General features: G+C 69.8%; 342 protein-coding genes and 1 riboswitch (1 of these 343 cut by a window edge). Of the genes, 159 read left to right on the top strand and 183 right to left on the bottom strand.

Translation table 11 applies throughout. The features are described from left to right. The 5 genes from DC434_RS04110 to DC434_RS04090 form a co-directional block, all read left to right on the top strand. On the top strand, positions 1-516 hold a 516-nt coding region (locus DC434_RS04110; protein WP_133192773.1), incomplete at its 5' end, for a carbohydrate ABC transporter permease. Then, positions 513-1,424 (top strand): gfo/Idh/MocA family oxidoreductase, encoded by a 912-nt coding sequence (locus DC434_RS04105; RefSeq protein WP_116633962.1) that lies wholly within the window; start codon positions 513-515, stop codon positions 1,422-1,424. The genes DC434_RS04110 and DC434_RS04105, both read left to right, overlap by 4 nt. A gap of 37 nt (positions 1,425-1,461) precedes the next feature. Continuing rightward, positions 1,462-2,457 carry a formylglycine-generating enzyme family protein gene (locus tag DC434_RS04100; protein WP_116633961.1) on the top strand — a complete coding sequence of 332 codons (996 nt, stop codon included), beginning with the start codon at positions 1,462-1,464 and terminating at the stop codon, positions 2,455-2,457. Next, positions 2,454-2,813: a DUF202 domain-containing protein gene (locus DC434_RS04095; RefSeq protein ID WP_116633960.1), complete on the top strand. Its 360-nt coding sequence runs from the start codon at positions 2,454-2,456 to the stop codon at positions 2,811-2,813. The genes DC434_RS04100 and DC434_RS04095 overlap by 4 nt, the downstream gene beginning before the upstream one ends. After that, the gene (locus DC434_RS04090; RefSeq protein WP_116633959.1) at positions 2,810-3,160 is read left to right on the top strand and encodes a DUF202 domain-containing protein; all 351 of its coding nucleotides are present in this window, start codon (positions 2,810-2,812) and stop codon (positions 3,158-3,160) included. Before DC434_RS04095 ends, DC434_RS04090 begins: the two co-directional genes overlap by 4 nt. 29 nt (positions 3,161-3,189) lie before the next feature. On the opposite strand, the gene DC434_RS04085 is transcribed toward DC434_RS04090, so the two are convergent. Then, the gene (locus tag DC434_RS04085) at positions 3,190-4,164 is read right to left on the bottom strand and encodes a LacI family DNA-binding transcriptional regulator (RefSeq protein WP_116634041.1); all 975 of its coding nucleotides are present in this window, start codon (positions 4,162-4,164) and stop codon (positions 3,190-3,192) included. 137 nt (positions 4,165-4,301) lie between these two features. Between DC434_RS04085 and galT the strand changes: the two genes are divergently transcribed. From galT to galE, 3 genes are read left to right on the top strand one after another with little or no spacing between them, the layout of a single operon-like run. Then, positions 4,302-5,519, top strand: a complete 1,218-nt coding sequence (gene galT / locus DC434_RS04080) for a galactose-1-phosphate uridylyltransferase (RefSeq protein ID WP_116633958.1) — start codon at positions 4,302-4,304, stop codon at positions 5,517-5,519. Beyond that, positions 5,516-6,760: a galactokinase gene (galK, locus tag DC434_RS04075; protein WP_116633957.1), complete on the top strand. Its 1,245-nt coding sequence runs from the start codon at positions 5,516-5,518 to the stop codon at positions 6,758-6,760. The genes galT and galK overlap by 4 nt, the downstream gene beginning before the upstream one ends. Positions 6,761-6,809: 49 nt before the next feature. Then, complete coding sequence (gene galE, locus DC434_RS04070; protein ID WP_116633956.1) at positions 6,810-7,790, top strand: UDP-glucose 4-epimerase GalE; 981 nt, start codon at positions 6,810-6,812, stop codon at positions 7,788-7,790. Positions 7,791-7,843: 53 nt separating this feature from the next. On the opposite strand, the gene DC434_RS04065 is transcribed toward galE, so the two are convergent. From DC434_RS04065 to DC434_RS04055, 3 genes are read right to left on the bottom strand one after another with little or no spacing between them, the layout of a single operon-like run. After that, positions 7,844-9,181 carry an MFS transporter gene (locus tag DC434_RS04065; RefSeq protein ID WP_116633955.1) on the bottom strand — a complete coding sequence of 446 codons (1,338 nt, stop codon included), beginning with the start codon at positions 9,179-9,181 and terminating at the stop codon, positions 7,844-7,846. After that, on the bottom strand, positions 9,178-10,107 hold the full coding sequence (locus tag DC434_RS04060; protein ID WP_116633954.1) for a ChbG/HpnK family deacetylase: 930 nt from the start codon (positions 10,105-10,107) through the stop codon (positions 9,178-9,180). The genes DC434_RS04065 and DC434_RS04060 overlap by 4 nt, the downstream gene beginning before the upstream one ends. A gap of 21 nt (positions 10,108-10,128) precedes the next feature. Further along, entirely contained in the window at positions 10,129-11,265 is a 1,137-nt protein-coding gene (locus DC434_RS04055) for an ROK family protein (protein ID WP_116633953.1), read from the bottom strand. A 92-nt stretch (positions 11,266-11,357) separates the two neighbouring features. On the opposite strand from DC434_RS04055, the gene DC434_RS04050 reads away from it, so the two are divergent. Further along, positions 11,358-11,678 (top strand): hypothetical protein, encoded by a 321-nt coding sequence (locus DC434_RS04050; protein ID WP_116633952.1) that lies wholly within the window; start codon positions 11,358-11,360, stop codon positions 11,676-11,678. Between the two features lie 11 nt (positions 11,679-11,689). Here the strand turns inward: DC434_RS04050 and DC434_RS04045 are convergent, their stop codons facing one another. After that, complete coding sequence (locus tag DC434_RS04045; protein WP_116633951.1) at positions 11,690-13,171, bottom strand: HNH endonuclease signature motif containing protein; 1,482 nt, start codon at positions 13,169-13,171, stop codon at positions 11,690-11,692. Between the two features lie 153 nt (positions 13,172-13,324). Between DC434_RS04045 and DC434_RS04040 the strand changes: the two genes are divergently transcribed. Together DC434_RS04040 and DC434_RS04035 are read left to right on the top strand one after the other, a co-directional pair. Further along, entirely contained in the window at positions 13,325-13,852 is a 528-nt protein-coding gene (locus DC434_RS04040; RefSeq protein ID WP_116633950.1) for a GNAT family N-acetyltransferase, read from the top strand. Between the two features lie 299 nt (positions 13,853-14,151). Then, positions 14,152-14,985, top strand: coding sequence for a M23 family metallopeptidase (locus DC434_RS04035; RefSeq protein WP_116633949.1), 834 nt, complete (start codon positions 14,152-14,154; stop codon positions 14,983-14,985). 49 nt (positions 14,986-15,034) lie between these two features. Here the strand turns inward: DC434_RS04035 and DC434_RS04030 are convergent, their stop codons facing one another. Further along, positions 15,035-16,486 carry a gamma-aminobutyraldehyde dehydrogenase gene (locus DC434_RS04030; RefSeq protein ID WP_116633948.1) on the bottom strand — a complete coding sequence of 484 codons (1,452 nt, stop codon included), beginning with the start codon at positions 16,484-16,486 and terminating at the stop codon, positions 15,035-15,037. A 100-nt stretch (positions 16,487-16,586) separates the two neighbouring features. Between DC434_RS04030 and DC434_RS04025 the strand changes: the two genes are divergently transcribed. From DC434_RS04025 to DC434_RS04015, 3 genes are read left to right on the top strand one after another with little or no spacing between them, the layout of a single operon-like run. Further along, positions 16,587-17,054 carry an Lrp/AsnC family transcriptional regulator gene (locus DC434_RS04025; protein WP_116633947.1) on the top strand — a complete coding sequence of 156 codons (468 nt, stop codon included), beginning with the start codon at positions 16,587-16,589 and terminating at the stop codon, positions 17,052-17,054. Between the two features lie 49 nt (positions 17,055-17,103). Further along, positions 17,104-18,507, top strand: coding sequence for an FAD-dependent oxidoreductase (locus DC434_RS04020; protein ID WP_116633946.1), 1,404 nt, complete (start codon positions 17,104-17,106; stop codon positions 18,505-18,507). Next, a complete protein-coding gene (locus DC434_RS04015) occupies positions 18,504-18,863 on the top strand; it encodes a cupin domain-containing protein (protein WP_116633945.1) in 360 nt (119 codons plus the stop codon). Before DC434_RS04020 ends, DC434_RS04015 begins: the two co-directional genes overlap by 4 nt. A 138-nt stretch (positions 18,864-19,001) precedes the next feature. Here the strand turns inward: DC434_RS04015 and DC434_RS04010 are convergent, their stop codons facing one another. Next, positions 19,002-19,571, bottom strand: coding sequence for a TetR/AcrR family transcriptional regulator (locus tag DC434_RS04010; RefSeq protein WP_116633944.1), 570 nt, complete (start codon positions 19,569-19,571; stop codon positions 19,002-19,004). Between the two features lie 145 nt (positions 19,572-19,716). Here DC434_RS04010 and DC434_RS04005 point away from each other — a divergent pair, with 145 nt between their 5' ends. The 10 genes from DC434_RS04005 to DC434_RS03960 all read left to right on the top strand — a co-directional run bounded on the left by DC434_RS04005 (position 19,717) and on the right by DC434_RS03960 (position 31,045). Continuing rightward, complete coding sequence (locus DC434_RS04005; RefSeq protein ID WP_116633943.1) at positions 19,717-21,381, top strand: CocE/NonD family hydrolase; 1,665 nt, start codon at positions 19,717-19,719, stop codon at positions 21,379-21,381. Beyond that, positions 21,378-21,812: a DUF3237 domain-containing protein gene (locus tag DC434_RS04000; RefSeq protein ID WP_116633942.1), complete on the top strand. Its 435-nt coding sequence runs from the start codon at positions 21,378-21,380 to the stop codon at positions 21,810-21,812. The genes DC434_RS04005 and DC434_RS04000 overlap by 4 nt, the downstream gene beginning before the upstream one ends. A gap of 99 nt (positions 21,813-21,911) precedes the next feature. Continuing rightward, complete coding sequence (locus DC434_RS03995) at positions 21,912-23,558, top strand: ABC transporter substrate-binding protein (protein ID WP_116633941.1); 1,647 nt, start codon at positions 21,912-21,914, stop codon at positions 23,556-23,558. Between the two features lie 31 nt (positions 23,559-23,589). Then, positions 23,590-24,537, top strand: a complete 948-nt coding sequence (locus tag DC434_RS03990; protein WP_116633940.1) for an ABC transporter permease — start codon at positions 23,590-23,592, stop codon at positions 24,535-24,537. Next, complete coding sequence (locus DC434_RS03985) at positions 24,534-25,397, top strand: ABC transporter permease (RefSeq protein WP_116633939.1); 864 nt, start codon at positions 24,534-24,536, stop codon at positions 25,395-25,397. The genes DC434_RS03990 and DC434_RS03985 overlap by 4 nt, the downstream gene beginning before the upstream one ends. Further along, the gene (locus tag DC434_RS03980) at positions 25,394-27,094 is read left to right on the top strand and encodes an ABC transporter ATP-binding protein (RefSeq protein ID WP_116633938.1); all 1,701 of its coding nucleotides are present in this window, start codon (positions 25,394-25,396) and stop codon (positions 27,092-27,094) included. The genes DC434_RS03985 and DC434_RS03980 overlap by 4 nt, the downstream gene beginning before the upstream one ends. After that, positions 27,091-27,558 carry a DUF3237 domain-containing protein gene (locus DC434_RS03975; RefSeq protein WP_116634040.1) on the top strand — a complete coding sequence of 156 codons (468 nt, stop codon included), beginning with the start codon at positions 27,091-27,093 and terminating at the stop codon, positions 27,556-27,558. The genes DC434_RS03980 and DC434_RS03975 overlap by 4 nt, the downstream gene beginning before the upstream one ends. A 58-nt stretch (positions 27,559-27,616) precedes the next feature. Then, positions 27,617-29,239 (top strand): amidohydrolase, encoded by a 1,623-nt coding sequence (locus DC434_RS03970; protein ID WP_116633937.1) that lies wholly within the window; start codon positions 27,617-27,619, stop codon positions 29,237-29,239. 64 nt (positions 29,240-29,303) lie between these two features. Next, positions 29,304-30,548 (top strand): flavin-dependent oxidoreductase, encoded by a 1,245-nt coding sequence (locus DC434_RS03965; RefSeq protein ID WP_116633936.1) that lies wholly within the window; start codon positions 29,304-29,306, stop codon positions 30,546-30,548. Further along, the gene (locus DC434_RS03960; RefSeq protein ID WP_116633935.1) at positions 30,545-31,045 is read left to right on the top strand and encodes a DUF3237 domain-containing protein; all 501 of its coding nucleotides are present in this window, start codon (positions 30,545-30,547) and stop codon (positions 31,043-31,045) included. Before DC434_RS03965 ends, DC434_RS03960 begins: the two co-directional genes overlap by 4 nt. On the opposite strand, the gene DC434_RS03955 is transcribed toward DC434_RS03960, so the two are convergent. The 3 genes from DC434_RS03955 to DC434_RS03945 are packed head-to-tail and all read right to left on the bottom strand — an operon-like array spanning position 31,030 to position 34,684. Then, complete coding sequence (locus DC434_RS03955; protein ID WP_133192772.1) at positions 31,030-31,788, bottom strand: phosphatase PAP2 family protein; 759 nt, start codon at positions 31,786-31,788, stop codon at positions 31,030-31,032. The genes DC434_RS03960 and DC434_RS03955 overlap by 16 nt on opposite strands. Then, positions 31,785-33,347 carry a carboxylesterase family protein gene (locus DC434_RS03950; protein ID WP_116634039.1) on the bottom strand — a complete coding sequence of 521 codons (1,563 nt, stop codon included), beginning with the start codon at positions 33,345-33,347 and terminating at the stop codon, positions 31,785-31,787. Before DC434_RS03950 ends, DC434_RS03955 begins: the two co-directional genes overlap by 4 nt. 29 nt (positions 33,348-33,376) lie before the next feature. Beyond that, positions 33,377-34,684 carry an MFS transporter gene (locus tag DC434_RS03945; protein ID WP_116633933.1) on the bottom strand — a complete coding sequence of 436 codons (1,308 nt, stop codon included), beginning with the start codon at positions 34,682-34,684 and terminating at the stop codon, positions 33,377-33,379. A gap of 149 nt (positions 34,685-34,833) precedes the next feature. Between DC434_RS03945 and DC434_RS03940 the strand changes: the two genes are divergently transcribed. Further along, entirely contained in the window at positions 34,834-35,403 is a 570-nt protein-coding gene (locus tag DC434_RS03940; protein ID WP_116633932.1) for a TetR/AcrR family transcriptional regulator, read from the top strand. A gap of 130 nt (positions 35,404-35,533) precedes the next feature. Here the strand turns inward: DC434_RS03940 and DC434_RS03935 are convergent, their stop codons facing one another. The 5 genes from DC434_RS03935 to DC434_RS03915 form a co-directional block, all read right to left on the bottom strand. Next, entirely contained in the window at positions 35,534-36,526 is a 993-nt protein-coding gene (locus tag DC434_RS03935) for a site-specific DNA-methyltransferase (RefSeq protein ID WP_116633931.1), read from the bottom strand. Continuing rightward, entirely contained in the window at positions 36,505-37,554 is a 1,050-nt protein-coding gene (locus tag DC434_RS03930) for a biotin/lipoate A/B protein ligase family protein (protein ID WP_116633930.1), read from the bottom strand. The genes DC434_RS03935 and DC434_RS03930 overlap by 22 nt, the downstream gene beginning before the upstream one ends. Positions 37,555-37,591: 37 nt before the next feature. Continuing rightward, positions 37,592-38,329, bottom strand: a complete 738-nt coding sequence (locus tag DC434_RS03925; RefSeq protein ID WP_116633929.1) for a DUF1684 domain-containing protein — start codon at positions 38,327-38,329, stop codon at positions 37,592-37,594. A gap of 151 nt (positions 38,330-38,480) precedes the next feature. Further along, complete coding sequence (locus tag DC434_RS03920; RefSeq protein WP_116633928.1) at positions 38,481-39,359, bottom strand: alpha/beta fold hydrolase; 879 nt, start codon at positions 39,357-39,359, stop codon at positions 38,481-38,483. A 34-nt stretch (positions 39,360-39,393) separates the two neighbouring features. Further along, positions 39,394-40,131 (bottom strand): copper homeostasis protein CutC, encoded by a 738-nt coding sequence (locus DC434_RS03915; protein WP_116633927.1) that lies wholly within the window; start codon positions 40,129-40,131, stop codon positions 39,394-39,396. Positions 40,132-40,192: 61 nt separating this feature from the next. Here DC434_RS03915 and DC434_RS03910 point away from each other — a divergent pair, with 61 nt between their 5' ends. The 3 genes from DC434_RS03910 (at position 40,193) to DC434_RS03900 (ending at position 42,423) form a co-directional block, all read left to right on the top strand. Next, entirely contained in the window at positions 40,193-40,633 is a 441-nt protein-coding gene (locus DC434_RS03910) for a MarR family transcriptional regulator (RefSeq protein ID WP_116633926.1), read from the top strand. Between the two features lie 5 nt (positions 40,634-40,638). Next, on the top strand, positions 40,639-41,967 hold the full coding sequence (locus tag DC434_RS03905) for an MFS transporter (RefSeq protein WP_116633925.1): 1,329 nt from the start codon (positions 40,639-40,641) through the stop codon (positions 41,965-41,967). A 69-nt stretch (positions 41,968-42,036) separates the two neighbouring features. Further along, on the top strand, positions 42,037-42,423 hold the full coding sequence (locus tag DC434_RS03900; protein WP_116633924.1) for a hypothetical protein: 387 nt from the start codon (positions 42,037-42,039) through the stop codon (positions 42,421-42,423). 30 nt (positions 42,424-42,453) lie between these two features. Here the strand turns inward: DC434_RS03900 and rocD are convergent, their stop codons facing one another. The 7 genes from rocD to DC434_RS03865 all read right to left on the bottom strand — a co-directional run bounded on the left by rocD (position 42,454) and on the right by DC434_RS03865 (position 47,251). Continuing rightward, complete coding sequence (gene rocD / locus DC434_RS03895; RefSeq protein ID WP_116633923.1) at positions 42,454-43,659, bottom strand: ornithine--oxo-acid transaminase; 1,206 nt, start codon at positions 43,657-43,659, stop codon at positions 42,454-42,456. A gap of 50 nt (positions 43,660-43,709) precedes the next feature. Further along, positions 43,710-44,588 (bottom strand): dimethylargininase, encoded by an 879-nt coding sequence (gene ddaH, locus DC434_RS03890; protein ID WP_116634038.1) that lies wholly within the window; start codon positions 44,586-44,588, stop codon positions 43,710-43,712. A gap of 185 nt (positions 44,589-44,773) precedes the next feature. After that, positions 44,774-45,784 carry an NAD(P)-dependent alcohol dehydrogenase gene (locus DC434_RS03885; protein WP_116633922.1) on the bottom strand — a complete coding sequence of 337 codons (1,011 nt, stop codon included), beginning with the start codon at positions 45,782-45,784 and terminating at the stop codon, positions 44,774-44,776. A gap of 1 nt (position 45,785) precedes the next feature. Beyond that, positions 45,786-46,001, bottom strand: a complete 216-nt coding sequence (locus DC434_RS03880) for a helix-turn-helix transcriptional regulator (RefSeq protein ID WP_116633921.1) — start codon at positions 45,999-46,001, stop codon at positions 45,786-45,788. Beyond that, the gene (locus tag DC434_RS03875; protein ID WP_243408795.1) at positions 46,001-46,447 is read right to left on the bottom strand and encodes a hypothetical protein; all 447 of its coding nucleotides are present in this window, start codon (positions 46,445-46,447) and stop codon (positions 46,001-46,003) included. The genes DC434_RS03880 and DC434_RS03875 overlap by 1 nt, the downstream gene beginning before the upstream one ends. An 82-nt stretch (positions 46,448-46,529) precedes the next feature. Further along, the gene (locus DC434_RS03870) at positions 46,530-46,838 is read right to left on the bottom strand and encodes a putative quinol monooxygenase (protein WP_116633920.1); all 309 of its coding nucleotides are present in this window, start codon (positions 46,836-46,838) and stop codon (positions 46,530-46,532) included. Then, a complete protein-coding gene (locus DC434_RS03865) occupies positions 46,835-47,251 on the bottom strand; it encodes a heme-binding protein (RefSeq protein ID WP_116633919.1) in 417 nt (138 codons plus the stop codon). The genes DC434_RS03870 and DC434_RS03865 overlap by 4 nt, the downstream gene beginning before the upstream one ends. A gap of 117 nt (positions 47,252-47,368) precedes the next feature. On the opposite strand from DC434_RS03865, the gene DC434_RS03860 reads away from it, so the two are divergent. Further along, on the top strand, positions 47,369-48,235 hold the full coding sequence (locus DC434_RS03860) for a LysR family transcriptional regulator (protein ID WP_116633918.1): 867 nt from the start codon (positions 47,369-47,371) through the stop codon (positions 48,233-48,235). Between the two features lie 15 nt (positions 48,236-48,250). On the opposite strand, the gene DC434_RS03855 is transcribed toward DC434_RS03860, so the two are convergent. Genes DC434_RS03855 through DC434_RS03845 form a run of 3 tightly spaced genes read right to left on the bottom strand, consistent with a single transcriptional unit; the run spans position 48,251 to position 55,009 of the window. Beyond that, the gene (locus DC434_RS03855; protein WP_116633917.1) at positions 48,251-52,018 is read right to left on the bottom strand and encodes a proline dehydrogenase family protein; all 3,768 of its coding nucleotides are present in this window, start codon (positions 52,016-52,018) and stop codon (positions 48,251-48,253) included. 58 nt (positions 52,019-52,076) lie between these two features. Further along, positions 52,077-53,474 carry a Re/Si-specific NAD(P)(+) transhydrogenase subunit beta gene (pntB, locus tag DC434_RS03850; protein WP_116633916.1) on the bottom strand — a complete coding sequence of 466 codons (1,398 nt, stop codon included), beginning with the start codon at positions 53,472-53,474 and terminating at the stop codon, positions 52,077-52,079. Next, positions 53,471-55,009: a Re/Si-specific NAD(P)(+) transhydrogenase subunit alpha gene (locus DC434_RS03845; protein WP_116633915.1), complete on the bottom strand. Its 1,539-nt coding sequence runs from the start codon at positions 55,007-55,009 to the stop codon at positions 53,471-53,473. The genes pntB and DC434_RS03845 overlap by 4 nt, the downstream gene beginning before the upstream one ends. A gap of 208 nt (positions 55,010-55,217) precedes the next feature. Between DC434_RS03845 and DC434_RS03840 the strand changes: the two genes are divergently transcribed. From DC434_RS03840 to DC434_RS03830, 3 genes are read left to right on the top strand one after another with little or no spacing between them, the layout of a single operon-like run. Then, positions 55,218-55,913, top strand: a complete 696-nt coding sequence (locus DC434_RS03840; RefSeq protein WP_116633914.1) for a hypothetical protein — start codon at positions 55,218-55,220, stop codon at positions 55,911-55,913. After that, entirely contained in the window at positions 55,910-56,470 is a 561-nt protein-coding gene (locus DC434_RS03835) for a hypothetical protein (protein ID WP_116633913.1), read from the top strand. Before DC434_RS03840 ends, DC434_RS03835 begins: the two co-directional genes overlap by 4 nt. Continuing rightward, a complete protein-coding gene (locus tag DC434_RS03830) occupies positions 56,467-57,048 on the top strand; it encodes a hypothetical protein (protein WP_133192771.1) in 582 nt (193 codons plus the stop codon). Before DC434_RS03835 ends, DC434_RS03830 begins: the two co-directional genes overlap by 4 nt. Here the strand turns inward: DC434_RS03830 and DC434_RS03825 are convergent. Then, complete coding sequence (locus DC434_RS03825) at positions 57,003-58,403, bottom strand: hypothetical protein (RefSeq protein WP_116633911.1); 1,401 nt, start codon at positions 58,401-58,403, stop codon at positions 57,003-57,005. The two genes, DC434_RS03830 and DC434_RS03825, sit on opposite strands and share 46 nt — an antisense overlap. A gap of 42 nt (positions 58,404-58,445) precedes the next feature. Further along, positions 58,446-59,006, bottom strand: a complete 561-nt coding sequence (locus DC434_RS03820) for an acyl-CoA thioesterase (RefSeq protein ID WP_116633910.1) — start codon at positions 59,004-59,006, stop codon at positions 58,446-58,448. 130 nt (positions 59,007-59,136) lie between these two features. Between DC434_RS03820 and DC434_RS03815 the strand changes: the two genes are divergently transcribed. Further along, a complete protein-coding gene (locus DC434_RS03815; RefSeq protein ID WP_116633909.1) occupies positions 59,137-59,646 on the top strand; it encodes a GNAT family N-acetyltransferase in 510 nt (169 codons plus the stop codon). Between the two features lie 30 nt (positions 59,647-59,676). Here the strand turns inward: DC434_RS03815 and DC434_RS03810 are convergent, their stop codons facing one another. The 5 genes from DC434_RS03810 to DC434_RS03790 form a co-directional block, all read right to left on the bottom strand. Next, positions 59,677-60,828: an acetyl-CoA C-acetyltransferase gene (locus DC434_RS03810; RefSeq protein ID WP_116633908.1), complete on the bottom strand. Its 1,152-nt coding sequence runs from the start codon at positions 60,826-60,828 to the stop codon at positions 59,677-59,679. A 44-nt stretch (positions 60,829-60,872) separates the two neighbouring features. After that, positions 60,873-61,343 carry an ASCH domain-containing protein gene (locus DC434_RS20320; RefSeq protein WP_243408794.1) on the bottom strand — a complete coding sequence of 157 codons (471 nt, stop codon included), beginning with the start codon at positions 61,341-61,343 and terminating at the stop codon, positions 60,873-60,875. Further along, positions 61,340-62,602: a cytochrome b/b6 domain-containing protein gene (locus DC434_RS20315; RefSeq protein WP_243408792.1), complete on the bottom strand. Its 1,263-nt coding sequence runs from the start codon at positions 62,600-62,602 to the stop codon at positions 61,340-61,342. The genes DC434_RS20320 and DC434_RS20315 overlap by 4 nt, the downstream gene beginning before the upstream one ends. 437 nt (positions 62,603-63,039) lie before the next feature. Further along, positions 63,040-64,005 (bottom strand): electron transfer flavoprotein subunit alpha/FixB family protein, encoded by a 966-nt coding sequence (locus DC434_RS03795; RefSeq protein ID WP_116633906.1) that lies wholly within the window; start codon positions 64,003-64,005, stop codon positions 63,040-63,042. A gap of 8 nt (positions 64,006-64,013) precedes the next feature. Further along, positions 64,014-64,790 (bottom strand): electron transfer flavoprotein subunit beta/FixA family protein, encoded by a 777-nt coding sequence (locus tag DC434_RS03790; protein WP_116633905.1) that lies wholly within the window; start codon positions 64,788-64,790, stop codon positions 64,014-64,016. A gap of 140 nt (positions 64,791-64,930) precedes the next feature. Here DC434_RS03790 and DC434_RS03785 point away from each other — a divergent pair, with 140 nt between their 5' ends. The 3 genes from DC434_RS03785 to DC434_RS03775 are packed head-to-tail and all read left to right on the top strand — an operon-like array spanning position 64,931 to position 66,379. Then, positions 64,931-65,467 (top strand): MarR family transcriptional regulator, encoded by a 537-nt coding sequence (locus DC434_RS03785; RefSeq protein ID WP_116633904.1) that lies wholly within the window; start codon positions 64,931-64,933, stop codon positions 65,465-65,467. Between the two features lies 1 nt (position 65,468). Continuing rightward, positions 65,469-65,939 (top strand): SRPBCC family protein, encoded by a 471-nt coding sequence (locus DC434_RS03780; RefSeq protein ID WP_116633903.1) that lies wholly within the window; start codon positions 65,469-65,471, stop codon positions 65,937-65,939. After that, positions 65,936-66,379 carry a YdeI/OmpD-associated family protein gene (locus DC434_RS03775; protein ID WP_116633902.1) on the top strand — a complete coding sequence of 148 codons (444 nt, stop codon included), beginning with the start codon at positions 65,936-65,938 and terminating at the stop codon, positions 66,377-66,379. The genes DC434_RS03780 and DC434_RS03775 overlap by 4 nt, the downstream gene beginning before the upstream one ends. Positions 66,380-66,480: 101 nt before the next feature. Here DC434_RS03775 and DC434_RS03770 read toward each other — a convergent pair whose 3' ends face one another. The 4 genes from DC434_RS03770 to DC434_RS03755 all read right to left on the bottom strand — a co-directional run bounded on the left by DC434_RS03770 (position 66,481) and on the right by DC434_RS03755 (position 71,026). Continuing rightward, positions 66,481-67,257 carry an enoyl-CoA hydratase-related protein gene (locus DC434_RS03770; RefSeq protein ID WP_116633901.1) on the bottom strand — a complete coding sequence of 259 codons (777 nt, stop codon included), beginning with the start codon at positions 67,255-67,257 and terminating at the stop codon, positions 66,481-66,483. A 170-nt stretch (positions 67,258-67,427) separates the two neighbouring features. After that, positions 67,428-68,315 (bottom strand): 3-hydroxyisobutyrate dehydrogenase, encoded by an 888-nt coding sequence (gene mmsB / locus DC434_RS03765; RefSeq protein ID WP_116633900.1) that lies wholly within the window; start codon positions 68,313-68,315, stop codon positions 67,428-67,430. Next, positions 68,312-69,493, bottom strand: a complete 1,182-nt coding sequence (locus DC434_RS03760; RefSeq protein ID WP_116633899.1) for an acyl-CoA dehydrogenase family protein — start codon at positions 69,491-69,493, stop codon at positions 68,312-68,314. Before DC434_RS03760 ends, mmsB begins: the two co-directional genes overlap by 4 nt. Before the next feature lie 33 nt (positions 69,494-69,526). After that, positions 69,527-71,026, bottom strand: a complete 1,500-nt coding sequence (locus tag DC434_RS03755) for a CoA-acylating methylmalonate-semialdehyde dehydrogenase (RefSeq protein ID WP_116633898.1) — start codon at positions 71,024-71,026, stop codon at positions 69,527-69,529. A 420-nt stretch (positions 71,027-71,446) separates the two neighbouring features. Here DC434_RS03755 and DC434_RS03750 point away from each other — a divergent pair, with 420 nt between their 5' ends. Then, on the top strand, positions 71,447-72,031 hold the full coding sequence (locus tag DC434_RS03750; protein WP_116633897.1) for an antibiotic biosynthesis monooxygenase: 585 nt from the start codon (positions 71,447-71,449) through the stop codon (positions 72,029-72,031). A 1-nt stretch (position 72,032) separates the two neighbouring features. Here the strand turns inward: DC434_RS03750 and DC434_RS03745 are convergent, their stop codons facing one another. Next, positions 72,033-72,932, bottom strand: coding sequence for a LysR family transcriptional regulator (locus tag DC434_RS03745; RefSeq protein ID WP_116633896.1), 900 nt, complete (start codon positions 72,930-72,932; stop codon positions 72,033-72,035). Between the two features lie 92 nt (positions 72,933-73,024). Here DC434_RS03745 and DC434_RS03740 point away from each other — a divergent pair, with 92 nt between their 5' ends. After that, positions 73,025-73,690, top strand: coding sequence for a type 1 glutamine amidotransferase domain-containing protein (locus tag DC434_RS03740; RefSeq protein WP_116633895.1), 666 nt, complete (start codon positions 73,025-73,027; stop codon positions 73,688-73,690). 21 nt (positions 73,691-73,711) lie between these two features. On the opposite strand, the gene DC434_RS03735 is transcribed toward DC434_RS03740, so the two are convergent. Next, entirely contained in the window at positions 73,712-74,878 is a 1,167-nt protein-coding gene (locus DC434_RS03735; protein WP_116633894.1) for an ROK family transcriptional regulator, read from the bottom strand. Between the two features lie 136 nt (positions 74,879-75,014). On the opposite strand from DC434_RS03735, the gene xylA reads away from it, so the two are divergent. Continuing rightward, on the top strand, positions 75,015-76,205 hold the full coding sequence (xylA, locus tag DC434_RS03730) for a xylose isomerase (protein ID WP_116633893.1): 1,191 nt from the start codon (positions 75,015-75,017) through the stop codon (positions 76,203-76,205). 7 nt (positions 76,206-76,212) lie between these two features. Further along, positions 76,213-77,523: an FGGY family carbohydrate kinase gene (locus DC434_RS03725; RefSeq protein ID WP_116633892.1), complete on the top strand. Its 1,311-nt coding sequence runs from the start codon at positions 76,213-76,215 to the stop codon at positions 77,521-77,523. A gap of 106 nt (positions 77,524-77,629) precedes the next feature. Here the strand turns inward: DC434_RS03725 and DC434_RS03720 are convergent, their stop codons facing one another. From DC434_RS03720 to DC434_RS03700, 5 genes are all read right to left on the bottom strand, one after another. Then, positions 77,630-78,586 (bottom strand): aldose 1-epimerase family protein, encoded by a 957-nt coding sequence (locus tag DC434_RS03720; RefSeq protein WP_116633891.1) that lies wholly within the window; start codon positions 78,584-78,586, stop codon positions 77,630-77,632. Further along, positions 78,586-80,100, bottom strand: coding sequence for an L-arabinose isomerase (gene araA, locus DC434_RS03715; RefSeq protein WP_116633890.1), 1,515 nt, complete (start codon positions 80,098-80,100; stop codon positions 78,586-78,588). The genes DC434_RS03720 and araA overlap by 1 nt, the downstream gene beginning before the upstream one ends. 43 nt (positions 80,101-80,143) lie before the next feature. Continuing rightward, positions 80,144-81,745 (bottom strand): FGGY-family carbohydrate kinase, encoded by a 1,602-nt coding sequence (locus DC434_RS03710; RefSeq protein ID WP_116633889.1) that lies wholly within the window; start codon positions 81,743-81,745, stop codon positions 80,144-80,146. Then, the gene (locus tag DC434_RS03705; protein ID WP_116633888.1) at positions 81,742-82,461 is read right to left on the bottom strand and encodes an L-ribulose-5-phosphate 4-epimerase; all 720 of its coding nucleotides are present in this window, start codon (positions 82,459-82,461) and stop codon (positions 81,742-81,744) included. The genes DC434_RS03710 and DC434_RS03705 overlap by 4 nt, the downstream gene beginning before the upstream one ends. Before the next feature lie 244 nt (positions 82,462-82,705). Next, complete coding sequence (locus tag DC434_RS03700) at positions 82,706-83,716, bottom strand: LacI family DNA-binding transcriptional regulator (RefSeq protein WP_116634035.1); 1,011 nt, start codon at positions 83,714-83,716, stop codon at positions 82,706-82,708. 57 nt (positions 83,717-83,773) lie between these two features. On the opposite strand from DC434_RS03700, the gene DC434_RS03695 reads away from it, so the two are divergent. Then, positions 83,774-84,619: an NAD(P)-dependent oxidoreductase gene (locus DC434_RS03695; RefSeq protein WP_116633887.1), complete on the top strand. Its 846-nt coding sequence runs from the start codon at positions 83,774-83,776 to the stop codon at positions 84,617-84,619. 79 nt (positions 84,620-84,698) lie between these two features. Here the strand turns inward: DC434_RS03695 and DC434_RS03690 are convergent, their stop codons facing one another. Further along, a complete protein-coding gene (locus DC434_RS03690) occupies positions 84,699-85,724 on the bottom strand; it encodes a LacI family DNA-binding transcriptional regulator (RefSeq protein ID WP_116633886.1) in 1,026 nt (341 codons plus the stop codon). Positions 85,725-85,915: 191 nt separating this feature from the next. Here DC434_RS03690 and DC434_RS03685 point away from each other — a divergent pair, with 191 nt between their 5' ends. The 4 genes from DC434_RS03685 to DC434_RS03670 all read left to right on the top strand — a co-directional run bounded on the left by DC434_RS03685 (position 85,916) and on the right by DC434_RS03670 (position 90,944). Continuing rightward, positions 85,916-87,211, top strand: a complete 1,296-nt coding sequence (locus DC434_RS03685) for a sugar ABC transporter substrate-binding protein (protein ID WP_116633885.1) — start codon at positions 85,916-85,918, stop codon at positions 87,209-87,211. 67 nt (positions 87,212-87,278) lie between these two features. After that, positions 87,279-88,184 carry a sugar ABC transporter permease gene (locus DC434_RS03680; RefSeq protein ID WP_116633884.1) on the top strand — a complete coding sequence of 302 codons (906 nt, stop codon included), beginning with the start codon at positions 87,279-87,281 and terminating at the stop codon, positions 88,182-88,184. A gap of 4 nt (positions 88,185-88,188) precedes the next feature. Continuing rightward, complete coding sequence (locus DC434_RS03675; RefSeq protein WP_116633883.1) at positions 88,189-89,079, top strand: carbohydrate ABC transporter permease; 891 nt, start codon at positions 88,189-88,191, stop codon at positions 89,077-89,079. Next, positions 89,076-90,944, top strand: coding sequence for a beta-L-arabinofuranosidase domain-containing protein (locus DC434_RS03670; protein ID WP_116633882.1), 1,869 nt, complete (start codon positions 89,076-89,078; stop codon positions 90,942-90,944). Before DC434_RS03675 ends, DC434_RS03670 begins: the two co-directional genes overlap by 4 nt. A gap of 17 nt (positions 90,945-90,961) precedes the next feature. On the opposite strand, the gene DC434_RS03665 is transcribed toward DC434_RS03670, so the two are convergent. From DC434_RS03665 to DC434_RS03635, 7 genes are all read right to left on the bottom strand, one after another. Beyond that, positions 90,962-91,999, bottom strand: a complete 1,038-nt coding sequence (locus DC434_RS03665; protein ID WP_116633881.1) for a sugar ABC transporter permease — start codon at positions 91,997-91,999, stop codon at positions 90,962-90,964. Beyond that, on the bottom strand, positions 91,996-93,069 hold the full coding sequence (locus DC434_RS03660; RefSeq protein ID WP_116633880.1) for an ABC transporter permease: 1,074 nt from the start codon (positions 93,067-93,069) through the stop codon (positions 91,996-91,998). The genes DC434_RS03665 and DC434_RS03660 overlap by 4 nt, the downstream gene beginning before the upstream one ends. Next, positions 93,066-94,673, bottom strand: a complete 1,608-nt coding sequence (locus tag DC434_RS03655; protein WP_116633879.1) for a sugar ABC transporter ATP-binding protein — start codon at positions 94,671-94,673, stop codon at positions 93,066-93,068. The genes DC434_RS03660 and DC434_RS03655 overlap by 4 nt, the downstream gene beginning before the upstream one ends. Before the next feature lie 82 nt (positions 94,674-94,755). Then, positions 94,756-95,760, bottom strand: coding sequence for a substrate-binding domain-containing protein (locus tag DC434_RS03650; RefSeq protein WP_116633878.1), 1,005 nt, complete (start codon positions 95,758-95,760; stop codon positions 94,756-94,758). A 177-nt stretch (positions 95,761-95,937) separates the two neighbouring features. Continuing rightward, positions 95,938-97,485, bottom strand: a complete 1,548-nt coding sequence (locus DC434_RS03645; RefSeq protein ID WP_116633877.1) for a sugar ABC transporter ATP-binding protein — start codon at positions 97,483-97,485, stop codon at positions 95,938-95,940. Beyond that, positions 97,482-98,501, bottom strand: a complete 1,020-nt coding sequence (locus DC434_RS03640) for a LacI family DNA-binding transcriptional regulator (protein WP_116633876.1) — start codon at positions 98,499-98,501, stop codon at positions 97,482-97,484. Before DC434_RS03640 ends, DC434_RS03645 begins: the two co-directional genes overlap by 4 nt. 122 nt (positions 98,502-98,623) lie before the next feature. Beyond that, positions 98,624-99,883, bottom strand: a complete 1,260-nt coding sequence (locus DC434_RS03635; RefSeq protein ID WP_116633875.1) for an FAD-binding protein — start codon at positions 99,881-99,883, stop codon at positions 98,624-98,626. A gap of 78 nt (positions 99,884-99,961) precedes the next feature. On the opposite strand from DC434_RS03635, the gene DC434_RS03630 reads away from it, so the two are divergent. From DC434_RS03630 to DC434_RS03610, 5 genes are all read left to right on the top strand, one after another. Next, complete coding sequence (locus DC434_RS03630; protein ID WP_116633874.1) at positions 99,962-101,008, top strand: LacI family DNA-binding transcriptional regulator; 1,047 nt, start codon at positions 99,962-99,964, stop codon at positions 101,006-101,008. Between the two features lie 93 nt (positions 101,009-101,101). Next, on the top strand, positions 101,102-102,439 hold the full coding sequence (locus DC434_RS03625; protein WP_116633873.1) for a substrate-binding domain-containing protein: 1,338 nt from the start codon (positions 101,102-101,104) through the stop codon (positions 102,437-102,439). Further along, entirely contained in the window at positions 102,436-103,383 is a 948-nt protein-coding gene (locus tag DC434_RS03620; protein WP_207769887.1) for a sugar ABC transporter permease, read from the top strand. Before DC434_RS03625 ends, DC434_RS03620 begins: the two co-directional genes overlap by 4 nt. After that, positions 103,383-104,306: a carbohydrate ABC transporter permease gene (locus DC434_RS03615; RefSeq protein WP_116633872.1), complete on the top strand. Its 924-nt coding sequence runs from the start codon at positions 103,383-103,385 to the stop codon at positions 104,304-104,306. Before DC434_RS03620 ends, DC434_RS03615 begins: the two co-directional genes overlap by 1 nt. 38 nt (positions 104,307-104,344) lie before the next feature. Continuing rightward, positions 104,345-105,880 (top strand): alpha-N-arabinofuranosidase, encoded by a 1,536-nt coding sequence (locus tag DC434_RS03610; RefSeq protein ID WP_116633871.1) that lies wholly within the window; start codon positions 104,345-104,347, stop codon positions 105,878-105,880. A gap of 102 nt (positions 105,881-105,982) precedes the next feature. On the opposite strand, the gene DC434_RS03605 is transcribed toward DC434_RS03610, so the two are convergent. Further along, on the bottom strand, positions 105,983-108,184 hold the full coding sequence (locus tag DC434_RS03605) for an Ig-like domain-containing protein (protein ID WP_116633870.1): 2,202 nt from the start codon (positions 108,182-108,184) through the stop codon (positions 105,983-105,985). Positions 108,185-108,474: 290 nt separating this feature from the next. Between DC434_RS03605 and DC434_RS03600 the strand changes: the two genes are divergently transcribed. Beyond that, a complete protein-coding gene (locus tag DC434_RS03600; protein WP_165807981.1) occupies positions 108,475-108,900 on the top strand; it encodes an META domain-containing protein in 426 nt (141 codons plus the stop codon). A 19-nt stretch (positions 108,901-108,919) separates the two neighbouring features. On the opposite strand, the gene DC434_RS03595 is transcribed toward DC434_RS03600, so the two are convergent. The 5 genes from DC434_RS03595 to DC434_RS03575 form a co-directional block, all read right to left on the bottom strand. After that, positions 108,920-110,110, bottom strand: coding sequence for a bifunctional 2-methylcitrate synthase/citrate synthase (locus DC434_RS03595; protein WP_116633868.1), 1,191 nt, complete (start codon positions 110,108-110,110; stop codon positions 108,920-108,922). Between the two features lie 76 nt (positions 110,111-110,186). Continuing rightward, positions 110,187-111,095, bottom strand: a complete 909-nt coding sequence (gene prpB / locus DC434_RS03590) for a methylisocitrate lyase (RefSeq protein WP_116633867.1) — start codon at positions 111,093-111,095, stop codon at positions 110,187-110,189. Between the two features lie 124 nt (positions 111,096-111,219). Continuing rightward, entirely contained in the window at positions 111,220-112,746 is a 1,527-nt protein-coding gene (locus tag DC434_RS03585; protein WP_116633866.1) for an MmgE/PrpD family protein, read from the bottom strand. Further along, a complete protein-coding gene (locus DC434_RS03580; RefSeq protein ID WP_243408790.1) occupies positions 112,743-113,471 on the bottom strand; it encodes a GntR family transcriptional regulator in 729 nt (242 codons plus the stop codon). Before DC434_RS03580 ends, DC434_RS03585 begins: the two co-directional genes overlap by 4 nt. Positions 113,472-113,601: 130 nt before the next feature. Then, positions 113,602-114,576 (bottom strand): DMT family transporter, encoded by a 975-nt coding sequence (locus tag DC434_RS03575; RefSeq protein WP_243408788.1) that lies wholly within the window; start codon positions 114,574-114,576, stop codon positions 113,602-113,604. A 48-nt stretch (positions 114,577-114,624) separates the two neighbouring features. Between DC434_RS03575 and DC434_RS03570 the strand changes: the two genes are divergently transcribed. From DC434_RS03570 to DC434_RS03545, 6 genes are all read left to right on the top strand, one after another. After that, positions 114,625-115,161: a CGNR zinc finger domain-containing protein gene (locus DC434_RS03570; protein WP_116633864.1), complete on the top strand. Its 537-nt coding sequence runs from the start codon at positions 114,625-114,627 to the stop codon at positions 115,159-115,161. Between the two features lie 176 nt (positions 115,162-115,337). Continuing rightward, on the top strand, positions 115,338-115,913 hold the full coding sequence (locus tag DC434_RS03565) for a glucose-6-phosphate isomerase family protein (protein WP_116633863.1): 576 nt from the start codon (positions 115,338-115,340) through the stop codon (positions 115,911-115,913). Between the two features lie 9 nt (positions 115,914-115,922). Further along, the gene (gene xylB, locus DC434_RS03560) at positions 115,923-117,413 is read left to right on the top strand and encodes a xylulokinase (protein ID WP_116633862.1); all 1,491 of its coding nucleotides are present in this window, start codon (positions 115,923-115,925) and stop codon (positions 117,411-117,413) included. Beyond that, positions 117,413-118,366 carry an NAD(P)-dependent oxidoreductase gene (locus tag DC434_RS03555; RefSeq protein WP_243408787.1) on the top strand — a complete coding sequence of 318 codons (954 nt, stop codon included), beginning with the start codon at positions 117,413-117,415 and terminating at the stop codon, positions 118,364-118,366. The genes xylB and DC434_RS03555 overlap by 1 nt, the downstream gene beginning before the upstream one ends. Positions 118,367-118,375: 9 nt before the next feature. Continuing rightward, positions 118,376-119,335 (top strand): shikimate dehydrogenase, encoded by a 960-nt coding sequence (locus DC434_RS03550; protein ID WP_116633861.1) that lies wholly within the window; start codon positions 118,376-118,378, stop codon positions 119,333-119,335. Beyond that, the gene (locus DC434_RS03545) at positions 119,335-120,303 is read left to right on the top strand and encodes an aryldialkylphosphatase (RefSeq protein WP_116633860.1); all 969 of its coding nucleotides are present in this window, start codon (positions 119,335-119,337) and stop codon (positions 120,301-120,303) included. Before DC434_RS03550 ends, DC434_RS03545 begins: the two co-directional genes overlap by 1 nt. A 111-nt stretch (positions 120,304-120,414) precedes the next feature. Here DC434_RS03545 and DC434_RS03540 read toward each other — a convergent pair whose 3' ends face one another. From DC434_RS03540 to DC434_RS03520, 5 genes are all read right to left on the bottom strand, one after another. Then, positions 120,415-120,963 carry a VOC family protein gene (locus DC434_RS03540; RefSeq protein WP_116633859.1) on the bottom strand — a complete coding sequence of 183 codons (549 nt, stop codon included), beginning with the start codon at positions 120,961-120,963 and terminating at the stop codon, positions 120,415-120,417. Positions 120,964-121,083: 120 nt separating this feature from the next. Beyond that, on the bottom strand, positions 121,084-122,085 hold the full coding sequence (locus DC434_RS03535; RefSeq protein WP_116633858.1) for an ABC transporter substrate-binding protein: 1,002 nt from the start codon (positions 122,083-122,085) through the stop codon (positions 121,084-121,086). Between the two features lie 86 nt (positions 122,086-122,171). Continuing rightward, entirely contained in the window at positions 122,172-123,206 is a 1,035-nt protein-coding gene (locus DC434_RS03530; protein WP_207769886.1) for an ABC transporter permease, read from the bottom strand. Then, complete coding sequence (locus DC434_RS03525) at positions 123,206-124,708, bottom strand: sugar ABC transporter ATP-binding protein (protein ID WP_116633857.1); 1,503 nt, start codon at positions 124,706-124,708, stop codon at positions 123,206-123,208. The genes DC434_RS03530 and DC434_RS03525 overlap by 1 nt, the downstream gene beginning before the upstream one ends. Before the next feature lie 187 nt (positions 124,709-124,895). After that, positions 124,896-125,765, bottom strand: coding sequence for a sugar phosphate isomerase/epimerase family protein (locus DC434_RS03520; protein WP_116633856.1), 870 nt, complete (start codon positions 125,763-125,765; stop codon positions 124,896-124,898). Positions 125,766-125,959: 194 nt separating this feature from the next. Here DC434_RS03520 and DC434_RS03515 point away from each other — a divergent pair, with 194 nt between their 5' ends. After that, entirely contained in the window at positions 125,960-126,961 is a 1,002-nt protein-coding gene (locus DC434_RS03515; RefSeq protein ID WP_116633855.1) for a LacI family DNA-binding transcriptional regulator, read from the top strand. A 133-nt stretch (positions 126,962-127,094) separates the two neighbouring features. On the opposite strand, the gene DC434_RS03510 is transcribed toward DC434_RS03515, so the two are convergent. After that, entirely contained in the window at positions 127,095-128,105 is a 1,011-nt protein-coding gene (locus DC434_RS03510; protein WP_116634031.1) for an aldo/keto reductase, read from the bottom strand. Beyond that, complete coding sequence (locus DC434_RS03505) at positions 128,092-129,387, bottom strand: L-fuconate dehydratase (protein WP_116633854.1); 1,296 nt, start codon at positions 129,385-129,387, stop codon at positions 128,092-128,094. Before DC434_RS03505 ends, DC434_RS03510 begins: the two co-directional genes overlap by 14 nt. A 125-nt stretch (positions 129,388-129,512) precedes the next feature. On the opposite strand from DC434_RS03505, the gene DC434_RS03500 reads away from it, so the two are divergent. Next, positions 129,513-130,373, top strand: a complete 861-nt coding sequence (locus DC434_RS03500) for a fumarylacetoacetate hydrolase family protein (protein ID WP_116633853.1) — start codon at positions 129,513-129,515, stop codon at positions 130,371-130,373. Next, entirely contained in the window at positions 130,370-131,143 is a 774-nt protein-coding gene (locus DC434_RS03495) for an SDR family oxidoreductase (protein WP_243408786.1), read from the top strand. The genes DC434_RS03500 and DC434_RS03495 overlap by 4 nt, the downstream gene beginning before the upstream one ends. Before the next feature lie 75 nt (positions 131,144-131,218). On the opposite strand, the gene DC434_RS03490 is transcribed toward DC434_RS03495, so the two are convergent. Further along, positions 131,219-132,187, bottom strand: a complete 969-nt coding sequence (locus tag DC434_RS03490) for an amidohydrolase family protein (protein ID WP_116633851.1) — start codon at positions 132,185-132,187, stop codon at positions 131,219-131,221. 46 nt (positions 132,188-132,233) lie between these two features. On the opposite strand from DC434_RS03490, the gene DC434_RS03485 reads away from it, so the two are divergent. After that, the gene (locus tag DC434_RS03485; RefSeq protein WP_116633850.1) at positions 132,234-132,911 is read left to right on the top strand and encodes a FadR/GntR family transcriptional regulator; all 678 of its coding nucleotides are present in this window, start codon (positions 132,234-132,236) and stop codon (positions 132,909-132,911) included. A 47-nt stretch (positions 132,912-132,958) separates the two neighbouring features. Here DC434_RS03485 and DC434_RS03480 read toward each other — a convergent pair whose 3' ends face one another. After that, complete coding sequence (locus DC434_RS03480; protein WP_116633849.1) at positions 132,959-133,642, bottom strand: transaldolase family protein; 684 nt, start codon at positions 133,640-133,642, stop codon at positions 132,959-132,961. Positions 133,643-133,766: 124 nt separating this feature from the next. Here DC434_RS03480 and DC434_RS03475 point away from each other — a divergent pair, with 124 nt between their 5' ends. The 6 genes from DC434_RS03475 (at position 133,767) to DC434_RS03450 (ending at position 138,725) form a co-directional block, all read left to right on the top strand. Then, positions 133,767-134,729, top strand: coding sequence for a ribokinase (locus tag DC434_RS03475; RefSeq protein WP_116633848.1), 963 nt, complete (start codon positions 133,767-133,769; stop codon positions 134,727-134,729). Positions 134,730-134,740: 11 nt separating this feature from the next. Next, on the top strand, positions 134,741-135,145 hold the full coding sequence (gene rbsD, locus DC434_RS03470; protein ID WP_116633847.1) for a D-ribose pyranase: 405 nt from the start codon (positions 134,741-134,743) through the stop codon (positions 135,143-135,145). Between the two features lies 1 nt (position 135,146). Further along, complete coding sequence (locus DC434_RS03465) at positions 135,147-135,962, top strand: GntR family transcriptional regulator (protein WP_116633846.1); 816 nt, start codon at positions 135,147-135,149, stop codon at positions 135,960-135,962. A gap of 366 nt (positions 135,963-136,328) precedes the next feature. After that, on the top strand, positions 136,329-136,988 hold the full coding sequence (locus DC434_RS03460; protein WP_133192770.1) for a hypothetical protein: 660 nt from the start codon (positions 136,329-136,331) through the stop codon (positions 136,986-136,988). A 22-nt stretch (positions 136,989-137,010) separates the two neighbouring features. Next, complete coding sequence (locus DC434_RS03455; protein WP_116633844.1) at positions 137,011-138,069, top strand: PLP-dependent cysteine synthase family protein; 1,059 nt, start codon at positions 137,011-137,013, stop codon at positions 138,067-138,069. Positions 138,070-138,209: 140 nt separating this feature from the next. After that, entirely contained in the window at positions 138,210-138,725 is a 516-nt protein-coding gene (locus DC434_RS03450) for an ACT domain-containing protein (protein WP_116633843.1), read from the top strand. Positions 138,726-138,828: 103 nt separating this feature from the next. Here the strand turns inward: DC434_RS03450 and DC434_RS03445 are convergent, their stop codons facing one another. Then, positions 138,829-139,521 (bottom strand): FCD domain-containing protein, encoded by a 693-nt coding sequence (locus DC434_RS03445; protein WP_116633842.1) that lies wholly within the window; start codon positions 139,519-139,521, stop codon positions 138,829-138,831. 163 nt (positions 139,522-139,684) lie between these two features. Between DC434_RS03445 and DC434_RS03440 the strand changes: the two genes are divergently transcribed. From DC434_RS03440 to DC434_RS03425, 4 genes are read left to right on the top strand one after another with little or no spacing between them, the layout of a single operon-like run. Beyond that, entirely contained in the window at positions 139,685-140,920 is a 1,236-nt protein-coding gene (locus DC434_RS03440; RefSeq protein ID WP_116633841.1) for an aminotransferase class V-fold PLP-dependent enzyme, read from the top strand. Between the two features lie 33 nt (positions 140,921-140,953). Then, positions 140,954-142,264 carry a sugar ABC transporter substrate-binding protein gene (locus DC434_RS03435; RefSeq protein ID WP_116633840.1) on the top strand — a complete coding sequence of 437 codons (1,311 nt, stop codon included), beginning with the start codon at positions 140,954-140,956 and terminating at the stop codon, positions 142,262-142,264. A 3-nt stretch (positions 142,265-142,267) separates the two neighbouring features. Continuing rightward, the gene (locus DC434_RS03430; RefSeq protein ID WP_116633839.1) at positions 142,268-143,230 is read left to right on the top strand and encodes a sugar ABC transporter permease; all 963 of its coding nucleotides are present in this window, start codon (positions 142,268-142,270) and stop codon (positions 143,228-143,230) included. After that, positions 143,227-144,132 carry a carbohydrate ABC transporter permease gene (locus DC434_RS03425; protein WP_207769885.1) on the top strand — a complete coding sequence of 302 codons (906 nt, stop codon included), beginning with the start codon at positions 143,227-143,229 and terminating at the stop codon, positions 144,130-144,132. The genes DC434_RS03430 and DC434_RS03425 overlap by 4 nt, the downstream gene beginning before the upstream one ends. Before the next feature lie 76 nt (positions 144,133-144,208). Here the strand turns inward: DC434_RS03425 and DC434_RS03420 are convergent, their stop codons facing one another. Continuing rightward, complete coding sequence (locus tag DC434_RS03420) at positions 144,209-145,222, bottom strand: aldo/keto reductase family protein (protein WP_116633838.1); 1,014 nt, start codon at positions 145,220-145,222, stop codon at positions 144,209-144,211. A gap of 73 nt (positions 145,223-145,295) precedes the next feature. Further along, entirely contained in the window at positions 145,296-146,729 is a 1,434-nt protein-coding gene (locus DC434_RS03415; RefSeq protein WP_243408785.1) for a PLP-dependent aminotransferase family protein, read from the bottom strand. 85 nt (positions 146,730-146,814) lie between these two features. On the opposite strand from DC434_RS03415, the gene DC434_RS03410 reads away from it, so the two are divergent. Beyond that, positions 146,815-147,135 carry a hypothetical protein gene (locus DC434_RS03410; RefSeq protein WP_116633836.1) on the top strand — a complete coding sequence of 107 codons (321 nt, stop codon included), beginning with the start codon at positions 146,815-146,817 and terminating at the stop codon, positions 147,133-147,135. A gap of 57 nt (positions 147,136-147,192) precedes the next feature. Here DC434_RS03410 and DC434_RS03405 read toward each other — a convergent pair whose 3' ends face one another. Both DC434_RS03405 and DC434_RS03400 read right to left on the bottom strand, forming a co-directional pair. After that, positions 147,193-148,803: a DUF4407 domain-containing protein gene (locus DC434_RS03405; protein WP_116633835.1), complete on the bottom strand. Its 1,611-nt coding sequence runs from the start codon at positions 148,801-148,803 to the stop codon at positions 147,193-147,195. Between the two features lie 56 nt (positions 148,804-148,859). Beyond that, positions 148,860-149,438, bottom strand: coding sequence for a TetR/AcrR family transcriptional regulator (locus DC434_RS03400; protein WP_116633834.1), 579 nt, complete (start codon positions 149,436-149,438; stop codon positions 148,860-148,862). Between the two features lie 66 nt (positions 149,439-149,504). Here DC434_RS03400 and DC434_RS03395 point away from each other — a divergent pair, with 66 nt between their 5' ends. Then, positions 149,505-150,140 (top strand): NAD(P)H-dependent oxidoreductase, encoded by a 636-nt coding sequence (locus tag DC434_RS03395; RefSeq protein ID WP_116633833.1) that lies wholly within the window; start codon positions 149,505-149,507, stop codon positions 150,138-150,140. Here the strand turns inward: DC434_RS03395 and rlmN are convergent. Then, positions 150,089-151,390 (bottom strand): 23S rRNA (adenine(2503)-C(2))-methyltransferase RlmN, encoded by a 1,302-nt coding sequence (rlmN, locus tag DC434_RS03390; protein ID WP_207769884.1) that lies wholly within the window; start codon positions 151,388-151,390, stop codon positions 150,089-150,091. The two genes, DC434_RS03395 and rlmN, sit on opposite strands and share 52 nt — an antisense overlap. Positions 151,391-151,461: 71 nt before the next feature. Here rlmN and DC434_RS20070 point away from each other — a divergent pair, with 71 nt between their 5' ends. Continuing rightward, positions 151,462-152,022 (top strand): ribosomal protein L7/L12, encoded by a 561-nt coding sequence (locus DC434_RS20070; RefSeq protein WP_165807980.1) that lies wholly within the window; start codon positions 151,462-151,464, stop codon positions 152,020-152,022. Positions 152,023-152,085: 63 nt separating this feature from the next. Further along, entirely contained in the window at positions 152,086-152,724 is a 639-nt protein-coding gene (locus DC434_RS03380; RefSeq protein ID WP_116633832.1) for a bifunctional 4-hydroxy-2-oxoglutarate aldolase/2-dehydro-3-deoxy-phosphogluconate aldolase, read from the top strand. Positions 152,725-152,739: 15 nt separating this feature from the next. Here DC434_RS03380 and DC434_RS20310 read toward each other — a convergent pair whose 3' ends face one another. Then, on the bottom strand, positions 152,740-152,916 hold the full coding sequence (locus tag DC434_RS20310) for a hypothetical protein (RefSeq protein ID WP_243408784.1): 177 nt from the start codon (positions 152,914-152,916) through the stop codon (positions 152,740-152,742). Here DC434_RS20310 and DC434_RS03375 point away from each other — a divergent pair. Beyond that, positions 152,903-153,490, top strand: a complete 588-nt coding sequence (locus DC434_RS03375) for an ankyrin repeat domain-containing protein (RefSeq protein ID WP_243408783.1) — start codon at positions 152,903-152,905, stop codon at positions 153,488-153,490. The genes DC434_RS20310 and DC434_RS03375 overlap by 14 nt on opposite strands. Beyond that, positions 153,487-154,236 carry a sulfite exporter TauE/SafE family protein gene (locus DC434_RS03370; protein ID WP_116633830.1) on the top strand — a complete coding sequence of 250 codons (750 nt, stop codon included), beginning with the start codon at positions 153,487-153,489 and terminating at the stop codon, positions 154,234-154,236. Before DC434_RS03375 ends, DC434_RS03370 begins: the two co-directional genes overlap by 4 nt. Before the next feature lie 6 nt (positions 154,237-154,242). On the opposite strand, the gene DC434_RS03365 is transcribed toward DC434_RS03370, so the two are convergent. Further along, positions 154,243-155,073, bottom strand: coding sequence for an NAD(P)-dependent oxidoreductase (locus DC434_RS03365; RefSeq protein ID WP_116633829.1), 831 nt, complete (start codon positions 155,071-155,073; stop codon positions 154,243-154,245). A 27-nt stretch (positions 155,074-155,100) separates the two neighbouring features. After that, on the bottom strand, positions 155,101-155,862 hold the full coding sequence (locus tag DC434_RS03360) for an SDR family NAD(P)-dependent oxidoreductase (protein ID WP_116633828.1): 762 nt from the start codon (positions 155,860-155,862) through the stop codon (positions 155,101-155,103). A gap of 117 nt (positions 155,863-155,979) precedes the next feature. Between DC434_RS03360 and DC434_RS03355 the strand changes: the two genes are divergently transcribed. After that, a complete protein-coding gene (locus DC434_RS03355) occupies positions 155,980-156,714 on the top strand; it encodes an aminoglycoside 3'-phosphotransferase (protein WP_116633827.1) in 735 nt (244 codons plus the stop codon). A gap of 28 nt (positions 156,715-156,742) precedes the next feature. Here DC434_RS03355 and DC434_RS03350 read toward each other — a convergent pair whose 3' ends face one another. The 3 genes from DC434_RS03350 to DC434_RS03340 all read right to left on the bottom strand — a co-directional run bounded on the left by DC434_RS03350 (position 156,743) and on the right by DC434_RS03340 (position 159,620). Then, positions 156,743-157,522, bottom strand: coding sequence for an energy-coupling factor transporter transmembrane component T (locus DC434_RS03350; protein ID WP_116633826.1), 780 nt, complete (start codon positions 157,520-157,522; stop codon positions 156,743-156,745). Further along, on the bottom strand, positions 157,519-158,976 hold the full coding sequence (locus tag DC434_RS03345) for an ATP-binding cassette domain-containing protein (protein ID WP_116634027.1): 1,458 nt from the start codon (positions 158,974-158,976) through the stop codon (positions 157,519-157,521). Before DC434_RS03345 ends, DC434_RS03350 begins: the two co-directional genes overlap by 4 nt. Continuing rightward, a complete protein-coding gene (locus DC434_RS03340) occupies positions 158,973-159,620 on the bottom strand; it encodes an ECF transporter S component (RefSeq protein ID WP_207769883.1) in 648 nt (215 codons plus the stop codon). Before DC434_RS03340 ends, DC434_RS03345 begins: the two co-directional genes overlap by 4 nt. Then, a riboswitch (TPP riboswitch) is annotated at positions 159,611-159,722 on the bottom strand. It overlaps the preceding gene by 10 nt. A gap of 81 nt (positions 159,723-159,803) precedes the next feature. On the opposite strand from DC434_RS03340, the gene DC434_RS03335 reads away from it, so the two are divergent. Further along, a complete protein-coding gene (locus tag DC434_RS03335; RefSeq protein ID WP_243408781.1) occupies positions 159,804-161,744 on the top strand; it encodes a D-alanyl-D-alanine carboxypeptidase in 1,941 nt (646 codons plus the stop codon). A gap of 67 nt (positions 161,745-161,811) precedes the next feature. On the opposite strand, the gene DC434_RS03330 is transcribed toward DC434_RS03335, so the two are convergent. The 3 genes from DC434_RS03330 to DC434_RS03320 all read right to left on the bottom strand — a co-directional run bounded on the left by DC434_RS03330 (position 161,812) and on the right by DC434_RS03320 (position 167,061). Further along, positions 161,812-164,043, bottom strand: a complete 2,232-nt coding sequence (locus DC434_RS03330; protein ID WP_116633825.1) for an ABC transporter ATP-binding protein — start codon at positions 164,041-164,043, stop codon at positions 161,812-161,814. Beyond that, the gene (locus DC434_RS03325; protein ID WP_116633824.1) at positions 164,040-165,767 is read right to left on the bottom strand and encodes an ABC transporter ATP-binding protein; all 1,728 of its coding nucleotides are present in this window, start codon (positions 165,765-165,767) and stop codon (positions 164,040-164,042) included. The genes DC434_RS03330 and DC434_RS03325 overlap by 4 nt, the downstream gene beginning before the upstream one ends. Positions 165,768-165,999: 232 nt before the next feature. Continuing rightward, positions 166,000-167,061 carry an enoyl-CoA hydratase/isomerase family protein gene (locus DC434_RS03320; RefSeq protein ID WP_116633823.1) on the bottom strand — a complete coding sequence of 354 codons (1,062 nt, stop codon included), beginning with the start codon at positions 167,059-167,061 and terminating at the stop codon, positions 166,000-166,002. Between the two features lie 110 nt (positions 167,062-167,171). Between DC434_RS03320 and DC434_RS20225 the strand changes: the two genes are divergently transcribed. After that, a complete protein-coding gene (locus DC434_RS20225) occupies positions 167,172-169,373 on the top strand; it encodes an ATP-binding cassette domain-containing protein (RefSeq protein WP_207769882.1) in 2,202 nt (733 codons plus the stop codon). Between the two features lie 70 nt (positions 169,374-169,443). Here the strand turns inward: DC434_RS20225 and DC434_RS03310 are convergent, their stop codons facing one another. Continuing rightward, positions 169,444-169,893: a hypothetical protein gene (locus DC434_RS03310; RefSeq protein WP_116633822.1), complete on the bottom strand. Its 450-nt coding sequence runs from the start codon at positions 169,891-169,893 to the stop codon at positions 169,444-169,446. A 134-nt stretch (positions 169,894-170,027) separates the two neighbouring features. On the opposite strand from DC434_RS03310, the gene DC434_RS03305 reads away from it, so the two are divergent. After that, on the top strand, positions 170,028-171,473 hold the full coding sequence (locus DC434_RS03305; RefSeq protein WP_116633821.1) for an HNH endonuclease signature motif containing protein: 1,446 nt from the start codon (positions 170,028-170,030) through the stop codon (positions 171,471-171,473). Positions 171,474-171,556: 83 nt separating this feature from the next. Here DC434_RS03305 and DC434_RS03300 read toward each other — a convergent pair whose 3' ends face one another. The 10 genes from DC434_RS03300 to DC434_RS03255 all read right to left on the bottom strand — a co-directional run bounded on the left by DC434_RS03300 (position 171,557) and on the right by DC434_RS03255 (position 179,444). Further along, positions 171,557-172,879 (bottom strand): glutamate-1-semialdehyde 2,1-aminomutase, encoded by a 1,323-nt coding sequence (locus DC434_RS03300; RefSeq protein WP_116633820.1) that lies wholly within the window; start codon positions 172,877-172,879, stop codon positions 171,557-171,559. A 30-nt stretch (positions 172,880-172,909) separates the two neighbouring features. Continuing rightward, entirely contained in the window at positions 172,910-173,887 is a 978-nt protein-coding gene (hemB, locus tag DC434_RS03295; protein ID WP_116633819.1) for a porphobilinogen synthase, read from the bottom strand. Continuing rightward, positions 173,884-174,678: a uroporphyrinogen-III synthase gene (locus tag DC434_RS03290; RefSeq protein ID WP_116633818.1), complete on the bottom strand. Its 795-nt coding sequence runs from the start codon at positions 174,676-174,678 to the stop codon at positions 173,884-173,886. Before DC434_RS03290 ends, hemB begins: the two co-directional genes overlap by 4 nt. Beyond that, positions 174,675-175,670, bottom strand: coding sequence for a hydroxymethylbilane synthase (gene hemC, locus DC434_RS03285; protein ID WP_116633817.1), 996 nt, complete (start codon positions 175,668-175,670; stop codon positions 174,675-174,677). Before hemC ends, DC434_RS03290 begins: the two co-directional genes overlap by 4 nt. A gap of 8 nt (positions 175,671-175,678) precedes the next feature. Further along, entirely contained in the window at positions 175,679-176,356 is a 678-nt protein-coding gene (gene hemQ, locus DC434_RS03280) for a hydrogen peroxide-dependent heme synthase (protein WP_116633816.1), read from the bottom strand. 45 nt (positions 176,357-176,401) lie between these two features. Continuing rightward, the gene (locus DC434_RS03275) at positions 176,402-176,677 is read right to left on the bottom strand and encodes a hypothetical protein (RefSeq protein WP_116633815.1); all 276 of its coding nucleotides are present in this window, start codon (positions 176,675-176,677) and stop codon (positions 176,402-176,404) included. Further along, the gene (locus DC434_RS03270; RefSeq protein WP_116633814.1) at positions 176,664-177,071 is read right to left on the bottom strand and encodes a phage holin family protein; all 408 of its coding nucleotides are present in this window, start codon (positions 177,069-177,071) and stop codon (positions 176,664-176,666) included. The genes DC434_RS03275 and DC434_RS03270 overlap by 14 nt, the downstream gene beginning before the upstream one ends. Position 177,072: 1 nt before the next feature. Beyond that, entirely contained in the window at positions 177,073-177,474 is a 402-nt protein-coding gene (locus DC434_RS03265; protein ID WP_116633813.1) for a hypothetical protein, read from the bottom strand. Between the two features lie 105 nt (positions 177,475-177,579). After that, positions 177,580-179,085, bottom strand: coding sequence for an FAD-dependent oxidoreductase (locus DC434_RS03260; protein ID WP_116633812.1), 1,506 nt, complete (start codon positions 179,083-179,085; stop codon positions 177,580-177,582). Between the two features lie 26 nt (positions 179,086-179,111). Further along, a complete protein-coding gene (locus tag DC434_RS03255) occupies positions 179,112-179,444 on the bottom strand; it encodes a metalloregulator ArsR/SmtB family transcription factor (protein WP_116633811.1) in 333 nt (110 codons plus the stop codon). Between the two features lie 67 nt (positions 179,445-179,511). Between DC434_RS03255 and DC434_RS03250 the strand changes: the two genes are divergently transcribed. Further along, positions 179,512-180,435, top strand: coding sequence for an NAD(P)H-binding protein (locus tag DC434_RS03250; RefSeq protein ID WP_116633810.1), 924 nt, complete (start codon positions 179,512-179,514; stop codon positions 180,433-180,435). On the opposite strand, the gene hemE is transcribed toward DC434_RS03250, so the two are convergent. Then, positions 180,393-181,418 (bottom strand): uroporphyrinogen decarboxylase, encoded by a 1,026-nt coding sequence (gene hemE / locus DC434_RS03245; protein ID WP_116633809.1) that lies wholly within the window; start codon positions 181,416-181,418, stop codon positions 180,393-180,395. The two genes, DC434_RS03250 and hemE, sit on opposite strands and share 43 nt — an antisense overlap. Before the next feature lie 72 nt (positions 181,419-181,490). On the opposite strand from hemE, the gene DC434_RS03240 reads away from it, so the two are divergent. Genes DC434_RS03240 through DC434_RS03225 form a run of 4 tightly spaced genes read left to right on the top strand, consistent with a single transcriptional unit; the run spans position 181,491 to position 184,373 of the window. Beyond that, positions 181,491-182,813: a glutamyl-tRNA reductase gene (locus DC434_RS03240; protein WP_116633808.1), complete on the top strand. Its 1,323-nt coding sequence runs from the start codon at positions 181,491-181,493 to the stop codon at positions 182,811-182,813. A gap of 27 nt (positions 182,814-182,840) precedes the next feature. Next, positions 182,841-183,434, top strand: a complete 594-nt coding sequence (locus DC434_RS03235) for an HhH-GPD-type base excision DNA repair protein (RefSeq protein WP_116633807.1) — start codon at positions 182,841-182,843, stop codon at positions 183,432-183,434. Position 183,435: 1 nt separating this feature from the next. Next, on the top strand, positions 183,436-183,861 hold the full coding sequence (locus DC434_RS03230) for a DUF1801 domain-containing protein (protein WP_116633806.1): 426 nt from the start codon (positions 183,436-183,438) through the stop codon (positions 183,859-183,861). Positions 183,862-183,872: 11 nt separating this feature from the next. Next, positions 183,873-184,373: a GNAT family N-acetyltransferase gene (locus DC434_RS03225; RefSeq protein ID WP_243408780.1), complete on the top strand. Its 501-nt coding sequence runs from the start codon at positions 183,873-183,875 to the stop codon at positions 184,371-184,373. Positions 184,374-184,406: 33 nt separating this feature from the next. On the opposite strand, the gene DC434_RS03220 is transcribed toward DC434_RS03225, so the two are convergent. Further along, positions 184,407-185,558 (bottom strand): epoxide hydrolase family protein, encoded by a 1,152-nt coding sequence (locus DC434_RS03220; RefSeq protein WP_116633805.1) that lies wholly within the window; start codon positions 185,556-185,558, stop codon positions 184,407-184,409. A 69-nt stretch (positions 185,559-185,627) separates the two neighbouring features. On the opposite strand from DC434_RS03220, the gene DC434_RS03215 reads away from it, so the two are divergent. Continuing rightward, positions 185,628-186,593, top strand: coding sequence for a WYL domain-containing protein (locus DC434_RS03215; RefSeq protein ID WP_116633804.1), 966 nt, complete (start codon positions 185,628-185,630; stop codon positions 186,591-186,593). 12 nt (positions 186,594-186,605) lie between these two features. Here the strand turns inward: DC434_RS03215 and DC434_RS03210 are convergent, their stop codons facing one another. After that, positions 186,606-187,088 (bottom strand): hypothetical protein, encoded by a 483-nt coding sequence (locus DC434_RS03210; protein ID WP_116633803.1) that lies wholly within the window; start codon positions 187,086-187,088, stop codon positions 186,606-186,608. A gap of 32 nt (positions 187,089-187,120) precedes the next feature. Beyond that, positions 187,121-188,506 (bottom strand): glycine--tRNA ligase, encoded by a 1,386-nt coding sequence (locus DC434_RS03205; protein ID WP_116633802.1) that lies wholly within the window; start codon positions 188,504-188,506, stop codon positions 187,121-187,123. Positions 188,507-188,612: 106 nt separating this feature from the next. Here DC434_RS03205 and DC434_RS03200 point away from each other — a divergent pair, with 106 nt between their 5' ends. Further along, positions 188,613-190,082 carry a peptide MFS transporter gene (locus DC434_RS03200; protein WP_116633801.1) on the top strand — a complete coding sequence of 490 codons (1,470 nt, stop codon included), beginning with the start codon at positions 188,613-188,615 and terminating at the stop codon, positions 190,080-190,082. Between the two features lie 9 nt (positions 190,083-190,091). Here DC434_RS03200 and DC434_RS03195 read toward each other — a convergent pair whose 3' ends face one another. After that, positions 190,092-190,781 carry a GNAT family N-acetyltransferase gene (locus tag DC434_RS03195; protein ID WP_116633800.1) on the bottom strand — a complete coding sequence of 230 codons (690 nt, stop codon included), beginning with the start codon at positions 190,779-190,781 and terminating at the stop codon, positions 190,092-190,094. Between the two features lie 48 nt (positions 190,782-190,829). Beyond that, entirely contained in the window at positions 190,830-192,155 is a 1,326-nt protein-coding gene (locus DC434_RS03190) for an alpha-hydroxy-acid oxidizing protein (protein ID WP_116633799.1), read from the bottom strand. A gap of 62 nt (positions 192,156-192,217) precedes the next feature. Between DC434_RS03190 and DC434_RS03185 the strand changes: the two genes are divergently transcribed. Then, a complete protein-coding gene (locus tag DC434_RS03185; RefSeq protein ID WP_116633798.1) occupies positions 192,218-193,657 on the top strand; it encodes an MFS transporter in 1,440 nt (479 codons plus the stop codon). 24 nt (positions 193,658-193,681) lie between these two features. Here the strand turns inward: DC434_RS03185 and DC434_RS03180 are convergent, their stop codons facing one another. The 3 genes from DC434_RS03180 to DC434_RS03170 all read right to left on the bottom strand — a co-directional run bounded on the left by DC434_RS03180 (position 193,682) and on the right by DC434_RS03170 (position 197,275). Then, a complete protein-coding gene (locus tag DC434_RS03180; RefSeq protein ID WP_116633797.1) occupies positions 193,682-194,623 on the bottom strand; it encodes a serine hydrolase in 942 nt (313 codons plus the stop codon). Between the two features lie 113 nt (positions 194,624-194,736). Then, on the bottom strand, positions 194,737-196,701 hold the full coding sequence (locus tag DC434_RS03175) for a M13-type metalloendopeptidase (protein ID WP_116633796.1): 1,965 nt from the start codon (positions 196,699-196,701) through the stop codon (positions 194,737-194,739). Between the two features lie 25 nt (positions 196,702-196,726). Continuing rightward, positions 196,727-197,275: a DUF1992 domain-containing protein gene (locus DC434_RS03170; RefSeq protein ID WP_243408779.1), complete on the bottom strand. Its 549-nt coding sequence runs from the start codon at positions 197,273-197,275 to the stop codon at positions 196,727-196,729. 49 nt (positions 197,276-197,324) lie between these two features. Between DC434_RS03170 and DC434_RS03165 the strand changes: the two genes are divergently transcribed. Both DC434_RS03165 and DC434_RS03160 read left to right on the top strand, forming a co-directional pair. Beyond that, positions 197,325-198,650 carry an MATE family efflux transporter gene (locus tag DC434_RS03165; RefSeq protein ID WP_116633794.1) on the top strand — a complete coding sequence of 442 codons (1,326 nt, stop codon included), beginning with the start codon at positions 197,325-197,327 and terminating at the stop codon, positions 198,648-198,650. 116 nt (positions 198,651-198,766) lie between these two features. After that, a complete protein-coding gene (locus DC434_RS03160; RefSeq protein ID WP_116634023.1) occupies positions 198,767-199,045 on the top strand; it encodes a hypothetical protein in 279 nt (92 codons plus the stop codon). Between the two features lie 30 nt (positions 199,046-199,075). Here DC434_RS03160 and DC434_RS03155 read toward each other — a convergent pair whose 3' ends face one another. Together DC434_RS03155 and DC434_RS03150 are read right to left on the bottom strand one after the other, a co-directional pair. Beyond that, the gene (locus DC434_RS03155) at positions 199,076-199,543 is read right to left on the bottom strand and encodes a VOC family protein (protein WP_116634022.1); all 468 of its coding nucleotides are present in this window, start codon (positions 199,541-199,543) and stop codon (positions 199,076-199,078) included. Between the two features lie 70 nt (positions 199,544-199,613). After that, the gene (locus tag DC434_RS03150) at positions 199,614-200,264 is read right to left on the bottom strand and encodes a TrmH family RNA methyltransferase (RefSeq protein ID WP_116633793.1); all 651 of its coding nucleotides are present in this window, start codon (positions 200,262-200,264) and stop codon (positions 199,614-199,616) included. A gap of 125 nt (positions 200,265-200,389) precedes the next feature. Here DC434_RS03150 and DC434_RS03145 point away from each other — a divergent pair, with 125 nt between their 5' ends. The 6 genes from DC434_RS03145 to DC434_RS20065 are packed head-to-tail and all read left to right on the top strand — an operon-like array spanning position 200,390 to position 204,284. Beyond that, a complete protein-coding gene (locus DC434_RS03145; protein ID WP_116634021.1) occupies positions 200,390-201,664 on the top strand; it encodes an Nramp family divalent metal transporter in 1,275 nt (424 codons plus the stop codon). Positions 201,665-201,716: 52 nt separating this feature from the next. Next, on the top strand, positions 201,717-202,016 hold the full coding sequence (locus tag DC434_RS03140) for a hypothetical protein (protein WP_116633792.1): 300 nt from the start codon (positions 201,717-201,719) through the stop codon (positions 202,014-202,016). A 22-nt stretch (positions 202,017-202,038) separates the two neighbouring features. Then, on the top strand, positions 202,039-202,671 hold the full coding sequence (locus tag DC434_RS03135) for a metal-dependent transcriptional regulator (RefSeq protein WP_116633791.1): 633 nt from the start codon (positions 202,039-202,041) through the stop codon (positions 202,669-202,671). 51 nt (positions 202,672-202,722) lie between these two features. Beyond that, complete coding sequence (locus DC434_RS03130) at positions 202,723-203,535, top strand: HAD-IIA family hydrolase (protein ID WP_116633790.1); 813 nt, start codon at positions 202,723-202,725, stop codon at positions 203,533-203,535. 3 nt (positions 203,536-203,538) lie between these two features. Then, positions 203,539-204,120 carry a YdeI/OmpD-associated family protein gene (locus DC434_RS03125; protein ID WP_116633789.1) on the top strand — a complete coding sequence of 194 codons (582 nt, stop codon included), beginning with the start codon at positions 203,539-203,541 and terminating at the stop codon, positions 204,118-204,120. Continuing rightward, positions 204,117-204,284 (top strand): hypothetical protein, encoded by a 168-nt coding sequence (locus DC434_RS20065; protein ID WP_165807979.1) that lies wholly within the window; start codon positions 204,117-204,119, stop codon positions 204,282-204,284. Before DC434_RS03125 ends, DC434_RS20065 begins: the two co-directional genes overlap by 4 nt. Positions 204,285-204,293: 9 nt before the next feature. Here the strand turns inward: DC434_RS20065 and DC434_RS03120 are convergent, their stop codons facing one another. The 9 genes from DC434_RS03120 to DC434_RS03080 all read right to left on the bottom strand — a co-directional run bounded on the left by DC434_RS03120 (position 204,294) and on the right by DC434_RS03080 (position 214,220). Then, on the bottom strand, positions 204,294-205,925 hold the full coding sequence (locus DC434_RS03120; RefSeq protein ID WP_116633788.1) for an ABC transporter ATP-binding protein: 1,632 nt from the start codon (positions 205,923-205,925) through the stop codon (positions 204,294-204,296). Then, positions 205,922-207,031 carry a serine hydrolase domain-containing protein gene (locus DC434_RS03115; protein ID WP_133192769.1) on the bottom strand — a complete coding sequence of 370 codons (1,110 nt, stop codon included), beginning with the start codon at positions 207,029-207,031 and terminating at the stop codon, positions 205,922-205,924. Before DC434_RS03115 ends, DC434_RS03120 begins: the two co-directional genes overlap by 4 nt. Further along, positions 207,028-208,167: an enolase C-terminal domain-like protein gene (locus tag DC434_RS03110; RefSeq protein ID WP_207769881.1), complete on the bottom strand. Its 1,140-nt coding sequence runs from the start codon at positions 208,165-208,167 to the stop codon at positions 207,028-207,030. Before DC434_RS03110 ends, DC434_RS03115 begins: the two co-directional genes overlap by 4 nt. Then, on the bottom strand, positions 208,164-208,652 hold the full coding sequence (locus DC434_RS03105) for a GNAT family N-acetyltransferase (RefSeq protein WP_116633786.1): 489 nt from the start codon (positions 208,650-208,652) through the stop codon (positions 208,164-208,166). Before DC434_RS03105 ends, DC434_RS03110 begins: the two co-directional genes overlap by 4 nt. After that, positions 208,649-209,842 (bottom strand): anhydro-N-acetylmuramic acid kinase, encoded by a 1,194-nt coding sequence (locus DC434_RS03100; RefSeq protein WP_116633785.1) that lies wholly within the window; start codon positions 209,840-209,842, stop codon positions 208,649-208,651. Before DC434_RS03100 ends, DC434_RS03105 begins: the two co-directional genes overlap by 4 nt. After that, positions 209,842-210,747: an N-acetylmuramic acid 6-phosphate etherase gene (gene murQ / locus DC434_RS03095; RefSeq protein ID WP_116633784.1), complete on the bottom strand. Its 906-nt coding sequence runs from the start codon at positions 210,745-210,747 to the stop codon at positions 209,842-209,844. The genes DC434_RS03100 and murQ overlap by 1 nt, the downstream gene beginning before the upstream one ends. Next, entirely contained in the window at positions 210,744-211,631 is an 888-nt protein-coding gene (locus DC434_RS03090; protein ID WP_116633783.1) for an ABC transporter permease, read from the bottom strand. Before DC434_RS03090 ends, murQ begins: the two co-directional genes overlap by 4 nt. After that, entirely contained in the window at positions 211,628-212,599 is a 972-nt protein-coding gene (locus DC434_RS03085; protein ID WP_116633782.1) for an ABC transporter permease, read from the bottom strand. Before DC434_RS03085 ends, DC434_RS03090 begins: the two co-directional genes overlap by 4 nt. Before the next feature lie 73 nt (positions 212,600-212,672). Next, positions 212,673-214,220 (bottom strand): ABC transporter substrate-binding protein, encoded by a 1,548-nt coding sequence (locus DC434_RS03080; protein ID WP_116633781.1) that lies wholly within the window; start codon positions 214,218-214,220, stop codon positions 212,673-212,675. A gap of 168 nt (positions 214,221-214,388) precedes the next feature. Between DC434_RS03080 and DC434_RS03075 the strand changes: the two genes are divergently transcribed. The 3 genes from DC434_RS03075 to DC434_RS03065 all read left to right on the top strand — a co-directional run bounded on the left by DC434_RS03075 (position 214,389) and on the right by DC434_RS03065 (position 216,906). After that, positions 214,389-215,291 (top strand): MurR/RpiR family transcriptional regulator, encoded by a 903-nt coding sequence (locus tag DC434_RS03075; protein WP_116633780.1) that lies wholly within the window; start codon positions 214,389-214,391, stop codon positions 215,289-215,291. After that, the gene (locus DC434_RS03070) at positions 215,288-216,433 is read left to right on the top strand and encodes a hypothetical protein (protein WP_116633779.1); all 1,146 of its coding nucleotides are present in this window, start codon (positions 215,288-215,290) and stop codon (positions 216,431-216,433) included. The genes DC434_RS03075 and DC434_RS03070 overlap by 4 nt, the downstream gene beginning before the upstream one ends. Positions 216,434-216,576: 143 nt before the next feature. Then, a complete protein-coding gene (locus DC434_RS03065; RefSeq protein WP_243408778.1) occupies positions 216,577-216,906 on the top strand; it encodes an apolipoprotein A1/A4/E family protein in 330 nt (109 codons plus the stop codon). Here DC434_RS03065 and DC434_RS03060 read toward each other — a convergent pair. Further along, entirely contained in the window at positions 216,903-217,805 is a 903-nt protein-coding gene (locus DC434_RS03060) for an ROK family protein (RefSeq protein WP_116633778.1), read from the bottom strand. The genes DC434_RS03065 and DC434_RS03060 overlap by 4 nt on opposite strands. Beyond that, complete coding sequence (gene pyrE, locus DC434_RS03055) at positions 217,802-218,410, bottom strand: orotate phosphoribosyltransferase (protein ID WP_207769880.1); 609 nt, start codon at positions 218,408-218,410, stop codon at positions 217,802-217,804. Before pyrE ends, DC434_RS03060 begins: the two co-directional genes overlap by 4 nt. 66 nt (positions 218,411-218,476) lie before the next feature. Here pyrE and DC434_RS03050 point away from each other — a divergent pair, with 66 nt between their 5' ends. Genes DC434_RS03050 through DC434_RS03035 form a run of 4 tightly spaced genes read left to right on the top strand, consistent with a single transcriptional unit; the run spans position 218,477 to position 222,818 of the window. Then, positions 218,477-218,908 carry a heme-binding protein gene (locus DC434_RS03050; RefSeq protein ID WP_116633776.1) on the top strand — a complete coding sequence of 144 codons (432 nt, stop codon included), beginning with the start codon at positions 218,477-218,479 and terminating at the stop codon, positions 218,906-218,908. Further along, entirely contained in the window at positions 218,905-221,097 is a 2,193-nt protein-coding gene (locus DC434_RS03045) for a malate synthase G (RefSeq protein ID WP_116633775.1), read from the top strand. The genes DC434_RS03050 and DC434_RS03045 overlap by 4 nt, the downstream gene beginning before the upstream one ends. Positions 221,098-221,106: 9 nt before the next feature. After that, on the top strand, positions 221,107-221,952 hold the full coding sequence (locus tag DC434_RS03040; protein ID WP_116633774.1) for an exodeoxyribonuclease III: 846 nt from the start codon (positions 221,107-221,109) through the stop codon (positions 221,950-221,952). A gap of 53 nt (positions 221,953-222,005) precedes the next feature. Then, positions 222,006-222,818 carry an HAD family hydrolase gene (locus DC434_RS03035; RefSeq protein ID WP_116633773.1) on the top strand — a complete coding sequence of 271 codons (813 nt, stop codon included), beginning with the start codon at positions 222,006-222,008 and terminating at the stop codon, positions 222,816-222,818. Here DC434_RS03035 and DC434_RS03030 read toward each other — a convergent pair. The 5 genes from DC434_RS03030 to DC434_RS03010 all read right to left on the bottom strand — a co-directional run bounded on the left by DC434_RS03030 (position 222,815) and on the right by DC434_RS03010 (position 227,473). After that, positions 222,815-223,021, bottom strand: a complete 207-nt coding sequence (locus tag DC434_RS03030) for a hypothetical protein (protein WP_116633772.1) — start codon at positions 223,019-223,021, stop codon at positions 222,815-222,817. The two genes, DC434_RS03035 and DC434_RS03030, sit on opposite strands and share 4 nt — an antisense overlap. After that, positions 223,018-223,551 (bottom strand): hypothetical protein, encoded by a 534-nt coding sequence (locus tag DC434_RS03025; RefSeq protein WP_133192768.1) that lies wholly within the window; start codon positions 223,549-223,551, stop codon positions 223,018-223,020. The genes DC434_RS03030 and DC434_RS03025 overlap by 4 nt, the downstream gene beginning before the upstream one ends. A gap of 113 nt (positions 223,552-223,664) precedes the next feature. Then, positions 223,665-225,377 carry a carboxypeptidase-like regulatory domain-containing protein gene (locus DC434_RS03020; RefSeq protein WP_116633770.1) on the bottom strand — a complete coding sequence of 571 codons (1,713 nt, stop codon included), beginning with the start codon at positions 225,375-225,377 and terminating at the stop codon, positions 223,665-223,667. Between the two features lie 936 nt (positions 225,378-226,313). Beyond that, complete coding sequence (locus DC434_RS03015; protein ID WP_116633769.1) at positions 226,314-226,793, bottom strand: hypothetical protein; 480 nt, start codon at positions 226,791-226,793, stop codon at positions 226,314-226,316. Positions 226,794-226,822: 29 nt separating this feature from the next. Next, a complete protein-coding gene (locus tag DC434_RS03010) occupies positions 226,823-227,473 on the bottom strand; it encodes a dihydrofolate reductase family protein (protein ID WP_116633768.1) in 651 nt (216 codons plus the stop codon). 138 nt (positions 227,474-227,611) lie between these two features. Between DC434_RS03010 and DC434_RS03005 the strand changes: the two genes are divergently transcribed. From DC434_RS03005 to DC434_RS02990, 4 genes are read left to right on the top strand one after another with little or no spacing between them, the layout of a single operon-like run. Next, complete coding sequence (locus tag DC434_RS03005; RefSeq protein ID WP_116633767.1) at positions 227,612-228,877, top strand: sensor histidine kinase; 1,266 nt, start codon at positions 227,612-227,614, stop codon at positions 228,875-228,877. Then, positions 228,874-229,551 carry a response regulator transcription factor gene (locus DC434_RS03000; RefSeq protein WP_116633766.1) on the top strand — a complete coding sequence of 226 codons (678 nt, stop codon included), beginning with the start codon at positions 228,874-228,876 and terminating at the stop codon, positions 229,549-229,551. Before DC434_RS03005 ends, DC434_RS03000 begins: the two co-directional genes overlap by 4 nt. A gap of 7 nt (positions 229,552-229,558) precedes the next feature. Then, a complete protein-coding gene (locus DC434_RS02995; protein ID WP_243408777.1) occupies positions 229,559-230,194 on the top strand; it encodes a class I SAM-dependent methyltransferase in 636 nt (211 codons plus the stop codon). 10 nt (positions 230,195-230,204) lie between these two features. Next, on the top strand, positions 230,205-231,398 hold the full coding sequence (locus tag DC434_RS02990) for a benzoate/H(+) symporter BenE family transporter (RefSeq protein WP_116633765.1): 1,194 nt from the start codon (positions 230,205-230,207) through the stop codon (positions 231,396-231,398). 3 nt (positions 231,399-231,401) lie between these two features. On the opposite strand, the gene DC434_RS02985 is transcribed toward DC434_RS02990, so the two are convergent. Continuing rightward, a complete protein-coding gene (locus DC434_RS02985; protein WP_207769879.1) occupies positions 231,402-232,253 on the bottom strand; it encodes an alpha/beta hydrolase in 852 nt (283 codons plus the stop codon). 178 nt (positions 232,254-232,431) lie between these two features. Here DC434_RS02985 and DC434_RS02980 point away from each other — a divergent pair, with 178 nt between their 5' ends. Next, on the top strand, positions 232,432-233,328 hold the full coding sequence (locus DC434_RS02980) for an ATP-binding cassette domain-containing protein (RefSeq protein ID WP_116633763.1): 897 nt from the start codon (positions 232,432-232,434) through the stop codon (positions 233,326-233,328). Continuing rightward, positions 233,325-234,416: an ABC transporter permease gene (locus tag DC434_RS02975; protein WP_116633762.1), complete on the top strand. Its 1,092-nt coding sequence runs from the start codon at positions 233,325-233,327 to the stop codon at positions 234,414-234,416. The genes DC434_RS02980 and DC434_RS02975 overlap by 4 nt, the downstream gene beginning before the upstream one ends. 65 nt (positions 234,417-234,481) lie before the next feature. Here DC434_RS02975 and DC434_RS02970 read toward each other — a convergent pair whose 3' ends face one another. Further along, positions 234,482-237,949, bottom strand: a complete 3,468-nt coding sequence (locus DC434_RS02970; protein ID WP_116633761.1) for a bifunctional proline dehydrogenase/L-glutamate gamma-semialdehyde dehydrogenase — start codon at positions 237,947-237,949, stop codon at positions 234,482-234,484. Positions 237,950-238,082: 133 nt separating this feature from the next. Between DC434_RS02970 and DC434_RS02965 the strand changes: the two genes are divergently transcribed. The 4 genes from DC434_RS02965 to DC434_RS02950 all read left to right on the top strand — a co-directional run bounded on the left by DC434_RS02965 (position 238,083) and on the right by DC434_RS02950 (position 243,593). Next, entirely contained in the window at positions 238,083-238,991 is a 909-nt protein-coding gene (locus DC434_RS02965) for a LysR family transcriptional regulator (RefSeq protein WP_116633760.1), read from the top strand. A gap of 82 nt (positions 238,992-239,073) precedes the next feature. Next, entirely contained in the window at positions 239,074-240,564 is a 1,491-nt protein-coding gene (locus DC434_RS02960) for a glycosyltransferase (RefSeq protein WP_133192767.1), read from the top strand. Positions 240,565-240,648: 84 nt separating this feature from the next. Continuing rightward, positions 240,649-241,236 (top strand): nitroreductase family protein, encoded by a 588-nt coding sequence (locus DC434_RS02955; RefSeq protein WP_116633758.1) that lies wholly within the window; start codon positions 240,649-240,651, stop codon positions 241,234-241,236. 59 nt (positions 241,237-241,295) lie between these two features. Further along, positions 241,296-243,593, top strand: a complete 2,298-nt coding sequence (locus tag DC434_RS02950; protein ID WP_207769877.1) for an excinuclease ABC subunit UvrA — start codon at positions 241,296-241,298, stop codon at positions 243,591-243,593. Here the strand turns inward: DC434_RS02950 and DC434_RS02945 are convergent. Further along, on the bottom strand, positions 243,583-244,302 hold the full coding sequence (locus DC434_RS02945) for an FCD domain-containing protein (RefSeq protein ID WP_116633757.1): 720 nt from the start codon (positions 244,300-244,302) through the stop codon (positions 243,583-243,585). The genes DC434_RS02950 and DC434_RS02945 overlap by 11 nt on opposite strands. Positions 244,303-244,380: 78 nt before the next feature. Between DC434_RS02945 and DC434_RS02940 the strand changes: the two genes are divergently transcribed. From DC434_RS02940 to DC434_RS02925, 4 genes are read left to right on the top strand one after another with little or no spacing between them, the layout of a single operon-like run. Next, positions 244,381-245,274 carry a proline iminopeptidase-family hydrolase gene (locus DC434_RS02940; RefSeq protein ID WP_116634016.1) on the top strand — a complete coding sequence of 298 codons (894 nt, stop codon included), beginning with the start codon at positions 244,381-244,383 and terminating at the stop codon, positions 245,272-245,274. Positions 245,275-245,293: 19 nt separating this feature from the next. After that, positions 245,294-246,703 carry an APC family permease gene (locus tag DC434_RS02935; RefSeq protein ID WP_116633756.1) on the top strand — a complete coding sequence of 470 codons (1,410 nt, stop codon included), beginning with the start codon at positions 245,294-245,296 and terminating at the stop codon, positions 246,701-246,703. Beyond that, positions 246,700-247,629, top strand: a complete 930-nt coding sequence (locus tag DC434_RS02930) for an acetamidase/formamidase family protein (protein ID WP_116633755.1) — start codon at positions 246,700-246,702, stop codon at positions 247,627-247,629. Before DC434_RS02935 ends, DC434_RS02930 begins: the two co-directional genes overlap by 4 nt. A 30-nt stretch (positions 247,630-247,659) precedes the next feature. Beyond that, positions 247,660-249,171: an amino acid permease gene (locus DC434_RS02925; RefSeq protein WP_116633754.1), complete on the top strand. Its 1,512-nt coding sequence runs from the start codon at positions 247,660-247,662 to the stop codon at positions 249,169-249,171. Between the two features lie 5 nt (positions 249,172-249,176). Here DC434_RS02925 and DC434_RS02920 read toward each other — a convergent pair whose 3' ends face one another. From DC434_RS02920 to DC434_RS02870, 11 genes are all read right to left on the bottom strand, one after another. After that, positions 249,177-250,640 carry a nucleobase:cation symporter-2 family protein gene (locus DC434_RS02920; protein WP_116633753.1) on the bottom strand — a complete coding sequence of 488 codons (1,464 nt, stop codon included), beginning with the start codon at positions 250,638-250,640 and terminating at the stop codon, positions 249,177-249,179. Positions 250,641-250,694: 54 nt separating this feature from the next. After that, positions 250,695-252,062 carry an 8-oxoguanine deaminase gene (locus DC434_RS02915; RefSeq protein ID WP_116633752.1) on the bottom strand — a complete coding sequence of 456 codons (1,368 nt, stop codon included), beginning with the start codon at positions 252,060-252,062 and terminating at the stop codon, positions 250,695-250,697. Positions 252,063-252,242: 180 nt separating this feature from the next. Then, complete coding sequence (locus DC434_RS02910) at positions 252,243-254,426, bottom strand: AAA family ATPase (protein WP_116633751.1); 2,184 nt, start codon at positions 254,424-254,426, stop codon at positions 252,243-252,245. 63 nt (positions 254,427-254,489) lie between these two features. Then, on the bottom strand, positions 254,490-255,863 hold the full coding sequence (gene allB / locus DC434_RS02905) for an allantoinase AllB (protein ID WP_207769876.1): 1,374 nt from the start codon (positions 255,861-255,863) through the stop codon (positions 254,490-254,492). Positions 255,864-255,928: 65 nt separating this feature from the next. After that, positions 255,929-257,080 (bottom strand): glycerate kinase, encoded by a 1,152-nt coding sequence (locus DC434_RS02900; RefSeq protein ID WP_116633749.1) that lies wholly within the window; start codon positions 257,078-257,080, stop codon positions 255,929-255,931. Positions 257,081-257,088: 8 nt separating this feature from the next. After that, positions 257,089-258,876 (bottom strand): glyoxylate carboligase, encoded by a 1,788-nt coding sequence (gene gcl, locus DC434_RS02895; protein WP_116633748.1) that lies wholly within the window; start codon positions 258,874-258,876, stop codon positions 257,089-257,091. 50 nt (positions 258,877-258,926) lie between these two features. Continuing rightward, positions 258,927-259,805, bottom strand: a complete 879-nt coding sequence (locus tag DC434_RS02890; RefSeq protein WP_116633747.1) for a 2-hydroxy-3-oxopropionate reductase — start codon at positions 259,803-259,805, stop codon at positions 258,927-258,929. Then, the gene (locus tag DC434_RS02885) at positions 259,802-260,602 is read right to left on the bottom strand and encodes a TIM barrel protein (protein WP_116633746.1); all 801 of its coding nucleotides are present in this window, start codon (positions 260,600-260,602) and stop codon (positions 259,802-259,804) included. The genes DC434_RS02890 and DC434_RS02885 overlap by 4 nt, the downstream gene beginning before the upstream one ends. Positions 260,603-260,788: 186 nt before the next feature. After that, positions 260,789-261,616 (bottom strand): bifunctional allantoicase/(S)-ureidoglycine aminohydrolase, encoded by an 828-nt coding sequence (locus tag DC434_RS02880; RefSeq protein ID WP_116633745.1) that lies wholly within the window; start codon positions 261,614-261,616, stop codon positions 260,789-260,791. Continuing rightward, entirely contained in the window at positions 261,613-262,908 is a 1,296-nt protein-coding gene (locus tag DC434_RS02875) for an aldolase/citrate lyase family protein (RefSeq protein ID WP_243408776.1), read from the bottom strand. Before DC434_RS02875 ends, DC434_RS02880 begins: the two co-directional genes overlap by 4 nt. A 5-nt stretch (positions 262,909-262,913) precedes the next feature. Next, entirely contained in the window at positions 262,914-264,311 is a 1,398-nt protein-coding gene (locus DC434_RS02870) for an NAD-dependent malic enzyme (RefSeq protein ID WP_116633744.1), read from the bottom strand. Positions 264,312-264,455: 144 nt separating this feature from the next. Here DC434_RS02870 and DC434_RS02865 point away from each other — a divergent pair, with 144 nt between their 5' ends. Next, entirely contained in the window at positions 264,456-265,223 is a 768-nt protein-coding gene (locus DC434_RS02865; protein ID WP_116634014.1) for an IclR family transcriptional regulator, read from the top strand. Positions 265,224-265,229: 6 nt separating this feature from the next. Here the strand turns inward: DC434_RS02865 and aceE are convergent, their stop codons facing one another. Continuing rightward, positions 265,230-267,962 carry a pyruvate dehydrogenase (acetyl-transferring), homodimeric type gene (gene aceE / locus DC434_RS02860; protein ID WP_116633743.1) on the bottom strand — a complete coding sequence of 911 codons (2,733 nt, stop codon included), beginning with the start codon at positions 267,960-267,962 and terminating at the stop codon, positions 265,230-265,232. A gap of 83 nt (positions 267,963-268,045) precedes the next feature. Between aceE and DC434_RS02855 the strand changes: the two genes are divergently transcribed. Continuing rightward, positions 268,046-268,792, top strand: coding sequence for an SDR family oxidoreductase (locus DC434_RS02855; RefSeq protein ID WP_116633742.1), 747 nt, complete (start codon positions 268,046-268,048; stop codon positions 268,790-268,792). Between the two features lie 8 nt (positions 268,793-268,800). Here DC434_RS02855 and DC434_RS02850 read toward each other — a convergent pair whose 3' ends face one another. From DC434_RS02850 to coaBC, 6 genes are all read right to left on the bottom strand, one after another. Beyond that, positions 268,801-270,228, bottom strand: coding sequence for a nucleobase:cation symporter-2 family protein (locus DC434_RS02850; protein WP_116633741.1), 1,428 nt, complete (start codon positions 270,226-270,228; stop codon positions 268,801-268,803). Positions 270,229-270,356: 128 nt separating this feature from the next. Further along, complete coding sequence (gene pucL / locus DC434_RS02845) at positions 270,357-271,250, bottom strand: factor-independent urate hydroxylase (protein ID WP_116633740.1); 894 nt, start codon at positions 271,248-271,250, stop codon at positions 270,357-270,359. 7 nt (positions 271,251-271,257) lie between these two features. Then, complete coding sequence (gene uraH / locus DC434_RS02840) at positions 271,258-271,599, bottom strand: hydroxyisourate hydrolase (RefSeq protein WP_116633739.1); 342 nt, start codon at positions 271,597-271,599, stop codon at positions 271,258-271,260. Further along, positions 271,596-272,099, bottom strand: coding sequence for a 2-oxo-4-hydroxy-4-carboxy-5-ureidoimidazoline decarboxylase (gene uraD / locus DC434_RS02835; protein WP_116633738.1), 504 nt, complete (start codon positions 272,097-272,099; stop codon positions 271,596-271,598). The genes uraH and uraD overlap by 4 nt, the downstream gene beginning before the upstream one ends. 148 nt (positions 272,100-272,247) lie before the next feature. After that, complete coding sequence (bcp, locus tag DC434_RS02830) at positions 272,248-272,715, bottom strand: thioredoxin-dependent thiol peroxidase (RefSeq protein WP_116633737.1); 468 nt, start codon at positions 272,713-272,715, stop codon at positions 272,248-272,250. 47 nt (positions 272,716-272,762) lie between these two features. After that, on the bottom strand, positions 272,763-273,977 hold the full coding sequence (coaBC, locus tag DC434_RS02825; protein ID WP_116633736.1) for a bifunctional phosphopantothenoylcysteine decarboxylase/phosphopantothenate--cysteine ligase CoaBC: 1,215 nt from the start codon (positions 273,975-273,977) through the stop codon (positions 272,763-272,765). 56 nt (positions 273,978-274,033) lie between these two features. Between coaBC and DC434_RS02820 the strand changes: the two genes are divergently transcribed. From DC434_RS02820 to DC434_RS02800, 6 genes are all read left to right on the top strand, one after another. Continuing rightward, positions 274,034-274,732 carry an NRDE family protein gene (locus DC434_RS02820; RefSeq protein ID WP_207769875.1) on the top strand — a complete coding sequence of 233 codons (699 nt, stop codon included), beginning with the start codon at positions 274,034-274,036 and terminating at the stop codon, positions 274,730-274,732. A 116-nt stretch (positions 274,733-274,848) separates the two neighbouring features. Further along, complete coding sequence (locus tag DC434_RS20060; RefSeq protein WP_165807978.1) at positions 274,849-275,010, top strand: hypothetical protein; 162 nt, start codon at positions 274,849-274,851, stop codon at positions 275,008-275,010. Between the two features lie 280 nt (positions 275,011-275,290). Continuing rightward, entirely contained in the window at positions 275,291-275,689 is a 399-nt protein-coding gene (locus DC434_RS02815; RefSeq protein ID WP_116633734.1) for a hypothetical protein, read from the top strand. Between the two features lie 453 nt (positions 275,690-276,142). Next, on the top strand, positions 276,143-276,325 hold the full coding sequence (locus tag DC434_RS02810) for a hypothetical protein (protein ID WP_116633733.1): 183 nt from the start codon (positions 276,143-276,145) through the stop codon (positions 276,323-276,325). Between the two features lie 88 nt (positions 276,326-276,413). Continuing rightward, positions 276,414-276,905 (top strand): hypothetical protein, encoded by a 492-nt coding sequence (locus tag DC434_RS02805; RefSeq protein WP_116633732.1) that lies wholly within the window; start codon positions 276,414-276,416, stop codon positions 276,903-276,905. Between the two features lie 170 nt (positions 276,906-277,075). After that, complete coding sequence (locus DC434_RS02800; RefSeq protein WP_133192766.1) at positions 277,076-277,426, top strand: PASTA domain-containing protein; 351 nt, start codon at positions 277,076-277,078, stop codon at positions 277,424-277,426. A 179-nt stretch (positions 277,427-277,605) separates the two neighbouring features. Here DC434_RS02800 and DC434_RS02795 read toward each other — a convergent pair whose 3' ends face one another. From DC434_RS02795 to DC434_RS02765, 7 genes are all read right to left on the bottom strand, one after another. Next, complete coding sequence (locus tag DC434_RS02795; RefSeq protein WP_116633730.1) at positions 277,606-278,976, bottom strand: reverse transcriptase family protein; 1,371 nt, start codon at positions 278,974-278,976, stop codon at positions 277,606-277,608. Between the two features lie 246 nt (positions 278,977-279,222). Further along, the gene (gene xdhC / locus DC434_RS02790) at positions 279,223-280,062 is read right to left on the bottom strand and encodes a xanthine dehydrogenase accessory protein XdhC (RefSeq protein ID WP_116633729.1); all 840 of its coding nucleotides are present in this window, start codon (positions 280,060-280,062) and stop codon (positions 279,223-279,225) included. 12 nt (positions 280,063-280,074) lie between these two features. After that, positions 280,075-282,447, bottom strand: a complete 2,373-nt coding sequence (gene xdhB / locus DC434_RS02785) for a xanthine dehydrogenase molybdopterin binding subunit (protein WP_116633728.1) — start codon at positions 282,445-282,447, stop codon at positions 280,075-280,077. Then, positions 282,444-283,961 carry an FAD binding domain-containing protein gene (locus tag DC434_RS02780; RefSeq protein WP_116633727.1) on the bottom strand — a complete coding sequence of 506 codons (1,518 nt, stop codon included), beginning with the start codon at positions 283,959-283,961 and terminating at the stop codon, positions 282,444-282,446. Before DC434_RS02780 ends, xdhB begins: the two co-directional genes overlap by 4 nt. A gap of 35 nt (positions 283,962-283,996) precedes the next feature. Beyond that, the gene (locus DC434_RS02775) at positions 283,997-285,511 is read right to left on the bottom strand and encodes an NCS2 family permease (RefSeq protein ID WP_116633726.1); all 1,515 of its coding nucleotides are present in this window, start codon (positions 285,509-285,511) and stop codon (positions 283,997-283,999) included. Positions 285,512-285,535: 24 nt separating this feature from the next. After that, positions 285,536-286,048: a nucleoside deaminase gene (locus DC434_RS02770; protein WP_243408775.1), complete on the bottom strand. Its 513-nt coding sequence runs from the start codon at positions 286,046-286,048 to the stop codon at positions 285,536-285,538. Between the two features lie 220 nt (positions 286,049-286,268). Next, positions 286,269-287,243 (bottom strand): helix-turn-helix domain-containing protein, encoded by a 975-nt coding sequence (locus tag DC434_RS02765; protein WP_116633724.1) that lies wholly within the window; start codon positions 287,241-287,243, stop codon positions 286,269-286,271. An 86-nt stretch (positions 287,244-287,329) separates the two neighbouring features. Here DC434_RS02765 and DC434_RS20055 point away from each other — a divergent pair, with 86 nt between their 5' ends. Genes DC434_RS20055 through DC434_RS02755 form a run of 3 tightly spaced genes read left to right on the top strand, consistent with a single transcriptional unit; the run spans position 287,330 to position 288,754 of the window. Beyond that, positions 287,330-287,491: a hypothetical protein gene (locus DC434_RS20055; RefSeq protein WP_165807977.1), complete on the top strand. Its 162-nt coding sequence runs from the start codon at positions 287,330-287,332 to the stop codon at positions 287,489-287,491. A 33-nt stretch (positions 287,492-287,524) separates the two neighbouring features. After that, complete coding sequence (locus DC434_RS02760) at positions 287,525-288,157, top strand: LysE family translocator (RefSeq protein ID WP_116633723.1); 633 nt, start codon at positions 287,525-287,527, stop codon at positions 288,155-288,157. Positions 288,158-288,217: 60 nt separating this feature from the next. Next, complete coding sequence (locus DC434_RS02755; RefSeq protein ID WP_133192765.1) at positions 288,218-288,754, top strand: hypothetical protein; 537 nt, start codon at positions 288,218-288,220, stop codon at positions 288,752-288,754. A gap of 16 nt (positions 288,755-288,770) precedes the next feature. Here the strand turns inward: DC434_RS02755 and DC434_RS02750 are convergent, their stop codons facing one another. Next, on the bottom strand, positions 288,771-290,075 hold the full coding sequence (locus tag DC434_RS02750; protein ID WP_116633721.1) for a glycosyltransferase: 1,305 nt from the start codon (positions 290,073-290,075) through the stop codon (positions 288,771-288,773). Between the two features lie 13 nt (positions 290,076-290,088). Beyond that, the gene (locus tag DC434_RS02745) at positions 290,089-291,303 is read right to left on the bottom strand and encodes a glycosyltransferase (RefSeq protein ID WP_116633720.1); all 1,215 of its coding nucleotides are present in this window, start codon (positions 291,301-291,303) and stop codon (positions 290,089-290,091) included. 121 nt (positions 291,304-291,424) lie between these two features. On the opposite strand from DC434_RS02745, the gene DC434_RS02740 reads away from it, so the two are divergent. Continuing rightward, positions 291,425-292,012 (top strand): hypothetical protein, encoded by a 588-nt coding sequence (locus tag DC434_RS02740; RefSeq protein WP_116633719.1) that lies wholly within the window; start codon positions 291,425-291,427, stop codon positions 292,010-292,012. 103 nt (positions 292,013-292,115) lie between these two features. Here the strand turns inward: DC434_RS02740 and DC434_RS02735 are convergent, their stop codons facing one another. Further along, a complete protein-coding gene (locus DC434_RS02735; protein WP_116633718.1) occupies positions 292,116-293,090 on the bottom strand; it encodes a WYL domain-containing protein in 975 nt (324 codons plus the stop codon). A gap of 111 nt (positions 293,091-293,201) precedes the next feature. On the opposite strand from DC434_RS02735, the gene DC434_RS02730 reads away from it, so the two are divergent. The 3 genes from DC434_RS02730 to DC434_RS02720 all read left to right on the top strand — a co-directional run bounded on the left by DC434_RS02730 (position 293,202) and on the right by DC434_RS02720 (position 294,845). Next, entirely contained in the window at positions 293,202-293,597 is a 396-nt protein-coding gene (locus DC434_RS02730) for a RidA family protein (protein WP_207769899.1), read from the top strand. A 115-nt stretch (positions 293,598-293,712) separates the two neighbouring features. Continuing rightward, positions 293,713-294,174: a MarR family transcriptional regulator gene (locus DC434_RS02725; protein ID WP_116633716.1), complete on the top strand. Its 462-nt coding sequence runs from the start codon at positions 293,713-293,715 to the stop codon at positions 294,172-294,174. Then, on the top strand, positions 294,171-294,845 hold the full coding sequence (locus DC434_RS02720; protein ID WP_116633715.1) for a hypothetical protein: 675 nt from the start codon (positions 294,171-294,173) through the stop codon (positions 294,843-294,845). The genes DC434_RS02725 and DC434_RS02720 overlap by 4 nt, the downstream gene beginning before the upstream one ends. Before the next feature lie 11 nt (positions 294,846-294,856). Here DC434_RS02720 and DC434_RS02715 read toward each other — a convergent pair whose 3' ends face one another. From DC434_RS02715 to DC434_RS02705, 3 genes are read right to left on the bottom strand one after another with little or no spacing between them, the layout of a single operon-like run. Then, the gene (locus DC434_RS02715; RefSeq protein ID WP_116633714.1) at positions 294,857-295,534 is read right to left on the bottom strand and encodes an NAD(P)-binding domain-containing protein; all 678 of its coding nucleotides are present in this window, start codon (positions 295,532-295,534) and stop codon (positions 294,857-294,859) included. After that, positions 295,531-296,586: an LLM class flavin-dependent oxidoreductase gene (locus DC434_RS02710; RefSeq protein WP_116633713.1), complete on the bottom strand. Its 1,056-nt coding sequence runs from the start codon at positions 296,584-296,586 to the stop codon at positions 295,531-295,533. Before DC434_RS02710 ends, DC434_RS02715 begins: the two co-directional genes overlap by 4 nt. Positions 296,587-296,615: 29 nt before the next feature. Continuing rightward, positions 296,616-297,662 (bottom strand): LLM class flavin-dependent oxidoreductase, encoded by a 1,047-nt coding sequence (locus DC434_RS02705; protein ID WP_116633712.1) that lies wholly within the window; start codon positions 297,660-297,662, stop codon positions 296,616-296,618. A 95-nt stretch (positions 297,663-297,757) separates the two neighbouring features. Between DC434_RS02705 and DC434_RS02700 the strand changes: the two genes are divergently transcribed. Then, positions 297,758-298,207 carry a MarR family transcriptional regulator gene (locus DC434_RS02700; protein WP_116633711.1) on the top strand — a complete coding sequence of 150 codons (450 nt, stop codon included), beginning with the start codon at positions 297,758-297,760 and terminating at the stop codon, positions 298,205-298,207. Between the two features lie 7 nt (positions 298,208-298,214). Here the strand turns inward: DC434_RS02700 and DC434_RS02695 are convergent, their stop codons facing one another. From DC434_RS02695 to DC434_RS02680, 4 genes are read right to left on the bottom strand one after another with little or no spacing between them, the layout of a single operon-like run. After that, a complete protein-coding gene (locus DC434_RS02695; protein ID WP_116633710.1) occupies positions 298,215-298,625 on the bottom strand; it encodes a hypothetical protein in 411 nt (136 codons plus the stop codon). Between the two features lie 12 nt (positions 298,626-298,637). Beyond that, positions 298,638-300,272, bottom strand: coding sequence for a fucose isomerase (locus DC434_RS02690; RefSeq protein WP_116633709.1), 1,635 nt, complete (start codon positions 300,270-300,272; stop codon positions 298,638-298,640). Beyond that, complete coding sequence (locus DC434_RS02685; RefSeq protein WP_116633708.1) at positions 300,269-302,854, bottom strand: GH116 family glycosyl-hydrolase; 2,586 nt, start codon at positions 302,852-302,854, stop codon at positions 300,269-300,271. Before DC434_RS02685 ends, DC434_RS02690 begins: the two co-directional genes overlap by 4 nt. Then, the gene (locus DC434_RS02680) at positions 302,851-304,344 is read right to left on the bottom strand and encodes an FGGY family carbohydrate kinase (RefSeq protein WP_116633707.1); all 1,494 of its coding nucleotides are present in this window, start codon (positions 304,342-304,344) and stop codon (positions 302,851-302,853) included. Before DC434_RS02680 ends, DC434_RS02685 begins: the two co-directional genes overlap by 4 nt. A gap of 199 nt (positions 304,345-304,543) precedes the next feature. On the opposite strand from DC434_RS02680, the gene DC434_RS02675 reads away from it, so the two are divergent. Then, on the top strand, positions 304,544-305,008 hold the full coding sequence (locus tag DC434_RS02675) for a hypothetical protein (RefSeq protein WP_116633706.1): 465 nt from the start codon (positions 304,544-304,546) through the stop codon (positions 305,006-305,008). Between the two features lie 11 nt (positions 305,009-305,019). On the opposite strand, the gene DC434_RS02670 is transcribed toward DC434_RS02675, so the two are convergent. Next, positions 305,020-306,003 carry a LacI family DNA-binding transcriptional regulator gene (locus DC434_RS02670; protein WP_116633705.1) on the bottom strand — a complete coding sequence of 328 codons (984 nt, stop codon included), beginning with the start codon at positions 306,001-306,003 and terminating at the stop codon, positions 305,020-305,022. Positions 306,004-306,105: 102 nt separating this feature from the next. Between DC434_RS02670 and DC434_RS02665 the strand changes: the two genes are divergently transcribed. Continuing rightward, positions 306,106-307,239 (top strand): glycoside hydrolase family 172 protein, encoded by a 1,134-nt coding sequence (locus DC434_RS02665; RefSeq protein WP_116633704.1) that lies wholly within the window; start codon positions 306,106-306,108, stop codon positions 307,237-307,239. 28 nt (positions 307,240-307,267) lie between these two features. On the opposite strand, the gene DC434_RS02660 is transcribed toward DC434_RS02665, so the two are convergent. After that, positions 307,268-307,708, bottom strand: a complete 441-nt coding sequence (locus DC434_RS02660; protein ID WP_116633703.1) for a DoxX family protein — start codon at positions 307,706-307,708, stop codon at positions 307,268-307,270. Positions 307,709-307,848: 140 nt separating this feature from the next. Between DC434_RS02660 and DC434_RS02655 the strand changes: the two genes are divergently transcribed. Continuing rightward, positions 307,849-308,691, top strand: a complete 843-nt coding sequence (locus tag DC434_RS02655) for a PhzF family phenazine biosynthesis protein (protein WP_116633702.1) — start codon at positions 307,849-307,851, stop codon at positions 308,689-308,691. A 9-nt stretch (positions 308,692-308,700) separates the two neighbouring features. Here DC434_RS02655 and DC434_RS02650 read toward each other — a convergent pair whose 3' ends face one another. From DC434_RS02650 to DC434_RS02630, 5 genes are all read right to left on the bottom strand, one after another. Further along, positions 308,701-309,801 carry a DUF4185 domain-containing protein gene (locus DC434_RS02650; RefSeq protein WP_116633701.1) on the bottom strand — a complete coding sequence of 367 codons (1,101 nt, stop codon included), beginning with the start codon at positions 309,799-309,801 and terminating at the stop codon, positions 308,701-308,703. 11 nt (positions 309,802-309,812) lie between these two features. Continuing rightward, positions 309,813-310,700 carry a carbohydrate ABC transporter permease gene (locus tag DC434_RS02645; protein WP_243408774.1) on the bottom strand — a complete coding sequence of 296 codons (888 nt, stop codon included), beginning with the start codon at positions 310,698-310,700 and terminating at the stop codon, positions 309,813-309,815. Positions 310,701-310,710: 10 nt separating this feature from the next. Then, positions 310,711-311,637 (bottom strand): sugar ABC transporter permease, encoded by a 927-nt coding sequence (locus tag DC434_RS02640; protein WP_116633699.1) that lies wholly within the window; start codon positions 311,635-311,637, stop codon positions 310,711-310,713. Positions 311,638-311,711: 74 nt separating this feature from the next. Then, positions 311,712-313,079 (bottom strand): extracellular solute-binding protein, encoded by a 1,368-nt coding sequence (locus DC434_RS02635; RefSeq protein ID WP_116633698.1) that lies wholly within the window; start codon positions 313,077-313,079, stop codon positions 311,712-311,714. Between the two features lie 131 nt (positions 313,080-313,210). Beyond that, positions 313,211-314,371, bottom strand: coding sequence for a DUF4185 domain-containing protein (locus DC434_RS02630; RefSeq protein ID WP_116633697.1), 1,161 nt, complete (start codon positions 314,369-314,371; stop codon positions 313,211-313,213). Positions 314,372-314,417: 46 nt separating this feature from the next. Between DC434_RS02630 and DC434_RS02625 the strand changes: the two genes are divergently transcribed. The 5 genes from DC434_RS02625 to DC434_RS02605 are packed head-to-tail and all read left to right on the top strand — an operon-like array spanning position 314,418 to position 319,242. Continuing rightward, positions 314,418-315,350, top strand: a complete 933-nt coding sequence (locus DC434_RS02625) for a hypothetical protein (protein WP_243408773.1) — start codon at positions 314,418-314,420, stop codon at positions 315,348-315,350. Positions 315,351-315,392: 42 nt separating this feature from the next. Beyond that, positions 315,393-316,553 carry a GAF domain-containing SpoIIE family protein phosphatase gene (locus DC434_RS02620; RefSeq protein WP_116633696.1) on the top strand — a complete coding sequence of 387 codons (1,161 nt, stop codon included), beginning with the start codon at positions 315,393-315,395 and terminating at the stop codon, positions 316,551-316,553. Then, on the top strand, positions 316,550-318,514 hold the full coding sequence (locus DC434_RS02615) for a glycosyltransferase family 2 protein (RefSeq protein ID WP_116633695.1): 1,965 nt from the start codon (positions 316,550-316,552) through the stop codon (positions 318,512-318,514). The genes DC434_RS02620 and DC434_RS02615 overlap by 4 nt, the downstream gene beginning before the upstream one ends. Then, entirely contained in the window at positions 318,498-318,830 is a 333-nt protein-coding gene (locus tag DC434_RS02610) for an STAS domain-containing protein (protein ID WP_116633694.1), read from the top strand. The genes DC434_RS02615 and DC434_RS02610 overlap by 17 nt, the downstream gene beginning before the upstream one ends. Next, positions 318,820-319,242: an ATP-binding protein gene (locus DC434_RS02605; RefSeq protein ID WP_116633693.1), complete on the top strand. Its 423-nt coding sequence runs from the start codon at positions 318,820-318,822 to the stop codon at positions 319,240-319,242. Before DC434_RS02610 ends, DC434_RS02605 begins: the two co-directional genes overlap by 11 nt. 32 nt (positions 319,243-319,274) lie before the next feature. Here DC434_RS02605 and DC434_RS02600 read toward each other — a convergent pair whose 3' ends face one another. From DC434_RS02600 to dnaK, 10 genes are all read right to left on the bottom strand, one after another. Further along, a complete protein-coding gene (locus DC434_RS02600; RefSeq protein ID WP_116633692.1) occupies positions 319,275-320,102 on the bottom strand; it encodes an ABC transporter ATP-binding protein in 828 nt (275 codons plus the stop codon). Continuing rightward, a complete protein-coding gene (locus DC434_RS02595) occupies positions 320,099-321,154 on the bottom strand; it encodes an iron chelate uptake ABC transporter family permease subunit (protein WP_207769873.1) in 1,056 nt (351 codons plus the stop codon). Before DC434_RS02595 ends, DC434_RS02600 begins: the two co-directional genes overlap by 4 nt. Then, entirely contained in the window at positions 321,151-322,248 is a 1,098-nt protein-coding gene (locus tag DC434_RS20220) for an iron chelate uptake ABC transporter family permease subunit (protein ID WP_243408772.1), read from the bottom strand. The genes DC434_RS02595 and DC434_RS20220 overlap by 4 nt, the downstream gene beginning before the upstream one ends. Continuing rightward, a complete protein-coding gene (locus tag DC434_RS02590) occupies positions 322,229-323,128 on the bottom strand; it encodes a siderophore-interacting protein (protein WP_243408771.1) in 900 nt (299 codons plus the stop codon). Before DC434_RS02590 ends, DC434_RS20220 begins: the two co-directional genes overlap by 20 nt. After that, positions 323,125-324,090 carry an ABC transporter substrate-binding protein gene (locus DC434_RS02585; RefSeq protein ID WP_116633690.1) on the bottom strand — a complete coding sequence of 322 codons (966 nt, stop codon included), beginning with the start codon at positions 324,088-324,090 and terminating at the stop codon, positions 323,125-323,127. The genes DC434_RS02590 and DC434_RS02585 overlap by 4 nt, the downstream gene beginning before the upstream one ends. 113 nt (positions 324,091-324,203) lie before the next feature. Then, on the bottom strand, positions 324,204-324,980 hold the full coding sequence (locus tag DC434_RS02580; RefSeq protein WP_116633689.1) for an AraC family transcriptional regulator: 777 nt from the start codon (positions 324,978-324,980) through the stop codon (positions 324,204-324,206). Further along, a complete protein-coding gene (locus tag DC434_RS02575; RefSeq protein ID WP_116633688.1) occupies positions 324,959-325,384 on the bottom strand; it encodes a MerR family transcriptional regulator in 426 nt (141 codons plus the stop codon). Before DC434_RS02575 ends, DC434_RS02580 begins: the two co-directional genes overlap by 22 nt. A gap of 30 nt (positions 325,385-325,414) precedes the next feature. Further along, entirely contained in the window at positions 325,415-326,398 is a 984-nt protein-coding gene (locus DC434_RS02570; protein ID WP_116633687.1) for a DnaJ C-terminal domain-containing protein, read from the bottom strand. Positions 326,399-326,405: 7 nt separating this feature from the next. Next, positions 326,406-327,023 (bottom strand): nucleotide exchange factor GrpE, encoded by a 618-nt coding sequence (locus tag DC434_RS02565; RefSeq protein ID WP_116633686.1) that lies wholly within the window; start codon positions 327,021-327,023, stop codon positions 326,406-326,408. Positions 327,024-327,025: 2 nt separating this feature from the next. After that, positions 327,026-328,888 (bottom strand): molecular chaperone DnaK, encoded by a 1,863-nt coding sequence (gene dnaK / locus DC434_RS02560; RefSeq protein WP_116633685.1) that lies wholly within the window; start codon positions 328,886-328,888, stop codon positions 327,026-327,028. A 199-nt stretch (positions 328,889-329,087) separates the two neighbouring features. Between dnaK and DC434_RS02555 the strand changes: the two genes are divergently transcribed. Then, positions 329,088-329,747, top strand: coding sequence for a hypothetical protein (locus DC434_RS02555; RefSeq protein ID WP_133192764.1), 660 nt, complete (start codon positions 329,088-329,090; stop codon positions 329,745-329,747). 14 nt (positions 329,748-329,761) lie between these two features. On the opposite strand, the gene DC434_RS02550 is transcribed toward DC434_RS02555, so the two are convergent. The 5 genes from DC434_RS02550 to DC434_RS02530 all read right to left on the bottom strand — a co-directional run bounded on the left by DC434_RS02550 (position 329,762) and on the right by DC434_RS02530 (position 334,841). Beyond that, positions 329,762-331,189, bottom strand: coding sequence for an HNH endonuclease signature motif containing protein (locus DC434_RS02550; RefSeq protein WP_116633683.1), 1,428 nt, complete (start codon positions 331,187-331,189; stop codon positions 329,762-329,764). Positions 331,190-331,322: 133 nt separating this feature from the next. Continuing rightward, positions 331,323-332,072, bottom strand: a complete 750-nt coding sequence (locus DC434_RS02545; protein WP_116633682.1) for a phosphotransferase — start codon at positions 332,070-332,072, stop codon at positions 331,323-331,325. 9 nt (positions 332,073-332,081) lie between these two features. Next, a complete protein-coding gene (locus DC434_RS02540; protein ID WP_116633681.1) occupies positions 332,082-332,495 on the bottom strand; it encodes a hypothetical protein in 414 nt (137 codons plus the stop codon). Between the two features lie 9 nt (positions 332,496-332,504). Continuing rightward, the gene (locus DC434_RS02535) at positions 332,505-333,872 is read right to left on the bottom strand and encodes an NtaA/DmoA family FMN-dependent monooxygenase (protein WP_116633680.1); all 1,368 of its coding nucleotides are present in this window, start codon (positions 333,870-333,872) and stop codon (positions 332,505-332,507) included. Positions 333,873-333,947: 75 nt separating this feature from the next. Then, positions 333,948-334,841, bottom strand: a complete 894-nt coding sequence (locus tag DC434_RS02530) for a heparin lyase I family protein (RefSeq protein ID WP_116633679.1) — start codon at positions 334,839-334,841, stop codon at positions 333,948-333,950. A gap of 100 nt (positions 334,842-334,941) precedes the next feature. Here DC434_RS02530 and DC434_RS02525 point away from each other — a divergent pair, with 100 nt between their 5' ends. From DC434_RS02525 to DC434_RS02465, 13 genes are all read left to right on the top strand, one after another. Further along, positions 334,942-335,616 carry a CbiX/SirB N-terminal domain-containing protein gene (locus DC434_RS02525; protein WP_116633678.1) on the top strand — a complete coding sequence of 225 codons (675 nt, stop codon included), beginning with the start codon at positions 334,942-334,944 and terminating at the stop codon, positions 335,614-335,616. A 139-nt stretch (positions 335,617-335,755) separates the two neighbouring features. Further along, complete coding sequence (locus tag DC434_RS02520; RefSeq protein WP_116633677.1) at positions 335,756-337,474, top strand: nitrite/sulfite reductase; 1,719 nt, start codon at positions 335,756-335,758, stop codon at positions 337,472-337,474. After that, positions 337,471-338,247: a phosphoadenylyl-sulfate reductase gene (locus DC434_RS02515; protein WP_116633676.1), complete on the top strand. Its 777-nt coding sequence runs from the start codon at positions 337,471-337,473 to the stop codon at positions 338,245-338,247. The genes DC434_RS02520 and DC434_RS02515 overlap by 4 nt, the downstream gene beginning before the upstream one ends. Continuing rightward, positions 338,244-339,209, top strand: coding sequence for a sulfate adenylyltransferase subunit CysD (gene cysD, locus DC434_RS02510; RefSeq protein ID WP_116633675.1), 966 nt, complete (start codon positions 338,244-338,246; stop codon positions 339,207-339,209). The genes DC434_RS02515 and cysD overlap by 4 nt, the downstream gene beginning before the upstream one ends. Continuing rightward, positions 339,209-340,525, top strand: coding sequence for a GTP-binding protein (locus DC434_RS02505; RefSeq protein ID WP_116633674.1), 1,317 nt, complete (start codon positions 339,209-339,211; stop codon positions 340,523-340,525). Before cysD ends, DC434_RS02505 begins: the two co-directional genes overlap by 1 nt. A 76-nt stretch (positions 340,526-340,601) precedes the next feature. Then, on the top strand, positions 340,602-341,675 hold the full coding sequence (locus tag DC434_RS02500) for an ABC transporter substrate-binding protein (protein ID WP_243408770.1): 1,074 nt from the start codon (positions 340,602-340,604) through the stop codon (positions 341,673-341,675). Positions 341,676-341,743: 68 nt separating this feature from the next. Further along, positions 341,744-342,562, top strand: a complete 819-nt coding sequence (locus DC434_RS02495) for an ABC transporter ATP-binding protein (protein WP_243408769.1) — start codon at positions 341,744-341,746, stop codon at positions 342,560-342,562. Further along, positions 342,552-343,469, top strand: coding sequence for an ABC transporter permease (locus DC434_RS02490; protein WP_116633672.1), 918 nt, complete (start codon positions 342,552-342,554; stop codon positions 343,467-343,469). The genes DC434_RS02495 and DC434_RS02490 overlap by 11 nt, the downstream gene beginning before the upstream one ends. Continuing rightward, entirely contained in the window at positions 343,466-344,377 is a 912-nt protein-coding gene (cobA, locus tag DC434_RS02485) for a uroporphyrinogen-III C-methyltransferase (RefSeq protein WP_116633671.1), read from the top strand. The genes DC434_RS02490 and cobA overlap by 4 nt, the downstream gene beginning before the upstream one ends. Before the next feature lie 23 nt (positions 344,378-344,400). Continuing rightward, on the top strand, positions 344,401-345,834 hold the full coding sequence (locus DC434_RS02480) for an FAD-dependent oxidoreductase (RefSeq protein ID WP_116633670.1): 1,434 nt from the start codon (positions 344,401-344,403) through the stop codon (positions 345,832-345,834). Next, positions 345,831-346,160 carry a ferredoxin gene (fdxA, locus tag DC434_RS02475; RefSeq protein WP_116633669.1) on the top strand — a complete coding sequence of 110 codons (330 nt, stop codon included), beginning with the start codon at positions 345,831-345,833 and terminating at the stop codon, positions 346,158-346,160. Before DC434_RS02480 ends, fdxA begins: the two co-directional genes overlap by 4 nt. Beyond that, positions 346,153-347,097, top strand: coding sequence for an NAD(P)/FAD-dependent oxidoreductase (locus tag DC434_RS02470; protein ID WP_116633668.1), 945 nt, complete (start codon positions 346,153-346,155; stop codon positions 347,095-347,097). The genes fdxA and DC434_RS02470 overlap by 8 nt, the downstream gene beginning before the upstream one ends. Before the next feature lie 49 nt (positions 347,098-347,146). Beyond that, positions 347,147-347,824, top strand: coding sequence for a hypothetical protein (locus DC434_RS02465; RefSeq protein ID WP_116633667.1), 678 nt, complete (start codon positions 347,147-347,149; stop codon positions 347,822-347,824). A gap of 24 nt (positions 347,825-347,848) precedes the next feature. On the opposite strand, the gene DC434_RS02460 is transcribed toward DC434_RS02465, so the two are convergent. Beyond that, complete coding sequence (locus tag DC434_RS02460) at positions 347,849-348,310, bottom strand: DUF3817 domain-containing protein (protein ID WP_116633666.1); 462 nt, start codon at positions 348,308-348,310, stop codon at positions 347,849-347,851. Positions 348,311-348,388: 78 nt separating this feature from the next. Between DC434_RS02460 and DC434_RS02455 the strand changes: the two genes are divergently transcribed. Then, complete coding sequence (locus DC434_RS02455) at positions 348,389-349,306, top strand: AraC family transcriptional regulator (RefSeq protein ID WP_116633665.1); 918 nt, start codon at positions 348,389-348,391, stop codon at positions 349,304-349,306. Positions 349,307-349,531: 225 nt separating this feature from the next. On the opposite strand, the gene DC434_RS02450 is transcribed toward DC434_RS02455, so the two are convergent. Continuing rightward, entirely contained in the window at positions 349,532-350,725 is a 1,194-nt protein-coding gene (locus tag DC434_RS02450; RefSeq protein ID WP_116633664.1) for an MFS transporter, read from the bottom strand. Positions 350,726-350,918: 193 nt separating this feature from the next. Between DC434_RS02450 and DC434_RS02445 the strand changes: the two genes are divergently transcribed. After that, positions 350,919-352,394: an alpha/beta fold hydrolase gene (locus DC434_RS02445; protein ID WP_116633663.1), complete on the top strand. Its 1,476-nt coding sequence runs from the start codon at positions 350,919-350,921 to the stop codon at positions 352,392-352,394. Between the two features lie 251 nt (positions 352,395-352,645). After that, the gene (locus tag DC434_RS02440; protein ID WP_243408768.1) at positions 352,646-353,473 is read left to right on the top strand and encodes an RIO1 family regulatory kinase/ATPase; all 828 of its coding nucleotides are present in this window, start codon (positions 352,646-352,648) and stop codon (positions 353,471-353,473) included. Between the two features lie 61 nt (positions 353,474-353,534). Here the strand turns inward: DC434_RS02440 and speB are convergent, their stop codons facing one another. Both speB and DC434_RS02430 read right to left on the bottom strand, forming a co-directional pair. Next, entirely contained in the window at positions 353,535-354,485 is a 951-nt protein-coding gene (gene speB, locus DC434_RS02435; RefSeq protein ID WP_116633661.1) for an agmatinase, read from the bottom strand. A gap of 2 nt (positions 354,486-354,487) precedes the next feature. Next, positions 354,488-354,819 carry the 3' end of a thiamine pyrophosphate-dependent enzyme gene (locus DC434_RS02430; RefSeq protein ID WP_243408767.1) on the bottom strand. It continues 1,279 nt past the right edge of the window, so 332 of the gene's 1,611 nt are visible here — the last part of the coding sequence; its start codon lies off the right edge, out of view — the gene reads right to left on this strand; its stop codon occupies positions 354,488-354,490.

Raw genomic sequence — 354,819 nt, 5'->3', positions numbered from 1 at the left:
CGCAACGCCCTGCTGTGGTCGATCATCGCGACCCTCATGGTCCCGATGCAGGCGACGCTGATCCCGACGTTCATCCTCGTCGCCGGAGCGGGAGGCGTGAACACCCTGTGGGGCCTGATCCTGCCGACGCTCGCGAACGCGCAGGCCGTGTTCCTGATCCGGCAGTTCGTGATGGACATGCCGGACGAGCTCTTCGACGCGGCCCGCATCGACGGAGCCGGCGAGTGGCGCACCTTCGTCTCGATCGTCCTGCCGCTGATCAAGCCGGTGCTCGCGACCCTCGCGATCTTCGTGTTCCTCTGGCACTGGAACGACCTGCTCTGGCCGCTCGTCGTCGGCCAGTCCGACGAGGCGCGGACGCTCACGGTGGGGCTCGCGACGCTCAACACCGAGACGGTCTCGACCTCGAACATCATGGCGGCGGCGCTGATCAGCTTCGTGCCCTGCTTCCTGATCTTCATCTTCCTGCAGCGCCACATCGTCGAGAGCATCACGGCGAGCGGGATCAAGGGATGACGAGTCCGCAGCCGATCCGCTTCGGCCTGATCGGCGTCGACTCCTCGCACGCGCGGCAGTTCACCCGCCTGTTCGGCGACGGCCGCTCCGGACGCGTGCTCGGCGGGGTCGTGACGGCGGCCTGGAAGGCGCCGACCTCGGCAGACTTCCCGCCCAGTCGGGACCGCAACGACGAGAACGCGAGTGCTCTCTCCGACGCCGGCGTGCCGCTGCTGGACTCACCGGAGGCGGTGGCCGAGGCATCCGACGCCCTGCTGCTGGTGTCCTCCGACGTGCGCACGCGGCGGGAGCAGTTCGCCCGCATCGCCCCCTCCGGCAAGCCCGTGTACGTCGACACCCGGTTCGCGGCCGACGCGCAGGATGCCAGCGAGATGCTGCAGCTCGCCGCAGACTCCGGATGCCTGGTGCTCAGCGGCTCCCCGAAGCGGTTCACCCCCGAGTTCCTCGCGCTTCCGGCGGCGGAGATCGAGTCGATCGAGCTCCGCGGGCCCCTGGTCGTGCAACCCGGCCATCCGGGTCTCTCCTGGTACGGCGTGCACCTCGTCGACCTGGCCGTGGCGCTCTTCGGGCCGGGGCGCGCGCTCGTCGAGCCGCGCGGCACCGGCGTGCGCCTGGTCTGGCCGGATGGCCGGAGCGCGACGCTCAGCGGTCCGGCGGAGTGGGATCCGTGGACTCGCGGGCGAGCTCGGACGGCGTCCGGTGAGGTCGGTTTCACGATCGAGTCGGACGAGGACATGCTGACCGGCCTCCTCGATTCCGTCGTGCGATCGTGCCGCAGCGGCGAGCCGAACATCGACCCCGCCGAGATCGTCGCGATCTCTCGGATCGTGGCCGCCGGCTCCGAGACTCTCGCGACCCGCCTGCCCCTCGCTCTGCCGAAGCGGGCGCCGGACGCCGACGAACGCTGACAGCGCGATGAGGACAGAGGACGGAGGACGGAGCGAGATGACATCGGCGGATGACGCCGGCTGCGGACCGTCCTGCACCTGCGGAACTCCGTCCCGGAGCACTCTGCTCACGATCGGCGCCGCGGCCCCCGCCTCTCGTCTCGGTGCTCCGCCCCTCGCCGGCGGCACCGGACGGCACGCCGTGCCGCAGGCGATCATCCCGGCCGGACGATTCCTCATGGGCGACGCGAACGGAGACGCCAACCGCGGCGACGGCGAGGAGCCACGGCATCCCGTGACCCTCGACGGGTTCTCGATCGACACCACCGCCGTGACGAACGACGACTTCGCGCGCTTCGCGACAGACACCGGATACCGCACGGAGGCCGAGACCTTCGGGTACTCCGCGGTCTTCCACCTGGCGGTCGCCGCGCGCGAGAGCGACATCATGGGCCCGGCGGCGACGGCGCCGTGGTGGATCGGCGTCCGCGGTGCCGACTGGCGTCATCCGGGCGGGCGACTCTCGGATGCCGTGGGCGACGGCCTCGGCCGCCACCCGGTCGTGCACGTGAGCTGGAACGACGCGGCGGCCTACGCCGAGTGGAGCGGACGCCGCCTGCCGAGCGAAGCCGAGTGGGAGTACGCCGCCCGCGGCGGGATCGACGGCGCTCGGTACCCCTGGGGCGACGAGGCCGTCGACGCCGGCGGCTGGCGGGCGAACATCTGGCAGGGGCGGTTCCCCACCGAGAACACGATCGAGGACGGACACCTGACCACCGCTCCCGCCGACGCGTTCGCGCCCAACGGCTACGGATTGCACCAGACGGTCGGGAACGTCTGGGAGTGGTGCCGGGACTGGTACTCGGCGAGCGCCTACGCGGATGCCGCGACGTCGTCGCCGACCGGCCCCGCGCACGGCACCGAGCGCGTCCTGCGCGGAGGGAGCTACCTGTGCCACGATTCGTACTGCAACCGGTACCGGAACTCCGCACGCTCGCACAACACGCCGGACTCCTCGATGGGGAACGCGGGCTTCCGCACGGTGAGCGGATGAGGAACAGGTTCCCGGCATCCGTCTATCGACGCGGTCACGAGGCGGACGCGAGGTTCACCCTCGCGAACGAGCGCACCTTCCTCGCCTGGGTGCGCACCGGCCTCGCGCTGATCGCCGGCGGGGTGGCGCTCGAGCTGCTCGGCCTCGACCTCCACCCGGGTCTGCGGCTCGCCGCGTCGCTCGTGCTCGTCGTCGCCGGCACGGTCATCCCCGCTCTGGCCTGGATCGGATGGTGCCGCACCGAACGGGCGCTGCGTGAGGACACGGCACTGCCCGGCTCGGCGCTGAGCGCACTGCTCGCGGCCGTGGTCGCGGTTGCCGGAGCACTGGTGCTCCTGTCGATGGTTCTGCGATGACAGCGCCGCCGTTCGATCGCGGCCTGCAGCCCGAGCGTTCGGAACTCGCATGGCGGCGCACCTGCCTGACGTTCGGAATCACGTCGATCGTCGCCCTGCGCCTGCTTCCCGCGGTGTTCGACGATGCCCGCTGGGTCGTCGTCGGCGTGGTCGGCGTGCTGCTCTCGACCGTCCTCTGGACGCTCTCGCGACGACGCGGCCGGCGCACGTCCGAGGCGCTCCGGGCGCAGGGCCTTCGCGCACGGCTGACCGGAGGAGGCCTGATCCTCGCCGTCTCGCTGGGGCTGAGCGTGGTCGGGGCCGCCGGGATCGCTGTCGTGATCGCCGCCGCGAGCTCCCGCGGGTGAGCCCGCAGGCGTGGGCAGGTCTAGCCGGCTCAGCGCGGAGCGGTGCTGGCGCGTTCGACGAGCCGTGTCGGGATGACGGATGCCGCCTCGCCGACGGCATCCTCGCGCTCGGCGCCCTCCCCCTCGATCTCCGCGACCAGGGCGCCGACGGTGCGCTGGGCGAGAGCGGTGAAGTCCTGCCGGATCGTGGTCAGCGGCGGTCGGTAGTTCGCGGCGTCCGGCACGTCGTCGAAGCCGATCACACTGACGTCCTCGGGCACTCGACGGCCGGCTTCGGCGAGAGCCCGCAGCAGACCGAGGGCCATCTGGTCGTTGGCGCAGAACACGGCGGATGCCCCGGCCAGGGCGGCGCCGGCGGAGAACCCGGTGTCTGCGCTCCAGTCGCCGCGCACGACGGCAGGCGCAGAGATGCCCGCACTCGTGAGCGTCTCGCGCCACCCGCGCTCGCGCTCGGCGGCGGCGTAGGAGTCGGCGGGACCCGCGAGGTGATGCACGGTCTCGTGCCCGAGCGCGAGCAGCCGCGCCGTCGCGGCCGCCGCTCCGCCGTGGTGGTCGCTGTGCACGGTCACGAATCCCGCCTCGGTCGGGGCGTCGACCACGACGAGGCGCAGTCCCGCGGGGCGCTCGTCCGCCGAGACCTGCGCGGAGGCCTCGTTCAGCACGATCGCGCCGTCGACCTCCTGCTCGGCCAGGCGCTCGAAGGCCGAGCCGACCCCGTCGGCCGCGGTCACGACCGTGAGGGCGTAGCCGCGTTCCGCCGCCGCCTCGGACGTCGCCTGCAGCATGCGCGAGTTGCCGACCGTCGCGAGGGTCGTGACCACGAGCCCGATGGTCTGCGACCTTCCGGTGCGCAGGGCTCGCGCGGCGCGATGGGGGCGATAGCCGAGCTCGGCCATGGCCTTCTCGACACGTGCCCTGGTGTCCGGGTCGACACGAGGACTGTCGTTGACCACGCGCGACACGGTCTGCCCGGAGACGCCGGCGCGGGCGGCGACCATGGCCATCGAGACGCGTCCGGACGACGGGCGGCGCGAGCGAGGCTTCGACGCGAAGGAGTCGACATCGCTGTGGGTCACCGGCATCCTCCGTTCACAACTCAGGCGTGTTGACGTTATCACGGCGATGTGCGTACCATGTTTACGTGAACACGGAAAATCTTGCTGAGTTGCGCACGGAAGACCTCGGCGCCGGCGTCGTCAAGCGCGCCACCACGCTGGCCGACGGTCGCGACCTCATCTACTACGACGACCCCGGCACGACGCTCGGGGCCGAGCGCGCCGTCGACGCGCGCACGCTGGACCCCCGGCCCGAGACCGCGACGATGCGCCTCGACGTGCTCACCGGCGACTGGATCACCGTGGCCGCGAACCGGCAGAACCGTGTCATGATGCCGAGCGCCTCGGCCGACCCGCTCGCGCCCCAGACGCCCGACAACCCGTCCGAGGTGCCGTCCCGCTACGACGTCGCGGTGTTCGAGAACCGCTCCCCTGCCTTCGGCCCCGCGCTGGCCGAAGCCCTCGGCACGGCACCCGCCGCCACCAACCCTGCGCGCGGCCTCGACGACCTCGGAGCCCTCGGCCTCGGTCGCACCCGCACCTCGGTCGGCCGCTGCGAGGTCGTCTGCTTCAGCCCCGAGCACTCCGGGTCGTTCGGCACGCAGACCGTGACGCGCGCGCGCACCGTGATCGAGGCCTGGGCCGACCGCACGGCCGCCCTCTCGAAGCTCCCCGGCATCGAGCAGATCTTCCCGTTCGAGAACCGCGGCGAGGCGATCGGCGTCACGCTCCCGCATCCGCACGGCCAGATCTACGCCTACCCCTACGTGACGCCGCGCACCACGCGCCTGCTCGACTCGATCGACCGGACGGCCCCCGATCTGTTCCAGCACATCCTCGAGTTCGAGCAGGCATCCGAGCGCATGGTCTTCCGCGGGGAGCACTGGACGGCGTTCGTGCCGTTCGCCGCCCGCTGGCCGCTGGAGGTCCACCTGATGCCGCATCGTCACGTTCCGGACTTCGCCGAGACGACGGATGCCGAGCGCGACGAGCTCGCCCCCCTCTACCTGCGCCTGCTGCGCGGTGTCGATGCCCTCTATGACTCCCCGACGCCGTACATCGCCGCGTGGCATCAGGCTCCCGTGAACGTCGGGCGCGAAAGCGTGCGCCTGCACCTGCAGCTCACGAGTCCCCGCCGCGCCGCCGACAAGCTGAAGTTCCTCGCCGGGTCCGAGGCCGCGATGTGGGCCTGGGCCGCCGAGGTCACCCCCGAGCAGGGTGCCGCGCGCATCCGCGAGGCGATCGAACGCGCAGCGGCCGACGAGTCGTCGAGCCGGTCGACGGATGGCGAGGTGTCGGCATGACCTTCTCCGAGACCCACGAGACCGAGACGCAGGATGCTGCGCGCACGCTGTTCGTCGAGCTGACCGGCCGCGAGCCCGACGGGCTCTGGTCGGCGCCGGGACGGGTGAGCCTCATCGGCGAGCACACCGACTACAACGACGGCTTCGTCCTCCCGTTCGCGATCCCGCACCGCACGGTCGCGGCCGTGGGGCTCCGTGACGACGATCGCGGCCGCGTGCGGGTCGCGTCGACGTTCGCGGCAGAGCCGGTCGAGGTCGCGCTCGACGAGCTCGACGAGATCTTCCCGACCCTTCGACCGGCTCAGGGACCCGGCTCAGATCGCCGACCCGCCGTGCCGGAGTGGGCGGCGTACCCGCTCGGCGTCGCGTGGGCTCTGCGCCAGGCGCTCACGACCGACGGCGCCGAACGCTCGTTCCGCGGGATGGACATCGCGATCGCCTCCGACGTGCCGGTCGGTGCCGGGCTCTCATCCTCGGCGGCGATCGAGGGGGCCGCGGCATCCGCCCTGAACGACCTCTGGGACGCCGGGCTCGACCGCACCGCGCTCGCTCGCGTCGGCCGTCGCGCCGAGAACGAGGCGGTCGGCGCCCCGACCGGGATCATGGACCAGATGGCGTCGATGCTCGGTGAGCCGGACGCCGCGATCTTCCTCGACTGCCGCTCGCTCGAGGCGCAGCTCGTGCCGCTCGGTGTCGCCGAGGCCGGGCTCGCGATCCTCGTGATCGACACGCGCGTCAAGCACGCGCACTCCACCGGTGGATACGGCGAGCGCCGTGCGTCGTGTGAACTCGGCGCCGAGATCATGGGCGTCCCCGCTCTGCGCGACGTGTCCGTCGACGATCTCCCGCGGGCCGCGGAGCTGATGGACGACGTGACCTTCCGCCGCGTGCGCCACATCGTGACCGAGAACCAGCGCGTGCTCGACACCGTACGCGTGCTGCGCGAAGACGGGGCGCGCGCGATCGGCGACCTGCTCGTCGCCTCGCACGTCTCGATGCGCGACGACTTCGAGATCTCCGTCCCCGAGCTGGACACCGCGGTCGACGCGGCGCTGGCCGCGGGTGCGCTCGGCGCGCGGATGACCGGCGGAGGCTTCGGCGGAGCAGCGATCGCGCTGATCGAACGGGATGCCGTGGAGTCCGTGTCGGATGCCGTGACCGCGGCGTTCGCGGCATCCGGTTTCACCGCCCCGGTGCTGTTCACGGTCACGCCGTCCGCCGGCGCGCACCGCGACGCCTGACAGAATGAGTGATCGAGCCGCGACGAGCCTGCGGCAGGAGAGGAACGCAATGTCCTGGATCGTCACCGGCGGCGCCGGCTACATCGGAGCCCACGTCGTCCGCGCCCTCGCGGATGCCGGACTGACCCCCGTCGTGCTCGACGACCTGTCCAGCGGAGTCCCGTCGTTCGTGCCGGAGGGCGTGCCGTTCGTGCAGGGCAGCATCCTCGATCGCGAGCTCGTCGAGAAGGCACTCCGCGATCACGACGCGGACGGCGTGATCCACGTCGCCGGCTTCAAGTACGCCGGCGTCTCGGTGCAGCGCCCGCTGCACACGTACGCGCAGAACGTCGAAGGCACGCGCGTGATCCTCGAGGCCATGGAGGCCGCGGGCGTCGCGAACATCGTGTTCTCCTCGTCGGCGGCCGTGTTCGGCACGCCCGATGTCGCCCTCGTCGAAGAGGACACCGCGAAGAAGCCGGCCAGCCCCTACGGCGAGTCCAAGCTCATCGGCGAATGGCTGCTGCGCGACCAGGCCGTCGCGACGGCCGACTCCGCGCACCCGCTGCGTCACACCTCGCTGCGCTACTTCAACGTGGTCGGCTCCGCCGACCCGACGGTCTACGACGTCAGCCCGCACAACCTCTTCCCGATCGTCTTCGAAGCGCTGATCGCCGGGAAGACGCCGAAGATCTTCGGCGACGACTACGCCACCGAAGACGGCACCAATGTGCGCGACTACGTGCACGTCGGCGACATCGCCGCCGCGCACGTCGAGGCGGCGAAGCGCCTCTCGGGCGGACAGCCGATCGAGGCCGCCTACAACCTCGGCTCCGGCGACGGCCTCAGCGTGAAGCAGATCATGGATGCCGTCGCCCGCGTCACGGGCATCGACTTCACCCCCGAGATCGGCCCGCGTCGCCCCGGCGACCCCGACCGCATCGTCGCCACCGGAGAGCTCGCGGCGCGCGACCTCGACTGGAAGATGCGGTACTCGGTGGACGAGATGGTGCGGACGGGCTGGGAAGCTCGACGCCTTTCCGGTTCTTAGGCCGGTAGTCGAGCGAGCGCGACGAGTCGAAGTGACGAGACACCCCGGCAGTCTCAGACGTCGCGGGTGCGGATGGGGTAGAGCCAGAAGCAGAGCCACGCGAGGGCGGTGAACCCGAGCGGGACCACCGCGAGCATCAGGCGGATGCCGCCGTCGACGGACTCCGGCTGGCCATCCTCGAGGGCGGCGTCGAAACCCGATGCCGTCAGCACCCACGCCGCGACCACCGCCTGCAGCACCACGGAGCCGCGCACCACGAAGCCGTTCACCCCGAAGTAGGCGCCCTCGCGCCGGTGACCGGTGCGCACGGCATCCGCGTCGATGATCTGCGCGAGCATCACCTCGAGCAGCTGCAGCAGCCCGCCCACGCCGATGCCGACGGCCACGCCGACGAGCGCCGCGCCGAGCACGTTCGACGGAGCGAGGTAGCCGAGCACCGCGACACCGAAGACCGCCACGCTCCACAGCAGAGCCGTCCGGGGACTCGTGCGGCGCACGACCGCACTCCACAGCAGGATCGAGGGGATCGCGGTCACGAAGATCGCGCCGAGCAGGATGCTCCCTTCCCCCTCGTCCGCACCGAGCGAGTAGCGCACGTAGAACGGGATCGCGGCGAGGATCACGGCGACCGCGGTCTGCACGAAGAGGGAGCCGAGCACATAGGGGACGAACGCGCGATTGCGGAACGTGTAGCTCAGCTGTTCGCGCCAGCGCATCTCCGCGGCGGCCGTCGCGCCGCCCGGCTCGGGTGCGCGACGCTCGATCATGCCGCCGAGGAACGACCAGACGAGCAGCATGAGGCAGACGCCGCCCAGCACCATGGCCATGCCCGGCCAGCCGATCGCACCGTAGAGGGCGGGTGCGCCGGCGGTTCCCAGCACCATGCCGAGGATCGCGAAGATCTGCCGCGGGACATTGCCCCTGGCCCGTTCCTCCGTGGTGCGGAAGATCTCGGGGAACAGGGCCGAGATGTTGAGGACGACCACCACGAACGCGATGTCGTAGACCGCGACGACGACGAGGAACCAGACGATGAGGCCCGCGACGGGCAGGTCGGGCGGCATCCACACCAGGGCGAACGCGACGACGAGCGGCACGATGCCGAGGCCGATCCAGGGGACGCGACGACCCCACGGGGTGCGCAGCCGGTCGGAGAGCGCGCCGACGACCGGATTCAGCACCGCGTTGAGGACACCGTGGGCGATCATCGACACCGCCACCCACCCGGCGGGCACGGCGAGCTGCGAGACATAGAAGTAGACGACGAAGGCCGAGAAGGTCTGCGCCATGAGCTGGGTGGGGAACCCGGAGGCCCCGAACGCGATCGACTGCGCCCGCGTCGGCGCGGCATCCAACCGCCGTTCACGCAGTCGTCCGCCCAGCGACGTCATCGGATGCGGCTCCGCTGCAGGTCTCGCAGGTCGCGCCAGCCCACCCGGACGAGCGCTTCGTCCTCGATCGCCTGCAGGACCACCGGGTCGCTGAGGAGCCTGTGCTCGTAGCCGCGTTTCGCGGCCCCGTAGTCGACCGCGGCACGCAGCTCGTCGTCGTCGATCATCGGGTGCAGGTAGATCTCGGTGAGTCCCGCCGGCACCGCGCGCAGCAGGGCGACGAAGCCGTCGCGCACCTGCTCGTAGGTCTCCTCCTCGCTCGTGCCCTCACCGAGGAGTCCGAACGGATGGCTCCACAGCCGATCGATGATCTCGACTCCTGCCGCATCGGCCGCGGCTGCCGCCTCGTCGAGCTTCTTCTGCAGCGCGGCATCCGCTCCGACGCCGTCCATGCTGCGCGGCAGGCGGAAGGGAAGGCCGTGCCGGGCCGCGAGCGCGAAGACCGGTCGGAGGAAGTCTCGTCCGGTGAGGAGCCCGTAGACCGAGCCCATGTGGTTGTCGAGGTGGGTCACGTCGACGCCCGCGTCGAGGGCGGCCTGAAGCTGTGCCGCGAGCTCGGCGGCGACCTCCTCGTCGGCGGCCTCCTGCTCCACGGCGGCGACGTCGGCGGGGAAGAAGCCGTCGGCGTCGACGAGGGTCGTCGCAGCGCCGGTGAGCGGGCGCCAGCGGTAGCGGCTCCATTCGCTGGTCAGCACGAGGTGCACGCCGATGTCGAGGTCGGTGCGAGATGCCGCGAAGGCCAGCGCCTCCGGCGACCACGCGCACGGCACCATCAGCGTCGTCGAGTCGATCCTTGCGGTGGTGAGCAGGTCGACGATCGCGGTGTTGGCGGCATGGCACATACCGAAGTCGTCGGCGTTGAGGATGATCGCGCGCGCGCCCGGGGCGAGTCCGAGTCGATCGGCGAGGTCGGACGGAGCGGTCATCGGCGGATCCTGTCGGGACGGTCAGCGGCTGATCTTGGCGGACGGTGTGAGGATGCGGGTGAACAGCGCGACCCGAAGAGCGGATGCCGCCTCGCCGACGGCGCCGACCAGCGGCGCCTCCGGGCCGAACGAGGAGACGAGGAAGCGCAGCGGCAGCTGGGCCGCATACTCGGCGGCGGTGCGTGCGACGGCGTCGACGAGCATCGGATGCACCGCATCGCCGCCGAGGATGAAGGCCTCGGGGTCGAGGACGAGTCCGACGGTGCCGGCGACGAGCACGATACGCCGGCCGATCTCGGCGACGAGCTTCTGCGCGACCTCGTCCCCACCGGCTGCGGCTTCGAGGTGCTGGAGGAGCGTGGCGTCGACGTCGAGCCCGAGGCCCAGCGCGAGATCTCCGACGACGGCGTCGTTCACGATCGGTGCGCCGATGGGCAGCGGGGTCTGCGGGAGGTACGCGACCTCTCCGGCGACCCCGGAGAATCCGCGGTGCAGAACTCCGTCGAGCACCATGCCTGCGCCGAGGCCGTCGTCGAGGTGGAGCAGCGCGAAGCTGGCGAGTTCGCCGCCCGACCCGGCGGTGAGCTCTGCGAGAGCCGCGAGGTTCACGTCGTTCTCGACGCGGACCGGGCAGCCGAGCGTCTCGGAGAGGGCGCTGCGGAAGGCTCCGCCGTCGGGTCCGAGGTCGTCGCGGATCCCTCCTTCGGGGGTGACGATACCCGGGACCCCGACGACCGCGAGATGCACGGGCCCCTTGAGGGCGCTGCGGCATCGCTCGATGAGCTCGACGATGCGCCCGACGCGGTCGCCGCTGAGGAAGGCGGCATGCTGCTCGGCTCGCACGGCTCCGGTCGCGTCGACGAGGACGACGTGGGCGGCATGATGGTCGACGTGCACGGCGGCGGCGAAACCGAGGCGCGGGTGCAGTCCGACGCGGCCGGCCGCGGGTCCGCGGGTGTCACGGTCGACGCCGGCAGCGGCGACGGCGCCGGCTCCGTCGAGCATGCGGAGCACCTGGGTCACGGCCGTGCGGGAGAGTCCGGTGGTGGCCATCAGCTCGGCGCGGGTCTGCGGGCCGCTGCGCGCCAGTGCCTCGAGGATCGCGCGGCCGTTGAGTGTGCGAAGCAGGCTCTGCGGTCCCGCGAGTGGTCTCGACATGTCATCCCTGGGTCGGCGTCCCGCCCACTATGCCACATCGGGTTGCACCCGTCGATGGGAGAGATTCGAGGCTCGGGATCTACGGTGGAATCGTGGATCATGACGAGCTGGTGCGTCTCCGTGGCTCTCTCACTCCACTGACCGAGGTCGATGCCGCGATCCCCGACACCTGCAGCAATCTGTGGCTGCGAAACAGCGGAGCGGATCCCTGGGAGTACGACGTGATTCTCATGGACACCTCCGAAGGATTCTGGACGTACAAGCGCGATGCGCGGGTGAATCTGCCATCGGACGAGATCCTCTGGGAGCGCGACGGGATTCGCTACCTCCGTCCAGACGCGATTCACTGGCTGCGATCGGCGTTGACCACCGCGCATCCCGGACATCCGTGGATCACCCTGCTCGACAGGTGACGCACAGTCGGTCAGCCGGCGCGCCTGTGGATGCTCTGGAACAGGTGACGGGGCGTACGCCAGCGCCGTTCGGGGTCCCACCACGCCGGGCCCCGCACCTGCGGGATGCCGTTCTGCACGCGGATCTCCCACCCACTCGTGTCGAGGGTGCGGTGGTGGTGCCAGCAGAGGGTGACGCCGTTGTCGGTGTGTGTGGGTCCGCCCCTGGCGTGTTCGGTGACGTGATGGATCTCGCACCAGGATGCCGGAACGTGGCATCCCGGTATGAGGCATTCCTTGTCGCGGAGGGTGATCGCGCGGCGTTGATGGACGGTGAAGATCCGTTCCGTGGTTCCGATGCCGATGATGCGCCCTTCGGGATCGAACAGCACCCGTTGGATGTTCCCTCCACACGCCGCGTGCCGGGCGGCTGCCATGCTCGTGGGGGTGTCTGCCCCGTCGATGTGCGCCCATCCGCGGCCGGTCGCATAGTCCCGGGCGGTGACCGACACGACGACGGTCGGGGCGGCACCTCCGAGGCGGGGCATCTCTTCGTGGCGGGCAGCGATCCCGAGCGCGGCGGCGAGAGCATCGTGCTGCTTCTGCGCCCGGGTGCGGGTGTCGACCATCCCGGTGGAGTCGCCACCGGGCAGAGTGTCACCCTCGGCGTGCGGGTCCTCTGGCGTCTCGATCGTGTCGGCGTCGAGCACGTCGATCGGTCGGAAGCTCACACCCGGCAGGGGCGGCCCGTCGACCTTGGGGCTGAGGTAGGCGTCCCAGATGCGTTGCAGCTGCCCGGCCACTTCGGGGAGGAGGTCGCCACGGAGCGGGATGAGGCCGTTCTTCGCCCGGCCGAGGAGCACACCGCGCCCGCGCTGGGCGATGTCCTCCGCGGGTTCGGCGCCGTCGGGGTCGAGGTAGGTCACGATCACCTTCGCGAGAAGCCGCAGATCCTCCGGCGTCGCCGGCGGCGCCGCATCCGCATCGTCCGCATCCGCATCGGCATCCGCATCCGTATCCGTATCCGCAGCGAACCCGCGTGCGAACGCCGCGAGTTCGGCATCCGCCCGCAACCGGTCTTCGGGACCGATGCGCCGGCCCGCCTGCTCCACCGGCACCGTGGCCGCCAACAGCCCCGCGACCCCGACGACCCCGTCGAGCAGTGCTTGCCGCATCTGCGGCCACAGCGCCGGAAGCGGCGCCCCCGACGTGAACTCGGTCTCGCGGTGCACGGCCTTCGCCGCCCGCACCACCCGCCCGGCCCCCGCCGCGTCCGTGCGCAGGGCCCGCTGCAGAAGCTCATTCATCGACGCGCACCCGAACGACCGGGCGAAATCGACATCGGTCGATGCGACGGTCTCCACGACCAGCGCATCGACAACCCGCTGCACGTCACCCGCCACGCGAAGCAGCTCCATCTTCTCGGCATCCGACAGCACCCGAACGGCATCCGCACGCAGCACTCCGCGGACGTCGGGGACGACCCGATCGAAGATCTCCGCGGTGCTGTTCATACCCCCATTCAACCGAGGGCCACCGACATTCAAGACTCCAAATATCCCAGTTCAGGGCGATATTCCAATACTCTCGCGACAGCCAGTCCTCCTCCACAGAGCACCCACCAAGACGGCTCGCCCACACTCCCGCGGCCTCACTAGGCTGGCCCGATGACACCACCCCTCGAAGTCCGCGACGGCCGTGCCGACGACGCCGACGAGGTCGCCCGGATCCACGTGCGATCCTGGCAGGCCGCCTACCGCGGACTCATGGATCAGGAGGTCCTGGACTCCCTCTCGATCCCGGATCGCGCCGCCAATTGGCGGAGGTTCATCGCCGAACCGCTGCCCACGGGCCTCGGCATCCTGGTCGCCGTCCGCGACGACCGGATCCTCGGCTGGGCGTCGTTCGGCTCGGGGCGCGACGAAGACGGAGCGGCCGACGGCGAGATCTACGGCATCTACGCAGACCCCGATGCGTGGTCGACCGGAGTCGGCCACGCGCTCCTCACGAGCGCAGCGAAGCGGATCACGGATGCCGGCCACACCCGCGCCTACCTGTGGGTGCTCGACGGCAACGACCGCGCCGACGCCTTCTATGAGCGCCACGGATGGGAGCTCGACGGTGCCACGAAGGTGGACGAGCGGCCGAATCTCACGCTGAAGGAGCACCGGCGGGTCAAGGTGCTCGTCGGCTGACGCCCGCTCACCGCACGGCGCCCCGGCTCGCGCTCGATTTGACCCAGCGCGACACAGCGCATAAATTACGAATCGGTAACGGTGGCATCCGGGGGATCGACCGCCGAGTACATCCGCCTCCGGAAGGACCCGTCACGAACTCCCTGCCAACCGAGCCCGCTCAGGGTGCCTCGGAACCAGCCACCGACATCTCCGACACGCAGCGCCCGCTGTTGCGCCGTGATCTTCGGCGCTCCGCATCCGCGAGTGCGCAGAGCCCCCGCCGAGCGAACGCGCCTGCGTCTGCACCCGATGCACCGATGTCGGTGCCGCTGTCACCCCAGCTGCCCCCGACGATCGCACCCCGTCCGACCTCGAAGACGACGCGGCCGGTCGCACCGATCTCCCGGGTGCAGTCCCGCCGGACGAAGCGCCACTGGGCGAAGGTCAAGGCGCTCGGCGCCACGCTCGCCATCGGCGTGATGATGACCGGAGCAGCATTTCCCGGGCTCAACCCGCTGAGCGATCACACCGCCGCAGCCAGCGCCGCAGCCGCCGTCTCCACCACCGCAGACTCCGACTCCCAGTCCTACACGGCGACGGACGAGATCCGCGCGGAGATCGCTCCGCGCGGGGCCTTCGCCGCGACGACGCCCGAGGAGATCAAGGAGACGCGCTCCCGTGCCGTCACTGCCGCGGTCGCCGCCGGCATGCCGCTCAGCAGTGCGATGGAGATCCCGCTCGCCGACCGCGTCGTGATGCCGATGGCCGATGGGACGTACTCGTTCACCGATGGCTTCGGCGCCTCACGACCCGGGCGATCCCATCTCGGCCAGGACTTCGCCGCCCCGCTCGGCACGCCGATCAATGCGGCCATGAAGGGCTGCGTCTCCCGGTCGACCGAGAGCTTCGAGGGCTACGGCGTGACGATCCAGATCGAGAGCATCGTCGACGGGAAGGCCGTGAGCACCGTCTACTCCCACATGACGTACGGGAGTCGCGCGGTCGAGGTCGGCGACTGCGTCGAGGCAGGGCAGTACATCGGCGACGTCGGATCGACCGGATACGTGTTCGGCTCGTGCCTGCACTTCGAGGTGCACCTCAACGCCACCCCCGTCGACCCCCTGCCCTGGCTCACGGAGAACGTGACCTGACCCGAACACCCGCGCGGGGACCAGCGTTCAGCCGGCCCCGCGTAGGGCATCAGTCCAGCGCCGTCATCACGTGCTTGATGCGCGTGTAGTCGTCGAAACCGTACTGCGAGAGATCCTTGCCGTACCCGGAGTGCTTGAATCCGCCGTGCGGCATGTCCGACACGAACGGGATGTGGGTGTTGATCCACACGCAGCCGAAGTCGAGGTCGCGCGAGAACCGCATCGCCCGCGCGTGATCGGTCGTCCACACCGAGGAGGCCAGCGCGTAAGGCACGTCGTTCGCCATCTCCAGCGCCTCCTCCTCCGATTCGAAGGCCTGCACCGTGAGCACGGGACCGAAGATCTCGCCCTGCACGGCCTCGTCGTCCTGCCGCAGCCCCGACACGATCGTCGCCTCGAAGAAGTACCCGTGATCGCCCTGACGACGGCCTCCGGTCTCGATCGTCGCGTGCGCGGGAAGCCGCTCGACGAACCCCGACACCTGCGCGAGCTGCGCGGCGCTGCTCAACGGTCCGTACAGCACGCCCTCTTCGCGCGGCCCGCCCGTCCGCGCATCCGTCCGGGTCCGCTCGACGAGCGCCGCCACGAGCTCGTCATGGATCGACGAGTGCACGAGCACCCTGGTGGCCGCCGTGCAGTCCTGACCGGCGTTGAAGAAGGCGGCGTTGACGATCCCGGCCGCGGCCTTCTCGATCGACGCGTCCGGGAACACGATCGCGGGAGCCTTGCCGCCGAGCTCGAGGTGGACGCGCTTGACGTCGTTCGCGGCCGATCGTGCCACCGCCATGCCCGCGCGCACCGACCCCGTGATCGCGACCATCTGCGGAGTCGGATGCTCCACCAGTGCCACGCCCGTGTCGCGGTCGCCCAGCACGACGTTGAGGACGCCGGCGGGTGTGTGCAGCGCGACGATCTCTGCCAGCAGCAGCGTCGTGAGCGGGGTCGACTCGGCGGGCTTGAGCACGACCGTGTTGCCGGCGGCGAGCGCGGGCGCGATCTTCCACACCGCCATGTTCAGCGGGTAGTTCCACGGCGTCACCTGACCGATCACGCCGACCGGCTCCCTGCGCACGAACGAGGTGTGCCCGGCGAGGTACTCCCCCGCTGCGCGCCCCTCGAGACTGCGTGCGGCGCCGGCGAAGAAGCGGAGCTGGTCGATCGACTGCAGGATCTCGTCGGCGACGAGGCTCGCGCGGGGCTTGCCCGTGTCCTGCGACTCCAGGTCGGCGAATTCCTCGGCCCGCTCCTGCATCTCGTCGGCGATGCGGAACAGGGCGAGCTGCCGGTCGGCGGGGGTCGTGTCGCGCCACAGCGGGAAGGCAGCGGATGCCGCGGCGTAGGCCGCATCCACGTCACCGGCATCCGACACCGGGATCTCGCCGTAGGTCGCCTCGGTCGCCGGGTCGAGCAGCGGCATCCGTCCGGCACCGTTCGCGGGCACGTAGCGGCCGCCGATGAAGTTCTGCAGCGGGGCGGAGTTCTTCAGGAGATCACGGAGCATGGCGCCAGCGTAGTGGCTCTGCCACGAAATCAAAAGGTCTGATCACCTTGAAACAACTGAATCGGTTGCTATCCACATTCGAGCCTGACAATATCGACCCATGAGCACGAAGACCAAGCAGCTGGCACTCGACGACATCTCGAAGCGGATCGTCGAGCTCCTCCAGGAGGACGGCCGGCGGCCCTATGCCGAGATCGGGCGCGAGGTGGGACTCAGCGAGGCAGCCGCCCGCCAGCGCGTGCAGCGCATGACCGAGGCCGGCATCATCCAGATCGTCGCCGTCACCGACCCCATGCAGCTGGGCTTCCACCGCATGTCGATGATCGGCATCCGCGTCTCCGGCGATCCTCGAGAGATCGCGCAGGAGCTGACGAAGATCCGCGAGCTGGCCTACGTCGTGGTCACCCTCGGCACCTTCGACATCCTCGTCGAGGCCGTGTGCGAGGACGACGAGCACCTCATCGACCTCATCGCGACCCGCATCCGCACGATCCCGGGCGTCGCGCACACCGAGAGCCTGCTCTACGCCGGCCTCTACAAGGACCTCTACAACTGGGGCACGCGCTGACGCGCACCCCACCGCATCCGCGCCCGAATCCGCACGACCAGGAGTGATCATGGGAACCACCGTCTTCGAACGCCGCCTGCCCGCCCCCGTCGCAGTCACCGGGTCGCTGCGCGACACCGCGTTCGGGGTGTTCTGGCTCGACGACGTGACGCGCACCGCGCACCCGACCCTCACCGGGCACGTCACGGCCGACCTCGCGATCGTGGGCGGCGGCTACGCCGGGCTGTGGACGGCCGTGCGCGCCAAGGAGCGCGACCCCGAGCGACGCGTCGTGCTGCTCGAGGCGTCGCGCATCGCGTGGGCGGCATCCGGTCGCAACGGCGGATTCTGCGAGGCGAGCCTCACCCACGGTCATGAGAACGGCCTGACCCGCTGGCCCGAGGAGATCGACCGCCTCGAGGAGATGGGACTCGAGAACCTCGACGGCATCGAGCAGACGGTAGCCCGCTACGACATGGACGTCGACTTCGAGCGCACGGGGCAGCTGGCCGTCGCCGTCGAGCCGCACCAGGTCGAGTGGTACCGCGACGAGCCCGGATTCCTCGACCAGGAGGCCGTGCAGGCCGAGGTGCACTCCCCCACGTTCCTCGGCGGCGCCTGGGAGCGCGAGGCCTGCGCGATGGTGCACCCGGCGAAGCTCGGCATGGAGCTGGCGCGCGTCGCGGCCGACCTCGGCGTCGAGATCTACGAGCACAGCCTGGTGAAGCGCGTCGAGGGCGACGGCTCCGGGCCGATCACGCTCGTGACGGCGAACGGACGGGTGACGGCGGATGCCGTGGCTCTCGGTACGAACGTCTTCCCCTCGCTCCTCAAGCGCAACCGACTGATGACCGTGCCGGTGTACGACTACGTGCTGATGACCGAGCCGCTCTCGACGGAGCAGATGGCGTCGATCGGCTGGTCGAACCGCCAGGGCCTGGCCGACAGCGCCAACCAGTTCCACTACTACCGGCTCACCGCCGACAACCGCATCCTCTTCGGCGGGTACGACGCGATCTACCACTACGGCGGCAAGGTGCGCCCCGAGTACGAGGACCGCATGGAGAGCCACCGCAAGCTCGCCTCGCACTTCTTCACGACGTTCCCGCAGCTCGAGGGCCTGAGGTTCACCCACCGCTGGGCCGGAGCCATCGACTCGTCGAGCCGGTTCTGCGCGTTCTTCGGCACGGCACGCAAGGGCCGCGTGGCCTATGCGACCGGGTTCACCGGACTCGGCGTCGGGGCGGCGCGCTTCGCCGCCGACGTCATGCTCGACAAGCTGTCGGGCGAGGTGACGGAGCGCACGGATCTGCGGATGGTGCGCGAGAAGCCGATCCCGTTCCCGCCCGAGCCCGCCGCCTCGATCGGCGTGAACCTCGTGCGCGCCGCGATGAACCAGGCCGACCACAACGAGGGCAAGCGCAACCTGTTCCTCAAGACGCTGGATGCCGTCGGCATGGGGTTCGACTCGTGACCGCTCCCGACGGCGCCCTCGCGCCCGGTACCGGAGCGGATGCCGGGGCACTGTGCCTCTCTCATACCCCGCTCCCCTCCGAGGTGGTGCGCGACGGCGCGCCGACGACGGCGAGCGCGGTCCTCGCGACGCTCGGCGACACCGAGATCGGCGTCTGGGAGATGACGCCGGGCACGGCATCCGATGTGGAGGCAGACGAGGTCTTCGTCGTGCTCAGCGGCCGCGCCACGATCGCCTTCGACGACCCGGTGCTGCCCGACCTGGAGGTCGGCCCGGGGTCCGTGGTGCGCCTGGCCGACGGCCAGCGCACGGTCTGGACCGTCAGCGAGACGCTGCGCAAGATCTACATCGCCTGACGCGCATTCGTTCGAGACGCTTTGCAGGCTCGTTTCACACCTGCAGGTCGAAATCTCCGATCTCGACCTGCAAACGTGCGATCAGCCTGCGGAGTGCGGGCACACAGTCCGGGAGGCGCGTCACCTCGACCCCCGGGGTCAGATCGCCGCGAGGAGCTTCTCCACGGCGCGGCGGACGCGTGCCGTGCGCACCTCGTCCTGATCGAAGTCGCCCATGAACACGTTGCCGAGCGCGGCCGACAGCGTCCCGTCGGCCACGAGCTCGCAGGTCTCGGCGTCGGCCCGGGGGTATGCGGTGACGGCGAACGCCGCGAGGGTCCTGCGCGTGCTCGCGTACGCCTCGGCGAGGATCTCGGCGATGGCCGGCGTCGTACGGGAGAGCTCGACGAATCCGAGGACGACGGCGTTCTCCGCGTCGGAGCGGGTGAAGTCCTCGCCGAAGAGGAAGTCGAGCGCCTCGGCGAACGTGGTCACTTCGTCGGGCAGGATGGTCAGCCGTCCGGCATCGTCCGAGAACACGCGCCGTGCGGTCTCGGCGAGCAGCTGGTCGCGGTTGCCGACGAAATGTCGCACATGACCGCGCGACATGCCGACGGCCTCGGCGATGCGGTCGAGCGACGTGCCGGCGATGCCGTGCTGCGCGACCGTCTGCAATGTGGCGTCGATGATCTGCTCGCGACGCTCGGTGGCGACCGTTGGACGTGCCATCACTCTCCCTCTCCCGCCTCTGCAGGATATCCCGAACTTTTTCCGGTTTCTAGTCTAGTCGGACTTGACTATTAACCCGAACCGACCTAGCTTGTGATTCACCAGCTCCGCAGACACCGCGGCGCGGAGGCTTCGAAGGAGAGCAATGGCCAGCTACACCCGCATCTCGGCGGCGCCGGAGAGCGACCGCGCCCGTCCGGCTCGCGTGCGGATGCGCGACGGCGTTCTCCTTGCCGCCGATGTCTATCTCCCCGATTCCGAGGCGGATGCGGGCGACACGATCCTCATCCGGCTCCCCTATGACAAGAGCGGCGCCTACACGTACATCCCGCTCATCGCGGAGTACTTCCTGGAGCGCGGCTACCGGGTGGTGGCACAGGATGTCCGCGGCAAGTTCCGCTCCGAGGGCGAGGCGCTGCTCTTCGTGAACGAGGTCAGCGACGGCGAGGACACGCTCGACTGGATCGTCCAGCAGTCCTGGTCGAACGGCCGCGTCGTGATGTGGGGCGACAGCTATTACGGCTACACGCAGTGGGCGGCGGCCGCGAGCGGCCACCCTGCCCTCAAGGCGATCGCCCCGCGGGTCACGGGCACGGGCCTGGGCGAGCCGGTGCGCCGGAGCCCTGGCCAGCGCGTCTCGAACGTCGAGTGGGCGATCACCTACCTCTACCCCGTCAGCCACTTCCACGGCAACGACACCTTCCTGTGGGAACCGGACTGGTCGCGCCGCGACTTCGCCGCCCAGGTCGAGGAGTTCCTCACCGCGGTCGGCGAGCGCTCGATCTCCTACGACCAGTGGTATCCGCGCCCGGTGCACCTGCCCCGCTTCCCGCTCGGAACGCCCTACGCCGCCCGCTCGATCCCCGTGCTGCACACGATCGGATGGTGGGACAACTGCGCACCGCTGTCCTGGGCGGACGTCGCCGAGATCGAGAGGCATCCCGCCTGGGCGGCGCACCATCACCTGCGCATCGAGTCCATCGACCACGAGGGCTACGAGCTGCTCGGTGCGCCCGAGGACCGCGTCGCCGAGCGCACCGAGGAGCAGGTGCGCGCCCTGCTGCCGCGCACGCTCGATCCCGCTCTCGCGTTCTTCGAGGTGTACCTGCGCGGGAACGGATCCCCTTCCGACATCCCCCCGGTGCACTGGAACCTCGCCGGCACGCACGAGGACCGCGTCGCGACGACCTGGCCGCCCGCGGGCGCCCGGACCGTCGAGCTGCGCGCCACCGCCGAGGGCGGACTGACGACGGATGCCGATGCGGATGCGGTCGAGGCGACCGAGGTCGGCTGGACGCACGATCCCGCCGACCTCGTGCCGTCGAGCGCGGAGGACGCGTTCTCCTTCCTCCTGGAGCTTCCGGACGAGGCGCCGATCGGCGACCGCGACGACGTGCTCGCGTTCAGCACCGCGCCTCTCTCCGACGACGTCGAACTCGCCGGGCCGGTGCGTGCCGTCGTCAGCGTCCGCTCCGACGGCCCCGTGATGGACGTCTTCCTGCGCCTGCTCGACGTCGCTCCCGACGGCACGGCTCTGCGGATCGCTCGCGGCCAGCGTCAGGTCACCGGCGCCGCCGAACCCGCCGACCTCGACATCGATCTGGGGCAGATCGGCTACCGCGTCCACGCCGGCCATCGCCTGCGCCTGCACGTGTCGAGCAGCGACTACCCCGAGTTCCTCCCGCAGACCGGCACCGGCGCCGATCCGTGGGCCGGGGGCGCCACCGCCGTCAACCGGCAGCACCTCACCCTCGGCGGGCCCTCCGGCCTCGCCCTCCGCCTCCCCGTCCTCGAAGGAGACCTGTCATGACCGACCCCGCCGCCCTTCCCGCACCGGTCCTCGAGTATGCCTTCGAGATCCGCGTCGACGTCGACACCGACATCCACCTCGGTCGCGGGCCGCACGAGATCCTCGCGTTCACGCCCATCACCGGAGGCACGGTCGACGGCCCCCTGCTGTGCGGCACCGTCCTGCCGGGTGGCGGCGACTGGTCGGTCGAGCGCGACGGCACCCACCAGCTCGAGGCGCGCTACCTGCTGCGCGCCGACGACGGCGCGGCGATCGACATCCTCAACCGCGGCTACTACCGCGAGGAGGAGGACGGAACGCCGTACTTCCGCACGGCTCCCGTGTTCCAGACGGATGCGCCGGCGCACAGCTGGCTCAGCCGCAACCAGTTCATCGGCCTGGCCCGCGACGAGGACGAGCAGATCTGCATCCGCGTCTACGTCGTCCGCTGACCGCGTCACCACCGCAAGAACCCGCACCACCGCACCACCACCGCATCACCTCCGCACTGCCCGCACCACCTCCGTTGCACGCACCCGAGAGGACCCGACATGACCCCCACCACCCGACGCCGGCTCGCCGCCGTCACCGCACTGGCGACCGTGACCGCACTCGCCGCCACCGCCTGCGCTCCGCGCACCAGCACCACCGAGAACGCCGAGCAGGTCGATCCGACCTCCCTCGTCACCGCGCTCCCGGCGGCGACCACCCCCGTCGACGAGGTCACCTGGGCCGTCGTCGAAGGCGAGCCTCAGACGCTCGACCCTGCATCCTCGGCGAACGTGATCATCCCGAACCTCTGCGACAGTCTGCTCACCGTCGAGCCGGACTTCACGATCGAGGCCGGCATCGCCGAGACCGCCGAGTGGATCGACCCCGTGACCTTCGAGATCACGATCCGCGACGACGTCTCCTTCTGGGACGGCACGCCTGTCACGGCATCCGACGTCGTCTACAGCCTGGAGCGCAACCGCACCCCCGCGTCGCAGTGGTTCGCCGCCTTCGCGCTGATCTCGAACATCGAGGCGACGGACGACGACACGGTGCTGGTGCATTTCACGGCACCGGACTCGACCTTCCGCGACGCCCTCGGGGGCGGCGGCGGGGCCGTGATGAGCCAGGCTTTCGGCGAAGCCGCCGGCCAGGAGCTCGGCACGTCCGGCGGCGGCCTGATGTGCGCGGGGCCCTACCGGCTCGAGGACTGGAAGCCGGGCACCGAGATCTCCGTCGTCGCCAACCCGGACTACTGGGGCGGCGCACCCCTGACCGAGCGCATCCGCTTCGTCTTCGTCACCGACGGCGCCACGCTCACCTCGGCGCTGACCGCGGGCGAGATCGACGGGGCGTTCAACGTGCCGCCCGGATCCCGTCAGAGCTTCGAGGGCGACGGGGGCGCAGGACGGCTCATCGTCGGACCGTCCACCGCCTCGTACAGCTTCGGCCCCACGTCGGCCGACAGCGCCGCCGCCGACCCGCTGGTCCGCCAGGCGCTGAGTCTCGCGATCGACCGACAGGTGTACATCGACACCGTCCTCCAGGGGCTCGGGGAGGTCCAGAAGACGATCGTGCCGCCGTTCGTGTTCGGCGGGATGGAGGCGAAGGACATCTACCAGGACGCCTATGACGCCCTGCCGGAACCCGAGGTCGACCTCGACAGGGCGAAGGAACTGATCGCCGAGTCCGGCATCGACACGTCCGTTCCGCTGGTGCTCGCGATCCCCGCGGGGGCGAAGGAGTTCTCCCAGACGGCCGCGATCGTGCAGAGCGCCGCGAACGACATCGGCCTCACCATCACCATCGACGAGCGGCAGCCGGCTGACTTCGGCGCTCTGTTCTTCTCGCCGGAGCTCCGCGCGGGCATCGACTTCGTCTCGACGGTCGGCTACCTCGAGGTGCCGGGCGTGCTGGGGTACCCGCAGCTGTTCATGCTGCCCGCCGATCTGGGCGGCATCTTCAACTGGTCGGGGTACTCGAACGACGTGGTGACCGCCGATCTGCAGGCCGCTCGCACCGCGACCGATCCGACGGCCGCCGCCGACGCCTTCGTGAAGGCGCAGGAGGTGTTCGCACCCGACCAGCTGCAGGTGACGCTCGCCGGAGCCCACCACCTCACCTACCTGTCCGACGATCTCACCGGCATCACCACCTCCGTCGCCATCTACAGCTCCCCGTGGGCGCTGCACCTCGGCGCCGAGTGAGTCGACCGGGCGGACGAGACGGAATCGCATCATGATCAGGACAGTGCTCGGCAAGGTGGGCGGACTCGTGCTCACCCTGTTCCTCGCCAGCGTCATCATCTTCTCGGCGCTGCTGCTGACGCCGGGAGACCCGGTGGCGGCGCTGGCGGGGGGCGCTCGTCCGACCCCCGAGCTCGTCGCGGCCATCCGCGCCGAGTACCGACTGGACGACCCGATCTGGCTGCAGTACGTGCACTGGCTCGGCGGCGTGCTCACCGGAGACTTCGGGCAGTCGTTCGTCTACAAGACGGATGTCGCGGAGCTGGTCGGAGCACGGTTCGAGGTGACGTTCCAGCTCGTGCTGCTGACGGCCGCTCTGATCGCGGTGTTCGGACTCGGATCCGGCATCCTCGCCGCCGTCAGCGGTCGTCGGACCGATATGGCGGTGTCCGTCACGACGTCGCTCGGCATGGCGCTGCCGACGTTCATCGTCGCCATCCTGCTGATCTGGATCTTCGCGACGTCGCTGGGCTGGTTCCCGACCTTCGGCGCCGGCCAGCAAGGCGTCGACCGGCTCTGGCACCTCGTGCTGCCTGCCGTCTCGCTCGCGCTGATGTTCATCGCCTACGTCAGCCGGGTGACCCGCAGTGCGCTCGTCGCGCAGCTGCACTCCGAGCATGTCGAGACCGCGCGCGTGCGCGGCATCCCGTGGAACCGGGTATTCCGGCGACATGTGTTCCACAACGCCGCCCCGCAGATCCTCGCGATCTCCGGCACCACCATCGCCGGGCTCTTCGCGGCATCGGCCATCGCGGAGCAGGCGTTCGGGCTCGGCGGCGTCGGATCTCTGCTGACCGAGGCCGCGGCCAGGAAGGATCTCCCCGTGGTGCAGATCGTCTCGTTGCTGCTGGTCGCCCTCTTCGTGGTGCTCAACGCGGTCGCCGATCTGCTCGCCGCCGTGATCGATCCCGATTCGGCACGATCGAGGAGGAGCGCATGAGCGTCGGACAGCTCGCCGCGGGTCGTCTCCCCGTCACCGCCCGCCGGCTCGGGCAGCGCGACCCACTGGTCGTCGCCGCTGTGATCGTGCTCGCCCTCGTGGCCGTGATCGTCGTCGCCGGGCGCTGGATCGCGCCGTATCCTCCCGACCAGCTCTACGTCGGCACTCCGAACGGCCCGGCATCCCTCGATCACCTCTTCGGCACCGACGATCTGGGGCGCGACATCCTCTCCCGGGTGCTCACCGGCGCCGCCTCCAGCATCATCGCGCCGGTGATCGTCGTGATCCTCTCCACGACCCTCGGCATGTCCCTGGCGATCACCGCCGCCTGGTTCGGCGGCATCGCGAGGGGGACGATCGCCCGCGTGATCGATGTGATCTTCGCGATCCCGGGGCTCGTGCTCGCGGTGCTCGCGGTCGCCATGTTCGGCAAGGGGCTGGTCGCCCCCGTGGTGGCGCTGTCGATCGCCTACATCCCCGTCGTGGCACGTCTCACCCAGACGGCCGCGTCGCGCGAGCTCGGGCGTCCGTATGTCGCCGCGCTCCGCGTGCAGGGCGTGTCGAGCGCTGCCATCTGCTTCCGCCATCTGGTCCCCGCCCTGATCCCCGTCGTGGCCGCCCAGGCGACGGTCGGATTCGGCTACGCGATGCTCGATCTCGCCGCGATCTCCTTCCTCGGTCTCGGTGCGCAGCCTCCCGCCGCGGACTGGGGATCCATGATCGCCGGCGGGCAGGCCGCGATCCTCGCGGGTGCGCCCGAGCAGTCTCTCTTCCCGGCGCTGCTGATCGTCGCCACCGTGCTCTCCGTGGGTGTCGTCGGCGCCCGCGCCACCACCTGGGCAGAGGAGAAGGAACGATGATCGCACCGGTGCTGGAGCTGCGCGGCCTCGAGATCGGGATGCCGACGGCCGACGGCCCGCGCACGCTCGTCCACGACTGCTCGCTCGAGGTCGCCCTCGGCGAATCCGTCGGGCTCGTCGGCGAATCCGGGTCGGGCAAGACCCTCAGCGTCCGGGCGATCGCGGGACTCCTGCCCGCCCACTTCACGACGTCCGGCACCATCGCGGTGGAGGGCCAGGACCTCGCCGCCCTCGACGAGCGGTCGCGGCGCGAGCTGCGCGCGCACCGCATCGGGATGGCGTTCCAGACGCCGCGCGCGCACCTCAATCCGCTGCGCACGATCGGCGACTTCCTCACGGAGGCGCTGATCACCGTGGGCGGCGTCGGCCCCGATGCCGCCGAGCGCCGCGCCGTCGAACTCCTCGACGAGGTGGGCGTGCCGTCTCCGGCGCGTCGGCTGCGTCAGCACCCGGCCGAGCTCTCGGGCGGGCTGCTCCAGCGCGTGATGATCGCCTCCACTCTCGCGATGGACCCCCGCCTGCTGCTCGCCGACGAGATCACCACGGCCCTCGACGTGACGACACAGGAGGAGGTCATGGCGGTCATCGGCGACCTCCGGCGCCACCGGGACCTGTCGCTGCTGTTCATCACGCACGATCTCGCCCTCGCCGGCGCCGTGTGCGACCGCGTGGTGGTCATGAAGCAGGGACGCACGATCGAGACTCTGCAGGCGACCCGCATGCGGGAGGACGCGCAGGAGGACTACACGCGTCTCCTCATGTCGGCCTCCCTCGACGGTGCAGCTCCGCTCGTCGACGCCCCTGCAGCCGCGACCGAGGTCGAACCGCTCCTCCGTGTCGAGGGACTGCAGAAGTCGTTCCGGGTGCGAGCGGCCCATGGCGGTCGCCACGAGCTGCTCACCGCTGTCGATGATGTCTCCTTCGCGCTCGCACCGGGCGGCTCGCTCGGCATCGTCGGCGAGTCCGGGTCGGGGAAGTCCACCACCGCGCGGATCATCTGCGGCCTGGAAAGAGCGGATGCCGGTACGGTCCGTGTCGCGGACGCCGACTGGAGCACCCCCGCGCGGTCCGGCGGCGAGCGGCGCGCGAGGGCGAAGATCGTGCAGATGGTGTTCCAGGACCCGTACCAGTCGCTGGACCGCCGGCAGACCGTGCGGCAGTGCCTGGCGGAAGCGGTGCGGGTGCACCGCCGCACCGACGATCGCGCCACCGTCACGGCACGGGTGACCTCGCTCATGCACGCGGTGCACCTCGATGTCGCGCTTCTCGACGCCCGCCCGAGGTCGCTCTCCGGCGGGCAGCGCCAACGGGTCGCCATCGCGCGCGCGCTGGCGGCCGAACCGCGCATCCTGGTCCTCGATGAGGCGGTCTCCGCACTCGACGTCACGACGCAGGTCGAGATCCTCACGCTCCTGGAGCGGATCCGCCGGGAGACCGGGGTCGCCCTGCTCATGATCACTCACGACCTGACCGTGATCCGACGCCTCTGCGACGACGTCGTGGTGATGCGCGACGGAAGGATCGAGGAGCATGGCGACACGGATGCCGTGCTCGACGACCCCCAGGCGGAGTACACCCGCCTGCTGCTGGATTCGATCCCCCGGGCAGACTGGGTGCCGCAACGCCGCATCCCGGTGCGCACCACCCCGATCCCTACGATCGGAATCGACCGGAACACGAAGAGGAGATGGCGATGACCAGCACGGAACCGATGACCCCCTCGCTCGAGTACTGCTTCGAGCTTCAGGTCGACGTCGCGCCTCCGCAGCGGATCGGCAGGGGCGAGGGCGGCGGTCTGCACTTCACCCCGATCACGGGCGGACGCATCGTCGGCCCTCGCGCGGAGGGTCGCGTACTGCCCGGCGGCGGTGACTGGTGGGTCGACCACGGAGTGACCACGCAGCTCGACGCCCGCTACCTGATCGAGATCGACGGGCACGTGGTCGACGTCGTCAATCGCGGGTACTGGCGCGCCAACGCCGACGCGATCGAACGCTTCGAAGCGGGCGGGATCCCGCGCGAGGAGGACCTCTACTACCGCACCGCCTTCGTCTTCCAGACGGATGCCGTCGACCTGCGCTGGCTCGCCGAGTCGCAGTTCATCGGCTACGCACGTCCGGGCGAGGACCAGGTCGTCATCCGCGTCTTCCGCGTGGTGTGACGATCGTGACCATCCAGCAGCACCCACGCGGCATCGCCGCACGACGAGGAGAACGGCCATGACCACCCCCCTTCACGCCGACGTGTGCATCGTCGACGGCCGCGTGTTCGACGGCAGAGTCGGGACAGCGGACACCGCCGTCGCCATCCGCGACGGCCGCATCCTGGCGATCGGATCGGATGCCGAGATCCGCGCGCTCGTCGGCCCCGAGACCCGAGTCGTCGACGCCGCGGGCGGCGGCATCCTCCCCGGCTTCGTCGATGCGCACATCCACGCGGCGTTCGCCGGCGTCGAGCGGCTCAGCTGCGATCTGACCGGCGCCGCGAGCGTCGACGACACTCTCGCGATGATCGCCCGCGCGGCCGAGACGACGGACACCGACTGGATCACCGGCGGCGGCTGGAGTCATGAGCTGTTCCCGCATCCGACCCGTCAGATGCTCGACGCCATCGTGCCCGACCGCCCCGTGGCGCTGAGCGACGCGGGACACCACACTCTCTGGGTGAACTCGCTCGCCCTGCAGCTCGCCGGCGTCGACCGCGACACCCCGGCCCCGCCGAACGGACACATCCATCACGACGACCAGGGCGATCCGACCGGCTACCTCAACGAGACGGCGGCCGAGCTCGTCGGTCGCGCCATCCCCGCCGCCACGGATGCCGAGATCACCGCGGGACTCCTGAACGCGCAGGAGTTCCTCTGGACGCTCGGCATCACCGGCTGGCACGAGGCGATCCTCGGCGACTACAACGGCAAGGCCGACTGCACCGAGGCCTATCGGTCGACGATCGCCGACGGCTCGCTGCGCAGCCGCACCTCCGGGGCTCTGTGGGTGCGGCCCGGAACCACGGCGTCCGAGGTCCCGGAACTCGTCGAGCGGTTCGTCGCCCTGCGGACCGAGAACGCCGCGGCCGGGTTCGACACGTCGACGGCGAAGGCCATGGTCGACGGTGTGCCGCACGGCGAGACCGCCGCCCTTCTGGAGCCTTACTGCAGCCATGCCGGCAGCGGCGAGCTGCACATCGACGCCGAGGCGCTCGAGGCTCTCGTCGTGTCGCTCGACGCGGTCGGCTTCGCCATGCACCTGCACATCATGGGCGACCGCGGGGTGCGCGTCGCGCTCGCGGCGGTCGAGGCCGCGCGGCGTGCGAACGGCACGGGTCAGCGCCATCACTTCGCCCACCTGTCCATGGTGCATCCCGACGACGCGCGACGGTTCGGTCCCCTCGGCATCACCGCGAACATCCAGGGCCTGTGGGCATCGAACGATCCGGCGGTCGTGCCGATGATCGGCGAGGCGCGCATGCGTGCGGGCTACCCGTTCCGTTCGATCGCCGACAGCGGTGCCGCCCTCGCCATGGGCTCGGACTGGCCGGTCTCGCCGGCCGATCCATGGCTGGCGATCCACGTCGCGGTCAATCGCAGCCTGCCGGGCCCCGACGGACAGCCGAGCGAACCGCTGGACGCGGCACAGCGCCTGACGCTCACCGAGGCTCTCACGGCCTACACGAGCGGATCGGCCGAGTTGGTGCTGGGCGGGGGCGGTCTGCTGCGGGTCGGAGCGCGCGCCGACATCACGGTGTCGAGCGTCGATCCGTTCGCGATCCCCGCCGAAGCCCTCATCGGCGTCAGCACGGCCGTGACGATCGTGGCGGGACACGTGGTCCACGAGTCGGCGTGAGCCCCTCGCGCGACAGGACAGTATTCACCGGATGCTCCGTCGGAGCAGAGATCAGGAGAGATCGATGAAGATCATCATCGTCGGCGCGGGAATCGGCGGACTCGCCGCCGCACTCAGTCTGCATGAAGCGGGGCTGCGCGACATCACCGTGTACGAGCGCAGCGCCGCGATCCGTGGACTCGGCGTCGGCATCAACCTGCTGCCCCACGCGCTGCGGGAGCTCACCGAGCTCGGTGTCGCGGAGACCATCGCCGCGCTGGGCGTCGAGCCGCGGACTCTCGCCTACTTCAACCGGTTCGGGCAGGAGGTGTGGAGTGAGCCTCGCGGCATCGCCGCCGGATACCGATGGCCTCAGCTGTCGGTGCACCGCGGACGACTGCAGCTCGCTCTGCGCGATCTGGCCGACGCACGACTGGCTGAGCCGATCCGTCTCGGGCACCGCCTGACCGACGTCGTCGCGAACGAGGACGGCTCCGAGACCGCACGCTTCGCCACCGACGCCGGCCCGGTCGACGACACCGCGGATGTCATCATCGGCGCCGACGGCATCCACTCCGCGCTGCGCGCGCTGCGCTACCCGGCCGAGGGGGCGCCTCCCTGGAGCGGTCTGACGCTCTGGCGCGGTGTGACCCGCATCCCCGCCTTCCTCGACGGGCGCACCATGATCATGGCGGGTGACGCCGAGCAGAAGTTCGTCGCGTATCCCCTGTCATCGTCTGCGGACGACGGACGGATGCTGGTGAACTTCATCGCGGAACGGCGCGTCGGCGGCTCCGGCGATGCGGACTGGAACCGCGCGGTGGATCCTGCGCCGATCGCCGATCTCTTCCGCGACTGGCGATTCGACTGGCTCGATGTCCCGGGGGCCATCGCCGCGGCCGAGGAGATCCTCGAGTACCCGATGGTCGACCGCGATGCGCTCCCCCGTTGGACCTTCGGTCGGACGACGCTTCTCGGTGATGCGGCGCACGCGATGTACCCGAACGGCTCGAACGGCGGTTCTCAGGCGATCCTGGATGCGCGCACCCTGGCGTTCCACCTGTCGACGGCAGACACCATCGACGAAGGGCTCGCGAGCTACGAGGACGCTCGCCGTCCTGCCATGACGTCGCTGCTCGCCGGAACGCGCGCGACCGGGCCCGAACGCGTCATGCAGCTCGCCTATGAACGCGCCCCCCAGGGGTTCTCCGACATCGACCAGGTCATCCCCGAGGTCGAGCGCGCGAAGATCGCCGCGGACTACAAGGCCGCCGCCGGCTTCCTTCCCTCGATCCTCAACGAGCGTCCGTCGCTCACGCCGAGCCGATGACCGCCGAGCCGAGCGGAGCGGACCGCCATCGCCACGATTCCCTGCCCGCCCCCACCCTGGACATCGCGTTCGACGTGACCGTCGACCTCGGCCCCTTGGAGGACCATCGGGGAACCAGCGCCGGTCACCGCCGCGTCGTGCCGATCCTGGGCGGACGCATCACCGGCGTCGTCGAGGCGGAGATCCTTCCCGGCGGGGCGGACTGGCAGCTGGTCCGCCCCGACGGCACGATCGAGATCGACGGCCGGTACTCCGCGCGGACGACCGACGGCGATCTCCTCCTGCTGCACGCGAAGGGACTGCGAACCGGGCCCGCCGAGGTCCTGGAGCGCCTGGGCCGAGGCGAGGATGTCGATCCGCGCAGCTACTCCTTCCGCACGACGGTCGCCGTGGAGACAGCTGCGCCGTCGCTCGAGCATCTCCAGCGGAGCCTGTTCCTCGCGGTCGCCCGGCGCCGGGCGAGCACCGTGCTGTACCGCGCCTACCGCGTCGGCTGAGCGGCCTCGACCTTCCGCAGGAACCACGCCCGGCGGTCGTGATCGCGACGCAGCCACGGCAGGAACGCCCACCACAGCAGCACGGCCACGGCCGCTCCGCCGATCAGGCCGGCGCACGTGTCGGTGAACCAGTGGGCGTTGATGAGCGTGCGCTGCCACACCATCCCGGCGGCCAGAAGCACGCCGAGAACGATCCAGATGCGCCGTGTCCACACCGCGGATGCCGGGATCAGGGCGAGCACGGTGATGATGATCGCCGCCATGCTCACCGAATGCCCGGAGGGGAAGGAGCCGTGGTCGACCTGCACGAGGGGACCGAACAACCCGGCCACCGTGTCCTCGGCGGGGCGCGGCCTGTCGACGAGGTTCTTGGTGAGCTGCGACAGCAGCCCGGGTCCCGCCAGCTGCACGGCGATCACGAAGAGCGCCGAACGCCACCGTCCCACGAGCACGAGGACCAGCGGCAGAAGGATCATCATCAGCACCGCGCCGGGGAGCTGGCCGAGATGCTGGAACAGCTGGGCGAGCGCGAACGCCGGCACCCAGGAGTCGGGCCCGACGCCGACGGCCCCGCGCCACAGGTCGTCGAGGGCTTGAGTCCACGGGGCATCCGGCGCGGCGAGCACGCCGAGCGCGAGCGCGACGAACGCGACCAGCAGTCCGAGCGCCGTCCACGGCATCCACCGCGGGCGCGCGACCGTCACCGGCCGGGTCGAGGACCCGGCCGTCTCCACGGCGGTCACGACGCGGCACCCAGCAGCGGACGCACCGATGCGTAGGCGTCGGCGATGTCACGCGTGGGCGTGTCGTACACCCGTGCGATCCCGCCTGTCCCGTCGTGTCTCGGCCATCCCGGGTCGCCGCTCGTGATGAACGCGACCGCGGCGCCGTGCAGCTCGTCCGCGAGCTCCTGCGGCGGCTTCGGTCCCGCCAACGGCTCCATCGCCGGGCCGTCGAGGCAGTCGAAGAAGAACGGCACGTCGAGGCAGTGCTCCGCGAATCCGAAGTGGCCGGACGGCCAGGAGAACCGATACAGCCAGGTCGGGGCCGACCCCCGATCCTCGACAACGCGCAGCAGCGCCGCGCGGAACATCCGATCGGTGAGCAGCCGACCGGCGAGACGCGCCTTGCCTCGTCGCGCGACATCGGCGTTCGCGTCGAGATAAGCCTGCCGCGCGCTCTTCGGAAGGCCGAGCCTGGCGAGCAGGAAGCTCTGCGGCACCCAGCGCAGCGCCCGTTCCGCAGCACCCGTGAATGCCATGGTGAACTCGTCGTCGGTCGCGCCGAGCACGAGCGGCTTGTCAGCCCCGACTCCCGCGCGCAGCGACTCCCTCGTCGACCGCGGCAGCAGGTCGCCGTCGATCGACGGCCCCAGCGGCAGCCCCTCGTCGACGATGGCTCCGAGCGACGACGGGCCGAGCTGCGTGGCCTTCTTCTGCAACGCCAGCACGCGTTCCTCGGCGAGCGACGAGAATCCCGCGACCGTCGGCTCGACGCCTGCGGTCGCCGCGAGACCCCGGCCGAACGCCTCGGCACGCTCCGCCGACACATCCGCGAGGGCGCCCGAGACCGCGTAGACACCGTGGAACAGATGCTGCGCCTTCTCCATCCCGAGCAACGTCAGCACCGCGCCACCGCCGGCGGACTGTCCCGCGATGGTCACGCGCGACGGGTCGCCGCCGAACACCGCGATGTTCTGCTGCACCCATTCGAGTGCGAGCAGCCAGTCGCGCACGCCACGGTTCGAGGGCGCATCCTCGATCCAGCCGAAGCCGTCGAAGCCGAGACGGTACGAGATCGACACGGTCACGACGCCGTCGCGGTTGAAGTTGCGGCCGTCGTACCAGGGGCTGGCCGGGGAGCCGGCGAAGTAGCCGCCGCCGTGGATCCAGACGAGCACCGGCAGCCCGGCATCCGGTCCCTCACCGCTGGGCCACTGAGCCTCACCACTGGGCCACTGAGCCTCACCACTGGGTCCCTGAGCTCGTCGAAGGGCAGGCGTGAAGACGTTGACGTTCAGCGTCGACTCCCCGTCGACGCTCGGCTCCGGGATGAGCGTCACGCCGGGGTCGCCCCGCTGCGCGGTCGGCCCGAACTCGAGAGCGTCCCTCACCCCGGCCCACGGGGCCTTCGGCACCGGCGCCTGGAACCGCAACGCGCCCACCGGCGGTTCCGCGAACGGGATGCCGAGGAATGCCGCGGACCGCGGATTCCCCCGCCCACCCGCGGTCGGACGCCAGCGACCTCGCACGCGCCCTGCGGCGGTGGCCACCTCGACGAACTCGGTGTCGGTGTCGGTCATCACAGCATTCTCCTGTTCGTTGCTGAGCATCAGCGCACTCCCTTGATCGGAGCGGTGGCGATCGCGGCGAGGATGACGAACACGATCGCGAACACGAAGAGCGTCGCGTAGCCCCCCAGCGCCGTGATGATCACTCCGCCGATCGCGGGGCTCAGCGCCTGCGGCACGTTGGTCGCGACGTTGAGGATGCCGAGGTCCTTGCCCGCCGAGACCCCCTCGTTCGGCAGCACCTCGGTCATCAGCGCGGCATCCACCGACATGTACAGCCCGAAGCCGATGCCGTTGATGATGCTCATCAGGATCATGCCGGTCATGTTCGGCTGCAGCAGCGGCATCGCGAGCCCCGCCACCATGACGACGGATGCCGCATAGATGAACACCTTGCGGCGGCCGACCTTGTCGCTCCACCAGCCCGAGAGAGCGATCGCGATGAGGGTCGGCACGAAGGCCACGAGCGTGAGCGTGACCACGGCTCCCTGGGCCTCGGCGAGCGGAAGGCCGATGTAGTCGGTGAGCATGTAGAGCTGGTAAGCGCTCACGACGAAGTACCCGAGGATGAGCAGGAAGCGCGCGGCGAAGGCCCAGGCGAAGTCCGGGTGGCGGCGCGGGTCGATCCAGAAGCCCCGGAAGAAGGCGCCCCAGCGGAACGCCTCGACCGCGGCGTCCTTCGACGACCAGTCCCGGTTCACGAGGGCGAACAGCAGGGCGGCGACGATCACCGCACCGCCGAAGACGGAGTACCCGATGCCGATCTGCGCGGCGAAGGCGCCGGCCAGCATGATCCCCACCGTCATGCCGAGCTGGGTCCCGAGACCGATCATGGCACTCGCCCCGCCGCGCTTGGCGCGCGGGAAGCGATCGGCGGTGATGGCGGTCAGCGGCGCCTGGAAGAAGTTGAGGGCGACCTGGATGACGACCCAGAACACCGTGATCCAGAGGATGTCGCTGAGCGAGCCGAGACCGAAGAGGAAGATGCCGCCGACGATCGCGCCGATCACCATCCACGGCACCCGACGACCGAAGCGCGAGCGGGTGCGGTCGCTCAGCGCGCCGACGATCGGCTGCGCGAACAGCGTGAAGACGAACGAGATGGTGGTGACCAGGCCGAGGTTGGCGACCTTGTTCGCCTCGTCGATGAGCAGCACCTGACTCGGCAGCAGGATCGCGATGAGCCCGCCGTACGTGGCGAAGAGGGTGAGCGAGGCGATCAGCAGACTGGGCAGCAGCCTGCGGTTCGCGGGCGGACTGGCGGCGGGTTCGCCCGCCGACGGCGGCGCCGACCGGATGGTCCCGGTCGGTGCGAGTTCGGCGGCGGGGTCGAGCGGGGACACGGACATGTCGGCTCCTCGTTGAGCGGATGCGGAATGAATCCCAAACGTTGTTTGGTATTCATCGGACATCGTGACAGACGCGTCCTCGCGAGCGCAAGTGATTCACGAACGTTGTTTGGTTTTCGTGATCGAGTCGTGACGGATACCCTGGAGCCATGGCGACTCGAGGGGCATACGCGAAGGGCGTCGCCAAGCGCGAGGAGATCCTCGAAGCGGCCCTCGCCGTCGTCGCCGAGCACGGGTATCGCAAGGCCTCGGTGCGGGAGATCGCGGATGCCGCGGGCCTCAGCCCCGCCGGCCTCCTGCACTACTTCGGCACCAAGGAGGAGCTCTTCGTCGCGATCCTCCAGGCGCGCGACGACCGCGACGAGCAGGAGTACGCCGGCGAGGACGTGATCGCGGCCTTCCTCGCGGTGACCCGGCACAACGCCTCTGTCCCCGGACTCGTTCAGCTCTACGCGCAGCTCGCCGCCGAGGCCGGCGACCCCGAGCATCCGGCGCACGACTACTTCCGCGACCGAACCGCACGCGTCGAGAGCTTCACGCTGGCGCAGGTCGCGGCTGATCAGCAGGCGGGCCTGCTGCGCGACGACCTCGATCCGGCGTGGATCGTGCGGACGATGCACGCCCTCGCCGACGGCCTGCAGTCCGCCTGGATGCTGGACCCCACACTCGACATGGCCGCCGAGATCGAGCAGTTCCTCGTGCTGCTGCGCCCGGTCTGACCCGCCTGGCCTCCATCTGCAGGCTCATCTCACGCCCGCAGGTCGAAACCGTCGATCTCGACCTGCACGTGTGCGATCAACCGACGGATGACGGTGGGGGCGGCGCGGCGTTTCGTCTCGCTGCGCTCGCTCAACGACCGGAGGACGAGATGACCTCGGCGTGCGGCATCCGCTCGGTCATCACCCGGACCGCCTCGGGATTGTCGTCGACCAGCACCGCATCGCGGCCGAGCACCGACGCGACCGCCCCGGTCGTACCGCTGCCGGCGAAGAGGTCGAGGACGCGGTCGCCGGGACGACTCGACGCCGTGACGATGCGGCGCAGGATGCCCTCGGGCTTCTGCGTCGGATACCCGGTCTTCTCGCGCCCGGTCGTCGGCACGATCGTGTGCCACCAGACATCGGTGGGGAGCTTGCCCCGGGCCGCCTTCTCCGCCGTCACGAGCCCCGGCGCCATGTACGGCTCACGGTCGACATCCTCGGAGTTGAAGACGTACTCGCGCGGGTTCTTCACGTAGACGAGGATCGTGTCGTGCTTGGTCGGCCAGCGGCGCCGGGACTTCGCCCCGTAGTCGTAGGCCCAGATCAGCTCGTTGAGGAAGCAGTCCCGCCCGAACACCGCATCGAGCATGACCTTCGCGTAGTGCGCCTCGCGGTAGTCGAGGTGCAGGTAGAGGGTGCCGTCGTCGGCGAGGAGCCGCCACGCCTCCTCGAGCCGCGGCATGAGGAACGCCCCGTAGTCGTCGAAGCTGTCGTCGTACGCGCGCAGCATCCCGCGCACCCGCTCGTAGGCGTGCCCGTGGAACCCGTGCCGCACCTCGGTCGCGGCATCCGCGTGTTCGGTATTCAGCAAGACCGGCGCAGAATCGGCCGGCGAGACCCCGTCAGCGGCCGGTTCCCCGGATTCTGACTGAGTTGTGAACGCGCGTCGCGCGGTGACCACCTGCCGCTCCTGCGCGCGACCCGTGTTGAACGGCGGGTCGAGATAGACGAGGGTGAAGGATGCCGCGGGCAGAGACGCCGCGGCGACGAGGTTGTCGCCCTCGATGATCGTGACGGAGCCCTTCGACGCCGGGGCCCCCGAGCCCGTCGAAGGGTCGGTCACGGCACCCGATGCAGCCACGCCTCGGTGGCGAACTTCGACTCCACGAGGGCTTCGGCTGCGGCGTACTCGTCGGGGGCGATCGTGCCCGTCTCGGCATCCGTCAGCGAGCGGAAGGTGTCCTTGAAGCGCTCGATGATCTCGGCGCGGGTCAGCCCGGTCTGGCTGCGCAGCGGGTCGACGCGCTTCGCCGCAGAGGTCGTGCCCTTGTCGCTCAGCTTCTCGCGGCCGATGCGCAGCACCTCGGTCATGGTCTGACCGTCGATGTCATACGAGAGCGTGGCGTGGTGCAGCACCCCGCCGTTCGCGAGGCGCTTCTGCGCGGCGCCGCCGATCTTGCCGGTCGGGCTCGCGATGTCGTTGAGCGGCTGGTACACCGCATCGATCCCGAGCGACCGCAGCGCCTGCAGCACCCAGTCGTCGAGGAACGCATAGGAGTCGGCGAACGTCATGCCCGCGACGAGGGACGCCGGAACGTACAGCGAGTACGTGATGATCTGTCCCGCGGCCATGAGCATGGCCCCGCCGCCGGAGATGCGACGCACGACGTCGAACCCGTGCCGGGCCGCACCCTCGGGGTCGACCTCGTTGCGGTACGACTGGAACGACCCGATGACGACGGCGGACTCGTCCCATTCCCAGATGCGCAGCGTCGGCCGGCGGCGGCCTTCGCCGACCCGCGAGGTGAGCACCTCGTCGAGGGCGAGGTTCATGCGCGGCGAGACGGCCTTGTCGTGCACGATCTCCCAGTCGAAGTCGCGCCAGCCCGGTGCGGTCACCAGTGCGCGGCGCACGGCCGTGCCGACGGCTTCGGGCGTGAAGCCGAGCAGTTGGGCCCCGTCGGGCAGAGCCTCGCGCACCGCGGCGGCGATGACCGTCGCATCCGACTCCACCGCCAGGCCGTTCACGGCGGCGTTGATGTCGTCGAGCGCCGTGTCGGGCTCGAGGAAGAAGTCGCCGGCGAGTCGGAAACGCGCGATCCTGTCGTCTTCGACGTCGAGGTCGACGACGACCAGCTTTCCTCCTGGAACCTTGTATTCACCGTGCACGGTTCCAGCTTAAGGCGCGCCGGGGGCCCGCGGCGGGTCAGCCGCCGAGCACGACGACGCGTTCGCCCGCCCGGATCGGCGTCGAATAGCGGTTGCCCGGCAGCGGAAGCGGGCAGACGAACTGATCCGAGAACGCGCACGGCGGGAGGTAGGCGCGGTTGAAGTCGATGATCGCGGAGCCGTCATCGGCGGGCTCCTCGATCGGGAGGAAGCGGAACCGGTAGGTCTCGAGCCCGTTGGTGCCGTCGGCGAAGACGGCGCTCAGGGTGCCCTGCGAGCTCCGCGTCACGGTCAGCGTATGCGGCGCACCCGCGAGCTCGAAGTGCAGACGTCCCGCGACAGGAGACTCCCGCTCCTCGCCGTCGACCGCGGTGATCACGACCCGCTCGTCGGGCGTCTGCTCGAACCGCGCCGGCAGGCGCCAGCGCTCGTCGGGCGCATAGGCGTCGATCGCCGTGAACCATTCGCGCTGCGGGCGGGACGGGTTCAGCACCCGCAGAGCCAGCGTTCCGTGACGGTCGAAGACGCGCAGCTCCCGCCGCCCGAGCCGGAAGCTCTCGGCACCCCGCAGCGTCACGCTCGCACCGGACTGCCCGAGCTCGCTGCCGCGGATGCCGCCGTCGCCGGTCAGCGCCCAGAGGCCCGGGATGCCGTCCACGGCCGCCGGCATCTCGATGAGCCAGTTCGTCGACTCCAGGGCCGAGGGACCGTACTCCGATCCCGCGAGCCGCTCACGCGCCGCGTGCCAATCGCGCCATTCGCTGACGAAGCTCATCCGACCGCCCTCTCGCGTTCCCGCGGAATGATGGTCCGAATGTAGAACGGCGGCGGCTGCGGCCGCCCGGATGACGTCACGCACCTTCACTGTGCGTAATGTCGCGACTCCGAAGGGAATGCGCGAGCGCTGTGCCGGGTTGCCGCGCGGGTCAGCCGTCCGCGCGCGACGGGAAGCGGCTGTCCAGCCAGGCGAGCACGTCGGCGCGCACCTCGTCCTGCTGCAGCTCGTTGAAGATCTCGTGACGCGCATCGGGGTAGACCAGCGTCGTGACGTCGGCGAGACCGGAACGCGAGCGGTACTCGTCGGCGAGCTTGTGCACGCTGCGGGGTCCGCCCACCGGATCGTCGCGACCGACGAGCAGCAGCATCGGGATGTCGTGGCCCGCCTTCGAGACGAGGTCCTTCGCCGGGCGGCCGTAGAGCTTGGCGGCCTCGATCGGGCCGAAGAGCTTGAGCAGCGGGACGTCGGTGGTGAGCGGGTCCTCATCGAACGCCTCCCACACGGCGGGATCGCGGCTGAGCCACTCGAGGCCGGTCGCACCCTCGTCCTTCGCCCAGCGCGCGTTGAGCGGCGCGGCGTTGAGCGACCCCGGAGTCAGCAGGGCCGATCCGGAGAGGATGACGGCGTCCCAGGCCTCGGGGTGGTGATTGACGAGCTTCTGGGCCAGGAACGATCCCCACGAGTGCCCGAGGAGCACGAGCGGCAGATCGGGGTTCTCGTCGCGGATGATGCCGGTGAGCTGCCAGATCGCGTCTTCGGCCGCGCGGAGTCCGCCCGTGCCGAGACGCCCCAGCCGCGCGGGTCCGCCGTGCTGACGGATGCCGGTGCGGCCGTGGCCGCGATGATCGTCGGCGTACACGACGAATCCGGCATCGGTGAGGGCCTTCGCCAGCACGCCGTATCGGCCGGCGTGCTCGCCGACGCCGTGCAGGAGCTGGACCACTCCTCGGGCCGTCGCGGTGGCCGGATGGACGTCGTAGACGATGGCGATGCCATGGGCGTCGGTGAACTCGCGGGTATCCGTCACGGGGGAGAGCCTACCGACCGCGGGTCGCCGCCGGTTACCGGCCGAGTGCGGCGCAGACCGCGAGCGCCGTGTCGAGGTCGGTGACCTCGTAGCCGCCGACGCCGTCCGCGGCGGAGCCCATGCGCACTCCCCCAACCTCGCGCACCGCCCGCTTCGCGGAGAAGTGGATGGCGTCGACGCCGCTCGCGGCGAGCGCCGGAGCGCTGGCAGCGTCGACCCCGCTGCCGGCCATGACCTCGATCCCGCCCTCGGCGGCGGCGACGAGCATCCGCAGCGTGTCGATGCCGTCGATCGCGACGGATGCTCCGCCGGAGGTGAGCACGCGACGGAGTCCGAGGTCCCTGGCCGTGCGCAGGGTCGCGACCGGATCGGGCGTCACGTCGATCGCGCGGTGGAGGGTGACGGATGCTCCGCCGGCGGCGTCGCGCAGACGCGCCATGGCGTCGACGTCGAGAGAGCCGTCGGCGTCGAGGGCGCCGATCACGACGCCGGCCGCACCGGCGCCGATGGCGCGGCGGACGTCGCGCTCCGAGACCAGGAGCTCGTCCTCGGTGTAGTGGAATCCGCCGGCGCGCGGCCGGATCAGGACGTGCACCTCGGGCCCTCCGGCGCCCGCCGTCTCGACGGCGAGCTCGAGCGTCGCGGGAGACGGCGTGAGTCCACCGAGGGCGAGGGCACTCGCGAGCTCGACGCGCGTCGCGCCGACCTCCGCGGCGATGCGCACTCCGGCGGGGTCCTGCACGGCGATCTCGAGGGCGAGGGTTCGGGTCATCCGACCATTCTGCCGGGTCGCCCTTCCCCTCCTCCAGAAGGTTAGATAGGCTAACTAAGTAATGTCTGCGTCTGATGAATCCCTCCACCTCACCGCCACAGACCTTCGCATGGCCACGTTCCGGCTCGCCCGCCGCCTGCGCTGCGCCCGCGCCGCCGACTCGATGAGCGATGCGCAGCTCGCGGTGCTCGCCGATCTGCGCGTGAACGGACGCCGCACGATCTCGACGCTCGCCGAGCGCGAACGGGTGACCGCGCCCTCGATGACCAGCATCGTGAACGGCCTCGAGGAGCAGGGCTTCGTCGCCAGGACCCCGGATGAAGACGATCGCCGCCGCGTGCAGGTCGACATCACCGACGCGGGGATCGAGATCGTCGTCGAGACCATCCGCCGCCGCGACGAGCTGCTGGCCGACATGCTCCGCGAGGTCGACTACACCGAGGCGGAGCTGGCCACGCTCCGAGAAGCCAGCGCGCTGATGCGACGGGCGGTCGAGCGATGAGCGCCATGTTCCGCTCGTTCGCGAACATCAACTACCGCATCTGGTTCGCCGGGGCCCTCGTCTCGAACATCGGCGGCTGGATGCAGGCCACGGCGCAGGACTGGGTGGTCCTCACCGAGCTGACCGACAACGACGCGACGGCGATGGGCGTCACGATGGCGCTGCAGTTCGGTCCACCCCTCCTGCTGGTCAGCCAGACCGGCTGGGTCGCCGATCGCTTCGATCGGCGCCACATCCTGCTGGTCACGCAGACCGCGCTGCTCGGCCTGGCCATCGCCGTCGGCATCCTCCTTCTCAGCGGCGTCATGACGCTGCCGATGATGTTCTGCTTCGCTCTCGGATTCGGCGTCGTGAACGCCTTCGATGCGCCGGCGCGGCAGGCGTTCGTGTCCGACATGGTCACCGCCGGCGACACGTCGAACGCGGTCGCCCTGAACTCAGCCTCCTTCAACCTCGCCCGCATGATCGGGCCGGCGGTCGGGGGTCTCCTGATCGTGGCGATCGGCTCCGGCTGGGTGTTCATCGTGAACGCCGCCACGTTCCTCGCGATGATCCTCGCCCTGCTGATGCTGCGGAAGAGCCTGCTCGCCGCGCGCCCGAAGACGCGCAGCAGGGGCGGCCTCCTCGCCGGATTCCGGTACGTGTGGGGGCGCAGCGATCTGCGGGTCGTGTTCGTGACCGTGTTCCTCATCGGCGCCTTCGGCATGAACTTCCCGATCTTCGCCTCGACCATGGCGATCGAGTTCGGATCGGGAGCAGACGGCTACGGCGTGCTCAGCTCCATCCTCGCGATCGGCTCCCTCGCGGGTGCCCTGCTCGCAGCGCGGCGCGACCGGGCGCGCGTGCGCGTCGTCATTCTGGCGGCGGGCGGATTCGGCGTCGCCGCCTTCGTCTCCTCGGCCATGCCGACGTACGCGTCGTACGCGGTGACGCTGATGTTCACGGGCTTCATGATCGTGACGCTGCTGACCACGGCGAACGGCTACGTGCAGATGACGACCGACCCCTCGCTGCGCGGACGGGTGCTCGCGCTCTACATGGCGGTGATCATGGGCTCGACGCCGGTCGGCGCGCCCATCGCCGGCTGGGTCGCCGACGCCTTCGGTCCGCGCACGGCGATCATGCTCGGCGGGACGGCCGGATTCGTCGCCTGCGCGATCGGCGCGATCTGGGTGTTCACGTCCGGACGTCTGCACCGCGACGAGAACCGTCGTTTCCTGCTCACTCTCGACGAGACGCGTCCGCTCAGCGTCATCGAGCGGGCCGACCCGATCGAGTTCAGCGACGAGGCCGCCGCGACCACGCCGATTCGCACGGCGACGAAGAACGACTGAACCGTCCTCGCGCAAGGGCCCGTTGTCAACACCCTTCGCGCCTGTCTTCGCCGAACGTAGGGTCGGCGCATGGACCACAACAGCGAAAGCACCCCGCACCCGCAGGACCCGGCCGAAGGCGCCACCGGCGTGGACGGCACGACCGAGAACGAAGGCCACGAGGGCGGCGACGACGGCGCCATCCAGGGCGATGCCGCGCGCGGCGAATCCACCGGCGGCGCGATCCAGGGCAGCGCAGGGCCCGATCATGACGGCTCCGACAGCGGCGACGGCGGCGCGATCCAGGGCGACAGCTCCCGCGGCGAGTCCACGGGCGGCGCGATCCAGGGCAGCGCAGGACCCGGGAACGGGGCACCGCTCGGCGGCGACGAGACGACCGAGGATCAGCTCCAGGCCGACAACGCCGCCGAAGAGGACACCCTGAAGACTCTCGACCCGGATTCCCCGCCGGCCTGAGCCTCCTCTGCCGAGGTGGAGTGACGCGAGTCAGGCCCCGAGAACGAGCTTGAGCTGCTCCACCGCCCAGTCGAGTTCGGTCGCGCGGATCACGAGCGGCGGGGCGATGCGGATCGTCTGGCCGTGCGTGTCCTTCACGAGCACACCGCGGGCGAGCAGCTTCTCGGCGATCTCGCGCCCGGTGCCCTTGGCGGGGTCGATGTCGACGCCCGCCCACAGGCCTGCGATACGGACGGCTGTCACGCCGTGTCCGATCAGGGGCTGCAGCGCCTGATCGAGGTGGGCGCCGAGCGCACGAGCACGCTCCTGGAACTCCCCCGACTCGAGCATCTCGACCACACGGAGGCCGACGGCCGCAGCCAGCGGGTTGCCGCCGAACGTCGAGCCGTGCTCCCCCGGCTGGATGACGCCGAGCACATCGGCGTTGCCGACCACGGCGGAGACGGGCAGGATGCCGCCGCCGAGGGCCTTGCCGAGCAGGTACAGGTCCGGGACGACGCCCTCGCGGTCGCACGCGAACGTCTCTCCGACGCGACCGAGTCCGGACTGGATCTCGTCGGCGATGAAGAGCACGTTCTTCTCGTCGCAGATCTCGCGGATGCGACGCAGGTAGCCCTCGGGCGGGATCACGACCCCGGCCTCACCCTGGATCGGCTCCACGAGCACGGCCGCCGTGTCATCCGTGATGGCGGCCGCGATGGCATCCGCATCCCCGTACGGCACCACGTCGAATCCGGGCGTGTACGGGCCGAACCCGTCGCGCGCCGACTCGTCGTCGCTGAAGCTGACGATGGTGGTGGTGCGGCCGTGGAAGTTGCCGGCGGCGACGATGATGCGCGCACGGCCCTCCGCGATGCCCTTCACCCGGTAGCCCCAGGCGCGGGCGACCTTGATCCCGGTCTCGACGGCCTCGGCGCCGGTGTTCATCGGCAGGACCATGTCCTTGCCGGCGAGCTCGGCGAGCGCCGCCGCGAACGGCTCCAGCCGATCGCTCTGGAACGCGCGGCTGATCAGCGTCACGCGACCCAGCTGCTCGGTGAGAGCTGCGACCAGAGCCGGATGCCGGTGGCCGAAGTTCACGGCGGAATACGCGGCGAGCAGGTCGAGGTACCGCTTGCCCTCGACATCCGTCAGCCAGGCCCCCTCACCGCGGGCGATGTTCACCGGGAGCGGGTGGTAGTTGTGCGCGACGTGCGGCTCGGTCGCCGCCTCCACCTGGGTCCCGGAGCCTGCCACCTGGGTCCCTGAGCCTGCCACCTGGGTCCCTGAGCCTGTCGAAGGGCCCGTCACTTGGCACCGCGCAGCTCGAGCGTGCAGCACTTGATGCCGCCGCCGCCGAGCAGGAGCTCGGACAGGTCGATCATGATCGGGTTGTAGCCGCGCTCGCGCAGCTGCTGCTCGAAGCCCTTGGCCCGCCGCGAGATGACCACGTTGTAGCCGTCGCTCGCGGAGTTCAGGCCGAAGACCGAGCCGTCCTCGTCCGACACGAGGATCGCGTCGGGGAAGCGCTCCTCGAGGATCGCGCGGCTGGCGTCGTCGAAGGCGCCGGGGAGGTAGGCGATGTTGGCGCGCTCGGGCCCGCCGTTCTCGGTGCCCTGCACCGGGTCGAGCACGGCGATCGCGGTGTCGAGGTGGTAGAAGCGCGGATCCACGAGGTTCAGCGACACGACCTCACGACCGAACACCTCGCCGACCTCCCGGTGGCTGTCGCCGGTCGAACGGAAGCCGGTGCCCGCCAGGATCACGTCGCCGACGAGCAGGAAGTCGCCCTCGCCCTCGTTGACCTCTTCCGGGATGACGGTGTCGTAGCCGGCCGCGCGGAACCAGTCGGCGAAGGCCGGGGACTCGCCCTGACGCTCCACGAACCGGAACTTCGGCACATAGGCGCGGCCGTCGATGAGGAAGCCGCCGTTGGCCGTGTAGACCATGTCGGGGAATCCGGCGAGCGGCTCGATGTGCTCGACCTCGTGGCCCAGCTCGAGGTAGAGGTCGTGCAGCTGCTGCCACTGCTCGACGGCCTTCGCCGTGTCTGTCGGGTTGGCCGGCTCCATCCACGGGTTGATCTTGTAGCTGACGGTGAAGTGCGACGGCTTGCACATCAGGTAGTGACGGTGGTGCGCGGTGCGGGTGGGCACAGCGGTCGCGGTGGTCTCAGGCGTCGACAGCGTGTTTTCGAAAGACAAGATGCTCCTCGGAACGATACGCGGCGGACTCTGTCCAGGGGCCCGGCGGTCCTTCGACCCGCTTCTCGTCAGAGGGGTTGCGGGGAAGATGCGACTCGAGCACGCCAGCTCCCATTCTGTCATCCACCCCCTGTGCGTCGCCAGAGCGCGCCGGGATGCCGAGCGCGTCAGCCGGCGCGCACGAGGAGCTTGCCGACCGTGTGCCCGGCTTCGATGCGGGCGAGCGCGGCGGATGCCTCGGCGAAGGGGTACTCGCGCTCGATCACCGGGGAGATGCGCCCCTCGGCGACGAGCTCCAGCAGCTTGGCCAGCACCTCGGGGCGCGGCGAGGCCGCGAGAGGACGGATGCGGCGGGATCCGATCGAGAGGAAGGCCGCCTTGATCATGCGCGGCACCGGACCCATGATGTGCCCGCCGTCGCCGGTCACCAGCACCACCGTGCCGCCGGGCGCGACGAGGCGCTGCAGTTCGCGCAGCGGCATCCCTCCGGCGATGTCGATCACCGCATCGAAGTGCTCGGCCGGCAGCTCGCTCAGCGGCGAGGTGCGGTGGTCGAGGGTGCGGGTGGCGCCGAGGTACTCGACGAGCGGCGCGTTGCGGGTGCGGCAGGTGGCCCAAACCTCGGCGCCGCGCAGGGCGGCGAGCTGCACCGCGAAGGTGCCCACCCCGCCGGATGCCCCGATGATGAGCACGCGTGGCGCGCTGCCGGCGCGCAGCCCGACCTCCGCGAGATCGAGCGCCTGCCAGGCGGTCCCGCCGGCGACGGGAAGGCACGCGGCGATCGCGGGGTCGACGTCGGGCGGGACCGGGACGAGCCGGGCTGCGGGAACGCGCACGTAGGTCGCGAGCCCGCCTCCCCCGACGAGCTCTCCCACCACGTGCTCGTCGAGCTCGGCGCCCACGACGTCGGGGCCGACCGCGACCACGGTTCCGGCGACCTCGATGCCGCGCACCGGGTACTTCGGCTTCGTCATGCCGAAGATCGGCCGCACGAGCAGAGGATCTCCGAGCATGAGGCGGACGTCGCCGGCGTTGAGGGCCGTGGCGCTCACGCGGAGGACCACCTCGCCGCGACCGGGGACCGGCACGGGGATCTCCTGCAGTGTCGTCCCGGAGGCGGGGCCGTAGGTGTCGCGGCGCCAGGCGGTCATGGTCGGGGTCTCAGACGTGTTGTCCATGTCACTGCTCCGGGTACTGGAAGAGGGCGTCGATCCCCACGCCGAAGGCGCGGGCGATCTGGAAGGCGAGCTCGAGCGTGGGCGAGTACTTCTCCTGCTCGATCGCGATGAGCGTCTGCCGGGTCACGCCGATCGTGCGGGCGAGGTCGGCCTGGGTCATCCCCGCCGACTCCCGGTGGGCGCGGATGCTGTTGGAGACGCGGGTCGGCTTGACCATCAGATCAGCCCCCGGCGGTACGCGATGACGCGGGCGACGCTGCCGATGGCGGCGGCGACCCAGAAGCCGGCGAACATCGTGTTCGCGATCCAGAAGACGTCGGCCCCGACCGCGCAGAGGGCGATCACGCCGAGTCCCGCGATCACGACGAAGGCCTGCTCGACGCGTCCGCCCAGGCGGCTGATGTCGCGATCGCGGATGTCGGCCTGGCCGATGCCGCCGGCATCCTTCACTCCGGCGATCATGCCCCAGACGATGCTGAGGATGATCACGGCGAGGATGCTGCCGCCGATCACCCACAGCATGAGCGGGAACCAGTCGACGTCGGTGAGCGGACCGCCCGCGGCCTGCTGCACGATGAGGATGACGTAGACGATCATCGTGATCGGGCTCACGATCAACCCCGCCCAGGCGTTGCGCTCCTCGTAGACCATGATGCCTCCCATGTAAAAGATTCTTGACACGAGAGTACGCCTCAGCGCTCCCTCGTGTCAAGAATCTTTTACATCGGCTCCGGTCGCCGAGATCTCAGTCCGAGATCTGAGTGAGGAACGTCAGCGCGAGCGGCTCGGCGAGCAGGTCGTCGGCCTGTGCCGCGAAAGCCACGTAGTGGGCGGTCTGCTGGTGCTCGCCGAGAGCGCCCATCGACGCGAACGCCTCGCGCATGACGAACGTGCCCGGCGCCTCGGTCTTCTCGAACAGGACGTAGTCGAGGTTTCCCGGCTCTGCCCTGGTCGGCTCGATGAGCGGCAGCAGCGCGCGCCGCAGGTCGTCACGCCGCCCCTCGCGCGCGACCAGCGTCGCCAGCGAGACGACGACCTCGCCCGCCGAGCTCACGCCGACGCTCCGATGGCCGCTGCCGCCGTGACAGCGATCGCGTGGTCCTGCTCGGCCGTGCCGCCGCCGACGCCGACGGCGCCGATGATCTCTCCCTGTGCGTCTCGGACGGGTACTGCTCCTCCGAGGAAGGCGAGCGGCGCGGAGACGGCGTGCTCGAACCCGAACAGCGGTCCCCCGGGAGCGGTCGCGCCGGCGAGGTCGGCCGTCGCGGTGCCGCCGAAGTACAGCGTCGTGCGGGCCTTGCTCAGGCTCGCGTCGATCGCCGCGATCGGCGCCCCGTCCTGCCGGACGACCAGCACGGGCTGCACCCCGGCATCGACGATGGTGATGACGACGGCGACGCCGTGCTGCCGAGCCGCGTCCTGGGCGGCGGCGGCGCGGGAGGCGGTTTCGATGGTGAGAGCGGTCATGGTTCTTCCTGTCTGTCCGGACGCCCGGTGCGGCGTCTGAGGGATGGAACACGCCACCCTCGATCCCCATACCCCACATGCGATGCAAGAAAGCGCTGAGATCCATACACTCAAGACATGGATGTGACCGAGCGGCAGCTCCGCGCCTTCATCGCCGTGTGCGACGAGGGCTCGATCACGCGCGCCGCTGCGCGTCTCTTCGTCAGTCAGCCGACGCTGTCCCGCCAGCTCGTCGCGCTCGAACAGGCCCTCGGCGTCGCCCTGGTCGAGCGCCTCCCTCGGTCCACGCGTCCGACCACCGCCGGGCGCACCCTGCTCGACACGGCGCGGGCGGTGGTCGCCGCCCACGATGACCTCGTCCGGACGGCGCGCACCGTGACCAGCGGCGCGGTCGGAGAGCTGCGGGTCGGCACCCTGTACTCCCTCAGCCTGGGCATCCTCCCGGCGATCCTCGCGGACTGGCGATCGCAGCATCCGCGCGTGCAGGCCGAGCTCCACGAGTTCCGCCATCAGGAGGAGCTGGTGGCCGGCCTCCTCGCCGGGGCGTTCGATCTCGCGATCGGCCCGGTCCCCGAGGGCTGGACGGGCGGTCGGAGCCGACTGGTCGAGGAGGAGTTCGTCGTGGTGCTCTCCGGCGCCGATCGACGGACTCCCGACGGCCCGCTCGACCTCGCCGATCTGCGGGACGACGACTGGGTGCACTTCACCCCGGGCAACGGATTGGGGGAACTGCTCGACGCGGCCTGCGCGCGTGCCGGGTTCATCCCGCGTGCCGCCCTGCGCACCGAGCAGGCCCGGGCCGCGGTCGAGTACGCCCTGCACGGGCTCGGCCATACCCTGGTGCCACGAAACATCGTGCCTCCGCAGGTCGCGGCGCACGCGCTGCGGGAACCCGTGCGCCGCGACATCTCGGTCTACTGGCGCGGTGCCACGGACCCGCTGATCCGCTCGCTTCTCGCCAGCGTGACCACGAGCGGACGCTGAGACGCGCCGATCCGCTCAGATGACCTCGCTGAAGCGGCGATCGACGTTCCCGTAGCGATGCGCGGTGATGCTGATGGACTGCTCGTGCACGAAGGGCAGCAGCTCGATGCGCGCGGCCGCCGTCACCTCGCCGTCGTACACCGCGAGGTCGGGATCACCGCTCGACTCCACGGCCAGCGACGCATGGGCAGCGGCGACCGTGTCACGTCCGCCGACCAGACGCACGCGGTTCCGGCTCGGCGCAGGACGACGATCGCCCTCTGCGGGCTCGTCGTGGCGCAGCATCCGCTCGATCCACTCCGCCTCGGTCTCGAGGAAGACGACGGCGTCCAGATCCCCCAGCGCCCGGCGCACCTCGGCCGGCAGGCCGGTCGGGCTGGAGAGCACGAAACGGGCACCGGCGCGCACACCGGCGATCACGACGCGCAGCAGATCCTGCAAGGCCGCGTCGTCCGTCGCGCGGATCTCGACGGGCACCGGCCGGTAGCGGAAGAGGTTGCGCTCGACACCGAGTCGGGACACGTCGCGCACCTGCCCGAACTCGCGATCCCAGGCGAGCGCGTCCGACAGGGCGGAGCGTCGCAGCCACTCGAACGGCTCGTAGGCGAGCGACGGCTGCGCCGCTTCGATGAGGGCGGTGATCCGGGAGTCGAGACCGCGAAGGTGCAGGGTGCTGGATGCCGGCCCGCCGGGGTGCGAGCGCCACGACCCGAGTCCGATCAGGTAGTTCGGCCCGCCGGCCTTGGCGCCGGGGCCGACCGATGAGCGCTTCCAGCCGCCGAACGGCTGCCGCTGCACGATGGCACCGGTGATGCCCCGGTTGACGTAGAGGTTCCCCGCCTGCACGCGGTCGAGCCACTGCGCGAGATCGTCGGGGTCCTGGGTGTGCAGGCCGGCCGTGAGGCCGTAGGCGACCGCGTTCTGCAGCTCGATCGCCCGCTCGAGCGTGGGAGCGTGCATCACGCCGAGCACGGGACCGAAGAACTCCTCGGTGTGGAAGCGCGATCCGGCCTGCACGCCGACCCGGATGCCGGGGCGCCAGAGCCGTCCGCTGCCGTCGTCGTCCGCCGCGAGCTCCGGCCGGATGAGCCACTGCTCGTCGCCCTCCAGCTCGGTCAGCGCCCAGGCGAGCTTGCCCTGCGGCTTCTCGATCACCGGACCGACCTCGGCGAGCGGATCCGTGGGCCACCCGATGTGCAGGGAGCGGACGGCATCCGCCAGCTGCCGGGCGAAGCGCGGAGAGCGTCCGACCGGTCCGACCAGGATCGCCAGCGAGGCCGCCGAGCACTTCTGACCGGCATGGCCGAAGGCGCTCTTGACGAGGTCGGCGACGGCGAGATCGAGGTCGGCGGACGGCATGACGATCATCGCGTTCTTGCCGCTCGTCTCGGCGAGCAGAGGCAGATCGGGTCGCCAGGAGCGGAACAGCGCCGCCGTGTCCCAGGCGCCGGTGAGGATCACGCGATCGACTGCGTCGTGACCGATGAGCGCGCGACCGAGGTCGCCCTCCTCGATGTCGACGAGAGCGAGCACGTCGCGCGGGACACCGGCCTGCCAGAGGGACTCCGCGACCACGGCCGCCGAGCGGCGCGCCTGCGGGGCGGGCTTGAACACCACGCCCGAACCTGCGGCGAGCGCCGCGAGCACGCCGCCCGCCGGGATCGCGACGGGGAAGTTCCAGGGCGGCGTCACAACGGTCACCTTCGCGGGGAGGAAGGTCGCTCCCGCGATCGCATCGAGCTCGCGGGCCTTGGCCGCGTAGTAGCGGGCGAAGTCGACCGCCTCGCTGACCTCGACGTCGGCCTCGGCGAAGACCTTGCCCGTCTCGGACGCCGCGACCTCGATCAGCTCGCCGCGACGCGACTCGAGGGCGGCGGCGGCGCGGAGCAGCACTTCGGCACGCTCGGCGGCCGGGCGGGAACCCCAGGCGGGAGCCGCGTCGCGCACCCGCTGCACGGTCTCGTCGAGGGCAGCGGGATCGTCGATCAGCGCGGCCTCGAGCGTGGTGCGGCCGGCCGTCGAACCGCGGATGCCGTCGCGCACGGAGCGCGCCCAGTCGCGGTTGGCCGGAAGCGAGGGATCGCTGTCCGCGGTGTTCGAGAATCCGGGAGCGCCGCCGGCGTCCTCCGGCGCTTCCCGCGCCGAGTAGACGGCGGTCTCGAGGAAGGCCTCGCCGTCGCCGTCATCCGATCCGCGCGAGATGCCGAGCACGGCCTTCGTGAGGTCGACCTCGGGGGTCGGGGCCGCGAGCGCCGGGCGCACCGACTCGTGCACGGGGGCGAGCCGGTCCTGCGTGCGACGGGGACCGATGCGCAGCGTCGGGTCGGTGGAGCGGTCGAGGGCGTCGAGGAAGCGATCCTGCTCGCGCACGAACAGGGCCTCGTCCTCGTCGAGCCGGAAGGCCGCCGAGAGGAAATTGTCGGCCGACGCGTTCTCCTCGAGGCGGCGCACCAGATAGCTGATGGCGACGTCGAATTCCGCGGGCTCCACAACGGGCACGTAGAGGAGGACCGGCCCGACCTCGCGGGAGACGGCCTGCACCTGCCCCTGAGCCATACCCAGCAGCATCTCGAACTCGATCGGCGGTTGCCCCGCACCCGGAACCTGGGTCCCTGAGCTCGTCGAAGGGCGGACTCCGCGTTCCCCGGCCAGCAGCCAGGCGTACGCGATGCCGAAGAGATTGTGCCCGGCGATGCCCAGCTTCACCGCGGCGGTGCGCTCGGGGGTCAGCGCCCAGTCGAGGCAGCGGAGGTAGTTCGCGTCGGTGTCGAGCTTCGTGTCGTAGGTCGCCGGGGTCCAGCCGTGCAGCCGCGCCTCGACGTTCTCCATCGCGAGGTTGGCCCCCTTCACGAGACGTACCTTGATCGGCGCCCCGCCGTGCGCGACCCGGTCCTGCGCCCACGCGGTCAGCTCCTGCAGGGCGGGGAGGGCATCGGGCAGATAGGCCTGCAGCACGATGCCCGCTTCGAGGTGCTGCAGTCGCGGGTCCTCGAGGATGCGCGTGTAGACCGCGATCGTGAGATCGAGGTCGCGATACTCCTCCATGTCGAGGTTGATGAAGGTCTGGGTCCCTGAGCGAGTCCCCTCGTGGGTCCCTGAGCCTGTCGAAGGGCCCGCCGCCGTCAGATAGAGCGGCATCAGCCGCTCGACCACCTGGTCGACGACCTCGTCGAACGCCCACATCGAGATGTGGCTGATGATCGCCGACACCTTCACCGAGACGTAGTCGACGTCGGGGCGGCGGATCAGCTCGTGGATTCCGTCGAGCCGACGCTTCGCCTCGGCTTCGCCCAGCACGGCCTCGCCGAGGAGGTTGAGGTTGACGCGCGCGGTGGTTCCGGTGGTCGTCGAGGGCGTGCGGATCTTCTCCAGCGCCGGTCCGAGCTTCGCGGGGCGGGCGTCGACGACGAGGTGCCCCACCATGTCGCGGAGCACCCGCCGGGCGATCGGCACGACCGGGGAAGGCAGCACCTGCGCCATGCCCCCGCCGAGGCGCACGGCGGAGCGCAGGTACCACGGCAGGAACTCGGGCACGATCGGAGCGATCCGGTGCAGCTGGGATGCTGCCGCGGCCAGGCTCTCCGGACGCATCACGCCGTCGACGAAACCGAGGGTGAAGGGGAGCCCGTTCGCATCCTGCAGCACGCCGGCGAGCCGCTCCGCCGCGGGGTCGACCTCGGCCGCCGCGGCCTCGGTCACCCAGCGGCGCGCGAGCTCGACGGCACGATCCGCGAGAGGAGCGGATGCCACGGCATCCGCGGAGGATGACGACGACTCTGCCATGGTCTCCACATTAGGTCTGGATGCCGCTCGAGCAGCGGACGCCACCCGGTTCTCCCCGTCACAGTGCCGCGATGATGTCCTCCACCTTCTGCTTCGCGTCGCCGAACAGCATCGAGGCGTTGTCGCGGAAGAACAGCGGGTTCTGCACGCCCGCGTATCCGGCGGCCATCGACCGCTTGAACACGATGACGTTCTCGGCCTCCCACACCTTGAGCACCGGCATCCCGGCGATCGGGCTCGACGGGTCCTCAGCCGCGGCCGGGTTGACCGTGTCGTTGGCGCCGATCACGAGCACGACCGAGGTCGATGCCAGGTCGTCGTTGATCTCGTCCATGCTGAGCACGATGTCGTACGGCACCTTCGCCTCGGCCAGCAGCACGTTCATGTGCCCCGGCAGACGGCCGGCGACCGGATGGATGCCGAACCGCACGTCCACGCCCCGCTCGCGCAGTCGGCGCACGAGGTCGGCGACCGGGTACTGCGCCTGCGCGACGGCCATGCCATAGCCGGGGGTGATCACGACCGACTTCGCCTCGGTGAGCATCTCGGCCGCGCTCTCGGCGGTGATCTCGCGGTGCTCGCCGTACTCCTCGTCGGTGGCCGTCGGCGCGGCGATGCCGAATCCGCCGGCGATCACCGAAAGGAACGAGCGGTTCATCGCCTTGCACATCACATAGGAGAGGTACGCACCCGACGAGCCGACGAGCGCACCCGTCACGATCAGCAGGTCGTTGTTCAGCAGGAAGCCCGCCGCCGCCGCGGCCCATCCGGAGTAGCTGTTGAGCATCGAGACGACGACGGGCATGTCGCCGCCGCCGATCGAGGCGACCAGGTGCCATCCGAGCGCGAACGCCAGCACCGTGACGCCGATCAGGAGGGCGAGCTGCTGGTCGTTCACGAACCAGACGGTGAGCGCGACGAAGGCGACGAGCGCTCCGACGTTCAGCACGTTCTTGCCCGGCAGCATGAGCGGCTTCGACGACATCTTCGCCGAGAGCTTCAGGTAGGCCACGATCGATCCGGTGAACGTCACGCCGCCGATGAAGATGCCGATGAAGACCTCGGCGTTGTGGATGCCCTCGAGCTGCGGAGCGATCTCCGGGTGGGCGAGATAGCCGTTCCAGCCGACGAGCACGGCGGCGAGGCCGACGAAGCTGTGCAGCAGCGCGATGAGCTCGGGCATGCCGGTCATCTCGACCGAGCGCGCCCGCCACAGGCCGATGGCCGCGCCGACGGCGACCGCGGCGACGAGCAGGCCGAGCCCGAGGAAGGCACCCGTGGTCCAGGCATCCGCCACGGTGAGGGCGACGGTCGCGAGCAGCGCCATCGTCATGCCGGAGATGCCGTAGACCACGCCGGAACGGGCGGACTCGTGGCGGCTGAGTCCCGCGAGACTCAGGATGAACAGCAGCGCGGCGACGATGTAGGCCGCTCCCGCGAGGGCGTCGACGGTCACTTGTGGCCGCCCTTCGTGAACATCGCGAGCATTCGGCGGGTGACCGCGAATCCTCCGAAGATGTTGATGGATGCGAGCAGCACGGCGATCGCGGCGAGCACCTGCACGACCGGGATCGGGGAGGTGACCTGCAGCATCGCGCCGACCACGATGACGCCGGAGATGGCGTTCGTCACCGACATGAGCGGCGTGTGCAGGGCATGGTGCACCTTGCCGATCACGTAGAAGCCGATCACGACCGAGAGCACGAGCACGGTGAAGTGCTGCGGCAGCGGAGCGGGCGCGAACGCGTTCACGGCGAACAGCGCGGCGATGCCGAGCACGATGAGGGCGACCTTGCGGCCGGTCGACATCGTCGCCGGCGTCGCGATCTCGGCCGGTGCCTCTACCGCTTTCGCGGCGGGGGCGGCCGCGACCTGCACGGCAGGCGGCGGCCAGGTCACGGCTCCGTCGCGGACGACGGTGACCGAGCGCTGCACGACGTCGTCGAAGTCGATCACCAGCTGCCCGTCCTTCGCGGGCGTCAGGAGCGCCACGAGGTTGGCGAGGTTCGTGCCGTACAGCTGCGAGGCCTGCGCGGCGAGGCGCGAGGCGAGGTCGGTGTACCCCAGGATGATGACGCCGTTGTCGGTCACGGTGCGCTCTCCGGCGACCGAGCCCTCGACGTTTCCGCCCTGGCCCGCGGCCATGTCGACGATCACGCTGCCCGGCTTCATCAGGGCGACGTCGGATGCCGTGATCAGACGCGGCGCCGCGCGGCCGGGGATCAGCGCGGTGGTGATGATGATGTCGACGTCGGCGGCCTGCTCGGTGTAGATCTCGGCCGCACGCCGGTTGTAGTCCTCGCTGGTCGCCTTCGCGTAGCCGTCGGAGGATGCCGCGACCGCGACGTCGACCGGCAGGTACGAGCCGCCGATCGACGTGACCTGGTCGGCCACCTCCGGACGCGGATCGGTGGCGCGGACGATCGCGCCCAGGCTCGACGCGGCACCGATCGCCGCGAGACCGGCGACACCGGCTCCGGCGACCAGGACCTTGGCGGGCGGCACCTTGCCGGCAGCGGTGACCTGCCCGGTGAAGAAGCGTCCGAACTCGTGCGCGGCCTCGACGACAGCGCGGTAGCCGGCGATGTTCGCCATCGAGCTGAGCACGTCCATCGACTGCGCGCGCGAGATGCGCGGCACCGCGTCGAGGGCGAGCGCGGTGATCCCCCGCTGGGCGAGCGACTCGACGAGGTCAGGACGGAGTGCCGGCGACAGCAGGGCGATGAGCGTCGCCCCATCGGCGAGGAGTGCGATCGCCGCGGCATCCGGTGCCGTGATCGCGAGGACGATCTCGCTCCCCCATGCCCCTGCACGGTCGACGAGCGTCGCACCGGCCGCCTCGTACTCCGAATCCGGGTAGGACGCTGCTGCGCCCGCTCCCCGCTCCACGCTGACCGTGTGGCCCAGCTTCCGCAGCGACGCGATCGTCGCCGGGGTGGCCGAGACCCGTGCTTCGCCCGCAGGCTCCCGCACGATGCCGATGACTGCCACTTGCTCCTCCTCCGCCCGTCTGCTCCGACGGGGTCTTGCGGGCTACCGTGCCCGTATGTTCCGCTCACAGTACTGAGAGGAGGCGGCAGCGCCCTGCCCTTCTGGTCACATTACGAGAAAAGAATTCCATTTCTTGCGGAATACGTATGCCGCGTACCGGGCACCGCTCCCCACCGCGCAAGCGCGCCCGCGGCTCTATGCTGTTTCCGTGAACGCGACACCGCCGGGCGAGCCGGGAGCGCAGCCCGATGCCCGCGGCGTCGCATCCGCGAACGCGGGAGCGCGTGCCAAGGTGCTCGGCTGGGCACGGCGGAGCATCGATCTCATCCCGACCTCGTGGCTGATCACCGGTGCCGGCGCTGTGCTGCTCGGTGCCACCGCGATCTTCGGCGGCCTGGAGGCCGCGGCGGTCGACCCGACGCCCACCGTCGCAGTCGGCGAGACGTTCGCGGGATCCGACCTCGAGATGACGGTCGTCGGCGTCGAGCTCAGCGACGACCCCGACAACGTGATGGTCTTCCCCGACGAGGAGAAGAGCGAGCGCGTGCTCGTCGTCACCGTCGACGTGGTCAACACCTTCGACAAGCCGCGGAAATCCGCTGCTCTGACGGAGAAGTCCCCGGTCGTCGACGGCATCCGCATCGACGGGATCGACGACCGACCCGAGGCCTCCCGCGCGGACGACGGGTTGGGTTATCCGACGCTGCAGCCCGACGTGCCGACCCGAATCCTGCTCGCCTGGATCGTGGGGCCCGATGACTTCCACGACGGCGACGAGATCCGGCTGACGCTCCCCGATTCGACCCACTATGTCGGCCAGAGCATCATGCGCGGCGACTACTGGACCGACGTCATCGTCGGCGCGACGCTGACGACCACGATCGAGGAGGTGGCGACGCCGTGAAGCAGAAGATCCTGGTGTGGGCTCTCACGCTCGTGCTGCTCGCCGGGGCGTGGGGCGTGTCCAAGGCGACGCTGCCCGACGACGCCTCGACCGCGGCGTTCCCGACCGTCGCCGCGCTCGACGAGCCGGTCTCTGTGCGCAACCTCGAGGTCACGGTCACCGATGTGCACGCCGCCAGCCGCGTGACGGATGCCGACGGCTGGTCTGCCGAGGGCACCTGGGTCGTCGTCGATCTGGAGGCCGCCTCGGTCGTCACCCAGGAGGCCGCCATCCTCGGTCTCGCCGAGCTGGTCGTCGGCGATCGCACCTTCAGCGCCACCGACCGCGGAACGACTTTCGCCAAGCAGCGGCTCGTCACCGGCGTCGCGCGCGCCGGAAGCCTCGCGTTCGAGCTCCCCGCCGACGCCCTGGTCGGCACTGCCACTCTCCGGCTGGGCGTGCCGAACGGATCGCCGAACGAGGTGCTGCTCGACGGTCTCATCGAGCTTCCGATCGTGCTCGACGATCTCCCGGTCGAGGTCGAGGTGCTCCTGGACGAGAACGGATGGGCGCGATGACGATCCCCCCTCCCCCGATCCGCGAGCAGCCGCAGCCGGAGCCCACGCGGTCGCCGCCGTGGTGGCGGCGCAATCGCCTCGCCCTGATCGCCCTGGTCGTGCTCATCCCGGGGACGGCCATCGGCATCGGGTGGCACGAGTGGCACCAGTACTACGGGTTCGAGGCCCGTCCGTTCCAGCCGATCGTCGTCGAGGAAGACGCGTCGGCCGAGCTCGTCGGAGCGACCTGGGGCCCCGTGCGCGGAGGCGAGATCGATGACCTCAGCGGATTCGATGTCCCCGACGGCGCGAAGGTGATCGCGGTCGGCGTTCCCGTCGACGCCGGGACGGACGGCGTCACGTGCACGGCGCCGGTCCTCGTGCATCAGGCGAGCGGTCGCGAATGGCAGACGGCGCGGTCCGAGATGGGTCTGCTCTCCGATTCGGAGGAGCCGGAGACCTGCGTGAGCGACGAGAAGGGTGACTACGAGCTGATCGTCCCCTTCGTCGTCCCGGACGATGTCGAGGGCCCGTTCTGGGTCGACGTCTGGCCTCAGGAGGCGGGCGGATCGTTCCTCAGGTTCACGCTCGAGGACTGACCGCCGACCGCATCCCGCGGCGGTGCCGACACGACCGCGGCGGCGACGGCATCCGCTGAGGCAGGCAGCAGACCGGCGGCGTCGGCGACGGCGCGCATCTCGGTCTCCTCCGACGACACGGTCGCGGAGTCCGCGCGCTCCTGCGGGCGGCGGCGCAGACGCCCCAGTGTCGCGTCGTAGGCACCGCTGATGACGGCGATGCGCAGGGGCTCGGTGAGGAGCAGCGGCACGATCGAGACCACCGGCAGGATGATCGCCCAGGTCAGGAACTCGTGCGGGCCGATCAGCCTCGTGATCCCGAGCGAGAGGTACGACTCGAGCGCCTTCACGGCGACGTAGAACAGCGCATATGAGGCGACCAGCAGCGGCCCGGCCCGCCACATCAGCAGGATCGCACGCCCGATGGGCCGGAAGCGCGCGCCGAGCTCGTCACCGAGATCCTTCAGCCTCCGCACCACAGGGTTCGGTATCACGGTCGCATGCTGGCGGAATCGGGAGATCAGCTGGTTCTCCACGCGCAGCTTCTCCGCGACGATCGCCTGACCGAACACGACACCGGCGATCGTGAGCCAGGCGAGCGGAGCGAGGAGCACGGGGCCCGCCTCGGTGAGCACCCATCCGATCGCCTCCCACAGCCAGCGCAGCGGCGCGACGGCATCCAGGATCCGCTCCCGCACATCCTCCAGGAACGCCATCGCCGCACGGCTGTCCACCCACGCCTTGATGGCGTCGAAGAGATCGCCCAGCAGGATGACCGAGAAGAAGACCCACACGACCTCGAAGTAGACAGCCACGGGCGCGAGCCAGGTCGAGAGCTTGGCCGACCACTTCGACCACGCCCACCGCCCGGCGAACGCGATCACGATGATCGCGACCGTCCAGACGTTGAAGGGCAGGTTCAGGACCGTGTCCTGATCGCTCACCGGGCCGTCACCGTTGACGCTGGCGGTGAAGATGATGCCGGAGCGCACCTCCAGGGCACGCGTGGAATAGGCGTTCACATCCTCGCGGAGCAGTCCCTGCGCCCAGTACACGGCGAAGAAGGGCAGGATGCCGGCGAGCAACGCCGAGAGGAAGGTGCGCCGACGCTCGACCGGATCCGCGGGAAGAGGGGCGACCTCCTGCAGGTTGCGCAGGCCATCGCGCAACACGAGGAACATCGCGACGATGCTGATCAGTCGCGCGAGGATGCCGATCGGCAGCACGAGGAAGCCGAGCGTCGCCGAGGAGGCTCCGATGAATCCTGCGACCTGGCCGATCACGTACTGCACGAGCACTCCGGCGAGGTACCACGCCATGAGTGCCGGCCAGTGCCTCATCAGCACGCGTCCGGTCGTGGTCAGGATCCCCAGCACGGCCCTAAACTACCGCGTCGAGCGCCATCCGGAATACCGGCGCTACGACCAGACGCTCGGCGCCTTCGTGCGCACGGGAGGAAGAGCGGATGCCGCGGCCCAGTCGTGCACCCACGGATCGATCTCCGGCACGCCGTCGGGCTTGCCGACCGCGGCGAAGAGCTCCTCATTGCTGACGGTGCCGCCGGTGCGACGCAGCATCCGCGCCCGCACGATCGCGCGCGCGTAGACCTCGCCGTCGACCACAGCCCGGTGCTCCATGAAGAGAGCCTTCTCGTCATGGCCGATGAACCGCGACTGCACCTCGAAGCGCTGCCACAGCTGCAGCGACTTGCGGAACGTGATGGTCTCGCTCGATACGACCGCGTACCAGCCGCGCTCCTTCATGGCGTCGAAGAGCCCCGTGCGGATGAGCTGGTCCCAGCGCCCGAGGTCGAACAGCGACAGGTACCGGCCGTTGTTCATGTGCCGCAGGATGTCGAGATCGGTGGGGAGCGTCGTGACGCGGACGGTGCCGACGGCTGTCGGGTCGAGCGTCTTTCCCCGACGCACACGGCGACGAGCACGGAGGATCACGAGGAGCGTGCGCCAGATCACATTCACGAAGATCGATCGTAGCCATCGACGAACGATCCGCGAACATCGTTGTACGAATCCTCCATCGGTTTCGATCACTCCGCGCACGGCATCCGTTCGATTTCCTGATCTGGAATGCCGCGCGTAGAGTCGCGGCATGAGCGCCGAAGCCCAGCCTGAAGTCATCGTCCGTCCGGTCCGTGATGTGGACGCGGAGGCTCTCGGTCGCGTGCACGCCCAGTGCTGGCACGAGACCTACGACCACCTGATCAGCAAGGCTGCGCTCGAGCGGGTCTCGCCCCGCCGCATGGCGGAGCTGTGGACGCACTGGGCGGCCCAGGGCCCCGAGTTCACCATGAGGGCCGCGCTGGTCGACGGCGAGATCGTCGGGTTCGTCGGCTCGGGCCCCGCCCGTGACAAGGATGCCCCGGCGTTCCGCGAGCTCTACTTCATCTACCTGCTCGACGCACTGCACGGCACCGGCATCGGCCAGAAACTCTTCGACGCCGCCGTGGAGAAGGACGAGCCGCTGTACCTCTGGGTCGCCGAGGACAACCCCCGCGCGCACCGGTTCTACACGCGCAACGGCTTCACGCTCGACGGCGCCACGCACACCGAGCCCTTCCTCGGCGAGACGCTGACCGAGGTCCGCTTCGTCCGCTCCTGAGTCGGGCGCCGTGGGTCTCGCAGACGCGCGTCAGAGTCGCTCGATGATCGTGACGTTGGCGACGCCACCGCCCTCGCACATCGTCTGCAGTCCGTAGCGGCCCCCGGTGCGCTCGAGTTCGGCGAGCAGCGTGGTCATCAGGCGTGTCCCCGTGGCGCCGATCGGGTGGCCGAGGGCGATCGCTCCGCCGTTGACGTTGACCTTCTCGTGAGGGACGTCGAGCTCGCGCATCCAGGCGAGCACGACCGAGGCGAACGCCTCGTTGATCTCGAACAGGTCGATGTCGTCGATCGTGAGGCGGGTGCGTTCGAGAGCACGCCGAGTCGCGGGGATAGGCGCCGTGAGCATGAACACGGGGTCGTCGCCACGCACGGAGATATGGTGCACACGAGCGCGGGGCACGAGGCCGTGCTCTTTCACCGCCCGCTCGCTCGCGACGAGCACGGCACTGGACGCATCGCTGATCTGCGACGACACCGCGGCCGTGATGCGGCCGCCGGGACGCAGCGGCGCGAGGCCCGCCATCCGCTCGAGCGTCGTGTCGCGACGCACGCCCTCGTCGTGGTCGAGGCCGCCCAGCGGGGCGATCTGACGCGCGAAACGGCCCTCGTCCTGGGCGAGCGCCGCCCGGCGGTGGCTCTCGAGCGCGAACTGCTCCATCTGCTCCCGGGTGATGTCCCACTTCTCGGCGATCAGCTCGGCGCCGACGAACTGCGAGATCTCCTGGTCGCCGTACCGCTCCTGCCATCCGGGCGACTCCGCGTACGGCGTCGTGAATCCGAACGCCTCCCCCACGAGGGCCGACGACGTGAGCGGCACCTGCGACATGTTCTGCAGCCCACCCGCGATCACGAGGTCGGCCGTGCCGCTCATCACGGCCTGCGCCGCGAAATGCACGGCCTGCTGACTCGACCCGCATTGGCGGTCGATCGTGACGCCCGGAACGTGCTCCGGGAAGCCTGCGACCAGCAGGGCGGTGCGGGCGACGTTGCCGGCCTGCCCGCCGATCGCATCGATCGTGCCGAGGATGACGTCGTCGATCAGCCCCGGGTCGATGCCGACCCGGTCGACCAGCGCGCGCAGGCTGTGCGCACCGAGATCGGCAGGATGGATGCCGGAGAGCGAGCCGCCGCGCCTGCCGACCGGTGAGCGCACCGCGTCGACGATGTATGCCTCTGCCATGTTCTTCTTCCTCTCCCTCGTCGCGCGCGTGCGCGTTCGCGGGTTCACGCGGCGTGGATCAACCGGAACCGCTCGCACACGACCGGCATGTCCGGCGCATAGCCGCGGGCGTTCTCGGAGTGCTCACGCCAATACTGCTCGTGAACTTCGCGCCAGTGCGCGAGGGTACGGTCACCCTCACCCTCGGCGCTGGCGTGCACCTCGTCGACCTCGTCGAAGGGGACGATCTCGACCGCCGTGGTCTCGATCACCGCTCGGGGTGCACCCGACCCGTCGAGGATGATGCTCATCTCTCCGACCGCCGGCAGCGGGTCCCCGTTCGCCTCGTAGTCCCACAGGGACGACGCGGTTCCGTCCTTCAGCCCGGCGAGCACCAGCGCGAGGAGCTCATCGGCCTGCCAGGGGGTCGCGCCGAAACCCCACGCCTCGGGCGGAGTCTCCGGCAGCTCCGGCAGCGCCGTTCGCGCATCGCGCCAGTAGTCGGCGATGCGCGCGTCGTCGCTCTCCGGGCTCACCGGCCCGACACCTGGCCGAAGAGCTTCGCGATCGGTGCGAGCACGAGCGGTCGCGCCGCGAACCAGGCGACCGCCAGCACGACGAGCGAGGCGATGAACACCCAGAAGCCGGTCCAGGTCACGGCATCCTGCGATGCGTACATGTGGTTCAGGTTGCGCAGGAACCCGGTCAGCATCACGAGCGCGACATGGGCGACGATGAACGCCACGAAGTACAGCATGATCGGGAAGTGCAGCGCCCTGGCCCACTCGACGGGGTAGGCCTTCGACAGCTTCTCGGCCTTCTTCGGCCATAGCCCCGACATCCGGAAGCCGGTCGCGACGGCCAGCGGCGCGGCGATGAACACGGTCGCGAAGTAGGCGAGCTGCTGCAGGCTGTTGTAGTTGTTCCAGCCGTTCTCGTGCGGCCAGTCGAACGACACGTACTGCAGCGCTGCGGAGAGCGCGTTCGGGAAGACCTCCCAGCTCGTCGGCACGATGCGCACCCAGTGCCCGGTGACGAACAGCAGCACCACGAAGATCACGCCGTTGATGATCCACAGCAGGTCGAGCGCCTGGTGGAACCACAGGGTCAGGCTGATCTTGCCCTTCTGGTTGCCGCGCGGCGTCCAGAAGACCGTCGGCCGCTTCTCGCTGCGCACGCGCAGCCCCGACCGGATGATCAGCACGATCAGGAACATGTTGAAGAAGTGCGCCCAGTTGACCCACGGCGCGAAGCCCGGCTCGACCGCGATCGCGGGCTCGTACTCGCCGGGGAAGGCGGCGAGGAAGTCCTGCATGAACGGGAAGCTGAGGAGCGTGCGCACGAACGCGATCGCCGCACCGGCGACGAGGCCCAGAGCGGCGGCGCCGAGGAGCCCGGCGATCGCCTGCGGCCACGTCGGAAGACGACGAGCGGATGCCGGTGCGACGGCCACGTGGCGGGGTGCCCGGCCGTTCCAGACGGTGCGGGTCCACGGCAGCGGGGTGTCGAGGTCGGCGGAGAGGAGGGCGGCGGGCGCGGATGCTTCGGGCTGGACGACGACGACGGCGCCGACGTCGGACTCCCGGTCGTCGAGGGAGGACGGCGAAGCCGACCGAGACGAAACGTCTCCCGACGCGGGAGCCGTTCCGGCCGGCGGCCAGGGCTCGCCTCCGGCGACGCGTGGAAGACCTCGACGGACCGAGGACTCGCCGGGTGCCGGCGTCACGGCGGCTGCCGCAGCCACGGGCGTCGCCACCGCCTCGGGCGCAGCCGACGCCGCGTCGGGGGTCGACACGCCAGATGTCGGACCGGTTGGGGTCGAATGTCCGACATCTGGCATGTCGGCCCCCACGGTGGGCGCGGCGCCACGGTCAGTCGCGGAACCGACCGCAGCCGTGCCGGCGGGTGGCCAGGGCTCGCCGCCGACGACGCGAGGCAGACCGCGACGCATGCGCGCGACCGGACCTTCCGCGACCTGGGTCCCTGAGCTTGTCGAAGGGCCCCCGGCGGAAGACGCTTCGACAGGCTCAGCGACCCAACTGGGAGTCACCTCTGCACTGCCCGCAACCTGGGTCCCTGAGCTCGCAGAAGGGCCCGCAGCCGCAGACGCTTCGACAGGCTCAGCGACCCATTCGGCCGTGGCACCCGCCGGGGGCCACGGCTCGCCGCCCGGCACGCGCGGGAGTCCGCGCCGCATGCTCGCCGGTCCCGGAGCCTGACGAAGGGCCATGTCTACTTCTTCCGCGCCTCGAGCGCGGCGATGACCTGCGGCACGACGGTGAAGAGGTCGCCGACGATGCCGAAGTCGGCCACGTCGAAGATCGGGGCCTCGCCGTCCTTGTTGATCGCGACGATCGTCTTCGAGGTCTGCATGCCGGCGCGGTGCTGGATCGCCCCGGATATGCCGAGAGCGACATACAGCTGCGGAGACACCGAGACGCCGGTCTGTCCGACCTGGTGCGACTGCGGGATGTACCCGGCATCCACTGCCGCGCGCGAGGCGCCGACGGCGGCGCCGAGCGCATCGGCGAGCTCCTCGACGAGCACGAACTTCTCCTTCGATGCGAGGCCGCGTCCGCCGGAGACGACGCGCGTCGCCCCCCGGAGCTCAGGCCGGGAGGAGGCGACCTCGACCGCCTCGACCGCACCGGCTTTCGCGGCGACCGCACCGGATGCCGCGACCTGCAGCGCCTCGACGGTCGGAGATGCCACGGCCTCGGCGCGCGCATCGACCGCGCCCTGTCGCACAGTGATGACGGGGGCGCCGAAGGTGGCAGCCGCATCGACGAGATACGAGCCGCCGTAGACGGAGTGGTGCGCGACGATGCCCTCGTCGTCGCGCGAGACGCCGACCGCATCCACGGCGAGAGCGAGTCGAGCGCGCACGGCGAACCGCCCGGCGACGTCGCGGCCCGTGATCGAGTTCGAGATGAGCACGGCATCCGGCTCCACCCGGTCGAAAGCGGCCTGCAGCGCGTCGACGATCGGCACGGTGAGCGCCGTGGCGTCGCCGTCGGCGGTCAGCACGACCGCAGCGCCGGCGACTGCCGCGGCATCCACCGCCGCCTGACTGCCGCCGACCACCAGCGCGATCGGGGCGCCGATCGTCGACGCCGCGCCGATCAGTGCGGCTGTGCTGCTCGCGGCATCGCCCGACGGGTCGACGTCGATGAGGACGAGGATGGGGTTTCTCGGGATAGGTCATCTCACACCAGCCTGTTCTGCACGAGGTACTCGACGAGCTTCTCGGCGGCATCGCCCTCGTCGGTGATCTTCACGCCCGCCGCCCGCGGCGGCTTCTCGGCCACCGCGGTCATGATGGTGCGCGGCGCGGCGGCGGGGTCGGCCGAGACCTCGAGGTCGGCGAGCGAGAGCACGTCGAGCGGCTTCTTCTTCGCGGCCATGATCCCCTTGAAGTTCGGGAACCGGGCGTCAGGGAGCGCCTCCGTGATCGAGATCACGGCAGGAAGCGGAGCGGAGATCTGCTGGCCGCCGGCATCCGCGGCGCGCGTGCCGGCGACGGCATCCGCGGTGATCTCGACGGAGCTGAGGGCGGTGGCCTGCGCGAAGCCGAGGTGCTCGGCGAGCATCGCCGGGATCACGCCGCCGGATCCGTCGGTCGACAGGTTCCCGGTGATCACCAGGTCGGGAGCACCGCGGCGGATGGCCGCGGCCAGCACCTCGGCCGTGAGTCCGAGATCCGCACCCGCCAATTGCTCGTCGGCGATGTGCACGGCTGACCCTGCGCCGATCGCGAGAGCGCGTCGGACGGATGCCGTCGACCCCGCGGGTGCCATCGAGAGGGCGACCACCTCGGTGCCCTCGTTCTTGTCGGCGAAGGCCAACGCGACCTCGAGGGCACGCTCCGTGATCTCGTCGAGGACCACATCGCCTGCCGCCCGATCCGCGAGGCCGGTCTCGAGATTCAGCTTGCGATCGCCATAGGTGTCCGGCACCTCTTTGACCAGGACGAAGATCTTCATCGATTGCTCCTCACGACTGCTGCAATTCTAGACCGCGATACTGAGTCCCAGCACCTCTGCGACTGAGACCCACGGACTCCGACGATGGGCGCGTCGCGCGCCGTCCCGACGCACCGGCCTCCCGCCGCTACCGTAGGGATGTGGCCCAATCCCGACCGCTCCCCGTTGATCCGCTCGCCGAGGCGAAGCGGCAATGGCTCGCGCACGGATGGACGGATGCCGCCGACGGCATGACCGTCGTCACCTCGGTCATGCGCGCGCAACAGCTGCTGCTCGCCCGCGTCGACGCCACCCTGAAGCCGTTCGCGCTGAGCTTCGCTCGCTACGAGGTGCTGCGCCTGCTGGCGTTCAGCCGCGCGGGGAGCCTGCCGCTGTCGAGCGTGGTCGCCCGGCTCCAGGTGCATGCGACCACGGTGACGAGCACAGCCGAGCGGCTCGTGCGGGACGGCCTGATCGTGCGTGCGCCGCACCCCTACGACGGCCGCGCCGCACTCCTCGCCCTGACGGATGCCGGCCGCGAGCTCGTCGAGCGGGCGACCGAGGCCCTCAACGCCGACGTCTTCGCCGATCCGGGTCTCAGCCGCGACGATGCCGCCGAGCTCGTCGCGATCGTGGCGAGGATGCGCAAGGACGCCGGCGACTTCGCCGACCCGCGCCCCCAGCCCGAAGCGCTCTGACGTGGCGCGGTTCGTCCTCGAGACGATCATCGCCGCCCCACCGGCCGAAGTCTTCGGCGCCTCGCTCGATCCGGGCCTGCACGTGCGCTCCATGGCACGGTACGGCGAGACGATGGTCGAGCCTCCGGCGGGCGGGGTGTTCACCGAGGGCTCGACCGTGACCTGGCAGGCGCGCCATCTCGGCATCCGCTTCCGCCTGCGCTCGGTGGTCTTCGACATCGATCCGCCGCGCGGATTCTCCGATCGGCAGATCGCCGGCCCCTTCGGGGCCTTCCTGCACGAGCACCGGTTCGACGAGCATCCGACCGGCACCCTCATGCGCGACACCGTGACCTTCCACTCGCCGTTCGGTCCGCTCGGCCGGCTCGTCGATGCCGTCTTCATGCGCGCGTACATGCGCCGGCTGATCGAGGAACGCAACGCGATCCTCTCCGCAGAAGTCGCGGGACACGGGCGTAATCTGTCGGCATGAGCGAACTGCGCCTGCACACCGTCCTCACCGGCCGTGGTCCCGCCGCGGCGATCCTGCTCAGCGACGAGCAGGTCGCGTCCTTCGGGGCAGGCAAGGCCTTCCCGGTGGCCGTCACGATCGGCGGACGCACGGCGCGACTGCGTGTCGCGCGCATGGGCAGCGAGAACATGATCGGCTTCAGCAAGGCCGTGCGCAGCGATCTCGGCCTCGAGATCGATCAGGAGATCGACGCCGTCATCCGGGTCGACTCCGCCGAGCGGACGGTCGACGTGCCCGACGAACTCGCCAGTGCGCTGGATGCCGACCCGGCCGTGCGTGCGGCGTTCGACGCGCTGAGCTATTCGGCCCGCAAGGAGCACGCCCGCACGGTCGCCGACGCGAAGCAGGAGGCGACCCGGGAGCGCAGGATCGCGAAGATCGTCGACGGTCTCCGCAGCTGACCGTTCATGATTCAGCAGGATCATGGCTTCACCGGCTCTGGCGAGTCCTTTCCGGGCACATCCGCCGGATTCTTGCTGAATTGTGAACACCCCGACACCCGTCACCGGTTCTCGAACTGCGGTGCACGCTTCTCCCGGAAGGCCGACATGCCCTCCTTCTGATCGGCGGTGTCGAAGAGCGCGGCGAAAGCCTGCTTCTCATGCGCCAGCCCCTCGGCGAGCGTCGTCTCCATCGCCGCGTCCAGAGCCGCCTTGGCCGCATAGACCGAGGGCAACGACTTCGAGGCGATCGTCTCGGCGAGCTTCCCCGTCTCGGCGAGGAGATCGGATGCCGGGACGACGCGCGACACGAGACCTGAGCGCTCCGCCTCCTCGGCGCCCATGAAGCGTCCGGAGAGCACCAGCTCAGCGGCCTTGTAGTATCCGACGGCGCGGATCAGACGCTGCGTGCCGCCCATGCCCGGAATGACGCCGAGATTGATCTCCGGCTGTCCGAACTTCGCGGTGTCGGCTGCGAGGATGATGTCGCACATCATCGCCAGCTCGCATCCGCCGCCCAGCGCGAAGCCGGAGACGGCAGCGATCACCGGCGTGCGCACCGCCGCGAACTCATGCCAGGCGCCGAAGTGGTCGGTCTCGAGCATCTCCGCGGCCGACATGCTCTCCATCTCCTTGATGTCGGCACCCGCCGCGAACGCCTTCTCCGACCCGGTCACGACGATCGCGCCGACACCCTCGTCCTCGTCGAAGGCGACCGCTGCGGCCGTGACCTCTTCCGCGAGCCGGCTGTTGAGGGCGTTCAGCGCCTCCGGCCGGTGCAGGGTGATCCACCCGACGCGTCCGCGCTGCTCGACCAGGATCGTCTCGTACTCGGTCATGTGGCCCTCTCCGTCGTGGTCATCCCAGTATCGCCCTGCGTGCGGTCTCGTCGCTCGACCCGGACCCGCAGTTCCCGGCGCAGTTTGCAGGTCGAAAAGACAGATGCAGGTCTCGATGCGCGGATGCGACCTGCAGATGTATCGCCGACCTGCAAACTGGCGGGCATCGGTCAGTCGGTCGCGTCGCGGATGTCGGTGATGATGCCGGAGAAGTCCCGGCCCGCACCGTCGCCCGCAGCGAACGCGGCGTAGATCTGCTGCGCGAGCCGTCCCATCTGAGCATCCGTCGACGTCTGCTCGATCGCCTGCAGCGCGAGGCCCAGGTCCTTGGCCATCAGCGCGCCGGCGAACCCCGGCTGGTAGTCCCGGTTGGCGGGGCTCGTCGGCACCGGTCCCGGCACCGGGCAGTTGGTCGTGATCGACCAGCACTGACCGGACGCCTGCGAGACCACGTCGAACAGCGCCTGATGCTCGAGGCCCAGACGCTCCCCCAGCACGAACGCTTCGGCGACCGCGATCTGCGACACCGCGAGGACCATGTTGTTGCACACCTTCGCTGCCTGGCCGAGGCCCGGTCCGCCGCAGTGCACGATCCGCTTGCCCATGACCTCGAGCAGCGGAAGGGCAGCGGCGTAGTCCTCGTCGGACCCGCCGACCATGAAGGCCAGGGTGCCGTTCTCGGCCCCGACGACGCCGCCCGACACGGGAGCGTCGACGTTGCGGTGACCGGCGGCGATCGCCAGCGCATGCGCCGCACGGGCTTCGTCGACCGCGATCGTCGATGACTCGATGAACAGGGTGCCGGGGCGCGCGGCGGCGAGCAGCTCGGAGCGGTACGCCTCGATCACGTGCTTCCCCGCGGGGAACATCGTGATGACGACATCCGCGTCGGCCACGGCATCCGCCCCGCTCGACGCCACGGCGATCCCCGCCGCCTGCGCCGCCTCGATCGCGGCGGGCACCAGATCGAACCCGTGCACCTCGTGGCCCGCGGCGACGAGGTTCTTCGCCATCGGCAGACCCATGTGCCCGAGGCCGAGGAACGCGACGCTCGTCATGATGCACTCCGCATCGACGACGACCCCGCGGGTCGCAGCATCTCGCGACCGACGATCAGGCGCATGATCTCGTTCGTCCCCTCGAGGATCTGGTGCACGCGCAGGTCGCGCACGACCTTCTCGATCCCGTAGTCCTGCAGGTAGCCGTATCCGCCGTGCAGCTGCAGCGCCCGGTTCGCGACGTCGAAGCCGGCGTCGGTGGCGAAGCGCTTGGCCATCGCGCACCGCATGGTCGCATCCGGGGCGTGCTGGTCGACGGCCTCGGCGCCGTCGCGCACCATCAGGCGAGCCGCCTGCAGGTCGGTGCGCATGTCGGCGATCGCGAACATGATCGACTGCTTCTCGGCCAGGGGCTCTCCGAAGGCGACCCGCTCGTGCACGTACTGCACCGCCCTGTCGAGCGCCCACTGCGCCCCGCCGAGCGAGCATGCGGCGATGTTGAGCCGACCGCCGTTGAGCGCCGACATCGCGATCGCGAAGCCGCGACCCTCCTCACCGAGAAGAGCGGATGCCGGAACGCGCACGCCGTCGAGGATCACCTGCCGCGTGGGCTGGGCGTGCCACCCCATCTTCTTCTCCGGCGCTCCGAAGCTGAGTCCCTCCGCGTCGCCGGCGACCAGGAACGCGCTGATGCCGCGGGCGCCCGGCTCTCCGGTGCGCGCCATGACGACGTAGACCGCTGCCTCACCCGCACCGGAGATGAACTGCTTCACGCCGGTGAGCACGTACTCGTCGCCGTCGCGGACCGCACTCGCGGCGATGTTCGCGGCATCCGAGCCGGCACCGGGCTCGGTGAGGCAGTAGCCGCCGAACTCCTGCATCGCGGTGAGCTGCGGCAGCCAGGCACTCCGCTGCGGGTCGTCGCCGTACGTGTCGATCATCCACACGACCATGTTGTGGATCGAGATGTACGCGGCGACCGCGGGGTCGCCCTTCGCGAGTTCCTCGAAGATCGCCACGGTGTCGGTGCGGCTCAGGCCCGTGCCGCCGAATTCCTCGCGGACGTAGATGCCGCCGAGCCCGAGCTCTCCGGCCTTGTTCAGCGACTCCCGCGGGAAGATGTGCTTCTCGTCGCGCTCGGCGGCGTACGGCGCGAGCTCGGTCTCCGCGAAGTCGCGGACGGCGTCGAGGATGGCCTCGCGCTCTTCGGCGGTGGTGGTGACGGTGGTCATTGTCATTTCTCTGGATCCCTGAGCTTGTCGAAGGGCGGGTCAGTGCATGGTCGGGATGACGAAGCTGGCACCGTCCTTGATGCCCGATGGCCAGCGGCTCGTCACGGTCTTGGTCTTCGTGTAGAAGCGGAACGCGTCGGCGCCGTGCTGATTCAGGTCGCCGAAGCCGCTGCGCTTCCAGCCGCCGAACGTGTAGTAGGCGATCGGCACCGGGATCGGCACGTTCACGCCGACCATCCCGACCTGCACCCGGGCGGCGAAGTCGCGGGCGGCATCTCCGTCGCGGGTGAAGATCGCGACGCCGTTTCCGTACTCGTGCTCCGACGCCATCCGCAGGGCCTCCTCGTAGTCGGCCGCCCGTGCGATCACGAGCACCGGTCCGAAGATCTCCTCGCGGTAGATCGCCATGTCGGTCGTGACGTGATCGAACAGCGTCGGGCCGAGGTAGAAGCCCTCCTCGTAGCCGTCCACGGTGAAGCCGCGGCCGTCGGCGAGAAGCGTGGCGCCCTCGTCGATGCCCTGCTGGATATAGCCCTCGACCCGCTCGACCGCGGCGCGGGTCACGAGCGGTCCGTAGTCGACGTCCTTCGCGAGCGACGGGCCGATGCGCAGCTGCCCCACCCGCTCGAGGAGCTTCGCGGCCAGCGCGTCGGCGGTCTCCTGCCCGACCGGGACGGCCACGGAGATCGCCATGCAGCGCTCCCCCGCCGAGCCGTAGCCGGAGCCGATGAGCGCGTCGACGGTCTGGTCGAGGTCGGCATCCGGCATCACGATCATGTGGTTCTTCGCGCCGCCGAAGCACTGCGCGCGCTTGCCGTGCGCCGCGGCGGTCGAATAGATGTACTCGGCGATCGGGGTGGACCCCACGAAGCCGACGGCGCGGATGCGCTCGTCGGTGAGCAGCGTGTCGACGGCCTCCTTGTCGCCGTGCACGACGTTCAGCACGCCGGCGGGAAGACCCGCTTCGAGGAAGAGCTCGGCGATGCGCACGGGCACGGAGGGGTCGCGCTCGCTGGGCTTGAGCACCACGGCGTTGCCCGCGGCGAGCGCCGGACCCGCCTTCCACAGCGGGATCATCGCCGGGAAGTTGAACGGAGTGATCGCGGCGACCACACCGAGCGGCTGCCGCATCGAGTAGACGTCGATCCCGGCCCCGGCCCCCGTCGAGTACTCGCCCTTGAGGAGGTGCGGGGCACCCGCCGAGAACTCGATGACCTCGAGGCCGCGCTGGATGTCGCCCTTGGCGTCGTCGACGGTCTTGCCGTGCTCGCTGGCGAGGAGCTCGGCGAGCGACTGCATCTCGCGCTGCACGAGATCGAGGAAGCGCAGCAGCACGCGGGCGCGCTTCTGCGGGTTCGTCGCGGCCCAGGCGATCTGCGCCGCCTCGGCGTTCGCGATCACCTCGCGCACCTCGTCGGCCGACGCCAGTGGCACACGAGCCTGCACGGCGCCCGAGCTCGGATCGAACACGTCGGCGAAGCGACCGGTGTCCGGGGTGAGAAGCGATCCGCCCACGAAGTGCGGGATAGTACGAGTCATTGTGTGACATCCCTCCGAGCCATCATTGGCATATTGGGAGTTTACTCCGGCATCCGATCATTTACTAGGACATCCTTGTAAATGAGGAACAGCGTCCGCGCGCGGATGTTCGCGCCGCGTTCACCGTCCCGTCACCTCGGTCGATTACAACTGCAGATGCGCGGGCAAGGAGACTCAGACCGGATCGGGTAGTCACATCATCCGCGCACTCGGTGAGCACTCTCGCTCCCGTCGCGGCGCCCACGCCGCGAGACCCCCGCCGAATCGGGTCGGCGGGGGTCCTCTCTTTCCCGGGAGCCTCATGAGATCGCCTGATTCCGCGTGCCCGCCGAGCCGAAATAGAATCGACGTGCGCCCGCACCCCGGCGCAGCCGCTTCGGCAGCCCGTGATCCGGGCTCCCCGTCTTCGAGGACTGCATCGTGTCCGAACCCATCACCGTGTCCATCCGCCGCGAGGTCGACCCCGACCGCATCACCGAGGCGACCGTCTGGGTGCAGACGGGCGTGAACCTCGCGACGAAGTATCCAGGATTCCTCGGCTCCGGCTGGGTCCGCGCCGGCGAGGACTCCCAGATCTGGCACATGCTCTACCGCTTCGCGAACGAGGAATCCCTCGTCGCATGGGAGAAGTCCGGCGAGCGCGAATGGTGGCTCTCGATGGGCGAGGGCTTCATCCGCAGCGAGCGCTCCAAGCGCCGCACGGGCATCGAGGGCTGGTTCGACGAGCCGACCACCGGCAGCATCACCCTGCCGACGCCCGAGGGCGGGACCACCACCGTCACCGTCGCGCCCGCCCCTCCCCGCTGGAAGCAGGCGGTCTCGATCTGGCTGGGCTTCTTCCCCGTGAACCTCGCGTTCACCTACGCCATGAGTCCCATCCCCGGCTGGGATGCTCTGCCGATCTGGCTGCGCGTGCTCGCCACGACCCTGGTGCTCACGCCGATCATGACCTACTGGGTGCTGCCCTTCGTGACCCGTTCGCTGCGGAGCTGGTTCGCGCGCTGAATCAGAGGTCCGCGACGGCGTCGCACAGCGCGCGCTCGACCACCGCGACCCCTTCGGCGAGCGGCCCGGGGCGCCGCACGAGGTAGAGGGTGTTGATCGGCGGGTCGTCGGTCTCGCGCAGGACCACCAGCCGCCCGTCGGCCAGTTCGCCGGCGATCAGATAGGTGGGCAGCACCGTGGCTCCCGCACCCGCCACCGCCGCGGCGACGAGGGCGCGCAGATCGGGAGCGACGAGAGCGGGTGCGCGCTCGAGTCGGATCCCGAACACGTGCCGCCAGTAGCGGCGGAGGATCGGCACATCCTGTGCGAACGCGAGAAGCGGCGTCGACGCCAGCGCATCGGGCCGCAGGTCGACCGACGGCTCGATCCCGAGCGAGGGGGATGCGACGAGGACGAACTCCTCGTCGAAGAGGGCGACGGTCGGGAGCGCGCGACCGCGCGGTCGCACCGCCGAGACCACGAGGTCGAGGCTCCCCGTCGCGATCCGGTCCAGCAGGTCGGCCGCGAGTCCCGGCGTCATGGTGACCCGGAGGCCTCCCGCCACGGCCGAGGCGAGCGCGGGAGCCGCCAGCACCGCGAGGAGATCGCCCGCGCCGCCGAGTCGGACCGGCGGCGCATCGGCGGGCGGAGGCGATCCGAGCGCCGTCGCGAGCGCGTCGAGCGGACCCGCCAGCCGGTTCGCGAGATCGTCGGCCCGAGGGGTGGGACGGATGCCGCGCGCGTGGCGGTCGAACAGCGGCTCGCCGATCCGCGCCTCCAGTGCCTGCAGCTGCGCGGTCACGCTCGACTGCGCGAGTCCCAGCATCCGCGCCGCCGCCGACACCGAACGCGATCGATATGCCGCGAGAAACGTCCGCCACAGCGCGACGTCTCTCAGTCCATCGGAATTCCGATCGCTCATATCGTGAATCTATCGGAAGGACGCGCAAAGCCCGACGGTTGTGCTCGATACCGGCATCCGCTCGGCATCCGTCACCCCCTGAAGGAGCATCCATGTCCACCGTCCTCTTCGTCGTCACCGCCGCCCGCACCTGGACCCTCACCGACGGCACCGCGCACCCCACCGGGTTCTGGGCCGAGGAACTGCTCGCCCCCTACCGACTGCTGACCGAAGCCGGTCACGACATCGTGTTCGCCACTCCGGGAGGGGTGCCCCCGATCGCCGACGCCGCGAGCGTGGCGGACGGCGACGCGGCATCCATCGCGGCGATCTCCGCGCTCGCGACGCCCCTGGTTCTGGCCGACGTCGATCCCGCGGCCTACGACGCCGTGTACTACCCCGGTGGTCACGGTCCGATGCAGGACCTCGCCGAGGATGCCGACTCGGCGGCGCTCATCACGGCGACCCTCGCCGCCGGACGCCCGCTCGCCGCGGTCTGCCACGGCCTCGCGGCCCTCCTTCCCGCACGCACGGCCTCGGGCGAGCCGGTCGTCGCCGGACGCCGGATCACGGGCTTCTCCGACGAGGAGGAGCGTCAGGCCGGTCTCGCCGACCGCGCACCGTTCCTGCTCGAGAGCGCTCTTCGCGCGCTGGGCGCCGACGTCGAGGTCTCCGAGGCCTGGAGCGACCACACGATCGTGGACGGACTGCTCATCACGGGGCAGAACCCTCAGTCCTCGGAGTCGGCGGCGCGGGCGCTGGTGGCAGCCCTCGCCTGATCGGCCGGCGGGCGGGGCTCGTCAGATCACGCCGACGGACGTGAAGGCGAGCTCTGCCGCACCGAGCAGCAGCCGGTCGGCGGCGAGGGATGCCGGGAGGATGCGGAGCCCCTCCGCGTTCTCCGCCATCGCGCGGTCGGCCACGTCGGCGGCGAAGCCTTCAGGGTCGAGCTCCTCCAGCTGGGCGAGGAAGCCACCCAGCACGACCACCGAGGGATCGAGGATGTTCACGGCATCCGCGATCGCCTGCGCCAGCAGCCCGCGCTGACGCGCGCACTCCTCGCGGACGGGGTCGGCATCGGATGCCGCAGCGAGAGACTCCGCGAGCGTCGCATCGTCAGCCGACGCGAGGTCCAGCACCGCCAGGAGGCGAGCACGGCTCACGTCATCCTCGAGCACGGCCGAGCGAGTGGGGTCGACCCGGTTCTGACCGAACTCGCCGGCGTACCCGCCCACTCCGCCGACCGGGGAGCCGTGCACGATGATGCCGCCGCCGATGCCGGACGGGCCGCCGTTGAGGTACACGACGTCGTCGGCGCCCTGTGCCGCGCCGAAGAGATGCTCGGCGAGCGCGCCGAGGCTCGCATCGTTCCCCACGGCGGTCGGGAGTCCCGTCGTCTCGGCGATCAGCGCCCGCACCGGGGCATCCGTCCAGCCGAGGTGCGGGGCGTTGCGAACGAGCCCGTCGGCCGCGCGCACGAGGCCGGGCACGGCGACCCCGACCGCGACCAGCCGCGCATCCGCGAGCGGGCCGTCGCGCCAGCGATCGACGACGGCCGCGACGAGATCGGCGACCTCGACGGCGGTGAGCAGCGTCGCGGACTCGATGCGCTCGCGGACCGCGATCGTGCGGGAGAGGTCGATGGCCGCGATCTCGACCGCGTCGATCTCAGGGTTCACCGCGATCACGACCGCCCTCGGCGATGCCGCGACGACAGGTGAGGGCCGCCCCACCCGTCCGACCGGATCGGGATCGCGCTCGACGACCCAGCCCTCGTTCACGAGCTCGGCGACCAGGTCGGCGATCGTCGAGCGGTTCAGACCGGTCGCGGTCGTCAGCTGCGCCCGCGACTGCGCTCCGCCCAGGTGCACCAGCCGCAGGACCCGCGCGAGATTGCGCGCACGCACGCCGTCGCCCGAGTCCTTGAGCGCCGCGGTTGCGCTGCGCCCCGTCGAAGCGTCCGTCACATCGTCCTCGCATTCGGTTCGGCGTCTCAGTCTAGGAGGCTGGACATCCTGCACTCCAGGCTATATGTTGTTGCTCACAACATTTGAGCACGGCGACTTCTGCATGTCGGCGCGCCGCACCATGCGAAGGAGCATCATGAGCCTCACCCCGACCCGCGACGACAAGTTCTCGTTCGGCCTCTGGACCATCGGCTACAACGGCACCGATCCGTTCGGCGGACCCACGCGTCCGGCCCTCGACGTGGTGCACGCGGTCGAGAAGCTCGCCGAGCTCGGTGCCTACGGGCTCACCTTCCACGACGACGACCTGTTCGCGTTCGGATCGACGGATGCCGAGCGGCAGAACCAGATCGACCGGCTCAAGGGCGCGCTCGCCGACACCGGGCTGATCGTGCCGATGGTCACCACCAACCTCTTCAGCGCCCCGGTCTTCAAGGACGGCGGCTTCACCTCCAACGACCGCGACGTGCGCCGCTACGCGCTGCGCAAGGTCTTCCGTCAGCTCGACCTCGGCGCCGAGCTGGGCGCCAAGACGTTCGTCATGTGGGGCGGCCGCGAGGGCGCCGAGTACGACTCCGCCAAGGACATCCGCGCGGCGCTCGAGCGCTACCGCGAAGCGGTGAACCTGCTCGGCGACTACGTGACCGACAAGGGCTACGACATCCGCTTCGCGATCGAGCCGAAGCCCAACGAGCCTCGCGGCGACATCCTGCTGCCGACGCTCGGACATGCGATCGCGTTCATCGACTCCCTCGAGCGCCCCGAACTCGTCGGTGTGAACCCCGAGGTCGGGCACGAGCAGATGGCGGGTCTGAACTTCACGGCCGGCATCGCTCAGGCGCTGTACCACGGCAAGCTGTTCCACATCGACCTCAACGGCCAGCGCGGCATCAAGTACGACCAGGATCTCGTGTTCGGTCACGGCGACCTGCACAACGCCTTCTCGCTGGTCGACCTGCTCGAGAACGGCGGACCGAACGGCGTCCCGGCGTACGAGGGCCCCCGGCACTTCGACTACAAGCCGAGCCGCACCGAGGACGAGAGCGGGGTCTGGGACTCCGCCGCCGCGAACATGCGCACGTACCTCCTCCTCAAGGAGCGCGCCGCGGCCTTCCGCGCCGACCCCGAGGTGCAGGAGGCGCTGGCTGCCGCCAAGGTCGCCGAGCTGTCCACGCCGACGCTCAACCCCGGCGAGAGCTACGACGACTTCCTCGCCGACCGCAGCGCCTACGAGGACTTCGACGCCGACGCCTACCTCGGCGGTCACGGCTTCGGCTTCGTGCGCCTTCAGCAGTTGGCGACCGAGCACCTGCTCGGCGCGCGCTGAGTCCGCGATGACCCTCGTCCTCGGCGTCGACTCCTCGACGCAGTCGTGCAAGGTCGTCGTCGTCGACAGCTCGACCGGTGCCGTCGTGCGCACCGGTCGGGCATCGCATCCCGACGGGACCTCGGTCGACCCCGACGCCTGGTGGGTCGCGCTGCAGGCGGCGCTCGCGGCGGCAGGCGGACTCGACGACATCGCGGCGTGGGCCATCGGCGGGCAGCAGCACGGCATGGTCGCGCTCGACGCCGAGGGCCGGGTCATCCGCGACGCGCTGCTCTGGAACGACACCCGGTCGGCCGATGCCGCGACCGCGCTCGTCGACGAGTTCGGGGCGCAGGAGCTGGCCGACCGCACGGGACTCGTGCCCGTGGCATCCTTCACGATCTCGAAGGTGCGCTGGCTCCGCGATCACGAACCCGACAACGCGGCGCGCGTGGCGGCGATCGCCCTGCCGCACGATTGGCTGACCTGGCGGCTGCGCGGGTACGGCCCGGCGGGGGCGGATGCCGCACCGCTCGGGCCCGACCTCGCCGAGCTCGTCACCGACCGCTCCGACGCCTCGGGCACGGGGTACTGGAGTGCGGCGACCGGCGGATACGACCGCGAGCTGCTGATCGCCGCCCTGGGACATGACGCGATGCTCCCGCGAGTGCTGGGCGCCGACGAGTGGGTGACCGATGCCGCGGGCCGACGCGTCGCGGCCGGCGCCGGCGACAACGCCGCGGCAGCCCTCGGACTGGGCGCCGGTCCCGGAGATGTCGTCGTCTCGATCGGCACCAGTGGCACGGTCTTCGCCGTGAGCGAGGCGCCGTCGGCCGATGCGACCGGGATCATCGCGGGCTTCGCCTCCGCCGACGGACACTTCCTGCCACTGGTGTGCACGCTCAACGCGGCCCGAGTGCTCGACGTCACGGCGACACTGCTGGGTGTCGACCACGACGAGCTCAGCCGCCTGGCCCTCTCGGCGCCGTCGGGTGCCGACGGGCTCTCGCTGGTGCCGTACTTCGAGGGAGAGCGCACCCCGAACCTGCCGGATGCGACGGCCACGCTCAGCGGCATGACGCTGGCCTCGACGACCCGCGAGAACCTGGCGCGAGCCGCGGTCGAGGGGATGCTGTCCGGTCTCGGTGCGGGCCTCGACGCGCTCCGCGAGGAGGGCGTGCCCCTGCATCGGGCCCTGCTGATCGGCGGCGGCGCGCAGTCCGAGGCCGTGCGGGCGATCGCCCCTGAGGTGCTCGGCATCCCAGTCGAGGTGCCGCCGGCCGGCGAGTACGTCGCCCTCGGCGCCGTCCGTCAGGCGGCCGCGGTGCTCGGCGGCTGAGCCTCAGGTCGCAGTTCCCGTCGTCGCTACGCGTTCCGGTCGCCGTTGCTGCCGGCTCCCGGCGCGTGAGACGGCACGAACGGCGACCGAAACCGAAGAACCTCGGTTACACCGCCCGGATGCGCCAGCTCGCGGCGTGCTCCGCGCCGGGGGCGAGCGTCACGAGATCCGTGCCGGAGTTGAAGGCATCGGGTGGACAGGTCATCGGCTCGACCGCGAGGCCGATCCGATGGATGCCGTCGAGTCCTGGATTGTCGGCCGTGTGCACCTGCACCCACGGGCAGCGCTCGTCCCAGGTCATCGCGACGCCCGTCCCGGCGTCGGTCGTCAGCCGAACCTCGGCCACGCCGTCGGTGCGGGCGAGACCCGTGAACGCGTGGTCGATGAAGACATCGCCGATCCGACGGGCTGCGCGGAAATCCCACTCCGGATGCTCCGCCACCGGCTCGACCGCGACCGGGCTCAGGCGATCGGGAGTGACCGTCAGGACCTCGGATGCCGGAAGGAGGAGCGTCCAGGCATCGACCGGAGGTGCCGAGTCGCCTCCCTGGGTCCCTGAGCCTGTCGAAGGGCCCGCCACGAGATACGGATGCGGTCCGGTGCCCCAGGGCGCGGCATCCGCTCCGATGTTGTGGGCGGTGACGGTCTGGCGCAGGCCGTCGGCGTCGAGGCGGTACTCGACCTCGACCTCGACGCGGAACGGGTAGCCGGACTGCGGTTCGATCACGGCGGCGAGCACGACGCGATCGTCGAGGATGAGCCGGTCGGAGAACTCCACCCAGGCGAGAAGTCCGTGCAGGGCCTGGCCGCGCCCGGGCTCGGTCAGCGACAGCTGGTGCACGGCGCCGCCGAAGCGGTAGCGGCCGTCGACGATCCGGTTGGGCCACGGAGCGAGGGTCGCACCGCGGTACCCGGGCCGCACCTCGTCGGCGTCGAACGGCACGACGAGGTCGCGCCCCTCGGACGTCAGCATCCGCAGCGAGGCGCCGACGCTCGCGATGATCGCCTCGTAGCCGTGGCCGGCGAGGCGCAGCTGCCGCCCGGATCGCAGCCCCGCCGTCATCACAGTCCCTGCGCGAGACGGTAGTAGGCCTGGTTCCAGCGCACCTGCTTCTGGAACTCCGGCAGCGTCGTGCTGTCGTCGATCACGAGCAGCTCGACCTCGGCCATGTCAGCGAAGTCACGGAACGCCTCGAGACCCACCGCGGTCGACATGACCGTGTGGTGCGCGGCACCCGCGGTGAGCCAGGCGGCCGCACTGGTGGTGAAGTCGGGCGCCGGCTTCCACACCGCGCGGCCGACCGGGAGCTTGGGGAGGGAGGCGCGCGGCGGCACGTTCTCGACGACGTTCGCGGTGAGCCGGAAGCGGTCGCGCATGTCGCTCAGCGCCACCACGATCGCCGGACCGGGGTCGGCGGTGAAGACCAGGCGCACCGGGTCGTCCTTGCCGCCGATGCCGAGCGGATGGATCTCCAGCGTCGGCTTCGCGGTCGTCAGCGACGGCGAGACCTCGAGCATGTGCGCGCCGAGGATCAGCTCGTCGCCCGGGGTCATGTCGTACGTGTAGTCCTCCATGAGGCTGGCACCACCCGGGAGGCCTGCCCCCATGACGTTCGCGATGCGCACGAGGATCGCCGTCTTCCAGTCGCCCTCGGCGCCGAAGCCGTAGCCCTCGGCCATCAGCCGCTGCACGGCGAGGCCCGGCAGCTGCTTCAGCGCGCCGAGGTCCTCGAACGAGGTCGTGAAGGCGCCGAAGCCACCCTCCTCGAGGAACGAGCGCAGCCCGATCTCGATCGCGGCGCCGTCGCGCAGGGACTGGTGCCGCTCGCCGCCCTTCCGCAGCTCGGGGACGACTTCGTACAGCTCCTCGTACTCGGCCGCCAGCGCGTCGATCTGGGAGTCGGATGCCGCGGCGACGGCATCCGCCAGCTCGTTCACGCCCCAGGTGTTCACCTGCACGCCGAAGCGCAGCTCGGCCTCGGTCTTGTCACCCTCGGTCACGGCGACGAAGCGCATGTTGTCGCCGAAGCGGGCGAGCTTCAGGTCGCGCGACGCGGCGAGCCCCGCGGCGGCGCGCTGCCAGGTGCCGAGCTCGCGGCGCACGCGCGGGTCGGAGGCGTGCCCGACGATGGTCTTGCGCGGCACGCCGAGGCGCGTCTGGATGTACCCGAACTCGCGGTCGCCGTGCGCGGCCTGGTTGAGGTTCATGAAGTCGAAGTCGATGTCGGCCCAGGGCAGCTCGACATTCGCCTGCGTGTGCAGGTGCGCGAGCGGCTTGCGCAGCGCGTCCAGGCCCGCGATCCACATCTTCGCGGGGCTGAACGTGTGCATCCAGGCGACGAGTCCGATCACCCGGTCGTCGGCGTTCGCCTCGAGGGCGGTGCGCTTGATGGCGGCGGCATCCGTCAGCACCGGCTTCCAGACGATCTTCACGGGCACGTCGTCTGCGGAGTCGAGCAGGCGCGCGATCTCCTGCGACTGGTCGGCGACCTGGGCGAGCGTCTCGGGGCCGTACAGGTGCTGGCTGCCGGTGAGGAACCAGACCTCGTAGCCGTCGAGCGAGGTGGAGAGCGTCATGGGATGTTGCCTTTCAGAAGTGGTCGCTGAGCCTGTCGAAGCGTCAGAGGGATGCGACGGCGGCGGCCTCGACGGCCAGCCCCGCCCGATAGCGGTCGAGGTAGGCGGCGAAGCCCGCGACATCCGCGGGGTCGGGTTCGGTCGTGGAGAGGGATGCCGCGGCGAACACCTGCTGCTCGAGGTACTCCCCCAGGGACAATGCGTCGGCATGCGCGAGGTACGAGGCCAGCACCGCGATGCCCCACGCACCACCCTCGGATGCCAGCTCTCCGACGGCGACCGGCGCACCGAGGGCGCCGGCGAGGAACCGCTGCGCGACCCCGGCCGTGCGGAACATGCCACCGTGGGCGAACATCCGGTCCAACTCGACGCCCTCGTCGGCCAGTACCTGCATGCCGAGCGCGAGAGTGCCGAACACACCGTAGAGCTGCGAGCGCATGAAGTTCGCGAGTGTGAACGCGCTGTCGGGCGTGCGCACGAACAGCGGCCGGCCGACATCGAGCCCGGCGATGGGCTCGCCCGCGAGATGGTTGTAGGCGATCAGACCGCCGGCATCCGCCTCGCCGTCGAGCGACTCGCGGAACAGCGCGTCGAACACGGCGTCATCGTCGAGCGGCTGCCCCGCGGCGGCCGAGAAGCGGGTGAACAGACCCGCCCAGGCCGCGAGCTCGCTCGCGCCGTTGTTGCAGTGCACCATCGCGACGGCGTCGCCCGCGGGGGTGGTCACGAGGTCGAGTTCGTGATGCACCTCCGTCAGCGGACGCTCGAGCACGACCATCGCGAAGATGCTGGTGCCCGCAGAGACGTTGCCGGTGCGCGGCGCGACCGAGTTCGTCGCGACCATGCCGGTGCCCGCGTCGCCCTCGGGCGGGCACAGCCGGATGCCGGGCTGCAGAGCACCGCTCGGGTCGAGCAGCGCAGCTCCCTCGGCCGTGAGGGCACCGGCATCCGCACCGGCGGAGAGCGCGGCCGGCAGGATCTCGGCGAGCGGGCGAGGCAGACGGCCGGCGGCGTGGGCGTCGTAGGCGCGCAGCATCCGCTCGTCGTAGTCGCGGGTGGAGGAGTCGATCGGGAACATGCCCGAGGCGTCGCCGACGCCGAGCACGCGCCGACCGGTGAGCTTGTGGTGCACATAGCCGGCGAGCGTGTTCACGCCGGCGATCCGGGACACATGCGCCTCGCCGTCGATGACGGCCTGGTGCAGGTGGGCGATCGACCAGCGCAGCGGGATGTTGACTCCCAGCAGCTCGGTCAGCTCGGCGGATGCCGCGCCGGTGTTGGTGTTGCGCCAGGTGCGGAACGGCACGAGCAGCTCGCCGGCCTCGTCGAACGCGAGGTAGCCGTGCATCATGGCCGAGACGCCGATCGCTCCGAACGATGAGGGACGGATGCCGTGCTGCCGCTCCGCGTCGGCGACGAGCGCGGCATAGGCGGCCTGCAGCCCCGTCCAGACCTCGTCGATCGCGTAGGTCCAGAGCCCGTCCTCGAGCCGGTTCTCCCACGTGAAGGAGCCGGTGGCGAGCACCTCGGTGGGGTCGGAGCCGATCAGGCAGGCCTTGATGCGCGTGGAACCCAGCTCGATGCCGAGGCTCGTCCGGCCGGCGCGGATGTCATCGGCGCCGGACGCCGCGGTCGGAGAGGTCATCGGCGGGCGTCCTGACTCTGGCCGTACACGTTCTGGTAGCGGTCGAAGAGGCTGTCGATCGCCGCCTGCGGGATCGGGACCAGCGGACCGGCCTCGCGGGCGAGGTGCACGGTGCGCGCCACGTCCTCGACCATGACCGCCGCCTTCACAGCATCCTTCGCGTCGACGCCGATCGTGAACGGGCCGTGGTTCTGCATGAGCACCGCCCGCGAGCGGTGTCCGCTGAGGGTCTCGACGATGCCGCGTCCGATCGAGTCGTCGCCGATGATCGCGAAGGGGCCGATCGGGATCGGTCCGCCGAACTCGTCGGCCATGGCGGTGATCACGCAGGGGATCTCCTCGCCGCGGGCGGCCCAGGCGACGGCGTAGGTCGAGTGCGTGTGCACGACGCCGCCGACCGCCGGCATGTTGCGGTACACGTAGGCGTGCGCGGCGGTGTCGCTCGACGGGGAGCGATCGCTGCCGGGTGTGCCGGGGATGACGTTCCCGTCGAGGTCGCACAGGATCATGTTGTCGGGTGCGAGGTGGTCGTAGGAGACGCCGGACGGCTTGATCACGAACAGATCGGCGCCGGGAACCCGGCCGGAGACGTTGCCGCCGGTCCAGACGACGAGTCCGTAGCGGACCAGCTCGCCGTGGAGTCGGGCGACGTCGGCGCGGACGGTGGCGATGGCTGCTTCGACCTCGTCGGAGAAGGCAGGGGCTTCGTTGCTCACGGGACCTCGAGTGCTCGAACCGGCCACTGTGACCGGTCACAGAAGTGTGTCACGGGTCGCGCGGGTCGTCAAGAGGACGGGGCTCGGCGGTCGGCCGTTCACAATTCAGCAAGAACTCCCTGCGCCCTGAGCACGGCCCCCGGAATTCCGAGGCAAGGAGCCCCGCGCGTCCGAACTCTTGCTGAATTGCGAACGCCACTCCGGCCGGAACGACGGGGCTCGACGGGGCTCGACGGGCCGAGGGTCAGCGCGGCGGGGCGACCGAGTCGCGCGGGATCAGCACCGGGGCGACCGGGGCCAGATGCGCCGCCTCGGCCTCGGCGCCGCCGACCGCCGCAGCGACCGCGCGGCGCGCGAGCTCGTCGAAGTCCTGCCGCACGGTCGTGAGCTTCGGCCAGTAGTACGCGGCGTCCGGGATGTCGTCGAAGCCGACCACGCTGATGTCGGCGGGGACCGCGAGCCCGGCCTCGTGCAGTCCGCCGAGCAGCCCGAGCGCCATCTGGTCGTTCGCGGCGAAGACGGCGGTCGCACCCGCGGCACGGACCGCGGCGACGGCGGCATACCCCGATCCCGCCGACCAGTCCCCTGCGATCACGGGTCCGGCCGGGAGACCCCGTGCGGCCAGCTCCGCGGCGAAGCCCTCCGCGCGCGACTCCGCTTCGAGCCAGTCGGCGGGACCCGCGAGATGGACGATGCGGGTGTGCCCGGCATCCGCGAGGGCGGCGACGGCCATGCGCGCGCCGGCCGCCTGATCGACGGAGAGTCCGTGAGCGCCGCGCCCCGCGGAATGCAGGGTGACGACGGGAACGCCGATCGAGAGGGCGTCGAGCGCCTCGAGCGTGCGGGCGTGTGGAGCGACGACCACGATGCCCTCGACGCCCTGGGTGATGAGGTGATCGACGGCCGCGACGACCGCTGCGGCGTCTCCCGCATCGGCGAAGGCCGCACTGACCCAGTAGCCCGCCGCCCGAGCGGACGCCTCGAGCGCGGCGATGCTGCGCGAGGGACCGTACTGCAGGGCGTCGGAGGCCAGCACGCCCAGCGTGCGGGACCGGCGGGTGCCCAGCGCGCGGGCGGCGTTGTTCATCCGGTACCCGAGCTCGGCCATGGCCGCCTGCACGCGCAGCTGGGTCTCGGGGGCGACATCGGGGTGATCGTTGAGCACTCGCGAGACGGTCTGCCGGGACACCCCGGCGAGCGCCGCGACGTCGCGGACGCCGACCGTGCGATTCGACGCGCTGGGGGACTCACTCACGCCGACGAGTGTACGACGCCCGACCCGCGCCGCTCGCAGCCGTGCCACTCTGGAGACATGCGCATCGCTCTCACGGGATCATCGGGCAAGCTCGGCCGCGTCGTCGCTCGCGAACTGCGCGCGAACGGCTACGACGTCATCGGCATGGATGTCGCGGGCGTCCGCGGACCCGATTTCGTGCAGGTCGATCTCACCGACTACGGCCAGGTCGTCGACGCCTTCACCGCGGTCGGCGATCGGCACGACGGCATCGACGCGGTCGTGCATCTCGGCGCGATCCCGGCGCCCGGCATCCGCAGCGATGTCGCGACCTTCCACAACAACATGCCGGCCACGTTCAACGTGTTCTGGGCGGCCGTGCGGCTCGGCATCCGTCGTATCGTCTACGCGTCGAGCGAGACGGTTCTCGGCCTGCCGTTCGACGTTCCGCCGCCCTATGTGCCGGTCGACGAGGACTATCCGGCGCGCCCGGAGTCGGTGTACTCGCTGGTGAAGACGCTCGAGGAGCAGCTGGCGACCGAGCTCGTCCGCTGGCACCCCGATCTGTCGATCACGGCGCTGCGGTTCTCGAACGTGATGGACCCCGAGGACTACGCGGCCTTCCCGTCGTTCGACGCCGATGCGCTGCTGCGCAAGTGGAACCTCTGGGGCTACATCGACGCCCGCGACGGGGCGCAGGCCGTGCAGCGCGCGCTCGAGGTCGCCGCTCCCGGATTCGACCGCTTCATCATCGCGGCCGCCGACACGGTCATGACACGACCGAACGCCGAGCTGCTCGCCGAGGTGTTCCCCGACGTGCCGGTCAGGGGCGAGTTCGGGCCGAACGAGACGCTGCTCTCGATCGACAGGGCGCGGCGCGTGCTGGGGTTCGACCCGCAGCACTCCTGGCGCGACCACGTCTGACGGGCCCCTCTCGGCCGGCCCTTCGACAGGCTCAGGGACCCAGGCACCTGGGTTGCTGAGCCTGTCGAAGCACCCCGGGCTACCGCCGGGCGATGGTCGAGCCGCGGATCACCAGGCGCACGGGCAGATGGTGCGAGCCCTCGCCGATGTCGACGCCGTCGATCGCATCGAACACGCGCTGAGCGGCCTGTCGCCCGAGCTGCTGCAGGTTCGCGTCGATGCTGGTGAGCTCGGGGCGGGCGTTGGTCGCGAGCACCTCCCAGTTGTCGTAGCCGATCACCGCGAGGTCGTCGGGCACCGAGCGTCCGAGGTCCCGCGCCGAGTCGAGCACGCCGCGCGCGATCTGATCGGAGCCGCAGAACACCGCGTCGATGTCGGGATGCCGCTGCAGGAGCATCGCGGCGGCGTCTCTGCCCCAGTGCTCGGTCCACTCCGAGAACATCGGCTCTCCGACGAGCTCGAGTCCGGCCTCGCCGAGCGCGGCCCGTGCTCCGGCGAGACGATCCTGGGCCGCGGCGTACGAGGGGTCGCCCGAGATGTGGGCGATGCGCCGGCGCCCGCACGCGAGCAGGTGCTCGATCGCGAGGCGCCCGCCGGCGTAGTTGTCGGGGGTGAGCGACAGGTCGCGCGGGTCATCCGACGGCGCGTACGCGTAGACGACCGGCACGGGAAGGTCCTGTCCGAGCGACGGGCGCGGGTCGGTCTGACGTCCGACCACGATGATGCCGTCGACCCTGCGGCTGAGGAGCTCCTTCAGGTGATGCTGCTCGCGGATCGCGTCGCCGCGGGCGTCGCACAGGAACACGTTGATGCGGCCGGCGCCGAAGGCATCCTCCGCCCCCATCAGGATCGGGATCATGAAGCGGCCCTCGAGGTCGCTCGTGAGCAGGCCCACGGTGCCGGTGCGGCCGGCCAGCAGCCCGCGCGCCATCGCGTTCGGGGTGAAGGAGAGCTCGTCGGCGACCGCGAGCACACGGGCTCGCGTCGCCGCGGCGACATCCCCGCGGTCGTTGAGCGCCTTGGATGCCGTCGCGATCGACACGCCAGCGAGACGGGCCACATCGCTGAGCGTCGCCGCCTTGCCCACGGATTCGCCGTTTGCCATCTCGCCCCCTGAACCGCACTGAACCGAACGCTGCTGAAAGGTTATCGGAGCAGTCCTTGACCGCTGCGCCACATTCACGATATACCTTTTCGAAAGCGGTTTCGGAGATTTTCGAACTCGCCCGCCAACGCAAGTCAGCGCCGTCGCCCGACGACAGCATCCGCTCACCGAAGAGTCCTGGAGGCCATCCCATGCACACCACCCGACGCCGTGCGCTCCGACGCACCGTCACCGCCCTCGCGGCGACCGCCCTGCTCGCCGCCCCTCTCGCCGCCTGCGCATCCGGCGGCGAAGTCGCGTCCGACGAGCCGATCACCGCCGAAGGCGTCGACGACGGGTCGACCCTGACCCTCTGGACGCGCGCACCCATCGAGCGGCAGGCCAAGCTGCTCGTCGACGCGTACAACGAGTCGCACGAGAACCAGGTCGAGCTCACGGTCGTCCCGAACGACGACTACGTCGCCAAGGTCGGCGCGGCCGCCGGCTCCGGAGGACTCCCCGACCTCTTCGCCGCCGACATCGTCTACGTGCCCAACTGGGCGCAGCAGGGGTTGTTCGCCGACATCTCCGAGCAGATCGACGGCCTCGACTTCAAGGACGACATCAACCAGGGCCACCTCTCCGCCGGCACGGTCGACGACAAGGAGTACGTGCTGCCGTTCGCCCTCGACCTCTCGATGCTGTTCTGGAACAAGGAGCTGTTCGCCGAAGCCGGACTCGACCCCGAGAAGGCTCCGGCCACGCTCGCGGAGTTCTCCGAGGCGGCGCAGGCCGTGCAGGCCCTGAACAAGCCCGACACCTACGGCACCGCCACGGGCCTGAACTGCGGCGGATGCCTCGTCTTCACGTGGTTCCCCTCGGTCTGGGCATCCGGCGAAGAGGTCATGACCGACGACGGCGCCGAGGCGCTGCTCGACGGCGATGCCGCGCAGGCGGTGTACGACACCTGGGCGGAGCTCGAGAAGGCCGGCGCCGTGCTGCCCAGCTCCACCGACGAGGCCGGTCCCACCTGGACCGCGGCGTTCAGCGAAGGCAAGGTCGGCGTCATGCCGTTCCCGGCCACGCTGCTGCCCTCTCTCGAGTTCGACGCGGGAGTCGCCGGCATCCCCGGTGTCGACGGCGGCGTCTCCACGTTCGTGGGCGGTGACGGCATCGGAATCTCGAAGGACTCGAAGCAGTCCGCGCAGGCCTGGAACTTCCTCAACTGGATGATGTCCGAGGAGGCCCAGGTCGAGGTGCTCGCCAAGGACGGCAACGCCGTCTCCCGCGGCGATCTCGCCGACAACGAGTACGCGGCCGCCGACCCGCGCCTGGTCACGATCAACGAGGTCGCAGCACAGGGCAGCACACCCGTCGCCCTGAACTTCCAGCAGGCGTTCAACGCGCCGGGCAGTCCGTGGCTCGCGCTGGTGCGCAACCGGGTCCTGAACGGCGAGGACGCCGTCGAGGCCGACAACGAGGAGATCACCGCGATCCTCTCGCAGTGACCTCCGGTGGGGCGGCGCACGACCGCGCCGCCCCAGCGCCCGCTCGCCCCGATCGAAAGAGACTGAGATGACCTCGACCGCATCCCCGCTGCGCCGCCGCCGCGTGCGCACCGGATTCGGCGGGCCCGTGCAGGGCTGGCTCTACGCCGCACCGACCGCGATCTTCGTGGCCCTGCTGTTCGTGGTGCCGCTGGTGCTCGTGCTGCAGATGTCCGGGTCCGACTGGCCGCTGCTCAGCGGCAACCGCGGCCCGAACTTCCCCGAGAACTACGTGGATGCCGTCAGCCACCGGCTCTTCTGGGACAGCATCCGCTTCACCCTGCTGTACACCCTGATCACGACCGTGATCCTGATCGGCCTGGGCCTCGGCCTCGCCCTCCTCGTGCAGGAGTCGACCCGGTGGAAGGGCCTCCTGCGCACGGCCTTCCTCATCCCGAGCGCCCTCGGCCTGGCCTCCGCGTCTCTGCTGTTCTACGTGCTGTACTCCCCCATCGCCGGCCCCTTCGCCGGTCTGATGAAGTCGTGGGGCATCACGTTCCTCGGCACCCCCGACGGCGCCCTCTGGTCGACGATCTTCCTCATCGTGTGGCGCTTCGCCGGCTTCTACATGCTGCTGATGCTCGTGGGCCTGCAGGGCATCCCGGATGACATCTACGAAGCCGCGCGCATCGACGGCTCGAGCCGCTGGCAGACGTTCCGCTACATCACGGTGCCCCTCCTCAAGCCGACCTTCGCGCTCACCACCGTCATGTGCGTGACCGGCTCGCTGCTCGCGTTCGAGCAGTTCTACATCCTCACCAAGGGCGGCCCCGACAACAGCACCATGACGGTCGTGCAGCTCATCTACAACGTGGCCTTCCAGGGTCAGAACAGCCTCGGCATCGCCGGCGCCCTCTCGGTGATCGTGCTGCTCGCGCTCATCGTCATCAACGTCTTCCAGTTGCGCGCCTTCCGGCGTCCGGATGAGAGCTGAAGCCATGTCCCAGACACTCACGCGCACGATCATCGCCCCGAACCATCAGCCCGCCGCTCCGCGGTACCGCTCGAGAGCGGCGCGCATCGTCTTCGGCATCCCCTACTGGGTGTTCACGACCGCCCTCGCGGTGATCTTCCTCTATCCGCTCATCTGGACCGGCGTCTCCTCGCTCAGCCCGGTGGCCGGTACGAGCCAGACCGACGGCTGGGGCTTCGGCAACTACATCGCCCTCGCCGACTACCAGGCGGGCATCTGGGTGTACCTGGGCAACTCGCTGTTCGTCTCGGTGCTCACGGTCGCCCTCACCCTGTTCATCTCGCTGCTGGGCGGCTACGCCTTCGCCCGGTTCTCGTTCCCCGGCAAGAACGCGCTGTTCCTGGTGACGCTCGCGATCCTCATGGTGCCGTATGCGACCCTGCTGATCCCGCTCTACGTGATCCTCAACGCGGTCGGCCTGCAGAACTCGCTCGTGGGCGTCGCGCTCGTGATCACGATGTTCCAGCTGCCGTTCTCGATGTTCATGATGCGGATCTCGTTCGAGTCGATCCCGCGCGAGATGGACGAGGCCGCCATGGTCGACGGATGCTCCAGCTGGGGCGCCCTGTGGCGGGTGCTGCTGCCGGCGGTCAAGCCGGGGCTCGTGACCGTCGGGCTCTTCGCCTTCCTCACGGCGTGGAACGACTTCATGGCCCCGCTGATCCTCATCAACGACTCCAACCGGATGACGCTGCCGCTCGCGGTCGCGAACCTCCGCGGGCAGGTGCAGGGCGTGGTCGACTACGGCGCGACCGAGGCCGGGGTGGTCGTGCTGGCGCTCCCCTGCATCCTTCTCTTCCTGATCCTCCAACGACACTACGTGCGCGGCTTCATGTCCGGCGCCTTCAAGGGATGACCATGTACGCCACCACTGCACCGGCGGCGCCGGTGGTCCCCACGCGCGGTCGCCTGCGCCCGCTCGGCCTCTCCGAAGTGCGCATCACCGGAGGGTTCTGGGGCGAGCGCCAGGAGATCAACGGCACGGCGACGCTCGATCACATCGCCTCTCGTCTCGAGTCCGAGGGCTGGCTGCCGAACTTCGATCTCGCCGCCGCCGGCGCGCTGCCCGCGGGACGTCGGGGCCGGGAGTTCGCCGACTCCGAGGTCTACAAGTACCTCGAGGCGCTCGCCTGGGAGATCGGACGGACGGATGCCGCGGCAGACGCCGCGCTCGAGCAGCGGTTCCGGTCGGTCGTGGCACGCGTCGCGGCCGCGCAGGAGGCCGACGGCTACCTGAACACGCGGTTCGGTCGCCCCGGCCAGGGCGACCGCTGGTCGGACCTGGAGTGGGGGCATGAGCTGTACTGCCTCGGGCACCTGTTCCAGGCGGCGGTCGCGCGTCATCGCACCCGCCCCGATTCCGACGACGGGCTGATCGAGATCGCGCGACGCGCGGCAGAGCTGGTCATCCGCGAGTTCGGGCCCGCCGGACGCGACGCGGTCTGCGGCCATGCCGAGGTCGAGGTCGGTCTCGCGGAGCTCGGACGGGCGCTCGGCGAGCAGCGCTTCATCGATCAGGCCGCCTTGTTCGTCGAGCGGCACGGACGCGGGACCCTCGCCGAGATCGAATGGGGGCAGGAGTACTTCCAGGACGACGTGCCGGTGCGCGAGGCCGAGGCGCTGCGCGGACACGCCGTGCGGGCGAACTACCTCGCCTCCGGGGCGACCGACGTCGCCGTGGAGCTCTCCGACGACGGTCTGCTCGATGCCCTGCGCGCCCAGTGGCACCGCACGACGGAACGCCGCACCTACGTGACCGGGGGACAGGGCTCGCACCACCAGGACGAGGCGTTCGGCGCCGACTGGGAGCTGCCGAGCGATCGCGCCTACTCCGAGACCTGCGCCGGCGTGGGGTCGATCATGTTCTCGTGGCGCCTGCTGCTCGCGACGGGCGGGACGCAGCACGCCGACCTCATCGAGCGCACGCTGTTCAACGTCGTCGCCACCTCGCCCGCTCCCGACGGGCGCGCGTTCTACTACGCCAACACGCTCCACCAGCGGATGCCGGGGGTCGAGGCCGATCCCGATGGCACGTCGAAGCGGGCGTCGTCCTCGCTGCGCGCACCCTGGTTCGAGGTCTCGTGCTGCCCGCCCAACGTGGCGCGCACGTTCGCGAGCCTCGCCGCCTACCTCGCGACCTCAGACGCCGAGGGCGTGCAGCTGCACCAGTACGCGCCGGCATCCGTGCGCACGACGCTCCCCGACGGGAGGGTCGTCGCGCTCGACGTCGAGACGGGCTACCCGGTCGACGGCGGCATCCGCGTGTCGATCGCCGAGGATGCCGAGTTCACCCTGACGCTGCGGGTGCCGGCGTGGGCCGAGGGGGCGACGGTGCGCGTGGAAGCCGACGGCGAGGTCACGGAGGAGGCGGCCGCTCCCGGCAGGGTCGAGGTGCGTCGTCCCTTCCGCGCCGGCGACGTCGTCGAGCTGACCCTGCCGCTGGTCGCCCGGGTGAGCAGCGCCGATCCTCGAGTGGATGCCGTGCGCGGATCCGTCGTCGTCGAGCGCGGCCCCGAGGTGCTCGCACTGGAGTCGATCGACTTCGGTGCCGACATCGTGGACGCGGTCGTCGCCGGGGAACCGGTCGAATCGGGCGGGCAGGTGCGCCTGCCGCTGCGGCACCGCGCGTCCGACGAGGTCGCGGATGCCGTGCTGGTGCCGTACCACGACTGGGCGCAGCGCGGGCCGTCGACCATGCGGGTCTGGATCCCGACGAACTGAGTCGGCCCCGCTCCCGGCTACTCCCGTTTGCGGGTCACCGCCCGCTGCAGCAGCACGAACACGAGCAGGATGCCGCCGGTGATGATGGTCGTCATCTCCGGCGGGATACCGCCGTCGCGCGTGATCAGCACGTTCATCAGCCCCAGCACCAGCGCACCGATCACCGAGCCGAGCACATAGCCGTAGGCGCCGGTCAGCACCGTCCCGCCGATGACCGCTGCGGCGATCGCGTCGAGCTCCCACCCGATCCCGGTGATGTTCTGCGCCGTGCCGAGCCGGGCCGTGTAGAGCACGGCCGCGAGGCCGGCGAGCGAGCCGCTGATCACGTAGACGAGCACCTTCGTGCGGTGCACCGGGAGCCCCATCAGCAGGGCCGAGCTCTCGGAGCCGCCGATCGCGTAGACCGTGCGACCGGTACGCGTGCGGTGCAGCACGAAGAACGCCGCGGCGACGACGATCACGGCGATCAGCACCGCCGGGGTGATCACGAGGTCGTTCACCTTCGGGCCGTCGACGATCTTGAGCTGCACTCCGATCCAGCGGATCGGCGAGTCCTCACCGAGCCGCTCCGGCTTGGTGCTGAGGAGCGAGGCGAGCCCCCGCCCGAGGAACATCATCGCGAGGGTCGCGATGAACGGCTGCACGTTGAAGTACCGGATCAGCACTCCCGACACCACGCCGAAGAGGGCTCCGATGCCGATCATCGCGACGATCACCGCGAAGGCGTTCCATCCGGCGTTGGAGAGCATCACGCCGGCGACCGAGGACAGCGCGATGATCGAGCCGACCGACAGATCGATGCCTCCGGTGAGGATGACGAACGTCAGAGCCACCGCGAGCACGATGAGGTGCGCGTTGTTGATCAGCAGATTCGACAGGGTGTTGGCCTGCAGGATCCGGCCGTACGCGACCTCGCCGAACACGACCATGCCGACGAAGATGACCACCGAGGCGATGGTCGGCAGCACCGAGGGGTTGGCCCGGATCATCCGACGGATCCGATCGAGCACGGTGTCCTGGGTCTGCGGAGCGGGAGCCGCCGTCACGACGCTCATGCCGCCACCTCCTCTTTCACGGAGAGCTGTTCGGGTGGCGCGACGCGGCGTCGACGGCGGAACCAGCTCCGCACGCGCTCGGACTGCAGCAGGCACAGCACGACGATCACGACGGCCTTGAACGCCGGGGTCGCCGACGACGAGACGCCGAGGTACAGCACGGTCTTGTCGAGCGTCGCGATGAGCAGGGCCCCGACGAACGCGCCGCTCAGGGAGAACTTGCCGCCGGCGAGCGACGCTCCGCCGATGACGACGGCGAGGATCGCATCGAGCTCCAGCTGATAGCCGGTGCGGGAGATGTCGACGGTCATGACGCTGCCGACCGACATGATGCCCGCGATCCCGGCGAGGATGCCGCTGAGGATGTAGGTGGTGAGCAGCAGACCCTTGGGCTTGATGCCCGCCATCCTGCTCGCCCTCGGGTTGATGCCGATCGCCTCGATCATGAGACCGAGGGCGCTCCTGCGCACGACCCAGCCGACGACGAGCACGAGCAGCACCGCGAGGATGAACACCACAGGGATGCCGATCACGAAGCCGTTCGCGATCCAGCGGAACGGGTCGTTCGACGCGGTGGTGTTCTGTCCCCCGGTGATCACCTTGGCGATGCCGCGTCCTGCCAGCATCAGCACGAGGGTCGCGATGAAGGGCTGCAGTCCGACATAGGCGACGAGGATGCCGTTGACCGCCCCGAGGATGCCGGTGATCACGAGCGCGAGCCCGATCGCACCGAGCGCCGCACCGACGCTGCCGGAGTCGCCGGCGGCGCTGAGGAACTCCATCGCCACCGCGCCGGAGACCGCCATCAGTGATCCGACCGAGAGATCGATGCCGCCGGTGGCGATCACGAGGGACATGCCGATCGCGATCATCATCACCGGTGCCGCCTGGCGCAGGATGTCGATGAGGTTGCCGACGAGGTTGCCGTTGTTCGGGTTGATCGTGAGGGCCAGGTACGTCGGGTCCTTGAGCACGTTCAACGCGAGGAGTGCGACGATCGCCACGATCCCCCAGAAGAAGGGCTTGTGGATCAGATCGCGCCAGAAGCTGGTGCCGGCTGCGGCGGTCATCGCGCTGCCTCCTTGTCGGTCGTGAGGGCGATGCTATCCGGCAGGACGCCGTCGGCGTCGTCGAGGGTCTCGGCCGCGGCGTCCACGCCGTGCGCGGCGATCACGTCGACGATCGCCTGCGCCGTGACATCCGGTCCGTTCTGGAGCTCGCCGATCTTGCGGTGGTCCTTGAGGACGACGATGCGCTCGGAGAGTCGCACCACCTCCTCGAGCTCGGACGAGATGAAGACCACGGCGACGCCTTCCTCGGCGAGCTCGGCGACGGCCTCCTGGATCTCGGCCTTGGCGCCGACGTCGATGCCGCGCGTGGGCTCGTCCAGGATGAGCAGTTCGGGCTTCGTGGCCAGCCAGCGCCCGAGGAGCACCTTCTGCTGGTTCCCGCCGGAGAGGTTCTTGATCATCCGCTCGGGATCGGCCGGACGGACGTTGAGCTCGGCGATGTACTTCTCCACGATCGCGTCCTGCTCCTTGCGCGACATGGGTCTGGCCCATCCGCGCTCCGCCTGGACGGCGAGGATGATGTTCTCGCGCACGGTGAGGTCGCCGATGATCCCCTCGTCGCGCCGATTCTCGGTCGAGAACGCGATGCGCCGCGGGAGGGCATCCGCAGGCGAGCGCAGGTCGACACGGTGCCCGTGGAGCTCGATCGCGCCCTCGTCGGCGCGGTCGGCTCCGTAGAGCAGGCGGGCGAGCTCGGTGCGGCCCGAGCCGAGGAGCCCCGCGAACCCGACGATCTCTCCCGGACGGATGTCGAGGTCGGTCGCCTCGACCGCGCCGCGCCTGGCGATGCCGGATGCCGAGAGCAACGGCTTCTCGCCCGCGTCACGGGGGGCCCGACGTCGGTTGCCGCCGAGCGACTTCAAGGCGTCGAGGTCCTTGCCGATCATCTTCGAGATCAGAGCGTGCCTGTCGAGGTCGCGCGTCAGGTACTCGCCGACGTACTGGCCGTTGCGGAGGACAGTGAGCCGGTCGCTGATCGCATAGATCTGGTCGAGGAAGTGCGAGACGAAGAGGATGGCCACGCCCTGGTCGCGAAGAGAGCGGATCACGGCGAAGAGCCCGTCGACCTCTGCGGCATCGAGGCTCGACGTGGGCTCGTCGAGGATCAGCACCTTGGCCTTGATCGCCATCGCCCGACTGATCGCGACGAGCTGCTGCAGGGCGATCGACAGGGTGGAGAGCGGTTTGCGGGTGTCGAGGTGGCCGAGGCCGAGGCGGGTGAGGGCCTCGGTGGCGGACCGATGGGTCGCCGCCCAGTTGATGCCGAGCACGCCGCGGACCTCGTGGCCGAGCATCACGTTCTCCCCGATCGAGAGATTCGGCGCGAGGTTGACCTCCTGATACACGGTCGAGATCCCGGCATCCTGCGCGTCGCCCGCACCGCTGAAGCTGCGCTCGAGACCCGCGACCGCGATCGATCCGGAGTCGATCCGGTAGACGCCGGTCAGAGCCTTGATCAGCGTCGACTTCCCGGCGCCGTTCTCACCCATGAGGGCATGGACCTCGCCGGGGAAGAGGCGGAAGCCGACTTCGTCGAGGGCCTTCACCCCGGGGAACTCGATCGTGATCCCGCGCATCTCGACGAGGGGGAGTTCTTCGTTCATCGCTGTCTTCCCGTCTGCACGGCCCGGGCGGCGCGACGAGCGCGCCACCCGGGCCGGTCGCCGGATCGCTCCGGCGGATGGATCAGTACTTGCGGTCGGCGAGCACGGCCTTGGCCGCCTCGGCCGAATCGAAGGCCTCGCTCGGCACGACGATGTACGACTCGACCTCTTCGCCGGCGAGCGCCTTCTCGACGACCTCGAGCGCGGTCTCGCCGAACAGCGGGTTGTACTCGTGCACGTAGCTGAGCTGACCGTCGGCGAGCGCCTGCATGGCGTTCTTGGTGCCGTCGATCGTGGCGATCTTCACGTCTGTGCCCACGACGAGGCCGGCCTCCTCCGCGGCCTGCGCGGCTCCGAGACCCATCTCGTCGTTCTGTGCGAACACGAGCTGGATGTCGTTGTTCGCCGACTTGAGCATCGTCTCGAAGACGCTCTTGCCCTCCTCCGCGGACCAGTTCGCGGTCTGCGCGTCGAGCTTGGTGAGCGACGAGTCGCCGAGGCCCTCGTCGAAGCCCTCGTTGCGCTCGTTGACGACGCCGACACCGGCCGGCCCCTCGAGGACGACGTAGTTGCCGCCGTCCGGGAAGGTGGCCGCAGCCCAGGTGCCGACCTCCTTCGCGACCTCGACGTTGTCGGGGGCGATGCGGGTCACGTACAGGCTGTCGTCGTCGGGCTCGATGCCGCGGTCGAGCAGGATCACCGGGATCTCGGCCTCCTGTGCGCGCTTGAGCGAGTCCTCCCAGCCGGAGGCCTCCGTCGCCGACAGCAGGATCACGTCGACGCCCTCGTCGACGAACGACGTGAACGCGTCGATCTGCGACTTCTGGTCGAGGTTCGTGGCCGGGGCGTACTTCAGCTCGTACCCCGCCTCCTCCGTGAAGGTGTCCTGGATGTTCTGCTCGTTGGCCTCCCGCCACGCGCCCTCGGGGCCCACGGCGACGAAGCCCACGGTGGTGAGCTCGTCGGAGCCGCCGGCATCGCCCCCGGAACCGCCGGAACCGCCGGTCGAGCAGGCCGCAAGGCCGATGGTGAGTGCGCCGGCTGCTGCCAGACCGATCGCGACGCGGATGCGCTTCTTCGCGGACATGTTCTCCTCCTTGAGACGCCGGAAGTCAGCCCGGCAACGGTGGACCTGACGTGGTCCCTTGCGTGATTGCAGGTCACTGTCCTCGTGACCTGCGGCGATGTTACCGGGAACAATTTCTGGAACACAAGCAATGTTCCAAAAATCAAGAATGTTCCAGAGCGGATTTCTTGTTACCGATCACATATCGGCATCAGGACCGGGATCCGCGGCGATCATCTCCACGACCGTGTCGACCGTCACACCGGGGCCGTTGCTGAGTTCGCCGATCTTCTCGCGGTCCTTGAGCACGATGATGCGGTCGCTCAGGCGCACGACCTCCTCCAGCTCGGAGGAGATGAACACGACGGCCACCCCGTCGCCCGCGAGCTGGCTGATGCGGCGCTGCACCTCCAGCTTCGCCGCGATGTCGATCCCCCGCGTCGGCTCATCGAGGATGAGCACGTGCGGACGGACGGCGAGCGCACGGGCCAGCAGCACCTTCTGCTGCGTTCCGCCGGACAGCATCCGGACGGGGCGGTCGAGATCGGACGGCGCGAGATGCAGGGCCTCGACATAGGTGTCGACGAGCGCCGCCTCCTCCGCCGCCGAGAGCGGACGCGTCCAGCCGCGCAGCGCCTGGAGGGAGAGGATCATGTTCTCCCGGGCGGTCAGGTCGCCGATGATCCCCTGCGTGCGCCGACTCTCCGCCGACAGGGCGATGCGATGACGGAGAGCGGCCGACGGGCTCCGCAGCTCCACGCGCTCGCCGTCGACCCACAGCTCGCCGCTGTCGGCGCGCACCGATCCGCTCAGCAGCGAGGCGAGCTCGGAGCGCCCGGATCCACGGAGACCCGCGAGCCCGACGATCTCCCCGCGCTGCACGTCGAGATCCGTCCGCTCGAGCGCCCCGCGGCGGCCGAAGTCCGTCGCGCGCATCGCCGGCTCGCCGTCCGACACATAGTGGTGGGCCTTCCGCTCGGAGCCCAGCGCCCTCAGCCCGTCGATGTCCTTGCCGAGCATCTTGGAGATGAGGTCCGCTCGTTCCAGATCACGTGTCGCGTACTCGCCGATGCGCCTTCCGCCGCGCAGCACCGTCATGCGGTCGCTGATCGCGAACGCCTGCTCGAGGAAGTGGGAGACGAAGAGGATCGCGACTCCGCGCTGGCGAAGACCGCGGATCACGCGCATGAGCGTCGCGACCTCGGCCTGGTCGAGACTCGAGGTCGGCTCGTCGAGCACCAGGACCCGCGGATCGTCGACGACGGCCCGCGCCAGGGCGACGAGCTGCTTCTGCGCGGGCGTCAGCATCGACAACGGGGTCTTCGGATCGAGATCGTCGAGACCGAGTCTGCCGAGCGCCTCGGCGGCGGCCGCTCGCGTCCGCTTCCAGTCGATGCCGAGGCGCCCACGACGCTCGCGCCCCAGCATGACGTTCTCGGCGACACTGAGGTTCGGACTCAGCTGCGTCTCCTGGAACACCGTGGCGATTCCCGCGGCACGGCTGTCCGCGACACCGCCGAACCGGCGCGGCTCTCCGTCGACCACGACGGTCCCGGCATCGGGCGCTCGCGTGCCGGTGAGCACGGCCACCAGCGTCGACTTGCCCGCGGCATTCTCCCCCATCACGGCGTGCACCTCACCCGGGAACATCCGGAAGTCGACCCCGTCGAGGGCCCGCGCACCGGGGTAGTCGACCGTGATCCCCTCCAGCCGGATGAGCGGCTCGCGTGCGGGTGGGACGGTCACCGCATCTCCCGGGGCGCGGCGGATGACGCGCGGGCGACCAGCTCGGTCGGGATGCGGGTGAGCGGCGGGATCTCTCTGCCTTCGATCGCGGCGCGGAGCATCTCGACCACGGCGATTCCCAGTGCCCCGAAGTCCTGGCGCACCGTGGTCAGAGGCGGCAGGAAGTGCTTGGCCAGCGGCACGTCGTCGAAGCCGACGACGCTGAGGTCGTGGGGCACATCGAAACCCTTGTCGTGCAGACCGTGGATGAGACCGATCGCCATGTCGTCGTTGGCCGCGAAGATGGCCGTGTAGTCGGGAAGCCGCTGGAGGCCCATGGCGAAGTCGTACGCGAAGTCGGCCGTCCAGTCCCCGACGACGATCGGCCGTTCGCGGATGCCCCATGATTTCGCCCGCGAGTGGAAGGCCCGCTCCCTGGCGCGCGCGTCGAGCCAGTCCAGAGGGCCGGACATGTGCAGGATGTCGCGGTGCCCGAGGGCGACGAGGTGATCGACCACGAGGGTCGTCCCGGCGTGCTGGTCGATCGACACCGTCAGGAACGTCGGATCGGCATCCGCCTTGACGACGAGCATGGGGACGGTGATCGCGATACGGCGCAGCGCGGCCACCGACGACGACCGCGGGGCGATCACGCAGAGCGCGTCGACGCCCTGCGTGACCAGGTTGTCGACGGCCTCCTGGGGCGAGAGGGCATCGCCCTCGTGCAGTGCGATGGGTGTGACGGAATAGCCGGCCGCGCGCGCCGAGAGCTCGATCGCCCGCAGGATGCTGGTCGGGCCGTGCGCGACGGCACTCTCGACGATCACTCCGATCCGCCGTGTGCGTTGAGTCGCGAGCGCGCGCGCGACGAGATTCGGGCGGTAGTCGAGCTCCTCGATCGCCTCGAGCACGCGCCGCCGGGTGTCGGGCTTGATGTTCGGATGATCGTTGAGCACCCGGGAGACGGTCATGTGCGAGACCCCGGCGATCGTCGCCACCTGCCGGATGTTGGGCTTGTCCGAGCCGACGTTCACCATGCGCACCTCCGTCGGCTGCTCCGGTGATGTTACCGAGAACAACCCAACGGGTGCAACGGGAGAGGTGCTTCGACAGGCTCAGCAACCCACCTCTGGGTCCCTGAGCCTGTCGAAGGGCCGATCTACAGTCCCAGGCGCTCCAGGTACGGGTTCACCAGCCGACGATCGGGGTCGAAGCGCGCGGCGAGCGCCGCGAAGTCGTCGAAGCGCGGGTACCGCGAGCGCACCTCGGCGCCGTCGAGCTCGAACACCTTGCCCCAGTGCGGACGGGCCGTCGGCGGCAGCGCCGCCTCGATCGTCGGGAGGAGCGCCCGAACCGCGGCCTCCTCGGGCTTCCACGTGAAGTGGATGCCCACGGCATCCGTCTCGTACGACGAGCTCAGCCAGAGGCTGTCGGCCCGCACCGTGCGGATCTCGTTGACCAGCAGCAGCGGGGCGATCTGGCCGGCGAGCGTGCGCACGGCCTGGATCGCGGCGACGGCGTCGGCGCGCGGCACGAGGTACTCGCTCTGGATCTCGGCCCCGGCCGAGGGCGTGAACTCGAGCTTGAAGTGGGCCAGCCGTTCGGACCAGGGCCCGGGAACGCCCAGCTGGTCCGTGCAGGCGACCGGGTCCACACCGAGGATGGGATGCCGCTTGCTCACGGCGGCCGCGGCGCCGAGACGCTCGAACAGCGACTCCCGCGCGGCCTCGTGCGCCTCGGGCAGCCGCTGCTTCACCCAGATCTGGTCGGCGATGTCGGTCCGCTGCCAGGTCGAGAAGATGCTCACGCTGGTGCCGGCGCCGGTCACGTCGTCGAGGTCGGCGAGGATCGCGTCCCAGTCCGGATGCTCGAACACGTGCTGAGCGACCTCGTAGGTCGGCTCGACGTCGAGGGTCAGGTCGACGACCGCTCCGAGCGCGCCGAGATTCACCACCGCGCCGTCGAAGTCGTCGTCGCCGCGGCGGAGTGTGCGGATCTCCCCCGTCGGCGTGATGATCGTGAGCGCACGCACCGCGCTCGCGAGCGAGCCGATCGCGTCGCCCGAGCCGTGCGTGCCGGTGATGACCGCGCCCGCCACCGAGATGTGCGGGAGCGAGGCGAGGTTCGCGAGCGCGAGCCCCTCCGCCAGCAGACGCGGGGCGATGTCGCCGTAGCGCAGCCCACCCGAGACGCGGACGGCGTCGCGCGCCTGGTTCACCTCGAACACCGCGGGCAGCGCGTCGAGGGCCACGAGCAGGCCGTCGGTGTCGGCGAGGTCGTTGAAGCTGTGGCGTGATCCCAGCATCCGCACCGGGACGCCCTGCGCGAGAAGCGCGGCCAGCTCGTCGGTCGACGACGGGTGCTCCACGCGTGATGCGCGATACGTGAGGTTGCCCGCCCAGTTGCGTTCGATGCCCATGGCGCCATGATAGCCACGAACGGCTCGGCTACATCGTTGTACTCCCCCGCCGGAGGCGGTCCCCACTAGGCTGACCGGATGACAGCGACGCCACCGCCACGCGCGACGATGAGAGACGTCGCCGCCCTCGCCGGGGTGTCGATCAAGACCGTCTCCAACGTCGTCACCGGCACCGTGGCCGTGCGCGAGGAGACGCGCGCCAAGGTCGAATCCGCGATGACGCAGCTCGACTTCGTCCCGAACCTCAGCGCACGCGGGCTCCGCAAGGGGCGGTCCGGCATCATCGCCGTCGCCCTCCCCGATCTCGCGACCGCGTTCTCGGCCGAACTGCTGCACCGCATCGTCGAGGCCGCACACGATCGCGGCCTGGCCGTGCAGATCGAGGAGACCGCGTCGGTGCCCGAGCGCGAGAAGGAGCTCGTCTCGCGCGCCAGGGCGCACCTCGTCGACGGGCTGATCCTCAACCCCATCCGCCTCGAGGACAGCGTCATCAAGTACTCCGATCGTCTGCCGCCCCTCGTCGTGATCGGCGAGGTCGAGCAGAACAGGGCCGACCACGTGCGCATCGACAGCCGGATGGCGGCCGCGGATGCGACGCGGCACGTGCTCTCGCGCGGCGCCAGGCGGATCGCGGTGGTCGGCGCCGACGACGACCCGTCCGTCGCGACGGCGACGAGTCGACTGCGTCTCGAGGGCGTGCACGACGCGCTGCGCGAAGCCGGCATCCCGCGGGACCCGGCGCTCGAGGTCAACCGGCTGCCCTGGTCGATGTCGGGTGGAGCGGATGCCGCGCGCACGCTGCTCGCCCGCGGAGTCGCGTTCGACGCGATCGTGGCCTTCACCGACTCCCTCGCCCTCGGGGCGCTGCACACCCTGCACGATCACGGCATCCGCGTTCCCGACGACGTGATCGTCACGGGCTTCGACGACGTCGAGTTCTCGAAGTACACGTCGCCGGCGCTCACCTCGGTGGCCTTCGACCGTCGCGCGTTCGCCGAGGCAGCGCTCGGTCTGCTCGAGTCGCGCATGGACGACCGCAGCACGCCGCCGCGATCCCTGACGCTGTCGCACCATCTGCTCGAGCGCGCGAGCACCGCCGGACGCCCCGCGGGCTACCGCCCCTGACTCCCTCGTGCGAATCGTCCGAACTGCTTCTTGCGCGTCGATTACATCGATGTAATGATGAGTCGTCCACCCACCGGTCACGAAGGAGTGACGATGACGCCCCCACTCGATCTGTCCCGCAGGCAGTTCCTGACCGCCGCCTCGGTGGCCGCCGGCACGGCTCTGCTCGCCGGCTGCGCACCCGGCGCGGTCCCCGGCTCGGGAACCCAGACCCTGCAGTTCTGGCACCTGCTCTCCGGAGGCGACGGTGTCACCATGTCGCAGCTGCTCGATGACGTGAACGGCGCGCAGAGCGCGTTCCGCATCCGCCCCACCGTGCTCGCCTGGGGCACGCCGTACTACACGAAGCTCGCGATGGCGGGAGCCGGCGGTCGCGCACCCGACGTCGCGATCATGCACGCCACCCGCACCGTCGGCTGGGCGCCGGGCGGGCTGCTCGACCGCTGGGATGTCGACAAGCTCGCCTCTCTCGGCATCGACAGTTCGACCTTCCCGAAGCCGATCTGGGAGAAGGGCTTCGTCGGCGAGGGCATGTACAGCATCGCGCTCGACGCCCACCCGTTCGTGATGATGTTCAACACCGACATCTGCGATGCGGCCGGAGTGCTCGACAGCGACGGGAAGCTCCAGGAGACCTCCTCGCCCGAGGAGTTCCTCGACCAGCTGCGCGAAGTGGGCGGCCAGGCCGAGGGCCACGCGCTGTCCTACGGCTACCTCGGCGACGGCGCGCAGATGTGGCGCCTGTTCTACACGTTCTACTCGCAGCACGGCGGCGCCATCGAGCTCCCGCCCGGCGGCCCTGCCGTGATCGACAAAGACGTCGCCGTCGAGTCGCTGTCGCTGATGCGCACCCTCCTCGACGGCGAGATCGCCCTCGCGCAGGCCGACTACGGCAGCGCGGTCGCCGAGTTCGCGACCGGCAAGAGCGGCATGCTCTTCACCGGCGTCTGGGAGCTGCGCACCATGCAGGCGGCGTCGCTGCCCTTCGACGCGACCATGATCCCCACCCTGTTCGGCACTCCGGCCGTCTACGCCGACTCGCACTCCTTCGTGCTCCCGCATCAGACGAACGCCGACCCCGTCCGCCGCGACCTGACCTATCAGTTCGTCGCCGACATGCTGAAGGGATCATTCGGGTGGGCCGAGGCCGGGCACATCCCGGCCTTCCTGCCGGTCACGGAGTCCCCCGACTACGACGACCTCATCCCGCAGGCGCACTACGCCGAGGCCGCGCAGCACGTCGTCTACGACCCGACCGCGTGGTTCACCGGATCCGGATCGAACTTCCAGTCCGAGTTCGGCGCCGCCGTGCAGGGTGTGCTCCTCTCGGGCGACGACCCCGCTGCCGCGATCGACCGCTTCGAGGCACGGGTGAACACCCTGCTCCGACAGCCCAACCCGGCTGACCCCGAAGGGACGTTCGGATCATGACGACCGCAACCGATTCCACCCGCACCATCGTCACCGGATCGAAGACCGGAACCCCGCCGCGTCGCGCCGGAGCCCGCAACCGCGAGCAGCTCATCAGCTGGGCGTTCCTCGCCCCGTTCCTGGTCGCGTTCGTCCTGTTCCTCGCCTGGCCCATCGTGCACGGCATCATCCTCAGCTTCACCGACCAGTCCCTCACCGGGGCCGGCGGCGCGTTCGTCGGCTTCGCCAACTACGTCGAGGCGCTCGGCGACCCGAAGATGTGGCAGTCGATGGGGAACACGGTGTGGTTCACGCTGCTCTCCACCGTGCCGCTCGTCGTGATCGCCCTGGTCATGGCGGCACTCGTCGACCGCGGCATCCCGGGTCAGTGGCTCTGGCGGCTGTCGTTCTTCATGCCGTTCCTGCTGGCCTCGACCGTGATCTCGCAGATCTGGGTCTGGATCTTCAACCCGCAGGTCGGCGCGGCCAACAACATCCTGGAGTTCTTCGGACTCGAGCCGCTCGCCTGGCTGCAGAACCCCGACACGAACATGCTGTCGATCGTGATCGCCACCGTGTGGTGGACGGTCGGCTTCAACTTCCTGCTGTACCTGGCGGCGATGCAGAACATCCCGCCGCAGCAGTACGAGGCCGCATCCCTCGACGGCGCCGGCGCGTGGCGGCAGTTCTGGTCGATCACGCTCCCCCAGCTGGGACCGGCGACCGTGCTGATCCTGATCCTGCAGATCCTGGCCTCGCTCAAGCTGTTCGATCAGGCGTACCAGATGCTCGGCGGGGTCGCGAGCGACACCACCCGCTCGATCGTGCAGTACATCTACGAGGCCGGATTCGTCAGCTACCGGTTCGGCTACTCGGCCGCCATCTCCTACGTGTTCTTCGCTCTCATCGTCATCCTCGGCGTCGTGCAGGCCCTCATCACGCGCCGCCGGAAGGAGCAGTTCTGATGTCCACCGCCACCGCCACCGTCACCGCCACCCGCACCGAGGCGATCACCACCGCCGAGACGCGGAAGCCCCGCCGCGCGCACCTGCCCGGCCAGAAGCCGTTCGGGCCGCTGCGGATCACCGCCTTCGTCGTGCTGCTGCTCCTCGCGATCGGCTGGCTGCTGCCCTTCCTGTGGGCCGTCGCCACCGCGTTCAAGACCGAGACGGATGCCGCATCCGGCGACCCCGGCTGGATCGGAGCCGCCGGCCCCACGATCGACGCGTTCACCGCGATCCTGTCGCAGGGCAACGTCTACACCTGGGCGTTCAACAGCCTCTGGACCTCGGTCGCGATCACCCTGATCACGCTGACGATCTCGGCACTGGCCGCGTACGCCTTCTCACGGCTGGACTTCACCGGACGCAAGTGGCTGTTCGTCGTCATCATCGCCTCGATCGTCGTGCCGCCGCAGGTGCTGATCATCCCGCTGTTCTACGAGATGCTCGCGTTCAACCTGATCGACACGTACTGGGGCCTGATCCTGCCGCAGGTCGTGGCCCCCGCGATGGTGTTCATCCTGAAGCGGTTCTTCGACGCGATCCCGATCGAGCTCGAAGACGCCGCCCGCGTCGACGGCGCCGGTCGCCTGCGCATCTTCTGGTCGATCGTGCTGCCCCTGTCGCGGCCGATCATGGCATCCGTCGGCATCTTCGTCTTCATCGCCGCGTGGAACAACTTCCTCTGGCCGTTCCTCGTCATCAACGACACCACCCTGATGACGCTGCCGGTCGGTCTCCAGACGGTGATCAGCGCCTACGGCGTGCAGTACGCCCAGGTCATGGCGCAGGCCGTGCTCGCGGCGCTGCCCCTCATCGTCGTGTTCCTCATCTTCCAGAAGCAGATCGTCAAGGGAGTCGCGACGAGCGGCTTCGGCGGTCAGTAGTCCCCCACCCGGCCACAGAGCCAGACACAAGGAGAGCAATGTCTCAGGCCCGCATCACCATCGACCGCGACTTCACGATCGCCGACGTCCCCCGGAGGCTCTTCGGCTCGTTCGTCGAGCACATGGGGCGCTGCGTCTACACCGGCATCTACGAGCCCGGCCACCCCCAGGCCGACGAGCGCGGATTCCGCCAGGACGTGCTGGCGCTGGTCAAGGAGATGGGACCGACCGTCATCCGCTACCCCGGCGGCAACTTCGTCTCCGGGTACCGGTGGGAAGACGGCGTCGGCCCCGTCGAGGACCGCCCCGTGCGCATCGACGGGGCGTGGCACACGATCGAGACCAACGCGTTCGGCCTGCACGAGTTCATGGACTGGGCGAAGGAGGCCGACGTCGAGGTCATGGAGGCCATCAACCTCGGCACGCGCGGCGTCGAGGAGGCTCGCGCACTCGTCGAGTACGCGAACCACCCCGGCGGCACCTACTGGTCGGACCTGCGCCGGAAGAACGGTGCGGAGCAGCCCTTCGACATCAAGCTCTGGTGCCTCGGCAACGAGCTCGACGGGCCGTGGCAGATCGGCGGCAAGACCGCGACCGAGTACGGCCGCCTCGCCCAGGAGGCGGCGAAGGCCATGCGCCTCGTGGACCCGTCCATCGAGCTCGTCGCGGTCGGCTCGTCGGGCCGCTCGATGCCGACGTTCGGCACCTGGGAGCACACCGTGCTGAGCCACGCGTACGACGAGGTCGACTTCGTCTCGATGCATGCGTACTACCAGGAGCACGACGGCGACGCCGAGTCGTTCCTGGCGGAGTCCGTCGACATGGATGCCTTCATCGAGGGCGTCATCGCGACGGTCGACGCGGTCAAGGCCGCCGGCAAGCACACCAAGCAGGTCGACATCTCGTTCGACGAGTGGAACGTGTGGGACCAGGTCAAGTACAACGACGTCGAAGCCGGGGAGATCGCGAAGGCCGGATGGAAGCAGCATCCGCGCCTGATCGAGGACACGTACAACGTGACGGATGCCGTCGTCGTCGGCACCCTGCTCAACAGCCTGCTGCGGCACGGCGACCGGGTGAAGATCGCCAACCAGGCGCAGCTCGTGAACGTGATCGCCCCGATCCGGTCGGAGGAGGGCGGTGCCGCATGGCGGCAGACGAGCTTCTGGCCGTTCGAGCGCATGGCGCGCCTCGCCAAGGGCCGCATCCTGCGTCTCGCGGTGTCGGCGCCGCAGATCGAGACCACGCGCTACGGCGGAGTCGACGCGGTCGACGCGGCCGCGACCTGGGACGAGACGACCGGACGCCTGGTCGTCTTCGTCGCGAACCGCTCGCTCGATGAGGAGAGCGACCTCACGATCGACCTGCACGGACTCGGCGACCTGCACGTGCGCCAGGCCGAGACCCTCACGATCCCCGAGGGCGGCGACCGCCACACGGCGAACCTCGAGACCGCACCCGACACGGTGCACATGGTGCCGCTCGCACGCGCCGAGGTCGTCGACGGGGCCGTGCGCGCGGCTCTCCCGCCGCTGTCCTGGTCGGTCATCGAGCTGGACGTGACCCGCGCCTGACCCCTCCTCGAGAACGCAGAAGCCCGGTATCCTCCGATACCGGGCTTCTGCGTCGTCCGACGGCGACCGAGGTCGTGTCGGATCAGGTTCCGATCAGTGCGGTCAGGTCTCGATCGTCCGACGACGACGTGCCATCAGCAGCAGCCCGCCCGAGAGCAGCGCGAGCGCGACGGCCGCGGCACCCATCGGGACCAGTGCGTCCGCACCCGTCGCGGCGAGGTTGCCGTCGCCCGTTCCGCCGCCGCCGCCCGGAGCGACCGCGCCGCCACCCGGTGCCGGCACGCCGAGAACCGAGAACGAGACCAGCGTCGCCGAAGAGACGAAGCCGGAGACGGTCTGCCTCGCGGAGACCGTGTACGAACCGGTCATCAGGACCTCGGGGAAGGTCACGGTCCACGTGCCGCCTGCGACGGTCGTGGTGTAGACGCCGCTCAGCGCCGCGAGGGCACCGGCATCCGCCTTCGCCGCGGGCGCGTCGACGCCGGTGAGCACCACGGTGACCGTGGCTCCGTCGATACCCGTGCCGGAGAGAGACGAGGGCCCGCCGTCATGCGGGAAGGCAGAGCCGCCCGCGATCGACGTCACACCCGGGGCGACCGGCACGACCGAGAAGGAGGCCGTGGCCTCCGGGGACACCTCACCTGCGCTGGCCTGCGTCACGACGACCGTGTGCGAGCCGTATCCGAGGTTCAGCCCGTCGACGGTCCAGGTGCCGGTTCCGCCGACCACTGCCGTGCCGAGCGTGTTGCCCTCGCCGTCGACGACCGTGATGTCCGCGGCCGGGCGACCCGTGCCGCTGATCGCCGTGACGGCCGCGGTGAGCGTCGTGCCGCTGGTCGGCGAGGTGATGACCGGTGCCGCGAGCGGAGCCTGCTTCACCTCGACGGCGATGGTCGTCGTGTCCGAGCGGCTGAAGCCGTTCGCCGAGGTCACCGAGATCGAGGCGGCGCCGAGCGCGACGGGACCCGCGAAGGAGAACGCGCCGTTCGAGACCGGGACCTCCTGGTCGCCGCCACCCAGGTTCACGATGACAGAGGTGGCGCCAGGGGCGGTGCCGCTGACGGTCTGGCCGGGGGTGACGCTGGCGCCGTTGGTCGGGCTCGCGATCGCGGGGGCGTCGAGGTCGAGCGCGACCTCGTAGCCACCGGTCTTCGGAAGAGCGGTGGTGAGCGACGCCGCCCAGGTCCACTGCTCGATGCCGGCTCCAGGGTCGGCTTCGGTACCGCCGCTGATGAGGCCCACTGCCGTGGTGCCCTGGATGACCGAGCCGCCGGAGTCTCCGGGGCCGGCGACGGTGTTGCTGGAGAAGCCCTGCACGAAGCGGCCGTCGATGTTCGCCCAGCCGTCGATGATGTCGTCGCCGTCGATCGTGCCGGTCGTGAATCCGGTCGTACGACCGCTCTTCGAGACGGAACCGGGAACCGCAGAGCCCACGGCCTTGACCGGGAAGGTGCTCGCGGCGAGCGAGTCGAGAGCGGGGCCGGCGGTCGTCCAGTCGGTCACGGAGGGAAGGGGGTTCCAGCCGTTGGCCTCGACGACATCGATCACCGAGATGTCGGTGGCGTTGGTGTCGCCGTTGGAACCTGCGGCGTTGCCCGTGCTGCCGAACTGCGCGAACCCGAAGGTGCCGAGCAGAACGGGAGGGTTCGGCACCTCGAAGCCCGGGCCGCCGACGGCGGGCTCCTGGTTCGGGATGCTCAGCGTCGTGGCCGAGAGCTTGGCGCCCTGGGCGTTGAACGCGCAGTGACCGGCGCTCAGGAAGGCGTCCGATCCGTCGGGTGCGAAGGCCGCGAAGCCGACGGAGCAGGCGGAGACGTTGTCGTCGGGGTGCACGACGAGATAGCCCTGACCGCCGACGAAGTCGCCGTCCGCCCAGGCGGTGGGAGCGGCGTCCACCTTCGCGACGACGTCGACCGGGAGGCTCTTCGAGTCGGCGAAGTCCTGGATCTCCTGGTCGCTCGCGGTCGTGGCCTCGGTGACGAGGAACACCCACTCGTCGTTGGCGTTCTGGCCGTAGGCGACCGCGTCGATGTCGCTCGCGGCCGCAGCCTCGAAGGTCTCGACGAGCTCGGCCGGCGGCTCCTCCGCGGCAGGCGGCTGCTCTTCCGCAGGAGCCTCGGTCGCGGGCGCCTCGGTCGCGGGGGCCTCCGGCGCCGCCGTCTCCGACGTCGTCGCCGACGGGTCGGCGGGCAGGTCAGCCCCGTCTTCGGCGAAGGCCGGTGCGCTGATGAAGAGCCCCGACAGGGCGATCGTCGCTGCGGCGGTAAACGCCAGTGGGCGCCGTCCTGTCCCTCTGTGCTTCATGTGATGTATGTCCTTGCTGGTCGCGGATCGTCATTCACTCTGGACTGCGGCCTCGTGCTCACGCACGGCCGGTCTGCGTCCCGGACGGGGCGCGAAGTGCGACGCTGGTCCCCCGAGCAGCAGAGTCCCTCGCCGTCATGGCGAGGGATAACCGAAATACTACTCAGCGAACACACAGGAAACCGGCTGCGTTCATGAGGAATTCATAAGGTGGGCGAAAGTGTGCGCGCTTTGTTCCAATGACTGGAGATATCGGCGGGTTCGACGAGGAGGCGGCTAGCATGACGGGCATGAGCCGAACCCGAACACGTTCCCTGGTCGGCCTCGCGGCGCTCGGCCTCCTCGCGCTGGTCGGCACCGGATGCACGTCCGGCGAGTCCGCCGCGCCCACTTCGACCCCGACCGATGCGGCAGCACCGGATGCCGTCGCCTCCGAGGTCGTCGGACTCTGGGGTCAGGACGCGTCGGGTGAGCCGCACCTGGAGTTCACGGCGGACGGCGAGGTGCACGGCAGCGACGGGTGCAACGGCATCACGACGACGTACACGGTCGACGGCGGCCGCATCTCCCTGGCGCCCTTCGCGTCGACCCTGAAGGCGTGCGAGGGAGTCGACGACTGGCTGCGCAGCGTGCGCTCCGCCGAGATCGACGGCGATGTGCTGGTCGCGATGAACGCGGCAGGCACGAGGGTCGGCGAGCTCAACCGCGCGGACTGAGAGCCTCGCTTCGACAGGGTCAGCCGGCGGCTTCCTCCGGACGCTCGAGCACGTCGATCGCCGCGGTGTCGGGCACGTACTCCTCGATGTGGCGCTCATCCGGGCCGTCGTAGGCCGACAGCGGACGGATCAGCGCGTTCGACGACTGCTGCTCGATGATGTGCGCGGTCCAGCCGGTGATGCGAGCGGCGACGAAGAGCGGCGTGAACGTCAGGGTGTCGAACCCGATGAGGTTGTACGCGGGACCCGAGGGGTAGTCGAGGTTCGGGTAGATGCCCTTGCGGGAGACGAACTCGCTCTCCAGCGTCTCGTACAGCTCGGCGACATCCGGCCGGTCGTAGTGCGCGACGAGGGAGTCGAGCGCCGCCTTCATGGTCGGCACCCGCGAGTCGCCGCGCTTGTACACGCGGTGCCCGAAGCCCATGATCTTGCGCTTCTCGGCCAGCGCGGCGTCGAGCCACCCCCCGACCCGGTCGGCGGTGCCGATCTCGTCGAAGATGTGCATGACCGCCTCGTTCGCCCCGCCGTGCAGCGGCCCCTTGAGCGCGCCGATGGCGCCGACGACCGCGGAGTACAGGTCGCTCAGCGTGGAGGTGATCACCCGTGCCGTGAACGTGGAGGCGTTGAAGGAGTGCTCCGCGTAGAGGATCATCGAGCGGTTGAACGCGTCGACGACGGCCGGCTCGGGCTCTTCGCCGAACGTGAGCCAGAGGAAGTTCGCCGCGTAGTCGAGGTCATCGCGCGGTTCGAGCGGCTCCAGGCCCCGGCGACGACGCTGACCGTACGACACGATCGCGGGAAGCTCGGCGAACAGGGTCAGGCTGCGCTCCAGGTTCTCCTCCGGAGTTCCGACCGCGTCGAGGACGTTGGCGATGCCCGCGGTCTCGATGGCGCCGATGACGCTCACCGCCGTGCGCACCTCGTCCATCGGATGCGAGTCCAGCGGCAGCCGGTCGATCGCGTCCTTGACCACCGGCGAGAGCGCGCGGTTCGAGCGCTCGGTGACGCGGAACGCCGCCAGCTCCTCGGCCGTGGGCAGCTCCCCGTTCCAGAGGAGGTACGCGACCGCCTCGAAGGGCTGCGTCGCGGCCAGCTCCTGCACCGGGTATCCCCGGTAGAGCAGGCTGTTCGTCTCGGGATTGACCTTCGAGATCGCGGTCGTGTCGACCACGACCCCCGCGAGGCCCTTCTTGATGTCCGGCTCGGTCATGTCACTCCTTCGTGTACTTCGACTCGTCGCTTCGCTGCTCGCTCGGCAACCGTGTCGGATGTCCGCTTCGCTTTGCTCAGCGACCGGTGTTGTCGACTGTGAAGTTGAAGACGCCCGAGTCGAAGTGGTTGTACGACTCGTAGTCGATGAGGTCGTAGAGATCGGCGCGGTGCTGCATCTCGCCGAGCTTCGAGGTCAGATGCCCCTCGTCGTTCAGAGTATCCAGTGCACGCCCGGATGCCCCCATCGAGATGCGAAGGAGCGACACAGGCCAGATGACGAGGGCGACCCCGGCGTCGCGCAGCTGGTCCGTGGAGAACAGCTCGCTCTTGCCGAACTCGGTCATGTTCGCGAGGATCGGCACGTCCAGCGCCTTCGCCATCGCCTCGAACTCCGCGAGGGTCCGCATCGCCTCGGGGAACACGGCATCCGCTCCGGCATCCACCAGCGCCTTGGCGCGGTCGATCGCGGCATCCAGTCCCTCGATCGCGCGGATGTCGGTGCGCGCCATGATGAGGAAGTTCTCATCGCGACGCGCGTCGGCGGCGGCGCGGATGCGCTTGATCGCCGTGCTCTCGTCGACGACGCTCTTCCCGTCGAGGTGACCGCAGCGCTTCGGGTTGATCTGGTCCTCGATGTGCGTGCCGGCGAGTCCGGCATCCTCGAGCTCCTGGATCGTGCGGGCGACGTTCATCGGCTCGCCGAATCCGGTGTCGGCATCGACGATCGCGGGGAGCTCCGTCATGCGGGCGATCTGCTTCGCCCGACCGGCGACCTCGGTGAGCGTCGTGAGGCCGATGTCGGGGAGCCCGAGATCGGCGGCGAGCACCGCACCGGAGATGTAGACCCCGTCGAAGCCCTTCTGCTCGATGAGCCGGGCGCTCAGCGGGTTGAAGGCTCCCGGGAAGCGCAGCAGTTCGCCGGAGCGGAGCCGTTCCCGGAACAGCCGCCGCTTCTCGGCCGGGGTGGTCGTGGAGTACAGCATCAGCAGGTCCTTCCGTTTCGGCCGGTCGGCGCACAACTTCGGAGATCCGACGCGACATGCCGGCGGACGGATGCCGGTGCCGGCATGTCGCCCTCGATCTCCGAAGTCGTGTGGGCGGACAGCATCAGAACAGCCCCTTCGGCGCGTCGGCGCCGTCGAGCAGCCCGGCCTTCGCGACGATCGAGAGCTCGCCGACCTCGGCGGCGGTGAGCTCGGGCAGGCGCTGCACGAGCTCGAGGAAGCGCTCGATCTCGGCGGGCTCGAGCACGGGCTCGGCGAGCAGGCGGAACTTCGCGATGTAGTTGTCGCGGGCGAACGGACGGGCGCCGAGCGGGTGCGCGTCGGCGACCGCGATCTCGTCGACCACGGTCGTGCCGTCGGTGAGCAGGAACTCGACGCGTCCGCCGAACGCCTTCACGTCGGGGTCTTCGGAGTGGTACCGGCGGGTCCACTCGGCATCCTCGGCCGTGGTGATCTTGTGCCACAGTGCGACGGTGTCCTCCCGGCCGGCGCGAGAAGGCGCGTAGGAGTCGACGTGGTGCCAGCCGCCGTCCTTCAGTGCCACCGCGAAGATGTACGGGATCGAGTGGTCGAGCGTCTCGCGGGATGCCGTCGGGTCGTACTTCTGCGGGTCGTTCGCGCCCGAGCCGATCACGTAGTGCGTGTGGTGGCTGGTGTGCAGCACGATCGAGGCGATGTTCGCGGGGTCGCGGAGCGCCGGGTTCTCGGTGCCGAGCTTGCGAGCGAGGTCGATCCACGCCTGTGCCTGGTACTCGGCCGAGTGCTCCTTCGTGTACGAGTCGAGGATCGCGCGCTTCGGCTCGCCGGCGGCGGGCAGCGGCACCTCGTAGGCGGCATCCTTGCCGTCGAGCATCCAGGCGATCACGCCGTCCTCGCCCTCGTAGATCGGGGCGGGGCTCGTCTGCCCGCGCATCGCCCGGTCGACCGCCTCGACGGCCATCTTTCCGGCGAAGGCCGGGGCGTGCGCCTTCCAGGTCGAGATCTCGCCCTTGCGGCTCTGCCGGGTGGCGGTGGTGGTGTGCAGCCCCTGGCCGACGGCCTGGTAGATCGTCTCGACGTCGAGGCCGAGCAGGGTGCCGATGCCAGCCGCGGCCGACGGGCCGAGGTGGGCGACGTGATCGATCTTGTGCTTGTGCAGGCAGATCGCGCGCACGAGGTCCATCTGGATCTCGTATCCGGTCGCGATGCCGCGCACGAGCGCCCGGCCGTCCTTGCCGGCGTGCTGCGCGACGGCGAGGATCGGCGGGATGTTGTCGCCGGGGTGCGAGTACTCCGCCGCGAGGAACGTGTCGTGGTAGTCGAGCTCGCGCACGGCCACGCCATTGGCCCACGCCGCCCACTCGGGGCTCGTGCGACGGTCGAGGGCGGCACCGAAGAGGTTCGCGCCCGCTCCTCCGGTCGAGACCGGGTGGCTGAACGCCTGCGCGCGTGCCGCGTTGATCGGCGCACGGGTGAGGGATGCCGCGGCGACCGACGCGTTGTCGATGATGCGGTTGATGATCATGTCGACGACGTCCTGCTCGACCTCGACCGGGTCGGCGGCGACCTCGGCGATCTTCCAGGCGAGCTGGTCCTCGCGCGCGAGGTTCTCGTCACTGCGGTGGACACGGACGTGGTGGGTGACGGTCATGAGACTCTTTCGGTCGTTGAGCGAGCGGAGCGAGCGTTGTACTGAGCGAGCGGAGCGAGTCGAAGTGACGAAACGTGTTCAGGTAGCGAATCGAGGATGCCGGTGAGCGCGTTGTGCAGGTGGACGTGCGTGGCGTGGGCGGCGAGGTCGCCGTCGCGCGCGGCGAGGGCCTCGGCGATCGTCCGGTGCTCGGAGGCGGATGCCGCGAGTCGCGCCGGGTTGTCGCGCGCCATCCGCCGCACCCGCACGAGGTGCGTGCGCACGGTGCGCAGTGCCGAGGCGATGTAGTCGTTGGCGACGGCCGCATCGAGGGCGGCGTCGAAGCGGGCGATGAGGGCGTAGTAGGCGTCGCGCCCCTCGGCGGCGGCGAGGTCGACGTGGGCGAACTCGTCGGCGAGGGCGGCGAAGAGCCGCGCGTCTCCTCTGGTCGCCGCGAGCCGGGCGGAGGTCTCCTCCAGAGCACGGCGGATCTCGAAGAGCGAGCGGATGTCGTCGGCATCCAGGTCCGCGACGACGGTGACCCGCGGCGACTGCTGCACGACGAGGCCGTCGGCGATCAGGCGGCGCAGCGCTTCGCGCATCGGGGTGCGGCTCACGCCGAGACGCTCCGCCTGCTCGACCTCGCCCAGGACGACGCCCGCTGCGAGGGCTCCGGACTGGATGCCGTCGAGCAGAGCCGCATACGCGCGATCGCTCGCGGACGTGCGCTCGACGGAGAGGGTCATGCCCTCAGTGTATACATAAACGAGCTACTCCCGGGCGCATCTCCCCATTCATGCACCTCTCGTATACATTCGCCTCACTGTCGCGCCGTCGAGAATGCCTGTCGAGCCACCTTCTCGGCGAGGAAAGCAGTCAGCGACGCGGCTCGGGTACGGGCTCGGGCTCGACGAACTCCGCCGGCACCGGCTCCCCGAGCTTCACGATCACGACACCCGCCAGCACGAGCACGCCGCCGAGGGCCTGGAGAAGATCGGGCAGCTGTCCGAGCAGGAGCCAGCCGAAGAGCAGCGCAGCCACGACCTCGGCCAGTGCGACGAACGAGGCGAGTCGCGAGCCCAGCATCCGCGTCGAGGCGATGCCGAGCAGATAGGCCAGCGCCGTCGCGAGCACGCCCATCGCCAGCACCGGCACGAACCACGGAACCGTGCCGAAGCGGTAGGCGATGTCGTCGGTGCTCCACGCGATGGGCAGGACGCCGACGGCGCCGGCGACGGTCAGACCGAGCGCCCCGAGCAGCAGGCCGCTCCCGGCGAGCGCGACCGGCGGCAGACCCGTGTCGGCCTTGGCCGAGAGCAGGAAGTAGGTCGCGGCACCGACCATCGCCCCGAGCGCCCACAGGATGCCGGCAGCGTTCACCTCGGCACCGGTCACGATGTCGAGCATGAGCACGAGGCCGACGAACGCGATCAGCGCACCGAGGATGCTGCGTCTGCTCGGCCGCTCCCCGCGGCGGAGCCACAGCCAGAGGATGACGGCGATCGGCGCCGTGTACTCGATGAGCAGCGCGATGCCGACATCCATCACGGCAACAGCCTGGAAGTAGAAGAGCTGCGTGGCCGCCACCGCGAGCAGGCCGTACGCCGCGATCATGCCGAGATTGCGTCGGAGCAGATTCCATCGTCCTCGCAGGGACAGGACCGTCGGGATCAGCAGCACCAGCGCGGCGATCCAGATGCGCGCCGTCACCGCGGCACCGGGGGTCCACCCGGCATCCATGAGACCCCGCGCCCAGCCGCCGGACATGCCGAAGGCGAACGCTGCGCCGATCGCCAGCGGCAGGCCGAGACGCACGCCGGACGCAGCCGTGCCGACGGTGTCATTCGCCATAGCGCTCATAGGATGTGACGTTACGGGTCCCCGATGTAAGATGTCAACATGATCTTCACGAATGACACGGCCGAGGCTCTCCGCTCGGCGGTCTGGCTCGTGAACTCCGCGGAGGACCCGGAGACGCTCGCCGACCTCCACGACTACGCGGCATTCCTGGTGGAGTTCCCCTACACCGGTCGGCTCAATCGCGACGACGCGGAACTCGCGTCCCTGCAGCAGCTTCGACCGCGTCTGCGATCGATGCTGCTGGCCCCGCGCGACGACATGGTCGAGCGGGTGAACGCCGCCCTCGACGAGAGCACGCTCACGCCGCACCTCGTGCGGCACGACGGCACCGACTGGCACCTGCACGCCGTCGATGACGAACGACCGCTCGCCGAGCGCGTGCTCATCGAGACGGCGATGGCCCTGATCGACGTCATCCGCACCGACGAGGGGTCACGCATCACAGTCTGCGACGACGACACCTGCGAGGCCCTCGCCCTCGACCTCTCGCGCAACCGCTCGAAGCGCTACTGCTCGGCGACCTGCGCCAACCGCAACGCCGTCGCCGCGTACCGCGCCCGCCGCGCCGACGCCTGACTAGGCCGCCGCGCCACCTCACCGAGCCCCTCGCTGCGTTTCGTCTCGCTGCGCTCGCTCAGCGACCGGGGCCGCGCGGATGAGCACTGCGCCTGGACGCGAACCTGTCATCACAGGTACACTCAACTTGTCATTACAGGTTGCGCAGCGCCGCAGCATCCTCGCAAGGAGCACCGATGCCCGAGTTCCACACCCCGCCGATCTCCCCGATGGCGATCGCCTTCGATGCCGAGAACCTGACGCTCTCCCCCGAAGGACCGACCCTCACCAGGCGGATGTCCGATCTCGAGGGCCTCTTCCTCGACGCCGACGCCTGGGCCGCGGCATCCGCGGGCGACGACCCGGTCGTCTACACCGTCGTCAGCTCCCCTGTCCCCGAGATCGACCGCGAGCTCCCCCAGTCGATCACCACGATCATGCCCGGCGACACGTCCGGCGAGCTGTGGATGACCAAGGGGCACCAGCATCCGAACCACCAGGGCGAGATCTACCTCGCGCTGAAGGGACGCGGCGGACTCCTCATGTTCGACGGCGAGCGCACCGAATGGCTCGACATGCTCCCCGGTACCATCGGCTACATCCCGCCGGGGTGGGCGCATCGCTCGGTCAACACCGGCGACGAGCCCTACGCGTTCCTCGCCGTGTATCCGGGCGGCGCCGGCCACGACTACGGCTGGGTGCTCGAGCACGGCATGGGCTCGCGCGCCTACCGTGCGGCCGACGGCGTCGACCTGCGTCCCTACGCGGGATAGGCCGCGGCCATGCTCATCGCGCACGACCTGGGGACCACGGGGAACAAGGCGTCCCTGCATCACGACGACGGCCGACTGGTCGCCGCGGTCACCGTGCCCTACCCGGCGCACTTCGCCGCGGGTGGCATCGCCGAGCAGGAACCGGCCGACTGGTGGAACGCGGTCGTCGCCGCGACCCGCGATCTGCTCGCCCGCACCGAGACGGCCCCTGCCGCCATCGCCGGCCTCGTCGTGAGCGGGCAGATGATGGGCGCCGTGCTTCTCGACGCCGACGGCGAGCCGGCGCGTCCGGCGATCATCTGGGCCGACACCCGTGCGGGGGCGCAGCAGCGCGAGCTCGAAGCCGCCCTCGGCGCCGAGCACGCCTACGCGATCCTCGGTCATCGCCTCAATCCGACCTACTCCCTCGAGAAGGTCATGTGGGTGCGCGACCACGAGCCAGACATCTGGTCGCGCGTGCGCCGCGTCTGCGTCGCCAAGGACTTCATCGTGCTGCGCCTCACCGGACGCCTGGCGACCGACCGCTCCGATGCCTCGGGAACGAACGCGTACGACCAGCGCACCGGTACCTGGTCCGACGAGGTGCTGCAGGCTGCGCGCCTCGACCCCGCCCTGTTCCCCGAGATCCTCGACTCGACCGCGATCGCCGGCGGACTGACGGATGCCGCGGCCCAGGCGCTCGGGCTGCCTGCCGGCGTCCCCGTGGTCATGGGCGGCGGGGACGGCCCGATGGCCGCCGTCGGGTCCGGCGTGGTCGCACCCGAGGACGGCGCGTACGTCTGCCTCGGCACGTCGTCGTGGATCTCGTTCGCCGCGGATCAGCCGCTGCACGATCCGGCGATGCGCACCTTCACGTTCGACAACGTCGTGCCGGGGTCGTTCGTCCCGACCGCGACGATGCAGGCCGGCGGAGCATCCGTGCAGTGGATCGCCGAAGCCCTCTCCCCCGATGCCGCGCACCCGCAGACCGGTCGGCTCATCGCCGAGGCCTCCGGCGACGTCGACACCGACGACCTCTACTTCCTCCCGTACCTCCTCGGCGAGCGTTCCCCGCTCTGGGACCCCGATGCCCGTGGCGCCTTCGTCGGCCTCGCACGCCATCATCAGCGCGCTCACCTCATGCGCGCGGTGCTCGAGGGCACCGCCTTCAACCTGCTCACGTGCATCCAGGCGTTCCGGGATTCGGGCGCCGTGATCGACCGCATCGATGCGGTCGGCGGCGGAGCGCAGAGCGACGTGTACCTGTCCGTCCTCGCCGATGTCTGGGGTGTGCCGGTGCGCCGACGCACGATCGTCGAAGAGGCGAACAGCCTCGGCGCCGCGGTCACGGGCGCGGTCGGTCTCGGCCTCGCCGACTTCGCCGCGGCGCGCGCGCTGAGCGAGGTGACCGCCGAGTTCACCCCGGATGCCGGGCGTCACGCGGTCTATGTCGAGCGCCACGCCCGCTTCGCCGAGGCCTACTCGGCTCTCGCGCCCTGGTTCGCAGGACGGCCGAGCTGATGGGCGTGATCCTCGTCACCAGCCGCTCGTTCTCGGACGGCGACCTCGACCTCGTCGGTCGGGCGGCACAGGCCGGTCACCGCATCCTGCGCGGTCCCGCCCACCACGACCTCGACGAGCTGCGTCCGCTGCTGCATGGCGCGGATGCCTGGATCGCCGGCACGGGTGCCGTCACCGACGAGCACTTCGACGCGGGGCCGCGCCTCAAGGTCATCGCCCGCTACGGCGTCGGCACGGAGGCCGTCGATCTGGAGGCGGCCCGTCGCCGAGGCATCCCCGTCACCAACACCCCCGGCGCCAATGCGGATGCCGTCGCCGACCACGCCACAGGTCTCATGCTGGCCGCGCTGCGGTCCGTGCCGGACGGCGACCGCCGGGTGCGCGAGGGCGACTGGAGCGTGCGACGCGGACGCGAGCTGGGGGCGGCCGTCGTGGGGATCGTCGGCTTCGGCCGCATCGGCCAGGGCGTGGCGAGGCGCCTGAGCGGCTTCGGGCCGCGCGTCGTCGCCGCCGACCCCTTCCTGTCCGCCGACCTGATCCGGGCGAACGGCGCCGAGCCGATCGACCTCGACGAGCTGTTCCGCGTCGCCGACGTGATCACGCTGCACGCCCCGGGCGGTCAGCTGCTCGTCGACGCCGGACGGCTCGCCCATATTCGACGAGGCACCGTGCTGGTGAACACGGCGCGCGGCGACCTCGTCGACGAGACCGCCGTCGCCGAGGCGCTGCGCGACGGCATCCTGTCCGCCTACGCCGCCGACACGCTCGACGGCGACACCGCCGCCCAGGCCAGCCCTCTGCTCGATCCGGCCCTCGCGGACCGGGTGATCGTGACTCCTCATCTCGGGGCGCAGACCACCCAGGCCGTGGACAACATGGGCTCGATCTCGCTCGACGACGTCCTCGCCGTGCTCAGGGGCGCAGAGCCCGCCCACCCCGTGACCGCCCGCTAGGAGCCTCCGATGACCTCGTCCCTCACCACCGATCCGGAGACGATCGAGACCGTGCCGTCGAACTACATGGGCTTCGTCGGCGTGACGACGGCGTCGTCGTCGATCATGAAGGTGTTCCCGCTCTGGGCCGACATCCTGGGCCTCCCGACCCGCACGCTGATCGGCCACGACCTGCCGATGGATGCCGATCCGGCGCAGTACCGGGCGATGGTCGAGCAGATCCGCGACGACCCGCACCACCGCGGCGCCCTCGTCACCACGCACAAGATGAACGTGTACGCCGCGGCATCCGATCTGTTCGACGAGCTCGATCCTTTCGCGGTGTCGTGCGCCGAGATCTCGAGCATCTCCAAGCGCGGCGCGCTGCTGTCGGGCCGCGCGAAGGATCCGATCACGGTCGACCTGGCGCTGAACGACTTCCTCCCCGCCGACCACTTCGCCCGCACCGGAGCGGAGGTCGTGATCCTCGGAGCCGGCGGCTCGGGCACGGCGCTCAGCTGGGCGCTCGCGGAGCGCGCCGATGCTCCCGCTCGCGTCACGGTGACGGCCCGCTCGCAGGACAAGCTCGACCATCTCCGCGAGGTGCACCGCCAGCACGGCACCCGCGACGGGCTGATCGACTACATCGTCACGGCCACCCCCGACGAGGCCGACGCGGTCGTGGCCGCCGCTCCCCTGGGCTCGGTGATCGCGAACGCCACGGGACTCGGCAAGGATCGCCCCGGCTCTCCGCTGACCGACGCGGTCGTGTTCCCCGAGGGCGCGTACGCGTGGGAGTTCAACTACCGCGGCTCGCTCGAGTTCCTGCACCAGGCCCACGCGCAGGAGACCGCCCGGTCGCTGCACGTGGTCGACGGCTGGCGCTACTTCATCCACGGCTGGTCGCAGGTCGTGGCCGACGTGTTCGAGCTCGACCTCACCCCCGAGACCGTCGAGCGGCTCGCCGAGGCGGCGGAGTCGGTGCGCTGATGCCGGTCGTCCGGACGGTGCTCGGCGATGTCGAACCGGCCGCGCTCGGGCGCGTGGACTATCACGAGCATCTGTTCCAGGTGTCGCCTCTGCTGCCGGGTGATGAGCTCGACGACGAGCGCGCGTCGGGCGCGGAAGCGGGGCTGCTGAAGGCGAGCGGCTTCGAGTCGATGGTCGATGCGACCCCGTTCGGCCTCGCCCGCGACCCCGCGGCGCTGGCGCGGATCAGTGCGACGACCGGCCTGCACATCGTCGCGACGACGGGCCGGCATCGCGAGGCGCACTACGGAGCGGACCATCCGATGCAGGTCTGGACGGTCGACCGCCTGGCCGCGCTGTTCCGCTCCGACCTCACCCGCGGGATGCCGGATGCCGACACCGCGGTGTTCGAGACGCCGGAGGTCCCACTCGCCGCGACCACCCACGGCGAGCCGGTGCGCGCCGGGCTGCTGAAGGCCGGCATCGACTACTGGCGCATCAGCCCCTTCGAACGCACGACCATCCTCGCCGTCGCCGCCGCGCACCGCGAGACCGGTGCGCCGGTGATGGTGCACCTGGAGTTCTGCACCGCAGCCCATGAGGTCCTCGATCTGCTCGCGGCCGAGGGCGTGGCATCCGATCGTGTGGTGCTCGCGCACGCCGACCGCGATCCGGATCCGGGGCTGCACGTCTCCCTCACCGAACGCGGCGCCTACCTCGGGTACGACGGATTCGCGCGGCCGCGCACGCGGTCCGATGCCGAGCTGCTGGCGCTGACCGCATCCGTCGTCGAGCGTGGAGCGGGCGATCGTGTGGTGCTCGGCGGAGACGTCGCGCGACGCACCCGCTACTTCGCCTACGGCGGCGTACCGGGCCTCGGCTACCTCGGCGAGCGCTACGTCCCGCGTCTCCGCGCGCTGATCGGCGATGACGCCGTGGACCGGATGCTGATCGCCAACCCGGCGCGCCTGCTCACGCTCTCGGCGTGAGTCGCGGCGCTGCGTCATCTGACAGCTGTTCGGGCGGAGTTCTCCGCGACGGGAGGAGTCTGAGGCTCAGATCCAACTCCCGAATGTGAGATCTCCGCCCGACCAGGCGCCTCAGTTCGCGATCCGCGGATCCTGCAATGATGTCATCGCCTCGACCAGGCTCTCGTGGATGTACTCGAGCTCCGGAGAGGTGAAGCTGGACCAGTCCTCGGCGTCGGCATCGGTCGTTCCGGCGTCCACAGCCGGCGCGGCATCCCAGGCCGCTTCCTGCGGCTCGTGCCGATACACCCACCACAGATTGCCGGACGGGTCGGTGAAGCGCGAGAACGTGTCGCCGAAGAAGTCCGTCGGGCGGGTCACGATGCGCGCACCGAGCGCGACCGCGCGTTCCAGCGTCGCTTCGACGTCGTCGACGTAGACCTGGAGGAAGCCGGGCGTGAACGGCCAGTCCGGCTTGCGATCCGCCACCGTGATCAGGGAGTCTCCGATGCGCAGCTCGGAGTGCAGGATCAGTCCGTCGGTGTCGAGCGTCCGCGCCTCGGGCACGTCGATCGCGCCGAAGACGCGCGTGAGGAAGTCGATGATCCGTGCGGCGTCGTCGGTCATGAGGAAGGGGTTGACGGTGTTGGAGCCGTCAGGTCGCGCGGGGGTGGGGGTCATGGTGCATCCTTTCGTCGATCACAGCGTGACATTCGCCGCGGACGGATCCTGTCCTCATTCGCCGGGCGCACGAAGAAGCCCCCCACCCGAAGGTGAGGGGCTCCCGTGGATCCGCCGAGGTCACTCGTAGAGGACTGCGGCGATCTTCGGGTCTTCGATGTTGGTCTTGTCGTACCAGTAGGAACCGGTGTCGTAGAACTCGTCGACCTCCTTGCCGTTGGCCGCGTCGTAGGCGGCCTGCACGACCTGCTCGCCGATGCCGATCGGGTCCTGCGTGATGGCGCCGGCCATGGTGCCGTCCTTGATGGCGTTGATCTGCGCCGCTCCGGAGTCGAAGCCGACGATCGTGATCTTGCCCTTCTCCAGGCCGAGCTCGTTCACGGCGTTCACGACGCCGATGGCCGAGCCCTCGTTGGTGCCGTAGATGCCCTTGAGGTCGGGGTGCGCCGCGATCAGCGTCTTCGCGATGTCGGCCGACTTCAGGTGGTCGCCGTCGCCGTACTGGATGTCGACGATCTCGATGTCGGGGTAGTCGGCCTCGATCTTCTCGACGAAGCCGTCACGACGCTCGACACCGGTCGAGTTGATCTGCGAGTGGCCCACGATCGCGACCTGGCCCTCACCACCGATCAGCTCGGCCATGTGCTCTGCGGCGAGCGCGCCCGCGACCTTGCTGTCGGTCGCCGACAGGCTGAGCCCGACGTCGCCGTTGCAGGGAGCGTCGAAGTAGACGACAGGGATGTCCTTCGACTTCGCCTGCTCGAGCGGGGCGACACAGGCCTCGGGGTCCAGCGCCGCGTAGGCGATGGCATCCGGGTTCTTGTCGATCGCGGCGGTCAGCATCTCGAGCTGGCCCGCGATCTCGGTCTCGGCCGCGGGGCCTTCGAACGTGATCTTGACGCCGAGCTCTTCCGCCTTCTGCTCCGCGCCCTTCTTCACGGCCTGCCAGAACTGGTGCTGGAAGCCCTTCGAGACGAGGGCGATGTACATCTCGCCGTCGCCTGAGCCACTGCCTCCGCCGCTGCCTTCTTCGATCACGTCTCCGCCGCCGGCGCAGCCGGCGAACACCAGCGCGGATGCTGCCACGAGTGCCGCGAATGCGGTCTTCTTGCCGAATTTCATGGAAACTCCATTGTTCTCTGTGATTGCCGGCCGGGGGCCGACGGTGGACTGCGTGGTGCTATTCAGTTGAGTCGGGTCGAACTGCTTCAGGTCCGCTGGCGGTTGCGCAGCGAGTCGAGGAACACGGCCAGCAGCACGACGACGCCGACGACGATGTTCTGCCATTCGGGCTGGATCGACAGGATGCGCAGGCCGTTGACGAGCACGCTCATGATGAGCGCGCCGATCACGGTGCCGAGGATGGATCCGCGGCCGCCCAGCAGCGAGGTGCCGCCGATGATGACCGCGGCGATCGCCTGCAGCTCGTACCCCATGCCGATCTGCGGCTGGGCCGAGTCGAGGCGAGCGGCGATCACGATGCCCGCGATGCCGGTGAAGGCGCCGGCGAACATGTAGATGAGGATCGTCCAGCGACGGGTGTTGACACCCGAGAGACGCGTGGCCTCCTCGTTGGAGCCGATCGCGAAGGTGTAGCGGCCGAGGAGCGTCTTCGACAGGACCAGCCACGCGATGATCGCGACGACGGCCGTGATGAGCACGGCGTTCGGGATGCCGGGGATGATCACGCCGAGCGCGATCTTCTTGAAGTCCGGCGCCGAGGTGGAGAAGTAGATCGGCGAGACGTTGGAGATGACGAGGGCGAGACCGCCCGCGATCATCATCATCGCGAGCGTGGCGATGAACGGAGGAAGCCGGAGGAACGTGATGTTCACGCCGTTCACCAGGCCCATCAGCACACCGGTCAGCACGCCGCCGATCACGCCGACCCAGACCGGGAGGCCCATGTTGGTCACGAACACACCGGTCATCACGGCGCAGAGCGCCATGCCGGTGCCGATCGACAGGTCGATGCCGCCGGTGATGATGACGAACGTCGTGCCGAGGGCGAGGATGCCGATGACCGCGGTCGAGAGGAGGACCGTGGCGATGTTGCTGAAGGTGAAGAAGTTCGGGCTGGCGATCGTGAAGAAGATCACCAGGACGATGAGGGTGCCGAATGCCAGCGACTGCTGGAGCTGGCGCTTCAGGAACGCTCCGACGTCGCGCTTGTCGGTGTTCTCGTTCACCGCCGTCTGGATGACCGTCGTCGTCGACGATCCGGGCTGCTGTGGGGTGCTCATCAGTCTTCCTCCCCGTGGGCTGCGAGTTGCATGATCTTCTCCTGGCTGGCTTCCTCGTTGCGGAGCGTCCCGGTGATGCGACCGTTCGCGAAGACCGCGATGCGGTTCGCGACGCGAAGGATCTCCGGGAGCTCCGATGAGATGACGATGATGGACTTGCCTTGGTCAGCGAGCTGCTGCATGAGGCGGTAGATCTCCTCCTTCGCGCCGACGTCGATCCCTCGGGTCGGCTCGTCGAAGATGAGGATGTCGCAGTCGCGCATCAGCCACCGGGCGATGACGACCTTCTGCTGGTTCCCTCCGGAGAGGAGCTTGACGACCTGGTTGACCGAGGGCGTCTTCACCCGCAGCTGCTGCACGTACTCCTTGGTGCGGTTCTTCGCCTTGCTGTCGCCCATCCAGCCGATGCCGTTGGCGTACGAGCCGAGCGAGGCGAGCACCGTGTTGAACGTGACGTCCTGCTCGAGCATGAGCCCGAGCAGCTTCCGGTCCTCGGAGAGGTAGCCGAGGCCGTGCTTCACGGCATCCGCCGGCTGGCCGATGCGCACCGGACGTCCGCTGATCGAGATCGTGCCGCCGTCGCGGTGGTCGGCGCCGATGACGGCGCGCGCGGTCTCGGTGCGGCCGGCGCCCATGAGCCCGGCGAAGCCGAGGATCTCGCCCTTGTGCAGTTGGAACGACACGTCCTTGAGCAGGTTCCTCGTCGAGAGGCCCTGCACGTCGAGGACGATCGGATCGTTGATGTGCTCGCGCGCCTGGGGCCGGGTGCCCTCGTCGATCACGCGGCCAACCATCATCTCGATGATCGTCGGGATCGTGACGTCGGCCCGGTCGAGTGATCCGATGTATGTGCCGTCGCGCAGCACGGTCACCCGATCGGCGAGTCGGCGGAGCTCGTCCATGCGGTGCGAGATGTAGACGATGCCGGTGCCGCTGGCCTTGAGCTGCTCGATCAGCACGAACAGCGTCTCGACCTCGGTGTCGGTGAGGGCCGATGTCGGCTCGTCCATGATCAGGACCTTGGCGTTGAACGACAGGGCCTTGGCGATCTCGACCATCTGCTGCTCGGCGACCGTCAGCTCGCCGACGAGCTGGCGCGGGTCGAGGCGGATCTCGATCCGCTTGAGCAGCTCAGCGGTCTGCGTGTTGAGCTTCCTCTCGGAGAGGAAGGGGCCGGAAGTCGGCTCACGGCCTACGAAGATGTTCTGCGCGACGGTCAGATCCGGCATCAGGTTGAGCTCCTGATGGATGATCGTGATGCCGAGCTCCTGGGCCTGCAGCGGGCTGGTGAGCTCGACCTCCTGACCCTCGAACGTGATGGTGCCCTCGTCCTTGGTGTAGATCCCGGAGAGGATCTTCATCAGCGTCGACTTGCCGGCGCCGTTCTCTCCCACCAGCACCAGCACCTCGCCGGCACGCACCTCCAGGTGCACGTCTTTCAGCGCCTGCACACCGGGGAATCCCTTGCTGATCCCCTCCACTCTGAGAATGGGCTCACTCATGTGCTCACCTGCTTCCTTGAAGGTCATGTTGCGAGTCCGGCGATGCGGGCCGCAGTAAACATCGGATCAATTCTGCGGCCTGCGCCTCTTCCGCGCAAGTTGTATCTGAATGTATCTAACGGAGCACGGATGGGGAAGGCCTGTAATAACATCTTGATCTTCCCGCCGCTGGATCCGGCTGCCCTCCTCAGTGCAGGCGGATCGATTCGACCGCCACGAGCTTGTCGCGGATGTACGCGTTGGCGTGGGCGCCCAGTTCGTCGTTGTCTGTCCAGAGGTTCCGCCAGATGCCCAGCATCCGACTGAGATCAGGAGCGACCACGGCCGACGAGAACGACTCGAAGACAATCGGACCGTCGTACCCGATGCGGCCGAGCGCCTTGAAGAAGGTGTCGAAGTCGACCGTCCCGGTGCCGAGGTAGCCCCGATGGCTCTCGCCGATGTGCACGTAGCGCAGGGCGGGAGCGGCGTCGAGGACCGGCGCGAACATATCCGATTCCTCGATGTTCATGTGGTACGTGTCGAGGTGGATCCCGACGTTGGGCCGGTCGACCTCCGCCAGGTAGCCGAGCGCCTGACGGGCCGTGTTCAGCACGTTGGTCTCGTAGCGGTTGACCACCTCGAGCGACACCGACACCCCGCGCTCGGCGGCGTGGTCGGCGACCCGCGCGATGGCGGCGCGACTGCTCGCGAGTCCTTCGGGCGTCACGGGCTCCATGTACTTCTTCATGGCGCTGTAGATCACCCCGCAGAAGTGCTCGCCGCCCAGCTCGGCGAGCACGTCGACCGCGCGGATCAGCAGCGCCTCGCCCGCCGCGACGATCGCGGGGTCGGAGCTCGTGACGTCCGTCGCCTCGGACAGCCCGAGCGATGCGCTCACCGCGAGGTCGTGCTCCTCGAGCGCGTCCTTCGCGGCCGCCACGTCGAACGAGAACGGATCCATGAGGGGGAACTCGATGAGATCGAACCCCGCCGCTTTCGTCTTCTCCACAGCGAGACGGATGCCGTCGGCATCGAAGTTCCCGGTCCAGACGAGCCCGTGGCAGCCGATGTTCATGAGGCCTCTCGCAGGCGGGTGTCCGGCACCGTCGCCTCGCCGGTTGGCACGTGCCAATCCTGACGTTCGAGTCACGCTACGGTGGTGGCGAGGCGAAGTCAAGACATTTCTTGGCACGTGCCAAGTCCTCCGCTACGCTGAGGGTCGCCGCCCCGCCCGCTGCCGTGATCGGGGCACGACAACGAGGAGTATCCATGCCCGCGAGCGTCAAGGACGTCGCCGCTCTCGCCGGGGTCTCGTCCTCCACGGTCTCGAACTACCTCAATCACCCGCACGTGCTCGGCGCATCGAGCCGGGAGCGCGTCCGGGACGCGATCGAGCAGCTCGGGTTCGTGCCGAACGAGTCGGCGCGGCAGCTGCGCGCAGGGTCGAGCAAGGCGCTCGCGCTGATCTTGCTCGACGCGTGGCTGCCCTACTTCAACGAGCTGTCCCGCGGGGTCGAGGACGTGACCCGCGAGGGCGGCTGGTCGCTCTTCTTCAGCAACAGCAACCGCGACGGCGCGCAGGAGCGCCGCAACATCGACATGTTCGAGGCGCACCGGGTGCAGGGCATCGTGATCTATCCGCTCGGCGATGTCGTGCCGCGTCTGGAGCTCCTGGCCGAACGCGGCATCCGCTCGGTGGTCGTCGGCCCCATCCGCTCATCCGACACCGTCGCGTCCGTGCTCTTCGACGATCGAGGCGGGGGCAGGCTCGCGGGCGAGCATCTGCTGTCGCTCGGCCGCAGCCGCATCCTCTTCCTCGGGAATCCCGCGGTCAGCCAGTCGAACGACCGCCTGGCCGGCCTCCAGGACGCGGTCGCGGGCACCGCTGCGACCATCACGGTCGTCGACGTGCCGCATCTCGCGACCGAAGACGGGCTGCGGGCCGCCGAGCAGCTCATCGCCCTCCCTGCCACCGAGCGCCCGGATGCCGTCTTCGCCGCGAACGACATGGTGGCGCTGGGCGTGCTCACCCAGCTGCTGCGGCACGGCATCCGCGTTCCCGAGGAGATCGCGCTCGTCGGTTTCGACGACGTCGACCAGGCGCACCAGGGGGTCGTGCCGCTGACGAGCGTGCGGCAGCCGGGCTACGAGATCGGCCGTGCGGCAGGCGCAGCGCTGCTCCAGCAGCTGGCCGACCCCGGCGCTCCGCCACCCGCCACGACCCCGTTCCCCGCCGAACTCATCGTGCGCGAGTCGACGATCGGACGCTGAGGCGGTCTCGTCTCACTGCGTCGGCGTTCACGATTCAGCAAATCCGTCGTGCTCCCTGAGGAATCGGACGCGATCCGGGCGATCTCCGTACGTTCTTGCTGAAATGTGAACACGCGGCGTGCACCACCCGCGCTCACGCCGGGATGAGGCCGTCGGCTGCCAGGTTCTCCCAGAGCTCCTCGGGGATCGGCCGGGCCGCATACTCCGCGTTCTGGCGCAGCTGCTCGGGGCGACTCCCGCCCACGACCACCGAGCGCACGCCCGACGCCTGCAGCGGGAACTGCACGGCGGCTGCAGGCAGCGGCACGTCGTGGTCGGCGCAGACCGCGGCGATCCGCAGCAGCCGCTCCCACAGCTCGTCCGGCAGCTGTCCGTACTCGTAGCGCCCGTCGCGGCGCGGCTCGCTCGAGGCGAGCAGGCCGGAGTTGAAGACGGATGCCGCGACGATCCCGGTCCCCCGCTCCCGACAGGCCGGGAGCACGTCGACGGCGGCGGGCTGCTCGAGCAGCGTGTACCGACCGGCGATCATGATCAGGTCGAGGTCGGCGCTGCGGACGGCGGCGGCCAGTGCATCCGAGACCATCGACCCGATGCCGATCGCCGCGACCTCACCCTCGGCACGCAGCTGCTCGAGGGCGGGGAAGGCCTCGGCGAGCGCGAGATCCAGGTCGTTGCGCTCCGGGTCGTGCAGGTAGAGCAGGTCGATGCGCTCGATGCCGAGGCGTTCGCGCGATTCGTCGAGGCTCCGACGGATGCCCTCTGCCGAGAAGTCCCACACCCGCTGCAGGTCGTCGGGCACGTGGAAGTCGTTCGCCGTGTCGAGGCCGCCGGAGAACTCGGGGTTCGGGCGCAGCAGCCGCCCGGCCTTCGTCGACAGCACGTACTCGTCGCGCGGCTTCGTCTGGAGGAACGCGCCGAGGCGACGCTCGGACAGGCCGAGTCCGTAGTGCGGCGCGGTGTCGTAGTACCGGATGCCGCTCTCCCACGCGGCATCCAGCACGGCCCACGCATCGTCGTCGGAGAGCGCGCGGAACAGGTTCCCGACGTTCGCGGCGCCGTAGCCGAGGGCGGGGATGCCCGTGAGGGCGTGCCCGCGCTCCCCGGTGTCCGCCGACGTGGAAACCCGCCGCTCAGGCCCCGACATGCGCACCCGTCCAGGTGTAGGTCGCGATGCTGTCGGCCTTCATCTCCATGCCGGCACCGGGAGCGGTCGGCGCCATGTACGAACCGCCCTGGATGTCGGTCGGCACCACGAAGTGCTCGTGCAGGTGATCGACGAACTCGATCATGCGGCCCTCGCGCGTGCCCGTGACGGCCACGAAGTCGAACATCGACAGGTGCTGCACGGCCTCGCAGAGGCCCACACCGCCGGCATGCGGGCACACCGGCACCCCGAACTTCGCCGCGAGCAGCAGGTTCGCGATGTTCTCGTTCACGCCGGCGACCCGCACCGCGTCGATCTGCATGACCGAGATCGCCTCGGCCTGCAGCAGCTGCTTGAAGATCACGCGGTTCTGCGCGTGCTCGCCGGTCGCGACGCGGATGGGCGCCACCCCCCGCGCGATCTCGGCGTGACCGAGCACGTCGTCGGGGCTGGTCGGCTCCTCGATCCAGGCCGGGTGGAACTCGGCGAGCGCGTTCACCCACTCGATCGCCTCGGACACCTCCCAGCGCTGGTTCGCGTCGATCGCGATCGGGAAGTCGGGTCCGCACACCTCGCGCGCCTTGCGGAACCGGCGGATGTCGTCGTCGAGGTCGGCGCCGACCTTGAGCTTGATCTGGGTGAAACCGTCGGCCATGGCCTCACGGGCCAGGCGCTCGAGCTTCTCGTCGGAGTAGCCGAGCCAGCCGGGGCTCGTGGTGTAGCCCGGATAGCCGGTGGCGAGCAGCTGCTGCTCGCGCTCGGCGCGACCGGGCTCGGCGGCGCGCAGGATCTCGAGCGCGTCCTCGCGGGTGAGGGCGTTGGTGAGGTAGCGGAAGTCGACGAGGTCGACGAGCTCCTCGGGCGTCATCCTTGCCAGCAGCTGCCAGAGCGGGAGCCCGGCGCGCTTGGCCTTGATGTCCCACAGCGCGTTGATGACCGCGCCGATCGCCATGTGCATGACCCCCTTCTCGGGGCCGAGCCAGCGCAGCTGCGAGTCGCCGATGATCGCGCGGAACGTGCCGCCCATGTCATCGAGGAGCGGCTCGAGCTCGCGGCCGACCAGATGCCCGGCGAGCGCGTCGATCGCCGCGACCTGCACGTCGTTGCCGCGGCCGATCGTGAACACGAAGGCGTGACCCTCGATGTCGTCGTCGGCATCCGTCCGCACGATCACGTAGGCAGCCGAGTAGTCGGGGTCGGGATTCATCGCATCCGAGCCGTCGAGGCTGAGCGACGTGGGGAAGCGGATGTCGGTGGTGTCGAGGGCGACGATGCGGCTCACAGGGTTTCCTCTCCATGCGCGAGCGGTTTTCTTCGCGCGGATCTCTTGGAGTGTAAACATCGGATGTCTATACTGTCAACGAGACCGGCCGCACCGACGCGGCCCACCGACCGATCAGGAGAATCATGAAGTTCGCGCGGCTTGGCGCCCCAGGGACCGAGATCCCCGTCCTCGTGGAGGGCGACCGCTACCTCGACCTCCGTCCCGTGACATCCGATGTGAACGGGGATTTCCTCGCCGGCGACTTCCGCGCCCGCGTCGCCGCGGCGCGTGATGCCGGTGAGCTCCCCGAGCTGACGGATGCCGCGTCCCTCCGCATCGGCGCCCCGATCGCCCGGCCCAGCGCCGTGATCTGCGTCGGCATGAATTACGCCGCCCACGCGGCCGAGTCGGGCTCGCAGCCGCCGACCATCCCGATCATCTTCCTGAAGACCCCGAACACCGTGGTCGGCCCGAACGACACCGTCACGATCCCCCGCAGCAGCGAGAAGACCGACTGGGAGGTCGAGCTCGGCATCGTCATCGGCGCCCGCACCGCCTATCTCGACTCCCCCGAGGAGTCGATGGCGCACGTCGCCGGCTTCGTGACGGCGAACGACGTCTCCGAGCGCTCGTTCCAGATCGAGGTGTCCGGCGGCCAGTGGTCGAAGGGCAAGATCGCTCCGGGCTTCAACCCGACCGGTCCGTGGCTGGTCACCCCCGACGAGGTCGATCACCATGCCCTCGGACTGCGCAGCTTCGTCAACGGCGAGCCGCGCCAGGATTCGAACACCAGCGACATGATCTTCTCGGTCGAGCACATCGTGCACCACCTGTCGCAATACGTGACCCTCGAGCCGGGCGACCTGATCCTCACCGGCACCCCGCAGGGCGTCGCGCTCTCAGGCAACTTCCCGTACCTCGCCGCCGGCGACGTCGTCGAGATCGAGATCGACGGCCTGGGCCGACAGCGTCAGGAGTTCGTGGCATGGGAGGCGCAGAAGTGACCCTTCGACACGCTCAGGGACCCACCGCACTGGACGGACTGGTCGCGATCGTCACCGGCGGAGCATCCGGCATCGGCGCGGCGATCGCGCAGCGCCTGCACGCCGACGGGGCGCAGATCGCCGTGCTCGATCGCGACACCTCCGCCGCAGATCCCGCCTTCGCGGCCTTCACGGCCGACGTGTCGGATCGCGCGAGCGTCGACGCGGCGGTCGCCGCGGTCGCCGAGCGGTTCGGCCGCATCGACATCCTGGTGAACAACGCCGGGATCGGCGCGACGGGCGACATCACCGCGAACGACGACGACGAGTGGGCCCGCGTGCTGTCGATCAACGTCACCGGCATCGCCCGCGTGACCTCGGCCGCGCTCCCCTGGCTGCGGAAGTCGCCGTCGGCGGCGGTCTGCAACACGGCATCCATCGCCTCGACGACCGGCCTGCAGCAGCGCGCGCTCTACACCGCGTCGAAGGGTGCGGTCGCCGCGCTCACCCGCGCCATGGCTGCAGATCATCTGCGCGAGGGCATCCGCGTGAACGCCGTCAACCCCGGCACCGCCGACACCCCGTGGGTCAGTCGACTGCTGGACTCGGCATCCGACCCCGCCGCGGAGCGCGCGGCTCTCGAGGCGCGGCAGCCGCACGGCCGACTGGTGAGCGCCGACGAAGTCGCCGCAGCCGTCGCGTACCTGGTCGGCCCGTCCGCCGGTTCGACGACCGGCACAGCGATCGAGGTCGACGGCGGCATGGCGCAGCTGCGTCTGCGCACCGAGTAGCCCCGGTCACCGCCCCGGTCGCGAAAAGGCACCGATCCCGAGCGGGGATCGGTGCCTTTCTGCGACGGGAGCTTCCTACTCCCCGCGCAGCCAGCCGAGGATGCCGCGGCGCGGAGACTCCGGCGCCTCCGGCTGCCGCGCGTCCCCCACCCCGTAGAAGCGCTCGGCATTGGACCAGAGGATCGCGTCGACGTCGTGGCCGCGCGCCTCGGCCCAGGCCACGACGACCTCGAGCCAGCGTGTGCGCGCGGTCGCCTGGTAGGTCGCGGAGCCGTCTTCCGGGGCATGCGGGTCGCCCGACTCCGCCGGTCCGATCGCTGAGACGGGCCAGTCGCTGCCCCACATGAGACGCTCCTCGCCGAACGCGTCGGCGGCGACGTCCAGGAACGGCTCGAGCTGCTCTCTGCTCCAGTTCCCCGCCGACTCCGCCGGCAGGCCCGACAGCTTGCAGAAGACGTTCGGATGCCGTGCCAGCTCGTCGAGATCGCGCACCCACTCCACAGACGGCGTCCGCGGGGCATCCGCCGTGCCGACCTCGGGCTTGCCGAGGTGGTCGAGCACCATGCGCAGCTCCGGGATGGCACCGGCGAGACGGGCGATGTCAGGCAGCTGGTTCGCGCGGACGCAGGCGTCGAAGGTCCATCCGCGCGCCGCGACCTCGCGCGCTCCCGTCACGAACGCCGTCGACACCGCGAGGCCGTCCGGCTCGTTCTGCAGGTTGTGCCGCACGCCGACCACGAGCGTCTGCGCGGCGAGCTCGTCGAGGTGCGTGGTCGTGTCGACTCCGTGGTCGAGGCGCACGCCCGCCACGATGCCGATCACCCCGACGCGCTCGGCGAGGCTCTCGACCCAGCGCACCTCGTCGAGGAAGCGGTCGTCGGCGGTCTCGGCCTGCACGAACACCGCCTTCTCGTCCGCCGCGGCGCCCAGCCGCGCGTGCTCCAGCTCGATCTCGGCGAACCGGAAATCGTACGGCCCCTCGAGCCAGGTGTACTCGAGCAGCTCCGGATCCCACAGGTGCAGATGTGAATCGATGACGCGCATGCCCCCATCCTGCCCCAGACATCCGATCAATCGCTAGGATGACGCCATGGCTGTCACGGATGAGGCGATCGAGAAGATCAAGGCGATGATCGTGTCGGGCGAGCTGTCCCCCGGCGATCGACTCCCTCCCGAGAAGGAGCTGTCCGAACGCCTCGGCCTGTCCCGCAACTCGATGCGCGAGGCGGTCAAGGCACTCGAGGTCATCCGCGTGCTCGATGTGCGCCGCGGCGACGGCACCTATGTGACGAGCCTCGAACCGCATCTCCTGCTCGAGGCCATCTCGTTCGTCGTCGACATGCACGACGACGACTCGATGCTCGAGATCTTCGCGGTGCGGCGGATGCTGGAGTCGCAGGCGACCGGCCTCGCCGCGAACCTGGGCACCGACGAGGCGATCGCCGAGCTGGCGGCCGAGATCGACGGGATCGACGCCTCCGTGACGATCGAGGAGCTGGTGGAGCACGACATCCGCTTCCACCGGGAGATCGTCCGGATGGCGGGCAACGCGTACCTCGCGAGCCTGATCGAGCACCTCAGCAGCCAGACCGTGCGCGCGCGTGTGTGGCGCGGTCTCACCGAGGGCGGCGCGGTCGAGCGCACGCTCTCCGAGCACCGCGCGATCGCCGAGGCCATCGCGCAGCACGATTCCGCTCTCGCGACCTCGCTGACCACGGCGCACATCGCCGGTGTCGAACGGTGGCTGCGCCAGGCGGCATCCGCCTGATCCCGACGCGCAGCGTGCGCAGAAGCTGCAGCCCGAATCGACCCGGGTCAGGCCCCGAGTCGCTCCATGGCCGAGTCGAACTCCACAGCCGAGCTGTCGCTCACGTCGTGGAGGAGCATCCGCTCGATCACGTCCGGGGCGGCGGTGAAGTAGGGCACGCCCAGCATCCGCAGACCGACGATGTCCTCCGGCGAGCGCAGCGACGCCGCCAGAACATCGGTGCCGCTGCCGACGCAGACCTCCTGCATGCGGGCGATGACGTCTTCTGCGCCGGGCCCGGAGAAGCCGGTCTCGGCGGCGGCATCCCTCATCCGTCCGAGGTACGGGGCGATGTACCGCACGCCGATGCTCGCGGCCACGAGTGCCTGCGCCACGGAGTACACGGCCGTCACGAGCACGGTCGCGCCGTCGCGGACGAGAGCGGATGCCGCGGCGAAGCCGTCGGCCGTGGCCGGCACCTTCACGACCACGCGGTCGCCCAGAGCGCGGATGCCCTCGGCGTTGCGCAGGAAGGACGCCGTGTCACCTCCCCACGTCTGGAAGAAGATCTCCTGCGCACCCTCGCCCGCCCACCGCGCATACAGCTCCGGGATGTCCGCGGCCGTCCTGTCGCCGCGCTCGAGGATGGTCGGATTGGTCGTCACGCCGTGCACGACGCCGGCGGCGAGCAGCCGGGAGATGCGGTCGACGTCGGCGCTGTCGACGTAGAGGCGGGGGGCGATCGCAGTCATCGGAGCTCCAGACAGAGGAACCTGTCGTTACAGGTTCGGATTCGGCTAATGTAATGACAGCCGCCGACGTCTGTCAAAGACGCCGACGCGGCCGAGCGTGCTGTCGAAGAGGATCAGGAGCGAGATGTCCCCCGCACTTCCCGGCGATCGCTCCGGCGTCGTCATCGTCGGCAGCGTGACCGCCGACGTGACCACCTTCTCACGGCGCCTCCCCGCCCGGGGCGAGACGATCCTCGGCGACGAGTTCACGCTCATGCTCGGCGGCAAGGGCGCCAACCAGGCGGTCGCCGCCGGGCGCTCCGGCGCCCGCACCAGCTTCGTGGGCTGCGTCGGCGACGACCTGTTCCACGACCTCGTCGTCGACGGACTCGGCGACGCGGGAGTCGACCTCACGCACCTGCGCACGGTCCCGGGCCCGACCGGCATCGCGCACATCCGCGTCGACGCCTCCGCGCAGAACGACATCGTGATGGTCCCGCTCGCCAACGCCGCCCTGAGCACCGAGCAGATCGACGCCGCGCTCGGTGCGCTGGCGTCGACGACATCCGTCCTCCTGACCCAGCTCGAGACGCCGTCCGCGCTCACCGCCCACATCACGGCGCGGGGGCGCGAGCACGGGATGACCGTGATCCTCGATCCGGCGCCCGCTGCCGAGCTCCCGGCCGAGATCTGGCGGAGCGTCGACATCGTCACCCCCAACGAGACCGAGGCCTCGCTGATCAGCGGGATCGAGGTGACGGATGCCGCGTCGGCGGAGCGCGCCGGCCTCTGGTTCCTGCAGCAGGGCGTGGGCGCCGCGGTCATCACGCTCGCGGGGCAGGGGTCCTGCGTCGTGACGGCCGAGGGCGCGACGATCGTCCCGCCGTTCCCGGTCGAGGCGGTCGACACGACCGCGGCCGGCGACGCCTACGCCGGCTATCTCGGCGCCGCCCTCGCGAACGGCAGCACGCTGAGCGAAGCCGTGCGCCTGGCCACGGCGGCCGGAGCGCTGACCGTGACCACGCAGGGCGCGTCGCCGAGCCTGCCGCACCGTGCCGATGTCGATGCCTTCCTCGAGGCGCGGGAATCCGCGACCGCGACGAACTGAGGAGAACCCCCATGCGCAAGTCAGCGACCACGATCAACCCCGCGCTCTCACGGGTGATCAGCGAGACCGGGCACACCGACCTGCTCGTCGTGACCGATGCCGGCCTGCCGATCCCGCTCGGCTCGGAGCGCATCGACCTGGCGTATCGACCCGGAGCACCGGCCTTCCTCGATGTGCTCGACACCGTGCTGGCCGAGCTCGTGGTGGAGGGCGCGACGGTGTCCGCCGAGGTCGCCGAGAAGAGCCCGCAGGTGCTCGACGCTCTGCGCGAGCGCTTCGCCGGAATGGGATTCGAGATCGAGCTCGTGCCGCACGTCGAGTTCAAGAAGCTCACGCAGGGCGCGCGGGCGTTCGTGCGCTCCGGCGAGTTCACGCCCTATGCGAACGTCATCCTGCACGCGGGGGTCGCGTACTGACATGACCGGCACCGTTGCGGACACGATCGACCGGCACTCCGCCGCTCCGATGTACGACCAGCTGCGCCAGCTGATCATCGACGGCATCGCGCGAGACGGCCTGCAGCCCGGCGATCCGCTGCCCGGGGAGCACCGCCTGTGCGAGCGCTACGGCATCTCGCGCACCGTCGTGCGACAGGCTCTCGCCCAGCTGGAGCACGAAGGGCTGGTCGAGCGGGTCAAGGGCAAGGGAACGTTCGTGTCCCGACCGCGCACGAGCGAGAGCCTCGTGCACACGCTCGTCGGCCTGTACGACGACGTGGAGCGTCGCGGCGGCCACGTGCACAGCGACGTGCTGCGGCACGAGCGGACGACTGCCGATGAGGAGGTCGCGCTCGCCCTGGAGATCCCCGTCGGGTCACCGGTCGTCGCCCTCGAGCGACTGCGTCATGTGGACGGCGAGCCGTGGTCGCTCTCCACGACCTGGATGCCGGATGCCGTCGGCGCCGTCACCCTCGACGCCGATCTGACCGAGGCGTCGCTGTACCGCCTCCTCGCCGACAACGGCGTCGTCGCGACGCACGGCGTCCGCTCGGCGGAGGCCACGGTCGCGACCCACGAGCAGGCGCAGCTCCTCGGCGTCAGTGCGGGCTCGGCTCTGCTGCGGCTGCGCAGCGTGAGCCGCAGCGCCGACGGCGCCCCCATGGAGTACTTCATCGCCTACCACCGCGGCGATCGGTCGCGCTTCGAGTTCCAGCTGCAGCAGGAGCAGTCGCAGGCGTCTCTCCTGCACGTCGACGGCGATGGCGGTGCCTCTCCCGCGGGCACGGTCGGCTGAAGAGGGTCTGTCGCGGTCATCCCGAGTACCGACGAACCGCGCGACAAGACGACGCCGCCGGGGAGCAATCAGCAGGCCCCTGGGCCCCGAGCGGCCCGCGCACGACTGACGATCTCTCCTGCACGTCGCGGATGGTGGCGAAGATTCTCCCGACAGCATGACCACCTGAGCAGATCTGCCCGCACGGTCGATGACGGAAACGACTACCTTTCGGAGAGGGCATCCGGCAGGTGCTTTCGATCCAGGGGGAGAACGATGACAGACGCGCAGACGGGGGCAGAACCAGACGACGTCATTCCGCCTCCACCTGTGGATGCCGGCGGCCGCGCTCCGAGTTTCCCGCCCGTCGTCCCGCTCGCGCCACCGGTGAGCGCTCCCGTTCCTCCCGGACCCTCCGCCGCACCTCTGCCGCCCTACGCGACCGCGGGCGGCCACCCGGCATCCGCTCCCGCATCCGCGTACCCGGCACCTGCCCCGGCGAAGTCCTCGAACACCCTCGGCATCGTGCTGGCCGTGGTCGGCGGTCTCGTCATCTTCGCGGTCGTCGGCGTCGCCGTGCTCGTCGGGTTCCTCGTCCGCGGGTCGGACGAGGCTTCCCCGCCGATCCCGGTACCGAGCCCAAGCGCGTTCGCCGAAGAGCCGGATGCCCCCTCCCACGACCAGCCGTCCGACGACGAGCCTGCCGGCCCTGACGCCGACGCCTCGGGGATCGCGGACCGGCTCGCGGCGAAGATCGATGAGTACAAGCGCCTGCGCGACTCCGGCGCGCTCTGGCAGACGATCCCCGACACCGAGTACAACCGCACCGCCGTCTCGGCGTTCCTGTATCTGATGACCGACATGAAGGTCGCGACGATCTGGGGGATCGACGAACAGCAGGCGCAGGAGTACGACGAACGCATGGCAATGCTCGAGGAGCGCCTGCTCGCGCAGCAGCCGCTCGGCGACGACATAAAGATCACCCTCGAGGACAAGGTCTTCACCTATGACGGCGAGACCGGCGAAGGCGGCTACACCGACAAGTGAGCGGGCGCGTTACGCTCGATCCGTGACCTCCTGGACCAGCACCGCGATCGCCCTGCTGGAAGCCGATGCCAATCGCAGCGCCGACACGCACCTGCATCTGTTCCCGCTGCCGCCGGAGTGGGGCATCGATCTGTATCTGAAGGACGAGTCGGTGCATCCGACCGGTTCCCTCAAGCACCGCCTGGCCCGCTCGCTCCTGCTCTACGGGCTCGTCAACGGACGCATCCACGAGAACACGACGCTCGTCGAGTCGTCGAGCGGGTCGACCGCGGTCTCGGAGGCGTACTTCGCGCGGATGCTGGGACTGCCGTTCGTCACCGTCGTGCCGCGTTCCACCAGCCAGGAGAAGATCGACCTCATCGAGTTCTACGGCGGACGGTGCCACTTCGTCGACCGCGCGGAGGACATGTCGCCCGAAGCTCAGCGTCTCGCCTCGGACTGCCACGGCCACTACCTCGACCAGTTCACGTTCGCCGAGCGGGCGACCGACTGGCGCGGCAACAACAACATCGCGGAGAGCGTGTTCAGCCAGCTCTCCCAGGAGAGGCATCCGATCCCCCGCTGGATCGTCGTGGGCGCCGGCACCGGCGGCACGAGTGCGACCTTCGGACGGTACGTGAAGTACCGTCGGCACGAGACGCAGATCGCCGTGGTCGACCCGGAGGGCTCGGCGTTCTACGACGGCTGGGCCGGCACCGTCGACGCCCCCGCCGGACGACCGAGCCGCATCGAGGGCATCGGACGGCCCCGCGTCGAGCCGTCGTTCGTGCCGAGCGTGATCGACGAGATGATCCGGGTGCCGGATGCGGGTTCGATCGCCGCGATCCGGATGCTGCGCGCACGCACCCTGCACTGGGCGGGCGGGTCGACGGGCACCAACCTCTACGGCGCGTTCCAGCTCATCGCCCGGATGCGGGCGGCCGGCGAGACCGGCAGCGTCGTGACACTCATCTGCGACAGCGGCATCCGCTACGCCGGCACCTACTACTCCGACGAGTGGGTCGCCGCCCAGGGCTGGGATCTCACGCCACACCGCGCACGTCTGGACGCCTTTCTCGAGACGGGCGTCTGGGCCGACTGACCCGTACCCCCGGCTCCCCGGCTCCCGCACCCCTGGGGCCATGACTCCCGCACCCCTGGGTCCCTGAGCTTGTCGAAGGGGCCCGCGCAGGCTCAGCGACCCAGCCCTTCGGCGATGGCCGATCGGGCTACGCTGGCGGCATGACCACTCTGATCCTCACCGTCGCGGGTGCAGACCGTCCGGGCCTCGTGGCCGCTGTCGCCGATGTCGTCGATGCGCACGGCGGCAACTGGGAGAACAGCTCGCTGGCAGAACTCGCCGGCACGTTTGCGGGCGTGATCGAGGTGTCCGTCGCCGAAGACCGCGCGCCCGAGCTCCAGACCGCGCTGCGCTCGCTGCAGGGCCAGGGCCTGTTGACCCTCGCCGTGCTCACGGGCACCCCCGCCGCCGATCTCGACGACGAGCAGCTCCTGACGATCCAGGTGCTCGGCAACGACCGCCACGGCATCGTCCGCGAGATCTCGACGGTGCTGAGTCAGCACGCCCTGAGCATCGAGGAGCTGGCGACCGAGACCCGGGATGCCGCGATGGCCGGCGGTCGCCTGTTCGAGGCATCCGTCACCGCGCGCGTTCCGGCGACGGTCGATCTCGACGCGCTGCGCGCCGACCTCGAGCGCATCGCCGCCGAGATCCAGGTCGACATCACCCTCGCCTGACCGCCTGCGTCCCGATCTGCTGACCGTGACCCGATCAGCTCACGGATCGGTCAGAATCCTCCGCAGATCGGGACGACATCCGCAGATCGGGACGTCGACTGTCTCATTCAGCCTGCTCGTCCACCTCGGTGTACTTGCGCACCCAGTACTCGGTGTACGCGACATGCGATGACGCCGCCGCAGAGGCCGCCACCGGATCGGCCGCGGCGAGACCGCGGAGGATCGCGCGGTGCCCGGCATCCGAATGCAGCTTGAGCTCGGCCGCATCGTGCACATCGTGGATCCGATAGGCGCGCGAGCGCGACCGGAGCACGTCGATCAGGCTGGTGAGGGCGTCGTTGCTGGCGACCTTCGAGATCGTCATGTGGAACTCGTGGTCGAGTCGCGAGTGATCCTCGAAGTCGTCGCTGACCTCGATCTCGCCGAGGAGCGCATCGAGCTTCTCCACGGTCTCTTCATCGATACGCGCCGCGGCGAGCGCAGCAGCGTGCGGTTCGAGCACGCGCCGCAGCTCGGTGAGCTCGAGCACTCCCGCCATGGGCAGAAGCCCCACGGTCAGCGACAGGCTGCCGATGAGGTCGGCGGCGCGCAGCTCGCTGACGTAGCTGCCGGACCCGTGCCGGGTCTCCAGCACGCCGAGGGCGCCGAGCGTGCGGATCGCCTCGCGGAGTGATCCGCGAGAGACGCCGAGCCGTTCGCAGAGCTCGCCCTCGCTGGGCAGTCTGTCCCCCGGCCGCAGGGCACCGTCGGCGATGAGCGCCCGCAGCCCGTGCAGCGCTTTGTCCAACGCGCTCATCGTGTTCCTCTCTGGCACCCGGATCTCCTGTGAGTCTGTCGGATGCCGATCGCGCAACCAACTTGTATGACGACTTTATTAAATTGTGCGTGATTTCTGGTGATCTATCGACCTGTGTGGCAAAGTTGTGCAACAACTCCCCCCGACGTGTTGAAGAGGACCCATGCAGGCCACCGGTTTCCCCGCCCCGCTCCGACTGAGGTCGTTCGACCGTGCGCGGGATGCCTGGCCCCTGGATCCGGCGATCATCCACCTCAACCACGGCTCGTTCGGCGCCGTCCCCACCGCCGTCGTCGAGCAGCAGGACGCGCTGCGCCGCAAGGCGGATCTGAGCCCGGTCGAGTGGTTCCCCCGCATCGCCGAGCGCGTGCGCGCCGCCCGGGAGCTGACCGCCCCGTTCGTGGGCGCTCGCCCCGAGGACAGTGCCTTCGTGCCGAACGCCTCCGCCGCTGCCACCGTCGTCTACAACGCGCTCCGCCTCGAGAGCGGAGACGAGATCCTCGTCACCGATCAGGGCTACGGCGCGATCACGATGGGGGCGCAGCGCCTCGCCCGCCGCTTCGGCGCGACCGTGCGGGTCGTCGAGCTCCCGCTGCTGGGCTCCGACGACGAGATCGTCGAGCTGTTCGCCGCTGCCCTCACCCCGCGCACGAAGCTCATCGTCGTCGATCAGATCACCTCCCCGACCGCCCGGCTGCTGCCGACCCGACGCATCGCCGAACTCGCAGCCGACCGCGGAGTGCGCACGCTCGTCGACGGCGCCCACGCCCCCGGCCTCGTCGCGGATGCCGCAGCCGTCGCCGGCGGCGACTGGTGGTTCGGCAACCTGCACAAGTGGCCCTGCGCTCCGCGCGGCTCGGCGCTGCTCGTGACAGAGACGCACGACCGCGAAGAGCTCTGGCCCCTGATCGACTCGTGGGCGGCGCAGGAGTCGTACCCGACGCGCTTCGACACGCAGGGCACGATCGACGCGACGACCTACCTCGCCACCCCCGCCGCCATCGACTTCGTCGAGAGCGAGTACGGCTGGCAGCGTGCGCGCGAGACGATGGCGGTGCTCGCGGATGCCGGCGCTGAGATCATCGCCGAGGGCTTCCGCCCCTACGCCGACGAGGAGCCCCTCACCCCGCTCCCCTCACCCGTTCCGTCGATGCGACTCGTCCGCCTCCCCCTCGGCCTCGGCGCCACGCGGGAGGAGGCCGACGCCCTGCGCATGGACCTGCTCGACCTGACCGGGGTCGAGACCGCGTTCACCAGCTTCCGCGGCATCGGCTACTTCCGCCTGTCGGCGCACCTCTACTCCGAGGCATCCGACTTCGAGGCGTTCGTGGAGCGCTGCATCCCGCAGATCCTCCAGCGTGCCGGCATCCGGCCCGCGGCATCCGTCATCATCCCCTGACCCCCACCCGAAACACCAACTGAGAGGCACATCGTGAAGAACAAGATCTTGACGACAGCGGCGGGAGTCGGCACCGTCGCCGTCCTCGCGCTCACCGGCTGCTCCGCCGGCGGCGGCCCGTCCGCCGACGGGACCGTCACCCTGCAGATGGTCGAGAGCCTGACCAACCCGGCGCGCACCGACCTCATCCGCGGACTCCTCGACGAGTTCGAGAAGGAGAACCCGAAGATCAAGGTCAACCTGGTCTCGCCGCCCACCGAGCAGGCCGACCAGAAGATCCAGCAGATGCTGCAGTCCGGCAAGGGCGTCGACCTCCTCGAGGTGCGCGACATCACGGTCGGACCGTTCGCCAACAACGGCTGGCTGTACGACCTCGGCGACGACCTGGAGAAGTGGGACGGCTGGGACGCCCTGACCGACAACGCCAAGTCCGCGTCGGTCGCAGAAGACGGCAACAGCTACTTCGTCCCGTACGGCTTCTACGGCCTGTCGCTGTTCTACCGCACCGACCTCGTCGAGAAGGCCGGCTTCGACGGTCCGCCGAAGAGCTGGGAAGACCTGCTCGAGCAGGCGAGCGCGATCCAGGACCCGTCGAACAACGTCTACGGCTACGCCTTCCGCGGCGGCCCGAACGCGAACAGCAACGTGGTCGCCGCCATCGAGGCGTACACGATCGACGATCTGAACGTCGACGACGCCTTCCTGATGAAGGACGGCTCGACGATCTTCGCGGCGCCCGAGGCGCAGGACGCCGTCGACGACTACTTCGCCCTCTTCGAGAAGGCATCGCCGCCCTCGGCCGTGTCGTGGGGCTACCCCGAGATGGTCGCCGGATTCACGAACGGCACCACGGCGTTCCTGCTGCAGGACCCCGAGGTCATCGCGACGGTCCAGGACTCGAACCTCACCGAGGACCAGTGGGACACCGCTCCGCTCCTCGTGGGCCCGTCGGGCAAGGCCGCGCAGCCGCTGGCCGTGGCCGGATGGGGCGTCGCCGAGGCGAGCGAGAACAAGGAGGCGGCGGTGAAGCTCGTCGAGTTCCTCTCGTCCGCCGAGCCCGCGACCGAGTTCGCGCAGGCGAACAGCCTCGTGCCGATCATCACCGAAGCGGCGGACGACGACTTCTACTCCACCGGCCCGTGGACGAGCTACGTCACCATGACGGAAGACCCGGACACCTACGTCAACGTGCGCCAGCCGCGCGGCGTCAGCTGGTGGACCGAGTGGATCCAGAAGTCCGACCAGGATGTGCAGAACGTGCTGCTCGGCAACATGTCGACGAGCGATCTGCTGGCATCCTGGGACGCCTTCTGGACGGAGAAGTACGCCGCGGAGAAGGGCTGACCCGTGGCCCTGACCGCTCGCGAGGGAGGTTCCGTCGGCACGGCTTCGAAAGAAGCCGCCGGCGGGGCCTCCCCCGGCCCCCGGCGCCGGCCGTTCCGCGGCCGGCACGCGCTGACGCTCCTGGCCTTCATGGCCCCGGCGATCGTCTTCGTGTGCTGGTTCACGTACTGGCCGATGCTGCAGGGCGCCCGCATGGCCTTCCACGACTGGAACCTCTGGGACCTCACGTCGACCCCGTTCGTCGGCTTCGACAACTTCGTCGCGGTGTTCCAGGATCCGGCGTTCCCCGTCGTGGCGTGGAACTCGATCCTCTGGGTGGTCGGCTCCCTCGTCCCGCAGCTGGTGATCGGCTTCCTCATCGCCCTCGCCCTGCGCAAGCGGTTCCGCTTCCGCGGGCTCTACCAGGCCCTCGTGTTCTTCCCGTGGGCGGTCTCCGGATTCCTCATCGGGATGCTGTTCCGCTGGATGTTCAACGCCGAGTTCGGCGTCGTCAACGACCTGCTCATGAAGGCCGGTCTGATCGACGCCCCGCTGCCCTGGCTCGCCGACCCGAAGCTCGCGATGATCGCCGTGATCGTCGCCAACATCTGGTACGGCGTGACGTTCTTCGCGATCATGATCCTGGCCGCGCTCCAGTCCGTCCCGGACGAGATGCTGGAGGCCGCGAGCCTCGACGGCGCCGGCAAGGTGCGACAGCTGTTCTCGATCATCATCCCGTACATCGCGGTGACGCTGCTGCTCACGATCCTGCTGCGCGTGATCTGGATCTTCAACTTCCCGGACATCATCTACGCCATGACCAACGGCGGGCCCGCGAACCAGACCCACATCATCACGACCTGGATGATCAACTACACCCAGCAGGGCAACTACGGCATCGCGAGCGCGATCGGCCTCATCGTCGTCGCGTTCCTTTTCGTGTTCTGCGCGTTCTATCTGATGGCGATGCGGAGGGCCCAGCGATGACCATCACCGGAATCACCATGACGGAGACCAGGCGGCTCACCGTCCCCGACCCGGCCAGGGCTCCGCGTCCGAAGCGCCGGGTGACGCCGGGCGGCGTGGTGCGCGTCGTCGGCCTCGGGCTCTGGCTGGTGATCACGCTCTTCCCGCTCTACTGGATCGCGCTGACGTCGATCAAGTCGCCGGGCACGATCAACCGGTTCCCGATCGAGTACTGGCCCAGCGAGCCCTCGTTCGAGAACTATGTGAACCTGTTCCAGCAGAGCTCGTTCGCGGTGTTCCTCGGCAACTCGGCCCTGGTGGCGATCGTCGCCGGCGCGGTGGCCACGCTGATCGCATTGCTCTCCGCCTACGTGATCGCCCGCTTCGAGTTCCGCGGGAAGGGCGCGGTGCTGATCGCGTTCCTGCTCACCCAGATGATCCCGGCGTTCATCGCCCTGGGACCGCTGTACTCGATGATGACCGACCTGGGTCTGGTCGACACCAAGCCCGGCCTCATCCTCGTCTACATCGCGATCTGCATCCCGTTCTCGACCGTCATGCTGCGGGGCTTCTTCGAGAACGTGCCGGATGCGCTGGAGGAGGCGGCGATGATCGACGGATGCTCCCGCCTCGGCGCCCTGTTCCGGGTGCTCGTGCCGGTCATGACGCCCGGCATCATCGCGGCGTTCATCTTCAACTTCGTGAACTGCTGGAACGAGCTGTTCCTGTCGGTCGTGCTGATGAACACCGACGAGAACCGCACGGTCCCCTCGGCGCTGAACGGCTTCATCTCGACGTTCAACATCGACTGGGGCTCGATGAGCGCCGCAGCGGTCTTGACGATCCTGCCGACCATGGCGATGTTCGCGCTCGCGAGCCGCTGGATCGTGCAGGGCCTGACGGCCGGCGCCGTGAAGGAGTAATCGAGCCGGTTCCGGTCGCAGAAACGGCTCCATCTGACATGCGGATGGAGCCGTTTTCGCGACCGGAACGCGAGGCTCAGGTCAGGCGGTGCTTCGGCGAGACCGAGTAGGTGGCCTCGGCGTCGCGGTTGACCGCGTCGCCGAGTGCCGTGTCGATCGCCGCGAGCGTGTCGGCGTCGAGCTTCACGCCCGAGGCCTTGACCGTCTCGGCGAGCTGCTCCGGACGGGATGCTCCGACCAGCGCCGCGGCGATGTTCGGGTTCTGCAGCACCCACGCGATCGCGAGCTGCGGCATCGAGAGGCCCGCCTCGTCGGCGATCGGCTTGAGCCGCTGCACGGCGGTGAGGATGTCGTCCTGCAGGAAGCTCTTGATGAAGTCGGCACCGCTGTGCGGGTCGGTCGCGCGCGATCCCTCGGGCACCGGCTGACCGGGGAGGTACTTGCCGCTGAGCACCCCCTGCGCCATCGGCGACCAGACGATCTGCGAGATGCCGAGCTCTTCGGATGCCGGGACGACCTTGCCCTCGATGACCCGCCACAGCATCGAGTACTGGGGCTGGTTCGAGATGAGCTGAACGCCGAGCTGCTTCGCGATCGCGTGGCCCTCGCGCAGCTGCTCGGCGGTCCACTCCGAGACGCCGATGTACAGCGCCTTGCCCTGGCGCACGACGTCGGCGAAGGCCTGGAAGGTCTCCTCGAGCGGCGTCTCGTAGTCGAAGCGGTGCGCCTGGTACAGGTCGACGTAGTCGGTTCCGAGGCGCTTCAGCGAGCCGTTGATCGACTCGAGGATGTGCTTGCGGCTCAGGCCGGTGTCGTTCGGACCCTTCGGGCCGGTCGGGAAGTAGACCTTCGTGAAGATCTCCAGCCCTTCGCGGCGCTGTCCTTCCAGAGCCTTGCCGAGCACGACCTCGGCGGCGGTGTTGGCATAGGTGTCTGCCGTGTCGAATGTGGTGATGCCGGCGTCGAGCGCCGCGTGGACCGTCTTCACGGCGGCGTCATCGCCGACCTGCGATGCGTGGGTGACCCAGTTGCCGTAGGTGATCTCCGAGACCTTGAGACCGCTGTTTCCGAGATAGCGATAGTTGACCATGTTCCCACGCTAGTCGCTGCCGAGCGGGCCGAGGGCGGGATTCTGTGACCGGTCTCAGGCGGACACCGTCATCCTAGGAAGCACGCCCGAGAGTCTCCCGATACTCGCGCCACGCCGCACCGAGCCGGCGGATGCCCTCCGTGAGCACGTCGTCGGGTGCGGTGAACGGGATCCGGATGTGGTCGTCGGAGGAGACGGATGCCGCGAACGCGGCACTCCCGGCGATCGAGACGCCGTGGGTGGCCGCGATCCGGGCGAGGGCGTCGGCCGATCCCGCGGGCAGCGCGACCCAGAGCGACAGGCCACCACGCGGCGGGTCGACCTGCCAGTCGGGCAGGTGCTCGGCCATCAGGCGCTGGAGGAGCCCGAGGCGCTCCTGGTGGATGCGGCTGTTCGCACGCCGCAGCTCCTCAGCGTGCGCGATGAGGTCGAGCGCGATGAGCTGCCCCGGCACACTGGTCGACTGGTCGGCGAGCTGCCGTGCGCCGCGCAGCCGCCGCACGAGCACCGGCTCGGCACGCAGCCAGCCGATCCGCAGCCCTGCCCACGCCCACTTCGAGACGGACTCGACGACGATGATCGGCGCATCGGCCCGCTCTGCCGCGAGGGTGGGCGGCACGACGCCGTCGAAGGAGATGCCTGCGACGACGCGGTCCTCGATCACGGGCACGCCGTAGACCGCGGCGAGCTCCGCGACGCGGCGCCGGGCGGCGACGGGCAGACGCGTCCCGGTCGGGTTCTGGTGGTGCGGGTTGAGCGCGACGAGTGCGGGCCGCAGCCGCGCGAGCGCCTGCTCGAGCGCGTCGACGTCGAGCCCGTCCGGGCCCATCGGGATGCCGTGCACCGTGCCGCCGCGCAGCCCCACCGAGTCGGTGACCCCCGGCCAGGTGATCTCCTCCGCGAGCACCACGTCGCCGGGGCCGACGAGCGCGTTCACGACGAGGCTGATCGCCTGTTGCGCTCCGTGCGTCACGAGGATCTGCTCGGGAGTGGTCGGCGTGCCCTCGGCGCGGTACATCTCCGCGATGAGCTGGCGCAGAACAGGGAGCCCGGCGGGGTCCGTCTCGGGCAGGAGCGCGAGGTCGAGCCGCGGCTGATGGTCGCGGATCAGCTGCACGGCGAGCTCGGGGATCTGCGGGACGGTCCGCAGCAGGTCGATCGCGTTCGGCAGGGCCGAGAACAGCGCTTCGCCGCGACCCGGTCGCTGCACGGGGGCGACGGATGCCGCGGAGCCCGCGATGCGCGTTCCGCTCCCCTGCCGCCGCTCGACGAGCCCGCTCTCGGCGAGGTCGGCGTAGGCCGCGACGACGGTGCCCCGAGACACCGAGCTGGCGGCGGCGAGCGCGCGTTCGGCGGGGAGGCGGTCACCGGGCCGCAGCTCGCCGGTCTCGATGAGGCCGGCGATTCCGCGCGCGAGCCGGCCCGCGAGAGTGCCGTCGCCGTGGGTCCAGCGCCCCAGTCGCCCGGAGAGCCCCTCGGACGACACCTCGCCGGCCCGAACGAGCACGGTCGATGATCCTGTGTCCGATCCGTGGTCCACTGGCGCCCGATTGGCCCTGTGATCGATGGTCATGAGACCCGATTCTGGACCAATGGACACATTCTTCGCCAGCACTTCACCCGATCTCGGTCCAATCGACCCAGATTGGACCATCGGCGCGCTCGTGGAGTGGCTCAGCGAGGACTCCCGTCAGCACGACCCGGCGCTCCGGGGCCCGCTCGCCCGGATCGACGCGGAGCTCGCCGGTGCGCGCTGGACGCACAGCCCGTCGACCGTCGCCCTGATCCGATCCATCGCGGACGCGGTGATCGGCGATCCGGCGATCCGCCGCATCCGCATCCGCGATCTCGGCAGCCCCGATCCGACTTCCACGAACACGTCCACGCAGGAGCGGCTTCTCCAGCTCGCCTGAGAGCCCGCTCGCCTGCGGTTCCTGTGCTCCCGGCACGGCTGAGCCGCCTTCGCCGGCTCAGCCGACTGTCGGACGGACCAGCTGCTCCTGCTCGTCGAGGGTCTGCGCCTGCGCGCGCTTCTCGGCCCGTTCGCGCTCCTGCGCCTCGGCCGCCTCGGCCGCCTCGCGGCGCTCGGCGCGGGTCTGCGGTTCGCCGGAGCCGGCGGCATCCGCCTGCATCCCCTGCGACTGCGTAGTCACGATCTCGGCGCGGTCGCGGAAGCCCTCGGCCGTCACCTTGTCGAGCGCGACCTGCTTGCGGATGGCCGCCGCCTTCTCATAGAGGTTCGGGTCCCCGTAGCTCGTGAGGACCTTCACCAGCACGGGCAGCAGCTCGATCATGAAGAACAGCGCCGCGATCAGGATGTGCGCCCACAGGATCGTCGGCTCCTTCTCGCTCAGCCGGTTGAGTCCGCTGATCTGGCTCAGCAGTCCGACAGCTCCCGCGTTGCCCTGCGCCACGGCATCCGCCCGCGCGTTGTATGCGGCGAGAGCCTGGTCGTAGGTGTCGCGCGCCCCGGGCAGCTGCGACTGCGCCTGCTCGCGGTTCTGCGACTCCGACGCCGAGGTGTTCTCCTTGGCGGACGTGCCGGCGGCGGCGAGCTCGTCGTTCGCCGTGCGCAGCTGCGCAGCCAGCGCGTCGTAGGTCTGCTGCGCCTCGGCGAGCTGCGCCTCGGCGGCATCCGAGCTCGCGCCCTCACCGTTGACTCCGGTGCAGCCGGGGACCGTGCCCGCGCCTTCACCGGTGAGCTCGCACTGGTACAGCAGGCGGGCCTGATCGATGACCGCCTGCTGCGCGGTCATCTTGGCGGTGAGGTCGTCGACCGTCGCCTGCGCGGCGGATTCGGTCGCCGAGGACGAATCCGTGCCGGCGACGATTCCGGTCGCGGCCTGGTTCTCCAGCTCGGCGACGCGGTCGGATGCAGCGTCCAGAGCGATCTTCTCCGGCCCCGACTCGAGGGCCTCCTGGTCGGACTGCGACTGCGTGATGTTGGTCGAGGCGACCTCGCGTGCGATGTCGTTGTGGAAGATCTGCAGCACCAGCGGCTCGGCGACCACGAAGCCGATGATCGCGGCCATGATCACTCGCGGGATCGCGAGGCCGATGAGCTTCCAGACGTTCCGGGTCGACGCCATGGTCGACGTCAGGAACCGGTCGAGGTTGAAGATGATGAGCGCCCACACGAGCGCGAGCGGCACGGCCAGCCACATCGCCGCCTGAACGCCGGTGGTCAAGGCGAACAGCATGGAGATCGCCGAGACCAGTGCGGTCCCGGCGAGCACGAAGAACATCTGCACGAAGCGCGGGGTCTCGCCGGGGACGCGGTCGAGGATCTCGCCCTCCGCACCACCGAGGATCGCCAGAGCCCTGGCGCGGGAACCGGGCGTGCGCGCGCGACGCGGCTTGCGGACCCGGGGCTTGCGCGCCGGCTTCGGAGCGGGTGACGACTGCTCCGTAGTCTCCCCTGCAGGCGCGGTGACGGGCACTTCGCGGGTCACGTCGTCGGTGCCGGTGGGCTCGAACTCGCGCAGGAAGTCGAAGTCGTCGGTCTCGGCGTTCGGGTCGCTGTCGAGGACGATCCGACCCTGCGAGTCGTAGCGACCCGGTCGATGGGCGGAATAGGGCATCCCGACAATCTACGAAAGGTCGCCTGTGCATCCCGTGGAAGAAGGCTTTGAACGACTCACAGGTTCGGCTGTCCGAGGAGCCGGTCGACGGTCGCGGCGTGCGCGACGATGGCGTGGTCGAGCGTGAAGTGGCCGGCGGCGGCGAGGGTGCCCAGCCCGTGGATCAGCCCCCACAGCGCCAGTCCATCAGCCGGGGTGTCGAGCCCTGCCGCGGTGGCCGACTCGGCCAGCACGTCTTCGAGACCCTGGATGAGCGGCGCCATGGTGGCGGTCGGCGATCCGGGGACGCAGACCGTCGGATCGTAGACGGCGTCGAAGGCGTGCGGATGCTCGACCGCGAAGCGGATGTACGCCGATCCACCCTCGATGAGCCGTTCTCGGGGGGTGCCTGCCGCGACCGAGGCGACCCGCACCTGCTCCAGCAGGTCGGCCATGCTGCGCTCGGCGATGGCCTTCAGCAGTCCGAGCCGATCGGCGAAGTGGTGATACGGAGCGTTGTGGCTGACGTTCGCCGCGCGCGCGACCTCGCGCAGGCTGATCTCCGCGGCCGGCATCCGCTCCAGCAGCTGCATCGCGGCATCCTCGAGCGCGCGGGCGAGATCGCCGTGGTGGTAGCCGTCCTTCGAACTTGACATGAGCAACATTGTCTCCTATCTTGACAGTGTCCATCAGCTTGACACTGTCCAGATAGGAACGCAGCCATGCCCGCTCTCGTGATCGACGGCCACCCCGACGCCCGCTCTCTGACCGCCGCGCTCGCGCAGCGCTATGCCGCAGGGCACGGCGACGCCCGCGTGCTCGCGCTGCGCGACCTCGACTTCGATCCGCATCTGCGTTTCGGATACCGCGAGCGGATGACGCTCGAGCCGGACCTCGTCGAGGCCAAGCGAGCGCTGAGCGAGGCGCACACCGTGGTGGTGACCACGCCCCTGTGGTGGGGGTCGGTGCCCGCCGTGCTGAAGGGCTTCTTCGACCGGGCTCTTCTTCCGCAGCAGGAGTACCGCTACACGAAGCTCGGACTCCCCGAGGGCCTGCTGCCCGCACGCCGCGGGCGCCTGCTCCTGCTCGCCGACACCCCGTGGTTCGCGGCGCCGTTGACCGGTCTCCCCGCGCAGACGCACGTCGCGCGCAACACGATGCGCCTGTGCGGCATCCGCTCGGTGCGCACCCACCGGATGCTCGGCGTCAAGGACGCGAAGGAGGCGACCGTCACCCGCTGGCTCGACCGCGCCGAGCAGCTCGGCGCCCGCGACGCCCGCCGGTCGGCGGAACCGCGTCGGGCAGGTCAGGCCATCGCGGCCGAGGCGGCCTCGTCCTCCGTCGTCGCGACCAGCTGACCGCAGGCGCCGTCGATCTCCTTGCCGCGGGTGTCGCGGAGGGTGGTCGGGATGCCGGCGTCGTTCAGGCGCCGCACGAACTCGTTCTGCACCGAGGTCTCCGACGAGGTCCAGATGGACCCCGGCGTCGGGTTCAGCGGAATCGGGTTCACGTGCACCCAGCCGCGGCCGCGCTGGTTGAGCTTCTCGGCGAGGAGGTCGGCGCGCCAGGCGTGGTCGTTCATGTCCTTGATCAGCGCGTACTCGATCGAGACGCGGCGACCGGTCTTCGCGTAGTAGTCGTACGCGGCGTCGAGCGCCTCGTCGACCTTCCACCGGGAGTTCACCGGGATGAGCTCGTCGCGCAGGTGGTCGTCGGGCGCGTGCAGCGACAGCGCGAAGGTGACGGGGATGCCCTCGTCGGCGAGCTTCTTGATCGCCGGCACGAGCCCGACCGTCGACACCGTGATGCCGCGAGCGCTCATGCCCAGGCCGTCGGGCTGCGGGGCCACCATCGATCGCACGGCATCCATGACGCGCTTGTAGTTGGCGAGCGGCTCACCCATGCCCATGAAGACGATGTTCGAGACGCGCTCCATGCTGTGGTCGTCCGCCTTCTTGCCGCCGAGACCGCCCTCGGCGATCAGGCGGTTCGCGCGCACGATCTGCTCGATGATCTCCGCGGTCGACATGTTGCGGGTCAGGCCCGCCTGCCCGGTCGCGCAGAACGGGCAGTTCATGCCGCAGCCGGCCTGGCTCGACACGCAGAGCGTGATGCGACCGGGGTAGCGCATGAGCACCGACTCGACGAGCGCACCGTCATGCAGGCGCCAGAGGAACTTGATCGTGTCGCCGCGGTCGGTCTCGAGCCGGCGCACCTCGGTGAGCAGCGGCGGCAGCATCCCGGAGACGAGATCCTCGCGGATGCCGGCGGGGAGGTCGGTCATCTCGGCGGGATCCGACGTGTAGTGCCGGAAGTAGTGCGTGGAGAGCTGCTTCGCCCGGAAGCCGGGGAGCCCGAGCTCCTTGACCTTCTCGGCCCGCTCGGCCGGGGTGAGGTCGGCGAGGTGCACGGGGGGCTTCCCCCGCTTCGGGCTCGCGAACTGCAGGAGCGGACGCCCCTCGGCATCCTTCTGCTGCGTCCAGCCCTCGGTCGCCGGACGCACCTGCGCGGGCTTCGTGGAGCGGACCTTGCCCTGAGCGGGTCGACCCTCCGGGGCGGACGCGGATGCTGCGGGGCGCGTCTCGCGCGTGCGGGGAGTGTCGGTCATAGGTACAAGGGTACGCGGTGGCGGGTGGGAAGGCCCTGGGGCGCGGGACGGGGCGTCCCTAGACTGACCCCATGGACACCATCGTCTGGATCATCGGGATCGTCGTCGGCCTCGTCGTCGTCGTGGTGATCCTGTCCGCCGCGCTCCGAGGGATGCGACCGAAGCTCCCCGAACCCCAGGTGTTCACGCCCTCGCCGACGACCGCACGCTCGCTGCCCGCGTCGTCCGCCGCCACGACCGCCTCGGGTCTCACCCCGCAGGTCGTCGCCGAGATCGACCGGCTCATCGCGGCAGGGCAGAAGATCCACGCCATCAAGCTGTTCCGCGACGTCACGGGCGTCGGCCTGAAGGAAGCGAAGGACCGCGTCGAGCACTGGTCCATCAGCACGACGGCTCCGCACCTCGCTGCCCGTTCGAACGCCACCGCCGCGTACTCCTCGATCGCTCCGGCGGCGCACACGCCCGCCTCGGTGCGCGCGTCGCTGCCGGCACCCGTCGCCTCCGACATCGACAAGCTGGTCGCCGGTGATCAGCGGATCGTCGCGATCAAGGTGCTTCGCGAGCACACCGGCCTCGGGCTCAAGGAGTCCAAGCTCCTGATCGACGCCTGGGTTCCCGGCCGCACACACTGAGACAACTTGTAATTACAGGTTGTGTTCCGCGAGAATGGGGGCACCCCACCCCGAGGAGAACCGATGTCCGACCGTCTCGCCCGCGCCCGCACCACCGGCATCCTCGCCGTGCTCCGCGCTCCCTCGCCCGAACTCGCTCTGGAGGCGTCCGAGGCGATCATCCGCGGCGGCGTCACGGGCATCGAGGTCACGTTCTCGACGCCCGATGCCCCGGCTGTGATCCGCGAGCTGATCGCCCGGCACGGGGATGCCGCCTACGTCGGCGCCGGCACCGTGACCACTCCGGAGCAGGCGGCGCTCGCCGCCGACGCCGGGGCCGAGTTCCTCGTGAGTCCCGGCACGCTCCCCGACCTGACCCGCACCATGCTCGACACCGGCCGTGTCGTGATGACCGGCGCGATGACCCCGACCGAGGTCATGAGCACACTCGCGCTGGGCGTCGACGTCGTCAAGATCTTCCCGGCGTCCCTCGGCGGCCCCTCCTACCTCGGCGCGCTGCGCGGGCCGTTCCCCGACGCTCCCCTCATGCCCACCGGCGGCGTCAGCCCCGACAACCTCGCGGCATGGTTCGCCGCGGGTGCGGTGGCGGTCGGGGCCGGCGGCGATCTGGCGAACGGCGCGTCGATCGCGGCATCCGACTGGACGGACATCGAGCAGCGCGCGGCACGGTTCGCGACAGCGCTGTCCGCCGTCCGCGGCTGACGCGCTCCGCCGCCGTCACTCTGCGACGCATTCGGTCACGTTCAGCTTGGTTTGGTATACCAGAACGATGAGAACGAGACGGATGCTGCTCGCTGCGACCATCGCGGCGAGCACGGCCCTGGCCGCCACGGCGTGCACCGCCTCCGCCGAAACGCCGCCGCCGTCTGAGGAGTCCTCCGTGTCCGAAGCCACCCGTGACCTGCTCGATGCCGTCGGCACGGGCGATGCCGACGCCGTCGCGAAGGCGCTCGACGCCGGCGCCGACATCGAGGCACGGGGTGAGGGCGGGATGACGGCGCTCGTGATCGCGACCAAGGCGAACAGCGTCGATGCCGCGAGCGTGCTCATCGAAGCGGGCGCCGACGTGAACGCGAAGGACGACATCCAGGACTCGGCCTACCTCTACGCGGGGGCCCGCGGTCACGACGAGATCCTGCGCCTCACCCTCGACAACGGCGCCGACCTGACGAGCACGAACCGCTTCGGCGGCACGGCGCTGATCCCGGCATCCGAGCGCGGCCTGCTCGCCACCGTGCGGATCCTGCTGGAGGCGGGCGTCGACCCGAACCACGTGAACGACCTCAACTGGACGGCGCTGCACGAGGCGATCGTGCTCGGCGACGGGTCCGGCGCCTACGTCGACGTGGTGCGCGCACTGATCGACGGCGGTGCCGACGTGACGATCCCCGACGGCGACGGCGTCCTGCCCCGCGAACTCGCCGCGAGCCGCGGCTATGACGCGATCGTCGCCGAGATCGACCGATGATCGGCCTCGAGCCGTGGGCATGGGCGGCACTCGGCGTCGCCGCGATCACGATCGGCATCTCGAAGACCGCGATCCCCGGCGGCAACATCCTCGCGATCGCCCTGTTCGCGGCGGTGCTGCCCGCCCGCACCTCGACGGCGGCGATGCTCCTCCTGCTCATGGTCGGCGACATCTTCGCGCTGATCGCCTACCGCCGCCACGCGCACTGGCCGACGCTGCTGCGCCTCGCGCCGGCCGTCGTCGCGGGGCTGCTGGTCGGCTTCGCGTTTTTCGCGCTCGCCGGCGACGGCATCGTGCGGCGCGCGATCGGCGTGATCCTGCTCCTCATGATCGCCGTCACGCTGTGGCGCCGCTGGCGGCAGGACAGAGCGGATGCCGCGGCGCCCGCCCCCGGCGGCATCCTGCTGTCCGGCGTCTACGGCACGCTCGGCGGCTTCACCACGATGGTCGCCAACGCAGGCGGACCGGTGATGTCGATGTACTTCCTCGCGACGCGGACACCCGTGCAGGTGTTCCTCGGCACCTCGGCCTGGTTCTTCGCCATCATCAACCTGGTCAAGGTGCCGTTCCTCGCAGGACTCGGCCTGTTCCACGTGCCCGTGCTGCTGATGGACGCGGTGCTCGCCCCGCTCGTGGTGATCGGCGCCCTCGCCGGCATCCGTCTCGCGAAGCGCATGGACCAGCGGCTGTTCGACCGCATCGTGATCGTTCTCACCGTCGTGGGTGCGGTCTACCTGCTGTTCTGAGCCCGCTCAGTCGAGGAAGATGTCCGGGAACAGCGCCGAGTCGGGCGTCCCGGGGATCGCGGCGTAGCCGGAGAAGTCCGTCACGCCGTCGGCCTCGAGCACGTCCTCGACGATGAGCGTCTGGCCCGTGTAGCTCGCGGCGGGCTTGAGCAGCACCGCGTAGGCGGCATCCCCGTAGACGTCGGCCGTGCGGCTCGCCGCCATGACCTTGTCGCCGCCGAGGAGGTTCTGCACCGCCGCGGTGGCGATCGTCGTCCGCGGCCAGAGCGTGTTCGCGGCGATGCCGTCACGGGCGAACTCCGCGGCCAGGCCGAGCGTCACCATCGTCATGCCGAACTTCGCCAGCGTGTACCCGGTGTGCGCGCCGAGCCACTTCGGCGTCGGGTTCAGGGGCGGCGACAGCGACAGGATGTGCGGGTTCTCGGCATCCTTGAGGATCGGGACCGCGGCGCGCGACAGCATGAACGTTCCGCGCACATTGACGTCCTGCATGAGGTCGTACTTCTTGGCGCCGAGCTCGAGCGAGCGCGACAGGTCGATCACACTGGCGTTGTTGATCACGATGTCGATGCCGCCGAACTCGCCCTGCGTCTTCAGGACGGCCTCGGTGATGTCGTCGTCGTCGCGCACGTCGCCGACGATCGGCAGCGCCTGCCCTCCCGCGGCGCGGATCTGCTCGGCCGCGCTGTGCACCGTGCCCTCGAGCTTCGGATGCGGGGTGTCGGTCTTCGCCAGCATCGCGATGTTCGCGCCGTCTCGTGCCGCACGCAGCGCGATCGCGAGGCCGATGCCGCGGCTTCCGCCGGACATCAGGATGGTCTTGCCTGCCAGTGACATGGGTGCTCCTCTGATCTGCCGGACGGGTTACTTCGGCGCCATGCGGATGGCGCCGTCGAGACGGATGGTCTCGCCGTTGAGATAGCCGTTGTCGACGATGTGCTCGACCAGCGCGGCGTACTCGTCGGGGCGGCCGAGGCGCGACGGGAACGGCACCTGCTGGCCGAGCGAGTCCTGCGCGGCCTGCGGCAGCCCCATCAGCATCGGCGTCTCCATGATGCCGGGGGCGATGGTGCACACGCGGATGCCGTGGCGGGCGAGCTCGCGGGCCACCGGCAGGGTCATCGCGTGCACGCCGCCCTTGGACGCGGAGTAGGCGGGCTGGCCGATCTGCCCGTCGAAGGCCGCGACGCTCGCGGTGTTCACGATCACGCCGCGATCGCCGCTCTCGGTGGGCTCGTTCTTCGCGATGACGGCAGCGGCCTGCGAGGTCACGTTGAACGTGCCGACGAGGTTGATGCGGACCACGCGCTCGAAGTCGGCGAGCACGGCGGGGTTCCCGTCGCGGTCGAGCACCTTGGCGGGCGGAGCGATCCCCGCGCAGTTCACGACGACGCGCAGCGGCGCGGCCGCCTGGGCCGCGGCGACGGCATCGCGCACTTCGTCGGCGCTGGTGACGTCGGCGGGCACGAACAGTCCGCCGAGCTCTTCGGCGATCTCCGCGCCCTTCGACGAGGCGAGGTCGACGATGGTGACGTGCGCGCCCGCCTTCGTGAGTCGTCGTGCTGTGGCGAGCCCGAGTCCGGACGCCCCTCCCGTGATGAGAGCACCCTGTCCGCTGACCTGCATCTGTTCTCCTTCGAACGTGTGCGACTGCTGCTTCTGAAACGCAGTCTCAGCCTACGTGGTTCTCCGTGCAGTCACGAAGCCGGGCCCGGGTATCGCACCGTGCGTCAGGATGGAGGCATGACGATTCCCACGGAACCGGTCGCCGTCCCCGAGAAGGTCCGCCGCCTCGCGCGTGGTGCGGACCTGGTCTGCGTCTGGGACAACGACTACGGCGGGCTCACCTTCCGAGCGACAGGTGCGGGCGATCCGTTCTACATCAAGTGGGGTCCGCGGAACCTCGAGTTCAGCCTGCAGGACGAGGCCGAGCGGATGGCCTGGGCCTCCCGCTGGATCGCCGTGCCGACGGTGATCGAACAGGGGCAGGATGACACGCACGAGTGGCTCGTGACCGCGGCGATCGACGGCCTCAGCGCTGTGGACCCGCGGTGGGTCGCCGAGCCCGCGATCGCCGTGCGTGCGGTCGGCAAGGCTCTGCGGGCGATGCACGACACGCTCCCCGTCGAGGAGTGCCCGTGGGAGTGGAGCATCGCCTCGCGCATCGCGAACGCCGAAGGGCGCGGCATCGAGGTGCCGGACGCGCTGCGCACCGCCCCGCCCATCGATCGCCTCGTCGTCAGCCACGGCGACGCCTGCTGCCCGAACACGCTCGTCGGCGACGACGGGCGCTGGATCGCCCACGTCGACCTCGCGCTGCTCGGGACCGCCGACCGCTGGGCCGACCTGGCCGTCGCCTCCATGAGCACGGAGTGGAACTACGGCCCCGGCTGGGAGGACGCACTCATCGAGGCCTACGGTCTCGAACCCGATCGCGAGCGCCTCGCCTACTACCGGGACCTCTGGAACGCGACCTGACGTCGGGTCGGCTCAGCCCGACTCGGACTCAGCTCCAGACGAAGCGGAACGTGCCGAGGGCCACGGCGGCGGCGAGCGCCAGCGCCATGATCGCGACGCCGCCGAGCACGGCGACGGCATCCCGCGGATGGAGCCGCGACGGCCGCGACCAGGTGCGCGGGATGCCGGACCCGAAGCCCCGCGCCTCCATCGCCAGCGCGAGCTTCGACCCTCGACGTACGGCGAACACGAGCAGCACGAACGCCATCGAGAAGAACCGCCGCAGCGCTCCGCGGTCGCCGACGCCGCGCGCCCGGCGGGCGAGGCCCATGGTGCGCCAGTCGTCGAGGAACAGTCCGAGCATCCGCGTGCCGGCGAGGATGCCGAGCACGAAACGGCTCGGCAGCTTCGCGACCTGCGACAGTGCGTCCGCGAGCTGCGTGGGGTCCGTGCCGCCGAACAGGAGGATGGTCGGCAGGCCGAGGGCGATCACGCGCAGACTCACCGCGATCGCGAGGACGATCGAGCCCTCGCTGATGGTCGCGAAGCCGAAGGTCCAGTAGACACGACCGGCAGGTTCCGCGTAGAGCAGCATGCTGATCCCGGCGATCGGCGCGAAGATCATGATCGGCAGCAGCCGTTTCAGCACCGTGGCGAGGCGCAGGCCCGTCAGCGGCAGGCACAGCAGCTGCAGCCCGATCGCGACCAGGGCGCTCGTGACGTCGATCGATGCGAAGAGCGGCACCGAGAGCAGCAGCGCGAGCAGCAGCTTGGTCACCGGGTTGACGCCGTCGAGCCACGCCGCCCTGACGGTCTCGGTCGTGGTCATGATGCCGCCCCCAGCTCGATGCGGTGACCGCCGAGGTGCCGGATCACGGCATCGTCGTGGGTGACCGCGACGATCGAGCGACCGCGAGCGATCTCCTCCTGCAGCAGCGCGACCAGGGAGATCCATCCGCGGCGGTCCTGCCCGAAGGTCGGCTCGTCGAGCACGATCACCTCGGGTGCGCCCGCGAGCACGGTCGCCACCGAAAGGCGCCTCTTCTGTCCGCCCGAGAGCGAGAACGGATTGGCGAGCGCGAGAGGCGCGAGGCCCAGCCGCTCGAGCAGCTCGTCGACGACGGCATCCGTCTTCGCCTGGGTCCACCCGAGAGCGCGCGGTCCGACGGCGAGCTCGTCGCGCAGGGTCTGCGCGAGGAACTGGTGCTCGGGCTCCTGGAACACCATGCCGATGCGGGTGAGCAGCTCGCGTGAGGTCCAGCGGATGGGACGGATGCCCCGTCGCCCGGCGAGCTCGGGCGCGGCGCGCACCTCGCCGTCGTGTTCGGGGATGAGACCGGCGAGAGTGAGCGCGAGCGTCGACTTGCCCGCGCCGTTCGGTCCGGTGATCACGGTCGCGTTCGCGCGCGGAACATGGAGCTCGAGCCCTGCCTGCACCACCACGCCGGGTTCCCTGGCGACCGCGAGCCCGGACGCCGTGAGGGCGTCGGATGCCGGCACCTGCTGCAGAACCGGGAGCTCGATGCCGCGATCGGGCACCCACACCCCGGCGTCGGCGAGCGTGGCCCCGTGCTCGGCGAACACCCGATGGGGCGGGCCGTCCGCCAGCAGGCCTCCGTCGGCGGCGAGCACGATCACCCGCGTCATCAGGTCGATCCAGACAGGCGTGCGGTGCTCGACGACGATCAGCGTCGCACCGGTCGCGGCGACAGCACGCTCGACGCTGGCCCGCACCTCGTGCACGCCGTCGGGGTCGAGGTTGGCCGTCGGCTCATCGAGCAGGAGGAGCCCTGGCCGCATGGCCAGCACGCCGGCGAGCACGAGTCGCTGCTTCTGCCCTCCCGACAGCGCCTTGGTCGCGCGGTGGAGCGGTACGTCGAGGCCCACGGCATCCATCGCCTCGGCGACCCGGCCAGGGATCTCGGATGCCGCGACGCCCAAGTTCTCGCACCCGAAGGCGATGTCGTCACCCACCTTGGACAGCACGATCCCGGCGTCCGGATCCTGGAGCACCAGACCGACCTGTCCGCGCCGAGACTCCGGGGCGGCCCCGTCGACGAGCAGCGAGCCGTGACGGTCGCCTTCATCGGCGTCTCCGAGCACGCCCGCGAGGCCGGCGAGCAGCGTGGACTTGCCGGCACCGGAGGCGCCGAGGAGCAGCACGCGCTCCCCGGGCTCGATCGTGAAGCTCACATCGGTGACCGCCGGGCGCTTTCGACCGGCGTACCGCCACCCCCAGCCCGCGGCCTGCACGCGGGCCGGGGCGGCGACACTCACGCTCAGACCTCGCGCACGTGCTCTCGCCCGACGGCGAAGCGGCTCAGTGCGCCCGTGACCGCCAGAGCGCGCACGAGCAGCCAGCCGAGGACGCCGGCCAGGATCGCTCCGGAGACGACGACGCTGACCAGGTAGATCGTGTTGAACTCGAGCGACTTCAGGATGTTCGGCGAGCTGCCGTAGAAGAGCTCGAACACCCACGCGGCAGCCGCCGCACCCATACCGGCCAGTGCGGCGACGACGATGCCGAAGCGGCGGTAGAAGAACAGCGCGAAGATGATCTCCGCACCGAGTCCCTGGACGAGTCCGGAGAGCACCGTGGAGACCCCCCAGACGTTGCCGATCAGCATCGAGACGATCGCCGCGACGAGCTCGACGACCAGCGCGGCGCCGGGCTTGCGGATCACGAGTCCGCCGACGACGCCACCGAGCAGCCAGATGCCGACGGCGATGCCGCCGAGACCGGGGGTCAGGGCATCTGCCGCGCCGAACCAGGCGTAGCCGATCGTGTTCCAGCCCCAGAAGACCAGGCCGATCGCGACGCCGAGCACTGCGGCGACGACGATGTCGACGACGCGCCAGCGGAAGAGGCCTGCGGCGGGTGTCTGACCCTGCGTGGTGGACGCGGATGTGGACGTGGACGTACTCATCTGAACTCCTCCCTGCGCTGGCATGACCCAGATCAGGTTCGACGGTCGAAGCGCGATTCGCTCCCTCTCAGCCCGGCTCGCCGGACTCCCGTGGTTGTGCTGACGATCCTACCGCGTCCCGACACTCTGTGACCTCGGGGTGACTCCGCCGCGATCACGGCCGGGATTCGGTACCGTAAACGAGTGACCCCTTCTGATCCCGCCGACGAGGCGACGGGCGTCCTGGGCGACGGTGCTCCTTCGGACACCTCCCCCGACGCCGATCGCGCCGCGTTCCCGTTCGGGACGGATGCCGCCACGCGCACGCCGGACCAGGCTTCTGCCTTCGCGACCGACGCCCTGTTCGCGGGCGATGCGCCGCCGCCGTCCTCGACCCACGTGCCCGCCCTCGCGGTCTCGGCCGTCGCCGTCGACGCGCTGTTCACCTCGGACCCGCCGCGTGCGCAGGCCGGCGAGGTCACGGCGGTCGAGAGCGTCCCGACTGAAACGGTCCTGACCGAGAGCGTCGCCACTGAGACGGTCCCGACCGAGAGCGTCCCGACTGAGACGGTCCCGACCGAGCAGACCCTGTCCGACACCGCCCCGACCGAGACGGTCGCTGCGGGAAGCGTCCCGACCGAGGCCCCCACCGACGTCGTGGAGCCGCCTCTCTTCAAGCCGCGCGCCGATGCGCCGACGGCGACGCTCCCTCCCGAATCGTCCGCCGCGACGCCTGACGAGATCGACGGCGGGGCCGCGGCCCTGCAGGCGCCTCCCGCGCAGTGGGCCGACGAGGCCGTCACCGCGACCGCCCTGACCTGGGTCGACCCCGCGGCCGTCGCGCACCACACGTCCGTGGCGACGCTCGATGACGTCGCCGACGCCGAGCAGGCCGACGGACTGATGCGCGATGCGCACCTGCGGCCGGCGATCACGCGTCCGGGTCTGCTGGTCCCGTTGGGCGTGCTCGCCGGGCTGGTCGCGGCCTATGCCGGCACGACGCTGCTCTGGCCGCTGCACGAGGTTCCTCCGACCGTGCAGACGATCGAGTTCGACACGATCCCCGCACCGGCAGCGACCCTCACCTGGCCGGCGCAGGGCAGCGCGGCCGTCGGGATCGCCGGTGTGAGCACGGCCGCCTCCACGCCGGACGCCGCGAGCATCGCCAGCATCACCAAGGTCGTGAGCACTCTGATGGTGCTCGACCGGATGCCGCTGGCCGTCGGCGAGCAGGGGCCGGAGTTCTCGTTCGACAGCGACGACGAGGATGAGTACTGGGAGTACCGGAGGTCGGACCAATCGGCCCTGGACGTGCCGGTCGACGGCGTGCTGACGGAGTATCAGCTGCTGCAGGGCACGCTGATGGGCTCGGCGAACAACTACATCGACCGGCTGGCCTCGGAGATCTGGGGGTCCGACGAGCAGTTCGCGGACGCCGCTGCCGTGTGGTTGCGGGAGCGCGGGCTCGGCGGCATCACCGTCGTCACGCCGTCCGGTTTCGACGAGGGCAACGTGGCGACCCCGGCGGCGCTGATCACGCTCGGCGAATGGGCGATGAAGAACCCGGTCTTCGCCGAGATCGTCGGAACCCCGGTGGTCGATCTGCCCGGAGCGGGCACAGTGGTCAACACGAACGGGATGCTCGTCGACCCGGGCGTCCTGGGCATCAAGACCGGATCACTGGTCGGGTGGAACCTGCTGACGGCGAAGGACCTCGCAGTCGGCGACACCACCGTGCGGCTCTACGCTGCGGTGCTGAACCAGGCGGATGACGAGCAGCGCCTCGCCGCGACGCGCGCGCTCTTCGCCGAGACCGAGGCCGCGCTGCAGGCGCAGGCCCCCGCCGTCGAGAAGGGCACGGTCGTCGGAGAGGTCACGACGCTCTGGGGCGAGAAGGTCGAGATCGTCACCGCTGACGACGCGAACGTCGTGCTCTGGAACGGGTCGACCGCGACCACGACGACGGACTTCGCCTTGGGCGACCAGCGCGAGCAGAAGGGCACGGTGGGCACACTGACCACGGCGGGCCCGCTCGACTCCGTGACGACACCGCTCGTGCTCGCGGAGGACGTCGAGGGGCCGAGTCCCTGGTGGCGGCTGACGCACCCGCTGCAGCTGCTCGGCATCCATTCCGACGAGTCCTGACCGGCTTCGACAACAGCACGACGCCCCACCCCGGAGAACGGGATGGGGCGTCGTGCTGTGCAGGTGATCAGGCCCGGCGACCGGAGTCGTCGGCACCGTCCTCCACCAGGCGCTGCGCGGCCGCGGCCTCTGCCGTCGGCGACTGCGCACCGACCGACGCGCCGGCTGCGGCGTCATCCGCCTCGGCCTGAGCACTGTCGTCGGCGTCGCCGGTGACGACGACCGGGGTCGTCCCGGTGAGCGCTTCTTCGGCATCGAGGTCGGTGGCCGCCTGCTCGAACTGCGACTGGTACAGGCGCCAGTAGGCGCCCTGCGCGGCGATGAGCTCGTCGTGCGTGCCCTTCTCCACAATGTCACCGTGCTCCATCACGAGGATGAGGTCGGCGTCGCGGATGGTCGACAGACGGTGCGCGATCACGAACGACGTACGGCCCTCACGGAGTGCCGCCATGGCGTGCTGCAGCAGCAACTCGGTGCGGGTGTCGACCGCCGACGTGGCCTCATCGAGGATGAGGATCGACGGCTGCGCGACGAACGCGCGGGCGATGGTGATGAGCTGGCGCTCACCCGCCGAGACGTTCGAGGCGTCCTCGTCGAGGACCGTGTCGTACCCCTCGGGGAGAGCGTGCACGAATCGGTCGACGTACGTCGCCTTGGCCGCCTCGAGAACCTCGTCGTCGGTCGCCGTGGAGCGGCCGTACCGGATGTTCTCGCGGATGCTGCCCGCGAACAGCCACGGATCCTGCAGCACCATGCCGGTGCGGGAGCGCAGATCGTCGCGGGTGATCTCGGCGATGTCCTGGCCGTCGAGCATGATCCGGCCGCCGCTGAGCTCGTAGAACCGCATGATCAGGTTGACCAGCGTGGTCTTGCCCGCACCGGTCGGTCCGACGATCGCGACGGTCTGTCCCGGTTCCACTCGGAAGGACAGGTCCTGGATGAGCGGGCGCTCGGGCGTGTAGGAGAACGCGACGTTCTCGAACTCGATGACGCCCTTGCCGTCGGCGAGCTCCGGAGCATCGGCGTCGTCCGCCTCCTGCTCGTCGGCGTCCAGCAGCTGGAAGACGCGCTCGGCCGACGCGGTGCCGGACTGCACGACCGCGGCCATGCCGCCCAGCTCGGACAGCGGCTGCGTGAACTGCTGCGAGTACTGGATGAACGCCTGCACGTCGCCGAGACGGAGCTGACCGTTCGCGACCATCAGCCCGCCGAGCACCGCGATGCCCACGTAGCTGAGGCTGCCGACGAACATCATCGCCGGCATGATGATGCCGGAGAGGAACTGCGCCTTGAAGCTCGCCTGGAACAGCTCTTCGTTCTCGACCTGGAACTTGTCGAGCGCGTCGTTCTCGCGTCCGAACACCTTGACGAGGGCGTGGCCCGAGAAGGCCTCCTCGACGCGGGCGTTCAGTCGGCCGACCTTGCGCCACTGAGCGCCGAACGCCTTCTGCGAACGCGGACCGATGACACCGAAGATCACGGCCATCAGCGGCAGCGTGATGAGGGCGACGAGCGCCAGCTGCCACGAGATCGAGAACATCATGAACAGCACGCCGATCACGGTGAGCACCGAGGTGAGCGCTCCGGACAGCGACTGCTGCATCGTCTGCGTGATGTTGTCGATGTCGTTCGTGACCCGCGAGATCAGCTCACCGCGCTGCACCTTGTCGAAGTACGACAGGGGCAGACGGTTGATCTTCGCCTCGACCGATTCCCGGAGGCGCCACATCGTGCGCACCATGATCACGTTGATGACGTAGCCCTGGATCCAGGTGAGGAACGCCGCCGCGACGTAGATCGCGAGAACCGCGGCGATGATCCACCGCAGCGCCTCGAAGTCGACGCCCTGCCCGACCGTGAAGTCCCCGAGCGCGCCGACCTGGTTCGCGAAGTCGTCCTGCCCCGCGCTGCGCAGTGCCTCGACGACGACGTCCTGCGAGGTGCCGGCGGGGAACCCGGGGAAGTCGCCGTTGGGCTGCCCGAGCTGGATGGAGATGAAGCCCTTGTAGACGAGGTTCGTCGCCTCGCCGAGCACCTTGGGCGCCGCGACCGTGAGGACGACGCCGAGGGCGCCGAGGATCGACACGAAGACGAACCACACCGCCGAGGGCTTCAGCAGGCCGATCATGCGCGCGAAGCTCGGACCGAAGTTGTCGGCCTTGCCCGGTGCGACGCTGTCCCAGTCTCCCGAGTTCTGGCGTGCCTGCTCGGCGAGCTCGGCCTCGTACTTCTCTTCCTCGGTCAGCTCGGGCTCGGCGACCGCTGCCTTGCCGCGGCCTCGCTTGGTGTTGTCGCTCATGCGTCCACCCCCAGCTGCGATTCGACGATCTCTCGGTAGGTCTCGCTCGTCTCGAGCAGTTCCTCATGCGTTCCGACGCCGACCATGGTGCCGCCTTCGAGGACGACGATGCGGTCGGCATCCGTGATCGACGAGACGCGCTGCGCGACCACGATCTTCGTGACGTGCGGCAGCTCCCGCCAGAGCGCCTGCCTCAGCCTGGCGTCGGTGGTCAGATCGAGAGCCGAGAACGAGTCGTCGAAGACGAGGACCTTCGGCTGGTGCACGATCGCGCGGGCGATCGCAAGGCGCTGACGCTGTCCGCCGGAGACGTTCGTGCCGCCCTGCGCGATGCGCGACTCGAGGCCCTGCGGCATCTCCTCGACGAAGTCGCGGCCCTGCGCGATCTCGAGCGCGTGCCAGAGCTCTTCGTCCGTGGCCTCCTCGCGCCCGTAGCGCAGGTTCGACGCGACCGTGCCGGTGAAGAGGAACGGACGCTGCGGCACGAGGCCGATGCTGTCCCACAGCGCCTCCACGTCGGCGTCGCGCACATCGGTGCCGCCGACGTGCACGGCTCCTCCCGAGACGTCGAAGAGGCGCGGGATGAGCGAGACGAGCGTCGTCTTGCCCGATCCGGTGGAACCGACGATCGCGACCGTCTCTCCGGGCTGCGCGCCGAAGCTGATGCCCGAGAGCACGGGGGCATCGGCGCCGGGGTAGGTGAACTCGACGTCGTCGAACGCCACGGCACCGGGTGCGGGGAACGCGGTGACGCCGTTCTCCGGGCGGATCATGGAGGACTCCGAGTCGAGCACCTCGCCGATGCGCTCGGCCGAGACCGCGGCGCGCGGGATCATCATCGCCATGAAGCTGGCCATGATGACGCCGCCCATGATCTGGCCGATGTACTGCATGAAGGCGAAGAGCGTGCCGACCTGCACCGTGCCGTTGTTGACCTCGATGCCGCCGAACCAGATGACCGAGACGACGGTGACGTTGAGGATCAGCATGAACAGCGGGAACAGCAGCACGAACAGCGAGCCGACCTTGCGTCCGACGACCATGATGTCGGTGTTGGCACCGCGGAAGCGCTCCTCTTCGATGCCCTCGCGCACGAATGCGCGCACGACGCGAACACCCGTGAGCTGCTCGCGCATGATGCGGTTGACGTTGTCGAGCTTGCCCTGGTAGCTGCGGAACAGCGGCACCATGCGCCCGATGACCAGGGCCGCGAGGATGAGGAGGGCCGGCACCGAGACGGCGATGAGCCAGCTGAGGCCGACGTTGGTCTGGACGGCGAAGATGATGCCGCCGATCGCGAGCAGAGGCGCGGTGACGAGCATGGTCGCGCCCATCATCGCGAGCATCTGCACCTGCTGCACGTCGTTCGTGTTGCGCGTGATGAGCGAGCCGGCGCCGAAGACGGAGACCTCGCGCTCGGAGAAGCCGCTGACCTTGCCGAAGACGTCGGCGCGGATGTCGCGACCGGCGCCCATCGCGGCGCGGGCGGCGAAGTAGGTGGCGGTGACCGAGGCGATGATCTGACCCAGCGAGACGGCGAGCATGAACAGCCCGGTGCTCCAGATGTAGCCGGTGTCTCCCTGCGCGACGCCCTTGTCGATGATGTCGGCGTTCAGGCGCGGGAGGTAGAGGGTCGCGGCGGCGCTGGCGAGCTGGAAGACCAGCACGCCGAGCAGGAGCCACCTATAGCGAGACAGATAGCGGACGAGGATTTTTCCCAGCACAGGCGGACTTTCTAGGAAGGATGGAGCGACAGGTTTCTCGGCAGACGGATGCCGACCGACAACCGGCCACAAGACAGAGTGCCACGAACCGCGGACATTCGTATCCCCCTTTCGGAGGACCTTCGCTGACAGCGAACCTTGTCGACCGCGGCCTGCGGTTTCTGAACCCGGGCGAAGAACGGGCGGCGTGTATTCGCGCGAATGGAGACCTCTTCTTCGCGGACAGCGAGACTCAGAAGAGCGGACGCTCCGGTGCGTAGTCGCGCGCGCCGGCACCGGCATCCGGTGCCAGCTCGGCGAGCGTCGGCGGATGCCACTTCGGATCGCGGTCCTTGTCGACGAGCTGCGCGCGGATGCCCTCGACGAGGTCGGGGTGCTCGTTCACGAACCACAGCACACGGCGGTACTCGCCTTCCAACGCTGCACGCAGGTTCGGGAAGCCACGCGCTTCGCGCACGGCGTCGAGGGTGACGACGAGCGCGGTCGGCGCGAGCTCCTCCAGGAGGTCGGCGGTGGCGGCGGCATCCGTCGTCCCCTGACTCCGCAGACGCTCGACGATCTCGACGACCGTCGGCGCGGAGAACGCCTCGTCGATCCATGTGCGCGATGCGGGGAGCTGCGACGGGTCGGGCGTCTCGTCGAAGAGCAGCACGATCTCACTCGGCCCCGTGGGGTCGGCGCGGTAGGCCAGCGCCTCGCGCAGGGCGTCGAGCCGGTCGGAGGGGACGAAGTGGTCGGCGAAGCCGAGCAGCACGGCATCCGCTCCGTCCATGGTCGAGCCGGTGAGCGCGAAGTACTCGCCGAAGCGGCCGGGAGCGCGCCCGAGCAGCCAGGTGCCGCCGACGTCGGGAGTGAACCCGATGCGGGTCTCGGGCATCGCCAGCCTCGACCGCTCGGTGACGATGCGGATCGCGGCGTGGCCGGCCAGGCCGATGCCGCCGCCCATCGTGATGCCGTCCGCGATCGCGACCACGGGCTTCGGGTACTCGGCGATCAGCGCGTTCAGCGCGTACTCGGCACGGAAGAACTCGGCGGTCCGCTCTGCGTGACCGGAGACGATCTGGCCGTGCAGGGCACGCACATCGCCACCCGCGCACATCCCCCGCTCCCCGGCGCCGTCGATCAGCACGATCTGCACGTCGGTGTCGTCGATCCAGGCGGTGAGAGCCTGCGTGAGCAGCTCGATCATGCCGAGGTCGAGGGCGTTGATCGCCTCGGGGCGGTTGAGGGTGAGCCGTCCGAGCGCTCCTTCCTTGCTCGCGAGGACGCGGGGCGCAGCGATGGTGTCGGTCACGCGTGCCAGGCTACTCCGTCGGCGCGGGGTCGGAATCCGCACGAAATACGCGATCCGGGCGCTTTTCCGGCAGGATAGGGGGAACTGTTCATTGCAACGAGAGGTCGCGGATGCCCGACGGACAGGTGCTCGAGTTCACGAATGTGACGAAGCGCTTCAATGAGGTGACCGCTGTCTCCGATTTCTCGGCACGAGTCGAGCCCGGCGCCGTCACCGCCTTCCTCGGCCCGAACGGGGCAGGCAAGACCACCACTCTTCGTATTCTGCTCGGTCAGATCCGAGCCACCTCCGGCACCGCCACGATCGGCGGGACCGCCTTCGCGGAGCTGCGTCAGCCGCTGCGCACGATCGGCTCCGTGCTCGAGGAGACGGTCTACCGTCCGCGCCGGACCGCGAGCCGGCAGCTGACCATCGCCGCGAAGGCGAACGGCATCCCGCTCGCGCGCGTCGACGAGGTCCTCGCGATGGTGGGTCTCGAGGGCGAAGGCGATTCCCGCATCGGCGGATTCTCGCTCGGCATGCGCCAGCGGCTGAGCATCGCGAACGCCCTCCTGGGCGACCCTGGGGCCCTCGTCTTCGACGAGCCCGCGAACGGTCTCGACCCCGAGGGCATCCGCTGGATGCGCCTCTTGATGCGACGCCTGGCCGACGAGGGCCGCACGGTGCTCGTCTCGTCGCACCTCCTCAGCGAGGTCGAGCAGGTCGCCGACAACGTGCTCGTCCTGTCGAAGGGTCAGCTGGTGCTGGCCAGCGGCATCGAGACGCTCGCCGACCCGAAGAACGGCTCGGTGGTCGTGGACGCCGCCGATCGCGCCGCCCTCACGGCGGCCCTGTCCGGTGCGGGATTCGACGTCGAGGTGCTGCGCTCCGGACTCACCGTGCGCGGAGGAGACGCCGGTACCGTCGGCGCCGTCGCCGCGGACGCGGGGATCGCGCTGAGCACGCTCGTGCAGCGCGGCCCGACCCTGGAAGACGTCTTCATCGAGCATGTGCGCGGCGGGAAGTTCAGCCCGCGCGCCGAGGCCGCCGCGCCGCAGCTCGTCGCCCCTCAGAGCGCGGAGGCACCCGGCGCAGGAATCGCCGCCGGCGCTGTCGCGGCGGGGGTTGCCGGTGTCGCGGGTGTCGCTGCTCTCGGTGATGCTCCCGAAGCGACGGTGGCCGAGGACGAGGCTTCGGAGGCTGCGGAGGTTTCGGAGGCAGCTGAGGATTCGGAGGCTGCGGAGGCTGCGGAGGCTGCGGAGGATTCGGAGGCTGCGGTCGAGGAGAGTGCTGCCGAAGCGCTCGTCGCCGACGACGCGGCCGATGCGGGTTTCGCCGTCGAGGAGAGCTCCGTCGAGGAGAGCTCCGTCGAGGAGAGCTCCGTCGAGGAGAGCTCCGTTGAGGAGACCTCGGCCGAGAACAGCACGGTCGAGGACAGCACGGTCGAGCAGCACGATGCTGACGACGCTACGTCCGACGATGCACCTCAGGACGATGCACCTCAGGACGATGCACCTCAGGACGATGCGTCTCACGATGGCGCATCCGAGGAGGATGCCGCGCCGACGCGCTCCTTCGACGAGATCCTGTTCGGCACGTCGGCTCCCACCGCATCCGAGGCGACGGAATCCGACGACGCGGCACAGGACGGCACGGACCAGCCGGGCGACGACGCGCACGCCGGCGTCGAGTTCTTCACGGAGCTCGGCGCGACGGATGACACGGCGGACGAGGCGTCCGACTCGGCCGACGTCGCTTCCGAGGCGACCGACGCCGCCTCCGACGCGACGGACGCGGACAGCGAAGCCGAGTCGGACGATGAGTCCGTGAACGCGGACGCCGTGTCCGCGCAGGACGAGGCGCAGCCCGACGCCGCTGAGGCCCCCGACTCCGACTCCACGGACGACGACGACCCCCGATCGGCTGCCGTCAGCTCCATGCTCGCGGCTGCCGCACGTGCGTACTACGAGGACGAGCCGAAGGACTATCCGCAGGATGCGTCCTCCGACGAGGGAACGCACTGGGCGGTCGCGTCCACGGGTGTGATCGACACCGTCCCGCTCGCGGGCGAGCCGGCCCCCGACAGCGAAGCGGATGCCGGGGAGCAGGGCGAGACCCACGACGAGGACGCCGGGGACTCGGACGGCTCCGAGAACCACGACGAGAACGCCGAGCACTCCGAGGGCTCCGAGAGCTCCGAGAGCTCCGAGGGCTCCGAGAGCTCCGAGGGCTCCGAGGACAACGGCGAGCACGGTGAGCAGGGAGAGCAGGGCGAGCACCATGAGCATCACGAGCACCACGGCGACGAGAACTCCGAGCACCATCACGGCTGAGACCGCCCGCTGACACGAGAAAGCCCTCCGCGCCGAAAGGTGCGGAGGGCTTTCTCGATGAACGGGCGGGTCAGGCGGGTCGCGGACGGATGACCGGTCGGCGGCTGCCCTTCGAGACGGGGGTCGGCGCGGTCGCGACGATCTCCTCCACGTCTGCGGGTTCGGTCGAGACGTCGAGACGGAGCGCCTGCGTGAGCGCGAGACCGTGACGCGTGCTCAGGATCAGCCGACGGTACTGCTCGTCACCCTCGAGGTCGATCACGACACCGGGTCGACGACGACGGATGAGCACGAAGTCGAGGCTGCCCGCAGCCTTCCAGCTGCCGGCGGCGAGCACGCCGGGGATGTGGGTTCCGGGGTTCGGCACTCCGCGCAGCCAGGTCCAGGCGTCTTCCGTGAGCTGCACCTTGGTGATGGTGTCGCGGACGACGCGGAGGTTGCTCCGGTGGAAGGTGGCGGCACGCTCGATCGGCGAGAGCACGACCTCCAGTTGCGTCTGGTCCAGCAGCAACGTCACCATGACCCCAGTCTGCCAGCGCGGCCCTCCCAGTTGTCTGGAAGTTGCTCACAGGAACGCAACGATCCGTTGTGGGATCGCACCAGTCGCCCCGAATCACCTCTTGCACTTTCGAACATATGTTCTATACTAGAGGCATGAACTCCTCTCCGACAAGCGACATCGAGCAGCGTCAGCGGTTGCTCGACGCATGGGTGGAGAAGCGCCGGCAGATCGCCATGAACGAGGCCGAGGCGGCCTCGTTCCTCGCCGACCGGATGCGCATCCTCGACCAAGATGTGAAGGATCATCCGCACCACCGCGACGCGATCCACCGCTCCATGATCGCGGAGTACTCCGCGGCGGGACGCCTGGCCCGAGGCAGCGTCGAGTACGCGTTCTCGGATGCCTGCCTGCTCGACTCCGAGCATCCGGCTGTGCAGGAGTCCTTCCGGCGGGGAGACATCACGGCCGCCCACGTGCGCGAGATCGTCCGTGCGGGAATGATCGTGCGACTGGCCGTGCGGGAGGGGCGGGTGGATGCCGAGACGCTGGGTCTCTACGACGCCGCGGCCCTCGAGATCGCCGAACACGACTCCCCCGGCCGCACGCGGGCCATGGTGCGGCAGATCGCCGCGTCGCTGGCCGGAGAGACCCTGGTCGAGCGTCACCGACGCGCGCGCGGCGAGCGCGCGGTGACGATGCGCTCGCTCGACGACGGCCTCGCACTGCTCCAAGTGGTGCTGCCCGAGCATCTCGCCGCGGCGATCCTCGATCGGCTGACGCGGCTCGCTCGGCAGGTGATCACCACCCGCGACGAGCAGGATCCTGTCCTCTCCTCCGACGCGCTCGACTCCGGAGACGACGCCGTGTTCGTGCGCGATCTCGCCGCCGACGATCCGCACCGGGACGATCCTGCGCTCAACGAACACCGCATCGATCACGACCCGCTCGACGCGCACTCCATCGTCAGCGGAGACACCTACACGACCGACCCGTGGATCGAGCACGTGCCGGCCGACGACCGCACACTCGATCAGGTGCGCGCCGATCTGCTCACGGACCTGCTGCTCGCGAGCGATCCTGTCGCAGCCAGCGGCACAGGGCTCGATGGAATCCACGCCCAGATCCAGGTCACCATCGCGGCCTCCACCCTCGCCGGAGCCGATGACCGTCCGGCGGAGTTCGACGGATTCGGTCCGCTGCACCCCGACATCGCGCGAGACCTCGCTGCGCGCGCGGGCGGATGGTCCCGCCTGTTCCTCGACCGCACCGGGATGGTGACGGCGACCGACGCGTACTCGCCGACCGAGGCGATGCGTCGGCATCTGCGGGCGCGAGACCAGCACTGCCGGTTCCCCGGCTGTCGGATGCCGGCGCAGCGCTGCCAGATCGATCACAACCACGACCACGCCAGAGGCGGGCCGACGGCGAACGACAACCTCTCCCACTTGTGTCTGGGGCACCACGCGCTCAAGCATCCCGACATAGACGATCGATATCGGTGGACCGCGCGACAGCTTCCCGGCGGAGACATCGAGTGGACGAGTCCGCTCGGGCGCACCTACACCGACATGGCACCGCGACGCGTCATGTTCGTCTGAGCGGCGAATCCCCCGACCAGCTCCTCCTGGCCCGCTCCTGCCGGCCAACTCATGCCGGCGTGCCGGCGTGCTGGCGACCCCGACTAGGCCCGAGCGGATGCCGCGGCCGCGGCGGCGGCCGGGAGCGCGGCTTCGATGAGCTCCAACTCCTCGTCACCGTGCGCGGCCGTGAGGAACCATGCCTCGAACACGCTCGGCGGCAGTGCCACGCCCTGCTCGCGCATGGAGTGGAAGAACGGGGCGTAGCGGAACGACTCCTGCGCCTGCGCCTCGGCGTAGTCCCGCGGGGCGGTCGCGCGGAACGACGCATTGAACAGGCTGCCCGCCGTGGCCACGGCGTGTGTGACCCCGGCATCCGCGAGCGCGGCGTCGAGCGCGGCAGCAAGGCGGACGGATGCCGCGTCCACGGTCGCGTACACCTCCGGCGTGGCCAGGTGCAGCGTGGCCAGGCCCGCGGCGACCGAGAGCGGATTGCCCGAGAGCGTGCCCGCCTGGTAGACCGGCCCGAGCGGAGCGAGGAGATCCATGACTTCAGCGCGTCCGCCGAGCGCGGCCAGCGGCATCCCGCCGCCGACGACCTTGCCGAACGTGATGATGTCCGGCAGGTAGTCCTCGCCGGCGGCGGCCTGCAGACCCCAGTAGCCGGCCGGGTGCACACGGAATCCGGTGAGCACCTCGTCGAGGATCATCAGCGCGCCGTGAGCATGAGCGGTCTCCGCGATGAGGCGGTTGAACCCCGGGAGAGGAGCGACGACACCCATGTTCGCCGCGGCGGCCTCGACGATGACGGCCGCGATGCGCGGGCCGTGCTCGGCGAACACGGCCGCCAGGGCCTCCGGGTCGTTGTATCCGATCACCAGCGTCTGGGCGGCGATGGGAGCCGGAACACCGGCCGAACCGGGGAGAGCGAGGGTCGCGACACCCGAGCCCGCCTCGGCGAGCAGCCCGTCGGAGTGCCCGTGGTAGTTGCCTGCGAACTTCACGAGCAGATCGCGACCCGTGGCCCCGCGAGCCAGCCGGATCGCCGTCATGGTGGCCTCGGTACCGGTCGACACCAGACGCACGCGTTCGACCGGACGGATGTCGCCGAAGCGCACGCGGTCGGCGATCAGCGCAGCCAGCTCCACCTCGCCCTCGGTCGGAGCGCCGAACGACAGCCCGCGGGTGGCGGCCTCCTGCACGGCGGCGACGACCTCGGGGTGCGCGTGCCCGAGCAGCGCCGGCCCCCAGGAGGCGACGAGATCGACGTAGGCGCGACCTGCGGCATCCGTGACCCTTGCCCCCGCCGCAGAGGCGAGGAAGCGCGGCGTGCCGCCGACCGAGCCGTACGCGCGCACGGGCGAGTTGACCCCACCGGGGATCACCGCGCGGGCAGCGGAGAACAGGTCGTCATTGCGGTCGGTCATCAGGGCCCTTCGAGAGAATGCGCCGGATCCTCAGGCGCGCAGCCAGCGGGCGGCTTCCGTCGCCCAGTAGGTCAGAACAGCGTCGGCACCCGCGCGGCGGATGGAGAGCAGCGACTCCAGCACGGCGGCGCGACGGTCGATCCATCCGTTCGCGGACGCGGCCTCGATCATCGCGTACTCGCCCGACACCTGGTATGCCCACACCGGAATATGGACGGTGTCACGCACCTCGCGCAGCACGTCGAGGAACGCCATCGCCGGCTTGACCATGACGATGTCCGCACCCTCGGCCTCGTCGACGACGGCCTCGCGCACGCCCTCGCGACGGTTGCCGGGATCGAGCTGGTACGTGCGACGGTCGCCCTTCAGCTGCGAGTCCACCGCCTCGCGGAACGGTCCGTAGAACGCGCTCGCGTACTTCGCGGCGTAGGCCAGCAGCAGGGTGTCGGAGAAGCCCTCGGCGTCGAGCGCCGCACGGATCACGGCGACCTGGCCGTCCATCATCCCGGACAGGCCGAGCAGCTGCGATCCGGCCCGCGCCTGAGCGAGCGCCATCGACGCGTAGCGCTCCAGCGTCGCATCGTTGTCGACCGCACCGTCGGCGTCGAGGACACCGCAGTGCCCGTGATCGGTGAACTCGTCGAGGCAGAGATCCGTCTGCACGACGAGGGCATCGCCGACCTCGGCCGCCAGAGCCTCGGTCGCGACGTTCAGGATGCCCTGCGGGTCGTCGGCGCCAGAACCACGGGCATCGCGCACCGCGGGAACGCCGAACAGCATCACGCCGCCGACGCCCGCCTCCGCGGCTTCGACGGCTGCCGCACGGAGAGAGTCGATCGAATGCTGCGCGACACCCGGCATCGAGCCGATCGCCACGGGCTCGGAGAGGCCATCGCGCACGAACAGGGGCAGCACGAGCTGACGCGGCTCCAGCGACGTCTCACGGACCAGATCGCGCACGGCGCGCGACTGACGCAGCCGCCTCAGGCGGACCTCGGGGAAGCTCACGGCGCGAACTCGTCGGCCGCGTGCGGAAGCGTGAAGTGCGAGACGGCATCGATGAGCGCGTCGACCGTCTGGCGGTCGGCGACCACAGACACCGGCAGGCCGGCCTTCTGAGCATCGCGTGCGGTGCGCGGGCCGATCGCTGCGAGCAGCGTCTCGTCGGGGATCTCGGGGAACTGCTCGCGCACCTGTTCGGCGACCGAGCCGCTCGTCACGAGGATCGCGTTGATCCGGCCGTTCTCGACGTCCCGGCGGATCCGCTCCGTGACCGGGACCCCGACCGTGCGGTAGGCGACGACGCTCGCGACATCGTGTCCGGCGTTCGAGAGCAGAGTGCTGAGCACCGGCTTCGCGATCTCGCTGCGCAGGGCGAGGATGCGGCGGGGCTCCGTCTCGAGGGCGATCAGCTGCTCGGCCATCCCCTCGGCGGAGTTGTCCTGCGCCGGAACCAGGGTCACCTCGTAGCCGACAGCCTGCAGAGCCGCCGCCGTGGTCTCGCCGACCGCGGCGATCCTCGTCGTCCGCGGCACCACCGCGCGGTGTGCGAACAGCACGTCGACGGTCGTGGCGCTCGTGATCGTCAGCCAGTCGAAGGCGCCGGCTGCCAGCTGCTCCAACGCGACGTCGAGCGCGGCCTGGTCATTGGTCGGGGCGAAGTTGATGAGGGGTGCGACGACCGGCACCGCGCCCTGGGCGCGGAGGCTGGCGGCGACGCCGTCGCCCCACGGCCCGCCACGGGGCACGAGAATGCGCCAGCCGTACAGCGGTAGGTCCTGCTTCGAATCGGATGTCATAGGGATTGCTCTCGGGAAACGAGGCCAGCCGCCCCTTGATCGAGCAGCCGACGGGCAACAGTGAACCCGAGCTCGCGCGCTGCGTGCATCGGGTCTGCACCATCGGCAGCATCCGCTCCATTGCCACTGCCGTTCCGACGAATATACTCCCCGTTCAGGGCTTCCGTGACGTCGAGGCCGATCCGACGGCCCCCGTCGGGGGCGTAGACGACCGTCCTGACGCGGATCGCGGACCCTTCGACCACCGCATGAGCGGCCATCGGAGCCTGACATCCGGCATCCAGTCCCTCCAGCACAGCGCGCTCCACGGTGGTGGCGAGACGGGTCTCCTCGTCGTCCAGGGCAGCGAGTGCGGCAAGCAGCTCGGCCGGAGCGTCCGTCCGCGTCTCGACGGCCAGCGATCCCTGCCCCGGTGCGGTCGGCCACTCGGCGAGGCCGAGCTCCTCCCGCCGGAGGCGCGACTCCGCGCCGAGCCGGGAGAGTCCCGCTGCGGCGAGGATCACCGCGTCCAGCTCGCCGGACGCGACCCGCGCGAGGCGGGAGTCGACGTTCCCGCGGATGTCGACGACCTCGGCGTACGGCGCCCGGCGATGCACCTGGGCGATCCGTCTCGGCGACCCCGTGCCCACGGTGCTACCCGACCGCAGTTCGTGCAGCGGGATCCCGAGGCGGGTGAGCACGACATCGCGCGCGTCCTCGCGCTTCGGCGTCGCCGCGATCATGAGGCCGTCGGGGATGGCGGTCGGCAGGTCCTTCAGCGAATGCACGAGGAAGTCGCACTCCCCCGCGAACAGCGCTTCCCGCAGACGCGTGGCGAAGATGCCCTGGCCGCCGATCTCGGAGAGCGACGCACGGTTCGTGTCGCCCTCGCTCGTGATCGGGACGAGCTCGACCGGACGCCCGGAGACCTTCTCGAGGGCGGCGGCGACATGACCGGACTGCGCCTGCGCGAGCGCGCTGCGCCGGGTTCCCAGGCGGATCGGGGTGCTCATCGGGCGGCCTACTGCAGCACGTCCGCGATCTCGTCGAAGCGCAGACGGCGCCCCGTGTAGAAGGGCACCTCCTCCTTCACGTAGAGACGCGCGTCGGTGTAGCGGAGATCGCGCATGAGGTCGACGAGCTCCGTGACGTCATCGGCCTCGAGCGGCAGCAGCCACTCGTAGTCGCCCAGGGCGAACGCGGCGACGGTGTTCGCGATGACGCCCGTGAACGCGGCGCCCTTGCGACCGTGATCGGCGAGCATCTTGCGACGCTCCTCCTCGGGAGCCAGGTACCACTCGGGGGTGCGCACGAACGGGTACAGGCAGAGCCAGTCCTTCGGCTCGACGCCGCGGAGGAACCCCGGCACGTGTGCGCGGTTGAACTCGGCGTCGCGGTGCACGCCCATGACGTTCCAGACCGGGAGGAGGGAGCGCAGCAGCTCGGTGCGGCGCAGACGACGGAGCGTCTTCTGCAGCTCTTCGGCCGTCTCGCCGTGCAGCCACACCATGAGGTCGGCGTCGGCCTTCAGCCCCGAGACGTCGTAGAAGCCGCGTACGGTGACGCCGGAGTCCTCGACGTACGAGACGATCGTCTCGAGTTCGGTCGAGTCGGACTCCGTGACGGGGACATCGGGATTGCGTCGCCACACGGCCCAGAGGGTGAATCCGGACGGGTTCTCTTCGAGCGCTTCGGACATGTCTCCAGTCTGCCCCCTTTGCGGAGGTGCCGCGAACGCGGGGTCTCAGCGAGAGATCGCGCGGGCGACGACCCAGACGAACCCGCCCACCGCCGCCGCGATCCCGATCACGGCCGCAGCCGCGCCGATCGGGTTGCGGTCGGCGAAGGAGCGCGCCTTCGCGATGCCGCGCGTCGACGCCTTCTCGATGCGCCGGGGGATGTTGCCCTTGACCTCGATGGCGGCGAGCGCCGCCTTCAGCTCGGCGCGCGCGGAGTCCCGCGGATCGACGATGCCGGCGGGAACGACGGTGCGCGGTACGAGCGACTCAGAATTCGTCATCGCCGGCCTCCTTCACGATTCGGATGTCCTCCGCGACCGCCTGGGCGGGATTCTGACGCCGGAGGACCTTGCGGAACTTCAGGATGCCGAGCAGCGCGAACAGCAGCACGGCGACGATCAGGATGCCGAGGACCGCCAGAGCCGAGAGCCACACCGGCCACCACGACGAGAGTCCGGCGATCGCGAAGACGAGGATGACCGGCACGGCCCAGAAGAGGAAGAACAGCGCGACGAGGAACCAGACGGAACCGATCCCGGCGTCCTTCGCGGTCTTCGAGATCCACGCCTTGGCCGAGTCGACCTCGGCCTTGACGAGATTCGTGACGAGTTCGGGCAGGTCGCCGAGCAGCGTCAGCAGACTGTCATCGGCGCGGTCCCGGTATCCGCGAGGCATCTCAGGCGCCGGGCTTCTTCGGAGCAGGCTTCTTCGTCGCCGGCTTCGCGGCGGAGGTGTTCGCCTTCGCCTTCACTTCGTCCACGGCGTCGTCGGCGGCCTCGGCCACCTCTTCCGCGGCCTCCTTGCCGGAGGCGATCACGGCGTCGAGCTTCTGCCCGGGGGTGCCGTTGCTCTTGACGGACTTGACGACCTTCACGGCCCCCGTCCAAAGCGCGCCGGGAACGGCCGCAGCCTTGTCACCGACGAAATCCTTGACCTTCTCGACCTGCTCCTGCACGGGGTCCAGGTGGTAGAGCTTCAGCCACTGCGTCTTGATCTGCTCATAGCGCTCGCGCCCGGCACGTGTGCCGAGGACGTAGCCGACGCCGAGTCCTACGACGAGTCCGATCTTCCCCTTCATGGGGTCTCCTCACGTTGTTCGAGTCCTGCGGGTCAGGTACTCAGCGTAACCCCGTATGCCGATTTCGGCATCTAGAGGGCCGAGGGGTTGACACATGGGGATTCATCAGTCCCACAACAGGGCTCGGCGCAGGCGATCCGCCTCGTCCTTCGCGTCCGGGATGACCTGTGCGAGGCCGGTGCCGGCGAGCCAGGCGCCCACGACCGCGAGACCCGGCACGGCCTGCACGGCGGCGCGTGCGGCCGCGCGCCGCTCGCCCGAGCCGATGATCGACGCGGGCTGCGACTGCACATAGCGAGCCCGGTGCGCGGCGAGGAGGTTCGCGGGAGCGAGGGGCACGCCGAGGAGGGCGGATGCCTCGCGCAGTGCGAGCAGCGCGGCGTCGTCGTCATTCAGATCCGCGGTCGCCGCGGGTTCGCCCTGCGCGCCGAACGAGACGCGCACGATCTCCCGACCGCCGGCGGCATCGCGCAGCCAGCCCCACTTGGCGGTGGAGTGCGTGAGAGCCTTCGCGATGTGGCTGCCCGGCACGGTCAGGACTCCCGTTCCGCGCGGGGCGGGGCTCAGACCCGACGCGTCGAGCAGCAGCGTCACGATCTCGATCTCCGGCGACGACGACGGCGCGGCGTCTGCGAGTGCGGGGGCCCCGGAGATGAGGAGCGAGCGCGCGGCCTCCTCCGACGTGGCGACGATGACGGCATCCGCATCGAGCGAGAGCCCTTCCGTCGGCACCTCGTCCTCGGCGGCCTCCGCCTCGGCATCCGGCTCGATCTCGGCGTCGATCGTCCACGTCGCAGCTGCCCTGCGAAGACTCCGCACGCGCACGCCGGTGCGCACCTCGGCGCCGAGCCGCTCCAGGTCCTCCACCAGCGCATCGACGAGCACACCCATGCCTCCGGTCAGCCCCTCGACCGCGGCACCCGGAGCCTTCGCGGCACCGGCGGCGCCTTCGCGGAGCGCCTGCACGGCGCCGGAGAGGGAGCCGACCCGCGTGAGCGCGGCGTTGAGACCCGGGGCGGCGACGTCGACATCGACGTCGTCGGGCGACGCGGAGTAGACGCCGGTGGTCACGGGCGCGACGAGGCGGTCGCGGACCTTGGCGCCCATGCGCGACGCGACGAGCTTGCCGAGGCTGAGCTGGTGCCCGATCGTCAGCGGTGGGCGCACGCGATCGAGGTAGGCGCGCCACGCACCGGACCAGCCGATGACGCGACGCACGTCGTCCTGGAACGGATTCGCGGGGACGCCCAGGATGCCGCCGACGGGCAGCGGTGCCGCACCGACGCCGGGGATGCCGGCGAGCCAGGCGCTCCCGGCCTCGGGCGCGACGATGCGATCGGTCAGCCCGAGCTCCTGCAGCAGGGCGCGCACGTGACCGCCCCGAGTCGCGAAGCTCTCGGCCCCGGCATCCACCACGACGCCGCCGAGCTCGGCTCGACGGATCGCCCCGCCGACAGCATCCGCCTCTTCGAGCAGCGTGACGCGCATGCCGACCTTCGCGCACTCGCGCGCCGCGATCAGACCGCCGACGCCGCCGCCGATGACGACGACGTGCTTCTCTGCGGCGCGAGCGGCGAGGTCGGCGGGTTCACTCGAGGAGTCGACGGTCATGCCGTCAATTCTCGCATCGGCGCCGATCAGGCCTCGACGGGCGTCACGGTGCCGCGCCCTCGCTTGCGGACCTCGCGCAGCACGATCTGCTCGGGGCACACGGTGGAGAGGAAGTCGCCGACGGAGAGCGCCAGCCGCTCGCCGACGAGCGAGTAGAGGATGCGGTTGCCGTCGCGCCGCTCACTCACGAGACCGGCCTGACGGAGCACGCTCAGGTGCCGGGAGATGGTCGGCCCGCTCGCCGAGAACCGCGAGGCGATCTCTCCGGCCGCGAGCTCGCCGGCCTTGAGATCCTGCAGGATCTGCCGCCGGGTGGGATGCGCCAGCGCTGCGAAGATGTCGGACGCGCTATCTGCCATGTTTGCAATATAGCATCTTCGCTAGATACTCTTTAGCCGCATAGCTAATAAGCGAAGGAGCGACATCATGAGAGTTGCGATCACCGGCGGCACCGGATTCGTCGGACGGCACCTGGCCGAGCGCCTCGACGACGCGGTCGTGATCTCCCGGCGCAGCGGAGTGGAGATCACCGACGTCGACGCCCTCGCCGCCGCCTTCGAGGGATGCGACACGGTGGCGCACTGCGCCGGCATCAACCGCGAGATCGGGGATCAGACGTTCCGGCGCGTGCACGTCGAGGGGACGAGGGCCGTCGTCGAGGCCGCGCGCCGTGCCGGTGTCCGGCGGATCGTGATGGTCAGCTTCCTGCGTGCACGCCCCGACTGCGGCTCCGGCTACCACGAGTCCAAGTGGGAGGCCGAGGAGATCGTGCGCGGTTCCGGCATCCCGCACACGATCCTCAAGTCCGGCATGATCTACGGCCCCGGCGACCACATGGTCGATCACGTCACGCGCGCCGTGCGGACCCTGCCCATGTTCTGGACCGTCGGCTACCGCGAGCGCACCGCCCGCCCCGTGCCGATCGACGACGCTGTCGATGTGCTGGTCGCGGCTCTCGAGGGGCGCATCCCCGACCCGACGGTCGCCGTCGTGGGTGTCGACGAGGTGACGCTGGGCGAGGCCATCCGCCGCATCGCCCGGGTCGCCGGGCGTCGTCCCGCGTTCCTCCCCGTGCCCGTGTGGACCGTCCGGGTGCTCGCGCAGCTCACGGAATGGGCCATGGTCGTCCCGCTGGTCGCGAAGGCTCAGGCGCGGATGCTGGCCGAGGGAGTGAGCGAAGCCGCGCCGCCCGCGCCGGAGGTGCCCGTCGGCCTCCGGCCATCACGCCCGTTCAGCGACGAGCGCATCCGCGCTGCGCTCCCCGAGGGGCGTTTCGGGCTGTCCGATCTGCGGATCGCGCGCGGGCGTCAGCGCTGGCCGTGGACCAGTTCGACGATGCGCGTGAGCTGATCGGGGTCGGTCTCGGGCGGCACGCCGTGACCGAGGTTGAGGATGTGGCCGCGTGCGGCGCGACCGCGCTCGAGCACGTCGCGCACATGCGCCTCCAGCACCGACCAGGGCGCGGAGAGCAGCGCGGGATCGATGTTGCCCTGCACCGTGACATCCGGTCCGAGGATCGCGGCGGCCTCGTCGAGCGGCTGGCGCCAGTCGACGCCGACGCCGTCGGCCACACCGTCGAGGCGCATGTCGGCGAGGAACGGTCCGGTCCCCACGCCGAAGTGGATGGTCGGGATGCCGATGCCCTGCAGCGCCGCGTGCGAGTGCGGGGCGACGAACGCGCGGTAGTCGGCCGGGCTGAGCGAACCCGCCCAGCTGTCGAAGAGCTGCACGACGGATGCTCCGGCGTCGCGCTGCGTCTCGAGGAACCGGCGCGAGACCCGGGCGAGCCAGCCGGCGAGGCGGTTCCACGACTCCGGATCGGCGTGCATCATGGCCCGTGCGCGCAGGTGCTCCTTCGACGGCCCGCCCTCGACGAGGTAGGCGGCGAGCGTGAACGGCGCGCCGGCGAAGCCGATCAGCGGGGTGTCTCCGAGCTCGGCGGTGACGAGGCGGACGGCCTCGGCGATCGCGGTCCCGTCGAGCGACTCCGGATCGATGGCCGTGATCCGGTCGACATCGGATGCCGTGCGCACGGGGTTCGCGAACACCGGCCCGCGCCCGGGCTCGATCTCGACCTCGACACCCGCGAGACGCAGCGGGATCACGATGTCGCTGAAGAACACGGCGGCGTCGACGCCGTGCCGGCGTACGGGCTGCAGGGTGATCTCGGCCGCCAGGTCGGGCGTGAGGCAGGCGTCCAGCATCCGCGTGCCGACCCGCAGCTCGCGGTACTCGGGCAGCGACCGGCCGGCCTGACGCATGAACCACACCGGGGTGTGAGCGGGGCGGGAGCCTGCGAGGGCGCGCAGCAGCGGAGCGTCGGAGAGGGCCATGCCTCCATCCTCCCATCCGGTCGTTATGAGTCCGCGGAGACCCCGGGCCGCGCGCTCAGGTAGAATCGTCGGGTGCTGCTGTGTGTGACGGCGAGTCACAAGACCGCCTCCTTCGAATTGCTCGAACGCCTGAGCCGCACCCCCGACGACGTCGCCTCCACCCTCGTGGACATGACACCGTGCGTGCAGGGTGCGGTCGTTCTGGCGACCTGCAATCGCTTCGAGGCGTACGTCGAGATGGACGAGCCTGTCACGGCTGCCGGCGCGATCGGCGTCGAGGCCGTGCTCGAGGCGGTCGAGGCCACGACCGGTGTCGCAGCCGCCGAGTTCGAAGGCGCCTACGCCGTGCACTCCGGTCGCCGCGTCGCCGAGCACCTGTTCTCCGTGGCATCCGGTCTCGAATCCGTGGTCTCCGGCGAGGGTGAGATCGCCGGCCAGGTGCGTCGCGCGCTGAAGTCCGCACGCAAGGACGGCACCACCTCCCCCGAGCTCGAGCGGCTGTTCCAGCGCGCGAGCCAGGCGCAGCGCAAGGTCAAGAACGTCACCGCCCTCGGCCGCGCCGGCCGCTCCCTCGTGCGCCTCGCCCTCGAGCTCGCCGACAGCCGCATCGCCGACTGGTCCGCTGAGCGCGTGCTGCTCGTCGGAACAGGCGCCTACGCCGCCGTCACCCTCGCCACGCTGCGCGAACGCGGCGCCGTCGACATCTCGGTGTACTCGCCTTCCGGCCGCGCCGAGGTGTTCGCCGCGAAGCACGGCATCCGCCCTGTCTCCGCCGCCGAGTACGCCCGCACCGCCGCGCACTCGAGCCTGCTGATCACCTGCACGACCGCGACAGAGCCCGTGCTCGGCCCGGAGCATCTGCAGCACCCGGTCGGCGTCGTCGCCGCCGGATGCCCGGTCTCTGCGACGGGCACGGGATCGCACTCCCAGCAGCTCGTCGTCGACCTCGGCATGCCGCGCAACGTCGACCCTGCCGTCGGCGCTCTCGACGGCGTGGCTCTGCTCGACCTCGAGACCATCCGTCTGCACGCCCCGCTCGAAGAGCTGCAGGCGACGGATGCCGCGCGCAGCGTGGTGCGCGAGGCCGCCGACACGTTCCACGTCGTCGGCGCCCGGCAGAGCGTCACCCCGTCGGTCGTCGCCCTGCGCACGCACATGTTCTCTCTCCTCGAGTCCGAGATCGCCCGCGCTCGCGCCCGCGGCGACGAGGACGGCCGTGTGGAGCAGGCGCTCCGCCACCTCACCGGCGTCCTCCTGCACACGCCGACCACGCGCGCGCACGAGCTGGCCGCCGCCGGGCGTGCGGACGACTTCGCCGCGGCGCTCGGCGCGCTCTACGGCATCGACCCCGTCGAGCCGGCCGCCGAGCAGGGGCCCGAGTCCTCGATCGCGTGACGCCGGACTCGGTGGGAGACTGGAGGCATGGCCCTTCACATCACCGGAGACACCGCCGCCGACGAGCTGCTGACCGATAACCCGCTGGCTCTGCTGGTCGGGATGCTGCTGGACCAGCAGGTCCCGATGGAGACCGCGTTCGCCGGTCCGCTCAAGATCGAGCAGCGCACCGGAGCGACGGATGCCGCCGCCATCGCCGGCATGGCACCGGACGAGTTCCTCGAGGCCTTCCAGCAGACTCCCGCCGTGCATCGTTTCCCCGGATCGATGGCGACGCGCGTGCAGACGCTGTGCCAGACGCTCGTCGACGACTGGGGCGGGGATGCCAGCGCACTCTGGACGCGCCCTTCGACGGGCTCAGGGACCCAGCCGTCTGGCGCCGAGGTGCTGAAGCGCCTCAAGTCCCTCCCCGGCTTCGGCGAGCAGAAGGCGAAGATCTTCCTGGCGCTGCTCGGCAAGCAGTACGGCTTCACCGGCGCGGGCTGGCGCGAGGCCGCCGGCGTCTACGGCGAGGAGGGCTCGTACCGCAGCGTCGCCGACATCGTCTCGCCCGAGTCGCTGACGAAGGTGCGCGAGCACAAGAAGGCGATGAAACTCGCGGCGAAGGAAGCGAAGGCCTGACATGGAGCCGACCGGGAGCGATGTCGGCGGCCTCATCGCCCGCGCGACCCCCGCGATCCGCCGGCGCGATGCCGAGACGCTGACCGCGCTCATGCAGGAGATCTCGGGCCGTGAGCCCGCGACCTGGGGCACGATCATCGGGTTCGGCTCGTGCCACTACCGCTACCCGACCGGCACAGAGGGCGACACCGGACTCCTCGGCTTCGCTCCGCGCAAAGCATCCACGACGATCTACCTGCTCGACGGCACAGACGCCCACGCCGAGGCGCTCGCGCAGCTCGGCCCGCACACGACCGGCGTCAGCTGCGTCTACATCAAGGACCTCGAGCAGATCGACCTCGACGTGCTCCGCGGCATCCTCGAACGCTCTCTGGCCTGGGCGGAATCCGGCGGCACGGACGAGGTGCGGATCGAGGTCACGAGCTGAGCGCCGTCACGGTGCGCGAAGCCACCGGTGACGACTGGCCGCAGATCTGGACGATCGTCCGCGAGGTCATCCGCGAGCAGACGACCTTCGCCTACGACCCCGGCATGGGCGAGGCCGACGCACGCCGGATGTGGATGCTGGGCGCTCCGGCGCGGACCGTCGTCGCGGTGTCCGGCGAGCGGGTGCTCGGCACGGCGAACATGTACCCCAATCGTCCGGGGCCGGGGTCGCATGTGGCATCCGCGAGCTTCATGGTGGACGTCGCCGCGAGGGGGCGTCGTGTGGGACGGACCCTCGTGGAGGACATGATCGGCTGGGCGCGGCGCGAAGGCTTCGCGGCAGTGCAGTTCAACGCGGTGGTCGAGACGAACGCGTCCGCCGTCCACCTGTACGAGGATCTCGGCTTCCGCACGATCGGCATCGCACCCGGTGCATTCCGGCATCCGATCGAAGGCGATGTGGGCCTGCGCATCATGTGGCTCGACCTGCACGACGAGACCCCGCCCGGCTGAGATCAGCGGGGCGGGGTCTCGGGGCGGTCGCGCTCAGCGCAGCCCGGCGAAGAACGCGCGGATGTCGCCGGCGACGAGATCCGGACGCTCGAGGGCCGCGAAGTGGCCGCCCTCGTCGAAGCGGCTCCAGTGCACGATGTTCGAGTTGTCGCGCTCGGCGAAGACCCGGATCGTCTGGAAGTCGTCCTTGAACACCGCGACCCCGGTCGGCGCGGCGTTGATCTGCGGCGCCGCGTCCTCCCCGCCGTCGGCGCGGGCGTTCTCCAGGTAGCTGCGGCTCATGCCGGAGGCCGCGTTGGCGAACCAGTTCACGCTGACCTCGAGCAGGATCTGCTCGAGCGTCACGAGCGAGGTGCCGTTGCCGAACGAGTTGAACAGCTCGCTGTAGGCGAGCAGTCCGATCGGGGAGTCGCTGATGCCCACCGAGACGGTCTGAGGCCGCGAGGAGTTCATCGTGTTGTACCCGCCGACGGACTGGAACCACTGCATGTGCTCCAGGCCGGCGTAGTCCTGCGGCTCCAGCCGCTCGAACTCGGACGGGTCGCCCGACGGGAACGAGAACAGCTGCAGCACGTGCAGGCCGAGGAATCCCTCGGGGTTGAGCAGCCCGAGCTCACGCGCGACCATCGCGCCGTTGTCGGAGCCGTGGATGCCGTAGCTGTCGTAGCCGAGGCCGCGCATCAGCTGGTCGTAGGCCGCGGCGACCTTCGCCGTGGTCCAGCCGGCGGAGGCCAGCGGCTGCGAGAAGCCGTAGCCGGGAGCATCCGGGATCACGACGTCGAAGGCATCCTCGGCGCGGCCGCCGTGCGCCACCGGGTCGACGAGCCGGTCGATCACGTCGAGGTAGTCGACGGCCGAGCCGGGGTACGTGTGGGCGAGCAGGAGCGGCGTCGCACCCTCGTGAGCGGAGCGGACGTGGATGAAGTGGATCGTCTGTCCGTCGATCTCGGTGGTGAAGTGCGGAACGGCGTTGATCCGCTCCTGGGCGGCCGCCCAGTCGAACGAGCGCCACGCTTCGATGGCCTCACGGAGGTAGGAGTTGGGGGTGCCGGCATCCCAGTCGTCGGTGGGAGAGGGCTGGGGCAGCCGGGTGCGGGCGAGACGATCCTGCAGATCGGCGATCTCGGCGGCGGAGACCGAGACGGTGAACGGGCGGATGCTGAGGGGAGCGGTTGTGTTGTTCATGTCTTCGACGATATTTCCTCATTAGGTAGGATATGTTCCTAATAAAAGAACTTCCTCGAAGGGATTCTCATGGCCGATCCCACCGCCCGGCTCCTGGCCCTCCTCTCGCTGCTGCAGACGGGCCCGGAGCGCTCCGGCCGAGACCTGGCCGAGCGCCTGGGAGTCTCCTCGCGCACGATCCGCCACGACGTCGATCGTCTGCGGGAACTCGGCTATCCGGTCGACGCGACACGCGGAGCCGTCGGCGGCTACCGCCTCGGCTCCGGCGGCAAGCTCCCCCCTCTTCTGCTCGACGACGAGGAGGCCGTGGCTGTCACGGTGGGGCTGCGCGCCGCGGCGGGCATCGCCGGCGTCGAGGAGTCCGGCGCGCGGGCCCTCGCCAAGCTCGAGCAGGTGCTGCCGTCGCACCTGCGCCCAGTGGTCGATGCGCTGAAGACGACGATCGACCGCGCGCCCGAGAACAACGACACCGACGCACCCGACCCCGTGGTCGATGCGACGGTCCTGCGCGAGATCGCGGGCGCGATCCGCAACGAGGAGTGGCTGCGCTTCGACTACCAGGACGCGCCCGTGCTGGTGGAGCCCTACCGACTGCTCACCTGGCATCGCCGGTGGTACCTGGTCGGACGGGACCCGCAGAGCGGAGAATGGCACACGTACCGCGTCGACTGGATGGAGCTGCGGATGCCGACGCGACGGCGCTTCGACCCGCACCCGCTGCCCGGTGGTGACTACACCGCGTTCATGATGCGCACGATCGCCGAGAGCGGCTGGAACGTGCACGCGCGTCTGCTCATCGATGCGCCGACGCAGCAGGTGCTCGACCGCATCCATCCGGCGGTCGGCGCCGTCGAGCCGATCGACGAGGACCACTGCGTGCTGGTGACCGGCGCCGACAGCCTCGACACGGTCGCCGCCTATATCGGGATGCTGATGATGGACTTCACGGTGGAATCGCCCCCGGAGCTCATCCCCCGCCTGCAGGTGCTCTCGGAGCGCTATGCGCGGGCGGTCGCCGGGTCCCCGGCCTCCTGAGCCGGCATCCGCTCAGCGCAGCACTTCGACCAGCGCGACCCACGACACCACGATCGCGGACACGATCGCCAGCAGGCATCCGGCCGCGGTGAGATAGAGGCCCGCCGGATGCCCGATCAGGACGAGCACGCCGGCGACGAGGTAGGCGAGGAGCGGGAGGAAGCCCACGATGTACTTGAGCGGTCGCGCCCGGTCGGCCGGGTCGGGGTCGGTCGCGATGAGCCGTGTCGCGTGCACCTGGAAGATCGCCGCCAAGAGCGTCGCGAAGACGGTCACCACTCCGAACCAGATGCGGTCGATCCCGGGCACGAGGCTGATCGCCGACACCGCGAGGGCGAGCACGAGCGCCGCGATCCCGGCCAGCAGACGCGCCGTGAGCGTGCGCGACTTGATGATCTCGCCGATATTCACGCTGGATGCGACGATCACGAGGCCGACCAGAGCGGCGGTGGCTCCGGCCATGGCCACGTTGAACTCGCTCCACTCCTCGATCATGCCGTCAGCATAGCGGCGGTGAGGCCGGGCGCTCAGGCGCCCTTGAGACGCTCCGCGAGGTAGGCGTGCAGGCCGTCGATCGCGACGCGCTCCTGCGCCATCGTGTCGCGGTCGCGCACGGTGACAGCACGGTCGTCGAGCGAGTCGAAGTCGACCGTGACGCAGAACGGGGTGCCGATCTCGTCCTGGCGACGGTAGCGCCGGCCGATCGCGCCGGCGTCGTCGAAGTCGACCGCCCAGGAGCTCCGGAGCGTGTCGGCGACCTCGCGGGCGAGGGGCGAAAGCCGCTCGTTGCGCGACAGCGGCAGCACTGCGGCCTTGACCGGGGCGAGACGCGGGTCGAGCTTCAGCACCGTGCGCACGTCGGAGCCGCCCTTGGCGTTCGGGACCTCCTCCTCGCGATACGCGTCGACGAGGAACGCCATCATGGCGCGGGTGAGACCGAACGACGGCTCGATCACGTAGGGGGTGTAGCGCTCGCCCGTGGCCTGGTCGAAGTACGTCAGGCTCTGGCCGGATGCCTCGCTGTGGCTCGACAGGTCGTAGTCGGTGCGGTTGGCGACGCCCATGAGCTCGCCCCACTCCTTGCCCGCGAAGCCGAACTTGTACTCGACGTCGATGGTGCCGGCGGAGTAGTGCGCGCGATCGTCTTCCGGCACGTCGAACTGACGCATGTTCTCGGGGTCGATGCCGAGATCGATGAACCAGTTCCAGCACGCCTCCACCCAGTGCTCGAACCACTGCGGCGCCTCGGCGGGCGGCGTGAAGAACTCGATCTCCATCTGCTCGAACTCGCGGGTGCGGAAGATGAAGTTGCCCGGGGTGATCTCGTTGCGGAACGCCTTGCCGACCTGGCCGATGCCGAACGGCGGCTTCTTGCGGCTCGCGGTGAGCACGTTCGAGAAGTTCACGAAGATGCCCTGCGCCGTCTCGGGGCGCAGGTAGTAGAGGCCCGACTCGTCGTCGACGACGCCGAGGTACGTCTTCACCAGGCCGGAGAACGCCTTCGGCTCGGTGTACTGGCCCTTGGTGCCGCAGTTGGGGCAGGGGATGTCGGCGAGGCCGTTCTCGGCCTTGCGGCCCTTGCGCGCCTCGAAGTCCTCGATGAGGTTGTCGGCGCGGAAGCGCTTGTGGCACTGCAGGCACTCGACCAGCGGGTCGGTGAAGGTCGCGACGTGACCCGATGCCTCCCACACGCGCTTGGGGAGGATGATCGAGGAGTCGAGGCCGACCATGTCGCCGCGGCCGCGCACGAACGTCTGCCACCACTGCCGACGGATGTTCTCCTTGAGCTCGGTGCCGAGGGGGCCGTAATCCCATGCCGAACGCGAACCGCCGTAGATCTCACCGGCCTGGAACACGAACCCGCGGTGGCGGGCGAGGGCGATGACCTTGTCGAGGCGGGACTGTTCGGCCATGGTGGCTCCAATGGTCGGAAGCGGGAGAACCCGTGAGCACGGGCACCCCCATTCTATCCGTCGCGAAACGGGGTCCCTGAGCCTGCCGAAAGGGTACCGTCGTGGCATGAGCACTGCGCAGCCGACCGGTCGGACCCGCGACGATGACACCCGATTCTTCGGACAGCCGTGGTCGCTGGTCCACATCTTCGGCGTGGAGATGTGGGAGCGATTCAGCTTCTACGGCATGCAGGGGATCCTGCTCATCTACCTGTACTACTCGGCCACCCAGGGCGGGCTCGGGATCCCCGAGGCGGTGGCGGGCGGCATCGTCGGCGCCTACGGCGGATCCGTCTACCTCGCCACCATCCTCGGCGCCTGGCTCGCGGACCGACTGTTCGGGTCGGAGCGCGTCCTGTTCGTCAGCGCCATCGTGATCGTCGCGGGGCACATCGCGCTGGCCCTCATCCCCGGCGTGCTCGGCGTGGGCGTCGGTCTCGTCCTGGTCGCGCTCGGATCGGGTGGCCTCAAGGCGAACGCCACCTCGGTCGTCGGAACGCTCTACGCGCCGGACGACACCCGGCGCGACGCCGGCTTCTCGCTCTTCTACCTCGGGATCAACCTCGGCGGCTTCCTCGGCCCCATCCTGACCGGCATCCTGCAGTCGACCCTGGGCTTCCACTGGGGCTTCGGTCTGGCGGCTGTCGGAATGACCCTCGGCCTGGTGCAGTACTCGTTCGGCCGCCGATCCCTGCCTGCAGCCGCACGCGTGGTGCCGAACCCGCTGCCCTCGTCGCGCTACCGTCTGGTCGTCGTGATCGCGGTCACCGCCGTCGTGCTCATCGCGGTGCTCGTGCTGCTCGGAGTCATCCGCGCCGACAACTTCGCCCCCATCGTCATCGGCGTCACGGTCGTCGCAGCGATCGCCTACTTCACGGTGATCCTGCGCAGTCCCCGCATCGACGCGACCGAGCGGTCGCGCGTGTGGGGCTTCCTGCCGCTGTTCATCACCAGCGTCGCGTTCTGGTCGCTGTATCAGCAGCAGTTCACGGTGCTGACGATCTACTCCGACAAGCGCCTGGACCGCTCGCTCTTCGGCTGGGAGATGCCGGTCTCGTGGGTGCAGTCGATCAACCCGGTCTTCATCATCATCCTGTCCGGTGTCTTCGCCGCCCTCTGGACGAAACTCGGCAGACGCCAGCCCTCCACCCCGGTGAAGTTCGGACTCGCCGCGATCATCATGGGATCCGCGTTCCTGCTGTTCCTTCCGTTCGCAGGCGGAGGGGAGAACACCACGCCGGTGCTGGCGATCGTGGGCATCCTGTTCGTGTTCACCGTCGCCGAGCTGCTGCTGTCGCCCGTCGGGCTGTCGGCGAGCACGAAGCTCGCCCCGGCCGTGTTCCAGACGCAGATGGTGGCGCTGTTCTTCCTGTCGGTCGCGCTGGGCACCGCGATCTCGGGGCAGCTCGTGGCCTTCTACGACCCCGAGAACGAGGTGCCGTTCTTCTCGAACCTCGGTGCCATCGCGATCGTCGTCGGGATCGGACTGCTGCTCTCGGTCAAGCCCGTGCTGAAGCTCATGCGCGGGGTGCGGTGACGGCCGGCGTCACTCCGTGAAGAGGTAGCCCCGCTCGACGTCGAACCCGGCGACCCGGAGGCCGCGTCCGAGGAGCTCCTCCATCTCGCCCCGCAGGCGCATGCGCCACTCGTGGGCGGCGTCGGGGTCGGAGACACGTAGCGACTCGATGTCGGCGGGGATCTCGAGGGTCTGGACGACCGTGTCGGATGCCGGGGGCTTCGCGATGTCGGCGAGAGCCCACTCGACGTCGAGCCGGTCGCTCTCGTCGCCCGCGTCTCCGCCGCCGAAGATGCCGTAGCGGTTCACCGAGTACCCGGTGGCCCTGGCGCCCAGCACCGAGAAGAAGAAGTGCGCGTTGCGCGCCACGAGCGGGTCGAACGTCCAGGTGATGCGGCCGACGTCGCGCGAGAAGGCCCACTGGCGCTGGTGCTCCTTGAGCTCGCGGCCCCACCCGCGGCCGCGGTACTCGGGCAGCAGCGCGGTGATGTGCGAGTGCATCGCACGGCGCGCCGGCTCTCCGAAGAACGCGATCGACGCGCCGACCATGCGCTCGTCGTCGCCCTCGCCGTCGAAGAAGCCGACGACGTAGTTGCCCGATTGCTGCAGGGCGCGCAGAGTGCCGGCATCCACGACGCGCTGCGGACCCCTGATGGAGTCGAGCAGACCCTGCGCGTCGAGGATGAGTTCAACGGTGTCGAGATCGCGGATGGTTCGCACGAACCCAGTCTGCCCCTCCTCGGCCGGTTCGAGGAATCGGCATCCGGATCAGACGGCGCGCAGGGCATCCCGATCCAGCTGCGACACCGACGTCAGGCCCGCCAGTCCGACGGTGATGTCGAGCTCGGCGAGCACGTTGCGGATCACCTCGCGCACCCCCGCCTCCCCCGCGATGCCGAGACCGTACGCGTAGGGACGCCCGAGCGCCACGACGGTGGCGCCCAGAGCGAGGGCGATCGCGGCATCCGCTCCTCCTCGCACGCCGGAGTCGAACACGATCGGCACCCGGCCGGCCACGCGGTCGGCGATCTCGGGCAGCACGGCGAGCGTGGGCACGGACTGGTCGATCTGGCGGCCGCCGTGGTTGGAGATCCAGATCCCGTCCATCCCGGCGTCCAGGGAGCTCTGCGCATCGTCGGGGTGCACGATCCCCTTGAGGATGATCGGCAGGGTCGTCCACTCCCGAGCCTTGGCGAGGTCGCCCCAGGTCAGCGCCGGGGTGGAGAACACGTCGAGGAACGTCTCGACCGCGGCCCTCGGCAGGGGTGAGCGCAGGTTGTCGCGCAGCGAGCCGCCTCCTGTGAGAGGCGCGCCCTTCCTCGCGATCGTCAGTGCCGCCCGGACGGCCTGGGGCGTGACCTTCACGGCCGCGGCATCCGTCTTCGGAGCGCTCACCCGTGCGCGCACGAGCTGCTGGAAGACCGGATCGCTCATGTACTGCGCGATGCCCATGCCCCGAGTGAACGGCAGATACGCCAGATCGAGATCCCGCGTCCGCCAGCCCAGCAGATGAGTGTCGAGCGTGACGACGATCGCCTCGCAGCCGGACGCCTCGGCGCGGGCGAGCAGCGAGCGGTTCAGGTCGTCCGACGCCGACCAGTAGAGCTGGAACAGGCGGGACCCCTGCGGCGCGGCATCCGCCACCTGCTCCATCGGGAACGACGCCTGGTTCGAGAGCGTGTACGGCACGCCGACGGATGCCGCGGCTCTGGCCACCGCGAGGTCGGCATCCGCGTGCGCCATCTCCATCACCCCGAGCGGAGCGAGCAGCAGCGGAGTCGGACGGCGCACGCCGAGGAAGTCGACGCCGAGGTCGCGCGCGGAGACATCGCGCAGCGGACGCGGCCAGACCTGCCAGCGTCCGAACGCCGCGCGGTTGGCCGCCACGGTTCGCTCGGCGCCCGCACCTCCGGCGATGTAGGCGAACGCCTCGGCGCTCAGCGCCTTGCGGGCGGCGGCCTTCAACCCCGCGGAGTCGATCGGCACCGCGGGCTTCGTCCCGCTGATGCCGGCGCGGTAGATGTCGGACTGGGTGCGCCGGGAGATGCCGCGACTGGCGGCCGGATCGTCCGGAGCGACGCTGCTCGTGGCCATGTCCACATGTTAGTCAGAGTCGTTCGACCCTCGGGGGTCGGGAGCGCCGATAGCCTTGGTCGGTGGGTGCGAACGAGGACAAGGCCAGGAGACGTCTCTCGAGAACCCCGCCGAAATGGGCGATCGTCGCCGTCCTCGCCTTCGCGGGGCTGTGCTCGTCGTTCATGTTCACGCTGGTGGTGCCGCTGCAGGCGGAGCTCCCGCAGCTCCTGAACGCCTCACGCGAGGACACCACCTGGGTCGTCACGATCACACTGCTCGTGGCCGCCGTCGCCACCCCGATCTCCGGACGCCTGGGCGACATGTACGGCAAGCGCCGCGTCGTGATCGTGTTGCTGGCGCTCCTCGTCGCCGGTTCCCTCATCGCCGCACTCTCCGGATCGATCGTGGGCGTCATCATCGGCCGCGCCCTGCAGGGTGCCGTCACGGGTGTCGTCCCGCTCGGCATCGCGATCATGCGCGACGTCCTGCCACCCGAACGCCTGGGAACCGCTGTCGCCCTGATGAGCGCCACCATGGGCGTGGGCGGAGCGATCGGACTCCCGGTCGCCGCTCTTCTCGCCGAGCACGCCGACTGGCACATGCTCTTCTGGCTCGCCGCCGCGCTCGGAGCCGTCGGCCTCGCGCTCGTGCTGCTCGTCGTGCCGGAAGACGTCCTGCGCTCCCCCGGCCGCCTCGACGTGATCGGCGCGATCGGGCTCGCGATCGGGCTCACCGGCATCCTGCTCTTCGTGTCCCGAGGTGCGGAGTGGGGCTGGACGGCGCCCCTCACGCTCACGAGCATCATCGGCGGCGTCATCGTGCTGCTCGTCTGGGGCTGGTACCAGCTGCGCACGAAAGACCCGCTGCTCGACCTGCGCGTCGCCGCGCGTCCCGCCGTGCTCTTCACGAACATCGCCGCGATCGGCATGGGCTTCGCCCTGTTCGGATCCAACATCACGTTCCCGCAGCTGCTCGAGATGCCCGTCGCGAGCTCGGGGTTCGGCCTCGACATGGTCGGCGCCGCGCTCGTCGTCATGCCGGCCGGACTGGTGATGATGGTCATCTCACCGCTGTCCGGACGGCTCGAGCGCACCGTCGGCCCACGCCCGCTCTTCACGATCGGCGCTGCCGCGATCGTGCTCGCCTATCTGTTCGTGCTGCTGTGGTCGAGCGAGGTGTGGCACATCCTCGCCGCGAACGTCCTCATCGGCGTGGGCATCGGTTTCACCTTCGCGGCCATGCCGATGATCATCATGCGCTCCGTCCCGGCGAACGAGACCGGAGCATCCAACGGCCTGAACGCCCTGTTCCGCTCGGTCGGCACGTCCAGCGCCTCCGCCGTCATGGGCGGGATCCTCGCGGCGATGAGCACCGACGCCGACGGCGTGGCGATGCCGACGCGCGCCGCGTTCGACGTGTGCTTCTGGCTGGCGATCGCCGCGGGCATCGTCGCCGTCGTGCTGTCGCTGTTCATCCCCCGCCAGCGCAGCGCCGAGCAGCATCCGTCGCTGCCGGGCTGACGCTTCGGCCGAGAGCGACGGCTCTCAGTGCGTGTACTCCATGAGCTCCACACCGAGCACGCGGAACGCGTCGTGCGCGCGCAGACGGTGGGTGATCGAGAGGTCGTCGAAGCAGACGATGAGCGAGTAGGCGATGCCGGCGCGGGGCCCGGCGAGCACGCCGGCCTCGGCACGCACGCCGCGATCGCGGCCCGTCTTGTTGATGAAGAGCAGCCCGTGGGCGTCGTGATCGTGCGAGAACGGATCGAGACCCGTGGATGCCGCCACCAGGCTCAGATCCTGATTGAGGCTGAGCCACTCCGACACCTGGGCGCTGACCGCGGCGTCGACGACCTGCGAGTTCACGAGCGCCGAGAAGAGGCCGGCGAGCTCGCGGGCCGATCCCACCGCGACCTGCGGTGCGTCGTCGGGACCGCGCTGGTCGCGGAAGCGGTCGAGCAGTGCTGTGCGACGCAGCCCGAGCGACTCGATGCGCTCGCGCACTCGATCGTGCCCGACCCGCTGCAGCAGAGCGTTCACCGCGATCGGGTCACCGGCGGTGGCAGCCAGCACCGCGAGATCTTCGAGCGGCAGCGCGGGGGCGTGCAGGTTCCGCCACAGCCCCGAGGTCTCCACCGCCTCCACGACCGTGCGGTCGACGATCTCCAGGGGATCCAGCGTGCCGTTCTCGAAACCCGCCGCCACCTCGATCAGCAGCGGCACGACGCCGAGCCCCGCGACCGGCATCGTGACGTGGTCATCGCCCGAGAGCACGTGCACGTGGCTGTCGAGGTCGACGACGTGCACGGAGACCTGCGCACCGGCGTCCGCCAGCTCCTCCAGCGACCGCAGGGTCGAGGTGAACGACCGGCGTCCGACGGCGGCTCGTCGCGGGAGGCGTCTGCTGGCGCGCTGCGACCGACGTCCGCCGGCAGAGGCCGGGGCCTGCGAGTTGCGGAACCCTTCGAAAGGCTCGGGAGCGCCCACGCGTGATCCTTAGGGGGGATGGGGATTGCGGGATACCGAGAGGATGCGCTCCCCAGCGGCAGGGATATCGTAACCCCGCCGCCGGGGAGATCGTCACAGACTGCGGTGATCGGTCACCAGATGGTCACCCGGGACTCCTGCGGCAGCCACAGCGCATCGTCCTCGCTCACGTCGAACGCGGCGTAGAAGGCGTCGATGTTGCGCACGATCTGGTTGCAGCGGAACTCGTTCGGCGAGTGCGGGTCGATCGTGAGGAGCCGCAGGGTCTCGGCGTCGCGGCTCTTCTGCTGCCAGACCTGGGCCCAGGAGAGCAGCAGGCGCTGGACTCCCGTGTAGCCGTCGATGACAGGATCCGCGGCGCCGGCGAGCGACAGCTCGTAGGCCTTCAGCGCGATGCCCAGGCCGCCGAGGTCGCCGATGTTCTCGCCGATCGTCAGGGCGCCGTTGACGTGATGCTCCGCATCCAGCCCTTCGGGGACGAGCTCGTCGTACTGCGCGATGAGTGCCTTGGTGCGCTCCTCGAAGGCGGCGCGATCGGCGTCGGTCCACCAGTCCTGGAGCCGGCCGTCTCCGTCGTAGCGGCTGCCCTGATCGTCGAATCCGTGGCCGATCTCGTGGCCGATGACCGCGCCGATGCCGCCGTAGTTCGCGGCGGCGTCTCGTGCGGCGTCGAAGAACGGGTACTGCAGGATCGCCGCGGGGAACACGATCTCGTTCATCGACGGGTTGTAGTAGGCGTTCACCATCTGCGGCGGCATGTGCCACTCGTCGCGGTCGATCGGCTTGCCGACCTTGTCGACGTGGCGGTCGTGCTCGACGATCGCGGCACGGCGGATGTTGCCGAACAGGTCGGCCCGGTCGATCGTGAGGCTCGAGTAATCGCGCCACACGGTCGGGTGGCCGATCTTGGGGGTGAAGGAGTCGAGCTTGGCCAGCGCGCGCTCGCGCGTCTCGGCCGTCATCCACTCGAGGTCCGTGATGCTCCGGCGGTACGCCTCGATGAGGTTCGCGACGAGCTCGTCCATCGCCGCCTTCGCCGTCGGCGGGTAGTGGCGCTCGACGTAGACCTTGCCGATCGCCTCGCTCAGTGCGCCCTCGGTCACCGAGACGCCGCGCTTCCAGCGCTCGCGGATCGTCGGGACGCCGGTGAGCTCGGTCCCGTAGAACGAGAAGTTCTCCTGCACGAAGTCGTCGGTCAGGTACGGCGCCGCCGCGTGCACGACCTGCGCGCGCAGCCAGGCCTTCCAGTCGTCGAGGCGCTCGGCGGTGAGAAGCGCGCCGAGGCCCTCGAGGAAGCTCGGCTGCGAGACGACGGCCTCGTCGAAAGCACGCGGGTTCGACGGGGCGACCGCTTCGCGCCAGGGGGCGAGGTCCACGCCGGCGAGCTCCTGGATCTCGGTCCAGTTCTTCAGGTTGTAGGTCGCGACCGCGTCGCGGCTCTTCACGTTGTCCCAGTGGTGGCCGGCCAGCTCGGTCTCGAGCGTGATCGCCCGGTCGGCCTGGGCGGCGGCATCCGCGATTCCGGCGAGCGCGAGCAGACGCTCGAGGTGCGCGCGGTACTTGGCCCTCGTCTCCTCGAACGTGTCGAGCCGGAAATAGCTCTCGTCGGGCAGCGAGAGGCCCGACTGCACGATGACCGGCACGTAGCGCTCCGGGTCGCCCGGGTCGCCGTCGACGTAGAACCCGATCAGGTGCGCGCGGCCGTCGCGGTCATAGGCGCCGACGGTGCGCAGGAACGACGGGATGCTGTCGATCGCGTCGATCTCGGCCAGGGTGTCGGCGAGCGGAGCCGTGCCGGCCGCTTCGATGCGCGCGGTGTCCATGAAGCTCGCGAACAGGTCGCCGATCTTGCGGGCGAGGGTGCCGTCCTCGGCATCCTGCGACTCCTCGATGATCGTCCTGACGTCTTTCTCGGCCTGCTCCGCGAGCAGGTGGAACGAGCCCCAGCGCGCCTTGTCGCCCGGGATCTCGGTGCGAGCGAGCCAGGCGCCGTTCACGTGGCGGTACAGGTCGTCCTGCGGGCGGATGTCGGAGCTGAACTCATCAAGGGCGAGGCCCACGGGAAGAACGTCAGTCATGCGAACAGCCTATGACGCGCCTCCGTCATTCGGTCTTGTGGATCCCCCAGCGACGGCGGCGACGCTCCGGCTCGGGAGCGGATGCCGCGGGCCGGGCCGCACGGCGCTCGCGCCAGGCTGCCACGGAGGCCTCGACGTCCCTGGTCGCGGTGACCACCGGGGGCCCGCCCTGGAGCTGACGACGCGCCTCGATCACGCGCCGGTTGAAGTCGTCCAGCACATCGCGCACGTCGGACTCCCGTCCGAGGAGGTCGAGCTGATCGTCGAGCTCGCGGTCCTCGTTGCGCAGCAGGATCGCGGGCGGGCCGAGCCCGGTGAGGTTCTCGGTCTCGATCTTGCGGCGGATCCACCAGTCCGGATCGTGGTGCGTGCCCAGACCCTCCAGCGGCTTGCCCGCACCGGGCAGGTCGTCGAACTCGCCACGCCGGATCGCCACCTGGATCGCTGTCTCGATGAAGGCCGCCCGATCGACGGCGGCCGCGACGCCCGGGGCGATGCCCTCCTCGTCGTCGCCCGTCGACCCCTGCTGCTGCCGCGCCCGATATCGCGCAGCGCTCTCCCGTGGATCCGTCATGATGCACCTCCGCAGCATCCGAGTTCCCTCCCCACCCTAAGCTCGGAAGATGACCGCGCGCCGCTCCCTCAATCGAGAGATCCTGCGGCTCGCCGTTCCCGCGCTGGGCGCTCTGATCGCGGAGCCCGCCTTCCTCATCGTCGACGCGGCCCTGGTCGGGCATCTGGGCACCACGCCGCTCGCCGGGCTCGGCATCGCCGGGGCCGTGCTGCAGACGATCGTCGGTCTGATGGTCTTCCTCGCGTACTCGACCACCCCGGCGGTCGCTCGTCGCTTCGGCGCCGGCCGACCCGGCGAAGCCGTGACCGTGGGAGTGAACGGGATGTGGCTGGCTCTCGCGCTGGGCGCGGCGCTCGCTGTCGTCGGCACCGTCGCATCGCCGTGGCTCGTCTCGCTGTTCGGTGCGGGGGAAGCCGTCGCCGAACAGGCGAACGCCTACCTCGTCATCTCGATGTGGGGGCTGCCGGCGATGCTGATCGTGTTCGCCGCGACCGGCCTGCTGCGCGGGATGCAGGACACGGTGACGCCGCTGTGGATCGCCGGCCTCGGATTCGGCGCCAACGCGCTGCTCAACTGGCTCTTCATCTACGGGTTCGGGTGGGGCATCGCCGGATCCGCCGCGGGCACCGTCGCCGCGCAGTGGGGCATGGTCGCCGCGTACGTGCTGGTCGTGCGCCGGCTCGCCACCCGGCACAGCGCTTCGCTCCGTGCACAGCGGGCGGGCATGCGCAGCACCGCCGCCTCCGGCGGCTGGCTGTTCCTGCGCACCGTGAGCCTGCGCGTCGCCCTCCTCGTGACGGTCGCCGTCGCCACGGGCATCGGGACCGAGGAGCTCGCAGGCTGGCAGATCGTCTTCACCATCTTCTCCGCCGCGGCCTTCGCGCTCGATGCGCTGGCGATCGCCGCGCAGGCCCTGATCGGCAAGGAGCTCGGAGCCGGCGACGAGAAGCAGGTGCACCGAGTGCTCGGCCGCACCGTGGCCTGGGGTGCGTGGTTCGGTCTCGCGGTCGGTGCGCTGATCGCCGCGAGCTCGGGGGTGCTCGGCCTCGTCTTCACCGGCGACCCGGAGATCGCGGCGCTCGTGCAGCCGGCGCTGATCCTGCTGGCCGCCGCGCAACCCGTCGCCGGCATCGTGTTCGTGCTCGACGGGGTGCTGATGGGGGCGAACGACGCGCGGTACCTCGCGATCGCCGGTGCCCTGAACCTCGTGCCGTTCCTGCCCGTGCTGTGGATCATCGCCGCGGTCGGCGTCGACGGCAGCACCGGCCTCGTCTGGCTCGCGCTCGCGTTCTTCGGCGTCTATCTGCTGGCACGTCTGGCGACGCTGGGCTGGCGCGTGCGGTCAGGACGCTGGCTCGCCGCCGCCGCCGTCTAGTCCTCCACAGCACCAGAGAAGGACGAGTTCTTCAGAGTCTGCGGGGTCAGCGATATACAACGTTCCGATGCGTGGAATCCTCGATGAGAGCAAGTCACACTGGGGGGATGCTGGGGATGAACGAACCACAGATCTGGACACTGATCGGCGTCTTCGCCGCAGGGATGTTCGGGACGATCACACTGATCTCGACGATCTTCCTGCGAATGATGCAGAACGGATTCGACGGGTTGCGCACGGAGTTCCGGAGCGAGTTCACCTCCGTGCGCACGGAGTTCCGGAGCGGATTCGACGGCGTGCGCTCGGAGGTCAAGGCCGTGCATGGCCGAATCGATCACCTTGATCGCGACGTCAACGCGATCTATCGGCACCTCTTCGGCATCGATCGCAGCTGAGCGACCTCACGCCTGGGCGCCGTGTCTCGATCAGGCGATCTCGAGCTCCGCGATCACGATCTTCTTCATGTGCATGAGCGCCTGGATCTGCTCCGGGCGCTGCTGCAGCAGATCGAGGCCGGCGGGGACCACCTGCCAGCTGACGCCGAACCTGTCCTTGCACCACCCGCACGCCTCCGCCTCCGGAACCGCGGAGAGCGCCTGCCAGTAGTGGTCGATCTCGGCCTGGTCGGCGCACTCGATCACGAACGACACGGCCTCGTTGAACGTGAACGCCGGTCCCCCGTCGATGCAGCCGAACCGCGTGCCGTTCAGCGTGAACTCGCCGTTGATGACCTTGCCGCCCATGCCCTCGAAGTGCTCGCTGAGGTTCTCATCCGGGTAGAGCGTCACCTGGTCGATCGACGAGTTCGGGAACACGGAGACGTAGTACTCCATCGCCTCCTGAGCGGAGTCGTGGAACCAGAGATAGGGACGGATGGGCGTAGGGCCTGCCATGTCGACCTCCTCGATCGGCACTCACGCTACGCCCCCGGGCACCGCCTGTCGAGGGGGTTCCTCGGCACGATCAGCCGGCGTATCTGCGGCACCACTCGTACATGATCACGGCTGCCGCCGCGCTGGCGTTGATCGAGCGGGTCGAGCCGTACTGCGTGATCTCGATGTGGGCGGATGCCGCGGCGAGAGCCTCCGCCGACAGCCCAGGACCCTCCTGACCGAACAGCAGCACGCAGGTCTGCGGAAGGTCGGCGCGATCCACGGGCACCGCGCCGTCGACGTTGTCGACCGCGATGATCGGGATGCCCTCGGCGGCCGCCCACGCCGCGAACGTCTCGACGTCCTCGTGATGCACGACGTGCTGGTAGCGGTCCGTCACCATCGCGCCGCGCTTGTTCCAGCGGCGGCGCCCGATGATGTGCACGGTGTCGGCGAGGAACGCATTGGCGCTGCGCACGATCGAGCCGATGTTCATGTCGTGCTGCCAGTTCTCGATCGCGACGTGGAACGGATGCCGCTGGGTGTCGAGATCCGCGACGATCGCCTCCATGCGCCAGTAGCGGTAGCGGTCGATGACGTTGCGGGTGTCCCCCGCCGCCAGGAGCTCCGGGTCGTAGCGGTCGCCGTCGGGCCAGGCATCCTCACCACCCGGCCACGGGCCGACGCCGTACCCGGGCTGCGCCACCGAACCGGTGTGCCCGTCGGGCGTCTGCTCATCCATCACGCCAGGCTATCCGGCGGCACAGATGTCGGCCGACACGTGAACCCAGGCAGGCACCGTCCCCACTTTTAGGCACACCGAAAACACGCTATGGTTTCGGTGTGCCTAAAAATTCTCCGTCGGTGCTGACGCCGTCGCCCCGTACCGCTCCCCGCTCCACCGCGCCGCGCAGCCTGTGGCTCCTCGGACCCGCTCTCGTCGCGGGTGTCGCCTATCTCGACCCCGGCAACGTCGCGAGCAACATGACGGCGGGAGCCCAGTACGGCTACCTGCTGGTGTGGGTCGTGCTCGCCGGGAACGTGATGGCCTGGCTGATCCAGTACCTCTCGGCGAAGCTCGGTGTTGTCACGGGCCAGAGCCTGCCCGAGGTGCTGGGCTCCCGGCTGCGGCGGCCATGGGCACGTCGCGCGTACTGGCTGCAGGCCGAGCTGGTCGCGATGGCGACCGATCTCGCCGAGGTCATCGGCGGCGCGGTCGCCCTGTACCTGCTGTTCGACATCCCGCTGCTGCTCGGCGGCCTCATCACCGGAGCGGTGTCGATGATCCTGCTGGCGGTGCAGAGCCGTCGCGGCGCACGCCCGTTCGAGTTCGTCATCATCGGCCTCATGGTCATCATCACCGTGGGCTTCGTGGCGGGCGTGTTCGTGGCTCCGCCGGACCCCGCTGGCGTCGTCGGCGGCCTCGTGCCCCGATTCGAGGGGACAGGATCGGTGCTGCTCGCGGCATCCATCCTGGGTGCGACGATCATGCCGCACGCCATCTACGCGCACTCCTCGCTCGCCCGCGACCGTTTCGGCGCCACGACCGCCCACGCGGGCGACGAAGCGGTGCGCACCGAGACCTCGCGCATCCGCCGTCTCCTCACCGCGACCCGCTGGGACGTCTCGATCGCGATGGTCATCGCGGGCTCGGTGAACCTCGGCATCCTGCTGCTGGCCGCGGCGAACCTCGCCGGCGTCGAGGGCACCGATTCGCTGGAGGGCGCGCACGCGGCCCTCGCCGCCGGTCTCGGTCCCGTCGTCGCCACGTTCTTCGCCGTCGGCCTGCTCGCCTCCGGCCTGGCGTCGACCTCGGTCGGCGCCTACGCGGGCGCCGAGATCATGCACGGCCTGCTGCACGTGCGCGTCCCTCTGCTCGCGCGCCGCCTGGTGACCCTGATTCCGGCGCTCGTGATCCTCGGGATCGGCGTGGACCCGACCCTCGCCCTGGTCCTCAGCCAGGTCGTGCTGTCGTTCGGCATCCCGTTCGCGCTCATCCCCCTGGTGGCGCTCACCGCGCAGCGCCGCACCCTCGGCGCCTGGACCAACCGGGTGTGGACGACGGCAGCCGGGATCGTGGCATCCGTGCTGCTGATCGCGCTCAACGGGGCGCTGCTCTGGCTGGTGCTCACCGGCGCCTGAGACCGGAGGCAGCGGGACGAGAGGGGTCTGAGGCGCGGATAGGCTCGATGTCATGTCCGCCGACACCGCCCGCCGCAACGTCCGCCTCCTCAGCTGGAGCGGACTCGCCGCCGGCGTGATCGGCGCCCTGCTGATCGCATTCCCGCAGGTGCTGCCGGTCGGCGGGCCGTGGGTGCAGCTCGCGCTCGGCATCGCGACGCTCGTGCTGTCGTTCCGCGCGCGCCGGATCGGCATCGCCCAGGTCTCCGACTACGACGGACGCCTGTCGCTGGCGGCGGCGCTCCTCGGGTTCCTCGTCATCTTCTTCGCGGGGCAGGTCGCCTGGGGCGTGCTGGTCGCGGTCGCGAACTGACCCCTGATTTAGACTGACTCCCGTGGCTTCCCCCGCAGCAGACGACTACCTGAAGACCGTCTACGCCCACACCGAATGGCAGGACGCCCCGATCACCCCGTCGGTCCTCGCGGGGAAGCTCGGCATCGCCCCCTCCTCGGTCACCGAGATGGTGAAGAAGCTCGCGGCCGCAGGTCTCGTCTCGCACGTCCCGTACGGCGCCGTGCGGCTGACGGATGCCGGAACGCAGCGCGCCCTCGCGATGGTGCGCCGCCACCGCCTGATCGAGACGTGGCTCGTGCGCGAGTTCGACTACGGCTGGGACGAGGTGCACGACGAGGCCGAGGTGCTCGAGCACACCATCAGCGACCGGCTGCTCGAGGGCATCGACGAACGTCTGGGCCGCCCGCGGTTCGACCCGCACGGCGACGCGATCCCCGATGCCTCCGGAGCGGTCGAGCGCGAGCCCTTCGTCCTGCTGGCGGATGCGGAGATCGGGCACGTCGGCCGCGTGCTCCGGGTGGACGACCGCGATCCGGACCTGCTGCGCGCACTGGAGGGTGCGGGCGTCGAGATCGGCGCCACCCTCGACGTGACCGTCGCCGGCGTGCGCCTGGACGGCGCGGACACCGCGCTTCCGGACGGCAGCGCCGACGTGGTCTGGCTCTCGGCCTAGAACGCCGACATCAGACCTCCGGCGGTCACCCCCTCCCTCTAGGCTGGGCACATGGCCCAACGAGACGACATCGAATGCTGGCTCACCGACATGGACGGCGTGCTCGTCCATGAGAACGACGCCATCCCCGGAGCCTCCGAGCTGCTCGCCGGCTGGGAGAGCGCCGGCATCCCGTACCTGGTGCTCACGAACAACTCGATCTTCACCGCCCGCGACCTCTCCGCCCGCCTCCGCACGAGCGGACTGCATGTGCCGGAGGAACGGATCTGGACCTCGGCCCTCGCGACCGCGTCGTTCCTGCAGCAGCAGCTCCCCGGCGGCTCGGCGTTCGTGATCGGCGAGGCCGGCATCCTCACCGCCCTGCACGACGCCGGCTTCATCATGACCGAGACGAACCCCGACTTCGTCGTCGTCGGCGAGACGCGCAACTACTCGTTCGAGGCCATCACGAAGGCCATCCGTCTCATCATCGGCGGCGCGCGCTTCATCGTGACGAACCCGGATGCCACGGGCCCGAGCGCCGACGGCCCGCTACCCGCGACGGGTGCGATCGCCGCCCTCATCACGAAGGCCACCGGCAAGGAGCCGTACGTCGTCGGCAAGCCGAACCCGATGATGTTCCGCTCCGCTCTGAACAAGATCGGCGCGCACTCGAAGCGCACCGGCATGATCGGCGACCGCATGGACACCGACGTGGTCGCCGGCATCGAGGCGGGCCTGCACACCGTGCTGGTGCTCACCGGCATCAGCGACCAGGCCGAGATCGAGAAGTATCCGTTCCGCCCCGACGAGATCGTGCAGTCGGTCGCCGACCTGCTGCCGCGGATCACCGACACGATCACGACGGTCAAGACCAAGAAGTGACCCGTGGGCGCGCTTGACGAGGGCGAACGGATCCGCGCGGCGGATGCCGCCGCGTGGCGCGCCTGGCTCGAGGAGAACCACGAACGCGCGGCCGGCGTCTGGCTCCTGAGCGTGCGTGGCACGGACTCCGGCGGCGTCGGCTACGAGGATGCCGTGCGGCAGGCGCTCTGCTTCGGATGGATCGACGGCCCGGTGCGCGTCTTCGACGAGGGAGGCGACGACCGCGCCAACGGGCAGTGGTTCTCGCCGCGCCGCCCCGGCAGCGGATGGGCGGCGACCAACAAGGCGCGCATCGCCCTGCTCGAAGCGGAGGGGCTGCTCGCGCCGGCCGGCATCCGCGTCCTGGAGGTCGCGAAGGCGAACGGGTCCTGGACGGTGCTCGACGGGCCGGAGGCCGGGATCGAGCCCGACGAGTTCGCGGCAGCGCTCGACGCCGTGCCCGCGGCGCGCGAGAACTGGGACGCGTTCCCGAAGTCGGTCAAGAAGTTCGGCCTCACGCACATCGCGATGGCGAAGCGGCCCGAGACGCGGTCCGCCCGGATCGCGAAGATCGTGGCGGATGCCGCGGAGGGGAAGCGTCCATGAACCAGAGCGACGTGCTGTTCCTCGTCGTCTTCCTGATCCTGCTCAGCTCGCTGACGGTGATCATCGTGCAGTTCGTGCGCTCCCGTCGCCGCGGCGGGTCGGACGAGGGCGGGGGCGGCAACTGGTGGGAAGGCCCCTGGGACGAGGACGACCGGAAGCGCTGACCGCAGCGCTCAGGAGGCGAGCGAGGCCCCCGGGATCGCCGCCAGCAGCTCCTTCGTGTACGGATGCTGCGGATCGTCGAAGATGCGCTCCGGCCTTCCGCTCTCCACGACGACGCCGCGCTGCATGACGTGCACCTCGTCGGAGATCATCCGCACGACCGCGAGGTCATGGCTGATGAACAGGTAGCTGAGCCCGAGGCGGCGCTGCAGGTCGGCGAGCAGGTCGAGGATCTGCGCCTGAACGAGCACGTCGAGGGCCGACACCGCCTCGTCGAGGACCACGAGCTCCGGCTCGAGAGCGAGCGCCCGGGCGATGGCCACGCGCTGCCGCTGTCCGCCGGACAGCTCGTGCGGCAGGCGCTCGGCCATGGCCGCGGGAAGGGCGACCTGCTCCAGGAGCTCGAGCACGCGGGCGTGCCGGGTGGCCGCGGTGCCGATGCGGTGCACGCGCAGCGGTTCCGCGATCGACTGCTCGACCGTGTACCGCGGGTCGAGCGACGCGTAGGGGTTCTGGAACACCGGCTGGACGCGCCGCCGCAGGGCGAAGAGCTCCTTGCGCCGCAGACCGGTCAGGTCGAGACCGTCGAACAGGATCGATCCCGAAGTGACGTCCTCGAGTCCCAGCACCATGTTCGCGGTCGTCGACTTGCCCGAGCCCGACTCCCCCACGATCGACACGGTCGTGCCGCGGCGGATCGAGAAGCTCACGCCGTCGACGGCGGTGAAGGTCTGCGGCTCCCCCGGCTTCGGCGAGCGCAGCGCGAACTCCTTGCGGAGGTCGCGCACCTCGACGAACGGCGTCTCCGACGCGACCGTCTCGCGGAGCGGGAGCGGATCGCGGCGCGACGCGAGGCTGGGGGCTGCGGCGAGGAGCTGCCGGGTGTACTCGTGCTGCGGGTTGCCGAGCACCTCCGCGGAGGTGCCCTCTTCGACGATCTTCCCGCGGAACATCACGACGATGCGGTCCGCCCGCTCCGCGGCGAGCGCCAGGTCGTGCGTGATGAGGAAGACGGCCGTGCCGAGCTCGTCGGTCAGCTCGTCGAGCTGATCGAGGATGCGGCGCTGCACGGTGACGTCCAGCGCGGAGGTCGGCTCGTCGGCGATGAGCAGCCGGGGCGTGCAGGCGAGCCCCATGGCGATCAGCACGCGCTGGCGCATGCCGCCGGAGAACTCGTGCGGGTACTGGCGCGCGCGGTTCGCGGCATCCGCGATCCCCACCATCTCGAGCAGCTCGACGACGCGGGCCGTCGTGGCGTCGCCCGTGGTGCGGCCGTGCACCTCGAGAGCCTCGCCTATCTGATCTCCGACCCGCATGAGCGGGTCGAGGTTCGACATCGGGTCCTGCGGGACGAGGCCGATCCCCGCGCCGCGCAGCGAGATCATCGCGTTCTCGCCCAGCTCGGTGAGCTCGCGCCCGTCGAAGCGGATGCTGCCGGCGGTGATCACCCCGTTGTCCGGGAGGAGCCGGTTGACGGCCGCGGCCGTCGTGGACTTCCCGGATCCGGACTCGCCCACCACGGCGACCGTCTCTCCCGCGGCGACGTCGATGCTGACGTCGCTGATCGCGGTGACCAGCTCGGAGCCGGTCCGGAAGGCGACCGCGAGGCCCTTGATGCTCAGCACGGGCTCGGTGTTGCTCATGGTGTTCTCGTTCCTTCGGTTTCACGGGAAGTCGCGGTGTCACGGGATGCCTGGTCGCCCAGGAGTGCGGGGAGCGCCGATCGCCACAGGGTCTCTGTCGTGGCAGGCTCGGCCGCGAGGAGGCGGTTGCCGAGCATCACGACGGCGGTCGATGCGCCGGGGATGATGCCGAGGGCGCAGCCGGTGAAGCCGGGGTGCCACAGCATCCGCTGCTCGTGGCCGTCGACCCGCACCGTGTCGCTGCGCCAGCCGAGCGCCTGGCCGGGGTCGGGTCCGTCGCGGAACAGGTCGGCGACGGCATCCGGATTCCACAGATCGGCGTGCTGCCCGGGAGCGGCGAGGGCGGCGCCGAAGGCGAGCAGGTCGTCGGCGGTGCTGAAGAGTCCCGCGTGCCCGGCGATCCCGCCGAAGGCGTGGAAGCAGTTGCCGTCATTCGCCGCACCGGTGATCTCCTCCTCGCGCCAGGCGAAATGGCGACGCGAGGTGAGGATCGGGTAGGGCTCTCCGGTGGCGACCATGCGGCGCTCCGCGATGTCGCCGACCGCGGTCGAGGCGACCGGCGGCGCCACGGGCCCGAAGCCCGTGCGGTCGAGTCCGAGCGGCGCGGTCACGAGCTCGCGGACCGCGGCGTCGAGCGGCATGCCCGTGACGGCGGCGACGATGCGGCCGAGCAGCAGGAAGCCGAGATCGGAGTAGTGGCGCCCCTCGTCGAGTCCGTAGCGCAGGGGCAGGGCATCCATGGCGGCGACCGGGTCCCGCGGGTCCAGGTAGAGCGGCTGCCATTCCCAGAGACCGGCACGATGCTGCAGCAGGTGGCGGAGTGTCGTCTGCGGCGCGCACGCGGTGCCCGGGAGGAACCGCGAGACGAGGTCGTCGAACCGGAGCTCGCCGCGGCCGACCAGCCCGAGAAGAGCCGTCGTGGTCGCGGCCACCTTGGTGACGGAGGCGATGTCGAAGGCGGTCTCCACCGTCATCGGCGTTCCCGCGAGGTCGGCACGACCGCCCGCGGCCACGTCGCGTCCAGCGGGCGACGTGATGCCGACCACGACCCCGGCCGGAGCGGAGCGCTCTGCCATCACGGCCTCGACGGCCTGCGCGGCGCTCATGCGCACACCCCCTGGTGGACCCGGATGTCGGCGAGGACATCGGCGTCGGCGTCGGACGCGAGCGCGTCGATGCCGAGACCGCACCCGTCTCCGAGCATGAGCACGTCAGCCTCGGAACGGATGCCGCCCGTGACGGGCGACCGCTGGAGCCAGAGCGCCGCGTCGAGGTCGTGCACGACCTCGGGGGCCAGGGCCGCGGCGAGGTGCGCGGTGGCGGTGACGCCGACCGGCGACTCCATCATGCAGCCGAACACGACGCCGAGTCCGTGCTCCCGAGCGGCGCGGACCGCGGCGACGGCCTCGGCCGGCCCGCCGGTCTTGGCGAGCTTGATGTTGACGAGGCCGGCGGCGCCGCGTTCGGCGATCACCCGGACATCACTCTCGGTGCGCACCGCCTCATCGGCCATGATCGGGGTGCCGACCGCGGCCGTGACCCCCGCAAGGCCCTCGATGTCGGGCGCCGCGACGGGCTGCTCGACCAGCTCGATGCCGAGTCCCTCGTCTTCGCAGGTGCGGATGATGCGGATCGCGGTCGCGACGTCCCACGCCTGGTTCGCGTCGATCCGCAGCGACACCTCAGCCCCGACGGCCGCCCGGACCGCCCGCAGCCCCGCCACGGTGTCGTGATCGGCCGAGGCCTTGATCTTGAGGCAGCCGAACCCCGCCGCGACGTGCGCGATCGCCTGCTCCGCCAGTTCCGCGGGGGCGGCGGTCGACAGCGTCATGTCCGTGCGGAGGCGCGACGGCGCCGTCGCGCCGTTCCCCAGAAGCGCCTCCGCGACGGACAGCCCCCGCTGCCGCGCGGCGAGATCCGCGACCGCGCAGGCGACCGCGCTGCGAGCGGCCGCATTCCCCCAGATCGCCCGCGCGAGGTCGTCGGCCAGCGCGGGGTCCCCTGCTCCCCGTCCGCCGACGATGTCGCCGAGCGGACCGGCGACGGCGGCGGCGACGCTCTGCGGGCTCTCCCCCGTGACCCGCCAGCTCACCGCCGCCTCGCCCCAGCCGACGCGGCCGTCCGCATCGGTCGCCTCGACGAGCACGACGTCGAGGCGATCCGTGCGGCGCACCGCCGTGACGAAGGGCCGCACCAGCGGCGACGACACCCGCAGCACGCGCATCCGCTCCACGACGCTCATGCCCACTCCCTGCGCATCCGCTGCTCCGGCTCGCCGAAGTCGGACTGGGTGCGGGTCGCTCCGTCGGCATGCCAGCCGCGGGACTCGTAGAAGCCGATGGAGGGTGCGTTCGCCGCGAAGACCCAGAGAGTGGCGGCATCCGCTCCGGCCGCGCGGAGCGCCTCGCCGGCGGCCGACAGCAGCGCGGTGCCGACCCCGCCGCCGTGCGTGCGCGGCGAGACGTACAGGGAGTGCACCGCCGCCTCGCCGTCGCTCACGGCGTAGCGGGTCAGACCGACGACCTCGCCGTCGCGCGCGGCCACCAGCACCTCGCCGACCGGATCGGCCAGCACCCGTCGCCACAGCGCCTCCGCGCGCTCATCGGTCATGGCGTCGATCGCGGATGCCGGCAGGATGCCGCGGTAGCTCTCTCGCCAGCATCCCAGGAACACGCCGAGCACCCCGGACAGGTCGTCCGGGGTCGCAGGGCGCACCTCGACGTTCACGATGCCGCGGCCTCCGCGAGGCTCAGGGAGTCGATGCCGAAGACCGGCTGCGGCATCACGAGCGGGCCGGCGCCCGGGGTGATCGTGCCGAGGATGCGCGGCTCCCTGGCCCCGGTCCCGCCGGGGACGATGGCCGAGACGCCGTGCATCGTGCACCAGCCGATCAGCGCGAGGAGGATCGCCTCCTTGCTGTCGGCCGGGGCGCCGAGCTCGTCCGCGAGGACGACCCGCGTGCCCGGCAGAGCGGGGCGGAGTCCGTCGAGGATCAGCGGATTGCGGCATCCGCCGCCCGACACCGCGAGGAACTCGATGCCGGCCGCGGCCACGTCGCGGGCGACGGTCTGCACCGTGAGCTCGGTGAGGGTGCGCACGACGTCTTCGACCGCGATCTCGCGCCCCTGCGCCGCGAGGTGCTCGCGCACGTAGCCGAGGTGGAAGTGCTCCTTGCCCGTGCTCTTCGGCGGAGTCAGCGCGTAGTACGGGTCGGCGAGCAGCGCCGCGAGCAGGGCGTCGTCCACGCGGCCCGTGCGCGCGATCCGGGCGTCGTAGTCGTAGCCGAGCGGGTTGAGCCCGTGCTCCACGATGACCGCGTCGACGAGCGCGTTCGCCGGACCGATGTCGTACGCGACGAGGCCGTCGGGGCGCACCACGGTCATGTTCGAGATGCCGCCCAGGTTCAGGGCGGCCGAGACGCCGGCGTGTGTGCGCAGCAGCAGCTCGTCGAGGAAGGAGACCAGCGGAGCGCCGTGGCCGCCGGCCGTGATGTCGCGGATGCGGATGTCGGAGACGACGGGTACGCCCACCCGCTCGGCGATCCAGGCGGGCTGTCCGATCTGCAGCGTTCCGAGCGCATGCGCGCCGTCGACCCAGTGGTACACGGTCTGTCCGTGCGAGCAGATCGCGTCGACGCCGCCGACCTCGGCGGAGATGTCGGCGGCGACCTCGGCGAACGCCTGCCCGATGAGCGTGTCGAGCTCGGCCACCTCGGCGAGCGTGGTCTGCGCGGGCGGAAGCGCCGCGATCAGCCGGGCGCGCAGCTCGGGGGTGTACGGGACGCTCGTCGAGGCGAGCACGCTCCCGCGGAGGTCGACGCCCCGGGTCGACGACCCATCGCCGTCGATCGTGAAGTCCACGACCGATGCATCGATCCCGTCGTGCGAGGTGCCGGAGATGAGTCCCAGGACGCGCATCAGTTCTCCTCCAGTGCTGTCCGCAGCCGGCCCTCGGCGGCGGTGATCCGTGCGGTGGCCGCGGCGAGGTCCTCGCCCCGGCGGAGCATGATCGACGCGATCTTCACGTCGTAGCCCGCCGTCTCGAGCGCGCCGACCGCGGCATCCCGATCGACGCCCGCGATCGACTGCACCATGCGGGTGGCGCGCTCGCGGAGCTTGTGGTTGGTCGCCTTCAGATCGACCATGAGGTTGCCGTAGGCCTTGCCGTTCCGCACCATGACGATGGTCGAGAACATGTTGAGCACCAGCTTCTGCGCGGTACCCGACTTGAGACGCGTCGACCCGGAGAGCACCTCGGGGCCGACCTCGACCTCGATGCCGTGCTCCGCCGCCGCACTGAGCACGGTGCCGGTGTTGCAGGACAGCCCGACGGTCAGTGCGCCGCGCTCCCGCGCGCGCCGGATCGCGGCCACCACGTAGGGCGTGCGTCCGCTGGAGGCGATGCCGATCACGGTGTCGAGCGGGCCGATACCCGCCTCGTCGATCGCGGCGCTGCCGGCGTCGGCGTCGTCCTCCGCGCCCTCGACCGGGTTCACGATGGCTCCCGGTCCGCCTGCCATGATCGCGAAGACGAGCTCCGGCGGCGTGCTGAACGTCGGCGGGCACTCCGAGGCGTCCACGACGCCGATGCGGCCCGGCGTGCCGGCGCCCACGTAGACGAGCCGACCGCCGCGAGCCATGTGCTCGGCGGTCGCCTCGATGGCCGGCACGATCTGCGGGAGTGCCCGCTGCACGGCGCCCGGCACCGTCGCATCCGCGTCGTTCATGGTCTGCGCGAGCTGGTCGACGCTCATCCGGTCGAGTTCCGCGTACCGGGGGTCGCTCGCCTCGGTGGCGAGTCCGCCGAGATCCTCCAGGGTCATCGCTTCCCCCTGTTCCGCGGGTCGAGGCTGTCGCGCAGTCCGTCGCCGAGCAGGTTCAGACCGACGACGAGCAGGACCACGATCACACCCGGGGCGATCATCGTCCAGGGGGCGATCGTCACGAGCGTGCGCGCCTCGAAGATCATCGACCCGAGCGACGGCGCCGGCGGCGGGGTGCCCAGGCCGAGGAAGCTCAGCGACGCCTCGGTGAGCACGGCCCACGAGAGCGAGAGCGTCACCTGCACGATGATGATCGACGTGATGTTCGGAAGCACGTGACGGAACATCGTGGCCATCCGGCTCTGCCCGGTGCTCTTGGCGGCCTTGACGTACTCGACCTCGCGGAGCGACAGCACGGGACCGCGGGTCACGCGGATGAAGATCGGCACGTAGACGATCGCGATGGCGACGGCGATTGTGAACCAGTTGCGCTCGAAGACCGAGGCCAGCGAGAGCGCGAGCAGCAGCGGCGGGAACGCGAACAGCACGTTCGTGACCGCCGTGATGGCACCGTCGGAGAAGCCGCGGTAGAAACCGGCGACGAGACCGCACACCGTGCCGACGACCGTGGCGAAGGCGACGGCGACGAGGGAGATGAGGGCGGAGTTCGCGACGCCGGCGGCGACGCGGGAGAACACGTCGCGGCCGAACTGATCGGTGCCGAACCAGTGCACGCCCGAGGGCGGCTGCAGGCGCGACGGCGGGTCCTGCGCGAGCGGGTCGAACGGCAGCAGTCCGAATGCCGAGACGATGCTGAGCACACCGAGGAGGACGACGATGATGAGCCCGGTGAGACCGCTCCTGCTGCGCAGCAGCAGCCGGACGCGCTCCATCGTGCGCCCGCCACCGGGAGCGAGGGCGGGGGTCTGAGAGATGTCGGTCATGCGGCACGCACCCGAGGATCGATGACCCGGTAGAGCAGGTCGGTGAGCAGGTTGACGATGACGAACGCGAGCGCGATCACCAGCACGGTGCTCTGCACGAGCGCGTACTCCTTCTGCTGGATGCCGAGGAGCACCTGGCGGCCGATGCCGGGAAGCGAGAAGATCTGCTCGACCACGACGGCACCTCCGAGGAGGTAGCCGAACTGCAGGCCCGTCATGGTGACGATGGGGACGAGCGCGTTGCGCAGCACGTGCCGGATCTGCAGGCGACGCGGCGGCACGCCCTTCGCCCGGGCGGTGCGGATGAAGTCGTTGGCGCGGATCTCCAGCACCGCGGTGCGCGTGGTCCGCATGATCGGGGCGGCGATGCCGAAGCCGAGGACGATCGACGGGAGCAGCATCTGCTGGAGGTTCAGCAGCGGGTCCTGGAACAGCGTGACGAAGCCCTGACCGTTGGGGTTGAACCCGAACGAGGAGGCCAGGATCGCGAGGAGCGCGGTGCCGAGCAGGAACGCGGGGATCGAGAGCCCGGCGAGCCCGACGACCTGGCCGAAGCCGTCGCGGACCGAGTCGGGCTTCGAGGCGGAGAGCATGCCCAGCGGGATGCCGATGGCGAGGGCGATCACGATCGAGAAGATCGCGAGCTCGAAGGTCACCGGCAGGGCGGCGAGCGTGAGGTCGAGCACGCTGGTCTGCGCCCGCGACGAGAAGCCGAGGTTGCCGGTGAAGATGTTGCCGAGCCACGAGAAGAACTGCACGAACAGCGGCTGGTCGAGACCGTAGTAGGCCTCGAGCGCGGCGCGCTGCGCGGGTGTGAGAGCGGCGGCCTCGGTGCCGAGGCCCGAGCTGATCTGGTCGCCGGGGATGGCGCGCAGCATCAGGAAGACGAAGACGGCCACGCCGAGGAGCGTGCCGAGGGCTGCGAGGATGCGGCGCAGCACGGTGTTGCGGAGGATCTGTCTGAACATGCGAGTGTGAGGCTGCCTGTCGTCGGGGAGGAGGCGGCGCCGGCCGGTCGTACGCCGGCGCCGCCTCCGTCCGCTACTTGATGGAGGTCGTCCGCAGGTACTGCAGCGAGCCGTTCACCATCGGAACGAAGCCGTCGACGGACGACGCCGTCGCGGTGTAGGTGTAGCTGGTGAACAGCCAGATCCACGCGGCGTTGTCCTCGAGGTTCTCGGAGACCTGCGCGTAGATCTCCTTGCGCTCGTCGGCATCCGCCGTCTGACGGCCCTCGGCGAACAGCGCGTCGAGCTCGGGCGAGGAGTAGCCGGCGACCTTGTTCAGGTTCCCGGTGCTGGTGAAGTACCGGCCGTACATGCCGTCGGGGTCGGGGCGTCCGCCGTTGAGGGCGACGGCGGCATCGAAGTCCGCGGCGATCCAGCGGTCGACGAACGCACCGGACTCGAGCACCTCGATCTCGAGGGTGATGTCGGCGTCGGCGAGCTGGGCCTTGAGGTTCTGCGCCTCGTTCACCGAGGTGGCGTACTCGCCCTGCGAGACGATCGCGTTGATCGTGACGCCGTCCTCCTTGCCCGCCTTCTTCAGGTACTCGGCCGCCTTGTCGAGGTCGCGCTCGGGGCACGGGCGCGCGTCGGGGTCGGACTTGTACGCGGGAGAGGTGATCGGCCCCGTGACCTCGCCCTCGCCGAGGGCGGCGGTGTCGAGGACTTCCTGGCGGTCGATCGCGCACTGGATCGCGAGACGCACGTTGACGTCGGCGAGGTCGCCGCGCGTCGCGTTCAGCTGCAGGGCGTGGTAGCTCAGCTGCGGCGTGGTCGCGACCTCCACGTTCGCGCCCTCGGCGGTCTGAGCGACCAGCGGGTCGTCGAACACGGCGAGCTGGACGTTGCCGGACTGCATCGCCGAGACGATCGAGGACTCGTCCGGGATGACGCGGAACTCGACGGTGTCGAGCAGCGCGGCGTCGCCCCAGTAGTCGTCGTTCTTCGCGAGCGTGAGCGACTGGCTCGGCGCACGGTCTTCGAGGACGAAGGGCCCGGTGCCGTTCGGCGTGGTATTCAGCGCCTCCTCGGTGTCGTCCGAGGACAGCATCGCCATGTTGATCACGGCGAGGTTGGCGGGGAGCGCGGCGTCGGGTGCGCTGAGCGTGAGGGTGACGGTCGTCTCATCGGTCGCCTCGACGGCCGTGACCGAGGCCAGCGAGCTGCGCGCCACGGCGGCGGTGGCCTCGAGGGCGATCGCGTCGAGCGAGTACTTCACGTCCTCGGATCCGAAGGTGCTGCCGTCGGCGAAGGTCACGCCCTCACGGAGCTTGAGGGTGACGGTGAGCCCGTCCTCCGAGACGTCCCAGGACTCGGCGAGCCCGGGGACGACGTTGAGCTCCTCGTCGAACTCGGTGAGCGTGCCGTAGAGGTTCTGCAGGACGTTGACGGCCTGGAACTGCGTGGCCTTCCAGGGGAACAGGGTGTCCGGGTCGCTGGTGACGCCGATGACGAGATCGCCGCCGGCTGCGCCCTCGGAGGGGGACGGATCGGATGCCGGGGCGGAGCACCCGGTCATGACGAGGGCGAGGATGGCTCCCGTCGCGGTGAGAGCGCCCAGTGACGCCCGCCGTGCTGTGCTCATTGCTGATTCCTCCTGCTGGCTGGGACGCGTCGCCGTGGCGTCGGGGAGGCGCTTGCGCCTGCTCGCCCGCGAACATCGTCGGTCTTGGTGGTACCAAAAGTACACGAAAGTCACTTCTTATGTAACAGAAGTTCCTCTAGTGTTATGAAACATCGATCGGAGACCTCCATGCCCCATCACGCCGCCCTCGACGACGCCGGCGGGCACCCTGTTCTCGTGCGCATGCGCGCGATCCGCCCCGAGCTGCGCCCCAGCGAGCAGCGGATCGCCGACCTCTTCCTCGCGAGCCCCGCCGAGACGGCAGGGCTCTCCATCGCCGAGCTGGCGCAGCGCTGCGACACCTCGACCACCTCGGTCGTGCGCTTCTGCAAGCGGCTCGGCTACGACCATGTGCGCGAGCTGCGCAACCACGTGCTGCGCGACGTCGAGCGCGAGACCTTCGACACGGCCGCGCTTCCCGACGTCTCGGGTGACATCGACCGCAACGACACCCTCGCCGACATCGTCGCGAAGGTCTCGCTCGCCGAGACGCTTTCTCTGGCCGACACCGCCAAGGTGCTCGACACCGACGCGCTGCGCGCGGCCGTCGACGCGATCACCTCCGCGTCGAGGGTCGACATCTTCGGTGTCGGCGCGAGCTCGATCGTCGGGCTCGACCTGCAGCGCAAGCTCACCCGCATCGGCCGGACCGCCCTGGACTGGTCCGACCCGCATGCCGCGTGGACATCGGCCGCCACCCTCGGTCCCGGCAACGTCGCGATCGCGGTCTCGCACAGCGGCTCGACGACCGACACGATCGAGTTCCTCCTGCTCGCCCGCCGCGCGGGAGCGACGACGATCGCGATCACGAACCACGCCGGAGCCCCCCTCGCCGACCAGGCCGACATCGTGCTCACCACGGCGGCCAGGGAGACCGGGTTCCGCTCCGGGGCCCTCGGCAGCCGGATCGCCCAGCTCATGGTCGTCGACTGCATCTTCATCGGCGTCGCCCAGTCGAACTACGACCGCTCGATGGAGGCGCTCCGCGACACCTACGCCGCCGTGCACCGCGTCAGAGCGGGCGGCGCGTGACGAGCAGCCGCGACCGCACGGGGCTCTTCGCCGCCTTCGCGGGCCTCGGCGTCACGGCGTCCTTCGTCCCCGCGGTGCTGCCGGCGGCCGAGCGGGCGATCGGGACGACGCTCAGCGTCGCCGTACCCGCGCTCTTCGCCGGGCTCCTCGTCGGCGTGCTGCTCTCGGGCCCCCTGCTCGTGCGGCGCCCTCCGCGGACCGCACTCATCCTCGGCAGCGCACTCCAGGCCGGCGCGATCGTCGCCGCGGCGTGGGCGGGCCACCCCGCGGTCTTCATCGCTGCGGCAGCCCTGGCCGGACTCGGGTTCGGTCTGGTCGAAGCGGCCGGTTCCGTCGCGGCGAAGGCCGCAGCAACCGGCAGCGCCACCGGGCTGCTGAGCGCACTCATGGGGACCGTGGCCGTCTGCGCCGCCGTCACCCCTCTCGCCGTGGCCGCCGGAACCGGGGCTCTGTCCGCGCTGAGCATCCTCGCCGTCGTCCCTCTCATGACGATCGTCCTGCTCGCCGGAGGGCGCGCGCCGTCGACACCCGCCTCGGACACCCCGACGCGTCGAGACCTGCGCGGGCTGACGGCGCTGCTCCCGTTCGCGGTCGCCCTGCCGCTGTACGTCGGCGTCGAGACCGTGCTGTCCGGATGGTCGGCGGTGATCCCCGAGCGGGCTCTGGCGCTCGAACCCGCGGCCGCGGCCCTCGGCACGTCCGCCTTCTGGGCGCTGATGGCACTGGGCCGCTTCGTCGCGGCAGCCCTCCGCCGCGCTTCCGTTCCACCGGTCGCGATCCTCGCCACCGGCACGATCGGGGCCGCGGGCCTGATGGCCACGGCCGGAGTGCTCGTCGGCGACACCCCCGTCGGCGCACTCGTCGCCCTCGCGGCATCCGTCGTCCTGCTCGCCCCGAGCTACGGCCTCATCCTCGGGCTCGCGCTCGATCGGCTCGATGCGGTGCGCAGCGCCGCGGTGACGGGCGCCCTGGTGGCATGCGGCGCGATCGGCGGCACGTTCGTCCCGAGCCTTGTGCTGCTGATCGGCCGCGACCCGGCATCGAGCACGACCCTGATCATCTCGGCCGCGCTGTGCGCCGTCGTCCCGGTGCTGGTGCTGATCGCCGCACGGGCACAGCAGAGGACCTCCGCGACGAACTGAGCGGCGGGACTTTTCCTCCACAGCGAGGCAGATTCGTCACGTCGTCCACGATCGCTGAGCCTGAATTTTTCCTGGTCACAGAGAATATCGGTTTCTTCGATAACCTGCTGGCACATCCCGAACCTGAGCCGCAGAATGGAGCCGTGTACGTGTCCGTGGAGACCTTGACGATCGTCATCAGCGCGATCGGCATCGTGCTGACCCTCGGGGCGAGCCTGTTCGCCGGTTTCGCCTGGATGGTGCGCCGCATCGACGCGGTCGACACGAAGCTCACGACCCGCATCAACGCCGTCGACGAGAAACTCACCGCACGAATCGACGCCGTCGAGGAGAAGCTCACCGCACGAATCGACGCCGTCGAGGAGAAGCTCACCGCACGCATCGACGCCCTGGCCGACGAGGTCACCGGAGTGAAGATCGCGATCGCGAGGCTCGAAGGACCGCCCCGCCACCTCGTCACCGCGAGCAGCTAGCGCAGCACGAGCGCCGCAGCGCCGATGAGCGGACCCTCGTCGCCCAGTCCCGAGCGCACCACGCGCGCCTTGCGCGAGTACTCGTGCGCGGCGCTTGCGGTGAGCGCCTGCTGGACGAGGTCGATGTAGTCGTCGGACACGCGGGAGAAGCCTCCCCCGATGGCGACCGTGTCGAGGTCGACGAGGGTCGCGGCATCCGCCAACGCCTCACCGACAGCCTTCGCCGAGCGCTCGATCGCGGCGCGCGCGATAGCGACTCCCGCCGCGGCGTCCCGAGCGAGGTCCTCGCCGGTCGCGCCGCTCCAGCCCTGCTGCTGCGCCCAGGCGGCACTCGCGGGCCCGGAGGCGATCTCCTCGAGCGTCAGACCGCCTTCGCGGCGCACCTGGCCGAGGTGGCCGGCGTTGCCGGTGGCGCCGGGGATGTAGGAGCCGTTCACGACGAACCCGCCGCCGACGCCGGTGGACACGACGATCGAGAGCGAGGAACGGGCATCCTTCGTCGCACCGAGCCAGGACTCGGCGAGCGCGAGCGCTCCGCCGTCATGGCCGAAGACCGTCGGCAGCTCCCGGCCGAGGAGGCCGGAGGCGGCTGTGCGCACCGCCTCGGCGAGACCGTATCCGCGGGCCGCAGGCATGTTCACCGGGAGGATCTGGCCGACGTTCCGGTCGATCGGCCCCGCGCTGCCGATACCGGCGCCGACGAGTTCGGCGTCGTCGGGGAGACGGGAGAGAGCGTGGGCGATCACGGTCGCGATCGCGTCGTCGAGCGACGCGGGAGTGGCATCCCTGCCGGTCGCCCGGCGGCTGCGGCTTCCGCGCACGAGCACGCCGTCTTCGCCGACGAGCGCGGCTTCCATCTTCGTGCCGCCCACATCGACGGCCAGGGCGTAGCGCGTCACTGGGGGTCGAGCCCGAGGTCGTCGAGGTCGAAGGCGGCGCGCCACTCGAGGCCCTCGGCTTCGATCGCCGCCTGGGCGCCGGTCTTGCGGTCGACGATCACGGCGACGGCGACGATCTCGGCACCCTCGCGGCGCAGAGCCTCGACGGCCTTGAGAGCGGACTGCCCCGTGGTGGAGGTGTCCTCCAGCACGACGACGCGCTTGCCCTTGACGTCGGCGCCTTCGATCTGACGGCCGCGGCCGTGGTCTTTCGGCTCCTTGCGCACCACGAACGCGTCGAGCGGGCGACTCGCTGCGACCGAGGCATGCAGCACGGAGTTCGCGATCGGGTCGGCGCCGAGCGTGAGGCCGCCGACGGCGACGATGTCGAGGTCGCCGATGAGGTCGAGCATGATGCGGCCGATCGCCGGAGCCGCGCGGTGGTCGAGGGTCAGCTTGCGCATGTCGACGTAGTACGTCGCCTTCTTGCCACTGGAGAGGGTGAAGTCGCCGTGGAACACCGCCTCGTCCTTGATCAGGTCGAGAAGGGTCTGGCGGTCTGCGTCGAGTGCGGTCACGGCATCCAGTGTAGAAGGCGCGGTTGAATCGGCGACGCCCGATGACATAGGATTCCGTCATACGAAAGTTAACATTCGCAGTGTGAATAGTTGAGATCGAGAAGAGGAGACGTCATGTCTACCCACCGCCAGATCGCCGCGATCAACTACGAGACGGCCGTCCGCGCCGTCGCCATCGCGATGGAGGTGGGCGAGAGCCACGGCGTGAAGACCGTCGTCGCCGTCGCCGATCCCTCGATGACGCTCATCGCCTACGGGATGTCCGACGGGGCCACACCGCACAGCGCCGAGACCAGCCGCCGCAAGGCCGCGACGTCGGCATCCACTCGTCGGCGCACCGGGCTGATCCCCGAAGCACTCAGCACCACGCTGCCCCTGGGCACCGGCGGCGCCCTCACGACGATCGACGGAGGCGTGCCGATCTTCTTCGGCGACGACCACGTCGGCGGACTGGGTGTCGCCGGAGGAACTCCCGTCCAGGATGCGGAGATCGCCCTGGAGACCCTGCAGCGCCTCGGCGCCCGAAGAGAAGGAATGCCCACATGACCTCGTATCTCACCCGAGCAGACCTCTCGGTGGCCGCGCCGATCGTGGAGTTCGCCGAGACGTCGCTCGCCGCTTCAGGACGCGACTCCGATGCCTTCTGGCGCGAGGCGAGTGCGCTCATCCATGATCTGGGCCCGCGGAATGCGGAGCTGCTGCAGAGACGCGCCGAGCTCCAGCAGCGCATCGACGACTTCCACCGCGCGAACCCCGGAGCGCCGGATCCCGCCGCGTACCGGGCGCTGCTCACCGATATCGGCTATCTCGTCCCGGTTCCGGATGCCGTGTCTGTGACGACGGAGGATGTCGACCCGGAGATCGCGACGATGGCCGGGCCGCAGCTGGTCGTGCCGCTGCTGAACGCCCGGTTCGCACTGAACGCCGCCAACGCCCGATGGGGCTCCCTGTACGACGCGCTCTACGGCACCGACGCCGTGGACCAGACCGGCGATCTGGCACCGGGATCTCAGCACAACCCGGTGCGCGCCGCCGCGGTCGTCGCTCGCGGGCGCGAGTTCCTCGACCAGATCGCTCCGCTCGCCGAGGGCTCGCACCGCGATGCGACCGGTTACCTCGTCGACGCGGACGGCCTCGTGATCCGGACGCCCGGGGGCGACCGACGCCTCGCCGCACCCGAGGGTCTCGTCGGCTTCACCGGAGAGGCCGACGCCCCGACCGCCGTGCTGCTGCGGCACCACGGCCTGCACGCCGAGATCGTGATCGACCACGAGGGCGCGATCGGGCGCACCGAGGAGGCGGGGGTGCAGGACATCGTGCTCGAGTCCGCGCTCACCGCGATCCTCGACCTGGAGGACTCGGTCGCCGCCGTCGACGCCGACGACAAGGCCCTCGGCTACCGCAACTGGCGCGGGTTCATGAACGGCACGCTCACCGAGTCGGTGACCAAGGCCGGGCGCACGTTCCTCCGCGAGCTCGCACCCGACCGCACCTACCGCGCGGTCGACGGCGGCGAGCTGACGCTGCCGGGACGAGCGGTCCTCTTCGTCCGCAACGTGGGTCACCTCATGCGCACTGACGCGGTGCTCGATCGCCACGGCGAGCAGACCTTCGAGGGGATGCTCGACGCGATCATGACCGCCCTCGGCGCCCTCCCCGAACTCGAGGGGCCGCACCGCGGACGCAACTCGCGCAGCGGCTCGATGTACATCGTCAAGCCGAAGATGCACGGCCCGGACGAGGTCGCGTTCACGGCCGAGCTCTTCGGTCGCGCGGAGCGGCTGCTCGGGCTGCCCGCGCGCACCATGAAGATCGGGATCATGGACGAGGAGCGCCGCACGTCGGTGAACCTCCTGGCCGGCATCGCCGCGGCATCCGATCGCGTCGTGTTCATCAACACCGGATTCCTCGACCGCACGGGCGACGAGATCCACACGTCGCTGCACGCGGGGCCCTTCCTGCCGAAGGCGGGGATCAAGGCGCAGCCGTTCATGGCGGCCTACGAGGCCCGCAACGTCGCGATCGGGCTGGCCGCCGGACTCGGCGGTCGCGCGCAGATCGGCAAAGGCATGTGGGCCGAGCCCGACCTCATGCACGACATGCTCGAGACGAAGATCGCGCACGTGCGATCCGGGGCCTCGACCGCGTGGGTCCCCTCGCCGACCGCGGCGACCCTGCACGCGCTGCACTACCACCAGGTCGACGCGTTCGCGGTGCGGGAGACACTGCCCGCCCTCGACGAGGCCTCGCTCGACGTGCTGCTCACGCCTCCGCTCGCCGGAGAGGGAGACCTCACGCCCGAGATCGTCGCCGATGAGATCGACAACAACGTGCAGTCGATCCTCGGCTACGTCGTGCGCTGGATCGATCAGGGCATCGGCGTCTCGAAGGTGCCCGACATCCGCGGCGTCGGCCTCATGGAAGACCGTGCCACGCTCCGCATCTCGAGCCAGCTGCTGGCCAACTGGCTCGCGCACGGCGTGATCACCGAGGCGCAGATCGACGACAGCCTGCGGCGCCTGGCACCGGTCGTCGATGCGCAGAACGCCGGCGATGCGGCCTACGAACCGCTGGCGTTCGCCGAGGGCGAGGAGCCCGGAATCGCCTACACTGCGGCCCGGCGACTGATCGTCGAGGGCGCGGCGCAGCCGAGCGGATACACCGAGCCGCTGCTGCACGGCCTGCGCCGCGAGAAGAAGGCGCAGCAGGCGACCGCTGTCGGAGGCCGCAACTAGGCTGGACGCATGCGCTTGGCCACCTGGAACGTCAACTCCATCCGCACCCGCGTCACCCGCACCGTCGAATTCGCCGTGCGCGAAGACATCGACGTGCTGGCGATGCAGGAGATCAAGTGCAAGCCGGAGCAGTTCCCGTACGGCCCGTTCGAAGAGGCCGGGTACCACGTCGAGGTGCACGGCCTGAATCAATGGAACGGCGTCGCGATCGCGAGCCGCCTGCCGATCACCGACGTGCGCACCGCGTTCGATGGGATGCCCGGCTTCGCGAAGGGGCATGAGGGTCCGGATGCTCCGCTCGAGGCCCGCGCGCTGGGCGTGCTGGTCGACGGCGTGCGGGTGTGGAGCCTGTACGTGCCCAACGGCCGTTCGCTCGACGATCCGCATCTCGCCTACAAGCTGCACTGGCTCGAGGCGCTGCGCGACTCCACGGCGGCCGAGCTCGCGGCGAACCCCGAGCTGCCGCTCGCGCTGGTCGGCGACTTCAACATCATCCCCTTCGACCATGACAACGGCGACCCCGACATCGTCGTCGGCCGGTCCACCCACGTCTCGCCGCCCGAGCGCGCCGCCTTCTTCGCGTTCGAAGACGCCGGAGTGACCGATGTCGTGCGCCCGCTCCTCCCCGAGGGGTACACGTACTGGGACTATCAGAGGCTGAAGTTCCCCCGCAACGAGGGCATCCGCATCGACTTCGTGCTCGGGTCGCGCACCTTCGCCGATGCCGTCACGGGCGCGTCGATCCATCGCAACGAGCGCAAGGGCGAGCAGCCCAGCGACCACGTGCCCGTGGTCGTCGACCTCGATCTCGGCGGCGCCGAGGACGACGACGACCTGCCGATGATCTTCTCCTGACGCCGCTTGCCCGGTCGTTGAGCGAGCGAAGCGAGACGAAACGTCGTGACGAAATGCGCCTGATCGCCACCGATCTCGACGGCACGCTTCTCGACTCCTCGTCGCACGTCTCCCCGCGCACGCGTGCGGCGCTGGATGCCGCTCGCGAGCGCGGCATCCACGTCGTCCCGGTGACCGCCCGCCAGCCGATCGGCCTGCGCGCGATCGCGGCAGATGCGGCGTTCGACGGTTGGGCGCTGTGCAGCAACGGGGCGTATGCCGTGCACCTGACCGACGAACGGATGCTGTTCGCCGAGGAACTCCCCGCCGACACGATCCGCACGCTCGCCGAGGCGCTGCGCGCCAGCATCCCCGGGCTGCTGTTCGCGAGCGTGCGCGACGCCGGCGAGACGTTCGTGGCGCAGGAAGGGTATGCGGCGATCGCGGACCTGACCGATCACAAGCGAGCCCCGGAGACGATGGGCGGCGTCGCTTTCGACGACGTCGTGTCCGCACCGAGTGTGAAGTTCGTGATCCGGCATCCCGAGCTCGCGCCGGCCGCCCTCTTCGACACCCTGCGCTCGCTCGGCCTCCCCGGGTTCGAGGCGACCTTGTCGGGTGCCCCGTTCGTCGAGGTCATGGCCGAGGGCGTCACGAAGGCCACGGGTCTCGCGCGCCTGTGCGCGCACCTCGGCATCGACCGCGCCGACGTCGTCGCGTTCGGCGATGCGCTCAACGACGTCGAGATGCTCCGCTGGGCCGGGCACGGCGTCGCCATGGCCGGAGCGGAGGCCGTCGTGCAGGATGCCGCCGACGAGTCGACCGCGTCGAACGACGACGACGGGGTGGCGCAGGTGATCGAGCGGATGCTCGGAATCTCCGCCTAGAGCATTTCTCGTGCCGACGAGAGGAGCCACTCCATTGCCTCCACCGGAACGTCAGGCTCGAAAACGGTCACCGTCCGCGCCCGGGTGGAGTCGTCTTCATAGACCTCAGCGATGATCACGCCACCAGCTCTGGTCAGCTCGAGGGCCATTCCATCACGCACGCCGACAGAGCTGGCCAGCACGAGAGAGTATCCGTCGATCATGATTCCGGTGCGGAGTCGACTGCGTGTGTATGCGTCTCCAAGAGTTCTTTGAGCTCCTGGTCGATGACCAGGATCAGGAACGATTCCGCGTCGTAGATCGAGTGGATGACGGCTCGCGCCTCGCGTACCAGCAGCTCGACGTCCGATTCGGACAGTGGACCACTTGGGGGGCGAAAGGCGTGACCACCTTGAGCACCGCAGATGAAGGCATTCAGCGGATACCCCGACGCTCCGGTCCGTAGGAGGCGCGTCAGGCGGTCGGGGGCCGACTGCAGGTCATTCCAACGAATGACTCGGTCATCGATGAATGAGACGTCGTCGAGTCCCGGGTCACCGCGGCGCGCAAGATCGTCGTCGACCACGAGGATGCTGTCCGAGATTGCGGAGAGACTCCGAAGGAATCTCCCCAGAAGGAGATCCGCATCGCCGAGCTGCGCAGATCGCGCGAAATCTGCCACATCGGCGCCGGCCCGATCACGAGGCATGATCGCAAAGGCGTGGACTTGTTCGTGGTCGAGCCTGGCGGCCATCTGTGCGGAGAAACCGGACCCCTGGTCGAGGGATTCCCTTGACCAGGCCATCGCTTGGCCACGCGAAATCGGTACCCACGCCCCATGAATGTGCATGGCCGCGTGGCTCCTCCTCAGACCTGCACCCGACGGCGCCGCCGCACGAGGGTCAGACCCGCGAGCAGCAGCAGCAGAGCGGTCGCAGCTGCGGCGACCGGCGCATCCGAACCCGTGTTCGCGAGAGCACCTCCGGTTCCGCCGGTCGTGGCCCCTCCCGAACCGGCGCTCCCTGCGGCCGTGACGTTCAACGCCGCGGTCGCGACCACGGTCACGCCGGAAAACGCGACCAGCGTGTGGGCGCCGGCCGGAGCGCTGGCCGGGATCGTGAACGAGCCCTTCAGCACGCCTCCCGCGTCTGCCGTCAGCGTGCCGAGCACGATCGGGTCGGAGTGCAGTTCGAACGTGATCTCGGCACCCGGCGCGAAGCCGGTTCCCGAGACGGTGATGTCGCCTCCGGCCTGCACCGCGCCGGACGAAAGCACGAGAGCCGGTTCTGGCTCCGTGTCGGCCGTGAGCAGGAAGTCGATCCCCTGCACGATGTCACCCGGGGAGAGGGAGAGCGGCGTCGCCTCGGCAGCCGTCTCGACCCCGTCGAAGAACTGCGAGATCGTGGCCGTCGCGCCATCCGTGAACGTGGCCGTTGCCTTCAGGATGTACGTCCCCTTCTGGAGAAGCATCGAGTAGGCGCCCGTGGCCGGGTCGGCATACTTGTTCGCGACCTGGATGCCGTCGCTCCAGGCTTCCACGAGGATCTCCGACGCTGCGCCGGCGTCGACCGTCACCGTGCCGGTGACGGTCGCGATCTCGTCGAGCACAGCGTCGACGCCCTCGACTTCGTCGCCCGCAGAGACGGTGACGGCGGTCGCAGCGTCCCAGACCGGCGCATCGTTCCACCACTCCTCCGCCAGGCCGGAAGAACGGAAGAGCACCTTATAGGTTCCGGCCGGAACTGCGACGCGGTAGCCGCCGTCGACCTCCGTATAGCTGAACTCGAAGTCGAACCGCTCATCGACGTCGTAGACCAGCACCGAGGAGAACAGCGGCTGCCCGTCGGCCCCACTGGTCACCGTGCCACTGATGTACCCCGCGGCAGCGAGAGCCGCATCCACGCCCGCGGTCGTCTGCCCGCTGACGACAGCGATGACGGTCCCGGAATCCCCCCGGTACTGGTTCTCCCAGAACTCGGACAGCAGCTCCGGATCCGGAGAGCCGAAGCGCAGCCGGTACGAACCATCGGGGAGACCGCCGAGGTGGTACCCACCCGTCGCATCCGTCCGGGCCATTCCGACGATCTCGTTGTGCGCATCGAGAGCGGATACCGAGACGTTCTCGAGCGGGGAGCTGTCGTCCTCGCGGGTGACGACACCCGTGATCGTGCCTCCCACGCTCAGCGCGGCGTCGATGCCCGCGACGACGGTGCCGTCGCCGATGACGATCGGAGTCGCAGAATCCCATCGCTCGGCGTTCTCCCAGTACTCCGACTTCAGATCGGTGCCTTCGGGGGTGAAGGAGACCAGGTGGGAACCGGGCGCCAGACCGGTCAGCGAGTAGGCTCCCGTCTCGTCCGTCTGCGTCGATACCCAGGCCGCCCCCTCCCCGCCGGCCGAGACCGTGACGCCCTCGAGCGGAGTGCCGTCGTCCTCGCGCGTGACCACCCCGCTGATGAAGCCCGACCCTGCGGCGTCCTCCGGTCCGGCGGCAGCCGCCGTCGTCGCACCGCCCAAGGCGAGCGCGAACGCCGCCATCCCGCCGAGCATCGCCCGCATCATCCCGCGTCGTCGCGTCATCGCGTCATCGTCCCACCCTGTGAAGGAGGTCGTGCGCGCAACCCTCACGCTGTCCCGCTCGGCCCTCGAACCTCTGCCGAAAATGCGGCAACGGATCGAATCTAGAGGATGCCTGCACAGGAAGGAAATAGTCGATTCAACGGATGAACCGGAACGAAACCTCTCACTCGTATGTCCCGAACCTCGGCGCCTGTCCGTGCACCGGAATCCCCGATTCCGACGGGTGGCATGGTGCTTGAGCCTCACTGCTCACCATCGCGGGCAACCACCGATCAGTCGGAACTTCGCCTCGGCACGCATATCAAGAGAAGGAAAGAAGTCGCGCCCGTTACTGAACCCGCGGCTAGAGGGAAGCCACCGACTTGCGCCAACGAGAACCAAGTTGACGCGTAGACCAGCAACCCCGAGATGCCCGCCGCGACGATCTTTCCCCCGAGCGAGGCGCGGACTCGGAAGGTACACCAGGAGCAATCGAGGCGACGAGGAGTACGACAAACATTGCTGCGCTCGCAGAAAAAGCGTCGCGAATACTCGCCGCAGGGCCGCGATCGAGAACTACTTGACCGAGAAACAAGAATCGATACGAAAACCCGAGCACGACCGCGAGCGCTGCGATGACAGGAAGACACCAAAGCACGAATCTGGCTAACCTGACCTTCTCCACGTCACTCACTGGCGAAGCATCCGTTTCAAATTCGCGGCCTGCATGTCCGGAGCCCCTTGACGGCATTCTGGGCGAGAGCGGCCGCCTGTCGCATTCGCCACCGTCTGCACGTCCACCGTCCCCTCCAGATTCGAGAACAACCACGTCAACGTCGTCCCCGTGGTCCCGGTCTTCGCCGACTTCTCCGCAACCGGCTTACCCTCCGCACCAATGTACGTCCGCACACCCGCCACCACAGAAGAACCCGCAGCCTGCGACAACCCGCGAGACAACTAGGTCGTATTCGGACAAGGCCGAGAAGACACGTCTCCCTCCGGCGTCAACCACTCACCCGCCGAGAGTCCTTCCTCCGGAATCATGAACAGCGCGGAAGTGACCTGCCCTTTCTCCTCGTTCATGTCCAAGAAGTACCGCACGCCCGGCTCGATAGTTGGCTGCAGGCTGACGCCATCGACCAGACCGGCATTTTCTCCACCGACGACGAGAACCTCTCCAGCCGCGGTGGTGCGGTCACCGGAGGCCTCCCATACGTGCCGGCGCCCTTCGACGCCGGGAAGGTCTGGCCGTTCTTCCACATAAACCGTGGTGATCGTCCGAGATTCGCAGGCCGCAATCAGGAGGTTCTCGCCGTCAGTTCCGAGCGCATATGGACCGTACTGGTAGTAGGTCTCGCATCCGGTCAGGACAAGCACCACGCCCGTCAAGAACGCGAGTGCAGTCGCGTGCCGCGAGCTCGATCTTTTCAGCCGCATCCTTCGTAGCCTCCTCCGGGCGGCGCACATCACTCGTATGTCCCGACCTCCGGCACCTTCTCCGTCCGCCCGTAGCGCAGCAGCGTCACGCCACCGTCGTCGGTCTTCGCCGGCTCGAGCAGGGTGAGGACCGAGGGCAGCGCGTTGTCGTCGAACACCTTCTTACCGGCTCCGAGCAGGATCGGGTACACCCAGAGGTTCAGCTCGTCGAAGAGCCCCTCGGCGAGCAGGGTGTGCACGAAGTCGAGGCTGCCGATCACGTGCACCTCGCGGTGGTTCGCGCGCATCGCGGCGATCTCGGCGGCGAGGTCGTCGCCGACCCGGGTGCTGCCCTCCCAGTCGAGCGCGAGGTCGGCATCGCGCGTGGCCACGTACTTGGGCACGTTGTTGAAGAGCGTGCCGATCGCGCCGGATTCGCCCTCGGTGTGGTGCGGCCAGTACGCCGCGAAGATGTCGTAGGTGCGGCGGCCGAGCAGCAGAGCATCGAGCTGCCGCATGCCCTTCTCGACCTCGGGTCCGACACCCGAGGAGGGGTGGCCCGCCTGCCAGCCGCTGAAGCGGAATCCGCCCGAGGTGTCCTCGTCGGTCCCGCCCGGCCCCTGCGCGACGCCGTCGAGGGTCATGAAGAGGTCGATCAGGATGCGACCGGATGCCGCCGTGCTCGAATCACGAGTGCTCATGTCCTGCTCCTTGCTGTCGGTGCGACGAATCGGGACTGCGAGATGAACGCTACGCACCCTCGATCGCGCTGTCGATGGGCCGACCGGGTCCGCCGCGTGGGGGATGCCCTGGCATCCGCTCCCCCATACGGTGGGAGGATGCCCGCCGTCCCGTTCACCCGCACGCCGACCGCCCGAGAGCAGCGCAGCGACCTGCTGCTCGCCGCCGTGCTGTTCGTCGGCGCCGTCCTGAGCGCCGGGCTCTCCTCGATCGCGCAGATGTACGGCGACGAGCAGGCCGACCTGTGGACCGCCGTCGTCTACGCCGTGGTCGTCACCGCGCCGCTGGCCTTCCGCCGCCGATGGCCCGGCATCGTCGCCGTCGTCACGGCCACGGCCTACTTCGTCGCCGTGACGCTCAAGATCCCTGAGGTCTACGTCGGCAACATCGCGATGTTCATCGGACTGTACTCGGTGGGCGCATGGATGAACCACCGCCGTCGCGCCATGATCGTGCGCATCGCGATCATCGTCGGCATGTTCGCCTGGCTGCTGATCACGATGTACTACGAGGCGATCACGCAGGCCGATGAGGCCGAGGTCGTCGCGGGCGCCTTCTCGCCCTACGTCGCCTTCATGATGATCCAGATCCTGTTGAACGCGCTCTACTTCGGCGGCGCGTACTACTTCGGCGAGCGCGCCTGGCACTCGGCCGCGGAACGCGAGGTCCTCGAGCAGCGCACGAGCGAACTGGAGCGCGAGCGCGAGGTCACTGCGGCGCAGGCGGTCGCGCTCGACAGGGTCCGCATCGCCCGCGAGCTGCACGACGTCGTCGCTCACCACGTGTCGGTCATGGGGGTGCAGGCGGGAGCCGCCCGGCTCATGATCGACCAGGATCCGGCGCAGTCGACCCGCATCCTCGCCGGGATCGAGGACTCGGCGCGCGACGCCATCAGCGAGCTGCGGCAGCTGCTCGAGACGCTGCGCACCCCCGGGGGCGACACCGCCGAGCCGGCATCCACCCTCACTCTCGACGACATCGCCGAGCTCGTGGCCGCCTCGACCGACGCCGGCCTTCCGACCGACTACGCCGTGATCGGGGAGCCCGTCGCCGTCCCTTCGCTCATCGCCGTGAACCTGTACCGCATCGCGCAGGAGTCGCTCACGAACGCCCGCCGCCACGCGGGCGTCGGAGCGACGGCCGACGTGCGCGTGCGCTACGACGACGACGGCGTGGAGGTCGAGATCGTGAACACCGGACGCACGGTCGCCCAGCTGCGACCGGGCCTCGGTCAGCTCGGCATGCGCGAGCGCGCCGCAGCGTCCGGCGGCACCCTCGAGGTGACGCCCCGGCCCCTCGGCGGTCTGCGCGTGCGCGCCCGCGTCCCCCTGCCCGTGACCGCCGAGGCGAGGAGCACCCGATGACAGACCCGCAGATCCGCGTCCTCATCGTCGACGACCACTCGATGCTGCGGGCGGGATTCCGCACGATCCTCGACATCCAGCCCGACATCACGGTGGTCGGCGAAGCGGCGACGGGAGCCGAGGCTGTGGCCCAGGCATCCGCTCTCCTCCCCGACGTCATCACGATGGACGTGCAGATGCCCGACATGGACGGCATCGAGGCGACCAGACGGATCGTCGCCGATCCCGCCGTCGGAGCGGCGATCGCGATCGTCACCACGTTCGACCAGGACGACTACCTCTATCAGGCGCTGGATGCCGGAGCCAGTGGCTTCCTGCTCAAGAACGCCGGCGCCGAAGACCTGATCGCCGCCGTGCGCGCCTTGGCCGCCGGCGACGGGATGCTGGCGCCCGAGGTCACGCGCCGGGTGCTGGCGCGGTTCGCCGGAGCATCCGCTCCTGCACCCGCTGCCGTCCGGCCGCCGAACCCGACCGTCCTGGCCGAGCCGCTCACCGACCGCGAGGCCGAGGTTCTGACGCTGCTCGCCGATGCGCGCAGCAACGCCGAGATCGCGACCGCGCTCTTCATCGGCGAGGCCACCGTGAAGACGCACGTCTCGCGCATCCTGCAGAAGCTGGGAGCGCGCGACCGAGTGCAGGCCGTGGTCCTGGCGCATCGGATGGGTCTCGCCTGAGGCGACCGTGGTCGAGTACTGGAATCACAACAGCGCCTACCACCCGTGGATCATCGGGATCGTGTCCGGCATGCGTGCTCCCGATGTGCTCGATGTGGGATGCGGCGAGGGGCTGCTGCTGCAGCGGCTCGCCCCTCTGAGCGCCACGGTGACGGGCGTCGAGCCCGACCCGGGGGCGGCCGCGCGAGCGGGTGCCCGTCTGCTCCGCACGCCGAACGCATCCGTCACGACATCGGACTTCGCGGCCTTCGACGCGGGCGACCGCCTCTTCGACGTCATCACCTTCGTCGCCGCACTCCATCACATGGACACGCGTTCGTCGTTGGCGAAGGCCGAGACGCTCCTGCGCCCCGGCGGGAAGCTGCTCGTCGTCGGGTTGGCCGCCAACCGGACGTTCGCGGACTGGGCCCTCTCGGGCATCGCGCTGCCCTGGGTGCGGCTCGGATCGATGCTCCACCGGGAGTCGCGCGACATCGGCGTCCCCACCGCCGAGGCCACGGAGAACGTGGCAGAGATCCGAGCCATCGCTCACGAAGAACTCCCCGGCGCTCGGCTCAGACGCGGCCTCTACTACCGCTACCTGCTGTCCTGGACGAAACCGACCGACGACGTCGAAGGCGCTGTCACCGACCCTCCGCGATAACCTCGTACCCATGCCCGGCGCTGCTCACCTGTCCCGCCCGATCCTGGCGGGAGTGGTCACCGCGCTGGTCGGCTTCACGAGCTCCTTCGCGGTGGTGCTCACGGGTCTCGATGCCGTCGGCGCGACGCCGGCCCAGGCGGCCAGCGGACTGCTCGCGGTCAGTCTCACCATGGGGCTCGCCTGCATCGTGCTGGCCTGGCGATACCGGATGCCGATCACCGTCGCGTGGTCGACTCCCGGGGCGGCGCTGCTCGCGGCGACCGGTGCGGTCGACGGCGGCTGGACGGCAGCGGTCGGCGCGTTCCTCGTGACCGCGGCGCTCATCCTCCTCACAGCCCTGTGGCCGGCGCTCGGCGCGCTGATCGCCCGCATCCCGCCGTCGATCGCGCAGGCGATGCTGGCCGGGGTCCTCCTCCCGCTCTGCCTGGCGCCGATCAGCGGCCTCGTGGCGAACCCCTGGGGCGTGGTCCCCGTCGTGCTCACGTGGCTGGTGTTCGCGCGCCTCGCGCCGCGCTGGGCCGTACCGCTCGCCTTCGTCGCGGCGGCCGTCGTCGTCGCGGTCTCGCTCGTCCACACCGGCACGGCGTTCGATCCGGCTCTCCTGCTCCCGCGCGTGGAGCTGACCACGCCGACGTTCACGGTCGGCGCGCTCGTCGGCCTCGCCCTGCCGCTGTTCATCGTGACCATGGCGTCGCAGAACGTGCCGGGCATCGCGATCATGCGCAGCTTCGGATACGAGGTGCCCTGGCGTCCTGCGATGCTCGTGACCGGACTCGGCACCGCGCTCGGCGCCACCGCGGGCGGTCATGCGATCAACCTCGCCGCCATCAGCGCGGCTCTCGCCGCGTCTCCGGATGCCGACCCCGACCCGAAGCGCCGCTGGGTCGCCGGCGTCTCGACGGGCGGGTCGTACCTCGTCCTCGGCGCCTGCTCGGCCGCGTTCGCCGCGCTCGTGACTCTCGCCCCAGAGGCCGTGATCCCCGCCGTCGCCGGCCTCGCGCTGTTCGCCGCCTTCGGCGCCGCCGTGCAGCAGGCCATCGACGACCCGGCCGAGCGCATCCCCGCCGTCGTGACATTCCTCGTCGCGGCGTCCGGCATCGCGGTGCTCGGCGTCAGCGCGGCGTTCTGGGCGCTCGTCGCGGGACTCGTCGTGCGTGCTGTCCTGACCCTTCGACGGGCTCAGGACCCCAGAGCGCGGGGCTGATCGTCACGCGAGTCGCGCGAGGAACTGCCGTAGTCGGTCGACGACCTCGCCGAGGTGCGTCTCCAGCAGCCAGTGGCCGCCGTCCAGGATGTGCAGCTCCGCCTCCGGCACGTCGCGCAGGTAGGCTCGGGCCGCATCCGCCGGCATGTACCCGTCGTTCTCGCCCCAGACGATGAGAGTCGGCGGGCGGTGCTCCCGCAGATACGCCTGTTGCAGGGGAAAGCGCTCCAGCGTCGTGCGCTGGTCGTGGAACAGACGTGCGTACTCGAACCGACCAGGCGTCATCAGCGCCCAGTGCAGCATCCAGAGGTCCGGGGCGACGCGGTCCGCGAGCTCCGGCGGAAGCTCGCCGACGAACTCGTCGCGGAACCCCTCCTCGCTGATGTTGGCGGCCAGCTCGTGGAGTCCGAGCGGCGTGGGATCGCTCCAGTAGCGGCGAAGCGCGTCGTACTTCGGCCCGAACCGGTCCTCGTAGATGTCGCCGTTCTGGATGACCAGCCCTGCGACCCGCTCGGGTCTGCGCATCGCGAGCTCGAACCCGAACTGCGACCCGTAGTCGTGGAGGTAGAGGACGTAGCGGTCGAGCCCGAGCTCGTCGGTGAAGGCCTCCAACCAGTCGGCGTAGGCGGCGAAGGTGTACGGGAAGACGGTCGGAGGAGGCGTCTCGGAGTATCCGAATCCCGGCGCGTCCGGAGCGACGAGGTACCAGTCGTCCGCCAGAGCGGGCATGAGGTTGCGGAACTCGAACGACGACGCGGGGTAACCGTGCGGCAGCAGCAGGAGCGGGGCCGACGGATCGCCGGCGTGCCTGTAGAACGTCTCGATGCCCTGCACTCGTGCCGTCGCTGTCCTCACCGGGCGGATCATCGTCCGGACACCTCCTCCGATCGCGTGGCACCCGCCTCACGCGGGATGCAGCCCACGATAGGGAGGGCATCCGACGCCCGGAATCCGCCGCGCGGGGGATGTCGCGGCTCCCGGCTCTCCGTAACGTGAAGGGCATGCGATGTGCGGAGCGAACGAAGGAGTCGACATGACGACAGGCAGGCTCGAACTCACGGGCATCACCAAGAGCTACGGCTCGCGGCGAGTGCTCGATGACGTGTCCTTCACGGTCTCGCCGGGGCGGCTGACGGGATTCGTCGGCGGCAACGGCGCCGGCAAGACCACCACCATGCGGATCGTCCTCGGGCTGCTCTCGTCCGACGGCGGCACCGTCGACCTCGACGGCGCGCCTCTGACGGCCGCCGACCGCCGCCGCTTCGGCTACATGCCGGAGGAGCGCGGGCTCTACCCGAAGATGAAGGTGCGGGAGCAGATCGTGTACCTCGCCCGCCTGCACGGCTTCGGAAAGGCGGAGGCCACGAGCAGGGCGACCGAGCTGCTCACCGAGCTGGGCCTGGGCGAGCGGCTGAACGACACGATCGAGTCGCTCTCGCTCGGCAACCAGCAGCGCGCGCAGATCGCGGCCTCGCTCGTGCACGACCCCGAGGTGCTGATCCTCGACGAGCCGTTCTCCGGGCTCGACCCTCTCGCGGTCGACGTGGTCGCCGGCGTTCTGCAGTCGAGCGCCGCGAAGGGCGCATCGATCCTCTTCTCCTCGCATCAGCTCGACGTGGTCGAGCGGCTGTGCGACGACCTGGTGATCCTCGCCGGCGGCACGGTCCGCGCATCCGGTTCGCGTGACGGGCTGCGCGCCGAGCACGCCCGCGACCGCTACGAGCTCGTCTCCACCGGCGACGCCGGCTGGCTGCGCACCGAACCGGGTGTCACGGTCGTCGACTTCGAGGGCGGCTACGCGCTCTTCGACGCCGATGGCCCCGAGACCGCGCAGCGGGTGCTGCGCTCCGCCGTGGAGCGCGGTGACGTCGCGAGCTTCGCCCCCAAGCATCCGTCTCTCGCACAGATCTTCAAGGAGGTCATCCAGTGAGCGCTTCGACCCCCACCACCGCGAACGGCATCTGGCTCGTCGCGGAGCGCGAGATCGGCTCCAAGCTCCGCAGCAAGGCCTTCCTCATCTCCACGGGCATCCTGCTGCTGATCGCCCTCGCCGGCATCGTCATCGGCGGATTCGCGAGCAAGAACACCGCTACCGAGACCATGCCCGTCGCCGTCACGTCCCAGACCTCCGCCGCCGTCTCGGCGCTGCCGAACGTCTCGGTCACCGAGGTCTCCGATCAGGCGGAGGCCGAGCAGCTGGTCCGCGACGAGAAGGTCGACGCCGCGGTGCTTCCCGGCTCCGGCGCCTCCGACTTCACGATCGTCGCACTGAAGGATGCCCCCAGCTCGTTGGTCTCCGGTCTGTCGAAGGCGCCGGAGGTCACGATCCTGGAACCGGCGACGACCACCTGGATCCTGCGCTACTTCATCGCGATCGGCTTCGGTCTGGTCTTCATGATGGCGGCGGCGACCTTCGGCGGGACGATCGCGCAGAGCGTCGTGGAGGAGAAGCAGACGCGCGTCGTCGAGGTGCTGCTGTCGGCCATCCCGGCGCGCACGCTGCTGGCGGGCAAGGTCGTCGGCAACACGATCCTGGCGATGGGCCAGATCATCGCTCTCGCTGCGATCGCGACGATCGGGCTGATCGTCACCGGCCAGCGCGACGTGCTCTCGATGCTCGGCGCGCCGATAATCTGGTTCGCGGTGTTCTTCCTGTTCGGGTTCATCCTGCTCGCCGCTCTGTTCGCGGCGGCGGCCTCGATGGTCTCGCGCCAGGAGGACATCGGCTCGACGACGACCCCGATCACGATGCTCGTGATGGCGCCGTACGTTCTGGTGATCATCTTCAACGACAACCCGCTGGTGCTGACGATCATGTCGTATGTGCCGTTCTCGGCCCCGGTCGGGATGCCGATGCGGCTGTTCGTCGGCGAGGCGCAGTGGTGGGAGCCGCTGCTGAGCCTGGTGATCCTGCTCGCGAGCTGCGTGGCCGCGATCGTCGTGGGCGCGAAGATCTACGAGAACTCGCTCCTGAAGATGGGATCCCGCGTCAAGCTCGGAGAGGCGCTGCGCGGCTGACGCCCCAACCCACGAACCCCCTGTCGCGCGTCGCGGCAGGGGGTTCGTCGTTGCTCGGCCTGTTCTCAGATGACGCCGTCGGTGAGGGTCGTCGGGTTGCCGAAGCGGTGGTTCGTGATCGACACCGCCTGCTCGTGGAGGAACGGCAGGATCTCGACCCGACCCGCGCCGGTCACGGCGTGCGACCAGACGGCGACATCCGGGCTGCCGCCGAGGGCGTCGAACAGGGCCGATGCATCGCCGCCGACGAGCCGCAGGCGCTGCCAGGACCGCTGCGCCTTCGCGTAGCGCTTCGTCCACGCGGCATCCGTCTCGTGCTTCACGGTCACGCCGTGCGCACGCAGCGCCTTCTCGACGCGCGAGGGCAGCGCCGGTGCCGACACCGTGAACGGGCTTCCGCTGCGGAGCGCTGCGGCGAGCACGCGGATGCCGTCGACCAGAGGCGCGTGCTCCGCGATGCGCACGTCGACCGCGACCGGACGGTACCGGAAGAGATTGCGCTCGACCCCGAGGCCCGACCTGTCGGACACGGCGCCGAACTCGTCGACCCAGGCCCGCTCGTCGGATGCCGCGGCGCGGTGCACCCAGGCGGACTCGACCGGGTCGAGGTCCGGGGTGGCGGCCGCGAGGAGGGCGTCGACCGCCGGAAGCACGGCGGCGTCCGCCGCGGCCGCCGGGAGCTCCGCCGGCACCCACTCGCCCAGGCCGAAGAGGTAGTTCGGTCCACCGGCCTTGGCGCCGGCACCGACCGCCGAGCGCTTCCAGCCCCCGAATGGCTGGCGCTGCACGATCGCGCCGGTGATGCCGCGGTTGACGTAGAGGTTGCCCGCCTCGACGCGGTCGAGCCAGGTCGAGACCTCGTGCGAGTCGAGCGAGTGGAGTCCGGCCGTGAGACCGTAGTCCACCGCGTTCTGGAGACGGATCGCCTCGTCGAGGTCCTTCGCGCGCATCACGCCGAGGACGGGTCCGAAGAACTCGGTGAGGTGGAAGTACGAGCCCTCGCCGACGCCGGTCTTCACACCCGGGGTCCACTGCTTGCCCTCGGAATCGAGCTTGCGCGGCTCGACGAGCCAGCGCTCGCCCTTCTCCAGCTTCGTGAGCGCTGTCAGCAGCTTGCCGGAGGCGGGCTCGATGATCGGGCCCATCTGCGTGGCGGGGTCATCGGGCAGGCCCACCCGCATCGAGGTCACGGCATCCACGAGCTGGCGCTCGAACCTCTTCGACTCGGCGACCGATCCGACGAGGATGACGAGGGACGCCGCGGAGCACTTCTGGCCCGCGTGGCCGAAGGCGCTGCGCGCGACGTCGGCGGCGGCCAGATCGAGGTCCGCTGACGGTGTGACGATGATCGCGTTCTTGCCGCTGGTCTCGGCGAGCAGCGGGAGGTCGGAGCGGAACGAGCGGAACAACTGCGCGGTCTCGTAGGCCCCCGTGAGGATCACCCGGTCGACGGCGGGGCTCGCGACCAGACGCGTGCCGAGGTCGCGCGAGGCGAGGTCGACGAGCGCGAGCAGGTCGCGCGGCACGCCCGCTGCCCACAGGGCCTCGACCATGACGGCGCCGCAGCGCTGGGTGAGCTTCGCCGGCTTGATGATGACGCCGGAGCCGGATGCGAGGCCGGCGAGCACGCCACCCGCCGGGATCGCGACCGGGAAGTTCCACGGCGGGGTGACGACGGTGACCTTCGAGGGCACGAACTCGGCACCGGAGACGGCCTCGAGATCGAGCGCTCGCTCGGCGTAGTAGTGCGCGAAGTCGATCGCCTCGCTGATCTCCGGGTCGGCCTCCGCGATCGTCTTGCCGGCCTCATGAGCCATGATCTCGATCAGCTCACCGCGGCGCGCCGCGAGCTCGTCACCGGCGCGGTGCAGCACGGCCGCCCGCTCGGCGGCGGGCCGGGCCGCCCAGCTCGCGGCGGCGGCGGTGGCGGCGGCGAAGACCGCGTCGAGCTCGGCATCCGTCTCGATGCGCGCGGCGGCGATCGCGTCCGTGCCGAGCGTCGTGCCGACCGAACGGCCCAGGATCTCGCGCCCCCAGGTGCGGTTGGCGGCGAGGGCGGGGTCGGTGTCGGGCTGGTTCTCGAAGCCGGTGGTACCGGCCGCTGCCGCGTCCTCGGTCTGCCGGTTCTGCACGCGGTGGGATGCCGGAACCGAGCGGTCCGCCTCGAGACCGGCCAGCGAGCGCTCGAACCGCTCCCGTTCGCGCGTCAGGAGCGTGGGGTTCGAGGCGAGCTCGAACACGGCCGACATGAAGTTCTCCGGGCTCGCGTTCTCTTCGAGTCGGCGCACCAGGTAGGCGATCGCGACGTCGAACTCGGCCGGGTTCACGACCGGTGTGTAGAGCAGCAGCTGACCGACGTCCTTGCGGACCGCGGCGGCCTGACCGGTCGCCATGCCGAGCAGCATCTCGTACTCCACCTGGGCCCCTGAGCCTGTCGACGGGCCGGCCACGCCCCGTGCCTGGGCGAGCAGCCAGGTGTAGGCGATGTCGAAGAGGTTGTGTCCCGCGACGCCGATGCGCACGGCATCCAGTCGCTCCGGCGTCATCGCCCAGTCGAGCACGCGCTTGTAATTGGTGTCGGAGTCCTGCTTCGTGCCGTAGGTCGCGAGCGGCCAGCCGTGGATCGCGGCATCGACCTCTTCCATGGCGAGGTTGGCGCCCTTCACGACGCGCACCTTGATCGGCGCTCCGCCCTTGGCGCGGCGGGCGGCGGCCCACTCCTGCAGGTGCTGCATCGCGCCGAGCGCGTCGGGCAGGTAGGCCTGCAGCACGATCCCGGCCTCGAGATTCTCGAGCCCCGGCTGGTCGAGGATGCTCGTGAACGCCGCGATCGTCAGGTCGAGGTCGCGGTACTCCTCCATGTCGAGGTTGATGAACTTGGCCTTGCCCGCCGCCTCCGCACGCGCGGCGAGCTCGTACAGCGGGGTGAGCTTGGCGACGACATCCGCCACGGCCTCGTCGAACGACCACATCGACAGCTGGCTGACGACGCTCGAGACCTTGATCGACACGTAGTCGACGTCGTCGCGGGCGAGGAAGTCGCTGGTGCCCTGCAGGCGTCGGCCGGCCTCGCGCTCGCCCAGCACGGCTTCGCCGAGAAGGTTGAGGTTCAGTCGGTTGCCGGTCTTGCGCAGCTTCGCGATCGCCGGGCCGAGCTTCGAGGGGGTCGCGTCGAGGACGAGGTGCCCGACCATCGCCCGCAGCACCCGGCGCGAGATCGGCACGACGACGCCGGGCAGCTTCGGCGCCCAGAATCCGCCGGTCTTGATGGCGGCGCGGAGGTATCCCGGCAGCAGGGTCGGGGTGATGTCCGAGATCTCGGCGAGCTTGCGGCCGGCCACACGCAGGTCCTCCGGACGCATCACCCCGTCGACGAAGCCGACCGTGAACGCCAGACCGTTCGGGTCCTTGAGCACCTCCGACAGGCGCTGGGCGGCGGGTTCGACGGGGTACGACTCGCTCTCGGCGAGCCAGCGCTGCACGAGGGCGGCGACCTGATCGGTACGGGGAGTGGTGTCGACGTCGACAGACATGGGCGGTGCCTTCCGGAGAGATCGCACACCCGGGGTCGTGTGCGGCTGGATCATTGTCCGTCCGGTCGGTAGGCTCCGTCTATCAACCGAATTGCGTGAATTCTGTTCACTCAGACTGAACGAACGGATCGCCGTGCTCGACGTCAATCGCCTGCGGATGCTGGTGGAGCTCTCCCGCCGCGGCACGCTCTCCGCCGTCGCCGACGCGCTGTCGTACAGCAAGGCCTCGGTGTCGCAGCAGCTGAGCGCGCTGGAGCGCGACGTCGGCGTCCCGCTGCTGCGACGCGTCGGCCGCGGCGTGCAGTTCACTCCACAGGGGAATGTTCTCGTCGCACAGGCCATCGGCATCCTCGATCAGCTGGAGCATGCCGAGGTCGCCGTCGCGGAATCGCTCACCGAGGTGACCGGCACGGTGCACATCGCCGTGTTCCAGTCCACCGCGCACTCGCTGCTGCCCCGCGCCCTCGAGGCGCTCAAGGACCGGCATCCGGCGCTGCGCGTGCAGGTGACCGAGTGCGATCCCGAGACCGGCCTGGTCGGGGTCTCGAGTCGTGACTTCGATCTGATCCTCGCCGAGCAGTACCCCGGGCGCACGCGCCCGATCCACGCCGACCTCGACCGCGTGATGCTGGCTCACGACGCGATCGCCCTGGCCCGGAGACCGGGAACGGCCGATCAGACGGATGCCGTCGCCGCGCTGTGGTCCACCCGTGACGAGCCGTGGGTGCTCGAACCCGAGGGAACGGCATCGCGCGCGTGGGCCGAGCAGCTCTGCCGCACCGCGGGCTTCGAGCCCGACGTGCGCTTCGAGATCGCCGACCTCACCGCGCACGTGCGCCTGATCCACGCCGGCCTCGCGGTCGGCCTGCTGCCCGAGCTCGTCTGGGCCGGCGACACTCCGACAGTCGATCTCACACCGCTGCCCGATGATCCGCGGCGCGAGATCTTCTCCTCGGCGCGGCGGGTGTCGGCGGCGGCGCCCTCGATCCGAGCCGTTCGCAGCGCCCTCGCGGATGCGGCGTCGCACAACCTGCCGGAGTAGCCGAGCCGCGCTCCTCGATCCTCGGCAGGGACACAGCCGACGCACAGTCCCCGCCACAGGACCAGGCCTATCGTTGCTCGAGATGTTCCGCTCCTCGCCCCGTCTCCCTCCCGCTCGGCACTTCGCCCTGACGTGGGGACTCGCCGACCAGCACGGCGGGATGACCAGCGCCATGCTGCGCCGCTCGCGCTCCTTCCGCCTGATCGGCGGGGTGGATGTCGACATCCTCACGCTGGACGACCGCCCGGACTACTCGGAGTACGCCGCGCGCCTCCACGCGTCGGGAGAGCTGATCGAGGGCCTCCGGATCCGCAACCTCTGGGATGAGCTGCGGGAGAAGCTGCCCGCCCCGCGCGGAACCGCGCCCGAGAGCCCAGAGCTGCTGCGGCCCGAGGACGGCGACGTCGTGGCGATGCACGGCGGCACGGTGCTGAGCCGCGTGCGGCGCGGAGCCGACGGCCGGCTGCTCGCCGTGGACCGGTTCCGTCGCGACGGCTCGCTCCTCGCCACGGAGCGCCCGGACTCCGACAGGAAGATCGTGCTCTACGCGGGCGACGGCACCCCCATCCGGTCGTGGAAGACGAGCTGGGGACTGTACCGCTGGTGGTTCGATCGGGTGACCGGGGGCAAGCCGAGCTTCCTCCTGGTCGACTCGAAGACGGCGGCGCGATCGGTCGCCGGCTACCGCCGGGACAACGTCACCACGGTCCACATCGTCCATGCCTCTCACCGACAGGGCGGACGGGCGGGCGAGCTGCGGGCGACGCGCCAGTACGTGCTGCGCCGCGCAGGCGAGTTCGACGCGATCGTCGTCCTGACCACCCGCCAGCAGGCCGATCTCGCCGAGGATCTCGCCGCCGTCGGTGTCGAGGCGACGATCTGGACGATCCCCAACGGCGTGGACCTGCCGGAGGAGAACGTGATCGCCCGCGAGGCCGGGCACGGGGTCGTCGTGGCGTCCTTGAACACCCGGAAGCGCCTCACCCACGCCGTGGAGGCGATCGCCGCCGCACGCGCCGCCGGTGCGCGGGTCGAGGCCGACATCTTCGGCGAGGGCCCGCGCGAAGCCGTGATCCGCCGGCGCATCCGCCGTCTCGGCATCGAGGACCGCATCCGCCTGCGCGGACACGATCCGGCCGCACGCCTGGCGTTCCGGACGGCGAGTTTCAGCCTGCTCACGTCCACGTCGGAGGGCCTCCCCCTCGTGCTCGTGGAGAGCATGGCCGCCGGCTGCATCCCGATCGCCTACGACATCCGCTACGGTCCGGCCGACATGATCCGCGACGACGTCGACGGCTTCCTGATCCCCGAGGGCGACGTCGATGCCATGGCGCGGCGGATCGTCGAGCTGCAGTCGATGCCGACGGCGCAGATCGAGGCGATGCGCCGGCGCGCGATCGCACGGGCGGCCGAGTTCTCGGATGCGACGGTGACGCGACGCTGGTCGCGTGAGCTGCGTGCCGCGTACGACGCCAAGCTGCTCGCCGCCGCCAAGGACCAGCCCCTCGCGGTGCGTCTGCGGCGACGTGCCGGCGTGCTGCGCCGGAAGGTGCTGTGGGCGCTCGGGCGCTGAGGAATATACATGCGCATACATGCGTTCTGACCCCCTGTAAGCCGGACGACGGAGTCCGATCCACTCCCTCCGAAAGGCCTCACCGTGAGCATTCCCGTCATCGATCGCACCGCACCGACCGAGCACCCCGTCCTCGACGTCCTCGCCGGGCGCTGGAGCCCCCGCGCCTACGACGCGCAGAACGCGATCGACGAGGTCAAGCTCGCCACCGCCCTCGAGGCCGCCCGCTGGAGCCCCTCCGCGAACAACACCCAGCCCTGGCGATTCATCGTCGCCCGCCGCGGCACCGCCCTGCACGCCCAGGTCGTGAACGCGCTGATGGGCTTCAACCAGACATGGGCCGGCAACGCGGCCGTCCTCGTCGTGGCCATCGCCGAGACCGCGGCCGCTGACGGCACCCCGATCACCCACGCCGTGTACGACCTCGGACAGGCCGTCGCGCACTTCTCGGTGCAGGCCCACCACGACGGACTCGTCGTGCATCAGATGAGCGGCTTCGACCCCGAGGCCGTGCGCGAGTTCGCCGACCTCGAGCCCCGTTTCACCCCCGTCACGGTCTTCGCCGTCGGCGAGTTCGGCGACGTCGAGAGCCTTCCCGAGGTCCTGCAGCAGCGCGAGGTCGCCCCGCGCGTGCGCCGGCCGATCGACGAGACGGTCGTCCTCAGCGCCTGACGCCCTCTCCTCGGACAGGCCCCCGGACGGATGTCCGGAGGCCTGTCTAGCGTGAGGTGATGGACTCCTTCCTCCGCATCACCGGAGCGCGGACCAACAATCTGCGCGACGTCTCGCTCGACGTCCCGAAGAAGCTGATGACCGTCTTCACCGGCGTCTCCGGATCCGGCAAGTCATCGCTCGTGCTCGACACGATCGCCGCCGAGGCGCAACGGCTCGTGAACGACTCGTACTCGACGTTCATCCGCGCCCGGCTGCCGCAGATGCCGGCGCCGGATGTGCAGGCGATGGACGGCCTGACCTTCACGGTGCTCATCGACCAGCGACGGTTCACCGGGAACGCCCGCTCGACGGTCGCGACCGCGACCGACCTCGCCTCCCTGGTGCGGCTGGTCTTCTCGCGCATCGGCTCGCCCTCGGCCGGGTATTCGCCTTCCTACTCGTTCAACGACCCCTCCGGCATGTGCCCGACCTGCGAAGGGCTCGGCACGGTCTACGACATCGACCTCGACGCGCTCATCGACACCGAGAAGAGCATCGACGAGGGGCCGGTGCGCTTCAGCCTCTTCCGGCCCGGCGTCTACCGCTGGAAGCGCTTCGCCTACTGCGGCCTGTTCGACCGGCAGAAGCCGCTGAAGGAGTACACCGCCGAGGAGATGGACCTCTTCCTGTACGCGGATCAGCTCAAGCTGACCGACCCGGACCCGCGCTTCCCGCAGAGCGCACGGTTCGACGGCGTGATCACCCGCATGCGCGCGGTCTTCCTGAAGCAGCGCCCGACCAAGATGTCCGCGCAGGTGCGCGAGGAGCTCGACCGCCTGGTGACCCACCATGCCTGTCCCGACTGCCAGGGCGCCCGCGTGAACGAAGCCGCGCGGGCGAGCCTCATCGACGGGCGATCGATCGTCGACTGGATGCGGATGCCGGTGGCCGAGCTGCGCGTGCTGCTCGACGACCTCGCCGACGCCAGGGTCGCGCCGGCGGTCGACGGCATCCGACACGTCCTCGATGCCCTCCTCTCCGTCGGGCTCGGCTACCTCACGCTCGACCGCGAATCGTCGACGCTGTCCGGCGGCGAGGCCCAGCGGGTCAAGATCGTGCGGCACCTCGGGAGCGCCCTGACCGATGTGACCTACGTGTTCGACGAGCCCAGCACCGGGCTGCACCCCGCTGACATCCAGCGCCTGGTCGCGCTGCTGCAGCGCCTGCGCGACGCCGGCAACACGATCCTCGTGGTGGAGCACCATCCGCAGGTGATCGCCGTCGCGGACCACGTGGTCGACCTCGGTCCCGGCGCCGGCTCCGCAGGCGGCCTGGTGCAGTTCGAGGGCACGCCCGACGCGCTGCGTCGGAGCCGCACCCTGACCGGACGGCTGCTCGCAGAGCCGCTGCGCGCAGCAGAGACGAGTCGAGCGCCGCGCGGTCAGGTCACCGTCCGCGACGCACGGTCGCACAACCTGCAGGGTTTCGACGTCGACGTGCCCGTGGGGGTGCTCACGGCGATCACCGGTGTGGCAGGCTCCGGCAAGAGCTCGTTCGCGACGGTGGAGCTTCCGCGGCAGCATCCGGAGTTCACCGTCGTCGGGCAGGACCCGTTGCGCGGCGGCATCCGCTCGACCACGCTGAGCATCCTGCGCATCGCCGACACCGTGCGGGAGGTGTTCGCCGCGGCATCGGGCCTCGATCCGTCCTGGTTCAGCTTCAACGGCAAGGGCGCGTGCCCGACGTGCCGCGGACGCGGGCACATCACGACCGAGCTCGCGTTCCTCGACGACGTCTCGCTGCCCTGCGACGCCTGCGGGGGTCTGCGATTCAACGACACGGCGCTCGAGGTCCGCGTCGGCGGTGCGACGATCGCCGATGTCCTCGCCTCGACTCCGAGCGAGGTCAGCGGGCTGCTGTCCGACCACTCCGACGTCGTGGCGGCCCTCGACTGGGTGCAGCGCACCGGACTGGGCTACATCCCGGTCGGCCGCTCGCTCGACACCCTCTCCGGGGGCGAGAAGCAGCGACTGCTGCTCGCGCGCCACCTCAGCGACCCGCAGCGCGATCCCGCCGACCGGATCATCCTCGACGAACCGACCTCCGGGCTCCACCCGAACGACGTCGACACGATCAATCGCCTGTTCGACGACCTGCTCGACGACGGCGCGACACTGGTCGTGGTGGAGCACAACATGCGTGTCGTCGCACGCGCCGATCACGTGATCGACATCGGTCCAGGAGCAGGGTCCGACGGCGGTCGGCTGATGTTCGCCGGGACCCCGGCTGAGCTCGCGGCCGACGGGGACTCGCTGACAGGAGCGGCGCTGGCGGCATCCGCCGGCGACGGATCGGGAGCCCGCGTCAGCGGGTGAGCGCGCGACGACGGGCGGCGTCGAGGAGCTCCAGATCGATCTCGACGTGGCGCTGCGCGATCCGCCCGGCATCATCGACACGGCCGTCGATGATCGCCGCGACCAGTTCGCCGTGCTCACGTCCGGCGCGCTCCTCCATCGCAGGTCGGCTCGCCGAATCGCCCCACGGGTGGGCGGGTGCGATGATCGTGAACCGGCGTTCGTGGTCGAGCACGATCGCGGAGAGCGTCTCGTTGTGCGCGGCGGCGATGATCGCCAGGTGCAGGAGACTGTCGGCGTGCTGACGAGCGGCTCCGCTCTCGGCCTGCCGGAAGTCGTCGAGGCAGCTCTCGAGGCACTCGATGTCGTCGTCCGTGCGGTTGCTTGCCGCGAGGCGAGCGACCGCACCGTGGAGGTGCGTCCCGGCGATGGCGGCATCGACGAGCTGCGGCCACTGCTCTTCGAACCATCGGGCGACGGCGGCGACCTCGGAGGTCGGCCATTCCTCCCTGACGAATGATCCCCCCGACCTCCCCCGCTGCTTCTCCAGGATGCCCCTGCCGACCAGGCGCTCCAAGGCGGCTCGTGTCGTGGTGCGCCCGACGCCGAGCGAGCGAGCGAGATCGCGTTCAGCCGGCAGGCGGGCCCCAGGGAGGAATTCGCCGATCGCCACGGCGGTGATCAGCCGGTCGGTGATGCGATCGATCAGGGTCTCATCGGTCTCCGTCATGGCCCTCCCAGTGTTTCATCAACGTTAACTTGCCGCCAAATGGTTTACTCGCGGACCTTTTATCGCCAACATGTGTTCATGCACGTTCACGAGTCCTCCGTCCCTTTCCGCGACGGCTTCACCTGGTTCCGCGTCACGACGCCCGACGAGAGCCGCGACCTCGCTCCGGTCTTCGTGCTCCACGGCGGCCCGGGCATGGCGCACGACTACGTGCAGAACATCGCCCGCCTCGCCGATCTCACAGGGCGAACGGTCGTCCATTACGACCAGATCGGCTGCGGCCGGAGCTCCCACCACCCCGACGCCCCCGTCGAGCGGTGGACGCCCGCCTTCTTCGACGAGGAGTTCCACTCCCTGCGCGCACATCTCGGCATAGACGAGTATCACGTGCTCGGGCAGTCGTGGGGCGGCATGCTCGGCGCCGAGATCGCCGTTCGGCAGCCCGACGGCCTGCTCGGGCTGATGATCTGCAACTCCCCCGCCTCGATGCCGCTCTGGGTGAGCGAGGCGGCGCGGCTGCGCGACGCGCTCCCGGATGCCGCGCGCGACGCGCTCACGGAGCACGAAGCGGCCGGGACGCTGGATCACCCCGAGTACGTCGCCGCCACACAGCTGTTCTACGAGCGGCACGTCTGCCGGGTCGCGCCGATGCCGCAGGATTTCGTCGACAGCGAGCAGCAGATGCTCGCCGACCCGACCGTGTACCACACGATGAACGGGCCCAACGAGTTCCATGTGATCGGCACGCTTCGCGATTGGTCCGTGATCGACCGCCTCCCGCTCGTGCAGGTGCCGACGCTCGTCGTCGCCGGCGAGCACGACGAGGCGACGCCCGCGACCTGGCAGCCGTTCCTCGATCGCATCCCCGATGCGACCGGACACGTGTTCCCCGGCGCGAGCCACTGCGTGCACCTGGAACAGCCTCAGATCTTCCTCGACGTGATCGCCGACTTCCTCGCTCAGCATCCCTGACACCCACCCTGGAGACATCATGACCGCCACCGCCGCCTCCGACGGCCAGCCTCGGCTGGAATCGTTCGGCTACAAGCAGGAGCTCAAGCGCTCCGTCTCGACCTTCGACCTCGTCGTGTACGGCCTGGTCTTCATGGTGCCGATCGCCCCGTGGGCGATCTTCGGCGTCGTGTTCAACGAGTCCAAGGGGATGGTCCCGCTCGTCTACCTCGTGGGCCTCGTCGCGATGATCTTCACCGCCCTCGGGTACGCGCAGATGGCCAAGTCCTTTCCGCTCGCCGGATCCGTCTTCTCCTATGTCGGCCGCGGCACGCATCCCGTCGCCGGCTTCTTCGCGGGCTGGGCGATCCTCCTGGACTACCTGCTCGTGCCGACCCTGCTGTACGTCTTCGCCGCCTCCTCGATGCGGGGGATCTTCCCCGAGTCGCCGGAATGGCTGTGGGCGATCCTCTGCGTGGCGGTCAACACGATCATCAACGTGCTCGGCATCGGTTCGATCACCGTGGCGAACCGCGTCTTCCTCGCCATCGAGCTCGTGTTCGTGGTGATCTTCGTCGTCATCGCCGTGTCCGCTCTGACCGGCCAGACGATCGAGGGATCCTCCTTCTCCCTCGCACAGCTCTGGGACCCCGCGAAGGTCGACCCCGCCCTGATCGCATCCGCGCTCTCGATCGCCGTGCTGAGCTTCCTCGGCTTCGACGGGATCTCGACGCTCTCGGAGGAGACGACCGGCAAGAAGAACCCGGCGGGGCGGGCCATGATCATCGCCCTGTTCATCGTCGCGACGCTGTTCATCCTGCAGACCTGGCTCGCGAGCGCACTCGCCGCCGGCACCGTTTCCTTCCCCGAGGATGAGGTCAACAACGCGTTCTTCTCGATCGTCGCTCAGGCGGCCGGCAGCGGATGGGCCACGGCGTTCCTCGCGGTCAACGTCATCGCCGTCGGCATCGCGAACGCGGTGGCGGCGCAGGCGGCGACCTCGCGCCTGCTCTACTCGATGAGCCGTGACCGGCGCCTCCCGGCGTTCTTCTCGAAGATCAACGCGCGGCAGGTCCCGGTTTACGCGATCCTGTTCGTCAGCGCACTGAGCACGGTGCTCGTGCTGTTCTTCGTCGGGCAGATCGATCTGATCTCGTCGCTGGTGAACTTCGGCGCCCTCTTCGGGTTCCTCCTGCTGCACGTCGCCGTGTTCTGGCACTACATCGTGCGCCAGCGGTCGCGGAACTGGCTGCTGCACCTCGTGGTGCCGCTGTGCGGATTCCTCATCATCGGCTACGTGCTCTTCAACGCATCCGACCTGGCCAAGATCGGCGGAGTCGTCTGGCTCGTGATCGGGGTGATCGTGTTCGTCATCTTCCGCATCCGCAACGGCGCGAACCCCGAGCTGCTGTCCGAGCATGCCGCTTCCGGCGAGGAGAGGTCCGCATGAACGGCATGGACCACTTCCTGGGCAAGGAGCTCGGTCGTCCCGGCTTCCGGGCCGACGTGGAACCCGTGCTGCGCATCCGGCCCGGCACGGGTGAGCGCATCGGCTTCGAGACCGACGACGCCGTCTACCGCGAGCTCCACGACCACGGCGACCTCGCCGCCCTCAAGGCACCGATCAACCCGGTCACGGGTCCGGTCTGGATCGACGGCGCCCGGCCGGGCGACACGCTCGCCGTGACGATCCACGAGATCCGCCTGAAGGACTGCGGATGGTCGCAGAGCCTGCCCGGCGTCGGCGCCCTGCGCCATCGGATGGGCGAGACGGTCGCGTCCAGGCGCATCCCGATCGACGAAGAGGGCGTGCACCTCACCGACAGGCACGTCGTCGCGCCGCGACCCATGATCGGCTGCATCGGCACCGCCCCGGCTGTCGGCGTGAACTCGACCGTCATGCCCACCACCGCTCTCGGCGGCAACATGGACGTCACCGAGGCACGACCGGGCTCGATCGTGTACCTGCCGGTCGAGGTGGAGGGAGCGCTGCTCTCCATCGGCGACATCCACGCGATCATGAGCGAGGGCGAGTCGTCGTTCGTCGCGATCGAGGCCGAGGGGGTCGCGATCGTGAGCATCGACCTCGTGCCGGGCCTCTCGCTGCGCGCACCCCGCATCGAGACCGAGGACGCCTGGGTCTTCGTCGGACTCGGCGACCCGGTGCAGGAGAGCATCACCCGCGGGTACGAGGACGCGTTCGACTTCCTCGTGACCGGGCACGGGTGGGACCCGATGGACGCGTTCGCCGTGATGAGCGCGCTGGTCGACTCCGCCCTCGGCGGCCCGACCGGGTCGGGCGACCCCGATCCGCTGCATCCGTTCGCCGCGATCGGTGCGGTGACTCTGCATCGGCTCCCGAAGTCGGTGCTGTAGCCGGGAGCACGTCCTTCTAGACTCGTCCGCATGGCGATTCAGCGAAGGATCAAGTCCGTCGAGCAGTCGATGGCCGAGACCCACGACGAGAAGCGGTCGCTGAAGCGATCGCTCGGCGTGTGGGATCTGGCCGTGATGGGTGTCGCCGTGGCGGTCGGCGCCGGCATCTTCTCGGTCGGCGCCGAGGCCTCGGCGCGCCACGCCGGCCCCGCGGTGATCATCTCGTTCATCATCGCGGCGACCGTCTGCGCGCTCGCGATCCTCTGCTACGCCGAGTTCGCCTCGTCGATCCCTGTCGCGGGCTCCGCCTACACGTTCACCTACTCGACGCTGGGCGAGTTCCTCGCCTGGATCATCGGCTGGGACCTGATCCTCGAGATGCTGATGGCGTCGGCCGTGATCGCGAAGTACTGGGGCGTGTACCTCGGCGACGCGGTCTCGCTGTTCGACCTCGACATCCCGATGACGATCGCGATCGGGCCGCTGTCCTTCGACTGGGGTCCCGTCGTCATCGTCGCGATCTTCACGACCCTGCTCGCTCTCGGCACCCGGCTGTCGAGCCGGGTGAACAGCGTCTTCACGGTGATCAAGGTCGCCATCGTGCTCTTCGTCATCGTGGTCGGGCTCTTCTTCATCAACGGCGCCAACTACACGCCCTTCGTCCCGCCCGCCGAGGCCGGCGCAGCATCCGAGAGCGCCTGGACCCAGTCGCTGTTCTCTCTGATGACCGGAGCCGACCCGACGATGTACGGCGTCTTCGGCATCCTCAGCGGCGCCGCGCTGGTCTTCTTCGCCTTCATCGGCTTCGACGTGGTCGCCACGAGCGCCGAGGAGACGAAGGACCCGAAGCGCACCGTGCCCCGCGGCATCATGCTCGGCCTCGTGATCGTCACGGTGCTCTACGTGCTGGTCGCCATCGTGATCACCGGCATGGTCTCATACACCGAGCTCGCGAAGCTCGACGAGCCTTCACTGGCGAGCGCGTTCGAGCTCGTCGGCGCGACCTGGGCCGCGCAGGTGATCGCGATCGGCAGCCTCGTCGGTCTCACGACCGTCGTCATGGTGCTGCTCATGGGCCTCGCCCGTGTCGTCTTCGCGATGAGCCGCGACGGCCTGCTCCCCCGTTCCCTGAGCGTGACGGATGCCAAGCGCGGCACGCCCGTGCGCATCCAGGTGATCGTCGGCGTCGTGATCGCGATCATCGCCGGCTTCACCGACGTGCAGGTGCTGGGCGACATGATCAACATCGGCACCCTGTCGGCCTTCGTCCTGGTGAGCATCGGGGTGCCGATCCTGCGCAAGAGCCGGCCCGACCTCGAGCGGCCGTTCACCGTGCCGTTCTCCCCCTGGCTGCCGTGGATCTCGGCGATCGCCTGCTTCTGGCTGATGCTGAACCTGAGCTCGGAGACCTGGCTGCGTTTCGCGGTCTGGCTGGCGCTCGGCCTGGTGATCTACTTCGCCTACTCCCGTCGGCACTCGATCATCGGACAGGAGCTCGCGGCCGACGCGATCGCCGGCCGCGGCACCCGTCCGCTGCGCTAGCGGGGTCAGTGGTCGGGGCGCTGGACCTCGACCTCTCTGCCGTCGCGGTCGACGATCTTGCCGTCGACGATCGAATCCCCGTCCTCGAAGGCATCGAGATAGGCGATCGGGATGCTCCGAGTGGGAGCGGCGGCGAGCACGGACGCATCCTTGCCCGACGGCTTCCCGAGATGGTTGAACAGCAGGTTCAGCAGGATCGCCGCCACGGCGGCCGAGCTGATCCCGGAGTGGAAGATCGTGACGAACCACGCGGGCATCTGGTCGTAGATCGTGGGGGCGGCGATCGGCAGCATGCCGATCCCGATCGAGGAGGCCACGATGACGAGGTTCATGTTGCCCCGGTAGTCGACCTTCGCGAGCGTGCGGATGCCGCTCGCCGCCACGCTTCCGAACAGCACGATCCCCGCGCCGCCGAGCACGGGTGCCGGCACCGCCGCGACGACGCGTCCGAGCACCGGGAGCAGGCCCAGGATGACGAGCACGACGCCGCCCGCGGTGACCACGAACCGGCTCTTGACCCCGGTGATCGCGACGAGGCCGACGTTCTGCGCGAAGGCGGACTGCGTGAACGAGCCGAACACGGGCGAGACGGCGCTCGAGAGCATGTCGGCACGGAGCCCCGCCGCGATCCGCTTGGAGTCGACCTTGGTGCCGACGATCTCGCCCACGGCCAGGATGTCGGCCGTCGTCTCGGTGAGCGTCACCAGGATCACGATGAACATCGAGATGATCCCGGCGATCTCGAACGTGGGCATCCCGAACCCGAACACGCTGGGCAGGGCGAAGATCGGCCCGTCCCCGACGGCGCCGAAGTCGACGCGTCCGAGGATGACCGCGAGGATCGTGCCGAGCACGATGGCGAGCAGGATCGCCAGGCGGGAGATCGCACCGATCCGCACCTTGCTGAGCACCAGCACGATGACGAACGTGATCGCCGCGAGCAGCAGGTTCTGCGGATCGCCGAAGTCCTCGGCCTGGCTGTTGCCGCCCATGGCCCAGCCCGCGGCCACCGGCAGCAGGGTCAACCCGATCGTGGTGATGACCACGCCCGTCACGACGGGTGGGAAGAACCGGATGATGGTGGCGAACACCGGGGCGATCAACAGGCCGATGATCGAGGCGACGATCACCGCGCCGAACACCGCGGGCAATCCGCCGCCGCTCGTCACGATCGCTCCCATCGTCGCGACACCGGCGAAGGAGACGCCCTGCACGAGGGGCAGCTGCGATCCGAAGAACGGGATCCCGACGGTCTGGAGGATCGTGGCGAGACCCCCCATGAAGAGGCACGCCGTGATCAGCACGCCGATCTCGGCGCCGTCGAGGCCCGCCATCGAGCCGATGATGAGCGGCGGCGCGATGATGCCGCCGTACATCGTGAGCACGTGCTGGATGCCGTAGGCGATGGTGCTGCCGAGCGGCATCCGCTCGTCTTCCGGTCGCCGTGCGACCGTCTTCTGCTTGTTCATGTCGACCTCTTCGTCGGTTTTCGGGGCGTGCGTCGTATCGGGGAGGGCTGCGTTTCAGGAGTGTCGGGCGAGGAGGCCGCGGGCCGCCTCGCTGTGGTGGGCGATGAGCTGGGGGACGTCGAGGCCCGCGATCTGACCGTCGAGCACGCGCCAGCGCCCGCCGACCATGACGCGGTCGGCTCGATCCGCGCCGCACAGCAGCAGGGCGGCGACCGGATCATGGCTTCCGGAGAACCGCAGCTCGTCGAGGGTGAACATCGCGAGGTCCGCCTGCTTCCCGGGGGCGAGCACGCCGACGTCGGAGCGTCCGAGGGCCCGCGCCGATCCCGCCGTCGCCCAGCCGAGCGCGCGCTCGGGTGTGACGGCGGCGGCGCCGTAGCGCAGGCGCTGCAGGTACAGCGCCTGCCGCCCCTCCTGGATCATGTTCGAGCCGTCGTTGGATGCCGAGCCGTCGACGCCGAGGCCCACCGGCGCGCCGGCCTGCTCGAGCTCGATCGCACGGGCGATGCCGGAGGCGAGACGCATGTTGGATGTCGCGCAGTGCGACACGGCGGTACCGGCCGCTCCCAGCCGCGCGATCTCGGCATCGTCGAAGTGGATGCCGTGTGCGAGCCAGGTGCGATCCGACAGCCAGCCGACGCTCTCGAGGTAGTCGACCGTGCGCAGACCGAACATCTCGCGGCAGAAGTCCTCCTCGTCGAGCGTCTCGGCGAGGTGGGTGTGCAGCCGCACGTCGAGTCGTTCGGCGAGGGCGGCGGTGTCGCGCATCACGCCGGTCGTCACGGAGAACGGCGAGCACGGCGCGAGTCCGATCTGCACGAACGCGCCGTCGCCGCGCTCGTGGTGGGCGCTGATGAGCCGTTCGCTGTCGGCGAGGATCGTGTCGGCATCCTGCACCGTCCGCTGCGGTGGCAGGCCGCCGTCCTCCTCGCCGAGCGACATCGACCCGCGGGTCAGGGTCGCCCGCATGCCGAGCTTCTTCACGACGTCGACCTGCACGTCGATCGCATCCTCGAGCCCGTTCGGGAACAGGTAATGGTGGTCGGCGGCCGTGGTGCATCCGGAGAGCAGCAGCTCGGCGAGCGCCGCCGTCGTCGCCAGTTCGAGATCGCGGGGCGTGAGCCCTGCCCACACCCCGTAGAGGCCCTTGAGCCAGGGGAACAGCTCGGCGCTCACCACGGGCGTCCAGGCGCGGGTGAGCGTCTGGTAGAAGTGGTGGTGCGTGTTGATGAGGCCGGGGATGATCACGTGCCGCGAGGCATCGAAGACCTCGTCGACCGGCACCGACGGCGCGCCGCCGGCGGGGACGACCTCGAGGACCCGCGAGCCCTCGATGACGATGCCGCCGGCAGCGTCGGCGTCGCCTCCGGTGTAGATGCCGAGCGGGCTCTTCAACCACACGCTCGTGGGGTGCTGTGACATAGCAGACTCCGTCCATCGGGGTGGAGTCGAACGGCTGACCCCACCAGGGGGTCAGCTCAGTTTTTCCCTGTCTGCTGATCCAGGTGCTCCGACTTTGGAACACTCCAGATCTATCACGGGCGCGCGAACGCGGTCAAGGATTTTTCCGAATCTCGGATTGAGACTTCCAAGATGTGGAATCTAAGACGTGCGCGGATCGCCTTCCGTCGGGCTCTGAGCGGTGAGCACGAGGCCCGATCCGTCAGCCGCGACATCGACTCGGACGGTGTCGCCGTCGCGCACCCCGCCGGACAGCAGGGCGGTCGCCAGCTTGTTCTGCACCTCGGACTGGATGAGGCGGCGCAGCGGCCGCGCACCGAACATCGGGTCGTACCCGCGCTCGGCGAGCCACGAGCGTGCATCCGGGGTGACGGCGAGCGTGAGCCGGCGGTCGTGGAGCCGGTCGTGCAGCTGGTCGACGGAGAGCTCGACGATCTGCGCGAGGTCGTCTTCGGTGAGCGCGGCGAACATCACGATGTCGTCGAGGCGGTTCAGGAACTCGGGTCGGAACGCCTGGCGCACGAGCGCCATCACCTGCTCGCGCTTCTCGTCGGGTGGGAGCACGGGGTCGATGAGGATCGGCGAGCCGAGGTTCGAGGTGAGGATCAGGATCACGTTCGAGAAGTCGACCGTGCGGCCCTGGCCGTCGGTGAGGCGTCCGTCGTCGAGCACCTGCAGGAGCACGTCGAACACCTCGGGGTGCGCCTTCTCGACCTCGTCGAGCAGGATCACGCTGTAGGGCCGACGACGCACGGCCTCGGTGAGCTGACCGCCCTGCTCGTAGCCGACGTACCCCGGAGGGGCGCCGACGAGGCGGGAGACCGAGTGCTTCTCGCCGTACTCCGACATGTCGATGCGCACCATGGCGTGCTCGTCGTCGAAGAGGAACTCCGCGAGCGCCTTCGCGAGCTCGGTCTTGCCGACACCGGTGGGGCCGAGGAACAGGAACGAGCCGGTCGGGCGCCCGGGATCGCTGATACCCGCGCGCGAGCGGCGCACGGCATCCGACACCGCTTTCACGGCCTCCTTCTGCCCGATCAGCCGCTTGCCGAGCTCGCTCTCGAGGTGTAGCAGTCGCTCGGACTCGCCCTGCAGGAGCTTTCCGACCGGGATGCCGGTCCACGCGGCGATCACGCCGGCGATGTCCTCATCGGTGACCTGCTCGTTGACCATGCGGCCCTCAGACGACGTGGCGGCCTCCGCCTGCTCGGCCTCGGCGATGTCGCGCTCCAGGCGCTTGATGGTCTCGTACTCGAGCTTGGAAGCGCGCGTGTAGTCGGCCTCGCGCATGGCGAGATCGCGCTGCGTGACGGCGTCGTCGAGCTGCTTCTTCAGGTCGCCGACACGGTTGAGACCCTGACGCTCACGCGCCCAGCGCTCCTCGAGCGCGGCGAGCTCCTTCTCGAGCCCGGCGAGCTGCTCGCGGAGCGTGCCCAACCGCTCCTTGGACGCGGCATCCTTCTCTTTCTTGAGCGCGAGCTCCTCGAGCTTCATGCGGTCGACCTGGCGCTTCAGCTGGTCGATCTCGACCGGCGAGGAGTCGATCTCCATCTTCAGCCGGGACATGGCCTCGTCGATGAGGTCGATGGCCTTGTCGGGCAGCTGGCGGGAGGGGAGGTAGCGGTTCGACAGCGCGGCGGCCGCTACGAGAGCACTGTCGGCGATGGTCACTCCGTGGTGCGCCTCGTACCGACCCTTGAGCCCGCGGAGGATCGCGATGGTGTCTTCGACCGTGGGCTCGCCCACGTAGACCTGCTGGAAGCGCCGCTCGAGCGCGGCATCCTTCTCGATGAACTCGCGGTACTCGTTGAGCGTCGTCGCGCCGATCAGGCGCAGCTCTCCACGGGCCAGCATGGGCTTGAGCATGTTGGATGCGGCGACCGACCCCTCGCCGCCACCGGCACCCATGAGCACATGCAGCTCGTCGATGAACGTGATGACCTTGCCCTCGGACTCGGTGATCTCCTTGAGGACCTGCTTCAGCCGCTCCTCGAACTGCCCGCGGTACATGGCTCCGGCCACCAGCGCGGAGATGTCGAGGGTGATCAGCTCCTTGTCCTTCAGGGACTCGGCGACGTCGCCCGCCACGATCCGCTGCGCGAGACCCTCGACGACGGCGGTCTTGCCGACGCCGGGCTCACCGATCAGCACCGGGTTGTTCTTGGTGCGTCGGGTCAGCACCTGGCTGACGCGGCGGATCTCACCGTCCCGCCCGATCACGGGGTCGAGCTTGCCCTGGCGGGCGCGGTCGGTGAGGTTGATGCCGAACTGCTCGAGAGCAGACTGCTGGTCCTGATTCTGCGGGCCGGCCTGGGGGTTGGACACGTATCCCTCCGAAGTAAAGTTGAGTTATCCTGACTCAACTTTACTCCGGGCGAAGATCACGCGTCAATCGGTCATGCCCCGGCGCAGCAGCCGTCCGCGCGGCGTCTCGAAGTCGATCACCTCGCCGTGCAGCCACGTCTTGCGCACCACACCCGCCAGAGCCTTGCCGTGGTAGGGCGTGAGCGGGTTCTTGTGGTGCAGCTTGTTCACGTCGACGACATAGGCGTCGTCGGCGGCGAACACCGAGAAGTCGGCGTCGTAGCCCGGCGCGATGCGCCCCTTGCCGGTGAGCCCGGCGAACTGCGCGGGGCGCTCGCTCATCCACGACACCACGGTCTCGAGCGTCAGTCCGCGCTGACGGGCCTCGGTCCAGATCAGCGAGAGCCCGAGCTGGAGAGACGCGACGCCGCCCCACGCGACGGCGAAGTCTCCGTTGTCGAGATCCTTCAGATCGAGGGTGGACGGCGAGTGGTCCGACACGATGAAGTCGATCGTGCCGTCTTCGAGCCCTTCCCAGAGCAGCTCCCGGTTGCCGGCCTCTCGGATCGGCGGGCAGCACTTGAACTGCGTGGCGCCGAGCGGGATCTCCTCCGCCGTGAGGGTCAGGTAGTGGGGGCACGTCTCGACCGTGAGCCGGAGGCCGTCGTGCTTCGCGCTGCGGATCATCGCCAGGGCGTCGGACGACGACAGGTGCAGGATGTGCGCACGGGCGCCCGTCCAGCGCGCCCGCTCGATGACCTCGGCGATCGCGAGGTTCTCGGCACCACGGGGACGCGATGCCAGGAACTTGCCGTAGTCGTCTCCCTCGGGTGAGGGGGCGCGGTCGATCGCGCGGGAGTCCTCGGCGTGCACGATCATCACGGAGTCGAACGTCGCGAGCTCGCGCATGTCCTTCTCCATCTCGTCGGCGTCGAGCGGCGGGAACTCGTCGACTCCGGAGTGCAGCAGGAAGCACTTGAAGCCGAAGACGCCGGCATCGTGCAGACCGCGCAGCTCCGCGGTGTTGCCGGGGATCGCCCCGCCCCAGAAGCCCACGTCGACGTGCGTCTGGCCCTGCGCGACGTCGCGCTTGATGTTCAGCGCCTCGACGTCGACGGTCGCCGGGATGCTGTTCAGCGGCATGTCGACGATGGTCGTCACACCACCTGCCGCGGCGGCACGTGTGGCGGAGGCGAACCCCTCCCACTCCGTGCGACCCGGCTCGTTCACGTGCACGTGGGTGTCGACGAGCCCGGGGATGAGCGTCTCGTCGTCGGCGAGCTCGATGACCTCCGCGCCGTCGAGGTTGTTGCCCAACGGCTGCATGGCGACGATCCTGCCGTCGCGCACCCCGACCTCCCGCGGGCTGATGCCCGCGGACGTCAGCACCCGCTGCCCTCGGATCACGAGGTCGTACCGCTCACCCGTCGGGTCGAGCGACGCTCCGGCATCCGCCATTTCCTGCTCCTGCGACATGTCGCCCTTCCCTTCCGCCGGCTGCACGCCGACCGGCTGACACCTGCTCAGCCCATACTGGACCACGATCCCGCCAGGGATCGCGGGATGATCTCGGTGGCGATCCGCCGGCCCACCTGCGCGAGCAGCGCGGTCGCGTTCGCCATGCTCGCCGCAGGGTCCGGCTCGAGCGCGCTGAGCGGCAGCACCGCGACGAAGCCGGCATCGGCGGCTTCCTCCGCGGTCAGCGTCGAACGCCCGCACACCGCCACGACGGGAACGCCCGCCGCGCGCGCGGCCGCCGCCACACCCAGCGGCGTCTTGCCGCCGAGGCTCTGGTCGTCGAGGCTGCCCTCTCCGGTGATGACGAGGTCGGCACCGGCGATGCGCTCACCGAGTCCGGTCAGACGCTGGATGACGTCGACGCCCGGCTCTCGGCTCGCTCCGAGCACCGCCAGGGCCGCGTAGCCCACTCCCCCGGCGGCTCCCGCACCGGGAAGATCCTTCGACGGGCGCACCCCCGCCTGCGCCTCGAGCAGCGAGGCGAAGCGGGAGAGGCCCGTCTCGAGGGCGGCGACATCGTCGGCGCTCGCCCCCTTCTGCGGTGCGAACACCGCAGACGCCCCCCGGTCTCCCAGGAGAGGATTGTCGACGTCGCTGGCGAGCACGATCGTCGCCGCGGCGATGCGCGGGTCGAGACCCGTCACGTCGACGGAGGTCAGGCCGGCGAGCGCCGCACCGCCGGAAGGAGCATCGCCCTCCGCTGTGCGGAGCGAGACGCCCAGCGCCTGCAGCATCCCCGCACCGCCGTCGGTGTTGGCGCTTCCGCCCACACCGAGCACGATCGTCGTGCATCCGCGATCCAGCGCCGCCCGGATGAGGTCGCCGGTCCCCCGGCTCGTCGCCGTGAGCGGGGCCTTCGCGCCGCCCGGCAGCACGTCGAGACCGCTCGCCGCGGCCATCTCGACGATCGCCTGCGTTCCGCGCATCGCGAACCGGGCCGGCACCAGCTGCCCGGTCGGCCCGGTCACCTGCGCCGTGACCGCCTCGAACCCGCTCGCGAGAGCGGCCTCGACCGTGCCCTCGCCGCCGTCGGCAACGGGCACCGCGTCGACCTCGGCATCCGGGATGATCTCCCGGATGCCGAGGGCGAGCGCCTCCGCGACCTCGGCCCCGGTGGCGGAGCCCTTGAACTTGTCCGAGGCGATGAGGATGCGCATACGGCGGGTCAGTCGAGCAGGGCGTAGACGGCCTCGGGAGCGTCGGCGGGCGACGTCGCGAGGTCTTCGAACTCGTTCATCGTGTCGAGGTCGGCGCCCATCGCGATGTTGGTGACGCGCTCGAGGATGACCTCGACGACCACCGGCACCTGGAACTCGTCCTTCAGACGCGCAGCCTCCGCGAAGCCGGCCGCGAGGTCCTCCGGACGCTCGACGCGGATCGCCTTGCAGCCCAGGCCCTCGGCCACCTTGACGTGGTCGACGCCGTAGCCCACCGCGACGCTGGACGAGTCCTGCGGGGTGTTGATGTTGTCGAAGGCGAGCGAGACCTCGTAGTCCATCTCGAACGGACGCTGCGACTGACGGATCAGGCCGAGGTAGCTGTTGTTGACCACGACGTGGATGTACGGCAGCTTGTGCTGCGCGCCGACGGCGAGCTCCTCGATCATGAACTGGAAGTCGTAGTCGCCGCTGAGTGCGACCACCGGGTGGCCCGGCTTTCCGCGCACGACGCCGAGTGCGGCGGGCAGCGTCCAGCCGAGAGGCCCTGCCTGGCCGGCGTTGATCCACTGACGCGGACCGTACACGTGCAGCAGCTGCGCGCCGGCGATCTGCGACAGGCCGATCGTGGTGACGTAGGTGGTGTCGTGGCCGAAGGCCGAGAGCATCTCCTGGTACACGCGGTGCGGCTTCATCGGCACGTTGTCGAAGTTCGTCTTGCGCTGCAGCTTCGCCTTGCGGGCGCGGCAGTCCTCGGCCCAGCCCAGGTAGTCCGGCAGCGCCTCGACGCGGTCGCGGGCCGCTTCGAGCAGCGCGTCGATGAAGGCGCCGGCGTCGGAGACCACGCCGTAGTCGGGCGCGAACACGCGGCCGATCTGCGTCGGCTCGATGTCGACGTGCACGAAGGTGCGCCCCTTGCGGTAGGTGTCGAGGCCGCCGGTGTGGCGGTTCGCCCAGCGGTTGCCGATGCCGAGCACGAAGTCGGACTCGAGGAAGCTCGCGTTGCCGTAGCGCTGCGAGGTCTGGATGCCGACCAGGCCCGCCGCCAGCGGGTGGTCGTCGGCGATCGCGCCCCAGCCCATCAGCGTCGGGACGACGGGCACGCCCAGGGTCTCGGCCAGCTCGACGAGCTTGGCGGAGGCGCCGGAGTTCACGATGCCGCCGCCGGCGACGATCAGCGGGTGAGCGGATGCCGTCAGCATGTCGAGCACCTTCTCGGCCTGCGCACGGGTGGCGACCGGCTTCGCCACCGGCAGCGGCTCGTAGGTGTCGATGTCGAACTCGATCTCGCCCATCTGCACGTCGAACGGCAGGTCGATGAGCACCGGGCCCGGACGGCCCGAGCGCATGATCTGGAACGCCGTCTGGAAGGCGCCCGGAACCTGGGCCGCCTCGAGCACGGTCTTGGCGAACTTCGTGACCGGCTTCGCGATCGACGCGATGTCGACGGCCTGGAAGTCCTCCTTGTCGAGCTTGGCCACCGGCGCCTGCCCGGTGATGCACAGCATCGGGATGGAGTCGGCGATCGCGGCGTAGAGCCCCGTGATCATGTCGGTGCCGGCGGGGCCGGAGGTGCCGACGCAGATGCCGATGCGCCCGTCGCCGGTGCGGCTGTAGCCGTCGGCCATGTGCGAGGCGCCCTCGACGTGACGGGCGAGGGTGTGCCGGATGCCGCCGTTGGCACGCATCGCGGCGTAGAAGGGGTTGATCGCCGCACCCGGCAGGCCGAACGCCTCGGTGGCGCCCTCCTTCACCAGGATCTGGCAGATCGCGTCGACTGCACGCATTCGAGTCATGAGAAGTCCTTGTTCTTTCGGTCGTTGAGCGAGCGAAGCGAGACGAAACGTCAGCCGCGGCCGGAGAGTTCGTTGGTGAGTGTGAAGAGACCGGAGTGGTCGAGGCCGCCGTCGCCACGGGCGACGAGGGCGTTCACGAGCTGTGCGACAGCGGCGCCGAGGGGGACGGTGACCCCCGCCGAGCGTGCCGCTGCGGTGACGATGCCCAGATCCTTGTTGTGGAGGGCGAGACGGAAGCCGGGGGTGAAGTCGCGGTCGAGCATCTTCTGCCCCTTCTGGTCGAGGACCTTGGAGCCGGCGAGTCCGCCGCCGAGAACCTTGAGCGCCGCGTCGGTGTCGACGCCGAACGCCTCGAGGAAGACCACGGCCTCGCTGAGCGCCTGGATGTTCACGGCGACGATCAGCTGGTTGGCCGCCTTGACGGTCTGGCCGGCACCGGCGGGTCCGACGTGCACGATGGTCTTGCCGATCGCGTTGAGGACGGGCTCCGCGGCCGCGAAGTGCTCAGGGGCTCCGCCGACCATGATCGACAGCACTCCGTCGATCGCACCCTGCTCTCCGCCGGAGACCGGGGCGTCGACCGCACCGAAGCCGGCGGCGATCGCCTCTTCGGCGAGGGCCTTGGCGACGTCGGGGCGGATCGAGGAGTTGTCGATCCACAGTGCGCCCGGCTTGGCGTGGGCGAAGACGCCGTCCTCGCCGCGCACGACCCCCTCGACGTCGGGAGAGTCGGGGACCATGGTGAGGATGACGTCGGCATCCTTCACGGCATCCGCGATGCTGGTCGCTCCCGTGCCTCCGGCCTCGACGAGCGCATCGATCGGCTCCTGGCTGCGGTTGAATCCGGTCACCTCGTAGCCGGCCTTGACGAGGTTCTTGGCCATGGGGAGGCCCATGATGCCGAGGCCGATGATGGCGATGCTGGTCATGAGTTCGCTCCTTCGCGGTTGAGCCAGGCGAAGGCATCCGCCTGGGTGGCTTTGTACTCGAGGCCGATGACCCCGGTGTATCCGCCGGCGCGGGCCGCGTCGATCCAGTCGGTCAGCGGCAGGTCACCGGTGCCGGGCTCGCCGCGCCCGGGGGCATCGGCGATCTGGATGTGACCGAACTCTCCGGCGTGGTCGGCGATGACCGCGGCGACGTCGTCGCCGTTCACGGCCAGGTGGTAGAAGTCGGCGAGCAGGCGGATGTTGTCGACGCCGTGCTCGTCACGGACCCGGCCGATGATGGCCAGGGCATCGGCCGCGGTCTTCAGCGGGTACGCGTCCATTCCGGACACCGGCTCGAGCAGCACGATGCCGCCGATCTTCGCGACCGCTGCGCCCGCGATCGCGAGGTTCTGCACCGCCAGGTCGTCCTGCGCCTGCGCATCGGCGCCCTCGATGCGGTTGCCGTAGAGGGCGTTGAAGGCCTTCGTGCCGAGACGCTCGCCGATCCCGACGACGACGTCGACGTTGGCGCGGAACTCGTCTTCGCGACCGATCCAGGAGACGAGGCCCCGGTCGCCCGCGGGCATGTCGCCGGCGAAGAAGTTGAGGCCGGTGAGCTGCACGCCCGCATCCTGGATCGCGGCGACGAACGCGTCGACCTCCTCCTGCGCGGGAACGGCGGAGGCGAACGGCCACCAGAACTCCACGGCGTCGAAGCCGGCGGCCTCAGCGGCGGCCGGGCGCTCCAGGATCGGCAGCTCGGTCAGCAGGATCGAGGCGTTCACGGTGTAGCTCATGGATTGATTCCTAATTTCGGATTGTGGAAGTAAAGTTTCTACTAGTGAAAAGCGTACGCTGAGCTCGGCGGCGATGTCAACGGTTCTCGGCATCTGACCCGCCCGCACAGGGAGGATGGATCAGAAACGCACCTTCCCGCGCCTGGGAAGATGCGTTTCTGATCCACGCTCGCGCTCGGCCCGCCGTCAGGTCAGCCGGATCTGGCGGTTCATGTCCTTGTACAGCAGGTAGCGGAAGTCCTCGGGGCCCCCGGCGTAGCAGGCCTGCGGGCAGAAGGCGCGCAGCAGCATGTAGTCGCCCGCCTCGACCTCGACCCAGTCGTCGTTGAGGCGGTAGACGGCCTTGCCCTGCAGCACGAACAGACCGTGCTCCATGACGTGCGTCTCGGCGAACGGGATCGAGCCGCCCGGCTTGAAGGTCACGATGTTCACCTGCATGTCGTGCGCCAGGTCGCTCGCGTCCGAGAAGCGGGTGGTCGCCCAGACGTCGTCGGTGTCGGGCATCGACGTCGGCTCGATGCCCTTGTCGCTGGTGACGAAGGATGCCGGTGCGTCGACGCCGTCGAGCCACTCGTAGGCCTTGCGGATCCAGTGGAAGCTCGTGAGCTGGTCGCCCTCATTGGCGAGCGACCAGGTGGCGCCAGGAGCGAGGAAGGCGTACCCGCCCTCTTCGAGCACGTGTCGCTCTCCGTCGAGGGTCAGCGCCAGGGACCCGGTCGTGACGAACACCACGCCCTCCACTCCGGATTCGACCTCGGGCTTGGCCGCCCCACCGCCGGGGCCGATCTCGACGATCAGCTGCGAGAACGTCGTCGCCGAGCTCGGCGTCGGCCGGGCGATGATCCACGCGCGGGTGTTCGTGAAGCCGGGGAGGCTGCTGGTGACGATGTCGCGCAGCACGCCCTTCGGGATCACGGTGTACGCGAGCTTGACCACGGCACGGTCGGTCAGCAGCGCCGACTGACCGGGAAGACCACCGGCGGGCGTGTAGTAGGTGCGTTCGTGAGCGCTCATGAGGTCTCCTCCTCGGATACGGCGAGCTTCGGATGCGCGAGCTTGGTCAGCTCCGCAGGAGTGGCGGCCGCGGCATCCCGCACCTCCGCCTCGGTGACAGCACCGCACTCCAGGCCGCGCACGACGAAGCGCGCGAGAGCCCGGGCGGTGGCCGGCTCGTCCATGATGGTCGCGTCGCTGCCGTGCAGGTAGTTGTCGAGGCGGCGCGCGGCGGCGGCGAAGCCCTCGCGGTAGAACGCGTAGGTCGCGAGGTAGCGGGTCGGCAGCTGGGCGGCGTGCAGATCCCAGCCCTGGTAGTAGCCGCGCTCGAGCGAGCGCCGTACCAGGCGCGCGTGCAGCTGCCAGGCCGCGCGCACGTGGTCGGCGTCACCGACGGGGATGACGTTGGTCGAGCCGTCGGAGAGCCGCGCGCCGGTCTCGGCGACGGCGACCTGCATGACCTGCTTCGCGTAGTCGGCGGCCGGATGCTCCATCGACTGGTGCGCGGCGGCGATCTGCAGCGAGGCGCTGTAGTCGTAGGTCCCGTAGTGCAGCGCCGTGACGCGGCCCTTCGCGCGGTGCAGCAGGGTCGCGACCGGTACCGATCCGTCGGCGGCGATGATCAGCTGCGGCGTCTCCATCTGCACCTCGAAGCGCAGACGTCCGGGAGCCAGACCCAGCCGCTCCTCGAAGCGCTCGCAGAGCACGACCATCGCCTCGACCTGCGCCACCGTGGTCACCTTGGGCAGGGTCAGGACGAGCCCGTCCGGCAGCGGGCCGGCGGCGGCGAGGGTGGTCAGGAATCGATCGAGGGTGCGGATGCCGCGGCGCCGGGTCGGCGCCTCGAAGCACTTGAAGCGGATGCCGATGAAGGGCGGCGCGGTTCCCGCGGCGACGGCCGCGGCCACGCGCTCGGCCGCGAGCACGGCGTCCGCATCCTCTTCGGCATCCGGTCGCGCGCCGTAGCCGTCCTCGAAGTCCAGGCGGAGGTCCTCGATCGGCTCGCTGCGCAGCTTGGCGTCGACGAGCGGCGCGAGCTCCTCGGCGAGGTGCCCGAGCCCGACGGCATCGGCGAGCGCCGCCGTGCCGCCGAACGCGGCGACGGCCGCGGCGGCCTCCGCACCGAAGCGCGCGGGCAGCTCGGGGTCGAAGCGGTCGGCGGGCACATAGAGCGTGTGCACCGGCTGGCGGCTGCCGTCGTCCCCGGGATACGAGGTCGCGAGCAGCGCGTCGGTGTCGGCGAGCCGGGCGTCGATGTCGGCGAAGTCGTCCTCGCCCAGGGTGGTGCTGCGCGGATCGACGCTGACGGGCACGGTGCTCACTCCTTGCTCGAGACGGTGGAGGCGACGCGGACGATGGCCTCGGCCACGGCGCCGGCCACCAGGGGATCGAACACGCTGGGGATGATGAAGCTCGCATTGAGCTCGTCGTCCCCCACGCGCGAGGCGATCGCCTCGGCGGCTGCGACCAGCATAGGCGCGGTGATGTCGGACACGCCCGCGTCGAGCAGGCCGCGGAAGACCCCGGGGAAGGCCAGCACGTTGTTGATCTGGTTCGGGAAGTCGCTGCGACCGGTCGCCACGACGGCGGCGTGCTTCGACGCGACGATCGGGTCGACTTCGGGCGTGGGATTGGCCATCGCGAACACGATCGCGTCGTCCGCCATGGCCGCGATGTCCTCCTCGCCGAGGATGTTCGGAGCGCTCACGCCGATGAAGACGTCGGCATCGACCATGGCCTCCTTCAGCGTGCCCTGGAAGCCGCGCGGGTTGGTGGTCGACGCGATCTCGGTCCGGTGCGCGTCGGTGTACTCGACGTCCGGGTGGATCGCGCCGTCCCGGCCGCAGGCCACGATGTCGCGGGCGCCCTCGGCGAGCAGCAGCTGGATGATCGCGTTGCCGGCGGCGCCGACCCCGGACACGACGATGCGGACGTCTTCGATCTTCTTGCCGACCACCTTGAGCGCGTTGCCGAGCGCGGCGAGCGTCACGATGGCGGTGCCGTGCTGGTCGTCGTGGAAGACCGGGATGTCGAGCTCTTCGCGCAGGCGCGCCTCGATCTCGAAGCAGCGCGGCGCCGCGATGTCCTCGAGGTTCACGCCGCCGTAGACGGGGGCGATCGCCTTGACGATCGAGATGATCTCCTCGGTGTCCTTGGTGTCGAGGCAGACCGGCCACGCGTCGACGTTCGCGAACTGCTTGAACAGCGCGGCCTTGCCCTCCATGACCGGGAGGGCGGCTTCGGGGCCGATGTCTCCGAGGCCGAGCACGGCGGTGCCGTCGGTGACGACAGCGATCGTGTTGCGCTTGACGGTGAGCTGTCGCGCCTTGCTCTTGTCCTCGGCGATCGCCAGGCAGACGCGGGCGACTCCCGGCGTGTACGCGCGGGACAGGTCGTCGCGGTTGCGCAGCGGCACGCGCGGCACGACCTCGAGCTTTCCGCCGAGGTGCATCAGGAAGGTGCGGTCGCTGACGAGTCGGACCGTGACGCCCTCGAGCGCGTCGATCGCGGCGCGCACGCGGTCGGCGTGCTCCTCTCCCGCGGTGTTGCAGGTCAGATCGACGACGATCGTCGCGGGATGCGACTCGACGACGTCGAGCGCGGTCACCGCTGCCCCGGCATCGGCCGCCGCCACGGCGAGCTCGCTGGTGACGCTGAAGTTCGAGGGAGCGTCGATCCGCAGTGTGATGGAGTTCCCGGGTCCCGGATTCGCCATGTTTCCTCCGTCTAAGTTTTCGTATCGTGGATTCTATTGTCTACTCTATGGAACTTTGAAGCAAGCACGGTAATCTTTGTGCGCGTCTGTTTCGACATGCCTCTCTCGCATGATGGAATGATCCAGACCCCGACGGAGGATCCGATGACCGATATCAAGCCCGCGAAGAGCGCCGGATCCGGCGTGCAGTCGGTCGAGCGCGTCTTCGAGCTCATCGAGCTGGTGACCGATGCCGGAGGTGACGTCACGCTGAGCGAGCTCGCGGCATCCACCGACCTCCCGCTCCCGACGATCCACCGCCTGCTGCGCACGCTCGTCTCGCTCGGCTACGCACGGCAGCTGCCGAACCGCCGCTACGCGCTCGGCCCCAAGCTCATCCGCATCGGCGAGGGAGCCTCTCGGCAGTTCGGCGCCCTCGCGCGCCCGCAGCTCAAGCGCCTCGTCGACGAGCTCGGCGAGAGCGCCAACATGGCGGTGCTCGACGGCGACATGGTCGTCTATGTCGCCCAGGTGCCGTCGCTGCACTCGATGCGCATGTTCACCGAGGTCGGCCGCCGGGCGAACCTGCACGACACCGGCGTCGGCAAGGCGATCCTCGCCCAGCTCCCCGACGAGACCGTGCGGGGCATCGTGGGGCGCGCCGGGATGCCGACGCCCACCGAGTTCAGCCTCGGCACGATCGACGACCTGCTCGCCGAGCTCGATCGCATCCGCGAACGCGGCTACGCGATCGACGACCAGGAGCAGGAGATCGGCGTCCGCTGCTTCTCGATGGCCGTCCCCGACGCCCCCACCCCGACCGCCGTGTCCGTCTCGGGTCCGATCTCCCGCGTCGACGAGGCGTTCGGCGGCCGGGCTGTCCCCCTGCTGCGCCGGGCGGCCGAGGAGATCAGCGCCGAGCTGACCGCCTGACACCGGCTACTCGGCATCCGAGCCGCTCGTGCCGGCGTTCACGTCGTGCAGGCGATAGCGCTCGGCGGCCTGCGCGGGCGCTGAGGCATCCACCTCTCCGCGTGCGGCGAGCAGCTGCAGGGTGCGAACGACGATCGACGCGCTGTCGATCTTGAAGAACCGCCGCGCCGCGGCTCGCGTGTCCGAGAACCCGAAGCCGTCGGCGCCGAGCGTCGCCCAGTCGTTCTTCACGAACGGGCGCACATGATCGGGCAGGTCCTTCGCGTAGTCGCTGACGGCGACGATCGGCCCCTCGGCGCCGGCGAGCTGCGTCTGCAGGAACGGGGTGCGGATGCCGCGCTCCGGGTGCAGGAACGCCTCCTCCTCTGTCGCGACGGCGTCGCGGCGCAGCTCCGTCCAGGAGGTCACCGACCACACGTCGGCCGCGACACCCCAGTCGTCACGCAGCAGCCGCTGCGCCTCCAGCGCCCATGTCACGCCGATGCCCGACGCCAGCAGATGGGTGCGCGGCGACTCCACCGGTGAGATGCGATGGATGCCGCCGAGGATGCCGGCGACATCGACGCCTTCGGGCTCGGCGGGCTGCACGATCGGCTCGTTGTAGACCATGAGGTTGTAGATGCGGTTGCGGTCGGTCGAGTCCGGTCCGTACATCCGCTCGATGCCGGCGCGCATGATGTGGCCGATCTCGTACCCGAATGCCGGGTCGTAGGTGACGACCGCCGGGTTCGTCGCGGCGAGCAGCGGCGAGTGGCCGTCGGCGTGCTGCAGCCCCTCCCCGGTCAGCGTCGTGCGTCCCGCCGTGGCGGAGATCAGGAAGCCGCGGGTCATCTGGTCGGCCGCGGCCCAGATCGAGTCACCGGTGCGCTGGAAGCCGAACATCGAGTAGAACACGTACACCGGGATCAGCGGCACGCCGTGGGTCGCATAGGCCGTTCCCGCCGCCGTGAACGCGGCGATGGATCCCGCCTCGTTGATGCCGACGTGCAGGATCTGCCCCGACGTCGACTCCTTGTAGGACAGCACGATGTCACGATCGACCGCCAGGTAGTTCTGACCCTTCGGGTTGTAGATCTTCGCGGTCGGGAAGAACGCGTCCATGCCGAAGGTCCGGGCCTCATCGGGGATGATCGGCACGATCCGCTGACCGAACCCGGGGTCGCGCATCAGGTCCTTCAGCACCCGGACGAAGGCCATGGTCGTCGCCGCCTGCTGCGTGCCCGAGCCGCGAGCCGCGACCTCGTACGCCTTCGGGTCGGGCAGTGCGATCGGCTCGTGCGCCGAGCGGCGCTCCGGAAGGAAGCCGCCGAGTGCGCGACGGCGTTCGCGCAGGTACGCGATCTCCGGAGCATCCGCTCCCGGGTGGAAGTACGGCGGCAGGTACGGGTCGGCCTCGAGCTGCGCGTCGGTGATCGGAACGCGGAGATGATCGCGGAAGTCCTTGAGATCCTGCAGCGTCAGCTTCTTCATCTGGTGCGTCGCGTTGCGCGCCTCGAAGCGCGGGCCGAGGCCGTACCCCTTGACCGTCTTCACCAGGATGACCGTGGGACGGCCGTTGTGCGCGAGCGCCTGCCGGTACGCCGCGTACACCTTGCGGTAGTCGTGGCCGCCCCGCCGGAGGCGCCAGATGTCGTCGTCGGCGAGGCCGTCGACCAGGGCACGCGCCCGAGGGTCGCGACCGAAGAAGTTCTCCCGGATGAACGTCCCCGACTCCGCCTTGTAGGTCTGGTAGTCCCCGTCGAGGGTGCTGTTCATGATGTCGACCAGGGCGCCGTCCTCGTCGCGCGCGAGCAGTTCGTCCCACTCCCGACCCCAGATGACCTTGATCACGTTCCACCCGGCGCCGCGGAAGAACCCCTCCAGCTCCTGGATGATCTTGCCGTTGCCGCGGACCGGGCCGTCCAGCCGCTGCAGGTTGCAGTTCACGACGAACGTGAGGTTGTCGAGGCCTTCGTTCGCGGCGAGTTGCAGGAGCCCGCGGGATTCCGGCTCGTCCATCTCGCCGTCGCCGAGGAACGCCCAGACGTGCTGGTCGGATGTGTCCGTGAGCCCGCGGCCCTGCAGGTACCTGTTCGACTGCGCCTGGTAGATCGCGTTCATCGGGCCGATGCCCATCGACACGGTCGGGAACTCCCAGAAGTCCGGCATCAGGCGCGGGTGCGGGTACGACGACAGTGCGTGCCCCTCGCGCGACTTCTCCTGGCGGAAGCCGTCGAGGTCCTCCTCGCAGAGGCGCCCCTCGAGGAAGGCGCGGGCGTACATGCCGGGCGAGGCGTGACCCTGGAAGTAGATCTGATCGCCGCCGCCCGGGTGGTCCTTGCCGCGGAAGAAGTGGTTGAAGCCCACCTCGTACAGGGTCGCCGCCCCGGCATAGGTGGAGATGTGCCCGCCGACCCCGATGCCCGGACGCTGCGCGCGATGCACCATGACCGCGGCGTTCCAGCGCATCCAGGCGCGGTAGCGCCGCTCCAGCTCCTCGTCACCGGGGTACTCGGGCTCATCGGCGGCGGCGATCGTGTTCACGTAGTCGGTCGTCACGGTCGGCTCGCTCGCCACGGTCGGCTGGGAGCGGAGGCCGGCGCGATCGACGAGGGTGCGCACGATGTGGTCGCCGCGCTCGGCGCCGCGTTCGCTGATGAGCGCATCGAGGGATTCGAGCCACTCCGCGGTCTCCTCGGGATCGAGGTCGGCAGCGTCGAGGTCGGCGGATGTGACGGCGGAGGCGCGATTGTCGGTCACGGTACGGCCCTTCTTGTTAGATGGAGGGGTCTGCCACACCGGCAAGCGGAGTGGGCAGCGGATCAGATTCTGGAGGTGTCGGCATGAGCGGACGCATCGCCGTCGTGACAGGTGCGGGTTCGGGTATCGGCCGCGCGGTCTCCCGCGCCCTGCTCGAGGCAGGCTTCCGGGTGGCGCTCGCAGGACGTCGCGAGGACGCCCTGCACGAGACGGCCGACGGCCACCCCGGCGCGCTCGTCGTGCCCACCGACGTCACCGTCGAGGCCGAGGTCGAGACCCTCTTCGTCCGTACCGTGGCGGAGTGGGGGCGGGTGGACGTGCTGTTCAACAACGCAGGAGCCTTCGGGCCGACGGCATCCGCCGCGGAGATCTCGCTCGACGACTGGCAGCGCACCCTCGACGTGAACCTCACGGGGTCGCTGCTCTGCGCGCGGGCCGCGATGCGCGCGATGATCGCGCAGCAGCCCTCCGGCGGCCGCATCATCAACAACGGATCGATCTCGGCGCACGTGCCGCGGCCGCTCTCTGTCGCGTACACGGTGAGCAAGCATGCGATCAACGGTCTGACGAAGTCGATCGATCTCGACGGCCGGGCTCACGGCATCTCGTGCGGACAGATCGACATCGGCAACGCCCGCACGTCGATCATGAGCGATCTCGGCGTCGGTTCCGGCGCACTCCAGCCCGACGGGTCGCGACGCGTGGAGCCGACGTTCGATGTGGCGGATGCCGCGCGCGCCGTGCTGTTCATGGCGCAGCTGCCGGCCGAGTCGAACATCTCGACCCTCACCGTCGCGGCGGCCGGCATGCCCTTCGGCGGGCGCGGCTGACATCCGGTTCAGCGCCGTCGCCCGTCGCGGAGCACGCGGATGACGTCGGTCTTCACCGCCCGCACGGGACTCGCCGCGAACACCGACGGGTCCTCAGGGGTGCCTTTGCTGAAGTGGTTGAACACGAGGTTCAGCACGATCGCCATGATCGCGGCCGAGCTGATGCCCGAGCCGAAGATGACCTGGAACCACGTCGGGAAGTTCGAGTAGATGTCGTGGTTCACCTCGGGCAGCACGCCGAACGACAGTGACGCGGCGACGATGATGAGGTTCATGTTGCCGTCGTACTTCACCTTGGAGAGAGTGCGGATGCCGCTGGCGGTGACGGTCCCGAACAGCACGAGACCGGCGCCGCCGAGCACGGCGGTGGGCACGGCCGCGACCACCCGGCCGAGGATCGGGGTCAGTCCGAGGATGATGAGGATCACGCCGCCCGCAGCCACGGCGTAGCGGCTCTTGATCTTCGTCACGGCGACGAGTCCGACGTTCTGCGCGAATGCGCTCTGCGTGAAGGAGTTGAAGATCGGGGAGATCGCGCTCGACACCATGTCGGCGCGCAGGCCCGCGGCGATGCGCTTGCGATCGACCTTCGAGCCCGTGATCTCGGCGACGGCGATGATGTCGGCCGTGGTCTCGGTGAGGATCACCAGCACCACGATCGTCATGGACACGATCGCGGCGAGGTCGAACGTCGGCACGCCGAAGGCGAACGGCGTCGGGAAGGCGAAGACCGGTCCCTCGAGCACCTTCGAGAAGTCGGCCCTGCCGATGAGGGCAGCGAAGATCGTTCCGACGACCATCGCGATCAGGATCGACAGGCGCGAGATGGTGGCGTTGCCGAGCTTGCTCAGCAGCATGATCACGAACAGCGTGAACCCGGCGATGCCGACGAACACCGGATCGGCGTAGGTCGGCGCATCGGGGTTCGCACCGGTGATCCAGCGGGCCGCGACCGGCACGAGCGAAAGCCCGATCATGGTGATGACGGTGCCCGTCACGACCGGCGGGAAGAACCGCACGATCTGCGCGAAGAACGGCGCGATGACCAGTCCGATCAGGGACGCGACGATCACCGCGCCGAACACGGCGGGCAGGCCGCTGCCCTGATTGACGATCGCGAGCATGGTCGCGACACCGGCGAACGAGACGCCCTGCACGAGCGGCAGCTGCGAACCGAAGAACGGGATGCCGAGGGTCTGCAGCAGCGTCGCGAGGCCGCCCATGAAGAGGCAGGCGGCGACGAGCACTCCGACCTCTGCGGGTGTGAGCCCGGCTGCGGCACCGATGATGAGCGGCGGCGCGATGATGCCGCCGTACATCGTCAGCACGTGCTGGAGCCCGAAGGTGAAGGCGGTGCCGGCGCCGAGGCGCTCGTCCTCCGGTCGGTTCGTCTCGTTCGTGTTCCTCTTCTTTTTGGAGCTGCGTACTTCAGACATCGGGGACCTCCTTGTCCGGGACCCGCTCTTCGGGGTGGGCGTGCGGTTGGTGGGCATGACGAACGTCGGGGTGAGCCCGGTGCGTCGGGAACGGGCTCACCCCTGTTCGGGATCTCTCGGGGTTCGGCTCAGCAGAAGCCGGCGACGCCGTCCCACACGCGGTGGTCGGCATCCGCTCCTTCGCGGAGGAACGACGCCTCGATCAGGCCGTACGGGCGGTCGGCGGCGTAGAACACCTCGTTCGGGTTCTCCAGACCGAAGGGCGACAGGTCCACGACGAAGTGGTGGCTGTTCGGCGTGGAGAAGCGGATCTCGTCGATCTCGGGGTGCGCTTCGAGAACAGCCTCGGCCATGTCGTGCAGCGTGTTCTGCAGCGCGTACGAGTAGTTGGCCGAGAAGCCCTCGAGCAGCAGGCGGCGGACGTCGGCGAAGACCTCGTTGTAGTCGATGTCGGCGCGGTTGTACCGCCACTTGGCGGTGACCGAGGTCGCGAGGATGCGGTCGGTCGTCTCCTTCAGCGTCGTGTACCGGTCCTTCGGGTAGCCGACGAAGCCGCTCTCGGTGGACTTGAGGACCTTGAGGTCCGTCAGGCCGGCGATGACCGTGGTCTGCTCTCCGTCGATCTCGACGAGGGCGGTCCTGGTCTCCGTGCCGCCGCGCACGAACGAGTGGTCGTGGCCCTGACCGTCGACGGGGATGCGCTCCCACGTGTACTGCTCCGCCTCCCAGCGACCGCCGGTCACCCAGTCGAACTCGCCGGTGAAGTGCCGGCCGAGACGCAGCAGGTACTCCTCGGGGCTGCCGATGCCGTCCTTGGCGAAGGCGTAGACCGTGTTCTTCTGCGTGTCCGTCGCGACGACGTTCGTGTTGTCGCCGGTGAAATGGGCGTCGGCGAAGTCGCCGCGCAGCTGCGAGGTGACGTTGAGGTCCTCGATCTCGTGGCGGGCGGTGTCGCGCGTGACCCGCACGACGCGGACCTCAGCCTTGCCGTACTGGTTCTTGCCCAGGGTGATGGTCGTCATGTTCTTCTCAGCTTCCTCGGTAAGTGGAATAGGCGAACGGGCTGAGCAGCAGCGGCACGTGGTAGTGCGCCTGCGCAGTGTCGACCAGGAAGGTCAGCACCACCTCCGGGAAGAAGGTGTCCGTTTCGATGCCGGCGAAGTAGGTCCCCGTGTCGAACCGGAGGCGGTAGGCACCGCTCTCCAGCCGCTCGGGGCCCAGGTCTTTCACCCGTCCGTCGGCATCGGTGAGGCCCGTACCGATCCCGACCCATCCGTCGCCGTCTCGGGCCTCGAGTACGACGGCGACGCCGGGCGCGGGGCGCCCGATCGATGTGTCCAGGATGTGGGTGGTCACGTGAGAGACGCTCATGCGCGTGCTCCTTCTGTCTCGATGGCCCCGGCCAGGCGCAGGGCCGCGATCTCGCGCAGCTGCTGGTCGATGACCGCCAGCTCCTGTTCGGCGGTGTTGCCGAGCCGCTCCTGCAGCAGGGCGAGGATGTCGTCGGCTGAGCGACCGGCCGCCCGCACCAGGAAGACACGATCGAACGTCTCCTCGTAGGCGCGGTTGCCGTCGGCCAGCGCCGCGGCGGCCGCGGCGTCGACGCCGGACTGCTCTTTGCGGGCGAGGGCCGCCTCGGCACTCTCGCCCTGGGCGCGTTCGCCGATGCGCGGATGGTGCGCGAGCGCACCATCGATCTCGGCGGCGGTGAGCGGTGCCGCGACCTGTGCGGCGGCATCCGTCAGCTCCGCGATCGACGCGTACGGCCGACCGGCGATGAGCGTGTCATACCAGCGGGGAATGTCCAAGGCGGGCTTCACGACACGGACGGCGACGTCGTGCGTGCAGGAGTTGAACTCCGTGAGCAACATCTTTGATCCTCAGCACATGCTGGCATCCGGCGCGTAGGACTATACGGACGACTCTTCTCCAGGAGAAGCACTACTTTCCGTATGCCGGAACTGTTATTTCAGCATGTGTAACAAGTCTGCGCACTCGTCGCGCGCTTGTCAACCCTCTTCATACACCGAGTTCGGCGCGAAGGCGAGCGACGTGCCCCGTCGGGTCGACACCGTACTCGGCGCGCTGCACGATGCCGTCGGCATCCAGCACGAAGGTCGAGCGGATGACGCCCTCGAACGTCCGATCCCCCACCGTCTTCTCGCCCCATGCGCCCCAGGCGCGCGCCGTGGCGGCGTCCGTGTCGGCCAGGAGGGGGAAGGTCAGCGCTTCGGCGTCGGCGAAGGCGCGGATGTCTGCGACCTCGTCGGGCGAGATCCCGAGCACCGTGTAGCCGGCGGCGGCCAGCGACGAGAGGCTGTCACGGAAGTCGCAGGCCTCGGTCGTGCAGCCCGGCGTCGCAGCCTTCGGGTAGAAGTAGACGACCACGTTCCGGCCGCGGTGATCGGCGAGCGACGTCGGGACGCCGTCGGCGTCGGAAAGAGTGAAGGCGGGTGCGGTGTCACCGGGGACGAGTCGTTCGGTCATGATCTCTCCATTCAGGATTCCGCATCGTAAATATCGTATTGCGGAATTCAGCTTCTGTCTGACGAAAGTGTACCCCGCACGGCATCCCAGACGGCCGCCGCGACGGCCCGCTTCGTCCCGGAAGCCTCCCCGGCGATCACGCCGGCCGCCCCGAGGATGTGCACGGCATTGTCGGCACTCTCGAAGCCGCGCTCCCAGCCCACCTCGTTCACGACCAGCAGATCGACTCCCTTGCGCTGCTGCTTGCGCCGCGCGCGGGCGATGAGCTCGTCCTGGTCCTCCGGCGTCTCCGCGGCGAACCCGACGACGAGCTGACCCGGGCGACGGCCCGCGACCAGCGACGCGACGATGTCGGGGTTCTCGACGAGCTCGATGGACGGGATGCCGCCGCCCTCCTTGGTGAGCTTGCGGTCCGACACCGCGACGGGACGGAAATCGGCGACAGCCGCCGCCATGATCAACACGTCAGCGTCCGCCGCGGCATCCGCCATTGCGTCGGCGAGCTCGGCGGCGGATCCCGCCGTCACGATCCGGACCGACGGATGCCGGGCGTCGGCGAGCACGTCACCGGCGATGTTGACCGCGACGAGGAGCACCGAGGCTCCGCGCGCCGCTGCCTCCGCGGCGAGCGCCACTCCCTGCCGGCCGCTCGAACGGTTGCCGAGGTAGCGGACCGGATCGATCGGCTCCCTCGTGCCGCCGGCCGACACGACCACCCGCAGGCCCTCCAGGTCCCGCGGGGCGAGCAGCGCCTGGGCCGCGGCGAAGATCTCCTCCGGCTCCGACATCCGTCCGGGTCCGCTGTCTCCGCCGGCGAGCTCGCCGTCTGCCGGACCGACGATGTGCACGCCGCGACCGCGGAGGGTCTCGATGTTCGCCCTCGTCGCCGGATGGCGCCACATCTCCGCGTGCATCGCTGGCGCGATCAGCACCGGGGCCTCGGTCGCGAGCAGGGTCGTGCCGAACAGGTCATCGGCGAGGCCGGCGGTCATCTTCGCGATCGAGTTCGCGGTCGCCGGCGCGACGATCACGAGATCGGCCGCCTGGCCGAGAGCGACATGGCGCACCCTGGCGACGTCGTCGTGCACGCTCGTGGTGACCGGGTGCCGGCTGATGGCCTCCCACGTCGGAGTGCCGACGAAGCGCAGCGCGTCCTCCGTCGGGACCACCGTCACCTCGTGACCGGCCTTCGTGAGCAGGCGCACCAGGTGCACCGTCTTGTATGCGGCGATGCCGCCCGTTACCGACACGACGATGTTCACACGTCCGATTCTGCCCCAGCATCCGCACCTCCGGGGCACGACCTAGACTGACGTGCGTGTGCACGGTCGTGATCGATGTGGCGGAGGCCGGAAGCGCGCGACTGCTCGCGGTGCGCGACGAAGACCCGGAACGGGACTGGGACGCGCTGGGGCCCTGGTGGCCCGAGCAGTACCCCGGCGTGATCGGCATCCGCGATCGTCGGGCCGGCGGCGCCTGGCTGGCGGTCGACCCGGAACAGCGTCGGCTCGCCGTGCTGCTCAACCGCGAGGACGTGGGCGGACTGCCCCTGGATCGCGCCGTCTCCCGTGGCACGCTCGCCCTCGAATCCGTCGCCGGGCGGTCGCCGTCAGCCCCGCTTCCAATGCACGGGTTCAACCTTCTCGAGGTGCAGCCGGAGGGCGCGCGCGTGCTCAGCTGGGACGGCGCCGCCCTGCGGACGACCGTGATCGACCCGGGGACCCACATGATCGCGCATGACGATCTCGATGATCCTGGAACACCCCGCATCGCTGCGTGGCTGCCCGAGTTCCGCGCCCTGGGTCCCGCGGCGGCGGACGAGGACTGGGTCGACGCGTGGGTCGGCCTGCTCGCGACATCCGCTCGACTGCCTCCGGAGGACGATCGCGCGATCATCCGCGACAACCGCCCGCACGGCTACCCGACGCAATCCCTGCTCTACGCCACTGCGTCCGTCACGCCGTCCGGCGTCGACGTGCACGACCGCACGCTTCCCCGCCCCGGCCACTGGTCCTGAGGCGAAGCCGCACCACCGCCCTCTTGACTCGATGCGGCGCTCGTCCTACCCTTTTCATAAAGCAGAACTTAATTTCCGTATTATGAAATGAAAGAGCCTGCGCGAGAAGGACCGAGGTGACCACCATGCTGACTCCCGAGATCACACCCACAGCGGACGACGCGACCGACGAGCGGTCGATCGTCCACATCGATCCCGACTTCTACGTCCCCTCGCACGGCGAGCGCGGGAACAGTTACGTGCGCGCGTTCCGCATCCTCTTCCCGAAGGCGACCTGAACCACGACGCTCCAGAGGTCGATGGTCGAACTCTCATCGGCATCCGCACCGCGTGCCGTGCCGAAACCGGCGATCCCCCGTTCCGGCGCGTTCGGTTTCGGCGGATCCCCGGACGGCGTGCCGTGCATCTGGTCGTCGATATCTATGACCTGCCGAAAACGATCGTTCCTGGTGGATAGACCACGGTTAGTGCGGTGAGGCTTGCGACGGGATTCTGGGCACCGGTGTTTTCCGGCTTCCGCCCGGTAGTCCTTGGTCTGCGAGGAGCTAGTTTGGCTGAATGGAAGTATCACGGCAGCACGGGGCAACTTTCGTCCTGGCGCTGTGGTCGGCAGGTTTTCTGGTGGGAACGGTGACGCACACAGTCGACCTCGCGCTAGGTGGGCTCAACGTGTACGCGGGTTTCCCGCCACCGGTTCGTGTGTTCTGGGTGTCGCTCACCGTGCTCGATGCGTTGGTTGTCGTGCTGCTCTGGCGGCGGTTGCGCGCAGCTGTTGTGCTTGCTGTGATGATCGTCGTCTGCGACGTCGGGATTAACACCGCTGTGCTCGTAGTGCACGGCGGCCTGTCGCCGTTCGGTCTCGTCCTGCAGATGATGTTCGGACTTCTTGTTATCGCCACGGCGCCATGGCTTTGGGGTCGGCTCAGGACTCACCGCGTGAGCCCGATTGCGCCGTAGACGATCGTTTTCGGTGGGCGCCGCCGGTCACATCGCTCATGCTCGACTGACAGCCAAGCGATCGGATCTCGTGGCCCGTACAAGTTGCAGCGCGAGACCATCCGATACCATCCAGCGTGCGTGTTGACACAGAATCCGAGACGACGTGCTCTAGCCGCGCCGCATCCGCACGGTGCCGGCCGATGTTCCGCGCGGGTCACAAACGTCTCAGCTGGCGAGGCGATGGACGCCTGTTGGGATGAGCGTGACAATCGGCCAGGATTACTGCCTGGGTACGCTCACGAGCGAACCTGAGAGCGCGCCTGGGTCGCCCCGAGACGAGACTCCGACTCCGCCCGGGGAAGCACCGCGCGCTCCTCTTGCTCCAAGGTCAGTCCCCCACCGTTAGAGGCCTCTGGACGAAGGGGAGTAGTCGATCTCGATGATCGAGCGGGACAGTGATACCTTCCACACATGACGGTGTGGATCGTGTACTTGGACGACAGGCCGGGGTTCATCGGGGTCTTCGATGTTGAAGATGATGCGTACGAGTTCCAGGAGAAGTATGCAGCTGAGAGCGGCCTCTCTGTACTACTAACCCCGGTCACCCTGCCCTACCGGCAAGAAGTCTTCACCGCATCCCTATACGCGAAGTAGGGCGAGCAATGTTGTACACCGCGGCTCCTCCTCACTCTCTCGCCTGGAGTTGCTGATCAGTCATTCGATTACTGGCAGTCGACGTTGGGTGCGGCTCATCCTTTTCGGATGGGCGGCCCTCGCGGTGAGTGTTCTTGTTCCACTCCTTGTTTCGCTGTCTTCGTGGCTCCAGACGCGAGAGATGAGATGCACAGACGACTTCGAATACACGTTCGCACCGCTCCTCGTCACCTGCGGAGAAAGATCAGCAGGCACACAGGTTCTGGGATGGATCCTGTGGGCAGTCACCGTCGGCAGCCTGCTGACCGCGGGCATCCTCGCTGTCGCGGCTCTCGTTGAGACGCGGACGCGAGTTCGCCGCAGGTTCGCGATCTACGAGTCCTGGGTACTGACTATCGGTGTTGCGACAGTCCTTTTACTTACGTCCGGCATCCTCGCTGCAGATCAGGAACGCCTAGGCGGCACGAACGCATGGATCATCTATGCCTCTGGAGGATCGACACTGCTGCTGATTCTCATCTTGATCGTGCACCCCATCATCTGGCTAGCTGTAAAGCAAGACTCGGGCGTCGAACGGTGACCGGGACGGCGCGCGGTGTCCGTTTGGGATCCCGTCACGGGACAGGTCGATGACGTGGATTTGATTCGACAATCGGAGCTCGCCGCCAGAGCTCGCATTTGCCGTAAACGATGGTGCGCCATCAGCACTGGGTCTCGTCAGATCGAGTGCGGCGGCGTAACGTGCAGTCCATGGCAGATCGAGCTGCTGACAGGGTGACGGTGCCGGACGTCGTCGGACTCCCCTTCCACATAGGTCGCGACATCGCAGACGATGCGGGGGTCACTCTGGCGAACCCGGATCCAGATGGGCCACCCATCGGAGCCATCGCGTGGCCGGGACTCTTCTACATCACCTCCCAACAGCCCACAGCCGGAGCCGAGGTCTACCGCTGGGACTCAGTCGCCGTCGAACTCACCGAGCACGGCACGGCGGAATTCAACGCGATCCGGGACAACAACGAACCGCCGCTGAAGGATGCCGAACATGCCACGCCCGAACGAGAACGATACATAGACCTGACCGACCGCGACCACACCTGATCCGCTTCCACCGCGCCGAACCGCAATGACCGAGGTCGTCTGCCGAGCCACAGTTCTGGCACACTCTTCCGGTGCGTTCAAGGCGTCAAATCGTCGTGCCCCCGAAAACGATCATTCTCGGCAGGCGGAACGCAGAGCTCCAGTGGTGTCGACGGTTTCGTGCCCCGGTCGCAGCGCGGTCACCATCGGATACGCAGAAACTCCGCACCGAGTTTCTCGCCTCGCTGGGGGTTCAGGCTCTCGACCCACGAGATGCGGCCGAGCAGATGTGCACGGAAATCGTCGAGTCGACGGTGATTCTGAGTGCCCGGACCGTGCACGACGCAGTTGTGGATCGTCGCCTTGAGCCGGTCGTAGTCGTCCCGTGAGACATTCGTTCGCTGGTTGACGACGATTCCGGTCACGCTCTGCCTGACGCCCTGGCGTCGGACCCTCGTTTTGTGCGGGTTGGCCACGTGCCCCTCGTCCTCGATGATCCGCTGCACACCGCGGATGAAGGCATCAGGTCGCTTCGCGAGTCTCGGGCCGCCGCTGAATGCGAGGTCATCGGCGTATCGCGTGTAGGTCGCATCGACGGCATCCGCCCATCCCGTCAGCCGTGAATCGAGACGCCGGATGGCGAGGTTGGCAAGCATAGGCGAGGAGGGAGCGCCCTGCGGCAGATGACTCGTGGCCAGAGCCCGGCGCAAGGCGAACCGCTCGTCGGATGATCCGCCCGGTGGCATGGCAGCAAGCACGCGCGGAGGAACGGCGTTGGTGCACAGCCCGGTCACGACGTGCGCGATGGGTTCGGACATTCCCGACTGCCGAAGTGTTCCGTAGATGCGACCGCCCGTCACGCGGGAGAAGAACGTGGTGAGGTCGAGGGATATGACGATGTCGGCCCCCGTGTGGCGCGCGGCCCCAGTGGCCGCGCTGCGACCGGGCATGAAACCGTGAACGGCATCGTTCACGGCCATGAGGCCGAGCACCCGTTCCAGGAGGCTGCGCTGTACACGGCGCATCCGTTGCTCCGGGATCTCCAGCAACCTGGGGATCCGCCCGTGCCGTGTGCGCCACTCGTACCGATAGTGGTGCAAGGCCCCTGAGCGTGCGCGCCGATTCCAATGTTTGGTGTCGGCGAACCACTGGAGCCGGCCGACGTCCAGATCGAGCAAGGCGGCGAGATCCGGGATGCTGTCGATGCGGGGAAGAGCGCCCGAGGGCTGCTGCGACGCCGATGGACCGACGACGCGGTGGTGGATGCGCAGCGGCGAACGGCGCTCGTCGGCCTTGCGCACCGCTTCTGCGAAATCGGGCGAACGGAGGATCACCGACGTCAGCAGCCGCGGGGCATCGACAGGCGGGCGGGCGAAGGATGCCAACACGTCGCCGACGAGCGGAGAGAGCCAACGACGGCGCGCTCCCATGACGTACGCGCCGGCCTCGACGAGCTGATCCTTCGCCCAGATCTCTGAGGCGAGGAAAGCATCGGCCAGAGAGGCGGCCACCGACGACGGCAACGGTCGCGGCGTGCGCCCGAGCACGCGTGATGCGGTGGAGGGCGCCATCAGAGGGCAGCCGCGGAGCGGGCGCCGTGCGTGCGATGGCCTGCGTACGACTCGTCCATCAGTGCGGGCACCGGTCTGCGCGAAGCGCAGTAAGGCGCCTGCGGCGTTCGTTCCAGGTCAGACTGCGCACCCCGGGGTGACCCCGGAGAGAGCGGAACACATCGTGTACCACTCGCCTCGTCCGCAAGCCATCGCACGGCGCCACGATAGCAAGGAACACCAACGTCCGGATGGCATCGACCGACTTCAGCTCCCCGCACCCTCCTCCGGCGCCGCCTCCTCGATCAGCTGCAGCAGCCGCGCGGCGACGCTGACGGCGATCACGGCGGGCTGCTTGCCCGCCACCTCGGGGATGCCGATGGGCGTCACGACGCGCGCGAGATCGCTCTCGGTCTGGCCGAGCTCGGTGAGCTTCTTGCGGAACCGCGCCCACTTCGACGCCGAGCCGATCAGGCCGATCGAGGCGAGATCGGGAGTGCGCAGCGACATGTCGACGACCGCGAGGTCCTCGACATGGTCGTGCGTCATCACCAGCACGTGGGAGCCGGCCGGAAGGCCGGCGAGCACGGCTTCGGGCACGGGTGCGAGCGTCGCGTGGATCCGCGCGACGCTGTCGGCGAAGACGCCGCTCTCGCCGGGCACCCCGATCCGCTCCGGGGCCAGCATCTCCGGGCGCGAGTCGACCAGGTGCAGCTCGACCTCGTGCCTCGCGAGGATGCGGGCCAGCTCCAGCCCCACATGGCCCATGCCGAAGATCGCGATGCTGGGCGTGACGCGCACCGGTTCGAGCATGATCGTGACCTCTCCTCCGCAGCACTGCACGCCGTACTCGGTGACGGCCTTGTCGCTGAGCGTGAGCACCAGCAGCTCCGGCTGCGCCGTGCCCGCTCGGAGCATCCCCCTGGCGCGTTCGATCGCCGTGGCCTCGAGGTTGCCTCCGCCGACCGTTCCGAACACGGCGTCGGGCGACACGACCATCTTCGCGCCGCCGTTGCGCGGCGCATGCCCGCGCACCAGCGCGAGCGTCACGATCACCGCGGGCGTGCGCGTGGAGCGCAATCCCTGCAGCGCATCGACCCAGTCCATGTCGTGTCCCGGTCAGATCGAGGCGACGAGTTCCGGCTCGGGGGCCTCTACGGCTCCCGCCGCCTGCTGCGCGCGGCGCACGGCCCAGAAGACCGCCTCCGGCGTCGCGGGCGAGCCCAGCTCGACCATGTGCCCGGCGGGACCGAATTCGCCGACGGCCTGACGGATGGCCTCCCGCGCGCTGAACGCCAGCATGAACGGGGGCTCGCCGACGGCCTTCGAGCCGTACACGGCCCCGTCCTCGCGGGCGTTCTCGAACAGGCGCACGTGGAACTGCTCCGGCATCTCCGAGAAGCTGGGCAGCTTGTACGTCGACGCCGACTGGGTCTGCAGCCGCCCGCGGTTCGGGCCGTCGCTCTCATCCCAGCGCAGCTCCTCCAGCGTCAGCCAGCCGACGCCCTGCACATAGGCGCCCTCGATCTGCCCGATGTCGAGCATCGGAGACAGGGAGTCGCCGACGTCATGGATGATGTCGACCCGGCGCACGCTGTAGAGCCCCGTGAACTCGTCGACCTCGACCTCGGTCGCGGCCGCGCCGTAGGAGAAGTACTTGAAGGGCGAGCCCTGCATGATCTCCGGGTTCCAGTGCAGGCCCTCGGTGCGGTAGTACCCCGCGGCGAACAGCTGTACGCGCTGGAGGTACGCGGCGTTCGCCACCTCGGCGAAGGTGAGCCGCTGCGACAGGTTGCCGAGGGCGGTGACGTACCCTCCCTCGAACAGCACATCGCGCTCGTCGGCGTTCAGCAGGCGACCGGCGACAGCCGCCATCCGCCCGCGGATCTGCTCGCACGCGTTCTTGACCGCACCGCCGTTGAGGTCGGTGCCCGACGATGCCGCCGTGGCCGACGTGTTCGGCACCTTGTCGGTGCGGGTCGGCGCCAGGCGCACCTGATGCAGCTCGAGCCCGAGCGCCGTGGCGGCGACCTGCATCATCTTGGTGTGCAGGCCCTGCCCCATCTCGGTGCCGCCGTGGTTGATCAGCACGGACCCGTCCTTGTAGACGTGCACGAGGGCCCCGGCCTGGTTGAAGGCCGCGAAGTTGAACGAGATGCCGAACTTGATGGGCGTGAGCGCCAGGGCGCGCTTGATGTGCGGGCTGCGGGCGTTGAACGCGGCGATCTCCGCTCGACGCTCGTCGACCTCGGCCTCGCCGCGCAGCTCGCTCCAGATCGCACCCATGCGCGGCGCGTCCTTCACGAGCTGGCCGTAGGGGGTGCTCTGGCCGGGCTGGTAGAAGTTCTTCTCGCGGAGCTCGAGAGGGTCGATACCGAGCGCCGGGGCGACGCGACCGAGGATGTCCTCGATCAGGAAGACACCCTGCGGCCCGCCGAATCCGCGGAAGGCCGTATTCGAGGCCTTGTTCGTCTTCGCGATGCGGCCGTAGGCGTGCACGTTGGGAATCCAGTAGGCGTTGTCCAGGTGACAGAGAGCGCGGCCGAGCACGGGCTCGGACAGATCCAGGCTCCATCCGCCGTCGCACGTGAGAGTGGCATCCAGCCCCTGCAGCATCCCGTCGGCGTCGAGGCCGACCTTCCACGAGATGTGGAACGGATGCCGCTTGCCGGTCATCGTGATGTCCTGGGTGCGGTTCAGGCGCAGGCGCACGGGTCGACCCGTGAGCTTCGCGCCGAGTGCGGCGATCGCGGCCAGCCCGTGCGGCTGCATCTCCTTGCCGCCGAACGCCCCGCCCATCCGCAGCGACTGCACGGTCACCTCGCTGGAAGTGATCCCGAGGACGTGCGCGATGATCTCCTGCGTCTCGGACGGATGCTGCGTCGAGCACTGCACGAAGTACTGACCCTCCGAGTCGCGGATCGCGAGCGACGCATGCGTCTCCAGGTAGAAGTGCTCCTGGCCGCCGAACTCGGTGACGCCTTCGAACACGTGGGCCGCGGATGCGAGAGCGGATGCCGCGTCGCCGCGCTGCACGGTTCGGGCGATGCCCTGATACGACTCCGCGTCGATCGCATCCCGCACGGTGATGAGCGACGGCAGGGGCTCGTATTCGACCGTGACCCGCTCGGCGCCGAGGCGCGCGGCCTCCTGCGTCTCGCCGAGCACCCATACCAGGGCGTGCCCGTAGAACATCGCCTCGCTGGGGAACAGCGGCTCGTCGTGCTTGATGCCCGCGTCGTTGATGCCGGGAACATCCTCGGCGGTGAGCACGCGCACGACGCCGGGCACCTCGTAGGCACCGGAGACGTCGACCGTGACCTTCGCGTGCGCGTTCGTGGACTGCACGGGCCACGCCGTCAGGACGCCTGCGGTGTGGGCGGCGAGGTCATCCGTGTACATGGCCGCGCCGGTGACGTGGAGAGCCGCACTCTCGTGCGCGGCCCGGTGCCCCACGACGGGGTTGGCCGGTCGGTCGGCGAGAGCACTCATGCCGACACCTCCTTCGAGCTGATGACCGTCGAGCTGTAGAGCTTGAGCAGCGCGGTGTTGAGCATGAGCGAGCGGTAGTCCGCGCTCGCGCGGTGGTCCGACATCGGCGTGCCCTCGGCTCCGAGGATCTCGGAGGCCGCCCGTACCGTGGCGATGTTCCACGGCCGGCCGATCAGAGCCTCTTCCGCGGCGTAGGCGCGAAGGGGCGTGGCCGCGACACCGCCGAGACCGATCCGCGCCGCCGTGACGATCCCGTCCTCGATGTCGAGCGCGAAGGCGATCGCGACGCTGGAGATGTCGTCGAAGCGTCGCTTCGCGATCTTGTGGAACGCGGTCACCGACGCGAGCGGGAGCGGGATGCGCACCGCGCGGATGAGCTCGTCAGGACGACGGATCGTCTGCCGGTAGCCGGTGAAGTACTCCGCGAGCTCGACCTCGCGCTCTCCGTCGACCGATGCCAGGACGAGGCGGGCGCCGAGCGCGAGCAGGGCGGGCGGAGTGTCGCCGATCGGGGAGCCGGTGCCCAGATTGCCGCCGAACGTGGCGCGGTTGCGGATCAGGCGGGAGGCGAACTGTGGGAAGAGCTTCGCGAGCAGCGGCACCGCGCCGCCGAGGCGCTTCTCGACCTCGGAGAGCGGGAGCGCCGCACCGATCTCGAGCACGTCATCGTCGTGGTGGAGGGTCCGCAGCTCGTCGAGCTGCTCGATCGCGATGACGAGCGGCGCGCGACGACCGCGGATGTTCACCTCGACGCCCCAGTCGGTGGAGCCCGCCACGAGCAGCGCCTCCGGCTCCTCGCGGAGCAGACGCAGGGCTTCGGCGAGGGAGGCCGGACGGATGAACCGCGACCCGTCGACCTCGGCGACCGTGGGGACTGCCACGGGAGCGGGCGCCGCGAGCCGCTGCTGCAGCGGATCGTCCGCCTCGGGGTCACCCAGCGTGTAGGCGGCGTCGCGGATCGGCCGATACCCGGTGCAGCGGCAGAGGTTGCCGCTGAGCGCGTGCAGATCGAATCCGTTCGGGCCGTGCTCCGCGTCGTGCGAGGGGATGCCGTCGTCGTGACCGGTGCCCCCTTCGGCCGGCGTGGTCTCGGCGGGAGTGCGCTCGGACCGGTAGTACTCCCCCGCCATGCTGCAGGCGAAGCCGGGGGTGCAGTAGCCGCACTGCGATCCCCCCGCCTCGGCCAGCTTCTCCTGCACCGGGTGCAGGGCATCCGGGGAGCCGAGACCCTCGGCGGTCACGATCTCCTGACCGTTCAGCGCGTACACGGGAACCAGGCAGGCGTTGACCGGCGTCCAGGCGGTACCGCCCTCGGGCGTCGGGGTCGCGAGCAGCATCGCGCACGCTCCGCACTCCCCCTCCGCGCAGCCTTCCTTGCTGCCCGACAATCCGGTGTCGCGCAGCCAGTCGAGTGCGGTCGTGTGGGCGGCGACGCCGTCGAGCGAGCGGACCCGCCCGTTGACGTTGACGGCGGTTCCTGTGACAGCGGTCTCAGTGACGGCGATGTCGTTCATGGTCGATCTCCTCAGTACAGCTGTGGTGCTGCCGCTCAGCCGGCGAGCAGCACCTCGATCGGGCCCCGCACGAAGTACAGCGCGAAGCCGACGGCCACGACCCACATCAGCCAGTGCACCTTGCGCGCACGGCCGGAGAGCGTGTTCACCAGGGTCCAGGCGATGAAGCCGACGCCGATGCCGTTGGCGATCGAGTACGTCAGGGGCATCGTGACGATGGTGAGGAACGCGGGGAGCGCCACGGCGAAGTTCGTGAACTTGATCTCCTTGATCTGCGCCATCATCATCGCGCCGACCACCACCAGCGCGGCGGATCCCACCTCGATCGGAACCACCAGCGTGAGCGGCGTGAAGAACATCGAGAGCAGGAAGAGCACGCCGACCACGACCGAGGCGAGTCCCGTGCGGGCCCCCTCGCCGATGCCGGAGGCGCTGTCCACGAACACGGTGTTGGAGGAGGTCGAGGTGGCGCCGCCGGCGACGGCACCCAGGCCTTCGACGACGAACGCGGAGCGCAGACGCGGGAACGTGCCGTCCTTGTAGGCGAGCCCGGCGTTCTTCGCGAGACCGGTCATCGTGCCCATGGCGTCGAAGAAGTTCGAGAACACCAGGGTGAACACCAGCATCGTGGCCGCCAGGGCGCCGATGCGGCTGAACGAGCCGAACAGGTCGAACTGGCCGATGAGCCCGAAGTCGGGGATCGTCACGAACGAGGCCGGGATCTCGGGGATGGTCATGTGCCAGCCGCCCGGCTCCTCGAAGCTCGGGCCGAGCTTGAGGAACGCCTGCGCGATGATCGCGATCACCGTCGCCGCGACGATGCCGATCAGGATGCCGCCCGGCACCTTGCGCGCCACGAGCACGCCGATGATGAGCAGGCCGAGCAGGAAGATCAGCGTCGGGACCGAGGTGATCGATCCGCCGTCACCCAGCTGCACGGGCGGACCGCCCGGGGTGCGGTTGACGAATCCGGAGTCGACGAAGCCGATGAAGGCGATGAACAGGCCGATGCCGACGGTGATCGCCGCCTTGAGCGGAGCGGGCACCGCGTTGAAGATCGCCGTGCGGATGCCGGTGGCCCCGAAGAGCACGATGAGCACGCCGTTGATCACGACCAGTCCCATGGCCTCCGGCCAGGTCACCTGGCCGACGACCGAGACGGCGAGGAACGAGTTGATGCCGAGGCCTGCGGCGAGGGCGAACGGCAGCCGAGCGATCAGACCGAACAGGATCGTCATGACGCCCGCGGTCAGGCCGGTGGCTGCGCCGATCTGCGCGGCCTGCAGGGCGTTGCCGGTGACGTCGTCGACGCCGCCGAGGATGAGGGGGTTGAGGATGACGATGTACGCCATCGTCACGAACGTGACGATGCCGCCGCGGATCTCGCGCCCGAAGGTCGACCCGCGCTGGGTGATCTCGAAGAAGCGGTCGAGCCCGTTACGGGGTTCGGCGTCGACGGTCGTGGTTGCCCCGGTGGGCAGCGGCGGGTGCACCGCCGCGGGAGTGGCCCCGGTCTCGGGCTCGTCCGGCAGGAAAACGGATGAAGACATCTTCGGCTCCAATCGTCGTTCGGGTCAGTAGTCGACTCGGGTGGACGTGGTGCTCCACTCCGTGAACGGAGCGATGCGCGCGGTGGGCGGCAGAGGCTCCTGCGCGACCGGCATGATCGCTCTGTCCTCCTCACCGCCTTCGAAGTAGCGGTAGAACACGGCGTCGTCGAATCCGGCGTCGGCCGCGTCGTTCCGATCGGCGGCGAAGTAGACGCGGTCGACGCGTGCCCACAGCGAGGTCGCGAGGCACATCGGGCACGGCTCGCAGCTGCTGTAGAGCACGGCGCCGGTGAGGTCGAAGGTGCCGAGACCCTGGCAGGCGGCGCGGATCGCGGTGACCTCGGCGTGCGCCGAGGGGTCGAGGTTCGCGGTGACGCGGTTCACGCCTTCGAAGACGCGGCCATCGGCCGTGACGACGATGGCGCCGAACGGGCCGCCCTGGTTGCGGACGTTGTCGGTCGCGATGGCGACGGCGCGGGCGAGATACTCGGCCGGAGTCGATCGCAGGCCGGTTTCGGGCATAGCGGTGCTGGTCATGACGGAGAGCTTCCTTGCTGTCGTCGCAGTGATACGGCTTATCTGGTCGGGCCTTGATCAGGCCGTTCCGCGAGATATACGTCGAACCGCTAGGTTGTGCTGCTTCCTGTCCACAGGCCTCTGTTGAGGTGCGGGCTGGGAACGACTGTAACACCGGATTCGCTGCGCGTCCAGCCTTTCGGAATCTCTCTTCCACCATGCGAAATGATGGAGCAGGGGTTCAGGCCGCCGGAGCCTCCTCGTCGTCCGCGCAGGAGAAGCGCGCCCGGTAGGCCGTCGGGGTCAGGCCGAGCACCCGAGCGAAGTTCTGCCGCAGCACGGCCGCCGAGCCGAATCCGCACTCCTCGGCGATCTGCTCGAGAGGCAGATCGGTGCGCTCCAGCATCCGCTGCGCGTGGATGATGCGCTGGCGCGCGAGCCAGGCCGCAGGCGTCGCACCGTACTCGGCCTTGAACCGCCGGGCGAACGTGCGCGGCGACATCAGCGCCTTGGCCGCGAGCTGATCGACGCCGAGTTCGTCGCGCAGATGCTCGACGGCCCAGTCGGCGACAGCGGCCAGCGAGTCGCTGGCGACGACGGGGATCGGACGGTCGATGAACTGGGCCTGACCGCCGTCGCGCTGCGGCGGCACGACCATGCGTCGGGCGATGCGGTTGGTGAGATCGGCGCCCAGCTCCTGACGCAGCAGATGCAGGCACGCGTCGATGCCGGCGGCGGTGCCGGCACTGGTGATGATCTTGCCGTCCTGGACGAACAGCACGTCGGGGTCGATGTCGATCTGCGGGTACATCTCGGCCATCACGTGCGAGTACATCCAGTGCGTGGTCGCGCGACGCCCGTCGAGGACACCGGCGGCGGCCAGGATGAACGACCCGCTGCACACGCTCATCACCCACGCGCCGCGGTCGACCGCGTGGCGCGCGAGGTCGAGGAGCAGCGGATCGATGGCAGACCAATGCGTGCGGGGAAGCGGGCAGAACACGACGAGATCGGCCTCGTAGGCGAAGGAGAGGTCGTTCTCGACGTTGATGGAGAACCCGATCTTCGACTGGACGACACCGGCCCGCGGCGCGACGATGCGGAAATCGAAGTTCGGCACACCGTCGTCGGAGCGGTCGAGGCCGAAGGCCTCGCAGGCGACACCGAACTCGAAGGGCGCGAACCCGTCCTGGATGACGCAGGCGACCGTCTTCATCGACTCTCCTTGTTTGGCAGTTTTCGAACGTTCTTAGTCTATTCTGCCACTCGTGGCGGTTTACCACCGAGCGTAGCGTTTCTGCCATGGTACTCCTCATCGCAGTTCTCGCCCTCGCTCTCTGGGCCACCGTCGCCTCCGTCGTCGAACTGCGCCGCGACGGTTACCGCCAGACCCCCACGGACTGGAGTCGCGTCGCCGGTCGCGACGTCGCACAGCACGCCGAGACCGGACACACCTACCGCTGAGCCGGAAGTGTCGCGCCGCGGTATCGTCGGCTCATGATCCCGTTCGACAGCCTGCTCGCCTTCACCATCGCATCTGTCGTGATCATCGTCATTCCCGGCCCGAGCGTGCTCTTCGTGATCGGCCGGTCGCTTTCGCTGGGCCGTCGCGCCGGAGCGCTCAGCGTCGTCGGCAACGCCCTCGGCACCGTGCCCGCGGTCCTGGCCGTCGCATTCGGCGTCGGCGCCATCGTCGCGTCGTCGGTCGTCGCCTTCACCGTCATCAAGATCATCGGCGCCGCGTACCTCGTGTGGCTCGGCATCCAGGCCATCCGCCACCGCCACGATCACGTCGCTGACGCGGGACGCACCCCGGCGTCTGCGGGGAAGCTGCTGCGCCAGGGCTTCATCGTGGGAGCGACCAATCCCAAGACCATCGCCTTCTTCGTCGCGGTGCTGCCCCAGTTCGTGGCTCCGTCTGGGGGTCCGGTGTGGGCGCAGCTGCTGATCCTCGGGCTCACCTTCCAGACTCTCGCGCTCATGTGCGACAGCGTCTGGGTTCTGGCAGCGGGAACGGCGCGCACCTGGTTCGCCCGCTCCCCGCGCCGCATGTCGACCCTCTCCGGCACCGGCGGAGTCATGATGATCGGCCTCGGCGGCACCCTCGCACTGACCGGCGCCAAGAGCTGACCGCCGGCGGCCGCGAAAGCGATCCTGACGGGAATGCGCACCCGCGACTACGCTCGAACCATGAGCGAGCCGCAGCAGCCTCCTGTTCCGCCGTCCGCACAGCCGAACCCCGCCTTCCCGCCTGCGCCGCCCGCGCCGCATCTGCCTGCTGCGCCGCAGTATCCTGCCGCACCGCAGGCGCCCGCGGCAGCGCAGTACCCGGCCGCGCCGCAGTACCCGGCGGCCCCGCAGAACGCAGGCGCGCAGCCCGGTTATCCCGCCTACCCCACGGCTCCGAAGCCGACGGGGCCGGGCAACCCGCTCGGCCGGATCGCCTTCGTGATCGCCGTCGTCACCGCCGGTCTCAGCCTGCTCGTGACGCTGTTCACGCCGTTCCTCTACATGTCGACCGGTGGTTTCGAGACCACGACCGTCATCTCCGGCATCCTCGGCGTGATCAGCCTCCTCGGCTACGCCGCGGCACTGGTGCTCGCGCTCATCGCCGCGAAGCGTCCGGGCTCGCAGCTGCTCGTCGGCATCGCGATCGGGATCGCCGGGGTGGGGCTGCTCGGTCTCGTGATCAGCTTCGTGTCGTCGACCTTCTACCGCTTCTTCTGAGCGGAGGGGCTCGGCCTCAGCGGCCGGCGAGCACGCGCTCGTAGACGCGGATCATCGCCGCGGTCCGCGAGGACTGCCGGAACGCTTCCGCGACCTCCGGGACAGGGGTCGGTGCGGTGCCGGCGACGATGTCGGATGCCGCGCGCCGCAGCGTCTCGGCGAGTGCTTCCGCGCGCTGCGCCTCGCGTTCACGACCGGTCGCGGGGGCATCGGCATCCGGCACCGCCCACAGCCCGCCGCCGAGCTCCGCAGCGATGTCGGGGTCGCAGATGACCGACGGCGTGCCGAGGGTCGCCGCCTCGAACGGCGTCATGCCCTGCGTCTCGAAGCCGATCGACGTCTGCACGAGCGCGTCCGCCGCGGCGATGTGCGCGAGCGTCTGCGCGTAGGTGAGCCGCCCCGCGAAGCGCACACCCGCGCGACCCTCGACGATCTTCTCCGCGGCGGCGCGCTGCGCGCCGCCGCCGATGATCTCGAGCTCGGCATCCACTCCGGAGGCCACGAACGCCTCGAGGAAGGGCAGCAGGCGCTTCTCCGGGCTCATCCGCCCCAGCCAGACGAAGCGCGGCTTGCCGGGCGCGCGGTGCTCCGGCGCTGCGGCGACCGTGGCGTCGCGCAGGTCGTCGTCGATGCCGTTCCAGACGACGTCGACCGTGTCGAACACGCCGTGCTGCTCGAGGCGGCGGGCGAAGTGGGTCGACGGCGCCGTCACGGCCGAGGCGCCGGCGGCGAGCCCGCGGAGGAAGGCCCAGCCATCGCTGCCCGCGACCGCATCGCTCACGCCGCGCAGCGCGCCGCGCCGCCAGGCGTTGAGGATCCGGAGCACGGGACGGTGCAGCGGCGTGACCGCGGCGAGGCCGACATCGACGCGGTTGTGCATCGTGTGGACGACCGGGATTCCGTGACGCGCGGCGTAGCGGTGGCCGATGAATGCGCCCCAGAAGTCGGCCTGCACGTGCACCAGGTCGACCGCAGGACGGCGGGTCATCGCGCGATCGAGGAAGCCGTCGGTTCCGCGTCCCGGCCAGCTCATGGAGTACTCGCGGTCGAGCGTGATCGGCACGGACGGCAGGTCGACGTAGGCCGGGTTCGGAGCTTGGGTCGCTGAGCCTGTCCGCCCTTGGGTCGCTGAGCCTGTCCGCCCTTGGGTCGCTGAGCCTGTCCGCCCTTGGTTCGCTGAGCCTGTCGAAGCGTGCATCCGCGGCGCGACGACGGTCACCGTGTGCCCGGCGCGTTCGAGGAACTCGCGCTGCAGCCTCATCGAGACCTGCGCTCCGCCGAGGGAGTCGAGGTGCTGATCGCCGAAGAAGACGATGTGCATGTCGAGGGCCCGCCTATTCGGGCAGCGGCTCGTCGCGGTACAGCGCTTCGAAGGTGTCGAGGGTGCGGTTGATGTCGTGGATCGCGACGCCGTCGAGCGATGCGCGCTGCATCCGCTCATACTCCGCCGGCGACGCGGTGAGCACGTCGGTCAGGCGCGCGGCGAGCTCGTCGACATTACCCGGCTCGAACAGATGGCCGTTCTCTCCGTCGTGCACGAGGTGCGGGAGCGCGACGGCATCCGCAGCGACGATCGGCAGCGCCGAGGCCATCGCCTCCATGGTCGCGATGGACTGCAGCTCGGCGATCGACGCGATCACGAAGAGGCTCGCCCGTGACAGCAGCGCGCGCAGGTCCTCGTCCGTGGTGCGGCCGTGGAAGGTGACGCGGTCGGAGAGCCCGAGCTGAGCGGTGAGGCTCTCCAGCTGCTTGCGCTGGTCGCCGCCGCCGACGATGTCGAACGTGGTCTCGAGCGCGGGATCGAGCTTGGTCATCGCCTGCAGGATGACCTCGACCTGCTTCTCGGCGGTGAGGCGGCCGACGAAGACGATGCGGTTCTTGTCGCGCGGCGCGATCACCGGCGTGTACTGGGTGCGGTCGATGCCGCAGCTGACCGGGATGACGCCCTGCACGGCGACCGTCTTCTCGAGGAAGTCGGCGGCGCGGCGGGTCGGAGTGGTGATCGCGCGGGTCAGGTCGAAGGTGCGCTTGGCGTCGGCCCAGGCGAACTTCAGCACCAGATCGTCGATGAACTTCGGCATCGTCGTGTGATCGAGGATGTTCTCGGCCATGACGTGGTTGGTCGCGATGACCGGGATGCCGCGCTCGTGCGCGACGTGGGCCAGCCCGCGACCGATCACGATGTGCGACTGGATGTGGACGACGTCGGGCTGGACGCGATCGAGCACGGTGCGCGCGTAGTGCTTCGAGCGCCACGGCCAGACGAAGCGCAGCCAGTCGTGCGGCGCCCACCGCACGGAGGGAAGGCGGTGCAGCGTCATCGGCTCGCCCTCGATCACCTCGGTGCGGGGCTCCGCGCGACGGTACGCCTGATTGGGGGCGGAGACGTGCACGTCATGCCCGCGCTGGACCAGCCCCGCGGCGAGACGCTCGGCGAAGCGGGCGGCGCCGTTGATGTCGGGGGCGAACGTGTCGCACCCGATCAGGATCTTCAGCGGACGGGGCGGGGTCCCCGCAGCGTTCGTCGGATCGGAGGGAGAGGAAGACATTCTGCCTTACGGTACGGCGGCCAAGGGAGCCCGATCGGGCGCTGGCCACTCTACCCGAGGGCCCTGACCGCGCCGCCGAGGCGTACCGGCATCCCCCAGGGTCACCCGTTAGCGTGGGGCCATGCGACTGACTGCCGACGCCGATCCCCGGCTGTGGATCCCCGTGACGGACTCGCTCGGCTGGCGCGGTCGGCGCCACCGCAAGGCGGCGATCCGGATGCTGCTGGGGCAGGTCAATGCGGCGGTCGGGGCGACCGAGCGCCCGGGATCCCGCTTCGGCGCCTGGGCCATGAGCCAGGCCGCGCCGATGCTCATGAAGCGCGCCGACGGCCGGGTGCTGGTGTGGACTTGGAAGGCCGAGCCCGAGCTGATCGTGGCGATGGCCACGGCGCAGCAGCTCACGCCGGACGTGCGCATCGCGCGGGCATCGATGCCGATGGAGTACGACGACACGCAGTCGTTCCCGACGCGCCTCGGCGTGGGAGAGAAGCTGCTCGTACCCCTGCCGTCGTCCGAGGCCACGCCCCCGTTCGCCACCTACACGTGGGACACCGGAACCCACCTGGTCACTCTGACCGCGGTGTGCAGCGACCGGGAGCGCTTCGGCACCCTGACCGCGGCGCTCGACGACCTGGCGCGCAGCATCCGCATCGCCGACGATCTCGAGGGCGGGGAGTCGCCCGAGGTGCTCCGGCTCGATCCGGCCTGACCGGCCTGACCGGCCCGACCCTGCCTGACCCTGGCCGATGCTGGATCGATAATGCCGCCGGCGGCGGGGCGGGAACGGCATTCCTGATCCATCACGACTCGACTCACACCGATCCGGCGTATCTTGCGGCGACCGCGATCGCGCGAGCGCACAGCGCCTCGCGGAGCTCGACGGGTTCGAGCGCCTCAGCGCCGGTGTCGAGCTGCCAGAGCGCCCACACCGCGTGACGGAGATCTTGGAAGGACACGGTCATCCGCAGCTCGCCGTCCGTATCGATCGTCTCCTTGAGAACCGTGACGGCCGTGGATGCGACCTCTTCTCGACGCGAAGGGGCCAGGCGCAAGACGACCTCCAGCGGATCCTCCCCCTCCCGGAACCGCGCGCTGCGCTGCTGCCACAGCTCGGCCAGGTCGACCGTGCCGTCGCGCTGCGCGGGTTCGTGGAGCGCCTCGGCGGCGAGGATGCGCGAGAGGCGATAGGTGCGATCGCCGCCGTCGACGGTCGCAAGGAGGTAGCCCTTGTCGCGCACCGTGACGAGGCCGATCGGATCGAGCGTGCGCCAGACCGGCTCACGGGCCTCGGCCGCGTAGCGGATGCGCAGCCGATGGCCGACGAGCACGGCGCGGCGCACCTCGCTCATGATCGGCTCCGGGATGATCTCGGCGATCCGACGCCGCGAGAGGAGGTCGGCTTCGGGGTCGACGAGGATGCGACGGGCAGCATCCGCCGCCGTGATCTGGTGACCCTCGGGCAGCGCATCGACGATCTTCCGCATCGCGGATGACAGCGCGGCGCTGAGCCCGAACACCTCTTTCGCCCCGGCGCCGCCGGCGGTGAGCAGCGCGAGCGCCTCGTCGTGATTGAGACCGGTGAGCTCGGTGCGGAACCCGGGCAGGAGCGTGAAGCCGCCGTGACGGCCGCGATCGGCGTAGACGGGGACGCCCGCCGTCGAGAGCGCCTCGATGTCGCGCAGCACCGTGCGCGTCGAGACCTCGAGCTCCTCGGCGAGCGCCGTCGCGGACAGGCGGCCGCGTTGCCGGAGCAGCAGCACGAGGGAGACCAGCCGATCTGCGCGCATGGGAGATTATCTCAGGAATACATGACAGAAGGTGTCGTGATTCGTTGGAAGGCTGGATCCATCGCTTCGTCCCGAGGCGGAATCGCACGACGAAAGGACCAGGAAATGACAATCGAACGCACAGCGGTGAACCCGGTGACGTGGTCGCAGGAGCTGGGTTTCCACCAGGGCGAGGTCGTCTCCGGCGAGACCCGCACGTTGTACATCTCGGGCCAGACCGCGATGAGCGCGGAGGGCCGGCCCGAGCATGACGGGGATATCGCGGCACAGCTCGCGCTGAGTGCGGACAACCTCGAGGCCGTGCTCGCTGCGGCCGGCATGTCGCTGGCCGATCTCGTGCGCCTGAACGTCTACACGACCGATGTCGACGCGCTCTTCCCGCACTACGGCGTGCTCGCCGGGCGCCTGGGTGCCGCCGGCGTCGCCCCCACGACGACGATGCTCCAGGTCACGCGACTGGCCATACCCGGCCTGCTTGTCGAGCTCGAAGCCACGGCCGTCGCCTGATCGAGCCACTCCCGTGGCAGTTGTGGCGGGTGTTCTGCCGTTCCACTCGCCACAACTGACACGGGAGCGACATCCAACTCGTGAAGTGAGGTAACTATGTAGTAGGCTCACGGATATGGACATCCTGCTGCTCGACCGGTTGCTGCTGATCGGCGAGCTCTTCCAGAGAGACATGGCACGCGCCTTCGACGGCACGGGACTCACGACCGCCCGCGTGCACCTGCTCTGGGTGCTGCAGCATGCCGGCCCGTCGACCCAGCGCGACCTCGCCCGAATCTGCGACGTCACGCCGCGCAACATCACCGGCCTTGTCGACGGCCTCGAGGAGTCGGGCCACGTTTGCCGGACGCCGCATCCGACCGACCGGCGCGCCGTCCTCGTCGAACTGACCGCCTCGGCGACCGAGACCATGACGCGGATGCAGCAGGAGCACACCGAGCTCAACGACATGCTCCTCGCCGCGGTCGCTCCGTCGGACCGTGCGGCACTCGAACGCGGCATCGCCGCGATCGCATCCCACATCGAGACCCTCGTGACAGAGGCGGCGAGTGCCGACGCCGGACGGGCTGCATCATGACCACGGGCACGAGGACGTCCCCGTCAGACGCACCATCGCGAGTCGCCCGCGCGCTGAACTTCCTCCACCGCGCGTGGACCGCCGAGCTGCGCGTCTACGCGAGCATCGGCCGAGCCATCGCCCGCCGTCCCGCCGTCCCGCCGGGTGGCACCGGCGTCGCGTATCACCAGCCGGTGCTGACGATCCTCATCATCTTCATCGTGCTCTCGGCGGTCGAGATCCCGATCCTCGACCTGATCGTGCACCCCTGGCCCGCCGTGCGGATCCCCATCCTCATCCTCGGCATCTGGGGTCTGACGTGGATGATCGGGCTCCTCTGCGCGATGCTCATGCGGCCGCACGCGGTCGCGCCCGACGGCATCCGCGTCCGCAGCGGACTCGAGATCGACGTCCCGATCGCCTGGGACGACATCGCCTCCATCGCCATCTCGAAGCGCGTCGATGAGCCGAAGCTGCCACGGATCACCCCGACCGAACAGGGTGCCGAGTACGCCGAGCGGATGCAGGACGAGACCAACATCGAGATCGAGCTGGAGCGGCCCGTCGGCATCCGCCTCCCCGGCCTCCTGCCCAAGGGCGGAAGGCATGAGGTCACCCGCATCCGCCTCTGGGCCGACGACCCGCGCGCGTTCCTCGCCGCCGCCCGCCCGTTCCTGACCGCGACGGACTGATCGCCGCGGCGTCACCCGAACGCAGGGAGCGTCAACCGGTCCCGCTCCGGATCGAACGCCTCGACGAGCTCGAGGAGCTCACCGCGCGAGACGTTCGCCCCGAAGGCCCCCGCGCCCGGCTGCAGGCGGATGCCGTCGGCCAGCGCTCCGGCAGGAAGCGGGTCGAACCCCAGATCGTCGATCAGCCGCGCGACCCGGGCGAGAGCATCCTCATGATCCCCAGCGAGCGCGATCGCCTTGCGATCGGCAGCACCGAAGGGCCGGGAGTCCGCCTCCATGTCGTGATACCCCATGTGATTGAAGGCCTTCACCACGAGGGAGTCGGGCAGGAAATCCTGCACGATCTCGCTCGTCGACCCCGTGAACTCCTCGCGGATGCCGTCGGTCTCCCACCAGTAGTTCATGGCGTCGACCACCACTTTTCCACGCAGCGCCGCCACCGGGAGCGACCGGTGCTTGCCGAGCGGCAGCGCGAGGATCACGATGTCTGCCTGCTCGGCCGCGACTGCCGCCGTCGCCACCTCGGCGCCGGGAGCCAGCACCTCGACGGTCAGGGCGATCCTCCCCGGATCGCCGGAGCCGGCGATGAGCACCCGATACCCCGCTGCCACAGCCAGTCGGGCGAGCTCGGTGCCGACCTTGCCGGCACCGAGGATGCCGAGCGTGGCCCCATCCGTCGCCCCGCTCACGCCGCGACCTCGTTCTCGGCGCGCTGCGCGGCGAGCAGCTCGCGCACGCGCGGGATGACGACCGACCCGTACAGCTCGACCGCGCGCATCCGCGCCGCGGCCGGCAGGAACCCCATCGTGTAGATGAGGTCGAAGCGGCCGACGTCGAGTGCGCCGAGAGTGCGGGCGATCTTCTGCGCCACGGTCTCGGGCGAGCCGACGTACATGGAGCCGTGCTCGATCTCCTGGTCGAACTCCTCCCGGCGGATCGGCGGCCAGCCGCGGAGCGCGCCGATCCGGTCGCGGATCACCTTGTACCGCGGCCAGAGCAGCTCGCGGGCCTCTTCGTCGGTGTCGGCGATGAAGCCGGGCGAGTGCATGCCGACCGGATACGCGGTGGTGCCGAACTGCGCGGCCGCGCGTCGGTAGAGATCGATGTAACCCGCGAACCGTTCCGGCGCCCCGCCGATGATGGCGAGCATGAGCGGGAAGCCGTAGTGGGCGGTGCGGATCACCGACTGCGGCGAACCGCCGACCCCGACCCAGGTGCTGAGCCCGCTCTCGGTCTTGGGGAAGACGTCCGCGTCGATGAGCGCGGGGCGCTGGGTGCCCGACCACGTCACCGGCTCCTCCTTCAGGAGCTCGGCGAACAGGTCGATCTTCTCGTCGAAGAGCACCTCGTAGTCGGCGAGGTCGTGCCCGAACAGGGGAAAGGACTCCGTGAACGATCCGCGTCCGAGGATGACCTCGGCACGGCCGTTCGACAGGGCGTCGACGGTGGCGAAGCGCTGGAACACGCGCACGGGATCGTCCGAGCTGAGCACGGTGACCCCGGATCCGAGGCGGATGCGGGAGGTGCGGGTCGCAATGCCCGCCAGCACGGTCTCGGGACTCGAGATCGCGTACTCCGGCCGGTGGTGCTCGCCCACGAGGAACACGTTGACGCCGAGCTGATCGGCGAGCACCGCCTCGTCGACGGTCTGACGGATGGCCGCCGCATGGCTGGAGAGCTCGCCGTTCTCGTCTTCGGTGAGGTCGCCGAAGGTGTCGAGGCCGAATTCGATGTCGTTCATGACTGCTTTCTTTCCTGGGGTGGAGGTGTTCACGCGGCGCGTTCGAGGGAGAGGAGATCGCGCACGCGCGGGGCGACCTCGCGGCCCAGCAGCTCGATGGTGCGGGCCCGCGCCTCAGCCGGGAGATGCATGATGTCGTACTTGAGGTCGAAACGGTCGAGCTGCAGGTCACGGGCCGAGCGGACGATCTTCTGCGCGACCGTCTCGGGCGAGCCGACGAACAGGGCACCCTCGGAGATCTCGTGCTCGTAGCGCGCGCGGGTCGGCGCGTAGAAGCCGCGCTCTTTCGCGAGGTCGGTGACGACCGGCTCCCAGTAGCGCCACCAGGTCTCCCTCGCCTCTTCGTCGGTGTCGGCCACGAGTCCGAGCGAGTGCATCCCGACCGGCTGGGGCGGATTCCCCGCCTGGGCGAGCGCTCGATGGTAGAGATCGACGTGACCGGCGAAGCGCTGCGGGTTGCCGCCGATGATGGCGAGCATGAGCGGCAGACCGTAGTGCGCGGCCCGGATCACCGAGTTCGGGCTGCCGCCGACGCCGATCCAGGTCGGGATGCCGCCCGGCCGCATCCGCGGCTGCGCGACGTGCTCGCGCAGCGGGGCCCGAGTGGTGCCCGACCAGGTGACCGCCTCCTCCCGCTGCAGGCGCAGGAAGAGGTCGAGCTTCTCCTCGAACAGGTCCTCGTAGTCGGCGAGGTCGTAGCCGAACAGCGGGAACGACTCCGTGGCCGACGCACGCCCGAGGACGAGCTGCGCGCGACCGTTCGAGACCGCGTCGAGCGTCGAGAACTCGTGATACAGCCGCACCGGATCGTTGGTACTGAGCACGGTGACGCTGGTTCCGAGCGCGATCCGCTCCGTGGCCGTGGCCATGGCGGCGAGCAGCACGGGGGTCGCCGAGTCGTTGTGCCCCGGTCGATAGTGCTCGCCGACGCTGAACACGTCGATCCCGGCATCCTCGGCGCGACGCGCCTCGTCCACCAGCAGGCGCAGAGTCTCTGCGCCGCTCAGGTCTCGCCCGCCCGACGACGCGGTGTCGCCGAACGAGTTGAGGCCGATCTCGAATCCCTGCGGGTTCACGACTCTGTCCTGCTCTCTCTTTTGTTGACACGTCAACCACTTGTGATTCCGTTGTACTCCGATATGATGGACATGTCAACTAAAAGGAGGCGATCATGGCTGCACGGAGCACGCCCACCGCGCCGCAGCTGCGCGTCTGGCGGGACTTCATCGAGACCGTCGCCACGCTGCAGGGCGAGCTGGGTCGACGACTTCAGGACGATTCCGACCTCTCCGCAGCGGACTACTCCGTCCTCCTCGCACTCAGCGACCAGGGCGACCACGAGCTGCGATCGAGCGAACTCGCCCGCACGATCGGCTGGGAGCGCAGCCGTCTCTCCCACCACCTCGGGCGCATGGAGCGTCGCGGGCTGATCCGGCGCGACGACTGCGCGACCGACAACCGCGGCGCGGTGGTGGTGCTCACCGAAGAGGGTTCCGGCGCCTTCCGCCGAGCCAACGTCCCGCATCTGCGCGCGATCCGCGAGCTCTTCATCGATCGCCTCGACGACGAGCAGCTGCAGATGGTCGACGGAATCACGAAGGCGCTGAGGACGAGCGCCTAGGGCGAGGTCACTCCAGTCCGCGATCCGCCAGCCACTGCTTCGCGACGCGAGCCGGCGCGCGCACGAGCCAGGCATCGTCGATGATCTCCGCCAGCCGATCACGGTCGATCACGTCGAGGCGCACGAGCAGCCCGGGGTACCCGTCGAAATGCGGGATCGTGAAGAGCGCCTCGGGCTCGGCCGCGAGCAGGGCGTCCTTCTCCTCGAGGCTGCCGACCCGCACGCCGAGCACCGGCCCGTCGGGCCACTCGCGCCCGAGATCGGCGAGCTGCCGCAGGTCCGTGCCGCTCGGGCCGCGGAGCCAGGCGACCTGGCCGCTCTTCAGCCGCCAGGCCGCCTCTCCGGTGTGTCCGCCCGTCGTCTCCTCCACACCCGGAAGAGCGAGCGCGATCTCACGGACGTCGTCGACGGTGGCCATGCCGTCAGGATCTCAGACGTTCACGTCTCCCACCAGGTTGACCTTGATGCCCATGCCCGCGAACATCGCGGCCTTCGCGATCAGCGCCTTGTCGGCGGTCTCGGCGTCGGGCGCGTAGACGAGCTGTGCGTGGTTGGCCTTGTGGCGGGCCATGAACTGGTCGCGCGAGATGCCGTGCAGCACGACGTGCGCGATGGGCCACTCCGGGTTCGTGGCGTCCTTGCGGCGCTGCGTCTCCTCGGCGGGCAGTTCGACGACGGAGGCCCGGAAGATGTCGGCCTGCAGGATGCCGTCCGCGATGAAGACGCGCGAGAGCACGATCTCCCCCGGCTTCGAGACGCCGTTGATCGTGGCGCCTCCCGCCGGGAAGAACACATGCCCCTGACGCCAGCCCTCCGCGTTCTGCCATCCACCGAGGTGCGAGGCCGGCACCGAGCCCGAGATCTCGTAGACCCAGACGAACTGGTCGTCGAAGTCCTCGCCCCAGCGCACGTCGTGGAGGGTGTTGTCGGGCACCAGCCCCATCGCGCGCCAGACCCGGTCGGTCACGAGCGCGTCGACCGCGACGCCTTCGTCGGCCTCGTTGAAGTGCGGGAACGCGCGACCCTCGTGCAGCACGCGCGAGCCGTCGCGAGAGGTCACGGGCGGACGCTCGGTGGAGTTCAGGATGCCCTCGGCCAGGTCGGATGCCGGCACCAGGTCCTTGAGTCCCTGCTGGTACTGGATGCCGACCGCATCGAGGCCGAAGTCATCGGCGATGCGCAGGGCGGCGATGTACATCTTCAGCTGCCACTGCACCTGCTCACGGGTGAGCTCGGTGGCGGCATCCTCGCCGTACTGGAAGGTCATGCCGGCATCGATCAGCCAGTCGTAGGCGGCGTTCGCCTCGTCCTCCGAGACCTTGAGCATCTCGGCGTACAGGGCCGACTGCGACAGGCGCTCCTTGTAGATGCCCGTCCTGTTGAGCAGCTCGTCGTCGAAGATCGCGTTGTACATGCCCATGCAGCCCTCGTCGAAGACGCCGATGATGGCCTTCTCGGCGAGCAGCTCGGCGGCGAGCGCCTCGCCCAGCTGCTTCTCCGGGCTGTCCGGCAGCTCGGGCAGGGCGCGCACGTGCGAGGCGTCGTGAGTGATGGAGCCCGTCTCGGTCCACTCCTTGATGCCGGCCTTGAACCAGTCGTCGCTGAAGTCGACCGACCAGATCGAGGCGTAGGGCTTGTCCATCTTGGTGAGGCCGGCGTTCAGGCCGAGCAGGCCGACGAGTCCCGGCCAGTCGCCGGCGAAGTTCGCGACCGTGAGGATCGGCCCCTCGTGCGACCGCAGACCGGCGAGCACGTGGTGCGAGTACTGCCACACGGCCTCGGCGACGATGAGCGGAGCATCCGTCGGGATGTTCTTGAAGACCTCGAGGCCCATGCGCTGGCTGGAGATGAAGCCGTGCCCGGTCGCGGGATCGACCTCGTTCGCGCGGATGACCGTCCAGCCGAGATCCTCGAAGACCCCGGTGACGCCGGCCTCCAGCTCGACCTGCACGGGCCAGCCGCCCGTATTGGCGGATTCGCGCAGGTCGCCGGAGGCGATCAGGTATGCGGTCTGGGGAGCGGATGCCGGGCGGGCGGCCGGCGTCGGCAGGGTGTAGGTGGTCATGATGCCTCCGGTGTTGGGGTCGTGGTGAGCGGGAACCTCTGGGTGGCTGAGGCCGGCGAAGTGCCCGCTCGGAGTCGGATGCCGCGGCCGACGCTCCGGCCGTGCAGCTGCAGATCGGCGACGTCGAGCGCGCCGCCGTCGAGGTGGAGGGTCAGGGCGTCATCGTCGATCTCGACGCGCCCCCACCCCGTGCCCGTGGTGAAGAGGAACGAGCCGCCCGCTCCGACGGGCGCGAACGACAGCGTCGCGTTCGGCGCATCCCACTGCGCACCCGTGGCACCGAGCAGCAGAGCCCAGGACGCCAGCGAGCGGGCGTAGTGGTTGCCGCACTCGATCTCGTTCCACGGACTGCGGTGGCCGCCGTCGTAGCGCGCGCGCAGCGTCCGCTCGATCAGCAGCGCGTCGTCGTAGCGACCGGCGAACAGCAGGGAGGCCGCGACCTGGTGCTCGATCCCCGTCCACACCTCGTCCGAGTACACGAACGGGATCGCGGGTCGTCCGCCGCGCGGCCACGAGGCGAGCAGCAGTCCGCCCTCGTCGTTCAGGGCATAGACGCGTTGCGTGCTCTCGTGCGCGGACAGGTCGGTGCGGTGGTTGTGGGCGACGATCGCGGCGAGCGCGGACTCCACGCGCTCAGGCGGCAGGATGTGCCCGAGCCCGTTCACGGAGGCGTGGAACTGGCCGAGCAGCTGATCCGAGAGCACGCCCTCGCCGTACTGGTAGCGGTGCGCGTCGGCATCGTCGATCACCTGCCGGTAGTACTCGCCGTTCCAGAGCGTCTCGTCCATCGCCGCGGCGACGTGGTCGGCGCGGGTCGTCCACGCACGCGCCCGCTCGGCTTCGCCGAGGTGTTCGGCCATACGGGCTCCCGCACGGAGCGCCGCCAGGTACACGCCGTTCGCGAGCGGCTCGGCGCCATGGAACTCGATGTCGTAGGTGTTGTGCATCTCGCCGTCGAGCAGGCCGTCGCCGTCGCGATCCCACTCGCGGATCGCGTAGTCGAGAGTGCGGGATGCCGCAGGCCACAGTTCCCGCAGGAACGCGTCGTCGCCGCTGAAGCGCCACTCGCGGTGCAGACGCAGCAGCGTGCCGAGCTGCCCGTCGACGGCGGGGGCCATGAACCACGACGGCCCGCCGAAGATGCGGTTGCCGCGGAACTTCTGCGCGCCCTCGTCGTCGGTCTCCAGCAGGTACTCGACGCGCCGGGCGCTGCGCTCGAGCGAGGGGAACAACCAGGCGAGGGTCTGCGCGTAGGACCAGACGTGCGTGCACGTGCCCTCGCACGACCCGCCGTGATCGAAGGATCCCTCCCAGGCCGCGAACACCGGCCCCTCCCCCAGCTCGAGGTTCGGGGACTCGAGCACGAAACCGGTCGTCGACCGCGCGGCGGCGATGTTCGCGCCGATCGCGTCGACGAGCACGGGGTCGAGGGTGCTGCCGTACAGGGCCTCGACGAAGGCATCCGTCGCCCCTTCCAGAGCCGGCAGCTCGCGGTGCAGATGCTCTGCAGCGGCCCAGGCGTCGGGCCAGAGGGTCGCGTAGTGGTTGCGGACCGTGGGCGACAGCGGGCCGTCTCCCGGTGGGTCGTCCAAGACGATGTGCCCGTGCCAGCCGCGACGCCGGTTCGGGAAGCTCCAGGAGAGCACGAACTCGAAGTCGCGGCTCTCTCCCGGGGCGAGCGCGTGCACGATGCCGAGCGATCCGGTGCGCAGCCGAGGGAGCTTCGCGAGCATCTGCTCCTCGGTGAGCGGAGCAGCATCCGGGTGGACGTCGAGCTCGGCGAACAGCCCACGCGGGCGGTCCTCGAGCGTGAGCCGCGGCTCGGGCGCGAGGAGCCCGTCGTCCGTCAGGTCGTTCCAGAACAGGCGCGCCCCGTCCGGCCAGTAGCTCGTGACCCACTGCGGCTTCACGGTGGTGGCGGCATCCGTCGTCGTCAGGCTCAGCGTGCCGTAGCCCGGGTCGTCCTCGGGGAGATCGATGCCGAAGTCGATCCCGCGGACGTCGCCCTCCTCGCGCCACCGCACGCTCTGCATCGCGCGCATTCCCCACGGGGCGTCGGGTCCCGGCGTACCGCGGCCGGCCGTGTGCGAGACGCTGCCGACGACCGTGACGTCGACGGGCACCTGGCCGGGGTTGCTCACGCGGTAGCGCAGCACCGCGGCCGGGATCCCCGAGGCATCGGCATCGAGCGGGATCAGTGGGGTGAACGCGTGGAGGGAGACTTCGACCGGAACGACCGCGTCGGTGAAGTCGACATCGACCACGGGGTATTCGCCGTGCAGGGTCGCGCCGTCGAGGCGCGGGAGACCGGCGAGCTGGTCGAAGGCGTACCCGGCGTCGGCGTCGTGCCGCCCGGTGATCTTCGCCTCGAGCACCCGGGTCACGGGAACGCCGCCCTCGGGCCGCGCGTGGATCGCGAAGAACGAGTGCGGGTTGCGCCGCCCCTTGTCCGGCAGGTTCTCGAACTCCCAGTCGCGCAGCTCGCCGCGGGCGCCGATCGAGACGTTGCCGGTGCCGATGCCGCCGAGGGGGAACGCCGTCGCCTCGGAGGTGTGCGGGATGCCCCGGGCACGCCGGGTCATGCGGATGCTCCGCGCTGCGCGGCGGCGAGCTCGTGCACGACGTCCTTCGAGCCCTCGTACAGCCGTGTGTAGCGGTCGAACAGCGAGTCGTAGAAGGCGCGGAGCGCCGCATCCGGGTGGACGGTCTCGGCGACCGGATTCCAGTCGGCGATGAGCGGGGCTGCGCCGGTGCCGGCGGTCGCCGTCGCGGCCAGGAAGGCCGCGCCGTAGCTCGCGCCGATGGTCGTCTCCGGCACCTCCTGGACGAGTCCCGTAATGTCGGAGACCACTTGCAGCCAGAGGCGCCCCTGCGTGCCGCCGCCGACCGCGACGATCCGGCGGATGTCGGCTCCCGCCGCGCGCATGGTCTCGACGTTGTGCCGCACGCCGAGCGCCGTCGCCTCGAGCGCCGCGCGATAGAGGTCGCCGCGTTCGTGCTCGAGGGTGAGACCGGCGATCACGCCGCGGGCATCCGGATCCTGGATCGGCGTGCGCTCGCCTGCGAAGTAGGGCAGCACGAGCAGGCCGCGGGCGCCGGGCCCCGACCTCTCGGCATCCGCCAGCAGTTCCGGATAGTCGGCGCCGGTGAGGTCCTTCAGCCACGCGGTGAGCGCGCCCGACGTGGAGAGTCCTCCGGCGAGATTGCGGGTGCCCGCGAACGCGCCGGCCGTCGTCCACATCGAGGGCGTGCGCAGCGTCTCCTCGCCGGTCGCCACGAGGAACATCGTCGTGCCGTACATGAGCATCAGGTCGCCGACCTCGTGCGCGCCGACGCTCACCGCCTCGGTCCAGGCGTCGATCGTGCCGGTGATGACGGGGGTCCCCGCGGGGATGCCGGTGGCGGATGCCGCTTCCGCGGTCACCTCGCCGGCGATGTCGGCCGCCCAGGCGAGCGCGGGCTGCGCGATGCCGTCGGCGTACCGCTCCCACGACGGGTCATGCCAGCGCTCGTTCTCGATGTCGTAGAGCGGCGAGACCTGACTCGCCGACTGGTGGTCGAGCACGTAGGCACCGGTGAGCTTGCGCACGAGCCAGGATGCCGGCATGAAGAGTCGGCGGGCACGCGCCCACGCGCCGGGCTCCTCATCCGCGACCCAGACCAGCTTCGGGCCGCCGGCCTGCGAGGTGAGCGTCGAGCCCCCGATCCGGGTGATCTCGTCGACGCCCAGCTCCGCCGTCATCCGCTCGATCTGTGCGCCGGAGCGGGTGTCGACGCCGTACAGGATCGCGGGGCGCACGGGCTCATCCCCGTCGTCCGTGAGCAGGATGCAGGGCCCCATGCCGCTCACGCCGACACCCGCGATCTCGGCATCCGGCGCGGCGGCGAGCAACTCGCGCGCGATCGCGACGAACTCGTCCCACCACACGCGCCCGTCCATCTCCACCCAGCCGGTGCGCGGACGGCTGACGTCGTGAGACCGCGTCGCGGTCGCGAGGATCCTGCCGTCGCCATCGACCAGCACGCCTTTGCTGCTGGATGTGCCGATGTCCACCCCGAGGGTGCAGCGCATGGCGTCCTCCTTGAAACCTGAGCGGCAGAATCTGAAACCTGTTCGTCACTGTACGCGAAATCGATTTCAAGTCGCAAGGCGGCAGTGACTCTTGCTGCACCGGACCTGCACGAGTCGGCTTGTCCACAGCGCGTGGGATATGGGCGGTCGGCATCCGGAATACCGTGACAATCTGGTGTTTCGTTCGCAGAATGGAGCCATGGAGATGACCGAGCCGCAGGTGTGGACACTGATCGGCGTGTTCGCCGCCGTGATGATCGGCGCGGTCTCCCTGCTGCTGCGGCAGAACGACCGGACGCTGACGGCGCTCTCCGGCCAGAGCCAGAACACGCTCGCGGTCCTGACCGGGCAGAACGAGAACACGCTCGCCTCGCTCTCCCGCCAGAGCGAGAACACGCTCGCCTCGCTCTCACGACAGAACGAGAGCACGCTGACCTCGCTCTCCCGACAGAACGAGAACGCGATAGCCGGGCTCCGCAACGAGATGATCGCCCGCTTCGACGGCTTCCAGATGCAGTTCGATGCCAGGTTCGATCTGCTCGAGAACAAGTTCGACACCCTCGAGGACAAGGTCGACACCCGCCTCGGGTCGATCGACCGGCGACTCGAAGAGCTCGACAAGGAGGTCGCGAATCTGGCGACCCGCTTCTGGGGCTCCTCCTGAGCGAAGGCCGCTCAGGACCGAGGGTTCGCGGGCTGCACCTCGTTGCGCAGCACGACCGTGCGCGCCGGCTGCTTGTCGCCCTTGATGCGCTCGAGCAGCATCCGCGCCGCGGTCACGCCCATGTGGCGGGCGGGCAGTCGCACGACGGTCACGGCACTGGGCGACAGCGTCGTGAACGGCAGCGAGCCGATGACGGCGACCCCCACGTGGGGCGGCGTGAGCCCGTGCTCGGTGAGCACCTGGATCGCGCCGACGCCGATGAGGTTGTTCCCGGCGACGACGGCATCCGGCGGTTCCGGCAGCGAGAGGAGATCCTCCATGGCGGCACGGCCGCCGTCGACGCGGAACGTCTCGAACCGCTGTAGCGCGTCGAGGTCGAGGTCCGGATACGCGGCACCGAGCGCCGTACGCCATCCCGCGGCGCGCTCGGCCGCCGTGTCGATGTGCTCGGGGCCGCCGATGTAGGCGATGCGCCGATACCCCGCGTCGATCAGATCCTTGGTCGCCGACGTCCCGGCGGCGCGGTTCGCCATGACGACCCCGTCGATGTCGTAGGTCGTGCTGCGGTCGACGGCGACGACGGGTCGCCCGGTCGCCAGGATCGTGTCGAGCTTGGTGCCCTCGTCCGCCGTCGCGATGATCACGCCGGACATGTGCTCGGCGATCGCGATCCGGAGGTACGTGGCCTCCTTCTCCATCTGGGCATCGGAGTTGCAGAGCACGACCGAGTAGCCGGCTTCGGATGCCACGTCCTCGACGCCGCGGGCCATCTCGGTGAAGTAGGGGTTCTCGATGTCGGGGATCACCAGAGCGATCACCTCGGAGCTCTGGCGGCGCAGGGTGCGTGCTGTGCGATTCGGTGTGAAGCTCAGCTTCTCGGCGGCATCCCGGACCGCGGCGACCTTCTCCTCCGACACGCTCGTGCCGTTGAAGACGCGCGAGACCGTCGCGGGAGAGACTCCCGCGAGTTCTGCGACGTCGTAGATCGTGGCCATGCACCCTCACTGCCTGCCCGGTCGAGCCGGACGTGAAGCAACAGTATCGCGCGCGCAGGCGATCTCTGGAGTTCTGCACTGAAATCGATTACATTGGCGCCCATGACTTCTGCTTCCTCTGACCTGGCATCCCTCGCAGCGCTGCGATCCGTGCAGACGCGTTCGATCTCGCCGGAGAACTTCGACGGTTCCGCTGGGGGCGGAGGCCGGGCGACCGAGGGCACGGGCGCGGGGAACGCGCGTGACCTCGGCCCCGGCTGGAAGATCTCCCCGAGCATCGACATCAAGGCCGGCGAGACATTCGAGCTCGCGAACATCGAGGGTGCCGGGAAGATCACGCATATCTGGATCACGACGCACACCGACAACTGGCGCACACTGCTGCTGCGCGCCTACTGGGACGGATCCGAGGAGCCGGCGGTCGAGGTGCCGTACGGCGACTTCTTCTGCAACGGCTGGGGCGTGTTCGCCCAGGTGAACTCGCAGACGATCGCCGCGAACCCGCACGGCGGCTTCAACTCGTACTGGCCGATGCCGTTCAAGGACGGCGCGCGCCTGACGGTCGAGAACACCTCGGTCGTCGACGTGCGCGTCTACTACCAGGTGACGTACGAGATCGGCGGCGACCACTCGAACGACGCGTACTTCCATGCCCAGTGGCGTCGGTCGAACCCCCTGGAGGACCTCACGCCGCACGTCATCCTCGAGGGGATCGAGGGCCAGGGCCAGTACGTCGGCACGTACATCGCCTGGGGAGTGAACTCCAACGGCTGGTGGGGCGAGGGCGAGATCAAGTTCTACCTCGACGACGACACCGAGTATCCGACGATCTGCGGCACCGGCACCGAGGACTACTTCGGCGGCGCCTGGAACTTCGACATCCCCGGCAGGGGCTACACCGAGTTCTCCACCCCGTATCTCGGGATGCCGCAGGTGATCAGACCGGACGGCCTCTATGTGAGCCAGCAGCGCTTCGGCATGTACCGCTGGCACCTGCTCGATCCGATCCACTTCGCGACCGGCATCCCGAAGGTCGACATCCAGGCCCTCGGCTGGCGGAGCGGCTGGCGCTACCTCCCCCTGCGCGACGACATCGCCTCGACCGCCGTGTTCTACCTCGACCGACCGACCGCGCGGCGTCCGAAGACGCCGACGGCCGACGACCTGGAGGTCCACCTAGGGAGCGCTCCGGTTCCCGACATCGGCGCGACCCCGCCGCGGGCGCCTCAGGACTGACGGCGTCCGGGATGCTCGCGATCGATCCTCAGGCGATCCAGGCCGGGACGCGTCCGCGCAGGAGAGCTGCGTCGAGCGAGAACCGCCCGGCGCCCGTGAAGGCGAGAGCGAGCGCGGCGACGCCGAGCACGGCCACGAACTCGTAGCCGCCCTCGCCGACCCAGAGTCCGGCCGGAAGGTGCACCGCGACGAGGGCGACGGCCATGTCGATCGCGAGGAGGATGCCGACCGGGCGGGTGAAGAACCCGGCGATCAACAGGATGCCGCCGACGAGCTCGATGAAGGCGACGACCGGTGCCGCGATCTCGGGCAGGGGGATCCCCATGCCCGCGAAGCTGCCGATGGTGCCGGGCAGGGTGTACTCGAAGATCTTCTGCGCACCGTGGGCGGCGAAGACGGCTCCGACGACGACGCGGAGGACGAGGAGTCCCAGCGAGGCGGAGGCAGAGGGGCGGGTGGTGTTCGTCATGAGGAGTTCTTCCTTCGTGGCAGGACACGCGCGCGCCAGGCGCGGAGCAGGGGCATTCCCTCCCTCGACGGTATGAAGACGAGCTTTCCGTCTGCTGAGTGCGAGTGCGGGCGCGCCCGTCAGCCCGCTATCCTCCAGACATGCAGCGTGGATTCCGACAGGTCGACGTGTTCGGCGACACCCCCGGCACGGGGAACCCCGTCGCCGTCGTGCTCGATGCGGACGGCCTCGACGACGATGACCTGCGACGGTTCTCGGTCTGGACGAACCTCTCCGAGTGCACCTTCGTGCTGCCGCCGACCGATGCAGGCGCGGACTACCGCGTGCGCATCTTCAGCCTGAGCACCGAACTCCCCTTCGCGGGGCATCCGACGCTCGGAACGGCGAGGGCGTGGCTGGATGCCGGCGGCGCGCCGTCGACCCCCGGCACGGTGATCCAGCAGTGCCCTGCCGGCCTGATCCCGGTGCGGGTGGACGGCGACAGACTGGCCTTCGCCTCGCCGCCTCGGACGCGCTCCGGCCCCGTCGCGCCCGAGCTCGTCACCGAGCTGGTCGAGATCCTGGGCATCAGCCGCGAGCAGCTCGTCGACGCCGAGTGGCTCGACAACGGCCCCGGCTGGGTCGGCCTGCTGCTCGACAGCGCCGAGACGGTTCTCGGCCTCCGCCCCGATGTCGCAGGTCACCCCGGCGTCTGGGACATCGGCTTGATCGGCCCTCACCCGGAAGGATCCGAGACCGCGTTCGAGCTGCGCGCGTTCTTCACCGACGGCGAGGGCCCGCTGCGGGAGGACCCGGTGACCGGCAGCCTGAACGCCGCGGCGGCGGAGTGGCTGCTCGCGAGCGGTCGCGCCCACGCCCCGTATCTCGCCGCACAGGGCACGGCCATCGGACGCCGGGGACGGATCCGGATCAGCCAGGAGGCCGATCAGGTGTGGGTGGGCGGCCGTGCCGACGTGGTCATCTCGGGGTCAGTCGAGCTCTGACCGCTGCCCTCAGACGAGTCCCTGCACCCGGAACTGCTCCGAGTGATAGACGCTGTTGTTCCCGGTGTGCCACTGGCTCACGCTGAGGTGCAGATCCGACAGCGTCGACCCGGGGATGATGTATCCGCCGTACAACTGCGCGACGTGCGAGGCATCCTCCGTTCCCCACTCGGTGCCGTGCAGCAGCGTCGTCTTGGTCGCCGTGTACAGGTTGTCGGTCGGGGTGTTCAGCACCATCGCGTCGATCCGGTACTCGGGAGCGTTGAACCAGGTGAGGATCCACTTGCCGCCGAGGGGCCGCAGGCACATCTCGCCGAACCCTCCGGGCAGGACCTCGGTCACGGGCTTTCCCCAGCCCCAGGATCCGTTCGCGAACCCCCACGGCTGGTAGGCCGAGAGCGTGGTCATGTTGTTCGACGGCACACGGTAGAGCACGATGCCCTTGTCGCGCTGGAATCCGGTGCCGTAGATGTACACGTAGCCGTCGCTGCCGAGCCCCCACGTGATGCACTGGAACTTCCCGCCCGCCATGTCGGCAGGGAACTGCAGACCGGTGTGCTGCCAGGTCGCGCCGTTGTCGTCCGATTTCCACAGCTCGGTCCAGCGCACAGCGCCGAACTGCGGACCGTTCACGATCGCGTGCAGGTACATCCGCGATCCGATCGTGATCACGTCGGACGGGATGACGGTCGTGAAGTACGCGTCGTGCGGGTAGTACCAGAGCTGCGGCGCCACGCCCTGCGTGTTCGCGCCCGCCCCGCCGCAGCCGTCGAAGGTCACGCCCGCGTCGAGGTTCGTCGTCGACGAGTACAGCGCCACCGGCGAGCGCCAGTTCGCCCCTCCCACGGTGTCGGCCCATGTGTCGCCGAACAGGAACAGCATCCGCCCGTCCGGCGTGCGGGCCGGGATGCCGAGATCGGTCGCGCCCACGCCGTACTGCAGCGGGCTCTGGGTTCCCGCGAGCACTTTGATCCTCGTCACCGTGAATCCGGCGGCTGATGCCGGTGGTGCCGGTGCCGTCGCCGCGACGAACGCGGCGCCGAGCACGGCGGCTCCCTGCAGCACTCCTCGGCGACTGATTCCGCCACCGTGCGTGTTCTGGGTCTCCATCGACCTCTCCTCTACTTGAGACCTGCCATCTTGATGTTGCCGATGATCTGGCGCTGGAAGATCAGGAACAGGATGATCACCGGTGCCGCCGCCAGCACGGACCCCGCCATGAGCAGCCCCAGCTCGGTGCTGCGCTCCGAGCGGAAGGTCGCCAGATACTGCTGCAGGACGAACCTCTCCGGCGAGGTGATGGTCAGGATCGGCCAGACATAGGAGTTCCAGTACGCGAGGAACGCCGTGATGCCCATGACCACGAACGGGGGCTTCGACAGCGGCAGGAAGATCCGCACGAAGATGCTGAACCGGCCGCAGCCGTCGAGCATCGCGGCCTCTTCGAGGCTCTTCGGGATGTTCAGGTAGAACTGCCGGATGAAGAACACCATCCCGGCGCTGGCGAGCCCGGGGATCACCAGCACGCCGAGGGTGTCGAGCATGGACAGGCGCGTCACGACGATGAAGCTCGTGAGCAGGATGGTCATGCCCGGGATGAACATCGTCGTGATGACGATCGCCCAGATCGTCCCCTTGAACCGGAAGTCGAGGCGCGCGAAGGCGTAGGCGGCGAGGGAGTTGACCGCCAGGCTGCCGACCGTGAAGAGCACGGCTCCGAAGAACGTCCACAGCAGGGTGCGCAGGAACGTCGGGTCAGCGAGGATCTGCGCGTAGTTCTGCCACAGCCACACCTCGGGGAAGAACTGGAACGGGGTCTCGACGACCTCGGTCTTCGACTTGAATCCCGCGATCACCATCCAGGCGAGCGGGAACAGCGAGGCGACGACGAAGAGCGCGCCGAGGATCACCTTGCCGAGGACGATCAGCCAGCCGCCGGCCGTGCGCGGCGCTCTGCGCTGTGCGCGCGGCTCCTTGCCTGCGAGGACGATGCGGGTGGTCTCCTGCATGACGGCCATCTCAGTCCACCAGCCTCTCGGAGTTGACGAACTTGAACACGAGAGCCGAGATGGTTCCCAGCACCACGAACAGCAGCAGCGCAGCCGCGATCGAATAGCCGACGTTCACGTCGTTGCGGAAGTGGTTGAAGATGAAGAGGTTCGGCAGGGTCGTCGAGTCGAGCGGACCGCCCTGCGTCATGACGAGAGGAAGCTCGAACTGCTGGATCGCCGCGACGAACCCGGTGATGAGCAGATACAGGACCACGTTCTTCATCTGCGGGATCGTGATGTACGCGGTCTTCTGCCCCCAGTTCGCGCCCTCCATCGCGGCGGCCTCGTAGTACTCGGTGGGGATGTCGACCATCGCTGCGACCATGATCAGCGAGGTGAGCCCCATGCCGAGCCAGATGGCGGGGACGGCGACCGCGAGCAGCGCCCACTTCGGGTCGCCGATCCACGCGATCGGGTCGACACCGAAGATCCCCAGGAACGCGTTCAGCAGACCGCCCGAGTAGTTGTAGATCAGCACGAAGATGATCGACGTGATCACGGCGGAGATGATGGTCGGGATGTAGATGCTGACCTTGAGGACGCTCGCCGCCCGTCGTGACACCGCCACGACGAGGCTCGCGAACAGGAACGCCAGGATCAGCATCGCGGGCACGGTCATCAGCACGAAGAGGAAGCCGCGCCCGATCGTGGCGATGAACAGCGGGTCCTTCAGGACGTTCGCGTAGTTGCGGATGCCGACGAACTCCGGGTCCTTGTAGAAGCTCCAGTCCTGGAAGGACAGGTATCCGGCGTAGATGGCGGGCCAGATCACGAAGATCCCGAGCAGCACCACCAGCGGCACCAGGAACCAGTAGGCGGTCCGGTTGTCGCGGTACTTGTACCGGTTCTGTCTCTGCCGGATCTCCCGGCGTTCCTGCACAGCCTGACTGGCCATATCCACCTCGTCGCGATCTCAGGGCCGACGCTGTCCGGGGACCGGGACCGCCGGCCCCCGGACAGCGGGCGATGTCAGTTCTTGGGCGCCTTGTCGGGGAGCCCGTCACGGTCGATGACCGTCTGGATCGCGGCGTTGGCCGTGTTGATCGCGTCGTCCGCCGAGGCGGAGCCCTTCATCACGGATTCCATGGCGGTGCCCACGGCGAGGTTCACGTCCCACGGGTAGGTCGCGCCGGCGATCGCATCGGGTGCGATCTCGTCGACGATGATGCTCGACCACGGGGCGTCCGCGGCCTCCTGGCTCGCGGCGACGGCATCCTGCACCGACTGACGAACGGGAACCTTGGTGAACTGGGTGTCGACGAAGAACGGCACGAGGTTCTCCGGGTCTCCGGCGATGGCCCACTCGAGGAACTTCCCGGCGGCCTCGGCGTTCTTGCTCTTGGCATCGACCACCCAGGTGAAGTTGCCCATGGTGGTGGCGGTGCGGCCGTCGGCGCCCGGCGCGCTCGGGAACGCGCCGACTCCCGTCTTGGCGAGCAGGTCGGCGTAGTCCGAGCCGATCTCCGACATCATCCACGAACCGGAGACCTTGAAGGCCACCTTCTGCTGACCGAAGTCCTCACCGCCGACGTACGCGGCGAGCGGCTGCTTGGGCATGTATCCCTTGTCCCACAGCTCCTTGTACTGCGCCATGAGCCCGCGATAGCCGTCGTTGTCGATGTCGGGCGCGGCCCAGTCGTCGGTGAGCGCGAGGTGCCCGGCGAAGTTGTACTGCTGTCCGACGGTGGACCAGGCCATGGTCACCGCGTCCTGCGCGGGCGAGATGCAGTACTGGCCGTCCGTGAGCGTCGGCTGGATCTTCGCGCAGGCCGCGAGCAGGTCGTCCCAGGTCTCGGGGGCCGCGGAGGAGTCGACGCCGGCGGCGTCGAGCATGTCGGTGTTCCAGAAGAGCACGGTCTGCGGTTCGAGCAGCAGCGGGTAGGCGTAGTGGGTGCCCTCGACCTCGGAGATCGAGGTGGCGGTGTCCATGATCTCGCCGAGCGCGTCTTCGGAGACGATCGAGTCGAGCTCGTGCACCGAGCCGGCGTTGACGAGGTCGAGCAGGTTGGCCGAGCTCGTGTAGACGTCGGGCGCCTTGCCCGCGGCCTGCGCGGCCTTCATCTTCTGATCCCAGGCATCGGCGGGGACCTCGGTGTCGACGACCTTGATGTCGCTCTGCGACTTGTTGAACTGCTTGACGATGTCGGCGTACCACTCGTTCTCGACCGGCGTGAAGCTCCGGTGCCAGAACTGGACCGTGGTGACGCCGTCTTCGCCGCCGTCGCCGCCGGCCGTTCCACCGGGGGTGCCCGCGCCGCAGGCGGCGAGCAGGGAGCCGACCGTCAGCGCGCCGAGAGCGGCGATCGCTGTGCGTCGGGTGCGGGTGGTGATTCTCATCTTGTTCCTCCTCAGGGAACGGACTCCTCATCGAGTCGCTGCTGTGCAGGCCGATCGATCCTCAGTGACCGGGTAGCGCCAGAGTAGGCGAAATCGATTTCATGCGCAAGGGATCCGGGGCGACCGATATCTCAGTCGGCGCGGTCGAGGTCGGCCGAGAACCAGAACACGTTGTACGGGTCCCAGAGCGAGAGCGTGAAGTGGATGCGGCGGCCGTCCTCCGTGACGTAGCGGGGATTCAGGTACGGGGAATACAGGCCCGGATACTCCGATCCGGGCACGAGCTCGATCGCCTCGCCCCACGGCCCCCAGGGCGTGATCCCCTCACGGATGTAGGCGCTGCCGGCATCCGAATACGTCATGATCCACCGCTCCAGGTAGGTCGACCACATCACCGAGAGCTCGCCGATCGTGCCGTCGACGACCGTCTCGGCATCCGTCATCTCGCCGCTCCACTGCGGCGCTTCGCCGTCGAGACCGGCGAAGTAGGAGTACGACGACTGGTCCTCGACCGCCGCCTCCGTGGCGCGCACGCGCATCAGCTGAACCCCGCCGAACCGGCCGGAGGGGATGGACCAGAAGTAGATCCAGTCCTCACCGCCCTCCGTGACCTGCGCGGTCGCGAACTGGATGAAGTTCGAGTCGCCAGGCCACTCGACGCCGTCGACCGGCGACCAGGTCCTGCCGTCATCCCGCGAGACGATGAGCGCGGAGCGGTTCGCATCCCAGGCGCCCGGCTCGCCCCAGAACTTCACGGACATGTACGAGACGTAGATCGTGTCGCCGATCGCGAAGCCGTAGGTGGGGATCTTCGTCACCTCGCCGCCGGCCCCGTTGGCATCGTGATCGCCTTCGATGAGCGGCCCGGCGAGCCCGATGTCGTCTTCCACCCACCCCTCGAAGTCGATGCCGTCCGTGGGATCGTCGTCGGTGGTCCAGGCGGCGACGTTCGATCTCCAGAAGCCGCCCTGGCCGCCGATGGACTCCGGATCACGCTCGCCGAACGTGTCGCCGAAGAGGAAGAAGGTCTTGTCGCCCACGTTCACCATGGAGCCGAGATCCGTGCCGGCGACCGAGACGGATGCCGTGTCGTTCATGGCACCCGGACCGGTGAGCTGCGCGATCTCGGTGAGCCCCGAGATCCCCTCCAGGACGAAGGGCTTGTCCGGGTCCGGGTCCACGCTCGGGGCGCGTCCGCCGGCGCAGCCGGCCAGCCCGACGGCGAGAACGACGGACGCCGCGACGGCGGTTCGACGGGCGGCGACTCGAAGGGGTCTTCTGCGACGATGCATGCCACGAATCTAGCGAAATCGATTTCAGATCACTAGGGTCTTCGACATGCCCCTCTCCCCCGAACACGGGTGGCTCCGGCCGTCCGGCGCACCCGATGCCGAGCCCCGCTGGGGCCACCCGGACGGCATCCAGATCGGCATCCCGCCGATCCCCGGCCCCCGAGGCCTGCTCCGTGTCTTCGCCCCTCACCTCGACCATCCGCCCGAGCGGCTCGTCAACTTCATCGCTGTCGAGCCGATCCCCGCAGGCGACACCCACCGCGGGTTCTCCGAGCTCGAACCCAGCACCCTCGACCCCGGCGAACGCGGCAAGCGTCTCTGGTCGACCGATGACGCGGATGCCGTCGAGCAGGCCGCCGGGGATCCTCCCGCACGCGGCGTCGTCGAGACCGCCGATGGCATCGAGACCCTGACGGTCTGGATCGGCGTCGAGCGCTTCGACAACGGGGCGGACGTCCGCGTGCGCGTGCGGTTCTTCGCCGACCGTCCGCACGAGGTCGAGGTCGCAGGCTACGCGAACGCGGCATCCGTCCCGCTGTCCCACCTGATCCTCACGGCGACGATGGGCAACTGGGCGCGACTGCGACGGCTGCACCTCGCCGATCGCATCGTGACCGCGGCCGAGCTGTGGCCGGACTTCTCCGGCACGGCCTTCGCCGAGCATGCGCGGTTCCCGGTGTCCGCGCTCGCCCGCGACGGAGAGGCGGCGGTCGTGAGCGCGACCGGTGACGAGGAGGACCCGTGGTCGGTCGAGTACTCCGCCGACACCGCCGAGCACTGGCGCTTCCTCGGCCGCCGCGCCGTGCAGAGCTGGCGGGTCGACGACCCGCACCCCGAGCTCGAGGCCGTCGTGAACGCCCGCTGGTCGTACTGGGCGAGCGCGTCGCCGATCCCCGGCGGTCCGGCCTACGAGAACTTCGAGATCATCGAGCCGTTCCGCCAGGGCGCGGCGTTCCGCTTCTCGGTCGACGAGATCTGACCCGTTCCCTCCTAGGATGAAGGTGACCGTGGAGGGCGGCAGATGTTCGACGAGCGAAGAAGACAGGAAGCGCTCGAGGAACTGGGGATCCTCGACACACCGCGCGATGAGCGCGTTGATCGAGTGGCACGATTGGCCAAGGAGATGTTCGGCGTGCCCATGGTCAGCGTCTCGCTGCTGGACCGCGACCGGCAGTGGCGGAAGTCCGAGATCGGGCTCGGCGGTTCCGAGGCCCCACGCCAGGACTCGTTCTGCGACTACACGGTCAGCCAGGACCGCACCGTCATCGTCGAGGATGCCAGCGCCACCGACCTCTTCGCCGACAACCCGTTCGTCGTCGGCGACCCGCATCTGCGCTTCTACGCCGGTCACCCGCTGCACGCCCCCGGCGGCGAACCGATCGGCACCCTGTGCGTGCTCGACACCGTTCCGCACACCCTGAGCGAGGCGCAACAGGGCCTGCTCCGCGACCTCGCCTTCTGGGTGCAGTCGGAACTCGCGAACGACGCCGAGCTCGACCATGCGGCGGTCATCCAGCGCGCACTGCGCCCGCAGGAGCACCCCGATGTCCCCGGCTACACGATCGCGGGCGGTGCGGTCTCGCGCGGTCGCATCGCGGGCGACTTCTACGACCTCCGCATGCACCGCGGATCACTGCGCATCACGCTGGCGGATGCCATGGGCAAGGGCACCGGCCCGGCACTCGTGGCGGCCAGCGTGCGCGCGTCGCTGCGCACGGCTCCCGACCGCAGCATCGCCGAGGCGATCGCCGACGCCGACCGGCTGCTGGAGGAGGACCTCGCAGACACGTCGATGTTCGTCACCGCGGTGCACGCCGAGCTGCAGCCGGAGACGGGAGAGCTGCAGGTGATCGACGCCGGACACAGCCTCGCCTTCATCCTGCGCGCCGACGGCTCGTGGGAGCACCTGCGATCGACCAGCCTGCCTCTCGGCATGGGCATGGGCCTCCAGCCGCCCGAGGAGAGGGAGCCGCGCACGACGCGCCTCGACAAGGGCGACTCGTTCGTCTGCTGCAGCGACGGCCTGCTCGACGTGCTCGACCCCGACGACCCGTACGCGCACGTGTACCGCGTGCTGACGACGCTCGGGCCGGACGGCGCGATCCGGGAGGCGCTCCGGCTGTCCTCCGACGAACGGGCCACGGATGACATCACCGTGGTGGTCGTGAGGCGCGAGCCGTGACCGCGCGCTTCGCGACGATCCGCATCCTCGCCCTGCTGTCGGTCCTGCTCGGGGTGAACTATGTCGCCTGGCGCTGGCTCGAGTCGGTGAACTGGTCGGCGTGGTGGATCGCCGTGCCGCTCGTGATCGCCGAGACCTACAGTCTGATCGACACGTTCCTGTTCTGCCTGACGATGTGGAGGGCCCGAGAGCGCCCCGCGCCCGTCTCGCCTCCGCAGGGGACGGTCGACGTGTTCATCACGACGTATGACGAGCCCATCGAGCTCGTCATGACCACCGCCCGCGCCGCGAAGCGGATCGCCTACCCGCACACCACCTGGGTGCTCGACGACGGGTCCCGCCCCGAGCTCGAGGCGGCTGCGCGCGAGGCGGGCCTGGGCTACCTCACGCGCTCGGACGACTGGACCGGCAAACCCCGCCACGCCAAGGCCGGGAACCTCAACAGCGCCCTGTTCCAGACCGATGGGGAGTTTCTGCTCATCCTGGATGCCGATCAGATCCCCGACCCGCTGATCCTGCACCGCACCCTGGGCTACTTCGCCGACGACCCCGAGGTCGCGCTCGTGCAGACGCCGCAGTGGTTCATGAACGTGGACGAGGCCGATCCGCTCGGCAGCCAGGCACCGCTGTTCTACGGGCCGATCCAGCAGGGCAAGGACGGCTGGAACGCCGCCTTCTTCTGCGGGTCGAATGCCGTGCTGCGCCGGGAGGCGCTCATGCAGCTCGGCATCATCGGCTACGTGCGCGAGGTGACCGACTCCGCGGCGAGAGCGCTCCGCACCTCGGAGCAGATGATCGAGAAGGAGATGCGGTCGGCATCCGACCCGCGACTCCGTCGGGAGCTCTCCGCCCTGCAGATCGCGATCCGCCGGGGAAGCCGCAACCTGGCCGACGGCGCCCCCGTCTCCGAGGTCGCGGACGGCGTCAGGGAGGCCGTCGACAACGCCTCGCGGATCCTCATCGCCGACGACCTCGCCGGCATCCGCGCCGACCTCGAGGAACTCGGCGCGCTGCCGATCGCCCATGACGCGCAGCTCGACGCCGTGATCGTCGACGAGGCGGGGCTCGCTGCACTGGCGGCATCCGATCTGTCCCCGATCACGGCGCTCGACACCGTGCGGGCGCTGCTCGACGCTCTGCGACTCGATCGCGGCGACGAGGCGCAGCCGATCCTCCCGCTCGCCACGATCTCGGTGACCGAGGACATGGCGACGGCCATGCAGCTGCATGCGATCGGCTGGCGCAGCGTCTACCACCACGAGATCCTCGCCAAGGGTCTCGCCCCGGAAGACCTGCGCACCATGCTGACCCAGCGACTGCGCTGGGCGCAGGGGACGCTCCAGGTGATGCTGAGGGACAACCCGCTCGCCAAGCGCGGACTGTCGGTCGGCCAGCGTCTCATGTACTTCGCGACGATGTGGAGCTACCTGTCCGGCTTCGCGGCGATCGTGTACCTCACCGCGCCCGTCGTGTACCTCGTCTTCGGCGTGCTGCCCGTGACCGCCTGGTCGGTCGACTTCTTCGCCCGCTTCCTGCCCTACTTCCTCGTGAACCAGCTGCTGTTCCTGTTCGTCGCGAGAGGCGTCAAGACCTGGCGCGGGCAGCAGTACTCGCTCGCGCTGTTCCCGGTGTGGATCCGCGCGTGCACGACCGCCTTCGCCAACGTGGTGCTGGGCCGACCGCTGTCGTTCGCCGTGACGCGCAAGGACGGCCGCGATCCTCGCGGCGTGCCCTGGGGCGAGATCTGGCCGCAGCTCACCGCGATCGTCGTCCTCAGCATCGCACTCGTGATCGGCATCGTCCGGGTGTTCATCGGCACCGCCGACGGGACCGGCACTCTCGTCAACACCGCCTGGGTCCTCTACGACCTCGTCGTCCTCAGCGTCATCATCCAGGCCGCACGGTACCGCGGCCCCGCCGCTCTGATCCTCGAGAAGGAGTCCCATGGATCTCAACAGTGAAGCCCGCGACGGATACGCCGTCATCGCACTCGGCGGTCGACTCACGGCGACCGGAGCTCCCCTGCTCCGCAACGCGGTCGGCGATCTGATCACCGCCGGCGAATCGCGGATCGTCATCGACATGGTCGACCTGCAGTTCGTCGACTCGTCGGGTCTCGGAGCCCTCGTCGGCGGGCTCAAGAGCGCGCGCGTCGCCGGAGGCGATCTGCGGATCGCCGCGGTTCCGGATGCCGTGCGCACGGTGCTGCGCCTGACGAACCTCGACCGTGTCCTGCGCGACTACCCCACGCCGGAATCGGCGTTCGATGGACGCTGACGCCCACGTCATCCGACTCGACGGGCCGGCGCGGCTCGCCCTCGTCGACAGCGTGCTCGATGCGCTCGACGCCGCGTGGGCGGCGGCATCGCATGTCCCGGACCTGGACCGCACCCTGTTCACGCTGGCCGTGAGCGAGGTGGCCACGAACCTGGTGCAGCACAGCGACGGGCCGACCGACGTGCAGCTGCGCGTCGACATCCGCATCGCCGCAGACGATCTCACCGCGACCCTGGTCGACACGGCCCCTCCGGTGTCGATCGACTGGCACGACGTCGCCATGCCCGACGCGGAGAGCGAGAGCGGGCGCGGGCTCGCGCTCGCGCAGACCGTGCTCGACGAGTTCGTGCACACCTACGATGACGGCGGCAACACCTGGGTCCTCCGGCGTCTGCTCGGCACCCCGGACTGAATCGGCTCGCCGTCACCCGGCCCGGTCGGAGCTCACCGCGAGGGCCGCGGCACCACCAGCGGAGAGCCCGTGTGCGGGTCGGGGATGATGGTGCACGGCAGCCCGAAAACCTCCTCGATCAGCTGCTCGGTCATCACCTCATCCGGGGCTCCCGCGGCGATCACGCGCCCCTCGCGCATCACGATCAGATGGTCGGCGTAGCGCGCCGCCTGATTCAGGTCGTGCAGCACGGCCACGAGGGTGCGATCGCCCTCGGCGTGCAGACGTCGCAGCAGCTCGAGCAGCTCGTACTGATGCGCGATGTCGAGGAACGTGGTCGGCTCGTCGAGCAGCAGCAGCGGCGTCTCCTGCGCGAGCACCATGGCGACCCACACCCTCTGGCGCTGTCCCCCGGAGAGCTCCTCGACCTGCCGTGCGGCGAGGTCGGCGGTGTTGGTCGCAGCCAGAGCCTGGGCAACGGCGTTCTCGTCGCTCGTCGTCCACTGCCGGAACACTCCCTGATGCGGATGCCGCCCTCGCGCCACGAGATCGGCGACCGTGATGCCCTCGGGGGCGATCGAGCTCTGGGGCAGCAGCCCCAGTCGACGGGCGACCTCCTTCGCCGGGAACTCGGCGATCTCCCGGCCGTCGAGCAGGATGGAGCCCGCAGACGGCTTCATCACCCGGGCGAGCGCGCGCAGGAGGGTCGACTTGCCGCACGCATTCGGCCCGATGACCACAGTGAATGACCCGGTCGGGATGTCGACCGTCAGTCCGTCGGCGATCACACGTCGGTCGTAGCCGAGAGTGACGTCCTTCGCGGACAGTCGCGGGTCGGACCCGCGCTCCACGCCCACCAGGGGCACAGCGGTGTCGGTCATCGTCTTCTCGCCTCCGAGATCAGCAGCCAGATGAGGTACGCGCCGCCGAGGGCGACGGTGATCACGCCGACGGGGAGCTGCGACGGCGCGAAGATCCGCTGGGCGATCAGATCGCTCACGACGAGCAGCAGCGCTCCCATCGCCGCCGAGGCCGACAGCGTGACGCCGGCGGAGCGGGTCAGCCGCCGCGCCAGCTGCGGGGCGGCGAGCGACACGAAGGCGATCGGTCCGGCTGCCGCGGTGGCCGTCGCCGTGAAGGCGACGCCCAGCACCACCAGCCGGAGCCGCACGCGCCCGGTGCGCACGCCGAACGCGACCGCGGCGTCATCCCCGACCTCGAGCGCATGCATGCCGCGCGACAGCATGGCGGCGACGATCCACAGCACGACGAGGACTGCGACGGCGGGTGCCGCCTGCGGCCACCCGACCACGTTGAGCGATCCGCTCCCCCACGCCGATGCGGCGAGAGCGATGTTCAGTTCGGTGTCCAGGATGACCCAGGTGCTGACAGAGGCGAGCATCGCGGAGACGGCGATGCCCACGATGATCAACCGGAATCCCTGGAACCCGCGTCGGTAGGCCAGCACGTACACGAGCAGCGCGGTGGCGAGTCCGCCGGCGAGCGCCCCGCCCGCGACAGCGAGGTATCCGGTGCCGACGGTCGTGATGATCAGCAGGGCGCCGACGTACGCACCCGAATCGAAGCCGATGATGTCAGGGCTGCCGAGCGGATTGCGGGTCAGCGACTGGAAGATCGCTCCGGCGGTGCCGAGTGCGGCGCCCAGCGCGAGGGCGAGCAGCACGCGCGGCATCCGCCATCCCCAGACCACCAACTGCGAGCGGGAGTCGCCGAAGCCGAAGACGGTGGCGACGACGTCGGGGATCGGCACGACGTAGTCGCCGACGCCGAGGCTCACGACGGCGACCGCCGCCGCAGCGAGGACCAGTGCCGTCACGACCACCACGGGGCGACGTCGGACGAGGATGCTGACGCCGCCGTTCTTCGATCGGAGCAGCCAGGTGCGGTACCCGCGCTCGACGTGCACGCTCACAGGGCGCTCGCCCCTCGGCGGCGGACGAGCATTATCAGCACCGGCGCCCCGACGAAGGCGGTGACGATGCCGACGGGCAGTTCGCCGCTGCGCAGCACGACGCGGCCGACGATGTCGCTCGCGAGCACGAGCACGGGTGCGGCGATCAGGCTCCCGGCGAAGATCCAGCGCTGGTCCGGCCCGGTGAACCAGCGCACGGCGTGCGGCACCATGAGACCGACGAAGCCGATCGGCCCGGCGACAGCGGTCGCGGCGGCGCACAGCAGCGTCGCCGCGATGATCGCGAGCACGCGGGTGCGCACGATCCGCGACCCCAGCGACACGGCGAGGTCGTCGCCCAGCGCGACCGCGTTCAACGGCCGCGCCACCGCGAAGGCGAGCACGAACCCGACGAGCAGGAACGGCAGCACCCATCCGATCTGCTCGGACGGCACGCTGGCGATGCTCCCGGCGTTCCAGCCGCGCATCCGGTCGAAGACCTCCGGGAGCAGGAGCGTGATGCCCGAGGTGATGCCGCTGAGGAACGCCCCGATCGCGACGCCGGCGAGGGTGATCCGCAGCGGGTCGACGCCGCGACGGCCGGAGGCGCCGATCGCCCACACCGCGAAGGTCGTGGCGATCGCACCGAGGAGCGCGAACCAGATCGTGCCCGACAGGGTGGTGATTCCGAAGGCCGCCGCACCCGCGGCCACGGCGAACGCCGCGCCCGCGTTCACCCCGAGGATGCCGGGGTCGGCCAGCGGGTTCCGCGTGAATGCCTGCATCAGGGCGCCGGCGATGCCGAGCGCGGCACCGACGAGGATGCCGAGCGCTGTCCGTGGTCCGCGAAGGTCACGGATGATCGTCCACGCCTCGGTGCCGGTGCCCTGGAGAGCAGCGATGATCTGCTCGATCGAGAGCCGCTGGGAGCCGATCGTGAAGCTCAGCAGGATGCAGACGGCGAGCGCGCCGACCGCGAGCGCGAAGCCCAGCATCCGCCGCCGGCGCGAGACCGAGATCGCGGCCCGCGCACTGTCGACGGCCTCGCTCGTCAGCACAGCGGGCGCGGCGACCGCCGCCGCCGCCGGCGCGAGCTCAGAGTCCGTGAGCCTCAAGAGTGGCCTCGTACTCGTCTTCGACCTCTTCGACATCGCGCGTCTCGTCGTCCCACATCGCGCTGAGCTGCTTCCGGACCGTGTCGGGGAGCGCCTCGAAGCGCTCGCTCCACTGCTCCGAGTTCGCGGTCCAGTACCCGACGACCTTGTACGCCGTCGACGGCAGCCTCAGCTCGTGCCGCAGGTGCTTGCGCACCCCGCGGGTCACACGCGTCTCTCCCGCGACCCAGACGTAGCCCGGCTCGCGCGGGAATTCGCTCGCGCGCACGATGTCCTCGACGCGGCTCGGACCATGGCCGTTGCCGCCGTGCACCCAGGTGAGCTCGACGTCGGCGGGCAGATCGACGTGGTGCTCGTCGGCCGGATCGCCGACCTCCAGCACCACTCGCGTGCGCACGCCCGCCGGCGCCTGCTCGGCCAGACGCAGCGCGGCGGGGAGCCCCGTCGCGTCGGCGACGAGCAGCTGCCAGCGGATGCCCTCGGGCGGGTCGTACAGACCGCGCGGGGTGTTCACTCCGACGATGTGGCCCGGCCGGGCACCCAGTGCCCAGGTCGCGGCGATCCCACCCTCGTGCACGACGAAGTCGATCACGAGACGACCGAACACGGCATCCCACGACCTCACCGTGTAGGTGCGCACCTCGGTGGAGTCGACGCCGTCGGGGAACTCCCAGTAGCCGTCCTCGGTCGGCGAGGGGAGCACGGGCTCCTCGTGGCCGGTCTTCGGCAGGAACAGCCGCAGATACTCGTCGCCGACACCCGAGGAGAGGAAGCCCTCGAGCCCGTCGCCGGCGAAGACGATCCGGACCATCCCTGGCGTCAGCCGCTCGACCTCGACGACCTCGACGCGATGGACGCGGTTCACCTCGGGGCGGCTCACGGGAGCAGCGCCTTGCGCACGACCTCGAGCAGACCGTCCTGGCCGCTCGGCGAGCCGTAGCTCATCTCGTAGTTGTACGCGTGGACCTCGCCGTTCACGATCGCGGGGAGCGCGGTCCAGAGCGGGTTCGCCTGCAGGGCCTCCTCGTCGGTGATCAGACCGGAGCCGTCTTCACTCACCCCGGTGAAGATGACGTCGATGTCGGCGAGCTGTCCCACCTGCTCCATGCTGAGGGACGTGCCGTCGCTGTCGGGCTTTCCGTCGCCGTCGCCGTCGGCGAGCGGGCTGATCTCGAGGCCGAGATCGGCGAAGACCAGGCAGGAGATGCTGTAGCAGCCGACGTTGATCTGACCGTCCCAGAACGAGATGTCGGCGACGACCGGGGCGACGCCCGCGGCGTCGAGCTGCTCCTTGACCTCGGCGACGCGCGCCGCGTAGTCGTCGAGCCAGGCCTGGGCCTGCTTCTCGCGGCCGAGGTCCGCGGCCAGAGCCTCGAACTTGTCGCGCCAGTCGCCGCCGTCGAAGGCGTTGTACGTGTAGGTGGGGGCGATCGGCGTGAGCTTGTCGTGCAGATCGGTCTCGTAGCCGATGCCGTTGAGGATGAAGTCCGGACCGACCTCGAGGATGTGCTCGAAGTTGAACTCCGGGTAGTTGTGGAACCCCTTGATGCCCTCGAGCTCCTCCTGCGGGAAGTAGCTCGGGAACGCGTCCCAGTCGTCGCGGATCGGCTGCTCGGCGGCCAGCGGGTATCCGAGGGTGATCAGGATGTCGACGTCGGTCGTGTAGAAGCCGAGCGCCGCCTGGGGTTCGGTCGGCACGGTGACCTCTCCGAACTCGGTGTCGATGGTGAGGGTCTCGCCGCCGGCTTCACCGGCCTGTGCGGACGCGCACGAGGTGAGCAGGAACACGGCACCGGTCGCGAGAGCGACGGCGCGGAGACGACGGGTGCGGGAGGGCGTCATGAACGGACTTTCGATTCGGGGAGGGGATTAGCTGAGGCTTACCTAAGTGCCTCATCGATCATCCCTCTTGTCGATGTCGCGAAACTGTCCGGGAATGTCGCGAGAGAGACGAATCAGAGCGCGGACGCCGCGAATGCTCCCGGCGTCGTCCCCAATTCCCGACGGAACGCCTGCACGAAGGCGCTCGACCGCGCGTACCCGACACGTCTCCCGACCATGGCGACCGGAAGCCCCTCGGCCAGCATCACGATCGCCGCGAGCATCCGCGCCCGGGTGCGCCACTCGGCGAAGGAGAGGCCGGAATCGCGGCGGAACAAGCGTGCGAGATGCCGCTCGCTCGCGCCGACGACGGCGCCCCATTCCTGCAGCGTGCGCGCATCGGCCGGATCCTGCTGCACCGCCTCCGCGATCCGCCTCGCCCGATCGTCGTCGGGCAGGGTCAGGGTGAGATGAAGCAGCTCCGCGCGATGGAGCAGGCGGGGCACGAGCTGCTCCGCAAGCCGACGCGTCTCGTCGGCCATGTCCTGTGTCGCGAGCTCATCGAGGAGCGCACGGGCGGCCATCGGGATGCCGACGCCGCCGACCCCCTCTCGCGGCGGGGAGCCGATGCCCGGTGCGAGGAACGTGCACGAGAACTCCGTGCCCTTCGACGCGGTCACACGATGCGGTTCGCCCGCCGGGATCCAGAGGCCGACGGTCCACGGGACGGCGTGGAAGCCGACGGCTGTCTCGACGACGAGAGACCCGCGTGCCGACCACAGCAGCTCATCGGCGTCGTGCCGGTGCCAGTCCCACTCCTCGGCCGCACTGATCGCGAAGGGGCTCGTGCTGATCCCGGTCACGCCGACCGGGACGTCGAGCGCGTCGCTCAGTTCCCGCGCGGGTTCCACAGCATGACCTCTGTGGAACGGCGGATGCGGCGGCCGGAGGGCATCGGCACCACGCCGGTGGAGCCCGCGGCGAACACGCGCACGCCGGGACGGCTCTCGCGTTCGGCGCGTAGCGCCGCGTCGAGCTGGGCGACGCGGGCGCGCAGCATCCGGTTCTCATCCTCGAGGTCGAGGAGGCGCGCGATCGCGGGGAGGCTGACACCCTGGGAGGAGAGCTCGGCCACTTCGCGGAGCTGCTCGATGTTGCGGGTCGAGTACCGGCGTGAACCGCCGGAGGTGCGGCCGGGCACCACGAGGCCGATGCGGTCGTACTGCCGCAGCGTCTGCGGGTGCATGCCCGCGAGCTCGGCGGCGACGGCGATCGCGAACACCGGGGTGTCGGCGTCCATGCCACGTTCAGCCATGGATGCTCACCTCCCCGGTGCTCGCGGACGTCATCGCTTCGCCTTCGCCATCAGCTCGGCGCGCGGATTCTCCGTCGGCTCGAGCTCCTGGAACTTCTCCAGCGCCGCACGAGCGGCTTCGTCGAGGTGCGTCGGCACCGCGACCTGGAGTTCGGCGAGCAGGTCGCCGCTGCCCTTCGACGTCGTGACGCCGCGGCCCTTGACGCGCAGCACCCGACCGGAGGGGGTGCCCGGTGCGACGCGGAGCTTGACCACGTCGCCGCCGAGCGTCGGCACCTCGATGGTCGCGCCGAGGGTCGCCTCGGTGAACGTCACCGGCACGATGACGCGCAGGTTCAGTCCATCACGCGTGAACACCGGATGCGGGCGCACCGTGATCTGCACCACGATGTCGCCGCGCTCCCCGCCATCGGGCGAGGGGCGGCCGCGACCCCGCAGTCGGATCTTCTGCCCGTCGGCCACGCCGGCGGGGATCTTCACCTTGAACGGCTTGCCGTCTTCTCCCTGCAGGGAGATGGTCTCGCCCTGCACGGCCGTGATGAAGTCGATCGTCGTCCGCGCCGTGACGTCGGCACCCCGCTGCGGCCCGCCGAAGCCGCGATACCCGCCGCTCGTCTGCCCGAAGCGGCCGTTGCCGAACGAACCGCCCTGCCCCTGGTTGAACATCGCGAAGATGTCCTCGAAGTCGGCGGACTGGCCGCGCCCCTGCTGGCCGAAGCGGCTGAACACGTCTTCGAAGCCGCCCGCGCCCGCGCCGCCCGCCGTGAAGCGCGCGCCCGAGCCCATGGCACGGATCTCGTCGTACTCCTTGCGCTGATCGGCGTCGGAGAGCACCGAGTACGCCTCGCTGATCTCTTTGAACTTCGCCTCTGCCGCCGCATCACCCTGATTGGAATCGGGGTGATACTTGCGCGCCAGCTTGCGGTACGTCTTCTTGAGATCGGCGTCGCTGACGTCCTTCGAGACCCCGAGGGTCTTGTAGAAGTCCTTGTCGAACCAATCCTGGCTAGCCATCGATCACCTACTCGGCAGGGACAGCGACGACGACCTTCGCGGGACGCAGCTCGATGTCACCGAGGCGGTATCCCACCTCGACGACTTCGAGCACCGTGGTCTTGGTGGCGCCCGGAGTGGGCTGCTGGAAGATCGCCTCGTGGCGCTGCGGGTCGAATTCCTCGCCCTTCTCGCCGTAGGAGACGACACCGAGGCGCTCGACCACCACGCGCACCTTGTCGGCGATCACGGCGAAGGGCGTGCCCTCGACGAGGTCGCCGTGCTGGGCCGCGCGGTCGAGATCGTCGAGCACCGGGATGAGGCCCTTGGCGGCCTCGCCCTTCGCTCGCTCGCTCTCGATCTGACGCTGCTCCTCGGTGCGGCGGCGGTAGTTGGCGTACTCGGCCTGCAGACGCTTGAGGTCGTTCAGCAGGGTGGACTCGAGGTCGGCGAGGACGGCGTCCTCCGCCGCGGCCTCACCGGTCTGCGTCGCGCCGAGGATGTCGTCGACCGTGAGGTCGTCGTCAGAGCCCTCGGCCGCTGCGGCCTCGGTGGAGTCGGGGTTCTGCGGCTGGGGGCCGGACGCGTTCGCGTCCGACCCCTCTTCCGGAACCCCGGCGTTGTCGTCGAAGTTCTTGTCCGTCATGATTACTTCTTGTCTTCCTCGTCGTCGACGACCTCGGCGTCGATGACGTCCTCGTCGGAGGAGCTGTCATCGGCGGGCGCGTCGCCCTCAGGGGCGGCGCCGGCCGCGGCATCCGCCTGCGACGTGGCGTAGATCGCTTCGCCGAGCTTGCCCTGCGACTCGTTCAGCTTGTCGAACGCGGTCTTCACGGCGTCGTCGTCCTCGCCCGCGAGTGCGGTCTTGAGGGCGTCGACGTCGGCCTGGACCGACTCCTTGACGTCGGCGGGGAGCTTGTCCTCGTTGTCCTTGATCAGCTTGTCGATCGAGTAGGCGAGGGTCTCGGCCTGGTTGCGGACCTCGGCGGCCTCGCGGCGCTTCTTGTCTTCGGCCGCGTTCTCCTCGGCCTCGCGCACCATGCGGTCGATGTCTTCCTTGGACAGCGACGAGCCGCCCGTGATCGTCATCGACTGCTCCTTGCCGGTGCCCTTGTCCTTGGCGGACACGTGCACGATGCCGTTGGCGTCGATGTCGAAGGTGACCTCGATCTGCGGGATGCCGCGGGGAGCCGGGGCGATGCCGGTCAGCTCGAACGTGCCGAGCGGCTTGTTGTCGCGCGTGAAGTCGCGCTCGCCCTGGAAGACCTGGATCGCGACGGACGGCTGGTTGTCGTCTGCCGTGGTGAAGGTCTCGCTGCGCTTGGTCGGGATGGCCGTGTTGCGCTCGATGAGCTTGGTCATCATGCCGCCCTTGGTCTCGATTCCGAGGCTCAGGGGGGTGACGTCGATGAGCAGCACGTCCTTGCGCTCACCCTTGAGGACTCCGGCCTGCAGGGCGGCGCCGACGGCGACGACCTCATCCGGGTTGACGCCCTTGTTCGCTTCCTTGCCGGCCTCGCGCTTGACGAGCTCGGCGACGGCGGGCATACGCGTCGATCCACCGACGAGCACGACGTGAGCGATGTCGGCGACCTTGATGCCGGCCTCGCGGATGACGTCCTCGAACGGCTTCTTGGTGCGGTCGAGCAGATCCTTGGTGAGGTCCTCGAACTTCGCGCGGGTGATGGTCTCGCTCAGCGACACCGGGCCGGACTCCGTCAGCGACAGGTACGGGAGGTTGATGCTGGTCGAGGTCGAGGAGGAGAGCTCCTTCTTCGCCTGCTCGGCAGCCTCCTTGAGGCGCTGGAGGGCGATCTTGTCACCCGAGACGTCGACGCCCGTGGTCTCCTTGAACTGCTTGATGAGGAAGTCGACGAGACGCTGGTCCCAGTCGTCTCCACCGAGGCGGTTGTCACCGGCGGTCGAGCGCACCTGGATGGTCGAGAAGTCGTCGTCCTTGCCCACCTCGAGGAGGGAGACGTCGAACGTTCCGCCACCGAGGTCGAAGACGAGGATGAGCTCGTCTTCCTTGCCGCGGTCGAGACCGTACGCGAGGGCGGCGGCGGTCGGCTCGTTGATGATGCGCAGGACGTTGAGGCCCGCGATCTCACCGGCCTCCTTCGTGGCCTGGCGCTCGGCGTCGTTGAAGTACGCGGGGACCGTGATGACGGCATCCGTCACCGTGTCGCCCAGGTACGACTCGGCGTCGCGCTTGAGCTTCATGAGGATGCGCGCGGAGATCTCCTGCGGCGTCCACTTCTTGCCGTCGACGTCGAAGCTCCAGTCGGTGCCCATGTGGCGCTTGACCGACGAGATCGTGCGGTCGACGTTGGTGACGGCCTGGCGCTTGGCGGTCTCGCCGACCAGCACCTCTCCGTCTTTGGTGAAGGCGACCACCGAGGGGGTGGTGCGGAAGCCCTCGGCGTTGGCGATGACCTTGGGCTCGCCGCCCTCGAGGACGCTGACGACGGAGTTGGTGGTTCCGAGGTCGATACCGACAGCACGTGCCATGTGTTTTCTCCTTTGTTGGAAGTTCTTGTGGTTCGGAAATCTGCGGCGATCAGGGAAACCTGAGTCGCGATGACTCAACTGTACTCCGAGGTGCGGATGCTGTCAAACAAAGTTGATACGAGAAGGCTCAAGTTTGGGTGTCAGCAGTTATCCACAGGCGTGGATCGGCGGATGCGGCGACTGCCTAGGCTCCCGCAGCATGACTCGACGAATTCATCGCACCACCCTCCGCATCCCTGCCGTCATCGCCCTGGCTGCCTTCTTGGCCGTCGCGACCGGGTGCGCCGCACCCCCGATCTCGCGCGAGGCGAGGAGTACGGACCCGAGCCGGACATCCGGCACGAGCCCGACATCCGATGCGGGGATCGGGTCGGTTTCGGAGGATGTGACCTTCGCCGCAGGGGCGGCCCTGACGGCGGATTCGGACATCCGGTGGGGCGACGGGCTGATCGAGGACGAGGGGTGGGCGGCGCTCCCGTCCGATCAGCCGGGACGATGGTCGTACCGGAACGCCAGCGGCTCCTGCACGGCCGCGTTCCGGGGTGGAGTGCTCGGTGACGCGGGCGGCATGGACGACAGGGAGGCCACCGACGCCCTGATCGAGCATCAGTCCGGTGGCGATTTCCTCGGGCAGGACTGGCTCACCGACGGAGAGTTCCTGCGCTACGGAGGCGAAGGCTCCGGCGTGGAGCACCGCCAGTTCAGCTACACGTTCAACGAGGTCGGATACTTCATGGCCGCGCGAGCCTTCGTGGAGGCCGACTACTCGGTGTGGGTCACCGTCACGTGCGAGGGCGAGCCTGTCGGCCCCGTCGTGCAGGAGGTGCTGTCGAAGAACTTCATCGCGGTCGACGAGTAGCGTGAGCCGTCGAATCAGAACGGCGGGCTCGAATCGTCGTCGGTGAAGGTGATCGTGTGCAGGGGCGGCGGCTTGTCGATGTAGGTGCGGCCGGTGGGGCTGGTCCAGGCGTAGGTGCCGTCGCCGAGGGGTTCGACGTGCCACGGGGTCTGGTGTTTCAAGACGTGGTGTCGTCGGCAGAGGTGGCCGAGGTTCTCGGCGGTCGTCGCACCGCCGTGGGCGGCGTCGTGGTGGTGGTCGATGTCGCAGTCCGATGGTGGGTACCCGCAGGTGGGGAATCGGCAGCGTTGATCCCGAGCCCGCAGGTGTCGTCTCAGGTCGGCGCTAGGTCGGTAGCGGTCGACGGTGAGGAGCGCTCCGGTGATGGGGTGGGTGAGGATGCGGTCCCATCCGGATGCCGCCCCCGCGAGGCGTCTCGCGGTGTCGGGGTCGATCGGTGTGCAGCCGTTCAGTTCCGCGGGGGTCGTGCCGTGCCCGATGAGGGTCGTGACCGGGACGGTCACGGACACGCTTGCCGTGATCGCTCCGAGCAGCCCGTCGGGGGTGTCGTGGCCTGCCGGGGCTCCGGTGAGGAGGAGGTCGAGGGCGAGGTCGGCCCGGGTCTGTCCGAGAGTGCGCGGGTCTTTGGCGACCGTGTCACCGGTCGGTCGTTCCGCGGTCCGCGCCGCATCCGCGGCCGGGCCGAACGCGCTCTCCCGCGACTCAGCGGCGGGCGCACCCGTGGTCGCGTGCGTTCCGGCATCCGCCGGGGTCGGGCCCGTCTGTTCCTGCACCGTCTGTTCCGGCACCGTCTGCTTGTGCACGGTCTTGGCCATGGCGGTGATCCGTTCGAATGCTCCATGCACCAACGCGGCGGGGCCGAGCATGCCGAGTTCGGCCATCCCGTCGGGGAGGTCTCTCACCCACACCCCCCCCCCCCGCTTCTTCCGGGCATCCTTGTGCCGGTCACTGATCGGGCGGGACTGGTACCGTTCCGCGACCCGCCGCGCCCRCCGCGCGACCCGGTTCGCGGACTCCGTCTCCGCGAACCCGATCATCTCCGCCGAATACGCCTCCCGGTCCGCGGGATCGTCCAGGTGCTCGCCGGCGTCGCAGATCACCCGCGCATGCSCGGCACTGATCCGCCCCGACCCCAGTGCCCGCCACACCGACGGGAAACGCTCCACCAGGAACGACGCRTCCGTCATCCGCCGCTGCACCGTCCGRTCCGACACCCGCAGCGCGGCCGCGAACTCCGCCGCGACCGACCGCAACACCAGATCCGCCTCCTCCCGAGACCCCGCCTGGCCCGCGACGTCGACCGCCAACCGGGACCCGACCGCAAGAAACCCGTCCCGCACGGCCTGCATGCTGCTGATCGTGCGCTCGACCTCGACGAGCATCTCGGTGACCGCACCCAGTGCGTTCACCTGCTCGACCGTCGCGTCCGCCACTGCTGTCATACCCCAAGTGAAACAGGGGCCACCGACATTGAAACCCCCAGATCACGCCCACAAACCGATACACCAGCATCCTGTCCCCGGACAACGGAACACCGCCGAAATGCACGGCGCCCGGCCACCGAATCCGCCAGGCTCAGCGCCCGGAAAGCGCCCTCGCCCACACGCCCTGATGTTCCCGCACGTAGTCGACAGCCCTCGCCCAGTGCGCACCGTGGCCGTCCACGTGCATCGACGCCCATGGTTCCTCCGCCGTCGCCGCCGCACCCTCCAGTAGGGCCAGCATCGCCGCCGTCCGCTCCGCCATCGCGCCGGGCAACTCGCCCCGCATCCGCTCGTCCGCTCCGTAGCCGTCGACCAGTGCTGCCAGATCGCCGGCCGCAAGCGCGGGTTCCCGTCCGCTGTCGGAGAGAGTGAAGGCCTGCGCGGCATACGCCAGATCCCAGAGGCGAGTGCTCGGCGCGGCGGCATCCCAATCGATGAACACCCATCGCTCTCCGATGACGAGATTCCACGGAGCCAGGTCGTTGTGACACACGAGTCCTGCCGCCGGTGCGGGGATCGCGGTGCGCCACGCCGCATCCGACGGAGGCACGTAGACCTCGCTCGCGTCGTGGATGTCGCGGATCATCGATCCGACCCGACGCAGATCGTCCGCCGCCAGCCGACCACCGTCGATCGCCAGATCTCCCGGCACGAACTCGATGATCTGCCGCCCCTGCCCGTCCCGGCCCAGGGGTTCGGGGGCATCCACCCCCTTCCCCCGCAGGAACGTCACGAAGTCCGCGACGCTCTCCGTCGCATCCGTCCAGGGCTTGCGCACCGTGCCCCCGACACGCACGACAGCACCGCTCACGTTCCCGCCTGCCAGCGGCTCCTCGTCCATCCGACGACGCTACTCCGAAGAAGCCTCCGCAGACGCCGGCCGCACCAGCAGCCGCCGCACACCCCCGCGCGCCAGCATGAGCACGACGATGAGCAGCGTGACAAGGAAGAACCCGCCGAGATACACGGCGTCGCCGAACACCAGGTCGACCAGCTCCAGCACGAGGAATTTGCTGCCCGGCATCACGAGCAGCAGCACGACCACGCCGACCGCCCGTCTCGCGCCGCTGCCCTCGGAGCGGATGCGCGCGAGCGCCTTCGTCTTCACCCACACGACGGCCTCGAGCACGACCTTCAGCAGGACCGCCGTCAGCAGCGACAGCAGGAAGCTCTCGGAGATCACCGCCGGGAACAGTTGAGTGAAGGTGCCGAGGACGACCAGATACACGAGGACGTCGACCAGATCGATGGCACGGAGCCGCATGGCCCGAGTCTAGAGGTTCGCACCCCCGCGATACCGCGCAGCGGGATGCCGTTCCGGGAGGCGCGGCCCCTCGCCGAAGATCCGCTCGCGCAGTGTCTCCCCCGGCACGTACGCCTCGCGCATCCGTCCCCGCCGACGCAGCTCCGGAACCACGAGCTCACCGAAGTCCCTGGCCGTGTCGAACGAGTGGTACTGGCGCAGGTTGATCCCGTCGATGCCGTCGGCGTCGAGCCACCGCTCGATCGTGTCGGCCACCTGCTCGGGACTGCCGACCGCGAGGAAGCGCGAATCCCACGCCTCGTCGACCGCTCCCGCGAACTGGCCGACGGTCAGATGCAGCGGGAGCGCGCCGGCGTCGACCACGTCCTGCCGTCCCTCGCGCTCCAGCGCCTCACGCACCGTGATGTCGGCCGGATGCTGCAGGGGATGGAACGGCACGCTCATGTGGATGAACGCTCCCTCGGGGTCGCGGAACGACCGGTACTCCTCGTACTTCGCCCGCGCCTCCTCCTCGGTGGGCGCGACGATGACGGTGGCCATCACGACGTACCGCGTGTCCTCCGGCCGCCGACCGTGGCGCACGCTCTCGTCGCGGATCGCGGCGATGTTGCGCTCGAGCGCTCCGGGCGGACGGTCGGCCGTGAACAGCACCTCTGCGTGCTGCGCCGCGAAAGCGATGCCGGCCTTCGACGCCGACGCCTGGAACAGCAGCGGAACACGCTGCCGCGACGGCTCGGACAGGTGAGGCCCCGCGACGCGGAAGTGCGTGCCGACATGATCGATCGCGCGCACGGCGCCGGCGCGGCTGTACGTGCCGCCGTCCTTGTCGGCGACGACCGCGTCGTCGTCCCACGAGCCCTCCCACAGCTTGTAGAGGACGTCGATGTACTCCGCCGCGATCTCGTATCGGGTGTCGTGCGGGATCTGATCGTCGAGACCGAAGTTGCGCGCCGCGTTCGGCAGGTACGAGGTGACGATGTTCCATCCCACCCGTCCGCGGGTCAGGTGATCGAGCGTCGCCATGCGCCGCGCGAAGGCGAACGGCGGCTCGTAGGTCGTCGAGAAGGTCACGCCGAAGCCGATGTGCTCGGTGACGGCCGCCATCGCGGCGACGAGCAGCAGCGGATCGATGTTGGGGATCTGCAGCCCGCGCTCGAGCGCGGGCTCGAAGCTGTCGTCGTAGACGTCGTACGCACCCACGACGTCGGCCAGGAAGATCGCGTCGAAACCGGCCGCCTCGGCGACCTGCGCCAGCTCGGTCCAGTAGGAGATGTCGGCGTAGCGCTCGCGCTGGTTGTCCGGCTGACGCCACAGCCCATGGGTGATGTGCCCCGGCGTCGCCATCTCGAACAGGTTGACGATGAGCTGCTTGGTCATCGCGCCTCCTTCCTCGGCCCTCGCAGAACCCTAGTGAAGTCGGCATCCTCGCGGCGAGACGGGGGACGCGGAACGTCACCCGGCGGCGCACCCCGTGAGGTCGTGCACGGTGATGCCCCGGTGGTAGATCTGCAGGTCGGGCTGCGCCGGATACCCTCCGGTGCGCCACGAGGACCGGTAGATGCCGGTCTGGAAGTACGGCGGCCACTGCTGGTGGTAGTTGTTGTCGCCGGAGATGTCGAGCACCGTCGTTCCGCCGTGGGTGACGATCACGCGGCCGGGCGTGGAGGGCGTCGACCAGGTGATGTCGACGGTCCAGTCGTTCCAGCGGCCGTACTGCACCGGCACCGGGAGCGTATGCCTGGTCAGCTGCGTCGTGAGGTCGGGCTGGAGCCGGTAGACGTGCAGCTCCCACACGGGCGTCGGGGCGCCGTTGAGCAGGAGCGCGAGCGGCGGATTCGTCGCCCGGCCGTCCGGCAGCGTGTAGCCGTGCCACTGCGCGAGGATCGTGCCGTACCGGAAGGGCACGTAGTCGGTCGGGATGTAGTGCGAGACTCCGTAGCGGTACCGGCCGAGGGCGAACTGGCGGCGCGCGATCTCGGCCCGATACGAGACCTGGTCGGCCGGCACCGTGAAGCGCATCACCGGCTGCCCTGAGCCTGCCGGATCGGGCACGATCGCGTAGCGCGCGGGCGGGAAGAGCGTCTGGTCGCCCCAGACGTCACCGGCGCCGACCGGACTGCTGGCGCCGTCGAAGATGCGCGCGGTCCAGTTGCCGGCGGAGGGAGTGGCGAATCCGTCCTGATGGACGAGCGCCTCGCAGGCGGCGCTGGCGGATGCCGGGCGTCCGGCGACCGCGAAGGTCGTGGCCAGTGCCGCGGCGCCGGAGGCGCGGAGCAGTGTGCGCCGATCGAGCAGGAGGCGTCCGAGGGCGGTCCGGTGGGTCTGAGAAACATCGTCGTTCGTCATCCCCGACACGGTAGGGGCGCGGAGCGGGGCGGCCAAGCGATACAACAGAAGCTAACAATCGCGACACATCTCCGTCATACGCACCTCCTAGGCTGACCGCATGGCTCGACCCACCCTGCTCGCCGTCTCGCACGGCACGTCCGACGCCGCCGGGGCGCGCGCGATCGCCGACCTCGTCGAGGCGGTCGCCGCCCGGCTCCCCGACGTCGAGGTGCGCGCCGCCTTCGTCGACGTGCAGGAGCCCGACGCCGTCGACGCCCTCGCGGCGATCGACGGCCCCGTCGTGGTCGTCCCCCTGCTGCTGTCGAGCGGATTCCACGTGCATCACGACCTGCACGGGATGGTCGCCGACCGGGCGGATGCCGTGGTGGCGGCGCCTCTGGGCCCCGACCCCCGGCTCGCCGCCGTGCTCGCGGAGCGGATGCCGGCGGCATCCGCTCTCCCGGTGATCCTCGCGGTCGCGGGGTCGCGTGATCCGCGGTCGCTGACGGATGCCGAGGGCATGGCCGCCGTCCTGCGCGAGCATCTCGGCCGCCGCGTCGAGCTCGCGTACCTCGCCGCCCGGGAGCCCGACCTGCCGACGGCACTCGCGGCGCATCCGGAGGCCGTCGTCTCGACCTATCTCCTGGCGCGGGGATACTTCTTCGACCTCGCCGAACGACAGGCCGCCGGTCGCGCGCTCACGCTGCCGCTCCTCGACGGCGGCGCGGTGCCCGAGCCGCTGATCGACATCGTGGTCTCGCGCTTCGAGGAGACCGCCCCGCTGATCGCCTGATCCCGACGGACGGGCCGTCTGTCAATATTCCGGCGACCGTATGTCTCTCTGTGACGCCCCCTGACGTCGCGTGTCATCCAGGTTCTTGCACCGAGTCCAACCTCCTACCTTGATGCGAAGCCATCCCAGGGAGCAGGTCATGACCATCGAGCAGCCGACGCCGATCCGTGGTGCCCGCACGCGCACCACGCGGACGCCGACCAAGCCGCACGGACAGTGGGCCGTGGACGGTCGCGAGCCCCTGAACGCGAACGAGGAGTTCAAGCTCGCGGACGACGGGCTCAACGTGCGCGAGCGCATCGAGACGATCTACGCGAAGGGCGGCTTCGCATCGATCGATCCGACCGACCTGCACGGACGCTTCCGCTGGTGGGGGCTCTACACGCAGCGCAAGCCGGGGATCGACGGCGGTCGCACCGCCCAGCTCGAGCCGCACGAGCTCGAGGACGAGTACTTCATGCTGCGCGTGCGCATCGACGGAGGCCAGCTCACGACGCAGCAGCTCCGGGTGATCGGCGAGATCTCGACCGAGTTCGCCCGCGACTCCGCCGACCTCACCGACCGTCAGAACGTGCAGCTGCACTGGGTGCAGGTCGAAGACGTCCCGGAGATCTGGCGGCGCCTGGAAGAGGTCGGACTCAGCACCACGGAGGCCTGCGGCGATGTGCCGCGGGTCATCCTCGGGTCGCCCGTGGCCGGAATCGCCGCCGACGAGATCATCGACCCGACTCCGCAGATCCAGGAGATCGCGGAGCGCTTCATCGGCGATGCGACGCTCGCGAACCTGCCGCGCAAGTTCAAGACGGCCATCACCGGTCACCCCAGCCAGGATGTCGTCCACGAGATCAACGACTGCGCCTTCGTCGCCGTCGAGCATCCCGAGCTCGGGATCGGATACGACCTGTGGGTCGGCGGCGCGCTCTCGGTGGTTCCGCGTCTCGGCGAGCGTCTCGGCGTCTTCGTGGCGCCCGACCGGGTCGCCGACGTGTGGCACGGGGTCACGCAGATCTTCCGCGACTACGGCTATCGCCGTCTCCGCAACAAGGCCCGCCTGAAGTTCCTCCTCGCCGACTGGGGCGTGGAGCGCTTCCGCGAGGTGCTCGAGACCGAGTATCTCGACACGCCTCTCCCCGACGGCCCCGCAGCCCCCAAGCCCACGAGCCTCGGCGACCATGTCGGTGTGCACGCGCAGAAGGACGGCAGATTCTTCGTCGGCGCTGCCCCTCTCGTCGGACGCGTGTCCGGCTCGACGCTCACGGCTCTCGCCGATCTCGTGGAGGTGCACGGGTCGCAGCGCGTCCGCACCACCCCGCACCAGAAGCTCATCGTGCTCGACGTGCCGGAGCCCGAGGTCGAGAGCCTCATCGCCGGCCTCGACGCGATCGGCCTGTCCGCCCGTCCCAGCCTGTTCCGGCGCGGCACGATCGCCTGCACGGGCATCGAGTACTGCAAGCTCGCGATCGTCGAGACGAAGGCCAACGCCGCCGAGGCGATCACGCAGCTCGAGCAGCGTCTCGGCGAGCTCGAGCCCGAGATCGGCCGCCCGATCACCCTCCACGTGAACGGATGCCCGAACTCGTGCGCCCGCATCCAGATCGCGGACATCGGGCTGAAGGGCCAGCTCGTGTCGATCGACGGCGAGCAGGTCCCCGGATATCAGGTGCACCTCGGCGGCGGCCTCGCGAACGTCGACCGCGAGGAGGCCGGCCTCGGCCGCACCGTCCGCGGGCTGAAGGTGGCCGCCGACGGCATCGCCGACTACGCCGAGCGGGTGATCCGCCGCTACCTCGCCGACCGGGAGCTCGACGAGACCTTCGCCGTCTGGGCGCACCGCGCCGACGAGGAGGCGCTGCAATGAGCGCACCTGGAACTCGGCCCCTGAGCCGGTCGAAGGGCCAGCCGATCGTCATACGTCCGGCCCGCCGCTCGGTGGACGAGCTGCGCGCCCTCGCCGAGCGCGGCGCGGTCGAGCTTCGCAGCCGTCAGGCCGATGAGGCGAGCCCCGCCGAGGTCGTCGCCTGGGTCGCCGAGAACTTCGCCGTCAGCCAGGCCACCGTCGCGTGCTCGATGGCGGATGCCGCGCTGCCGCACCTGGTCGCGCAGAGCCTCCCCGGCGTCGACGTGCTGTTCCTCGACACCGGCTACCACTTCGCCGAGACGACCGTCACGCGCAACGAGGTCGAGCGAGAGCTCGACGTGCGCATCGTCGACGTCAAGCCCGTGCAGTCGGTGCGCGAGCAGGATGCCGCCCACGGCGAGGACCTCTTCGCCCGCGACCCGGGCCTGTGCTGCGCGCTGCGCAAGGTCGAGCCGCTGCAGCGCGCGCTCGGCGACTACGAGCTGTGGTTCACCGGCGTGCGTCGCGAGGAGGCGCCCACCCGCGCCGAGACTCCGCTGATCGTGTGGGACGAGCGCAACGGACTGGTCAAGGTGAACCCGGTCGCCGCCTGGAGCTTCGACGACCTCATCGACTACGCGACCGTCAACGAGGTGCCGGTGAACCCGCTGATCGCGAACGGCTACCCGTCGATCGGCTGCGCACCGTGCACGAAGCCCGTCGCCGCCGGCGAAGACCCTCGATCCGGCCGCTGGGCCGGCCTGTCCAAGACCGAATGCGGGCTGCACCTATGACTCTCGATACGCAGGACGCTTCGACAGGCTCAGCGACCCAGCACCATGGGCCCCTGAGCTCGTCGAAGGGTCGGCTCTCCGCGCTCGACCTGCTCGAGGCGGAGGGCATCCACATCATCCGCGAGGTCGTCGCCGAGTTCGAGCGCCCCGTGCTGCTGTTCTCCGGCGGCAAGGACTCGGTGGTGGTGCTGCACCTCGCGGCCAAGGCCTTCGCCCCCGGACGCGTGCCCTTCCCCGTGCTGCATGTCGACACCGGCCACAACTTCCCCGAGGTGATCGCCTTCCGCGACGAGACCGTGGCGCGGCTCGGCATCCGTCTCGAAGTCGCGAGCGTGCAGTCGTACATCAACGACGGCCGCCTCGCCGAGCGCCCCGACGGCACGCGCAACCCGCTGCAGACGCAGCCGCTGCTCGACGCCATCGCCGCGGGGAAGCACGATGCCGTGTTCGGCGGTGCCCGCCGCGACGAGGACAAGGCGCGCGCCAAGGAGCGCATCATCTCGCTGCGCGACGAGTTCGGCCAGTGGGACCCGCGCAACCAGCGGCCCGAGCTCTGGAGCCTCTACAACGGCCGCCACCTGCCCGGCCAGCATGTGCGTGCGTTCCCGATCTCGAACTGGACCGAGCTCGATGTTTGGCGCTACATCGAGCGAGAGGGCATCGCTCTGCCTCCGCTGTACTACGCGCACGAGCGCGAGGTGTTCCGCCGCGACGGCATGTGGTGGGCGATCGGCGAGTTCTCGCAGCCGCGCACCGGCGAGGAGACCGAGCGCCGCGTGGTCCGCTACCGCACCGTGGGCGATATGAGCTGCACGGGAGCGGTGGAATCGGATGCCGCGGACACGGCATCCGTCGTCGCCGAGGTCGGCCGCTCGACGCTCACCGAGCGCGGCGCCACCCGTGCCGACGACCGCATCAGCGAGGCGGCCATGGAAGACCGCAAGAAGGACGGGTACTTCTGATGAGCGCGATTGAAGCTGGGCCGGAGACCACCACGCTCTTCCGCTTCGCCACGGCGGGGTCCGTCGACGACGGCAAGTCCACGCTCGTCGGGCGCCTGCTGCACGACGCGAAGGCGATCCTCGCCGACCAGCTCGAGCAGGTCGCGACGACGTCCCGGCAGCGCGGCTTCGCGCACGGCGACTTCGACTTCGCGCTGCTCACCGACGGCCTGCGCGCCGAACGCGAGCAGGGCATCACGATCGACGTCGCCTACCGGTACTTCGCCACCGCCCGGCGGAGCTTCATCCTCGCCGACTGCCCCGGACACGTGCAGTACACGCGCAACATGGTCACCGGCTCGGCCACGGCCGATGCGGTGATCGTGCTGGTCGACGCCCGCAAGGGGATCGTCGAGCAGACGCGCCGTCACCTCGCCGTCGTGTCGCTGCTGCGCGTCGCGCACGTGATCATCGCGGTGAACAAGATCGACCTCACCGGCTTCGACGAGAACGTCTTCGTCGAGATCGAGCTCGAGGCGGCGCGCGTCGCGGAGCAGCTGGGCCTGCACGGCATCCATGTCCTGCCGGTCTCGGCCCTGGAGGGCGACAACATCGTCGACCGGTCCGCGCGCACCCCGTGGTACTCCGGCCCGACGCTGATCGAGCTGCTCGAGGAGCTGCCCCGTCAGGATGAGGAGGACGCCGCGGCATCCGCCTTCCGGCTTCCGGTGCAGCTCGTGCTGCGCCCGCAGGGCGGGCTCTCCCCCGACATCGACGATCCCGAGCGGTACCGCGACTTCCGCGGCTTCGCCGGGCGCATCGCCTCGGGCGTCGTGCAGGTGGGGGACCGCGTCGACGTCTTCCCCGGCGGGCACGAGACGACCGTCACCGGCATCCACGTGGCCGGGGAGCCGGCGGATGCCGCCACCGCGCCCCAGTCCGTGACGCTGGCCCTCGCCGACGAGATCGACGCCGCCCGCGGTGCGCTGATCGCCGCCGCCGGCACCGCTCCGACGGGAAGCCGCGAGGCCGTGGTCGAGCTCTTCCAGCTGGACGCGCGCCCGGTCGTCGCGGGCGCGAAGGTGCTCGTCAAGCACGGCACCGCCACGGTGCAGGCGCTCGTCGCCGAGGTGCTGTCGCGCCGTGACCTCGAGACGCTCGCGCACGAGGACGCACCGTCGCTCGGCGCGAACGAGATCGGCCGGGTGCGGCTGCGCTTCGCCGCCGACCTGCCGATCGAGCCGTATGCGCGGGATCGCTCCGGCGGCTCGCTCCTGCTGATCCACCCCGCCGACGGCGCGACGCTCGCCGCCGCGACCGTGATCGACGAACCCTGAGACCTGCACCACCGAACCTGCACCACCCCACCTGCACCACCCCACCTGCACCACCGACCGCTGAGGAGGCGAAACCGTGAAGATCACCCGCACCACCACGACACTCACTGCCCTGGGACTCGCTGCGATGATGCTCGCCGGCTGCGCCTCCGCATCCGCGACCGACGACGCCGCGAAGGGCGAGACGAAGGCACCCGACGAGGTCCGCCTCGGGTACTTCGCCAACGTGACGCACGCCCCGGCGCTCGTCGGGCTCTCCGAGGGACTGTTCGAGGACGCGCTCGGCGACATCGATCTGAAGACAGAGGTCTTCAACGCCGGCCCCGCCGCCATCGAGGCGCTGTCCGCCGGCGCCATCGACGCCACGTACATCGGACCGAACCCCTCGATCAACACCTTCATCCAGTCGGGAGGGGAGTCGGCGCACATCATCGCGGGCGCCACCTCGGGCGGCGCCGCCCTCGTCGTGCGCGACGGGATCGACAGCCCGGAGGACCTCGCGGGCACGAACATCGCGACCCCGCAGCTGGGCAACACGCAGGATGTGGCGCTGCGCAGCTGGCTGGCCGAGGAGGGTTTCGAGACCTCGACCGCGGGCGGTGGCGACGTCACGATCACCCCGACCGAGAACGCGCAGACGCTCACGCTGTTCCAGCAGGGTGAGCTCGACGGCGCCTGGCTGCCGGAGCCGTGGGTGTCGCGGCTCGTGGTCGAAGCGGGCGCACATGTGCTCGTCGACGAAGCCGATCTCTGGAAGGACGGCGCGTTCCCGACCACCGTTCTGCTGGTGCGCGCGGAGTTCGCGGAGGAGCACCCCGACGTCGTCGAGGACCTGCTCGAAGGACACGTGGCCTCGGTCGCCTGGCTCGACGAGCACGCCGACGAGGCGCCCGGCGTCATCAACGACGCCCTGGAGGAGGCCACCGGCAAGCGCCTCTCGGACGACGTGCTCGCCCGCGCCCTCGAGAACGTCACGTTCACGGTCGATCCGCACGCGGAGACCTTCGAGACGCTGGTCGAGAACGGACTGGCCGCCGGCACGCAGAAGAAGGGCTCGATCGACGGGCTGTTCGACCTGCGTGCGCTGAACGCGCTGCTGAAGAAGGACGGCGAGGAGCCCGTCTCCGCCGCCGACCTCGGGGAGGAATGATGAGTGCGCCCGCGGGGTCATCAGGAGCCGGGGCCCTGAGCCTGTCTGAGGGCACCCCGGCTGTGTCCGTGGCCGCGCTGACGCCGAGCTTCGACGGTGTCACGCCGCCGGCGGCGCCGGCCGCGCCGGTCGACCCCGCGGTGCGCCTCTCCCACGTCACGAAGCGCTTCGGTGCGGGACCGCTCGTGCTCGACGACGTGACGCTCGACATCGCGCCCGGTGAGTTCGTGTGCCTGCTGGGCGCCTCCGGATGCGGCAAGTCCACCCTGCTCAACCTCATCGCCGGGCTGGAGCCGCTCACGTCGGGTGAGATCCTGACCACCACGGGGTCACTGAGCCCGTCGAGGGGCGGCGCGGCGGTGATGTTCCAGGAATCGGCGCTGATGCCGTGGCTGACAGCGCGCAAGAACGTCGAGCTCGCGCTCCGGCTGCGCGGCGTCCCCCGCGGCGAGCGCCGCGCGGAGGCGCAGCGGCTGCTGGCGACCGTGAATCTCGCCGAGGCGGGTGACAAGCGGCCCCATGAGCTGTCCGGCGGCATGCGGCAGCGCGTCGCGCTCGCCCGCGCGCTCGCCCAGGACCGCCCCGTCCTGCTGATGGACGAGCCGTTCGCCGCGCTCGACGCCATCACCCGCGACCTGCTGCACGAGGAGCTCGAGCGGGTGTGGCGCGCCACCGGCCGCACGATCGTCTTCGTCACGCACAACGTGCGCGAGGCGGCGCGGCTCGGACAGCGCGTGATCCTGCTCTCCAGCCGCCCGGGTCGGGTCGCCGGGGAGTGGAAGGTCGCCACGACCACCGGCCGGCGCATCGAGTCGCCCGAGGTCGCCGCGCTCGCCACCGAGATCACCGCCGAGCTGCGGAAGGAGATCCGCCGCAATGCCGCTTGACACCGCATCTCCTCGGCTTTCGAGCGAGCGCAGCGAGACGAAGGACGACGAGCTGCGCACGCTCTCCGCGGGCCTCGACCGCCTGCAGAGCGCGCAGGGAGACCTCCGCCCCCGATGGCGCACAGCACTGTCGAAGGTGCTGCCGCCCATCGTCCTGCTGCTCGCACTCCTCGCCGCCTGGCAGCTGTACGTCGTCATCGCCGACCCGCGCCCCGACATCGCCCCCGGTCCGCTCCAGGTGGCGGGTGCGCTCGGCGAGGCCTGGCAGACGGGACGCCTGCAGGAGGCCGTGCTCACCAGCCTCGAGCGCGGAATCATCGGCTTCCTCATCGCGATCGCCGTCGGCACCCCGCTCGGTCTGCTCCTGGCCGAATGGAAGCCGCTGCGCCGCGCCGCCGGCCCCCTGATCTCCGGCCTCACCGTGCTGCCCTCCGTCGCCTGGGTGCCGGCCGCGATCATCTGGTTCGGCCTCTCCGACGCGACGGTGTACTTCGTGATCCTGATGGGCGCGATCCCCTCGATCGTGAACGGCCTGCTCTCCGGGATCGACCAGGTGCCGCCGCAGCTGCGCCGGGTCGGGACGGTGCTCGGGGCGAGCCGCTGGCAGCTCGCCACCGCGGTGATCCTTCCGGCCGCGCTCCCCGGGTACGTCGCCGGGCTCAAGCAGGGCTGGGCGTTCTCGTGGCGATCGCTCATGGCCGCGGAGATCATCGCCGTGGGCGGCTCGATCGGCTTCGGGCTCGGCTCGATGCTGCAGCAGTCGCGCGAACTCGCCGATCTCGCCGGCGTGCTCGGCACGATCCTGCTGATCCTCGCGATCGGCATCCTCATCGAGCTCGCCATCTTCGGGCCGCTGGAGCGACGGATGCTGCAGAGCCGCGGCCTCGCGCTGGGAGGCGACCGATGACCGGGATCGTCACCCTCGTGGGGGCAGGGCCCGGCGATGCCGGCCTGCTCACCGTCAGCGGCCTCCGTGCGCTGCAGGAGGCCGACGTGATCGTCGCCGACCGCCTCGGCGCCCGCGCGGTCCTCGAGCAGCTGGCCGCCGAAGGAGTGGAGATCGCCGCCGAGGTCATCGACGTCGGCAAGCTCCCCGGACACCATCCGGTGCCGCAGGACGGCATCAACGACCTGCTCGTGCGGCTCGCCTCGGAGGGGCGCCGCGTCGTGCGCCTGAAGGGCGGCGACCCGTTCGTGTTCGGCCGCGGACGCGAGGAGCAGCAGCACTGCGAAGCCGCCGGCATCCCCGTCGACGTCGTCCCCGGTGTCACGAGCGCCGTGTCCGTCCCCGCCGTCGCGGGCATCCCGCTGACCCACCGCGGCGTAGCGGCATCCTTCACCGTGCTGAGCGGCCACGACCAGATCGAGCAGGGCGGGCCCCTGAGCCTGTCGAAGGGCGATCACACGGTCGTGCTGCTGATGGGTGTGAACACCCTCGGACACTCCGCGCACGTGCTCAGCTCCGGCCCTCGCGGGGTCGACTGCCCCGTCGCGATCATCGAGGACGGTTACGGCGAGCGCGAGCGCGTCACCGTGGGCACGCTCGGCTCGATCGCGCAGCTCGCCGCGAGCCGTCAGGTGCGGTCGCCTGCCGTCGTCGTGGTCGGCGACGTGGTGGCTCTGAGCCCGCACGCGGCGCTGATCGTCACCTCGTCCGTCTCCGAGCCGCGCGCACCTCGACCCAAGCCGCACTGGGCGGATGCCCTCGACGCGGGTCTCGCGGTCGACACCGGCCTCATCCAGGCGGTCGACGCGCTCGACCCGGCATCCGCTCGTCGCTCTCCCCTCGCCTCCCTGTTCTCTCGCTCGCGCTGAACGCGCCCCCGAAAGGCTCTGTCATGACCTCCTTCCCCCCTGCCCTGCGCGTCGCGATCGTCGGCGCCGGTCCCGCCGGGATCTACGCCGGCAACCTCCTCGCCACCGCCGTCCTCCGACGGGCTCAGGAACCGGGCGGGCTGCCGGACGCCGATGTCGAGATCGACCTGTTCGAGTCGCTCCCCGCCCCCTACGGGCTGATCCGGTACGGCGTCGCCCCCGATCACCCCCGCATCAAGGGGATCGTGAACTCGCTGCACGAGATGCTCGACGCGTCGACCTCGTCGTCCCGCCGCACGATCCGCTTCATCGGCAACGTCGAGGTCGGGCGCGACATCGCCCTCGACGAGCTGCGTGAGCGCTACCACGCGGTGATCCTCGCGACCGGCGCGATCCGCGACGCCGTGCTCGGCATCCCGGGCGTCGACCTGCCCGGCTCGTACGGCGCCGCCGACTTCGTGGCCTGGTTCGACGGCCACCCCGACGTCGCCCGCACCTGGCCTCTCGACGCCTCGTCGGTCGCCGTGATCGGCAACGGCAACGTCGCGCTCGACGTCGCGCGCGTGCTCGCCAAGCACGCAGTCGACCTGCGCACGACCGAGGTGCCGGACAACGTGCTCGAAGGCCTCGAGTCGTCGGCCGTGACCGACGTGCACGTGTTCGGCCGCCGCGGCCCCGCCGACATCAAGTTCACGCCGATCGAGCTGCGCGAGCTCGGCGAGGTGCGCGACGTCGACATCGTCCTGTACGACGAGGACTTCGAGGGCGTCGATCCGGCCGCAGCCCCGAACAACCAGCTCAAGGTCATGCTCCGCACGCTGAACGGCTGGCGGGATCGGCCCGCCGGCACGGCATCCCGCCGATTGCATCTGCACTTCTGGCACGCGCCCGTGGAGATCACCGGCGACGGGGAGGTCGAGGGCATCCGGTTCGAGCGCACCCGTCTCGCGACCGACGGGACGGATGCCGTGCCGCGGCTGACCGGCACGGGCGAGTTCCGCGACTACGCCGTGCAGGCGGTCTACCGCGCGGTGGGCTACTACGGCACGCGCGTGGTCGACGCCCCGTTCGACGAGGCGCGCGGCGTGGTGCCGAACGCCGGGGGCCGCGTCGACGGCGAGGCGGGCCTGTACGCGACGGGCTGGATCAAGCGCGGACCCGTCGGCCTCATCGGCCACACCAAGTCCGATGCGCTCGAGACGATCACGCACCTGGTCGCGGATGCCGAGGCGGGCCTGCTCGCAGATCCCACGACGACGGGCGACGTGCTCGACCTGCTCGACGCCCGCGAGACGGCGTACACGACGTGGGACGGCTGGCTCGCCCTCGATGCGCACGAGCGCCACCTCGGCGAGACGCACACCCACGCCCGCGAGCGGGTCAAGGTCGTGCCGCGCGAGGAGCAGGTGGCGGTGTCGTCACGGGCGGTGTCGCGCGACGACGCCTACGTCCGATGACCTACGTGATCGCACTGCCCTGTGTGGACGTCAAGGACAGGGCCTGCATCGACGAGTGCCCGGTGGACTGCATCTACGAGGGCGAGCGCTCGCTCTACATCCACCCCGACGAGTGCGTCGACTGCGGCGCATGCGAACCCGTGTGCCCCGTCGAGGCGATCTACTACGAGGACGACCTGCCGGAGGAGTGGCAGGATTACTACAAGGCGAATGTCGATTTCTTCTCGGAGATCGGATCGCCCGGCGGCGCCGCCAAGGTCGGCGTCTACGCGTTCGACCATCCGGTGGTCGCCGCCCTTCCCCCACAGGAGGGTGGGCATGACTGAGACGGCTCCGTACGACGTGCTGATCATCGGCGGCGGCCCCGCCGGCCTCTCGGCCGCCCTCAACCTCGGCCGCTCGCTCGTGCGCGTGCTCGTGGTCGATGCGGACCGGCCGCGCAACGCCGCCACGCTGAACTCCCACGGCTTCCTCACCCGCGACGGTGTGCCGCCGCACGAGCTGCGTCGCATCGCCCGCGAGGAGCTCGCGGCCTACCCGAACGTCGAGATCCGCTCGCGCGTGCGCGTCGCGGCGCTCCGGTCGACGGATGCCGAAGCGGACGGGGTGCGCTTCGACGCCGAGATCGGACGACGCGAGCCTGAGACGACGGTCTCGGCGCGGTCGGTGCTGCTCGCCACCGGGCTCCGTGAGACGCTCCCCGACGTTCCGAACCTCCGCGGCTTCTACGGCATGAGCCTGTTCAGCTGCGCCGCGTGCGACGCCTGGGAGCTGCAGGGGCGGCGTCTCGCGCTCATCGGGGAGTCCGCCGACCTCGCCGCCCGCGCACGCCTGATCGGCCGCTGGACCGAGACGCTCACGGTCTTCACGAACGGCGCCGATGTCGTGAGCACGGCAGAGGAGGCAGAGCTCGCCGCTGCCGGCGTCGCCGTGCGACGGCATCCGATCGTCGAGCTCGTGGGCGACCGCGGCCGGCTCGAGGCGATCCGCCTGGCCGACGGGGCGACGATCGCCGTGGACGGCGGGTTCGTGCGGCCCGAGTGGGAGACCGAGCTGTCGTTCCTCGACGGCATCGTCCCGACGCTCGACGAGGCCGGGCACCTGGTCACCGATCGCTCCGGACGCACCGATGTGCCCGGTCTCTACGCGGCGGGCGATGCGGCGACCCCCGGCCCGCAGCAGCTCATCGTCGCGGCCGGGGCCGGAGCCCGCGTGGCGGCGGTCATCGTGCACGACACGATCGGCGTCGCGACCGCGCACTGAGCAGGGCTGCCCATCGTCCGCTGCCGGGCACGGGTCTAGGCTGACCGCCATGACGCGCACCTCGCAGCTCTCACCGCTCCTCCGTCTGGCCGCCGCGGCGATGGTCGTGACGGCGGCGCTTCCGCTCAGCGGATGCCTCTTCGCGCAGATCCCGACGACCGGTCCGTCCGAGAGCGCCCCCTCGAGCGGTCCCGAGGCGACCGACGAGCCCGCCGAGGAGCCGTCGGGCGGATCGACGCTGACCTTCGCCGAGGGCCAGGAGCTCTCGAGCAGCGCCTACATCGAATGGGGCGACGGCTTCCTGACAGACGACGCCTGGAAGACGGTCACGCCCGACGACGGCAACGGCGGCTGGACGTACGGCACGGTCGATGACACGTGCACCGCGCAGTTCTGGCAGGGTCGCACCTCCGATGTGGCCGTGGTCGCCGGTGACGACAGCGCCTCGTCCGACGCGATCCTCGGCGTTCTCCTGCAGACCGCGACCGCCGACATCACCGCGGTGGCGACGACCGGCGAGTTCAGCTACCTCGTCGGCGGCGCGGGCGGCGTCGAGACCCGCCAGGTCGTCGGCACCGACGGCGACCGCACCTGGACGATGGCCGCTCGCGCGTTCACGACCACGGGCGTCGGCCTGTACGTGATCGTCGACTGCACCGGCGGCATCGGCGCCGAGGCGACCATGGACCTCGTGAACGAGGCCAACGCGGTGGTCGTCACCCCCTGATCGGCTGCCGGCGAGCGCGAGACCTCACTTGCCGCCGGGAGGACCGACCAGCAGCAGGATCACGTAGAGCGCGACGATCCCGACCGCGAGCAGGAGCACCAGCACCAGGGGCCGACGCAGGAACCAGCGCATCAGCCGGTCGTACCAGCGGCGGTCACGGGGATCGTCGGTCGCATCGAGGCGCCAGGCACCGTCGAGCCGGCCCGTGCGGTGCAGCCAGATCTCGGTGGGGATGGTGGCATAGGGCACGATAGCGCTGACGACCGCCAGCACGCCGACCCCGAGGTGCCAGCGCTGGTTGAGCGCGACGAGCACCGCAGTGGCCGCGTAGGCGAGGAACACGAAGCCGTGGATGCCTCCGCCGACCGTCACCACCACGCCGGGTGCGCCGACCGCACGGGCGATGATCGCGGCGATCAGGATCGTCCAGGTGATCGCCTCCGCGATCGCGAGGACTCGGAACAGGCGGTCGGGGGTGCGGAACACGGGACTCCTCGGGTGGCGTCCTCCCAGCGTATCCGGGCGCAGCGGAATACCCGATCGCGCACGGGCGTTGCCGAAGGCATGGTGACAGTGGATGCGGACGCACTCTCGCAGGTGCTCGGCACCGTCGATCTGCGCGTCGGCGTGGCTCGGCGCACCTCCCTTCCCACGGGGGCGCTGCTGCCGATCCCCCACGACGTGATCACCCTCGTCTACATCGCCGAGGGCAGCGTGCACGGGCATCCGCCGCTGGGAGACGGATGCCGTCTCGACGTCGATCCCGGTTCGCGCCGTCTCACGATCGACCCGCAGGGCACCCGTGATCGGCTCGTCGCCGGCGACGCCTTCCTGATGCTGGGCGGATCGCCGTTCGCGCTCGAGGCCGAAGATGCCGCGAGCCTCATGGTCGTCGACCTCGAACTCGCGGATGCCGCGTCGCAGCTGCGCGCTGTGCTGCCCGAGTTCATCACCGTGACGGGTTTCGACGCCCTCGAGCCCGCGGCCGCCGCTCTGGCCGAGAACATGGGCCTCGTCGACCCGGACGCGTGCCCCGTGCGCCAGGGCGATCCGCTGATCTGCCGCATGATGGCGACGACCGTGCTGCTCTCCCTCATCCGCGCCTGGGCGGCGAACGGCTGCGCACCGCAGGGCTGGCCCTCGCTGTCGAACGATCCCTTCCTCGACCGTGTCGTCGAGGCGATCCACGAGGAGCCCGGTCGCGACTGGACCGTCGAGCGCCTCGCCGGGGTCAGCGCGATGTCGCGATCGACGTTCGCCGAGCGCTTCCGCACCGCCGTCGGCCGCTCCCCCGCCGATTACGTCACCGAGGTGCGCGTCGACGCGGCGAAGCGGATGCTCGACGCCGGGCGAGCCGTCTCCGAGATCTCGCGGGAGCTCGGCTACGCCTCGGACGAGGGCTTCAGCCGCGCGTTCCGCCGCCGCACCGGCATGACACCGTCATCCTGGCGCATGGCCCACCGCGCGCCCGTCCCCGCGTAGCCCCCGGCCGGCCGGCATCCGGCATCCGGCATCCGGCATCCGGCATCCGGCATCCGGCATCCGCATCGATTGCGGGCACGACTTCGGAGTTCCGCGCGCGACACGCCGCGGGAGGCTCCGAAGCCGCGGGGTGCCGGCCGCGATCTCCGAAGCTGTGCGCTGTCGGCCGGGCCCGCCGCTATCGGCCGGGCCCGCCGCGGCCGGTCGGGCGTGCCGCGATCCCGCTCAGGCCTTGATGCGGTTGGAGGCGCCGAAGAGCACGGCTCCGACGAGCAGGATCGCCGCCCCGACCGCGTACACGAGCTCGATGCTCATGGTGTCGACGAGGAATCCGCCCACGCCCGCCGCGATCATGATGGCGCCCTGGAACCCGACGACGACCAGGCTGCCGCCCGCCTCGAGGCGGTCCGGCATCCGGTGACCGACCCAGGTGTTCACGACGATGAGCCAGGAGGCGAAGAACAGGCCCCAGACGAACACGACGATGCCGATCCCGAGCACGGTGCCCGAGAGCAGGATCATCGAGGCCACCGCCACGGCGATCACGACGGGGGCGAACACGGCGAAGAAGGCGAAGGAGCGGTCGATCACGAGGCCGATCACGAGGTTGCCGATCAGGCCGCCCGCACCGAACAGGGCGAGCAGCACCACGATGGTGGAGGCGTCGACATCCGGGATGCGCTCCAGCGCGAGGCGCACGTAGGTGTACGCGAGGAAGTGGCCGAGAACGATCAGCACGTGTCCGATCATGCCGAGGCTGATGCCCGGACGACGCACCGTGTCGACCAGGAGACGGATGCTGGATGCCTGCGCCGCCGGCACCGAGGGCAGGAGCGTCCGCAGCGCGATCGCGAGGAGTCCGGTGACGACGCCCGCCAGGGCGAAGACCATGCGCCAGTCGATGAGCTCGCTGAGCATGACGCCGATCGGCACGCCGGCGACCGTGGCGAGCGAGGTCCCCGCGGCCGTGAACATGACCGCACGGCCGAGGCGCTCGGGTCCGGCGATGCGCGCGGCGACCGTGATGGACATCGACCAGAACGCGCTGATCGCCGCCCCGAGCAGGAACCGGGCGAGCAGCACGATGATGAGGTTCGGCGAGATCGCGACGATGAGGTTCGACACGGCCGCGGCGAGCGCCATCCACACGAGCAGCGATCGGCGATCGAGGCGGGGGAAGATCAGGCCGATCGTCGGTGCCACCACCAGGCCGACGAGCGCGGTGACCGTGACGGTCTGCCCCGCCTGTCCCGGGGTGACGCCCAGCGACGCCGCCATCTCGGTGAGCACGCCGTTGGGGAGGAACTCCGCCGTCACCAGCAGGAAGCTCATCAGCATCACGACGATGAGGCCGCCGTACGGCATCCGCCCTGCTCGAGAAGGGGATGCGGTCGTCGGGATCGGCGCTGTCGTGGTCATGGTTCCACGCTCTCAGGTTCCGCGGGTCGACGCCCGACCGGTCGTCCACGGCATCCGACCATTCGTCCGGCGCGCGAGCGCAAGATCGTCCCGCGGGTGGACAGGCGCGGGCCCGCGGGAGGACGCGGTGCGGACGTCGCGATCGTTAGCGTGGCGACGCCAGACCAACCGATGACTCCTGTGAAAGGCTCTGATGAAGACCCCTGCCCTCTTGACGACGGCCGCCGTGACGGTCGCGCTGCTCGCGCTGACCGCGTGCACGGCGGGCGGCACCGACACCGCCGAGCCCGACTGGAAGCCGAAGCCGGTGACCTGGAGCGAGTGCTCTCCCGACGATCCCGCCGTGACCATCGAGCCCGGCCTCGAGTGCGCCACGCTGAAGGTCCCCCTCGACTACTCCGACCCCGAGGCCGGCATGACCGAGATCGCGCTGTCGAAGCTCTCCGCGACCGAGAGCACCGAGAATGCCGAGACGGTCCTGATGAACCCGGGCGGGCCCGGGGCCGGCGGCCGCTCGCTGCCCTTCCTCGGCACGGCGAATCTCGCCGACCTCGCCACCGACCACGACCTGGTCGGATTCGATCCGCGCGGGACCGGCGCGAGCACCCCGCTCGACTGCCTCGAGCAGGCCGCCACCCTGACCGGCTTCGAGCCGACGGAGGAGGCGATGACGGCCGCGATCGACGCCCAGACGAAGGACCGAGCCGCCTGCATCTCGGAGAACGAGGAGTACATCGCCTCGATGAACGCGGCGACCACCGCGCGTGACATGGACGCGATCCGCGTCGCGCTCGGCCTGAAGAAGGTCGACTATCTCGGCTACTCGTGGGGCACCTACCTGGGCGCGGTCTACCGCTCGCTCTTCCCGGAGAGCATCGATGAGATCGTGCTCGACTCCATCGCGCCGCCCGACATCGATCTGGCCGCGATCCAGCCCGGCGTCGCCGAGCTCGGCGAACCGGCCCTGCAGGCATTCGCCGAGTTCGTCGCGGCGAGCCCCGAGGGGGTGACGCTCGGGACGACTCCCGACGAGGTGAAGACCTCGCTGACGGAGCTCTCGGACACCATGCTGGGCAAACAGGTGACCGTGCCGGAGGACGACGGCTTCGGCGGCACCCTCGGCGCCGCCGCCCTGTCGGACGCGGTGTTCGGGGTCAAGGCGACCTGGCCGATCATGCTGACGCAGATCGTGCAGATGGATGCCGCGCTCGGCACGCTCGCCGACGTCGAGCCCGGCACCGACATCGTCGCCAGCGGCACCGAAGCCGCGTATCTGTGCAACGACTCGACCACCGAGCAGTCTGCGGCATCGGCGTGGAAGAGCATCTCGAAGCTCCGCGCCGACTTCCCCCAGACGTGGACGGCGACGCAGGCCTACTACTACGGATTCTGCGTGGACTGGCCGGCCGACCTGTCGCCGGACCCCGTCGCGCTCGAGGACACCGGACGCCCCCTGCTGCTCGCCGCCCACACGGACGAGCTGGTGACGCCGGAGTCCCTCGCGCCCGACATGCAGGGTGCGATCGGCGGCTCCATCCTCACCATGGAGGACGACGTCCACGGAAGCACCGGTAACGCGTCGGCGTGCGGCGCGGCCGCGGTGACCGAGTTCCTGCGGACGGGGAAGACGGAGACCACCACCTGCGAGTACGACATCCCGGCACCCTGACGCATCGCCGTCGCCAGACGCACCCATCCGTGATCGGGTGGGTGCGTCTCCGCGTCCGGGGGAACACGCGGTCTGGACAGCCCCCGCCCGCAGGCCCTAGGCTCGTCGACGCACCGGGACGAGCCCGGAAGGCCGAGCGGAAGGAGCTGAGGACATGAACACCGTCTTCGTCGCGCTCTCCGCCGACATCCTTCCCTTCGAGGCCACCCGCTCCTGATCCCTGGTGTGGCCTCCTCTTCCGGAGCCACATCTTGTCTGATCCTTTCGAAACAGAACTCTTCTTCGCCGACGTCGAACCCGGCGAGAACCAGCGCTGGACCACCTGGCCGGCCGTCACCCCTTCCGAACGCGGACCCGAGCCGCGGCCCTCGTGGGTCGTGACCTCCGCCGGCGCGCTCGACACCGAGCTCGGCATCCTCAAGACCGGAAAGGAGGCCGACGTGTTCCTGCTGGAGCGCGCCGTGCCGGATGATCCGACGCAGCACACGCTGCTGGCGGCGAAGCGTTACCGCTCTGCCGAGCACAGCAGCTTCCACCGCTCGGCCGTCTACACCGAGGGTCGCAGCACCCGGAACACCCGCGACACCCGTGCCCTCGCGAAGAAGTCGAGCCATGGGCGCGAGGTCGCCGCCGCACAGTGGTCGTTCGCGGAGTTCGAGGCGCTGTGCCGGATGTGGGAGCGGGGCGCGCCCGTCCCCTACCCGGTGCAGGTCAACGGCACCGAGGTGCTGATGGAGTTCCTCGGCGACGCGCACGGCACGGCCGCGCCGCGACTGGCCCAGGTGCGCAGCGACCGCGCCGAGCTCGCCGACTTCTTCACGCAGATCGTCGACCTCATGCGCACGTTCGCCGCCGCCGGCTTCGCGCACGGCGACCTGTCGGCGTACAACCTGCTCGTGCACGAGGGGCGGGTGCGGGTGATCGATCTGCCGCAGATCGTCGACATCATCGCGAACCCGCAGGGTCTCGACCTGCTGCACCGCGACTGCGTCAACATCTGCGACTGGTTCCGCCGGCGACGGGTCGAGTGCGACGCGGAGGAGCTGTTCGCCGAGCTGCTCGCCGCGTCGTACGCGTGAGCCCTTCGTCTCATCGCTGCAACGCACCGGTTCCTGAGCGAGCGAAGCGAGACGAAGGACGTCAGGGCCGCGCGACCTGTGCCGCCAGCAGGCTCACGAGCTCGTACACGACGTGGCTCGCGGCGATGCCGGTGATCTGGGCGTGGTCGTATGCCGGGGAGACCTCGACGACGTCGGCGCCGACGATGTCCTGCGAGCCGAGCGCCCGCAGGATGCGCAGCAGCTCGCGGCTCGTCAGACCGCCGGCCTCGGGCGTGCCGGTGCCGGGGGCGTGTGCGGGGTCGAGCACGTCGATGTCGATCGAGACGTACAGCGGCTTGTCGCCGATGCGCTGCAGGATCCGCGCGATCGCGGCCTCGACGCCGTGCTCCTCGATGTACTCGCTCGACACGATCGAGAAGCCGAGGCGCTCGTCGTCCTCGAGGTCCTGCTTCGAGTACAGGGGGCCGCGGGTGCCGACGTGGCAGCTCGCGGTGAGGTCGATCAGCCCCTCCTCACTCGCGCGGCGGAACGGGGTGCCGTGCGTGATCGGCGCGCCGAAGTACGTGTCCCAGGTGTCGAGGTGCGCATCGAAGTGCAGCACCGCGACCGGGCCGTGCTTCGCTGCGACCGCGCGCAGCAGCGGGAGCGCGACCGTGTGGTCGCCGCCGATCGTGACGATGCGCTGCACCTGCTCACCGAGCGCGATCGCGGCGGTCTCGACCTCGCTCACCGCGGCGGTCAGGTCGAACGGGTTCACCGGGATGTCGCCGGCATCCACCACCTGCGCGATCGCGAAGGGCGACACGTCCTGCGCCGGGTTGTACGGGCGCAGCAGGCGCGAGGACTCGCGCACGTGCGACGGTCCGAAGCGCGTGCCGGGACGGTAGCTCACGCCGGAGTCGAACGGGATGCCGACGACGGCGATGTCGGCGCGCGGCACATCCTCGATCCGGGGCAGCCGCGCGAAGGTCGCGATCCCGGAGTACCGGGGGTTCACGGAGGCGTCGATGGGGCCGATGTTCTCGGTCATGGTCAGTCCTGTCTTCCGGTGGGGATGTGGACGAGCTGCACGCCGCCCTCGGCGATCGCCTCGCGGATGCTGTGCGCGATGTCTTCGTCCCTGTCGACGCGGCGGCCGGTGGCCCCGAACGCCGTGGCGAGAGCTGCCCAGTCCGGCTGCACGAGGTCGACGCCCACGGGAGCCATCCCGCGATCGACCTCGTTCTGACGGATCTCGGCATAGCCGCCGTTGTCGACGCACACGATCGTGACGTCGAGGCGCTGCTCGACCGCGGTCACGAGCTCGTTGACGCAGAACATCAGCGCACCGTCGCCGATCACGGTGACGACCGGCCGCTCCTCCT

It is taken from the genome of Microbacterium sp. TPD7012, assembly GCF_003075395.1.
Classification (GTDB): Bacteria; Actinomycetota; Actinomycetes; order Actinomycetales; family Microbacteriaceae; genus Microbacterium.
Note: the sequence above shows the minus strand (reverse complement) of the source record. Positions and strands in the feature narration are given on the sequence as shown.

Coding starts and splice junctions, on each gene's coding strand:
- DC434_RS04105 (WP_116633962.1), top strand. CDS start 513: ATGACGAGTCCGCAGCCGATCCGCTTCGGCCTGATCGGCGTCGACTCC.
- DC434_RS04100 (WP_116633961.1), top strand. CDS start 1,462: ATGACATCGGCGGATGACGCCGGCTGCGGACCGTCCTGCACCTGCGGA.
- DC434_RS04095 (WP_116633960.1), top strand. CDS start 2,454: ATGAGGAACAGGTTCCCGGCATCCGTCTATCGACGCGGTCACGAGGCG.
- DC434_RS04090 (WP_116633959.1), top strand. CDS start 2,810: ATGACAGCGCCGCCGTTCGATCGCGGCCTGCAGCCCGAGCGTTCGGAA.
- DC434_RS04085 (WP_116634041.1), bottom strand. CDS start 4,164: ATGGCCATGGTCGCCGCCCGCGCCGGCGTCTCCGGGCAGACCGTGTCG.
- galK (WP_116633957.1), top strand. CDS start 5,516: ATGACCTTCTCCGAGACCCACGAGACCGAGACGCAGGATGCTGCGCGC.
- galE (WP_116633956.1), top strand. CDS start 6,810: ATGTCCTGGATCGTCACCGGCGGCGCCGGCTACATCGGAGCCCACGTC.
- DC434_RS04065 (WP_116633955.1), bottom strand. CDS start 9,181: ATGACGTCGCTGGGCGGACGACTGCGTGAACGGCGGTTGGATGCCGCG.
- DC434_RS04060 (WP_116633954.1), bottom strand. CDS start 10,107: ATGACCGCTCCGTCCGACCTCGCCGATCGACTCGGACTCGCCCCGGGC.
- DC434_RS04055 (WP_116633953.1), bottom strand. CDS start 11,265: ATGTCGAGACCACTCGCGGGACCGCAGAGCCTGCTTCGCACACTCAAC.
- DC434_RS04045 (WP_116633951.1), bottom strand. CDS start 13,171: ATGAACAGCACCGCGGAGATCTTCGATCGGGTCGTCCCCGACGTCCGC.
- DC434_RS04040 (WP_116633950.1), top strand. CDS start 13,325: ATGACACCACCCCTCGAAGTCCGCGACGGCCGTGCCGACGACGCCGAC.
- DC434_RS04035 (WP_116633949.1), top strand. CDS start 14,152: ATGTCGGTGCCGCTGTCACCCCAGCTGCCCCCGACGATCGCACCCCGT.
- DC434_RS04030 (WP_116633948.1), bottom strand. CDS start 16,486: ATGCTCCGTGATCTCCTGAAGAACTCCGCCCCGCTGCAGAACTTCATC.
- DC434_RS04025 (WP_116633947.1), top strand. CDS start 16,587: ATGAGCACGAAGACCAAGCAGCTGGCACTCGACGACATCTCGAAGCGG.
- DC434_RS04020 (WP_116633946.1), top strand. CDS start 17,104: ATGGGAACCACCGTCTTCGAACGCCGCCTGCCCGCCCCCGTCGCAGTC.
- DC434_RS04010 (WP_116633944.1), bottom strand. CDS start 19,571: ATGGCACGTCCAACGGTCGCCACCGAGCGTCGCGAGCAGATCATCGAC.
- DC434_RS04005 (WP_116633943.1), top strand. CDS start 19,717: ATGGCCAGCTACACCCGCATCTCGGCGGCGCCGGAGAGCGACCGCGCC.
- DC434_RS04000 (WP_116633942.1), top strand. CDS start 21,378: ATGACCGACCCCGCCGCCCTTCCCGCACCGGTCCTCGAGTATGCCTTC.
- DC434_RS03995 (WP_116633941.1), top strand. CDS start 21,912: ATGACCCCCACCACCCGACGCCGGCTCGCCGCCGTCACCGCACTGGCG.
- DC434_RS03990 (WP_116633940.1), top strand. CDS start 23,590: ATGATCAGGACAGTGCTCGGCAAGGTGGGCGGACTCGTGCTCACCCTG.
- DC434_RS03985 (WP_116633939.1), top strand. CDS start 24,534: ATGAGCGTCGGACAGCTCGCCGCGGGTCGTCTCCCCGTCACCGCCCGC.
- DC434_RS03980 (WP_116633938.1), top strand. CDS start 25,394: ATGATCGCACCGGTGCTGGAGCTGCGCGGCCTCGAGATCGGGATGCCG.
- DC434_RS03975 (WP_116634040.1), top strand. CDS start 27,091: ATGACCAGCACGGAACCGATGACCCCCTCGCTCGAGTACTGCTTCGAG.
- DC434_RS03970 (WP_116633937.1), top strand. CDS start 27,617: ATGACCACCCCCCTTCACGCCGACGTGTGCATCGTCGACGGCCGCGTG.
- DC434_RS03965 (WP_116633936.1), top strand. CDS start 29,304: ATGAAGATCATCATCGTCGGCGCGGGAATCGGCGGACTCGCCGCCGCA.
- DC434_RS03960 (WP_116633935.1), top strand. CDS start 30,545: ATGACCGCCGAGCCGAGCGGAGCGGACCGCCATCGCCACGATTCCCTG.
- DC434_RS03950 (WP_116634039.1), bottom strand. CDS start 33,347: ATGACCGACACCGACACCGAGTTCGTCGAGGTGGCCACCGCCGCAGGG.
- DC434_RS03945 (WP_116633933.1), bottom strand. CDS start 34,684: ATGTCCGTGTCCCCGCTCGACCCCGCCGCCGAACTCGCACCGACCGGG.
- DC434_RS03940 (WP_116633932.1), top strand. CDS start 34,834: ATGGCGACTCGAGGGGCATACGCGAAGGGCGTCGCCAAGCGCGAGGAG.
- DC434_RS03925 (WP_116633929.1), bottom strand. CDS start 38,329: ATGAGCTTCGTCAGCGAATGGCGCGATTGGCACGCGGCGCGTGAGCGG.
- DC434_RS03915 (WP_116633927.1), bottom strand. CDS start 40,131: ATGACCCGAACCCTCGCCCTCGAGATCGCCGTGCAGGACCCCGCCGGA.
- DC434_RS03910 (WP_116633926.1), top strand. CDS start 40,193: ATGTCTGCGTCTGATGAATCCCTCCACCTCACCGCCACAGACCTTCGC.
- DC434_RS03905 (WP_116633925.1), top strand. CDS start 40,639: ATGTTCCGCTCGTTCGCGAACATCAACTACCGCATCTGGTTCGCCGGG.
- DC434_RS03900 (WP_116633924.1), top strand. CDS start 42,037: ATGGACCACAACAGCGAAAGCACCCCGCACCCGCAGGACCCGGCCGAA.
- DC434_RS03885 (WP_116633922.1), bottom strand. CDS start 45,784: ATGGACAACACGTCTGAGACCCCGACCATGACCGCCTGGCGCCGCGAC.
- DC434_RS03880 (WP_116633921.1), bottom strand. CDS start 46,001: ATGGTCAAGCCGACCCGCGTCTCCAACAGCATCCGCGCCCACCGGGAG.
- DC434_RS03875 (WP_243408795.1), bottom strand. CDS start 46,447: ATGGGAGGCATCATGGTCTACGAGGAGCGCAACGCCTGGGCGGGGTTG.
- DC434_RS03865 (WP_116633919.1), bottom strand. CDS start 47,251: ATGACCGCTCTCACCATCGAAACCGCCTCCCGCGCCGCCGCCGCCCAG.
- DC434_RS03860 (WP_116633918.1), top strand. CDS start 47,369: ATGGATGTGACCGAGCGGCAGCTCCGCGCCTTCATCGCCGTGTGCGAC.
- DC434_RS03855 (WP_116633917.1), bottom strand. CDS start 52,018: ATGGCAGAGTCGTCGTCATCCTCCGCGGATGCCGTGGCATCCGCTCCT.
- DC434_RS03830 (WP_133192771.1), top strand. CDS start 56,467: ATGACGATCCCCCCTCCCCCGATCCGCGAGCAGCCGCAGCCGGAGCCC.
- DC434_RS03815 (WP_116633909.1), top strand. CDS start 59,137: ATGAGCGCCGAAGCCCAGCCTGAAGTCATCGTCCGTCCGGTCCGTGAT.
- DC434_RS03810 (WP_116633908.1), bottom strand. CDS start 60,828: ATGGCAGAGGCATACATCGTCGACGCGGTGCGCTCACCGGTCGGCAGG.
- DC434_RS03790 (WP_116633905.1), bottom strand. CDS start 64,790: ATGAAGATCTTCGTCCTGGTCAAAGAGGTGCCGGACACCTATGGCGAT.
- DC434_RS03775 (WP_116633902.1), top strand. CDS start 65,936: ATGAGCGAACTGCGCCTGCACACCGTCCTCACCGGCCGTGGTCCCGCC.
- DC434_RS03770 (WP_116633901.1), bottom strand. CDS start 67,257: ATGACCGAGTACGAGACGATCCTGGTCGAGCAGCGCGGACGCGTCGGG.
- mmsB (WP_116633900.1), bottom strand. CDS start 68,315: ATGACGAGCGTCGCGTTCCTCGGCCTCGGGCACATGGGTCTGCCGATG.
- DC434_RS03760 (WP_116633899.1), bottom strand. CDS start 69,493: ATGACAATGACCACCGTCACCACCACCGCCGAAGAGCGCGAGGCCATC.
- DC434_RS03755 (WP_116633898.1), bottom strand. CDS start 71,026: ATGACTCGTACTATCCCGCACTTCGTGGGCGGATCGCTTCTCACCCCG.
- DC434_RS03745 (WP_116633896.1), bottom strand. CDS start 72,932: ATGAGCGATCGGAATTCCGATGGACTGAGAGACGTCGCGCTGTGGCGG.
- DC434_RS03740 (WP_116633895.1), top strand. CDS start 73,025: ATGTCCACCGTCCTCTTCGTCGTCACCGCCGCCCGCACCTGGACCCTC.
- xylA (WP_116633893.1), top strand. CDS start 75,015: ATGAGCCTCACCCCGACCCGCGACGACAAGTTCTCGTTCGGCCTCTGG.
- DC434_RS03725 (WP_116633892.1), top strand. CDS start 76,213: ATGACCCTCGTCCTCGGCGTCGACTCCTCGACGCAGTCGTGCAAGGTC.
- DC434_RS03720 (WP_116633891.1), bottom strand. CDS start 78,586: ATGACGGCGGGGCTGCGATCCGGGCGGCAGCTGCGCCTCGCCGGCCAC.
- araA (WP_116633890.1), bottom strand. CDS start 80,100: ATGACGCTCTCCACCTCGCTCGACGGCTACGAGGTCTGGTTCCTCACC.
- DC434_RS03710 (WP_116633889.1), bottom strand. CDS start 81,745: ATGACCTCTCCGACCGCGGCGTCCGGCGCCGATGACATCCGCGCCGGC.
- DC434_RS03695 (WP_116633887.1), top strand. CDS start 83,774: ATGCGCATCGCTCTCACGGGATCATCGGGCAAGCTCGGCCGCGTCGTC.
- DC434_RS03690 (WP_116633886.1), bottom strand. CDS start 85,724: ATGGCAAACGGCGAATCCGTGGGCAAGGCGGCGACGCTCAGCGATGTG.
- DC434_RS03685 (WP_116633885.1), top strand. CDS start 85,916: ATGCACACCACCCGACGCCGTGCGCTCCGACGCACCGTCACCGCCCTC.
- DC434_RS03680 (WP_116633884.1), top strand. CDS start 87,279: ATGACCTCGACCGCATCCCCGCTGCGCCGCCGCCGCGTGCGCACCGGA.
- DC434_RS03675 (WP_116633883.1), top strand. CDS start 88,189: ATGTCCCAGACACTCACGCGCACGATCATCGCCCCGAACCATCAGCCC.
- DC434_RS03670 (WP_116633882.1), top strand. CDS start 89,076: ATGACCATGTACGCCACCACTGCACCGGCGGCGCCGGTGGTCCCCACG.
- DC434_RS03665 (WP_116633881.1), bottom strand. CDS start 91,999: ATGAGCGTCGTGACGGCGGCTCCCGCTCCGCAGACCCAGGACACCGTG.
- DC434_RS03660 (WP_116633880.1), bottom strand. CDS start 93,069: ATGACCGCCGCAGCCGGCACCAGCTTCTGGCGCGATCTGATCCACAAG.
- DC434_RS03655 (WP_116633879.1), bottom strand. CDS start 94,673: ATGAACGAAGAACTCCCCCTCGTCGAGATGCGCGGGATCACGATCGAG.
- DC434_RS03650 (WP_116633878.1), bottom strand. CDS start 95,760: ATGTCCGCGAAGAAGCGCATCCGCGTCGCGATCGGTCTGGCAGCAGCC.
- DC434_RS03640 (WP_116633876.1), bottom strand. CDS start 98,501: ATGGTGAACGTCGGCTCGGACAAGCCCAACATCCGGCAGGTGGCGACG.
- DC434_RS03635 (WP_116633875.1), bottom strand. CDS start 99,883: ATGGGCATCGAACGCAACTGGGCGGGCAACCTCACGTATCGCGCATCA.
- DC434_RS03630 (WP_116633874.1), top strand. CDS start 99,962: ATGACAGCGACGCCACCGCCACGCGCGACGATGAGAGACGTCGCCGCC.
- DC434_RS03625 (WP_116633873.1), top strand. CDS start 101,102: ATGACGCCCCCACTCGATCTGTCCCGCAGGCAGTTCCTGACCGCCGCC.
- DC434_RS03620 (WP_207769887.1), top strand. CDS start 102,436: ATGACGACCGCAACCGATTCCACCCGCACCATCGTCACCGGATCGAAG.
- DC434_RS03615 (WP_116633872.1), top strand. CDS start 103,383: ATGTCCACCGCCACCGCCACCGTCACCGCCACCCGCACCGAGGCGATC.
- DC434_RS03610 (WP_116633871.1), top strand. CDS start 104,345: ATGTCTCAGGCCCGCATCACCATCGACCGCGACTTCACGATCGCCGAC.
- DC434_RS03605 (WP_116633870.1), bottom strand. CDS start 108,184: ATGAAGCACAGAGGGACAGGACGGCGCCCACTGGCGTTTACCGCCGCA.
- DC434_RS03600 (WP_165807981.1), top strand. CDS start 108,475: ATGAGCCGAACCCGAACACGTTCCCTGGTCGGCCTCGCGGCGCTCGGC.
- DC434_RS03595 (WP_116633868.1), bottom strand. CDS start 110,110: ATGACCGAGCCGGACATCAAGAAGGGCCTCGCGGGGGTCGTGGTCGAC.
- prpB (WP_116633867.1), bottom strand. CDS start 111,095: ATGCTGTACTCCACGACCACCCCGGCCGAGAAGCGGCGGCTGTTCCGG.
- DC434_RS03585 (WP_116633866.1), bottom strand. CDS start 112,746: ATGACCGTCACCCACCACGTCCGTGTCCACCGCAGTGACGAGAACCTC.
- DC434_RS03580 (WP_243408790.1), bottom strand. CDS start 113,471: ATGACCCTCTCCGTCGAGCGCACGTCCGCGAGCGATCGCGCGTATGCG.
- DC434_RS03575 (WP_243408788.1), bottom strand. CDS start 114,576: ATGGCGAATGACACCGTCGGCACGGCTGCGTCCGGCGTGCGTCTCGGC.
- DC434_RS03570 (WP_116633864.1), top strand. CDS start 114,625: ATGATCTTCACGAATGACACGGCCGAGGCTCTCCGCTCGGCGGTCTGG.
- DC434_RS03565 (WP_116633863.1), top strand. CDS start 115,338: ATGCCCGAGTTCCACACCCCGCCGATCTCCCCGATGGCGATCGCCTTC.
- xylB (WP_116633862.1), top strand. CDS start 115,923: ATGCTCATCGCGCACGACCTGGGGACCACGGGGAACAAGGCGTCCCTG.
- DC434_RS03555 (WP_243408787.1), top strand. CDS start 117,413: ATGGGCGTGATCCTCGTCACCAGCCGCTCGTTCTCGGACGGCGACCTC.
- DC434_RS03550 (WP_116633861.1), top strand. CDS start 118,376: ATGACCTCGTCCCTCACCACCGATCCGGAGACGATCGAGACCGTGCCG.
- DC434_RS03545 (WP_116633860.1), top strand. CDS start 119,335: ATGCCGGTCGTCCGGACGGTGCTCGGCGATGTCGAACCGGCCGCGCTC.
- DC434_RS03540 (WP_116633859.1), bottom strand. CDS start 120,963: ATGACCCCCACCCCCGCGCGACCTGACGGCTCCAACACCGTCAACCCC.
- DC434_RS03535 (WP_116633858.1), bottom strand. CDS start 122,085: ATGAAATTCGGCAAGAAGACCGCATTCGCGGCACTCGTGGCAGCATCC.
- DC434_RS03530 (WP_207769886.1), bottom strand. CDS start 123,206: ATGAGCACCCCACAGCAGCCCGGATCGTCGACGACGACGGTCATCCAG.
- DC434_RS03525 (WP_116633857.1), bottom strand. CDS start 124,708: ATGAGTGAGCCCATTCTCAGAGTGGAGGGGATCAGCAAGGGATTCCCC.
- DC434_RS03520 (WP_116633856.1), bottom strand. CDS start 125,765: ATGAACATCGGCTGCCACGGGCTCGTCTGGACCGGGAACTTCGATGCC.
- DC434_RS03515 (WP_116633855.1), top strand. CDS start 125,960: ATGCCCGCGAGCGTCAAGGACGTCGCCGCTCTCGCCGGGGTCTCGTCC.
- DC434_RS03510 (WP_116634031.1), bottom strand. CDS start 128,105: ATGTCGGGGCCTGAGCGGCGGGTTTCCACGTCGGCGGACACCGGGGAG.
- DC434_RS03500 (WP_116633853.1), top strand. CDS start 129,513: ATGAAGTTCGCGCGGCTTGGCGCCCCAGGGACCGAGATCCCCGTCCTC.
- DC434_RS03490 (WP_116633851.1), bottom strand. CDS start 132,187: ATGCGCGTCATCGATTCACATCTGCACCTGTGGGATCCGGAGCTGCTC.
- DC434_RS03485 (WP_116633850.1), top strand. CDS start 132,234: ATGGCTGTCACGGATGAGGCGATCGAGAAGATCAAGGCGATGATCGTG.
- DC434_RS03480 (WP_116633849.1), bottom strand. CDS start 133,642: ATGACTGCGATCGCCCCCCGCCTCTACGTCGACAGCGCCGACGTCGAC.
- DC434_RS03475 (WP_116633848.1), top strand. CDS start 133,767: ATGTCCCCCGCACTTCCCGGCGATCGCTCCGGCGTCGTCATCGTCGGC.
- rbsD (WP_116633847.1), top strand. CDS start 134,741: ATGCGCAAGTCAGCGACCACGATCAACCCCGCGCTCTCACGGGTGATC.
- DC434_RS03465 (WP_116633846.1), top strand. CDS start 135,147: ATGACCGGCACCGTTGCGGACACGATCGACCGGCACTCCGCCGCTCCG.
- DC434_RS03450 (WP_116633843.1), top strand. CDS start 138,210: ATGACCACTCTGATCCTCACCGTCGCGGGTGCAGACCGTCCGGGCCTC.
- DC434_RS03445 (WP_116633842.1), bottom strand. CDS start 139,521: ATGAGCGCGTTGGACAAAGCGCTGCACGGGCTGCGGGCGCTCATCGCC.
- DC434_RS03440 (WP_116633841.1), top strand. CDS start 139,685: ATGCAGGCCACCGGTTTCCCCGCCCCGCTCCGACTGAGGTCGTTCGAC.
- DC434_RS03425 (WP_207769885.1), top strand. CDS start 143,227: ATGACCATCACCGGAATCACCATGACGGAGACCAGGCGGCTCACCGTC.
- DC434_RS03420 (WP_116633838.1), bottom strand. CDS start 145,222: ATGGTCAACTATCGCTATCTCGGAAACAGCGGTCTCAAGGTCTCGGAG.
- DC434_RS03410 (WP_116633836.1), top strand. CDS start 146,815: ATGGACACATTCTTCGCCAGCACTTCACCCGATCTCGGTCCAATCGAC.
- DC434_RS03405 (WP_116633835.1), bottom strand. CDS start 148,803: ATGCCCTATTCCGCCCATCGACCGGGTCGCTACGACTCGCAGGGTCGG.
- DC434_RS03400 (WP_116633834.1), bottom strand. CDS start 149,438: ATGTCAAGTTCGAAGGACGGCTACCACCACGGCGATCTCGCCCGCGCG.
- DC434_RS03395 (WP_116633833.1), top strand. CDS start 149,505: ATGCCCGCTCTCGTGATCGACGGCCACCCCGACGCCCGCTCTCTGACC.
- rlmN (WP_207769884.1), bottom strand. CDS start 151,390: ATGACCGACACTCCCCGCACGCGCGAGACGCGCCCCGCAGCATCCGCG.
- DC434_RS20070 (WP_165807980.1), top strand. CDS start 151,462: ATGGACACCATCGTCTGGATCATCGGGATCGTCGTCGGCCTCGTCGTC.
- DC434_RS03380 (WP_116633832.1), top strand. CDS start 152,086: ATGTCCGACCGTCTCGCCCGCGCCCGCACCACCGGCATCCTCGCCGTG.
- DC434_RS03370 (WP_116633830.1), top strand. CDS start 153,487: ATGATCGGCCTCGAGCCGTGGGCATGGGCGGCACTCGGCGTCGCCGCG.
- DC434_RS03365 (WP_116633829.1), bottom strand. CDS start 155,073: ATGTCACTGGCAGGCAAGACCATCCTGATGTCCGGCGGAAGCCGCGGC.
- DC434_RS03360 (WP_116633828.1), bottom strand. CDS start 155,862: ATGCAGGTCAGCGGACAGGGTGCTCTCATCACGGGAGGGGCGTCCGGA.
- DC434_RS03355 (WP_116633827.1), top strand. CDS start 155,980: ATGACGATTCCCACGGAACCGGTCGCCGTCCCCGAGAAGGTCCGCCGC.
- DC434_RS03350 (WP_116633826.1), bottom strand. CDS start 157,522: ATGACCACGACCGAGACCGTCAGGGCGGCGTGGCTCGACGGCGTCAAC.
- DC434_RS03340 (WP_207769883.1), bottom strand. CDS start 159,620: ATGAGTACGTCCACGTCCACATCCGCGTCCACCACGCAGGGTCAGACA.
- DC434_RS03330 (WP_116633825.1), bottom strand. CDS start 164,043: ATGAGCGACAACACCAAGCGAGGCCGCGGCAAGGCAGCGGTCGCCGAG.
- DC434_RS20225 (WP_207769882.1), top strand. CDS start 167,172: ATGCCCGACGGACAGGTGCTCGAGTTCACGAATGTGACGAAGCGCTTC.
- DC434_RS03310 (WP_116633822.1), bottom strand. CDS start 169,893: ATGGTGACGTTGCTGCTGGACCAGACGCAACTGGAGGTCGTGCTCTCG.
- DC434_RS03305 (WP_116633821.1), top strand. CDS start 170,028: ATGAACTCCTCTCCGACAAGCGACATCGAGCAGCGTCAGCGGTTGCTC.
- DC434_RS03300 (WP_116633820.1), bottom strand. CDS start 172,879: ATGACCGACCGCAATGACGACCTGTTCTCCGCTGCCCGCGCGGTGATC.
- DC434_RS03290 (WP_116633818.1), bottom strand. CDS start 174,678: ATGACATCCGATTCGAAGCAGGACCTACCGCTGTACGGCTGGCGCATT.
- hemC (WP_116633817.1), bottom strand. CDS start 175,670: ATGAGCACCCCGATCCGCCTGGGAACCCGGCGCAGCGCGCTCGCGCAG.
- hemQ (WP_116633816.1), bottom strand. CDS start 176,356: ATGTCCGAAGCGCTCGAAGAGAACCCGTCCGGATTCACCCTCTGGGCC.
- DC434_RS03275 (WP_116633815.1), bottom strand. CDS start 176,677: ATGACGAATTCTGAGTCGCTCGTACCGCGCACCGTCGTTCCCGCCGGC.
- DC434_RS03270 (WP_116633814.1), bottom strand. CDS start 177,071: ATGCCTCGCGGATACCGGGACCGCGCCGATGACAGTCTGCTGACGCTG.
- DC434_RS03265 (WP_116633813.1), bottom strand. CDS start 177,474: ATGAAGGGGAAGATCGGACTCGTCGTAGGACTCGGCGTCGGCTACGTC.
- DC434_RS03260 (WP_116633812.1), bottom strand. CDS start 179,085: ATGACCGTCGACTCCTCGAGTGAACCCGCCGACCTCGCCGCTCGCGCC.
- DC434_RS03255 (WP_116633811.1), bottom strand. CDS start 179,444: ATGGCAGATAGCGCGTCCGACATCTTCGCAGCGCTGGCGCATCCCACC.
- DC434_RS03250 (WP_116633810.1), top strand. CDS start 179,512: ATGAGAGTTGCGATCACCGGCGGCACCGGATTCGTCGGACGGCACCTG.
- hemE (WP_116633809.1), bottom strand. CDS start 181,418: ATGGCCCTCTCCGACGCTCCGCTGCTGCGCGCCCTCGCAGGCTCCCGC.
- DC434_RS03235 (WP_116633807.1), top strand. CDS start 182,841: ATGGCCCTTCACATCACCGGAGACACCGCCGCCGACGAGCTGCTGACC.
- DC434_RS03230 (WP_116633806.1), top strand. CDS start 183,436: ATGGAGCCGACCGGGAGCGATGTCGGCGGCCTCATCGCCCGCGCGACC.
- DC434_RS03220 (WP_116633805.1), bottom strand. CDS start 185,558: ATGAACAACACAACCGCTCCCCTCAGCATCCGCCCGTTCACCGTCTCG.
- DC434_RS03215 (WP_116633804.1), top strand. CDS start 185,628: ATGGCCGATCCCACCGCCCGGCTCCTGGCCCTCCTCTCGCTGCTGCAG.
- DC434_RS03210 (WP_116633803.1), bottom strand. CDS start 187,088: ATGATCGAGGAGTGGAGCGAGTTCAACGTGGCCATGGCCGGAGCCACC.
- DC434_RS03205 (WP_116633802.1), bottom strand. CDS start 188,506: ATGGCCGAACAGTCCCGCCTCGACAAGGTCATCGCCCTCGCCCGCCAC.
- DC434_RS03200 (WP_116633801.1), top strand. CDS start 188,613: ATGAGCACTGCGCAGCCGACCGGTCGGACCCGCGACGATGACACCCGA.
- DC434_RS03190 (WP_116633799.1), bottom strand. CDS start 192,155: ATGGCCACGAGCAGCGTCGCTCCGGACGATCCGGCCGCCAGTCGCGGC.
- DC434_RS03175 (WP_116633796.1), bottom strand. CDS start 196,701: ATGACTGACGTTCTTCCCGTGGGCCTCGCCCTTGATGAGTTCAGCTCC.
- DC434_RS03170 (WP_243408779.1), bottom strand. CDS start 197,275: ATGACGGATCCACGGGAGAGCGCTGCGCGATATCGGGCGCGGCAGCAG.
- DC434_RS03165 (WP_116633794.1), top strand. CDS start 197,325: ATGACCGCGCGCCGCTCCCTCAATCGAGAGATCCTGCGGCTCGCCGTT.
- DC434_RS03160 (WP_116634023.1), top strand. CDS start 198,767: ATGAACGAACCACAGATCTGGACACTGATCGGCGTCTTCGCCGCAGGG.
- DC434_RS03155 (WP_116634022.1), bottom strand. CDS start 199,543: ATGGCAGGCCCTACGCCCATCCGTCCCTATCTCTGGTTCCACGACTCC.
- DC434_RS03150 (WP_116633793.1), bottom strand. CDS start 200,264: ATGGATGAGCAGACGCCCGACGGGCACACCGGTTCGGTGGCGCAGCCC.
- DC434_RS03140 (WP_116633792.1), top strand. CDS start 201,717: ATGTCCGCCGACACCGCCCGCCGCAACGTCCGCCTCCTCAGCTGGAGC.
- DC434_RS03130 (WP_116633790.1), top strand. CDS start 202,723: ATGGCCCAACGAGACGACATCGAATGCTGGCTCACCGACATGGACGGC.
- DC434_RS20065 (WP_165807979.1), top strand. CDS start 204,117: ATGAACCAGAGCGACGTGCTGTTCCTCGTCGTCTTCCTGATCCTGCTC.
- DC434_RS03120 (WP_116633788.1), bottom strand. CDS start 205,925: ATGAGCAACACCGAGCCCGTGCTGAGCATCAAGGGCCTCGCGGTCGCC.
- DC434_RS03115 (WP_133192769.1), bottom strand. CDS start 207,031: ATGAGCGCCGCGCAGGCCGTCGAGGCCGTGATGGCAGAGCGCTCCGCT.
- DC434_RS03110 (WP_207769881.1), bottom strand. CDS start 208,167: ATGAGCGTCGTGGAGCGGATGCGCGTGCTGCGGGTGTCGTCGCCGCTG.
- DC434_RS03100 (WP_116633785.1), bottom strand. CDS start 209,842: ATGCGCGTCCTGGGACTCATCTCCGGCACCTCGCACGACGGGATCGAT.
- murQ (WP_116633784.1), bottom strand. CDS start 210,747: ATGACCCTGGAGGATCTCGGCGGACTCGCCACCGAGGCGAGCGACCCC.
- DC434_RS03090 (WP_116633783.1), bottom strand. CDS start 211,631: ATGACCGACATCTCTCAGACCCCCGCCCTCGCTCCCGGTGGCGGGCGC.
- DC434_RS03085 (WP_116633782.1), bottom strand. CDS start 212,599: ATGTTCAGACAGATCCTCCGCAACACCGTGCTGCGCCGCATCCTCGCA.
- DC434_RS03080 (WP_116633781.1), bottom strand. CDS start 214,220: ATGAGCACAGCACGGCGGGCGTCACTGGGCGCTCTCACCGCGACGGGA.
- DC434_RS03075 (WP_116633780.1), top strand. CDS start 214,389: ATGCCCCATCACGCCGCCCTCGACGACGCCGGCGGGCACCCTGTTCTC.
- pyrE (WP_207769880.1), bottom strand. CDS start 218,410: ATGTCATCGGGCGTCGCCGATTCAACCGCGCCTTCTACACTGGATGCC.
- DC434_RS03050 (WP_116633776.1), top strand. CDS start 218,477: ATGTCTACCCACCGCCAGATCGCCGCGATCAACTACGAGACGGCCGTC.
- DC434_RS03045 (WP_116633775.1), top strand. CDS start 218,905: ATGACCTCGTATCTCACCCGAGCAGACCTCTCGGTGGCCGCGCCGATC.
- DC434_RS03040 (WP_116633774.1), top strand. CDS start 221,107: ATGCGCTTGGCCACCTGGAACGTCAACTCCATCCGCACCCGCGTCACC.
- DC434_RS03035 (WP_116633773.1), top strand. CDS start 222,006: ATGCGCCTGATCGCCACCGATCTCGACGGCACGCTTCTCGACTCCTCG.
- DC434_RS03030 (WP_116633772.1), bottom strand. CDS start 223,021: ATGATCGACGGATACTCTCTCGTGCTGGCCAGCTCTGTCGGCGTGCGT.
- DC434_RS03025 (WP_133192768.1), bottom strand. CDS start 223,551: ATGGCCGCCAGGCTCGACCACGAACAAGTCCACGCCTTTGCGATCATG.
- DC434_RS03020 (WP_116633770.1), bottom strand. CDS start 225,377: ATGACGCGACGACGCGGGATGATGCGGGCGATGCTCGGCGGGATGGCG.
- DC434_RS03015 (WP_116633769.1), bottom strand. CDS start 226,793: ATGCGGCTGAAAAGATCGAGCTCGCGGCACGCGACTGCACTCGCGTTC.
- DC434_RS03010 (WP_116633768.1), bottom strand. CDS start 227,473: ATGAGCACTCGTGATTCGAGCACGGCGGCATCCGGTCGCATCCTGATC.
- DC434_RS03005 (WP_116633767.1), top strand. CDS start 227,612: ATGCCCGCCGTCCCGTTCACCCGCACGCCGACCGCCCGAGAGCAGCGC.
- DC434_RS03000 (WP_116633766.1), top strand. CDS start 228,874: ATGACAGACCCGCAGATCCGCGTCCTCATCGTCGACGACCACTCGATG.
- DC434_RS02990 (WP_116633765.1), top strand. CDS start 230,205: ATGCCCGGCGCTGCTCACCTGTCCCGCCCGATCCTGGCGGGAGTGGTC.
- DC434_RS02980 (WP_116633763.1), top strand. CDS start 232,432: ATGACGACAGGCAGGCTCGAACTCACGGGCATCACCAAGAGCTACGGC.
- DC434_RS02970 (WP_116633761.1), bottom strand. CDS start 237,949: ATGTCTGTCGACGTCGACACCACTCCCCGTACCGATCAGGTCGCCGCC.
- DC434_RS02960 (WP_133192767.1), top strand. CDS start 239,074: ATGTTCCGCTCCTCGCCCCGTCTCCCTCCCGCTCGGCACTTCGCCCTG.
- DC434_RS02950 (WP_207769877.1), top strand. CDS start 241,296: ATGGACTCCTTCCTCCGCATCACCGGAGCGCGGACCAACAATCTGCGC.
- DC434_RS02945 (WP_116633757.1), bottom strand. CDS start 244,302: ATGACGGAGACCGATGAGACCCTGATCGATCGCATCACCGACCGGCTG.
- DC434_RS02940 (WP_116634016.1), top strand. CDS start 244,381: ATGCACGTTCACGAGTCCTCCGTCCCTTTCCGCGACGGCTTCACCTGG.
- DC434_RS02935 (WP_116633756.1), top strand. CDS start 245,294: ATGACCGCCACCGCCGCCTCCGACGGCCAGCCTCGGCTGGAATCGTTC.
- DC434_RS02930 (WP_116633755.1), top strand. CDS start 246,700: ATGAACGGCATGGACCACTTCCTGGGCAAGGAGCTCGGTCGTCCCGGC.
- DC434_RS02925 (WP_116633754.1), top strand. CDS start 247,660: ATGGCGATTCAGCGAAGGATCAAGTCCGTCGAGCAGTCGATGGCCGAG.
- DC434_RS02920 (WP_116633753.1), bottom strand. CDS start 250,640: ATGAACAAGCAGAAGACGGTCGCACGGCGACCGGAAGACGAGCGGATG.
- DC434_RS02915 (WP_116633752.1), bottom strand. CDS start 252,062: ATGTCACAGCACCCCACGAGCGTGTGGTTGAAGAGCCCGCTCGGCATC.
- allB (WP_207769876.1), bottom strand. CDS start 255,863: ATGGCGGATGCCGGAGCGTCGCTCGACCCGACGGGTGAGCGGTACGAC.
- DC434_RS02900 (WP_116633749.1), bottom strand. CDS start 257,080: ATGCGCATCCTCATCGCCTCGGACAAGTTCAAGGGCTCCGCCACCGGG.
- gcl (WP_116633748.1), bottom strand. CDS start 258,876: ATGACTCGAATGCGTGCAGTCGACGCGATCTGCCAGATCCTGGTGAAG.
- DC434_RS02890 (WP_116633747.1), bottom strand. CDS start 259,805: ATGACCAGCATCGCCATCATCGGCCTCGGCATCATGGGCCTCCCCATG.
- DC434_RS02885 (WP_116633746.1), bottom strand. CDS start 260,602: ATGAGCTACACCGTGAACGCCTCGATCCTGCTGACCGAGCTGCCGATC.
- DC434_RS02880 (WP_116633745.1), bottom strand. CDS start 261,616: ATGAGCGCTCACGAACGCACCTACTACACGCCCGCCGGTGGTCTTCCC.
- DC434_RS02870 (WP_116633744.1), bottom strand. CDS start 264,311: ATGGCGAATCCGGGACCCGGGAACTCCATCACACTGCGGATCGACGCT.
- DC434_RS02865 (WP_116634014.1), top strand. CDS start 264,456: ATGACCGATATCAAGCCCGCGAAGAGCGCCGGATCCGGCGTGCAGTCG.
- DC434_RS02855 (WP_116633742.1), top strand. CDS start 268,046: ATGAGCGGACGCATCGCCGTCGTGACAGGTGCGGGTTCGGGTATCGGC.
- DC434_RS02850 (WP_116633741.1), bottom strand. CDS start 270,228: ATGTCTGAAGTACGCAGCTCCAAAAAGAAGAGGAACACGAACGAGACG.
- pucL (WP_116633740.1), bottom strand. CDS start 271,250: ATGACGACCATCACCCTGGGCAAGAACCAGTACGGCAAGGCTGAGGTC.
- uraH (WP_116633739.1), bottom strand. CDS start 271,599: ATGAGCGTCTCTCACGTGACCACCCACATCCTGGACACATCGATCGGG.
- uraD (WP_116633738.1), bottom strand. CDS start 272,099: ATGTTGCTCACGGAGTTCAACTCCTGCACGCACGACGTCGCCGTCCGT.
- bcp (WP_116633737.1), bottom strand. CDS start 272,715: ATGACCGAACGACTCGTCCCCGGTGACACCGCACCCGCCTTCACTCTT.
- DC434_RS02815 (WP_116633734.1), top strand. CDS start 275,291: ATGGAAGTATCACGGCAGCACGGGGCAACTTTCGTCCTGGCGCTGTGG.
- DC434_RS02810 (WP_116633733.1), top strand. CDS start 276,143: ATGACGGTGTGGATCGTGTACTTGGACGACAGGCCGGGGTTCATCGGG.
- DC434_RS02800 (WP_133192766.1), top strand. CDS start 277,076: ATGGCAGATCGAGCTGCTGACAGGGTGACGGTGCCGGACGTCGTCGGA.
- DC434_RS02795 (WP_116633730.1), bottom strand. CDS start 278,976: ATGGCGCCCTCCACCGCATCACGCGTGCTCGGGCGCACGCCGCGACCG.
- xdhC (WP_116633729.1), bottom strand. CDS start 280,062: ATGGACTGGGTCGATGCGCTGCAGGGATTGCGCTCCACGCGCACGCCC.
- xdhB (WP_116633728.1), bottom strand. CDS start 282,447: ATGAGTGCTCTCGCCGACCGACCGGCCAACCCCGTCGTGGGGCACCGG.
- DC434_RS02780 (WP_116633727.1), bottom strand. CDS start 283,961: ATGAACGACATCGCCGTCACTGAGACCGCTGTCACAGGAACCGCCGTC.
- DC434_RS02775 (WP_116633726.1), bottom strand. CDS start 285,511: ATGTCTTCATCCGTTTTCCTGCCGGACGAGCCCGAGACCGGGGCCACT.
- DC434_RS02770 (WP_243408775.1), bottom strand. CDS start 286,048: ATGACCAGCACCGCTATGCCCGAAACCGGCCTGCGATCGACTCCGGCC.
- DC434_RS02765 (WP_116633724.1), bottom strand. CDS start 287,243: ATGAAGACGGTCGCCTGCGTCATCCAGGACGGGTTCGCGCCCTTCGAG.
- DC434_RS20055 (WP_165807977.1), top strand. CDS start 287,330: ATGGTACTCCTCATCGCAGTTCTCGCCCTCGCTCTCTGGGCCACCGTC.
- DC434_RS02760 (WP_116633723.1), top strand. CDS start 287,525: ATGATCCCGTTCGACAGCCTGCTCGCCTTCACCATCGCATCTGTCGTG.
- DC434_RS02755 (WP_133192765.1), top strand. CDS start 288,218: ATGAGCGAGCCGCAGCAGCCTCCTGTTCCGCCGTCCGCACAGCCGAAC.
- DC434_RS02750 (WP_116633721.1), bottom strand. CDS start 290,075: ATGCACATCGTCTTCTTCGGCGATCAGCACCTCGACTCCCTCGGCGGA.
- DC434_RS02745 (WP_116633720.1), bottom strand. CDS start 291,303: ATGTCTTCCTCTCCCTCCGATCCGACGAACGCTGCGGGGACCCCGCCC.
- DC434_RS02740 (WP_116633719.1), top strand. CDS start 291,425: ATGCGACTGACTGCCGACGCCGATCCCCGGCTGTGGATCCCCGTGACG.
- DC434_RS02735 (WP_116633718.1), bottom strand. CDS start 293,090: ATGCGCGCAGATCGGCTGGTCTCCCTCGTGCTGCTGCTCCGGCAACGC.
- DC434_RS02725 (WP_116633716.1), top strand. CDS start 293,713: ATGGACATCCTGCTGCTCGACCGGTTGCTGCTGATCGGCGAGCTCTTC.
- DC434_RS02720 (WP_116633715.1), top strand. CDS start 294,171: ATGACCACGGGCACGAGGACGTCCCCGTCAGACGCACCATCGCGAGTC.
- DC434_RS02710 (WP_116633713.1), bottom strand. CDS start 296,586: ATGAACGACATCGAATTCGGCCTCGACACCTTCGGCGACCTCACCGAA.
- DC434_RS02700 (WP_116633711.1), top strand. CDS start 297,758: ATGGCTGCACGGAGCACGCCCACCGCGCCGCAGCTGCGCGTCTGGCGG.
- DC434_RS02695 (WP_116633710.1), bottom strand. CDS start 298,625: ATGGCCACCGTCGACGACGTCCGTGAGATCGCGCTCGCTCTTCCGGGT.
- DC434_RS02690 (WP_116633709.1), bottom strand. CDS start 300,272: ATGACCACCTACACCCTGCCGACGCCGGCCGCCCGCCCGGCATCCGCT.
- DC434_RS02685 (WP_116633708.1), bottom strand. CDS start 302,854: ATGACCCGGCGTGCCCGGGGCATCCCGCACACCTCCGAGGCGACGGCG.
- DC434_RS02680 (WP_116633707.1), bottom strand. CDS start 304,344: ATGCGCTGCACCCTCGGGGTGGACATCGGCACATCCAGCAGCAAAGGC.
- DC434_RS02675 (WP_116633706.1), top strand. CDS start 304,544: ATGGAGATGACCGAGCCGCAGGTGTGGACACTGATCGGCGTGTTCGCC.
- DC434_RS02670 (WP_116633705.1), bottom strand. CDS start 306,003: ATGGCCACGATCTACGACGTCGCAGAACTCGCGGGAGTCTCTCCCGCG.
- DC434_RS02665 (WP_116633704.1), top strand. CDS start 306,106: ATGACTTCTGCTTCCTCTGACCTGGCATCCCTCGCAGCGCTGCGATCC.
- DC434_RS02660 (WP_116633703.1), bottom strand. CDS start 307,708: ATGACGAACACCACCCGCCCCTCTGCCTCCGCCTCGCTGGGACTCCTC.
- DC434_RS02655 (WP_116633702.1), top strand. CDS start 307,849: ATGCAGCGTGGATTCCGACAGGTCGACGTGTTCGGCGACACCCCCGGC.
- DC434_RS02650 (WP_116633701.1), bottom strand. CDS start 309,801: ATGGAGACCCAGAACACGCACGGTGGCGGAATCAGTCGCCGAGGAGTG.
- DC434_RS02645 (WP_243408774.1), bottom strand. CDS start 310,700: ATGCAGGAGACCACCCGCATCGTCCTCGCAGGCAAGGAGCCGCGCGCA.
- DC434_RS02640 (WP_116633699.1), bottom strand. CDS start 311,637: ATGGCCAGTCAGGCTGTGCAGGAACGCCGGGAGATCCGGCAGAGACAG.
- DC434_RS02635 (WP_116633698.1), bottom strand. CDS start 313,079: ATGAGAATCACCACCCGCACCCGACGCACAGCGATCGCCGCTCTCGGC.
- DC434_RS02630 (WP_116633697.1), bottom strand. CDS start 314,371: ATGCATCGTCGCAGAAGACCCCTTCGAGTCGCCGCCCGTCGAACCGCC.
- DC434_RS02625 (WP_243408773.1), top strand. CDS start 314,418: ATGCCCCTCTCCCCCGAACACGGGTGGCTCCGGCCGTCCGGCGCACCC.
- DC434_RS02620 (WP_116633696.1), top strand. CDS start 315,393: ATGTTCGACGAGCGAAGAAGACAGGAAGCGCTCGAGGAACTGGGGATC.
- DC434_RS02610 (WP_116633694.1), top strand. CDS start 318,498: ATGGATCTCAACAGTGAAGCCCGCGACGGATACGCCGTCATCGCACTC.
- DC434_RS02605 (WP_116633693.1), top strand. CDS start 318,820: ATGGACGCTGACGCCCACGTCATCCGACTCGACGGGCCGGCGCGGCTC.
- DC434_RS02600 (WP_116633692.1), bottom strand. CDS start 320,102: ATGACCGACACCGCTGTGCCCCTGGTGGGCGTGGAGCGCGGGTCCGAC.
- DC434_RS02585 (WP_116633690.1), bottom strand. CDS start 324,090: ATGACGCCCTCCCGCACCCGTCGTCTCCGCGCCGTCGCTCTCGCGACC.
- DC434_RS02575 (WP_116633688.1), bottom strand. CDS start 325,384: ATGGCTGAACGTGGCATGGACGCCGACACCCCGGTGTTCGCGATCGCC.
- DC434_RS02570 (WP_116633687.1), bottom strand. CDS start 326,398: ATGGCTAGCCAGGATTGGTTCGACAAGGACTTCTACAAGACCCTCGGG.
- DC434_RS02565 (WP_116633686.1), bottom strand. CDS start 327,023: ATGACGGACAAGAACTTCGACGACAACGCCGGGGTTCCGGAAGAGGGG.
- dnaK (WP_116633685.1), bottom strand. CDS start 328,888: ATGGCACGTGCTGTCGGTATCGACCTCGGAACCACCAACTCCGTCGTC.
- DC434_RS02555 (WP_133192764.1), top strand. CDS start 329,088: ATGACTCGACGAATTCATCGCACCACCCTCCGCATCCCTGCCGTCATC.
- DC434_RS02545 (WP_116633682.1), bottom strand. CDS start 332,072: ATGGACGAGGAGCCGCTGGCAGGCGGGAACGTGAGCGGTGCTGTCGTG.
- DC434_RS02540 (WP_116633681.1), bottom strand. CDS start 332,495: ATGCGGCTCCGTGCCATCGATCTGGTCGACGTCCTCGTGTATCTGGTC.
- DC434_RS02535 (WP_116633680.1), bottom strand. CDS start 333,872: ATGACCAAGCAGCTCATCGTCAACCTGTTCGAGATGGCGACGCCGGGG.
- DC434_RS02530 (WP_116633679.1), bottom strand. CDS start 334,841: ATGACGAACGACGATGTTTCTCAGACCCACCGGACCGCCCTCGGACGC.
- DC434_RS02525 (WP_116633678.1), top strand. CDS start 334,942: ATGGCTCGACCCACCCTGCTCGCCGTCTCGCACGGCACGTCCGACGCC.
- DC434_RS02520 (WP_116633677.1), top strand. CDS start 335,756: ATGACCATCGAGCAGCCGACGCCGATCCGTGGTGCCCGCACGCGCACC.
- DC434_RS02515 (WP_116633676.1), top strand. CDS start 337,471: ATGAGCGCACCTGGAACTCGGCCCCTGAGCCGGTCGAAGGGCCAGCCG.
- cysD (WP_116633675.1), top strand. CDS start 338,244: ATGACTCTCGATACGCAGGACGCTTCGACAGGCTCAGCGACCCAGCAC.
- DC434_RS02505 (WP_116633674.1), top strand. CDS start 339,209: ATGAGCGCGATTGAAGCTGGGCCGGAGACCACCACGCTCTTCCGCTTC.
- DC434_RS02490 (WP_116633672.1), top strand. CDS start 342,552: ATGCCGCTTGACACCGCATCTCCTCGGCTTTCGAGCGAGCGCAGCGAG.
- cobA (WP_116633671.1), top strand. CDS start 343,466: ATGACCGGGATCGTCACCCTCGTGGGGGCAGGGCCCGGCGATGCCGGC.
- DC434_RS02480 (WP_116633670.1), top strand. CDS start 344,401: ATGACCTCCTTCCCCCCTGCCCTGCGCGTCGCGATCGTCGGCGCCGGT.
- fdxA (WP_116633669.1), top strand. CDS start 345,831: ATGACCTACGTGATCGCACTGCCCTGTGTGGACGTCAAGGACAGGGCC.
- DC434_RS02470 (WP_116633668.1), top strand. CDS start 346,153: ATGACTGAGACGGCTCCGTACGACGTGCTGATCATCGGCGGCGGCCCC.
- DC434_RS02465 (WP_116633667.1), top strand. CDS start 347,147: ATGACGCGCACCTCGCAGCTCTCACCGCTCCTCCGTCTGGCCGCCGCG.
- DC434_RS02455 (WP_116633665.1), top strand. CDS start 348,389: ATGGTGACAGTGGATGCGGACGCACTCTCGCAGGTGCTCGGCACCGTC.
- DC434_RS02450 (WP_116633664.1), bottom strand. CDS start 350,725: ATGACCACGACAGCGCCGATCCCGACGACCGCATCCCCTTCTCGAGCA.
- DC434_RS02445 (WP_116633663.1), top strand. CDS start 350,919: ATGAAGACCCCTGCCCTCTTGACGACGGCCGCCGTGACGGTCGCGCTG.
- speB (WP_116633661.1), bottom strand. CDS start 354,485: ATGACCGAGAACATCGGCCCCATCGACGCCTCCGTGAACCCCCGGTAC.